Consider the following 441,706-nt stretch of genomic DNA (forward strand, 5'->3'; position numbering starts at 1 on the left):
CTCGTCACTCTCAACGCCATCGTCCGGGATCAACAGCCTTGGGCTCACGCCAAGCCTTGACCAGATGCACGGAAGGTAGCCGGCACAAGGCCGGCTATGACGAAAGTAATGGCGCGGGCCCGCTTACCGCGCCGGAGCCGGAGCCGGCGGCGTCGCGGGACGCGGCGGCTGCCCCGCCTTCAGCAGCTCAAGATCCGGCGTCCTCGCCGCCGGCTTGTCGCCCAGGTTCATCACCTGCCGTCCGTCGTTGAACGCCGGCCAGCGCGGCAGGCTGCCGCCGTTCGGATTTCCGGTCTTCACGAAGTTCGCCCAGTAGCTCGAGGTCTCGTCGCCGATGCGGCGGTCCTCCGCCGTGATCGGCCGCGCCACCGTCAGGTGCAGGGTGTTGAACACATAGGGCAGTTCCGAGGTGTGGAACGCGCCGTACTGCGCCGACTTCGGCCCCGGCAGCACATGGGTGAACTGATAGGCGTAGACCGGCTGGCGGCTGGCCAGGCGCGTCACGAAGTCCTGATAGGTCAGGAAGGCGCGGTCGGCCGCCTCCTGCTCGGCGGAGGCCTTGGCCTCGGCGTCGGTACTGGCCGGATAGAGCTTCAGGGCGTCCGCCGCCCGCGCGCCGTAGCGGGTCGCGAGGTCGGCCTTCCACGCCTCGGCCGTCACCGACTTCACCCCGCCTTCGTTCAGGTTGGCGCCGATCAGCACCGGCACGTCGCTGGCCGCCGGGGTCGGCGGTCCGCCCGCCGGGATGATCCTGCCGTCCGCCAGCACCGCGCCGCGCGTCCCCTTGCCGGCCATCACCTGTTCGACGGTCAGCTTGCGGGCGTCGGCCAGGGTCGAGACGCCCAGCGTTCCCATGAAGGCCTGGCCGTTGGTCTCGGCCGTCGCCTTCGGCCCGAACGTCCCGCCGATGCCGCCGGCCTCGACGATGGCCCCACGGAACAGGCCCTTGGCGGGCGGCGAGGCGATCAGGGCGTGCACCGACATGCCGCCCGCCGACTGCCCCGCAATAGTGAGCTTGCTCGGGTCGCCGCCGAAGGCCGCGATGTTGTCGTGGATCCAGCGCAGGGCGGCGATCTGGTCCTGGATGCCGTAATTGCCGGAGGCTCCGCCTTGCTCCGCGCTGAGCTCGGGCGTCGCCAGGAAGCCGAACGGCCCCACCCGGTAGTTGATGCCGACGAAGATCACGCCCTTCTTGGCCATGTTCGCGCCGTTGTAGACGGCCACGGCGTTGGAGCCTTCCACGAAGCCGCCGCCGTAGATGTAGACCAGCACCGGCAGGCCGGACTGCGAGGGGCGGCCCGAGGTCATGTCGGCCGGCGTCCAGATGTTCAGGTTCAGGCAGTCCTCGCTGGTCCCCAGCGCCGCCGGATGCATGAATTCGTCGGTCCACTGCGCGCGGCCGCCGGGCGGGGCCAGCACCTGCGGGCAGGCCGGGCCGTACTTGTCGGCGACCTTCGTTCCCCAGTTCGCGGCGGGCGTCGGGGCGGCCCAGCGGCCGGCTCCGGTCGGGGCGGCGGCGAAAGGCACGCCCAGGAAGGCGGCGACGCCGTTGTCCATCGTGCCGGTCAGCGCGCCCTGGGCAACGATGGCGCGCGGCGCGGTCTGGGCCAGGCCGGCCGGGGCGATCGCCGAAGCCGCCAGGGCGGCGGTCAGCATCAGCGTCGTCTTCATGGTGTTCGCTCCCGGCTCGCCCTCTGCGGGGGCGTTTGAAAGATCAGGCTACGCTATTGCGGCGGTCAGCGCAGCACCGCGCTCTCCTCGGCCTGCTTCACCACCGCCTCCGCGTCGGCGCTCAGCAGGAAGCCCTCGGCGACCATGCCGCCCGCCGCCTTGCGCACCGCCGCCACGAAGCCGGCGTGGTCGCCATAGCGCTCCTGCAGCGAAGGGCGCGGGTCCCCCTTGGCCTCGCGCTCGGCCTTGGTCGTGGCGAACGGGATGTAGCCGCCCTGGAAGCCGCAGCCCTCGCCGGCCGCATAACCCGCCGCCTGCACATTCCAGCCGAGATAGCTGCCCAGCGGCGCCCGCGCCTGGACGGACTTCACGCCCGAGGTTTCGTTGCCGTCGGCGTCGACGCGCGGCACGCGGCTGGGCACACTTCGGGCGACGGCCGGCGGCAGGCGGGTCATCACGCCGGAAACGTCGTTGGCCCTGAACTGCGACCCGAAATCATAGGCCAGGAACGGGTTCAGCTTGCCGTCGGGCGACGGCGCGCCGGGGATGGTCGGGAATCCCGTCGCCTTGGCGGTCGCTTCCACGAGGTCGCCCTTGGCCAGGGTCGGATAGGCGCTGGCGGGCGGTTCGGCCCCCAGCACCCAGCGCTGCAGCGCCAGGGTCAGCGCTCGCAACTGCTCGCGGGTCGGGTTCGGATTGCCGGGCAGCACGCAGGCGCCGCGCACCGGCGCGGCCGGATCGACGATGGCGAAGCCGCCGCCCCCGCCGCCATGGGTCGTGCTCGGGAAGTAGTAGCGGCGCACATTGGCCGGCAACGGGATGTCGGCCTTGGCGTCGGTGCCGATCAGGTCGGGCGACATCCGCAGGCCCCAGAACTCGGCCGAGGTGAAGGTCTCGAAGATCTTCGGGCACGTGTCGGTGGCGTTGCAGCGGTCGAGCAGGCTGGTCGTGCCATTGCCGCGAACCCTGTCGTTGTAGCGGCTCCACCACAGCGGACCCTCGCTGCCCGGCTCGAACAGGGTGGCCGCCCCGCCGGGCACGGCGAAACGGAAGTTCAGCGGCGTGTGCCGCGCGGCGATCTGCGGGTTCATCCCGTCGAACACGATCTCGCCGTCCTCGGCCTGGTTGAAGCCCAGGTGCAGCAGGCTGCGCATGTAGTTGCCGGCCTGGGAGACGCCCACGCCGATGGCCCACTTCATCTGCCCCGCCACCGGGTTCGGCGTCGCCGGGGTGTCGGCCCCGCGCTTGAAGAAGGCGGTGATGTCCCGCGTCGCCGCGAAGCCGATGCCCAGCACCAGCGGGTCCTTGGCGGTGTAGACCAGCTCATAGGCCAGCTTCGGATCGAACCCGCCCTTCACGCACAGCTGCGTGCCGTCGGGCGTCCCGGGGAACGCCGCCTGCGAGCAGTCGGCGAAGGCGAAGTCGCCGGACGGCACGGCGACCGGAGCAGCCGTGTCGCTGGTCCGCGTCACCAGCTTCGCCTTGGTGGTGTCCAGGCTCAGGGGCAGGGGGCGCGGCACGCCGGCGCCGATGCCGCCGATCAGCTTCACGCTCCTGGCCCCCGCCGGCATGTCGACGATGCGCACCAGCACCGGCCCGGTCACGGGCGAGCCGTCCGGGTTGCGCGCGGTCGGCACGCTTGCGGTCTGCATCCCCGGCGCGGGCGGGATGTCGCCCTGCCAGCCGCTGATCAGGGTGACGCGTCCGTCGGCGTCGCCGTTGGCGGTTCCGCCGCCGCGGTTGGGCGTCTGGTAGAACAGGAAGCCGCTGGCCTTGGTCATGTCGACCGGCTTGGCCAGCGAGAAGGTCGCCGAGTACTCGACCCGGCCGCGCGCGTTGCGCGGCGCCAGCTTCAGGTCGGTGATGATGGCGTTCTTCGGATCGTTGGGATCGAGCTCGCCCGTGAACCGCCCGCTGATCCGCTCATAGGCCCCTGCCGCCCCGAACGTCCCGATCGTTTCACGGGAGGTGATCTCGACGCCGACCACGGCGGCGTGGGCCGCCGGCGCCGCCGCCAAGGCCAGCAGCGAAGGCAAAATTAAGCGAGCGCGCAAGCAATCCCCCAGAAATGACGACGGCGCCGGCCCGTCCGGGAGCCGGCGCCGCATCTGAGGGCGCGGGGTACTGCGCGTCAAATCGCGAAAGCGGCGGCGACGAGGGGATTCGCCGCGCTCTCGCGCGTCATAGCTTTACCGACAGCGATAGGCTGAAGTTGCGGCCGGGTTGGGTGTAGTTGTCGAGGACGGCGGAATTGGTCGAAAGCCCCCGCACGTCGCTCCACCACCAGTACTTCTCATCCGTCAGGTTGAAGACGCCGCCGCGCAGGGTGACGGTCGGGGTCACGTTCCAATAGGCGGTGGCGTCGAACACATTGACGCTGCCGGGCGTGAAGCAGGACAGCCCGCAGGCGCCGCCCGCCTTCGAAGGTTCCTTGCCGTCGGCGTGGGTGAACAGCAGCGCGCCGCCGAACCGCGCGCCGGGATCGCGCCATGACAGGCCGGCCACCACCTTGAACGGGTCGATGGTGTCCAGCGGCGTCTCGACGCCGTCGGTGGTCATCGTGCCCTTGGCGTAGGCCGCCGCCAGGCTGAGGGCGAAGCCGCCGCCGAGCGTCGCCTGGCCGCGGGCTTCCGCGCCGCTGATCTCGACGTTGGAGAGGTTGGTGAACTGGAAGATCGCCGGGTCGAGCGGGCTGAAGCCGCCGCCCACCATCACCTGGCTGATGAAGTCTTCGTACTCGCCCGTGAACGCGGTGAAGCCGACGCTGCCGATGTCGCCCTTCAGGCGGACGCCGCCTTCCCAGGAGACGCTGGTCTCCGGCTTCAGGTCCGGGTTCGAGATCGAGCGATAGTTCTGGATCGGGTTGGCGAAGCCGTTGTTCACCTGGCTCGGCGACGGCGCCTTGAAGCCGACGGCGTAGTTCACGAACACGTTCACCGCCGGGGTGACGTCGAACACCAGGCCGAGTTTCGGCGAGACCTGGCTGTCCTTCGAGCCGCTCGGTTCGCCCAGGGTGTAGAGCGGATCGTTCTTGCGCGGGTCGATCTCGAAGTGGTCGTAACGCAGGGCCGGGTAGGCGGTCAGCCGGCCGTCCAGCATCGAGATTTCGTCCTGCACATAGAGGCCGGCGAGCACGAAGTCGGTGGTCGGGAAGGCGCGCGAGGGGAAGACCTCGCCGACCGGCGGCACGGTCCCGCCGCGAATGCCTTCCTGGCGGGTGGTCGAATAGTCGCCGCCGTAGACCACATTGTGCTGCACGGCGCCGCCGTCGAAGCGGCTGTGCAGCTCCACGGCGCCGCCGATCACGCGGTTGTCGAAGGTGCCGACGCGGGTGCGGTCGACAGCGGTGAAGCGATCTTCCGCCGAATATTCGTTGGTCGTGGCGTTCTGCCAATAGACGCTGGCGCGGGCTTCGCGGATGAAGCCGCTGTCGCTCGTGTAGCGGTGATCGAGGCTCAGGCGGTCGCGGTGGGTGGAGTCGGTGGCCTTCAGGCCGACGACGCTGGTCGGGCCGAAGGGCGGTACGGCGATGGCGTTGAGGACGTCGTAGAACGTCTTTCGATCCATGTGGTCGTAGGTCAGCCGCGTGCGGTTCCGGTCATTGGCGTCGAACACCAGCTTGGCCAGGATGGCGTTGGTGGTGTTGTCCTGGGGGATCGGCGTCGTGCGGGTCACGTTCGAGGCGTTGTTGCTCGCCATGTTCTCCTGCTCGGAGCCGTCGCGGCGGGTGTAGGAAAGGCTCGCGCTCCAGGCGCCGGCCTGGGCGGCCCCGACCAGGGTCTTGGCCCAGCTCTCGTCGGCCGAGGCGTAGGCGGCGCTGCCGCCGACCGTCCAGCTCTTGCCGCTCGTCAGGTAATCGGACGGGTCCTTGGTGGTGAAGCTCACCGCGCCGGCGACGCCGTCGCTGCCGTAGAGCGCCGAGGCCGGCCCGCGCAGGATTTCCACCGACTTCAGCGTGCCGAGGTCCACATAGTCGCCGCGCCCGTTGGCCTGGGCGCCGAAGCTGTAGGCGTCCGGCACGCGGATGCCGTCGGTCAGGATCAGGACGCGGTTGCCTTCCAGGCCGCGGATGTTGAAGCCGCTGTTGCCGTCGCGGCCGGTGGTCGATCCGGCGGCGGTGAAGCGGGCGGGGTTGTTGCGCACCGAGACGCCGGCCTCGAAGCGGACCAGGTCCTTGATGTCGGTGGTGAGTTCTTCCTCGATCCGCTGGCTGGTGATCACCGTCACCGTCGCGGGAACCTTGTCGGCCGGCTTCTCCGTGCGGGTGGCGGTGACCGTCACGGCATCCAGCTGCACAGAGCCCTCGTCGGCGACGTCCGCGGCCTGGGCGCCCGAGGCCAGGGCGGCGAGCGCGGTCGAGGCGATCAGGATCGCCCGGAGGCGAGAGCGCGTGTGCATGTAGTCCCCACGTGGATTTGCGACTGCGAGACGTTCGCAATTGTGGGGCCTGGGTTAGGCGTCCTGCGCTCTCAGGTCAAGTTATATGCAACTGACTCGCAAACTCAGTGTGGCTACAGCCCCAGCGGCTTTTGCTCGCGGATGAAGTCGATCAGCAGCCGCAGGGCGGTCGGCACCTGCCGGCGGCTGGGATAGTAGACGTAGAACCCCGGCCCGATCGAAGGCCAGTCGTTGAGCACGGTCACCATGCGCCCATCGCGCAGACCTTCGGCGACGGCGAATTCCGCGGCGTATCCCAGGGCCGCGCCGCGCTCGATCAGGCCGAAGGCGAAGGCGGCTTCATCCACGGTGATCGCGCCGGGCACGTCGATCTCGATCGGCGTGGGATCGGCGTCGAACTCCCACTTGTAGATGTCGTTCGTCCCCATCCGCATGCGCAGGCATTCGTGGGCCATCAGGTCTTCCGGCCGCTGGGGCGCGCCGCGACGCGCCACATAGTCGGGCGAGGCGACGACCAGCCAGCGGATGTCGGCCGAGAGCCGCACGGCGACCATGTCCTCCGGCACGGTGCCGCCATAGCGGATGCCGGCGTCGAAACCGCTGCCGATCACGTCGACCATCTTGTTGGCGACCGCCACCTCGATCTTCACGTCGGGATAGCGGGCGATGAAGGCCGGCAGCACGGGCGCCAGCAGGTGCGTGGCCGCGTCGCCCGGCACATTGATGCGCACGCGGCCCGTGGGCTGGTCGCGGAAGGCGTTGAGCAGGTCGACGGCGTCGCCGATGGCCTCGAACGGCTCGGACAGGGCGCCGAACAGGCTCTCGCCGGCCACCGTCAGGGTGACGCTGCGGCTGGTCCGGTTCAGCAGCCGCACCCCGAGCCGCGCCTCCAGCCCGCGCATGGCGTGGCTCAGGGCCGAGGCGGTGACGCCCAGCTCCTGGCTGGCGCGGCGGAAGCTCCGATGGCGGGCGACCGCCAGGAAGTAGGGGAAGTCGGCGAGGTCGGAGCGGCTGAGCGGCGTCACCGAGGCGTCTTAGCGCGGCATGGAGCGGATGGTCACCGGGCCGGCGTCGAACTTCAGGCGCTGGCCGCTGTCGACCAGCTTGCCGTCCTGGATCTGGAAGATCGCCAGCTGCTTCTCGACGTTGAACTGCGCGATCACCGTCTTGCTGTCCTTGGAGAAGACGATGCCCTGGCCGGCCTCGCCGCCGGGCAGGTCGTTGACCTTCGTCGCCCCATTGGGGCCAAGCGCGTAGAGCACCACCAGACCCTTGGGGTTGCGGCCCGCGCCGGGCGCGTTCGGCGGCAGGTTCGAGCCGTTGAGGGCGTTGGCCACCAGCCACTTGCCGTCGGGCGACAGGGCGATGCCTTCCGGCAACGACGGCGAGGCGACGTGCTGCACGGCGCGGAACGGCTTCTTCGAGACGTCGATCAGGGTGATGCTGTCGTTGTCGCCGGGTGCGACACCGCCCTGCAGCCCCGCGATGCCGGCGTTGCCGACCGCCGCCCACTTGCCGTCGCTGGAGACGTCGACCGCGTAGGGCGCGACGCCGGTGGAGACGAGATCGCGGGTCAGCGTCACCACGCCGCCTTCGACATCGAGCACGGCGACGCCGCTGGTGTCGCGGCGGGCGACCAGGGCCGAGCGGCCGTCGTGGGTGAAGGAGACGCCGGACAGGCGCTTCTCGTCGACCTTGATCGACTGGGCGACGGTGGCGGTCTTGCCGTTGATGGTCAGCACCTTGACCGTGCCGTCGAGGCAGGCGGCGAGCAGCAGCTTGCCGTCCGGGCTGATGGAGAGGCCGTTCGGATGGGCGCCGAGCTCGACCCGGCCGAGCACCTTCGAGGTCGTCAGGTCGACCAGTTGCAGGAAGGTCCCGAAGCTCTCGGTCTTGGCCGCGTAGTCGTAGCGGCTCGGCGCGGCGACGACGGCGAGCGCGCCGTCCGGCGTGATCGCCACCGCCTGCGGCGGACCTGCGACGGTGTGCTCCACGCCCTCGATCACCGAGACCACCTTGGGCGGGAACTGGCCGGCGTCGATCACCGCCAGGGAATCGGACGGCGCCGGCTGCGGATAGGTCCCGACGCCCTCGACGCGCTGGAACTTGCCGTCATTGCCCGAGACGATCAGGTCGGCCGCGCCGGCGGGGTGGGTCATGCAGAGCACCGTTGCTGTGGCCGCGGCCGCCCAGAGAGCGGGGCGCAGGCGGCGGGGAAATCCAAGGCGGGTCATGGCGTCTCTCTGTCTGGATCGCGCCCTGTTTGCCTCCTGGGCGCAAACGATTGCAAGCCTCGGGGTCGACAGACGCGTCGCGGCGCGCCAAGGGTGACGCCGAATAACGGCGGACGGCCGCGGGGAGAATCGAATGGCGCGCGCCTACGACGTGATCGGCTTCGGCGAGACGATGGCCATGTTCGTGGCCGAGGAGATGGGTTCGCTGGCCGACGTCACGCGCTTCCACAAGCGCATCTGCGGCGCCGACTCCAACGTGGCCATCGGCCTGTCCCGCCTGGGCCTGAAGGTCGCCTGGGTCAGCCGGGTGGGGGCCGACAACCTCGGCAAGTTCGTCATCAAGTCGCTGGAGGCCGAGGGGCTGGACTGCGGCCGCGTGACGGTCGACCCGGCCTACCCGACCGGCATGCAGTTCAAGGCGCGGGCGGCCGAGGGGGCCGATCCGGTGGTCGAGTACTTCCGCAAGGGCTCGGCGGCGAGCCACCTGTCGCCGGACGACATGGACGCGGCCCTGTTCGCCCAGGCCCGGCACCTGCACGCCACCGGCATTCCCCCGGCCATCTCGGCCAGCACGCTGGCCCTCTCGCGTCACGCCATCCGCAGCATGCGGGCGGCGGGCGGGACGGTGTCGTTCGACCCCAACCTGCGCCCGACGCTGTGGAAGGACGAGGCGACCATGCGCGAGACGCTGAACGGCCTCGCCGCCGAGGCGAACTGGGTGCTGCCCGGCCTCGAGGAGGGCCGGCTGCTGACCGGCCGCGAGACGCCGCGCGACATCGCCGGCTTCTACCTCGACCAGGGCGCCGAGGCCGTGGCCATCAAGCTCGGGCCCGAGGGCGCCTACTGGCGGACGCGGGACGGCGAGGGGACGGTCCCCGGCTTCCCGGTGGCCAAGGTGGTCGACACCGTGGGCGCCGGCGACGGCTTCGCCACCGGCTTCGTCAGCGGCCTGCTGGAGGGCCTGAGCCCCGAGGCCGCCGCGCGGCGGGGCTGCCGGCTGGGGGCCATGCAGGTGCAGGTCGTCGGCGACTGCGAGGGCCTGCCGACCCGCCGCGAACTGGAACAGCTGGAGAGCGCCTAAGCGCCGTCACATCGGGGGAGGAAACCACATGAGCCTGTCGACCACGATCGCGCCCCGCCGCTGGTGGCGGATCATGCCGATCGTCTTCATCACCTACAGCCTGGCCTACCTCGACCGGGCCAACTACGGCTTCGCGGCCGCGGCGGGGATGGCGGACGACCTGAAGATCACGGCGGCGATGTCGTCGCTGATCGGGGCGCTGTTCTTCCTCGGCTACTTCTTCTTCCAGATCCCCGGCGCGATCTACGCCCAGCGGCAGAGCGTCAAGAAGCTGGTCTTCGTCAGCCTGATCCTGTGGGGCGGCTGCGCGGCCCTGACCGGGGTCATCCACGACGCCGCCTGGCTGCTGGTCATCCGCTTCCTGCTCGGCGTCGTCGAGGCGGCGGTGATGCCGGCGATGCTGATCTACCTCGCCGACTGGTTCACCAAGTCCGAGCGCAGCCGCGCCAACACCTTCCTGATCCTCGGCAACCCGGTGACGGTGCTGTGGATGTCGGTGCTCTCCGGCTACCTCGTGCAGGTCGCCGGCTGGCGGATGATGTTCATCGCCGAAGGTCTGCCGGCGGTGCTGTGGGCCTTCTTCTGGTGGGTGCTGGTGCAGGATAAGCCGGCCCAGGCCAAGTGGCTGACGGAGGACGAGAAGCAGGGCCTGGAGGCGCAGCTGGCCTCGGAGCAGGCCGGCCTCAAGGCGGTGAAGAACTACCGCGAGGCGTTCAAGTCGCCGAAGGTGATCCTGCTCTGCGCCCAGTACTTCTGCTGGAGCATCGGGGTGTACGGCTTCGTGCTGTGGCTGCCGTCGATCCTCAAGGCCGGCAAGTCGATGGCCATGGTCGAGGCGGGCTGGCTGTCGGCCGCGCCGTACCTGCTGGCGGTGATCGCCATGCTGGTGGTCTCCTGGCTGTCGGACAAGCTGCAGACGCGGAAGATCTTCGTCTGGCCGTTCCTGCTGGTCGGGGCCTTGGCGTTCGCCGGCTCGTTCATGCTGGGGACCTCCAACTTCTGGCTCTCCTACGGCCTGCTGGTGATCGCGGGCGGGGCGATGTACGCGCCGTACGGGCCGTTCTTCGCCATCATCCCCGAGATGCTGCCCAAGAACGTGGCGGGCGGGGCGATGGCGCTGATCAACAGCATGGGCGCGCTCGGCTCGTTCGTCGGCTCGTACTTCGTCGGCTATCTCAACGGCGTCACCGGCGGCCCGGGGGCGTCCTACGTGTTCATGGCCGGCGCCCTTCTCGTGTCGGCCGTGCTGACCATCGTGGTGAAGTCGGAAGAGGCATGAAGAAGGTCGTCGTCTATCGCCCCGCGCCGGAAAGCCTGATCGCCGACCTGCGACGGGACTTCGACGTGGTCTGGACGCCCGAGGCAGCGACGGCGCAGGACCCGGCGTTCCGCGCCGCCGTGGCCGGGGCCGACGGCCTGATCGGGGCCAGCCTGAAGCTGGACAAGGCCCTGCTCGACAGCGCCCCGAACCTGAAGGTGATCGCCAGCGTCTCGGTGGGGGTGGACAACTACGACCTCGCCGACCTGACGGCGCGGGGCATAGCCCTGACCAACACGCCCGACGTGCTGACCGAGACCACGGCCGACGCGGCGTTCCTGCTGGTGCTGATGGCCTGCCGCCGGGCGCTGGAGCTGGCCGAGTACATCAAGGAAGGCCGCTGGACGCGCAGCCTGGAGACCGAGTTCTTCGGCATGGACGTGCACGGCAAGAAGCTGGGCGTGCTGGGCATGGGCCGCATCGGGGCGGCGGTTGCGCGGCGGGGCAAGCTCGGCTTCGGCATGGAGGTAGCCTACACGGCCCGCTCGACACATGCGGACGTAGAGGCCGAGCTCGGAGCGCGCCACCTGCCGATGGACGAGCTGCTGGCTTGGGCCGACATCGTGGTCTGCACCGTGCCGCTGGGGCCGGAGACCGTGCACCTGATCGGGGCGCGGGAGTTCCAGCTGATGGGGCCGACAACGGTGTTCGTGAACGCCTCGCGCGGCAAGGTGGTGGACGAGGCGGCGCTGGCCGAGGCGCTGCGGACGGGCGTGATCCGGGCCGCCGGGCTGGACGTGTTCGAGACCGAGCCGCTGGCCGTGACCTCGCCGCTGCTGAAGCTGAAGAACGCGGTTTGCCTGCCGCATATCGGGTCGGCGACGCATGAGACGCGGGAGGCGATGGTGCGGTGCGCGGCGGGGAATTTGGTGGCGGCGCTCCGGGGGGAGCGGCCTCCGAATTTGGTGAATGGCGAGGTGTGGGGCTAGCGCCCTTCCCCCTCGAAGGGGGAAGGGTTGGGGATGGGGGTGTGTGCAGAGCGGTTCGGAGGAAGCTTAGAGGCAGAGCCTCCAGCGCTTACTTGGACACTCATTGCGCTCACCCTCACCCCTGCCCCTCTCCCTTCGAGGGAGAGGGGTTTCGCCTCCCGCTTACTTCTAAGCCATCGACTTCCTGGCCGCCCCGGCCGGGTCGTTCACCTGGGCGGACTTGTTGTCGAAGACCATGGTGTTGGTCTTGGCGGGGTCGAAGGCCGACCACGCCGCGCCGGGCTGGCTGGGGTCGCCGGTGCGGGCGAAGTTGATCCAGGCGGTGCTCATGGTCTTGGCCACGGCCTTGGCGGCGGGGGTATTGCCCGTCGCCTGCTCCAGGCGGGCGGTGTTGTCGAAGCAGAAGCCGATGTCGATGCAGTGGAAGGCGCCGGGGCGGCCGTCCAGCTGGGCGGTCTGCCAGGTGAACCAGTAGTTGTAGGCGGGCGCGCCGCCTTGCTGGGCCTTGAGCGTGGCCTGCCGCAGGGCGTCGTTGCGCCACGACATGCCGCCGATCACGCCCATGATCTGGGTCGGGGTGGCGCCCGGGAAGTCCGAGGCGAAGGCGGCGAGCATGGCGTCGGTCTTGCCGGCGTAGTTCCTGGTCAGGATCTCGCGCAGCTGGGCGTCGGTAAAACTGGCCGACGGGTCCTTGAACTCCTCGCGGGCGGTGCCGACGATCAGGGGCACGTCGCGCGAGGCTTCCGGCGCCTTGGTCGCGAAGGGGACCTCCGAAAGCACCTTGTTGTCGACCACCGGGCCCCAGCCGAAGCGGGGCAGGCGGATCGGCTCGCCGGCCGCCGGGGGACGCAGGCCCCCGCCGGCGTTGAGCTTGGCGATGGCGCGGTCGCCCGCGGCGATCAGCTCGGCCGTGGTGGCCGTCTTCAGCTTCTCGACCTCGCCGATCTTGCCGCCGAGTTCGGCCAGCGTCGCGGCGGCCAGGGTGTGGGCGTCGGCCTGGGCCGTGCCGAACGGGATCGAGCCGCTCATCACCACGGCGCGGTGGAAGAGGCCCTTGGCGCTGGGCATGGCCATGAGGGTGGAGACCTTCATGCCGCCGCCGGACTGGCCGATGATCGTGACGTTGCCCGGATCGCCGCCGAACCTGGCGATGTTGTCGCGCACCCACTGCAGGGCCAGCACCAGGTCGGTCATGCCGTTGTTGCCCGAGCCCGCGTAGGCGGCGCCGCCGAGGCTGGATAGGTCGAGGAAGCCGAACGGGCCGAGGCGGTGGTTGACCGAGGCGAAGACCACGCCGCGCGCGGCCATGTTCTGCCCGTCGTAGGAGGGCAGCTCCTGGCAGGAGCCGGAGGTGAAGCCGCCGCCGTGAATCCACAGGATGACCGGGCGCTTGGCCGCCGCGTCGAGCGCGCCGGTCCAGACGTTGATGCGAAGCATGTCTTCGCCTTCGAAGCCGTCGTCCCAGTCGTAGACGAACTGGGTCTCCTGCTGGCCCCAGTCGCCGCGCGCCGGGTGCGGGCTGACCGGGCCGTAGGTGAGGCAGGGCTTCACGTCCGACCAGGGGGCCGGGGCCTTGGCGGGCAGGAAGCGGTTCGCGCCGCCGGTCGTATCGCCGTAGGGGATGCCCTTGAAGGTGTGGACGCCGCCGCGGATATAGCCGCGCACCTTGCCGGCCGTGGTCTCGACGACCTCGGCGACGGGGGTGGAGATGGCGGAGGACGCATCCGCGCCCCGCGATTGCGCATCGGCGGACGAGGCGAACCCGGTGGCGAAGGCGGCGGCGCCGGCCGCGGCCAGGCCGACCAGCAGGCGGCGGTCGGTTTCGGCGGTCTCGGCGGACGGGGTCGTTTCCTCGGACATTCTTGGTCTCCGTTAGGCAGCGGTCATAACTGTCGTGCGCCTACCGCCGTAAGGCCCGCGAAGCCTTCCGTCCAGCCGCGAAAACACGGTCGGTGAAACTTGAGCGTGAGACCTTGGTCGAAGGTCAGGCGGGGGCGGGCGGCGCGCTTGGGCGCCTCCCGCCGACAGCCGGGGGCCGGGCGTTTTTCGCGCAATCGTTTGCACCGAACGGACCTGCCTGAACGCCCCTCGAACTCAAAAAGCCCGAGCTCCCCGTTGGCTGTCGCGCGCCTCCCCGTCGCAGATCGTCGGGGTGAACCAGGTTCTGGAAATAAAGCGGGATTTCCAGCGGCCGCCCGACCTTGCCGCTTCGCATCTCCTCCCGCGCCCAGTCCTCCTCGGCCAACTGTCGCCAGTCGGGGCGGAGGCCGAGGTCGCGGCAGACGAGGTCGATGAATTCGCTGATCGGGCGGGCGAGCACGTCGCCGTAGCGGTCGCCCTCGAACAGGCGTTCCGACGCCTCGCGGACGAGACGTTCGTAGGCCTCGCGCTCCGGTTTGCCGGGCGGGAAGACGACGGTGAACTTGTCGGGCGGCTCGGGGCCGTCGACGCCGTCGGGATAGACCTTGTCGTGAATGATGTCGGTCAGCACCCGCGCCACCACGCCCTTGCGGTCCTTGCGGCGCAGCTCGTCGGCGGCGGCGTTGGCCTCGGCGAACAGGCGGGCGTTGCGGGCGGCGACCCGCTCGGCCTCGGTGATCTCCTCGATCAGGTGCGCCTGCAGGGCGACGGTCATCCGCACCGCCCGCGAGACGCGGGCGTAGGCCAGGGCGATGTCGCCCGGGAACAGCGGCGGGAGGGGCTCGAGCCGGGGCGCCTCGGGCTCCGCGCCCTGCGGCGTGGGTTCGGCGGCCCCTTCGACAGGGCTCAGGGCAGGCCCTTCGACGGGGCTCGCGGCGGGCGGCTCGGCCGCCGTCACCTGCCGCTGCATGGCCTCCAGAATGGCGACCCCGACCTCGGCCACCCGGCCGAGTAGGTAGAGCTCCCGCTCCAGCATCGGCTGCGTCCAATGACCCCCGCCGTCGCCCGTCAGGGCGTCGGCCGGCGAAGGGTCACGGGAGGTGAGGCCTTGCAGTTGCATTGAGAACATAATAGGAACATTTGCGGCGGATTGTCAAGGTCGGGGCGCTTTGCCTTTGCTGCGCATTTTGACTCATCAGAGGCCTTGGGGAGGTCCGCCGGATCAAAGTTAGGCGGCCCCTCCACCTATCTCAGAACTCCCGTCTGACGGGATCTCGCAGCGGCAAATCGGGTCCGCGCAGATCGGCTCGCAAGGCACAACTTCTGACCTATGCGACGCGCACCACCCGATTGCGGACGCTGGTCATGTCGTAGAGGAAACCCTGCCATCCCGCGCGCTTGGCAGTGACCGAGAGCGGAGCCCGCTCTTTGAACATCTCAGGCGTCTGTAGGTCTGCCGACAGGTAGTAGATCGCCCTCGCCGCGTCCGAGACGAGAACAAGGAATAGCGGGAAGTAGACGCCGGACGCCATGCGCTCTCGTTGTGGCCCCCACGCTGCGCCCATGATGGTGCGCGGAACAACCTCCACATCCTTCACGCGCGAGGCCTTCACCTGCGCGAGGTAGCCGCAGAAATCACAGATCAGGTCAGCACATTTGAAGTTGGGCGGGAGAAGCACCAACGTCTTAAGGCGCTTACACTTAGGGCACGAGCACTCTTGCGCGACGAGCTTCTCCCCGAAGGTGCCCAACTCCTGTCGTGTCGTAGCCATTGCCCCCCTCCTTATGGGGTAAGTGCCGCCCTCAGTGTGACAGGGTGCCGCCTCGCGTAAGCATCCCATTTTCACGTCGCAGTTGTCCCGCCCCCGATTCGCAACCAAACTACGGTGAAGTTTTGCGTGCCGAAGATTGAATCCTGACGGAACTCTAGATGGCCCAAGAAGACCTCGACGCCCTGCTTTCGCGAATGGACGCGATTGCGAAGGCAGTAAATGCCTTCACCTCCGAAACCGTGCAGCAGGAGGCTTTCGCGGCCTTGGTGGCCGCGTTCGAGGGGAAGAGGCACACCGCAAAGCACGTGTCTGCACCGGCTGCGGACCCCGAGCCAGAGCCAGAGGCGCCCTCGAAAGAGAAAGCTGCGCCCACAGGAGGCAACGGCAAGCCGCGTAAGGCAGCGAAGGGCAAGAGTACAGGCTGGACCTTCCTCAAGGATTTGGACCTGCGGCCCAAGGGTAAGCAATCCTTAGAGGCCTTCGTTGAGGAAAAACAGCCAGCATCAAACGAGGATAAGTACGCTGTGGTTGTGTATTATTTCTCTGAGATTGCTGAGCTGCCGGCTGTGAGCACGAGTCATGTGGGATCGGCATTTCGGCTTATGAAAACATGGCGGGAGCCCGGAGATGTCTCGGCCAGCCTACGCATAACTTCCTCAAGGAAGGGGACGCTAGACACGAGTAACCTCGAAAGCATCAGAATAACTCCCACGGGTAGAAATTTTGTGGAGCATGAGCTTCCGCCTGCACCCAAGGCGAGGAAGAAGTGACGAACGGTCTATCTGCGGAAGATGCTCTGAGTGGTATTCCTGACGCTCTGCGCAAGCCACTTCTTGAGGAGTTCAACAAGCTCGCCCGGCATTACAGAGAGTCGCGATGGGAGCCAGCCGAACTAAATGGCGGAAAGCTGTGCGAGATCGCTTACAGCATCCTCAAGGGACATGTGGACGGCAAGTTTCCCACCGCCCCGGCTAAGCCTAAAAACATGGTCGCGGCGTGCACAGCCTTGGAGCAGGCGACCACCTTCCCTCGGTCGATAAGGATTCAAATCCCTCGGATGCTCGTTGCGCTCTACGAGATCCGCAATAACCGGAACGTGGGGCACGTCGGCGCTGACGTAGACCCAAATCACATGGATGCCACTGTTGTCTACGGCATGATCAAGTGGATCATGTCGGAGCTGATCCGCATCTTCCATTCCATTTCGCCTGACGACGCTGCCGCTGTTGTGGACGCTCTGACCGAACGCGAAGTGCCGTTGCTATGGAAGGTCGGCGAGATAACCCGTGTACTGGGAACAGGGCTGAGTGCCAAAGACAAGATGCTGGTCCTTGTCTACGGTTCGTCGGGTCCGGTTAGCGTGAAGGACATCCTTCAGTCGATCGAGTACGGCAACGCGTCTCGCTTTCGCGGCAATGTGCTTAAGGCCGCACACAAGGCTGACCTAATCCACTTTGATGCGAAGACAGACATGGTGACGCTATCGCCGGTGGGCGTGCGCTACGTCGAAGCGAACATACCGCTGACCGTTTGACCGACCTTCCCAAGCCCACCCCAGACTATTAAAAGCGGCTATCGCAGCCGTTACAACCGGCCAGCTAAAGTCGTTGTTTTTCAAATGATTATGAGGGTTCGGCCTAAATCCCGCCCTCTCCGCCAGCCGACGAGCTTTCCGCCACGTCTGTTCTCAACGAATGTCCGCTTCCGGTGCCGATCCCAACGTCCGCACCTGGCGCTTAGCCGCCTTCACTCGCTCTGCATCGTCATCCAAGTCTCCTCCCAGTTGACCACCCGTCTAAGTCAGCGGCGACAGGGTCGAAGAGGTCGCATTTGCGGCGGGCCAGGCGCATCGTTTGCCGGCGGCAGGAACGCACTGCACCTTTCGGACTTACCTAGGCGAACCGAACCCCGGAGCGCCGCGCCATGACCGACAAGACCCTCGCCGACATCGCCGAGTCCCTGAAGGACATCGACTTCGTGATGCTGAACACCCACACGGACGGCGGGGCGATCGCCGGGCGGCCGATGAGCAACAACCGCGACGTGGAGTATGACGGCGACAGCTGGTTCTTCGTCGACAAGGAGTCGCGCACCTTCGCCGACGTGAGCGGCGATCCGAAGGTGACCATCGCGGCCCAGACCTCGAAGGGGCTGCTCGGCAAGCCGCCGACCTTCTTTTCCATCGAGGGCGAGGCCCAGATCATCGAGGACCGGGCGCAGTTCGCCGCGCACTGGCAGAAGGAACTGGACCGCTGGTGGCCAGAGGGGCCGTCGACGCCGGGCGTCGCCCTGCTGAAGGTGCACGCCAGCCGCGTGCACTACTGGGACGGCGAGGACCAGGGCGAGATCCTGGTGGGGTAAGCCGGGCGGCGATGGGCCGGCAAGAGGCTGGAGCCGGGGCGCGTTTGACCGGTCGCGCCCGAATTGCCTTGCCACTCCGCTGGTATTTCTCCATGCTGGGACGATCAAACTTCGATCTGGCTCGCCCGGTCTATCGTGACGTCCCAGATTTTCGTTGCGGTTTTTCCTTCCGAACCTTTGCAAGAATTTTGAGTCATCTCTCATGAGGGGAGATGAGAACGCATCTTTTGGAAGATATAGACCTATGCCCATCGGCACCGTTAAGTGGTTCAACGATCAAAAAGGCTTCGGCTTCATCCAGCCGGAAAGCGGCGGCGCCGACGTGTTCGTGCACATCTCCGCCGTGGAACGCGCGGGCCTGCGCAGCCTGAGCGAAGGCCAGAAGGTCAGCTTCGAAATGGAGACCGACCGCCGCAGCGGCAAGATGTCGGCCGGCCAGCTGCAAAGCGTCTAGGTTGAACGACCGGAGCGCGCCGTCCTCCGTCGGCGGCGCGCCCAAATACTCCAGCCAGGAGCGGTACGGCGCGATGATGAAGGCGCTGCAACGCGCGGACGCCTATCGCGCCCTGGCCGAGGCGGCCCTGGCGGCGGCGGCGGACATGCCGCTGGAGCGGGCCAGGGCGCAGCAGCAGGCGGCGGCCGCGAAATGGATTTCGCTGGCCGAGCAGGAAGAGCGGCGGGCCGAGACGTCCCGCGCCCTGATCGAGACGCGCTGATCGAGACGCGCCGGCGCCGGACGGCGCGGCGACCCCCAGGACGCGCCGCGTGGCCGCGAGGCCGCGGCGGCGCCCGTGAGCGCGCATCGCGCGGAAAGGAGCCCGAATGGCCAAGGAAGAGCTCGTCGAATTCGAAGGCCAGATCGTGGAGCTGCTGCCCGAGGGCCGGTTTCGCGTGCGCCTGGAGAACGAGCACGAAATTCTCGCCTACACGGCGGGCAAGATGCGCAAGCACCGCATCAAGTCGCTGGTGGGCGACCGGGTGATCGTGGAGATGACGCCCTACGACATGGATCGCGGGCGGATCATCTATCGCCACAAGGAAGCGCCGAGCGGCGTGGGCGGGCCGCCGAAGCGGCGGGTGTTCCAGCGGCGGCGGTAGGGGGTGAGCGCCCTAAGCTCCCCCCGTCATAGCCGGCCCTGTGCCGGCTAACCATGAACACCGACGTTGCGGGCGCGTAGGCGCCCCTCTGACTCACCGCGCATGGGTCGCCGGGACGAGCCCGGCGATGACGGGTGTGGGGGGGTATCAGAACTTGCCCCTGAGGCGGATGACGTAGCGGACGTCGCGGGTTTCCTGGAACGTCTCGGTGCGGGTGAGGGCGCCGCCCTGGCGGACGGCGTAGAGGGCGCGGTAGCTGCTCTCCGGCGAGCCGGTGAGGTTGTAGATCTCCAGGCGGAGCGTCAGGTCGCGCGGCAGGGCTTTTTCGGCGAACAGGGACAGACGCGGGTCGCGCTTGATGAGCTGGACGTTGCGGATGTCGTTGGTGAGCAGGGCGCCCGTCGTGCCGAGCAGATTGACGCCGTAGGAGGCGCGCAGGCCGGTCATGTCGTGGCGGAAGCCGAGGGCGTATTCCTCGCGGTAGAGGTTGAAGATGCCCCGCTCGCGGCCGGTGAACGGATCGACGACGTTGGAATCCTGGATCTGGTAGCGGGCGTTGACCTGGCCGCCGGGCAGGCCGAGGACGCCGAGGCGGACGCTGCCCTTCAGCTCCAGGCCATAGGCCTCGGCGCTGTCGATGTTGATCGGGGCGGAGGCGGGCAGGCCGCCGATGGGCGGGCCGAAGGGGCCGCGGTCGATGTGGTCGGTGATGGCCTTGTAGAAGGCGCGGGCCTCGACCTGGCCCTGGTCGCTGGGCAGGCGGTGCTCCCAGCCGGCTTCGTAGGTCCAGGTCTGTTCCGGGGCGATGGCCGGGTTGCCCGGGTCGATGCGGCTGTCGACGATGTTGTAGACCGGGATGAAGTTGACGAAGTTCAGCTGGCTGACGGTGCGTTCGACCTTCACGCGCAGGCGGTCCTGCGAGGTCAGGTTGTAGCGCAGGTCGAAGCGCGGCTTGAGGAAGCTGTAGGTGACTTCCGGGATCTGCGGATAGTTGGTGGAAATCTGTGAGCGCTCGTAGGAGAGGGCGGTCTCCAGGGACAGCTTGGGATTGATCTTCCAGTTGTGGATGGCGAAGAGCTCGCCGCGCCGCTCCTCCACCTGAGCGTTGGTGGTGGTGACGAGGTCCTGCGCGCCGTCGCGGTTGAGGTCGGAATAGACGAGCTGGACCTGGTCGAGGGTGTTCTGCGCGCCCTCGGCGCCGAGGGTGAGGGTCTGGCCGGCGAGCACGGGCCAGCTGTAGGAGCCGCGCCAGACGTCCTCGCCGGTGACCTGCTTGTTGGTGTTCTTGCTGGCTTCGGTGAAGACGCCGGCCGGGCTGGTGCGGTTGCGGATGTCGCGCGTCTTCACCGCCAGGCGGTTGTGGATGCCGATGAGGCTGAAGGTCCCGGGGCCGAGCTTCTTCTCGTACTCCGCGCCGATCTCGTCGATCTGGCGGACGACGTAGTTCTGGTGGAACTCCAGGGTGCGGCCGGGGATCTGGGAGCCGTCCGGGTTGAAGGACGTGTAGGGGGTGACGTCCGTGCCTTTAATGTTGTGCGGCTGGTAGAGGACGTTGAGGTTCAGGGTGTCGCCGTTGGCGAACTCGTACACGCCCTGGCCGGTGAAGATGTACTTGTGGTGCTGGCGCTCCCACTCCTGGGGGCGGATCTGCTGCACGGCGCCGTTCGGATAGTAGTAGATCTCCTCGCGGAAGCGGTTGGTGAAGTCGCCGCCCTGGCCGCCGGTCGGGGTCGTGCCGATGGGGGTGAAGAGGTTCTTCTCGGCGCCGAGGGTGTATTTCAGGCGGCCGAGGGTGTTGGTCCAGGAGATCAGGCCGTCGACGTCGGCCCAGCCCATGTCGTTGAAGCGCTGGTTGATCTCGAAGGCGCCCTGGCCGGCGCCGGCGACCGAGGCGCCGTCCTTCAGCACGATGTTGACCACCAGGCCCTCGCTGAGCACGGAGGTTCCCGAGGCGGTGCCGCGCAGGAGCTCGACCCGCTCGACATTGACGGCGCGAATGCGGCGCAGGGCGGCGGCGACGTCGGTCGACTTCGAGGCCATGCGCTTGCCGTCGATGAGGATCTGGTCGCCGCTGGCGCCGAGGCCGCGCGCCTGGTTCAGCGCGCCGGTGGCGTCGAGGATGGCCGAGACGCCGGGGATGCGGCGCAGCATGTCCTCGGCGGTGGTCAGGTTGTATTGCGCGAAGAACGAGGGGCCGTAGGTGACGTTGCCCGGCGCGGCGGCCGCCGCGGCGATGGGCAGGGGCGCGGCCTCGAGCGGGGCGTCGATCGGCGGGGCCTGCTGAGCGCGGGCGGCGGAGGCCAGCAGCAGGGCGGCGATGGCGGTCGAGGCGGCGAGAACGGCCTGACGACTTCGCGTCCGGCCGCGTGAAGAGCAGCGCATGTTTCCCCCCGGGAAGGCTCGGGCGGTGCGAGCCGCCGTGATTTTTGTCCGTCCGTTCAAGCGTCGTTCGCGCGAGGCGCCAAGCTGTAATCGTTTGACGCCGCCGGGCGTGGCTTTCCGCCGCTCGCTCATGCATGGTGCGGCCAACGAAAACGATCTCTGGGGAGAGAGACGACGATGACGCGGGCGATGATGCTGGCCGGCGCGGCCGCCTTGATGCTGGCCGGCGGGGCTTTCGCCCAGCAGCGGCCGCACACCGAGGGGATGCCGGACATCGTGTTCCCGCCGCAACCCGAGGTGCGGCAGATCCCGCTCTCGCCCGGCCTGACGCCGTCGTACGACTATCGCCAGATCGAGGTGACGGCGGCGGCGCCGAAGGTTCCGGACGGGTTCACGCCGATCTTCAACGGCAGGGACCTGACGGGCTGGCACACCAGCAAGACGGCGCGGCACGGGACGACGCCGGACTTCCGCGCCATCCAAGGGGTGATTGTGGGCACGCAGGCGCCGATCGGGCGCGGCGGGCTGCTGATCACCGACAAGAAGTACAAGAACTACGAGTTCTACATGGAGGCCAAGGCCGACTGGGGCGCGGACAGCGGCATCTTCCTGCGAACCACCGAGGAGGGCGCTGCCTACCAGCTGACGCTCGACTACCTGCCCGGCGGCAGCATGGGGCGGATCATCCAGGAGGGCGGGCTGATCGGGGTCGGCCGGCCGGTGGGCCAGGAAACCGCACCCGCCGCGCCGCGCCCGGCGACGCCGCCCGGGCCGCCGGCGGCGGACCCCGGGATGAGCGCCTGGAAGCACAATGAGTGGAACAGCGTGCGGGTGCGCGTCGAGGGCGACAATCCGCACATCCAGGTGTGGATCAACGACAAGCAGATCACCGACTTCACCGACCCGGCCAACCGGGCGGTGGGCGGGATGACGACCGGCCCGATCGCCCTGCAGATCCACGGCGGCCCGCACCGCTGGCTGCCGGGCAATTTCTGGCGCTGGCGGAACATCGGCATCCGGGAGTTGCCGTAGCGACCTGAGTAGTACGCCTCAAAAAACATAAGGCTCTTGGGAGGGAGATTATGAAGCGTTCCATGATTGTCGGCGGTCTGACCGCCTTCGCGGCGCTGGCCGCCGCGGTTCCGTTCGGGGCCTCGGCGCAGCAGGCCGCAACACCCGCGGCGCCGGCCGCCCGGCCGCACACCCCGGGCATGCCGGACATCGACTTTCCGCCGAACCCGACACGGCCGCAGGTGACGCTGGCGCCGGGTCTGAACCCGTCGGGCGACTATCGCGGCTATTCGGTGGAGCCGAAGCCGCAGAAGGTTCCGGACGGCTTCACGGCGATCTTCAACGGCAGGGACCTGACCGGCTGGCACATCTCGAAGGAGGCGCGGCATGGCAACACGCCGAACTTCTTCGTGCGCGACGGGATGATCCAGGGCGGCCAGCAGCCGCTGGGCAGCGGCGGCCTGCTGATCACCGACAAGAAGTACAAGAACTACGAGTTCTACATGGAGGCCAAGCCGGACTGGGGCAACGACAGCGGCGTCTTCCTGCGGACCACCGAGGGCGGCGCGGCCTATCAGGTGACCATGGACTACCTGCCCGGCGGCAGCATGGGGCGGACCATCCAGGAAGGCGGCCTCGTGGGCGTCGGCCGCGCGGTGGGTCAGGAGCGGGCGCCGGCGGCGCCGCGTCCGGCGGGCGCGGCCGCTCAGGTGGACGCCGGCATGGCGGCCTGGAAGCACAACGACTGGAACAGCGTGCGCATCCGGGTGACCGGCGACAATCCGCACGTGACCGTGTGGGTCAACGACAAGCAGGTCAGCGACTTCACCGATCCGGCCAACCGGGCGGCGAACGGCATGGTCGAGGGCCCGATCGCCATCCAGATCCACGGCGGCGACGCGCGATGGCTGCCGGGCGGCTACTGGCGCTGGCGGAACATCGGGATCAAGGAGCTGCCGTAAAAAGATCCCTCCCCCTCGATGGGGGAGGGATCTTTATTGGCTGACCCTCAGGATCACCCGGCGATAGCGCGTCAGGCTCGGCGCGCCGTCGTCGGTGACGGCCAGGATGACGTGGGCGAGGCCCTCGGCGGGGCAGGCGCCGCCGGGGAGCCACTGCGGGCGGCAGGCAGCCGTGGGGGTGATCGTCGCCCGCGCGGTCCCGGCGCCGTCGATCTTCACGTCGGCGAGGGTTCCGGTCGAGAAGCCGGCCTCGGCGTAGTGGAACCAGCGGTAGCTCAGCCTATTCCCATCCGGGTCCTTGCTGGCCGAGGCGTCGAGGACGAGCGGCTGGCCGACCTTGGCCGCGAGTTCGAGGACGCCGTCCCCCTGGTCGGCGATGGCGGCGACCGGTGGGTGATTGCCTTGCCCGGCCGGCAGGTAGCTCCAGCCCATGCGGGCGGCGAAGTCGTGCTGCATGACCTCGCGCCAGCGCCAGACCGTGGCCTGGTCGGAGACGTAGGTGCGGCCGTCGGCGCCCTTCACCGTGTCGGCCGAGGTGACGCGAGGCGAGGCGTCGCCGCCCTGGGTCCAGATTTTGTGGGCCTCGCCATAGGGCTGGCGATAGACGTAGCGACCGCCCCAGCCGCCCCAGGCCGGGCTGCGCCAGCTCTCCAGGCCGTTGGGCAGCAGGGAGAGGAACGACGGCGTGTCGCCCTCCATGATGAACAGGTACTTCGGATAGTGGGCGCCGAGCGGACCCTTGCGGATATTGGCGTCGAGCCACTCGTTCGTGACGGTGGTGAAGTCGGCGCCGTCGCCGTTGCGATAGAAGCGGTCGCCCGAGATGCCGGTCCAGGTGGCCGAGGCGTACTCCTCGCCGTCCGGCGGCGAGGGCTTGACGACATAGTTGAGGGCGGGGAACTCGCGGCGGATCCAGGGGCCGGCGTCGTCCTGATCGGAGATCGACAGCACCTGCATCTTGGCGACGAAGGCGGCCAGATCGGCGGGCGAGCGGCTGGCCTTAACCTCGCGCAGGGCCTCGGCCAGGGTGTTGGCGCCGCCCCAGACGCTGACGTGCAGGGGGCGGGGATCGGCGCGGTCGACGGCGTGGATCAGTTGGCGGGCGCCGCTGGAGAGCTGGCCGGCGCCAAGTTGGCCGACCGGGGGCAGGCCCGCCATGCCATAGCGCATCGGCCCCTCGGCGATGACCGCGTCGAGCTGGGCGACCTCGGGCCAGCCCTTGGCGTGCAGCATCAGGGCGCCGCGCACCTGGGCGTAGGCGGCGACGAGGGCGCGGATGGTCTGCGGGTTGGTCTTCTCGCGCTGCCAGGTGGAGGTGGTGGCCACCAGGCCTTCGATCTCGAGGTCGTTGGAGTAGAGCAGCAGGCGGACCAGCGACATCTGGTCGTCCGGCTCGTTGCCGATGTCGGTGAGGACGAAGACGCGCGGCTTGCCGGCGGTGCGGTCGACGGCGGCGGCGACCGGATCGGGTCCGGCGCCGGCCATGGCCACGGAGGCGGCGACGCCGCCGTATTCCTGCTCCTGCGCGAGCGCGGCCGTGGCGGCCAGGGCGGCGAGCACGCCCCCGACGATGAGTTTCCGCACGACGTGATCTCCCCGAACCGCGTCCGCGCATTGGAGCGCGTGTACGCATAAAAATGCGCACGGATGCTAGCAGCTAGGATGGAGGCTGAGAAGGCGGGAGGACCGCCCTCGTCCTTCGACAGGCTCAGGATGAGGTGATTTTCGAGGCCCGGGCCAATCGAGGCCCTCAGGCTATGACGACACCCAGCGATCGCGCCAGGGCGCGTTCGACGCGGTCGACCACGCCGTCGTCGGCGTTCTCGGCCCAGGCCGCGTAGGTGGAGGCCAGCGAATCGACGTCGCGGTCGCGCAGGGCCAGGCCGGCGGCCGCATAGGCCCGCATTACGGCCGCTTTCAAACGTTCTTCCAAACCCAACGCGTCGTCCTCCGGACGGAGAGGTCTGGGGTGGTTCGCCGAACAGAGGGTTAACCGGGGAAGGAAGTCGCCCCGCTCTCAGTCGAGGCCGACGAGTTCGGCGTCGCTGACGTGATGGAGCCAGGCGACCGTCCGGCCGGGCTGCTGCTCGGAGACCGCGACATGGACCATGCCGGAATTCCGCGTCGCTCCATGCCAATGCGGCGTTTCCGGCGGCGTCCACACGACGTCGCCCTTACGCAGGCGACGGGCGGCCTGACCCTGGATCTGCGTCCATCCTTCGCCTTGGGTGACGATCAGCAACTGACCGAACGGGTGGCGGTGCCAGCGCGTGCGAGAGTCGGGGGCGAAGGTGACCGTGGCGCCGCCCAGGGTGGCGTCGCCCACCCCCTGAAAGCTGCTCGTGACCGAGACCGGGCCGGAAAAGTTCTTGGAGGTCGCCGTGGGCGCGGTGGACGGGAAGGTTTCGGCGACAACCTCCAGCGCGGCGGTCGCCTTGGGCCAGCCGGCGTAGAAGGCGAGCTGGGTCAGGGCTTCCCCGATCTGCGCGGGGGTCAGGCCGGCGGCGACGCCGCGACGAAGGTAGCCGGGCAATTGATCGGCCTCGCCCATGGCGGCCAGGGCGGCGATGGTGGCGAGGCTGCGGTCGCGAACGGTGAGATCGGACCGCCGCCACAGGTCATCGAAGACCACCTCCTGAGTGAGACGGGCGAACTTCGGCGCGACCCGCGCGATCTCGGCGGCAGGGGGCGAGGCCATGGCGGGCGAGCGCGCCATGGGCCGCCGCAGCGCGGCGAGATCGACGCCGCGGGCGGTGTAGACGGCGTCGAACACCTCGAGCGCCGACACCGCGTTGGGCCAACCGGAATAGAGCGCCAGATGCGTCAGCACGCCGGAGGCTTCGGTCGGGGTGACGCCGTTGTCCAAGGCCCGGCCGAGGTGACCGCGAAGTTGCGCGGGCTTGTTGGTGGCGATCAGGGTGGAGATGACGACAAGGCTGCGGTCGCGCTGCGAGAGTTCCGGCGACGGCCAGACGGCGCCGAAGAGCACCTCGTCGGTGTAGCCGGCGAGGCCGGGCGCGATCTTCTGCTGCACCGGACCGGAGGGCCGAGAGGTCGTCTGCTGGGCGTCCACCGCGCTGGCGGCGAGCAGGAGGGCGACCGGCGCGCCAAGGGTGCGTTTCAGGGCCTGGATCGCCCGGGTGCGGGTAGAGCGTTTCATGCGTCGGCTCCGATTCTGCGGCTCAGCCGCGCTGCATATCCGCCATCCAACCTCGCACCGTCGTCATGGTGCGGCGTTCCTGGTCGGCCTCCATCACGAACGGCTCAAGGATGCGGGCCTTGGGGGCGTGGCCTTTGAGCACCGCCGGCGCACTGCCGACGCCATAGCCGCCATGGGTGATGACCGGGCGCAGGGTCTTGCCCGCAAGATCATGCCGGGCGAGGAAGCTGCGGATGGGCGGCGGCGCCGTCTCGCCCCAGATCGGGAAGCACAGGATCAGCGCGGTATAGCGCTCCATGTCCGGGACGGTCGCCTTCAGCTCGGGCTGGAAGCCGGCGTCGCGTTCCCGCGTCGCCTGTCGCACCTGCGCCTCGTAATCCTCGGGATAGGGTTGAGCCGGCGCGATCTCGAACAAGGCGGCCTTCAACTCGCGATGCAACTGGGCGGCGATGACCCGGGTGTTGCCCGACCGCGAGAAGTAGGCGACGAGCGTGCGCGCCTCCGCGGGCGACGGCGCGGCCTCACAGGCGGTCGCGCCCAGGGTGAGCATCACCGCCGGGGCCCCGAACGCCGCGCGGCGCGAGACGGTCTTGCGCCCGCCCACCGGCCTCAGGCCCCGCTCTTGCGGGCGTTGGCGTCGACCCACCTGAGGATGATGTCGGCGATCTGGTCGCTGTTCCTGTCCTGCATCAGCATGTGGCTGTTGCCGTGGACGCCGCGATCGGTGGTCTTGATCAAATCGACCTTGCCGCCGGCCGCCTTGATGCGCGCGGCGTAGGCCGCACAGCCGTCGTAGCGATTCTGCCAGGTGATCGAGTTCGGACCCATGCCCGTGTCGTTCGGCAGGTTGTCGCCGAACAGGATCAGGGTCGGCACTTTCGCAAGGGCGGCGATCTGGGCGTCGGTATAGCTGGGCCGGCAGCCGCCGGGCTCGACGGAGACAAGGGCGCGCAGGCCGGTCGCATTGACCAGCGCCGTCTCCATCGGGAAGGCGCCCGACTGCGAGTGGCCGAGCAGGACGGCGCCGTCGAGATCGGCCGCGAGGTCGGCGAGGTTCTTCAGCGTCGGATTGGGTTGGGGGACCAGGGACGACAGGTCGGGGATCGACTGCTTGGCCAGTTCGCCGACCGCCTCCACCGGGAATTGCTCGCCGGGGAAGGCCTCGCCGGGCGTTGGCCCGAAGCGGAAGTTGGTCCAGACGCCGTACTGCTCGCCGAAACGGAAGGCCGCGCCGCGCGGGCCGCCGGGGCCGCCCACGCCGCCGGGAACGGCGGTCGGGTTGGCGGTCGTGGCCGGAGCCGCGGGCGTCGTACCCAGCAGGCGGCGGTTGAGGGTGATGTGATTGAAGCCGGAGCGCGCACGCCCGACCTGATCGACCACATAGGTCGGGTGGCCCTGGCGGACCATGTATTCGAACCAGCCGGCGCGCCCGTCGGGCGTGGTGTCATAGCTTTTGCCGCTGAGGCCCGCGCCGTGAACCAGGATGATCGGCGGCTTGGCGCGGCCGACGGGCTGCATGAACTCGACGTACATCTGGTTGATGGTGACGCGGTCGGCCACACCAATGCCCAACTCGGCCGCCGTCGCCTCGGCGGGTTCGCCGCCCACGTAGAAGCTGCCCCGCGCTTCCAGGGTCAGCGGCGTGGCCGGCGCCTGCACGGACTTGCGGGTCTGGGCCGCGACGGGCGCGGCGGCGACGCCGGCCAGGGCGAGCGCGGCGATGGCGGCCAGGAGTTGTTCACGAGCGACCACGAGATCTCTCCAATTGCAGCGTCGCCGACAACGCTACCGCGACCGGCTCCCTGCAATTAGAGAGGAAAATCCGCACACGCTTGTGAGCGACGCTAATGAATCCGCCCGCGCTGGGTTCACGCCCCGGCGGCAAGGCCCCGCACCAACGAAAACGGCCGCCCCTCGCGGGGCGGCCGTTCGCAGGTTCGGCGGTGAGCCGGAAGCCTTACTTCGCGCTGGGGGCGTCCGGCGCGGCGAGGTCGCCGGCGGCGTACTGGATGCCGGCCAGGATCTGCTTGAGGATGGCCGGGTTGGTCAGCACGTGTTCGGAGTGGCCGAGCACGTTGTTGTAGACGCGGCCCTGGCCTTCCTTCTGGATCGAGCTCAGGCGGTAGTGACCGTCGGTCCGGCGCGTGGCGGCGGTTTCCTTGGCCTTATCGGCCTCGCTCATCTTGGAATAATCGACGCTGGTCAGGACGTGATAGTTCTTCGGCGTCGAGTACTCGTCCTGCATGACGGTGTAGATTTCGTCGTGGATGACGAAGGGCTGGCCGCCGAAGCCGGCGTTCAGCGGGCTCTTCGGGTCGTCGATGCGGACGGTGACTTCCTGCGGCAGGTTCCAGTGGAACTTGAAGAAGCCGCCGGCGATCTTCGACCATTCCGGCCAGGTGCTCTTGCCCTGCGAACGGTAGCTGTCGGTGGCGGCGTGGAGCAAGGTGAGGCCCTTGCCGCCGCGCACGAAGGCCAGGAGCGCGGCCTTGCGGGCGGCGGTGGCCTGGGCGTTGTCGTCGTCGAGGAAGGCGCCGGTGGTGTTGTTGAGCACCAGCACGTCGAAGCGGGCCAGGTTGGCGGTGTTGATGTCGTCCGGGTTGTAGGTGATCGTCGTGTCCCACGCGCCGGTCTTGAGGCCCAGCTCGCGCACCGTGAAGGCGGTCAGCGGGATCGAGGAGTGGGCGAAGCCGCGCGAACGCGAGAACACCAGCACCTTGCGGGGCTTCTTCGGCTTGGCCGGGGCCGTGGCCGGCAGGTTGTCGAGCACGCCGAGCGTGTCTTCCACCGCCGGGAACGGATAGACGACGCCCTGGATGGTGCTCTGCGGACGGTAGCCGGTGGTGGCCGGGTCCGAGTTCTGGGCGTTGGGGTTCGGCGCGCGGGCGGCCGGGGCGGCGCCGGGAGCGGCCGCGCCCGGGGCGGTCTGGGCGATGGCGACGCCGGCGGCGACCAGGGCGCAGGCGCCCGAGAGCGCCGCGAGCTTGAACTTGTTATCGAACTTCATGGTTTCCCCCTTAGGGATCTTGTGTGCCGGCCGCCCCGATCGCGGGCGCGGCCGTTGCTTATGGTGTGAGGCGGGCTGCGCTTACTTCTCGCTGGGGCTGTCGTCGGCCGCCAGGTCGCCGAGCGCGTACTGGATGCCCGACACCAGTTGCTTCTGGTAAAGCGGCATCGACAGCACGTGTTCGCTGTGGCCCAGGATGTTGTACCAGACGCGGCCCTGGCCTTCCTTGCGGATCCAGCTGACGACGTAGTCGCCGTCGGTCCGGCGGCTGGCTTCCGGCTCTTCCAGTTTGTCTTCCTGGCTCATCTTCGAATAGTCGACGCTGAGCAGAACGTGGAAGTTCTTGCGGTTGTTATATTCGTCCTGTTTGAAGGTGTAGATTTCGTCGTGGACGGTGAAGGGCATGGCGCCGTAGCCGGCCAGGAGCGGGCTCTTCGGATCGTCGACCTTCACGGTGATCTGCTGCGGGATCACCCAGTGGAACTTGAAGAAGCCGCCGGTCATCTTCGAGAATTCCGGCCACAGGCTGTCGTTGGCGCGGACGCCGCCCGCGCCCGCGCCGCCGTGATAGGCGTCGCCGGCCGCGTGGGTCATGATCAGGCCCTTGCCGCCGCGCACGAAGGCCAGCAGGGCCTGCTTGCGGGCCTCGGTGGCCGCCGCGTCGCTGTCGTCGAGGAAGCGGCCGGTGGTGCTGTCGAGCTGGATGGCGTCGTACTTGGCGAGGTTGGCGGCCGTGATGTCCTTCAGGTCGAAGGAGACGTCGGTCTGCCAGGCGCCGGTCTTATCGCCGAGCTGCTTGGTCAGGTAGGCCGCGAGCGGAACCACCGAGTGGCCGTAGCCGCTGGCCTTGGCGAACACCAGCACGCGACGTTGCGACTTGGCCGGGACGGTGTTGAAGCTGGCCGGCATGTTGTCGCGAACGGCCAGGGTGTCCTGGAAGTAGGGGGTCTGGATCTGCACGCCGCCGACCACGCTCTGCGGGCGGTAGCCGCGCGCGGCCTGTTCGGCGTTGGCCGCGTCGATGGCGCGCTGGCCCTGAGCCTGGGCGGCGGCCTTCTCGGCGTCGCTGAAGTCCTTCGGCGCGGCCGGGCCGGCGGCCGTGCGCGCGGGCGGGGTGGCGTTGGCGCCGCCGCCGAAGCCGCCGGTCGCCGGCGCGGGCGGCGGGGCGGGATAGGGCGACTGGGCCGCCACGGCGCCGGCGACCAGAGCGCCAGCGGCGGTCATCGCCAAGAGCAGATTACGATGGTTGGACTTCATGTTCTTCCCCGGGGGTTTTGTTCGTTATTGCGCCGCGCCTTTTCGGCGGCGGCGATCGAGGTGGTGAGTTCAGAGGGCGGGTTCGCCTCAAGCGTGGCTGACACATCTGGAGGTCTGCCGACCGCCGGAGTCAACGCCATCGCGCCAAACGCCAGTCGCCCCAAACCCCAGTTTCCGCTTACACCTTAAGGCAAGCCGACGCGATAGCGGTTCGTTATGGGCGAAACCTAAGTGGGGCGGTTAGGATCGAGGGGCTCTCATCGCGCGAGAGACTTCGGGCGTTGAAGGCTTGAGCGGCCGTGGCGCCGCACAGATGCGAGGACGCGGATGACCCATTCCGGCTTCGGCGGCCATTTCGAGAGCGAGGCGATTCCCGGCGCCCTCCCGCAGGGGCGCAACTCGCCGCAGCGGACGCCCTTCGGCCTCTATGCCGAGCAATTGAGCGGCACGGCCTTCACCGCGCCGCGACCCGAGAACCGGCGCAGCTGGCTCTATCGCCTGCGCCCGACCGCCAGCCACGCGCCGTTCACGCCTTACGGGCTGACGCTGCTGAAGAGCGCGCCCTTCGCCGATTCCTGGCTGACGCCCAACCGCCTGCGCTGGGACCCTCTTCCGATGCCGAAGGACGGGGTGGATTTCGTCGACGGCCTGACGACCGTGGGCGGGAACGGCGACGTCTCGGTCGGGGATGGGATGGCGATCCACCTCTACGCGGCCGACCGCGACATGCGGCGGGCGATGTTCAACGCCGACGGCGAGCTGCTGATCGCGCCGCAGCAGGGGCGGCTTTCAATCACCACCGAGTTCGGCCTCATCGAAATCGGCCCGCAAAACATCGCCGTGATCCCGCGCGGGGTGCGCTTCCGCATCGCCCTGCCGGATGGGGCGGCGCGGGGCTATGTCTGCGAGAACTACGGCGCCCTCTTCCGCCTGCCGGAGCTGGGGCCGATCGGGGCCAACGGCCTGGCCAATCCGCGCGACTTCGTCTCGCCCGCCGCCGCCTTCGAGGACGTCGATGCGCCCACGGAGGTGGTGCAGAAGTTTCAGGGCCGGCTGTGGCGCACGACGCTGCATCATTCGCCGTTCGACGTCGTCGCCTGGCACGGAAACCTCGCGCCCTACGCCTACGACCTGACGCGGTTCAACACCCTCAACACCGTGAGCTTCGATCACCCCGATCCGTCGATCTTCACGGTGTTGACCTCGCCCAGCCACGCGCCGGGCACGGCTAACGTCGACTTCGTGATCTTCCCGCCGCGCTGGATGGTGGCGGAGGACACGTTCCGGCCGCCCTGGTTCCACCGCAACGTGATGAGCGAATACATGGGCCTGATCCATGGGGCCTATGACGCCAAGGAGGGCGGCTTCGTCCCCGGCGGCGGCTCGCTGCACAACCAGATGGCGGGGCACGGACCGGATCGGGCGAGCTACGACAAGGCGGTGGCGGCGGCGCTGGCCCCGCAGAAGATCGAGAACACGCTGGCCTTCATGTTCGAAAGCCGCAGCGTGATCCGACCGACGGAATGGGCCGCGACCACGCCCCTGGCGCAGGCGGATTATGACGCGGCCTGGGCGGGGTTCGAGAAGGGCGGGGTGGGGTAGCGACGCAGCGATCCCCGCGCCCTAGCGAGGACATCTGGAACCGCCTAACCTCCAGGCAAGCCCGCCGGAGCCGGGCGTTGTTTTGGGGAGGACGCCATGCGATCGCTGTCGTTGCTGTTGGCCTGCGCCGCGCTGGCTGGAGGGGCGGCCATGGCCCAGACGCCGCCGCCGGCGCCGGTGCATGACTACGCCAAGCCGTTCTACATGTCGGCCGCCGACCTCGCCGCCAAGACGGCCGGGGGCGTGACCTTCGAAGTGCCGACCGCGCCGGGCGCGCGGCTGATGCGCATTCGGCGGGACAAGGACGGCGAAATCGAAATCCACCGCGACTACGCCGATCAGATCATCGTGGTCTCGGGCCACGCCAAGGCGCGGATCGGCGGAACGGTGACGGGGCAGCGGGCCATCGCCGAGGGCGACTGGCGGGGCGGGGTGGCGACCGGGTTTCAGGAATACGAGGTCGGGCCCGGCGACGTGCTGTGGGTTCCGGCCGGGATGGCGCATCAGTTCATGGTCACGCCCGGGGCGCCGTTCCAGTATTTCACGGTGAAGAACCGGCAGACGCCGGCGGGCTGAGGTTAGCCTTCGTAGGGGCGGGTGGCGAAGCGCGGATAGGAGGCGCGGCCGCCCGCGAAGTCCTCGAAACTGCGGCCGGCGGCCCGGCCGCGGGGCTCGGGGGACGGCGGTGGGGCGCTACGGGTCGGCGATTCTTCAGGCTCGACGATGCGTCGCACGGCGGGCTCGGGCGGACGCATCCTGATCTGGGCGCTGCGTTCGACGGAGGCGCGCAGGACCGGCGCGCGCCGCGGCGGCGGGGCCGGCTTCGCCTCCGGCTGCGGTTCCGGCTCCCCGGCGACCTCCGGCGGGGTCTTGAGAGCCTCGACCGACCCGCTCAGCGTTCCCGTCAGCTTGGACATGGCGGCCGGGTCGATCGGCAAGGCGGTGGCGATGACGACCGGCAGGGGCTCCACGGTTTCGGCCGCGCGATGGGGCGGGTGGACGACGGCCCAGGCGGCGACGGCGATCAGCGCGGGCACGGCCAGGGCGACCGCGAGGCGGCCGGCGCCGCGCCGGCGGGACGCGGCCGCCTCCAGCCGGACGAGGTCGACCTGAAGTTCGGCCGTGGGCACGTCGAGGACGGCGGCGACATCCTCGTCCATGGGGGTGAGCGCGGGCGATTCCGACATGCTCATGACGCCCACGCCGAGATCGGCTGCTCGCGGTCGAGCCCGGGCGCGAGGGCGGCCGAGAGCGTCCACTGGCGGTCGCCCTCGAGGCCGAGGGCGGTGAGGCGGCCCGAACGATAGGCCCCGGTGTCGAGGCCGATGCGGTTAGGGCGCAGGACCGGGCCATCGTCCTCGATGGTGTGGCCGTGGACGATGACGGCGCCGTGGTCGACGTTGCTGTCGGTGAAGTCGTGGGAAATCCACAGCAGGTCCGACGGATCCTGCTCGGCGAGGGCGACGCCGGGGCGCACGCCCGCGTGGACGAAGAGATAGTCCCCGGCGCGGTAGGACAGGGGGCGGGCGGCGAGCCAGTCGAGCTCGGCCGGGCTGACGGCGCGCGCGGCGGCGGCGGCCATCTCGCTGGGAAGCCCCGCGGCGAGCGCGTCGACCGGGACGCCCCAGCTCCTGAGGGTCTCGTCGCCGCCGAACCGCATCCAGGCCTGCAAGGCGCGCAGATCGCCCGACAGGGACTGGAGCATCATCTCCTCGTGGTTGCCGCGCAGGACGATGAAGCGGTCGCTGGCCTCGGTGTAGCGGCGCAGCCGACGGACGATCTCGGCCGACTGCGGGCCGCGATCGATGATGTCGCCGAGGATGATAATGGTGGTGGCGGCGGGCGCGCGGCGGGCGTTGTCCTTGCGAATCTCGGCCATCAGGCGTTCGAGCAGGTCGAGGCGGCCGTGGATGTCGCCGATCGCGTAGAGACGGCGGCCGGGGGGAGCCTGAGGCTTGATCATAGGCTGTCCTCGTGGGCGCGCGACGGCGCGAGCGCGAAACGCCGGATGCAACGCCGCGTTTGAAGAATGGGGCGGGAAGCGTTCGGTTCCCGCGCGGCGGAAAAAAGGCGCCGACCTAGCGGGCGAGCAGGCCGGCCAGCGCCTCGGCGATGGCGGTGTGGGCCGCGAGGTTGGGGTGGAAGTCGACGCCGTCGCGGGGCGTCGGGGCTGGATAGCCGTTGGTCCAGGGCGCGGCCGAGCAGGCGTGGTGGTCGGCGCTGAGGGCGGAGGCGGCGATCAGCTCGGCGCCGCCGGCGCGCGCGGCGCGGGCGGTGATCTCGACGACGCGGCGGTTGATCTCGCGGCTGGCGTCGGCCTGGGCCTCGGTGAGAAACAGGGCCGGGCAGACGCCGCTGGGCGGCAGGACGGTGGGGTAGTCCACGAACACCAGACGGGCGGAGGGGGCGCGGCGGCGCACCTCGTCGGCGATCTGGCGGAGGTGGGTTTCGAGTGCGAGGTAGTCGGCCTCGGTGGGCGCCGGAGGCTCGGCGCCGCAGGGCGCGGCCGTCGCGTGGCCCCCGGCGGTGTAGGTGGCGCAACCCTTGGCCGAAAGGCCGCGGCTGTAGAGCACGTCGTTCCCGCCGATGGTGACGGTGACGAGGCGGGTGGCGGCGTCGACGGCGTCGAGCTGGGCGGGCAGCTCGTTCCAGGCGGTGAGCAGGTTGGCGGTGGTCGCGCCGCTGCAGCTGACGTCCGTGAGGGCGAGGCCCAGGCGGCGGGCGAGCTGGTGCGGATAGTTGTCCCGCGAGCGGGCGCAGCGGGTCGTCGGCGTGTCGGCCGGGACGGTGATCCCGGGGCCGGCGGCGAAGGAGCTGCCCATGGCGACATACCTGGCGCCGGGCGGGAGCTGTCGGGCGGCGGCTGCGAGCGGGGACAGGGCGACGAGGGCGCCGATCAGGCCGGCGATCATGCTTGCTCGGCGCGCCATGGCTCGCGCTCCCCCTCCAACCCGAAGTTGCAGACTAACGGCCGGCGCTGGGTCGTAAAAGGCGGCGCGATCCCGGCGGTATACAGACAAAGGCGAAATCTAGCCGCTTTGTAGCGCGATTGTCGCGTTTCCCCGCCGGGCGGACGTTCGGCGGCAACACAACCACGCGACGATCAGCATGGCATTCTCCGCCCATTAGGGGCGTGGCGGAGGCCTGCGGCTGAATCCTTGAGTTCTGGAGCCGGGACCATGTCCCTTTCGCCCGAAAGCGCCGCCGTGGTCATCGCCGACAGGGATTTGCGGCGCCGCTGCGAAGTGGCCGACTACCTGGCCGAGCACGGGCTTACGGCGTTCGTCGCCGGCGACAGCGCCGATCTGGAAATCCTGCTGGCTCACGAGCGGATCGACCTCGTGGTCGCCGACCTCAGCCTGCCCGGCGGCGACGGCCTCTCGCTCTGTCGCCAACTGCGGCGACGGGGCGGCGTGGCGATCGTCGTGACCAGCGCCGACCTGAGCGAGGCGGAGCGCATCGTCGCGCTGGAGCTGGGCGCCGACGACGCCATGACCAAGCCGTACAGCATGCGCGAGCTGCTGGCCCGCATCCGCGCCATACTGCGTCGCCCGCCCCTGCCGTCCCCGCCGGGACCGCAGGACCAGCTGCACTTCGCCGGCTTCGCCTACCGACCGACCCGACGCCAGCTGGTGTCGCCGCAGGGCGAGGCGGTGGTGCTGGCCGCCGCGGAGGCCCGGCTGCTGATGACCCTGCTGGCGCACCCCAAGACCCTGCTCAGCCGTGAGGCGCTGATCGAACGCGAGGCGGCCAACACCGATATCCGCGCCATCGACCAGAAGGTGAGCCGGCTGCGCCGTCGCCTGAACCTGCCCGGCGCGCGCAGCCTGATCCAGACCCGGCGGGGCGCCGGCTATCTGTTCGACTGCGACGTGGTGCGACGGGCGAGCTAGGCCCGCGCCTTCTCCTCCGCCCGGAAGCGGTGGAGCAGGGGCTCGGTGTAGCCGTTGGGCTGGGCGACGCCTTCGAAGACCAGGGCGCGGGCGGCCTGGTAGGCGAGGCTCTCGGTCTCGCGGCCGGTCATCGGCTGGTAGAGCGGATCGCCGGCGTTCTGGGCGTCGACCTTGGCGGCCATGCGCTGGAAGGCGGCGTCGATCTCGGCTTCGGTGACCACGCCGTGCAGCAGCCAGTTGGCCATGTGCTGGCTGGAGATGCGCAGGGTGGCGCGGTCTTCCATCAAGCCGATGTCGTGGATGTCCGGCACCTTCGAGCAGCCGACGCCCTGGTCGATCCAGCGGACCACGTAGCCGAGGATGCCCTGGGCGTTGTTGTCGAGCTCGTCGGCGATCTCCTTCGGGGTCCAGTTGCGGCCCTCGGCGAGCGGGATGGTCAGAAGGTCGGAAAGCGGGGCGACCGGCTCGGCGGCGCGCTCGGCCTGGCGGGCGAAGACGTCGACCTGATGATAGTGCAGGGCGTGCAGGGTCGCCGCCGTCGGCGACGGGGTCCAGGCGGTGTTGGCGCCGCTCATCGGGTGGCCGATCTTCTGGGCGAGCATGTCGCCCATGCGGTCCGGCGCGGCCCACATGCCCTTGCCGATCTGGGCCTTGCCCGAGAGGCCGCAGGCCAGGCCGATCTGAACGTTGCGGTTCTCGTAGGCGGCGATCCAGGCCGACGACTTCATCTGGGCCTTGGGGACCATGGCGCCGGCGCGCATCGAGGTGTGCATCTCGTCGCCGGTGCGGTCGAGGAAGCCGGTGTTGATGAAGACGAGGCGGCTCTTCAGGGCCTCGATGGCGGCGGCGAGGTTGGCGCTGGTGCGGCGCTCCTCGTCCATCAGCCCGACCTTGATGGTGTTGGGCGAAAGGCCCAGCAGTTCCTCGACGGCGGCGAACAGGCGGTTGGCGAAGGCCGCCTCGTCCGGCCCGTGCATCTTCGGCTTGACGATGTAGATCGAGCCGGCGCGGCTGTTGACGAACCTGCCCTGCCGCTCAAGGTCGCGCTTGGCGATCAGGCTGGTGACGACGGCGTCGAGGACGCCTTCGAAGGCCTCCGACCCATCCGCCAGGCGCACGGCGGACGTGGTCATCAGGTGACCGACGTTGCGGACGAACAGCAGGGAGCGGCCGGGCAGGACGAGGGCCGAGCCGTCGGCGGCCGTGAAGGCGCGATCGGCCTCCAGGGCGCGGGTCATGGTCTTGCCGCCCTTGTCGAAGGTGGCCACGAGATCGCCCTGCATCAGGCCGAGCCAGTTCGAATAGGCCTCGACCTTGTCCTCGCCGTCGACCACGGCGACGGAGTCCTCGAAGTCGACGATGGTGGTCAGGGCCGCTTCCAGCACGATGTCGGCCAGGCCGGCCGGGTCGTCCTTGCCGATGAGGTGGGCGCGGTCGAGCACCAGCTCGGCGTGCAGGCCGTTGTGGCGCAGCAGGATCGAAGTCGGAGCCGAAGCCTCGCCGCGATAGCCGACGAAGGCGGCGGCGTCCTTCAGCGGGCCGGCGCCGGCGACAGCGAGGGCGCCGTTTTCGACGGTTAGGCCAATGACCTTGGTCCAGTCGCCGGATTGCAGGGGGAAGGCTTCGTCGAGGAAGGCCTTGGCGCGGGCGATGACCTGCGCGCCGCGCACAGCGTCGTAGCCCTTGCCGGCGGCGGAGCCCGGAATGGCGTCGGTGCCGTAGAGGGCGTCGTAGAGGCTTCCCCAGCGGGCGTTGGCGGCGTTGAGCAGGAAGCGGGCGTTGAGCACCGGCACGACCAGCTGCGGGCCGGCGAGACGGGCGACTTCGACGTCGACGTTCTCAGGGCCGATCTTGAACGGCGCGGGTTCGGGCACGAGGTAGCCGATCTCGCGCAGGAAGGCTTGGTAGGCGGCCTGGTCGACGGGGCCGGGCTGGGCCTCGTGCCAGGCGTCGATCTTCGCCTGCAGGTCGTCGCGCGTCTTCAGCAGGGCGCGGTTGTCGTCGGTGAAGCGGAGGTAGAGGCCGGCGAGGCCCTGCCAGAAGGCGGCGGGCGACAGGCCGCTGCCGGGCAGGGCGCGTTCCTCGATGAAGGCGGCGAGCGGGGCGGAGACCGTGAGGCCGGCGCGGGAGACGGTCTTGCTCATTGGGCGCGCAGCCCCGCGGCCTCGATGCCGGCCAGGGCGGCGATCTCGTCGTTGTCGGAGGTGTCGCCGGTGATCCCGACGGCGCCGATCGGCTCACCGTCACGCATGACGATCACCCCGCCGCCGGCGGCGATGACGCCGAGCGGGGCGGAGGCCGCGAGGCCCGCGAAGAAGGTCGGCCGTTCGACGGCGATCTCGGCGACGCGACGCGAGGACACGCCCAGCGCCAGGGCGCCGGCGGCCTTGCCGGCCGCGACCTGGAAGCGGCCCATCGAGGCGCCGTCCTGCCGCTGGAAGGCGATCAGGTGTCCGCCGGGATCGAGCACGGCCACCGACAGCGGCTTCAGCCCCAGTTCCGCGCCCTTGGCGAAGGCGGCTTCGATGATGCGATTGGCCTGGCTGAGGCTGATGCGGTTCATGACGGGCTCCACTGGTCGTCCGGCGACTGAGATAGCCTCGGGCCCCGTCTCTCACTAGGCGATAAAATGGCTCCGGACTTAGGCGACGCCAGCAAAAGTGTCGGTCGGACTTCGACGTAGGCGCGGTCGGGCGCGGCGGGCTAGCTTCGCCGGGTGATGGACTTCGGATCCTATGACTATGTGATCGTCGGGGCGGGCTCGGCCGGCTGCGTGCTGGCCAATCGGCTGTCGGCCGATGCGAAGGCGCGCGTGCTGCTGCTGGAGGCCGGCGGCAAGGACGACTGGATCTGGTTTCACATCCCGGCCGGGTACCTGTTCGCCATCGGCGACCCGCGCGCCGACTGGATGTTCACCACCGTCGAGGAGCCTGGCCTGGGCGGCCGGTCGCTGGCCTATCCGCGCGGCAAGGTGATCGGCGGCTCGTCGGCGATCAACGCCATGATCTACATGCGCGGCCAGGCGGCCGACTACGACGGCTGGCGCCAGCTCGGCCTCGAAGGCTGGGGCTGGGACGACGTTCTGCCCGCCTTCCTGAAGCATGAGGACAACATCGCCGGGGCGAGCGACTTCCATGCGACCGGCGGCGAATGGCGGGTGGAGAACCCGCGCGTGCGGTGGGACGTGCTGGACGCCCTGCGCGACGCGGCGGCCGAGGCGGGCATCCCGAAGATCGGGGACTTCAACACCGGCGACAACGAGGGCTCGGCCTATTTCCAGGTGAACCAGAAGGCCGGGCGGCGGTGGAGCGCGGCGCGGGGGTTTCTTAAGCCCGTGCTTAGGCGGCCGAACCTGCGGCTGGTGACCGGCGTCGAGGTGGAGACGGTGCGCTTCGAGGGCGCCCGCGCCACGGGCGTGGCGTTCCGGCGCGACGGCGAGCGGTTCGAGGCCAAGGCTTCTGGCGAGGTGATCCTCAGCGCGGGGGCGGTGGGCAGCCCGACGATCCTGCAGCGCTCGGGCGTCGGCGACGGGGCGCGGCTGCGGCGGCTGGGCGTGCCGATTGTGAAGGACGCGCCGGGGGTGGGTGAGAACCTGCAGGACCATCTGCAGATCCGGCCGATCTTCAAGGTGAGCGGGGCCGAGACGCTGAACACCCAGTACGCCAACCTTTTGCGGCGGGCGGGGATTGGGTTGGAATACGCGTTGCGGCGGACCGGGCCGCTGACCATGGCGCCGTCGCAGGTGGGGGCGTTCGCGAAATCGGCGCCGCGCTACGAAACGGCCAATCTGGAGTTCCACTTTCAGCCCCTGTCGCTCGACAAGTGGGGCGACGGCCTGCACCCGTTCGGGGCCTTCACCGCCAGCGTCTGCAACCTGCGGCCCAGCAGCCGGGGCTCGATCCGCCTGGCCTCGCCCGACCCGGCCGCGCCGCCGACCATCGCGCCGAACTACCTTTCCACCGAGGAGGATCGCCGGGTGGCGGTGGAGGCCCTGCGGCTGACGCGGCGGATCGTCGGCCAGCCGGCGATGGCGAAATACCGGCCCGAGGAGTTCCGGCCGGGGCCTCAGGCCGAGAGCGACGACGAATTGCTGGCGGCGGCGGCCGCGCTGGGCACGACCATCTTCCACCCGGTCGGGACGGCGGCCATGGGGCCGGACGGGGATCGCGGCGCGGTGCTTGATGCGCGGCTTCGGGTGCGCGGCGTGCAGGGCCTGAGGGTGATCGACGCGTCGGCCATGCCCCGGATCGTCTCGGGGAACACGAACTCGCCCACGATCATGATCGCGGAGAAAGGGGCCGGGATGGTGCTGGAGGATCGGCGATAGGGGCGATCTTTCCGGAGCGTCAGAATCCGGAAGCTTCGCCATTTGAGATTTCACCGGCGCGAATATCGTCGAGCGTCAGGGTTTGGTGAGGCGTGACCATGGGCCGTGTGTATATTTGAGATTTCATCTGATCCGGTAATGCCTCGTTATCTGTCTACGCCGCCTATTGTCGCGGTCATGGCGATGGAGGAAACAATGGAGGGGCCGGTGAAAACGCCAACCATATTTATAAGCCGCATGGATATCGCGTTGACGCAGGACATGGCCCTGCTCAGTCTCGGCGAACCGTCGGGCCAGGTCGGCGGGGGCGAGGTAGAGAGCAAGGAGGCCGTGCGCCTGGTGGTCTCGCATCGAACCCTGCGGCTGATGGCGGCGATGCTGCAGCGGCAGGTCGCCGAGCTCGACCGCGCCAATGAGGCCGCCGCGGCGCTTCGGCAGGCGCCCCTCGAAGGGCGGGCGGTCGGCAAGGACGAAGAGGACGCGCCGGAGAGCCGGACGATTCAGTAGGGCGTGGTTCGATGAGCGCTTAGGGCTGCTGGACTTCAGCATCACCCCCATCCCTGCCCTTCCCCCATCGATGGGGGAAGGGTTCTTGTTTGGAAGCTCACCGCCACTCCAGCCTCCGCCCCGTCCGGCTGCTCTCCTCCGCCAGTTCCAGCCCGCGCAGGGCCGTCAGGGCTTCCTCGCCGGTGACGGGGTTCAGGCCCTCGCCGCGCAGGGCGTCGCGGATCGCGGCGTAGTAGGCGCCCCAGTTCCCGGGCGGGAGGCGATAGGCGCTGGTGACGCCGTCGGCGTTGGTCAGGCGGGCGTCGCGGGGCGGGGTGGGTTGCGGCGGGCCGCCGCCGGGCGTCTGGGCGAGGGCGCGGAGCATGGCTTCCTGGCCGTCCATGCCGTGGGTGACGAAGGCGCCGCCCGAGCCCTGGACCGAGAACCACGGCGGCGGATCGGCCATCAGGGAGCCGGCGGCCAGGACGATGCGCATCCGGCCGTAGATCAGGGTGACGTTGAAGTAGTCGACGGCGTCGCCGCCCTGGCGCTGGATGGCGAGGTCGGCGGTGAGGGTCTCGGGCGGCCCGAACAGCTGCAGGGCCTGGTCGAGGAGGTGGGGGCCGAGGTCCCACCAGATGCCGGCGCCAACCCCGGCGCGCTCGCGCCAGCGGTCCTGCACCTGGGGACGGAAGCGGTCGAAGCGGCTTTCGACGAGGCCGATGTCGCCGAGCGTCCCGGCCTTCACCAGGGCCGAGAGGGCCAGGAAGTCGTCGTCCCAGCGGCGGTTGTGGAACACGCTGAACAGGCCGCCGGTCTCGCGGGCCAGGGCGACCAGGGCCTCGGCCTCGCGCACGCTGGTCGCCATCGGCTTGTCGACCACCACCGCCTTGCCGGCGCGCAGGGCGGCGGAGGCCATGGGCGCGTGGCTGTCGTTGGGCGAGGCGATGACCACCAGGGCGACGGCGGGATCGGCGATCAGGGCGGCCGGGTCGGCGTGGACGACGGCGTCGGGGTGATGCTGGGCGACGTCGGCGGGGCGGCGGCTCGCGACGGCGGCGAGACGCAGTCCGGGCGTGGCGGCGATGAGCGGCGCGTGGAAGGCCTTGCCCGCCAGGCCGTAGCCGATGAGGCCGACGCCGATGGTTTCGCTCATGTGCGGTCTCCCGTTGCGCGGCCCTGATAGCATCGGGGTAAGCTCGGCGTCAGGGCAGGAGTCTCCGATGAGCAAACCCGTCTTCGATTGGGCCGACCCGTTCCGACTGGAAGACCAGCTGACCGCCGAAGAACGGGCGATCCGGGATGCGGCGCGGGACTATGGCCAGGCCGAACTGGCGCCGCGAGTGCGGGAGGCCTATCGGACCGAGACCTTCGACCGGGCGATCCTCGGCGAGATGGGGACGCTGGGTCTGCTGGGGGTGACGCTGCCGGAGGAATACGGCGGGTCGGACGCGGGGCATGTGGCCTACGGGCTGGTCGCGCGCGAGGTGGAGGGCGTCGACAGCGGCTATCGATCGGCGATGAGCGTGCAGAGCTCATTGGTGATGTATCCGATCCTCGCCTACGGCTCGGACGAGCAGAGGCGGAAGTGGCTGCCGAAGCTGGCGGCGGGGGAACTGGTCGGCTGTTTCGGCCTGACCGAGCCGAACCACGGCTCCGATCCCGGATCGATGGAGACCCGCGCCGTGGCGGCGCCCGGCGGATGGCGGCTGACCGGCGCCAAGACCTGGATCACCAACAGCCCGATCGCCGACGTGGCGGTGGTGTGGGCCAAGCTGGAGGGGAAGATCCGGGGCTTCCTGGTGGAGGCCGGGTCGCCCGGCTACGCCGCGCCGAAGATCGAGGGCAAGCTGGCGCTGCGCGCCTCGGTGACCGGGGAAATCGTGCTGGACGGCGTGTTCGCGCCCGAGACGGCGCTGCTGCCCGGCGCCTCGGGGCTGGGCGGGCCGTTCGGGTGCCTGAACAAGGCGCGCTACGGCATCGCCTGGGGTGCGCTGGGGGCGGCGGAGGCCTGCTGGCGCTCGGCGCGGGCCTATGGGCTGGAGCGCAGCCAGTTCGGCCGGCCGCTGGCGGCCAACCAGCTGTTTCAGAAGAAGCTGGCCGACATGCAGACCGAGATCGCGCTCGGGCTGCAGGCCTGCCTGCGCCTGGGGCGGATGCTGGACGAGGGGACGGCGGCGCCCGAGGCGATCTCGCTGATCAAGCGCAACAGCGCCGGCAAGGCCTTGGCCATCGCCCGCGAGGCTCGGGACATGCACGGGGGCGCCGGCATTTCCGACGCCTTCCCGGTGATGCGGCACCTGACCAACCTGGAGGTGGTCAACACCTACGAAGGCACGCACGACATCCACGCCTTGATCCTGGGGCGGGCGCAGACGGGCATCGCGGCGTTCTGAGGCGACGCTTTTCAGCGAAAGCTCACGGCCCGCTCATGCCGGTCATCCGTGCGCGGGCCAAGAAGGGGGCAGGTCTCAAAGGGGCAGCCTATGACGGAAGCGACTGAACGGACGGGCGGCGGAGGCCGGGCCTATGGCGCGGGCGTGGCGGTGGCGGCGCTGACGTCGTTCCTGATCGTGTGGACCACCATCGTGCGGGACGACGGCTCCGGGCTGGGATCGTTCGGCGTGATCCTGGCGGGGCTGGTCGGAGCCTTCGCGGTGCAGTTCCGGCCGGCGGGCCTGGCGCGGGCCATGGTCGGGACGGCGGCGATGCAGGGGCTGATCAGCATCGGCATCGCCACGGCGCCGTCGACGAAGGCCGTGGCGGGATTGCCCCTCAAGGTGCTGGTCGGCGGCGCGGTGTTCGCCGCGCTGTGGCTGGCGGCGGGCGGTCTGTTTCGCGCCGCCGCGATGGCGTCCGAACGCCGCTAGGCCTTGGCCGCCACGATCAGGGCCAGCGGGTTGGGCTGGGGTTCGGCGATCTTGACCAGGGTGTTGCGGTCGCGGTGACGGAAAAGCTCGGCCTGGCCGCGCACGGCGAGCATGGTGTCGGAGACGTAGGACCAGCTTCCGTCGTCGTGGAAGGTGACGGTCAGCACGTAAGAATCGGTGCGGAAGGCGTGTTCGAGGAAGGCGGTGGAGACGATGCCGGCCTCGGTCGAACCGCGCTCGGCCGAGACGACGACGGTCTTGCCGTCCTCCGAGGCCGCGCCCTTGGCCAGCACCGCCTGGCCGCGCGGGATGGTCAGGGACTGCAGGATCAGGCCGGTGGCCGGCTCCCACAGCCAGTAGCCGACCTGGTCGTGGAAGGTGATGTCCTCTTCCTCGGTGTTGATGTGCAGGTGGTAGCGCAGGCCGTAGAACAGCTGCGGCCCGTTGGCCTGCGGGTCGATCGGCTGCATGTCGATGCGCTCGATATAGGCGCGCCGCTCCGGCCCTTCGGCCTTGGGGTTGAGATCGATCCCCTTGCGCCCCTCCCACACGCCGGCCAGGCGCCGCAGGGGGCCGAGGTTGTCGAGCGTGTTGGGATCGACGTCTTCCGGCTCGGTGAAAATGTCGTCGGGGAACGGGTTCATGTCCGGGGATTGAGACCCGCGGGAAGCCAAGGTCAAGCTCGATTGGACGGCTGCGGACAGCAAAAAAGGCGGGCCCATGTGGGCCCGCCTTTCAGATCGATTGCTTAAGTTCGCGCTTAAGCGAACTTGATCGTCAGGTCGGGCTGGGTGCTCAGCGAGAAGACGAATTCGTCGCCGGCCTTCACCGGCAGCATCTTGGTGATGCCGCCCGAGATGACCACGTCGCCCGGCTCCAGCGAGACGCCGAATTCCAGCAGCTTGTTGGCCAGCCAGGCGGTCGACTTGGCCGGGTGGCCGAAGGCGGCCGAGGAGAGGCCTTCGGCGGCCAGCTCGCCGTTGTGCAGGATCTTCATCTCGAGGTTCGACAGCTTGTCCATGTCGACCAGGCTCTCGTCCCACGGGCCGAGGGTGAAGCCGCCGTAGGAGGCGTTGTCGGCGATGGTGTCGATCAGCTTGATCTTCCAGTCGGCGATGCGGCTATCGACGATCTCGACGCCCAGGGCGCAGGCCTTGGTGGCTTCCAACACCTGCTCGGGGGTGATGTTCGGGCCCTTCAGCGGCTGGCCGATCAGGAAGGCGACCTCGCCCTCGATGCGCGGCTGCAGGAAGTCGGCGGCGGGGATGGTCACCGCGCCGTCCTTGGCTTCGTAGAAGCTGTTTTCCCACAGGGTGCCGTAGTCAGGCTCGCTGACGCCGAGCTGGGCCTGGATGGCGGGGCTGGTGAGGCCGATCTTACGGCCGACGATCTTTTCGCCGCCAGCGACACGGGCGGCGGTCCAGGCCGTCTGCACGGCGTAGGAGCCGGCGAGGTCCACGTCCTCGTAGGTCGCGGTGATCGGCGCGATGGGCGCGCGGCCCTTCCAGGCGGCGTCCAACGCCTTGGCGACCTTGTCGATCGTGCTTTCGGTGGTCATGTCCTCAGGCCCCTAATCTTTGTTCAACACGCTTGAAGGCGCCGGGCGCGCCACTTCTGGACGGGGCGCTTTTTCCGGCGGCGGAGGTCGGCTCGCGCATCGAGGGCGCGGCCGGGTAGACTTTGCGGCTGAGAGCCTCGGCGGCCTCCAGCAGACCCTCGCGAAGCTGGGCGCGGCGTTCGGGCGTCATGGCCTCGGCGCTGTCGGTGGCCGACATGGCGGCCACGGTGCGGCCGTAGCCGTCGCGGATCGGCACGGCGACACAGCAGGTATCGAGGCGGGCCTCGCGGTCGTCGACGGCGAAGCCTTCCTCGCGCACCGTTTCCAGGTGGGCGCGCAGGGCGTCGTGGTCGGTGATGGTGTGAGGCGTCAGCGCCACCAGCTCGTTGTCGAGCACGCTGTTTTCAAGCTGCTCGCGCGGCAGGTCGGCCAGCAGCACCTTGCCGACGGCCGAACAGTAGGCCTCCAGTTGCGAGCCGGCGCGGGTGTGGGTGGTGAAGCTGTCGGGCGTGGTCGCCTTGGTCACATAGGTGACCATGCCGCCTTCGAGCAGGCCGAGATGGACGGTGACGGTGAGGCGCTTGGCCAGCTCGTCGGCGATCGACTGGCTGGCTTCATGCAGCAACTCGCTGACCACCACGTTCTGCGACAAGGCGACCAGCAGCAGTCCCGGGCGGTACTTGCCGCGTGGGCCGCGAACCACGGCGCCGATCTCCTCGAGCGTTTGGATCAGGCGATAGCCGGAAGCCTCCGGCAGATTGGCGCGTCGGCTGAGCTCCGAACTCGTCACCCATTCGTCAGGGCGACGGAACGACTTCAGCATTGCGAAGGCCTTGAACACGGACTGGTTACGAGGCGTAGACACCCGCTGGCTCCTCCACTCTCATTCGAAGGGACCGCCGCGGCGCGACATGCGTCCGCGCGGCGGCCCTCCTCGCCCTTTCCGCTCTCCCCTCAGAGCAGATCGAGGGCGACGTCCACGATCATATCCTCCTGGCCGCCGACCATGCGGCGGCGACCGAGTTCGACGAGGATCGTGCGCACGTCGATGCCGTACTCCGAGCCCGCCTTTTCGGCATGGCGCAGGAACGACGAATAGACGCCGGCGTAGCCGAGGCTGAGCGTTTCGCGGTCCACGCGGACCGGGCGGTCCTGCAGGGGGCGAACCAGCTCTTCCGCGGCGTCCATCAGCGCGAAGAGATCGCAGCCGTGCTTCCAGCCCTTGCGGTCGGCGGCGGCGATGAAGACTTCCAGCGGCGCGTTGCCGGCGCCGGCGCCCATGCCGGCCAGCGAGGCGTCGATGCGGCGGGCGCCGCCCTGGGCGCCGACGATCGAGTTGGCGACGCCGAGCGACAGGTTGTGGTGGGCGTGGATGCCGCGCTCGGTCTCCGGGCGCAGCACGCGGTCGTAGGCTTCGACGCGGGCCTTGTAGCCGTCCATGTCCAGCGCGCCGCCGCTGTCGGTCACGTAGACGCAGTGCGCGCCGTAGTCTTCCATCAGCTTGGCCTGCTGGGCGAGGGCGTCCGGCTCGGACATGTGGCCCATCATCAGGAAGCCCGAGACGTCCATGCCCAGCTTGCGGGCTTCGCCGATGTGCTGCTTGGCGATGTCGGCTTCGGTGCAGTGGGTGGCCACGCGCACCGAACGCACGCCGAGGTCGTGGGCCTTGTGCAGGTCCTCGACGGTGCCGATGCCGGGGATCAGCAGGGTGGTGAGGACGGCCTTCTTGACCGTCTTGCCGACCGCTTCGATCCACTCCCAGTCGGTGTGGGCGCCGAAGCCGTAGTTGAACGACGAGCCGTTGAGGCCGTCGCCGTGGGCGACTTCGATGGCGTCGACGCCGGCTTCGTCGAGCGCCTTGGCGATCGCGATGACGTGGTCGATCGAATACTGGTGGCGGATGGCGTGCATGCCATCGCGCAGGGTCACATCCTGGATGTAGAGCTTATCAACGTTGGGATCGAACATCTCAGGCCGGTTCCTTGATGAGCTTGCGCACCGCGACCTTTTCGGCGGTCTTCAGGGCGGCGGAGGTCATGATATCGAGGTTGCCGGCGTAGGACGGCAGGTAGTGGGCGGCGCCTTCCACCTCGAGGAAGATGCTGGTCTTCAGGCCTTCGAAATCGCCGATGCCCGGGATGTGGACCGGGTTGTTCGGGCCGAAGCGCTCGAACTGCACCTTCTGCTTCAGGCGGTAGCCCGGGACGTATTCGCGGACGGCTTCGACCATGGCCTCGACCGACTCCTCGATCTCCTTCTCGGTGGCGCCCGAGGAGAGGGTGAAGACGGTGTCGCGCATGATCATCGGCGGCTCGGCCGGGTTCAGGATGATGATCGCCTTGCCCTTGTCGGCGCCGCCGACGGTCTCGATGGCCTTCGAGGTGGTCTCGGTGAACTCGTCGATGTTGGCGCGGGTGCCCGGGCCGGCCGACTTCGAGGCGATCGAGGCCACGATCTCGGCGTAGTGCACCTTGCCCACGCGGCTGACGGCCGCGACGATCGGGATCGTCGCCTGGCCGCCGCAGGTGACCATGTTGACGTTCGGGGCGTCGAGGTTCGCCTCGCCGTTGACCACCGGGATGGTGAAGGGGCCGATGGCGGCGGGGGTGAGGTCGATCATCACCTTGCCGGCGTCGAGCGTCAGCTGGCTGTTCTTCTTGTGCGCGCCGGCCGAGGTGGCGTCGAACACGATGCCGATGTCCTTCCACTCCGGCATCTTGACGAGGCCGTCGACGCCCTCGGCGGTGATGGCCACGCCCAGGCGCTCGGCGCGCTTGAGGCCGTCCGAATTGGGGTCGATGCCGACGAAGGCGCCCATCTCGAGTACGTCGGATGTGCGCATGACCTTGATCATCAGGTCGGTTCCGATGTTGCCGGAGCCGATGATGGCGACCTTTACTTTTTTGGGTGTGGTGGCTTCTGACATGCGCGTCCCTGGACCCTTGGGGCCTTTTTTGAGAGCCTCTTTATCGAGAGGCCGCTGAGAAAACTCAAAGCCGAGGGGTGGTTTTTCTCTCATTCGATGAGAGACGCTAAACGACAAAGTGTGGCGCAACCTTGGCATAGCGTTCGTTCTCGCCCCCTATGGGGTCAACGTCCTGGGAGGAGAGAATGATGCGGAAACGCACGATTTTGACGGGTTTGCTGGCTGCGGCCGGCCTCGCCGCCGCCGCGGGCGCGGCTGCGGCTCAGGCTCCGGCGGCCGCCGCGGGCCAGCCGGTGTTCGCGTTCCCCGAGGAAAAGGGCAATCCGCCCCCGCCCGGCGCGCCCAACCAGCAGGAGGCCCTGGCGGCCTATCTGAACGGCCGGGCCAACACCGCGAACCGCACCGATCCGCCGAACCTGACCAAGCCGACGCCGGCTCCGCCGAACCCCAATGCGCCGCCGCCGCAACCGCCGCCCGGCCGCACGGTGCCGCCGATCCTGACGATCGGCCCGGTGCCGGATCCGACGCACATCAAGTTCGCCTTGCCGGACGACATCCCCTGGAGCGGCCGTGAAGGCCAGAACCAGACCTGGAACATCTTCGGCAGCCCGACCACGCCGGGCCCGTACATGCAGATGATGAAGTGGTGGCCGGGCGCCTACAGCGGCCCGCACATGCACCCGAACACCCGCTACGCCCTGGTGATGTCGGGCACCTGGTGGGTGTGCTCCTGCGCCACCCAGGACAAGACCAAGACCTATCCGCTGCCGGCCGGCACCTACGTCGCCGAACCGCCGTACACCTATCACTGGGACGGCGCGCGCAACGAGCCGGCGGTCTTGCTGCTGTGGGGCAACGGCCCGTCGCCGAACATCGCGGTGGACGAGCGTGGCCTGCCGCGTCCGCGCGCCCCGCAAGGCGCCGCGCCGGCCGGCGCCCCGCGCCCCGGCGGCGCCGACTGATCCAAGCGGTCAGCCATCGAGACCTAAGGGCGCTCCCTCGGGGGCGCCCTTTTGTTTTTCGGAGCAGGCTTTCCGTTGCGAGAAACTCTCAGAGCATGAGAGTGTGCCCGCGTCGCCCGCAGGGGGCGGCTTGCCCGGTCTCGGCGTCTGACGTCTAGATCGCTGTAACCTAACAATAAGCTTTGGGGGAAACTCGTGGCGAACTCAGGAGCCGTGGCGGCCAAGCCCGGCGGACTGCACTACGGATGGATCATCGTCGTCGCGTCGTTCATCGCGTACGCCCTGGTCTACGGCACCGTCTTCTATTCGTTCAGCGTCTTTGCGAACCCGGTGGCCACCGCCTTCGGCGTGAAGCCCCCGACGGTGATCTGGGCCTTCACCCTGTTCAACATCGGCAGCGGCATCGTCGGCCTGTTCGGCGGGCAGCTGCTCGCCAAGTTCCCGACCAAATACGTGATGATCGTCGGCCTGGTGATCCTGGGGCTCGGCTTCCTCGGCGCCTCGCTGTCGCCGTCCATTCCGATCTTCTACGCCTGCTACGCGGTGATCATCGCCTTCGGCGCCGTGATCGTGGCCCCGATGGGGGCCTCGGCGATCATCGCCAACTGGTTCCACGCCCACCGCGGCCGCGCGCTGACGCTGGCCACCCTGGGCACCTCGGTCGGCCAGTTCATCCTGCCGCCGATCGCCGCCAACCTGATCGCCGACTACAGCTACCAGACCACCTATCAGATCTTCGCCGCCCTGATCGTGGTGATCGGCGTGCCGGCCATGTTCCTGCTGGTGGTCGACAAGCCCGAGCACAAGGGCGTCGAGCCGGTGGGCGGCCTGCCGCAGACCAATGGCGCGCCCTCCGCCCCGCCGGCGCCGCTGAGCACCGGTCAGGTCCTCGGCAACCCCGACTTCTGGATCATCGCGGTGGCCTACGGCCTGACCGTGGTGGTCTATCTGGCGATCACCGCCGCCATCGTCCCGTACGGCAAGGCGACCTTCGGGGCCGAACTCTTCAACGTCGCCGCCGTGACCAAGCTGACCCTGCTGATGGGCATCGCCGCCATCATCGGCAAGCTGATGTTCGCCGCCATCACCGACAAGATCGGGCTGCGCCACACCTTCTGGATCGCGGTGGTGCTGAACTTCATCTCGGTGTCGCTGCTGGTCTTCGCGCCGACCTTCGGCAACATGTACATCGCCGCCGCCTGCACGGGCGCTTCGGCCGGCGGCGTGCTGCCGGTGTGGCCGGGCTTGATCGCCCTGCGCTTCGGCCGGCAACGCCTGGCCCAGGTGATGGGCCTGATGGCGCCGCTGGTGCTGAGCGTGCAGGGCCTGGGCGCCCCGATCGCGGCGCAGGTGGGCTACACCTCGGCCTTCCAGGTGTTCATCGGCTTCACGATCCTGTCGGCCATCCTGTCCTACGGCCTCAACAAGCCGGGCAAGCACTCGACCTGACGGTCCAACGAGAGTGTCGGAGAGCGTAAGGCGGGCCGCCCTTCGGGGCGGCCCGTTCGCGTTGGGGCGGGCCTCCGACAAATGCGATGAATTCTCAGGTGTCTCGGCTGATATCGGTTACAGCGGCGGGAAAAGCCACGCTTGTCGATGCTGGCTCTCATCCTTTGCGCGACAACGAGTTGCACGCTGCAATGGGCGCTGTATACCGGGCCTGCGCGATGGAACCAGCCGTCGCCGAAAGTCGAGCCATCGAGCAGACGACCGGGGGAGACAGAGTGAGCACCAAGCTTCCAACTGGCGCGCCCGGACGCCCAAGCTTCCACCACCGCTTCGCGGCGGGCCGCGGCCATGCGTCCATGGCGTCCCATTCCGCTCTCAACTACGGGTCTGAGGCATGAAAAAGCTAATTGGATTTGCGTCCTTGCTGGGCGCCGCGGCCTTGGCCCCGGCGCTGCTGCAAGCCCAGCCGCCGCAAGCGCCGGCCGCCAACCCCGCCGGTCGCAGCGGCGCCCAGATCTACAATGAGGTCTGCGCCAGCTGCCACGGCCGCGATCTGCAGGGCGGCACGGCCAAGAGCGTCTTCACCGACGCCTATCTGAAGTCGCACTCCGACGCCCAGATCACCGCCGCGATCACCAAGGGTCCGGCCGGCGTGCCGAACCACGCCTTCGGCGACCTGACGGAAAATCAGGTCTATCAGACGATGACCTACCTGAAGATCCAGGGCGGCAACCTGAACCCGAAGCCGACCTTCGTCTCCAACCCCGACGGCGAGACGATCAAGAGCAAGAAGCAGACCTTCCACATCGAACTCGTGGCCTCGGGCCTCGAGACGCCGTGGGGCCTCGCCTTCCTGCCGGACGGCCGCCTGCTGGTGACCGAACGCCCGGGCCGCCTGCGCATCGTCGACAAGGACGGCCGCATGTCGGCCGCTGTGAAGGGCACGCCGCGCGTCTACGAGCGCCAGGATTCGGGCATGCTCGATATCGCCGTCTCGCCGACCTACGCCAAGGACGGCTGGATCTACCTGGCCTATACCGACGTGGCGCCGGGCCATGAAATCCCGCCGCCGCCGCCGCCGGCCGAGCCGAGCACCGGCCCGCGCGCCGGCGGCCCGCCCCCCGGCCCGCGTCCCGTGCTGCCGCCGTCGATGACCGTGTTCGTCCGCGGCAAGCTGAACGCCAACAACGAGTGGACCGACACCCAGGAAATCTGGCGCGCCCCGCCGGAGATCTACACCCCCGGCGTGACCCACTACGGCACGCGCTTCCTGTTCGACGGCAAGGGTCACCTGTACTTCAGCCTCGGCGAACGGGGCGACATGACCAACGCCCAGAAGCTGACGACCCCGCTCGGCAAGATCCACCGGATCAACGTCGACGGCACGGTCCCGACCGACAACCCGTTCTACAACACCGAAGGCGCGATCAAGTCGATCTGGTCCTACGGCCACCGCAACCCCGAAGGCCTGGCCATCGATCCGCGCACCGGCTTCCTGTGGGAAACCGAGCACGGCCCGACCGGCGGCGACGAGGTGAACCTGATCCAGAAGGGCCACAACTACGGTTGGGGCGTGATCTCCAACGGCCTGCAGCCGGGCATCACCAAGACGTCCGAACCGGGCATGGAAAACCCGAAGAAGTACTATGTGCCGACCGTCGCGCCGTCGGGCATCCGCTTCTATACCGGCAACAAGTTCCCGGCCTGGAAGAACAACCTGTTCGTCGCCACCCTGGCCGGCGGCGCCCTGCGTCGTCTTGAAATCAGCGGCGACAGGGTCGTCTCCGACGAAGTGCTGTACGACAACCACGGCCGTAACCGCGCCGTGGCGATCGGACCGGACGGCTACCTCTACGTCCTGCTGCAAAACCCGACGGGCACGGGCACCGGCTATGGCCTCGCGGCCTCGACGCCGGGCCGCGTGATCCGGCTGGTTCCGGGCGCGGCCAAGTAAGACGATCCTTCCAAGGATTGGACTGCAGACCGGATCGGGCCCGCGCCCGGTCCGGTTTTGCGTTTCAGAAGCGTCGGTTTCAGGGGCGTCACACGCCGGAAACCCGGCGGCGTCATCACCCGCCCAAGACTTGCCCCCTTGTGCGACGATGTTGGCCGCCCAACATTGCCGCTAACCGCCACCGCCGAGATCACAGATGCACAAGCCCGCGCTCCGTTTCGCCGCTCCGTTCACCGCCGTCGCGGCGCTCGCCGTCGCCGGCGCCGCCTTCGCCGCCCCGCCGGCCTGGACGGTGAACAAGGGCGCCTCGCGCATCAACTTCGTCTCGTCTTTCGAAGGCGGCGGCTTCGTCGGCCAGTTCGACCGCTGGAACGCGCAGATCGCCTTCGATCCGAAGGACCTCGCCAATTCCAAGGCGACGGTGAGCATCGAGACCGCCTCGGCCAAGACCGGCGACGGCGACCGTGACGAGGCCCTGCCGAGCAACGACTGGTTCGCCAGCTCGAAATTCGCCACCGCGACCTTCACCTCGACGAGCTTCAAGAGCGTCGGCGGCGACAACTACCAGGTGGCCGGCAACCTGAGCCTGAAGGGCGTCAGCAAGCCGGTGGTGCTGCCGGTGACGATCAAGGTGAACGGCAAGTCAGCGACCGCCGACGGCACGGTGACCATCGATCGCGGCCTGTTCGGCGTCGGCCAGGGCCAGTTCAAGGGCGGGGAGTCGGTGCCGCTGCAGGTGCAGGTGAAAATCCACGTCGTCGCCACGCGGCCGTAGGGCCTAGTAGGCCGCCGCGATCACTCGCGGCGCGCCGCCATCGACGGCAGTCACGGACGCCGGCTGGGCCTCGGGCTCGGCCGGCGTTTGCGTCTGGGGCAGGCGGTCTGCCCCAGCCAGGATGTCGCCGTGGATCGAGGGCGGCGGCAGGGGCGGCTGGTTCGCCGCGTCCAGCGCGGGTTCGGGGGACGGCGTCGGGAAATCCCAGCGGTCGGGCAGGGGCTCGGGCTCGTAGGCGGCCTGCACGATCGGCTCGGGCGCGCGCGGCTGGGTGAAGTCGGTCCCCAGCACGTAGTCGGGAATCTTGCCCGAGGCGTCGGTCATGTAGACGATCGGAGCAGCGGCGGCCTGCGAGAAGATCAAGCCGCCGCTGCCCGACATGGGCCGGGAAAAGGTGTCGACGCCGGTCTTGAAATAGCTTCCGGCCGAGACCCCGCCGATCAGAGACAGCGCCGCGCCGGCGACGGCGACAAGCCAGAATGCCATTCGGGAAGCGGGGGCTGGGGCGTCCATGCCGGTTAAGCGCCTGACGCGGGCGCAAGGTTCATGGCGCAGGTGCAGTTAAACGGGATGTCCCGCTTTCGTTCAGCCCCGGTTCAAATGGAAAGGCGCTTTCTGTCGCCCAACGGCCGCTCTTGGCCGACCAAGGAGCTTCAGATGCGCAAGCCCATCACCGCGGCGCTCGTCGCCGTCACCGCCCTCGGCGCCATCGCGGCCACCGCCGCGCCGGCGTCGGCCCAGAGCCGCTATTACGATCGCGGCCGCCGCAACGACAACTCGACGGCCATCGTCGCGGGCATCGCCGGTCTCGCCATCGGCGCCGCCCTGGCCAGCTCGTCGAACAACAACAACCGCTATTACGGCTCGAGCTACGGCTACGCGCCCAGCTACGGCTCGTCCTACGGCTACGGTTACGGCGGCGGCTACGCCCCGCGCTATGGCTCGGGCTACGGCTCAAGCTACGGCTACGCGCCGGGCTACGCCTCGTCCTACGGCGGCTACGGCTATGGCCGCACCTGCCAGCGGACCGAGCGGGTCTACGATCGCTGGGGCCGCAGCACGGTGGTCCGCCAGCAATACGCCTGCTAATGCGAGGCGGCCGTCGGGTTCACTCCGGCGGCCGCCTTTCCTCTCTCACAGAGCGCGCGTCATCGTTGAAATCATCGCGTGACAGGGACTCGCTATTCGGCGGCGATAGAGCCAAAACTTGGCCAATTGGGAGGAGATCAAGCAACAATGACCCATAAGCGTATTCTCGCCGCCGCGACCTTCGCGGTGGCCGCCCTGTCGTCGGCCGCCCTGGCTCAACCGCCGGCCGGCGCCGCTCCGGGCGGCCCGCCCGCGGGCGCCCGGGCCCCGCAGCCGCCGATCCTGTTCGCCAGCCCGGAAGACGTCGCCAAGCTGCTCGCCCAGTCGAAGAGCGAGCGCCAGGGCAATGCGCCGAACGCGCCGTACAAGCAGATCATCCGCGCGCCGGGCGGCCGGGCGCAGCTGGAATACCGGGTCGGCAAGACCAACCCCTCGATCCACACCACCAATGCCGAACTGATCTATGTGATGGACGGCGCGGGCACCCTGACCATGGGCGGCACGCTCGACGGCGCCACCCCCGCCGGCGGCAACATCAACGGCACCGGCATCACCGGCGGCACCGACTATCCGCTGACCAAGGGCGCCTTCGCGATCGTGCCGAACAACACGCCGCACGGCATCGCCGCCACCGGGGCGGAGGGCCTGACCATCTTCACCTCCTTCTTCCCGGTCCCGGGCGCCGCGGCGCCGGGCGGAGCGCCCGGCGCGCCGCCGATGGGCGCGGCCCCGGGCGCCCCGCGCTGACGCCCCCTCCGTCGTGGCGCTAGCGCGCCGCGACACCTCCCCCGCTTCGCAGGGGAGGAGGTAGAACGACCCTGCATTCTCCTCCCCCGCCTGCGGGGGAGGGGGACCAGCGAAGCTGGTGGAGGGGGCGCTCCAATCCGCTATCCTCAGCCGCATGAAGCGCCCCTCCGCCGCCAGCCTGAAGCGGCTCAATTCCGAGAACCTCGCCCGGTTGGGCGCCGACCGCCTGGCGGCCATTCTCATCGAGGCCGCCGACCTGCGGCCTGAACTGAAGCGCCGCCTGCGCCTGGAACTGGCGGCCGAGCAGGGCGCGCCGCACCTGCTGCTGGAAATCGACAAGCGCCTGACCACCCTGGCGGCCGGCAAGGCGCGGGTTTCCTGGCGGCAGCGCGCCACCTTCATCGCCGAGCTCGACGCCCTGCGCGGGATGATCGCTCAACGGCTGGCGGAACTCGATCCGACCCAGGCGATCGGCCGCCTGTGGGCTTTCATGGCGCTGGGCCGCTCGCTGTCCTCGCGAGTGAAGGACAAGGACGGGGAGATGGAGGCGGTGTTCGAGCGCGCGGCGAGCGAGCTCGGCGCCCTGCTGGGCCGGCCGTCGCTGGACCGGGCCGGGGACGAAGCGCACGCCGCCGCCCTGGTCGAGGCGATGCTGAGCTTCCCGGCCGGCTGGAAGACCTGGCTGGGGCTGGTGCTGCGCGAGGCGCCGGCGGGGCTGGCGGCGGCGGCCCTGACCCGCCTGCAGGCGAGCGCCAGCCTGACGTCGGGACGGATGGTGCTGATCCGGCAACTGGCCGACGCGGCGGGCGATATCGACGCCTTCACGGACACCTTCTCGACCGAGGCGCTGAAAGCCCCGAGCATCGCGGCGGAAATCGCCCGGCGGCTGCTGACCGTCGGCCGCGTCGCCGAGGCCGGCGCCGCCCTGGAGGCGGCCAGGCCGGTGAAGGCCAGGAGCTTGCTCGGAACGGGGCGGACGCCGGAACCGGACTTCGAATGGGAGAGCGCCTGGATCGACTACCTGGAGGCTTCGGGGCAGGCGGCCCTGGCGCAGGAGACGCGGTGGATCGCCTTCGAGCGGACGCTGTCGGTCGCCAGGGCCCGGGCCTTCATCAAGCGGCTGGGCGACTTCGACGATGTGGAGGCGGAGGGCCGCGCCTTCGCCCACGCCGCCCGGCATCCCGACTTTCACAAGGGGCTGGCCTTCCTGATGGCCTGGCCGGCCCTGCCCGAGGCGGCGAAGATGATCCAGGCGCGGGCCGACGACATCGAGCGCGTCGACGACGACGTCGAGGTGTGGGCGACGCGGCTGCGCGTGCGCCAACCGGCGGCGGCGCACCTGCTGCTGCGCCGCGAGGCGGCGGTGGCCTTCCGGCGGCGGGACCTGGCGACGGCGGACCGGCTGACCCAAGAGGCGGACAGCATCGAGGCGGGGTAGGACTCCCTTCCCCCTCGAAGGGGGAAGGGCTGGGGATGGGGGTGTTGGCGGAGGTTGTCCGACTGCGCTCAGGGCGGCGCCCAATAGCGCCAACCCTCTAACTCAGTGCACTCACCCCCACCCCTGCCCCTCCCCCTTCGAGGGAGAGGGGTTCGAGACCTCAGCCAGCCTTGTTGAACTTCTTCTTCGGGCCCTTGGGGCCGGCGCCGGGCGGGCCGTCCTTCTTGGGGAAGGGCTTTTTCGCGAAGGGCTTCTTGGCGAAGTCCTTCTTCCCCGCGTCCTTGGGGTCGTAGTCCTTCTTGCCGAAGTCCTTCTTGGGGAAGGGCTTCTTGCCGAACGGCTTCTTGGCCGGGCGGTCGCCCTGGTCCGTTCCGCCGCCCTTGGCGAAGGGCGCGTCGGCCGGGGTGATCTTCAGGCCGCCTTCGACCGGTGGCGTGGCGACATGCTCGCCGAAGCGGGCCGCGGCCTCGGGCAGAATCTCGAAGCGGGTGTCGCGGTCGAAGATCTTGATCAGGCCGATGTCGGCCTTGGTCACGTGGCCCTGGCGGCAGATCAGGGGGATCAGCCACTTGGGGTCGGCGTTCTTCTCGCGGCCGACATTGATGCGGAACCAGACGGCGCCCTCGACGCCGTCACGGCGCGGCTTCTCGCCCCGCGGCGGGCGTTCGCCGCGTTCGGCGTTCGGATCGTAGGGCGTGCGCTCGCGACGTTCGCGCGGCTGGAAGACCTCGCGGCCGCCGTCGAACAGGTCTTCCGGTTCGGGCAGGTTCTTGCGGTAGAGGTGGGCGAAGGCGGCGGCCAGCTGCTCGGCGGTGCGGCCCTGCAGCAGGGCCTCGGCCATGGCGGCGTCGGCGGCCGAGGGCTCCTCGGCGAGGATCGGATCTTCCAGCAGGCGGGCGACGTCGCGCTGGCGGATGTCCTCGGTGGTCGGCGGGCCGCTCCAGGCCACGTCGACGCGCGCGCCGGAGATCAGCATCTCGGCCTTGCGGCGGCGGTTGAAGCCGACCAGCAGCACCGAGACGCCCTTGCGGCCGGCGCGGCCCGTGCGGCCCGAGCGGTGCAGCAGGGTGGCGGGGTTCTGCGGCAGGTCGGCGTGGATCACCAGCGACAGGTCGGGCAGGTCGAGCCCTCGCGCGGCGACGTCGGTGGCGACGCAGACGCGTGAGCGGCCGTCGCGCAGGGCCTGCAGCGCGCGGCTGCGTTCGTTCTGCGACAGCTCGCCGGAGAGGGCGACGGCCGAGAAGCCGCGCTCGGTGAGGCTGGCGTGCAGGTGGCGCACGGCCTCGCGCGTGGCGCAGAAGACGATGGCGGCGCGGGCCTCGAACAGGCGCAGCACATTGACGGTGGCGTGCTCGATCTCGTTCGGCGCCACGACCATGGCGCGGTATTCGATGTCGCCGTGCGGCTCGTTGCGGACCAGGGTGTCGATGCGCAGGGCGTCGCGCTGGTAGCGTTTGGCCATGGTGGCGATGTCGCGCGCGATGGTGGCCGAGAACAGCAGGGTGCGCCGCTCGGCCGGCGAGGCGTCGAGGATGAACTCGAGGTCTTCGCGGAAGCCGAGATCGAGCATCTCGTCGGCTTCGTCGAGGACGACGACGCGCAGGCCGGAGGTGTCGAAGGCGCCGCGCTCGATGTGGTCGCGCAGGCGGCCGGGCGTGCCGACGACGATGTGGGCGCCGTTCTCGAGGGCTCGGCGCTCGGCGCGCGGGTCCATGCCGCCGACGCAGGAGGCCAGGCGCGCGCCGGTCTCGGCGTAGAGCCACTTCAGCTCGGCGAAGACCTGCAGGGCCAGTTCGCGGGTGGGGGCGACGACGAGGGCCAGGGGCGCGGCGGCCCGCTCGAAGGTTTCGGATTCGCCCAGCAGGGTGGAGGCGAAACCGAGGCCGTAGGCGACGGTCTTGCCCGAGCCGGTCTGGGCGGAAACCAGCAGGTCGGCGGCGGGATCGGCCTCCAGCACGGCGCTCTGCACCGGGGTCGGCTCGGCGTAACCCTGAGCGGCAAGAGCGCGCTCAAGCGCGGGATTGGTAGAGGGAAAAGGCATTGAAACTCACGAAGTCCGAACGCGGGGGGAGGGAGGCGTTCGTTGGGCGTTCGCCCAAAAGAGGCGAGGAGCGCGGCCCTATAGACCTTTTGCGCGCTCAAGTCTTCCCCCACGACGTCGCAGGGCCTTGCGGGCGGGCTCCGGAACGTCGACGCTCCCGCTTCGTCGCCGCGAAGGACCGTCCTTGTCGAGCTTGACTGAAACCGGCGCCCTGAGGGCCAAGTTGCGCGGCCTCTATTTCGGAGGCACCCGCGAGGCGGTGCGTTTTCGTTATGCGATCCTGATCGTCGACCTGGCGATCATCGCCTTCTTCATCGCCGCGCCGCTGCTGCGCGACAGCCATGTCTTCCTGGCGGTGGACTACGCGATCGCCGTCGTCGTGGCCCTGGAACTGGCGGCGCGGGCCCTGGCGGGCCGGAACCTGCGGCGCTGGTTGCGGCAGCCGCTGGTCTGGGTGGACTTCGTGGTGCTGGCGACGCTGCTCGTACCGTTCTGGGCGCTGAACTTCGGCTTCCTGCGCATCCTGCGCCTGATGACCGTGGTGCACAGCGACTTCTTCTGGCGGACCATCGGCCGCAAGTATGACGACACCCGCTGGGAGGAGCTGATCCGCACCTCGGCGACGATGATCACCTTCATCTTCGTGATGACCGGCTTCGTCTATTCGATCTATGCGCGCTCGCACCCCGGCATCGAAGGCTATGTCGATGCGCTCTATTTCACCATCGCCACCCTGACGACGACGGGCTTCGGCGACATCACCCTGCCGGGGCCTTGGGGGCGGGTGATCTCCATCGTGACCATGCTGGCCGGAATCACCTTCTTCGTGCGCCTGGCGCAGACCCTGATCCGGCCCGCGAAGGTGAATTTCAAATGCTCCGGATGCGGCCTCAGCCGACACGATCCCGACGCTGTGCATTGCAAGGCGTGCGGAGAAGCGCTGAACATTCCGAACGAAGAATAGGCGGCGACGCAAAACGCCGCTTGACGATAAGTTTTACGTGCGTAATTCTCGCAATATGACGAGTGTAAACCCCATGGGCATCACCGCCGCCGAAAGCCAGGTCATGGAAGTGTTGTGGCGTCGTGGGCCGCTGGCGGCCGACGAGCTGGTCGCCGAGGTCGCCGAGCCGCAGGGCTGGGGCGAGGCCACGGTGAAGACGCTGATCAACCGCCTGCTGAAGAAGAACGCCATCCGCTCGGTGCGGGAGGGCGGGCGCCACCGCTACGAGGCGCTGATCCAGCGCACCGACTATGTGCAGACCGAGAGCCAGGGTCTGCTCGACCGACTGTTCGAGGGCCGGCTGGCGCCGCTGGTCGCCCATTTCGCCGAGCACCGCGCCCTGAAGCCGGACGAGGTGAAGCGTCTGCGTAAGCTCCTTGAGGACCTCGACGATGAGTGATGTCTCGACGATGAGCGAAGTGATGACCAGCGACCTGGCCGTGCTCTTCCTGCTGCGCGCCAACATCGCCGCGGCGATCGCCATCCTGGTGGTGCTGGTCGCTCGGCCGATGGTTCGCCGGCTGATCGGCCCGACCCAGGGCTACTGGCTTTGGGCCCTGGTCCCCGTCGCCGCCGCGACGAGCCTGTTTCCGAGCCTGCAGGACTTCGTCAGCAGCTGGCGACAGCTGGGCACGCCGGTGGACTTCACCATCCCCGGTGCGCGCTGGCTGATGGCGGGCTATGCGATCGGCGCGGCCGCGACCCTGGCGCTGTTCGTGATCGGCGAGGTGCGCTTCCGGCGGATGGCCCGCGCGGGCCTGGCCGGTCCGGCGGTGATGGGCCTGGCCTGGCAGACCATCGTGGTGCCGCACGACTATCATGAGCGCTTCGGCCCGGCCGAGCGGACGCTGATCTCGCGCCATGAGCTGACCCACATCGACCGCAGCCATCCGCTGCACAACCGCCTGATCGCCGCCGCCCTGCTGCTGGGCTGGTTCAACCCGCTGGTCCACGTCGCCGCCCACTGCATGCGGCTGGACCAGGAGCTGGCCTGCGACGCGGCGGTGATGGAGCAGAACCCCGGCAGCCGCCGCGCCTATGCGGAAACTCTGCTGAAGGCTCACTCCGACACCCCCTGGTCGACCTTCGCCTGCGCCCTGGCGGACGGCGGTCGCCACCCCCTGGAGGTGCGCCTCCAGGCCCTGCGAAGTCCCAAGGTGAGCCTGCGGCGGTATCTCGTCGCCGCGGGACTGGTGTCCGGCCTCGCCGCCGCCACCGCGCTCGGGATCTGGACCTTGGCGCCCCAGACGTTCGGCGCCTGATCTCTCCCGGACCCTAGCGGCGGGCCCCGCCCGCCGCGTCCTTTCCCCCGACATCGTCACTTCCACCCCGTCGCCGCCTCGCCAGAGGCGCTCGCGAAAGGCTGCGCCATGCCCATCGTCCTGGCCGCGCTGGCGGCCGCCCTGATCGCCGACCAGGATGCCCCGCCGCCGGTCGAGGCGACCGTCGAGGCGGTAGAGGTGATCGCCGCCGCGCGGGTGCGGGGGGACCTCAAGCAAGGAGTGCTGAACTATCCCTCGACCTTCTTCACGCCCATGCGGCCGACGACGGCGCTGGACATGGTGACCTGGCTGCCCGGCTTCACCCTGGAGGACACTCGCGAGGTGCGCGGCCTGGAGGGCGCGATCGGCAATGTGCTGATCGACGGCAAGCCGCCCACCAGCAAGACCGACAGCCTGACCAGCGTGCTGCGCCGCCTGCCGGTCGAGCAGGTGGAGCGCGTGGAGCTGATCGTCGGCGGGGCGCCGGGGATCAACATGCGGGGGCGCAACATCGTCGCCAATGTGATCCTGAGGGCCTCGGCCCGGCCCAAGCGGGTGATCACCGCGCAGACCTTTGTCGACACCCACGGCCGGGTCTCGCCGCACCTCATCGCCACGACCTCCAGCAAGCGCGGCGACCGCAGCCTGGATGCGACGGTGCAGGCCGCGCGCAGCGTCGCCGTCTTCCCGGGCTATGGCTGGGGGCCTTACGTGCGGCGGGACGGGACCGGCGCCGTGCTGTTCGAGGCCGACGAGGCCTATTTGGTCAGCGGACCCAACGCCACGGGCAATATCAGCTACGAGCGGCCGGCCGGCGGCGGCCTGTTGCGGCTGAGCGCGCTCGGAGAATATTTCGGCACCGATCTCGACGACGTGGCGAGACTGAAGCTTGGCCCCGGCGAGTTCAGCTACCGCTGGCGGCAGGCCTATCGACGCGGCGAGGCGGGCGCGCGCTGGGAGCGGGTGTTCGGGCGCGCGGGGCTCGAGCTGCAGGCGCTGGAGCGGATCACGGTCGAGGATCGCCAGGACGAGACCGTGCGGCCGCCGGCGCCGACCACCTTCGACTTCGACCACACCGACCGTGAGCACATCCTGCGCGCCGTGTTGCGTTTCAAGCGGAGCGAGGCGCTCACGCTGGAGACTTTCGCCGAGGCGGCGGTCAACGACTTCGAGAACGCCAGCACCGGGACGGTGAACGGCGCGCCCCGCTTCATTCCCGCGGCCAATGTGACGGTGCGCGAGCGGCGCGGGGAGGCCGGCGCCTCCCTGGCCTGGAAGCCCGGCTCCCGCTTCAGCCTCGATGCGGCGCTGAAGGTCGAGGCCTCGGATCTGGAGGCGAGCGGCGACGTCGTCGCCCAGCGCGATTTCGTCTACGCCAAGCCGAGGCTGGCGCTTTCCTGGTCGCCGGACGGCCAGACCCAGGTGCGACTGCGGGTCGAACATGAGGTCGGCCAGGTCGGCTTCTCGTCGTTCATCAGCTCGGCGGAGAGCAACACGGGCCAGCTGCGGGTCGGTAATCCCCAGCTTCGGCCGCAACGCGCCTGGGTCGGCGAGGCGGCGGTGCAGCGCCGCTTCGGCCAGGGTGGCGACATCTCGCTGACGGTGCGCCGCAAGGCGCTGCGCGACGTGGTCGATGTCGCGCCGCTGTTCACGCCCGAGGGCGTATTCGCGATGACGGCCAATATCGGCGATGGCCATGAGACCGCCCTGGTCGCCAGCGCCACCGTGCCGCTGAAGCGGCTGGGGCTGGGCGGGGCGATGCTGAAAGGCGGCTTCACCCTGCTCGACCAGGCCGTGGCCGACCCGCTGACCGGGCGCGAGCGGCCACTGTCCTACACGCCGCAACGCCAGGCCGACCTGCATTTCACCCAGGACTTTCCGCAGTGGGACACCAACTGGGGCGTCGACCTGCTGTATCGCGGCGCGGTGACGCTCTACCGTCCGTTCGGCGACGAGACCACGGCCGCCTGGCCGCGCCTGAACGTCTATGTCGAGCGCCGGCTGCGGCCGGATTTGGCCCTGCGGATCGAGGTGCAGAACCTGCCCGGCGTCCGCTCCCGCCAGACCTTCAGTGTCTATGACGGTCCGCAGGACCGGGCTCCGCTGCTCTATGTCGACGAGAAACGCCTGAGCGTAGGCCCCATCCTGTTCGTCCGCCTGCGGCGGACGCTGAATTGAGCTGCTGTCTTACGAAGGCGTCAGTTCTCATTACAGCCGCCGGTAATTCTTAAATCGGCGTCATGACAGCGACTTAACAAGTAAATCCGAAGCGTCGCCGCTAGTTCTCACAATCGAGAGGCGTTCGTCGCACGGCGTTCGCCCAAAGTTCCGCCTTAAAGCCAAGCTTCCTTTCGACGACAGACCCCCCAGGCCCGCCAGAGGGCAGGAGAGCCGCGCATGTCCATCGTTATCGCCGCCGCCGCGGCCGCCATGATCGCCGGCCAGGAGGCGCCGACGCCGGCCCCCGCCGGCGCGCCGCAGCCCGCTTCGGCGGCGCCCGCCAAGCCGGCGGCCCAGCCTGGGAACACGGTGCAGGAGGTGGTGGTCACCACGACCGCGCCGCCCGTGGTGACCTCGATCGACCGGCGCAGCTACAACCTGGGGCGCGACATCCAGGCGGGGACCGGCGCTGTCGCCGACGCCTTGCGCAACGTGCCCGGGGTGGAGGTGGACGTGCAGGGGACGCTGACCCTGCGCGGCGACTCCAACGTCACCATCCAGATCGACGGCAAGCCGGCGGCGGCCTTCCAGGGCGCGGGCCGGGCCGACGCCCTGCAGCAGATGCCGGCCGACCAGATCGAACGCGTAGAGGTGATCACCAACCCCAACGCGGCGCAGAATCCGGAAGGCTCGGGCGGCATCATCAACCTGGTGATGAAGCAGAGCCGGGGCGGCGGCTGGACCGGCTCGCTGAACGGAACCATCGGCGGCGGCGGATTGAAGCGCGCGGGCGGCAGCTTCGGCTACAATTCCAAGACGTTGAGCGTCACCGGCAACCTGTCGAGCAACTATCAGCGCGCCTGGATCGAGGCTGAAAACTTCCGCACCCTGCCGGATCCGCTGACCGGCAATCTCGCGGTGCACGACCTGCTGCTGACGGCGCGCAACCTGAACCGCAGCCAGACCGGCGGCCTGAACGTCGGCTATGACCTGACTCCGAAGGACCGGGTGACGGCCGGGATCACCTACAACCAGCTGCTGATCTTCAGCTCTCCAACCAATGCGTTCGAGGACTATGACGCCAACGGCGCCCTCGTGGCCGTCCAAGAGCGCAGCAACGCACGGCGGTTCACGACCCGCGACACAGGATTCACCGGCGGTTGGCGTCACAACTTCGCGGGTGACGGGCACACGCTGTCCGTCGACCTGATCGCCAACCGCTCGCGCTATGACGACGCCAACCTTTGGACCATCTCGCTGTCACAGCCGGCCTTTCCGCCGCTGGAGCGCAACGACATGTTCGCGGACATCGCCCACTCCGAGCTGAAAACCAGCTACGTCCGGCCGGACGTGCAGGGCGGCAAGCTGACGCTCGGCTACGAGCTGAAGTACGACGAGCAGGGCTACGACGCCGTGGTGGCGCGCGGGGCGACGGCGGGCAGCCTCGTTCCCCTGCCGAGCGCGACCTATGTGGTCGACTACGAGCAGACGGTGAACGCGGCCTACGGCACTTTCGAACGCGCCTTCGGAGATATGACGGTGATCGGCGGGCTGCGGCTGGAAAACGCCGACATCAAGGTGGCCGAGCGGACGACCAGCGTCGACGGCGCCCAGGATTACTTCCGCGCGTTCCCGAGCCTGAACGTCTCCTGGAAGATGGACGACCAGACCAAGTTGGGCTTCAGCTACAGCGAGCGCATCCAGCGTCCGCCGGCCTTCATCCTCTCGCCGTTCCGGGTCTACATCGATCCGAAGAACTACCAGGAGGGCAACCCGCGGCTGAAGCCGCAGGAGACCCAGTCGTTCGAGGTGTCGTACGAGAAGCGGCGCAACGGCGCGCTCTATCTGGCCACGCTCTATTACCGCAGCAACGAGGGCGAGTTCTCGCCCGTGGCCCGCAACCAGGGCGACGGCGTGGTGCTGGTGACCTTCGACAACCTGGGCTCAAGCCGCTCGGCCGGGCTGGAGCTGACCGCGAACGGCAAGCTGGCGACCAACCTGACCTACAACGCCACCGCCAATCTGTTCCGCAACGAGATCGACGCTTCGAACCTCGGCCTCGGAGCCGGCAAGCGCACCGGGACCGGCCTCGGGGGCCGGTTCAATCTGAACTGGCAGGCGCGCCCGGACGACGCGCTGCAGCTCAACCTCGCGGCCACCGGCAAGCGCCTGTTCGCCCAGGGCGAGTTGCAGCCGATCTACACCGTCAACGCCGGGTGGCGGCATAAGCTCACCGACCGGGCGACGGCGACGCTGTCGGTGCAGGATATGTTCCGGACCAACCGCTTCCGGCGCGAATTCAATACGCCGGCCTATACCGACTGGGCGGAGAGCCGGCCGGTGGCCCGGACGGTGCTGCTGCGGATCGACTATCGCCTGGGCGGAAGCAGCACCAGGGCGCCGGCGGCCGCGCCGCAGTTCGAGTACGGCGGCGGGGGCGGCGGCGGCGGGGCGGGCGGCCTCTAGGGCAAAGGCGGGCTTGCCGCCCGACCGCGAACCGGTCACCAATTGCGGATGACCGATGGAGAGCCGCCGCCGCGCCTGTTGCGACGCAGCCTGTCGCGCACGGCCGCGCCGCCGCTGCTGAACGGAGACCCCGAGGGGTTCGAAGGCGTGCGTCTGTCGCTGGGCGAGGCGCAGGAGGCGCTGGTGCAAGCGGCCGACCGCATCGCCGCACCGCGCTCGATCTTCGCGCGCGAGCCGCTGAACATCCTGGCGCTGTCGGGCGGCGCGGCGGGCGGGGCGTTCGGCGCCGGGGTGCTGGCCGGGCTGACCCAGGCCGGTCAGCGGCCGCACTTCGCCATCGTGACGGGGGTGAGCACCGGGGCGCTGATCGCGCCGTTCGCCTTCCTCGGCCCGGCCTGGGACGACCGGCTGGCCGACGCCTACACCGGCGGTCACGCCGCGCGCCTCTTGGCCCTGCGCCGCTTCGTGCCGGGGGCTGGGCCGGGGCTGATCCGCGGCGAAGCGCTGGACGCCCTGATCGGCGCCTTCATCGACGACGACCTGATCGCCGGGGTGGCCGCCGCGCACGCCCAGGGGCGACGGCTGTTCGTGGCGACCACCGACCTCGACCGGCAGCGGGCGGCGATCTGGGACATGGGGGCCATCGCCTCCCGCGCCCTGACCGGCGACGGCGAGCGGGCGCTGCATCTGTTCCGCGAGGTGCTGGCCGCATCGGCCAGCCTGCCGGGCCTGTTTCCGCCGCGGCTGATCCCCTGCACCTCGGACGAGGGGATCTATGACGAGATGCATGTGGACGGGGGCGTCGCGGCGCCGCTGTTCGTGCTGCCCGACGCGCTGCTGCGCTGGAAACAGGTGGGCAAGCGCCTGCGCGGAGGGCGGGTCTATCTGATCGTCAACACGATCCTGGAGCCGGGGTCGCGCATCACGGCGGGCAATGTGCCGGCCATTCTGGTCCGCAGCTTCGACACCATGCTGCGGTTTTCGTATCGCCAGGCCCTGAGCCTCACCGCCACCTTCTGCGCCGGGGCGGGGCTGCCGCTGGAGATCGCCTCGATCACGCCCGCGCCGCAGCACGGCAGCATGATGAACTTCGACACCAAGAGCATGAAGCGAATGTTCGACGCCGCCTTCGAGGAGGCGGCGGCCGGCAGGGCCTGGACCCGCTACGCTTGAGCGGGATCAGCCTGCCGACGCGCCGTCGGGAAGGCGGTGTTGGGTCGTCACGTCTCAGAAAACCTTGAAGACGGGGGTCAGGGTGGTGACGGCCACCATGGCCGAGAGGGTCAGGCCGCCGAGGCCGGCGACGGTGTGCAGGATGAGGGTGTTGAGGCGTTGCATGATCTTGATCCTTGATGGGGTCGGATGAGCGTCGGGCTCAGAAGGCTTTGACGAGCGGCGCGATGGTGGTCAGGGCCAGCAGGGCGACGATGGTGGCGCCGCCCATCTTGGCGGTGACGTCGGTGACGATCTTGTTGAGCGTGGTCATGGTCGTTGGTCCTCGTTGAGCGGTGCGTCAGGTCGATCTGACGATGCTGTTTATGAGGGCCGTCCGTAGCCGGGGCGCTTCGGCCAGATGTCGCTTTCGGTCAGCGAACAGGGTTTTGTATGTCGCAATGTGTCGAGGCGCGCGCTGACACATTGCGACATCGATAAACCGCCCGCCTCGCGCGGGCATGTGCATGATGGGGCTCATGGAAAACACCGGCCACCTGCTGATCGTCGACGACGACCGCGACATCCGAACCCTGCTCGCCGAGCATCTGAAGAACTTCGGCTACGAGGTGACCACCGCCGACGGCGGGGCGGAGATGCGCAAGGCGCTCGACAAGCGCGCGGCGGATCTGATCGTGCTCGACCTGAACATGCCCAAGGAAGACGGGCTGACCCTGATCCGCGAGCTGCGGGCCAAGCCGAACAGCCCGCCGATCATCATGCTGACGGCGCGGGCCGAACCCATCGATCGCATCGTCGGGCTGGAGATGGGCGCCGACGACTACCTCGCCAAACCCTTCGAGCCGCGTGAGCTGCTGGCCCGCATCCGCAGCGTGATGCGCCGGTCGGCCCAGATGCCGAGCAACCTGGAGCCGCTGGACGTGAAGCGCGCCCGCTTCGGAGACTGGACCCTGGATTTCGAGCACCGCCGGCTGGAGGCCGGGGACGGTCGCATCGTGATGCTGTCGGGCTCCGAGTTTCGGCTGGTGCGGGCGCTGGTCGACCATTCGAACAAGGTGCTGAGCCGCGAACAACTTCTGGTCCTGGTCTCGCCGCGCGGCGCGACGGGCGACTCGCTGGACCGCGCCATCGACCTGCAGGTGAGCCGGCTGCGTCAGAAGCTGGGCTCCGAAACCGGCGCCCTGATCCGCACGGTGCGCAACGAGGGCTATGTGCTGGCCGCGCCGGTGGTGTTCGAGTGAGGAAGATCGTCGCCTTCTTCGGCTCCATGACCGGCCGGGTCTTCGTGATCCTGCTGATCGGGGTGACGCTCTCCGCCGGATTGGCTTGGATCGCGGCCTCGGCCCGGCGGGTCGCCGACCTGCGCCGCCTCGACATGGCGCGCGCCGTCGACCGGGTGGAGGACGTGGTCAGCGACTGGCGGGCGACGCCGCCCGCGCAGCGCGCCGCCTTTGCGGTTCCGCGCATGCGCGGCATCGAGCCGCCCGCGCCGGGCGTGAAGACCGGCGCCAAGGAGCCGCTGCTGGAGCAACTTCTGGCGGCGCGGCTGCCCGAGGGCCTGGGCTCGAGCGCCAAACGCCTCGCCAAGGAATCCTGCACGTTCGACCGAAACTTCGGCGGCGGCCGGCCGGACGGCGGTCGCTTCGGCGGCCCGCCCGGCGGAGGCGGACAAGGCGGCGGCGAGCGTGACGCCTTCGATCGTGACAGCGTACAGCGCCAATGTTGGCTGGTGACCCTCGACGACGCCGGGCAGACGCTTCGGCTGGTGGTCGAGGCTCAGCCGCGGCCGCGTTTCCAACCCATCGTGCTCGATCCCGCCTTCCTGGGCGCCCTGATCCCCGCCGCGGCGGCCCTGGCCCTGCTGGTCGCGCGCCTGGCCGCCCAGCCGCTGCTGAGTCTCTCGCAGGCCGCGACGGCCCTGGGCGACGACCTGACCCGCCAGCCCCTGCCGCTGACCGGGCCGTCCGAGCTGCGCGACGCGGCGACGGCGTTCAACGCCATGCAGGTGCGGCTGCAACGCCAGCTCGCCGAACGGACCCATATGCTGGCGGCGATCACCCACGATCTGCAGACGCCGGTGACCCGCCTGCGGCTGCGGCTGGAGAAGGTGGACGATCCGGAGTTGCGCGAGCGGCTGCTGGGCGATCTTTCGGCCATGCAGACCCTGATCCGCGAGGGCCTGGACCTGGCCCGCAGCGCCGAGCATTCCGAGGCGCCCGCGCGGGTGGATCTGCAGTCGCTGGTCGACAGCCTGGTGGACGACGCGGCCGACGCCGGGCAGGCCGTGACCGGCGGCGCACGCTGCGATGTCGACGTGACCCTGCAGCCGGCGGCGATGAGCCGGTGCCTGTCCAACCTGATCGGCAACGCCCTGAAGTACGGCGGCTCGGCCGAGGTGTCGGTCGTCATGCACGACGGGGCGCCGGAGGTGCGGGTGCGCGACCACGGGCCCGGCCTGCCGGAGGATCAGCTCGCCAGCGTGTTCGAGCCGTTCGTGCGGCTGGAGGACAGCCGTTCGCGCGAGACCGGCGGGGTGGGCCTGGGCCTGACCATCGCCCGCACCCTGGCCGAACGAAACGGGGCGACCATCACCCTCGCCAACCATCCGGACGGCGGCGCCGAGGCGGTGGTGCGGTTCCGGAAGGCCTGAACTCGGGGGCAGGCGATCTGGGGGCGGTTGAAGATTTCATCGGCATTGGATTTCGCGGCGCCTGCTTACCTTAAAGGGGCGGCGGCGGGTTCGCCGCGAAGGTGAAGCCCATGGCCGCGGCAAGATCGTCCCGTTTCGTCAGCGGTTTCGGCTGGCAGGTTTTAGGCGCCATGGTGCTGGGCCTCGGGCTCGGGCTGCTTGCGCGGCGGCTGGGGGCCGAGGCCGGCCAGCCCGGATACGCCCTGGCCGAAACCCTGCACCAGGTCGGCGCGATCTTCGTGCAACTGCTGCGGGCCCTGGTGCCGCCGCTGGTGTTCACCGCCATCGTGGCCAGCATCGCCAACCTCCGTGAGCTGCGGAACGCCGCCGGCCTAGTCTGGCGCACCCTTCTGTGGTTCGCGCTCACCGCCCTGATCGCGGTGCTGATCGGCATCGGCCTGGGGCTGTTGCTGCAGCCGGGCGTCGGCGCGGGCGTGGCGGCCAGCGCGGCCAAGGTCTCGAGCACCCAGGGCGCCTGGACCGACTTCCTCAACCAGATCGTGCCGAGCAACTTCCTCGGCCTGACCGCCTCGACCTCGATCGTCGACGGCGTCGCCCAGACCGGCGTCTCGTTCAACGTGCTGCAGATCGTGGTCATCTCCCTGGTGATCGGGACGGCGGCGCTGCGGGTCGGGGAGGCGGGGCGCGCCTTTCTGACCTTCAACGCCTCGGCCCTGGCGGTCATCCGCAAGGTGCTGTGGTGGGTGATCCGATTGACGCCGATCGGCACCATCGGCCTGTTCGGCTACGCCGTGAGCCACTACGGCTGGGAGACGCTGGGCCAGCTCGGCCGCTTCAGCCTGGCGATCTACATCGGCCTCGGCCTGGTGCTGCTGGTGGTCTACCCGACCCTGCTGGCGGCGCACCGGCTGAACCCGGTGCGGTTCTTCCGCGCCGCCTGGCCGGCGATCCAGCTCGGGTTCGTGTCGCGCTCGTCGATCGGAACCCTGCCGGTGACCGAGGCGGTGACCGAGACGGGCCTCGGCGTGCCGCGCGCCTACGCCGCCTTCGCCGTGCCGCTGGGGGCGACCACCAAGATGGACGGCTGCGCGGCCATCTATCCGGCGATCTCGGCGATCTTCGTGGCCCAGTTCTTCCACCTGCCGCTGCAACTGACCGACTACGCCCTGATCGTCTTCATCTCGGTGATCGGCTCGGCCGCGACGGCCGGTCTGACCGGGGCGGTCGTGATGCTGACCCTGACGCTCTCGACGCTGGGCCTGCCGCTGGAAGGCGTCGGCCTGCTGCTGGCCATCGATCCGATCCTCGACATGGGCCGCACGGCGGTGAACGTGGCGGGGCAGGCGCTGGTCCCGACCCTGGTGGCCAAGCAGCAGGGGATCCTGGATCAGGCGGTCTATGACGGCGAGGCGGGGGTGGCTGAGGTGGCGACGGCGACGGTTTGAGAACCTTCACCTCAACCGCTCTTCCCGGCGAAGGCCGGGATCCAAGCTGACGCTTAGGCAAGCGCGCGGCTGCGAAACCTGCTCGGCGACGCCCCTTCTTGAGACTCGGCTTGGGCCCCGGCCTTCGCCGGGGGGAGCGGATTGTAAAGTTAAGCCCTGAAGCTCCCCCACGGGCCGGTCACCGCCAGGGTGATGCCGGGGGTCTGGATGTTGACGAACATGGTCTGGCCGTCGGGCGAGAAGCAGACGCCGGCGAACTCGCTGTCGCCGCGGAAGGCGTTGCGGGCCAGGGTGTAGACCTTTCCGTCGGCGGTCATGCCCTTCATGTGGTTGGGCCGGCCGGGGCCGCTGCCGTCCTCGCAGGCGACGACGTGACCCCAGGGGGCGACCGAGAGGTTGTCGACATAGTTCATCACCTTCACGTCGCCGGACTCGACGAACAGCTGAAGGCGGCCGGGCTGGTCGGCCTCGCCGGCCTGGCCCTCGGCGGCGCTCGGGACGTAGCGCATCACCTGGCCGCACTCGGCGACGCCGCCGGAGGTGCAGGTGAAATAGAGCTCGCCCTTGCCGAAGAAGACGCCTTCGCCTCGGGCGAAGATCGCCGCGCCCTTGGCGTGGCCGCGCAGGCGCAGGTCGTCATGCGGGTTGTCGGTTCCGTCGAGGTCCATCCAGCGCACGGATTTCCAGGCGCCCTGCCTCCAGAGGACATGGCCCTCCCAGTTGCGGGTGTCGGCGCCAGGCTCGTCGACCAGCGCCAGGGCCTGCAGGCGGCCGCCCTGCGAAGGCCGGCGGCGGTCGTTGGGCAGGAAGCGGTAGAACAGGCTGTCGGCGGTATCCTCGGTCAGATAGATCACGCCCGTCCTCGGATCGACGGCGATGGCCTCGTGCTTGAAGCGGCCGAGCGCCTTCAAAGGGATCGGCTCGACCGGGCCGGTCGCTGCGGCGGGGACCTCGAAGGTCCAGCCGTGGTCCTTGCCGATGGGATCGCCGGCGGTGAGCGTCGTCTCCTCGCAGGTGATCCACGAACCCCAGGGCGTGACGCCGCCGGCGCAGTTCACCGCCGTGCCGGCCAGGCTGAGGTGCTGGCTGACCAGGGCGCGTTTCTTCAGGTCGTAGACCAGGGTCGTCGTGCCGCCCGGCAGGGGCAGGCCGTTGCGGTGGAAGTCGTAGACGCGGGAGGCGGCGGCCTTGGAAGCCAGGCGGCCGTTGAGGCCGAAGGCGCCGTAGTCGAAGTCGCCGGGCGACAGCTCGTGGTTGCGGACCAGCAGCACGCGGTCGTCGCCGGCGGCGAAACAGCCCATGCCGTCGGCCTTGCCGGGCACGAGCAGGCCGTCGCTCATCGTCTCGCCCGCCTGGGAGATCACCTGGTAGGAAAAGCCCTCGGGCAGGTCGAGCAGGCGCTTGGGATCGCGGAGCAGCGGGCCGTAGCCGTGGACCTGATTGACGTAGCTTTCGCCCGCCGCCTCGTTCGACTGGGCCAGGGCGAGGCCGGCGAAGCCGAGGCTGGTGGCGAGGCCGCCGAACAGGGTCCTGCGAGAGAGCATGGCGAGGGTCCGAGAAGCTTGAGTCGAGGGCGTCTCTAGCGCAGCTTGGGCGACGCTTTCGTGATCCGCCGCAATCGGGAGGCGTCATGGTTCGCCGTTTGCTGGTCGCCACCGCCCTGGGGGGCGCGATCGCGGGTTTGCTCGATATCGCCATGGCGGCGGCGATCTATCGGGCGCCGCTCGACGTGATCATGCGGTCCATCGCCCGCGGGGCGCTCGGCGCCTCGGCGATGCAGGGCGGGATGGCCGCGACCCTGCTTGGCCTCGGCCTGCAGGTGCTCATGGGCGCGCTGATCGGGGTGATCTACGGCGCGGCCAGTCTGCGTCTGCCGATCCTCCGCCGCCATTGGATCGGTTTCGGCGTGCTCTATGGGTTCGGGGTGTTCCTGGTGATGAACTGGGTGGTCGTGCCGCTGTCGGCCGTGCACGCGCAGCCGAAGTTCACCCCGTCGCTGGCGGCGCTGAACATCGCGGCGATGATCGTCTTCGCCCTGGTCATCAGCGCCTCGGCCCGCAGGGGCGCGAAGGCCTAGTCGAGTTTAAGCGCCGATTTAACCGCCCGCCAGTCGACCAGCTTGAAGTTCTGCTTCACGCGGTTGGTGGTGACGGTTTCGCCGGTGTCGTCGACGTCGTCCTGCATCATCACCAGGCCTTCGGGGTAGGCCGCTCCCACCGGGCCGGCGTGGGCGGCGACGCCGTCGGTGCCGGTGACGCCGTCGACGCCGTTGGCCGAGACCACCGAGAAGCGGCCGCCGTAGACCGGCGTCTCGCCGTCGACGCGCCAGACGGCGAAGGCGCTGTCGCCCTGGCTGGAGACGATCAGCCAGGTCTTGTCGCCCTCGCGCAGCAGGGTCATGCCCTCGACATCGGGCTGCAGCATCTCGGAGGGGGCGGCGGCGACCAGCACGCGCGGCGCGGTCGAGCCGGGGGCGAGGTCGTAGCGCCAGACGCCCATGGCCTCCTCGCCGATATAGAGCACGCCCTTCTTGTCATCGACGACGCAGCCCTCGGTCTGGCTGCCGACGGCGAAGCGGCGCTCTTCCGTGGCGACCATGGCGCCGTCGGGGCCGACGGTGATCTTCATCACCCGCACCTGGCCGTCGGTGCCGTTGATGACGGCCAGGAAGTCGTTCCCCCGGCGCCCCATGCAGAAACCGTAGGGCTCGGTGAGGTCGAGCTTGGCGACGCCCCAGGCGGTGACCTGCAGGTCGGCCGGGTTCATCAGATAGAGCGCCGCGCCCATGCGGCCGCGGTCGGAGGCGCCGATCAGCACGCGTTCGCCCCGCGGGGTGGCGAAGCCGTCGCGCAGGTCGACGTTGTTCAGCCTGCCGTCCGGAATGAAGCCGGTCGGCTTGCCGGCGAGATCGTAGGTGTAGAGGCCGGCCTGCTTGTCGGTGCCGAACAGCACGACGCGGCTGGGATCCTTGGCGTCGACCCAGATCTCGGGATCGTCGGCGGCGTCGCCGCGCTCGGTGGCGACGGCCAGGGTCTCGGCGGAGGCCGGAACAGGCGTTCCGACCCCGACCAGCATCTTGGCGGAATCGGACTGGGCCTCGGGGTCGGTGACGCAGGCGGCGAGAAATGCAGCCGAGGCAAGTGTCACAAAAGTCGTAATAACGCCGCGCGTCCGCATGCCAGAAGCTCCCCCAAGAGACGCCGCTGGAAAACACGCGATTCACCTGAGGTCAATGCCCGAGGTGACGTTAGAATTACTTATGGCCGTCGCCGCTTCACATCACAATTCCTTCTTATAGCTGTCGCGGAACCTTCACCGGAAGAACGCTAATCCGCCTCAGTCAACGCCGCATGCGCGCTCCCGCCGTGCATGCCGGCTGGCCAATGGGGGATTCCAAGATGAAAAAGTCAGCGCTTTTCGGGCTCGTAGCCCTTACGCCCATGCTCCTGGCGACCGCCGCCGCGGCCCAGGAAGTCATCGCCACGGCCGCGCCGGAGCCGGTCGCCGAGGTGGTGGTGCAAACCTCGATCGGCTACCGCAACCGCAGTGAAGCGGTGGCGCCGGTGCTGGAATACGGCTCCGACTATTTCCAGCGCTTCGAACCGCTGACCGCCGGCGACGCCATGAAGCGCGTGCCGTCGGTGACCTTCCTGTCGGACGTGCTGGAATCGGATGGCGCTCGCCTGCGCGGCCTGGACCCGGGCTACACCCAGATCCTGATCAACGGCGAAAAGGTGCCCGGCGCCAACGCCGACCGCTCGTTCTTCGTCGATCGTATTCCGGCCGAACTGATCGACCACATCGAGGTGGTGCGTTCGGCCTCGGCCAACCGTTCGGGCGACGCCGTCGCCGGCGCCCTGAACATCGTGCTGCGTGACGCCATGGCCATCGACGGCGGCTATCTGCGCGCCGGCGCCATCCGCCTGAACGACGGCCGCGTGCGCGAGACCTTCGGCGGCGTCTGGGGCGGAGCGGTCGGCCCGGGCCGTCTGCTGGTCGGCGCCAGCCTGCAAGGCCGTCGCAACCCGAAGGAAAAGACCTCGTGGCGCTATGACGAGCCGGGCGCGGCGCTCAACAACATCGAGGATCAGACCGACGTCCGCAACGGCACCGATTACTCGTTCAACGCCGACTATTCGCAGGAACTCGGCGGCGGCGATCTGAACCTGAGCGGCTTCTGGGTGCGCACCGACCGCCTGCAGGACGAGGACTCGCTGGAGTACAACGAGGGCATCCGCGATCGCGCGAACCTGAACCTGTTCAACAACAACGACCTCGACATCCTGACCGACAACTGGTCGCTGAACGGCCGCTACGCGCACGACATGTTCGGCGGCAAGACCACGTTCCGCCTGGGCTACGCCAAGATCACCGACGAGCAGAACGAGTTCGAGGACGAGACCGAGTTCGACCGCACGCCAAACCGCTTCACGCACGACCGGACCCTGACCGACCTGGAGGACAGCGAAACCACCGCCCGCGTCTCGCACCAGCGCGACGTGGCGGCCGGCAAGCTGGAGCTCGGCGTCGAATACCGGAAGAAGCAGCGCGACTCGCTGATCCGCGAAATCCCGCGCATCCGCTACAACCTGCCCAACGCCAGCCCGCCGGCCGAAGGCGCCGCCTCGGCGGTCTCCGGCGGCGACAGCAGCATCGAGGAAACCCGCCTCGACCCCTACATCATGCTGTCGGGCACGGCCGGCCCCGTGAAGTGGGAAGCGGGCGTCCGCTACGAGACCACCGACGTTTCGATCGCCGACCGCACCGTCGGCGCCAACGCCTTCGACACCGACTATGCCGAAGTCCTGCCCTCGGCCCATCTGCGCTGGAGCCTGAGCAGCGAAGACCGGATCACGGCCTCGATCGCCCGCACGGTGCGCCGTCCGAGCTTCGACGAGACCTCGCCGGCTCTGCTGGAAGAGGAAATGGGCGACAACGACCTGGTCGGCAATCCGCGGCTGAAGCCGGAAAAGGCCTGGGGCTTCGACCTCGGCTACGAGCGTCGCCTGGGTCGCCAGGGCGTCGCCGGCGTCAACGCCTTCTACCGCGACGTGACGGACCGCATCGAGCTGGCCTCGATCGGCGAAGGATCGGCCGGCGCGCCGGCCCGCCTGATGCAGCCGCAGAACATCGGCGACGGCGCGGTGTGGGGCGTCGAGTTCGACCTTTCGACGCCGCTGACGGCCTTCGGCCTGGAGAACACCGGCGTGTTCCTCAACTACTCCTGGCTCGACAGCGACGTGAACGACGTGTTCGGCTCGCGCAAGTTCAACAGCCAGTCGGACTATGTGTTCAACACCGGCTTCATCCAGGACCTGCCGGACCTGGGCGCGGCCTTCGGCGTGACCTACCGCAAGCAGGGCGACGCCTATGGCCGGGTGATCGGCGAAGAAGTGACGACCCGCTACGGCGGCGACCTGGAAATCTTCGTTGAGAAGCGTCTGGCCAACAAGGTCACTATCCGCCTGACCGGCTCGAACCTGCTGAACGGCAAGAAGCAGGAGACCTTCGACAAGTTCTCCAGCACCGCCGACCAGATCGCCCGCGACTACGACGAATACGAGCGGGAGTCGGAAGAGGCCGGCCCGGTGTATCAGCTGATCATGCGCGTCGCGTTCTGAGGCGTCTCCCGGGGTGAAATGGCGAAGGGCCGGCGGAGCGATCCGCCGGCCCTTTTTCATGCTCGAGCCTGCGTCGAGGCGTCGCGCTTCGCCTTGCCCGACGTCGGATTTCGTGCCAACGTTCGAGGATCGAATATCGAATAAGGCACTAAATGCCCTGGCTCGCACAGCGCTCACGCGCCGACCATGGCCGATCCTTTCCGACAATTTGATCGCGACGCTCAACGGTGGGCGCGTGCAATTCAGACCCGGGAAGGGATCGACTAATGGCTACCGGAACCGTGAAGTGGTTCAATGAAACCAAAGGCTACGGCTTCATCCAGCCCGAAGCCGGCGGCGCGGATGTGTTCGTGCACATCTCGGCCGTTGAACGCGCGGGCCTGCGCTCGCTGAACGAAGGCCAGAAGGTCTCGTTCGAGCTGGTGCAGGACAAGCGCAGCGGCAAGATGTCGGCCGGCGAGCTGCAAGCGCTCTAAGGCTCAGCATCACGCTGAAATCCGAACGGCTGCGAGAGCGATCTCGCAGCCGTTTTCGTTTGGGGGCTTGTGCGCCCCCTCCGTCACGGCGCTGCGCGCCGCGCCACCTCCCCCGCTTCGCAGGGGAGGAGAAGCGCTTTAGCCCTCAGTAATTCCCCACGCTGAGAATGTTGCCGTCCGGGTCCTTGAACCAGACGACGCGCATGTCGCCCATGACGTGGACGGGACCGTCCATGACCACATTGGGCATGTCGTAGGTCTCGAAGGCGACCCCGCGGGCGGCGAGTTCCTTCACCGTCGCGTCGAACTTGTCGCCGAGCGCCCAGGTCAGGACGGTGGCCCTGTTGGTGCCGGCGAACTCGGACTCATAGAGCAGCACCGTGGTCGAGCCGGTCTTGAGGCCGATCACGCCGAACTCCGACTGGCTGTCGTCGACCGGTTTCAGGCCCAGGGTCTGTTCGTAGAAGGGCAGGGTCTTCGCGAGCTTGTGCACCGCGACGGTGGCCATGACATCCTGGTCTCTCAGCATCGGCGGTCTCCTTCCTCGGCCTGCTAAACGGGTAAGGACGCTACTGGGGTCCACGAACTGTGGCATAGGCGGCGGATGGATCAGTATGACGTCGTGGTCATCGGCGCCGGCGCGGCCGGGCTGATGACCGCCATCGAAGCCGGGAAACGTGGCCGCCGGGCGCTGGTGGTCGACCACGCCAAGGCGCCGGGCGAGAAGATCCGCATCAGCGGCGGCGGCCGCTGCAACTTCACCAACCTGCGGACCGCGCCCGACCGCTTCCTGTCGAACAACCCCCGGTTCTGCATCTCGGCCCTGCGCCGCTACACGCCCGCCGACTTCATCGCCCTGGTCGAGAAGCACGGGGTGGCCTGGCACGAAAAGACGCTGGGCCAGCTGTTCTGCGACGGTTCGGCCCGGCAGGTCGTCGACCTTCTGGTCAAGGAACTGCGCGGAGCCGGCGGTGAGCTGCGGCTCGAAGCCCCGGTGACGGAGGTGGCGCGGGCAGGCGAGGGCGGCTTCACCCTGAAGGTCGCCGGGCGGGCGACGGCCTGTCAGTCGCTGGTGGTCGCCTGCGGCGGCAAGTCGATCCCGAAGATGGGGGCCACGGGCTTCGGCTATGAGCTGGCCCGGCAGTTCGGGGCGCCGATCGTCGAGACGCGGCCGGCGCTGGTGCCGCTGACCTTCGAGCCTGGACTGCTGTCGCGCATCGCGCCCTTGTCGGGCGTGGCGGTCGATGTCCGGGCCAAGGCGGGCAAGGCCAGCTTCGACGAGGCCATGCTGTTCACCCACCGTGGGCTCTCGGGGCCGGCGATCCTGCAGATCTCGTCCTACTGGCGGGAGGGCGATCCGATCGAGGTGAACATGGCGCCGGGCGTCGACCTGTTCGCCGAACTGAAGGCCGCCAAGGCCGCGAACGGGCGGACATCGGTGACGACAGCGCTGGCCGAGCGGCTGCCGCGCCGGCTGGCGCAGTCGATCTGCGAGCAGCATGGCGCGACCGCCAACCTCGCCGACGCCTCCGACAGGACGCTGCGGGCGGTGGCCGAGGCGGTGAACGCCTGGCGGGTGAAGCCGGTCGGCTCCGAGGGCTATCGCACGGCCGAGGTGACGCTCGGCGGGGTCGATACCGACGCGCTGGACTCGCGGACCATGCAGCTAAAGTCGACGCCGGGTCTCTACTTCGTCGGCGAGGTGGTCGACGTCACCGGCTGGCTCGGCGGGTACAATTTCCAGTGGGCCTGGGCGAGCGGCTGGTCAGCGGGACAGGCCTGCTGAATCCCTTCCCCCATCAAGGGGGAAGGGTCCTTCTGATTTTACCCACCCACCTCGGTGTCCGGCCGGTCATGACCGCCATCCACCTCGTCATGCCAGACGCCCTTCTCGTCCTCGAAGGAGATGCCGCGGGCGTCGTCCTCGCCGACGCGCTGCTCGCCGGCGGCGCGCTCGGCGGCCTTGTGGGCGGCGTCGTGGCTGGGGAAGGTTTCGGAATAGGTCCCGCCGACGCGGTAGGCCCAGCCGCCATCGTGCTCGACAATCTCGTACTTCAACAAGGACATGGGTCTGCTCCAGCCGGAAGGGCGCCCGGCCAGGCTAGCACGCCTCGGCGCCGTGCGTCCTTCGACACGCCGGCGGCGCCGGCTACTCAGGATGACGACCTCTGTGGGCTGCAAGAATCTGCGTCATGCCGGGTAGCGCCGCTAGGCGCGTGTCGAAGCACGCAGGGCGGCGCGGCTCTTATCTCGGCGGATAGGCGTGAGCCTCTCCCCACGGATCCTCGACCTCGTCGTCTCCCACATAGTCCGGGCCGACCGGGACCTTGCCGTGGCCGCCGGGGATGTCGAGCACATAGGTGGGGTGGGCGAGGCCGGAGAGGTTTCCGCGCAGGGCCTTCATCAAATCGCGGCCCTGGCCGAGGGTCTTGCGCAGGTGGCCCGTGCCGGGGGCGTAGTCGCCGTGGTGCAGGTAGTAGGGCTTGATGCGGGTCTCGACGAAGGCGCGCATCAGGTCGGCGAGCGCCTCGGGCGTGTCGTTGACGCCGGCCAGCAGCACGGTCTGGCTGACCATCGGCACCCCCGCGTCGACCAGGCGGGCGCAGGCGGCGCGGGCCTGGGGCGTCAGTTCCCGGGCGTGGTTGGCGTGCAGGGCGACGTAGACGGCCAGGCCCTCGGTGCGCAGGGCGGCGGCGAGGTCGGGCGTGATCCGCTCAGGCTCGACGGCCGGCACGCGGGTGTGGAAGCGCACCACCTTCACATGCGCGATGGCCGCCAGACGGTCCATCAGGGCGCGCAGGCGGCGGGGCGAGAGCACCAGGGGATCGCCGCCGGTGACGATCACCTCCCAGATGGCCGGGGTCGCGGCGATGTAGGCCAGGGCGGCGTCGAGGGCTTCGGGCGTCAGGGTTCCCTTGCCGGGGCCGACCGTCTCGCGACGGAAACAGAAGCGGCAGTAGACGGCGCAGGTGTGGGTGATCTTCAGCAGGCAGCGGTCGGGATAGCGGTGGACGATCCCCTCGACCGGCGAATGGGCGTCGTCGCCGATGGGGTCGGCGCTCTCGCCGGGCGAGGCGACCAGCTCGGCCTCGCTGGGCAGGAACTGGCGGGCGATGGGATCGGCCTCGTCGGCGGCGTCGATCAGGTCGGCCATGGCCGGGGTGATGGCCACGGCGTACTGGGCGGCGACGCGCTCCAGCCCCGCCAGGCGCTCGGGCGGCAGGAGGCCGGCTGTGGCCAGGGCGGCCGGGTTGCGGAGGGGGCGCGTCATGCGGCCAGCGATAGGCCCGCCGGGCGGGATGATCAACGCGCGCGGCGGCTTGGAACTCTTCTTGTGCAAGCGTCGCAATTTGGCCGCGTCTGGCGCGTTGAATGATCTGGACGTCATCACGAGGAGCAAGACGATGCGTACGGTTGTCACCGCCCTCAGCCTCGCGGCCGCCGCTTCGGTCCTGGCCGCCTGCGCTGGATCCACCCAAATGGCGACGAGGGCCCAGGAGTTCGCCGAGCTGCAGAGCAAGTGCCAGGCCCAAGGCGGGCAGTTCTACAGCACCGGCCGGATGACCGGCATGCCGGCCCTGGACAACGCCTGCCGCAACTACACCCCGCTGCCGGGCACGCAGAACGGACCGGCCAGCAGCCGCGACCCGGGCTAGGGTTCGGGCGTCAAAGCCCGCTTATCCCGCCCTCAATCGTCATGGCCGGCCTCGTGCCGGCCATCCATGAACACGGTCATCGCGGGCGCGAATGCGCCTCTTCGGACTCACCACGCATGGGTCGCCGGGGTTGGCTGCTCCGCGCCTCCGCTTCGCGGTCGCCCGGCGATGACGGATGGGAGGCTGCGGTCGCGCTTTAAGCCTCGGTCACCGGCGTCCAGACCACCTGCTCGATGCGCTCGGCGCCGGTCGCCAGCATGACCAGACGGTCGAAGCCGAGGGCGCAGCCGCTGGCGGCGGGCATTTCGGCCAAGGCGGCGAGGAAGTCCTCGTCGAGCGGATAGGTCTCGCCGTAGACGCGCTGCTTTTCGGCCATCTCGGCCTGGAAGCGGCGGCGCTGCTCGGCGGCGTCGGTCAGTTCGCCGAAGGCGTTGGCCAACTCGACCCCGCAGGCGAAGAGCTCGAACCGCTCGGCGACGCGCGGGTCGCGCGCCGTGGGGCGGGCCAGGGCCGCCTCCGGCGTCGGATATTCGTAGAGGATGGTCGGCCGGCCCAGCCCGAGGTTCGGATCGACCTTTTCCACCAGCACGCGGCTGAAGACGTCGGCCCAGGTGTCGTCGTCGGCGACGCGGACGCCCGACGCGCGGGCGGCCGCGGCCAGGGCGTCGCGATCGGTCTCACCGGCGGTCGAGACGGTGGCCAGGAGGCCGATGCCGGCGAAGCGGTCGAAGGCCTCGGCCAGGGTGACGCGCTCGGGCTCGGCGAAGGGGTCGGCCTCGAGGCCGCGCCAGCGGAAGGCGCGGGCTTCCGCCGCCTCGGCCGCCAGGGCGAGCATTTCCGCGCAGTCGGCCATCAAGGCCTCGTAGGGCGCCTCGGCGCGATACCATTCGAGGAGGGTGAATTCGGGGTGATGCAGCGGGCCGCGCTCGCGATTTCGCCATACGCGGGCGAAGTCGAAGATGCGCCTCTCGCCGGCGGCCAGCAGCTTCTTGGCGGCGAACTCGGGCGAGGTGTGCAGATAGAGGCGGTGGGCCGCCCCATCGTTTCCGATCAGGTCGGTGGCGAAGGCGTGCAGATGGGCTTCATTGCCGGGCGAGACCTGCAGGGCGGCCGCCTCGATCTCGCTGAAACCCTGGCCCTCCAGGTGGGCGCGGATCGCGGACTTGATGCGGCCGCGGGCGGTGAGGAAGGGACGGCGTTGGGCGTGCTGTTCAGGGCGCCACCAGGCAGGTCTGCTCATGCGCGACAGTGTAACTCCTCACTCGACTGTGGCGAATGCCGCGATCCCGGCTATACAGGCGCGAAATCACGCGAATTCCGCGATCCACCTGAGAGACCGAATTTGAAAGTCATCGCCAGCTCGCTGCGCAAAGGCGCCGTCGTCGACATGGAGGGCAAGCTCTACGTCGTCCTGACCGTCGAAAACATCCACCCCGGCAAGGGCACCCCGGTGACCCAGCTGAACATGCGCCGCATCTCGGACGGGGTGAAGGTCTCGGAGCGCTATCGCACCACCGAGCAGGTGGAGCGCGCCATCGTCGACGACCGCCCGCACACCTTCCTCTACCAGGACGGCGACGGCTTCCACTTCATGAACCCGGAGACCTACGAGCAGGTCACGGCGTCGGCGGATGTGATCGGCGACAACGCCATCTGGCTGACCGACAACATGACCGTGACCCTCTCCACCCACGAGGGCAACCCGATCGCCATCGACCTGCCGCGCACGGTGACCTTCGAAATCACCGACACCGAGCCTTCGGTGAAGGGCCAGACGGCGTCTTCGTCCTACAAGCCCGCCACCCTGTCGAACGGCGCGCGGATCATGATCCCGCCGTACATCGCCTCGGGCACCCGCGTGGTCATCCTCACCGAGGACGGCTCCTACGTGGAACGCGCGAAGGACTGATGAGCAACCCAGGCGACGAGGTCCCGGAGCCCACGCCGATCCGGCAGGGCTTCGCCTCGCGCCTGGGGGAATTCGCGATCTACGCGGTCCTGGCGGCCGGAGGGACCCTGGTCATCCTCTGGCTGCTGGCCAACACGCGGTAGGCTGCGCCTCTAAATCCTGCCCATCAGAACCAGCACGATCACGATGACCAGCACGAGGCCAAGGCCGCCGGAGGGGAAATAGCCCCACGAGCGGCTGTAGCCCCAGCTCGGCAGGGCGCCGAGCAGGGCGAGGATCAGGACGATGATGAGGATAGTGCCGAGCATTTGAGCAATCTCCGTTCGGCGATCTTCGCCGTCGGCATGCTTAAGACTCGGAGGGGGCCAGCGGTTCCGCTAGGGCTCGGCCGCGCCGCCGTCGGGCGTATCCTCGGCCCGGCGCAGGCCGATGGCCCACAGCGCCCCGATGAAGGCGCCCTTGATCCGCGGCAGCAGAAGCAGGGTCAGGAGCGTCAGCGGAATAAGCGTCAGCGGCAGGACGACCAGCGCCGGCGCCTGCCAGATGATCGGAAACAGCAGCAACGGGGCCACGATCAGGTGGCCGACGATCAGGATGGTGAAATAGGCCGGACCGTCGTCGGCCGGATAGGCGGCCAGTTCATGATCGCACTTCCCGCAGAAGCTCTCGACCTTCAGGTAGCGGCGATACAGCCTGCCCTCACCGCAGTTAGGGCAACGGTGGGCGAGGCCGCGGCGCATGCCTCGGAAAAACTTCGAAGGGCCGGCGGAATCGGACATATCTGCGGCGGCGTCTGTCATAGGCGCAGCTATATCGCCGGAATTCCGCCGCGTTTGAAGGGCGGCGCAGCGTCGCAGCGACTAATTCTCAACTGTCGCGTTGAGAGCGAATGCCTGAGCCCGCCGATCCCTACGAGCTTCACTACTGGCCGACCATCGAGGGGCGCGGCGAATTTGTGCGTCTGGCGCTGGAAGAAGCTGGAGCGCCGTACGTGGACGTGGCCCGCGAGGCCGGCGACGACGGCGCCGGTCTGGCCAGGGGGCTGAAGGATCCGAAGGTCCGCACGCCGTCGTTCGCCCCGCCCTACCTGCGGGCGGGGGACCTGATGATCGGCCAGACGGCGAACATCCTGCTGTTCCTCGGCGCGCGGCACGACCTGGCGCCCAAGGAGGACGCGGGACGTCTGTGGGTGAACCAGATCCAACTGACCCTGGCCGACCTGGTCGCGGAGGTCCACGACACGCACCACCCTGTCGACCTCGGCGCCTACTACGACGAGCAAAGGCCGGAGGCGGCGCGGCGCGCCAAGGCGTTCCGCGAGGACCGCATTCCGAAATTCCTCGGCTGGCTGGAGACCGTCCTGCAGCGCTCGGGCGGCGATTGGCTCGCGGGCGATGACCTGAGTTACGCCGACCTGTCGCTGTTTCAGGTGGTCGAAGGCTTGGACTACGCCTTCCCCAAGGCGACGGCGCGGACGCTGAAGGCGACGCCGAACGTGCAGGCCGTGCGGGAAGCGGTGCGGGGGCGCGAGGGGATCGCCGCCTACCTGGCCTCGCCGCGGCATATTCCGTTCAACGACGACGATATCTTCCGCCGCTATCCGGAACTCGACGGCTGAGCGTCGGTTGTCCTCGAAAGGAGGACGCCATGACCGAGAAGGCCCCCATCGACCCCAAGCGCTTCGAGGACAAAAGCTTCGAGCCCGAGATCGCGGCCGACGACGCCGGCGCCACCACCCTGGCCGAGAAGGTGGCCAAGACGGCGCCGGACCATCAGGTGAACGACAACGAGAAGGCCCGCCTTGCCGAGGAAGCCTCTCGCCAATCCGACGCCTGAGCGCGCAACGATCACGACGGCGTGAGGAACCAAGCCTGCGCCGGCGCCTTTTGCTCACGCACCACAAGGAGCTTACGCCATGTATCGCCAACTGTTCACGGGCGCCGCCGCGCTCGCCGTTTGCGTCAGCCTCGCCGCCTGCGGTCAGAAGGCCGAGGACACCGCCAGCAACGCCCAGACCGAGGCCGGACAGGCCGTCGACCAGACCCAGGACGCCGCCGGCGCGGCGGTCGGCATGGGCTCGGGCGCCATGGCCGCGATGAGCACCGACGCCTTCGTTAAGACCGCCGGCATGGGCGGGATGTACGAAATCGAGGCCTCGAAGATCGCCCTCAAGCGCAGCACGAACAGCGGGGTGAAGAAGGCCGCGCAAAGCATCATCGACGACCACACCAAGGCCGCCGCCGAGCTGAAGGCCCTGGTCGACGCCGGCAAGGCGCCGGGGCCGCTGCCGACCGCCCTGGACGAGCGTAACCAGGGCTTCATCGACAACCTGAACAGCGCCACCGCCGCCGACTTCGACGACCGCTATCTCGACCAGCAGACGGCGGCCCACAACGAAGCCCTGACGGCGTTCAAGGGGTATGCCGACGGCGGCGACAACGCCGACCTGAAGGCCTTCGCGGCCAAGACCGCGCCAGTGCTGGAGATGCACAAGGCGATGATCGCGGGCCTCGACAAGGGCACCCCGGCCGACGACGCGGCCGGCGCCGGCCGCTAAGGGCAAATAAAACCCTTCCCCCTCGAGGGGGGAAGGGCAGGGTTGGGGGTGAACGCCCCGACGTTTCAGAACTTGTGTTGGGGGCTCTGAGCCATCCCGGTCTTTGTCGGAAGCTTAGTGCGACACCCCCATCCCCGACCCTTCCCCCTCGAGGGGGAAGGGCGTTTTCTTTCCTTACGAGTTGTCTTCCGTCTCGGCTTCCGGGCCGTTCTTCTTGATCGACTCGATGGCGTTCTTGGCGGACGCCTTGCTGCTGTAGCCTTCGGTCGAGAAGATGGTCTCCGAGTTGTACTTGAACCGGACGCGGAACTCGCCGGCCTTATCCTTATAGATCTCGAACTTGTGCGCCATGGGGCTTCCTCCGACTGGGAAGCTTAAGCCTCCCGCGCGGCCCCCCATGCCGTCAAGTGTCGGATCGCCGACAGAATGTAACATTTGTTGGGTCAGCCGCAGAGGCGGCCGCCCTCGCCCTCCAGGTGGAGGTGGTTGGCGTGGGCGGCGTTGTAGTCCGGCGAGAGCACGGTTCCGAAGATGCGGCAGGCGTCGGTCCGCACCCGCCGAAGAAAGTGGGCTTCGGCGTCGTCTCCGCTCCAGTCCTGCTCGACGCTGACCCGGCGGCCGTTGGTCAGGCGAAAGGCGCCGATATCGATGGCGGCGGCGCGGGCGTGGGCGCTGGGCCGGCCGTCCACGGTGTTGTTCACCCGGCGACAGGCGTAGACGCCGAAGTGGTCGAGGCCGCTGACCCCGGCGCCCAGCATTTCCCGCGCGGCGGGCTCCACCGACTGGGCGCGCCACACGGCGACGGCGGCGGCCAGTTCGCAGGTCATCATCGGCCGGGCGGGCGAGAGGCGCACGGTCGCGCCGCCGCCCAGCGCATTGCCGAGACCGCCCGCGCCGCGCACCGAGCAGAACTCGCCCTCGTCGCGATCGGCCACCGGGGTGAAGGCGACGCCCTGGGCCGTGAGCCAGGCGCGGCAGGCCTCGGGGTCGCGCGTCTCGCGCAGCAGCTTGCCGCGCGTCGAGGGGCCGAGCGGATCGCTCAGCGCCAGCGGCGTGGGATCGAGGCCGAGCTGGGCGCCGAGCTCCGAGCCGAGGTCGGCGAGCGGCGAACATCCGGTCAGGGCGAAAGCGGTCAGGCAGGCGAGGCCGAAGCGGCGGATCATTCGTCGATCAACGCCGGACCGACGCAAGCGTTCGGCCTACTTCTTCATCCAGGGTTGCGAGTGGCCGACCGGCGCCTTGCGGTTCTGGCGCGCGCCGAGCTGTTCGCCGTTGGGGTGCTTGGCGCCCTGGGCGGCCTTTTTCAGGCGCAGCGCCTTCTGGGCGGGGGTTTCGATCTTGTCTGTCGGCTCGGCCATGGCGGCACCCTATCAGCTATTTCGCCCGCGCCGGGAACGATTCCGAATACGGCCCTATTCTGCAGGCATGTCGCCCCAAGCAACGCCTTCCCTGGAAACCGTCGTCCGCAGCAACGAGAAGCTGCTGAAGGCCATGCTCGCCCTGCTCTCGCTCAAGGACGAGCATTTCCTCGACGAGTTGAAGCAGGTGTTCGCCCTGGCCTCGAAACAGGGCTCCGAGATCGGCCAGGCCGACCCGAAGATATGGGCGGAGATCAGTCGCGAGCTGGGCCTGATCGACCGGATCGTCAACGGCGACGAGGACCAAGACCAGAAGGGCGGAGGCGCGCCCGACGGGGAAGGGCTGCATTAGGGCTCAGGCGCCCGCGACCCGCCAGCCGTCCAAAGGCCGCACCGTGGCGCAGGCCGGTCCGCCGTCCTTGGCGCGCCCCGGCAGCACCGCCTCCAGCACCGCGCCGGCCAGGGCCTGGTCGAGCAGGTCGGCGGGGATGTCGATCTTGGCCCGGCGGCTCCAGACGGAGTGCTGGCCGGCGGCGGTTCCGATGGCGATGTAGACGAACCGCCGCTCCGGCCCTTCGGCGCGCACGAACTCCCCGAGGAACCTGGGGCCGGGGGCGAGGCGCACCGGCGCGTCAAACGACAGCGGCGCCTCGGTGGCGATCACCGCCCCGACGGGGTGGTTGGCCTTGTCCTGCAGGCTGTAGGCGACCCCGGGGACGGGATCGTCGATGGTCAGGCGAAGGGTAATCGTCTGACCGCTGGACACCTAGTCCGCGTCCATCTTGAGCGCCGCGATGAAGGCCTCCTGCGGGATCTCGACCTTGCCGAACTGGCGCATGCGCTTCTTGCCGGCCTTCTGCTTGTCGAGCAGCTTGCGCTTGCGGCTGGCGTCGCCGCCGTAGCACTTGGCGGTGACGTCCTTGCGCAGGGCGCGGACGGTTTCGCGGGCGATGATCCGGCCGCCGATCGCCGCCTGGATCGGGATGACGAACATGTGGCTGGGGATCAGTTCCTTCATCTTCTCGCACATGCCGCGGCCGCGGGCCTCGGCGCGGTCGCGGTGGACCAGCATCGAGAGCGCGTCGACGGGCTCGGAGTTGACGAGGATCGACATCTTCACGAGGTCGCCCACGCGGTAGTCCTCGATCTCGTAGTCGAAGGAGGCGTAGCCCTTCGAGATCGACTTCAGGCGGTCGTAGAAGTCGAAGACCACCTCGTTGAGCGGCAGGTCGTAGACCACCATGGCGCGGCTGCCGACGTAACTGAGCTCGCGCTGCGAGCCGCGGCGGTCCTGGCAGAGCTTGATGACGCCGCCGAGGTATTCGTCGGGGGTGAAGATCGTCGCCTTGATCCAGGGCTCGGCGATGGTGTCGATCTGCATCACGTCCGGCAGGTCGGCCGGGTTGTGCAGCTCGATCTGCGAGCCGTCGCGCATATTGATCTTGTAGACCACCGAAGGGGCGGTCGCGATCAGGTCGAGGTCGAACTCGCGGCTGAGGCGCTCCTGGATGATCTCCAGATGCAGCAGGCCGAGGAAGCCGCAGCGGAAGCCGAAGCCGAGGGCGGCGCTGCTCTCCATCTCGTAGGTGAAGCTGGCGTCGTTCAGGCGCAGGCGGCCGACGGCGGCGCGCAGATCCTCGAAGTCGGCGGCGTCGACCGGGAACAGGCCGCAGAACACCACCGGCTGCACATCCTTGAAGCCGGCGAGCGGGGTGGTGGTGGGCTTCTTCTCGTCGGTGATGGTGTCGCCGACGGCGGCGTCGGCCACTTCCTTGATCTGGGCGGTGATGAAGCCGATCTCGCCCGGGCCGAGGCTGTCCACCGGGGTGTTCTTCGGCTTGAAGACGCCGACCCGGTCGATCAGGTGGGTCGAGCCGTGCTGCATCATCTTGATCTTCTGGCCGGCCCGCAGGCGGCCGTCGAACACCCGCACCAGCACCACCACGCCGAGGTAGGCGTCGTACCAGGCGTCGACCAGCAGGGCCTTCAGCGGGGCGTTCTCGTCGCCCTTCGGGGCCGGCAGGCGGGTGACGATGGCCTCCAGCAGATCCTCGATGCCGAGGCCGGACTTGGCGCTGGCGAGCACGGCGTCGGAGGCGTCGAGGCCGATCAGGTCCTCGATCTGGGCGCGCACGCGCTCGGGCTCGGCGGCCGGCAGGTCGATCTTGTTGAGGACCGGCACGATCTCGTGATCGTTCTCGATGGCCGAATAGACGTTGGCCAGGGTCTGGGCCTCGACGCCCTGGGAGGCGTCGACCACCAGGATGGAGCCCTCGCAGGCGGCCAGCGATCGGGAGACCTCGTAGGCGAAGTCGACGTGGCCGGGGGTGTCCATCAGGTTGAGGACATAGGTCTCGCCGTCCTTGGCCTTGTACTCGAGGCGGACGGTCTGGGCCTTGATGGTGATGCCCCGTTCCTTCTCGATCTCCATGTTGTCGAGGACCTGGGCCGTCATCTCGCGCGCGGAGAGGCCGCCGGTCACCTGGATCAGGCGGTCTGACAGGGTCGACTTGCCGTGGTCGATGTGGGCCACGATCGAAAAGTTACGGATATTCTTCAGCGGGGTCGTCATGCCGCCGCGTCTAGCACATTACGCGCGCGTGTTGAGGCCTTGCACGTTCTCCCTCCCCCTTGATGGGGGAGGGGCAGGGGTGGGGGTGAATGCTGAGCTTGACGAGAGGCCGACTTCGCAAGCTGACGCGCCGTGGTCACCCCCATCCCTACCCTTCCCCCATCAAGGGGGAAGGAGGCTTATGAACGTGGTTAACTGCCCGTAAACCCGAGCGGACTCACATCGGCCACAAGATCATGGCGTTCTTCGCGCCGGGACGAATCGAACAAAGGGCCGAGCCACCCATGGACCGCCGCACCCTCATCACCTCCGGTCTCGCCACCTTCGGCCTTTCCGCCTGCGCCTCCTCGGGGAACGCCCCGTCGCAGGGCCCCAACGACCAGCCGGTGCAGACCTTCAACCGCGACGAGATCGTCGGCGCGACCTCGGACTTCCTGGGCGTGACCGCCGAGGCGGCCGGCGGCGCCATCGAGCGCATCTTCCGCGATAACGGTCAGCCGACCGGCTACATCGCGGGCGAGGAGGGCGCGGGCGCGCTCGGCGTCGGCCTGCGCTACGGCCGCGGCCTGCTCTACATGAAGGGCCGCCCGACGCAGGAAGTGTTCTGGCAGGGCCCGACCATCGGCTGGGACATGGGCGGCAACCTCGCCCGTTGCTTCACCCTCTGCTACGACCTGCACTATCCCGACGCGATCTTCCGCCGCTTCCCCGGCGTCGAAGGCTCGGCCTACATGGTGGGCGGCATGGGCGTGCAGTACCAGCGCGCCGACGGCATCACCCTGGCCCCCATCCGCGCCGGCGTCGGCCTGCGCCTGGGGGCGAACGTCGGCTACCTGGCCTACAGCCGCGTTCGGAATCTCATCCCGCTCTAAGAGGCCGGTATGCTCCGAGGGCTTGGTGTTGCGTTTGTCGTGTCACTGAGCGCCGGGGCGGCGTGGGCCGATCCCGTCGCCGACGCGCGGGAGAAGGTCGCCGAGGTCACGGCGAAGGCCGAGGTGATCGAGGCCCTGGTCGGCATGGGCGAGGTGGATCAGGAAACGCGCATACGCTTCCTCGCTATCCGCAGAGACGCGACGCCGGAGCAGCGCGTCGTGCTCGACAAGGAAATCGGCGCCCTGATCGATGCCATGGACGAGGGGCATGAACGGCGGCTGGACGCATTGATGACGGCCAATCCCGGCTGGTTTCCGATGTCTGTCTATGGCCAGAGGGCGGCTGGTGCGGCGCTGACCATCGTCAATCACTCCCAGAACCTCGCTTTCCGCAGGAAGGCCATGGCCCAAATGGAGCCGCTGGTCGCGAGGGGCGAGCTGCCGGGCAACTACGCCAACGTCTACGACCGCACGGCGACGATGGAGGGCCGCCTGCAACGCTACGGCACCCAGGACGCCGCTTGCATAAACGGGACCTACGCCAACCCGACCAATGTTGAGGACCCGGCGAAACTGGAGGCGCGCCGGGCGCAGCTGAAGTTGCCGCCGATGAAGGACTACCTCGCCGGCCTCATGCAGATTTACGGTCGTTGCGACGGCAAGCCGGGCGGGCGGTCTTAGCCCCGCAGCTTGCCGCCGACCTTCTCGACGGCCGCCACGACCTTGCCCGCCAGGGCTTCGATTTCGGCGTCGGTGAGAGTGGCCTCACGCGGTTGGATGACCACTTCGAGCGCCACCGACTTCTGGCCGTCCGGCACGCCGGGGCCCTGGTAGACATCGAAGACCCGCACCTCGGAGATCAGGGCCTTGTCGGCCCCGGCGGCGGCGCGGGCGAGGTCGCCCGCCGGCTTGGCCTGGTCGATCACGAAGGCGAAGTCGCGGCTGAGCGGCATCAGGGCGGCGCCGGTGAAGGCCGGGCGGGTCTTCAGGCCCTTCTTCTTCGGCTCGGGCACATTTTCCAGCACCAACTCGAAGCCGAGCATCGGGCCGGCGACGTCCAGCGCCTTCAGCACGCGCGGGTGCAGCTCGCCGAAGATGACGAGGCTGTTCTTGCCGAGGCCGAGGGCGGCCGAGCGGCCCGGGCGCCAGTATGACGGCAGGCCGGTCTGGGTCAGCTGCAGGCTGGCGACCGGCGCGCCGATCTCGTCCAGCAGGGCCAGCACGTCGGCCTTCAGGGCGAAGACGGGTTCACCGTCCGAACCGCCCGGGTGGCGTGCCGGGTGCGGAGCCAGGATGCCGGCGATCACGGTGCGCTGGCCGTCCGGCCGGTCGGTGAGGAACACCGGGCCGATCTCGAACAGCGCTGCATCGGCGAAGCCGCGACGGGCGTTGCGGCCGGCCGCCTCGACGAGGTTCGGCAGAACCGACGGCCGCATGCAGTCGAGGTCGCTGGCGATGGGGTTGGCCAGGACGAGGTCGTCGGCGCCGCCGCCGAACAGCTCGGCGGTGGCGCGCTTGGTGAAGCTCCAGGTCACGGCTTCGCGCCAGCCCATGGCGGCGAGCGCCCGGCGGGCGACGCGGGCGCGGGCCTGCTTGGTGGTCAGCACGCCGCCCGGCGGCTTGGCGACCTCGGGCAGGGGCGTCGAGGGCAGGGCGCCGTAGCCGACGATGCGCGCGACCTCCTCGACCAGATCGGCGGGGCCTTCGACATCGCGACGCCAGGTCGGCGGGGTGACCTTCGAGCCCTCGACCGCGAAGCCGAGCTTCCGAAGAATCTCGACGGTCTGCTCGGCGGGGATGGCGAGGCCCGATAGGCGTTCGACATAGGCCGGGTCGAAGTCGAAGGTGGCCGGGGCGGCGGGCGCCTGGCCGGCGACGACGACCTCCGACGGCTCGCCGCCGCAGAGGTCGAGGATCAGCTTGGTCGCCAGCTCCAGGCCTGGGACCATGAAGCCCGGATCGACGCCGCGCGCGAAGCGGTACTGGGCGTCGGAGGTGATGCCGGCGTCGCGGCCCGTCTGGGCGGTGATGATGGGATCGAACCAGGCGCTTTCGACGAAGACGTCGACCGTCTCGTCCGAGCAGCCGGTGGAGGCGCCGCCCATCACGCCGCCGAGGCCGATGGGGCGCTCGCCGGCGGCGTCGGAAATGACGCTCATCGTCGGCAGGAGGTCGTAGGTCTTGCCGTCCAGGGCGATCAGCTGCTCGTCGCCGTGCTCGCTGTGGTGGCCGAGGCGGGCTTCGAGGACGTCGCCCACGAGGAGCTTGGCGTCATAGACGTGCAGCGGCCGCGCGCGGTCGTAGGAGATCAGGTTGGTGACGTCGACCAGGGCGTTGATCGGGCGCAGGCCGATGGCCTTGAGGCGCGCCTGCAGCCACTCGGGCGACGGGCCGTTCTTCACGCCGCGGATCAGCCGGCCGGAGAAGGCCTGGCAGGCGACGCCGTCGACCTTGATGGCGATGGGGCAGGGGAACCGGCCGGGGACCGGAGTGACGGCCTGATCCTTCAGCACGCCGAGGCCGGCGGCGGCGAGGTCGCGGGCGATGCCGGCGACGCCGAGCCAATCGGGGCGGTTGGGGGTGACTTCGAAGTCGATGACGGCTTCCAGGCCGAGGGCCTCGGTCGCCGAGGTCCCGACCGCGAGGCTGTCCGGCAGTTCCATGATGCCGTCGCTCTCGTCGGCCTGCTCCAGCTCGGAGGCCGAGCACAGCATGCCGTTGGAGACGACGCCGCGCACCGGCTTCTCGACCAGGGTGACGCCCAGGCCCGGCACATAGGCGCCGATGGGGGCGTAGATGGTGGTCAGGCCCGCGCGGGCGTTGGGCGCGCCGCAGACGATCTCCTTGCGGCCGTCGACGGTGTCGACCTGGCAGACGCGGAGGCGGTCGGCGTTGGGGTGCTGCACGGCCTCGACGATCTTGGCGACCGTGAAGGGGGCGAGCTTGGTCGCGGGATCGGAGACGTGCTCGACCTCGAGGCCGGCCATGGTCATGGCGTCGGCCACCTGGGCGACGGCAGCCTCGGTCTCAAGGTGATCCTTGAGCCAGGAAAGGGTGAACTTCATTACGAGAGACCGGCAGCTTGGCTCGGCGCCGCGAAGGCGCTGAAGCCGTAGTGGGAGAGCCAGCGGGTGTCGCCGGCGAACATGTCGCGCAGGTCGGGCATGCCGTACTTCAGCATCGCCAGGCGATCGACGCCCATGCCGAAGGCGAAGCCCTGGTAGACCGTCGGGTCGATGCCGCAGGCGCGCAGGACGTTGGGATGCACCATCCCGCAGCCGAGGATCTCCAGCCAGTCGGAGCCCTGGCCGATCTTCAACTCGCCGCCGGAACGGTCGCACTGCACGTCGGTCTCGGCGCTGGGCTCGGTGAACGGGAAGTGGTGCGGGCGGAAGCGGGTGGTGACGCTGTCGGTCTCGAAAAAGCGCGCGAGGAAGGTCTCCAGGGTCCACTTCAGGTGGCCCATGTGGATGGCCTTGTCGATCACCAGGCCCTCGACCTGGTGGAACATCGGGGTGTGGGTCGCATCGCTGTCGCAGCGATAGGTGCGGCCGGGCGCGATGATCCGGATCGGCGGCTGCTGGCTCATCATCGTCCGCACCTGCACGGGGCTGGTGTGGGTGCGCAGCAGCATGCGCTCGCCGGACTCCTTCGGATTGAAGAAGAAGGTGTCGTGCATCTCACGCGCCGGGTGCTTCTCCGGGAAGTTCAGGGCGGTGAAGTTGTGGAAGTCGTCCTCGATGTCCGGGCCTTCGGCCACGGCGAAGCCCATGTCGGCGAAGATGGCGACCATCTCGTCCATGGTCTGCATGGTCGGATGCACCGAGCCGCGACGGCGCGGGGCGGCCGGCAGGGAGAGGTCGAGCGCCTCGGCGGCCAGCTTCTTGTCGAGCTCGGCGTCTTCCAGCGTGGTCTTGGCGGCGGCGATGGCGGCGGCGACCGCGTCGCGCAGGCCGTTGATCTTCGGGCCGACCTCGCGGCGCTCGTCGGGGCTCATGCCGCCAAGCGACTTGAGCAGGCCGGAAATCGAGCCGGACTTGCCGAGGGCGGCGACACGGATCGCTTCGAGCGCGGCCACGTCGGCGGCGGCGTCGATCTGGCCGATCAGGTCGGCTTCGAGGTCGGTGAGGTCTGTCATGACGCGGTGTGGTCTAGAGGAAGGTTCCGGGGTTGAGAACCCTTCCCCCTCGAAGGGGGAAGGGCAGGGATGGGGGGTGACTGCGGCGGCTGCGACGTCCACGTCTCCTCCGGACGATCTGCACCCCCATCCCCGACCGTTGGCTTCGCCTCGCTGCGCGGTCCCCCTTCAACAGGGGGAAGGGAGCAGAAACGAAAAAGCCCCCCGGTTCGCACCGGAGGGCCTGATCTTCGCAGCCTTTCAGCCGAGATTAGGCGAGCGCGGCGCGAACCTTGTCGGCCACGGCCTTAAACGCGGCCGGATCGGCGCCGGCGATGTCGGCCAGCACCTTGCGGTCCATCTCGATGCCCGACTTGTCGAGGCCGTGGATGAACTGCGAGTAGGTGAAGCCTTCCAGACGCGCGGCGGCGTTGATGCGTTGGATCCACAGCGAACGGAACGAACGCTTGCGCACCTTGCGGTCGCGGTAGGCGTACTGGCCGGCCTTGTCGACGGCGGCCTTGGCGGTGCGGATGGTGTTCTTGCGGCGGCCGTAGAAGCCCTTCGCCTGTTCAAGAACCTTCTTGTGCTTGGCGTGGGCGGTGACGCCCCGTTTGACGCGAGCCATGTGTCAGCGCTCCCCTTACAGGCCGTACGGCAGATAGGTCTTGATGATCGTCGCATCCGACGCGCTCATGACCTTGGTGCCGCGGTTCTGGCGGATGTACTTGGCGTTGTGGCTGATCAGGCGGTGGCGCTTGCCGGCCACGCCGGCCTTCAGCTTGCCGGTCGCGGTGATCTTGAAGCGCTTTTTGGCGCCAGACTTTGTCTTCAGTTTGGGCATTTTGCGTCGGAGCTTGCGCCCCGTCCTCTAGGATAGCGACTAGAACCGCCAAGGCATGCCTTTCGGCCCGGCGGCTCGGGAAAGGCGGGGCTTCTACGGGAAAGCCGCGCCCTTGGCAAGGTCGGGCGTCAGGAGCGCGGGTGGGTCCGGCGGTAGACGACCCCGGCGTTGAAGGCGGCCCAGGCGGCCATGGCGCAGAGGCCGGCGCCCACCAGCATGGGCACGTCGGCCCCGAGGCCCGAGAACAGGGCCCCGGCGACGATGGGACCGGTGATCCGCGCGAGCGAGCCCGAGGCCATGTTGAGACCCAGCATGGCGCCCTGCTGGTTCGGCGGGGTGGAGCGCGAGATGATCGCCGAGATGTTCGGCATGGTCAGGCTCATGCCGAAGCCGCCGAGGGCCATGATCACCGGGGTCAGGGCGGCGATCGGGTTCAGGACCTGCAGCAGCAGCGACAGGCCGAAGGCGGAGACGCCGAACACCATCAGCTTCGGCTCGCCGAACCGGCGCACGAGCCGCGCGGCCAGCAGGCCCTGGGTGAGGGTGGAGACGATGCCGATGACCATGAACGACAGGCCGACCTCGCGGGCGTGCCAGCCGAAGCGGTGCTCGGCCCAGAGGGCGAAGGTCGATTCCATGCCGGCGAACCCGGCCGTGTAGATCAGGGTGACCAGAAGCACGCGGCCGATCACCGGATTGTCCTGGGCGTCCTTGAGGCCGGAGAGGAAGGCGGGGCGCGGCGCGCCTGGCGCGGCCTTCTCGCGGCTTTCGGTGACGAAGAAGAACACCCCCAGGGCGGCGATCAGGCAAAGGCCGGAGGCGACGAAGATCGGCAGCTGGAAGCCGAGACGGCCCATCTCCTCATGCACCAGGAGGCCGCCGATGCCGGGGCCCACGATGAAGCCGAAGCCGAAGGCGGCGCCGAGCAGGCCCATCCGCCCGGCGCGCTGGGCCGGGGGCGTGACGTCGGCGACATAGCCCTGGATCGTCGAGATGTTGCCGGCGCCGAAGCCGGTGAGCAGGCGGATGATGATGGCGAACCAGATGTTCGGCGAGAAGGCGAGCAGCAGGTAGCCGACCACGTTGGCGCTGATGGTGGCCAGCAGCACCGGCTTGCGGCCGATGCGGTCGGACAGGCGGCCCCACAGCGGCTCGGCGAAGAACTGCCCGAGCGAGAAGGCCGAGAACATCAGGGTGATCTCCCACGGCTCGGCGTTCAGCGAGCGCGCGAAGAACGGCAGCATCGGCACGATCAGCCCGAAGCCCGCCATGTTGACGAACACCACCGCGAATAGGGTGAAGAGGGCCGCCGACGGGCCTTTGCTTTCGGAGGGGGCGGGCGGCGGCGCGGAGGTCATACCTTCACCTAGTGGCGTTTGACGTCGCCGTCATCTGCACGCGCCGTGCGGCAGGCGTATTTCAGCGGCGCCGCAGAGCATCCGCCCCATGCAGCGATCCGGCTTCTGGCGCGTTGGCGGGTTGAGGCGCGGGAGGCGGCGTGGGGATCACGGTTCAGCAGGGCCTGGCGTTCGGCTTGGTGGCGCTCACCATCCTGGCCTTCGTGCTGGGGCGATGGCGCTATGACCTGATCGCCCTGGTCGCGCTGCTGACCGGCCTGGCGATCGGCGTGGTGCCGCCCGAGGCGGCGTTCGACGGCTTCAAGAACGATGTCACCGTCATTATCGCCTGCGCCCTGGTGGTCAGCGCGGCCTTCGCGCGGTCCGGCGTGGTGGAGTACGCCCTGCAACGGGTGCTGCCCCTGTTGAAGACGGAGCGCAGCCAGGTTCCGGTGCTGACCGCCGTGGTGACGGCGCTGTCGATGTGCACCAAGAACGTCGGGGCCCTGGCGATCATGCTGCCCGTGGCGCAGCAGGTGAGCCGCCGCACCGGCTCGGCCCTGTCGCGCTTGCTGATGCCGATGTCCTTTGGGGCGATGATCGGGGGGCTGGTGACGCTGGTCGGCACCGCGCCCAACATCATCGTCTCGCAGCAGAGGCAGGAACTGCTCGGGCGACCGTTCGGCATGTTCGACTATTCGCCGGTCGGACTGATCCTGACGGCCTGCGCCCTGGTGTTCCTGACCTTCGCCTACCGCCTGCTGCCGGCGCACCGACTGGCGGGGCAGGCGATGGACGTGGCCCTGGAGGGCAAGACCTACCTGACCGAGATCGCCGTGCCGGAAGGCTGGAAGCACGACGGCATCCGCCTGGGCGCCCTGGTGAAGATGGCCGAGGACGACATCGCGGTGATGGGCATGGTGCGCGGCGGCAAGCGCCGGCCGCGGCCGCATCCGAACACCACGCTTCACCCCGGCGACATCCTGCTCATCGAGGGCGGGCAGCAGGCGCTGGACGATTTCGTGGCGCGGGCGCGCCTGCAACTGACGCGCTCGGACCGGCCGGTGGCGATGGAGGAGCCGACCGAGGAGGTGCGCGCCGTCGAAGCCATCGTCGGCGGCGAGTCGCCGCTGATCGGCGCGTCCGCCCGGACCACCAAGCTGCACGCCGAGCACGGCGTGAACCTGCTGGCGGTGAGCCGCAGCGGCTATCGCCTGACGCAGCATCTGCGCAGCGTGCGGCTGAAGGCGGGGGACATGCTCCTGCTGCAAGGGACCGAGCGCAGCCTGCCGGCGGCCTTGCAGGCGCTCGACCTCTTGCCGCTGGCCGAGCGTGAAGTGCGCCTGGGCGGCGTGCGCCACCGCTTCACGGCCCTGGCGGTCCTGGCCGCCGCCATGCTGTCGGTCGCCTTCGCCCACGTGCCGGTGGCCATCGCCTTCTTCGGGGCGGCGGCGACGATCATCGCCCTGGGGGGCTTGCGCATGCGCGAGGCCTATCGCTCGCTCGATGGGCCGCTGCTGGTGCTGATCGCCTGCCTGATCCCGGTCAGCGACGCGATCCAGAAGACCGGCGGAGCCGACCTGATCGCCCGGTTCCTGTCCGGGGCCTTCGATGGCCTGCCGGGCGTGCTCGCCATCGGAATGGTGATGTCGGGGTCGATGGCGGTGACGCCGTTCCTCAACAACGCCGCGACCGTGCTGATCATGGCGCCGATCGGCGCGAGCCTGGCCAAGACCATCGGGGTCAATCCCGACGCCTTCCTGATGGCGGTGGCGGTGGGGGCGGCGTGCGACTTCCTCACGCCCATAGGCCATCAGTGCAACACCCTGGTGATGGGCCCCGGCGGCTACAAGTTCGCCGACTATCCACGGCTCGGCGCGCCGCTGAGCCTGATCGTGCTGCTGATCGGACCGCCGACTATCGCGTTGTTCTGGCCTCTGCACTGACGCGAGGCTCCGCCGCATGGCCGCCCCATCCCAGACACCGATCGTCGAAACCGCAAAACAGGTCGCCAAACAGGCCAGGAAGGTAAGCGAAAGCGCCTCCCACCTCGAAGTCTCCGCCGGGGCCGTGGTGCAGAGCGCCGACCTGCAGCTGGCCAGCGCCGAGCGGCGACCGTGCTCGCCGCAGACCGCACTGTGCTGGCCGCCGAGCGGACCTACGCCGCCTGGGTCCGCACCGGCATGGCGGGTCTGGCCGGCGGCGCGGCCGCGAGGCCCTTGCTGGAGGATCGGTGGGCGCATTGGGTGGTCCTCTTCACGGCCACGGTGCTGCTGGTTTTCGCGGTGTTCTGCTTCGTCGCCGGGGTGTGGCGACAGCTTCAGCCTGGCGGCGCGCCGGAACCGGACGCACGCAAGCTGCCGCCCTCGGCTTTGATCGTCGCCAATCTGGCCCTCAGCCTCGCGGCGCTGGCGGCGCTGGCGGAGATCTGGCTGGCCGGTGGCTAGCCGAGGCGCTTGTTCAGCCACCCGTCGCGGTGCGCGCCGAAGGAAGAAACCAGGATGTGCATGGGAGCCCCCGTCCGTCGCTGAGGGTTGCGCAAGCTAATCACAAAACGTCGTTCGGCAATTCTTGAAATCGAAAACTTCGACCCCAGATCAGTATCGCGGACGGGCGGAGACCCTTCGTGCACGAAAAAGGCCCCGGTCTCGCGACCGGGGCCTTTTCCTTATCTCGTCGGCGTCGAGCCTTAGCCCTTGGGCGCCAGGATCATGATCATCTGGCGGCCCTCCATGCGGGGCTCGTACTCCACCTTGGCGACCGGATCGAAATCGGCGCGAACCTGGTTCAGCAGCTTCATGCCGAGTTCCGGGTGGGCCATTTCGCGACCCCGGAAGCGCAGGGTGACCTTCACCTTGTCGCCTTCCTCGAAGAAGCGATGCATGGCCTTGGCCTTCACATCGTAGTCGTGCGTGTCGATGTTCGGACGGAGCTTGATCTCCTTAAGCTCGACGACCTTCTGCTTCTTCCGAGCCTCGTTCTTCTTCTTCTGCTCCTGGAACTTGAACTTGCCGTAGTCCAGAATCTTGCAGACGGGCGGATCGGCGTTGGGAACGATCTCCACCAGGTCGAGCCCGACTTCCTGCGCCGCTTCGAGGGCGGCAGAAGTCGGCATCACGCCTTGCTTCTCACCGTTCTGATCGATGAGGAGAACGCGAGGGACGCGGATGTCTTCGTTCATGCGCGGCCCGTCTTTCACGGGCGGCGTATTGTTGGGTCGGCGAATAGGACGGGCTCCGAGGCTGTGACTAAGCGGCTTTATATGACCAACGCCTAACGCACTATCAAGGCGCCGCGTTGGCTGGGCGGAGATAGTTCATCGTCGTGGCAGCAGAGCCATGGCGGCGTTGGCCACCTCGGCGACGGGCAATTCGGCCAGGTTTGGGGCCTGCAGGACGGTGACGTGGCCCCGCGGGCCGCAGAGGGCCGGGTCCGAGGCCGAGGAGAACATGGCGACGGTGGGCGCGCCGGCGGCGGCGATCAGGTGCAGCGGCCCGGTGTCGTTGCCGACGGCGAGGGCCGCGCGGGCGCCGAGCACGGCGATCTGGGCGAAATCGGTGCGGCCGGTGAGATCCCGCACGCCGGCTCCCGCCTTCTGGATGGCGCGGGCGAGCGCGCTCTCCTGCGGACCGCCGATGACGATGACGTCGAGCCCCCTGGCGCGCAGGGTTCGGGCCAGTTCGGTGAAGTGCTCGACCGGCCAGCGCTTTTCGAGTCGGTGAGCCGAACCGCCGGGCACGAACAGGGCGTAGGGCCTGGGCGGCGCCGCGCCCGGCACCGGGCGCGGTTCGGGGTTCTTGCGCAGAACCCAGGAGAGGTCCGGCGGCGGGGCCTCGCCCGGGCCGGTCGGGGCGTCGGGCCAGATGCCGGCGACCCGCAGCTGGTCGGCCTGGCGCTCCAGGGTGTGCATCCGCTCGCGGCCGCGCGTACGCTGCTTGTGCGAGGCGCCGGCGGCGATGCCGGACCACTGCGGCGGGAAGGGGCGCAGGGCGTGGAAGATGCGGCCCGAACCGCGCGAGGTCTGCAGGTCGTAGACCCGGTCGTAGCGCGCCTGACGCAGGCGCCGGACCATCTGGAACCACTCGGAGAACGACGCCGGGCGACCGTCGGTCTCGATGTCGTTGAAGTAGCCGCTCTGGCGGGCGAGGGCTTCGAACGGCGGGGTCGTCAAGAGCGTGATCTTGGCCTTGGGGTGGGCCTGACGGATGCGCTTCATCGCCGCCAGAGCGAGGACGAAATCGCCCAGGGCGCCCAGCTTTATGACCAGAACCTTCTTGATCTCGCGGCTCATGGCGCCCCGTGGCCGTTTTGGGGGCGCGCCTCCAGGACGCGGGCGTAGACGGCCAGATAGGCCTCGCACATGGCGTCGACCGAATAGAGCCGCTTGGCGCGCAGGCGGGCGGCCTCGCCCATGGCCGCGCGGCCGGCGGCGCCGATGGTCAGGGCCTGCTTCAACGCCTCGGCAAGGGCCTCGGCGTCGCGCGGCGCGGCCAGCCAGCCGGTCTCGCCGGGCACGACCGTCTCGCGGGCGGCGCCGTGGGCGGCGGCGATCACCGGCCGGCCCATCACCTGCGGTTCGACGGCGGTGCGGCCGAAGGCCTCCGGCTCCAGCGAGGGCGCGACGGCGAGATCGGCGATGAGGTAGGCGGCGGGCATGTCGTCGCAATGGCCGACCAGACGGACCGAATCCTGCAGGCCGGCGGCGCGGATCGCGGCCTCCAGCTCGGCGCGGTATTCGGTGCGGCCCTGGTCGTCGCCGGCCAGGAGGAACAGGATCTTGTCACCCAGGCCCTGGGCCTGCAGGAGCGCGGCCGCCTCGATCAGCAGGCCTTGGCCCTTCCAGCGCGTCAGCCGGCCGGCCAGCACCACCTTCATCCGACGTTCGCCCGGCTCGATGCCCCAGGCGGCGCGCAGGGCCTCGACGCGGGCCGGCGCGACCATGCCGGGCTCGAAGCGGCGCAGGTCGACGCCGCGCGGAATGGCGACCACCTTCTCCGGCGCGATCCCGTGTTCGGCGATGACGTGGTCGCGCGTGAACTCGGAGTTGGCGATGACCAGGTCGCCGCGGGTCATCACCGCGTTGTACCAGCGCTTGAGGCCCGACTTGGCGTTGTAGACCCCGTGGTAGGTGGCGATGAACGGGACCTTGGCGGCCTGGGCGGCCCACAGGGCGCTGAAGGCCGGCGCCCGGCTGCGGGCGTGCACCAGATCGACGCCTTGCCTGCGGATGAGGTCGGTCAGGCGGGCGGCGTTGCCGAGCATGACCAGCGGATTCTTCGACTGCACCGGCATCTGGGCCAGCCGGCCGCCGTCGGCCTCGAGGCGCGCGACCATGCGACCGCCGCGCGCGGCCACCAACGCCTGCCCGCCGGCGGCGATCACCGCGTGCGCGACATCGAGGGTGGTCTGCTCGGCGCCGCCGGTCTCAAGTTCCGGGGTCACCTGCAGGAGGGTGAAATCGGCCGGGAGGGAGGTCACGGGACCTGCATAGTCTCCTTGCGCGGCAGGTAAACCCCCATCCTGTCGGGAACCCGACATCGCCGGCGATTGGCGGGCGGACGCGAGGGGACTAGAGGTCGGACATGACGGAAATCCGCGGAAATCTCGACGTCGACGGCGCCGCCATCGCCTATCGCAAGCTGGAGGGGCGTGGTCCCACCGTGGTGTGGATGGGCGGATTCCGCTCCGACATGGGCGGGACCAAGGCTCAGACCCTGGCCGACTGGGCGGCGGCGCGGGGGCAGGCCTTCGTGAGGTTCGACTATTTCGCCCACGGCGAGTCCGAGGGAGACTTCGGCGAGGCGACGATCACCCGCTGGCGCGGCGACTCGCTCGCCGTCCTCGATCGGCTGACCGAAGGTCCGCTGGTGCTGATCGGCTCGTCGATGGGCGGATGGCTGGCGTGCCTCGTCGCGGCGGCGCGGGCCGAGCGACTGGCCGGGCTGGCGCTGATCGCCCCGGCGGCGGATATGACCGAGCGCCTGATGATCCCGGGGCTCAGCGAGGCGGCGCGCGCCGACATCGCCGAGACCGGCGTCTGGCTGCGGCCATCGGCCTATGGCGACGAGCCCTATCCGATCACCCGCAAGCTGCTGGAGGACGGCGCCCGCTGGTCGATCCTGCCGGGGCCCGTGCCGATCGAGGCGCCGGTGCGCGTGCTGCAGGGGCGGGAAGACCCCGACGTGCCCTGGGGTCATGCGCTGGAGCTGTTCAACGGTCTGAACAGCCGCGACGCGGTGTTCCACCTGATCGCCGACGGCGACCATCGGTTGTCCCGCCCGCAGGACCTCGACCGCCTGATCGCGGCGGTCGAGGAGCTGGTTGGAGCCTAGACCAGATACAGGCTGCGGATCTGGGCGATCTTGCTGTCGGTCAGGCCGAATTTCGACTTGGCCAGTTCGATCGGGCCGCCGTACTTGGCGTCGATCTGGGTCAGGGTCTGGCGCATCACCTCGGGCGGCGACCCCATCAGCACGCCCAGAACGTCCGGCGGCAAGCGGCGCAGGGCCTCGGCCATTTGGGGCGTGAGGCCGGGCGACGGGCGAGCGCTGGCGATCGCCGCGGTGTAGTCGGCCGGCGGGGTGTAGACCTGGGTCAGGGCGTAGTCGGCGATCACCGTCTCGCGCGGCACGCCGAGCACCGAGAGGATCAGCGCCGAGCCGACGCCGGTGCGGTCCTTGCCGGCCGAGCAGTTGATGGCCAGCGGAACCTCGCCGCGCACCAGATGGCCGAACATGTCGGTGTAGTGCGGGGTCAGGGTCTCGATGAAGTTCATGTAGCTGGCGGCGAAGCCGGCGATGGCCTGGTCGCGGGTCTGGGCGCGGGCCATCTCGGCCAGGCTGGCGCTCATGTCGTAGTCGAAGGCGTTGATCTTGACGCCCGGGCTTTTCATCAGGGCGCTGGGATCGGCGCCGCGCTCCTCGGGGCTGCGGAAGTCGCAGATGGTGTTGACGCCGAGGGCCGACAGATAGGCGCGGTCGCCGTCGGTCAGGCCGCTCATCACGCCCGAACGGTAGAGCCGGCCCCAGCGGACCTGCCGGCCGTCGGCCGCACGATAGCCGCCGAGATCGCGGAAGTTGCGGCCGCCCTGCAGGGGCAACAGCCGCTCGGCGGTCCAGACATCGCCGCCGCGGGTCTGGACCAGGAAGTAGGGCCGCGGGGCCACGGTGGCGGGGATTTCCACCGATCCGGCGCGCGGGGCGGCGCCCACGCGGCGCAAGGCGCGCGGCGAGGCGTAGGCGTTGCTGGCGACGAAGATCGTCGCCGCACCGGTCCCGCCCTTCCAGTCGATCTTGACCTTGTCGGGCGAGGTGCGGGCCGCCGCGGCCTCGACGGGCGCCGCGGCGAGCGCGGCGGTGTCGAAGGCGAGGGCGGCGCCGCCGATGGCGGTGAGGAAGGCGCGGCGATCCATGGATACGCTCCTACGGTTTGGGCTGTCGGGGATCAGAAGCGGACGCGGGCTTCGAGGCCGTAGGTGCGCGGCTCGTTGTAGATGCCGAACGTCCCGAGGGCAGGGCTGAAGTTCCGCAGGAACACGTACTTCTCGTCGAGCAGGTTGCGGGCCCACAGGGCCAGCTCCAGGCTGCCGCCTTCGCCGGCCGGCAGGTCGACGAGGGCCAGGCGGCCGTTGACGATGAAGGAGTCGTCGCTCTTCGTCGGATCGCTGGTCGAGGTGTACTGGCCCTCGGCCCAGTTGGCGTCGAGGTGCGTCTTGAGCGTCGCGCCGAAGAAGGGGTGCGAGTAGTCGAACGTGCCGCTGACTGCGTTCCGCGGCGTGTAGAGCGGGTTCACCACCGACTCGGTGTTGGTGAAGGGGTTGAACGCCTTCGAGTAGGTGACCTTGGTGTAGGCGTAGTTCAGGCCCAGGGTCAGGCCTTCGACCGGCGCGATCTGGAAATCGGCCTCGAAGCCCTTGGTCTTGCCGCTGGCCGCGTTGGTGGTCTCCAGGGTGCCGCGGTTGTTGCCCGGGATGATGGCGTTGAAGTCGACCTGGATGTCCTTGATGTCGCCGTAGAAGGCCGCGACGTTCAGGCGGGCGCGGCGCTCCCAGAACTCGGTCTTGGCGCCGAGCTCGTACATGGAGACCGTTTCCGGATCGAAGGCGCGGTAGGTCAGGGAGCGCGAGTTGGCGCCGCCGGCCTTATAGCCCGTGCTCCATTTGGCGTAGACGTTCACGTCGTCGCTGAGGTCGTAGGCCGCGTCGAGCATGGGGTCGAAGCGGTCCCAGGAGGCGTCGAGCGGGATGATCCCGACGATGGTCTGGCCGGCCTCGTTCACATAGCTCGGGATGGCGCCGTTGACGGTGTCGAGGTGGCCGGTGCGCTCGTCGTGGGTGAAGCGCCCGCCGGCGGTCAGGTGCAGGGCGGTCATCGAGGCCGGCGTCCAGGTCGCCTGGCCGAAGACGCCGTAGCTCTTGGTCTGGGCGTGGCTGGCCCGGTCGAAGGGCACGGTGGCGAAGTCGAGCGGAATCTGGCTGTAGCCGGTGCCGTCGGCGTTCCAGCGCAGGGAGTTCGGCGTCTGGGCGTTATCGCGCACGTGCTCGTCGTAATAGAAGGCGCCGGCGGCGAACTGGACCTGATCGAGGTCGCCGATGAACTGCAGCTCCTGGCTGAACTGGTGCTGGTAGACGTTGGCCGTCGAGTAGCGGGCGAAGGGGCCGTTGGGGGCGTAGACCGACAGGGCGACGGCGCCGTTGTCATACTGGGTCTGGTCCAGCTCGCGGTAGGCCGTGATCGACTTGAGCTGCAGCCAGTCGTTGGCCTGCCATTCGAGGTTCAGGCGGTGGCCCGAGGTCTTGCCCTCGCTGAGGCGCAGCGGCACGCCGATCCGGGCCGAGTCGGCGCGGTCCGGCTGCGGCGGGTTGATCGGCGCCAGGGGCAGCGAGCCCTGCTTGAGCAGCTGCACGAAGTAGGGCGTCGTGCCGTCGTAGGAATTGTCGTAGGCGTAGTCGACGGTGAAGGCGTCGGTCGGCTGATACAGGGCTTCGACCTGGAAGCCGTGCTTGTCGTAGCTGTTGAAGCCGGGCTGGCCGGCGGCGGGATTGGAGGTCGTGCCGTCGCGCTTGCTGATCAGGCCGTCGAGCTTCAGCGAGAAGCCGTTGACCTCCGGCAGGTCGACGTGGGCCTCGGCGCGGTAGCTGCCGTAGTTCCCGACGCCGGCGAGGGCGTTCATCTTGAACTGGCCGCTGGGGCGGCGGGTGACGATGCTGATGGCGCCACCCATGGTGTTACGGCCGAAGAGCGTGCCTTGCGGGCCCTTCAGCACCTCGATGCGCTCCAGGTCGTAGAGCGCCGAGCCGAGGCCCTGGGCGCGGCCCAGGTAGACGCCGTTGATATAGACGCCGACGGCCTGGTCGCGGGCCGGCTGGTTGGCGTCGCCCGAGGCGCCGATGCCGCGCACGCCGAGCGTCAGGGCCGAGCTGCGGGCGAAGAACGGCGCGACACGAAGGGACGGGATGGCGCCGTCGCCGAGGTCGGCCAGCGATTGAACGTGGCGGGCCTCCAGGGCCTCCTGGCCGAGCACCGAGATGGCGATCGGGGTGTCCTGCAGATTGGTGGCGCGCTTCTGGGCGGTGACGACGATCTCCTCCAGGCCGGTGGCGGCGTCGGCCGCGGCGGCGTCGTCGGCGGCGTGGGCGAAGGCGGGCGCGAAGGCGACCATGGCCGCGCCGGTCAGCAGGGCGGCCCGGAAGGCCGCCGGCTTGAGAAAGCTGTTCATGAATTTCCCCTGAGCCGCGTCGGGCGGCTGGCGGGGTCGTTAGGCCTGCATCGTGATGCTAGAACGAATGTCAGGTGACATTCGAACGAATGTTATGTTGCGGCTTGATGACGGTGGCGGGCGCGGCGTCATGACGCTTGCGCTCGGGGTTCGGGGTCGAGAATTATCGGTTACGCAAGCTTCCCCGATGTCGCGACGGATGCCCGCTACCCTTCGCCAGCGCTGAAAGTACCTGATGACCGAACGACTCACGCTGGCGGCGGTCGACCAGATCGCGACTCGCGGCGCCGCCGCCACCTCCGCGCGATCCGTCGCGGCGGCGGCCGGGGTCGCGGCCAGCGCCATCAATTACAATTTCGGCGGTATAGAACACTTGTTCTCGGCGGCGTTCGGCCATGGGGTCGAGGCGACGATAAGCTGGCAGGAACGGGTGGAGTGCGACATCGCGGCTCTGCCGACCGGTCCGGCCGGGGCCGCCCTGGCCCTCGAACAGGTGATCGCCGAGTGGACGTCCACCGGCCGCTCGTTGGCGCTGCTCTATCAGGAGGCGCTGGCGACGGTCCCGGCGACGGGGCCGGCCTTGGCCTGGGCCCGGCTGTGGGGTGACTTCTGGCGGCGGGCGGCGACCCGCTGCGGCCTGGGGGAGACCGAGGCGCGGCTGATGCACGCCCTCTTCGAATCCGAAGCGCTCTACAATCTGTCGTCCTGGTCGCCGGCGCTTGAGCGAGCGGCGCTGCGTGAGCTTTGCGACCATGCCGCGCATGTCTGGTTCGGGAGCACGCAGCGCGCGCCGGCCGGAGCCTTCGCCCTGGCGGAACATACGGCGGGCGTGCTCACCGAGGGGGCGGTGGCGCCGGCCGCGATGAAGATCGCCGAGGCGGCGGCGGCGGTGGTCGAAGACGCGGGGCTGGGCGGCCTGACCCATCGCGCCGTCGCCGCCCGCGCCGGCGTGACCACGGGCGCGGTCACGCACCATTTCCGCACCGCCGAGGACCTGACCGCCGGGGCGGTGCGCGGCCAGGTGATGACCATGGTCGCGCCCGAGGAAAACCCCTCCTGGCGGCCGCGCACCAACCTGCTCACCGTCGACCAGCTGTTCGCCGGCATCGTGGACTACGCGGTGACGGACCGGCCCTGGGGGCCGTCGCTGCGGCGGCGGCATCTGTTCCTGGCGGCCGTGCGCCGGCCGGAGCTGGCGGCCTCGGCGGCGGTGATCCGCTTCGCGCACGGCGGCACGCTCGGCCGCAATCTGGAGCAGCTGTTCGCGGTCCCGCCCGAGCTTCGTTCGCTCCACGCCGGGTCGATGTCGCGGATCATCTCCTCCAGCTGGTTCGCCTGCGTCATTGATCCCCAGCCGCGAGTCGCGCAGCGTGCGTTGCTCGAGGCGATGTGGGCCGGCGCCCTGGCCGTCCTGCCGCAGCGGCCCATGCCCGCCTAGCCGCGCTCCGCGGCCAGGATCGCCTCGAGGCCTTCGCGGTAGCTCGGATACTGCGGCGCCCAGCCGAGCTCGGCCTTGGCGCGGGCGTTGGAGACGCGGCGGTTCTCGGCCCAGAAGCGGGCGGCGCCGGCCGACAGGGGTTCGGCGTCCCAAGCCATGGCCGGCGGCGGCTCCATGCCCAGCAGCCGCGCCGCATAGGCGGTGACTTCCTCGGAAGGGGCCGGTTCGTCGTCACAAAGATTGTAGGACGCCCCGGCGCGCGGGGCCGCGATGGAGGCGGCCAGGCCGGCGGCGATGTCGTCCACATGGCAGCGGCCGAACACCTGTCCCGGTTTGACCGGCCGGCGGGCGACGCCCTCGCGCAGCTTGTCGAAGGCCGAGCGGCCGGGGCCGTAGATGCCCGGCAGGCGGAAGGCGCAGACCGTCAGGCCCATGCCGCGCCCGACCTGACGCCAGTCGCGCTCGGCGCCGACCCGGCGGGCGCCCTCGACCGACTGGGCGGAAAGCGGGCTGTCCTCGAACACCCACCGGCCGCCGCGATCGCCGTAGACGCCGGTGGTGGAAAGGTAGCCGATCCAGTCGGGGAAGGCCTGGGCGAGGGCCAGGGCCGGAACCATCGACTCCAGGCCCGGACAGCCGGTCGCGGTCGGCGGGGCGGAGATCAGGATGGCGTCGGCGTCGGCCAGGGCGTCGGCGGTCTTGAACCGGTTGGCCGGATCGACGGCCTCGTGGCCGGCCGCGCGCAGCGCCTCGGCCTGGGACGGATCGCGGGCGGTGACCGCGAAGGACCAGCCCTCGGGAGCGAGACGGCGCATCAGCGCCTGGCCGGTATAGCTATGACCGAACAGAAAGAGCTTCACGGGCGGCAAGGTGCACGAAGCGTGCCGGGGAGGGAACCTCCGAGGGGCCGCCCTCGTCCTTCGAGGCCGCTTCGCGGCGCCTCAGGATGAGGACTACTGAGGCGTTGCAGTCGAAATCCTCACCCTGAGGTGCGAGCCCTTCGAGACGCCGCCTGCGGCGGCTCCTCAGGACAGGCGAGCGAGCCTCGAAGGGCGGGGATTTCGTATCCGCTACTCCACCGTCACCGACTTCGCCAAATTCCGCGGCTGATCCACGTCCGCGCCCTTCAGCACGGCGACGTGGTAGGCCAGCAGCTGGATCGGGGCGGCCATGACCAGCGGCGAGATCAGCGGGTCGGATTGCGGGGCGGTCATCACCACGCGGGCGCCGGGCGGGGCGTGGCGGGCGCCCTCGGGGTCGGTGATGAACACCACCGGGCCGCCACGCGCCATCACCTCGCTCATGTTGGACGCCGACTTCTCGTAATAGCTGTCGTAGGGCGCCAGGATGATGATCGGCGTCGCCTCGTCGACCAGGGCGATGGGGCCGTGCTTCAGCTCGCCGGCGGCATAGCCCTCGGCGTGGATGTAGCTGATTTCCTTGAGCTTCAGGGCGCCTTCGAGGGCCAGGGCCGACATCGGGCCGCGTCCGAGGTAGAGCACGTCTCGGGCCTTGGCGACTTCGGCGGCGACCTCGCGGACGGCGTCCTCCAGGCCGATGGCTTCCTGCATCAGGCGCGGGGCCTCCAGCAGCACGCGGACCAGGCGCTGCTCCTCGGCGTCGTCGATCTTGCCGCGCGCATGGGCGGCCTTGATGGCCAGGGCGGTCAGCACGGCGACCTGGGCGGTGAAGGCCTTGGTCGAGGCGACGCCGATCTCGGGGCCGCAGTGGATCGGCCAGACCACGTCGACCTCGCGGCCGATGGTCGACTCGACGGTGTTGAGCACCGCGCCGCTCTTCATGCCGCGCTCGGTGCAGTAGCGCAGGGCGGCGAGGGTGTCGGCCGTCTCGCCCGACTGCGACATGGCGATGGCCAGCGAGGTCGGGCGGATCGACGGTTCGCGATAGCGGAATTCCGAGGCGATCTCGACGTCCACAGGCAGATCGGCCAGCTTCTCGATCAGGTACTTTCCGATGACCCCGGCGATGTAGCTGGTGCCGCAGGCGACGATCTGGACGCGTTCCAGATTGGCCCAGTCGATATCGCCGGCGACCTTGGTGCGCGAGGTGATCGGATCGACATAGGCGGCGATGGTGCGCTGGCAGCCCTCCGGCTGGTCGTGGATCTCCTTCTCCATGAAGTGGCGATAGTTGCCCTTCTCCATGAGCACGGCGCTGGCCGAGAGGATGGTGATCGGCCGCTCGACCGGCTTGCCGTCGGCGCCGAAAATCTTGGCCCCCGCGTGGTCGACCAGCACGTAGTCGCCGTCATGCAGATAGGCGATGCGGTTGGTGAAGGGGCCGAGCGCCATGCCGTCGGAGCCGACGAACATCTCCCCGTCGCCATAGCCGACCGCCAGGGGCGGGCCGTTGCGGGCGCCGAGGATCACCTCGTTCTCGCCGCCGATCAGCACGCTGAGGGCGTAGGCGCCGGAGAGGCGATCGAGGGTGGCCTTGAAAGCGTCGAGGGGCGAAAGGCCGGTGGCCAGTTCGCGGTTCAGCAGGTGGGCGACGACCTCGGTGTCGGTGTCGCTCTCGAACACGGCGCCGGCGGCCTGAAGTTCGGCCTTCAGCTCGGCGAAGTTTTCGATGATGCCGTTGTGGACCACCGCCACGCGGCCGGCGATGTGGGGGTGGGCGTTGCGTTCGGTCGGCCCGCCGTGGGTGGCCCAGCGAGTGTGGCCGATGCCGGTGGTGGCGACGAGGGGGTCGGCCTCGACCACCTTTTCCAGTTCGCGCAGCTTGCCGGGCGCCCGGCGGCGCTCGAGCTTGCCGTTCACCTGGGCGGCGACGCCGGCGCTGTCGTAGCCGCGATATTCCAGCCGGCGGAGGCTGTCGATCAAGCGCTCAGTGACCGGCCTGGTCCCGACGATGCCGATGATCCCGCACATGGGCGTAAGTCCTTTGATTCGCAGCCGCGGCTCGTTAGCCTTGGTTGTGGGCGCCCGCCTTTATCATTCGACAACAGCGCCGCACGTAAATCCGCATTTCCGTTCGTTTCCAAGGTGGGGCGTTTCGGCGATGCGGCGGAGAGCCTCGATGAGCAAGCGCACCTACTTCGGCACCGACGGCATTCGCGGGCAGGCCAACAAGCACCCGATGACGGCCGAGGTCGCCCTGCGCGTGGGGCTGGCGGCCGGCAAGCTGTTCCGCAGCCAGGACGACCGGCGCCACCTGGTGGTGATCGGCAAGGACACGCGGCTCTCCGGCTACATGATCGAGCCCGCCCTGGTGGCGGGTTTCGCCAGCGTCGGCATGGACGTGCGCCTGTTCGGCCCGCTGCCGACCCCGGCGGTGGCGATGATGACCCGCTCGATGCGCGCCGACCTCGGGGTGATGATCTCGGCCTCGCACAACAACTTCGCCGACAACGGCATCAAGCTGTTCGGCCCCGACGGTTACAAGCTTTCCGACGAGCAGGAACTCGGCATCGAGGCCTTCATGGACGAAGGCCTGCAGGAAGGCCTAGCCGAGCCGCGCGCCCTCGGCCGCGTGCGCCGCATCGACGACGCCCAGGCTCGCTATGTCGAGATCGTCAAGGCGACCTTCCCGCGCGACCTCAGCCTCGCGGGTCTGCGCATCGTGATCGATTGCGCCAACGGCGCCGCCTACAAGGTGGCTCCGACCGCCCTCTATGAACTCGGCGCCGACGTGATCCCGCTCGGGGTGACGCCGGACGGGACCAACATCAACGAGGAGTGCGGCTCCACGCATCCGGAAGCCATGGCCAAGGCCGTGCGCGAGTATCGCGCCGACATCGGCATCGCCCTGGACGGCGACGCCGACCGCCTGACCATCTGCGACGAGAAGGGCCACGTGGTCGACGGCGACCAGATCATGGCGCTGATCGCGGGCGACTGGGCGGCTTCGGGCCAGCTGAAGGCCGGCGCCGTGGTGGCCACCGTGATGTCGAACCTCGGCCTCGAACGGTTCCTGTCCCACAAGGGACTGGCCCTGCACCGCACCAATGTCGGCGACCGCTATGTGATGCAGAAGATGCGCGAGGGCGGCTTCAACCTGGGCGGCGAGCAGTCGGGCCACCTGATCCTGTCCGACTTCTCGACCACCGGCGACGGCCTGATCGCGGCCCTGCAGGTGCTGGCGGTGATGCAACGCTCCGGCCAGCCGATGAGCCGGCTATCCCGCCAGTTCGAGCCCGCGCCGCAGAAGCTGGAAAACGTGCGCTTCGCCGGCGGCAAGCCGCTGGAGAACGACAAGGTGCGGGACGCCATCAAGACCGCCGAGGCCAAGCTCGGCGACAAGGGCCGCATCCTGGTCCGCGCCTCCGGCACCGAGCCCCTGATCCGCATCATGGCCGAGGGCGACGACGAACGCCTGGTCGCCGGCCTGGTGAAGGACATCGCGGGGGCGGTGAAGAGCGCGGCGGGCTAACGCCACCCTTCTACTGATATCGTCATCCTGAGCAGCGGTCGTAGACCGCGTGTCGAAGGACGCGTGGCGGCGCCGCTTTGCGTCCTTCGACACGGCCGCCGCGCGGCCTGCTCAGGAAGACGAAGGCTCGCGCAGGGCGCTTGACTCCTCGCATCCATCATAATAGCCATTGGGTTATATCACCTAGTGGTTATCAAGATGACCCCTGACGCTCTCGACGCGGCCTTCGCCGCCCTCGCCGACCCCACCCGCCGGGCCATCCTCGTGCGCCTCGCCGAAGGCGAAGCCTCGGTGATGGAGCTCGCGGAGCCTTTCGCCATGAGCCAGCCGGCGATCTCGAAGCATCTCAAGGTGCTGGAGAAGGCGGGGTTGGTGTCCCGCGGCCGCGAGGGCGCCAGGCGGCCGGTGAAGGTGGAGCTGGCGACCTTCAACGAGGTGATCGGCTGGCTCGAAGGCTACCGCGAGATGTGGCGCCGGCGGTTCGACACCCTCGACGCCCTGCTTGACGAACTGAAGTCCCAAACCCCCAAGACTTAAGGAGAAACGCCATGACCAAGCCCCTGACGGTAAGCCTGCCCTCCGACACCCAGATCCAGGTCGACCGCGCGTTCGACGCCCCGCCGGAGCTGATCTTCCGCGCCTGGTTCGAACCCGCCCTGGTGCGCCGCTGGCTGCTCGGTCCGCCCGGCTGGACCATGCCCGAATGCGAGATCGACGGCCGGGTGGGCGGCGCCTATCGCTTCGTGTGGACCAGCGACGACGGCCAGCACACCATGGCCATCGGCGGCGTCTACAAGGAGATCGCGCGGCCGGACGGCTGGACGGCGACCGAGCGCTTCGAGCCGGGCTGGTACGAGGGCGAGGCGCTGGTGCGCAGCACCCTCGTCGACCAGGGCGGCAAGACCCTGCACACCATGGTCATCACCTACGAGACCAAGGAAGGCCGCGACATGGCCCTGCAGAGCGGCATGAGCGACGGCATGGAAGCCGGCTACCAGCGGCTGGACGCCATCCTGGCGGAGGAGACCGTCTGACCATGTTCCGCAAGGTCGCCTTCACACTTCGCATCGCGTGACGCCAGCGGGCTTCGAAGTCTAATCCCCGACATCCGTGGGAACGAAAGCCTGCTCGCCCTCTTCCAATTCCAGGGAAGAAAGGGCCCTGGGCCTGATCGTTCCGCTAATGAGCCCGGCGATGAAATCGGTGAGGTCGCATTCGACCAACTCGGCTTCCTCGTCGAACCACTTATGGTCCCAAACGACTATCGGCCATTCGTCCACCGGTCCTCGCGTCAGCCAGAAGAGCGTGAGGCCGGTATCTACGCTTCCGCAAGCCAGCAATCCGCCTGGCTGGGGCCACATGCGGATAGACGGGTAATCGCGAACGAAGTCTCTCTGTACTTCGTATATGCTCGGAAGGAGCAGTCCGCCGGGGCCGGGCCCGATCGGCATCAGAAGACCGAGACCTCCGAAGAATTGGCCGTCGCCATAAATCTTGGCGAGGGCCTTGTAGTCCTGCGGTAGGGGCGTCCCGATCTCGGCCTCGATCGGCTCCCAGGGACCATCGAAGGTGTAGGTGGGCGCCGCCGGCGGCGGCAGGACTTTCAGGAGGTTCTGTATGGTCATGGCTGGCGTCGCGCTGGGTTCCGAATAATCCTGGCATCGAAGCCATTTCGAGCACTATTGCTCATCATCAGGAGGGAGGTGGGCGCAAGGACGCCCCGAGTGTAAATGGGCGCGGTCGTCAACTCGACGATCTCCCCGCCCTTCACACGCTTTCGGATAGCATTCTCTGCACGTTGCATATCTGACTGATTGGCCCTCTGATCCATTGTCACCATATGCTCTGGACTGTCGCCAAGACCGCCAAACTGCTTGGCGATAGTATGCCCTCTTTGCTGCTTGTTCTTTTTCGGAGCGCCAAGCCAGCCCGGCGGCTCGACCTTTTGGTTGGCCCTTGTACCGGTGCGCAGCATGTCGGGTGTAATCAGAGCATTAGCCGTTCCCGCCTGACCTTGTTCGTTAACCTGGGCGTACCGGAGCGGTTCTCGCCGCAGGCTGGGAAGCGGGGGTTGCTTAGGCGGTGGCGCGAGCGGTCCTCGCACGCGGGTTGCGCCGAATGCGACGCCTTGAGTTCCTAGATCGAGAAGCGAGCCACCAACAAGCGCCGAGTCCCGCATCTGCGGTGAGGCTCCCGCGACGGTCGCGATCCCATAGGCTGAGGCCCCGAGCGGGTTATTCGCCATGAAGCGAATGCGCTCCATAGCTCGGCGACGCTCTTCCTGTTCTTCCGGCGAAACCGTCGAAGCAAGCATGTTGGCGCGCCCATCATCGATCTCCCGGTAGGTCTGCCCTCCGATGGTGACCATGCCGTTCCGAAGAGGCGGCTGATCTTGGAACCGAGGTGTGTTTGAGTACCATGAGGCCGCCGGGGCCGGGCTGGGCGCACCGCTCAACGGGCCGTTGAAACGCGGTCGTTCGTTGGTGCGCGCCGAGGTGTTAGGGCTGAAAGGCTTCGCCTTTTGCTGCGGCTGAGAACCCATTTGATCTCCAAGTTCGAACCAAGAACAGGCGCTTTGCGGCGCCGCCTGAACGCTTCCATCGTCTCACGAGGAAGAGGCTATTAAAAGAACAAAAGGAGAACTTTCCACGACTAAGTCATCAGCCCACGCTCGAACCCCAGGTTCGAAGCATGAGCATAAAAGAAGGGGCGCGGCCGTGCGGCTGCGCCCCTTTCGGTCTTGCCTGATCCTCAGCTTGGTTCCCGGCCTTCGCCGGGATGAGCGGAGGTGTGGGATCAGATTTCCTGGTTGTAGCTGCCCACTTCCGGGTGTTTGGCGAGGCGCGGCTTCACTTCCTCGCGGAACAGGGCGCGCATGTCGTCGGCGCTCTGGGTGCTTTCGACCACCACGACCATCTCGGGCTTGTTCGACGAGGCGCGGACCAGCAGCCACGAGCCGTCTTCCAGCGCGACGCGCACGCCGTTGACGGTGACCACGTCCTTGATCTTGCGGCCGAGGATCGAGCCGCCGGCGGCGGCCAGGTCTTCGTATTCCTTCACGATGCGGGCGACGACGTCGTACTTCACCTCGTCGGCCGCGTGCGGGCTCATGGTCAGGGAGGTGTAGGCCACCGGCAGGGCCTTCTTCAGCTCGGAGAGCTTCTTGCCCGGGTTGCGGTCGAGCATCGACAGCACGGCGGCGGCGGCCACCAGGCCGTCGTCGTAGCCGCGGCCGAGATCGCCGGCGAGGAAGAAGTGGCCCGACTTCTCGAAGCCGGCCAGGGCGCCGACCTCGGCGGTCTTGCGCTTGATGTAGCTGTGGCCGGTCTTCCAGTAGATGGTGGTGCAGCCGTTCTCGGCCAGGATCGGGTCGGTGGCGTAGAGGCCCGTGGACTTCACGTCGACGATGAAGGTCGCGCCCTTGTGCAGGGGGGCCAGGTCGCGGGCCAGCATCAGGCCGATCTTGTCGGCGAAGATTTCCTCGCCTTCGTCGTCGACCACGCCGCAACGGTCGCCGTCGCCGTCGAAGCCGAGCGCCAGGTCGGCGCCGTGCTTCTTCACTTCCTCCGCCATCGAGACCAGCATCTCGTGGTCTTCGGGGTTCGGGTTGTAGCGCGGGAAGGTGTAGTCGAGGTCGGTGTCCATCGGGATCACCTCGACGCCCATGCGGGTCAGGGCCTCGGGGGCGAAGGCGCCGGCCGTGCCGTTGCCGCAGGCGCAGATCACCTTCAGCGGGCGGGTGATCTGGGCGCGCTTGGCGACGTCGGCGATATAGGCCTCGGTGACGCCCTCGACACGGGTCAGCTTGCCGCCGGCCTTGGGCTTGAACTTGCCGCCGAGCACGATGTCCTTCAGCGCGCCCATCTCCTCGGGGCCGAAGGTGAGGGGCTTCTGGGCGCCCATCTTCACGCCCGTCCAGCCGTTTTCGTTGTGGCTGGCGGTGACCATGGCGACGCAGGGAACGTCGAGGTGGAACTGGGCGAAGTAGGCGGTGGGCGACAGGGCCAGGCCGATGTCCAGCACCTCGCAGCCGGCCTCGATGAGGCCGAGGGTCAGGGCCTGCTTGATGGTCAGGGAATAGGAGCGGAAGTCGTGGCCGACCACGATGCGCGAGTGGCCGAGATCCTGGATGTAGGTGCCGAGCCCGAGGCCCAGGGCCTGGACGCCCAGGAGGTTGATGTCCGGCCCGAACAGCCAGCGCGCGTCGTACTCGCGAAAGCCCGTCGCCTTGACCAGCGGCGTGTTCTCATAGGCGGCGGTGTTGGGGACGAGGTCGGCGCGGGGCGTGAAGGTCATGAGGTCTCGCTTGGGAACTCGTTGAGGAGCAATGCGCTGCACAGCGCGAAACTAGGCCGTTAGTTCCTAACTTTTCAGACGATGCCTGCACGAAGCAGATCGTGAATGTGGATAACGCCCACGGGGCGGGCGTCTTCGACCACGAACAGCACGGTGATGCTGCGCTCGTTCATCACCCGCAGGGCCTCGGCGGCCAGGGCGCCGGCGCCGATGGTGAGAGGATTTTTCGTCATCACCTCGCCGGCGGAATGACCCATCAACCCATCCATGTGGCGGCGCAGGTCGCCGTCGGTGATCATGCCGGCCAGACGGCCTTCGCCGTCGCGCACGGCGACCGCGCCGAACCGGCCCCGGGTCATGGCGAGCAGGGTCTCGGCCATCGGCGTCGAGGCGTCGACCAGCGGCAGCTCGTCCGCACCGTGCATCAGGTCGCCGACCGTGCGCAGCATGGCGCCCAGCTTGCCGCCGGGATGAAACAGTCGGAAGTCCTGCGGGGTAAAGCCGCGGCGTTCGAGCAGGGCGACGGCGAGGGCGTCGCCGAGGGCGATCTGCAGGGTGGTGGAGGTGGTCGGCGCGTTGAGGGCCTCGGCGGCCTCGCGGGCGTCGGGCAGCAGCAGCAGGATATCCGAGGCGCGGCCGAGCGCGCTCTCAGCCGAGGCGGTCATGCCGATCAGCGGGATGGCGAAACGCTTGGCGTAGGCGATGACGTCGGCCAGCTCGCGCGTCTCGCCGGTCTTGCTGAGCGCCAGCACCACGTCGCCCGCGCCGATCATGCCGAGGTCGCCGTGGCTGGCCTCGGTGGCGTGGACGAACATCGCCGTCGAACCGGTGGAGGCCAGGGTGGCGGCGATCTTGCGGCCCACATGGCCGGACTTGCCCACGCCGGTGCAGATGATGCGGCCCTGGGCGTTGAACAGCACCTCGACGGCGCGGACGAAGCTGTCGTCCAGCGATCCGGCCAGGGCGGCGAGGCCCTCGGCTTCCACCGCCAGGACGCGGCGGCCGACTTCGATGGCGTCGAACGCGTTCATTGTTGGGGCGGCCGCAGGTTGGGGGTCATCGACGGCGCGGCGGGCGGGGCGGGGGCCTCGCCGGCCGCCTGGCGGCGGGCCTGTTCCTGACGGCGCATCGCGCCCTCGTGCTCGCGCTTCATGGCCGCCTTCATCTCCGGCGTCTGCTGGATCGGAAGGTGGCCGAAGGGGGCGGGGGACCAGTCGCCGTAGCCCTGCGGCCAAGCCATCGCCAGGGCGATCAGGACGGCGGCCAGCACGGCGAGGCCCGTGAAGAAGACGCGATCTGGGATCATCGAGGCTCCTATAGCCGCCTTGACGCCCGCTTCGCCAGCGCTTAGCGCCCCGAGGTCCGCCAGCCCCCCGGGAGTGTCTCGATGTCCGTCCTCGTCCTGCTTCGCCATGGCCAGAGCCAATGGAACCTCGAAAACCGCTTCACCGGCTGGGTCGACGTCGACCTGACGGCCGAGGGCGAGGCCCAGGCCAAGCGCGGGGGCGAGTTGATCGCCGCCGAGGGGCTGAAGTTCGACCGGGTCTATTCCTCGGTGCTGACCCGCGCCAACCGCACCGCCGAGATCGCGTTGGCGGCCGCCGGCCAGGGCGACCTGCCGATGGTCAAGGACTGGCGCCTGAACGAGCGCCACTACGGCGGCCTGACCGGCTTGAACAAGGCCGAGACCGCCGCCCTGCATGGCGAGGAGCAGGTGAAGATCTGGCGTCGGTCGTACGACACGCCTCCGCCGGAGCTGGCGCCGGGCGGCGAATACGACTTCGCGGCCGACCCCCGCTACGCGGGTCAGACCCTGCCGACCACCGAGAGCCTGAAGACCACCCTCGACCGCGTGCAGCCCTATTGGGACGCCGAGATCGCGCCGAAGCTGAAGGCCGGCGAGACGGTGCTGATCGCCGCCCACGGCAATTCGCTGCGCGCCATCGCCAAGCTGCTGTTCGGCCTCTCGGCCGACGAAGTGCTCAATCTCGAGATCCCGACCGGCAATCCGCTGCGCATCGACCTCGACGCCGCGCTGAAGCCGACCGCGGCGCGTTATCTCGACACGGCGCGCGCCGAGCCCCTGCCGACCGTCTAGGCTCGTGCGGTCAAGCTGGAGGCCTTTGACTCTGCTGGCCTTTTGAGCGGCGCGTAAGGGCTCGTTAAGCATGTCGCGTCACCTTGCCGCGATGAACCCGACGCAGGACCCCGTGCGATGAGCGCGCTGGCGCCCGATGAGGCGCGCCGTCGTCTGACCCAGCAGGAGGTCGACGTCATCTGCGCGCGCCACGATCGGCTGTGGACCGCGCGCCCCGGCGGCGCGCGCGCCGTGTTCACCTTCGCCGATCTGTCGGGCCTGAGCCTGAGGGACCGCAACCTCTGCGACGCCGACTTCTCGGGCGCCCTGCTGGATGGGGCCGACCTTTCGGGCGCGCGCCTCGACAACGCCAATCTGTTCGGGGCCGACCTGCAGGGCGTCCGCCTCGTCGGCGCCTCGCTGCGGCGCGCCGACCTGCGTGGGGCCTGTCTGCGCGGGGCCGATCTTTCCGGCGCCGACATGTTCGAGGCCGATCTGCGGGAAGGCGCCATCGCCGCCGCCGACAAGGCTCGGGGCTATCGGGTGCTGGAGCACCTACAGCGCGCCAGCCACGCCCACGGCGCCATCCTGGCCGGCGCCAATCTGGAGCGCTCGCGCCTGACCGGCATCGTGGCCGTGTCGGCCGACTTCACCGACGCGGTGATGAAGGACTGCAAGCTGGTCCGGGCCAACCTCAAGTCGGCGACGATGACCGGCGCGAACCTTTCCGGGGCGGACCTTTCCGGGGCCGATCTTTCGGGCGCGGATCTGCGCGACGCGGTGCTGACCGGCGCCAAGACGGTGGCGTGGAATGTCAGCGCCGCGAACCTCGCCGGCGTGCTGACCGATCGGCCGGCGGGCGTGGCCGTGACCGACATGCCCTATGAAGCGATGATCCAGGCTCACGCCCTGTGGTGCGAGACCGGCGGGCGCGAGGGCGCGCCCTCGGTGTTCAACAACGCCGACCTGCGGAATCTGAAGTCGATCCGGGGCTTCAACCTGACGGCGCTGTCGGCCAAGGGGGCGGTGTTCTACGGCCTCGACATGGAAGGGGTGCAGCTGCAGGGCGCCCACCTCGAGGACGCCGATCTGCGGGCCTGCAATCTGCGACGCGCCGACCTGCGCGGCGCCCGCCTGGCCCGCGCCAAGCTTTCCGGCGCCGATCTGCGGGACGCGCAGATGGGGCCGCTGATGATCGCCGCCGAGCGCTTTCTGCCCTGCGACCTCTCGGGGGCCGTCCTCAAGAACGCCGACTTGGCCCGCGTCGACCTGCGACGGGCGAATCTGTCGGGCGCCGACCTTTCCTGGGCGAATTTCACCAACGCCATGCTCAAGGACGCCGATCTCATGGGCGTGCAGCGCACCGGCGCCCGGGGCCTCGACGACGTCATCTGAAACGTCCTTGCCGGCCGGTTAACCGTTCGGTCGCGGTTTGGCCGCTAGCTTTCCGCCGGTTCGGGGGAGACTTCCAAGACGATGAGCGCACTCGCAAATTTCGCGGGCCGTCGCCGCCTGACCCAGGCCGAGCTGGATCTGGTGATCGCGGCGCACGAGCGGTTCGTCACCGGCAAGCCGGGCGGCAAGCGCGCCTCGCTGCGGTTCGCCAACCTTTCGGGTCTGGATCTCGTCGGCCGTAACCTGACCGAGATCGACCTTTCGGCCTCCATACTCGACGGGACGCGGCTGGTTCGCGCGCGCCTGGAGCGGGCCAATCTCTTCGGCTGCGACCTGCGCAAGGCCGATCTGCGGCAGGCCGTCCTGATCCGCGCCGACCTGCGGGGCTGCTGCCTGCGCGGCGCGAACCTTTCCCAGGCCGATCTCACCCAGGCCGACTTCCGCGAAGGCCAGGTGGCCATTCCCCACGCCCGCAAGGGCCTCGCGGCCCTGACCCACGAAAAGCGCATCGGCGAGGCCGATAGCGTCAATTTCTCCGGCGCGACGATCGACGGGGCCCAGATGGAGGGGATGTCGGCTTTCGCGGCGGACTTCACGGACTGCTCCATGCGCGGCGTGAAACTGTTCGGCGCCAATCTGAAGGACGCCGACCTCTCGGGCGCGGTGCTCGACAACGCCGACGTGCGGGGGGCGAATCTCGAAGGGGCCAATCTGCAGGGCGCGGTGATCTCCGGCAGCGACCTGGCTACCGCCCGCACCTCCGGCGCCAAGCTGGGCGGCGCGTTGAGCTCGCCCACGCCGCAGGCGTACGCGCGGGCGAAGGATCTGTTCGAGCTGATGATGGCCAACCACGCCTGGTGCCAGAGCGGCGGCAAGCGCGGCGCGCCCGCCAAGCTGGACGGCGAGGATCTGCGGCCCCTGGCCGACAAGCTGAAGGGCGTGCGCCTCACGGCGATGAGCGCCAAGGGCGCGTGTCTCGTCGGGCTCGACCTTTCCGGCGCCCATCTGCAAGGGGCGAACCTGGAAGGGGCGGATTTGCGCTGCTGCGATCTGCGCCAGGCCGACCTGCGCGGCGCGCGCCTGGCCGGCGCCAACCTGACCAAGGCCGACCTGCGCGGCGCGCATCTTTCGCCCCTGCCGCTGGGCGTGGGCCGTGCGACGGCCGCCGGGCTGGCCACCGCGCGCCTGCGTTACACCCAATTCCAGATCGCCGACCTGACCCAGGCCGCCTTCGACGACGCCGACCTGCGCGGAGCCGATTTCACCGGCGCCAAACTGCAGCAGGCCAGCCTGCGGACCGATCTGAGCGAGGCGATCGGGCTGAGGCCGCAGGCTCAGGGCTGACCCTCACCCTGGACACGAAAAAGGGCGGCGCATCGCTGCGCCGCCCGAAGTCGGGGGGAGAAATCGGGAAAAAGCGATTAGGCCGCCGTCTGGCCTTCGATGGCCGGTTGTGACGCGGTGGTCGCGATCTCGATCCGGCGGGCCTTGAGGGCTTCCGGCACTTCACGCTGCAGAGAAATCGACAGCAGGCCGTCAGCCAGGGCGGCGTCCTTTACGACGACATAGTCGGCGAGCTGGAAGCGGCGCTCGAAATTACGCTCGGCGAGGCCGCGATGCAGGAAGCGGCGGGTTTCGTCATTGGCCGTCTTGCGGCCCTGGACGGTAAGCAAATTCTCTTTGACCTCGATCGAGAGCTCTTCCGGCTTGAAGCCGGCGACGGCGATCTCGATGCGGTAGGCGTTCTCGTCGGTCCGCTCGATGTTGTAGGGCGGATAGCCGGTGGGGCCTTCGCTGGCGGCGGCCGCGTCGAGCAGGCCGGCCAGGCGGTCGAAACCGACGGCGGAACGGTAGAGGGGGGTAAGGTCGATGCGCATGTCGCGATCCTTCTCGTCAAGCAAGGTTCGATGTGACGAGCCTTCGGCCGGTCCCCGAGAGGCCCCGATCTGCGGCTCGGAAGGCCCGGTCATCCAGCGCCTTCGTCTAACGAGATAGGGGGCGGGTTTTGCGGTTCAAGGGGGCGCCGCCGCCCCGCTTTGACCACATCGACGGTGCAGTCTAAGCCCTTCGGGAGGCGACAGCAGCGCAAGGAAAACGGATGACGGATCGGCGGCCCCCCAGCTTGGGGCAATGGTCACGGCGCGCGGTGCTGGGCGGCGTGGTGCTCGGCGCGGCAGGCCTCGCGGCTTGCCAGCGCAAGGGCGAGGCGCAGAAGGCCGCCCCCGCCGCGCCGATACGCATGGGCCGTCCGACGACGCTGGAGGCCGCGGTGGCCGGCGAATGGCGCGCCCCGGCCGACAAGGCCCGCGACCCATGGCGCCATCCCGTCGAGACCCTGAAGTTCTGGGGCGTCCAGCCCGGCATGACCGTGGTCGAGTTCTGGCCGGGCGCCGGTTGGTACAGCGATATCCTGGCCCCGTTCCTGGCGGCGACGGGCGGCAAGCTCTACGCGGCGCAACTGCAGGCGGACGATCCCAGCGAACCGGCGGCCGCCGAGATCGTCGAGGCTTATCGCGGCAAATTCACCGGCCGTCCGCGTATCTACGGCCAGGTCGAGGTCACCGCCTTCGGCCCGACCAGCGGCCCGGTGGCGCCTGCGGGTACGGCGGATCGCGTGCTGTTCCTGCGCAACGTCCATAACTGGATGGCGGCCGGCGTGATCGACAAGGCGTTCCACGACGCCTTCGCGGCCCTGAAGCCCGGCGGCGTGCTGGGGATCGAGGAGCATCGCGGCGATCCCGGCGGGGTGCAGGATGTGCTGGCGGCCTCGGGCTATGTGCAGCAGGCCTATGTGGCGCAGCTGGCGCAGGACGCCGGCTTCGTCGCCGACGGCGCGAGCGAGATCAACGCCAACCCGAAGGACACCAAGGACCATCCGTTCGGCGTCTGGACCCTGCCGCCCACCCGCCTGACCGCCCCGCGCGGCGAGGCGGCGCGTGAGGGCTTCGACCATGCGAAGTACGACGCCATCGGCGAGAGCGACCGCATGACGCTGCGTTTCCGGAAGCCGGCGTGAGGCGTCTCGCGTTCGCCGCCGGGATCGCGCTCGGCCTCACGGCCTTCGGCGCGCAGGCCGCCGAGCGGCTGGTCGACGCCCGCCAGGTGTTCGGCTTCCTGAGCGCCTATCAGTCGCTGACCCCGGCCGAGCGCAACCTGTTCACCATGGGCTATGCGCTGCGCCAGTCCGGCAAGCCGGTGGTCGCCGACGTCACCCTGGTCGAGGCCGACGGCAAGCGCACCCCGTTGCCGGTCGACGCCGAGGGCCGCTTCACGCGCCTGCCGACGGCGGCTCAACTGGCCGGCAAGCCGCAGGTCGGGATCGACGACGGCATCGGCAAGGTGGCGGTGAGCATGCTGGTGGAATCCACCGCCAGGCCGGCCGCAGAAATGCCCACGGCCCAGTTCACGCCCGCCCTATCGCAGGTCAACACCGGCGTCGCCAGCAAGCTCGGGATGCTGGCGTCGCTGGTGCCGAAGGTGAACCGGGTGACCTTCGTCGGCGTCCCGTCCGGCAAGGCGGTGATGGCCGACGGTCGCGAAGTCGATCTGCCGATGGCCAAGGAGGGGCCGACCTTCGATCCGGTGGCCCTGAAGGGCGCGCGGGCGGTGCGCTTCCCCAAGCCGCCGACCCATATCCGCTTCGAGGCGGACAAGTAGAAATCTCCTTCCCCGCGTGATCTTGCCGGGCGCCGGCCTCCGGCCTATCCAGATCGCGCAACAGGCGGAGGAACGGCCATGGCGACCCTGCAAGAGATCACCGACAAGATCCGCGACGCCGTGGGCGGCGACAGCGGCCTCGGCAAGAGCCTGAAGTTCAACCTGAAGGGCGACGGCTTCATTCACATCGACGGCGACGCGGTGACCAATGAGGACGCCCCGGCCGACCTGACCCTGACCACCACCATGTCCGACCTGCAGGAGCTCGCCGCGGGCCGGCTCGACGCCACCTCGGCGGTGATGAGCGGGCGTCTGCAACTTTCGGACATGATGGCCGCCATGGCCCTGCAGCCCAAGCTGATCGCCCTCTTCCAGCGCGTTCGCTGATCCCGGGTGCCCGAAGCCGCGCCGCTGATCGGCTTGCCCGAGACGCCGGTTCCGGCCGGCGCGGCGGCCGAGTGGTTCGTCGCGCGCGACGGGGCGCGCCTGCGCGTGGCGCTGTTCCCGGCGACCGGCGAGGGCCGAGGCTCGGTGGTGGTCAGCCCAGGGCGCACCGAGCCGATCGAGAAATACCTCGAAGTGGCCGGCGAACTGACGGCGCGCGGCTATGCGGTGCTGATCCACGACTGGCGCGGGCAGGGGCTGTCGCAGCGGGCCCTGCCCGACCGGCTGGCCGGTCACGCGGCGAGCTTCGAGGGCCTGGTCGACGACTACCGGACCATGCTCGACGCCTATGAGGCGCGGGCGCCGAAGCCCTGGCTGATGATCGGCCATTCGATGGGGGGCTGCCTGGCCCTGGGCGCCCTGGTGGACGGGGAGGATCGCTTCAAGGCGGCCATTCTCTGCGCGCCGATGCTGGGCATCGTGATCAAGGAGCCGCTTTGGCTGGCCACGGGCGTCAGCGCCGCCCTGACGTGGGCGGGGCGTGGCGGAGGTCTCACCGGTCGCAACGGCGACCTGTTCTACGAGCGCTTCGAGGGCAATCTGCTAACCCATGACCGCCGGCGGTGGGACCGGATCGCGGCGACGCTGAAGGCCTGCCCCGACCTGGCGCTCGGCGCCCCGACCTGGAGCTGGCTGAACTCGGCGCTGAGCGCGATGCGCCGGCTGCGCCAGCCGCGCCTGCTGGCGGGCGTGCGCCTCCCGGTCACGATCCTGTCGGCCGGCGAGGATCAGATCGTCGACAACGCCGCCCAGGCCTATGCGGCGGAGCGACTGCCGCAAGGCAAGCTGGTGACGATAGCCGGCGCGCGGCACGAAATCCTGCAGGAGACGGACGACCTGCGGGCGGTGTTCTGGCGGGAGTTCGACGTCCTGGCTTGACGGGCCTATTCGCTCGCGGCCGGCCGCAGGAATTCGAGCGCCGCTTCGAGGCAGGCGGGGTCGCCGGCCAGGGCCATCTGGCCGCCGTCGCGGCCGATGGGGCGGCCGGTCCAGTCGGTGACGCCGCCGCCGGCGCCTTCCAGAACCGGGATCGCCGCCTCGACGTCCCAGCTCTTCAGCCCGGCCTCGACGACGAGGTCCATCGTGCCGGCCGCGACCATGGCGTAGGCGTAGGCGTCGCAGCCGAAGCGGGCCAGGCGGCTGGCGGCCCGCAGGTTGGTCCAGGCGGCGCGCTCGACCTCGTTGAAGCAGGCGTCGGCGTCGGTGGTGGCGATGATCGCCTGGGCCAGATCGGGACAGGGGCGCACGGCCAGGGGGCGCTGCTCGCCGCGCACCATAAGGCGCGAGCCGCCGGCGTGGCCGAGATAGAGTTCGCCGACATAGGGCTGGCCGATGGAGCCGAGCACCGGGCGGCCTTCATGGCGCAGGGCGATCAGGGTGGTCCACAGCGGCAAGCCGGCGATGAACGCCCTCGTCCCGTCCACGGGATCGAGCACCCAGACGAAGTCGGCGTCGGGGCGATCCTCGCCGTACTCCTCGCCGATCACCCCGTGGTCGGGGAAATGCTCGCCGATCAGCCGGCGGATGGCCGCCTCGGCGCCGCGGTCGGCCTCGGTGACCGGGTCGAAGCCGATCCCCTTGGCGGTCCCCTTGTCCTCCAGGCCGTGGTCGGCCCGGAAGAGCGGCAGGATGGCGCCGGCGGCGGCGCGGTTCAGTTCGACGAGAAAGGTGTCGAGCGCTTCGAGACGGTCGGGTGCGAGAGCCATGGGCGGAGGCTTAGCGGCCTCCGCCGATGTATTCCACCCTGCTCAGGCTGCTTCGATGTCGCCGCCGTTGAGCGACTTCGCCAGGTCCAGCAGGCGACGACGCGGCCGCTCGCCGAGCTGGTAGTAGGCGCGGATCAGATCCATCGTTTCCTTGCGGGCGAACATTTCGCCGCCCTCGGCCTCCACGTTCTGAGCCTGGCCGGCGATCTCGCGGCGGGCGGCCTCCGACAGGCCGTCGTAGAAATAGCCGACCGGAACCTCGAGGGCTTCCGACAGCTGCCACAGGCGGGCGGCCGAGATGCGGTTGGCGCCGCACTCGTACTTCTGAATCTGCTGGAAGCGAACGCCGACCGTGCCGGCCAGCTGCTGCTGGGTGAGACCGAGAAGGCGACGGCGGCGGCGCAGGCGGCGGCCGAGGTGGACGTCGATATCGTTGCTCATGGGCGTCTGCCCCCAATCCTGTGTATGCCGTCCCAGAACGGAACGATCTGGACTGGCGGTCGCAAGTCGCGCGCCAAGCGAACTATGAGGCCAGGATTGCGCGTCCTGCGTGACGCGGCTTAGAGAGGCGTATGACCGCCCCGCGCGACTCTTTCGCTCAGCGCATGGCCTGGCGCCTCGAGGCGATCGGCTACGACCTCTTCACCGGAACCGTGCGGCTGATGGGCGTCGAGACCGCGTCGGCCTTCGGCGGCTGGCTGCTCAAGCTGATCGGGCCGATGAGCGGGGCCGACAAGGTGGTGCGCCGCAATCTGAAGCTCGCCTTCCCGGAGAAGGATCAGGCTTGGCACGAGCGGATCGTGAAGGCCCAGTGGGAGAACGTCGGCCGGACGTTCGCCGAATTCCCGATGATGGACAAGCTGCGGCCCTCGACCGGCCGGGTCGAACTGGTCAACGGTGAGCGCCTGAAGGAGATCGCCGCCAGCGGCAAGCCGGTGGTGTTCGTTTCGGGGCACCTGTCGAACTGGGAGGTGATGCCGGCGGCCATCGTCGATTCCGGCGTCGTCTGCGAGATGACCTATCGGGCGGCCAACAACCCCTACATCGACGAGCGCTGGAAGAAGAGCCGGGCGCGCTATGGCGTGAAGCTGTTCGCGCCCAAGGGCGGCGACGGCTCGCGCGAGCTTCTGGCCGGCATGATGCGCGGCGCCTCGGTGGCGCTGATGAACGACCAGAAGTTCAACAACGGCCTGGCCGGAACCTTCTTCGGCCACCTGGTGCACACCGCGCCGGCGCCGACGCGCCTGGCCCTGCGGTTCGGCACCGTGCTGCAGCCGATGAGCGTGCAGCGGCTGAAAGGGGCGACCTTCCGCGCCGTGGTGCACGATCCCATCGAGGTGCCGAACACCGGCGACCGCTCGGCCGACATCAAGGCGGGGGTCGACGCCGTCAACGCCTTCATGGAGGCCCGCGTGCGCGAGCGGCCCGAGGAATGGTTCTGGGTCCACCGCCGCTTCCCCAACGAGGTCTATGCGGCGCTGGCGGAGGAGAGGGGCTGAGGGGCCGCCCTCGTCCTTCGAGGCCCGCTATGCGGGCGCCTCAGGATGAGGGCTACTCGAAGCGTCGCGCTTCATTCGAAATCCTCATGCTGAGGTGCGAGCCCTTCGAGACGCCGCTTGCGGCGGCTCCTCAGGACAAGCTGCGCGAGCCTCGAAGCACGAGGATTTCGTCGCTCTCCGCTAAGCCGCCCGCTTCGGCAACATCCCCAGCGCGATCACGGCCAGGGCGGCGATCACCGCCGGGATGGCGGTGAGCAGCAGGATCGATTTGACCGGGACCTGCAGCGAGATCAGCACCCCGCCCACCGCCGGCCCGACGATCGAGCCGATCCGGCCGACCCCCAGCGCCCAGCCGACGCCGGTCGAACGGACGTGGGTCGGGTAGACGGTCGCCGCCACCGCGTTGGCGCCGGTCTGGCCGCCGATGACGCCGAAGCCGACGCCGAACACGACGAGCGCGAGAAGGGCCAGGCCGCCGCCCGCCAGGTAAGCGACGCCGGCGACGCAGGCGGCGGCTCCGAGGTAGGCGGGGATCAGGGCCGTGCTCGGCCCCTTGCGGTCGATGATCCAGCCGAGCACGAGCGAGCCGACGATGCCGCCGACCTGCATCCAGATGCCCAGGGTGACGGCTTGGCGGATGCTGGCCCCGACGGAGGTCATCAGGGTCGGGAGCCAGTTGACCATCATGTAGATGACCAGGAGGCTGCAGAAGAACACCAGCCACAGCAGCAGGGTGCGCGGCGCCTGGCCGTGACGGAACAGCTCGGCCACGGACATGCGGCCGCCCGAGGCCGCCTCCGGCCTCAGGGCGACCTCGGCGGGCAGGCGCGGATCGAGCTTGCGCAAGATCCTGGCCACCTTGTCCGGCGCCTTGCCGGCGAGAGCGAGGAAGCGGGCCGATTCCGGCAGGGCGAAGACGAACAGCGGCAGGGCCAGCAGCGGCAAGGCGCCGCCGACGATGAATACCGCGCGCCAGCCGTAGGTGGGGATGAACTGCCCGGCCAGGACGCCGCCGACCAGCGAGCCCAGGCTGAAGCCGTTGAACATCATGGTGATGAGGAAGGCGCGGCTGCGGGCGGGGGCGTATTCCGAGGTCAGGGCGATGGCGTTGGGCATGCAGCCGCCGAGGCCGAGGCCGGTGAGGAAGCGCAGGGCCAGGAGGCTGGTGACCGAGTCCGCCCAGGCGGTAGCCAGGGTGAAGATCCCGAACAGGGCGGCGGAGACGAGGATGATCGGCTTGCGCCCGACCTTGTCGGCGAGAGGCGCGATCAGCAGGGCGCCGAGCATCAGGCCGAACAGGCCGGCCGAGAACACCGGGCCGAGTTCGCCCGGCGGCAGGCTCCAGTCCTTGATGATGGCCGGCGCGACGAAGCCGATGGCCTGGACGTCGAAGCCGTCGAAGAACAGCACCAGGGCGCAGAGGGCGAAGAGGCCCATCTGGAACGGCGAAAGCTTACGGTCGTCGATGACCTCGGCAAGCTGGACCGTGGTGGCCATGGGGCTTCTCCCTGACGTTTCTTCTTTTGGTTGGGACGCCTAGTCGGCGTCCGGCTGGTTTTCCGGCGCGGCGGCCTTGAAGGCGGAAAGCGCGAGGCAGGCGGTCTCGGCGGCCAGCAGGCGCGGGAAGGCGTCGAGCCTGGCGCCGAAGCGGCGGGCGTTGACGAACTGCGGGACCAGGAAGGCGTCGGCCAGGGTCGGGCCCGCGCCGAAGCAGAACGGGCCGGGCTGATCGGCGATCAGCGCCTCGCAGGCGGAAAAGCCGTCCTCGATGGCCCTGGCGGCCCAGGCGCTGACGGCGGCCTCGTCGAGCCCGGCGGCGCGCAGGCGGCCCAGCACCTTGAGGTTCTGCAGCGGGTGAGTGTCGCAGGCGATCACGTCGCAGAACGCCCGCACCCGCGCCCGCAGCGCCGGGTCGGCCGGCAGCAGGGCGGGGCTGGGGAAGACGTCTTCCAGATACTCGCAGATGGCCAGGGACTGGGTGAGCACCGCGCCGTCGTCGAGTTCGAGCGCCGGCACGAAGCCCTGCGGATTGAGCCGCAGGAACTCCGGCTGCTTGTGCTCGCCGGTGCGCAGGTTGTGCGCCGCCGTTTCGTAGGCGAGGCCCTTGAGCGCCAGCGCGATGCGAACGCGATAGCTGGCGCCCGACCGGAAGAAGCTGTGCAGCTTCATGACCATCAGGCCTGCGGCGGGCCGATGGTGATGACGGTGTCGCTCAGGCCCTGGACGGTCACCTTGACGACGTCGCCCGGCACGACCGGACCGACGCCGGCCGGGGTGCCGGTGAAGATCAGGTCGCCGGGCTGCAGGGTGTAGAGCGTCGAGAGGTTGGCGATCACGTCCTCGACGGGCCAGATCAGCTCATCGAGGTCGCCCTTCTGCTTGGTCTCGCCGTTGACGGTCAGCTCGATCGGGCCCTTGGCCAGGTGGCCGACGTCCGAGACAGGATGGATCAGGCCGAGCGGCGCCGACTGCTCGAAGTTCTTGCCGGTGCTCCAGGGGCGGCCCTGGCCGCGGGCTTCCAGCTGCAGGTCGCGTCGGGTCATGTCGAGGCCGGTGGCGTAGCCCCAGACGTGCTCCAGCGCGCTCTCGGGGGCGATGTTGCGGCCGCCGACGCCGATGGCGACCACCAACTCGGCCTCATAGTGATAGTTGGCCGTCTTCGGCGGGTAGGTGACGGTGGTCCCCGACGGAACGACCGTCTCGGCCCATTTGGCGAAGTAGAACGGCGGCTCGCGGTCCGGGTCGCGGCCCATTTCACGGGCATGGGCGGCGTAGTTGCGGCCGACGCAGAAGACGCGGCGAACGGGGAAGTCGCGGCCGTCGCTGGTCTTGGCGAGCGTCGGAGCTTGGGCAGTGGGCAGGTTCACGCGCAGTCCTCTTTGTACAGATGGAGCTTTTCCTGCGCCGTCTTGTCGGAGAAGCCGAACAGGACGAGCGCGGAGTCAGCCTTGAATTCGACCGAGCGCCACGACGGCGCCGCGACGACCTTGCGGGGCGAAAGCGGGATCGTCACGCCATCGATAATGGCCGAACCCTCGCCCTCCACCACCACGAAAACCGTGCCGTCGGTCGACCGGCGGGGGCGGGTGGAAAAGCCGGCGGGCAGCAGGCGCACGTGGGCCGAGATGGTCGGCATGATCGCGCCGCCGTCGGCGGGGTTGAGGAACTCCAGGGCGTGGCCGAGGTGCGGGTCGATCTCGGCCGAGGCGGCCAGGGCGTCCAGCGCCGGGCGCCACTCGGCGTAGGGATAGTGGAACAGCGGCTGATGCTTGGGGCGGCGGTCGGCCGTCGAGCCGCTGATCGGCCGCAGGTTGCGGCCGTAGCGGGCCAGGCTGTCGCCGGGCGGGACGCTCTCCGGATACTGCTTTTCCGGCCACTTCTCGGCGAAGCTGGCGTCGAAGTGGCGGACGGTCGGGATGTCGAGCCCGTCGAGCCAGATCATCGGCTGGTCCGTGGGGTTGGAGTGGTCGTGCCACTGCCAGCCCGGGGTCAGCACCAGGTCGAACGGGCGCATGATCGCCTTTTCGCCGTCGATGGCGGTGTAGGCGCCCTCGCCCTCCAGCACGAACCGCAAGGCGCACTGGGCGTGGCGGTGCGCGGGGGCCACCTCGCCCGGCAGGATCAGCTGCAGGCCGGCGTAGAGGCTGGTGGTGATCGCCGACTGGCCCGGCAGGCCGGGGTTTTCGAGAATGACCACGCGGCGCTCGGCCTGCTCGGCCGAGATCAGGTCGCCGGCGCGCATCAGATAGGCGCGGCTGTCGTCATAGTCCCAGGCGTGGGCGACGGCGGGGGAGTTGGGCGTCGGGGCGACGAGGGCGTGCAGCACCTCCCACAACGGCGTCAGGTGGGCCGGCTCCATCTCGGCGTAGAGCTGTTCGAGCTGGGACCGCTGATCGTTCGGGAGGGCGCTCATCGACGCTCCTGCGCAAAAGGGGCTGGCGTTCGGAATGATCGCCCGCTTGCGCATTGTCAAATCCATTCCGCAATGCGCAACGCGATGTGGCTAGGTCGACCGCGCCCCCAGGGCGGCGCTGATGCTGGCGCAGACCGCCTTCAGCTCCTCGCGGACCGAGCCGTCGTAGGCGGTGTCGAAACTGTCGGAGGCCAGCAGCGTGGCGCTGAGGATGGCGCGGTTCTGCAGGTCGAAGATCGGGAAGGCGGTGGCGCGCAGGCCGGGGGTGACGGTGCCGTCCACGGCCGCGAAGCCGTCGGCCCGCACCTGGGCGCGGATCGCCTCAACATCGACCGGCTTCAGGGCGCCGCCGGCCGCCAGCTCGGCGTCGACGAAGCGTCGCACCTCGTGCTCGGGCAGGAAGGTCAGGAAGATGCGCCCGGTGGCCGAGCGCAGCAGGGGCAGCACCGAACCGACGGTCAGGGAGGTGACGACGGCGGGGGCGCCGAAGATCCAGCGCACGACCGTGGGGCCGAGCGGCCCGAGGGCGGCGATCTGCACCGTGCGGCCCGAGTGGCGGGCGAACTCGCCGATGGCGGCGTCGGCGATGCGGAAGGCGTCGATGCGGGCCAGGGCGCCGAGCCCGAGCCTCAGGGCGCCGGGACCGAGGTCGTAGCGGCCGGAGGCGGCGTCCTGCTGCACCATGTCGGCGGCGATCAGGCTGGCGAGATAGCGGTGGGTCTGGGAGGCGGACAGGCCGCAGGCCTGGGCGATGGCGCCGAGCGGCGCGGCCTCGCGCATGCCGGCCATGATCTCCAGCACCCTGAAGCCGGTGCCGACCGACTGCACGCCCTTGCGGCGGGGTTCCGCTGGGGTCTTGGCCATGGTCGGCTCCGTCTAGGCGACGCCGGGCGCGCGGGCGCCGACGAGGTAGCTGGCGTCCAGTTGCCGGCCGCGCCAGCGCAGGCGCCAGCAGAGGTGCGGACCGGTCGCCCGACCCTTCATGCCGACGAGGCCGATGGGCTGGCTCTGCGCGACGCGCTGGCCGGCGGCGACGTCGACGCGCGACTGGTGGAGGTAGAGGCTGATCAGCCCCTGGCCATGGTCGATCATGGTCAGGCCGCCCTCATAATGCATGTCTGGCTCGGCGAAGCAGACGAGGCCGGCGGCGGGGGCGACGATCGGCGTGCCCTCGGGGCAGGCGAGATCGGTTCCGAAGTGCGGCGTGGCGGGAACGCCGTTGAGGATGCGCTGGCCGCCGAACCGGCCGGAGACGCGCACCGCGACGACCGGCATGACGAAGCCGGATTTGAAGTCGTCGCTGTCGGCGTGGCTGGCGAAGCCCACGGCCTTGCGCTTCACCTCGGCGGCGATGCGTTGGAGCAGGGCCGGGTCGGTGGGGGTGACGGTGTTCTGCGGCAGGCCGTCGATGCGCTGGATGTCGTAGTCGGTGGGGGCGACGGCGACGGTGTGGCTGGTCGAGCCTTGATCGTCGGCGACGGTGATCTGGCAGGTGGGCGGACTGTCGCGGTGGAAGCCGACCACGAAATACCCGGCCGCCGAGGCGAGGCCGGCGTCCTCTCCGTCCACCGTCAGCCGCGCGCGAGGCGCCGTGCGCCCGAAGGCGAAGCCGCCCTGCTGGTAGCGGCCGTGCAGGTCGAGGCCGGGCCCGGCGGCGAAGGCGGGCGCGGCAAGAGAGGCGCCGCCGAGGCCGAGAAGCAACGCCCGGCGGTCCACCGCCGTCGAGGTCAGGGGTTCAGCTCACGCCAGCGCTGCAGAGCCTCGGCCGGACCGGCGTAGGCTTCCTGCTGGATCGGGTTCCAGTAGCGCAGGGCGTCGAGCGGGATCTTCTCGCCGCTGACGGCGCAGACGACATAGCGGCCCGGCTTCAGCAGCACGAATTCACCGTCGCCATAGTGCAGCACGGCCAGCTCGTTCGATTTTCCAAGGTCGCGGTCGAAGGCGTTCATGCGGGCAATGTAGTGCAGATGCCGCCGCTAGAACAGATCGCCCTGGCCAGGGGCGACGGGCCTGGGCTTGGCGGGCTTCGGCGCGGGCGCGAGCGGAGCCGGCCGCGCGACCGGCTCCCCATCGATCACCGCGCCGCGCTTGCCGTCGGCGAACACCAGGGTGACGCCCTCGCCGGCGTCGAGGCCGGCGGCCGAGCGGGCGAGGTGGCCGTCGGCGCGTTCGACGCGGGCGAAGCCGCGGGCCAGCGGCCCGTCGGGGTTCAGCGAGAGTCGCAGCTTGTCGAGGTTGGCCAGGCGATCGGACAGGCGCTCCAGCCGCCGGTCCAGCGCAGGCGCCATGCGGGCCGAGATCTCGGCGAGGCGCTGGGTCTTCAAGGTGCGCGGCCGGTCGAGAAGCCCGGGCTTCAGGGGTGAGGCGATGCGGGCCAGTTGGGTGGCGTGGACGGCGACGTTGCGCTGCAGCCCGGCGCCGAGACGGCCGGAGGCCAGGTCGAAGCGCTGCTGGGCGAGGGCCAGGATGTCGGCCGGACGGGGCAGGCCGCGGGCGGCGCCGGCGAGGCGGGCCCGGCGGTCCTCCAGCATGCGGCCCGAGCAGTTGGCCATGCGGCGCTGGTAGTCGGCGATGGCGGCGCGCAGCTCGGCCAGCACCGGGGTGGCCAGCTCGGCGGCGGCGGTCGGGGTGGGGGCGCGGCGGTCGGCGACGAAGTCGATCAGGGTGGTGTCGGTCTCGTGGCCGACGGCGCTGATCAGCGGGATGGTCGAGGCCGCCACCGCGCGGGCCAGGGTCTCGTCGTTGAACGGCCAGAGGTCCTCCACCGAGCCGCCGCCGCGCGCGACGACGATGACGTCGGGGCGCGGGATCGGGCCGTCGCCGGTAAGCGCGTTGAATCCCTCGACGGCGGCGCGCACCTCGGCGGCGGCCTTGTCGCCCTGCACGACCACCGGCCAGACGACGACATGGCAGGGCCAGCGGTCGCGGATGCGATGCAGGATGTCGCGGATCACGGCCCCGGTGGGGCTGGTGACCACGCCGATCACCCGGGGGCTGGTGGGCAGGGGGCGCTTGCGCGACGTCTCGAACAGGCCTTCCGACGCCAGCCGCGCCTTGAGGCGCTCCAACTGGGCGAGGAGGGCGCCCATGCCGGCGGCCTCCATGCTCTCGATGACGATCTGATAGCGCGAGCCGGCCGGGTAGGTGGTGATCCGCCCGGTGACGATCACCTCCAGCCCCTGCTCGGGGCGGACGGAGAGGTTGCGGACCGAGCCCTTCCAGACCACGCCGTCGATGCTGGCCTTGTCGTCCTTCACGGTCAGGTAGACGTGGCCGTTGGAGTGGTGAGTGACCTTGGAGAGTTCGCCGCGCAGGCGCACGAAGCCGTAGGCGTCCTCCAGCGTGCGCTTCAGGGCGAAGGCCAGTTCGGAGACGGAATAGGCCGGCGCGTTGGTCGGCGAAGGGGCGAGGTCGGTCACGGCGGCAATGTAGGCGCCTTGCGGGAGTCGCCAAAAGCAAAACCCTCCCCCGTCGCCGGGAGAGGGTTCGCTTCGCCCCGTTGTCGGAGAACCTAGATGTAGCGGCGCAGGCTGCGGGCCAGTTCGTTGGCGCTGGACTTCTTCTTGGTCTGCTGCGGCTGGTAGGCGATGCGGGCGTGGTCCGCGCAATAGGGGCCTTCGCTCTGGCGGCGGCCGCAGAAGGTGAAGCTGTCGCTGGACGGATCGCCGATCGGCCACTTGCACATGTGGGCGCCCAGCGTCAGAACCGTGGCCGAGCCGGGCTCTTCGGTGCGGTAGACCTGCGCCGGCGTCGGGGCGGCGACGACCGGGGCGGCGCTGAGGGTGCTCTCGATGCGGCGCGGCGCGGCGGGCGCGGGGGCCGGACGGGCGGGGCGGGGCGCCTTGAAGACGGGGCGGCTCGGCTGCGACGGGGCGGCCCGGCCGGAAAGGCCCAGACGGTGGACCTTGCCGATCACGGCGTTGCGGGTGACGCCGCCGAGTTGCTTGGCGATCTGGCTGGCCGAAAGCCCGTCCAGCCAAAGCTTCTTAAGGGTCGAAACCCGCTCGTCGGTCCAGCTCATGCCCGCCTCCTGGTCTATATCTTGTGCCTCAGGGCCGTCCGCCGGTCCCGATCTACAACATATCGTAACCAACGCGTTAAAGCGCACAATAGGCGCCATGCCGTCCATCCACAGGAACTAGATGTTGATTGAAAACGGCGCCGTTCGGCGCCTTGCACCGGAAGAGTCGCAAGCGCACATGGGGCAAGGATTTTTCCGGGGATCACCTGCATGACCGACGTAGCCAAAGGCGCCCCGAGACGCGATATCCGGCCGCCGCAGCCACGCGACTTCGCCGGCTTCAACTGGATGGGGGCCTTCACCCTCTACAAGCGCGAGGTTCGCCGTTTCTGGAAGGTCGGCACCCAGACGGTGGCGGCGCCGGTTGTGACCACCTTGCTCTACATGCTGGTGTTCGTGGTGGCGGTCGGGACCGACCGGCAGCCGGTCGACGGGGTCAGCTTCGTGCGCTTCGTGGTTCCGGGCCTGATCATGATGTCGGTGCTGAACAACGCCTTCGCCAACGCCTCGTCCTCGCTGATCCAGGCCAAGATCATGGGTCTGACGCCGGACTTCCTGACCCCGCCGCTGAGCCCGCTGGAGCTGGTCAGCGCCTTCACCCTGGGCGCGGCGACGCGCGGCATCGTGGTGGGCCTGGTCACCGCCCTGACCATCGCCTTCCTGCCGGGCGCCGGCATTCACATCCAGCACTGGGGGGCGGCGCTCTACTTCCTGATCGGCGCGTCGCTGATCCTCGGCATGGGCGGCGTCCTCGCGGGGCTGTGGGCGGAGAAGTTCGACCACCTGGCGGGGGCGACCAATTTCGTGGTCATGCCGCTGACGTTCCTGTCGGGCACCTTCTATCTGACCGACAACCTGCCCGAGCCGTTCCGCATGCTCAGCCACTTCAATCCGTTCTTCTATCTGATCGACGGCTTCCGCTATGGCTTCATCGGCCATGCCGACGGTTCGCTGGCGGTGGGGGCTGTGGTCACCGCCGCTCTGACGGTCGGCCTGTTCGCCTGGTGCTACATGCTGTTCAAGCGCGGCTATCGCCTGAAGACCTGAGAAAGCCGAGCAAAATCCCTGGGATGAAGCTTTGGTGACAGGCTCACCGTTTCATTGACACCGGGGCGTCATCCGACCAAAACGCTCAGCCTTTCCGTCCCCGGGTTCGCGCCCGGGGACTAATGCCTTTTGGAGGGGCCGAATTGTCCGCGAACACCGCGTCCGTCTCGTCGCAACACCACATCATGGGCGTCTACAACCGCGCCCCGCTGGCGTTCGAGCGAGGCCGAGGCGCGCGCCTGTATTCGACGGACGGCGGCGACTATCTCGACTGCGTGGCGGGCATCGCCACCGACGGCCTGGGCCACGCGCACCCGGCCCTTGTCGAGGCGCTGAAGACCCAGGGCGAGAAGCTCTGGCACGTCTCCAACATCTATCGGATTCCCGAGCAGGAAGCCCTGGCCGACCGTCTGTGCGCGGCCACCTTCGCCGACGTGGTGTTCTTCACCAATTCGGGGACGGAAGCGGTGGAGTGCGCGATCAAGACCGCGCGCCGCTATCACTTCGCCAACGGCCAGCCGGAGCGGATCGACATCATCGGCTTCGACGGCTCGTTCCACGGCCGCACCATCGCGGCGGTCAACGCCTCGGGCAACGCCGGCTATCTGGAAGGCTTCGGCCCGCGTCTGCCGGGCTATGTCTCGGCGACCTTCGGCGACCTCGAAGGCCTCAAGGCGCTGATCGGTGCGACCACCGCCGCGGTGATCATCGAGCCGGTGCAGGGCGAGGGCGGCGCACGCGCGCTGGACGCCGCCCAGTTGCAGGCGCTGCGCGCGCTCTGCGATGAGACCGGCGTGCTGCTGATCTACGACGAGATCCAGTGCGGCATGGGCCGCACCGGCAAGCTCTTCGCCTATGAGTGGGCCGAGGGCGCCGCGCCGGACATCATGTGCGTGGCCAAGGCGCTGGGCGGCGGATTCCCCATCGGCGCCTGCCTGGCCTCGGCCGAGGCGGCCAAGGGCATGACCGTGGGCGTCCACGGCTCGACGTTCGGCGGCAATCCGCTGGCCATGGCGGTGGGCTGCGCGGCCTTCGACGCCATCAACGCACCAGAGCTGCTGGACAACGTCAACGCCGTGGCCGGCTACTTCGTGCAGCAGCTCGAGGGCCTGAAGCACCGCTTCCCCGACATCGTCGAGGACGTGCGCGGCAAGGGCCTGCTGATCGGCATCAAGCTGAAGACCAACAACCGCGAATTCATGGTCCACGCGCGCGACCAGCACCTGCTGATCGCGGGCGGCGGCGACAACTGCGTGCGGCTGCTGCCGCCGCTGAACCTTACCCTCGACGAGGCGCGCGAGGCGATCGAGAAGCTTGAGAAGGCCTGCGACACCGCGCGGTCGGCGGCGAAGGGAAGCGTGTGATGAGCAGGGGCCCCCGGCACTTCCTCGACCTCTGGCGACTGGAGGGTTCGACCCTCCGGGCGATCCTCGACGACGCGGCGGCGCGCAAGGCGGCGCGCGCCGGCTGGCCCCAGGGCCGCGTCGACGCCGACGCCCCGGCCAAGGATCGCGTCCTGGCGATGATCTTCGAGAAGAATTCGACGCGCACGCGTTTCTCGTTCGACGCGGCGATCCGCCAACTCGGCGGCGACGGCCTGATCTCGACGGCCAACGACATGCAGCTGGGTCGCGGCGAGCCGCTGGAGGACACCGCCAAGGTGCTGTCGCGCATGGTCGACGCGGTGATGATCCGCGCCAACCGGCACGAGGACGTGGAGCTGTTCGCCCAGAACTCGACGGTGCCGGTGATCAACGGCCTCACCGACAAGAGCCACCCGTGCCAGATCATGGCCGACCTCCTGACGCTGGAGGAAAGCCTCGGGCCGATCGAGGGCAAGACCATCGCCTGGGTGGGGGACGGCAACAACGTCTGCGCCAGCTTCATCCACGCGGCGCCCAAGCTGGGCTTCAAGCTGAACATCGCCTGCCCGCCGCAGCTGCACCCGGACCTGGTCGACCTCGCCCGCGCGGCCGAGCAGCAGGGCAGCGTGATCATGGGCGACGACCCGCGCGCGGCCGTGCGCGGCGCCCACTGCGTGGTCACCGACACCTGGGTGTCGATGGGCGATCCCGACGGCGAGGCCAAGATGGACGCGCTGGAGCCCTTCCAGGTCGACGAGGCGCTGATGGAACTGGCCGATCCGGCCTCGGTGTTCCTGCATTGCCTGCCCGCCCACCGTGGGGAAGAGGTCACCGACGCGGTGATCGACGGCCCGCGCTCGCTCGTCTGGCAGGAGGCGGAGAACCGCATCCACGCCCAGAAATCCATTCTCGCCTGGTGCTTCGGAGCCTTCTGATGACCGATACCCCGACCGCCAATACCCCGCCGGATCGCCTTTCGGCCGACCCCAACAGCCCTTACTACGACGAAGCCGTCATGGAGCGCGGCGTGGGCGTGCGCTTCAAGGGCGTCGATAAGACCAACGTCGACGAGTACTGCGTCAGCGAAGGCTGGGTGCGCCTCAGCGTCGGCAAGACCGTGGACCGCAGGGGCAAGTCGATGACCGTGAAGCTGCAAGGCCCGGTCGAGCCCTACTTCCGCGACGCGACCGAGTAGCACGCTCGCATTTCGGCGAAGGGCGCCTATCTAGCCTCCCCATGACCGAAACCAACGCTCCCCAGACGGCCCCGCCGGCCGACGACCTCGTGGCCGCCTTCCAGATCGAGGACATGCCGGTGCGCGGCCGCGTCGCGCGCCTGTCGGCCTCGATCGACGAGGTGCTGGCCGCGCACGACTATCCCGACGCCGTGGCCAACCTCCTGGGCGAGGCCGCCGCCCTGGCGGCTCTTGTCGGCTCGGCCCTGAAGTCCGATGGGCGGATGATCGTCCAGGCCCAGGGCAACGGGCCGGTGAGCTATGTGGTCGCCGACTATGATGCCTCGGGCGCCCTGCGCGGCTACTGCCGGTTCGATCCCGAACGCATCAAGGCGATGGGCGACGCCGTCGGCGTCGGCTTCTCGCGGCCCGGTGCGCGCGACCTCCTGGGCGAGGGCGTCTTCATCATGACCGTCGATCCAGGCGAGGGGATGGAGCGCTATCAGGGCGTGACCCCCATCGAGGGCGAAACCCTGGCCCTGTGCGCCGAGCAGTATTTCACCCGGTCCGAGCAGACCCCCACCCGCATCCGCCTGGCCGTCGGCCAGGTCGATACCGGCGAGGGCGCCAGCTGGCGGGCCGGCGGCATCCTCCTGCAATACATCGCCGGCGACGATGCGCGCGGCTCGACCGATGACGACTGGACCCGCGCCCAGGCGCTGTTCGAGACCACCGGCGAGGACGAGCTTATCGACCCGACGGTGACGACGCCGGTGCTGCTCTATCGCCTGTTCCACGAGGACGGGGCGCGGATGTTCGAGCCGAAATCCGTGCGCGCCTTCTGCAAGTGCTCGCCGGAACGGATCGAGGATCTCCTGAAGTCGTTCTCGGCTGATGAGCGGGCCGAGATGATCGAGCCCGACGGCTCGATCAAGGTCACCTGCGAGTACTGCTCGCGCAGCTACAGCATCGAGCCGGCGTCGCTGGAGACTTGAGGGACCGCCCCCGTCCCCTTCGACGCCGCCTGCGGCGGCGCTCAGGACAAGCTTCGAGGCCGCTTCGCGGCGCCTCAGGATGAGCGCTACTCGGACGCTTCAGTCGAAATCCTCACCCTGAGGTGCGAGCAACGCGAGCCTCGAAGGGCGGGGATTTCGCTCACGTTTATTTGGCGACCTTGTCGACCACCACGCCGGCGGCTCCGCCGACCGCCGCGCCGACCGGGCCGGCGACGACCGCGCCCGCGATCGCGCCGGTGGCGGCGCGCTGCTCCACATTGTGGCCGCAGGCGGCCAGCGGCGCCGCGAGGCCGGCGGCCAGGGCGGCGATGATGGTGAAGCGAACGGGGCTCATGGCGATGTCTCCGACGACCCTGTGCGGTCGATCGAAGGTCTAACGGTGAAGCTTGGCCGAAGGTTCCGGCCTCGCTCCGGCTCAGTTCGCCTGGTCGGCCTTGTTGACCACGGCGCCGGCGGCGCCGCCGACCGCGGCCCCGACCGGACCGGCGACGGCCGCGCCGGCGATGGCGCCGGTGGCGGCGCGTTGTTCACCATTGTGACCGCAGGCGGCCAGCGAGGCGGTGAGGGTGGTGGCGACAGCGGCGACAGCCGCAAAACGCAGGACGGTCATCACGTAATCTCCAATGGGCCGAAACGGCCGATCGGCAGGCTTAACGGCGGCGTTTGCCGGCCGGTTCCAGCAGCGCGGTTCGCCGGGTCATCCACAGGGGAATTATGCTGCGACGCAGCATTGTCTTGCGACTCGTATCGTTCTCGGTCATAAGCATCTCACTAGTGGGACCTCGGCCATATCGTGAACCGGCCGGTTCCTCCGCTCTCCAGGCTGTCCGGCGGGACCCGGAACCTGGAAAAGCGAGACGTACGGAGGGCGCATTGGGCCCTCGCCGCACAGGACACGAGTTCTTTGATTACCAACCTGCAGACGCGTGCTGACGCACGTGCGCTGTTCAGCGCAGCATTGGCAGGAGCCGCCGTCGGGCTGGTTCTGGGTGGATGCTATCTGGCCGGGGGGCTGTCCAGCGCCGCCGTCCGCCACAAGACCGTCACGCGTGTCGCCGACGCCGCGGGCGGCGCCTATTCCGACGTCGCCCTGATCAGCGCCCCGGGCGCCGACGCGGGCGCCCTGGCGCTGATGCGCCGCCGCGATTCCTCGCTTCCGGCCCCCGACCTCGAGCAGGGCCGGCAACTGGCTGTCCTCGACGACCGCCTGCAGCGCGCCGGTCCCGCCAACGCCCGCCTGCTGCTGCGCACCACCTTCGGCGGGGTCTACAACCCGGCCGCCGCGCCGTTCCAAGCCGCCGGCGCCCTGCAGGGCTCACGCGAACTCGAATGCCTGACGCAGGCCGTCTATTACGAGGCCCGGGGCGAAGGCCCGAACGGCCAGGCGGCCGTGGCCCAGGTGGTGCTGAACCGGGTGCGTCACCCGGCCTTCCCGAAATCGATCTGCGGCGTGGTCTTCCAGCGCGCCGGCCTGCGCGGTTGCCAGTTCAGCTTCACCTGCGACGGTTCGCTGAACAAGGCGCATGAGCGCCTGGCCTGGACGCGCGCCCAGCGCATCGCCAGCCGAGCCCTGGCCGGCGCGGTGATGGCCGACGTCGGCAACGCCACGCACTTCCACACCACCGGGGTCGCGCCGCAGTGGGGGCCGCATCTGCTGCGTGTCGCCCAGGTGGGCCTGCACGTCTTCTACCGCTTCGGTGGCCGCGCCGGTGCGCCGGACGCCTTCAACCGCATGCCGACGCCTTCGGACTCCGCGATGGATCAGGTGGTGGCCGAGGCCGCCGACGCCTCGGCGACGACGATCGCGGCCATGGTTCAGTCGGTGACTCCGATGGCGGCGGGCGGCATGGGCGGGCCGGCGACGGCCCCGACCGAGCCGGCCAACGCGCCGGCCGAGAAGGTCGAGGCCGCCAAGCCGCAGCCGGTCAACGTCGTAGCCGCGACGACGGCCAAGCCGCAGCCGGTCGCCATCCCGACCGTGGCGACGCCCAAGCCGCAGCCGGTCAGCGTCACGACCGTGGCGACGGCCAAGACCGCCGGGGCGTCCTAGAGGATCAGCCGATCCGCAGGCTGGTCATCGAGATGGCCGCGAAGACGTCGTCGTTGAAGAACGAGACCGGCTCGGTCGGCTGTTGCAGCGCCAGGGCGTAGAGCAGCGGCAGATAGTGCTCGGCGCTGTTGATCGACCACAGGGCGTCGTCGCCTAGCGTCTGGTAGTCGATCAGCGGCTGATGCTCGCCGCGCACGATCAGGGCCTTGGCCGCCTCGTTGAAACGCTCCGCCCACGGCGGGGCCTCCGGGCGGCGGAAGTCGGCGGCGCGCAGATTGTGGACGATGTCGCCGCTGGCGACGATCAGCACGCCCTCGTCCCGCAGGGGCGCCAGCCGCCTGGCGAGGTCGTAATGCTCCTGCGGTGTGCGGCGCCGGTCGAGGCTCAGCTGCACCACCGGTATGTCTGCGTCGGGATACATCGGCAGCAACACGCTCCAGGCGCCGTGGTCGAGACCGCGCGTCGGATGCTGCGTTACCGGCTCCGGCGCCAACAACTCGCCGACGCGTCGGGCCAGGGCCGGGTCGCCCGGCGCCGCATACTGCACGTCGAACAGCGCCTGCGGAAAACCGCCGAAGTCATGGATCGTGGCCGGCGCCGACGAGGCGGTGACCGCCAGGCCCACGGTCTCCCAGTGGGCCGAAACGCAGAGAACGGCCTTCGGCCTGGGCAGGTCGAGCGCCGCGGCGCGCCACGCGCGACGCCATGCGTTGTCCTCGATCGCATTCATGGGTGAGCCGTGGCCGAGGAAGAGCACCGGCATGGGAGAGGCGGGCATGGGCGGTCTTTCTGAAACCAATACAGTTACAGATAGGCTGTCTCCCGTATATATCAAGCTGGCGCGCGGCGGGCATTCGTGTACGACCACCGCCAATGCCTGACCTGACGACAGTTTCGCGTCGCCCGGCCGCATCCTGGCTTGGGCCGGCTTCGGCCCCGGGGCGAGGCGGCGCGCTCGACCTGCTGCGGTTCCTCGCCTCGATGCTGATCGTGCTGTTCCACTTCGGGGCGGAAGGGCCCCTGAAGCTGTGGTGGATGAACGACGCCTTCGCGCGCGGCTACCTGGCGACCGACTTCTTCCTGATGCTCTCCGGCTATGTATTGGGCCGCGCCTATGGGCCGGCGATCGTTTCGGGCCGCATCGGGCCGGGCCTGTTCTGGCTGCGCCGCGCGGCGCGCATCTGGCCCGGACACCTGGTCGTGCTCGCCGGCTTCGTCTTCTTCGTGCTGCTGATGACGGTGTTGTTCGGCAAGCCCTACAACCCGCCGCAGTTTCAATGGCGCGACCTCCTCCTGCAGATCTTTCTGGTCCACGCCTGGGGCTTTCCCGGCGGCGACGGCTGGAACCTGCCGAGCTGGTCGCTCTCGGCGCTGATCGTCTGCTACGCGGGCTTTCCGTGGCTGTGGCGCGGCCTGGCCAGGATCAGGTTCGGGATCGTTCCGCCGCTGCTCGGCCTGGCTCTGCTGGCGGGGTGCGATCTGCTGTCGCGCGCGTGGTTCGACCACCCGATCTACGACCTTACCTTCGAGGCCGGCGTGGGCCGCGCCATTCCGCTCTTCACCCTCGGCGTCTGCCTGGCCCGCGCCGTGGAATTGGGCTGGCCTTCGGAAATCTTCGCCCGACTGCTGTTCTGGGGCGGGATGGCGGTGTTCGTCGTCCTGCTGGGCCTGCCCCGGCACGACCTGCTGGCCACCCTGGCCCTGGTGGCCGTGATCCTCGGCGGCGGGCGGCTGCCGGTGAAGCACAGCTCACGCCTGGTCGAGCAGGGGGCCAAGATCTCCTTCGCCCTGTTCATCACCCACATCCTGTTCGGGGCCGTCTACTGGATGCTGGTGCATAACCTGATCTTCTACGTGAAGGTGCCGCTGGAGCTGCAATGGTCGATGTGGGCGGCGGCGTTCCCCCTGACCATCGCCTTCGCCTGGGCCTTCCACGTCTACATCGACCAGCCGCTGCAGAACCGGTTGGCGCCGTACCTGCGGCGGCCGGCGGCCGCGCCGACCGACGTCGCCCCCTGAACATGCGCCGCGGCCTGACGCCCTGTCTGGTCGTTGTCGCGACTCTGCTCGCCGCCTGCGCCACCTATTATGTGCCCCGGGAATCCGGTCGGTCGGCGGGCGTCGCCGCCATCGCCCGGGGCAATTCGGAACTTGCCCTGGCCCGCCTGATCGCCGACATGGACCCCGCCATGCTGGCCCTGGCCCGCCGGCACGATCCCGGGCTGAACCTCGGCGACGATTGGGGCCGGGCGCTGGGCTGGGCCAGCCTCGACATCCGCTCGACGCCGACCCTGGGCGCGCCGGTGCTGACCGCCGACGACGCCCGGCGGGTCAACGCCCTCAAACCCTTCAACTTTGACGCCATCCGCCCGGCCCCGCCGTTCGTGCTGGCCGCCCAGGGCGCCGAGCGCGATCGGGCCCTGCGCTGCCTGACCCAGGCGGTCTATTTCGAGGCGGCGACCGAGCCGTTGGAGGGGCGCCGCGCGGTGGCCCAGACGGTGCTGAACCGCCTGCGACATCCCGGCTATCCCAAGTCGGTCTGCGGAGTGGTGTTCGAGGGCGCGGCGCGGGCGACCGGCTGCCAGTTCAGCTTCACCTGCGACGGCTCCCTGGGGCAGGCCCCGATCCTCTCGCTGTGGGCCCAGGCCGAAGACGTCGCCCGGCAAGCCCTGGCCGGATACGTGGCCCGCGACGTGGGCATGGCCACCCACTACCACGCCGACTATGTGCTGCCGTACTGGGCGCCGACCCTGCTCAAGCTCGCGCAGATCGGGGCGCACATCTTCTATCGCTGGACCGGCCCGGCCGGGGAGCCGGGGGCGTTCAACGGGCGCTATGCCGGGGGAGAGAGCAATGTCTCGGCGGACATTCTCAACGGCGTCGATGAGCGCATCCAAGGCGCCGGCCTCGGCGCGCCGAGCGCTCCCGTGGCCGCGCAACCGGAGCGGATGGCGGGCGTCGAGGGCATGGTCAGCGTCGTCGCCGTGCCGGACCCGACCGCGCCGGGCGGGCAACGTCTGCAGCTCAGCGGCGCCATCGGCGGGCGGCGGATTCCGACCCCGGAAGAGGTGGCGAAGATCAACGCCCTGATCGACGCCAGGATCGCCGGCGCGGCCGCCGGCGGCTCCGAAACCGCGGCTCCGCCCGCCCCATCTACATTGCCGCCGGCGCCGTAAGCGTAAGTGTTCGTTTCTATGACCGGCCTGTCATGCGGCCGTCGAGAAACCTGCTATAGCGGCCGTGGGAGAGGAGTTCGTTCGATGGTCGCTGGCGTCGCCATTCGCGGTTCGCGCAGTCTGCTGAGGCAGATCCGCGAAGCCATGGCCAGCCAGCAGCCGGCCCAGGCCAAGCTCGACATGGTGGTCCGCATCATCGCCGCCTCGATGGTGGCCGAGGTGTGCTCGATCTACCTGCGCCGCGCCTCGGGCGATATGGAACTGTTCGCCACCGAGGGCCTCGACGCCACGGCCGTGCACGTCACGCGCATGAAGCCGGGCGAAGGCCTGGTCGGCGAGATCATGCGCCTCGGCCGGCCGCTGAACCTGTCCGACGCCCCGTCTCACCCGGCCTTCGCCTACCGCCCGGAAACGGGAGAAGATCCCTATCACGCCTTCCTCGGGGTGCCGCTGCTGCGCGGCGGGCGGACCATCGGCGTGCTCGTCGTTCAGAACCGCACCGAGCGGGCCTACGAGGACGAGGAGGTCGAGGATCTGCAGATCATCGCCATGGTGCTGTCCGAACTGGTCGGCGCCGGCGGGCTGATCGGCGCGGGCGAGCTCAAGGACATCGAAATCGCGCCCCACCGCCCGGAGCGGCTCAAGGGCGCTCGTTTCGCCGACGGCCTGGCCTACGGCGTGGCGGTGCTGCACGAGCAGCCGGTGGCGCCCGACGAGATGTTCTCGGACGACGCCCTGGCCGAGGACGCGCGCCTGAAGACGGCCATCGCGGGCCTGCAGGCTCAGATCGACGGCATGTTGGAGGGCGGCCAGGGCCTGGTCGGCGCGCCCTATGAGGTGCTGGAAACCTATCGCCTGTTCGCCCACGATCGCGGCTGGAATCGCGGCCTGGAGGAGGCGGTGCGCTCGGGTCTGACCGCCGAGGCGGCCGTCGAGCGCGTGCGCTCCGAGCATCGCGCCCGGCTGGGCCAGGCGCGCGATCCCTATCTGCGCGAGCGGCTGCACGATCTGGAAGACCTCAACGACCGCCTGCTGCGCCACCTGTCCGGCGATGGGGCGGTGGCGCGGGTGCTGCCCGAGAACGCCATCCTGATCGCCCGTAACCTCGGGCCGGCGGACCTGCTGGAATACGACCGCACTAAGCTGCGCGGCCTGTTGCTGGAAGAGGGCTCGCCCGCCAGCCACGCGGCCATCGTCGCCCGGGCGCTCGACATTCCCTGTGTCGGCCGGCTGTCGGGCCTGCGTGACCGGGTCAATGAGGGCGACAGCGTCGTCGTCGACGGCGAAAGCGCCGAGGCCTATCTGCGCCCGCGCCCCGACGTGGTCACCGCCATCGCCTCGCGAATGGAGGTGCGGGCCCAGCGCAAGGCCGAGTTCGCCCGGCTGCGCGACACGCCGGCCTTCACCCGCGACGGGGCCAAGATCACCCTCCTGATGAACGCCGGCCTGGCGGTGGATCTTGAGATGCTGCGCGAGGCGGGGGCCGAGGGCATCGGCCTGTTCCGCACCGAATTCCAGTTCATGGTGGCCGAGCAGATGCCGCGCCTGGAGGCTCAGACCGAGCTCTACGGCCGGGTGCTCGACGCGGCCGGCGCCATGCCGGTGACCTTCCGCACCCTCGACCTCGGGGGCGACAAGCTGCTGCCCTACATGGAGGCCGAGCGCGAGGAGAACCCGGCGCTGGGCTGGCGCGCGGTGCGCATGGGCCTGGACCGTCCGGCCCTGCTGCGCCTGCAGATCCGCGCCCTGCTGTGGGCGGCGAAGGGGCGGCCGCTGCGGATCATGTTCCCGCTGGTCTCCAGCGTCGACGAATTCCGCGCCGCCCGCGCCCTGGTCGACCAGGAGGTGAACTGGGCCCAGCGTCGCGGCCGGGCCGCCCCGTCGCGCCTCGACGTCGGGGCGATGGTCGAGGCGCCCGCGCTGCTCTGGCATCTCGACGCCCTGCTGCCGATGACCGACTTCGTCTCCGTCGGCACCAATGACCTGATGCAGTACCTGTTCGCCGCCGATCGGGGGAATCCCCGCGTGGCCGACCGCTACGACAACCTGTCGCCCCCCGCCCTGCGCGCCCTGAAGCAGATCCAGCAGGCCTGCGCCGACACCGGCACGCCGGTCTCGGTCTGCGGCGAGATGGCCGGGCGGCCGCTGGAGGCCTTCACCCTGGTCGCCCTGGGCTTCGAGGCCCTGTCGATGCCGCCGGCCGGCGTCGGCCCGGTGAAGCAGATGGTGCTGTCCTGCGATCGGGAAGCCGCTCGCCGCGGCGTGGAGGCCTTGCTCAAGGGCGCCGCCGGTTCCGTGCGCGGCGAAATTGAAACCTTGGCCAGAAAACTTTACGTCGCCGCCTAAGTTTTGCCCGAGTTGTTATAGACTTGGCTATACTGGCGCGACCGAATAGCACATTGGAATCTTGGGTTTAGTTTGTTAATCTAATGGTGCGATTCATGTTCTGCGCTCCGGGTGTGGGCGCCTCCGCCGGTCGTGCATGGCGGAAGTAAGGTCGGGGACCGGTAGCCATGGCGCTCGATATGGGCGGGGTTACAGCTTTGAACGCCGACGGCTCGTTGCGTGACGAGCCGCCGTCCATGCGTCCCATGCCCAGCCTCGATTACGGAACCGATGTCGGCGCGGCGCTGAAGGCGATCCGCGAGCACAAGGGTTTCAGCATCGCCAAGGTGGCGGACGCCACGCGCGTGCGACCGGCCTATCTGCTGGCGCTGGAGGACATGCGCCTCGAGGACCTGCCCTCGCGCCCCTTCACCGTCGGCTACATCCGCGCCTACGCCAAGGCCCTGGGGCTCGACGCCGACGCGGCGGTCAACCGCTTCCGCGCCGACGAGCCCGAGGCCGACGACAAGCTGCGCGCCCCGATCGGCGTTCGGCCCGAGAAGGACCCTCGGCTCGGCGTGATCATCGCCGGCGGCGTGCTGATCATCGCCGCCATCGTGCTGTGGAACGTCGCTCAGCGCGCGATCACCGCCAAGGCTCCCGACCACAAGGGCGAAATCGCCGAGACGCCGCAGTCGGTGGCCGCCAGCAATGCGCCGCCGTCGCAGGTGTCGCTCGGCGCGCCGCTGCCGGCGCCGGTCGAATCCACCACTCCGGCCCCCTACATCACGCCGGGCCTGGCCGACGCCGTCGCCGCCGGCGGCTCGGCCGACGCCGCGTCCGCCGCCGCCAAGGTGCGGGCCGCCGAGGCGGCCGCCATCGGCGTCATCCCGCCGGTCAACGTCGGTGCGCCGTTCAAGGCCGACGGCCAGATCTATGGTTCGACCCAGAACGCCTCGGCCGTGATGCTGCAGGCGCGCAAGGGCGCGGGCCTGGTGGTGCGCGGCGCCGACGGCTCGGTCTATTTCGCCCGCCAGCTCGCCGCCGGCGAGGCCTACCGCGTCCCGGCCGTGCCGGGCGTGCAGCTCGACGTTTCCGACCCGCAGGTGGTCGAGGTCTATGTCGGCGGCGTCCTGACCGGCCACCTGCCGGCGACGGTGACGCCGCTCAGCAAGATCGCCGTCCCGGCCGCGCCCAAGGTCGGCGGCTAAGGCGCCGCAGCCTCTTTAGCCGCTGGCCTTTAAGCCCTATGTTCGGCCCCGCATGAGCACCCAGGATCACACCCGCGTCCGCCCCTGGCGGATGATCGACCGGCGCAAGAGCCGCAAGATCCGCGTCGGCAATGTCGAGGTCGGCGGCGACGCCCCGATCACCGTGCAGTCGATGACCAATACGCTGACGGCCGACGCCGCCGCGACCATCGGCCAGATTCGTCAGTTGGAGGAGGCCGGCGCCGACATCGTCCGCGTTTCCTGCCCGGACGAGGAGTCCACGGCGGCGTTCAGGACCATTGCCCGCGAGGCCAAGGTTCCGCTGGTCGCCGACATCCACTTCCACTACCGCCGCGGCATCGAGGCCGCCGAGGCTGGCGCCGCCTGCCTGCGCATCAATCCGGGCAACATCGGCTCGCCCGATCGCGTGCGCGAGGTGGTGCAGGCCGCCAAGGATCACGGTTGCTCGATCCGCATCGGCGTCAACGCCGGCAGCCTGGAGCGCGAGCTGCTCGAGAAGTATGGCGAGCCCTGCCCGGACGCGATGGTCGAGAGCGCCCTCAACCACGCCCGTATCCTGCAGGATCACGACTTCCACGAGTTCAAGATCTCGGTGAAGGCGTCCGACCCCTTCCTTACCGTCGCCGCCTACCAGCAACTGGCCGACGCCATCGACTGCCCGCTGCACCTGGGCGTCACCGAGGCCGGCGCCCTGCGCACCGGCACGGTGAAGAGCGCCATCGGCATGGGCGGCCTGCTGTGGGCCGGCATCGGCGACACCATCCGCGTCTCCCTGGCCGCCGACCCGGTCGAGGAGATCAAGGTCGGCTTCGACATCCTGAAGTCGCTGGGCCTGCGCCACCGCGGCGTGAACATCATCGCCTGCCCCAGCTGCGCGCGGCAGGGCTTCAACGTGATCAAGACGGTGGAGATGTTGGAGGAACGCCTGGCGCACATCTCCACGCCGCTGTCGCTGTCGATCATCGGCTGCGTGGTCAACGGCCCGGGCGAGGCCCTGATGACCGACCTCGGCTTCACCGGCGGCGGCAAGGGCGCGGGCATGGTCTACATGGCCGGCAAGCCCGACCATAAGCAGGACAACGAAGGCATGGTCGACCACATCGTCGAGCTGGTCGAGAAGAAGGCCGCCGAGATGCAGGCGGCGGAAGCGGCTGCGAAGGCCGCCCCCGTGCTGGCCGCCGAATAGTGCGCCTCGTCCTCCCGATCATCGCCGCGATCGTGCTGACGCTCGCCCTGGTGCTGGCGCTGCTGCCGCAACTGCAGCCCGGCGCGCCGCGCGGCGTGAACCAGTGCTGGCAGCGCACCGCGACCGACCCTGTCGACTGGACCCTGATCGGCGACCAGGCCCAGAGCATCGAGGCCTGCGCCGGCTATCTGGAGGCCATCCGCACCGAGACGCTGAAGGCGCCGGAGCTCGTGGGCGGCTACCAGGGCTGGTACGTCATCGCCCGGCCGGACGGCATCTACTACACGCGCAACCTCAAGAAATTCCCGGTGCGGGCGCTGATCCACACCTCGGACGGCAAACTGGCCCAGCCCGGCCTGGTCGACGTCTGCTACGGCGGGCGCGGCGCGGACCAGAAGGTGGTCGCCGAGCGGCTGAAGCTCGGCGCCTGCGTCGAGGCCCTGTTCGACAAGGTCTGCCTGGCGGACGGCGAGGCGCGCTACGGGGCCTGGTCCGGCACCACGCTTCGATTGCTCAACGGCCGGGTGTCGCAGGCCGGCCGCGACCAGGTGTTCCGCGATCAGGTGGTGCAGCAACCGCCGGACTGCTCGCTGCCGATCGCTGACTAGCCCACACCCGACTAGAGCGCGCCAGGGTTAAGTGTGCGCGGTTAACCCGCCCGGGCGCGCTCTAAACAATAGAAAGTAGAGCCTTTTTCAACGGGCCAGATGATTCCATCTGGCCCTAAAAGGCTCTAGCGAAGTCCTGGCCGCGCAGGTAATGCAGCGGCCCTCACGGAATCTCTTGAACCCATGCGTCTCCCCCAGGCCCGTCTCGATCAGGTGCTCGACCGCTTCCGCGAGATCGAGGCCCGCATGGGCGCGGCCAGCGACGGGGCCGAGATCGTCAAGCTCTCCAAGGAGCACGCCGAGCTGCGCCCGGTGGTCGAGGCCGTCGACGCCCTGTCGCGCGCCCGCGCCGAGCAGCCGGACCTGGAGGCGATGGCGGCCGGCGACGACGCCGACATGGCGGCCATGGCCCGCGAGGAGCTGGAAGCGCTGAAGGAGCGCCTGCCGACCCTGGAGCGCGACGTCGCCCTGCTGCTGGCCCCGAAGGACAAGGACGAGAACGCTTCCGCCATCCTCGAAGTGCGCGCCGGCACCGGCGGCGACGAGGCCGCCCTGTTCGCCGGCGACCTGTTCCGCATGTACCAGCGCTACGCCACCACGCGCGGCTGGCGGGTGGAGATCGACAGCGTCTCCGAAGGCGAGATGGGCGGCTTCAAGGAAATCGTCGCCTCGATCACCGGCGACGGCGTGTTCGGCCGCATGAAGTTCGAGAGCGGCGTGCACCGGGTGCAGCGCGTGCCGGCCACCGAGGCGCAAGGGCGCATCCACACCTCGGCCGCCACCGTGGCCGTGCTGCCCGAAGCCGAGGACGTCGAGATCGAGATCAACGACGCCGACATCCGCATCGACACCTATCGCTCCAGCGGCGCCGGCGGCCAGCACGTCAACAAGACCGACTCGGCCGTGCGCATCACCCACCTGCCCACCGGCGTGGTGGTCACCTCCTCCGAGAAGAGCCAGCACCAGAACCGCGCCAAGGCCATGAAGAACCTCAAGGCCAAGCTCTACGACATGCAGCGCCAGGCGCTCGACGACGCCCGCTCGGACGCCCGCAAGAGCCAGGTCGGCTCCGGCGACCGCTCGGAGCGCATCCGCACCTACAACTACCCGCAGGGCCGGGTCACCGACCACCGCATCAACCTGACCCTCTACAACCTGCCGAAGATCATCGAAGGCGAAGCCCTCGACGACGTCATCGACCCCCTGATCGCCGAGGATCAGGCGGAACGGCTGGCGACGCTGGAGGACAGCTTCGACTAGGGCGGCGGGGCGAGGCCGTAGCTGCGGAACTCAAGGTCGATCGCCGGGCTTATCTTGCGGGCTGCGGCGAAGTCCGCTTCACCTCTTGCAGCATCACCATTGCGAACGTGGGCCAAGCCGCGACCGAACAGGGAAACCGGTAGGTCGGCGTTCTTCGCAAGAACCTTGTCGTAATCGGCGATCGCGTCGGTGTAGCGGCCAAGCCTTAGTTTCACGAAGGCCAAGCTGTCGCGATACGCGGTGACATCGCTGGCTCCTACAGCCTTCTCGCATTCGCCCAGCGCCTTCTCCAGCTGCAGGTTGACCGTAGCCCGCGTCCAGCAGGCGCTGTTCAGCGTGTTCGCATCTTCTGGATTGTCGGCGAGATGAGCGTCGACGATGCGCATGGCCTCCTCCTTGCGGTCGAGATGGGCCAGAACGGTGACGCGGGCCATGCCGCCGTTGACGTCGCCAGTCTCGGCGGCGGCGTCGTGACTGCGCAGCGCGTCGTCCCAGTGGTTTGTCAGGCCTTGTATGGCCGCTAGCATTAACCAGCTTGCCGGCTCGTCGGGCGCGGCGCGAACGCGTTGTTTCGCAAGCAGCAATGCCGCTTCGAGGTCGCCTCTCTGAATTTCCAGCGCATAGGCGGTATCCAGCATCGGGACGCTTGACGGATCCAGCTGCAAGGCTTGCGAAATTAAGCTCTTGGCCTTGTCTAATCGTCCTAACCTTTGGTCCGCTAAGGCGCGCATCGCCAGGGCGGCAGCCGGACTGGAGGTCTTGGTCGCCAACCGTGGGTCATCCAGCAGGGCGGCCGCTTCGTCCTTGCGATTCAATCGGCTCAGCAACTCGGCGCAATAGACCGCGTACTCTACCCCGCTGTCGGAAAAAGCGGCCTTGCCGGCATCGAGCACGCTGAGCGCTTGCGTCGCGTCCTTGTTCTCTCGGACCTTGTCCATGATCTCGCGCATGGGCTTCGGCCACGGTTCACTGCCTGGCCCGCTCAAGGTCGTCTGACTGTACAGGCTGCGCGGCACAGTGCTGAAAAGCGTTCCGTCAGGACGAGTGGTTTGCTCCTTGGGGATAGGCTTGCCATCTGGATTCCAGCGCAGCACGAAAACGGACGGCGAATAGCGACGCGCGCTTCCCGCATCCTTCGCCATTTGCGCCGCCGAAATCTCTTCTTCGACAGCCCGCGTACTGCGAACTGTGTAGATCGTATCGCGGAACTTCCAGCCCCAACGCGTGCGTTGCACGCCGGCTGAGCGCCAGTGTTGCGCGGAGCCGATCAGCGCATAGTTGTCCGACTTTGCCGGTAGGCGGACGACGGTCAGCCGACGCTCGTAGCCCGAACCGACGGCGTAGGGAGCGGAGGCATCCTGGTCCTCTGGCCGCAGCTTGATGCTCGTCGCGAAGAACGCCGTATCGGGGATTTCGTATTGCTTCGCTCCGCCCGTTGTACTCCGCACGTCCGGCGTGCCGTAGCCCTTAAGAACGAACAGGAGCGTGGAGTCCTCCGCGTCGAGGCGCCAACTAGCCTCTTTGAAATTCACCCATGCGTAGTTGTCGCCGTAGGTATCGATGACCGACCGCTGGACCTCGTTTCGGGTCTGGGCGGCGTAAGCTCGGGCGGCGGCGGCGGCCTCGTCGGTGCGCACAGTGACTTCGAGTTCTACCGGCACATCCTCGTCAAAGCCCTTCGTGCCATCGATGCGCAGAGTGTACTGAACATCGGGGCGAACCGGGCGCTCCGGCTTGATCGGTACGAGGTCCGATCCGGCCGCCATAAGCGGCAGCCCCCAGGCTAGGTCGGGCGTTCGCAGGCTGGCCAACGATGCGTCGCCGCTGCGCGTGCCGTCCAGCCAGTAGTCCTTGCCCGCGATGCTGGCCCGGACGATCACATGGTCGAAGGCAGCAGCCTTGGGCAGCAGCACCCGCAGCGCCTCACCGCCGTCCGTCAGCACAAGCACAGGGTCGGCCGCGATATCTAGGCCGTTCAGCATCGCCATCAGGAGCGCCGTCTTGGCCTTGCAGTCGCCGAAGCGGCGCCGCCATGTCTCGTCGGCGGTCGCGGGCACGAAGCCCTTTGCGTCCTGCTAATGGCGACATAACGAATCTGGTCCTCGACCAGCGTCAGGGCCAGGGCGGCGCGCTCCTCCTGGGTTTTGCCCGCCTGCCGGATACGGGCGATTTCGGCGTTCAGCGGGGAATTCGGTTCAAGGGTCGCCGCCTTGTCGTAGAGCGGGCGGAAGGCGGTCGAGGCATCCTGCCAACTCGCCAACTGGCTGACTTCGATGAGGCCCTTGGTCATGAACCGTACGGGCGCGCCTTCCAGCAGCTGAGGCCCCTTGAAGTTGGCGACTTCGAAATTGAGCTCGCCGCCGCCCGGCTTGCGCTCCAAGGTCGGTTTCGGCAGGTCGTCGCCCACCCGCCACGTGGGCTCCCGGCCTTCCCAGACAACCCGCGTCCGAGCCTTGGCGATGGCGCTTCTCGGCGAAAATGAATCCATCACGCCGTTGCGTCCGGCCAGCACCGCGTCGCCCTGGGTCTCGGTCGTGGCGAATTCCACGATATCGCCCACCCGTAGGTCGGCGATCTGCAGCGCCGCCGTCAGCCGGCCATCGAGCATCGACTGTTCGAGGCTGCGCTCGCGTCGAAGGATTTCGAACGTCTGCGACTTCAGCACGTCGGTCGTCTTGCCGTCGCGGATCACCTGAACGCGGTGCACCGTCAGGCTGCCCGTCGCCGGGTCCCACTCCTTGCCGATGCCTCCGATCGCGAGGCCATCGGAGGTTTCGATCTTGGCCCGCACGACACGGTAGGTTTCGATCCCCTTGGCCGTCAGCCGCGATTGCTCGTCCACGAGCAGCATTCGCAAGGGAGACTGGCCGTCGTCAGCGTCTGCTGCCTGGGGCGCAGCTGGGCCTTGAGGTTCCGCGGTGATCACCCACGCCGGCGGCGGCCCATACAGCACCTTGTCCGCCGCCCGCGCCGCGACCGGCGCCAGCGCCGCCACCACACTCAGAATAACAACCGACCGCACGCGAAGCCCCCTTCGTTCAACCGACGATAGTCAAGCTGACGCCGGTCCGCCAAGAGGCTTCGCGTGGGAGGCGCGCGTCAGCCCACCAGCGCCGGGATCGTCGCGCTGAGCGGGGTCGTCGGGCGGCCGATCAGCCGGGCGAGCTGGCCGCTGTCGTCGAACAGGGCGTCCTTGGAAATCGGGCCTTCCCAGCCGGCGATGGCGGCCGCAAGGCCTTCGGGCAGGCCGGCGCCGGTGAGGGCGGCGGCGTAGTCGGCTTCCGAGAGATTGGCGTAAGGAACGGTCTTGCCGGTGTGGGCCGAGACCGCGGCGGCGAGGTCGGCCAGGGTGAAGGCGTCGTCGCCCGCCAGTTCGTAGACCTTGCCGTCGTGGCCCGGTGTGGTCAGCACGGCGACGGCCGCCTCGGCGTAGTCGGCGCGCGGGGCGGCGGAGATGCGGCCCTCGCCGGACGCGCCGATCAGGGCGCCGTGGGCCAGGGCCCCGGCGATCCCGCCCGCGTAGTTCTCGGTGTACCAGCCGTTGCGCAGCAGGGTGTGGGGGATGCCGGAGGCGGCGAGGGCTGCCTCGGTGGCGCGGTGCTCCTCGGCCAGGCTGATGCCGGAGACGTCGGCCTTGAGCAGGCTGGTGTAGACGATACGCTTCACCCCGGCGGCCTTGGCGGCGGCGATGACGTTGGCGTGCTGGGCGGCGCGCTGGCCCACCTCGTTCGACGAGATCAGCAGCAGGGTGTCGACGCCGGCCAGGGCGGCGGCGAGGCCAGCGGGTGCCGTGTAGTCGAAGGCGCGGGCCTCCACGCCCAGGTCGGCGACCTTGGCTGGATCGCGCGCCAGGGCGACGATGGTCTCGGCGGGCGCGGCGGCCTTGAGCTTCTGAACGACGAGACGGCCGAGCTGGCCGCTGGCTCCGGTGACGGCGATGGTCATGATCCTGGTCCTTCCTTGAAACGACGCCGACCATCTAGGCCCCTTGCTTACTTTTCGTAAGTACGTACATTTGGGTTAGTATGGAAATGACCGTTCCCACCCCCGAGACGCTGTCGCAGAAGGTGCTGCGCGGCGACCTGATGGCCGAGGCCTGCCCGTCACGCGAGGTGCTCAAGCACCTGACCAGTCGCTGGGGCGTGCTGGTGCTGATCGCCCTGGAGGCCCGCACCCTCAGGTTCAGCGAGCTGCGGCGCGGGATCGGCGGGGTGAGCGAGCGGATGCTGGCCCAGACGCTGCAATGGCTGGAGGCCGACGGCATGGTCGAGCGGCGGGCGTTCAACGTCGTGCCGCCGCACGTGGAATACAGCCTGACCCCGCTGGGCCGCGAGGCGGCCGAGAAGGTGCGCGGCCTGGCGGACTGGATCGAAACCGCGATGCCGCGTATCGCCAAGGTCTGGGACCAGGCCGGAGCGTAGAGACATGACCCCGACGAACGATCCGCGGACGTGGCGCATCGGCACGGCCAATCCGAGCCGGGTGATCGCGGTGCTGCACGGCGTCGGCGACAGCGCCCAGGGGCTGGAACCGATCGGCGACTATCTGGCCGCCCAGCTGCCGGATGCGGCTGTGCTGATGCTGGACGGGCATGAGGTGTGGGACGGCGGCCCGCCGGGGCGCCAATGGTTCTCGCTCACCGGCGTCACCGAGGCCAACCGCGTCGAGCGCGTGGCCGCCGCATTGCCGCTGCTGTGGACCCGCCTCGACGCCCTGGTCGCGCAGGAGGGCCTGACCTCGGCCGAGCTGATCCTGTTCGGCTTCAGCCAGGGGGCGATGATGACCCTCTCGTCCGCCGTGACCGGCCGCACCTTCGCGGCGGGCCTGGCCTTCTCCGGCCGCCTCGCGGCGCCGGTGAAGGCGCCCGTTCCGGGCTCGCCCCGCCTGTTCATCACCCACGGCCTGCAGGACGACATCGTCCCCGCCGCCGACGGCGACCGGGCGGCGCGCGAGCTGACGGTGGCCGGCTACAAGGTGACCTACGGCACGGTGGCCGGCCTCGGCCACACCATCGTCCTGCCGCAGCTCGAGGCGGCGGTGAAGTTCATCAAGAGCTAAGAACCCCTCGCCCTTCAACAAAACCTCACCCTGAGGTGCGAGCGTAGCGAGCCTCGAAGGGGGACAGGAGCATGGCGGTGGGTTGCAGCCCTTCGAGGCCCGCTGCGCGGGCGCCTCAGGATGAGGCGAGGATGACAAATCCTACAACCGCTTCTCCAGCACCACGAACGCCAGATCGTCCCGCAGCGGCGTGCCGAAGCGGTCGTCGCCGTAGGGGAAGGGGCGCACCTCGCCCGTGCGGGCGAAGCCGCGACGCTCATAGTAGGCGATCAGCGTGTCGCGGATGTTGATGACGGTCATCTCCAGCCACTCGGCGCCCCGGGCGCGGGCATAGTCCTCGGCGCCGCTCATCACGCGACGGCCGACGCCCTTGTCCTGCAGGTCGACCCGCACGCTGAGCATGCCGAGGTGCCAGCAGCCTTCGTGGGCCGGCTCCAACCAGACGCAGCCTTCCAGCGCGCCGGCCGCGTCGCGCAGCAGCAGGACGACGGCGCCGGGCTTTCGGAGGCCTTCGCGCAGCTTGTCCGGATCGGTGCGCTGGCCGGCGATGTAGGCGGCCTCGGTGGTCCAGCCGTTTTGCGCGCCCTGGCCGCGATAGACGGCGTTGACGAAGGCGGCGAGCGCTTCGAGGTCGGCGTCGGTCGCGGGAATGAGATCCGTCATGCGAACGGCTGTAGCGCGGCTACTTCTTCACTTCCATGGCCTGGGCCGTCGCGGGATCGGCGGGAATGGCCTTCACCGTCTTGCCGCCCCGCACCCGCACCCACAGGCCGCCGGCCAGGCGGCGGGCGTTCCCGGCCTGGGTCTTGATCGCCTGCAGGGGGTGGAAGGCGAGGCCGACGCTGTCGGCCATGGCGGCGCCGCGCTGGCCCATGGGCATTTCCGGGCCGGTCGTGGAATCGATGGCGGTCTGGTGCTCGATCTCGGCGTTCAGTTCGGCCCCGATCAGGATCGCCATCACCGAGAACCACATCCACAGCATGAAGGCGATCACCGCGCCGAGCGGGCCGTAGGTCGCGTCGAGATGCCGGATGGTGTTGAGGTACCAGGAGAAGCCCAGCGAGCCGAGCATCCAGATCAGCGCGGCCAGCACCGCCCCGGTGGTCACCCAGCGCCAGCGCGCACGCTGGCGGCTGGGGCCGTAGCGATAAAGCATGGCGAAGGCGATGGTGCTCATCCCCAGCACCGCCAGCCAGCGCAGGCCGACCCACCAGCTGTCCGGCGGGGCGATGTAGAAGAATCCCAACACGAACGGCAGGCCGACCAGCACCAGCGAGATGCTGGCCAGGAACAGCACGGCGGCCAGGGTGAAGGCGTAGGTGAGGGCGGTGCGGACCGCGAAGTTGCGCTTCTCCGTCTCGTCATAGGCCACGTTCAGCCCGTCGAAGAGGGCGTTCATGCCCGCGCGGGCGCTCCACAGGGAGATCAGGACCGAGACCAGGAAGGCGAGGCTGAGCTTGCTCTGCTCCTGGCTGGTCAGGCGCAGCATCTGGTCGCCGATCAGCTGCACCACGCTGGCCGGAAAGACGCCCGACATGTCGGCCAGCTGCCGTTGCACGACGCCGACATCGGCGAACAGGCCATAGAGCGAGACGAAGGCCGCGATGCCGGGGAATATGGCCAGCAGGCCGTAGAAGGTGATGCCGCCGGCGACGGCGGAGCAACGGTCCTGGCCCATCTCCAGCCAGGTGCGCCAGAGCACGTCCCGCCAGCCGAGGAATGGAATGTGGTGCGGGCGTTCGGCGACGCGGCCGCGCCCGGGCTCGGACTGTTCGAAATCGTGCGGCGCGGCCACCTTCGGCTCGGAAAGCCCGGCCGGCGGCGGCTCCGGCTTTCTGGGCCACAGCGGGATGGCGGCGATCAGCGCGATCCACGGCAGCAGGTGGTAGGGGCGCGACGTCACATATCGCCCGATCTGACGCGCCCGCGCTTTCATGTTGCCTGAATGCTCAAGCCTCGTTCGGCGTTCCGGGGCGTTACGACTTGCGGAGCGCGGGCGGTTGCGCGAGCAAGGCGCGGAGTGAGGAGACTTGTCGAATGACCACCCTGGTGAAGGCCTGGACGGCCGCGCGCGAAACCCTGAAGGCGGCGGGCGTCGACCAGCCGGCCATCGATGCGCGGCTGATGCTGGAATTCGCCGCCGACGTCAGCCGCACCGAGATCGTCACCGATCCCTACCGCGAACTGACGACCGAGCAGGAGACCCTGCTCGACAGCCTCATCGCCCGGCGGGCAAGGCGTGAGCCGGTCAGCCACATCGTCGGCCGCAAGGGCTTCTGGAAGATCATGCTGTCGGTGACCCCCGACGTGCTGACGCCGCGGGCCGACACCGAGACGGTGGTCGAACTGGTGCTGCGCGACTTCCCCGAGCAGATGGCGTTCAGCGTGCTCGACCTCGGAGTCGGGTCGGGGGCGATGCTGCTGGCGATTCTGGCCGAGCGGCCGGCCGCCAAGGGCCTCGGCGTCGATGTCTCGGAGGAAGCCCTGGCGGTGGCCCGCGAGAACGCCGCCAACCTCGATCTCGACAACCGGGTGGCCCTGCTGCGCGGCGACTGGACCTTCGGCCTGGGCGACGCGTCGTTCGACCTGGTGGTTTCCAACCCGCCCTATATCGCCAGCGACGAAATCGAAACACTGGACCCCGAGGTGAAGGACCACGAGCCGCGCCTGGCGCTGGACGGCGGCGCCGACGGCCTCGACGCCTATCGCTTCCTGGCCCCCGAAATCCTGCGCGTGCTGAAGCCGGGCGGGCGTTTCGCCGTCGAGATCGGCCACACCCAGGGGCCGGCGGTGGAGGCCCTGTTCAAGGCGGCGGGGGCCGAGGGCATGGCGACGCACCAGGACCTCGGCCTGCGCGATCGCGTGGTGGCGGGCGTCAAGGCGTCGTTCTGAAACGGCGCCGTACTGTTGCTGCGGCGAAAAACCCCCTTGGAAACCGTGGGGTGAAGCGCTAAGTCAGGTCGTCTCCTCCCAATTCGCCGGGCGTCGACAGAGCGATCGTCGCAAGACGGCCGCCGGTCTGCCTGGCGGGGTCGTGGTTCTTCGGGCCGCGGCATGCGTCATCCAAGACCGGGGGCGGAGCGATCTAGACACAGCTTGTGACTTACGGCCCGCAGGGGCGGGCCAAACAAGAACCCAAACAGCCGAAGCAGACGCCAACAGGAACGTCTCCGGCGAACAGGTCCAAAAGACGATGAGAGATTTCAAGGGTATGAAGCGTCAGCGCGGCCGCAACCGCGGCGGTGGCGGCGGCGGAAAGCCCCAGCATAACGCAAACCGTTCGTTCGATTCGAACGGTCCCGAAGGCATCAAGGTCCGCGGCGCGGCCCAGGGCGTCTTCGAAAAATACACCCAACTCGCTCGGGACGCCTCGTCGTCGGGCGATCGGGTTCTGGCCGAGAACTATCTGCAGCACGCCGAGCACTACTTCCGCGTGGTGCGCGCCATGCAGCCGCAGCGTCCGCCGAGCGAGATTCTCGGCAAGGAAGGCTACTCGGGCGGGTTCGACATCGACTTCGAAGCCGAACCGGAAGAGGCGACGGTGGAAGCCGCCGAGGCCACCGAAGGCGCGGCGGAAGGCGAGGGCGGCGAAGGCGGCCAGCGCGAACGCAACTTCGACAATAACGGCCGTCGGGAAGACCGCCCCCGTTTCGAGAACCGCGACCGTCAGGATCGTGATCGCGATCGCCAGGACCGGGGTCCGCGCGAGGACCGCGGCGAGCGCAACTTCGAAAGCCGCGACAACCGCGAAGGCGGTCGGCGCGACCGCTGGCGCGACCGCGATGATCGTCCGCGTGATCGGGACGACCGTCCTCGTGACGACCGCCCGCGCGACGATCGCCCCCGTGACGATCGTCCGCCGCGTGAGGACCGTGGTCCCCGCGAAGATCGCCCGGAGCGCAGTTTCGAGCGTGAGGATCGGCCCCGCGAGGATCGGCCCCGTCGCGAGCGTTACGACCGCGGCGAGCGCGAGCCGCGCGAAAGCGTCGTCGCCGAGGCTTCGGCCGCGCGTGACGACGAGCCGAGCTCGCCCCGCCTGCGCGGGCAGGACGGCGCGGTGAGCGAGGCCCCGGCCTTCCTCAGCCGCGGCCCGGCCGCCCCGACCCCGGCTCCGGTCGCCGACGAGGCGGCGGCTCCCAAGCCCCGCCGGACCCGCGCCCGCAAGACCGTGGTCAGCGAAGGCGAAGACTGAGCGTCAGGTTCGTCGCTTTATCGAACTTCTGAAACGCCTGCGGTCCTTGCGGATCGCAGGCGTTTTGCTGTGCGTGCTTCGAGGCTCGCTGCGCTCGCACCTCAGCATGAGGTACCTCTGAGCGTGCAATAGACCTCACCCTGAGGCGCCCGCACAGCGGGCCTCGAAGGGCGAGGACGGTCCCTCCGGCGACGTCGAAAGACAGGGCGGCCGCGCCTTGTGTGGCCATCACACCACACTACATCCCTGAGGCGCGGCTTGTGCTCGATCGAGGCAGGCGCGCGTAATCCGCCCAACGGGGGAACCGCATGAACATCGACGTCTATTCCGACCGCGCCAAGCAGGCGATCCAGTCGGCTCAATCCCTGGCGCTGGCGCGCCGCCATCAACAGCTCGCGCCCGAACATCTTCTGAAGGTGCTGCTCGAAGAAAAGGACGGCCTGGCCGGGTCGCTGATCCAGGCGGCCGGCGGCAGCCCTGACGCCGCCGACAAGGCCGTCGAGGCGGCGCTGAACCGCGCGCCCAAGGTCGAGGGCGGCTCCGGCCAGCTCTACATGAAGCCCGAGACCGCGCGTGTCTTCCACAAGGCCGAGGAAGACGCCAAGGCGGCCGGCGACGCCTTCGTCACCACCGAACGCCTGCTGGTGGCCATCGCCAAGGAAGGCGGCGAGGCCGCGAAGGTGCTGAAGGACGCCGGCGCGACCGCCGACGGCCTGGAAGCGGCGGCCACCGCCGTCCGCAAGGGCCGCACGGCCGACAGCGCCTCGGCCGAGGAAGGCTACGACGCCCTGAAGCGCTACGCCCGCGACCTGACCAAGGCCGCCCGCGACGGCAAGCTCGACCCGGTGATCGGCCGCGACGAGGAAATCCGCCGCACCATCCAGGTCCTGAGCCGCCGCACCAAGAACAACCCCGTGCTGATCGGCGAGCCCGGCGTCGGCAAGACCGCCATCGTCGAGGGCCTGGCCCTGCGCATCGTCAACGGCGACGTGCCCGAAAGCCTAAAGGACAAGAAGCTGCTGGCGCTGGACCTCGGCGCCCTGATCGCCGGCGCCAAGTATCGCGGCGAGTTCGAGGAGCGGCTGAAGAGCGTGCTCAACGAAGTGGCCGCCGCCGAGGGCTCGATCATCCTGTTCATCGACGAGATGCATCAGCTGGTCGGCGCCGGGAAGACGGATGGGGCGATGGACGCCTCCAACATCATGAAGCCTGCCCTGGCGCGCGGCGAGCTGCACTGCGTGGGCGCCACCACGCTCGACGAGTATCGCAAGCACGTCGAGAAGGACGCGGCCCTGGCCCGTCGCTTCCAGCCGGTGTTCGTGGAGGAGCCGACGGTGGAGGACACCGTCTCGATCCTGCGCGGGCTGAAGGAGAAGTACGAGCTGCACCACGGGGTGCGCATCGCCGACGCCGCCATCGTGGCCGCCGCGACCCTGTCGAACCGCTACATCGCCGACCGCTTCCTGCCGGACAAGGCCATCGACCTGATGGACGAGGCCGCCAGCCGCGTGCGCATGGCGGTGGATTCCAAGCCCGAGGCGCTGGACGAGATCGACCGCCGGCTGGTGCAGCTGAAGATCGAGCGGGAGGCCCTGGGCAAGGAATCGGACGCCGCGTCCAAGGCCCGTCTTGAGCGGCTGGAGGACGAGATCGACGACCTGCAGGGCCAGTCCGACGACATGACCGCCCGCTGGCGCGCCGAGAAGGAAAAGGTCGGCTCCGCCGCCCAGGCCCGCGAGGCGCTCGACCGTCTGCGCGCCGAATTGGCGACGGCTCAGAGGCAGGGCGACTTCGCCCGCGCCGGCCAGCTGCAGTACGGCGAGATCCCCGCCCTCGAAAAGCGCCTCGCCGAGGAGGAAGAGCAGGGCGCTGACGCGATGGCGCCCGAGACCGTCGACGCCGAGCAGATCGCCGCCGTGGTCAGCCGCTGGACCGGCATCCCCGTCGACAAGATGCTGGAAGGCGAGCGCGAGAAGCTGCTGAAGATGGAAGACGCCCTGCGCGCCCGCGTGGTCGGCCAGGAGGAGGCGCTGGCCGCCGTCTCCGACGCCGTGCGCCGCGCCCGCGCCGGCCTGCAGGACCCCAACCGTCCGATCGGCAGCTTCCTATTCCTCGGCCCGACCGGCGTCGGCAAGACCGAGCTGACCAAGGCCCTGGCCGGCTTCCTGTTCGACGACGAGACCGCCGTCACCCGGATGGACATGAGCGAGTACATGGAAAAGCACTCGGTCAGCCGTCTGATCGGGGCGCCTCCCGGCTACGTCGGCTACGACGAGGGCGGAGCCCTGACCGAGGCGGTGCGTCGCCGGCCGTATCAGGTGGTGCTGTTCGACGAGATCGAGAAGGCGCACCCGGACGTGTTCAACGTGCTGCTGCAGGTGCTGGACGACGGTCGCCTGACCGATGGCCAGGGCCGCACGGTCGACTTCCGCAACACCCTGATCATCATGACCTCCAACATGGGCGCCGAGTTCCTGGCGGGCCAGGCCGAGGGCGAGGATGTCGAGGCCGTGCGCCCGCTGGTGATGGATGTCGTGCGCCGCCACTTCCGGCCCGAACTGCTCAACCGGATCGACGAGATCATCCTCTTCAAGCGCCTCGGCCGCGGCGAGATGGACAGCATCGTCACCATCCAGCTTCAGCGGGTCGAAAAGCTGCTGGCCGACCGCCGCATGGCCATCAGCCTGACGCCGGCGGCCCTGCACTGGCTCGGCGACAAGGGCTACGACCCCGTCTACGGCGCGCGCCCCCTGAAGCGCGTGATCCAGAAGGAGCTGGTCGACCCCATCGCCCGCAAGCTGCTGGCCGGCGACCTGGCGGACGGAGCGGTGATCGGCGTCGACGTCGGCGAGCACGGCCTGGAGATCGGCCGCGCGACGGTGAATTAGACGCTTAGAACCCCTCCCCCTTGATGGGGGAAGGGCAGGGATGGGGGTGACAGCGGCTTGTCCGTTTGCGCTTCCGCCCAGTGGCGGGCTCAGCATTCACCCTCACCCCTGCCCCTCTCCCATCAAGGGAGAGGGAAACGGGTTTGTGGTGCGGAATCGCGCGCGCCCAGGCTAGCGCCGGCCCGCGCTCGCTCCCATCTTGCCGCCAGGGAAGAGGGAGCCCGCCATGAAGTATAAGCAGCTCGGCCGCAGCGGCCTGTTCGTGTCCGAGATCGCGCTCGGAACCATGACCTTCGGCGGCAACGCCGACGCCGGTTGGTGGCAGACGATTGGGGCGCTGAAGCAGGACGAGGTGGACGGCATCGTCGGCCGCGCCCTGGAGGCCGGGGTCAACTTCATCGATACGGCGGACGTCTATTCCTTCGGCGAGTCCGAGCGCCTGCTCGGCCAGTCACTGAAGAATCTTGGCGTCGCCCGCAAGGACGTGGTCATCGCCACCAAGGTGCATAACGAGATGGGGCCCGGCCCCAACGACCGCGGCGCCTCGCGCGGCCACATCATGGACAGCGTGCAGGCCAGCCTGGAGCGGCTGCAGACCGACCACATCGACCTCTATCAGATCCATGGTCAGGACAACGTCACCCCGCTGGACGAGACGCTGCGGGCGCTGGACGACCTGACCCGCCAGGGGCTGGTGCGCTACTTCGGGATTTCCAACTGGTCGGCCTGGCGGATCGCCAAGGCCCTCGGCATCAGCGAGGCCAAGGGTTACGCCCGCTTCGAGACGCTGCAGGCCTACTATTCCATCGCCGGCCGCGACCTTGAGCGCGAGATCGCGCCCCTGCTTCTCGAGGAGCAGCTCGGGCTGATGGTCTGGTCGCCGCTGGCCGGCGGCCTGCTGTCCGGTAAGTACGGGCCGGGCGCCAATACGCCGGAAGGCTCGCGCCGCACCCAGTTCGACTTCCCGCCGGTGAACCTGGAGCGCGCTTGGCCGTGCGTCGAGGTCATGCGCGAGATCGGCCGGGCGCACGACGTCTCGCCCGCCCGCGTGGCCCTGGCCTGGCTGCTGGCCAAGCCGCACGTCATGAGCGTGATCATCGGCGCCAAGACGGTCGAGCAGCTGGACGACAATCTGGCGGCCGTGACCTTGAGGCTCACGGCCGAGGAGATCGCGCGCCTTGACGAGGTCAGCGCCCTGCCGAAGGAATATCCCGGCTGGATGATCGAGCGGCTGGGCGCGCACCGGCTGCCGAAGCCGTTCCCTCCCGCCGGCGGCTAGGGACGCTTACCAGCAGCGACGGACGCTGACGCTGCGGCCCCAGTAGGGATCCCACTGGCGCTGCACGACGCAGCGGCTGGGGCCGCCGCCATAGCCGTAGCCGTAGCCGCCATAATAGGCGCGCGGCGGGGCGTAGTAGCCGCCTCCGTAGCCGATTCCGCCGCCACCGAAGCCTACGCCGCCGCCGTAGCCATACCCGCCGCCGTATCCATAGTTCGGAGCGTAGTAGTTCTGGCGGTAGCGGGTGTTGCCCGCGCTGCCGACGGCGGCGCCGAGGGCGAAGCCGAGCACGCCCGCGGCCAGGGCGTCGCCGCCGCGATTCCGGTCGCGATCCCGGTAACGATATTGGGCGGCGGCGGGGCTGGTCGCGGCGAGCGCGCCGGCCAGGGTTAAGCCCACGGTCGCCAGGGTGAACAAGCGGCGCATTGCGCGATTCTCCTGGGTGTCAGGTCCCTCAGGAGATTCAACGCGGTAGGCCGGAAAGTGGCTCCGGCGTCATGGTAAATATCTGTTATCTAAGACTTTTTGCATTGCAAATGGAGCCGAGGCTGTGACACTTCGTCCCATCACCGGGGCGGCGAAGGAGCAGACGATGAGCGAGCGAGATCGACGACTGGATGCAATCGAACGCCGCTGGCGCGCGCAGTTCGGCGAGCCGCCGAGCCTGCTCACCGATCCCGACCTGATGGAAGAAATTCTCGATACCGCCGAGCCCTCTTCGCGGAGCGGCGCGGGGAGGGGCGGGGCGACGATCGGCGAGGAGTCGGTCGTCTAACGCGGGGTTTCGACCTTGGCCATGGCGAGGCGCGGGGCGGCCGGGTCGTGGCGGTCTTCGGCCTGGGCGATCAGGCTGTCGATGCGGCCTTTCTGAACCTTGAAGGAGGCCAGTTCCGCACCGCCGAGCACGGCGCCGCCTTGCGGCGCCTTGGCGCCGATCGGGTTGGTGCGCTTGCCGTTCTTCCAGATTTCGTAGTGAAGGTGCGGGCCGGTGGCGAGGCCGGTCGATCCGACATAGGCGATCACCTGGCCCTGGCGGACGCGAACGCCCGGCTTGATGCCCTTGGCGTAGCGCGAGGTGTGGGCGTAGCCGGTCTCCCAGCCGCCGGTGTGACGCACGCGGATCCAGTTGCCATAGCCGCCCCAGCGGCGGGCTTCGACCACCACGCCGTCGCCGGCGGCCAGGATCGGCGTGCCCGTGCCGGCGCCGAAGTCGACGCCCTGGTGGGCGCGGGTGAAACCCAGCACCGGGTGCCGGCGCCGGCCGAACAGCGAGGTGATGCGGGCGCCGTCCACCGGCGTGCGCAGCAGGAAGCCCTTCACGTTCTTCCCGTTCTCGTCGAAGTAGTCGCTGGTCCCGTCCGAACGCTCGAAGCGGTAGAAGCGGGTGATCCCGCCCTTGGCGTCGAGTTCGGCGTACTTCAGGTCGCCGGTCTCCACGGTGCGGCCGCTCTCGGTGACCTTGCGGTCGAAGACCATGCGGAAGTGGTCGCCAGGCTGGATGTCGCGGGTGAAGTCCAGCTTGTGGGCGAACAGCTTCACCACCTCGCTGGTGACCGTGGCGTTGGCGCCGGCGCGGGCGGCGCTCTCGTAGAGCGAGCCGTCGAGGTCGCCCTGGGCGACGGTGGTTTCCTCGCTGACCTTCTCCTCGAGCTCATGCAGCTTCAGCGCCCCGTCGAAGGTGCGCGAGAGGGTGAGGGTGGAGGTGGGATCGGTGCGCATCGACAGACCGATCAGGCGGGCCGGGCCCCGCTCGGCGCGGGGGCGGGCGATGGCGGCCTCGAAGGCCATGCCGGCCTTGATGTTCACGGTGTCGATGGCGCTGGCCAGGGTCTGCACCACCAGGCGGGCTTCGTCGGGGGCGACGCCGGACCGGGCGACCGCCGACTGCAGGGTCTCGCCGGGCAGCACCTTGATCGCGACGCTCTCGGGCCGCGCGAAGCCGGGCCGGACCTCGGCATGGGCGAAGGCGACGTGCTGCAGGGCGACGGCGGCGGCGGGGTCGAGCGGCTGGGCGTCGGCGGTCTTCAGGGGTTCGCCCGCGGTCAGTCTCCAGCCCATTGCGAGCGCCGCCAGGCCGGCGGCGGCCACGATCATTCGCGGCGCGAGGCGATAGGTCGGACGTCGCGGATCGAATTCCTGCATCGTGCCCCCAACTCAGGTGACGCCGGTACGCTCGAAAAGGCGCGGCTTGTTACAATTTCATTCAAGGATCGCGACCTGGGAATGCCCGGTCGCCCGCCCGAAACGCAAGCCTTATCCATAGCTTCGGGCGATTTGTCACGTCTGTGAAGGCGAAAGGCCCGCAATGGCATCGCTGCGCGTCCGCGCCGCGGGTTTTACAAACGAAAAAACGCCCGCCGGCGGGGCGGGCGTTTCCGGAGGTCTGGAGGTGAGGCGGAGCCTCGCCGGCGTGCCTCAGGCGGCGACGACGCCCTCCTGCGGATCGCGCAGCACATAGCCGCGGCCCCAGACCGTTTCGATGTGGTGCTTGCCGTGGGCGGCGGCGGCCAGCTTCTTGCGCAGCTTGCAGATGAAGACGTCGATGATCTTCAGCTCAGGCTCGTCCATGCCGCCGTAAAGGTGGTTGAGGAACATCTCCTTGGTCAGGGTGGTGCCCTTACGCAGGGAGAGCAGCTCCAGCATCTGGTATTCCTTGCCGGTGAGGTGGACGCGGTTGCCGCCCACTTCGACGGTCTTGGCGTCGAGGTTCACCGTGATGTCGCCCGTCTTGATGACCGACTGGGCGTGGCCCTTGGAGCGACGGACCACCGCGTGGATGCGGGCGATCAGTTCGTCCTTGTGGAAGGGCTTGGTCATGTAGTCGTCGGCGCCGCCGGAGAAGGTCTTGACCTTCGTATCGATCTCGGCGCTGCCCGACAGGATCATGATCGGGGTGTTGATCTTGGCGACGCGCAGGGTGCGCAGCACGTCCAGACCGCTCATGTCCGGCAGATTCAGGTCCAACAGGATAAGGTCGTAATCGTAGATCTTTCCGAGATCGACCCCCTCTTCGCCGAGATCGGTCGTGTAGATGTTGAAGCCTTCGGACTTCAGCATGAGTTCGATCGTCTGCGCGGTAGCGCTATCGTCCTCGATCAACAGTACGCGCATGCGGCCCCTCCCCGCCCTCCGGCGGAATTCGATGTGCTGGGGGCGGAATCCTCCCCCGATGCTCTCCGTCATTTGCCGGAAAGTTAATTTAAGACTGGTTAATGGTGAACGGCCCGTTGGAGGGAATCGTTAAGGCGATTTGCGAATCGGGGGCAAGAGTCCCCGGTGCGGCCGGGCGACTCAGCGGCGATGACTCTTTCGTGATCGCCCCCCTTTAGGGGGCGGCGCCGCGCTGGGGGGCGCTGTGACGCACCCCGACTTCATCCCTGGTTAACGCTGTCGGTCCAGGCTCCGACCCACGCCGCCTCCCGGGACATCTTCAGCTTTGCGCAGCCTGATCGCCGCCGTCGAACGCATCGACCCCCTGACCGTGTCCGGTCGGGTGGCGGCCGTTAACGGCCTGCTGATCGAGGTCCGCGGCGGACTGACCCGCCTGGCCGTCGGCGCCTGGGCCGAGATCGATCGGTTCGGCGCTCCGCCCCTGGCCGCCGAGGTGGTCGGCTTCCGAGAGACCCGCGCCCTCCTGATGCCTTTCGGCCCCGTCGAGGGGGTGGCGCCCGGCGCCGAGATCCGCATCCAGCCCGAGGGCGCCAGCGTGCGCCCGACCAAGGCCTGGCTCGGCCGCATCGTCGACGCCTTCGGCGAGCCGATCGACGGGAAGGGGCCGCTGCCGCAAGGCCCCGCCGCATATCCCCTGCGCACCCCGCCGCCGCCGGCCCACGCCAGGGCGCGGGTGGGCGAGCGCCTGGATCTCGGGGTGCGGGCGATGAACGTCTTCACCACCACCTGCCGCGGCCAGCGCCTGGGCATCTTCGCCGGCTCGGGCGTCGGCAAGTCGGTGTTGTTGTCGATGCTGGCCAAGGACGCGACCTGCGACGCCGTCGTCGTCGGCCTGATCGGCGAGCGGGGCCGCGAGGTGCGCGAGTTCATCGAGGAGACCCTCGGCGAGGAAGGCCTGGCCCGCGCCATCGTGGTGGTCGCCACCTCCGACGAGCCGGCCCTCAAGCGCCGCCAGGCGGCCTACATGACCCTGGCGATCAGCGAGTACCTGCGCGACCAGGACATGGAAGTGCTGTGCCTGATGGACAGCGTCACCCGCTTCGCCATGGCCCAGCGCGAGATCGGCCTGGCGGCCGGCGAGCCGCCCACCACCAAGGGCTATACCCCGACGGTGTTCACCGAACTGCCCAAGCTGCTGGAGCGGGCCGGCCCTGGTCCCGTACGGGCCGACGGCACGGCGGCGGCGCCGATCACCGGCCTGTTCACCGTGCTGGTGGACGGCGACGACCACAACGAGCCGATCGCCGACGCCGTGCGCGGTATCCTCGACGGTCACATCGTGATGGAGCGGGCCATCGCCGAGCGCGGCCGCTTCCCCGCGATCAATGTGCTGAAGTCGATCAGCCGGACCATGCCGGCCTGCCAGCTGCCGCATGAGCGCGAACTGGTGAAGGCCGCCCGCCAGACCCTGGCCGCCTACGCCAACATGGAGGAGCTGATCCGCATCGGCGCTTACCGCGCGGGCGCCGATCCGCAGATCGACCGGGCCATCCGCCTTAACCCCGGCCTCGAGGCCTTCCTCTCGCAGGACAAGGACGAGACCTCGACCTTGGACGGGGCCTTCGAGGCCCTGGACGCTATTCTCGGGAGTGACGCATGAGCTGGGCCGACTCCCTGATCAAGCTCTCGACCTTCGAGGTCGAGGAGCTGCAGAAGCGCCTCGCCGAGATCGTCGGCGGGCGGCAGGACGCCGAGATGCGGCTGATGATGCTGGAGGCCGAGGCCGAGGCCGAGACCGAGCGGGCGCGCGGCGACGCCGAGGCCGGCTGGTACCTGATCGGCTTCCGCGAGGGCCTAAAGGTTCGCCGCGCCGGGATCGAGGCCGAGATCGCCCTGGCCCAGGCCGAGGAGGCCGGCTGCCGCGACGCCCTGAGCGGCGCCTTCGAGAGCCAGAAGAAATACGAGCACGTCGCCGAGCAGATGGCGCTGGCGGCCCGCAAGGCCGAAGCCTATCGCGAGACCCAGGCGATGAACGACATCGGCCTGCGCCGCGCCGCCGGAGGGCGTTGAGGGTGAAGCCTACCCGCCGCGTCGCCCTGGCGGGCGCTCTCGCGCTTGCCGCCTGCGAGCGGCCCGCCGCCTCCCAGGCGGTGACGGCCGATCCCCCGCCGCTGAAGGACGGGGCCATCTCCCGCGTCGGCTGCGTCGCGATGACGGCTCAGCTGAACGATCCCGCCTTCGTCGCGCTGTTCGCCCGCCACTTCTCCCAGCTCACCGCCGAGTGGGAGATGAAGATGGAATACATCTGCCAGGATGACGGCAGCTTCCGCTGGGACGCGCCCGATCGCCTCGCCGCCTTCGCCCGCCAGAACGGCATGCGCCTGCATGGCCATACCCTGGTCTGGTACGCCGAGACCGCCAAGGCGTTCGAGCGCCTGGAGGGCCAACGCGACGCCTTCGCCCGCGCCTACCGCAACTACATTCTCGCCGTCGTCGGCCGCTACAAGGGCCTGGCCGGCAGTTGGGACGTGGTCAACGAGGCGGTCAACGAGGACGGCAGCGCCCTGCGCGAGCACATCTGGTCACGAAACCTGGGCCAGCTCGACCACATGCGCCTGGCCTTCGACCACGCCGCCGAGGCCGATCCGGACGCCGTGCTGTTCGTGAACGACTACTTCCTCGAGAAGATTCCGAAAAAGCGCGCCGAGTACATGCGCATGATCGAGCGCCTGCTGAAGTCCGGCGCCAAGCTGACCGGCATCGGCACCCAGAGCCACCTCGATATCGACGTGAAGCCCGGCGCCTGCCGCGAGGCGATCCGCGATCTGGCCAGCTTCGGCCTGCCGATCCACGTCGCCGAACTCGACTGCAGCTTCAGCGTCGAGCGGATCGACCTGCGCAGCGAGGAAGACAAGCTGCTGGCCCAGGCCAAGCTCGCCGAGGAGGTCGCCCAGGCCTACCTCGACCTGCCGCCCAACCAGCGCTTCGCCTTCACCGTCTGGGGCCTGCGCGACAAGGACAGCTGGCTGAAGAACGAGCCCAACAACAGCGGCGACCAGCCCCTGCTGTTCGACGACGACGGCCGACCGAAGCCGATGTTCGACGCCGTGGCTGCGGCCTTGAAGGCTTAGATTTCGGCCAACTCGATCGGCCGCAGCTTTCCGATCAGGAAAATCCAGGCGAAGGCGCCGACCGCCGCGACGCCGGCGATGAACGCCAGGGCCCAGACGAAAGAGCCGGTCTGTTTGTAGATGGCGCCGACCACGAGCGGGATGACGATGCCCGCCAGGTTGGCGGCGGCGCTGAACAGCCCGCCGACAAGGCCGAGGGCGCCGCGGGGCGCGATCTCCGACAGCACCGCCCAGCCGGACGAGCCCATCGCCTGGGCGAAGAAGGCGACCGAGAGTATGGCGATGACCACAGCGTTGCTCTCGACATAGTTGGCCAGGACGATGGTGGTGGCGCCGAGCAGGCCGATGATCACCGGCAGCTTGCGGGCGATTTCCAGCGAGGCGCCCCGGCGCAACAGAAAGTCGCTGAGCGAACTGGCGAACAGGATGCCGAAGAAGCCGGCGAGGTAGGGCAGGGAAGCGAAGAACCCGACCTTGATCCAGGCCATGTGGCGCGCCTCGGCCAGGTAGGTCGGGAACCAGGTCAGGAAGAAGACGAAGGTCGAGTAGACGGCGAACTGGCCGAGGCAGAGGGCGAGGATCTGGCGGTTGGAGATCAGCTGCCCGAGCAGGCGCCAGTTGAACGGCCGCGCCTCGCCGGCCACGCGGCCGCCGCCTTCGCGGATATAGGCCAGTTCGCTTTCGGTGACCTTGGGGTCGTCCTTCGGGTCGCGGTAGCCGAACGCCCAGGCCAGGGTGAAGATCAGGCCGAGGCCGCCCGAGAGCACGAACAGCGCGCGCCAGCCGAAGCTGGCCGTGATCCAGAACAGCCCCGGGCTGAGGAAGGCGAGGGGGATGTACTCGGCGGCCGTATAGACCCCGATGGCCATGCCGCGCTCCCGGCGTGGGAACCAGGCGGCGACGATGTTGCTGTTGGCCGGAAAGCACGGCGCCTCGAACAGGCCGAGCAGCAGGCGGGCGCCGGTCAGGGAGGCGAAGCCGCGGGCCAGGCCGTGCAGCAGGGTGGCCGCCGACCAGCCGGCGATGGCGCAGAGGTAGACGATCCGTGAGCCGAAGCGGTCGAGCAGCACCCCGCCCGGGATCTGCGCCAGGAAGTAACTCCAGGAGAAGGCCGAGAAGATCCAACCCATCAGCACCGGGTCGAGGTGGAATTCTTCGCGGATGCCGGGCGTGGCGACGCCGATGATCGCCCGGTCGAGATAGTTGATCGCCACCGCCCCGCTGATCAGGGCGAGCATGACAAGGCGGCGCCGGCTGCGCGGCGCGGGCTGAGCGGACAAGCGTTTCCCCCGACTTTTGATCATTGTCGCCGGGGCTTCACGGGTCGGCAAGCCGGCGCCGCACGCGCCGCCCGGTGGCGATCCGCCTTAGGCCTTGGGTTCTGTCGTCCTTGCGGCCTGACGCGCGCGTTCGGCCTCGACGCTGGTGCGCAGCACGCGCAGGTCGTCGCTGATGCGGAAGATGGCGACGTAGAACTCGCAGAACGACCGCCAGAGCAGCACCAGGGCGCCAGCGACCAGCAGGCCGGCGACGGCCAGCGGCAGGGCCAGAAGTTTGCCGAGCCAGCTTTCCTCGCGCAGGGCGACGCCGACCGCCGCGCCGACCGAGGAGAAGGCCACCAGCGAAATCACGCCGAGACCGGCCCAGTAGATCAGGTGGATGACCGGCCCGGTGACCAGGCGGTCGAAGGTCAACAGGTCCCAGACGATGCCCGCGCCGACGCCACGCGAATGATCCTTGGCCGCAGCCATGCGCAAAATCCCTGGCCGGGCGTGGATCGCCCGCGTTCGGCGCAACCGCTAGCAGCGCCGAGCGCGCGCCGCAACGGCGTCGGCCGCGTGAGGCGCATCGCGGTCCATCCGCCGCGGGGCGCGGCGTTGATCGGAAGGGTTTTGAATTCTATGACGAAGGCGGCCGGCGAACGCCGGTCGGGGGGTTAAGCAAGTGTCGGTCCGCAGGCCGTTGAATGTGGTGAAGGCTTCCGACCAGAAGTCCTTTTTCTCGCTGTTCGATTCCAGGCTTGCGGTCTGCCGCGAGACCTTCGAGGCCGCTCCCGACGTCATCGTCTTCCCCTGCGCCAAGATCAAACAGGTCCTGCCCCCGCCGGAGAGCCTGCCGCGCGAGGCCTGGCGGAGGGTCGCCGATGGCCGCTGCCTGGTGGCGTTCGACGCCAGCACCGACGGCAACGTCCACACGGCCGAAGGGTCGGGCCGGCTGCACGACTATCTCGCCGCCGCCGGCGTCCTGCCCGAGCAGGCGGTCTACATCACCCAGGACCGCAGTTGGGGCGAGCACTATGAAGCCCATGTGCGCCGCCTCGGCCTGCGCCGGATGCACGTGGCGCACTATGACTATTTCCTGCGCGCGTTCTTCAAGGACTTCGAGGCCAGGGGCGATCTGGTGTACGCCAAGCGCGAGCACCTGTTCCGCAACCGCCCGCAAACGCGTTCGCGCCGCTACATCTACCTGAATCTGTCGCCCCGCGCCGCCAAGGTGCTGCTGCTGGCGCGGCTGATGCAGCATGGCGTGTTCGACGACGGCCACATCTCGTTCGGCGGTTTCGATCCGGCGAAGCACAGCCGCGCGGTGCCGCTGAAGGTGATGCTGCATCTGATCGCCGATTTGCCCGGCTTCGGTCGCATCGCCGGCGAGCTGACGCCCTACATCTATGAGATGAACACCTTCGAGCCGATGCTGCTGGGCGAGCCGAAGCGGATCGCCGGCCAGCCGACGCAGTTGAAAAAGCAGGCCGCCGACACCCAGTTCGACGAGTATTCCGACAGCTATTTCACGGTCGTCACCGAGACCGAGCTGAACTCGCGGCGGATCAGCGAGAAGGCCCTGAAGTCGCTGGTCAATTTCCAGCCCTCGATCATCCTCGGCAATCCGGGCTCGGTCGAGTTCACCCGCGCGCTGGGGTTCAAGAGCTTCGACGGCTATGTCGACGAGGCCTATGACCGCGAGCTTGACCACGTCAGGCGCTTCGAGATGGTCTGCGACGAGACCCTGCGCCTCTGCGGGCTGCCGCATTCCGAACTCTGGCGGATGGAGCAGGAATGGGCCGAGGTGCTGGCCTACAACGCCCGCTTCGGTCTCTGCAGCCTGCCGGCGATCTATCGTGACCGGATCGACCTCGCCACGGTCGATCATCTGGCGACGCTGTTCCGCCTCGACGACGCGCCGCCGCCGCCGACCTTCGGTTCGACCGAAGTCGCGGCTTAACGCGCCTGCCAGGTCTTGCGGGCGGCGACGGCCCGGTCGGGGAAGTCGCTGAACACCCCGTCGACGCCCAGCTTGAAGAAGGTCAGGTACTCGGCCTGGTCGTCGCCGTGCGCGGCCGGATCGCCGCCCCGCCGCAGCTCGGCCGGCAGGAAGCTGTTCTCCGAGCGGAAGGTGAAGGGATGCACGACCATCCCGGCCGCATGGGCGTCGGCGATCAGGCTCGTAGGGGGCATCGACCGCCCGGCGGCGTCCAGCGGCGTGATCAGGCTCTTGGCCGGGCCGATGCCGTCGACGTAGGCCGACATGGCCTTCAGCTCGGCGGGCCTGGTCAGGTCGGCGAAGGTGCGCTTGTCGCCAGCGGCGACGAGGTCGGCGGGCGCGCCGGCGGCGTCCATCAGGAACACGGTGCGGACGTCGATCTGCTTGCGCACGGCGGCCAGGGGCGCGAGCTCGAACGCCTGCAGGAAGAACGGCGCGTCGCGGCGGTCGAGACCGGCCTTGCGGATGGCGGCGACGGCCCGCGCTTCCATCGGCAGGCCGACGGAGGCGAAGTAGGTCGGGTGTTTCAGCTCGGCGTAGACGCCCACTGTGCGGCCGGCCTTGGCGCCTTCCTCGCGGGCCAGGGCGACCACCTCGTCGAAGGTCAGCACCGGCTCCTGACCGTCGTAACGCGTGTTGGCGACGCGCAGCTGGGGCAGGCGCTCGCGGGTCCGCAGGGTCTTGATCTCGGCGAGGGTGAAGTCCTCGCTGAACCAGCCGGTGATCCGGCGGCCGTCGACGGTCTTGGTGGTCTTGCGGGCCGCGAACTCGGGGCGGGCGGCGACGTCGGTGGTCGCCCCGATCTCGTTCTCGTGGCGGTCGATGAAGACGCCGTCCTTGGTCAGCACCAGATCCGGCTCGATGAAGTCGGCGCCCTCGGCGATGGCGAGGCGATAGCCCGCGGCGGTGTGCTCCGGCCGCTCCCCCGCCGCGCCGCGATGGCCGATCACCAGGGGCGGGGCGGCCTGCCCGAAGGCTTGACCGGCCAGCAGGCCCAGACTGGCGACCAGCGCGATCGCGAGATGTCGAACAAGGCTTTTCATGATGACGCGACCCGCTAGCGAAAGCTTATGACAATCGCCACCGGCCGTGTTGTCGATAGGGACGGTGCGGCCTAGCCTCGATTCAGGCGCCCGCGAGCGGCGCCGTTCGGGAGGGCGGTATGGACGATCCCCGCGCAATTCTGGCGCGCGAGCCGATGCACTGGCGCCAGATGGTCGCCGTCGGCCTGGCCACGGCGCTCAACGCCCTCGACGGTTTCGACGTGCTGTCGATCAGCTTCGCCTCGCCGGGCATCGCCAAGGATTGGGGCGTCGACCGCGCGGCCCTGGGCGTCGTCCTGTCGATGGAGCTGATCGGCATGGGCGTCGGCGCCTTCCTGCTCGGGACCCTGGCCGACCGCATCGGCCGCCGGCCGACCATCCTGGCCTGTCTGCTGGTGATGGCGCTCGGCATGTTCCTGGCCTCCACGGCCGGCGGCGTGGCTGTTCTGTCGGCCTTCCGCTTCCTCACCGGCCTGGGCATCGGCGGGATGCTGGCGGCGACCACGGCGGTGACGGTGGAGGTCGCCAACGCCAAACGGCGCAACCTCGCGGTGGCGGTGATGTCGGCGGGCTATCCGCTGGGCGCCGTGGTCGGCGGCTCGATCGCCACCTCGCTGCTGGCCTCCACCGGCGACTGGCGCTCGGTGTTCGCCTTCGGGGCCGTCGCCACCCTGTGCTTCGTGCCCCTGGTGCTGCTCGGCCTGCCGGAGACCATCGCCTACCTCACCCACAAGCGTCCGGCCGGCGCCCTGGAGAAGATCAACCGCAGCCTGAAACGCCTGGGCCACGCCCCGGTCGAGGGCCTGCCGCCGCCGGAGCCGCCCGCTCCGCGCCCGGGCCTCGCCGAGGCCGCCGCCCCGCCGCTGCTGAACACCACCGTGCTGCTGATCGTGGCCACCTTCGCCCACATGATGACCTTCTATTTCTTCATCAAATGGATCCCGAAGGTCGTTGTGGACATGGGCTTCCCGCCCGCCGAGGCCGGCGGCGTGCTGGTCTGGGCCAATGTCGGCGGCGCCGTCGGCTCGCTGGTCATCAGCCTGCTCACCACCAGGGTCGGCGTGCGCGCCCTCACCATGGGGGCGATGGTCTGCGGCGCGGCGGCCATCGCCGCCTTCGGCCAGAACCTCACCGACCTGAAGACCCTATCGCTGGTCGCCGCCGTGGCCAGCTTCTTCACCAACGGGGCCATCGCCGGCCTCTATGCGGTGATCGCGCAATCCTATCCGGCGCGCCTGCGTGCGGGCGCCACCGGCCTGGTGATCGGGGTCGGGCGGGCCGGCGCCGCCACGGGGCCGGTCGCGGCCGGCCTGCTGTTCGCCGCCGGCTGGGGGCTGTCGGCGGTCGCCGCCACCCTGGCGGGCGGCACGCTGCTGGCGGCTGTCGCCCTGGCCTTCATCCGCTACCGTGAAAACAGTCTCGCCTAAGCCTCCTGGAAGGACGCCTCCGATGGACCTCAATCGCCGCCATTTCTTCGCCGCCGCCGGCGCCTTTGCGGGCCTCGCCGCCACGGGCGCCTTCGCCCAGGGCCTGGGGACCGCCTGGCCGATGGGCATCCAGCTGTGGACCGTGGGGGCCGAGATGCAGAAGGACGGGCCGGGCACGCTGCGGCGCCTCAAGGCCCTTGGGTTCGCGGTCGTCGAGACCGCCGGCTTCTATGGCGGCACGGCCCAGACGATGAAGGCCCAGCTCGACGCCGCCGGCCTCGTCTGCCGCTCCTGCCACGTCGGCCTCGGCGACCTCGGCGCCGATATCGACAAGCACATCGCCGACGCCAGGACCCTGGGCGCGAGCTGGCTGGTGGCGTCGTCGCCCAAGGCGCCGCGCGCGCTCCCCGCCGGCAAGCCGTTCGGGCTCGGCATGGCCGAGGTGATGACCCTGGAGGCCTATCAGGAGAACGCCGCCATCGTGGCGCGCATCGTCCCCAGGATCGCCGCCGCCGGCCTCACCTTCGGCTACCACAACCACGACATGGAGTTCCGCAAGTTCGGCGACCGCACCGGCCTCGACATCCTGCTGTCCGGCCATCCGCAGGCCAAGCTGGAGCTCGATCTCGGCTGGGTGGCCGCCGCCGGCCTCGACCCCGCGGCCACGATCAGAAGCTACGGCTCCCGCGTCGAGCTGCTGCACGTGAAGGACATGGTCAAGGCCGAGCCCGAGTATCACTCGGTCGAGATCGGCAAGGGCATTATCGACTGGAAGCCGACCCTGGAGGCCGCCAAGGCCGTCGGGACCAAGGGCTTCTTCATCGAGCAGGAAGCGCCCTACGTGCGCCCGATCTTCGATTCCCTGGCGATGAGCGTGGCGTATTTGAAGGGGCTCTGACGATCCCTCCCCCTCGAAGGGGGAGGGGCAGGGGTGGGGGTGTTGGCGCGGAGCCGACGAGAGAGCTCCATATGGCGCGAGCCTTCTGCGCGCCCGGCCGGCGCCGCCCGGCGCACACCCCCATCCCCAACCCTTCCCCTTCGAGGGGGAAGGGGTCAACGCCCCACCGCATCCCCCGGCCACAGCGGCCCGGCGAGCCTGCCGGCCAGATAGTCCATGAACGCCGTCACCCGCGCCGGGCGCGGGCCGCCGCCGGGCGCCACGAGGTGCACCGAGATCGGCGGCAAAGCCCAGTCGGTCATCACCGTCTCCAGCCTGCCTTCCGCCACATCGCGCCAGTAGATGAAGTCCGGCTGCGGGGCGACGCCGAGGCCGGCGCAGAGGGCGGCCGTCAGGGCGTCGGCGTTGTTGGCGCGCAGCGGGCCGTGCGGGCGCACGACGGCCTCCTCGCTCGCCGCGTTGACGAACCGCCAAGTCTGGGCGGTCGGCAAATAGGCGTAGGTCAGGCAGCTGTGGCGGGCCAGATCCTCCGGATGCCTCGGGCGCCCGCGCTGGGCGAGGTAGCCCGGCGAGGCGACGAGATGGCGCCGGACCGGCCGCAGGCGGCGCGCCGTCAGCGAGGAGTCGTCCAGGGCGGCGATGCGGATGGCGCAGTCGAACCCGCCGCCCACGAGGTCGATCGTCTCGTCCGAGAGGTGCAGGTCGATGGAAACGTCCGGATGCGCCCCCAGGAATTCGGGCAGGGCGGGGGCCACATAGGTCAGGCCGAACGACATCGGCGCGGCCAGGCGCACGAGGCCGCGCGGCCGCAGGGCCATGTCCATCGCCTCGCCCTCGGCCCCTTCCGCCTCGGCGACCATCTGGGCGGCGCGGGCCGCCAGATTGCGCCCGGCGTCGGTGAGGGCGAACCGTCGCGAAGTTCGGTGTAGAAGGGTGGTCCCGAGGCGTTGTTCCAGACGCGTGACCGCTTTCGACACCGTGGCCTTCGACAGGGCCAGGTGCTCGGCCGCCCCGGAGAACGACTGGGTTTCGGCGACCTTGGCGAAAATGGCCAGGGCTTCGAGATCGGGCAGTTTCGACACGTTCAGAGTTCGCTTTTGGAAACGATGACTTTCATACGTTTCTATTTCTGATTTCAAGCCGATCGCTACCTTCGTCTCAACGGCGGCCGGACCTTCCGGCCTCTCAAGTTTCGGAGAGACTTCGATGATCGAACTGCGACCCTTCAACAGCCTCGGCGGCGCCGACCACGGCTGGCTGAACGCCAAGCACCACTTCTCCTTCGCCGGCTACTACGATCCCGCGCGCATGGGCTGGGGCTCGCTGCGAGTGTGGAACGACGACGAGATCGCCGCCGGCACGGGCTTCCCGCCCCACCCGCACTCGGACATGGAAATCATCACCTACGTCCGCGACGGGGCCATCACCCACCAGGACAGCATGGGCAACAAGGGCCGCACCGAGGCCGGCGACGTGCAGGTGATGAGCGCGGGCACGGGCGTGCGCCACTCCGAGTACAACCTCGAAAATGAGCTGACCCGCATCTTCCAGATCTGGATCGAGCCGACCCGCCGGGGTGAAGCCGCCTCCTGGGGCGCCAAGCCCTTCCCGAAGGGCGACCGCGCCGGCCAGTTCGTGGTGCTGGCCTCGGGTTTCGAAGGCGACGCCGACGCCCTGCCGATCCGCACCGACGCCCGCGTCGTCGCCGCCACGCTCAAGGCCGGCGAGAGCGCCAGCTACACCCTCGGCGCCGACCGCCGCGGATATCTCGTGCCCGCCAAGGGCGTGGTCCAGGTCAATGGCGTGCAGGCCCAGGCCCGCGACGGCCTGGCGATCCGCGAGGTCGAGACCCTGACTGTAACCGCCGTCGAGGACGCCGAAATCGTTCTCGTCGACGCCGCCTAGCCTCAACCCCAAGCCCCCAATCCGGGAGACCCAAGATGCCCTACGTTACGACCACCGACGGCGTTGAGATCTTTTACAAGGATTGGGGGCCCAAGGACGCCCAGCCCATCGTCTTCCACCACGGCTGGCCGCTGAGCGGCGACGACTGGGACACGCAGATGCTGTTCTTCCTCGGCCAGGGCTACCGGGTCATCGCGCACGACCGCCGCGGCCACGGCCGCTCGGCCCAGGTGTCGGACGGGCATGACATGGACCACTACGCCGCCGACATCGCGGCCGTGGTGCAACATCTCGATCTGAAGAACGCCGTGCACATCGGCCACTCCACCGGCGGCGGCGAGGTGGCCCGCTATGTGGCGCGCCACGGCGCCGGGCGGGTCGCCAAGGCGGTGCTGGTCAGCGCCGTGCCGCCCCTGATGCTGAAGACCGAGGCCAATCCCGGCGGCCTGCCCATCGAGGTGTTCGACGGCCTTCGCGCCGCCGTGGCCGCCAACCGCGCCGAATTCTACCGCGACTTCGCCGCCACCGCCTTCTACGGCTTCAACCGCCCGGGCGTGACCCCCGTGGAAGGCGTCATCCGCAACTGGTGGCGCCAAGGCATGGAAGGCGGCGCCAAGGCCCACTACGACGGGATCAAGGCCTTCTCGGAAACCGACTTCACCGACGACCTGAAGGCCATCCAGGTCCCCACCCTGGTGCTGCACGGCGACGACGACCAGGTCGTCCCCATCGCCGACTCCGCCCCGCTGTCGGCGGACCTGCTGAAGAACGGAACCCTGAAAATCTACCCCGGCTATCCGCACGGCATGCTGACCACCAACGCCGAGGTCATCAACGCGGATTTGTTGGCCTTCATCAAAGGCTAGGCGCGGCGCTCAACGACGAAGGCCCCGGCGCGAGCCGGGGCCTTTGCGTGGCGAACTTCGGCTTTCGCCTATATCGCGACGGTGTCGGGTTTCCGGCGCAGAAGCAATTGCCTCAAAGCCACCCCTGCGGACGCTCCATCACTTCTGAGTTTTCCACACGTCCGCCTCTGACGCCGCCGTCTGCTTCACTGGGTGTGTGACCCCGCCGCCCGCCAGCCCTGACGAGACGCCCGCCGCCGACTTCGCGCGGCCGGTGCTGGAGCGTCAGCTCGCCAAGCTGGAGCGGCTGGCCGACATCGGCATGGAGATCGCCGAAAGCCTTCGCGGGCAGGTCGCTGAAGCTTCCGAGCCGGTCGATCCCGTCGCAGTCACCCTGGCCTTCAGCCGGGTCTCCCGCGCTGTGCGCCTGACCTTCGCCCTGCAGATCGAGGTGATCGACAAGCTGCGCGGCGTCGGTCGGATCGAGGACTATGAAGCGGACCTCGCGTCTCGGGACGCCACCCCTGCAACGGCGCCCGCCAAGGTGGAAGATCCGCGCCTTCGCGCCCGCAAGGACGACATCGCCGCCACTCTCACCGGCATCATCGACGAAATCCACAAGGACGCCGAGGGCGGCGAGGCCCACGAACGCTGCATCCGTGAAGCCACCGAACGGCTGAAGGAGGCGGAAGACCTCGGGGATATTCTCGCGCGGCCGTTCGAGGAGGTGGTCGAGCAAATCTGTCGGGACCTGGGGCTGTCTTCTAACTCGGTTCATCCCGACGAAAGTCGGGACCCAGGCTTTTTTAGTCCGCAGCGGCATCAGCCGGGCGCCGAACCCGGCCGGACAAGCCTCCAACCCTCTAATGTCGAAACAGAAAACACCTGGGTCCCGACTTTCGTCGGGATGAACCAAGGGGAGGGGTCGTCACCTCGCACCCCGCCACCCGACCCCGACGCGCTCCCCGGCTATCCCGTCGGCCTGCCCGGCGAACTGCCGCCCCGAGGGCGTCGCCCACAGCGACCGCCCACCAACTACACCCACGGTTTCGACTGAGACGCGCCGTCGTCGGCGCGCGCCTAGACCTGCCCGACCGTCTTCAGCCGCGCGCGGGGATGGATTTCGTTCTGGCTCATCACCACGGTCTGGCCGCGGAAGCGCTCGATGATCGAGCGGACGTAGGGCCGCACCATCGGGCTGGTCAGCAGCACCGGGCTCTCGCCCGAGAGGGCCGCGCGCTCGAACGCCTCGCGCACGCCGCGGATGAACTCCTGCAGGCGCGAGGGGGCCAGGGCGAGTTGCTTTTCCTCGCCCGGGCCGATCAGGGCGTCGGCGAAGGCGGCTTCCCATTCGCCCGACAGCGAGACGATCGGCAGGGCGCCGTCCTCGCCACGATTGGCCCAGCAGAGCTGGCGGCCCAGCCGGGCGCGCACGCTCTCGACCAGCGAGCCGACGGTGCCGGAGCTGGGGGCGGCCTCGCCGATGCCTTCCAGGATGGTCGGCAGGTCGCGGATCGAGACGCGTTCGCGCAGCAGGGCCTGCAGCACGCGCTGCACGGTGGTGGCGGTGACCACCGAGGGGATCAGGTCCTCGACCAGCTTCTTCTGCTCGCCCGGCAGGTCCTTCAGCAGTTTCTGCACCTCCGAATAGGAGAGCAGGTCGGCCATGTTGTCCTTGAGGATCTCGGTCAGGTGCGTGGTCAGCACCGTCGCCGGGTCGACGATGGTGTAGCCGCGGAAGGTGGCTTCCTCGCGCAGGCTGTCGTCGATCCAGGTGGCGGGCAGGCCGAAGGCCGGTTCGCGCATGTGCTCGCCCGGCAGCTCCACCTGGCCGCCGCGCGGGTCCATGGCCATCAGGTGGCCGAGGCGCACCTCGCCGGAGCCGGCCTCCATCTCCTTGATGCGGATGGCGTAGCCCTGGCTGGGCAGGCGCATGTTGTCGAGAATGCGCACCGGCGGCATCACGAAGCCGTACTCGGCCGCCAGGGTCTTGCGCAGGGCGCGGATCTGGTCGGTGAGGCGCCGGCCGTCGAGGTCGTTGATCAGGCTCAGCAGGCCGTAGCCGATCTCGATCTTCACGTCGTCGATGGCCAGGGCGTTGGAGATCGGCTCCTCTTCCGGCTCGGCGGCGACCGGCTGGATGACCACCTCCGGCTTCTGGAGATCCCGCGCGCGCTTCCAGGCCAGGGCCCCCGAGGCCAGCGACAGGGCCGCGAACACCACCACCGGCATGCCCGGCACCAGGGCCAGCACGCCCGAGGTGCCGCTGACCATGCCGAGGGCGACCGGGTTCATGGCCAGCTGGGTGACCAGGGCCTTGTCGGCCGAGCCTTCGACGCCCGCCTTGGAGACCAGGAAGCCGGCGGCGATCGAGATGATCAGCGCCGGGATCTGGCTGACCAGGCCGTCGCCGATGGTCATGATCGTGTAGGTGGAGGCCGCCTCGCCGATCGGGATCTTGTGCTGGATCACCCCGATCAGGATGCCGCCGACGATGTTGATGGCGGTGATGATCAGGCCGGCGACCGCGTCGCCGCGCACGAACTTGCTGGCGCCGTCCATGGCCCCGAAGAAGGTGCTTTCCTGCTCCAGCTCCTTGCGGCGCTTCTTGGCCTCGTCCTGCTCGATCAGGCCGCTGGAGAGGTCGGCGTCGATGGCCATCTGCTTGCCGGGCATCGAGTCCAGGGTGAAGCGGGCGGCCACCTCGGCGATCCGGCCCGAGCCCTTGGTGATGACCACGAAGTTCACCACCAGCAGGATGGCGAAGACGATCACCCCGATGACGAAGTTGCCCTGCATCATCAGCTGCCCGAAGGCGTGGATGATGGCGCCGGCCCCCTCGGTGCCTTCCTGGCCGTGGCCGAGGATCAGGCGCGTCGAGGCCAGGTTCAGGCCCAGGCGGAACAGGGTGGCCACCAGCAGCACCGTCGGGAAGGCGGTGAACTCGAGCGGCTTCCTGATGAGGATCGAGGTCATCAGGATCAGCACGGCGCTGGTCATCGACAACGCCAGCAACAGGTCCAGCAGGAACGGCGGGACCGGAATGATCAGCAGGACGACGATGCCGACGACGCCGAGCGCCAGGCCCACCTCGCCACGCAGCAGCGAGTTCATCGCCCCGCGGGCGGTGAACGCGTTGGACGGTGCGGGAAGCCCGACGTCAGCCATGCGGCGTCACCACTCCTGAGCGGCCGTCAGGCCGCGCTGGCTCCGAGGCCGCCCTGGGGCGCGGGCACCGAGACGCCGGCTTCGGAATATTCCTTCAGCTTGTTGCGCAGGGTGCGGATCGAGATGCCGAGGATGGTCGCGGCGTGAGTCCGGTTGCCCAGGCAATGGCTGAGGGTGTCGAGGATCAGCTGCTGCTCGACCTCGGCCACGGTCTGGCCGACGAACGAGCGGGCGGCGGCCTCGGCGGCCTGGCTGGCGGCGTGGGCGGTGCGGGCGCCGGCGTCCGGCGCCGCGAGCGGCTGGCCGTCCGGCAGGCGGATGGCGTCCTGCTCGATCTCGGCGCCGGTGGAGAGCAGCACCGCGCGATGCATGGCGTTCTCCAGCTCGCGTACGTTGCCCGGCCAGCGGTGGTGCGCCAGGCGGCGCTTGGCCTCGGCCGACAGCGGCAGCACCGGCACGCCGTTGGCGGCCGAGTATTTCTTGATGAAGTGGTCGGCCAGCGCGACCACGTCGCCCGGCCGGTCGCGCAGCGGCGGCAGGCGCAGGTTCACCACGTTGAGGCGGTAGAGCAGGTCCTCGCGGAACTCGCCGGACTTCACGGCCGCGGCCAGGTCGCGGTTGGAGGTGGCGATGATGCGGATGTCGACCTTCACCGGCTTGGAACCGCCGACGCGGTCGATCTCGCGTTCCTGCAGGGCGCGCAGCAGCTTGGCCTGAAGCCGCGCGTCCATCTCGCTGATTTCGTCGAGCAGCAGGGTGCCGCCGTCGGCCTCCTCGAACTTGCCGACGCGGCGGGCGACGGCGCCGGTGAAGGCGCCCTTCTCGTGGCCGAAGAGCTCGCTTTCCAGCAGGTTGTCGGGAATGGCGGCGCAGTTGACGCTGATGAACGGCTTGGCCGAACGGCGCGACTTGCCGTGCAGGTAGCGCGCCATGACTTCCTTGCCGACGCCGCTTTCGCCGGTGATCAGCACCGAGGCGTCGGAGCCGGCGATGCGGTCGGCCAGGGCGATCACCGGCTCCATGGCCACGTCGCGGGCCACCATCGGGCGGTTGTCGTCGGACACCGCGGCCAGAACGGCGGCGATCAGCTCGGCGTCGGGCGGCAGGGGGATGAATTCCTTGGCGCCGGAGCGGATGGCGTCGGCCGCCTCGCGCGGACCGATCCCGACCCCGCAGGCCACCACCGGCACCCGGATGCGCTCGGCTTCGTTGGCCGCGATCAGGCCGGCGATGTCGAGTTCGACATCGACCATCAGGAGGTCGGCGCCCTGGCCCGCCCGCAAGGCGTGGGTGGCGGCGGCCGTGGTCTCCACGTGCGCCACCTTGGCCCCGGCGCCCATCGCCATCTTCACGGCGAGGGAGAGCTGCCCGTTCAGTTTTCCGACGACAAGAAGCCGCATGATCTCAGTTCCTTACGCTTCCGACGCGGCCTAGGCGGCCGTGTCGCCGTCCTTGATGATTTCCGTCATGGTCACGCCCAGACGCTCGTCGACGATGACGACCTCGCCCCGCGCCACCAGGCGGTTGTTCACATAGATGTCGATGGCCTCGCCGACCTTGCGGTCGAGTTCGAGGACGCTGCCCTGGCCGAGCTGCAGCAGCTGGGCCACCGAGAGGTTGGCCTTGCCGAGCACCGCGGAGATGTTGACCGGCACGTCGAAGACCGGCTGCAGGTCGGTCGCCGTCTTGCTTTCGGTGTCGATGGCCGCCTCGGAGGCGAGGCTGCCGTCGAATTCGTCGAGCGGGATGTTGGTGTCGGACATGACGGGCTTTCGGGTCAGCTGTCGGCGGGAATAAGCGGTTCGGCGTGCAGGCCTTCGGCGGCCAGGGCGGTGGCGATGGCTTCGGCGATGCGCGCCTGGGCGGCGGCCGGATCGAAGGCCGCGCGGCCGTCGCCCCAGTCGATGACGAAGGCGGCCGGGGCCAGGGCGTCCGCGCGCACCAGGATCTGGCCGGGGAAGCCGATGGCGGCGGCGGTCTGCTCCAGCGTCGCCTGCAGGCGTTCGACGAGGTCCGGGGCGGCCCGAACCAGCAGCTTCGGCTGGGCCTCGACTTCACGGGCCAGGGCGGTGAGGGCGGCGGCGATCACCGTTTCGGGGAACCGGGCGAGGGCGGCGTCGGCGATCTTGCCGGCGCAGGCCAGGGCCAGCTCGGCCGAGCCCGTGCGATGTTCGTGGGCCACGGCGGCCAGGGCGCCGAGCGCCGAATGGCTGGCGGCGGCGATGCCCTGCAGGGCCTGGGCGGCTTCGGCCTCGGCCTGGGCGACGGCCGAGCGTTCGCCCTCCGCATAGGCCTCCGCGCGGATGGCCTCCACCTCCTCGGGCGTGAAGCTGCGCTTGGGGCGCGGCGGCTGGTAGGCGATGTCGCCGGCGTCGTCGAAGGCCGTGTCGAAGACGAAGCGGCGCATGGGGGGGGCAAGGTCGCTCATCAGTAGATCAGCTCATCGTCGCCGCCGGCGCCGGCCAGCATGATCTCGCCCTTGGCGGCCAGGTCCTTGGCGGTCTGCACCATGGCCACCTGGGCCTGGTCGACGTCCTTCAGGCGCACGGGGCCCATGCTCTCCATGTCCTCCCGCATGATCTTGGCGGCGCGTTCCGACATGTTGGAGAAGAACATCTCGCGCAGGCCGTCCGAGGCGCCCTTGAGGGCCAGGCCCAGCTGCTCCTTGTCGACGGCGCGCAGCAGGGTCTGCACCCCGCCGGGGTCGAGCCTGGAAAGATCCTCGAAGACGAACATCAGGGCGCGGATGCGCTCGGCGCTCTCGCGACTGCGCTCTTCCAGGGCGGCGATGAAGCGCGCCTCGGTCTGGCGGTCGAAGTTGTTGAAGATGTCGGCCATCATCTCGTGGCTGTCGCGCTTCGAGGTGCGCGCCAGGTTCGACATGAATTCGGTCCGCAGGGTCTGCTCGATCTTGTCGAGGATTTCGCGCTGCACCGGCTCCATGCGCAGCATGCGGGTGACGCATTCGAGGGCGAAGTCCTCGGGCAGGGCGGCCAGGACGCGGGCGGCGTGCTCGCCCTTGATCTTCGACAGCACCACCGCGACGGTTTGTGGGTATTCGTTCTTCAGGTAGTTGGCGAGCACGGCCTCGTTCACGTTGCCGAGCTTGTCCCACATGGTCCGGCCGGCCGGACCACGGATCTCCTCCATCAGGCCTTCGACCTTGTCGTTCGGCATGAAGGCGGCCAGCAGCTTCTGGGTCTGCTCGAAGGAGCCCATGATCGCGCCGGTGCCGGACATGCCGGAGACGAACTCGACCAGCAGGGTCTCGACCACCGAGGCCGAGACGTTGCCGAGGCCGGCCATGGCCTGGGAGATTTCCTTGATCTCCTCCTCGTCGAGCGCGCTCCAGATGGCGGTGTGCTCCTCGCCCAGGGCCAGGAGCACCACGGCCGCCTTCTCAGGCCCGCTGAGACGGGCCGGGTCGACGATGTTTTTCTTGCTCGCCCGGCTCATGCGGATTCATGCAGCCAGTTGCGGAGGATCGCGACGCTTTCCTCGGGGTGCTTCTCGGCGAACTCCGAGACCTGCCGGATCGAGCTGGCCTTCACCTGGCCTTCGATCTTGGCGATGTTGATGCGCTGTTCGACCTCCGGCCCCGGCAGGGCGACCATGTCGCCGCCGGCGCTGGTGGCGCCGGCCGAAAGGGTGACGAGCTGGGTCGTGCCGTCCGGACCGGCCATGGCGATCATCTGCTGACCGCCGGCGACGCCGCCGCCGCCGGCGTTCTTGAGCAACGGGCGGACCACGAAGAGCATGATGAGGATGGCGACGATCGCGGCGATGGCGAGTTCGGCGAAGCGCATGATGTCGTTCTTGTCGAAGCCCATCAGCGGGTTGGCGGCGGTGACGCCCTCGCCGTCGATCGCTTCGCGCGGGAAGCGGACGTTGACGACGGTGACGGTGTCGCCGCGCTCCTGGTCGAAGCCGACGGCGGCGCGGACCAGGTCCTGGATCTGCTGCATCTCCTGGGCCGAGCGCGGGGTGTAGGCGCCCGGCTTGCCGTCGGCGCCCACCGCGGTGTTTCCGTCGACGGCGACCGCCACCGAAAGCTTCTTGATGGCGCCCGGCTCGGTGACCTCGGTGCGGACCGACTTGGAGATTTCGTAGTTGGTGACGCTCTCGTTGGCGCCCGAGGTGCTGCCGAGGGGCTGGAAGCCCTGTGGGTTCTGGCCGCCGGGAATGTTGGCCGCCGCGGTGACGCCGCCGTTGGCGTTCTCGCGCTGCTCCTGCGAGTTTTCGGCCGAGGTGCTTTCCGAGCGGACGACCTGGCCGTCCGGATCGAAGCGCTCTTCCTGGGTCGTGACGCGGTTGAGGTCGATCTGGGCGGTCACCTTCACCTGGGCGCGGCCGGGGCCGACGACGCCTTCGACCAGATCCTTCACGGTCTTGCCGATGCGGCCTTCGACCTCGGCCTTGCGATCCTCGGCCATCTTGCCGGCCAGGCTGCCGTCCGACCCCGACGACAGGGTCTTGCCGTGCTGGTCGACGACGGTGACGCGGTCGACCTTCATGCCCAGCACGGCGCCGGCCACGAGGTTCTGCACGGCGCGGACCATCTCGGCGGAAGGGTCGCGGCCGCCGAGGCCGATGGCGACGGTGGCGGACGGGGCCTCGGCCTCGTCCTCGAACAGCTGGCGCTTGGGCAGGGCCAGATGGACGCGGACGGCCTGCACGCCGTCCCACTCGCGGATGGTGCGGCCAAGCTCGCCCTCGAGGGCGCGCTGCTGGTTCAGCTTCTGAACGAAGTCGGTCTGGCCCAGGGCGTTGGTGTTGTCGAAAATCTCGTAGCCGACCGATCCCTGGGTCACGAGGCCCTTGCCGGAGACGAGCAGGCGCGTCGAGGCGACCTCGTCGCGCGCCACCATGATCGTCGAGCCGTCGCCCTTGACGGTGTATTTCACCCCGGCCTGGTCGAGCGCCTGGGTGACCGAGGAGGCTTCCTTGAGGTCGAGGTTCGAATAGAGCAGGGCCTGGGGCTCGCGGCCCAGGGTCATGGTCAGGGCGACGAGCGCCGCCGCCACGCCTGCGCCGACCCCCAGGATCATGACCAGGCGGCCGATCCCGAACTTCTGAAGCGCGTTGGTGAACTGTTCCAAGCCCGCGTCGTCCCTTGCCCAAAGCGGCGCCGCTGGGGTGTCGCTAGGCAGGAATTACCGGGTGCAAGGTAAACGCAGGTTTAAGGTGTCCGCGGCCGGTCGTCGCGGCGCGCCCGAAAAGGAAACGGCCGCACCCCTGGAGAAGGTGCGGCCGATCTGCCTCGCGGCCCGTCCGTCGGCCGGATGGCCGCCGGCGAATTCCTACCGGTATTGCTGCAGGCGCGTGGTGCGCAGGCCCGCCAGGCCGTGGCGGTCGATCGACTGCTGCCAGGCAAGAAATTCCTCGTTGGTGAGGCGGTAGCGATCGCACGCCTCGTCGAGCGAGAGCAGGCCGCCGCGCACGGCGGCGACGACCTCCGCCTTGCGGCGGATCACCCAGCGCTCGGTGTCGCTGGGCGGAAGGTCGGAAAGCGTCAGCGGCGCACCGGTCGGACCGATCACGTACTTCTCGCCGCGGCTGTTGGTTCGCTGCTGCTGCAACATCGGCTTCTAGCCTCTCAAGCCATCACTGTTGGCGAGGACCATAAGCCCGAGCCGATAACAGCGGCTTAATTCCACTAGTAAAAATCCAAGAAACCATCACAAATAACCCCCTAATGAGAGTGTCCCGAAATGAAACGAGTCATTTCTCATGAGTTAAAGTTAAAGTATTAGCGCTTGATATTGATAAGTTCCTCAAGCATTTGGTCGGCGGTCGTTATGATTTTCGACGAAGCCGAGTAGGCTCTCTGCGTAACAATTAGACCGGTGAACTCTGTCGACAAGTCGACGGTCGAGGACTCAAGCGTCGAAGGGGCGATTTCGCCGGCTCCGCCGGTGCCCGCGGCCTTGAGGCTGAAGGGGCCGCTCTGTTGCGAAACGCGGTAGCTGTTACCGCTCAGCGCGATCAGGCCGTTAGGGTTGGCGAAGGTCGCCACCGCCACCTGGGCGATGCGGCGGGTCACGCCGTTGTCGAACACCGCGGTCACGAAGCCGTCTGTGTCGATCTCGACATTGGTCAGGTTGCCGAAGGCCGTGCCGTTGGTGGTCACCGCCTGAACGACCGAGGCGCTGTCGGCCTGGGTCAAGCCGCCGGCCCCTTCCGAAAGGCTCAGCTGGATCTCCTGGGCGGAGATGCCGAGGCCTGGGGCCCAACTCACTTCGCCGGCGGTCGGGGTATCGGACGACGCGCCAATCGAGACCAGGGAGCCGCCCGGCGGAAAGAGGGTGGTGGAGTCGAACTGGCCGTCGGAGGTGAAGGTCACGGTGCCCGACTTGATCAGGCCGTTCGTGCCGCCCGAGCCGAGCACGACATCGCTGGCCGGATCGGCGCGGACCTCCGCGTACCACTCATTGGCGGTTTCGCTTTTCAGGAAGGAGACCACGAGGGTGTGCTTGCCGCCCTTGGAGTCCGAGACCGGCACCTGGACCTCGAAGTCCGGCTTCACGCCGGTGCCGGCGTCGGCGTCGTAGTCGGCCATCGAATTGGTGGCCGCGTTGTAAGCCGTCGCCGGTGGCGTGGGCAGGCTCATGTCCTTCACGGCCTGCGAGGGTTCGGTAGAGGACTTCAGGTTGGCGGTGAGGCTGGCGCGGGTCGTCGGCTCGGCGGTGCCGCCGACCGAGGCGACGTTGATCGACCGCAGACGCGACAGGTCCGATGGGTCGGTGAGAATCTCGCCGTCGGCGTTGACCGGCCAGCCCTGCAGATAGAGCCCGGCGTCGTTCTTCAGGTAGCCGAGGCTGTCGAGTTGAAACGAGCCCGCGCGGGTGAAGGAACGGGCGTCGCTGTCCTGAATGTTTTCCGGCTTGTCGGTGGCGACGAAGAAGCCCGAGCCGTTGATCGCCAGATCGAGCGACGAGGTGGTCGCCTGCGTCAGGCCCTGCTGGGTGACGTACTGCCGGGTTTGGGCCTTCACGCCGCCGGCGCTGTAGCTCGTGCCGTGGCCTTGCGAAGTGACCAGTGTCGAGAAGTTGGCGGCGTTCCGCTTGTAGCCAACGGTGTTGACGTTGGCGATGTTGTCGGAGATCGCGGCGAGGGCCGAGGAGTTGGCCATCAGCCCCGAGACGCCCGCCAGCATGGCGCTGTTGATGCTCATGTCAGGTCGTCCTTAGTTGGAAGCGGTTTCGGTGGGCGTCGGCGTGGTCACGCCGACGACGGAGTTGAGCGCGACCTTGCGGCCGTCGATGGTGAGCATGGTCACCCCGTCCACGCTCTCGACGCCGGTCACGACGCCGGCCAGCAGGCTCTTAGGCGTCACGGCGATGTTCGAGCCGGCGGCGTCGGAGGCGGTGGCCTTCAGGGTGTAGGTTCCGCCGTTCGGCTGTTGCGTGCCATCGGCGGACTTGCCGTCCCAGGTGAAGCTCTTGTCGCCCTTGGTCAGGTCGTCCGGATTGATGGTGGCGACCGTCTTGCCGAAGCTGTCGACCACCTCGAGCTTCAGGCTCGTGGCGGCGCGGGGCAGGTTGTAGGTGAAGTCGATCTTGCCGTCGGTTAGGACGCCCTTGTCGCTCTCGGTGCTGACCTGCTTGCCGATCAGGTTGACCGAGTTGGTCAGGCCGCCGTCGTTCATGCCGACCAGCATGGTGAGAAGATCGTTGGTCAGCAGCTGCTGCTCGACCCCGGTCATCTGCACGATCTGCTGGGTGAACTGATTGGAATCCATCGGCGAGAGCGGATCCTGGTTCTTCAGCTGCGTGGTCAGCAGCGCCAGGAAGGTTTCCTCGCTGGACGCCAGGTTGTCCCGCGAGGTCGCCATGCGGTTGGCGACCGAGTTGGAGGAGTTGACGGCGTCGACCATCGGCGGCCCCTAGATGCGGATGTCCACACCGTCGCCGGGCGCGGTGCGGAAGTATGGAATGTCGGAAACCAGGGCTTCGGCGCCGCTGAGCGCCGCCTCGAAGACCCGGCCGGCGTGGGCGCCGCCGCGGTTCTGGCCATCGTCCTGGAAGCCCCAGGCGGACTGACCGCCGTTGCGGCCGCCGCCGTTCTGGTTGGCGACATCGAACGACAGGGCGTTGTCGGATACGTCGAAGCCGGCCTGCTGCAGGGCGCTGCGCAGTTCGCCTGAGCGGCCGCGCAGTTCGGCGGCGGCGTGGGCGTTTTCGAACGACAGGGCGGCGGTCATCCGACCGTGCTCGGCGATCTCGACCTTCACCGACACTCGGCCGAGCCCGATCGGATCGAGGGCGACGTCGAAACGGGTCGAGCGGCCGTCGAGCTTCTTGAGGATGTCGGCCGACAGCCGGGCGACGGTGTCGGGCGAGCCGCGCACGACCTGGGTCTCGGCGCCGGGCGCGGCGCCCTCGGCCGCGCGAGCGGCCTGCGGGGCGGCCATGGCCGTGGCCGTATTGGCGTCGGCGACCTTGGCGGGGTCTCCCCCCGCGTCCCTGGCGACCTCTTCACCGCCCTTGGACGCGGCGGCGAGGGCGGTGACGGCGTCGGCGGTCTGGGTCTCGACCGCCTTGGCCGCGGCGCGAGCCGAGGTCTCGCCGGCCGGCGTCGGCGCGGCGGGCGTCGGCTTTTCCGCCTTGGTGGGCTTGTCGCTGAGGACGGGGGTCTCGAGCGTGGGTTGGGCGGCGACCGGGGCTTCGGCGGCGGTCGCCGTCGCCGCCGCAGGTTCGGTGGTCGCGACCGTGCTGGCGTTCGTCGCGGCGAGGGCGGCGTCGATCGTGGCGGCGGACGGGGCCGGCGTTCCGGCGAGGGCGGGCGCGGCGTCGCCCGCGGCGACCGGCGGCTGGGCGGTCGGCGCCGGGACAGCCGTGGCGTTCGCCGGCGGGGCCTGGCCCGTGGTCTCGGCGCCGGCCTTGGCGTTCGGGGTGAGCAAGGCGGCCAGGACGGCGAGCATCGGATCGGGAGTCGCCTCGGCCGCCGATGGGTTTTCGTCCGCGTCGTCCTCGGCGGCGACCTTGTCGGGCGTGTTCGAAGTCTGCGCCTTGGCGCTGTCGGCCTTGGCGGGCTTGACGGGTTTGGCCGGCGGCGGGGCGGCGGGGGCGTCGTCGTCCGGGCCGCCGACATCCGCCATCAAGGCGTCGAAGTCGGTCGGCGCGCCTTTCGCCGACGCGCCGACGGCCACGCCCTTTTCGGCGGCGGGGGGCGGGGGCGGAGAGGCGGCGGAGACGTTCAAGCGAGTCGACCTTCGGAGCGGGGCGTCGCAGGGGCGCGACGATCCGATACCTGCTGAGCAACCGCCGGGCCAACTGTCGAGGTCGATATCAGGTCATTGTTATATAAGGAAAAATCAGCATTCCTCTCGGATCCCGGAAATCCGGTCAGTGGCGCTTTTTGCCGGGGCGTTCGCCGTCCTGAGGGTCAATCCCTGCCGATCGAATGGGGTCGACAGGCGTCTGGCGCCACTCTTGCGCCTGTGGTTGCGCCACCGTCCGCTTCCGGATCGGAGATGATATGAAAATCAACGACTTGGCTGAACGCCACGTCCGCGCCCGAACCGGCGCCCGGCAGAATGCGCCGGTCAGCTTTGCCCAGTGCGCAGGAGCTGCCGCATGAGTCTCGCCGCCATCATGGCCACCGCGACCACGGGGCTGAACGCCGCCCAGACCGGTCTGCGGGTGGTTTCGGACAACATCGCCAACGTCAACACGCCCGGCTACGTGCGCAAGCAGGCCGTGCAGACCAGCCTGGTCTCGCAAGGCATGGGCGTCGGCGTCGACATCAGCTCGATCAAACGGGCCGCCAACGCCTATCTGCAGGGCGCCAGCCTGATCGCCGCCGCGGACGCCAACCGCGCCGGAGCACTCTATGAAGGCCTCGACAGCGCTCAACGCCTGTTCGGCGACCCGTCGGATCCCGGCACGTTCTTCGACAAGCTGGAAGACGTGTGGGCGGCCTTCTCGGCGGCGTCGGACGACCCGAACTCGACCCTCGCGCGCGGAAACAGCGTCAATACGCTGCAGACCTTCCTGCAGGAGTCCGACCGGATCTCGCGCGGCCTGACCAGCCTGGGCGTCACCACCGACACAAAGATCAACGCCGACATCTCGCAGGTGAACGACCTGCTGAGCCGCATCCAGTCCCTGAACGTCGACATCCAGCGCGCCACGCTGCAGGGCGGCGACGCCACCGGCTCGGAGAACCTGCAGAGCAACCTGGTCGACGAGCTGTCGGCGCTGATGAACATCAAGGTCGACCAGCGTCCGCAGGGCGGGGTCAACATCCGCTCGGCCGAAGGCTATGCCCTGGCCGGCGACGGCGCGGCGACCCTGAGCTACAACAAGACCAACGGGGCGGAGGCCTACATCACCGCCAGCCTGCCGCTGGGCTCCGGCCAGCCGGTGCGCCTGAACATCACCACCGGCGACATCAAGGGCCTGCTGGAACTGCGCAACACCGAGCTGCCGGCCATGGCGGCCCAGCTCGGCGAGTTCACCGCCCAGGCGGCCGAGGAGATCAATCGCGCCTCCAACGCCTCCAGCGCCGTGCCGGCCCCGGCCAGCCTGACCGGTCGCAACACCGGCCTCGACGCGACGGAAGCCTTCGCCAACTTCACCGGCAAGACCAACATCGTGGTCACCGACAGCGGCGGCGTGGTGCAGCGCCGGGTGCTGGTCGACTTCGACGCCCAGACCATGAGCCTGGACGGCGGCGCCACGACCACGAGCTTCGCGTCGCCCGCCACGTTCCTCGGGGTGCTGAACTCCGCCAACGGCCTGGGGGCGGCGGGGTCCGCCACCTTCGCCAACGGCGTGCTGTCGGTCGCGGCGACGGGCGGCAATGGAATCTCGGTCGTCGACGACGCGACCACCCCCTCCGACAAGGCCGGCAAGGGCTTCAGCCATTTCTTCGGCCTGAACGACCTCGTCCGCTCGACCGGCATGTCCACCTACGCCACGGGCATGACGGCGAGCAGCCTGCACGGCTTCACCAGCGGCTCGATCAGCCTGCGCCTGATGGGGCCGGACGGCACGCGTCTGAAGGATATCACGGTCACCCCCACGGCCGGCGGGGACATGCAGGACCTGCTCGACCAGCTCAACGCCCCCACCAGCGGCGTCGGCGCCTACGGGGCCTTTTCGCTCGACGCCGACGGCGAGTTGACCTTCAACGCCACGGCCAGCTCCGGCGTCAGCCTGTCGCTGATTTCGGACGACACCCAGCGGGGCGCCGGCGGCCCGTCGATGAGCCAGCTGTTCGGCATCGGCCCGGCCGAGCGGGGCGCCCGCGCCCAGCGGTTCAGCATCGACGGCAACGTGCTTTCCAAGCCGGGCCTGCTGCCGTTCGCCCAGCTGGACCTTTCGGTCAGCCCGCCGGCCGCCTCGCTGAAGGCGGGCGACGGTCGCGGGGCCCTGGCCATCGCCAAGGCGGGGGAGGCGGCCACCAAGTTCGCGGCCACCGGCGGTCTCGCCGCCACGACGACCACGCTCTCGAACTTCGCCATGCAGATGAGCGGCGACATCGCCCGCAAGGCGGCGAACGCCGAGAGCCGCAAGGACGCCGCCGAGGCGGTGCATACCGAGGCCGACAGCCAGCGCCAGTCCGTCGAGGGCGTGAACCTCGACGAGGAGCTGATCAACATGACCACCTACCAGCAGGCCTACAACGCCTCGGCCCGCCTCATCCAGGCGGCCAAGGACATGTACGACGTGCTGACCAACATGATCTGACGGGAACCTGAACCATGACCCGCGTTTCGACCGCCGGCAGCTACGCCACCGTCCTCGCCAACATCCAGCGCGCCCAGGTCCGGCAGCAGCAGGCCGGAGCCCAGGTGTCCAGCCAGGTGAAGGCCAGCGACTACAAGGGCTATGCCCGCAACGCCGAAACCCTGACCGCCATGCGCGGCGTGCAGGTGAAGGTGAACGGCCTGATCGACCAGAACAAGGCGCTGGGCGCCAAGCTGGAGATGCAGGCGACCGGCCTCGCCCAGGTTTCGGACGCCGCCAAGGGCGCGCGCGAGTCCATCGCCAACGCCGTGGCGACGGAGAACGGCGACACCCTGATGTTGGAGCTGCAGAACTATTTCAACAGCGCCGTTTCGGGGCTGAACACCAAGTACGCCGGCAACTATCTGTTCTCGGGCGGCAAGGTCGACATCCAGCCGGTGACGGCCACCCAGCTGTCGGACCTGACGGCCGCGCCGGCCACCGCCGACCTGTTCAACAACGACACCTTCAAGACCTCCAGCCGCCTCGACGAGAACACCAGCATCCAGACCGGCATGCTGGCCAGCGAGGTGGCCACGCCGCTGTTCGAGCAGATGAAGGCGATCCAGGCCTACGTCGACGCCAACGGTCCGTTCACCGGCCAGCTGACCCAGGCGCAGAACGACTTCTTGAAGTCGACGCTGAACGGCTTCGACACCGCCTACACCGGCCTGACCGCGACCGAGGCCGCCAACGGCGTGATGCAGAAGCGCGCCGACGAGGCCCAGACGGCGCTGAGCGACCGGGCCGACATGCTGGAGGGCATGACGGGCGACATCACCGACGTGGATCTGGCCGAGGCGGTTTCGAAGCTCGAGCAGGTGCAGCTTTCGATGCAGGCGGCGGCTCAGGTGTTCTCGTCGCTGCGCAGTTCGACGCTGTTGGACATCCTGCAATAGGCGGGAATCTCGTAAACCGGCAGGCCTTCTTTTGGCATGGCGGCCGGACGCAAAATCGGCCTCCACTTTTGCTGGCCGCCCTGCATCGCTAAATAGCGGCGATGGACCTCGATCTCGCCCTGACGCAGACCCTTGGCGTCGCCCCGACCGCCCACGCGCTCGACGCGGCGACGGCGGCCGCGCGCGAGGCCGTCGGCCTGCCGGAAGGCGCGCGGGTGGTGGTCGCCATGTCCGGCGGCGTCGACTCGACGGTGACCGCCGCCCTGCTGCACCGCGCCGGCTATGGGGTGGTGGGCGTGACCCTGCAGCTCTACGACCACGGGGCGGCGATCCAGAAGAAGGGCGCCTGCTGCGCGGGGCAGGACATCCTCGACGCCCGCATGGCGGCCGAGAGCCTGGGGGTGCCGCACTACGTGCTCGATTACGAGAGCCGCTTCAAACAGCAGGTGATCGACGACTTCGCCGACGCCTATCTGCGCGGGGAGACGCCCATCCCCTGCGTGCGCTGCAATCAGACGGTGAAGTTCCGCGACCTGCTGGACGTAGCCCGCGACCTGGGCGCCGAGGCGATGGCGACGGGGCATTATGTGCGCCGGACGGTCGGGGCGCAGGGGCCGGAGCTGCGCCGGGCCGTCGATCCGGCCCGCGACCAGAGCTATTTCCTGTTCGCCACCACGCGCGAACAGCTGGACTTCCTGCGCTTTCCGCTCGGTGGGCTGGAGAAGCCAGAGGTGCGCCGCGCCGCCGAGGCGATCGGCCTGACAGTGGCCGACAAGCCGGACAGCCAAGACATCTGCTTCGTGCCCGAGGGCAAGTACACCACCCTTATCGACCGCCTGCGGCCGCACGGCGCCGAGCCGGGCGAGATCGTGCATCTCGACGGCCGGGTGCTGGGCCGGCACGAAGGAGTGACCCGTTACACCATCGGCCAGCGCCGCGGCCTGAACGTGGCGGTGGGCGATCCTCTGTTCGTGGTGCGCATCGACGCCGACGCGCGCCAGGTGATCGTCGGGCCGCGCGAGGCGCTGCTGACGGCCTCGCTGAGCCTGAAGGAAGAAAACTGGCTCGGGCCGCAGCCGACTTTGGCGGACGCGGCGCGGGCCAATAACGAGACGGAGGGCGTGGCCGTGCTGGCCCGCGTGCGCTCGACCCGCGATCCCTCGCCGGCGCGCCTGCTGCTGCGGGGCAACGCGCCCGCGGTGGTGTTCGACGATCCTGAAGAGGGCGTCGCTCCCGGCCAGGCCTGCGTGCTCTACGACGCGAACGATCCCGAGCGCGTGCTCGGCGGCGGCTTCATCGCCGGGACGGCGGCCGCCTACTAGACCTCACCGAGGGGTGAACGGCGCCGTCTTGGATGCGTCATCGACTCGGGCGTATGCTCGAATCGTTCGGGGACGACCTCCGGGTCGCTTCCCGCAGCCGCGTGTGAGGGGAGGCTTTGTCTTCAGTCCTTTAGCGTCGCGTTTCCCGAAGCTCCCGCCGGCGTGCGCGCCATGCATGTGAGCCCCCGCCCGTTGACGGGTCATCCCTGCCTCGTGCTCAACGCCGACTTCCGGCCCTTGAGCTATTATCCGCTGTCCCTCTGGCCCTGGCAGGAGGTGATCAAGGCGGTGTTCCTCGATCGGGTCGACGTCATCTCGACCTATGAGCAGGAGGTCCGGTCTCCCTCCTTCTCCATGCGGCTGCCCAGCGTGGTCGCCCTGAAGCAATATGTGGCGCAGGACCGGCCGCCGGCCTTCACCCGCTTCAACCTGTTCCTGCGCGACGCCTTCGCCTGCCAGTATTGCGGCTCGCCGAGCGATCTGACCTTCGACCACGTGGTCCCGCGCTCTCGCGGCGGCCGAACCACCTGGGAAAACATCGTCACCGCCTGCGCGCCCTGCAACCTGAGCAAGGGCGGGCGCACCCCCTTCGAGGCTCATATGCAGCCCTTCAGGGAGCCGAGACGGCCGAGCATGTTCGAACTGCAGGAGCGGGGGCGTCGTTTCCCGCCGCATCACCTGCACGAGAGCTGGCTCGACTACCTCTATTGGGACATCGAGCTGGAAGCCTAGGGCGCGCCAGGGCCAGGTGCGCGCGTTTGATCCGCCGGGCGAGCGCTAACATTGGACGTCGAGCCTCTTTCAGCGGGCCAGACGGTTCCATCCGGCCCCTAAGGTTTAGGCGGCTCCGGCAGTTGAGCTGCATGGGCTTTTGGAACGTCTCTCCATGACGTTCAGGTTGCAACATTCAGCCCCATCCAAAATTGACAATATCGACAACAAAGTCGCAGCTCGCGCCGGCGAACGGCGTCGGTATATCTCAGATATGCTAAAACGACCCGCTTTTGGCCTCGAGTGTGTCCCTGGTGCGTCACATTTTGTGACCGATGTGGCAAAGGTGGTCATAAAAAGGCTTTGTGACGTTGGTGACATGAATTACGGTCGAATTCGAACGTCGGTTTTTGACTCGGGGGGTAAGGTCCATCGTTCGCGCCACGGCGCAGTGGGCTTCTCGAAGCAATAGCCAGCATTCCGAACGCACCGCCGAAGGCGGGCGGTCGTGGGAATTAGCAAGGTCGTCAAGGCGTCGTCGAACCAACGAGCGGCGCGTACGCAAGGGGAGCAATCCAGTATGAAAAGATCCTATTTCCGCTCGTCCAAGGCCGCGATGGCCGCGGGGGTCGCCGTCACGGCGCTCCTGTCCGGCGGGCAGGCCTTCGCTCAGAACGCCCAGGCCAACGCCGTTGAAGAAGTGGTGGTCACCGGTTCGTCGATCCGCGGCGTGGCGCCGGTGGGCTCGCAGCTGATCGGCGTGACGCGCGACCAGATCAACGCGGTCGCTCCGACCAACGTCAAGGATCTGCTGGCCACCGTGCCGACCCTCGGCAACTTCGGCACCAACGCCGAGCAGTCGACCCCGAACCGCTTCCGCACCCAGGGCTACCTGGCCAACATCCACAACGTCGGCATCTATGCCACCCTGACCCTGATCAACGGTCACCGCGTGGCCGCCACCGGCACGGAAGGCTCCTTCCCCGACCCGTCGGCCGTTCCGCCGATCGCCCTGCAGCGCACGGAAATCATCGCCGACGGCGCCTCGGCCATCTACGGCTCGGACGCCACCGCCGGCGTGGTCAACTTCATCTATCGCAAGCCGTTCGACGGCATTGAGGCCACCGCCACCTATTCGTTCGACGGCGAGACCAGCTACGAACGCCGGAACTTCGGCGTCATCGGCGGCAAGACCTGGGACGGCGGCGGCTTCATGGTCGCCTACGACTACTCGTCCAACGAGTCGCCGCTGCAGAACGAAATTCCGTTCATCGCCCTCGGCGGCGACCAGACCTCGCGCGGCGGCCGCGACAACCGCGGCACCACCTGCCGCACCCCGACCTTCCGGGCGGTCAATCCGCAGAACGGCGCCACCTTCGGCACGACCTACGGCATCAATCAGCAGACCGGCGCCTTCTCGACCAACACGCCGGATTTCCGCTGCGGCCTGCGGACCCCCGGCACCATCATCCAGAACGGTGAGCGCAACTCCTTCCTGGCGACGGCCGAGCACCAGCTGACCGACATCGTCAAGGTGTGGACCGAACTGAACTACAGCCACTATGAAGGCTACTCGGTCGGCAACCCGTTCAACCTCGCCATCGCGGTGCCGAAGTCCAACCCGTTCCTGACCCAGGCCAACACGCCGCCGGCCCTGTGGGCCGCGCTGCAGCTCCCGACCGGCGCGCCGGGCGCCATCGACGCCGTGTTCATCAATCGCGCGGGCAACGATATCTTCGGCGAGCGCTACACCACGCCGGGCTCGTCGACGCTGGCCACCTGGGTCGGCGGCGTGGACGTTGACCTCGGCGCCGATTGGAAAGGCACCGCCTCGCTGGTGATTTCGCGTTCGCGCGACTTCTTCCGCAACCGCGAACCGGACATGCTGAACATGAAGGCCGCCCTGGCCGACACCAACCCGGCCACTGCGTTCAACATCTTCGGGACCGCGGCCAACAACAACCCGGCCACGCTCGCCAAGATCAACAACGACACCGGCCAATGGAACTGGGGGCAACAAGGCCTGCAGGAGCTGCAGTTCAAGGCGGACGGTCCGATCATGGAACTGCCGGGCGGCACCGTCCGCATGGCCGTCGGCGCCTCGTTCCGCGCCACCCAGGCCAACGCCCTGCAACTGGCCGGTTCGCGTAATCCGAACGCCGGCTACAACGCCGTCGTCCGTGACGACCACCCGCGCCAGCAGGTCTCGGCCGCCTTCTTCGAAGCCAACATTCCTCTGGTCGGCAGCGGCAACGCCATGCCGCTGGTGCAGGAGCTGACGGCCTCGATCTCGGGTCGCTACGACTACTACGACCGCTACGAAGGCACCTTCAATCCGAAGTTCGGCATCGTCTGGGCTCCGATCCAGGATCTGCGGATCAACGCTTCGTACGGCACCAACTTCAACGCCCCGAACGTCGGCCTGCTGACCGGCCTGTTCGGCCAGCCGGGTTATAACTCCAACCCGAACCAGGTGATCGGTTACGGTCAGTACAAGGGCACCACGCTCACCAACATCAACCAGTACACCCTCTCGGGCCAAGGCGGCGGCAACCTGACGCCGGAAGAAGCCAAGACCAAGTCGGTGGGCGTCACCTGGACCCCGGCGTTCCTGCCGGGCCTGCGCGCCGGCGTGAACTGGTACTACATCGATTATTCGAACCTGTTCTTCAAGGTTACGGGCAGCGACCTGATCACCAATCCGGCCTTCGAGGGCTTGGCTGAGTTCTACCCCACGCAAGAGCGGATGAATGAGATCCTGAAGCAGTTCCCGCCTTCGAACGCGATCCTGGTCAACAACTTCGAGTACGTGCCGCACACCGAGGCGGTGAACCTCGGGGTTCGCATCTACGAAGGCCTGGACTACGACGTCAGCTACTCGTTCAGCACCGAGAACCTGGGTCAGTTCCGCGTCGGCGTGACCGCCAACCAGCAGCTTCAGTACAAGCAGAAGGCGCTGCCGGGTTCGGCGTTCCAGGACCGCTTCAACACCACCGACGTCGTCGAGTGGAAGGCGCGCTTCAGCGCCGGCTGGATCTACAACAACCTGACGACCAACCTCTTCTACAACTACACCGGGGAGTACACGAACCAGAACTCGGTGGTGGTGAGGAACCAGAAGGTGGACGCCTACAAGACCGTCGACCTGTCGGTGGCCTACGAGTTCCCGAACCTGATGAAGGGCATCACCCTGCAAGGCCAGGTGACCAACCTGTTCGACAAGGATCCGCCCTTCTTCGACAACGGCGACGGCTATAACGGCAACTGGGCATCGCCCTACCCGCGTAGCTACACCTTGACCCTGCGCGGCAAGTTCTAAGCCAGGGATCGTTTTCGCAGACGTTTACCCCTTTTTCCGCGTCTGCATGACTAGGGCCGCCCTGTGCCGGGGCGGCCCTTTTTTATTCACGGCCATGCGATCTCGACCGGCGTAGAAAAGGCCTCCGAACGGAGGCCTTTTCCAGTTCAGCGGTAGGCCGCCGGTTAACGCGGAGCAGTGGCGTTCGCGCCGGCCGAGGCGTCCATCCCGACCGAGGCGCCGCCCATTGTCGCGCCGGTGGAGGTGGAGCCCGCCGCCGAGGCGTCGCCGTCCTTCTTCTCCTTGTCGGCGTCCGCCGCCGCTCCGACCGAGGTCGAGGTGGAGGCGCGCGGCGCATTCTGACGCGCGGCCTCGGCGCCGGCCGCGGAGGTGTCGCGAGCCGCGTCGCCCACGCTGCGGGCCGTGTCGCGCACCGTGCCGGTGATGGGGGCCGTCATGGAATCCGGCGCGGAACCGGGCTGAGCGCCCGCCGATCCGGTTACCGAGCCCGCGGCTCCGCCGAGGCCTCCGACTGTCGAGCCGGCGCCGCCGGTGACGCCGCCCGTGATCTGAGCCGCGGCAGGCATCGTCAGCATGGCGGCGGCCAGGGCGGCGGCGCTGGCGGCAAGAAGCAATTGACGCATTGGGTGTTCCTCCATCCGAGGTTTTCGGGCCCCGCCCACAAGGCCAACGCGAGCCGACGGCGTCGGTTCACGGTCAAGTTCGATCACTTTTTCAATCGCTTGCGCCTAAGGGCTTGGCGCGGAGGCTGGCGGACTCGGTTCGACGGTCGAGGCGGCGACACCGGCGGCCGAGGCGCTCGTGGCCTGGATGAGGGGGGCGACCGCCACTTCGGTCGGCGTTACGGCGGTCAGATGGACCGGTGTCGGTTCGGGCGAGATCTCCGGTTCGGGCGGCTTGGGCGGGCTTCGACGGACGGGCCGCACGGTGGGCGGCGGGGTGTCGGACACGGCGTAGACCATGGACGGCGTGGGCGCGACGGCCGAGGCCAGGCGCACGGTGTCGTCACCGCGCACGGCCACGATGGAGGCGCGCCGATCGGCGATCGATTTCTGTAGGGCGGTGGTGAAGCCGTAGAGGCCCATGACGCCGATCACCGCCAGCGCGATGACGGCGCCCGGCGGGCCGGCGACTCCGGGCTTGGGGTGCTGAATGGCGATCGGCATGGCGCCGCTCCTCGCGGTCGTCCCAGCGGCGACCGCTCATCGGATAAACGGATGAGAGGAGTCGGCGTTCCTGGCGGACGTCGGATTCAGACCTTTTCGCTGATCTTGATCGCGGCCTTGCAGCCGGCCTGGATCACCGCCGACAACAGGCCGTATCCCGGCGCATCCTTGGCGCCCTCGGCGACGGCATGATCGCGATGCGCCAGTTCCTCATCACGGAACTTGCTCAGCTCGGCGGCCAGTTCGGGATCGCGACCCTCAAGCTCGGCGATCTGGCCGGCGTAGTGGCCCTCGATCACGGTCTCGACCGCCTCGGTGCAGGCGTGCGCCGCCTTTTCTCCCAGGAGGGCCGTGCCGGCCCCGAGTATGAAGCCTGCCGCGCGCCACAGAGGCGCCATCAGCGTGGGACGCACGCGCTGTTCGTTGAGCAGGGCGTCGAAGCGGGCCAGGTGCACCGCCTCGTGCGACTCCATCTCCGCCAGCTGGCGGTCGATGCGGCCGTGGGCGCGGGCGGCGCCGAAGACGGCGCGCTGGCCTCGATAGATATGCACGGCGCCGAGCTCGCCGGCGTGATCGACCCGAAGGATTTCCGCCAGCCGCGCCTTGGGGGCGCCGCGACCGGGGCGGGGCGGAACGGGCGCGCTCATCGGATCCCGCCCTGCTTGAAGGCCCGCATCGCCGCCGCGAAGGACAGGCCGGCGAGGCCCAGGGACACCAGCGCGTTCCAGCCGGCCATCGACAGGCCGAACATCCGCCAGGCGGCGACATCGCAGGCCGGGGCGCTGGCCTTGGCGTCGCCGGAGAGCAGGGCGTTCATGTCCTCGATGCTGACGGTCGCGCCGCCGGTGCAGGTCTGTGGGCCCGGCCACCACTTCCACTCGACGCCCGCGTGAAAGGCCGCGAGGCCCGCACCGAACAGGAAGGCGACGGCCAGCATCCAGAGAACGGCCAGGCGGGTGCGCTTGGCCCAGGCGAACCGCTGGGTGACCACGCCGATGGCGGCGACGCCGAGGGCCACCCAGTAGACCTCGCGTTGTTTCAGGCAGAGGTGGCAGGGGGCGAGGTCGCCGAAGGTCTCGAAGGCGTGGGCGGTCGCCAGCATGGCGGCGGAGACCAGGAAGGCGACGAGCGGCCAGTGGCGAAGCAGCGGCGAGACCGGGCTGTTGTCTTGCGTCAGGGACACGGCGGGTCAGAGACCTTTCAGATCAAGCGAACAGTTCAGCATGCGCCGCCGCCGCCGCCAATGAAATGGCTGGCCACGAGGCCGCCGACAACGAGCAAGATCAGAAGGCCGGCGAACAGGGCCAGACGCCGCTCGATGATCGGCAGCATCGCCGGCCCGACCTTCTTGACCACGCCCGCCACCAGGAAGAAGCGCGCGGCGCGCGTCACCACCGAGGCGAGAATGAACATCGGCAGGCTGAAGTGGGCGAGGCCCGAGGCGATGGTCACCAGCTTGTAGGGGATTGGAGTGAGCCCCTTGGCCAGGATCACCCACACGCCGTACTTGCCGTACCAGCACTGGAACTCGGCCAGGCCGCCGGCATGGCCGGTGGCGGCCATCAGCTTGAAGGCGATGTCGGTGAGGTAGAAGCCGATCGCATAGCCCAGCATGCCGCCGAGCACCGAGGCGAGGGTGCAGAGCGCGGCGTAGCGCCACGCCCGGTCCGGCCGGGCCAGCACCATCGGCGCCAGCATCACGTCCGGCGGAACGGGGAAGAACGAGCTCTCCGCGAAGGAGACCGCGAACAGGCTGGCGGGGGCGTGGCGCGAGGCCGAAAGCCTCATCACCCAATCGTACATCCCACGCAGCATGACATCTCCGGCGCTTATGCGTTTCGCTAGCTAGCAGGGGCGGCGCCGCTTGTCGCGCCCCAGGCAAGGTAGTTTCATACGATACGATTTTCGCCCGCAGACGGAGTGTCCGATGACCACTGAAGCCCGCGATCTGTTCGACAATCCGCTCGGCACGGACGGCTTTGAGTTCGTGGAGTTCACGTCGCCCGAACCCGAGCGGCTGAAGGGGCTGTTCGAGATGATGGGCTTCACGGCCATATCGCGGCACCGGTCGAAGGAGGTGCTGCGGTTCCGCCAGGGCGACATCAATCTGATCCTCAACATGGAGCCGGCCGGCCAGGCCGCCGACTTCCGCGCGGCGCACGGGCCGAGCGCCAATGCGATGGCGTTTCGCGTACGCGACGCGGCCAAGGCCCTGAGGCTGGCGGTCGAGCGCGGGGCCGAGGCGGTGACCGGGCCGGTGGGGCCGATGGAGCTGAACATCCCGGCCATCAAGGGCATCGGGGGCTCGAACCTCTACCTGGTCGACCGCTATGGCGCGCATGAGATCTACGATGTCGACTTCACGCCCATCGAAGGGGCGCTGGAGGCCGAGACGAGGAATGGCGTGGGCCTGACCTACCTCGACCACCTGACCCACAATGTGCACCGCGGAAACATGGCCAAGTGGGCCGACTTCTACGAACGCATCTTCAACTTCCGCGAAATCCGCTACTTCGACATCGAGGGGAAGGTCACGGGCCTGTTCTCCAAGGCGATGACCAGCCCGGACGGCATGATCCGCATCCCTCTGAACGAGAGCCAGGACGAGCACAGCCAGATCGAGGAATTCCTCAAGGACTATAAGGGCGAGGGCATCCAGCACCTGGCGATGGGGACGGGCGACATCTACGCCACCGTCGAGGCGATGAAGGCGCGGGGCGTGCGGTTTCAGGAGACGCCGGACAGCTATTACGAGCTGTTGGACGACCGGGTGAAGGCGCACGGCGAGAATCTGCAGCGGCTGCGGGCGGACCACATCCTGGTCGACGGGGCGCCGACCGAAGGCCAGGGCCTGCTGCTGCAGATCTTCACCGAGAACATGATCGGGCCGATCTTCTTCGAATTGATCCAGCGCAAGGGCAACGAGGGGTTCGGCGAGGGCAACTTCAAGGCCCTGTTCGAGTCCATCGAGTTGGATCAGATCCGTCGCGGGGTGGTGAAGGCCGAGTGAGGCGTTAGGTTGGGGCGATGAGCGACCCCATTCTCGATCCCGACCTCGCCGCCATGGCCGAGGACGAACTGACCCGGGCCCTGACCCTCTCGTGGCGCGATCTTTCCACCCTGACGCCGTGGGGCGACAGCTTCGACGGCTTCTCGCCGGCGGGACGACAAGTGACGGTGGAGCGAAACTATCTGTGGGCAGGCGACGCCGGCGGGGACATTCTGTGCGAGGTGACCGTCTTCGGAGGCCCTTCGCGTTATGACGAAGGCGTCCGGGCGAGCCGCCTGGTGAGGAAACCCTAAGGGCCGCAAAGGCCCGCATATAAGGAGTGGCCATGAAGCTTGCCTCGCTTAAGGGAGGCCGCGACGGCCGCCTCGTGGTGGTCAGCGACGACCTCGCCTGGTGCTGCGACACGCGGCCTATCGTCAGCACGCTGCAGGAAGCGCTGGATGACTGGGATCGCTACGGCCCGCAGCTGGAGGCGCTCGCGACCAGCCTGATGCACGGGGCCGTGCCGCAACAGCGCTTCCACGAGCATGAGGCGGCGAGCCCCCTGCCGCGGGCCTATCAGTGGGCCGACGGCAGCGCCTATGTGAACCACATCGAACTGGTGCGTCGGGCTCGTGGGGCCGAGGTGCCGGAAAGCTTCCGCACCGATCCGCTGATGTATCAGGGCGGCTCTGACGCCTTCCTCGGGCCGCGCGACGACATTCCGTCCCATGACGAGGCGGCCGGCTGCGACTTCGAGGCCGAGGTGGCGGTGATCGTCGGTGATGTGGCTCAGGGCGCGAGCCGCGAGGAGGCCCTGGCCGCCGTTCGGCTGGTGATGCTGGCCAACGACGTTTCCCTGCGCGGTCTGATCCCGGGCGAGCTGGCCAAGGGCTTCGGCTTCTTCCAGAGCAAGCCGCCGGGCAGCTTTTCGCCCGTCGCCGTGACGCCGGACAGCCTGGGCGAGGCGTGGCGCGACGGCAAGCTGCACGGCCCGATCGAGGTGACGCTGAACGACCAGCCGTTCGGCCAGCCCGACGCGGGCGTCGACATGACGTTCGACTTCGGCGCCCTGATCGCCCACGCCGCCGCCACCCGGCCGCTGAGCGCGGGCACGATCGTCGGCTCGGGCACGGTGTCGAACCGCGGCCCCGACGGCGGTCCGGGCAAGCCCGTCTCCGAAGGTGGGGCCGGCTACTGCTGCATTGCTGAGCAGCGCACGGTGGAGACGCTGCTCGGCGGCGAGGCGAAGACGCCCTTCCTGCGTCCCGGCGACACAGTGCGCATTGAGATGCGCGACGGGCGGCGGCACTCCTTGTTCGGCGCCATCGAACAACGAATGGCGGATCGCTGAATGGGAGGAAGGCTGGTGGCGACGTCGTGAACGCCAAACCGCACGCGAATCTGACGGCCAAGAAGGGCGACGACCTGCTCGCGCTCGACGAGTATCTGCCGTTCCGCCTCTCGGTGGCGTCGAACGCGGTCAGCAAGCTGATCGCCCGCGCCTATGAGGACCGCTTCGGCCTGACCATTCCGCAATGGCGACTGGTCAGCGTGCTGGCCGAGGGGCCGGCGACCCAGGCCTCGCTGCTGGCCCGCACGGCGATGGACAAGGTGACGGTGAGCCGCGCCGCCCAGGGGCTGGTCACCCGCCGCCTAGCCGCCCGCACGCCCAATCCCGCCGACGCCCGTTCGCACAGCCTCGCCCTGACCACGGAGGGCGCACGCCTCTATGCCGATATCGCGCCCCTGGCCCTGGCCTACGAGGCGGCGCTGCTTTCCGGCCTTGAGCCGGGTGAGGTGAGGGCGTTGAAGCGTCTACTGCAACGGCTCGAGGGCGCCGCGGCTCAGCTTTCCGGCCGCTGACCGCTTCCAAGGGCGCGGCCTTGCCAGCGCCCGATGCCGGGCGCAAAACTCCGCCTCTGTTTTTGCGCAATGTGGGAAAATCCATGCGTCACCCGCTGATCTTCGCCTCGATCCTCGCCCTTACCATGGGCGCCGCCGCCTGCGGGCCGAAGACGCCCGCGGCCCCGCCGGAGGCCGCCGCAAGCAAGGACGCGGAGGGCTATGCGACGATCCGGATGCAGGTGAACACCGGCTTCCTCTCGGCCGAGGAAAAGCAGGTGGTGAACCTGCTGATCCAGGCCGCCGATCAGATGAGCGCCATCTACGACAAGCAGAGGGTCGCCCAGGGCGGGCCCGACGGCCCGGGCCACGGCTTCTATCCGCCGGGCATGACCAAGGCCGAGTTCGAAGCCTATGTGGCGGCCCATCCGGCGGAGAAGGCCGCGCTGATGAGCGGCTATACGGTGGTCAAGCGCGAGGGCGACAAGCTGGTCGCCACACCCTACTCGGTGGAATACAAGCCCGAGCTCGACAAGGCCGCCGCCCTGCTGGAGCAGGCGGCCGGGATCACGACCAATCCGAGCCTGAAAAAGTTCCTGACCCTCCGGGCGGCCTCGTTCCGCTCGAACGACTACTATCAGTCCGAAATGGCGTGGATGGACCTCAGCGGCACGCCCATCGAGGTCGCCATCGGGCCGTATGAGACCTACACCGACGAGATGCTGGGCCAGAAGACGGCCTTCGAGGCCTTCGTCACCCTGAAGGACCCGGCCGAGAGCGGCGCGCTCGACAAGTACAAGAGCTACCTGACGGCCATGGAGACCAACCTCCCGGTCGACGACAAGTACAAGAACTTCAAGCGCGGCGGCGACAGCCCCATCGCCGTGGCCGAGCAGATCCGCGGCGGCGGCGACAACATGCACGGCCCGCAGACCATCGCCTTCAACCTGCCCAACGACGAGCGGGTGCGGGAAGCCAAGGGCGCCAAGAAGGTGATCCTGTCGAACGTGCTGGGCGCCAAGTACGACGGTATCCTCAAGCCCATCGCCGACAAGGTGCTGGTCGCCGACCAGGCCGCCCTGGTGAACAAGAAGTACATGACGCTGGAGACCCTGTTCCACGAACTGTCGCACAGCCTGGGGCCGGGCACGATCGTGGTCGACGGCAAGACCACCGACAAGGTCGTGGCCCTGAAGGAGATTGGCGGCACCGCCGAGGAGGCCAAGGCCGACGTGATGGGCGTCTACAACATCGCCTTCATGATGCAGAAGGGCGAGCTGCCGACGGCCGAAGCCTCGCAGCTCTACGCCACCTACTTCGCCGGCATCTTCCGCGCCGCCCGGTTCGGCGACGCCGAGGCGCACGGGCGCGGGGCGGCCCTGCAGTACGGCTATCTGAAGGCCAAGGGCGCCTTCGCCTGGGACGAAGCGGCCAAGCGCTACCGCGTCGACGACGCCAAGATGGCGGCGGGCATCCGCGATCTGGTGAACGAGATCGTCCGGCGTCAGGCCACTGGCGATTACGCCGGCATGGTGGCCTTCTTCGACCAGTACGCCCACCTGGACGACCAGGCCAAGGCGGTGAACGAAACGCTGAAGGACATCCCGGTCGATATCAAGCCGGTCTATCCGGACGCGGTCTGAGCATGGGAAACGGCGCCAGGCCGGAGCCTGGCGCCGTCGATCTTACTTGCCGTCGAGGCTGAGGGCGATCAATCCGCCCGGCGCGGCGGCCAGGATGTACTGCTTGCCGTCGACCATGTAGCTGGACGGGGCGTTGTTGCCGCCGGCCGCCGCCGTGCTGTTCCACAGGGGCTTGCCGGTGGCGGCGTCGCGCGCCACCAGGCCGTCGGCCGCGAGGCCGAAATTGAACAGCAGGTTGCTGGCGGTGACCAGCAGGCCGCCGGCGCCGCCGGGACCGCCGCCCGCCGGGTTGACGCCCGGATACTGCATCGTCCAGGCGATCTTGCCGGTCTTGGGGTCCATCGCCTTGAGGTAGGTCCCGCCGCCCGCGACGGGGGACTCGGTCTTGCCGCCGAGGCCCATGCTGCCGCGCGGGTCCGCCTCGGTGGTGTAGTACATGGCGTAGGCCTCGTTGACCGGCATGTAGAAGAGGCCGGTTTTCGGGCTGTAGGCCGGCGGCGGCCAGTTGGTCGCGCCCGGATTCGGGGTCGACACCAGGGCGCCGTTGGGCAGGTTGTCCTTGGCCGGGATGCGGACCGGCTGGCCCTTGGCGTTGATCCCCGAGGCCCAGTTGGAGTTCAGGGCGAACTTCGAGGTCAGGAGGTGTTCGCCCGTCACCCGGTCGATGACGAAGAAGTAGCCGTTACGCGACGCCGTGATCATCACCTTGCGGGGCTTGCCCTTGAAGGTGATGTCGGTGAGCACCGGCGTCTGGGCGCTGTCCCAGTCGTGGGTCTCGTTCGGCGAGGTCTGGTAGGCCCACTTCATCTTGCCGGTGTCGACGTCGATGGCGATCTGGGCGGCCGTGTAGAGGGCGTCGCCGTCGCCGCGCGGGGCGGCGAAGTAGCCCGGCTTCGGCTCGCTGGTGCCGAAGATGTAGAGGTTGGTCTGCGGGTCGTAGGCGCCCGGCACCCAGGGCTGGCCGCCGCCGTGGCGGGCGTAGTCCAGGTTCTTCCAGCTATCCAGGCCCGGATCGCCCTCGTTCATCGGCACGGTGTAGAAGATCCACTGCCGCTCGCCGGTGACGGGGTCGAACGATTGCAGGCGGCCGGCCTGCTCGCCGTCGTTGCCGGTGCCGACGATGACGTGGTTCTTGATGACCACCGGGGCAGGGGTGGAGAAGAAGGTCTCCTCCAGCGGCGCGATTTCGACGTGCCAGCGCTCGCGGCCGGTCTTGGCGTTGAGCGAGACGAGGTAGTTGTCGGGCGTCTCGAAGTAGAGGTTGTCGCCCCACATCGCCATGCCGCGGTTGCCGATCTGGGTGCCGCCGCGGGTCTTCCAGTGGAAGTGCCACAGCACCTTGCCGGTGCGGGAGTCCAGCGCCCAGGCGTTGTTGACCGCCGAGACATAGAGGATGCCGTCGATCATCAGAGGCGAGCCGCCGATGCGGGCGCCCATGGTCGGCGGGGCGGCGACGCCGCGCGGATCGCCGCCGATGATGGTGTTGGGGTGGGCGCCGACCGGCAGGTTGATCGTCCAGGCCGTCTGCAGCCGGTCGATGTTGGCCGGGGTGATCTGGTCCAGCGGGCTGTAGCGGCGGCCGGTGTAGTCGCCGGAATAGGTCGGCCAGGCGCCGGCGTCCGGCGTCAGCAGACGCTGATGGGTGAGGCCGATGGTGGCGCCGCGAACGGTCGGCGGGCCGGGCAGGGCGGCGGCGCCGCCGATGCCCGAGGGCATGCCGAGACCCATCTGGTTGGCGGCGGCCTGGGCGGCCGCCTGCTCGGCGGTCATGGCGGGGGCGGCCGGCGGCTGGGCGACGGCGAGGGCCGGCAGGGCGAGGGCGATCGCGGTGGCGGCGAGTTTGATGATCTTGCTCATTTCAGGGTCGCCAGATAGCCGGTCACGTCGTGGATGTTGGTGTCGGTGATGGTGCTCAGCAGCTTCGAGTGACCGATCAGCGGGTAATTCATCTCGATACTGGCGGCGTCGCTGCGCTTGATCACCCGCTGGGCGCCGTTGGCGGTCAGGGTGATGGTGAACTCACTGGGCGTACCCACCGGGCCTTCGACCTTCGAGCCGTCCTTCAGGGTGACGACCGCGGTGGTGACCTTGGTGGTGCGCGGCGACAGCCAAGTCTGCTGCAGGGTCTTGGGATCGGTGACCCGCGTGGCGATGCCCGCCAGGTTGGTCGAGGGGCTGGCCGCGCCGGCGGCGACCGCGTGGCAGCTGGCGCAGTTGGCGGCGAAGTAGGCGCGGCCGCGCGCGGCGTCGCCCAGTTCGAACTTCGCGGGAACACCGATCTCGGCGCCGCCCTGACTCATGGGCGGGAAGCTCTTCAGGTAGTGGGTGATGTCGGCGGCGTCGGCGTCGCTCAGATTGAGGAACTGACCCTTGTGGCCGAGCAACTCGCGGACCACGACGCCGACCATCTTGCCGTTGCCGAGATCGTTCAGCTGGTAGGTGGAGCGGCGAAGGTTCGGGCCCTCGTCGCTGCCGCGTAGGTCGATGGCGTGGCAGCTGGCGCAGCTGGCGGCGAACAGCGTCTTGCCGCGCGCCACCTTGGCCGGATCGACCGGGAAGGCCGCATAGCCGCTGGGGACGCGGACGCCGCGCGCCTGCGGCGGCGCGGCCGCGCCTTGCGCGGCGGTGGCGGCTTCGTGGGCATTCTCCTGCGCCAGGAGCGGAGAGGCGATCCCGACCAGGACCATCCCGGCCAAGACAGCGCCGGCTACTTTCTTCATGTTTCCCCCCAAGGGCTTTGGGCCGCACAATGCCGCCAAACGCGAGCCACACAAGTCACAGAGTGAGAGTCGGTCGACTTTTTTGAGGCCATCCGAAGCTCAGAGCGGCGCGGGCGGGCGATGGCCGCCTTCCGGGTCGTCGGTCGGCTGGTCGAAGCTGCGAGCCAGTCGCAAGGCGGGGAACAGTCGAGCCCAGAGACCGGTGACGACAACCGCCCCGACGCCGCCGGCGACCACGGCGGCGACCGGCCCGATGGCCGCCGCCAGGAAGCCCGACTCGGCCTCGCCGAGTTCGTTCGACGCCGAGACGAACAGCGAGGAAACCGCGCCGACGCGGCCGCGCATCTCGTCCGGCGTGTAGATCTGCACCAGGGTCTGGCGGATGTAGACCGAGACCATGTCGGCCGCGCCGAGCACGGCCAGCACGGCGAGCGACAGCGGCATCCAGCGCGACAGGCCGAAGACGGCGGTGGCGACGCCGAAGATCGCCACCGAGATCAGCATCTTGGTCCCGACGTTGGTCTTCAGCGGCCGCCAGGCGAACCAGGCGGCGCTGGCCAGGGCGCCGACGGCCGGGGCGGCGCGCAGGTGGCCGAGGCCGGCGGGGCCGACATGCAGGATGTCCCGCGCGTAGATCGGCAGCATGGCGGTGGCGCCGCCGAGCAGGACGGCGAAGAGGTCGAGCGAGATCGCGCCCAGCACCAGGCGGTTGGCGATCACGTAATGAAAGCCCTCGGCCATCTGGCGAAGGGCGCCGCGCCTGGACATGGCCGAGCGCTTCAGCGGCCCGATCAGCAGCATGAAGGCCAGGGCCAGGCCATAGAGCAGGCCGCTGGCGGCGTAGGGGGCGTGAGGCGAGACGGCGTAGAGGTAACCGCCCAGGGCCGGACCGAGGATCGTGCCGATCCGCCCGGCGATAGCGCTGGCGGCGATGGCTTGGGGCAGAATCTCGGCGGGTACGAGGTTCGGCGCGAGGGCGTTCTGGGCCGGCTGGTAGAAGGCGCGGGCGACGCCGAGCACGGCCGAGACGGCGAACAGCGCCGGCAGGGACAGGGCGTGGGCGTAGGTGAGGCCGCCCAGCACCGCGCAACAGGCGAGGCTGAGGGCGACGCAGGCCCGGGAGATGAAACGGCGGTCGATGCGGTCGGCCGTCCAGCCCGTCACCGGCACGAGCAGGAACAGGGGCAGGAACTGCACGAGCCCGACGAGGCCGAGCTGCAGGGCGGCTTCCTTCGGCGCCATGGTGGCGCGGGCCAGATCGTAGACCTGCCAGCCGATGACGATGATCATGCCGGTCTGGGCCAGGGTCGTGCAGACGCGGGCCACGAAGAAGCCGAGATAGCTGGGATGGGTGAGAGGATGGCGCGTTCGCCCCGCCGACCTCAAAGCTGCACCCTCGTCCATCCGCGGGCCATAGCACGGCGGTCGAACGTACTGCGAATTGAAACCCTTCGCGGCGCGCGCTAGGAGCATCGGCGGTCACAGCCTGTGCGGGCGTGGTGAAACTGGTAGACGCGCCGGACTCAAAATCCGGTTCCGAAAGGAGTGTCGGTTCGACCCCGACCGCCCGCACCAAATTCCAAGACTTCAGTCGCCGATCGTATGCGGCGGGCGATGCCCGCGCCGCCATCGGCCAATCCGCCGATCATCGTTCGTTGCACACTGATCGGTGAATTGACTTCGCTCGCTCGGCCCCTAGGGTTCGGCCATCCAAAGTCATTCCCTGGAGCGGACGGATGGTGAACCCAATTGCTTGGATCGACGCCGAACGCGACCTGACCTACGCGGAGGCCCAGGCCCTGGCCGCCTCGCTGGGCGGACGGCTGCTGATCTTCGACTATGACCCGGCGGTCTTCACGACGCTGCGGGACTATATGAACAAGGAAGAGGACTCGGTCTGGCTCGACGCCTCGTCGACTCCGAGAATTCCGGAAGACACCGCCCGGCAGCTGCTGGTGGAATATCTGTCGCCGGCCCCGGTGCTGGGGCTGAGCGGCGACGACAGGTTCATGGGCGGCCCGTTCGCGGGGCGGGTGCTTCGCGCCGGAGACGGCAATGACAGCTACATGGGCGGCGACGGCGGCGGCACCATCGACATGGGCCGCGGCGACGACGAGGTGTTTCTCGCCACGGCCGGCGACGGCGTGCCCTGGGCCAACAACAGCCCGACGCCGGGCACGATCATCATCGATGGCGCGGGCCGGGATCGGATCGTCGCCGAGGGTGCGGTGATCAAGGCCAGCCTCGACGGCGACGCCGATATCTTCGAGTCGGCCGCCCGGGTGACCTATGCCGCCGCGACCACCAGCCTGACGATCGCCGACGGCCAAGTGAGCGGCGGCGGCGCCGGCGCCGACACGCTGGGCGAGCTGGTGTTCGAGGTGGTCGGGGGCTCGGGCGACGACACCATTTCCGGCCTGCTGCGCATTCAGGGCGGCAAGGGCGCCGACACCCTGACGGCCCTGGCCTACGCCTCCGGCGGCGACGGGAACGACACCCTGATCGCCGACAGCGACCAGAGGGTGAGGCTGCTGGGCGACAACGGCGACGATGAATTCATCATCCGCTCGACCGCCGAGGTGACCGGCGGCGCGGGCGTCGACACCTATGTGTTCGAGGCGGTCGCCAAGACCACGATCAACGACCTGCGGGCCGGCGAGAGCATCGATCTTTCGGCCCTGCTGGACGTGACCGTCTCCGAGGCCTTCAGCGGCGGATATCTGAAGCAGGCGCAGAAGAACGGCTACACGACGCTGTCGATCGACGTCGATGGCGGTGGAAACGGCTACGTCGAGCTCGCCAGCTTGAAGGGCGCCTACAACCTGGCCGACTACATCCTGATCTAGCGACTGCGTCTCAAGCAGGTCGAAGGCCGGGCTGGAACGCTGTGCGTTCCGGCCCGTAGAGCAATTCACGCTGTTGGCGGCGAGCCGATGAAGAATGACGCGGCGCCGACCTCGCCAGATTTTACGCCTGTGACGAGATCGCTCTTGTCGGCTTCCGCGTTAGTCAACTACCTCTTAACGTGAAGGTTGGGGCTGTTCGCGCGCCTCGGCTCGGGCCGAGCGACGCGATGACAGACTTTCGGTCATGAGAAACGAATACGCGCCCGCCTGGGGTGAGCGCGCCATTAGGGGTGCAGGAATGTCGACGCTGATCAGCCGCGTGGGAACGGAGTTTCTGGTCAATACGGAGACCGGGGCTAATCAGGGGTATCCGACCATCACCTCCCTGGCCTCGGGCGGATTCGTGGTCAGTTGGGCCGACCCCAGCGGCCAGGGCGGCGATATGAGCGCCTTTGGCATCAAGGCGCAAATCTTCGACGCCGAGGGCGTCAAGCTCGGCGACGAATTTCTAGTCAATACCCAGACGTCGAACTATCAAACTGAGCCGACGATCACCTCGCTGGCGTCGGGCGGATTTGTAGTCAGCTGGACCGACTATAGCGGCTACGGCGATGACGCCAGCAGCAAAGGGGTCAAGGCGCAGATCTTCACCGCCACAGGCGCCAAGGTCGGCGGCGAGTTCCTGGTCAACACCCAAACCGCGGATGCTCAGGAGCAGCCGGCGATCAGCTCGCTGGCCTCAGGCGGGTTTGTCGTCAGCTGGACGGACTACAATCGCCAGGGCGGAGATGGGAATATCTACGACATTAAAGCGCAAATGTTCACAAGCACGGGCGCAAAGATTGGCGGGGAATTTCTCGTCAATACATTAACTCTAAACAGCCAATATGCATCGACGATCGCCTCATTGAATTCCGGCGGGTTCGTCGTCAGTTGGGCTGACTCGGATGGCCGGGACTCGGAGATTAGGGCTCAGATCTTCGATGTATCGGGCGTTAAGATCGGTGGCGAATTCTTGGTCAATACAGTGATCGGAGGCTTTCAAGAGCAACCGACAATCACTTCGCTGCCTTCGGGCGGGTTCGTGGTCAGCTGGACCGACTATAGCGGCCAAGGCGGTGACACGAGCATTTCGGGGATCAAGGCGCAGATCTTCGACGCGGCTGGCGTGGAGGTGGGCGGCGAAATCCTCGTCAACACTCAGACCGCGAGTTTTCAAATTGAACCGGCGGTCACCGCGCTGGCCTCGGGCGAATTCGTGGTCAGCTGGATGGACCTCAGCGGCCAGGGCGGCGACGAGAGCGGCTTTGGCCTCAAGGCGCAGGTCTTCAGCGCCGAGGGCGTCAAGATCGGCGGCGAGTTCCTGGTCAACACTCAAACCTTCAGCGATCAAGGGGCGCCGACGATTACGTCGCTGGCCTCGGGCGGGTTTGTGGTCAGCTGGACCGATTGGAGCGCTCAGGACGGTGATGCGAGCCCCTCCGGGATCAAGGCGCAGATCTTCCAGGTGACCCATGTCGCGACCGAAGGCGACGACCGGGGAGCCGACGCGCTCTACGGCGCGGCGGCCGGCGAGATCATCGACGGCCTCGGCGGCCATGACCAGATCTTCGGCCTGGGCGGCAATGACACCCTGATCGGCGGACTCGGCGATGACGAGCTGGCCGGCGGCCTGGGCGCCGACGTGCTGAACGGCGGCGCAGGCAAAGACACGGCCGTCTACAGCGGGGCCTCGGCCGGCCTCCGCGCCGACCTGACGGCCCCGTCGAAGAACACCGGCGAGGCGGCGGGCGACACCTACAGCTCGATCGAGAACCTGCTGGGATCGGACTTCAACGACACCCTGGTCGGCAACAACTCGGCCAACATCCTGACCGGCGGGGCCGGTAACGACGGCCTGCAGGGCGGCGGCGACGCCGACACTCTGATCGGCGGCGACGGCGACGACTACCTGCAGGGCCAGGGCGGCAACGACAAGCTCGAAGGCGGCGCGGGCAATGACACGCTGGTGGGCGGCGCCGGCGGCAAGGACTGGTTCATCTTCAACGCCCCCCAATGGGGCGCCGACGTCATCACCGACTATGAGGCCAACGTCGACGAAATCGATCTGCGCGGCAGCGGCGCGACGATGGCGCAGCTGGGTATCTTTCAGAACGGCGCGGACGTTCTCCTCCTTAGCAGCAGCGTCGGCGGCGGCGGCGTCGGCGTGATCACCGTCCGCAACACCACGGTCGACCAGCTGATCATCCGGACCGATCCTCCCGCCACCTCGCTCAATATCGGCCTGTCCGCCAACAGCATTGCGGAGAACAGCGCTGCGAGCACGGTGATCGGCGCGCTGTCGACCACCACCACGGGGTCGAACACCAACTTCACCTACCAGCTGGTCGACGATGCCGACGGCCGCTTCGTGATCCAGGACGATCAGCTGGTGGCGACCGGGACCGGCCTCAACTTCGAGGCGGCCACGGCGCACAACGTGCAGATCAAGGTGACGGACGGCCTCGGGGCGACCAACACCTGGACCTTCATCATCCACGTCTCCGACGTCAACGAGGCGCCGACGGCGGTGGCGCTGTCGAATACGCTCGCGAGCCTGGCGGAGAACAGCAACGTCGCCGGCGGGGTGAAGGTGGCCGATATCGCGGTGTCCGACGACGCCTTGGGGACCAATGCCCTCGGCCTGACCGGCGCCGACGCGTCGGCGTTCGAAATCCGCACGGAGGCCGGCGGCGCCAAGGCGCTCTACTACATCGGCGCTTCGCCGGACTTCGAGACCAAGGCGTCCTACGCGGTGACGGTGAAGGTCGACGACGCCGGCGTCGGCGGGGCGCCCGACGCCCAGGACAGCTACGTGCTGACCATCACCGATGTGGTCGAGACCCCGCCGACGGGCGGAGCGACCGAGGGCGACGACCGTGGCGCGACCGCGCTTTATGGCACGGCGGCTGGTGAAACCATCGACGGCCTCGGCGGCCATGACCAGATCTTCGGCCTGGGCGGCAATGACACCCTGATCGGCGGACTCGGCGATGACGAACTGGCCGGCGGCCTCGGCGCCGACGTGCTGAACGGCGGCGCGGGCAAGGACACGGCCGTCTATAGCGGAGCCACGGCCGGCCTCCGCGCCGACCTGACGGCCCCGTCGAAGAACACCGGCGAGGCGGCGGGCGACACCTACAGTTCGATCGAGAACCTGCTGGGATCGGACTTCAACGACACCCTGGTCGGCAACAACTCGGCCAACATCCTGACCGGCGGGAAGGGCAACGACAGCCTGCAGGCCGGTGGCGACGCCGACATCCTGTTCGGCGGTGAAGGCGCCGACAACCTCCAAGGCCAGGGCGGCAACGACCGCCTCGACGGCGGGGTCGGCAATGACACTCTTGTCGGCGGGGCCGGAGGTCGTGACTGGTTCATCTTCGCCGGCCCCGATTGGGGCGCCGACACCATCACGGACTTCGAGGACAACGTCGATCTGCTCGATCTGAGAGGCAACGGTCTCACCTTCGCCGAGCTGCATATGCAGCAAAGCGGCGGTAACGTCCTGCTCACCGCGGGAACGCACGGGACCATCCTCATCCTCGACGAACAGGTCGCGAACCTGACGAGTTCGGATTTCCTGTTCTGACCTGAGCCCTTTCGCCGACCGCGCGGAAGGCGGCTCCTGGTCAGGGCCGCTTTCCGCCGAACCCGCCCTATTCCTCGCCGCCCAACACTGGCAGGCGCACCGTAAACACGCTCCCCAGGTCCGGCCCTGGGCTGCTGAGCGCGATGCCGCCGCCGTGGAGTTCGACGAGTTGGCGGACCAGGGCCAGGCCGATGCCGAGGCCTTCCTGGGCGCGGAGGCTGTCGCTGTGGGCCTGGGCGAAGAGTTCGAAGATCTTGGCCTGCATGTCCTGCGGCACGCCGACGCCGTTGTCGGCCACGGCGATCTCGGCGGCGTCGTTCGCGAGGTGGGCCGAGAGGCGGATCTGGCCGCCGGCCGGGGTATATTTGGCGGCGTTGTTGAGCAGGTTGCTGATCACCTGGGTGAGGCGCGTCGGGTCGGCGTCCAGCCAGACCGGCTCGTCCAGGATGGCGGTGGTCAGGGTGTGGCGGCCGGCGTCGATCTGCGGGCGACTGGCCTCGATCGCGAGCTCCAGCACCGTCTGAAGGGTGATCCGCTCCCGGCGCAGCGAAATCTTGCCCTGGTCGATGCGCGAGATGTCGAGCAGGTCCTCGACCAGGCGGGCGAGGTGAGCGACCTGACGGTCCATCTGGCCGCGAATCTGGCGGGCGGCGTCCGGGTCGCTGCGCCGCTCCAGCAGCTTCAGTCCGCCGCCGAGCGCCATCACCGGGTTGCGCAGTTCGTGGCCGAGCACGGCGAGGAACTGGTTCTTGTTGCGGTCGGCCACCTGCAGGGCGTTGGCGTAGGCCTCCAGGGCGTCGCGCTGGGCGGTGATCTGCTGGCGCTGCTGGTAGAGGTCGAAGAAGACATTGACCTTGCTGCGCAGGATGTCGGCCTCGATCGGCTTCTGGATGAAGTCGACGGCCCCGGCCTCATAGCCTCGAAAGCGGCGTTGCAGGCTGGCCGCGCCGGCGGTGAGGAAGATGATCGGGATGTGCCGCGAGCGTTCTGCGCCACGCATGAACTCCGCGAGCTGGAAACCGTCCATCCCCGGCATCTGCACGTCGAGCAGGGCCAGCGCCACGTCGTGGACCAGCAGCAGCTCCAGCGCCTCCTCGCCCGAGCGCGCCTTCAGGCAGACGAGCCCCTCGCGCTTGAGCAGGGCCTCCAGGGCCAGAAGGTTCTCCGCCAGGTCGTCGACCAGCAGGACATGAATGGGAGCCCGGGCGTCGATCATGCGGCGTCCAGGCTCAGGAGATAGTCGCGAACGCCGTCGAGGCTCATGGCGCGGGCGGTGGGCGAGGCGCGCAGGGCCGCGTCGGGCATGGTGGGGACGAAGGCGCCGGCCGGGTCCTCGACGATGGCCACGCCGCCGGCGTCGCCGACGGCCTTGAGGCCGGCCGCGCCGTCGTCGTTGGCGCCGGTCAGGACGATGCCCACGAGGCCCTCCCCGAAGGCGTCGGCGGCGCTTTCCAGCAGCACGTCGATGGAAGGACGCGAGAGGTTCACGGGCTCGTCCAGAGAGAGTGACAGGGCGCCATCCGCCTCAACCAGAAGGTGATAGTCCGATGGCGCGAAATAGACCACCGCCGGGGCGAGACGTTCCTTATCCTCGGCCTCCTTCACGGCGACGCGGCATTTGCCCTGGAACAGGGGCACGAGGGCGTTCTCGCGATCGGGCGGCACATGCACGACGATCAGCACGGGCAGGGGAAAGGCAGCCGGCAGGGCCGGAAGGATATGCAGCAGGGCCTGGACGGCCCCCGCCGAGGCGCCGATGGCGACGGCCTTGAGGGCGGGGGTATCGAGGGCGGGGACCTCGGTCATGCCGCCTCGCGCCTCTGGAAGATCTTCTCGGTGGGAACGAAGGGCGCGAACGACGCAGCGTGCTTGGTGAAACGCAGGCTTTCCTTGGAGCCGAGCCCGAGGAAACCCTGGCGGGCCAGGCTGTCGCGGAACAGGCCGATGGCGCGGTCCTGCAAGGCCCGGTCGAAATAGATCAGCACGTTGCGGCACGAGATCAGGTGCATCTCGGCGAACACCGCGTCGGTGACGAGGCTGTGGTCGGAGAAGACGGTGCGGGCGCGCAGGCTCTTGTCGAACACCGCCCGGCCATAGTCGGCGACATAGTAGTCCGAGAGCGAGGTCTTGCCGCCGGACTTCTGGTGGTTCTCGGTGAACTTGCGGACCTGGTCGAGCGGATAGACGCCGGCCTCGGCGGCGCGCAGCGCGGCCGGATTGATGTCGGTGGCGTAGAACAGGGTGCGCTGGTCGAGCCCTTCCTCGCGGAACAGGATCGACAGGGAGTAGAGCTCCTCGCCGTTGCTGCAGCCGGCGATCCAGACCTTGAGAGACGGATAGGTGCGCAGGTGCGGCAGAACGCTCTCGCGCAGGGCTTTGAAGTAGGATGGATCGCGGAACATCTCGCTGACCTGCACGGTCAGGAAGTTGAGCAGGCGGGGCAGGGTCGCGGAGTCGTGCAGCAGCGCCTCCTGCAGGGCCGACACGGTCGGGAAGCCGAGCTGCTGGCGCGCCTGTATCAGCCTGCGCTTCACCGACGCCCGAGCGTAGTGGCGGAAGTCGTAGTGGTAGCGCTGGAAGAGCGCTTCCAGCAGCAGCTGGATTTCGATGTCTTCGACGACGTCGCGCACTGGATCCGACCTACCGAGGCATCCAGACGCGAACGAGGGACAGCAATTTGTCCACGTCGATCGGCTTAGCCATGTAGTCGTTGGCGCCGGCCTCCAGGCAGCGCTCCTGATCGTCGGGCATGGCCTTGGCGGTGAGCATTACGATGGGCAGCTTCGACCACCGCGGCTCCTCGCGGATCTGGCGGGTGGCGGTGAGACCGTCCATCACCGGCATCATCACGTCCATGAGCACGAGGTTGATCTCGCGGCTCGGGTCGGCGGCCGAGGCCTTCAGCGCCTCGATGGCCTCCTGGCCATTGCGGGCGATCTGCACGACGGCGCCGCGCGGCTCCAGCACGCTGGTCAGGGAGTAGACGTTGCGCACGTCGTCCTCGACCACGAGGATGCGGCGGCCTTCCAGCACGGCGTCGCGGTTGCGGGCCTTCTGGATCATCCTCTGCTGCTCGGGCGGCAGGTCGGCGACGACCTGGTGCAGGAAGAGGGAGACCTCGTCGAGCAGGCGCTCGGGCGACTTGGCGCCCTTGATGATGATCGAGTTGGAGTAGCGGCGCAGACGCTGCTCGTCGTCGGGCGAGAGGTCGCGGCCGGTGTAGACGATCACCGGGGGGAAACCGTGGTCGCCCTCGCTGAGCGTCTCCAGCAGGGAGAAGCCGGAGGCGTCGGGCAGGGACAGATCCAGCACCATGCAGTCGAAGGTTTCGCGCTGGAGCGCCTCGAGGCATTCGGCGGCGGCGCCGACGGCGACGGTCTCCACATCGGAGGAGGCGAGCAGCTTGCTGAGGGCCTCGCGCTGCACGGCGTCGTCCTCGACGATCAGCACGCGGCGCACCCGGGTGGTGAGCTTGTCTTCCAGGGTCTTCAGCACCTCGGCCAGGGCGTCGCGCTGCAACGGCTTGACCAGGTAGCCGACGGCGCCGAGCGACAGGGCGGTCTGGGCGTGATCCGCGCCGGATACGACGTGGATCGGAATGTGGCGGGTGGCGTCGTCCCGCTTCAGGCGGTCGAGCACCGTCAGGCCTGACTGGTCGGGCAGACCGACGTCGAGGACGATGGCGCTCGGCTTGAAGCTCTGGACGAGGCTGAGGGCTTCTTCCGCCGTGCCCGCCACGATGCACTGGAAGCCCATCTCGTGGGACAGGTCGCGGACGATGCCGGCGAACTTGTCGTCATCTTCGACGACCAGAAGCAGGCGCCGCGCGTCGTTGAGGACGTCACGGTCGTCGTCTAGCTTGGCGGGAGCCGGCGCCCGGCGACGGGGCGTCGCGGCCGGAGCGACTTCCGCGAGCGGTTCGGCGCGGAGCGCGTCCGGCGTGTCGCGGGCGGCGACGAGGGCGGGGTCGTAGGCCGTGGGGATCGTGACGGTGAAGGTGCTGCCTTCGCCCGGGCGGCTCTCCAGGTCGATGGTTCCGCCGAGCAGGCGGGCCAGCTCGCGGGAGATCGAAAGGCCGAGGCCGGTGCCGCCGTAGCGGCGGCTGATGGTGCCGTCGGCCTGGCGGAAGGCTTCGAAGACGCCTTCCTGCTGTTCCTTGGAAATGCCGATGCCCGTGTCGCTGACCGCCAGCGACAGCCGGTCGTCGCCGGCGCGGGCGACGGCCAGGCGCACGCGGCCGCTCTCGGTGAACTTGAAGGCGTTGGCCAGCAGGTTCTTGAGCACCTGCTCCAGACGCAGGCGATCGGTGTCGATGGACGGCGGGCAGTCGTCGGCGATCGCGATCTCGAAGGCCAGGCCGCGCTGGTCGGCGATCGGCTGGAACAGCTGGCGCAGATCGCCGGCGAGGCGTTGCAGCGGCATGGCCTCCGGCTGGATTTTCAGGTGACCCGCCTCGATCTTCGACAGGTCGAGCACATCGTTGATCAGGGTGAGGAGATCGTTGCCCGACGACTGGATGGTCTGGGCGTACTTGACCTGCTCCTCGGAGAGGTTGCCCTCGGGGTTGTCGCCGAGCAGCTTGGAGAGGATTAGCAGCGAGTTGAGCGGCGTGCGCAGCTCGTGGCTCATGTTGGCCAGGAAGTCGGACTTGTACTGGCTGGCCTGTTCGAGTTCGCGATGCTTCAGCTGCACGGCGGCGGCGGTGCGCTCCAGATCGTCGCGCTGGGTTTCCAGGGTCTGGGCCTGCTCCTCCAGCTGGCTGTTGGTCTGCTCCAGCTCGATCTGCTGCTGCTCCAGGCGGACCTGGGATTCCTTCAGCGCCTTGCCCTGTTCCTCCAGCTCCTCGTTGGAGACGCGCAGTTCCTCGCTCTGAACCTGCAGCTCCTCGGACTGACGCTGAGTCTCCTCCAGCATCTCCTGCAGCTGCGAGCGGTAGCGGGCCGACCGCAGGCCGATTCCGATCGCTTCGGCGGTCTCGTCCAGCAGCTCGACGACCTGCTCGTTCACCGGGTGCAGGAAGCCCAGCTCGATCACGGCGTTGACCACGCCGTCGGCGTCGGCCGGAGCAATGACCAGATGGCGCGGCTTGGCCTGACCGAAGGCCGAGCCGACGGTCAGATAGTCGTCCGGCACATCGCGGACGATCGTCGCCCGACCGCTGGCGGCGACCTGGCCGAGGAGGCCTTCCTTCAGCTGGAAACGCTCGGCGATGGGCGCGTCAGCGGGCACGCCAAGGGTCGCGGCGCGCCGGAAATACCCGCTTTCGCCCTTGAATATCACGCCGGCCTGAAACCCGAGGTGGCGAGACAGGAAGTCGAGAATGGACTCGGCGAGCTGCTCGACCGACTTTTCGCCCACCATGGCTTCGGCGAGACCCATCTTGCCGGTCTGGAGCCACTGCTGGCGCGCGCGAGCGATGGCGTTGCGGCGCAGAAGGGTGAACACGGACAAGGTCAGGACGATGCCGATGATCGCGGAAACGATTCCGCCCGCCGTCGCTGTGCCGTAAGCAATGTTGAGATCGCGCAGGCGCTGCTGGCGCCGATTCAGCTCCTCCTCGCGCATGACGCCCACGCCAGCGCGGATCGCGTCCATCGCGACCTTGCCGCGGTCGCTGGCGATAAGCGGAAGCGCAGCCGCGGCGCCGTCGCGCTCGGCGACCTCGATGGTTTCCCGGAGCTCGGCAAGCTTGGCGTCCACATGGCGGCGCATCTGGGCGAGGTTGGCCTGCTGGATGGGGTTGTCACGCGTCAGCGCGGCGACGGCGTCAAAGCTCGATGCCGTCGCCGAAATGGCGTCGTTGTAGGGCTCGAGGTATCGCTCGTCGTGGGTGAGGAGGTAGCCGCGCTGGCCGGTCTCGGCGTCCTTTACCGTCGCAAGCAGGTTGTTGAGCGCCATCAACACTTCATGGGTGTGGACGATGGCGTCGTTGTTTTGCCGCAGGGACTGGACGTTGCGGTAGGCGACGGCGCCGGTGATCGCAAAGAACAGCAGGGCGACGATGAGCCCTACCGTGCTCCAAAGGCCGCCCGAGCGAAGGATTTGGGCGGCGCGCGAGGTCGACGTCATGGCGTACTCGACGAAAAGGGGATCGCGGTTGCGTACGGCCCGGCAGTAGGCATAGCAAGCTTCGCCGTGACAAGTTGCCGCAGGAGAAAAGGTTCCCCGGAAAATGAAACGTCGTCGCGGTCCTGGCCCGACACGCCTTTTCCGGTCGTGAGCCGTGGAAGCTCGCCTATCAGGGCCAGTGTCATCCCACTGTCATATAACTCGCTATTTTGCGCGCCGACCGGGGAGCTTAGAGGGGCGCGCCATGACAGACACCGTGATGCAGGCGCCGCAGACGCGCGCGGACCTCGACAAGGGCCTGGGTTTGGCGGGAAGCGTCGGCATGGGGGCCGCCATCCTGGCGGCCTTGGCCTATGTGGGCTTCAGCGTGATCGCCGACGCCTCGGCTTCGGGCACCGACCCCCTCACGTTCGTCCCCTTCATTCTGCTGTTCATCGCCCTGCTGATCGCGCTGGGCTTCGAGTTCGTGAACGGCTTCCACGACACCGCCAACGCCGTGGCGACGGTGATCTACACCAACTCCCTGCCGGCCAACGTGGCCGTGGTGTGGTCCGGCTTCTTCAACTTCCTGGGCGTGCTGCTGTCCACCGGGGTGGTGGCCTTCGGCATCATCTCGCTGCTGCCCGTCGAGCTGATCCTGCAGGTCGGCTCCGGAGCCGGCTACGCCATGGTCTTCGCCCTGCTGCTGGCGGCCATCATCTGGAACCTGGCGACGTGGTGGCTGGGCATCCCGGCTTCGAGCTCTCACACACTGATCGGATCGATCATCGGCGTGGGCGTGGCCAACGCCATCATGCACGGCCGCGGCGGCACCGCCGGCGTCGACTGGACCAAGGCCACGGAGATCGGGCGGGCGCTGCTGATTTCGCCGCTGGTCGGCTTCGGCGTCGCCGCCCTGCTGTTCCTGTCGCTCAAGGTGCTGGTCCGCAACAAGGCGCTTTATGAGGAGCCGAAACCCGGCGTGACGCCGCCATGGTGGATCCGCGGCCTGCTGATCTTCACCTGCACCGGCGTCTCCTTCGCTCACGGTTCGAACGACGGTCAGAAGGGCATGGGCCTGATCATGCTGATCCTGATCGGGGTGGTGCCGACCGCCTACGCCCTGAACCGCGCCGTGCCGGCGGCCTATACATCCGAGTTCGCCGCGCGCTCGACCGAGGCCGGCCGCATCCTGGCGCTGCGCCCCGCCGACGCGCCGCCGCCGGTCGATTTCCGCGCCCCGGTGACCCGCTACATCGCCGAAAAGACCCTGGCCCCCGACACCGCCCCGGCGGTCGCCGCCCTGGTGTCCGAGATCAACGCCCAGGTGCAGGGCTACGGCTCGCTGGCCAAGGTGCCCGCCGCCCAGGTCCGCAACGTGCGCAACGACATGTACCTGGCCTCCGAAGGCGTGAAGCGCCTTTCGAAGGAAGAGTCCCTGGCGCTCAACCCGACCGAAATGAAAGCGCTCGACGCCTATCGCGCCTCGCTGGACAAGGGCACGCGCTTCATCCCGACGTGGGTGAAGGTGGCGGTGGCCTTTGCGCTCGGCCTCGGCACCATGATCGGGTGGAAGAGGATCGTGATCACCGTCGGCGAAAAGATCGGCAAGTCGCACATGACCTATGCCCAGGGCGCCTCGGCGGAACTGGTGGCGATGGGCACCATCTTCGCGGCCGACCACCTCGGCCTGCCGGTGTCGACGACCCACGTGCTGTCTTCGGGCGTGGCGGGGACCATGGCAGCCAACAAATCGGGCCTGCAGTGGAACACCCTGCGCAACCTGGCGATCGCCTGGGTGCTGACCCTGCCGGTGTCGATGATGCTGTCGGGCGGCCTCTACGTGCTGTTCTCGAAAATCTTCTGATCCCGGCCCCGCGCAACCTGATGACGGGTTCGTGCGCTGAAGCTTGAATGGACCTTCGCGCCGAATTCATCCGACGGCGGGACCAGGCCGCGCGCCTGTTCCGCGAGCATGTCGCGCCGCGACCGATCTTGGCGGGCGGCATGGCGGCCGCGCTGGTCGGCGTGGTCGCCGGCTCCGGCCTGACGACGAACCTCGTCTGGGAGCCGACGCCGCAGCGCGCGGCGGTGATCAAGCCGGCCCCGCCGCCGGCGCCCGTGCCCCTGATGGTCGACGCCAACGGCCGCACGCCGGACTATGTGCGCGGCACCGATCACGTGCGCGGAACGCCGGACGCGGAGTCGGTGGTGAGGGTGACCGGCCCGCCGACGCCGACCTTCCAGGAGCGGCAGGACATCGCCGATGCGGGCGAGCGCCGTTGGTGGGCGCCCTGGAGCTGGGGCCGCGAAAGGGAGGAAGATATCCGCCAGGCGCAGGCCGAGCGGCTGGCCGACGCCCGCGAGGCGGCCTACGAGGCGCGGATGGCCGCGCGCGAGCGAGCGCTTAGTCGCTACGAGGAGCGCATGGCCGAATACGAACGCGACATGGAGCGCTACGACCGCTACGGCCGCCGCAGCTATGAGCCCGAGCCGGAAGCCATGGGCGAGCCGGCGCCGCGCCGTCCGGTCTGGTGGTAGGACCGAAATCTCGTCCGGCGAGTTGAGGATCCGACCACGCGAAAGGACCTCACATGCTTCGCTCCTTGCTCATCGGCCTGGTGGCCGGCGCACGCTCGATGACGCCCCTGGCCGCGGTGGCGCTGGCCAATCAGTCCGGTCGGCTCCGGAGGGACGGCGGCGCTCCAGGCTTCCTGGACAGCAAGGCGTTCACGGTCGGGGCGGCGGCGATGGCTGTCGGCGAGCTGCTTGGCGACAAGATGAAGTCGGCGCCGGACCGGATCGTCGCGCCAGGGATCGCCGCCCGGCTGGTGACCGGCGCCATCGCCGGCGCGGCGGTGGCGCCGGAACGCCAGCGTGTTCCGGCCATGCTGATCGGCGCGGCGGCGGCGGTGGCCGCCTCCTACGCGACCTTTAACCTGCGCATGCGGGCTTTGCGCCGGTACGGTCAGACGGCGTCGGGGCTGGTGGAGGATGCGATCGCGGTGGGCGCCGCCGTGGCGGTCGTGGGCGTCAACCGGCGTTAGCCGTGGGCGCCGGCCAGAACCACGCCGACCAGCACGGCGGCGTATTGTAGGCCCGCGCCGGCGACGACGTGGCCGTGCCAGATGGCGCGGCGGAAGCGCAGGCGTTTCATCATGTAGAAGACCGCCCCGGCCGAGTAGACGAGGCCGCCGATGGCCAGCAGCAGCATGGCCACCCAGTGGACGCCCTGCAGCATGGGCTGGATGGCGACCACAACCGCCCAGCCGAGCACGAGATAGAGGACGACCCAGAACCCCCGGCCCAGGCCCGGCAGGAACAGCTTGCCGAAGACGCCCAGCAGCGAGGCACCCCAGACCGTCGTCGTCATGGCGATGGACCAGGCGCCGGTGAGGCTCTGGGTCGTGAACGGCGTGTAGGAGCCGGCGATCATCAGGAAGATGCCGGCGTGATCGAAGCGGCGCAGCAACGGCCGCCATCGCGGCTTGCCGAAGTTGTAGGCCGTCGACAGGCCGAGCATGGCCACCAGGCCGGCGGCGTAGATCGAGACGGCGGCGACCATCTCCAGCGAGCCGCGAGATACGGCGACGCCGAGCAGCATCCCACCGCCGAACAGGGCCAGCACCAGGCCGGAGATATGCACCACGAGGTCGGCGCACTTGGCGGCGGGCGTCGGGTAATGGCGCGGCGGATAGGTCATGGCGGCACCCTAAGCGCGTCCCGCCGCGCGGTGAAAGCCACGTTTTGTTTCCGAGCCGGGCCTGCCGCTATTGCTCTGCGGCCCACTCCCAGTGCCAGGGCTCGAAGGCGTAGTTGACGAAGCCGTAGCGCGGGGCGTTGCGAACCAGCCAGCGATAGAGCGGCGTCTTCGACATCCACAGGCGGTTGGCGTCCTCGGTGGAGTCCGGACGGGCGCCGGGCGCGTGGCCGAGGTTGAGGTCGAGGGCGGTCCCGGTGCGGTGGGCCGAGCAGACGGCGCGGGCGGGGCCGCCGCAGCCGCCGTCGCGCGCGCAACGCTCGGCGTCGGCGGCCGGGTCGCGGAAGGCCGAGAAGATGGTCAGCAGGGCGGGATCGGCGGCGACCCCGGCGGCGCGGGCGTCGGCGACCATCAGGCGATAGGCGGCGAGGGCGCCGGGGTGGGCGAGGGCCGGCTTGCCGCCGTAGAGTTCGGCGGGGGCGGCGGCCTGCAGCGCCGCCGGGTCGGGCGCGGGCGGACAGCCCTCGCGGGCGGCGCGCTGGAAGGGACGCTGCAGGTCCCAGGCGATGCGCATCCGCTCGAAGGTCTCGGGCGTCAGGCGGCCGTCGGCGGGCAGGCGGTGATCGGCCTGATAACGCGACAAAGCCTCGGCGAAGCCGGCGCTCTCGAAAGGGCAATCCGAGCCAATTTCGGCGGCGATGCGGGGCGCGTAGGTTCGCCAGCCGGTCTCCGAACGACTCCGAAACGGCGCCCAGGCGAGGGTGTCGATTTCCGCCGCATTGGCCGCCGCCGGTCCGGCGAAGGCGGCCGGGGCGCAGTCGCTGATGGGGGCTGCCGCGGGGGAGGTCGTCGGAGACGGGGGCTGGATCGCCGGCGCGGCCGTGGGCGTATCACGCTGGGCCAGGCTCCAGCCGATGACGGCCGCGAGCAGCAGGACGGCGATCAGGGCGATGCGGCCGAGGTAGAGTTTCAGGCGCGGCTTTGTTTCCATCCCACCTTCAACGCGGACATCCGGCGAGACGGTTCATCGCGGCCATGTTCGCCGCTAAGCTTGGCGGATGATCCGCCGCCTCGCCCTCGCTGCCTTGTTCGTCGCCTCGGCGGCCGCCGCCCAGACGCCCGAGGCGCCGGCCGAGCGTCAGTCCGACCGTGGGGCGATGCAGAAGCAGGACACCTTCCGAGACGCCGCGATGGCGCCGCTGGAAGACCTGAATCTGAAGCAACTGGCGATCCCCGACGTATTGGTCCGCGCCGTGGCCGACCCCTACGACATGGCCGGATTGCAGCGCTGCGAGGCGATCGCCGGTGAGATCGGCAGGCTGGACGCGGCCCTGGGGCCGGACCTCGACGAGGCGCCGCCGCCGGACAAGCGCACGCGAATGCAGAAGGTGGGTTCGGCGGTGAAGGGGGCCGGGGTCTCGGCGGTGCGGACCGAAACGCAGGACGCGCTGCCGTTTCGCGGCTGGGTGCGCCGACTGACCGGCGCCGCGCGGCACGATCGGGCGGTGGCCGAGGCGATCAAATCCGGCGGCATCCGCCGCGGCTATCTGAAAGGCGTCGGCATGCAGAAGAACTGCGCCCCGCCGGCGGCGCCGAGCTGGTTCGAACCGGTGAAGGCGCAGCCCGTCAAGGCCGCCGCGCCGGAGCGTGGGGCCACGGGGTTCATGGGGATGCTGATCCGCTTCTTCGCGTGGCTGCGGTCGCTCTTGCCCTTCTAGCGGCGGCGGACCTCGCGATAGACGTAGCGGCAGTTCTTCTTGGCGTTTTTCTTGGCGATCTGGTGGCCCGCCACGGCGCCGACGCCGGCGCCGAGCAGCGAGCCTTCCGTCTTGGCGCCGTTGCCGGACACGACGTTGCCGAGACCCGCGCCGACGAGGGCGCCGACTACCGTGCCCTTGTTGGCCGAGGCGCGGACGTTGCTGTCGCAGACCAGCACCCGACGGCGCGCGGCCTCGGCGTTCTGCGGGACGGCGATCACGCCGGTGGCGACGATGGACAGGGCTGTAAGGGCGGTTATGGCGAGTTTCATCGGATGACTCCGTCGTTCATTCCGGCATGTAACGTTCGCCAACTCCGAGCGTTGCCGCTTCACCATCGCCGCATTCAGGGCCTAAGACCGACTCGTGAGCGCCGCGCCGTCCTCTTCCGAACCGAAAGCCCCCCGCCGGTCGCGCATCGGCTGGCGGCTTGCGCTGGCCCTCGCCCTGCTGGCGCTGCTGGTCCTGACCGCCATCGCGGCGGTGAGCCTCTATCTGGCGCGCCGGACCCTGGGCCGCGACGCGGTGGTCGGCTGGCTCCGCGAGCGCGGCGTCGAGGCGGTGATCGAGGTCGAGCAACTGGAGTCGGACGGCTTCATCGGCAAGATTCGCATCGGCCCCGAAGCTGACCCTGAGATCACGGTCGACCGCGCCGAGGTGCGCTACCGCCTGCTGGGGTTCTGGAACGGCCAGCCGCTGGGGGTCGAGGTGGCCGAGGTGCGGCTGGTGCGGCCGGTGGCGCGGGCCAGCTGGACGCAGGGCAAGTTCAGCATCGGCTCACTGGATCGGGTGCTCGAGGAATTCCGCCGCGCCCCGCCGCGCCCGGACGCGCGCCAGCCGACGATCCGCGTCGAAGGCGGGCGGCTGGTGCTCAGCACCGACTACGGGCGGGCCGACGTCACCGCCGAGGGGCTGCTCGACAACGGCAAGCTGATGCGGCTGAACGCCCAGCTGCAGCCGGCGACATTCCGCATCGACGAGGTGCGGGCCGACGTGAAGGGGGTGCAGCTCGCCCTGGTGACCCGCGGCGATCGGGTGGCGATTTCGGCGGAGGGCGACGTCAACGCCGTCTCCATGCGGGACGTGGCGGCCGAGGTCGCGCACCTGCGGCTGATCGGCGAGGGGCCATACCCCGACCTGCAACGCCGACGCGGCGACGGGGCCGTGAAGTTGACGCTGCAAGCCACGGCCGACCGGGTTAAGGCGAGCGGCGCGCAGGCGCAGGAGGCGGCGGTCGAGGCGGTCTACGGAGGCGCGATATCCGGCTGGATCGACAGCCTGGCGGCGTCGGGCGTGCTGAAGACGACGGTGCGCACGGCGGGCCTTCGCTACGAAGATTTCCGGCTGACCCGAACCAACGCCGCGGCCGAGGGGCCGGCCGGCTTCACCGTCAAGGACGGGGTGCGGATGCGCCTGGCGGGCGAGGCGGCGGCGCAGGGGGCCTGGATCGGCCTGGGCGCGCCGCTGGAGGCGGACGATCCTACGATCCTGGCGGCCAAGCGATTGCTCGGTCGGTTCGATTTCAAGGCGCCGGCCGTGCAATTGGCGCTGGAACCCGACCTTTCCCTGCGCCTGACCCAGCCGGCGCGCCTGACAGGCCCGGGCGGCGGCCTGGCGACGATCTCGCCGCGCGGCGGTTCGGCGCTGTTCGCCGGCGACGGCGGGGCGTTCAACCTGGCGCTGCGCGACGGCGGCCTGCCGACGGTGGAGGCCGGCGTGCCGCGTTACACCGTCGCGCCAGACGGCGCGGTGGCGGCGAGCGTCTCAAGCCTCGCGGCCAAGGGCTCGCTCGGGCCGCTGATCGACGCCGACCTGAAGACCAGCGGCCGTTTCTCGCTGCGGAACGAGGTGATTTCCTTCGTCGCCGACAGCTGCTCGCCGGTGACGGTCGCCCGGCTGGAGCTGGGCGAGAACGACGTCGACACGGTCTCGGGCGAGCTCTGCCCGACAAAAGATCCGATCCTGACGCTGAGCGACGGCGCCTGGCGGGTGCGCGCCCGGGCCGAGAAGATGGCGGTCAATGCGCCGTTCCTGGAGGCGAAGATCGCCGAGGGCGCCGGGGCGTTCGACATGGCCGGCAAGGATCTCGACCTGAAGGCCGATGCGACGATCGACAAGGCCGAGGTGACCGACGTGGCGGCGATCACGCGGTTCAACCCGGTGCTGATCTCCGGGACGGCCGTCTCACGAGCCGGCGACTGGACGGCGGACCTCGCCGCCACCGACCCACAGGGCCGCGCGCTGGGGACGGGGCGCCTGGTGCAGACCCTGGCGACCAAATCCGGGACGATGACCTTCGACACGGGCCGGCTGACTTTTGAGCAGGGCGGGCTGCAGCCGGCCGCCCTGTCGCCGATGGCGGCGCCGATCGCTTCGCCGGTGACCGGGCAGGCCCGGTTCCAGGGGAAGGTCGGCTGGGTCGAGGGCTCGGAGGAGATCACCGGCGGCGGGACGCTGGACCTGACCGATATCGGCTTCAAGAGCCCGGCGGGCGCGCTCAGCGGCGCCAACGGCCGCATCGAGTTCACCAGTCTCGCGCCGGCGCTGGTGACGGCGCCGGACCAGAAGCTGACCGTGGCCAAGGTGCAGTCGATCGTGCCGCTGACCAACGTCTCGGCGGCGGTCAGCCTTAACGCCACGAGCGTGAAGCTGGCCGGCGCGCAGCTCGATATCGCGGAGGGCCGTTTGCGGCTCGACCCGGTCACCGTGCCGCTGGACGGCTCGGCCTGGGAAGGCAAGCTGCATGTCGAGAGCGTGCAGTTGTCGGACCTGATCGAGGCCTCGCCCTTCGCCGACCGGGTGGAGGTCGACGCCAAGGTCAGCGGCGACGTGCCGTTCACCATCACGCCCGAAGGCCTGCGCATCGCCGACGGGAAGCTGGCCGCCGACCAACCCGGACGGATTTCGATTCTCCGTGAGGCGTTGACCGAGGTCGCCTCGAGCGGCGGAGCCGCCGCCGTCACCGAAGGGCCGACCGCCGAGGCGCCGCCGGTGGCGGCGACCCCCGCGCCGCCGCCGAACACGGTCGCCGATTTCGCCTATCAGGCCATGGAGAACCTGGCCTTCGACCACATGGATGTGACGCTCAACTCCCTGCCGGGCGGGCGTTTGGGTGGGCTGTTCCACATCACGGGGCGGCACGATCCGCCGACCCGCCAGACCATCCGCCTGTCGCTGATCGACCTGATCACCCGCAAGTTTCTGCAGCGCGAGTTGCCCTTGCCTTCGGGCACCGAGGTCAATCTGACGCTGGACAGTTCGGTGAACCTGGACGACGTGTTGCGCGACGTCCTGTCGACGGCGCAAACCGGTTCAGCTTCCGTTCAGCCGTAGCCGCCGACCATCAGGGCCACACGAGGATCTTTCGCGATGACCAAGACCGCCGCAACAACCACCGCAATCGCCGGCCTCGCCGCCCTGACCGCCGCCTGCGCCACGGTGAAGGTGGAAGTGGCGCCGATCAACATCTATGCGAAGCTGGACGCCGACGTGCGCGTGCGCCTTGATCAGGACGTCAAGTCGCTGATCCAGCAGAACCCGAACCTGTTCTAAGGGGGACCAGAGATGCTCCGTCGTACTTTCCTGACCGCGGCCGCCGCCGCCTCGCTCGCCCTGAGCGCCGGCGCCTTCACCGCCCCGGCCATGGCCCAGACCGCCGCCACCAAGGCCCTCGTCGACGCCGCCAAGGCGGCCGGCACGGTGGGCGAACAATCGGACGGCATGCTCGGCTTCGTGGCCGGCGGCGGCGACGCCGCCCTGCGCGCCGCGGTGGCCGAGATCAACGCCGGCCGCGCCGCCGTCTATCGCGAGGCCGCCGCCAAGAGCGGCGCCAGCCCCGAAGCCGCCGGCGCCTCGGCCTTCACCACCGTGATCCAGGGCCGCCTGAAGGCCGGCGAGTATTACAAGAACGCCTCCGGCGCCTGGGTGCGCAAATAAGCTCTGAGGTTCTGGCCCGGGTCATCCCGATCGATGATCCGGCCGATCCGCGGGTCGCCGCCTTCCGCGACATCAAGGAACGCGACCTGATCGGCCGCGAGCGCCGGTTCATCGCCGAGGGCCAGGTGGTGCTCGGCCATCTGCTGCGCGCCAAGCGTCACCGGCCGGCGGCGCTGCTGATCGCGGCTCACCGCGTCGAGCGCCTCACGGAACTGATCGCCGAGGCGCCGCCGGAGACGCCGGTCTATGCGGCCGGCCAGGCGGTGATCGACGCCATCGCCGGCTTCCATCTGCATCGCGGCATTCTCGGCCTCGGCGAAACGCCGAGCGACCGAAGCGCCGACGAATTGCTGGCCGGCCTGCCGAAACAGGCGCTGGTCGTCGCCGCCAGCGGCATCGGCAATCATGACAACATCGGTGGCCTGTTCCGCAACGCCGCCGCCTTCGGCGCCGACGCCGTGATCCTCGACGAGACCTGTTGCGATCCCCTGTATCGCAAGGCGTTGCGGGTGGCGGTGGGGGCGAGCCTGGTGGTCCCCTATGCAAGGGCCGCCGACCCGGCCTCAGCCCTGCAAGCCGCGGGTTTCACGGTCTTCGCCCTGTCGCCCGGCGGCGCGATCACTCTGTCCGAGGCGCGGCCCGGCCCGCGCACGGCGATCCTGCTCGGAGCCGAGGGGCCGGGACTGGCGCCCGAGGTGCTGGCCCGCACAACCACGGTGCGCATTCCGATGCAGTCGGGATTCGACAGCCTGAACGTCGCCACGACCAGCGGGGTGGCGCTGCATCATTTCAGCCAGTATCGCTGATATTTGAATATCGCGCGTGAACGCGGTTAGAAACGCGAGGTTCCATCTCGCGTGATATGACGTCTCTGTGAGATGTTGTGACGCCGGATGGGTAGACTCTGGCGAGCTAACGTCCTAAATTTTCCGCGAGCTGTGGGGCTGTGATCGAACTTCTTTCGGCACGGTGCGCTCAACATCATCCCCTGTGGCGTGACCCGGGGGCGCAATACTGATGTTTGGTTGTTGGCCCGTCGCCAGGGCGTAACGCAAGGTCTATACGTGACATATCAAAACGGGGGCTTGGCCCCACGATGACTGTTGTCTCCTTTCTTGAACCCAAGCCGGCCGATCGCCTGGACGCCAGCGGCGCGGCTCTGTTTCTCGACCTCGACGGCACCTTGGTCGCCATCGAGGATCGTCCGACCGACGTGCAGGCCGACGCAGCCTGCATCGACCTGCTGCGCCGGGCGCGCGACCGGCTGGGCGGGCGCCTGGCGGTGCTGAGCGGTCGGCCGGTGACGGAGATCGACACCATCCTTCAAGGGGCGGTGACCGATGTCGCCGGCGTGCATGGGCTGCAGATGCGGACCGCCCGCTGGGGCCTGGTCGCCGAGCCGGCGCACCCGGGCGTCGCCGAAGCCGCGGAGCTGTTCGACGATTTCGCCGCCGCGGATAAGGGTCTGATCGTGGAACGGAAGGGGCCCAGCGTGGCCTTGCATTACCGCCTGACCCCCGACGCGGGCGAGGCGGTGGTGGAGTTCGCCGAGCGGGTCGCCTCCGACGCCGGGCTGATCGTTCAGCACGGATCGATGGTCGCCGAGCTGCGGACGCCCGGACCCGACAAGGGCGCGGCGCTATCCCGCCTGATGGCGCATCCGCCGTTCGCCGGGGCCCGGCCGATCATGATCGGCGACGACCTGACCGACGAAGCGGCCTTCATCGAAGCCCAGCTGCGCGGCGGCGTCGGGGTTCTCGTCGGCGGCGACCGGCCCACGGCCGCAGTCGGCCGGCTCGACGGTCCGTCCGCCGTGCTCGATTGGATCGACAGGAGCCTGGGCTCCGGCGTCTTCGACCTGGAGGACGTGTGATGGGCCGCCTGATCGTCGTATCCAACCGGGTCAACCCGCCGCAGGACCCGTCGGTCGCCACCGCCGGCGGACTGGCCATGGCGCTCGCCGCCGCGCTCCGCGAATACTCCGGCATCTGGTTCGGCTGGAGCGGGCGGACGGTGGACGAATACACCGGCCAGCTTTCGGTCTCGAAGGTCAACGGCGTGACCGTGGCCACCGTCGACCTCGAGGCGCAGGAGCACCACGAATATTACAACGGCTACGCCAACCGCACGCTCTGGCCGCTGTTCCACTACCGGCCGGACCTGACCGCCTACGAGCGCTCGTTCGACGCCGGCTACGCGCTGGTCAACCGCCGCTTCGCCGAGGCGCTGATGCCGCTCATCGAGGCGGACGATTTCATCTGGGTGCAGGACTACCACCTGGCGAACATGGCGCGAGAGCTGCGCGGGCTCGAGGTCGCCAACCGCCTCGGCTTTTTCCTGCACATTCCCTGGCCCGCCCAACGCCTGCTGATCACCCTGCCGCGTCACGCCGACCTCGTGAGCGCCTTGCTGGACTACGACCTGATCGGCTTTCAGACCGAGGATTCGCGTCAGGCCTTCCTCGACTACATCACTGGCGTCGCCGAGGGCGCCGTCTCGCCGGACGGCGAGGTTCGCGCCTTCGGCAAGACCGCGCGGACCGGCGTGTTCCCGATCGGCATCGACACGGCGGAGTTCGAGGCGGCCGCCGGCTCGCCGACGGCGCTGGAAGCCTATGAGCGCATGGTGACGAGCGCGGCCGGACGCCAGCTGCTGCTGGGCGTCGACCGCCTCGACTATTCCAAGGGCCTGGAGGAACGTTTCCTCGCCTATGAGCAGCTTCTGACCGATCACCCGGACCTTCGCGAGCACCTGTTCCTGCTGCAGATCGCGACGCTGAGCCGGGAAGAGGTCGACGCCTACCAGGATCTGCGGGCGCGACTGGACACCGTGAGCGGCCGGATCAACGGCGCCTACGCCACGGTGGACTGGGTGCCTCTACGCTACGTGAACCGCGCCTACCGTCGCGACGAGCTGGCCGGCCTCTACCGTGCGGCCGATATTGGCCTTGTGACCCCGTTGCGCGACGGGATGAACCTGGTGGCCAAGGAGTTCGTCGCCGCGCAGGATCCTGATGACCCGGGCGTGCTGATCCTTTCGGAGTTCGCCGGCGCGGCCGAGCAGCTGAAGGCGGCGCTGATCGTCAATCCGTTCAGTCGCGAGGATGTCGCCGAGGCGATCCGTCGAGGGCTTTCGATGCCGCTGGCCGAGCGCCGCTCGCGCTGGCGGGAATTGATCGACAATGTCCGGCGGGAGGACGTCGCCGCCTGGCGCGACCGTTTCGTCGAGGCCTTGCGCGGCGCGCCGCCGCAGCCGGCGACCCTGGCCGTCGCCTAGAGCCTTTAGGACCAATGGAATCCCCTGGTCCGCTGAAAAGGCTCTAGTTCAAATGTTTAGAGCGCGTTTGGCGGGCGAAACCGCGTACACTTTCGCCCAACGCGCTCTAGCCGTCGATCCAGTCGATCAGGCCCTCGCGGGCGTGGACTTCGCGCAGCGACGGCATGGCGCGCATGCGGTTCACATAGGCGCCGAGGTGCGGCCAGGCGGTGGCCGGGCGCTGCATGTTGCGCGACCAGCGGGTAAGCATGGTCAGCAGGAAATCGGCGGTGGTCAGGCGCTCGCCGAGCAGGAAGGGGCGACCATCGGCCAGCTGGGCGTCCATGCGGTCCCACACCGCCATGACGCGTGCGCCCTGCGCGGCCTGGGCCGCGGCGTTGTCGGCGACCTCGGCCGGATAGAACCAGCAGCGGAAGGCCGGCATCAGGGTGTTTGTCAGGTGCATCATGGTCTGCAGCCAGGGGCCCCGTTGCGGCGAGCCCGGCGGCGGGGCGAAGCCGGCCTCGGGATGACGCTCGGCCAGCAGCATCAGGATGGCGGCGGTCTCGGCGACGGGGACGCCGTCGACCACGAGCGTCGGCACGGCGCCGGCGGGGTTAAGGAGCCGGTACTCCGGCTTGTCTTGATCGCGGGCGACCTTGAGGTCCAGCTTCACCGTCTCGAACGGAACGCCGAGCTCGATCAGCATCCAGTGGACCGCGAGGCTGGCCGTGCTGGGCGCGTAGTACAGCCTGTACATGAAAAGACCCCCCATCCCGGCCGGATGAGGGGTCGTTTGCGACGATTGGATCGTCAGCTCAAGCCGCTTAGTGCTTCTCGCGCCATTGAGCCTTGGCGGCGTCCTTGGTGACGTTCAGGTGGACGTGATCGTCGACGTGGTCGACCCACGACAGGGGGATCATGTGGTGCTTGAAGCCGCCGGCGATATCCATCTTGGCGAGTTCGATTTCATTGCCGAGCACATGGTCCACGCGGCCGACGTGTCCGCCGTCCGAGCCTTTGACTTCCATGTGTTCGCGGATCTGGGTGGTGGGTGTCATGAGGGTCTCCACGGGGTTAAGCGGGCTGCGCGCCCGTCGAGGCCTAACGATTCAGCTCCTGAGGGGTTGCCCTACGGCGAGCGGGGTCTAGGCTCGCGGGCATGGGCGATGTCGTGAATCTCAACCGTTTCCGCAAAGCCAAGGCGAGGGCCGAGAAGGCCGGCGCCGCGGAGGCGAACCGCGCCAAGTTCGGCCGCACCAAGGCTGATAAGTCGATGCAGGACGCCGAGCGCGAAGCAGCGGAGCGCACTCTCGACGGGGCCAAGCGCGACGACGACTGATCGATCCGCAGGGCTTGCCACGGCCGGCCGGGCTGGGCAGAACCGCCGTCTCTGCGGGAGGAAGCGTGTCGTCGAACTGGAGTCGCGAGCGGCCGATCCATGTGATCGCCACCGGGCCGGGCAAGCATCTGTTCAGCCACCTGGGCGACCCGCGCGTGCAGATGTTGAAGGCGACCAAGCAGCTTCGCACGCCGCCGCGGGTGTTGGTCATGCCGCTGCAGAGCCGCACGGCGTTCGACGACGCCAAGGCCAATGTGCACCCCGACACCTGGAAGCGCGTGGCCGAAGGCCAGGCGACCCTGGTGTTCGACATGTCGGGCGAGGGGGAGCCTCATACGGCCGAGCGCACCGCGGCCCTGCACAGTTTCGTCGAAGGTCTGGCGATCTCGCCCAGCCGCTGCGCCTATGTGACTCAGGATCGCAACTATGGCCGGGAATACGCGGCGCACCTCGGCGATCCGACGGCGCCGGCCCTGCGGGTGCTGAACTACGACTATTACATCAAGCGGTTCTTCCAGCGGTACGAGACCACCGGCGACGAAGCGTTCGAGGAGCGCCTGGCGGCTTTCCGGGCGCGGACCTCGGTGCGGGAGCGACGGTTCGTCTGCCTCAACCGCGCGGCGCGGTCGAACAAGCTGTTTTTCCTGCTGGCCCTGCTGCGCGACGGCCTGTGGGACCGCGGCTTCATTTCGTTCTCGGGTTTCGACAAGGCGGCGAACCAGTACGCCAAGACCGCCAAGTTCATGCTCCGCGAGATGCGGGCGACCCCGGGTTTCGAGGATCTGACGCGGGACCTCACGCCCTTCATGGCGGACCTGGCCGCCAAGGGGCAGGTGGTTCTGGGGCGACGGGAGGACCAGAGTCTCGACGACTTCCTGCTCACCGTGACGCTGGGCGAGCACAACCTGCCGGAGCGGCAGCGGTCGTGGTTCACGGTGGTCAATGAGACGGAGATCACCGGCCCGCACCGCATCACCGAAAAGCCGTTCAAGTCGTTGATCGACTTTCACCCGACCATCGTGATCGGCAACGGCGGCGCCCTGCCGTTGATCCGTGAACTCGGCTTCCGCACCTTCGACGGCTATTTCGACGAGACCTATGACGCCGAGCCGGATGCGCGCGCGCGGTTCGACGCCGTCTACGGCCAGGTGCGGCGGCTGTGCGAACGCGACGAAGCCGAACTGGCGCGGATGGAGGCCGAGGTCGCCGAGACCCTTTCGTTCAACGCCGAATGGGGGCTGAAGCGCCTGCCGGCGGTGTATCGCGACGCCGTCGACCCGCGCTTCGTCGACAGCGTGATGGCGGGGGTCGAGGCCTGATGGCGGCGCATCACCCGAAGCACGCGGGGCCGATCCATGTCGCCTGCGCGGCCAAGGGCGGCCGCCACGCCTTGGACCACCCCAGCGACCCCCGCGTCCGCCTGGAGTTCGACGCCTGGCCCGACATCGTCATGCTGCCGGCCGCCCGGGAAGCGGTGCTGAAGACCAGCGCCGAGCTGGTCTCGCCGGAAATCCGCCAGCGTATCGTGGCCCGGCGGACCGTGCTGGTGCTCGACGCCTCGGGCGAAGGCCCGGCGTTCACGCCGCAACTGGCCGCGACGATCCACCGTTTTCTGCGCGACCTCGCCGTGCCGGCGAAAAACGTCGCCTACCTGACCCAGAACCGCGACTTCGAGGCGGCCTATCGCGAGTGGTGCGGGCCGGGCGTCAGGCCGGTGAAGGTGGTCGTGCACGACGACTACCTGAGCCGATTTTTCCTCGATCACGCCGGGGGCGGTCGGGAGACCTTCGCCAAGCGCCTCGCCGGCTTTGAAGCGCGCCCGCCCGAACGCGAAAGACGCTTCGTCTGCCTCAACTATTCGATCCGCACGGCCAAGGTGCTGCTGCTGCTTGCGATGGTGCGCGACGGTCTGTGGGATCGGGGATTCATCAGCTTTCCCGGTTTTGACGCGGCGAAACATGTGCGGGCGGTGCGCAAGCTCGCCATCGAACGCGACCTGACGAGAATCCCCGGCCTGGAAACGTTGGGCGAGGCGCTGAAGCCGTGGCTCGACGCCCTCGACGCCAAGGGGGCGAGCCTGCTGGGGGCGCCCGCGGGCAGTTCGAAACTCAAGTCCGTGGCGGAGGATTCGGCGCTGGCGGAGTATGATCGCGCCTGGTTCTCGCTGATCAACGAAACGGAAGTCGTCGGCACGCGCCGGGTCACGGAGAAGCCGTTCAAGGCCCTGGCCAACTTCAGCCCGCTGCTGCTGTGGGGCAACCCGGGATCGCTGGCCCTGATCCGGGACTTCGGCTTCAAGACCTTCGGCGGGCTGATCGACGAGTCCTACGACGCGGAATCGGACCCCGCACGGCGGTTCGAGGGCATCTCCGGCGAGCTGAAACGGCTCTGCGGCCTGCCGGAGGAGGAACTCGCCAGGACCGAGCGCGAGCTTGCCGACACCCTGGCGCACAACGCCGACCGAGCGCTTGTGCAGATGCCGCGCATCTATCGCGACGAGATCGAGCCGCGCCTGGTGGACGCCGTGCTGGACCTCGCCGTGAACCGCGCGGCGGCTTAGGATCCGGAGCATGGCGGTGCTTCGCAAACGCTCGATCAACCTGGCGGGGCACGCCACCTCCCTGGCGCTGGAGCCGGAGTTCTGGGCGGTGCTGGACGCCGCGGCGGCCGAGGACGGCCGCAGCCTGGCGGCCCTGATCGGCGGCATCGATGCGCTGCGGGGAGAGCGACCGCTGGCCTCCGCGTGCCGGGTGTTCGCCTTGCAGAAGGTGCAGACGCCTTAGCGGGGGGTCGGCAAGGGCGTCGGCATCGGCGCGGGGTTCGGCATCTGCGACGGCGAGGGTAGGGCCGGGGTCTCGGGCAGGGCGAGTTCGGCGCGCATGGAACCGGCGCTGTCGCGGGCGTAGAGGTAGGCGATCACAAGCGCGGCGACGACGACGGCGATCGTGAGGATCGCCAGGGCGACGCCGTCGTTCCTCAATTTGTGCCGGTCGGCTGTGGGACTGGACATGGGCATGGCCTTCCTTACCCATGAAAACGAGACGCGGAGGGGTGGGGTTCCTGGTCGCGGGGTCTTAAGTCGGCGTCGCGCCGTGCTACATATGTTCTCTTGCCGAATCCGAGAGCTTTGAGTGTCCGACCTGCCGTCCCCCCGTATCTCCGACCTCGCCCGCGTCGATGGCGCCGCGTCCTACCTTGAGGGCCTGAACCCCGAGCAGCGCGAAGCCGTGGAGACCGTGGAAGGCCCGGTGCTGGTGCTGGCCGGCGCGGGCACGGGCAAGACGCGGGTGCTGACCACCCGGCTGGCGCACATCCTGGCGACGGGGCGGGCCCGGCCATGGGAATTGCTGGCGGTCACCTTCACCAACAAGGCCGCCCGCGAGATGCGGGAGAGGATCGGCCATCTGATCGGCCCCGCGGCCGAGGGCCTGCGCTGGGTCGGCACCTTCCACTCGGTGGCCGCCCAGATCCTGCGTCGGCATGCCGAGCTGGTTGGGCTGAAGTCGAACTACACCATCCTCGACACCGACGACGGCGAGCGGCTGCTGAAGCAGCTGATCGAGGCCGAGAACATCGACGCCAAGCGCTGGACGCCCAAGCACCTGGCCGGGCTGATCGACCAGTGGAAGAACCGGGGCTGGACGCCGGACCGCCTGCCGGCCCACGAGGGCAAGGAGTTCGCCAACGGCAAGGGCCAGGCGCTCTACAGCCAGTATCAGGAGCGCCTGCGGGTGCTGAACGCCTGCGACTTCGGCGACCTCCTGCTGCACAACATCACGATCTTCACGTCCTCGCCGGACGTGCTGGCCGACTACCACAGCCGCTTCAAATACCTGCTCGTCGACGAGTACCAGGACACCAACGTCGCCCAGTACCTGTGGCTGCGCCTGCTGGCGCAGAAGAGCCAGAACGTCTGCTGCGTGGGCGACGACGACCAGTCGATCTACGGCTGGCGCGGGGCGGAGGTGGACAACATCCTGCGCTTCGAGCGCGACTTCCCGGGCGCCAAGGTGATCCGCCTGGAGCGCAATTATCGCTCGACCGAGCATATCCTGGCGGCCGCCGCCGGACTGATCAGCACCAACAAGGGGCGACTCGGCAAGACCCTGTGGACCGAGGCCAAGGGCGGCGAGCAGGTGCGCGTGCGCGGGGTCTGGGACGGCGAGGCCGAGAGCCGGCTGGTGGCCGACGAGATCGAGCGCGCCAAGCGGGCGGGCCGCAAGTACAGCCACATGGCGATCCTGGTGCGCGCCAGCTTCCAGATGCGCGCCTTCGAAGAGCGCTTCCTGATGCTGCAGATCCCCTACACGGTGGTCGGCGGCCCGCGCTTCTTCGAACGGGCGGAAATCCGCGACGCCCACGCCTATCTGCGGCTGATCCAGTCGGAGGACGACGACCTGGCCTTCGAGCGGATCGTCAATGTCCCGCGCCGGGGCATCGGCGACACCACGGTGCAGAAGCTGCTGCAGGTGGCGCGGGCCAACGGCGTCTCGGTGGTGCGCGCCGCGCGGGAGCTGGTGAAGACCGACGAGCTGCAGGCCCGCACCCGCACCCAGCTGGCCAACTTCCTGCGCGACCTCGACCGCTGGCGCGCGGCGAGGGAGACCCTGCCTCATGCGCGCCTGACCGAGACCATTCTGGAGGAGAGCGGCTACACCGACGCTCTGCGCCTCGACAAAGGCCCGCAGAGCCAGACGCGGCTGGAGAACCTGAAGGAGCTCGTCCAGTCGATGGGCGCCTTCGACACGCTCGAGGCCTATCTGGAGCACGTATCGCTGGTCATGGACCTCGACAAGGGGGCCGGCGAGGACTCGGTGTGGATCATGACCCTGCACTCGGCCAAGGGGCTGGAGTTCCCGCTGGTGTTCCTGCCGGGCTGGGAGGAAGGCGTGTTTCCCTCGCAGCGCTCGATGGACGAGAAGGGCGAGAAGGGGCTCGAGGAGGAGCGGCGGCTCGCCTACGTCGGCATCACCCGGGGCCGCGAGGAGGTGCGCGTCTCCTTCGCCGCCAACCGTCAGGTCTATGGCCGCTGGACCAGCCAGCTGCCGAGCCGCTTCGTCGACGAACTGCCGGCCGCCAATGTCGAGGCCGCGTCCGAGACCGGCTACTACGGCGGCGGGCCGGGCATGCAGCAGACGGCCGCCTCGCGCTGGGACGACACGCCGAGCTTCGGCTCCGGCTATTCGTCGCCCGGCTGGCGGCGGGCGCAGGACCGGGGCGCGGCGCCGACCCGATCGAGCCGTGGGGTCATCGAGGGCGAGGGCCGTCTGGTGGCGGTGTCGGAACCTTCGGCCGGGGGCAAGTACGCACGCGGCGAGCGGGTCTTTCACGTCAAGTTCGGCTACGGCAAGGTGGTCGGGGTGGAGGGCAACAAGCTGACCGTGTCGTTCGACAAGGCGGGCGAGAAGAAGGTCATCGACAGCTTCGTCGAGAAGGCCTGATCGCGCCTTGCCGACCCGCGACGAGCTCCTGGCGCTGGAATGGCGGTTTTCCGCCAACGGCCATACGGCGACCGAACATCTGCGGCTGCTGCCGGGCGGCCGGATGGCCGGCTATCGACACCCCAACGAACACTTCTGGGCCTACGAAGAGGGGCGGCTGACCCTCTTGAACGCCGGGCGGGGCCTGACTGCCGCGCTCGACCTGGCGTCCGCGCCGGGCGAGCCGCCGCGTTTCGAGGGGGCTTACGCCCATGACGCGTCGATCCGGTTCGAGCTGGCGGGGCGCGCCCCTCAGCCCTGGCCTGAGCCGGAGAACGCCACGCGCCGCATTCTGGCCGATCTGGCCGCCGAATACGGGTGGAGCGTCGGGGCGCACAGCTATGGCGCCCCCGCGGTGTTCGAGGCCGGCTACGCGAAGCTGAACATCGGCCGCTACTGCTCGATCTCCGCCGAGGTCACCGTCGCCCTGGCCGACCACAAGACGAGCAACGTTTCCAGCTATCCGTTCATGAGCCTGCGCTCGCAGTGGCCGTCGGCGCCGTTCGAGGGCGTCGATCACGTGACGCGGGGCGACGTGAACATCGGCAACGATGTCTGGATCGGGGCCGGGGCCTTCATCGGCTCGGGCGTCACCATCGGCGACGGAGCGGTGATCGGGGCGCGGGCGGTGGTCACCCGCGACGTGCCGCCCTACGCCGTCGTGCTCGGCGCGCCGGCCCGGGTCGTGCGGCATCGCTTTGCGCCGCCGGTCGTCGAGGCGCTGCTGGCGGTGCGGTGGTGGGACTGGCCGGAGCTGTGGGTGGACGCCCTGGCGCCGCTGCTGCTCAGCGGGGACCACGAGGCGTTCGTGCGCCTGGCGGCGCGGCGGCCCGACAGCCTGGAAGCCGTGGTCGCCTTCGTCGACGAGATCGTGACCCCACCCCCTCGGCCGCCGCCCAGCCTCGCCGCACGGATCGCCGCGCGGCTGCGGCGCTAAGCCCGAATGTAGAGCCAGGCCTCGAGGCCGGAGACCAGCTTCACCCGCTGGCGACGGTAGTCGGCGGACTCGTATTTGTCGGCGGCGACCAGCTCGTCGGCGGTGATCTCGAACACCACGCCGTCCACCGCGTCGGCGACGCGTCCCGTCGGTTCGGCGACGAGGTGGACCTCGATGCCGCTCAGGCCGACGACTTCGGGATTGGTGATGGTCAGTTCGCCCAGTCGATGACCGGGCAGGGCGTCCTTCTGGCCGGCGAGGCGGCGGCCGAAGGTCGCCAGCTGCACCGCCTCGTCCTGCAGGGTGCCGTAGGAGAAGAGAAGTTCGAAGGCGCTCATGGGATCGCTCTGCCGGCAGTCAGACGGGATCGCTCTGCGGCGGCAGCTTGCGGCCGCGCTCGACGAGCAGCTTGGCCCGTTCGCGGCCGACATCGAAGTGGTCGCCGAGCTGGGTATAGGTCATGCCTTCGTCGCGCAGGCGGACCGCCTCGCGCAGGCGGGCGATGCGCGCCTCCTCGCCATCGGGCGCGCGGTTCTGGGGCGCGCTCACGACCGGACGCTCATGACCGAAGACTCAGGGCCGCGTCGGTGGCGCGCACCAGGCCGTCGATCACGCCGGGCTCGGTGGAGGCGTGGCCGGCGTCCCAAACGATGTCGAACTCGGCTTCGGGCCAGGCCTTGTGCAGCGCCCAGGCGGTGGTCAGCGGCGTGACCACGTCGAAGCGGCCCTGGACGATCCAGCCGGGAATCTTCCTCAACTTGTCGACCTGCTTCAGCAGCCAGCCGTCTTCCGGGAAGAAGCCCTTATTGGCGAAGAAGTGGCATTCGATGCGGGCGAAGGCGATGGCGAAGTCGACCTCGTTGAACTTGGCCGGCCGCGCCTCGGGGCCGCGCAGGCTGATGGTGTCACCTTCCCAGCGGCTCCAGGCGGAGGCGGCCTCGGCCTGGATCTTCCGGTCGGGGTGGGTGAGGCGGCGGTGGTAGGCCGCGATCATGTCGGCCTGTTCGCTGCGGGGGATGGGGGCCAGGAAGCGCTCCCAGGCGTCGGGGAACAGCATCGACGCCCCCTCCTGGTAGAACCAGTGCAGTTCCTTCTGGGTGACCAGGAAGATGCCGCGCAGGATGAGGGCCTCCACCCGCTCGGGATGGGTCACGGCGTAGGCCAGCGCGAGCGTCGAGCCCCAGGAGCCGCCGAACACCGCCCACTTCTCGACGCCGAGGTGGACGCGCAGGCGCTCGATGTCGGCGATCAGCGACCAGGTGGTGTTGTCTTCCAGGCTGGCGTTGGGGCGGGAGCGGCCGCAGCCCCGCTGGTCGAACAGCGCCACATTCCAACGGGAGGGATCGAAGAACCGGCGCATGGTCGGGTTGATCGCGCCGCCGGGACCGCCATGCAGCACCACCGCCGGCTTGCCGTCCGCCTTGCCGCAAAGCTCGTAGTAAAGCTCGTGCGGGCCGCCGGTCTGCAGCCAGCCGAAGTCGTAGGGCTCGACCTCGGGGTAGAGCCCACGCCGCTTGCCGGCGCTCATGGGGGCGGGGGGATTGGATGAGCGATCCATTGGCCGAACACTAGAGCGCCAGGTCCAGGCGGACCAGCACGATAACGCGACGGGCGAGCCGAAGAGCGCATGCCGGCTTTTCTGAAAGCCGCGGCGGTCTAGAAGCGGAGTTATGGCCGCTAACGATTCCCCGCCGCAGCAATCCGCCCGAGCACCCTGGCGACTGGTGCTGCTGCTGGGGGCGGTGACGGCGTTTCCGGCGCTGTCGACCGACATGTACCTGCCGGCCGTGCCCAGCCTGGCGAAGGACCTCGCCTCGCCGATCGAGGCCGCCCAGCAGACGGTATCGGCCTTCTTCGCGGGGCTGGCGGTGGGGCAGCTGTTCTACGGCTCGGCGTCGGACCGGCTGGGGCGGCGTGGGCCGCTGATGGCCGGCATCGGCCTCTACATCCTCGCCAGCGTGATGTGCGCCCTGGCGACTTCGATGCCGATGTTGCTGGCGGCGCGCGTGGCGCAGGCGCTGGGCGCATGCAGCGGCGTGGTGATCACCCGGGCGGTGGTGCGCGACCGGTTCGGGCACCGACAGGCGGCTCAGGTGCTCAGCCAATTGATGCTGGTGATGGGCCTCGCGCCGATCCTGGCGCCGCTGCTCGGCGGCGTTCTGCTGCAGGCGGGCGGCTGGCGGCCGATCTTCTGGGTGCTGGCGGGCTTCGGCCTGGTGGTCGGCCTGGCGGTGACCTTCACCCTTCCAGAGACGCGGTCGGCCGAGACCGCCGTGCAGGCCCGGTCGGAGCACCCGCTGCGAGCCTATCTGGCGCTGCTGAGGCAAAAGCGGCTGCTGGGCTATCTGCTCGGCGGCTGCCTGAACAGCGCCTGCCTGTTCACCTACATCAGCGTCTCCCCGGGGCTGCTGATGGGCCACTACGGCGTGCCGGCGAGCCAGTTCGGCTGGTACTTCGGGGCCAACGCCGCCGGCCTGGTCGGGGCGAGCCAACTCAATCGCCTCCTGTTGCGGCGCTACACGCCGGACCAGGTGCTGGTCGCCTTCGGCGTCATCGCTTTGTTCGCCGCCGTCGCCCTGGTGCTGGCCAGCTATTCCGGCTTCGGGGGCAAGTGGGGCGTGCTGCCGCCGCTGATGCTCGCCCTGGCGTCCTACGGAGTGATGAGCGGCAATACAGGCGCCGGGGCGCTGTCGGTCGATCCGCTGCGCGCCGGATCGGTGTCGGCCCTGATGGGATCGGCCTCGTTCGCGGCCGGGGCGGTCGTCTCGGCCGTCACCGCCCAGTTCCACGACGCCGGACCGCGGCCGATGGCGACGGCCTTCCTGTTGTGCATGACGGGGTCGATGGTGGCGATCCGCCTGCTGGCCCTGCCGAAGGGGGCCAAGGCGGCGGCTTAGCGGGCGGTCTTCCAGGCGGCGCGGGCCAGCAGCAGCCAGCCGGCCAGGAAGCAGAGACCTCCCAGAGGCGTGATCGCCCCGAGAATACGCGGGCCGCCCAGCGCCATGGCGTAGAGCGAGCCGGCGAACAGCACCGAGCCGACCAGGAACAGGGCCGGCGCCCAGCGCATCCGCCCGCCGACGACGACGCAGGCGAACACCGCCAGGGCGTGGATCATCTGATACTGCGCGCCGGTGCGCAGCCACTCGGCCGCCTTCGGATCGCTGACGCCGTGGGCCCCGAAGGCGCCGAAGCCGACCGCGAGGAAGCCGCTGAGCGCGGCGAGGGTGAGGAGGGGGCGCATGCTGACGGTCTAGCGCTCTGCGGGCTGCGCGCAAGCCGCGGGTTGTGTTAGCCGAAACCATGTCATCCCGGCTCCGCCTCGGTCTGTTCTATTTCGCGGTCTACCTCGGGACCGGCGCCAATACGCCGTACATTGGCCTGTTCTTCGCCGAGCGTGGCCTGACCGGCGCGCAGATCGGCATGATCCTCTCGGCGCCCATGCTGGCCCGCGCCCTGACCGGGCCGACGGTGGCGGTGTGGGCCGACGGCTTCACCCTGCGGCGCACGCCGCTGGCGCTGCTCGCCCTTGCGGCCCTGATGTTCTACGTCGCCGTCGTCGGCGTGAACGGCTTCGGGGCCTGGCTGGCGGTGTGGTTCTGCGCCTCGACCTGCTACGCGGCGCTGCAGCCGCTGGTCGATGTGGTCGCCCTGCGCCGGGCGCGGGCCGAGGGGTTCAACTACGGCTGGGCGCGCAGCTTCGGCTCGATCAGCTTCATCCTGGCCAACTTCGGCTGCGGCGCCTTGCTGGCGGTCACCGGACCGACGACGGTGCTGGTCTGGACCGCGGCCGCGGCGGGCCTGGCCTCGCTCTCGGCCCTGCGACTGCCGGACGACCGGGTGCATGACGGCGCCTCGACGCCCAGCCTGATCGAACGCTGGCGCGGGGCCGGCGACCTGCTGACCGACCGGCGATTCATGCTGGCCATCGTCTCCTGCGGCTTCGTGCTGGCGGGCCAAGCCTTCTATTACGGATTCAGCACCCTGCTGTGGCGGCGGCAGGGCATCCCCGAGCCGATGATCGGGGCGCTGTGGGCGACCGGGGTGGTGACCGAGATCGTCTTCATGTGGGGCCTTGGCCGCATCGCGCGGCGGATGGGCCCGGCGACGCTGCTCGGCCTCGGGGCCGGGCTCGCCGTCGTCCGCTGGACGGCCTACGCCTTCAGTCCGCCGCTGTGGGCGCTGTGGCCGTTGCAGACCCTGCACGCCGGCAGTTTCGCCATGGCCTGGATCGCCTCGCTGCAGTTCGTCGAGCGGTTCGCGCCGCCGCGGTCGGCGTCGGCGGCGCAGATGCTGAACTCGGCGATCCCGCTGGGCCTGATGATCGGCCTCGCCACCCTGGCGTCCGGGCCGCTGTTCGACGCGTTCGGCGCGGGCGGCTATCTGGCGATGGCGGGGCTGGCGGTGCTCGGGCTGTGCGGCGCCTTCGCCTTGTCGCGGATGGGCCGAACATGACCGAAAGTTCATCCGTCCGGCGATTGTGCGAAGCAGTCGCTTGACGGATAACGGCGCTACGCGAAGCGTGGGGATGCGCCGATGCAGGCGGTGATCGAGCTGGTCGTCAGTGTGATCGCGGCGCTGTTCGTGGGCATTCTGGCCCAGATCGGCGTCGACCCCGCGTCCCATCCGGATCGAAGCCAGCCCGAGAAGGTGGTCGCCCGCACGCCGCGGGCCGTGGCGACGCCGCCGCAGCATACAGAGGGCTGCCCGCAGGCCGAGGCTCCACGCGCCAAACTCGTTTAAGGCGCGCGCCTTAGCTCCTTAAAAGGCGGTGAACGGCTTTCCGCAGCGATCTTTCCCCACTAGGGTCACGCCGCGCGAGGCGGCCGGGCGCGCAAGGTTTTGGTGGGCCGTGGCGGGGATGAACGGCGCCGATGAAGCCGAAGAAGCGTGCACCTCTGGATTTCGGCGCACCCGCGCCCGCGACCTCCGATCAGGAGACGCCGGAGATCGATCTCGCGGTGACTGGCGAGGATCAGCCGGACCTGGGTCCGGAACCCAGGCTGACGCCGTTGTTCGGGGAGGAAGCCGGCAAGCCGCCCGCGCGCCGGGCGAACAAGGCGCAGGTCGAAGCGGCGAGCGAAAACATGTCGCTGGCCTCGGTCGGCCGCCTGAACAATCCTGCCGCGAAGCCGGTTTACATGGTCGCCGGGGTCGTCTCGATCCTGTGGGCCCTGGCGCCGATCGCCTATGCCGTGGGCTATCGTCAGGGCGTCGCGCCGCTGCAGAACGACGGCTTCGCGCTCGCCGTCTTCGTGCTGCTGGCCCTCGGCCCGGTGGCCCTGGTGTGGATCGCCGCCTATGTGCTGAACCAGGGGCTGAAGCTGGCCGGCGAGGCGCGGCGCACCCGCGTGCTGGCCGAGCAGATGCTGGCGCCGGCCGCCTTGGCCGCCACTGACGCGCATGACGCCGTGGCCGCCGTCCGCGCGGAAATCGACCACGCCGCCGGCGTCGCCACCCAGGCGCGCGACAAGATCCTGGCCCTGCGCGAGGCCCTCGCGGTGGAGAGCGAGCGGTTGGCGGAGGCGACCGCCGAGTCGGTCCGCACCGCCGTGCAGCTGAGCAAGGACCTCGGCGTCGAACGCGGCGCCATGAGCGAGCTAGCGACGACGCTGGACGGCCAGTCGACCACGATCACCGACGCCATCAACCGCCAGGCCAAGATGGTGGCCGAGGCCTCCGATCTGGCCGAGACCCAATTGCGCGAAGCCGAGGCCGCCCTGGCGGCCCGCGCCGCCGACATGGCCGCCGCCGCCGGTGAGGCGAGCGACGCCGCCCGCGTCGGGGCCGAGGACCTGGCCCGCCAGATCGCCCGCCTGGAGACCGCCGGCCTCGGCGTCTCCGACCAGATCCGCGTCGTCGACGAGGGGCTTGGCGAACAGCGCGCGGCCCTGATCGCCGTCGCCCACGCCCTGCGCGCCGGACAGGAGGACTTCGCCGTCCAGGCCGAGAGCCAGGTGGCCCAGCTCACCGAATTCCTCGGCCACGCCAAGCTCAGCGCCATCGACATCGGCGACATGGCCCGCAGCAGCGCTGAGGCCATCACCGAACTGACCTCGGCCACCGGCGGACAGCTTCGCGAGCTGGCCGAGGCGGCCCGCCTGGAGCGCGAGGCGATGGCCGAACAGGCGGCCCACGGCTTCGCCCGCATCGGCGACAGCGCCGCCGAGCAGCGTCAGGCGCTGGAGGCGAATCTCGTCCAGGCCTTGAACGCCCTCACCGTGGCCGGCGAGCAGGCGCAGGCCGCTGTCGAAACCCAAGTGCAGGCCGCCCAGGCGCGCGTCGACAACCTCGGCGAAGCCGCCTTCACCGCCGGCCAGCGCGCCGACGCCGCCTTCGAGGCGCGTCTCGGCGACGCGCGCCAGCTGATCGAGAGCTCGGCCCAGATGGTGGAGCAGGCCGCCGCCGGCGCCGCCCAGAAGCTGGAGGCGGGGGTCGAGGCCGCCCGCGCCGCCGTCGCCGAACTCGAACGCCTGCTGGGCGCCGTCGCGCAGCGGATGTCCGAGGCGCCCGATGAAATGCAGTCGAAGGCCGCCGAGGTGCAGGCCGCGGTCGGCCGCGGGGTCGACGAGCTGCTGGCCTCGGCCCGCCGCGCGGCCGACGAGACCCAGGCGATCGACGCCGCCTTCCAGGACCGCGTGCGCCGCAACTACGACATGCTGAGCGAGGCCACCCGGATGATGAGCGCCGTGGCCGGCTCGCCGCTGGGCGCCTCGGCCCTCGGGGCCCGCCCGGCGCGGACCGTTGAGCCCTCGCCGCCGGCGGTCGAGGCGTCGGCGGACGCGCCGCGCCTGCGCCTGCGTCTGCAACCGACCGCCACCGACGCCGAGTTCAGCGCCGTGTTCGACGCCGCCGGCGGCAAGACCGCCGCTCCGTCACACGAAGGCGACGGCGAAGGCCGCGACTGGCGCTGGAAGGACTTGCTGACCAACCTCGACGACACTTCCGAGCCGGGCGACGAGCGACTGGCCGAGCGCCTCGCCTCCGAGATCGGCGCCATGGGCATCGACCCCGGCGCCCTGCTGCCGAAAGGCCGTATCGAGGAGATCGTCGGCGCCGTGCAGGGCGGCGACGCGGCCGGCGCCCGCATGGTGGTCAGGAGCTGCGCGCCGGCGGCGGTGCGCCGCCTCGTCCGGCGCCTGTTCTCCGACGCGGCCATGCGCGAGGACGCCGAACGCTTCCGCGCCCGCTATGGCGGCATGATCGCCGAGGCGGCGGAGCAGGATCAAAGCGGGCGTCTGGCGCAGGCGCTGCTCGCCAGCGAGGCCGGGCGGAGCTATCTGCTGCTCGACACCGCGGCCGGCGATCTCGCCTGACGCGGCGATCTGACGAGCCGAGATGAAGCGCGCCATCGATTTCGCCGCCGCGGGCCTGGGCTTGGCCGTGCTTGGCCTGCCGATGCTGGCCATCGCCGTGCTGGTGCGGGCCACCTCGCCGGGCCCGGCGATCTATTGGTCGCAGCGGGTGGGGATGAACAACGCCCTGTTCGCGATGCCGAAGTTCCGCACCATGCGGATCGACACGCCGGAGGTCGCGACGCACCTGCTGGTCAATCCGGGCCAATGGGTGACGCCGGTGGGCCGGTTGCTGCGCCGCTTCAGCCTCGACGAGCTGCCGCAGCTCTGGAGCGTCTTCCGGGGCGACATGAGCCTGGTTGGCCCGCGACCGGCGCTGCACAGCCAGAGGGATCTGGTTTCGCTACGAACGGCGGTGGGCGTGCATCGCCTGCGGCCCGGGGTGACGGGCTGGGCGCAGGTCAACGGTCGCGACGACCTGCCGGTGGAAGAAAAGTTGAAATTCGACTGGCAGTATCTGAAGCGGCGCTCGACGGGTTTCGATCTGTACGTTCTGGCGGCGACCGTCGCCCCCGTGCTGACCGGACGCGGGGTGCGGCACTGATATTGCGGCGCAGCAGTTTATGCTCGCGCGGGGTGCGCTGAGTGTATAGGCGCGTGCCGTGAATGACGGAGAACAGACCATGGCGGACATGCCCGAGGCGCTGAGCACCCGCGGGAGCGACGGCGTGACCGACGTCCATGTGCAGCGCAACGTCGGACTGCTCACCGAAACCCTGAACGAGGCGATCCGCTATCTCGACGGCGACGCCGCCGTCGCCCTGGTGGCGCGAGGCCGCGAGGCGGCGGGCAACGGTTCGGTCGAAGCCTTCTTCGCGGCGCTTTCCAACGACGACGCGGCCTTTCTCGCCCGCGCCTTCACCTGCCAGTCGCTGCTGACCAACATCGCCGAAGACGCGGGCGGCCGCCGCCGGGCCAGCGAATCCGACGCCCAGGGCCGCGACTACGCGCACACCCTGGCCGCCGCCGTCGCCACCCTGCGGGCCGAGGGCGCGTCGGAAGAGTCGATCGCCGCCTCGCTGCGGGCGATGAACGTGGTGCCGGTGCTGACCGCCCACCCGACGGAAGTCCGACGCCGCAGCGTGGTGGACCGCGAGTTCGAGATTACACGCCTCCTCGGTACGCTGGCCGAAATCAACGAGGGCGGGGAGGGTGCGCGCGAGGGCCGCGAGGAGCGGGTGAAGGCCGACCTCTTCCGCGAAATCGCCATGCTGTGGCGCACCCGCCAGACGCGGCCGGAGCGGATCACCGTCGCCGATGAAATCCGCAACGCCCTTTCCATCGTCCGCGGATCGATCCTGCCGGCCATGGCCGACCTCTATGAGAACTGGAGCCGGGAGCTGCTGCCGGTCGGGGCCACTCCGATCCGCCTCGGCAGCTGGCTGGGCGGCGACCGCGACGGCCACCCCGGCGTCAGCGGTCCGACCCTGCGCCGCGCCCTGACCGCCCAGGCGCGCCTGTTGTTCTCGGTCTACTCCGACGAGCTGCGCCGGCTGTTCGCGCGCCTGGCCATCTCCACCGACTACGCCACGGTCTCATCCGAACTGGCCGCCCTGGCCGACGCGGCGCATGACCCCTCACCGCACCGCGCCGACGAGCCCTACCGCCGCGCCATCGCCCGCATCCTCGGCCGGGTGACCGCCACCGCTCGCATCATCCTCGACGAGACCGGCCCGCTGCCGCCGGACGTGTTGGAGGCTCCGCCCTACAAGGCGCCCGGCGAGTTCCTGGCCGACCTGGAGACCATCGCCAACTCGCTGACCACCCACGGCGGCGAGCGCCTGATCGGCCCGCGCCTGCGCACCGTGATGCGCATGGTTCGCGCCTGCGGCTTCCACCTGATGACGCTGGATCTGCGTCAGAACGCCGACGTGCACGAGCGGGTGGTGGCCGAGCTGTTCCAGCGGGCCGACAACCAGATCGACTACCTCGGCATGGACGAGGCGCAGCGGGCGGCCCTGCTGGTCGCCGAGCTGGCCCACGCGCGGCCGTTGTTCTCGCCCTTCACCGGCTACTCCGAGGAAACGACCAAGGAACTGGACACCCTGACCGCCGCCGCCTGGGCGATCAATGTGGTGGGGCCGCAGTCGGTGGGGGCTTATATCGTCTCAAAGACGGACAGCCTGTCGGACATGCTCGAGCCGCTGGTGCTGCTGAAACAGGTGGGCCTGCTGTGGGGCGGCCCAGAGCCGCGCACGGCGATCAAGGTCAGCCCGCTGCTGGAAACCATCGGCGACCTTCGCAACGGCCCGGAAATTCTGAAGAGCTGGCTGTCGCTGCCGCTGGCGCGCTCGATCCTCGGCCAAAACAAGCCCGTGCAGGAAGTGATGCTGGGCTATTCGGACAGCAACAAGGACGGCGGCTACGTCGCCTCCCGTCGCGCGGTGACCAAGGCGGCCGCCGCCCTGTCGCGCGAGGCCGACCGCTTCGGCGTCGGCATCCAGTTCTTCCACGGCCGCGGCGGCACGATCGGCCGCGGCGGCGGTCCGGTGTCGGAAGCGATCCTGGCCCAGCCGCCCGGCACCGTTCAGCACCGCCTGCGCCTGACCGAACAGGGTGAGACCATCGCCCGGCGCTATGGCGACAAGCCGACCGCGCGGCGCAATCTCGAAGGCCTGGCCGCCGCCGTGCTGCTGGCCAGCGGCGAGCGTCGGCACGCCCCGGTCGCGCCCGAGGTCGAGGCGCGGATGGACGCCCTGGCCCAGGCCTCGTTCGAGGTCTATCGCGGCCTGATCTACGACGATCCGGCCTTCCTCGATTTCTTCTGGGCGGCGACGCCGATCAGCGAGATCGCCCACCTGAACATCGGCAGCCGACCGTCCTCGCGGACCAAGAGCCGGGCCATCGAGGATCTGCGGGCGATTCCGTGGGTGTTCTCCTGGTCGCAGTCGCGGCTGATGTTGCCGGCCTGGTACGGCTTCGCCGGCGGCGTGGCCAAGGCGGGCCTGTCGCAGGACGAGGTGCGCGAGCTGACCCGGAATTTCGACTTCTTCGCCGCGGCCCTGTCGAACATGGAGCTGGCGCTGGCCCAGACCGACATGCACATCGCCGCCCGCTACGCCGCCCTGGCGCCCGATCAGGCCAACGCGGAACGGATCATGGCGACGATCCGCCGGGAATACGACGCCGCCGTCGATCTGGCCCTGACCATGCGCGGCGGCGACAAGCTGCTCGACAACAACCCGAACCTCGCCGAGTCCGTGCTGCTGGCCCGCGCCTCGGCGGCGCCGCTGAACGCCCTGCAGGTCGAACTGCTGTCGCGCCGTCGGCGCGGCGAGGAGTGCGAGGAAGTCCGCATCGGCATCCAGCTGAGCGTGGCGGGCGTCGCGGCGGCCCTGCGCTCGACGGGCTGAGGCGGTTCAGGAGACCCGGGTGAGCAGTCGCTCGGGGCCGGACCAGCCGGCGCCTTCGCGGCGATAGAGCTCCAAGGTGGCGTGGCCGCACAGGCCTGGGCAGAAGCCGCTGTGCTGGATGACCAGCAGACGACCGTCTCCGCTCACCAGGGGCGCCGAGAACTCCTCGATCTCGACAAAGCGATCCTGGTTGACGGCTTTGGTGGCGGCCCACTCGTCGGACGTCGCGAAGCGGACGTTGTCGGGCAACAGGACTTTCAGGTTCGGGCAGGCGGCGAAGAGGTTGATGCGCCCTCGCGCGTCCCAGGTCTTGGGGAAATCGGCCGGAGCCCCGGCGACCGACTGCAGGGTGAGCGGCTGCGGCAGGCTCGCCCGATCGCTGAGTAACCGTGGCGCGCCCTTGGCCTCGCTGACGTACTGGCGCAGCAATTGCTCCCCGACCTCGCAGGCGCCGCGCCTAGGAGCAGCGTCCTGGGCTTGAAGCGCTTGAGGGGAAATCGGAAGTCCGGCGGCCAGAATCGCCGCGGTCAGGGAGATGGCGATTGATCGCATCGTCGCTCCTTAGGCCTTGCGCCATGAGGGGTTCAGGATGCCTGGATGTCCAGCCCGCAGGTGACGGAACCTGAACCGGGCGTCCGCTTTGAGTCGACATGGCCCACGCCGCGCTCAAGAAATACCGATCGATGCGAGACTTCGCGCAGACGGCGGAGCCGAGCGGAGACCTGGATGTCGCGCCGTCCGAGCGGCTGCGGTTCGTCATTCAGAAGCATGACGCCACGCGGCTGCACTACGACTTCCGGCTCGAGCTCGACGGGGTGATGAAGTCGTGGGCGGTGACCAAGGGGCCATCGCTGGATCCGCATGATCGGCGCCTCGCCGTGGAGGTGGAGGACCACCCGCTCGACTACGGCGATTTCGAAGGGACGATCCCCAAGGGGCAGTACGGCGGCGGCACGGTGATGCTGTGGGATCGCGGCTACTGGGTTCCTGAGCCGGGGTTCGAGGACGCGACCAAGGCGCTGAAGAAGGGCGAGCTGAAGTTCCTCGTCGAGGGCGAGAAGATCCACGGCGGCTTCGTGCTGGTGCGGATGAAGCGACGGCCGGGCGAGAAGCGCGACAACTGGCTGCTGATCAAGCATCACGACGACTACGCCCGCGGCGGCGGCGGCGATGTGGTCGACCAGGACCGCTCGGTGGCCTCGGGGCGCAGCCTGGAGGACATCGAGGCGGGGAAGGGCAAGGGGCCGACGCCGTTCATCACCGCCAAACGCAAGGCGGGGAAGCGCGGCGAGGCCGATGCGGTGTGGCGCTCGAAGACGGACATGGAACGCTCGGCGGTGAAGGCGACGGAGGAGGCGGAAGCCAAGCCGGCGCCGAAGGGGCGCGCGGCCAAGGCCAAGCCGGCGAAGATGCCGGACTTCATCGAGCCGCAGTTCTGCAAACTGCTGGACCGGCCGCCGCAGGGAAGCGGCTGGGCGCATGAGATCAAGTTCGACGGCTATCGGATGCAGTTGCGCATCGAGGATGGCAGGGCGGCGTTGCGCACGCGCAAGGGCCTCGACTGGTCGACTAGCTTTCCGGCCATCGTCGAGGAGGCCGAGGGGCTCAGCGACGCCATGATCGATGGCGAGGTGGTTGCGCTGGACAAGGCCGGTCAGCCGGACTTCGCCGGGCTGCAGGCGGCGCTCTCGGAGGGCGACACCGACGACCTGATCTTCTTCGCCTTCGACCTGATGTTTCTCGCGGGCGAGGACCTGCGCGGTCTGCCGCTTTCGGAGCGCAAGGCGCGGCTACAGGCGCTGCTGGAGAACGGGCGACGCAAGGATTTGCGTATCCGCTACGTCGACCATTTCGAGACCGGCGGCGACGCCGTGCTGCTGTCGGCCTGCCGGCTGGCGCTGGAGGGCATCGTCTCGAAGAAGCTCGATGCGCCTTACCGGTCCGGGCGCGGCGATGCCTGGACGAAATCGAAGTGTCGGGGCGGGCAGGAGGTGGTGATCGCCGGCTACACGACGACAGGCGCGGCCTTCCGATCGTTGATCGCCGGGGTGCACCGCGAGGGGCGACTTGTTCACGTCGGGCGGATCGGGACCGGCTTCGGCAGGGACAAGGTGGCGACCCTGATGCCGAAATTGAAGGCGCTGGAGACCGACGCCTCGCCGTTCAAGGGACCGGGCGCGCCGCGCAAGGCGGCCAATGTGCATTGGGTGAAGCCGGAGCTGGTGGCCGAGATCGAGTTCGCGGGCTTCACCGGCGACGGTTCCATCCGCCAGGCCTCGTTCAAGGGACTGCGCGCCGACAAGCCGGCGGCGGAGGTGGTGGCTGAGCAGGCCCCGGTGGAGAGCGCCGAATTGGCGCAGCCGACTCCAGAAGCTCGCGCCTCGGCCATCGTCGAGCCGGCGGGCGGCGCCGGGAACGCGGTGATGGGGGTGACGATCTCCAGCCCGACCAAGGCGCTGTGGCCGGACGACGGCCAGGGCAAGCCGGTCACCAAGCTGGAGCTGGCCCGCTACTTCGAGGCGGTGGGCGAATGGCTGATGCCGCACATCAAGGGGCGGCCGTGCTCGATCATCCGCATTCCCGATGGGATCGACGGCGAGCGGTTCTTCCAGCGGCACGCCATGAAGGGCTCGTCGGCGCTGATCTCGCTGGTCGAGGTCTCGGGCGACCGGAAGCCCTATCTGCAGATCGACCGCATCGAAGCCCTGGCGGCCATCGCCCAGATCGGCGGGGCGGAGCTGCACCCCTGGAACTGCCAGCCGGACCATCCGGACGTCGCCGGGCGGCTGGTCTTCGACCTCGATCCGTCGCCGGAGGTCGGCTTCGACCAGGTGATCGAGGCCGCGAAAGACATTCGCGAGCGTCTGGAGGCGCTGGGCCTCGTCGCCTTCTGCAAGACGACAGGCGGCAAGGGGCTGCACGTGGTCACGCCCCTGGCGGGCGGCAAGGCGGCGCTGGACTGGGACACCGCCAAGGCCTTCGCACGCGATGTCTGCGCCCGGCTGGCCGAGGACGAGCCCGAGAAGTACGTGCTGAACATGGCCAAGAAGCTGCGCACCGGGCGCATCTTCCTCGACTACCTGCGCAACGACCGGATGAGCACGGCGGTCGCGCCCCTTTCGCCTCGCGCGCGGCCGGGGGCGCCGGTCTCGTTCCCGCTGACCTGGGGCCAGGTGAAGAAGGGGCTGGATCCGATGAAGTACACGGTGCGGAGCGCCCCCGCGCTGTTGGCCAAGACCGAGGCCTGGAAGGACTGGTGCGACGGCGAGCGGCCGCTGAAGGATGCGATCAGGCGGTTCGGTTAGCTTTAATTTTCCGCTCACCCCCGCGAAGGCGGGGGCCCAGGTGTTTTATCGATGGACGCTGCGGGCTTCAGAAAAAGCCTGGGTCCCCGCCTCCGCGGGGATGAGCGGCTTTAATTGGAGCCTGGGCTGAACGCCTCAGCCGCCAAGCGCTTGGCGTGCGCCGCCACATCCTTCGGCCAGTCGGCGGTGTGGCTCTCGAACGCCGCAGCGTCGCCGGCGAAGAGGGCGCGGGAGGCTTCCTCGAAGCCCGGGAGGTCGCCGGCCATGCCCCCCATGAAGCGATAGGCGACGTCCTTGGCGCGGCGAGCGCGCTCGGCGAAGAAGCCTTCGCGGCGAGCGGCCTCGACCAGCTTGCGCAGGGTCACCGAGGCGCCGCCGGGCTGGGCGGCCAGCCAGTCCCAATGGCGAGGCAGGAGGGTGATCTCGCGGGCGACGACGCCGAGCTTCGGCCGGCCGGGCCCGCGCGGTGCGGGGGCCGGGTCCTCCTCGGCGTCCGTCTCACCCGGCGGCTCCTCCGGCAGGCGGTCGAGGGCGGCGTCGAGACCGCCACGCAGATCGAGCTCGACCATGCGGCCGGTGCCGTCGTCGAAGAGACGGGCGGCAGCGATTCGAGGCCAGGCCATGGTCAGAACCGTCTCGAGCGGGCCGCTGGCGATGATATTTTCGCCGTCGAAGGCGGTGGTGAGGCGGGCGCGATGGCTTTGCATGGCGACCTTCTGCCCGGGTTAAACCTTTACGTCAATATCATCCGGGTAAAATAATCCAATCTCTCACCAAGTGACCGCTGGCGGGGGCAGGGACTGTTGTCTTATATAACGGCCTGCGGCGTGAAGACCGCGAGAGGGAACATCCCATGAAGACCTGGCTCCTGCTGAGCGCCGCCCTGCTGGCCGCTCCGATCGCCGCCCACGCCCAGGAAGTCGCCATCGACTCGGGCCGCATCCGTGGTTCGACCGCCGACGGCGTCACGGCATGGAAGGGCATCCCCTTCGCCGCCGCCCCGGTGGGCGACCTGCGTTGGCGCGCGCCGCAACCGGCGCCCCGGTGGACCGGAGTGAAGGACACCACCGCCTATCGCAACGACTGCATGCAGGTGCCCTTCCCGAGCGACGCCGCGCCGCTGGGCACGCCGCCGGCCGAGGACTGCCTCTACATGAACGTCTGGAAGCCGGAGTCGGCGGCCGCCAACGCCAAGCTGCCGGTGCTGGTGTGGATCTACGGCGGCGGCTTCGTGAACGGCGGCTCCTCGCCGCCGACTTACGCCGGGGCGGACGTCGCCTCGCAGGGCGTGGTGTTCGTCAGTTTCAATTATCGCGTCGGCCGGTTCGGCACCTTCGCCCACCCGCTACTGACCAAGGCCAACGCCGACGGCGGCCGGCTCGGCAACTACGGCACCATGGACCAGGTGGCCGCCCTGGAGTGGGTGAAGCGCAACATCGCGGCCTTCGGCGGCGACCCGTCGAAGGTGACCATCATGGGCGAGAGCGCCGGCGGCATGTCGGTGAACACCCTGCTGGCCTCGCCGGACGCCAAGGGTCTGTTCCGCGGCGCGATCATCATGTCGGGCGCCGATGCGACGGCGCCGGGCAACCCGGCGCTGAACACCGCAGCCGTCGAGAAGATCGGGACCGATTTCGCGGCCTCGAAGGGCATCGCCGCCGACGATCCGCAGGCCCTGACCAAGCTGCGGGCGCTGTCGGCCGAGCAGGTGACGGACGGCCTCAACATGATGGCCCTGTTCCGCCCCGCCGCCGGCCCGCCGACCTTCACCATGCCGTACACCGACGGCCGCGTGAACGTGCCGCTCGCGCCGGCTTTCGCCTCGGGCAATATCAACAAGGTGCCGGTGATGATCGGGGCCACCAGCGCCGACATGGGCGGCAAGACCGGCATGATGGTCGCCGGCGCCCGCAACACCGCCGCGGCCCTGGCCAAGCAGGGCGTGCCGACCTACGCCTATCGCTTCTCCTATGTCGCCCAGTCGCTGAACAAGGACGGTGAGGCCGGCCACGCCACCGACATCCCGTTCTTCCTCGACACCGCCGACATCAAGTACGAGGCCAAGACCACGGCGCGCGACACCGGCATGGGCAAGACGATCAGCAAGTACGTGGTCAACTTCACCAAGACCGGCGATCCGAACGGCGCCGGCCTGCCGACCTGGCCGCAGTACACCGCCGCCAACGACACGATCATGGACTTCGCCGGCGACGGCATGGCCATGCCGGGCAAGGACCCGTGGGGGGCGGAGCTGGATGCGGCGAAGGTGGCCGCCCGCTAGATCAGGCCCGCTTGCGAGCCGTCGCCTTGTGGGCGGTCGGCTTCTTGCGCGGCTCGGCTTTTGAAGGCGTCGTCCGCTTGGGCGGCGCCTTTTTGCCGCCGGTCCCGGACTGGCCGAGGCTCTTGCGCAGGGCCTCCATCAGGTCGACGACGTTGGTGTCTTCCGGCTCCTCGACCTTCACCTTGCGGCCGGCGCCCTTCTCCTTTTCCTTGATCAGGGCCCGCAGGGCGTCCTCGTAGCGATCGTTGAACTCGGACGGGTCGAACGGCCCGGCCTGCTGTTCGATGATCTTCTCGGCGATGGCGATCATCGATGCATCCGCCTTCTTCTTCGGGATGTCGTCGAAGTAGATCTCGGGCTTGCGCACCTCGTCCTTGTTGCGCAACGAATAGGCCACGAGGCCCTCGTCGCGGGGCTCTATGGCCAGCAGCCGCTCGCGCGTGTGCATCACCACCCGGCCGAGCGCGATCTTTTTGGTTTTTCGCATCGCCTCGCGGATGACGCCGTAGGCGTCGAGCGCCAGCTTGCCGTCGGGGACGAGGTAGTAGGGGTTTTCCCAGTAGAGGCGGTCGATGTCGGCGGCGTCGACGAAGCGCTCGATGTCGATGGTGCGGGTGCTCTCCAGCCGCACGCTCTCGATCTCGTCCTGGGTGATGATGATGTAGCGGCCCTTGTCGACCTCGTAGCCCTTTACGAGGTCCGAGCGGTTGACCGGCCCAAGCTCCGGGTCGGTCGGCACCATCTTGATGCGGTTGTGGGTCTTGGGGTGCAGCAGGTTGAAGTGCACCTCGCCGCCGGAGGCGGTGGTCGCGGTGTAGAGGGCGACGGGGCAGGTGACGAGCGACAGGCGCAGGTGTCCCTGCCAGGTGGGGCGCGCGGCCATGGACGGTCTCCGGTTCATGCGAGTCAACGCGGCCGCGCGGTGACGGTTCGCGGGGCAACCAAATCGCGCCGGCGGCGGTTGCGGAACAGAGCGGGACCCATGATGTCAGGGACATGAGCAAGACCGGTCGACAACGGAGTTTTCGCCTGCGGGCCGGCGGATTGGCGCTGGCGGTCGTCGCGACGGTCGGAGGTGTGGCCAACGCCCAGAACGCGGCGCGGCCCATGCCGCCGACGGTGGTGCGGGTCGATCCCTTTGCCGTTCCGCTACGGGAAGATCAGGCCGCGAGCCTGCTGCGCGCCCTGAGCGACGCGCCCGCCCACGGCTTCTCGCGCGATGACTTCGCGCTGCCGAACGAGCGCGCGCTGTTTGCCAGCCCCAACCCCGCCGACCGCCTCGCGGCCCAGCGCCAGCTGGTCGGCGCCGCCCTGGTCTATGCGCGGGCCATGCGCGCGGGTCGCCTGCCGGCGGGAGCCTTCCCCGCCGACTGGGGCCTGCGCCCCACGGCCTACGATCCGGCGCCGGAGTTCGTCGCCGCCGTCCAGCAGGATCGCCTGGCGGCCTGGCTCGCTGACCTGCCGCCGCCCTACGTGGGCTATGAGTCCCTGCAGGAAGGACTGGCGACCTATCGCGCGATCGCCGAACGCGGCGGCTGGGAAACCTTGCCCGACGGTCCGCTGATGAAGGCCGGCACGCGCGACGCCCGAACGCCCGCCTTGCGCGCCCGCCTGGCTGTGGAAGACCCGCAGACTCCAGCCCTGGCGGCCGGCGCCGATGGGTGGCTGTTCGACGAAGCGCTGGCCGACGCCGTGCGCCGCGCGCAGCGTCGGTTCGGCATCGACCCGGACGGTCAGGTGGGGCGCGGGACACTGGCGGCGTTGAACGTGCCCGTCGACACCCGCATCGGCCAGATCGAGGCCAATATGGAGCGATGGCGCTGGCTGCCGCGCGCCCTGGCGGCCGACCGCATCCAGGTGAACATCGCCGCCGCCGTGCTGACCGTGTTCAGCGGCGACACCCCGATCCAGTCGATGCGGGCGGTGACCGGGCGGCCGGGCGACGAGACGCCGATGCTGCAGTCGGCCATCGACAGCATCGTGCTCAATCCGCCGTGGAACGTGCCGGCGGGCATCGCCGCCCGTGAGCTGTGGCCCAAGGGGCAAGCCTATCTCGACCGCAACGGCTTCATCGCCATTCCGACCGGCGGCGGAAACTATCGCCTGCAGCAGAAGCCGGGACCGGGCAGCGCGCTCGGCCGCGTGAAGTTCGACTTCCCGAACCCCTACGCCGTCTATCTGCACGACACCCCGAGCCAGGCGACCTTCGACCGCTTCACGCGGCTGGCGAGCCACGGCTGCGTGCGCCTGCAAAAGCCCATCGAACTGGCCCGCACAGTGCTGGCGGGCGACCCGGTGTGGACACCGGAAGCCATCGACGCGGCCATCGCGGACGGCAAGACGGTGCGCGTGGCGCTGCCCCGGCCGGTGGCCGTCTATCTGCTCTATTGGACCGCCTACATGGGGACCGACGGGCAGATGAATTTCCGTGACGATCCCTACAAATGGGACGCCCTGCTGCTGCAGCGGATCGCCGCAGGCGGCTCCCGCCAAGCTTGATACCAGGGATTCCATGGGCTTAGGTGGCGCGTCCTTGTTGGGGATGCGTGCATGTTGAAACGTCGTGATCTTCTGAAATTCGGCCTCGGGGCCGCCGCGGGCGCTGGCCTTTCGGCCCCGATCCTGGCCTGGGGGCGTCCGACGTCGCCGGCGGACCACCTGTTTCCGCCCGATCATCCGCTGGCAGCGGACCACGCGGCCCAGCTTGTCGCCCAGCCGATCGCGCCGCCCGCGCCGGTCGCCGCCGGGGCCGCGGAGTTCCGTCAGGTGGCCCTGCACAATCTGCACACCGGCGAGAGCCTGAAGGCCGTCTACTGGGAGAAGGGCGATTATGTGCCGGACGCCCTGCAGGCGGTGAACAAGGTGCTGCGCGATCACCGCAGCGGCGAGGTGCACGAGATCGACCGCGGCCTGATCGACCTGCTCGATACCCTGGCCGGCAAGGTGGAGGCCCAGCGGCCGTTCCAGGTGATTTCCGGCTACCGCTCGCCGGCCAGCAACGCCAAGCTGCGTTCGGCCAGCAAGGGCAAGCAGGTGGCGGAGCACAGCCTGCACACCAAGGGCGAGGCCATGGACATCCGCGTGGAGGGCTGCAACCTGCAGCACCTTCAGAAGGCGGCCCTGAGCATGGGCAAGGGCGGCGTGGGCTACTATCCTGTGTCGAACTTCGTGCACGTCGACGTGGGTCGCGTGAGGCAGTGGAAGGGCACGTGACTTGGCCAGCCGAGACCATCCGTCCAATCCCTTCTGGTGGGTGGTCCTCGGTTTCATCTGCGGCGCGATCGCCACCCTCGGCGCCCTGATCCTGTACGGCGGCGGCACGGAGGCGCGCGATGAGCGGCCATCCGGGCCGACAGTCGCGATTCCACTCGATCCGGATCCTGCACGAGAGGCGCCGGCGCGCGCCGAGCCCGAGGCGCAGCCGGTCGTCGCTCCGGACGCTCCCGCCTCCGCGCCGGTGGCCGAGCCCTCGCCAGAGCCGCCCCCGGCCGTCGATCCGCAGATCGCCGACGATGCCGCCGCAACGGGCATGACCGCGCGATCATCGAGGAACTAAAGGGACTTCCAGCGGCTTTCACGACTCGACGCTACGGCTCCGCTTCGGCGAAGTTTGTTGGTCAGGGAGTTCGGGGGCGGCATGAGTGATTCAACCAAGACCGAATGGCCGATCGGGGGCGGCGATCTGGGCCGCCTGATTCGCCAGACGGATTGGTCCAACAGCCCTTTGGGGCCGCCGACCGGGTGGTCGAACACCATGCGCACGGCGGTCAACCTGATGCTGCCGGCCGCCGCCGAGATCGTGCTGTTCTGGGGGGCGGACTTCATCGCCCTGTATAACGACGCCTATGCGCCGACGATCGGCAAGAAGCATCCTCGGGCGTTCGGCCGGCCGGCCCGCGAGAGCTGGACGGAGCTGTGGGACGATCTCGGGCCGCTGCTGGAAAGCGTGCGGGCGACCGGCGAAACCGTCGCGGCCAAGGATCGCGCCTTCCAGATCGACCGGCGAGGCTTCATCGAGGAGGTGTTCTTCGACATCTCCTATTCGGCGGTGCGCGACGCGGACGACAGCGTCGCCGGGGTGATGTGCATCGTCAGCGAGACGACCAAGCGCGTTCTGGCCGAGCGCGCCCTGACCGACGCCAACCGTCAGCTGGCCGAGGAGACCGGCTTCCTGCGCGAACTGTTCGAACAGGCGCCGGGGTTCATGACCCTGCTGCGCGGGCCGGAGCATGTGTTCGAACTGGTCAATGCGCCGTACCAGCGCCTGATCGGCGGGCGGAACGTGCTGGGCAAGACCGTGCGGGAGGGCTTGCCGGAGCTGGAGGGCCAAGGCTTCTACGAGCTGCTCGATCAGGTCTATCGCACCGGCGAGCCTTTTGCGGCGAATGGCGCCAAGGTGATCCTGCGGACGGCCGACGGAGCCCTGGAAGAGCGCACGCTCGACTTCGTCTACCAACCCATCCGCGGCGCCGACGGCGCGGTGAGCGCCATCTTCGTGGAAGGCTCCGACGCGACCGATCAGGCGCGGGCCATCGAGCAGCTGCGGATCGCGCAGACGGCGGGGCGCATCGGGGCGTTCGAATGGTTTCCGGCGACGGGCCGCCTTGAGGTTTCGGACGAATACCGGCGCATCTGGGGCTTCTCGCCCGAGGCCGAGATCAACGTCGATCTGCTGGTCGCCCTGATCGAGCCGGAGGACCGCCCCCTGGCCGGCGTTCAGCGGCTCGAAACCGCTAATCCGCTGGACTACGCCGAGTATCGCATCCGTCGTCCCGACACCGGCGAGATGCGCTGGATCGCCCGGCGCGGAGAGGTGATCGAGGGCGATGACCGGACGCCCCGGCGCTATGTCGGCGTGTCCTGGGACATCACCGAGCAGAAACGCGTGCAGCGCGAGCTGCAGGTGTTGAACACCAACCTCGAGGCTGAGATCGAGGCGCGCACCGCCGAACGCGACCGCATCTGGAACACCACCAGCGAGCCGATGTGCATCGTCGACCTGGCCGGGGTCTTCCGCGCGGTCAATCCGGCCATGGAACGGTTGCTGGGTTGGGGCGCCGACCTGCTGGTCGGCCAGTCGGCGCTCGACTACGTGCATGTCGACGACGTCAAGGCCTCGGGCGAGACCATCGGCGTCCTGGCCGAACAGCCCGGCGGCGAGGTGCGCATAGAGAACCGGATGCGGGCCATCAACGGCGACTACCGGCTGATCTCGTGGACCGTCACCTCGGACGAAGCGACAATCTATGCGCTCGGCCGTGACGTCACCGAGATGCGTCAAACCGAAGACGCCCTGCGTCACGCCCAGAAGATGGAGGCGGTGGGCCAGTTGACCGGCGGCATCGCCCACGACTTCAACAACCTGCTGACCGGCATCATCGGCGCCTTGGACCTGATGAAGCGCCGAATCCAGCAAGGGCGGCAGGAGGAGGTCGAGCGGTTCATGGACGCCGCCTCGACATCCGCCCAGCGCGCCGCCGCCTTGACCCACCGCCTGCTGGCCTTCGCCCGGCGGCAGTCGCTCGATCCCAAGCCGACCGACGTCAACGCCCTGGTCGCCTCGATGGAGGAGCTGCTGAGCCGGACGCTGGGCGAACGCATCGAACTGGCGATCAACCTGGAAGCGGGGCTCTGGGCGGCCTATGGCGACGGCGCCCAGATGGAGAGCGCCTTGCTCAACCTGGCGATCAACGCGCGCGACGCCATGCCGAACGGCGGGCGGTTGATCATCGAGACCTCGAACGTGACCCTGTCGGAGCCCGCGCGGCCCGGCGACGGTCCGGCGGCGGGCGACTATGTGGCCATCCGGGTCGCCGACACCGGCGTCGGCATGGCGCCGCATGTGGCGGCCAAGGCTTTCGATCCGTTCTTCACCACCAAGCCGCTGGGGCAGGGCACCGGCCTGGGCCTTTCGATGATCTACGGGTTCGCGCGGCAATCGGGCGGCCACCTGGCCCTCGACAGCGAGGTGGGGCGCGGCACGACAGTGACCCTGCACCTGCCGCGGCTGGTGGGGGAGCGCATCGAGGCGACGGGCGACCCGCCGAGTGCGACGCCGCGCGGCGCCGGGGAGACGGTGCTGCTGGTCGAGGATGACGCTCAGGTGCGCCTGCTGGTCATGGAGGTGCTCAGCGAACTCGGCTACCGCACGCTGGAAGCCCATGACGGTGAGGCCGCCCTGCCGATCCTGCGCTCGTCGGCGAAGATCGATCTGATGGTCAGCGATGTGGGGCTGCCGGGCGTCAACGGTCGCCAACTGGCCGAGATCGCCCGCGAAACGCGACCGGATCTGAAAGTGCTTTTCGTCACTGGGTATGCGGAAAACGCCGCGCAACGCTCCGAATTCCTCGGCGAAGGCATGGAAATGATCACCAAGCCCTTCGCTTTGGACGATCTGGCGCGAAAGATACGCGAAATGGTCGAGCTCGCAGCCAAGCACGATTGATTTTGTTACTTCCATGTCGGCTATCCGACATAGTGAACTCTGACCTGAAGCATTCAGTAAAACTTGCCGAAAGCCCATGAGATCCTTATACAGGGGTCGTCTTGGGGCGTTTGACTGTTGCGAACCTACCGGCTGTTCTTTCTCGATCACCAGGCGCATGTCCGCAATTCGCTTGCGGCCGAGCATCCGGATGATGACAGCGCCCGGGCCTGGGCGTTGGCCCAGCCGCGCCGCGATGTCACCGAACTGTGGCAGGGCGACCGCGTGGTCGCCCGCTTCGAGCCTGAAGCGCCTTACAGCGTCGCCTAGGCCCGCCTTCCGAGTCTCGGTAAGCTCCGCGCCATAGCGACGAGGGGCCTGGCTTGAGCCTGCTGAGGGAACTGCGATCCGCATCTCTGGGCGTCGCGCCGCCGGTCGCGGCCGTGCTGACCGCGGCGGCGGGGGCCATGCTGCTGGCGTCGGCCGCGACGCCGTCGCTGCCGACCCGCTTCGTGGTGCTGCTGGTCTACGCCCCGGCGCTGCTGATCGAGGTCAGTCATTTCCTCTCGCCGCTCCTCGGTCTTTCGCTGCTGCTGATCGCCTTCGGCCTGCGTTCGCGCCTCGACGCGGCCTGGACGGCGGCGGTGACGCTGCTGCCCATCGCCGCCGTGCTGGCGGTGTTCAAGGGGTTGGCCTGGGAGGAGGCGACCGCCCTGGCGCTGCTGACCCTGCTGTTGCTGCCGGTGCGACGGGCGTTCTGGCGGCAGGCGGCGCTGAGCCGGATGGAGGTGACGCCCGGCTGGCTGGCCTCGATGGCGGCGGTGATGGCCGGGGCGGCCCTGTTGGGCTGGTGGTCGTTCGCCCACGCCGACTTCGGCGACGTTCCATGGTGGAAGTCGCTGGCCGACAAGGACCTCAACCGCGCGATCCGTTCGTCGGCCGCCGCGGCGATCCTGCTGTTCGCCATCGGCGCCTGGCGACTGATCGCGACCGCCGCCACGCCGAAGGTCGCCGGGGAGGACGATCCGGACTTCGAGCGCGTGCGCGCCATCCTGGCCCGGGCGGAATACGCCGAGCCTTCCGCCAACCTCGCCCTCCTGGGCGACAAGCGGTTCCTGTTCTCGCCGTCGGGCGAAAGCTTCCTGATGTTCGGGGTGCGCGGGCGCTCATGGATCGCGCTCGGCCCGCCGGTCGGCAAGCGGGCCGAGCGGCTGGAGATGTTCTGGCGGTTTCGCGAACTGGCCTACGCCCACGCCGCCCGCGTCGCCTACTATGGCCTTGGTCCCGACGATCTGCCCGATGTCGTTGAGCTCGGCCTTTCGATCCAAAAGATCGGCGAACTGGCGCTGACGCCGCTGGAGGGCTTTTCGCTGGAAGGCCGCAAACGCGGCAATCTGCGCCGAGCCTGGCGCAAGGCGGGCGAGGACGGCGCAACCTTTGAGGTGCTGCCCCCGGGCGGCGCCCGAGCGATCATGGACGACCTCAAGCGCGTGTCGGACGCCTGGCTAACGACGCACGCGGGCGGCGACAAAGCGTTCTCGCTGGGCGGCTTCGAGGCGCGCTATGTGTCGGAAGGGCCCGTGGCGGTGGTGCGGGCCGAGGGGGGGATCCAGGCGTTCGCGACCCTGTGGACCACGGCGCACAAGGGCGCCTTCTCGATCGACCTGATGCGCTACGCCCCCGACGCGCCGCACAACATCATGGACTATCTGTTCGTGGAGCTGCTGCAGTGGGGCAAGGCGGAAGGGTACACGGCCCTCGACTTCGGCGCGGCCCCGCTGGCGGGGCTGGATGACCGGGCCCTGGCGCCGATGATGTCGCGGCTCGGGGCGCTGCTCTTCGAGCGGGGCGAGAACTTCTACAATTTTCAGGGCGTGCGGAAGTACAAGGACAAGTACGATCCCCTCTGGCAGCCGCGATACATCGCGACGCCGCACCGCTGGGCGATCCCGTTCCTGATGGCGGATGTCGGACTACTGTCGTCCGGCGGCATGGCCGGCCTTACGAAACGCCGCGCGGGCTAGAGCCTTTTAGGGCCAGATGGCATCATCTGGCCCGTTGGAAAAGGCTCTACTTTCTAATGTTTAGAGCGCGCCTGGGCGGGTTAACCGCGCACACTTAACCCTGGCGCGCTCTAGTGGCCGGTCGCAAAGCCGAGCAGGTTGACGAGGTGGGTCAGCATCAGCAGGCAGCCGGCGGCTGACAGCAGCATCAACAGCCGCCAGGGGGCCATGCGCGGCCCTTTCAACGGCTCCGGCGGACGGGCGCCGCGCCAGCCGCAGAAGGCCGTGAAGCCCGCGAACAGCAGGGTGAGGGCGATGGTGAGCAGCATGTCCATGCTGGAGCTTCTGCCCGCCGCCTCGCCACGGCGCAAGGCTGCGCCTAGACGGGGGTCGCGCGGAACGACGGGGTTCATTGCGAGCTGCAAGGACGAAGGAACTGTCCACAGCCAAAATGCCGCGACTCAAGATTTGGTGTTCACCACTCGTTTACACACCAGGAATCGATGGCTAGCGTTCGTTACATCGTCCCAGGAGAACGATTCGGATGAGCGCGGGGGCGCCTTGGAGCGTGAAGGGCATCGACCCGAAAGCGCGTGAAGTGGCCAAGGACCTGGCGCGTCGCAGCGGGATGACTCTGGGCGAGCTGCTGAACCGGCTGATCCTCGAAGACGAAGAGGCGACGGTGAGCCCGGCGGGCGAATCCGAGCCCAATCCCTTCGCGCCCTCCGCCCTGTCCTCGCCGGTTTATCCTTCGGCCTCGCCCCTGCGCGAACCCTATCGTGAAGAGCCGCGCGCGACCGGCGACGCCCCGACGCGCTTCCGCGCGCCCGAGCATCCCGCCGATGAGGTGGGCCGCGTCACGGCCGCCTTGGAGCGGTTGTCGGAGCGTATCGAGGCCGCCGAGCGGCGCTCGACCCTGGCGATCAGCGGAATCGATCAATCGGTGCGCGGCGTCATCGGCCGGCTCGACGTGTCGGAGCGCGAGCACGTCGCCGTCGCGGCCCGGTTCGAAGGCGCTGTCGACGAGGTGAAGGCCGAGCAATCGCGCGCCGCCGAACGGCTTCGTCGGATGGAACTGGAAGCCCACGGCCCCCGGTCGGCCGAGGCGTTGAAGGCGCTCGAGCAAGCCCTCGGAAAGGTCGCGGGCCATTTGTACGATGGTGAAGCGCGCACCCGGCAAGCGGTGGCGGACGTCGAGGCGCGTGTGGCGCGGATGGAGATGGACGGCGCCGCGGGCCACAACCTGCCGCCGCTCGACACCAACGAGATCGTCGACGCGGTGGTCGGGCGCATCGGCCAGCGCCTGGAAGCGGCCGAGGCGCGCACGGCCGAGGCCATCGAGACGCTCGGCGCCTCGTTCAACGCCCTCGACGGCCGCCTGAACACGGTGGAAACGGCGGGCGGCGCGGCGGATCGCCGGCTCGAGGAACTGGCCGCCAACCTGAGCCGCCGCATGGAAGCGGCCCGCGTCGAGATGGCCAACAGGCTGCGGGAAACCGCCGAGGGGCGTTTCGACCGCATCGAAAGCCGTCTGGCTGAAATGTCGTCGCATGTGGCGGCGGCGGAGCAGCGCTCGGCCCAGGCGATCGAACGGATGGGCCAGGAATTCGAAACCCTGGCCAACACCATGGGGCGGCGCGTCGAGGCTTCCGAGACCCGCAACGCGGAAGTCGTCGAACAGGTGGGCGGCGAAGTGGCGCGTATTGCGGCGGCCATGGAGGCGCGGGTCAACCGGGCCGATGGCGCCCAGGCCCAGGCCCTGGAGAAGCTGGGCGGCGAGATCGCCCGCATCACCGAACGCCTCGCCGAGCGGATCGCCAACGCCGAGCGCCGCAACGCCCTGGCGATCGACGACGTCGGCGAGCAGGTGGCGCGCGTCACCGAACGCATCAGCGAGCGCAACGAGCGCGCGAGCACCGAACTCGGCGATCGCATCCGTCAGAGCGAGGAGCGCACCGTCCGCCTGCTGGAGGAAGCGCGCGAGCGCATCGACGCCGGCCTGGCTAACACCCAGCGCAAGATTTCCGAACAGGTCGCCGAGCAGATCGCCGCCGCGGCGCCCGAGTCGGCCTCGCCCTTCGCCGAGCCCTTCGCGGCGGCCCCCTTCGCTTCGCCGTTCGGTCCGCAGGTCGCGCGGGAGGAGGCGTATGCATCGCCGAAGGTCTACGCCCCGCCTCCGCCGTCGGCCTTCGAGACGGACGACTTCCCGCCGGTCGAGACCGCCGCATTCCCGGACGACGACGAGGCGCTCGACTTCAACGATGACGCCTTCGACGCGGCGGGTGAGTTCGCCCTGCCGGCGGCCGAGGTCGCGGAAGAAGCCTCGGAAGCCGAGCTGACCGCCGAGGCCGAGGCCGAGGTCGCGCCGGCGGTCGGCTTCGAGACACAGGACGCGTTGGAGGTTGCGGAAGGGTTCGAAGCGCGAGATGCGTTCGAGCCGGAAGCCGTCGGCGTCCAGGCCGAGACTCGCGCCGAGACCCACGACACGTCGGCGGAAGCAGAAATCGCTGTCGCCGCCGAGGCTTCGCTCGAGCCCGAGCAGGCTGCGTCGGAGTCGGAGCCGGAAGCGCCGGTCGATATCATGGACCGCCCGCTGACCACCCGCGAGGTGATCGAGCAGGCGCGCGCCGCGGCTCGCGCCGCCCAGTCGCAGGACCGCAAGGGCAAGAAGGTCAAGAAGGCCGACAGCGCCGACAAGCTGACGCCGCTGACCGGCGATGGCGGCGGGCGCTCGGTGTTCGGGCTCGGCAAGGCGCGTGAACCGGCCGGCGCCAACCTGCAGCGAGCCCTGGCGGTCGCCGCCGTGGCCGCGACGCTGAGCGGCGGCTACGCCCTCTATTCGGTTCGCAACGGCACGCCGACCGGTGAGACTCCGCAGCGGGTCATGGAGGCGCGCGACGGCAAGAGCGCGGTCGTGGCCGGCGGCGAGGCGGCCGCGACTCCCGCGCCGCAGGCTCAGGCTGTCGTGACCGCACCGGTCGCCGGCGCCGCCGCGTCGCAAGCGCCGGCCGCCGCCCAAACGCCGCCCGCCCAGACGGGCGCCGCGCTCTATGCGGAAGCCAAGGCGAAGGTGGAGGCCAAGGATCGCGCCGGGATCGAGGCGATGCGCCGGGCCGCGAACCTCGGCTACACGCCGGCGCAGTTCTACCTCGCCAAGCTGTATGAGAACGGCGAACTGGGCCTGAAGAAGGACATCGTGGAGGCGCGCCGCTGGACCGAGCGCGCCGCCCAGGGCGGCGACCGCGGGGCGATGCACAATCTAGCGCTCTACTACTATCAGGGCCTGGGAGGGGCGAAGAACCCCACCATGGCGGCGAGCTGGTTCCGCAGGGCGGCCGAGCTCGGGCTGGTCGACAGCCAATACAACCTGGCCCAACTCTATGAGGTGGGCGCCGGCGTCACCACCAACGCCGCCGAGGCCTACAAGTGGTATCTGATCGCCGCGCGCGGCGGCGACGCCGACTCCAAGGCCGCCGGCCAGCGCCTGAAGCCGACGCTCTCGGCCGAAGCCCAGGTCGCCGCCGAGCGCTCGGCCTACGGCTTCCGCGCCGCCGCTCCGAACGGCTCGCAGGTGCTGGCGGTCAACACCTCGAGCGACGTGGGCATGGCCCAGCGGGCGTTGAACCGGCTGGGTTATTATCAAGGGCCGACGGACGGCTCCGCCTCGCCGGCCTTCGGCATGGCCCTGTCCGCCTATCAGCGCGACCAGAACCTCAAGGTCTCCGGCGCCCTCGATCCCGAGACCAGCCAGAAGCTGAGCGTCTTCGCGCGGTAGGCCTGCCTGCCCTTCCAATGCGGAAGGGGCCGGCTACTGTGGGATTTGGGGCGCTCGTTCCCAGTCAGGGCGATTGAGTGTTCGATATCTACCTCCCCATCGCCGAGGTTTCGGTCAACGCCGCTTTGCTGGTGGTGTTGGGAGCGGCGGTCGGGTTCATCTCCGGGCTATTCGGCATCGGCGGCGGCTTCCTGATGACGCCGGTGCTGGTGTTCATGGGCATCCCGCCGGTGGTGGCCGTGGCCAGCGAGGCCAACCATGTGGCCGCCTCGTCGGTGTCGGGGGTGATCAGCTACGCCCGCCGCAAGACCGTCGATTTCAAGATGGGCGGGGTGCTGGCGGCCGGCGGGGCGGTGGGCTCGATCATCGGCGTCGAGGCCTTCCGCCTGCTGCGCCTGCTCGGCCAGGCCGACCTCGTGGTCTCGCTGTCCTACCTCCTGTTCCTCGGGGTCATCGGGCTGTTGATGCTCTGGGAGTCGCTGGGCGCCATCGTGCGGCGGCGACGGGGCGAGCCGCCCAAGCCGCGCCGGGAGCGGCGGCCCATGCTGCTCTACGCCCTGCCGCTGAAGATGCGCTTCCCCCGCTCGCGGTTGTACATCAGCGTGATTCCGCCGGTGCTTCTGGGGGTGTTCGTCGGCATTCTCTCGGCCATCATGGGGGTGGGCGGCGGCTTCATCCTGGTGCCGGCCATGGTCTATCTGCTGCGCATGCCCGCCAACGTCGTGGTCGGCACCAGCCTGTTCCAGATCGTCATCACCACCAGCCTGACCAGCGTGCTGCAGGCCGGCCGCAACCAGACGGTCGATATCGTACTGGCGACCCTGCTCCTGGCCGGCGGCGTGGTCGGCGCCCAGCTCGGGGCGCGCGCCTCGGCCCGCTTCCGCGCCGAGGAACTGCGGGCGCTGCTGGCGCTGCTGGTGCTGGTGGTGGGCCTCCGGATGGGCATCGGCCTGTTCGTGACCCCGGTCGATCCCTTCGTGCTGATGACGGGGGCCGGTTGATGCAGGCGGCGCTTCCTCCCCCCACCGTCGTGGCAGAGCCCTCGTCAGCCATGGTCTCGGCCGCGCTCACCGAAACCCATGTGCGGGTGACCTCCGGCTTCCGGGGGGCGCGCATCGTGCTCTACGGGGCGGTGTTCGATCCCGCCGCCCGACCCAGCGATGTGGTGGTGCTGGTTCGCGGGCCGGACCAGCCGATCCGCATCGCCCGCAAGAGCCGCATGGCCGGCATCTGGATCAACGGCCGCCCGGTGGTGTTCGAAGGCGCGCCGGGCTTCTACATGGCCGCCTCGACACGTCCGCTGCCGGATATCGCGGGCTTCGCCGCCCTGCGGCGGTTGGGCGCGGGCCTGGACCACCTGAACATCGCCGCCCCCGCCGAGCAGCGCATCTCGACCCGCTACGGCGTGCGCGACATGGTCGTCTCCAGCCTGGGGCCGGACTATCTCGACTGGCGGCGCGGGGTGCTGCGGCTGAAGGCGGCGGCGGGGCTCTACAACGCCGATGCGGCGGGGGTGCAGTTCGTCGATCGCGGACTGTTCCGCTCGGAGATCCAGCTGCCGGCCTCGGCGCCGATCGGCGAATATTCCGCTCGCATCGTGCTGTTTCAGGACGGGCGGGCGGTGTCGATCCGGGACCGAACCCTGCGCGTGGAAAAGGTGGGGGCCGAGCGAGCGCTCTATCTGCTCGCGCATCAACGGCCTTGGACCTATGGTCTGGCTTCTGTAGCAGTGGCGTTGCTGGCAGGCTGGGGGGCCTCGGTAGCGTTCCGTAGACGGTAGGGGGAAGGCATGCAGGGCTCATGAAGGACCTTCGCATCCATGCGCCGGCGACGGCCTGGGCATTCCTGCTCGCGTGCCTGACGCCGTTTTTCATCTCCGCCGGGCTGTTCTGCTACGGGCCTCCGGCCAAGGCGGCCCCGGCCCTGACGGCCCTGATCACCTATTCGGCCATCATGCTGGCCTTCATCGGCGGACTGCGCGCCGGCTTCGAAATCACCGAGACGCCGCGCTGGCGCACCATCGGCCTGGCCATGCTGGCGGTGCTGGTCGCCCTGGTTCTGGAAGCCGCGCCGATGCCGGCGGACTGGCGGATCGGCGGCTTCCTGACAGCCTTCATCGTGCAGTGGGCGTGGGACAGTTATAGCTTCTCGCACCATGACCAGGACCTGGAGGACGCCCCGACCTGGCGGCCACGCATGCGCACCCTGCTGACCCTGGGGGCCGCGCTCTCGCTGTCGCTGGCGCTCGAATCCGCGCTGCACATGTGATGGCGCGCCGGGCCGTCAAAGGATTGGCGGCGCTGGCCCTGCTGGCGCTCGGCGGCTGCGCCTCGGCGAACGTGGCGATCACCTCGCCCGTGCCGGACGTCCGCGTCGTCACCCGCGGCCAGCGTTGCGAGACGCCCTGCACCCTACGCCTGCCGGTGGGTCGCAAGGTGCTGATCAAGGCCTATGACCCCGCCGGTCTGATGGACTTCACCTACGAGATCGTCCCGCAGGACGGGCTGAACGAGCTGACGGTGCTGGGGCCGCCGCGCTGACTCAGTCCGGGCGCAGGGACCGCCAGCCGATGGCGTGGACCTTGGCGGCGCCCAGCGCGGCCGCCAAGGGCGGTGCGCAGAACAGGCCTGCGAAGGCCTTGTCCATGATGTTGAGCCCGCCGGCGTAGGCGCCGAAGGCGGGCAGGATCAGGCGCAAGCCGTCGGTGACGAAGGCGCGGCGGCGCACGGCGCGGCCGCGGCCGGCGACCTTGACGCAAGGATGCAGGTGGCCCGCCGCCTCGCCGGGCTGCAGGCCGGGCTGGGGCTCGTGGCGCAAGGTCAGGCCTTCGACGGCGAGCTCGTCGACCTTGTCGCCCGGCAGGTCGAGCGGGGCGTGCTCGTCATGGTTGCCGATCACCCAGATCAGGGTGCGACCGCTGGCCAGGGCGGCGACGCGGGCAAGGTCGTCGGCGGCTATACGCGTCTCGGCGCGGGAGTCGTGGAAGGTGTCGCCCATGAACACCAGCACCTCGGGAGCCAGGGCGGCGACTTCGGCCTCCAGGCGGTTCAAGGTCTCGCGAGTGTCGTAGGGCGGCAGCATCTGGCCGCGCGCGGCGTAGGCGCTGCCCTTCTCGAAATGCAGGTCGGCGACGGCGAGGGTGCGTGACGCGGGCAGCCACATCGCACCCGAACAGCGCAGCAGCGTCTCGGCGCCGTGGACCTGGACGGTCAGGCCGCCGCAGCCGCTGCCGGCGAACGGGGGGAGGGGATATCGAACCGGTTCGGCGCTCACGAGCCCATCCTTACCAAGACAGGGCCTCGGCGATCAGGTCTTCCTCGGCCTCGGCCAGCACGGCCTCGGCGCCTTCGCCGGCCACGCGCTCGCGGCCGATCTCCAGCATGATCGGCACCGAGAAGGGCGAGACCTTTTCCAGGGGCGCGTGGCGGATGCGGCCGCGAATCCGGCGCAGCATCTCGGCCAGGCGCGCGGTGTCGAGCAGCGTCAGGGCCGCGTCCTCCCGGGCGCAGCGCAGCATCAGGTGGTCGGGTTGGTGGCGGCGGAGCACGTCGTAGATCAGGTCGGTCGAGAAGGTGACTTGGCGTCCCGACTTCTCCTGCCCTGGGAATCTACGCTCGATCAACCCGGCCACAATGGCGCACCCCTTGAAGGCGCGCTTCATCAGATAGCTTTCCTCCAGCCAGGCTTCGAGGTCGTCGCCGAGCATGTCCTCGGCGAAGAGGTCGTCGAGATCGACGCCGGCCATGTCGCCGATGGCCCAGATGTTGAGGGCGTAGTCGTTGCAGACGAAGCCGGTGGGGCGCACGCCGAGCCGCTCCAGCCGGCGGGTCAGCAGCATGGCCAGGGTGGTGTGGGCGTTGCGGCCCTCGAAGGGGTAGCAGACCAGGTGGAAGCGCTTCCGCCAGGGGAAGGTCTCCAGCAGCATCTCGTCCGCGCCGGGGATCACCGAGTGATCCTTCTGCGCCGTCATCCACTCGCAGACGTCGGCGGGCAGGTTGGGCCAGACGCTCTCGTCGCGCATCATGTCGCGCACGCGCTTGGCCAGGTAGGTCGAAAGCGGGAACTTGGAGCCGCCCCAGGAGAGGATCTTCGGGTCCTTGTTCGGCGCGGGGGAAACCAGCACATCGACGCCGACGATGCCGTTGAACCGCCAGACGCCGCCCGCGAAGACGAAGGTGTCGCCGGCCTCCAGCATTTCGAAGAAGCCCTCCTCGGCCTCGCCGATCTTGCGTCCGGTCTGGCGCTTGCCGGCGGCGATGCGGATGTTGAGCGTCTCGGGGCTGACGATCGCGCCGACGTTCAGGCGGTGGCGGGCGGCGGTGGCCGGATCGCGAACGGTCCAGAGGCCGTCGCGGCGCTTCACGATGCGGCGGAACTTGTCGTAGGTGCGCAGGGCGTAGCCGCCGGTCGAGACGAAATCGACGACGGTCTCGAAATCCTCCCAGGTCAGGTCCGCGAACGGGCCGGCGGTGCGCACCTCGTCATAGAGGGTGATCAGGTCGAAGGGCTCGGAGCAGGCGCAGCCCATGACGTGCTGCGCCAGGACGTCGAGGGCGCCGACGCGGGCGGGTTCGCCGTCGAGCGCGTTTTCGCGGATGGCGTCGGCGGCGGCCTGGCATTCGAGGAATTCGAAGCGGTTGGCGGGGGCGAGGATGGCGCGCGACGGCTCGTCCAGCCGGTGGTTGGCGCGGCCGATCCGCTGGACCATCCGCGAGGAGCCCTTGGGGGCGGCCAGCTGGATCACGAGATCGACGTCGCCCCAGTCGATGCCCATGTCGAGGGTGGAGGTGCAGATGACGGCGCGCAGCTCGCCGCGCGCCATGGCGGCCTCGACCTTGCGGCGCTGCTCGGCGGCGAGGCTGCCGTGGTGCAGGGCGATCGGCAGGTTCTCGTCGTTCAAGGCCCAGAGTTCCTGGAACGCGAATTCGGCTTGAAAACGCGTGTTCACGAACACCAGTGCGGTCCTGGAACGTCGGATCAGGTCGTAGACCTCGCCCATGGCGTGCTCGGCGGTGTGGCCCGACCAGGGCACGCGGCCTTCGCTGACCAGAACCTCGACGATGGGCTGGGCGCCGGGATCGCCGAGGACGAGATCGACCTCAGAGACGCGGTCGGGCTCGCGATGATCCTTCGAGGCCCGCTGCGCTCGCACCTCAGGATGAGGAGCGCTGTCGAAGGGCGTCCCTGCAATCCCAACCTCATCCTGAGGCGCCCCCGCCAGGGGGCCTCGAAGGACCGCCGCCCCCGGCGAGAGCCACCGCCGGATCAGGTCCGGATCATCGACGGTCGCCGAGAGGCCAACCCGACGCATGTTGGGCGCGAACTGCTGCAGGCGGGCGAGGTCGAGCGCCAGGAGGTCGCCGCGCTTCGACGGCCACATGGCGTGGACCTCGTCGATGATCACGCAGGAAAGATCGGCGAAATACTCGCGCGCGCCTTCCCAGGCGCAGAACAGGGCGAGCTGTTCGGGTGTGGTCAGCAGGATGTCCGGCGGCTTGACGCGCTGGCGCTGGCGGCGCGCCTGGCCGGTGTCGCCGGTGCGGCTCTCGGCGACGATGGGGAGGCCCATCTCGCGGATCGGCGTCATCAGGTTGCGCTCGACGTCGACGGCGAGGGCCTTCAGCGGTGAGATGTAGAGGGTATGGACGCCGGGCGGCGTGTTGCGCTTCGGCCGCTCGGCCAAATCGATCAGGCTGGGCAGGAATCCGGCCAGGGTCTTGCCGCCGCCGGTGGGGGCGATCAGCAGGGCGTGGCGACCGTCGCGGCCCTTTTGCACCATCTCCAGCTGATGGCGGCGCGGCGCCCAGCCGCGTGCGGCGAACCAGGCTTCGAACTGCAGAGGCAGGGACCCGGTCACTGGGTGACGAAACCCGCCAGCAGGTTGATGCCCACCGCCAGGATGGCCGTGTTGTAGATGTAGGCGGCCGCCGCGTGGGCGGTGACCAGCTTTCGCAGGCGGGTGGAGCCGATGGAGTTGTCCGAGACTTGGAACGTCGCCCCGACGCTGAACGCCAGGTAGAAGAAATCGAGGTAGCTGGTCGGCGGCTCGCCGGGGAACCCGATGCCGGCGTCCTTGTTGCGGGCCGTCTCCACATAGTGACGATGGGCGTAGTGGGCGGTGAACACCGACTGCAGCATCAGCCAGCCGAGCGCCAGGGTCAGGGCCACGAGGCCGGCGCTGACCGCCTTGTCCTGCGGCGGGAGGGTCTTGGCGGCGAACATGGCTTCGGCAATGCCGCCCAGGCTGACGGCGATCAGGGCCAGGACGAGGAGCAGCAGCACGCCGGACTTCTCGTCATGCTCCGAGGCGCGGGCGCGGATATCGGCCTCGTCCAACGACAGGAAGACGCGCCAGACCCAGATCAGATAGGCGACCGCGCCGATGTCCCAGCCGATCAGCAGATAGTGGTGCGCGGTGGCCGGAAAGGTGCGCGCGACCACGGCCGCGACGATGCCGATCGCGCCTGTGATGACGATCTTCAGGTGCGCCCAGAGGAGGGAGTGACGGTGGGCGGAGGCTTTGCTCATGGCCATCAGCAAGCACTCGTCGCGGGGCGCGTCAATGTTCCCGTTCCGTTTCGGGGCGAGTCCGGTTAGGCATTGGGTGTGAACGCCTTGACCACCGCCCTGGATCTCGCCCCCGCCCTGGTGGTGCTGCCCGGCCCCCGCGCGGCGGTGGCCGACGCCGATGGCGCGCGGCAGATCCGGCCTCCTTCGGCGCGCGACCTGTTCGAAAGCGGGCCCGTGCTGGTCGCCCATGCGGGCATGACCGCCAAGCGGCTTGGGCTGCATGCGCCACAGCGCAGCCCGCGCTGCCTCGACGCCCTGGAGCTGTGGGCCTTCGTGCGGCCGGCGCAGTTCTGCGCGCCGTCGGCGGCGGGCCTGGCCCTGGCGCTGGGCCTGCCGGAGCCGCGCGGGGCGGGCGAGCAGGCGGCGACGCTGCGCGAGGCCTGCGGGCGGCTGCTGCACGAGCTGGCGACGGCGCCGTGGCCCTCGCGCGAGGAGGTGCTGGCCATCGCCGAGACCCTGGCGAGGGGCGGCTGGGCCTGGGGGCCGGCGACCATCGGGGCGCTGCGTTCGGCGCCGGTGGGGAACATGTTCCGCGGCTCGGGCCTCGACGTCTGGACCCGCACGGCCGAGTGGGAGGACCAGGCGCCGCTCGGCGAGAGCGGGACCAAGCCCATCGATCCGCATGCCGCCGCCGGGCGCCTGGCCGATTTGCTGGGGAAGGCCGGGTTGACAGAGGCGCGGCCGACCCAGGCGCTCTACGCCACCGAGGCGGCCTTCGCCTTCCAGCCGCGCGAGCGGGAAGGCGAGCCGCAGATGATGCTGGCCGAGGCCGGCACCGGCGTCGGCAAGACCCTGGGCTATCTGGCGCCCGCCTCGCTGTGGGCCGAGGCCAATGGGCCGGCGGTGTGGATCTCGACCTACACGCGCGCCCTTCAACGACAGATCGAGCGGGAGAGCCGGGCGCTCTATCCCGATCCGGCGGTGCGGGCGAAAAAGGCCGTGGTCCGCAAGGGACGCGAGAACTACCTCTGCCTCCTGAACCTGCAGGAGATGGTCAACACCGCCCAACTCGGCGGGGCGGACCTGATCGGCGTCGGCCTGGCCGCCCGCTGGGCGCGGGCGACGCGCGACGGCGACATGACCGGCGGCGACTTTCCGGCCTGGCTGCCGACGCTGTTCTATGTGGCGCCGGCCTCGCAGGGTTCGGCCCAGAACCTGGTCGACCGGCGCGGCGAGTGCGTGCACGCCGGCTGCGTGCACTATCGCGCCTGCTTCATCGAGAAGGCGGTGCGGGCCTCGCGGCGGGCCGAGCTGGTGATCGCCAACCATGCCCTGGTGATGACCCAGGCCGCCTTCGACGGCGCCCGCGCGGCGCGGGGGCAGAAGACCGACGTGGAGACGACGACGCTGAAGCGGATCGTCTTCGACGAGGGCCACCACCTGTTCGACGCCGCCGACAGCGCCTTTTCGGCGGCGCTCTCCGGGGCCGAGGCGGCGGAGATGCGGCGGTGGATCCGGGGGCCGGAGAGCCGGGGGCGTCGCGGGCGGGGACTGGAGATCCGGCTCTCGGACATGATCGGCGACCGCGAGGATGCGCGGCGGGCGCTGGACGACGTGATCCGCGCCGCCTCGGTGCTGCCGGGCGAGGGCTGGAGCGGACGGATCGCGCCGCCGGACAGCCAGGCCAATCCCATCGGACCGATCGAACACTTCCTGGTGGCGGTGATGGAGCAGCTGCGGGCGCGCGCCAATCCGTCCGACATCGGCCAGGAATGCGCCGCGCGGCCGGCCACCGATCTGGTGCGCCAGCACGCCGCCGAGGCCGCACGGGCCTTGGGCTCCGTCGAGGCGCCCTTGCTGGCCCTGGCGCGGCATCTGGAGGATGTGCTCGATGAGGAATCCTCGACGCTTGGGGCTTCGGAACGCGCTCGGATCGAGGGGGCCTTGCGCGGGCTCGACCGGCGGGCGCGGATGACCCTGCCGGCCTGGCGCTCGATGCTGCGAGCCATCGACGAGGACGCCGAGGACGATCCCGATTTCGTCGACTGGTTCGACGCCACCTTCCTCTACGGGCGGGTGGTCGACGCCGCCTGTCGGCGGCACTGGGTGGACCCGAGCGAGCCGCTGACCGCCGCCGTCATCGCCCCGGCGCACGGGGTGCTGGTGACCAGCGCCACCCTGGCCGACGAGAGCCTGGACGACCCCTTTGCCCTGGCCGAGATGCGCACCGGCGCCGCGCGACTGCCGGACCGGCCGAAGACCCTGCGACTGCTCTCGCCCTTCGACTATGCGGCCAACGCCAAGGCCCTGGTGGTGACCGACGTCGCCAAGGACGACGCCCGCCAGGTGGGCGCCGCCATGCGCGAGCTGTTCAGCGCCGCCGGGGGCGGAGGGCTGGGGCTGTTCACCGCCATCCGCCGCCTGCGCGCGGTGCACGAGCAGATCGCCGGGCCGCTGGCCGACCGGGGCATCGCGCTTTACGGCCAGCATGTGGACCCGCTGGAGGTCGGCGCCCTGGTCGACATCTTCCGCGCCGAGGAGGACGCGTGCCTGCTGGGCACCGACGCGGTGCGCGACGGGGTGGACGTGCCCGGGCGCTCGCTGCGGCTTCTGGTGTTCGATCGGGTGCCCTGGCCGCGGCCGGACCTGCTGCACAAGGCGAGGCGCGCGCGGTTCGGGAACAAGACCTATGACGACTCCATCGCCCGCGCCCGCATCTCACAAGCGTTCGGCCGTCTGATCCGCCGGGCGGACGACAAGGGGGTGTTCGTGATGCTGGACGCCGCCGCGCCGACGCGGCTGTTCAGCGGATTGCCGCCGGGCGTGGAGGTGCAGCGCGTCGGCCTTGTGGACGCCATCGAGACGGTCGGTGAGTTCCTCAAGGCTTGACTTGGGCGGAGCAGGTGCGGCCTGCTGACCGGATGGCCGTTTCCGACACCTTCGCCGTCCTGGGCGATCCGACGCGAAGGCAGATCGTCGCCTTCCTGTCGGATGGTGAGTATCCGGCGGGCGAAATCGCCGATCAGTTCAACGTCAGCGCCCCGGCCATCTCGCAGCATCTGCGCGCCCTGCGCCTGGCCGGGCTGGTCAGCGTGCGGCCCAATCGCCAGCAGCGGCTCTATTCGGTGAACCACCAGGCGCTCGGCGAGGCGGCGGTGTGGTTGATGCGGATGGGCGGCTTCTGGAACGAGCGCCTGGCGGCGATGGACGAGGCCGTAACGAAGACGTAGCCTTTGGCCCGCAAGGTTAAGGACATGATTCAAAAGTCATTTCCGTTCGCCGCCATCCTCGCCCTGACAGCGACCGTCGTTCAGGCGCAGGAATATGTGCGGCCCGATTGCCTGGGCGTGGTGCAGCCCTCGGCCGGGCTGAAGTTCGACACCCCCATCCACGCGACCTGGTATCGCCGTTTCTGGACAGGCAGCTGCAAGAACCTGCCGATGATGCAGTGCATGCCGGGCAATCCGAACTGGAACGACGTGGTCGGCAAGCTGGTGAAGCGGGGGCGGCCGGACCAGGCCGCGGCGATCACCTCGACCGCATGCAAGATGGGCCAGACCATCGGGCAGGAGTGGTCGCGCGAGAAGGCCGTGCGGCGGATCAACACCGACGACCTCAAGGCCTACATGACCACGCTCGATGGGGCGCCGGACGTGACGACGGGGCTCTCACGGGTTGAGCTGAGGGTGAGGGCGGCGATGGCGGCCGCGCGGCCGTGAGGTTGGCTGGGCGCCGAGATGCCGAAGGTGAAGCTGGAACGTCGAGACTCGGAGAAAACGCCAAGTTTTCAGACCGTGAGCAGAAAGCTCAATTCTCTTTCCAGCTCAACCAATCCCAGGTGTCCGGCGCGGCCCGCTCTTTGCCGTCTGGCGCACCTACGACGGGGCTTGTTGAACCGTAGGCTCCGCCGATTTCCTCGAACCAGAGAACATCGTGGAAGCGAGCGTCGCGGCTGAGCGCCTCTGTCACAGTCTCGAGGACTGCGGCCTGGAAGCGTTGCAGGTTTGGGCGAAAGGCGAGGAACGCGCCGCCGATGACCTGCAACGTGAAGAACCTGCCGAGGTCCGAAAGTCTCAGACAGAGGTTCTGATCGCCAGCCACGTCGAACTCCCAACCAAGTTCGGCGAGGTGCTCGGGCTCGCTCACGCTGTAGCCGGCATCACGCAGGGCTTGGGCTATGACTCGAGAGACGCCTTGGCCCCCGAACTGGATGATGTTGTCGCCGGCTTCATCTTCGATCTGATCGTCAGGCAGGTCGCTGGTGAACGCGCCGAGTTGAAACACTTTCATTAGTCTCTCCCCCTTCTCGTGGAGTAAGCAACCCCACCCGTCGCGGCGCCAAGACCTCCCATGCGGGCCTTCAAAGGACCGGGCGCGCCATGGAAGGCAGTCGCAAGGGGCCCGTAGCGCTTCAAGCCCGACTGACTGAACTTCCAGCTTTCACCCTTGAATTGGTCCGGCACTCGCGCGCCAGAGAACTTGTCGTCCCTTAGGGCATGTCCTTCATAGAATTCGCCACGCTGGATGCCCTGTGGCTTCCAAACATTGAACTCGCTGTCTCGAAATTTCGCCGGAGGGTTCATTCTGCGAGGGACGTAGTGCGATCCCATCCCCTCGTAGGGCTGAGCCAGATACTCGGCTAACTCCGGCGAGGCCCCCTGTGCGATGTACTTCGCAGGAAGCACCCGGCGCACGGCCATCGCGTCGCCGAGTCTACCGGCGGATTTGGCGAGTGGGCCACCAATGGCCAATGACGCGACGTTTGCTCCAACCTCGCCTTGGTTCATCCCGATGGCGAACCGGCGTTTGAGTTCATCAGACGTGTTGCCGGCGGCGGGCGAGGCGCTGGGGACAAGGGCGACCTTCGCGGCGTGCAGGCCGGTTTTGATATCGTCTGCAACGCCCTTTGGGTTCGCCACACCCTTTGCGACGTAGCGGCCCGCGTCGATGCCTAGCTGAGCCAGTTCGAGCCCAACCGGTGTACGGCCTGTCGCGAAATCCTGCCCTGGGTTTGCCAGGCGCTGCACGACCTCCGCAGCGTCCACGAGGCCTTTCGCCATATGGTAGCCGCCACGAACAACGCCCGCTCCTGCACCAGCAATGTTCGCTGCGGCCATGGCGGCGGATCGATGCTCCGGATGTTCGTCAACATAAGCGGCGATGCCTGAACGAGCACGGCCGGCGATTCCGCCTGAACCTTCATGCTCGGGTCTGACGAGCGGGCCAAAGACCTTTGCGCCGCGCGTTGGTTGATCCGACTTCGTCGGTATGCGCGCACGACCTTGCACAGGCGGATTAGCCATCCTTGGATTTCCTACTCATGGGATTGCGGCGCGAGCATGCGCGGCGGATAGCTTCAGCTTAACAGAACGCTGGTTCTTTGCATAGAACAAAAAGCGAACATTGGCGTGGCGCTAGGCTCGCTGAGGGATTGCTTTGCGTCTTCCGATAGGCCGGCTTGCCGGTGCTCAGAATGACGACCGCTAATCGTGTTTAGGGGCCAACGATCCCTTAGTTCTTCCGCCCGAAGTTCGGCTCGGCGCTTTCCTGGCCGAGTTCGATCAGGCCGCGGCGGAGGGCGCGGGTGCGGGTGAAGTGGTCGTGCAGCTTGTCGCCCTCGCCCCAGCGGATGGCGCGCGAGAGGGTCTGCAGGTCCTCGGTGAAGCGGCCCAGCATCTCCAGCACCGCCTCCTTGTTGGTCAGGAAGACGTCGCGCCACATGGTGGGGTCGGAGGCGGCGATGCGGGTGAAGTCGCGGAAGCCGCCGGCCGAGAACTTCATCACCTCGCTCTCGGTGACGTTCTCCAGGTCGTTGGCGCTGCCGACGATGGTGTAGGCGATCAGGTGGGGCAGGTGGCTGGTGACGGCCAGGACGAGGTCGTGGTGACGCTCCTCCATCAGCTCGACGTTGGCGCCGAGGGCGCGCCAGAAATCGGCCAGCCTCTCGACGGCGGCCTTGTAGTCCGGCTGGTCCTTGCGGTCCTCCAGCGGTGTGATGAGCGTCCAGCGGTTGCGGAACAGCTCGGCGAAGCCCGCGTCGGGGCCGGAGTGCTCGGTGCCGGCGACGGGGTGGCCCGGGACCACGAAGACACCCTCTGGCGCATGGCCGACCATGGCCTGGGCGGCGGCGTGCTTGACCGAGCCGACGTCGGTCAGGGTCGAGCCGGGTTTCAGATGCTCGGCGATCTCGCGGGTGACCGCGCCGATGGTCAGCACGGGGGTGGCGATGATCACGAGATCGGCGCCCTCGACCGCCTCGGCGGCGGTCTCGGCGACACGGTCGCCGAAGCCGATCTCGCGGACGCGGGCGCGGACCTCGGGGCTGGCGTCGAACAGCACGACGTCATCGGCGGCGGCGAACGCCTTGGCGGCGCGAGCGATCGAGCCCCCGATCAGGCCGCAGCCGATGATGGCGATGCGCGGGTAGATGGCCGTCATCCCGCCAGGAACCCGCTCAGGATATCGATGACTGCACGGTTGTGCTCCTCGCGGCCGATGGTGATGCGCAGGTGATCCGGGAGGCCGTAGTTGCCGACGGCGCGGACGATGTAGCCGCCGCGTTCGAGGGCGGCGGCGGCCTCGACGGCGGTGCGGCCCGGAGTCTGCGGGAAGGCGACCAGCACGAAGTTGGCCTGTGAAGGCGTGACCTCAAGGCCGAGGCCGCCGAGCTGCTGTGTCAACCAGCGGCGCCATTGCACGACGTGATCGTGCGACTGTTGCTGGAAGGCGACGTCGGCCAGGGCGGCGACAGCGGCGTCCTGCGCGGCGATGGAGGTGTTGAACGGCGGGCGGATGCGATCGGTCGCGTCGGCGATATGCGCCGGGCAGTACATCCAGCCGATCCGCAGGGAGGCCAGGCCGTGCAGCTTGGAGAAGGTGCGGGTGACGACGACGTTCTCGGCGGTGCGCGCCAGGGCCAGGCCGTCGTCGAAGGAGGGATCGTCGGCGAACTCGGCGTAGGCGCAGTCGATGACCAGCGTCACGGTGGGCGGCAGGCCGGCGTGGAGGGCGGCGAGTTCGTCGCGGGTCAGGAACGTGCCGGTCGGGTTGCCGGGCTGGGTGATGAAGACCAGACGCGTGCGCTCGTCGACCTCGGCCAGCACCGCCTCGACGCTGATGCGGCGGCCCGGCTCGGCGGCGAAGCGCACCTCGCCCTGGCAGGCGCGGGCGCCGATGGAATAGGCTCCGAAGCCATACTCACCCATGACGATGTTGTCGCCGGGCTCCAGGAAGACCTGGTTCAGCAGGTGCAGCACCTCGTCGGTGCCGTCGCCGAAGACCAGGCGCTCGGGCTCGAGATCGAAGGCCTGGGCGATGGCGGCGCGCAGGGCGTTGGCGCGGCTGTCCGGATAAATGTGCAGGCTGTCGGCCGCGGCGAGATAGGCGGCGCGCGCGGCGGCGCTGCTGCCGAGAATATTTTCGTTCGACGACAGCTTCACCGGATCGGCGACGCCGTCGATCTTGGCCTTGCCGGGCACGTAGGGGCTGATGGCGAGGATGCCGGGCTTGGCTTCGGGACGCGTCGCGTCGGCGCGGGATTGCAGGTCACTCATGGGAGCGGCTTTACACGTCGAACGGCGCGGGCGCAGCCCCGATGACGCCGGTGAGCGAACCGGGCGCGCGCGCCAGGCGCTCGTCGCCATCCATGTAGAAGCCGGCGAGGGCGAAGAGCTTCAGACCGCCGACGTCGGCCAGCAGATTGGCGGCGACGCCGTCGCGGCCGAGGGCCTCCTCGATGGCGGCGGCGGGCTTGGCGCTGTCAGTGACCCAGAAGGTCTCGTCGGCGCCGGTCGGCTCGACGGCGACCTCGGCGACCGCGAGGGCGGCGTTAGGCCCCCAGGCCGAGAGGCAGGGCAGGGCGGCGAACACCTTCAACTGCGGGGTCACCAGCATGCGTCCCCACCAGGCTGTCTCGGCGGCGAGGCTCAGGACCGCGACCCCGCCTTGCGTGCGGGCGGCGGCGAGGGCGTCCTCGGCCTTGCCGACCGGATACATGTGCGGCGCGACGCCGAAGCGGTTGCGGGCCAGCTCCAGGGTGCGGGCCTGGGCGTGGCCGCCGTAAACCGAAACGTGGAAGGGACCCTGGCGAGCAAGGCTGTCGGCCATCAGCTCGCGCCAGATCTTGATCAGCAGCGCGGGGGTGACCGAGAAGCGCTCGCGCTCCAGCAGCTTGCGGATCACCTGGGCTTCGCGGGCGGGGCGCAGGCCGAACTTGTCGCCGTCGCCGGCCGCGCGCTTGGCGGCGGCGACCACGGTGGCGAGCGTCGCCCGCTCATCGATAAGGGCATGAAGTTGCGTGTCGATGGCGTCGATACGCCATCGAACCTCTTCCAGCGAAGGCGATGCGCCTTCCTCGGCCATGATCGTCCCCCGATCTGTGAGGCAGCGGACCATAGAGACGCCGCGTACGGCGTCAAACGCTCAGTACACTCTGGGCGCCGGGCCGACCGAGAGCGGGCCGATCAGAGTCTGGCCGCCGTCGAAGGTGAGGGTGGCCTGGGCGTCGCCGCCGGCCATGGCCGAGGCCGCGGCTGCCGCCGCCGTCGCGCCGCTGAGCGGGGCTTCGCGCAGGTCGACCTCCAGCTCGCCGCGGATGCGCCCGTCGGGGCCCACGGTGAGGGCGCCGGCCTTGCCTTCGGCCACCGCGTCGCCGGCGGTGATGCTGGCGTTGCGCACGCTGATCGCCCCGCCGGCCGCCGTCCAGGCGCGGACGGCCTCGGGCCAGTTGCGGCCATGGAACGCGCTCATGTGGCCGAGGATCGACTCCCAGTTGGCGGAGATCGGGCGATCCTGGGCGACGCGGGCCAGCAGGCCGGTCAGCTCGGTGCGGGCGTTTTCGACGCGGAACAGCAAGGCGGCTTGGTCGTCCGGCCCGGGGCGCAGGTTGAGGTCGAGGCGCTCGGCGGTCTGGAACGGATAGGGCGCGGCGCCTTGTTCGCGGGCGAAGGTCAACTTGCGCCCCTCGACGACGATGTTCGGCGGACGCTTGTCGAAACCCGAGACGCTGGCGCGCAGGAGTTCGCCGCGCACGACCACCGCGCCGCTGGCGGGGCGGATCAGACGCACGCCCCCGGGGGCCACCGCGGTCCAACGGCCAAGGGCGTAGACGGCGGCCTCGGCATGAAGCTCCGGCGCCTCGAGCGCCCAGCCCGAAGGCTCGGCGATGCGGACATCGTTCAGCTTCGCGTCCAGGCGGAATGGATAGCCGGCGACGCGGCGCGCGCTCCAACTGACCTGGTAGCCCTGGTCGCGCAGACCCTGGGCGGTGACCTCGATCTGCCGCATGGTCGCGACGCGCAGCCATACCCAACCGGCCGTCCAGGCCAGGGCCACGAGCAGCAACAGGATGTAAGGAGCGAAAAGCCACCTGCGTCGATGGGGTTTACGGGGCAGGTCGGCGTCGGGCAGGGTCAAGCGAGGAGTTCCTGGAGCGGCGATGAGCGAGCGGGCGGGCGATCACTGGGTCTACGGTTATGGATCGCTCATGTGGCGCCCTGGGTTCCCCTGGCAAGAGCGTCGCGGCGCAACCTTGCACGGAAGGCGGCGCGCCTTCTGCATCTATTCGGTGCATCATCGGGGCACCCCCCAGCGGCCGGGCCTGGTGCTGGGCCTGGCGCCGGGCGGCGCGGCGCGGGGCGCGGCCTATCGCGTGGCGGAGGCGGATTGGCCCGAGGTCTACGCTTATCTCCGCGAACGCGAGCAGCCGACCGAGACCTACGTTGAGGCGCGAAGGGCCGTGCGGCTGGATGACGGTCGCCGCGTCGAGGCCCTGACCTTTCTGTCGGATGTGCATCACCCGCAATGGGCGGGCGCCCTGTCGATCGAACGGCAGGCGGAGCTGATCGCCGGAGCCTCGGGGCTGTCCGGCCGCAATGTCGACTACCTGCGCGACCTGGTGGAGCACCTGCGCCAGGACGGCGTGAAGGACCGGGCCATGGAGCGCCTGCTGGCGATGGTCGAGGCGCGGGAGGCTTCCTGAGAAAACACCGCTCACCCCCGCGAAGGCGGGGGCCCAGGTGTTTTATCGATGGGCGCTGCGGATTTCAGAAAAAGCCTGGGTCCCCGCCTTCGCGGGGATGAGCGGGATTAAAGCTTGTCCGCGATCAGCTTGTTGGTGGCGGTCTCGGTGACGTCTTCCAGGCGCGCCATGAACTCGGCGCGCTTCAGGCCGGGCGGGATCGGCGGTAGGAATTCGAAGACGATGGTCCCCGGGGTGATGCTCATGCCGCGATGGCTCCAGTGGGCGCCGGAATTGGTGGCCATGGGGATGCAGGGCAGGTCGAGGGCGCTGTAGAGGGCCGCGACGCCGGGCTTGTAGTCGGGTGGCGTTCCCAGCGGGCCGCGCGTGCCTTCCGGGTAGATGATCACCTTGCGGTGGTCGGCGATGCGGGCCTTGGTGTCCCTGACCAGGGCCTTGAGGGCCGAGGCTTGGCCGCCGCGATCGAGTGCGATCATCTCGCCGGCCAGGGTGTACCAGCCGAACAACGGCAGCTTGGTCAGCTCTTCCTTGAGCACGAAGCACGTCGCGTCGACGAAGGTGAAGGGCGCGACGGTGTCGATCATCGCCTGATGCTTGGCGGCGATCAGGGCGGGCTGGCCGACCGGCGGCAGGTGCTCGCGGCCGCGCACCTCGATCTTCACGCCGCCGAACAGGCGCAGGCCCAGCAGATTGCCGTGCGACCAGATCCGCAGACCCTTCACCACGGCGCGCGGGCCGAGCAGGAAGGTGAACAGGCCGACGGTCCCGTAGATCAGCATCCACAGGTAGAACCAGATGGCGAACAACAGGGTGCGGGGGGTCACTGGGGGGCTCCGGCTGTCGAGGCGGCGTTCGGCAGCGGCTTCTCGGCCTGTTCGACGTTGACGCCAAGCTTGCGCAGACCCTCGCGGCAGAGGATGGCGAGGTACTTCGAATACTCTAGCACCATCCGGCGTTGACCGCTGCGGGTCTCCCTCCACCGGCGAGCGTCGAGGGGCTCGGTGGCGACCGGGTAGGGGTGGAAACGGGCCTCGGGCATCGCCGAGCGCAGCTCCAGCAGGGCGCGAGGCATGTGGTAGTCGGCGGTGACCACGATCAGGTCGTCGTAGCCCTGGCCGCGCGCCCACTCGGCGGTCTCGCGGGCGTTGCCGATGGTGTCGGCGGCCGTGAAGCCGAGGTCGACACAGCAGTCGTAGAGGCTCTTGCCGGCGCGAGTGACGCCGCGGATGTCGGCGCGGGTGGCGTCGCGGTTGACGCCGCTGACCAGCAGCCGCCGGCCCTTGCCGTTCTCCAGCAACCGGGTGGCGGCCTCGAGGCGCACGTTGGAGCCGCCGGTGAGGGAGACGATGGCGTCGGCGACCGCCGGCTCGGGCGCCGGCGTCGAGCGCTGCACGCGGCCGGCGAAGGCCAGCAAGCCGGCGCCCCACACCAACACCACGATCAACACACCCGCCAGCAGCTTCACGTCATCTCCCCAAGCAGCCTCGCGGCCGCGGCCCGCGCCGCCAGGGCCGCCACCAGACCGGCGACGATCGGGCTGGGCACGGTGGCCAGAAGGTCGCTCCAGGCGAGCGGCAGCACGGGCGTGAAGCCGCCGCCCCCGCCGGCCAGGCGCGCGACGGCGGCGATGATGGCGGCGGCGGCCCCGCCCAGCAAGCCCGCGGCGGCGGCCATGGCGCCGAAGCGCACGGCGAAGACATTGGCGATGAACGAGCGCCGGGCGCCGGACAAGTGCAGCACCTCGACCACGTCGCGGCGGGCGGTGAGCCCCGCCCGCACGGCGAAGACGACCACGGCGGCGGCGGCCGAGGCGATCAGCAGGAAGACACCCAGGGCCGACCAGCGCGCGACGCCGGCGGCGCGCTCGATGTCGCCGATCCAGAGGCTGTGGTCATCGACGGTGGCGTCGACGCCGGCGGTCTTGAGGGCGGCGCTGAGCGCCTCCGGCGGCGGCGGGGTCTTCGGGTCCAGATCGACGGTGACGAGACGCGGCACCGGCAGATCTTCGATCAGGGCGTCGCGGCCGATCCAGGGCTCGATCAGGGCGATCGCGCGCTCCTTCTCCAGGGCGCGGGCTTCGATGACGCCGGCGACGCCGGCCAGGGCCTCGGCGGCGCGGGCGGCCGACTGGTCCGGGCTCTGGGCGCCGGCCGAGCGGACGACGACGGTGGCCGAGCCGGAGAGCTGGCGCGTCCATCCGCGGGCCGCGCGGTCGGCCCCGAGGGCGGCGATGGCGGTGAGGCAGGCGAGGAAGCAAAGTGTGGCGGTGACGAACACCAGCGAGCCGTCGCGCGCGTCGCGCGGCGGCAGCAGAGGCCCGGGTCGCCAGCGGCTTGCGTCGAAGCTCATTGGACGAGCGTCCCGTTCTGCAGGCGCAGCACCGGTTGGCGGGCGCGGGCGACCAGCTCCTCGTCATGGGTGGCGATCAGCACCGTCGTGCCCAGCCGGTTCAGTTCGACGAACAGGCGCAGGATGCGCAGGGCCATGCGCGGATCGACGTTGCCGGTCGGCTCGTCGGCGATGAGGACGTCGGGCCGGGCGACGACCGCCCGGGCGATGGCCAGGCGCTGCTTTTCGCCGCCCGAGAGGGTGGCCGGCAGGGCGCCCATGCGTTCGCTCAGCCCGACCCAGGCCATCAGTTCGGCGACGTCGCCGCGATAGGCCGAAGGCTTGGCGCCGGCGATGCGCAGCGGCAGGGCGACGTTGTCGAAGGCCGACAGATGCTCCAGCAGGCGGAAGTCTTGGAACACCACGCCCAGGCGCCGCCGAAGGAAGGGCCGGTCGCCCGGCGCCACCTGCGAGATGTCGCGGCCGAAGAGTTCGACGCGTCCGCTGGAGGGGCCGTGCGCCAGGTAGATCAGCTTGAGCAGGCTGCTCTTGCCCGCGCCGGAGGGACCGGTGAGGAAGTGGAAGGAACCCGGCGCCAGGCTGAAATCGACGTCGCGCAGCGTCTCCGGCCCGCGGCCGTAGCGCATCGACACGCCTTCGAAGCGCACGATGGGAGACGTATCTGCCGCATCTGCGACGGTAGGGTTTCTGGACATGGAGACCGAAATCGGCGACCTCGATAGGGGAGCGGGAGCGTCCGATTCGTCGCCATGATACTGACCTGCCCCGAGTGCGCCAGCCGCTATTTCGTGGACGACGACAAGGTCGGCCCCGATGGCCGCACGGTGCGTTGCGCGGCCTGCGGGCGCCGCTGGACCGCGTTCAAGGATGCGCCGCTTGAGTTGACTGAAGCCCCGCCGAGCGGGGCGCTGGCCAGCGCGACGGAGTTTGTCGCCGAACCTGCGGCCGAAGCGCCGCCGCCGGTGAGCGAACTGCCGGGCGAGGCCCTGCCGAAGGTTTTCCGCGCCAAGGCGACCAATGAGAAGCGGGTGCGTGAGGCCGCGGCCACGGGCGTGATCTGGGCCGGGCTGGCGGTGTGCCTCGCGGCGATCCTGGCGGTGGCGGTGGTGTTCCGCGTCGAGATGGTGCGGCTGGCGCCGCGCACGGCCGGGGCCTACGCAGCGGTCGGCCTGCCGGTGAACAGCGTCGGGCTGGTCATCGAGCAGTTGAAGGCCGAGCCCTCGCTGCAGGACGGTCGGGCCGCCCTGACCGTCACCGGCGTGCTGCGCAACATCGAGGACCATGAGGTGCTCGCCCCGCCGCTGCGCGTCAGCCTTCTGAACCCGCAGGGCAAGCGGGTCGCGGGCAAGGTGGCGGCGGCGGAAGACCCGCGCATCCCGCCAGGCGAGGAGCGCCATTTCGCCGTGGCCCTGTACGACCCGCCGTCGACGGCCAAGGATCTGGAGATCGGCTTCGTGCTCGACGCCGGCGCCGCCCGGGCGGTGAAGGCGGCAGTGCATCCGCCAGCCCACAAGCCCGCCGAGGCCGTTCCGCAATTGCGGGGGTCGGCGGAGGGGGAGCACGCCGCGCCGGCTCCGGAAATCCACGACGCCCAGCCGCTGCCGGCCGAGGACGCGCACGCCCCGGCCGCCGCCGAGCACCACTGAGGTGGCGATGCGCGAGACTCCCGAGGTTCTGCTCTCCGAAGCCGAGATCGCCGAGACGGTGGCGCGGCTGGCGGGCGAGATCGCGCCGCGCATCGATGACGACACCGTGGCGGTCTGCCTGCTGACCGGGGGGCTGTGGTTTGCGGCCGACCTGACGCGGGCGCTCTCGCGGCTCGGCCGTCAAGTGCGGTTCGACGCCCTGTGGCTGGCGTCCTACGGCGACGAGCGGGCCTCCAGCGGGCGATGCGAGGTGCGGGCCGATCTGCAACGGCCCTTGGTCGGACGCCGGGCCCTGGTGGTGGACGATGTGTTCGACACCGGACTGTCGCTCAGCGAGGCGGCGCGATTGGTGCGCGACGCCGGCGCCAGCGAGGTGCTGACCTGCGTCTTCGCCGCCAAGCCCTGGCCGACCCAACGCGCGATCGAGCCGGACTTCGTGGGCTGGCAGGCGCCGAACCGCTTCCTGGTCGGTTACGGCCTCGACGCCGGTGGCCGGATGCGCGGCCTGCCGTTCATCGGAGCGATGGACTAACTGAACACCGCGGCGAGGTCGGTCTCGCCCATGATCCGCCACTCGCCGGGCGCGAGGTCGTCCGGCAGGTCGAGGCCGCCGATGCGGTCGCGGTGCAGCGTGTCGACATGGTTGCCGACGGCGGCGAACATGCGGCGCACCTGATGGTAGCGGCCTTCGTGCAGGGTCAGCAGCGCCTCGGTCGGCGACAGGACTTCAAGCTCGGCCGGCAGTAGCGGCTTCTCGTCGCCTTCCAACAGCAGTCCGCCGGCCGCGAAGGCGGCGGCCTCGTCGCCCCGCAGCGGGCGGGCCAGCGTCGCGCGGTAGCGTTTGGCGACATGCGACTTGGGGGCGATGATCCGGTGCAGCAGGGCGCCGTCGTCGGTCAGCAGAAGGAGGCCGGAAGTCTCCTTGTCCAGGCGGCCGACCGTGGAGATCGCCGGATCGCGCTGGCGCCAGCGGTTGGGCAGCAGGTCATAGACCAGTTCGCCGCTCTCCTTGTGCGAGCAGGTGACGCCGAGCGGCTTGTGCATCATCAGGGCGAGACCCGGCGGCGGGTCCATGGGCTTGCCGCGCACGGTGAGGCGTTGGGGAAGGTCGGCGGTGACGGCGATGCGCTGTCCGGCGTCGCTGAGGCGCTCGCCATCGAGCATGATCCAGCCGGCCTTGGCCATGCCCGCGACCTCCTTGCGGCTGCCGTAGCCGAGGTTGCCGAGCAGCCGGTCGAGCCGCAGGGTGGTCATTTGACCGCCTCGAACACCTTGTAGCCGCCCGGCGTCTCCTTCGGGATCACGCGGGAGAAGCACTCGTCGAGAATGGCCTCGTAAGGCAGGTGGCGATTTGCAACCAGCCAGCACGACTTGCCTTTGCGCAGACTCTGCGAGGCCTTGCGGATGAAGGCCTGGCCGAGCGAACGGTCCTCGTCGCCGCCATCGTGGAACGGCGGATTCATGACCACGAAGTCGAGGTCGGCGAGCGGTTCCTGACGAACGTCCGCCCAGCGGAAGACGGCGCGGGAGTCCTCGAGGTTGCGACGGGCGGCGTCGATGGCCCGCCGATCGATGTCGATCAGCACCAGTTCGCTGACCTTGGGCGAGGCCAGTACGGTGCGCGACAGAAAGCCGATGCCGCATCCGAAGTCGGCGCCGCGGCCGGCCAGCGGCGAGTGGCCGCCCGGCAGTTGGGCGACCAGAGCCTCGCTGCCGGGATCGATGCGATTCCAGCTGAACACGCCCGGCTGCGACCACAGGCCGATGTCGGCGAGGAACTGGGGTCCGCCCTCGGCGATAATGGCCTCAAGGCCCTCCGGTTTGGCGGCCGGCCGTTCGCAGCGGCAGATGCGATGGCCGCCCTTGGGGGTGTCGGTCACCTCGCAGCCGAACGCTTCCAGTTCACCGCGCAGGCGCAGGCCGCCGGCGTTCTTGGTGGCCAGGGCGGTCAGTTCGCCGCTGGGCTTCAGAAGCCGAAGGGCGTGCGCCAGCACATAGCGCCGCTCGATGGCGCCGGGCGGCGCGAGGACGACGAGCGAGTCGAAGGCAGCGCCGTCGAGCGCCTCCATCGCCTGACCGCCGGGCATCAAGGGCGACAGCTGCACGGCGCCCTGGGGGACGCCGACCAGCTTCAGCGGCGGCGAGCCGTAGACGCCGTTCAGGCCTGCCATGGGCCCTGGGTCTCGCGGGCCAGCATGTCGTCGTAGGTGGGGCGCGGGCGGATGACGGCGAAACGGTCGCCGTCGACCAACACCTCGGGAACGAGGGGGCGGCTGTTGTACTCGCTCGACATCGAGGCGCCGTAGGCTCCGGCGCTCATGAAGGCCACCAGATCGCCCGGCTGCATCGGCGGCAGCGGCCGGTCGCGGGTGAAGGTGTCGCCGGTCTCGCAGACCGGGCCGACCACGTCGTGGGCGACGGGTTGGGCGGCGGTCGGCTTCACCGGGCGGATGTCATGGAAGGCGTCGTACATCGCCGGGCGGATGAGGTCGTTCATCGCCGCGTCGAGCACCAGGAAGCGCTTGCCGCCATCGGGGCGCTGGTGGGTATGGACCACGGACGACAGCAGCACGCCGGCGTTGGCGGCGATCACGCGGCCGGGTTCGAAGGCCAGCTGCACGTCGAGACCGCCGAGCGTTTCCGCCAGCATGGCGGCGTAGTTCGCGGGCGCAGGCGGCTCGGGCTGGTCGAAGTAGGGCACGCCGAGGCCGCCGCCGAGATCGAGGCGTTCGACGCCGAGGCCCTCGGCGCGCAACTGTTCGACGAGGCCGCGCATCTTCTTGAACGCGGCGGCCATGGGGCCGAGGTCGGTGATCTGGCTGCCGATGTGGCAGGCGACGCCCACGGGCTTGAGGTGGGCGCTGTTGGAGGCGTTGGCGTAGAGCCGGGTGGCTTCGGCGAAGGAGACGCCGAACTTGTTGTCGGCCTTGCCGGTGGCGATCTTGGCGTGGCCGCCGGCGGCCACGTCGGGGTTCACGCGGATGGCGATGGCCGGGCGCGCGCCGACCTGGGCGGCGATCTCGGCGATGCGGATCAGCTCCGGTTCGCTCTCGACGTTGATCTCGGCGACGCCGGTCTTCAGGGCGAAGGCGATCTCGGCGTCCGTCTTGCCGACGCCTGAGAAGACGATGCGTTCGGGCGGCACGCCGGCGGCCAGGGCGCGCCGGACCTCACCTTCCGAAACCGTGTCGGCGCCGGCGCCGAGTTCGGCCAGCAGACGCAGGACGTTGACGTTGGGATTGGCCTTCACCGCGTAGGCGATCAGCGGCGAGCCCAGTTGCGGGTAGGCGGCCAGGGCGTCGCGAAAGACCGTGAAGTGCCGCCGGAAGGTGGCCGCGGAATAGACGTAGACCGGCGTTCCGACCGCCTCGGCGATGCGGGCGAGCGGGACGTCCTCGCAGGCGAGGGCGCCGTCCTTCAGTTCGAAATGGTTCACGTGCTGGCGCTTTATCGACCGGCGGGGCCCGAGCCGGGGAAGCCCGGGCCGGACGGGCCGCCGAACGGATTGGGATTGGTGCCCTGGATCGGCGCGCGCATCGAGGTGTCGTTGTTCGACGCCGGATCGATGTTCTCGCGATTGGTGCCGGTGACCGACGGGCGGTTGTTGTCGTTGGCGCGGGCGGCGGCGGCGCGCCGTTCGGCTTCGTACTTGGCCTTGGCGGCCTCGCCGAACATGGGAGCGGGCTGCTCGAGATCGCCCAGCTTGCCACAGCCGGCGACGCCGACCAGGGGCACGGCGAGGGCCAGGGCGAGGATCAGCGGGCGAGCGATCATCGAAGCAGTTCCTTCCAACGCGCGATCTGGGCGCGGACCTGATCGGGAGCCGTGCCGCCATAGCTCATGCGGCTGGCGACGGAGGCGGACGGGGCGAGCACTTCATAGACGCCTTCGGTGATGCGGCTGTCGAGTGCCTGCAGCTCGGAAAGCGGCAAATCCTCCAGACCGACGCCAAGCGCCTCGGCCCGCTTCACGGCCGCGCCGGTGACGTGGTGGGCCTGACGGAAGGGCAGGTCGAGGGTGCGGACCAGCCAGTCGGCGAGGTCGGTGGCGGTCGAGAAGCCGGCGCCGGCGGCGTCGGCCATGCGGGCGGCGTTGGGCGTCAGGTCGGCGACCATGCCGGCCATGGCGGCGAGGCACAGCTGCAGGGCGTCGAAGGCCTCGAAGGTGGGGACCTTGTCCTCCTGCATGTCCTTCGAATAGGCGAGCGGCAGGCCCTTCATCACCATGGCGAGGGTGGTGAAGGAGCCGAGCACCCGGCCGACCTTGGCGCGCGTCAGCTCCGCGGCGTCGGGGTTGCGCTTCTGCGGCATGATCGACGAACCGGTGGTGAAGGCGTCGGTCAGATTGATGAAACCGAACTGCGGCGTCATCCAGATGACGATCTCTTCGGCCAGCCGCGACAGGTGGGTCGCCGCGATGGTCGCCGCGGCCAAGGCCTCGAGAGCGAAGTCGCGCGAGGAAACGCTGTCCAGCGAGTTGGCGGTCGGCCGGTCGAAGCCCAGCGCGGCGGCCACGGCGTGCCGGTCGATCGGGAACGGGGAGCCGGCCAGGGCGGCGGCGCCGAGGGGGCTCTCGTTCATCCGGGCCCGGGCGTCGCGGAAGCGCGCGGCGTCGCGGCCGAACATCTCGACATAGGCCATCAGGTGGTGGCCGAAGGTGACGGGCTGGGCCGGCTGCAGATGGGTGAAGCCCGGCATCAGGGTGGCGGCATGCGCCTCGGCCTGGGCGAGCAGGGCGCGCTGCAGGGCGACCAGCTGGTCGACCGTGCGGTCGCAGGCCTCGCGGACCCAGAGACGGAAGTCGAGGGCGACCTGATCGTTGCGCGAGCGGGCGGTGTGCAGGCGGCCCGACGTCGGGCCGATCAACTCGGCCAGGCGCGCCTCCACATTCATGTGGATGTCTTCGTACTCGTCGCGGAAGGGGAAGGCGCCGGCGGCCATCTCGCCTTCGATGGCCTCGAGGCCGCGTTTGATCTCATCCGCATCAGCGCTTGAAATCACGCCTTGGCTGGACAACATCGCCGCGTGCGCACGCGACCCGGCAAGGTCCTGCGCGGCGAGGCGCCGGTCGAAGCCGATCGAGACGTTGATCGCTTGCATTAGATCGGCGGGCTTGGCGGAAAACCGCCCGCCCCACATGTTCTGTCCAGCGCCGGCGGTCGGCGGGGGCGGATCTTCGTCGGAGGGGATGGACATATGTCGGATACGGCTGAAACGGCGAAGGTGAAGCGGGCGGCGGGTCTGCGATGGGCCTTTATCGCGCTCGCCTTGGTCGGCGTCGCGGCGGTTCTATACGTCATCGTCTCGTCGAGTATCAAACCCAAGGGTGCGGTCGAGCTCACTGATCTTCAGCGCGGTCCCCTGCAGAAGCTGGTGGTGGCCAAGACGCCGACGCCGGCTCCGACGATCGGCTTCACCGACGCGGCCGGAAAGCCGGTGACCCTGGCCGACTTCAAGGGCCAGGTGGTGGTGCTGAACCTGTGGGCCACCTGGTGCGGGCCCTGCAAGGAGGAGATGCCGACGCTGGCCAAACTTCAGGCCGCCTACGCCGCGCAGCCGGTGAAGGTGGTCGCCCTCAGCGTCGACCGCGATCGCGATTTCGCCCTGGCCGACAAGATGATCGGCGCGCTGCCGCCGCTGACCGTCTATCGCGATCCCGGCTACAAGTTCGCTTTCGGCATGACGCCCCGCGCCGAAGGTTTCCCGACCACGGTTTTCTATGACCGCAAGGGCAACGAAAGAGCCCGGCTTTCGGGGGGCGCGGACTGGGCCAGCCCCGAGGCGCGAGAGCTGGTCGAGCGCCTGATCAAGGAAGGCTGAAGCGGCTCTTGCGGAGCGTGTTCGCGGAACGGAGTCGGCGGCAAAATCGGTTGACCGGCAGCGCTCCCCATGCGCACCTGACGCCCGCAATCCGGAGACTTGGGTCGCGGACGTTTCGATGCCGGGGGTCCACACCTCGGGACGCCTGAGAAGCGCTACCCCAGACGAGATGATTGTTATTACCGGGGCGATCCCGCGGGACCCCCTCTGAGGAACGCGCAAGGAGACGACGTCGCATGGCCACCGGTACGGTCAAGTGGTTCAACACCACCAAGGGTTACGGCTTCATCCAGCCTGAAGATGGCGGCAAGGACGTGTTCGTTCACATCTCCGCCGTGGAACGCGCAGGTCTGCGCAGCCTGAACGAAGGCCAGCGCGTCAGCTTCGAAATCAAGGACGAGCGCGGCAAGTCGGCGGCGGTCGATCTGAAGGCGATCTAAAGGGTTCGCCCCTTCAAGCACTTCTAGGCGGGCGCCGGTTCGAATGGATCGGCGCCCGTCGTCGTTTTGGCCCCGCCCATGACCGCGATCGATGCGTTCCACCTCGAAATCCTGACCCAGGAGGCGTTTCCACCGCTCGAGACAGCGCGCCTGGGGAGGTGGCGGTTGGCGGCGAGTTCGGGTCAGGCCGTGCGTATCAACGCCTGCTGGCCGCTGGGCGAGGCGGATCGCGACTTGCCGGCGGCGGTCGAGGCGGTGGAGGGCTGGTACGCCGCACGCAACCTGCCATCGCAGTTCAAGGTGGCGGAGGGCGTGGCCCCGGCGGGGCTGGAGGCTCTGCTCCTGCAGCGGGGCTACCGGATGACGGCCGAGACTCTTGTGATGGTCGGACCTGTCGCCGGGCGCGCCGATGCCGAGGTCGTGCTCGAACGGGCGCCGGACGAACGGTTTCTGACGGTCTTCACCGCCGCCGGCGGTGACGCCGCCGACGCCGCGGAGCGCGTGGCGGCCCTGGGGCGAATGCCGCAGCCGGCGATCTTCGGGCGGTTGGATGTCGATGGCCGCCCGGCGGCGATCGGAGCCTGCGTGGTGCAGGACGAATGGGCGGGACTCTACGCCATGCGCACCGATGCGCGGCTGCGGCGGCGGGGCTTGGCGCGCCGGTTGGCGGGGGCCCTGCTGGCGGCCGCCGGAGAGCTCGGCGCGCGGCGGTGCTATCTGCAGGTCGACGCCGACAACGCGCCCGCGATCGGCCTCTATGCGAGCGGCGGCTTCACTTCGGCCTACCGCTATCGCTGCTGGCGAAGGGCGGCCTGAAAAGAAAAAAGCCCGGCCGCGCGGGGCGGCCGGGCCAATGGCGTTCTGTCCGACCTTTAGGCGGTCGGCTTCTCGAACAGCTTCAGGTAGCGCATCCCCCAATAGGCGCCGTCGGTGGCGGCCTCGGTGGTGGTGAAGCGCACGAACTTGGCCGGCACCGGATCGAAGGCGAGGCTGTTGTACATGCTCTCACCCTTGGCCTGCTTGACCGTCTTCCAGGTCTTGCCGTCGGTCGAGACCTCCAGCTTGTAGCCGCGCGGATAGAAGGACATCTGACGCGGCGGCGTGAAGCGCGGCGGGGCGGCTGCGCCGGCGGCAGCCGGAGCAGCAGACGGGGCGGCCGCGGCCGGCGCAGCCGCCGGCGGCGGGTTGCGTAGGCGGCCGACGAGGCCCTGGTAGTCGATGCCGGCCAGGCGCACCGTCTTCGGCAGCTCGATCTGGTACCACATGCCGGGGGTCTGGGCTTCGCCGGTGGTCCAGCCCTCGAGAGTGAGGGCCGAGGCCGGGCTGGCGGTGCCGCCGATGACCACGGGCTTGTTGTGGCTGGCGGTGACCTTCCAGGTGGCGTCCGGCGTCAGGGCGTGGGCCTGAACCTTGTTGAGCTCGGCGTCGGTGTAGGGCTCGTTGCGGGCCGCTTCCTGCTTGCGGATGTAGGCGACCATCTCGGGGGTGATCATGGTGGCGTCGTTCGCCATGCCGTTCCGCAGGTAGGAGGCGACGGCGGCGATCCATTCGTCGTTCTGCTGGCGCTGCGGCACCATCACCCCGGCGGCGTACTGCTTGCCGTTGATCGGATCGGTGAGACCGCTCATCAGCACGCGCAGGACGTGCTCGGGGCTGCCCTGGCCGATGCGCGGGTTGCCGGCCAGAGCCGGGGCCATCAGGCCGCCGCCACCGTCCGCCGTGCCTTGGCCGTCGTGGCCGTGGCACTCGGTGCAGTTGTCGGCGAAGATCTGCGCGCCCTTCTCCAGCATCGCCACCTCGGCCGCGGTGCGGACCTGGGGGTTATCCTCGGCGAACGGCACGGTCGACGCCTTCGGCGGCGTGACGATGCGGTTGGCGATCAGCTGGATGCCCTTCTGCTGCCGCGCGGCCATCACGGCCTTGGCGGTTTCGACGGCGTCCGGGACCTTCAGGTACTGCATGGTCAGCAGGGCCTGGATGGCGACGCGCGTGTCGGCGTCGTTGGCGAGCTTCTTGTAGTCGGCGTCGAACGACTTATCGCCGCCGCCCTTGTAGAGCACCTCGCTGACGCGGATGCCCTGCTGGCGCAGCTGCGGGTCACTGTCGCTCATGAAGGCGCGGACGAGACCCGCGTCCACCGAGTTCAGGCCTTCCAGCGTCCACAGGGCGTGGATGCGGGCGAGCTTGTTGCTGTTCGAGGCGGCCATGGTCTTCAGGGCCGGGACGACCGACTTATCCTGACGCAGAACCAGCTGCTGCTGGGCGGTGTCGCGCCACCAGCCGTTCGGGTGGGTCAGGTGAGCGACCAGCTGGGCCGGGGTTTCCTGGAACATGCGCGGCTGGGTCGTGTCGCGTTGCATGCCCTGATAGGTCAGCCGCCAGATGCGCCCCATGCTGATGGCGGTGTCCAGCTTGTACTGGTTGATCTTGGCGCGGAGGTAGGTGCCGGGCTGGGCCCATTCCGCTTCCTGGATGATGCCGTGGTACATGTCGACGATGTACATGGTGCCGTCTGGCGCGGTCTTGGCGTCCACCGGGCGGAACAGCGGATCCATCGACTTGATGAATTCGGACTTCTCGGCCTGGTAGGGGTTCCGCAGCTGGGTCATCCCCTCCATGTCGACGGGGTGGCTGCGGCGCAGGATGCGGCCGACGACCTCGCCGTAGAAGTATTCGCCTTTCAGGTCGGCCGGCAGGCGGTCGCCGCGATAGACGGCGGCGCCGGCGCCGGCGCTGGCGTTGAGGGCGTTGCCTTCCGGCTGGCGCACCGCGTTCACGCCGCCCTGCATGTCGGCGATCTGGATCGGCGCGCCCCAGAGGGTGCGGAAGCCTTCTTCCAGTTGTTCGGGATAGGCGACGTTGCCGTAGAGGATCGGGAACTGGAAGTAGCTGGGCAGGCCGGTCGCGCCGCCCTGGAACCAGACCTTGCCGTAGTCGTCCTGCGAAAGGCCCCAGGCGGCGTTATTGGGCTCGATCGACTCCTTCTGAACACCGTTCGGCGTCCAGCGCACCCGCACCATGTTGTAGGTGGAGTACATCCAATTATCCATCGCCCAGGTCAGGTGGCTTTCCTGGTGTTCGACGTTGCCCGAGCGGCCGAGGCCGGTGACGAACAGCTCCTTCTTGTCGGCTTTCCCGTCGCCGTTGGTGTCGGTGTAGAGGAAGGTGTCGTTGGAGTTGGACTCCTTGGCGATCAGCTGGCCGTCGCCCATCGGGGTGACGAAGCGCGGGAAGATCAGGTTGTCGATGAAGGTGGCGCCGGTCTCGTAGACGCCGTCGCCATCCTTGTCTTCCCAGCGGCTGATGCGTGAGCGCGGCGTCAGTTCGTCCTTGGCGTCGCCGTCGAGCATGTAGGTGCGAAGCTCAAGCACATACATCCGGCCATTGGCGTCGAAAGCGATCTGGCCGGGCTGCTCGATCTGGGGATCGGTGAGCACCGGGGTCATCGAATAGCCCGGCTGCAGCTGGAACAGCTTCTGCTCCTCGGCAGGCCGCAGATGCGGCACCGGCGGCTTGGGCGACAGATCAACGCCTTCCAGCGGGTTGCGGCGCACCGGCGGGCCGGCGGGTGCGGCGGCCGGAGCGGCGCCGGCGGCGGGCGCGGCTGGCGGCGTCTGGGCGTGGGCCGAGTAGATCACGACGCCCACGAGGGCTGCGGCGATGGCGCCGCTCGTCAGGGACGAGCGGGAAAACAGCGAAGCACGTTTCATGATGCACGGCCCTCCTGGCGGCCGCGAGCGAAGAAATCGCTCTGCGAAATGGCGCGGCGGCGAGCGTCGCGCGCAATCTGACGGATAGAAGGGGAGGAAAAGCGGACACGCGCCTCCGAACAGGCGTGGCCGACGCAATGCGTCGCCGCCATCGCGGATGGCTCGCGTGTCGCCAATGGCATCCTCCCGCTCACCGCTTCTTTGCGAGCGGCTAAGTCGGGCGGGAAGGTTCGCCACCTAGCGCCCGTCGTCAAGGCGCTGGTCTGTCAATTGCGTCGGAACATTGCCCGGCCGCGGGGGCGGCCAGGCAATTCTCTCAACAGGTGATCGTTAAGCCGTCGGCTTCTCGAACAGCTTCAGGTAGCGCATGCCCCAGTGGGCGCCGTCGTCGGCCGCGGCGGTGGTGGTGATCCGCACGAACTTGGCCGGCACGGGGTCGAAGGCCAGGCTGTTGTACATGCTGGTCCCGGCGGCTTGCTTGATCGTTGTCCACGCCTTGCCGTCGGTCGAGACCTCCAGTTTGTAGCCGCGCGGATAGAAGGCCATCATCGGGATTTGCCGGCCCGGGACGGCGGCCGGACCGGTCGCGCCGCTGGCGTTGCGAGGACGGCCGACCAGACCCTGATAGTCGATGCCCGTCAGACGCACGGTCTTGGGCAGTTCGATCTGGTACCACATGCCCGGCTTCTGAACTTCGCCGGTGGTCCAGCCTTCGAGGCCGAGCGCCGCCTCGGGGTGGGCGGTGCCGCCGATGATCACCGGGGCGTTGTGGCTGGCGGTGACCTTCCAGGTGGCGTCCGGCGTCAGGGCGTGGGCCTGAACCTTGTTGAGTTCGGCGTCGGTGTACGGCTGGGTGCGGCCGGCCTCCTGCTTACGCAGGTAGGCGACCATCTCCGGCGTCACCATGGTGGCGTTGTTGGTCATGCCGTTGCGCAGGAACGAGGCGACGGACGCGATCCATTCGTCGGACTCGGCCTTCTGCGGCACCATCACCCCGGCCGCATAGCTGCGTCCGTTGATGGGGTCGGTCAGGCCCGAGAGCAGCACGCGGATCACGTGCTCCGGGCTGCCTTGAGCCAGGCGCTGGTTGCCGGCCAGGGCCGGGGCCATCAAGCCACCCGCGCCGTCCGGCGCCCCTTGACCGTCATGGCCGTGGCACTCGCCGCAGGAGTTGGCGAAGATTTCCGCGCCTTTCTCCAGGGTCGCCACCTCGGCCGCCGTGCGGATCGGTCGGTTGTCGCCGCCGCCTTCGCCCAGGGCGAGGTTGGCCGTCGGCGGGGTGATGATCCGATTGGCGACGAGCTGAATCCCGCGCGCCGGCTTGGCGGCTTGAACGGACTTGGCCAGATCCACCGCGCCCGGAACCTTCAGGTAGTTGGCGGTCAGCAGGGCCTGAATCTGGACGTTGGTGTCCGGGTCGTTGGCCAGCGCCTTGTAGTCGGCGTCGAACGACTTATCGCCAGCGCCCTTGTAGAGGCTTTCGCTGACGCGGATGCCCTGCTGGCGCAGCTGGGGATCGTTGTCCTTCATGAACGAACGGACCAGGTCGGCGTCGAGGCTGTTCAGGCCTTCCAGCGTCCACAGGGCGTGGATACGGGCGAGCTTGTTGCTGTTCGAGGCCGCCATGGTCTTCAGGGCCGGGACGACCGACTTGTCCTGACGCAGAACCAGCTGCTGTTGGGCGGTGTCGCGCCACCAGCCGTTCGGATGGCTGAGGAAGCCGACCAGTTTGGCCGAGCTGTCCTGGAACATCGTCGGCTTGGTCTTGTCGCGCTCCATGCCGTTGTAGGTCAGCCGCCAGATCCGCCCCATGCCGATGGCGGTGTCGAGCTTGTACTGTTCGATCTTGGCCCGCAGGTAGGTGCCGGGCTGGGCCCACTCCGCCTCCTGGATGATGCCGTGGTACATGTCGACGATGTAGATCGTGCCGTCCGGCGCGGTCTTGTTGTCGACCGGGCGGAACAGCGGGTCCATCGAGCGGATGAACTCGGACTTCTGGGCCTGGTAGGGATTGCTGACCTGGGTCAGGCCTTCCTGATTGGTCGGGTGAGCCCGACGCAGTACGCGGCCCACGACCTCGCCGTAGAAGTAGTCCCCCTTCAGTTCGGCCGGCAGACGATCGCCGCGGTAGACGTTGGCGCCGGCGCCGGCGGTGGTGCCGTTCAGCGAGCCTTCGCCTTCGCGCACCCAACGCAGGCCGCCCTGCATGTCGCCGGTGCCGATCGGGGCGCCCCACGGCACGTTGAAGCCTTCTTCCAGCGGCTTATCGTTGACGATGTTTCCGTAGAGGATCGGGAACTGGAAGTAGGAGGGCAGGCCGCTGGCGCCGCCCTGGAACCAGACCTTGCCGTAGTCGTCCTGGCTGACGCCCCAGGCGGCGTTGTTCGGGCCGACCGCTTCCTTCAGCGGGCCGTTCGGCGTCCAGCGCACCCGAACGGCGTTGTAGGTGGAGTACATCCAGTTATCCATCGCCCAGGTCAGGTGCGATTCCTGGTGTTCGACGTTTCCTGAGCGTCCGAGGCCGGTGACGAACAGTTCCTTCTTGTCGGATTTACCGTCGCCGTTGGTGTCGGTGTAGAGGTAGGTGTTGTCGGAGTTGGACTCCTTGGCGATCAACTGACCGTCGCCCATCGGGGTGACGAAGCGCGGGAAGATCAGGCCGTCGATGAAGGTGGTGCCGGTCTCGTAGACGCCGTCTCCGTCCTTGTCTTCCCAGCGGCTGATGCGCGAGCGCGGCGTCAGTTCGTCCTTGGCGTCGCCGTCGAGCATGTAGGTGCGCAGTTCCAGCACATACATGCGGCCGTTGGCGTCGAACGCGATCTGACCGGGCTGCTCGATCTGCGGATCGGTGAGCACCGGGGTCATCGAATAGCCCGGCTGCAGCTGGAACAGCTTCTGCTCCTCGGCGGGCCGCAGGTGGGGCACCGGCGGCTTGGGCGACAGGTCGACGCCTTCCAGCGGGTTGCGGCGCACCGGCGGCGCGGCGGGGGTGGCGGCTCCAGCGGCCCCGGCGGCGGGCGCGGCGCCCATGCCGCCGGCCGGCGGGGTCTGGGCGTTGGCCGAATAGATCACCACGCCGAGCAGGGCGGCGGCGATACCGCCGCTGGTCAACGACGAGCGGGAAAACAGCGAAGCGCGTTTCATGGTGCACGGCCCTCCTGATGGCCACGAGCCAAGGGCTCGCTGAGATTCTGGTTGTGGAAAGACGGGAGGGGCGCCGACGCCTGAGTCGCCCCGGCATCGGACGTCGCCGCCATCGCAGATGGCTCGCGTGTCACCCTTTCGCTCCTCCCGTCCGCCGCCTCTTCCTGAGCGGCTGGATCGGGTGACAACGTTTGCTAATCGGCTCAGCGCGTCAAGGCGCTGAATCCCCAATCATGTCAGAAGGATGCCCCTTGCACGGCCATTGTTCGGAGAAGCGCAAAACAGCTTTGTCAAGTGAAGCCAAGTTCTTTGCGCAGCCGCTCAGGCGCCATTCCGCCGGCGCGCAGTTCCGCCAGGGTCTCGGCCTTGTCGCGCTTGGCGAAGCGCCTTCCGTCCGGCCCCAGCAGCAGGCGGTGATGTCGGTAAGTGGGCGTCGGCAGGCCCAGCAGCGCCTGCAACAGGCGCTGGGTGTGGCAGGCTTCGAAGAGGTCGTCCCCGCGGATCACGTGGGTGATTTTCTGCAGGGCGTCATCGACCACCACGGCCAGGTGATAGGCGACGCCGAGGTCCTTGCGGGCCAGGACAACGTCGCCCGCGACCTCGGGCCGCGCGAGAATGCGACCGGTCTCGCCGTCTGGGCCGGAGCCTTCCTCCTGGAAAATGAGCTCTTCGAACCCGCCGAGCCGCGTCCGGGCGGCGTCCAATGACAGGCGCCAGGCATAGGCGTCGCCGGCGGCGAGGCGGCGGGCTTCCTCCTCCGGCGGCAGGGGCGCGCCGCGAAAGGCTTCGGGCAGGCCGTGCGGCGCGCGGCCGATATCCTCGGCGATCTCCCTGCGCGTGCGGAAGCAGCGGTAGACGAGGCCGGCGTCCCGCAGGCGATGCAGGGCGGCGTGGTAATCGGCGAGGTGGTCGGACTGCCGACGGACCGGCGTTTCCCAGTCGAGGCCCAGCCAGGCGAGATCTTCGAGCGCGCCCCTCTCGTATTCCGGTCGACAGCGCGTGGAGTCGATGTCCTCAAGCCGCAACAGAAAGTGGCCGCCGGCGTCGCGGGCGGCGGTCCAGGCCGTGAGGGCGGAGAAGGCGTGACCCCGATGCAGGCGTCCCGTCGGCGATGGAGCGAATCGCGTGACGAAGCCGGCGTTCAAACCGCCGTAGTCCGCGAGGTCTGGAAGACGCCGAGATGATCGAGCACCGAGGAGACAAACGCCTCCTCGCCGCCCAGGCTGGTCTTCAGGCCTTCAAGGCGCGGAAAGACCCGCATCTCCGCCAGACCATGCACCGCGCACCATACAGCGAAGGTGGCCAACTCCAGGTCCACGCCGGACACCGACTGGCCGGCGCGGCGGCGCACCGCCTTCTTGACGCTGTCGTAGGCTCCGCCGGCGTAGGCGGTCGGCAGGGCCTCCTTCTGCCGGATGCGTTCGTACATCAACTGGTAGAGGGCGGGATTGTCGCGGGCGAAGGCGACATAGGCCAGGCCGATGGCCGTGAGCGTGGCCTCGCCCTCGGCGTTGCGCGCCGCGGCGACGGCGTCGGACAGCGCCGTCCAGCCGCCCGAGGCGACGGCGTCGAGCAGGGCGTTCTTGTCGATGAAGTGGTGATACGGCGCGGCGGGACTGACCCCGGCCTCGCGCGCGACCGCGCGAAGAGAGAGCGCCGCGGCCCCCTCGGATTCCAGCAGTCTTCGGGCGGCTTCGATCAGAGCGCGGCTCAGATCGCCGTGATGATAGGCGCGGGGCGCGGGGGCGTCCGGAGGCCCGCCAGGCGGTGTGTCTTCTCGGTCACTCATGCGCACCCACGATCCAAACAGTGTTTGGCGATGTTGACATCGTCCAAATTCGGCCTAAGTAAGCGGCGTTCAAATGAACGCGGCGCAGTTTGTTTAGCGCCGTTCAGACTCAAGGATGTGTGTGATGCCTGTCAATAAGCTCGTGGCCTTTGAAAGCCTGTTCGACCGCGCCGTGGCTTTCCTGCTGCTCGGCCTCGGTCTCGCCGCCGCCGGCGCTACCGCTCTCATCGGCGCCTAAGACGCTGCAAGGTCGGACGAAATCGTCCGATCGCAGCGCAAGAAGCGGGTTGCAGAGCGGCCGGGCCGGTGGTCTGAGCGACGCGTGCGACCCAATCCTTTTCTTCCAGAAGCGCCTGAGGCAGCCCTGATCGCTGCGGCCCGGGCGCATTTGGCGGCCGACGATTCGGCGATGGCCCGAGTCGATGCGGTCACCCCCGCCTTCGAATGGCGGACCAGACCCGGCGGCTTCGCCGGTCTCGTCAAAATGATCGTCGAGCAACAGGTGTCGACGGCTTCGGCCGCCGCCATCTGGGCTCGCGTCGAATCCGGTCTGGGCGAAGTGGCCCCGGCCGCGGTTCTAGCGTTGGACGAACAGGGACTGAAGGGCTTCGGCCTGTCGGGCCCCAAGGCGCGCTACGTTCGCGCCTTGGCGGAGGCGGTCGACGCCGGCCTCGATTTTCCAGCCCTGCGCCATCTTCCCGACGATGAAGCGGTTCAAATCTTAACATCGCTTAAGGGAATCGGCCGCTGGACGGCCGAGGTCTATCTGATGTTCTGCGAGGGGCGGCTCGACGTCTTCCCCGGCGGCGATATCGCGCTTCAAGAGGCAATGCGCTGGGCCGACGGCGCCGCCGTTCGCCCGAGCGAGAAGGCGGCCTACCGGCGTGCGGAGGCCTGGGGGCCGTATCGCAGCGTGGCGGCGCATCTGCTTTGGCGATGCTACGGCGGGGTCAAGCGCGGCGAGATCGCGCCCTTTATCTAGCGCTTCGTCCTCTTAGGCGGATTTTCGAGGTTGCGGGCGACGCCCGCCAGGAACAGCGCCTTCAACGCCGCCTCGTCGATCGCCTCGCCCTCGCGGATGTCGATGGCCCGGCGCGTGCCGCCGTCGAGGCTGGAGTTGAACAGGCGCTTGGGATCGTCGAGCGACGCGCCCTTGGCGAAGGTCAGCTTCACGGCCGCCTTGTAGGCTTCGCCGGTGCAGACGAGGCCGGCGTGCTCCCAGACCGGAATGTTCCACTTCCACGATTCCTCGACCTGGGGGTCGGCCTGGTGGATGAGGGCGCGGATGCGAGCGAGGGTCTCGCCCCGCCAACCGCCGAGCGCTTCGACCCGGGCGTCAAAGCGCTCCTCGAAGGGGGCGTCGTCGGCGACGCTTTCGGTCGATTTGTGCATGACCTTAAGTCCTCACATTCGCTCGCCGGGGAGGGCGGCGGCCTGCCGAACCCAGTCGACGAACTGGGCCTCATCGAGCCCAGGAGTTTCATGGATGTCCAGATATCGGACATGAGCCTGTTTCGAGGGCCCGGGCGGCAGGGGATCGAGCCCCGCGCCGCGGAAGAAGCTGACCTTCACGTAGCGGTCGTAGCCGTGCAAACCGAGGAACCAGGTGCGGCCGTCCAGGCCGTAGAGCGGCGAGTTCCATTTCACGGCCTTGCGGACCTGGGGGACGGTTTCGACGATCAACTGGTCGACGCGGCGGACGACCGCCTGCTTCCAGCCCGGAGTCGCCGCGATGTAGGCCTGCACCGGCGCGTCGCCCTCACCCTTGGGGATCTGCGGGTTGCCGCCGGAAAGAAGCTTGGGCTGGTCGGTCATGTCGCCTCGTCGGCTCGCCGCCGCAGATTGGGCAGGGCGAACATATAGAGGCCCGTGACCAGCAGCAGGATCAAGGGGACGAGGGCCATCATCCCGACCCAGGCGGTCGGCTGCGGGTGCTTGAGGCCATAGATTTCGGCGATGTTGGCGGTGACGCCGAGGGTGAACAGGATCGAGATCCAGCGGTGAAACCGGCGGATGAAGCGGCTGGCGTTCATGGCGATGTCCTGAGGCTCGGGATCAGTCGAGACCGGCGGTGGTTTGCGCCAGCTTGTCGAGGAAGGCGTTCCAGCCGTGGAGGGCGCCGCCCAGGGCCTGTTTCTGTTCGGAGCGGAAGCCGGCCTGCTCCATGCGCAGGTGCGTGCCGGTGGCCGTCGGGGTGAGGGTGAAGGTGACGATGCTGCGGAGGTCGAACTTCGGGTCCTCGTTCACATGGTCCCAGCGATAGGCGAGGGTGCGGCCCGGCTCGACGGTGAGGACTTCGCAGTCCAGCACCCCGCCCCATTCGCCGCGCAGGTTGAAGTGGTGGCCGACGACGGGAGCGAAGTCGTTCTTCATCAGCCATTCCTCGATCAGGTGCGGCTGGGTGAGAGCGCGCCACAGGCGCTCGGCCGGAAAGGGGATGTCGCGTTCGACGACGACGCTGCGCGTCCCGGGCGGCGAGGCTGTGTCCGTGGCGAGGTCGGTCATTGGTCCATCCTTTTCAGCAGGTCTTCCAGATCGTCGAACCGGCTTTCCCAGAAGCCGGCCATCTGGCTGGTCCAGTCGAGCAGGGGGGCGAGGGCGCCGCGCTGGGCGCTGTAATGGGTGAGGCGTCCATCCTGACGATCACGCACCAGGCCCGCGGATTTCAGAACGCCGAGGTGCTTGGAGACGGCCGGTTGCGAGACGCCGGCCTGGGCGGTGAGGGCGCCGACCGTCTGCTCGCCGTCGCGGCACAGGCGCTCGAACAGCGCCCGGCGGGTGGGATCGGCGAGGGTTCGGAACAGCAAGTCCTGGGCGGTCGACATTTGACTGATAACTCGTCAGCTATGAATTGACCTATAACTATCGAGCTATGGGTTGTCCAGCGGCGTTGCGGCGGGCGGGACGCACCGCCATCTTCCGAGGACGCCGCCAGGAGTTCGCCGTGTCCGCCGATCCCGTCGTCATCGCCGCCTACGCCCGCACGCCGATGGGCGGCTTCCAAGGCGCGCTCTCCACCGTGAAGGCCACCGATCTCGGGGCGACGGCGGTGACGGCCGCGGTCGAGCGCGCGGGCGTCGATCCCGCGGCGATCGAGCAGGTTTTCATGGGCTGCGTGTTGTCCGCCGGCCTCGGCCAGGCTCCGGCGCGCCAGGCCGCCCTGGGCGCGGGCTTGCCGCTGGGCGTGCAGGCGACGACCGTCAACAAGATGTGCGGCTCGGGCATGCAGGCGGCGATCATGGCGCACGACGCCCTGGCGGCCGGCGCGGCCGAGATCATCGTCGCGGGCGGCATGGAGAGCATGAGCGGCGCGCCCTACCTGCTGGCCAAGCATCGCGGCGGCGCGCGCATTGGCCACGACCAGGTGATGGACTCCATGTTCCTCGACGGGCTGGAGGACGCCTACACGCCCGGCAAGCTGATGGGCGCCTTCGCCGAGGAAACCGCCCAGGCCTACCAGTTCGGCCGCGAGGCGATGGACGAATACGCCCTGCTGAGTCTGAGCCGCGCCAAGGCGGCGGTGGAGGGCGGGGCCTTCGAGCGGGAGATCGCGCCGGTCAGCGTTGAGGCACGGGGCGGGCCGAAGATTGTCAGCCACGACGAGCAGCCGCTGAAGGCCGATCCGGCGAAAATCCCGACCCTGAAGCCGGCCTTCGCCCGCGACGGCGCGGTGACGGCCGCCAATTCCAGCTCGATCAGCGACGGGGCGGCGGCCCTGGTGCTGACCCGCGCCTCGGTCGCCGAGCGGCTCGGCCTTCCGGTGGTCGCCCGGATCGCAGCCCACGCGGCCCATGCGCAGGAACCGGGGCAGTTCGCCACGGCCCCCGTGCCGGCGATGCGCAAGGCCCTGGCCAAGGCCGGCTGGAGCGTCGACGACGTCGATCTGTTCGAGGTCAACGAGGCCTTCGCCGTGGTGGCCATGGTCGCCCGGCAGGAACTCGGCATCGATCCGGCGCGTCTTAACGTCAACGGCGGCGCCTGCGCCCTGGGCCATCCGATCGGCGCCTCGGGCGCTCGCATCCTCGCCACTCTGCTGGCGGCGTTGGAGGCGCGCGGCGGCAAGCGCGGGCTTGCTTCCTTATGCATCGGCGGCGGCGAGGCGACCGCCGTCGCGGTGGAGATGGTGCGATGAGCGAGACTTTCAGCGACAACCAGGCGGCCAACCGCTTCGAGCTCGAAGTCGACGGCAAGCTGGCCTATGCCGACTACCGCCGTCGCGACGGCGAACTGGTGATCCCCTACGTTTACGCCGACCCCGCCCTGCGCGGTTCGGGGGCCGCCGACCGGCTGATGCGGCGGGTGAAGGCGACCGCCGACGCGGAGAACCTGTCGATCACCCCGATCTGCGGTTACGCCGCCGCCTGGCTTAGGCGTAACGCGCGCGACTGAGGCGCGGCGTTTACTTGCGGGCTTCCTGGAAAGCGTAGCCCAGCGACAGGATGAGTTGATCGCTCCAGGCTGGTCCGATGAACGAGAGGCCGACCGGCAGGCCTTCGACCCGGCCCATCGGCACGGTGAGGTGAGGATAGCCGGCGACGGCGGGCAGGGTGCTGGCCGAGCCGGTGAAGTGGTCGCCGTTGAGCATGTCGATCGTCCAGGCCGGCCCGCCCGTGGGGGCGATGAGGGCGACGGCGCCGGTGGCCTTGAGCACGCGGTCGATCCCCTCGGCGCCCGCGAGGCGCTTGGCGTCGGCCTTGGCCTTCACATAGGCGGGATCGGTGAGGCCGTCGGTGGCCTCGGCCTCGATGAACGTCTCCTGCCCGAACCAGCGCAGTTCGCGCGAGGCGTTGGCGTCATTGAACGCGATGACGTCGGCCAGGGTGCGGGTCTTCACCGAGCCCGGCTTGGTCGTGGCGAGGTAGGCGTTCAGGCCGACCTTCAGTTCCGTGAGCAGCACGATGTGTTCCGCGGCGTTGATCGGGTCCTCGTCGATCTTCGGCGCATCGACGATCTGAGCGCCCGCGGCGCGCAAGGTGGCGAGGGCGTCCTCGAAGACGGCGTCCGTGCCGCGCGAGTAGCCGGTGTTCCAACGCATGACCGCCAGCTTCACGCCCTTGAGCGCGTTGGGGTCGAGGCCGGCGAAGTAGTCCTTCTTGCGGGCGTCGGCTTCCTTGGTGGCCGGATCGGCGGGGTCGCCGCCGGCGATGACGCCGAGCACCCTGGCGGCGTCCTCGACGTTGAGCGTCATCGGGCCGGCGGTGTCCTGGCTGGAGGAGATCGGTACGATCTGCGAGCGGGAAACAAGGCCCACGGTCGGCTTCAGGCCGACGATGCCGGTCGCGGCGGCCGGGCAGGTGATCGAACCATCCGTCTCGGTGCCGATGGCGAAGGGCGCGAGGCCCGCGGCGACGGCGGCGGCGGACCCGGAGCTCGAACCGCAGGCCGTGCGGTCCAGGGCGAAGGGATTGCGGGTGAGACCGCCCACCGCGCTCCAGCCGCTGGAGGAATGATCGCCGCGGATGTTGGCCCATTCGGAAAGGTTGGTCTTGCCGAGCAGCAGGCCGCCGGCCTTGGGCAGGCGCGTGACGATCGGCGCGTCTCGGCCCGTGACGTTGTCGGCCAAGGCCAGGGAGCCTGCCGTGGTGGCCATGACGCCGTCGGTCTCGATATTGTCCTTCACGAAGAACGGCACGCCGTGCAGCGGGCCTTGGCTCTCGCCGGCGCGCCACGCGGCGTCGAGCGCGGCGAAGTCGACTTTCGGGGTCCATGCGATCACGGCGTTGAGCAGGGGCACGCCGGCCGGCGGCTTGTCCCAACGCTCCCGCTGGCGTTCGAGGAGCACCTTCACCGTCGAGGGCGCGATGGCCTGGGTCTGGGCGATGCTCAGCCGGGGATCGGCCGCTGGGTCCTCCGCGACCGGCGTCATGCGCGATTCGGACTGGGAACGGGTGGCCTGGGCCTGGGCCGCGCCGGCGACGGAAGCGGCGAGCAGGGCGGCGGCAAGAGCGGTGCGGATCATGGCGCGGAAGCTAGAGCGCCCCCTCGCGCTTGTCAGCCGCCGCCAGGCGATTCCGCGCACGAAAAAGGCCGCTCCTCGCGGAGCGGCCCGATTTTGTCGGCAAGGGGCGAAAGCTAGTGTTTCAGAGTCTTGATCGCGGCGTCCTTCAGAGCGCCGACCCCCTTCTGGACCTTGCCTTCGACCCGCTCGGCGGCCCCTTCGGCGGCGAGCCGGTCGTTGCCGGTCGCCTTGCCGATGCCTTCCTTGGCCGAGCCCTTGATGTCCTTGGCGGCGCCCTTGGCTTCGTCCTTATGCATGACGTTCTCCTGTGGTTTACGACGCCCGGGGAGTGGCGCCGCTTCGCTCTAGAGAGCGCTTCGGGGCGCGGGCAGTTCCTTGGAAATCAGGCTACTGCGCCGCGTACTCGGCATCGAGCGTGATGGTGACGTCGTCCCCCACCAGCGGGATGTAGGTGGTCATGCCGAAGTCGCTGCGTTTGATGTGGGCGGTGGCGTGAATGCCCGCGGCCTGGCCTTTGGTGAGGGGATGCGGCCCGAGGCCGACGATCACCGCGTCAAGCACGACGGGCTTGGTCACGCCATGAATGGTCAGGTCGCCCGCCACCTTGGCCGTCTTGGCGCCGACCACGGTCACCTTGGTCGAGGTGAAGGTGATGGTCGGGTGCTTGGCGACGTCGAAGAAATCGGGGCTGAGCAGGTGCTCGTCGCGCTTGCCGAAGCCGGAGTCGAGCGAGGCGACCTTGATGGTCGCATTGACCTTGCTGGCGGCCGGATTGGCTTCGTCGAGGATCAGGGTGGAGGTCACGTCCGCGAAGCGGCCCTTGCTGGTCGAGAAGCCGGCGTGGTCGATCGAATAGGTGACCTCCATGTGGGTCGGGTCGATCGCATAGGTCTTCGGCTCGGCCAGGGCGGCCGAAAAGGAGGCGGCGGCCAGCAGCGCGCCGAGGGTGACGGTCTTGAGGTTCATGGCGGGGAGGCCCTTGTTCTTGCGGGTCGCAATAGGCGACGGGTTTGAAGTAATCGTATCTAGTGCGATTACAATAAGGGGCGGCGAAAGAATTCCTGGCGACGGATTCAGCCTGTCTGAGCGGTCGCGCTAGCCTTTTGGCCCTCGCATCGCTACATCGCAGCGACCCCGAATTCCCAAGAGAGACGACGCCCGCCCATGGCCGCGCAGTACATTTTCCAGATGCAGGGCCTGACCAAGGCCTTCCCCGGCGGCAAGAAGGTCTTCGAGAACGTCTGGCTGTCGTTCTATCCGGACGCCAAGATCGGCGTGGTCGGCGTCAACGGCTCGGGTAAGTCGACCCTGCTGAAGATCATGGCGGGGCTGGACAAGGAATTCTCCGGCGAGGCCAAGGCCGCCGACGGCACCAAGATGGGCTACCTGCAGCAGGAGCCGCACCTCGACGACAATCTGACCGTCTGGGAAAACGTCATCGCCTGGTGCGACGAGAAGAAGACGTTCGATCGCTTCAATCAGGTCGCCGCCCAGATGGGCGAGGAATATTCCGACGAGCTGATGGAGGAGATGACCAAGCTCCAAGAGGTGCTTGACGCTCAGGATCTGTGGGACATCGACAGCCGCATCGAAATGGCCATGGACGCCCTGCGCTGCCCGCCGAACGACAGCGGCGTGACCAAGCTTTCGGGCGGTGAGAAGCGCCGCGTGGCGCTGGCCCGCCTGCTGCTGTCCAAGCCGGACATGCTGCTGCTCGACGAACCGACCAACCACCTCGACGCCGAGAGCGTGGCCTGGCTGCAGCATCACCTGGAAGCCTTCCCGGGCTGCGTGATCCTGGTCACCCACGATCGCTACTTCCTGGATCAGGTGACCAAGTGGACCCTGGAGCTCGACCGCGGCAAGGGTCACCCGCACGAGGGCAACTACTCCTCGTGGCTGGAAGCCAAGCAGAAGCGCGTGGTGCAGGAGCAGTCGGAATCCGAAGCCCGCCAGCGCGCCCTCACCAAGGAACTGGAATGGGTCCGCTCGGGCGCCAAGGCCCGCCAGGCCAAGTCGAAGGCCCGTCTGGCCGCCTACGACGAGATGGTTCGCGAGCAGGAGAACGCCACCAAGGCGCAGAACTACGCCACCATCCAGATCCCGCCGGGCCCGCGCCTGGGCAATGTGGTGCTGGAGGTGAACGGCCTCGAGAAGGAATACGGCGACAAGGTGCTGTTCAAGGACCTGTCGTTCCGTTTGCCGCCGAATGGCATCGTCGGGGTGATCGGCCCCAACGGCGCCGGCAAGTCGACTCTTTTCAAGCTGATCACCGGCCAGGAAAAGCCCGACGCCGGCACGCTGAAGCTCGGCGAGACGGTGAAGCTGGCCTATGTCGATCAGAGCCGCGACGACCTGAAGGCCGACGAGACGGTGTGGCAGGCGATCAGCGGCGGCACTGACATGATGCTGGTGGGCAAGCGCGAGATCAACAGCCGCGCCTATGTCGGCGGCTTCAACTTCAAGGGCGGCGACCAGCAGAAGAAGGTCGGCCTGCTGTCGGGCGGTGAGCGCAACCGTGTGCACCTGGCCAAGACCCTGGCCAGCGGCGGCAATGTCATCCTGCTCGACGAACCGACCAACGACCTCGACATCGAAACCCTGCAGGCCCTGGAAGAGGCTCTGGAGGACTTCGCGGGCTGCGCCGTGGTCATCAGCCACGACCGGTGGTTCCTGGACCGCCTGGCCACCCACATCCTTGCCTTCGAGGGCGACAGCCATGTCGAATGGTTCGAAGGCAACTTCGAGATGTACGAGGAGGACAAGAAGCGTCGCCTCGGCACCGACGCCCTGATCCCGCACCGGATCAAGTTCCAGAAGTTCGGCCGCTAGGCCGATATCACCGGCTTGCGCTAGGGTCGCCTTCTCACGAAGGAGGCGACCATGGCCAAGGTGCTGGGTCTCGGCGGCGTGTTCTTCAAGGCGAAGGACCCCGAGGCGCTGACCGCCTGGTATCGGCGCGTGCTCGGCTTTCCGACCGGCGACTACGGCGTGATGTTTCCGCATCCCGAGGTGGGTTTCACCCTGTGGTCGCCTTTCAAGGCCGACACGACCTACTTCGAACCCTCGGCCAACCCCTACATGATCAATCTGCTGGTCGACGATATCGACGGGGTGATCGCGGCGGCGGCCGAGCAGGGCGTCGAGCCGACGGGGCGGCAGGACGAGGCCTATGGCCGGTTCGCGTGGTTCGTGGACCCGGAAGGCGGCAAGGTCGAGATCTGGCAGCCGCTCGAAGCGGCTTCGGACTGACGACATGGCCGACAAGCCCGCGATCCTGATCATGCAGCCGCACCTTGCGCCGGTGGCGGGGCTGTTGGCGGGAGCGTTCGATTGTCACCGCGTTTGGGAGGGCCCGCCCAGAGAGGTGCTGGCGCGGACCGAGGCGCTGGTGACAACCGGCGAGTGTCCGCTCGACAAGCCTTTGATCGAGCGCTTGCCGGCGTTGAAGCACATCGCGGTCTTCACCTCCGGCTATGACGGGATCGACGCGCCCTGGGCGCGGGCGCGGGGGCTGGTGGTGACCCATGCGGCCAACGTCAACGCCGAGGACGTGGCCGACCACGCCATGGGGCTGATCCTGGCGTCGCGCCGGCGCATCGTCGACGGCGACCGGATCGTGAAATCGGGCGGCTGGAAACCCGAGGATCGCCTGCTGACCCCGTCGATGACCGGGCGGCGCGTCGGCCTGGTCGGGCTCGGCGCCATCGGGGCGGGCTGGCGCGGCGGCTGGAGCCCATGGGTTGCGTGATCGCCTGGTGGGGGCCGCGTGACAAGCCCACGGCCCTCTGGCCCAGGGCCCTCGACCTTTTGAGCTTGGCGCGTGACAGCGACGTGCTGGTGGTCTGCGCCAGGGCGAGCGAGGAGACGCGCGGCCTGATCGACACGGCCGTCATTGAGGCCGTGGGGCCGCAAGGTCTTCTGGTCAATGTGAGCCGCGGCCAACTGGTCGACGAGGACGCCCTGATCGCCGCCTTGAAGGCTGGGCGGCTGGGGCAGGCGGCGCTCGATGTGTTCGCCGAGGAGCCGACGCCGGGCGATCGCTGGGCGGACGTTCCGAACGTCGTGTTGACGCCGCACACCGCCGGGGCGACGCAGGAAGCGGTGCAGCGGATGTTCGGCCTGCTGCTGCAGAACCTGATCGCCGTGATGGGCGGCGAGCCGCCGGTGACTCCGGTTCCGGAAATCTGACTGCTCGATAACCGCACACCCCCTTGACCGGGGCGGACATAAAGATATCTTTATGTCATTATGACCGTTTCAAGCGAACAGCTGGTCGAGATCCTTCGCGCGGCGGGGGAGCCCACGCGCCTGCGCATCCTGGCGCTGCTGGCCCATGAGGAACTGTCGGTTCTCGAACTGGGCCGCATCCTCGATCAGAGCCAGCCGCGCGTCTCGCGGCACCTGAAGCTGCTGGCCGAGGCCGGACTGGTCGAACGCTTCCCCGACGGCGCCTGGGTCTTCTACCGCCTGGCGGCGGGCGGGGAGGGGCGCACCCTGGTGGAGCAGGCCCTGGCCCTGGTCGATCCGGCCGACGCCGGCGCGGTGCGTGACGTCGGACAGCTGGCGGCCGTGCGCGCCGAACGCTCCGACGCCGCCGCCTCCTATTTCGCGCGCAACGCCGCGCGGTGGGACGAAATCCGCTCGCTCTATGTCGACGAGGCCGAGGTCGAGGCCGCGGTGCTGGCGGCGGCGGGGGCCGGGCCGTTCGCGCGGCTGATCGACCTTGGAGCCGGCACCGGCCGCATGCTGACTCTGCTCGGTGGCCGGGCGCGGAGCGCCGTGGGTCTCGATCTGTCGCAGCAGATGCTGAACATCGCGCGCAATGAGGTGGCCAAGGCCGGCCTGGCGGCTTGCGAACTGCGTCACGGCGACATCTTCGCGACGCGCCTGCCCGATGGCGCGGGCGACCTCGTCACCGTGCATCAGGTGCTGCACTACCTGGGCGACCCCGCGGCCGCCGTGGCCGAGGCCGCGCGCCTGACCGCGCCGGGCGGCAAGCTGGTGATCGTCGATTTCGCGCCGCACGAGCTGGAGTTCCTGCGCGAGCAGCATCAGCACCGCCGCCTCGGGTTCTCCGACGAGGAGATGCATCGCTGGCTGGCGGGCGCCGGCCTGGAGGCGCCGGAACCCCAGGCCCTGGCCCCGGCGCGGGCGGGCGGGCTGACAGTGAAGGTGTGGACGGCGCGGCGCGCCGCCAATGTGGAAAGGAGCGCCGCGTGAGCGCCCAGGCGTCTATCGTTTCTCCCCGCGTCATCGGCCCGGTCGCGCTGGCCGGCGAGCGCGGCCCGGCGCGTGGTCCGCGCGTGTCGTTCGAATTCTTTCCGCCGAAGACGCCCGAGGCGGAAGAGACCCTGTGGAATTCGATCGGTCGCCTGGCTCCGCTGGCGCCGAGCTTCGTCTCGGTGACCTACGGCGCCGGCGGCTCGACCCGCGAGCGCACCCACCGCACGGTGCGCCGCATCCTCGATGAGACGACGCTGAAGCCCGCCGCGCACCTGACCTGCGTCGAGGCCAGCCGCGAGGACGTGGACGAGGTGATCCGCGAATACTGGGAAGCGGGCGTGCGCCACATCGTGGCCCTGCGGGGCGACCCGCCGTCGGGCGTCGGCGGCGTCTACGTTCCGCGCGCCGATGGATACGCCAATGCGACGGAGCTGACCGCCGCCATCACCCGCATCGCGCCGTTCGAGGTGATGGTCGGGGTCTATCCCGAGAAGCACCCGGAAAGCCCGTCGCTGCAGCACGATATCGACGTGCTGAAGGCCAAGGTCGACGCCGGAGCGACCACGGCGATCAGCCAGTTCTTCTTCGACATCGACGCCTTCCTGCGCTTCCACGACAAGGTGCGCGACGCGGGGATCGGCATCCCGATCCTGCCGGCGATCATGCCGGTGACCAACTTCAAGGGCCTGGTGAAGATGGCCGCCGCCTGCGAGGCCAGCGTGCCGGCCTGGCTGGGCAACCTGTTCGACGGCCTGGACGGCGATGCGGACACCCGGCGGCTGATCGCCTGCTCGGTGGCGGCGGAGATGTGCGCCAAGCTGGAGGAGCAGGGCTTCTCCGATTTCCATTTCTACACCCTGAACCGGGCCGACCTCGTCTACGCCATCTGCCGCGTGCTGGGCGTGCGCGAGCCGGTCCAAAGCGAGGCGGCGGCATGAAGAAGGCGATCTTCATCGCGGCGGCGCTGACGGCTCTGGCCGGCGGCGCGCGGGCGCAGGAGTCGAGCTGGACCCAGCCCGCCAAGCCGTTCCGCATCATCGACAATACCTATTACGTCGGCACGCGGGGCCTGGCGGCCTATCTGATCACCACGCCCCAGGGGCACATCCTGCTGGATGTCGGGCTGCCGCAGAGCGCCGCCGTGGTGGAGCAGAACATCGCCGCGCTGGGCTTCAAACTGAGCGACGTAAAGATTCTGCTGATCAGCCATGCGCACTACGATCATTCCGGCGGCGTGGCCAAGCTGAAGGCCGACACCAAGGCGCAGCTGGTGGTGACCCAGGGCGACGTCTACGCCATGGAGAAGGGCGTCTATCCCGGGTCGGAACAGGTGAAGGCGTTCGACTTCCCGCCGGTGAAGGTCGATCGCGCCATCAAGGACGGCGAGACGGTGAGCCTGGGCGGGGTGACCCTGACCGCGCACGTCACCGCCGGCCACACCGCCGGCTGCACGACCTGGACCTGGCCGGTGAAGGACGGCGGGACGACCCACACCGCCCTGAACTTCTGCAGCGCCTCGGTGGCGGCCAACAGCCTGGTCCCGCCGCAGTACCCCGGCATCGTCGCCGACTATCAAAAGACCTTCGCGACCGCCCGCGCGATCAAGGGCGACGTGATCCTGGGACCGCACGCCGAGTTCGTGAACCTGTGGGGCAAGCAGGCGCGGATCGCGCCTGGCAAGCCGAACCCCTTCATCGACCGCGCCGCCTATGAGCGTCTGCTCGACCGGCAGGAAGCCGCGTTCAAGGCCGATCTCGCCCGCCAGGAAGCCCGCAAGTGACCACGCCCCCGACCAACCGCACCGAACGCATCGCCGCCCTGAAGGCGGCCGCCAAGGAGCGCATTCTGATCCTCGACGGGGCCTGGGGCGTGATGATCCAGCGCCGCAAGCTGGACGAGGCCGACTTCCGCGGCGAGCGGTTCGCGGGCCACGTCGGCCAGATGAAGGGCAACAATGACATCCTGTGCCTGACCCGGCCGGACATCGTGGCCGAGCTGCACGACGCCTATTTCGAGGCCGGGGCCGACATTTCCGAGACTAACACCTTCTCGGCCACGAGCATCGCCCAGGACGACTACAAGCTGGACGCCCAGGCGGTGCGCGACATCAACCTGCAGGGCGCAAGATTGGCGCGGGAAGCCGCGGATCGGTGGACCGCCAAGGATCCGCACAAGCCGCGCTTCGCCGCCGGCTCGATCGGGCCGTTGAACAAGATGCTGTCGATGTCGTCCGACGTGAACGACCCCGGCGCGCGGCTGGTGACGTTCGAGGAGGTCTATGGGGCCTACAGCGAGCAGGTGCGGGCGCTGCATGAGGGCGGGGTCGACCTCTTCCTGATCGAGACGATCACCGACACCCTGAACTGCAAGGCGGCGCTGAAGGCGATCATGGACCTCGAGGACGAGGGCTATGAGCCGCTGCCGATCTGGATCTCGGGCACCATCACCGACCGTTCGGGCCGGACGCTTTCCGGCCAGACGGCGGAGGCGTTCTGGAACTCGGTGAAGCACGCCAAGCCCTTCGCCGTGGGCTTCAACTGCGCCCTGGGCGCGGACCTGATGCGACCGCACGTGGCCGAACTGGCGCGGATCGCCGACACCCTGGTGGCCGCCTACCCCAACGCCGGCCTGCCCAACGCCTTCGGCGAGTACGACGAGGAGCCGCACGAGACGGCGCACGAACTGCACGAGTGGGCCAAGGATGGGCTCGTCAACATCCTGGGCGGCTGCTGTGGCACGACTCCGGACCATATTCGTCACGTTGCTGACGAAGTGCGCGATGTGGCGCCGCGGGCGCCCGCGGAACGGCCGAAGGGGCTGCGTCTGGCCGGCCTAGAGCCGTTCGAACTCGTCGGCTGAGCAGGAAGCGGCCAGTCTGGCGATGCAGCAACAAGGACGCTTCCATGATCCGCACCTTCCTGACGACCATCGCCGCGCTCGGCGCCATGGTGGGCATGGCCCATGCGCAGGTGACACGCACCGGCGCGCCGACCGCAGCGATCGCCGCCACGGCGAGCGTGCCCGCCGGCACGGACTTGATTTTCCTGTCGGGCCAGCTGCCCAGCGCGGTGACGCCGGCCACGACGCCGCCGAGCTATGGAAACACCGAGACCCAGGCCGAGAGCGTCTTCACGAAGATCGCCGACCTTCTGAAGGCCCAGGGTCTGACGGAAGGCGATGTGGTCAAGATGACCGTGTTTCTGTCGAAGGATCCTGCCAAGGGCGCGATGGACTTCGCCGGCATGATGGCCGCCTACGGCCGTCACTACGGCACGCCCGCGCAGCCGAACAAGCCGACGCGTTCGACCGTCGAGGTGGCCAACCTCGTCTCGCCGGGCGCGTTCATCGAGGTGGAAGTGATCGCCGCCAAGACGAAGTAGGTTCACGCCTGAGCGGCGCCTTCCCGAGGGGAGGGCGCCGCTGATGGCCATCGATCCGAAACTCGCGCTCTCCGCCGTCGAGGTGGAGATGATCCGCGATCTGCGCAGCCGCATGAACCGGCGCGCGGTCAGCCCGCAGGCGGCCGCGACCCTGGGCGGCGTGGTCTATAAGGCCTGCGCCCGCTGGGGCATCGACCCCAACGCCTCCCCCGTCAGCCTGACGCCCGCCGAGGTGGTGGCCGCCGCCGCCGAGGCCGATCTTGCGCGCCTGTCGCAGATCGCGCGGGGCCTCGAAGACTATCGCCAATCCGCGCCGACGCGCTGGCCCCACGCCGTGGCCGCGGGCGCGCCCCAGTCCATCCTCACGCGCCGCCTGGTCCTGGCCGGCCGCGAAGCCCCCAAGTCCGAGTAAGAGTTCGATGCGACCTGTCTTCGTCAACGTCGGTGAGCGCACCAACGTCACTGGTTCGGCCAAGTTCAAGCGGCTGATCGTGGACGGGAACTACGCCGAGGCGCTGTCGGTCGCGCGTCAGCAGGTGGAAGCCGGCGCCCAGGTCATCGACGTCAACATGGACGAGGGTCTGCTCGACTCGAAGGCGGCGATGGTCACCTTCCTGAACCTGCTCGCGGCCGAACCGGACATCGCCCGCGTGCCGATCATGGTCGACAGCTCCAAGTGGGAGGTGATCGAGGCCGGCCTGCAGACGGTGCAGGGCAAGTGCATCGTCAACTCCATCAGCATGAAGGAAGGCGAGGAGAAGTTCCTCGCCGAGGCGCGCAAATGCCTGCGATACGGCGCGGCCGTGGTGGTGATGGCCTTCGACGAGGTCGGCCAGGCCGACACCTGCGCGCGCAAGGTCGATATCTGCACGCGCGCCTACCACACCCTGGTCGACAAGGTGGGCTTCCCGCCCGAGGACATCATCTTCGACCCCAACATCTTCGCGGTGGCGACGGGCATCGAGGAACACGACAACTACGCGGTCGACTTCATCGAGGCGACGCGGATCATCAAGCAGACCCTGCCCTATGCGCGGGTCTCGGGCGGCGTCTCGAACGTGTCGTTCAGCTTCCGCGGCAACGAGCCGGTCCGTCGGGCGATCCACTCGGTATTCCTCTACCACGCGATCAACGCCGGCATGGACATGGGCATCGTCAACGCCGGCGACCTGCCGGTCTATGACGACATCGACCCGGAGCTGCGCGAGGCGGTGGAGGACGTGATCCTCAACCGCAAGCCCAAGGCAGGCGGTTCGCAGACCGAGCGGCTGGTCGAGCTGGCCCCGAAGTACAAGGGAGAGAAGGGGGCGCCGCAAGTCGTCGACCTGCAATGGCGCAACGGCACGGTGGCGGAGCGTCTCACGCACGCGCTGGTCAACGGCATCACCGACTTCATCGACGCCGATACGGAGGAGGCGCGCCTGGCGGCGGAGCGGCCGCTGCATGTGATCGAAGGCCCGCTGATGGACGGCATGAACGTGGTCGGCGACCTGTTCGGTTCGGGCAAGATGTTCCTGCCGCAGGTGGTGAAGTCGGCGCGGGTGATGAAGCAGGCGGTGGCCTGGTTGATGCCGTTCATGGAAGCCGAGAAGGACGGTCAGCCGCGCTCCAGCGCGGGCAAGATGGTGATCGCCACGGTGAAGGGCGATGTGCACGACATCGGCAAGAACATCGTCGGGGTGGTGCTGCAGTGTAACAACTACGAGGTTGTCGACCTCGGGGTGATGGTTCCGGCCGAGCGCATCCTCGAGGCGGCCGTCGAGCACAAGGCCGACATGATCGGTCTTTCGGGCCTGATCACGCCCTCGCTGGACGAGATGGTCTACGTCGCCTCCGAAATGCAGCGACGCGGCATGGATATGCCCCTGCTGATCGGCGGAGCGACGACCAGCCGGACGCACACGGCGGTGAAGATCGAGCCGTCCTACCCGGCCGGCGGAGTGACCTATGTGCTCGACGCCAGCCGCGCGGTGGGCGTGGTGTCCGGGCTACTCGGTTCGGACAAGGACAAGATCAAGGCCGAAACCAAGGCCGAATATGTGAAGATCCGCGAGCAGTTCGCGCGGGGCCAGGAGGCCAAGGCTCGCGTCTCCATCGAGAACGCGCGGGCCAATGCCCACCCGATCAACTGGGGTGAGATCGAGAAGCCGAGCTTTTTGGGGACGCGGGCGTTCCAGACCTATGACCTGGCCGACCTGGCGCGGCACATCGACTGGACGCCGTTCTTTTCCAGCTGGGAGCTGGCCGGGCGCTATCCCGACATCCTGACCGACGACGTGGTCGGCGAGGCGGCGACGGACCTCTTCAAGGACGCCCAGGCGATGCTGAAGAAGATCGTCGAGGAAAAGTGGTTCGAGGCGCATGGCGTCGTCGGCTTCTGGCCGGCGAACGCCCAGGGCGACGACATCATCGTGTGGGCCGACGAGCGCCGGGTGACCGAGTTGGCGCGCTTCCACACCCTGCGCCAGCAGATGCAGAAGTCGGCCGGCAAGGCCAATGTGGCGCTCAGCGACTTCGTGGCGCCGCTGGGCGTCGGCGAGGACTATATCGGCGCCTTCGCGGTGACCGCCGGCCACGGCGAGGCCGAACTCGTCGAGAAGTTCAAGAAGGCGGGCGACGATTATTCGGCGATCATGGTCTCGGCCCTGGCCGACCGGCTTGCGGAAGCCTTCGCCGAGGCGATGCACTACCGCGTGCGCACTGAGCTCTGGCCCTATGCCGTCGACGAGGCGTGGGACGCCGAGCAGATGATCGCCGAGAAGTACCGTGGCATCCGTCCGGCGCCGGGCTATCCGGCCCAGCCCGACCACACCGAGAAGGCGACGCTGTTCGAGCTGCTGCAGGCCGGCGAAACGGCCGGGATGGAGCTGACCGAGAGCTACGCCATGCTGCCGTCGGCGGCGGTGAGCGGGCTCTATTTCGCGCACCCCGAAGCGCACTACTTCGGCGTCGGCAAGATCGATCGCGACCAGGTCGAGGACTATGCCCGGCGCAAGGGCTGGAGCATTGAGATCGCCGAACGCTGGCTCGCGCCGATCTTGAACTACAAATAGGGTCTAAGCCTCATCCCGGCTTTCGCCGGGATGAGCGGAGGCAAAGTCAGGCTTCGCCTGTCTTTACAATGCGGCGGTTGGCGGCGCGGGTCTTGGGGCCCTGGCCGCGTTCGGCCTCGGTGCGGATCGGGCGGTTGGCGTTCGTGCCGCCTTGTTGCAGGCCGTCATCGCCCAGGGCGTCGCCCTCGTCCATGTAGTCCGGCATCTCGCCGGCGGCGGGCGCGGCGAGGGTGGAGTCGGCGACATCGGGCGCCGCGTAGCTGCGCGGCTCGGGCCGGGTCGCGCGGTTCTGTTCGACGGCGCGGTCGTTGGGCTGGCCGGAGCCGGTGACGCTGTTCTGCTCCGTCGCCTTGGGCGAATTGACGTTCTGATGGGGCATGGCCGTCCTCCTTTGCCCCAGTGCAAACCACCGGGGGGACGGGGCGTTCCCCTAGAAGGACAGGCCGGGTCCGCTCGGCGGGGCGCTTTCGCCGGCGCCGAGCGGGCGGCGCATGAAGACGATGTCGACCCAGCGACCGTGCTTGAACCCGGCCGCCTCGACCACGCCTGAAGGGATGAAGCCGAGCGACCGGTGCAGGCCGATGGAGGCGGCGTTTCCGCTGTCTCCGATGCAGGCGATCATCTGGCGCAGGCCCATGGCCTCGCAGTCGGCGATGACCCGGGAGAGCAGGGTCTTGCCGAGGCCTTGGCCGACCGCGTCGGGGGCGATGTAGACGCTGTCCTCCACTGTGAAGGCATAGCCGGCGCGGGGGCGGAAGACGCCGGCGTAGGCATAGCCGGCGACGCGACCACCGAGCTCGGCGACGAGATAGGGCAGGCCGTGGGCGAGGATTCCCGCCATGCGTTCGGCCATGGTTTCGGCGCTGGGCGGCGTCAGGTCGAAGGTGCCGAGGCCGTGGGTTACGTGGTGGCCGTAGAGGCTCGCCAGGGCAGGGGCGTCGACCGCCGCGGCGGAGCGGAGAACGACGTCGCTCATCGGGTCCAACCGCGCTCCACCGCCCAGATGGCGAAGGCGTAGTCGAGGGCGATCTCCTTGAGGAAGTCGAAGCGGCCCGAAGCGCCGCCGTGGCCGGCTTCCATGTTCATCTTGAGCAGGACGGGCGCATCGCCCGTGGCGACATCGCGCAGGCGGGCAACCCACTTGGCCGGTTCCCAGTAGGTGACGCGGGGATCGGAGAGGCCGCCGGTGGCCAGGATGGCTGGGTAGGGCTCGGCCTTGATGTTGTCGTACGGGCTGTAGGCCGCGATGTAGTCGTAGGCCGCCGGATCGGAGGTGGGGTCGCCCCACTCGGGCCATTCGGGCGGGGTGAGCGGCAGGTCGACGTCGCTCATGGTGTTCAGCACATCGACGAAAGGCACCGCGCCGATCACGCCGGCGAAGAGATCGGGGCGCAGGTTGGCGGTGGCGCCGACCAGCATGCCGCCGGCCGAGCCGCCATAGATGACGACCTTGTCCTTGGCGCCGTAGCCCTCGGCCACGAGGTGTTCGGCGCAGGCGACGAAGTCGGTGAAGGTATTGGTCTTCTTGAATTTCCTGCCATCGAGGAACCAGCCCCAGCCCTTTTCCGAGCCGCCGCGCACGCAGGCGGTGGCCCAGACCCAGCCGCGGTCGACGAGGCTGAGGTTGCGGATCGAGAAGCTGGCGTCGAGAGCATGGCCGTAGGAGCCGTAGCCGTAGAGCATCAGCGGCGCCGCGCCATCGAGCGGCGTGTCGGCGCGGGCCAGGACGAAGATCGGCACCCGCTCGCCATCGGGGGCGACGGCGTCGAGACGGCGGGTGACATAGGCGGACGGGTCGTGGCCGGAGGGGATTTCCTGGGTTTTGCGCAGGGTCCGCTCGCGCGTGGCCATGTCGTAGTCGAACCACTGACGCGGCGTGGTCGGCGAATTGTAGATCAGCCGGAAGGTCTGAGTATCGTACTCCAGCCCCGGCTCAAGCCCGAGGGCGTAGGCCTCTTCCTCGAAGGCGACGGTGTGCTCCTCGCCCGAGGCGGCGGTGACCACGATGCGGTTTAGGGCGTCGACGCGGTCCAGGCGGACGAACCAGTCCTTGAAGGCCAGGGTTCCGGCGATCAGGCGGCCGGGCTCGTGCGCCACCCAGTCTTTCCAGTGGGCGCGGCCAGGCGTCGCCTCGGGGGCGGTGACCAGCTTCCAATCGACGGCGCCGTCGACGTTGGTGCGGATGACGAACTGGTCGCGCCAGTGCTCGACCTCGTAGCGGACGCCTGTTTCGCGCGGGGCCAGCACCACGGGGGCGGCCGTGGGGTCCGAGGCCGGAATCAACCAGGACTCGCTGGTCTCCTGATTGCCCGCGCCGATAACGATGAAGGCGTCCGAGGCGACGACGCCCACGCCGAGGAAAAAGCCGTCGTCGGGCTCCTCATAGACGAGCACGTCCTCGCCGCCGCGCGCGGGACGACGGAAGATCTTGGCGGGACGGCCTTCCTCGTCTCGCCAGGTCCAGAACAGCCATTGCGAGCAGGGGGAGAAGCAGAAGTCGCCGGTGCTGCTTTCCACCGGCTCGGAGACGACCTGGTCAGTCGCCAGGTCCTTCACGAAGATGCGGCAGACTTCCGAGCCCTGTTCGTCGACCGCCCAGGCGAAGAGAGCGTGATCCGGCGAATGGGCGGCGGCGTTCACCGCGTAGAAGGGCTTGCCCCGCGCCTCGGCCTCTTCATCGAGCAACACGGTCTCGGGGCCGCCGTCGCGAGCGGTGCGGACGTGGCGCGGATGCTGGGCGCCGGCTTCGTAGCGCACGGCGTAGGCGAAGGGGCCGTCGGGCGCCGGGACGGAGCTGTCGTCCTCCTTGATGCGACCTTTCATCTCGGCGAACAGGGCGGCCTGCAGGGCTTCCGTTCCGGCGAGCATGGCCTTGGTGTAGGCGTTCTCGGCTTCGAGGTGGGCCTTGATATCCGCGCGGATGACCGACGGATCGCGCAAGACCGCCCGCCAGTTCTCGTCCTTCAACCAGGCGTAGTCATCGGTGCGACGGCGACCGAGTTGTTCAATGGTCTTGCCCTGCTTTCGGGCAGGCGGCGGGGCGGGCCTAGGGTTAACCGACATGAAATCCAATTGGGCGAGGCTGCGTCAGTCCGCCAGCTTGGCGACGCGAACGGGTGCGGTCAAATTCCCGCACCAGGGGAAGAGTTCGTAGACATGCCCATCGATCTATCCGTCGATCTGATCAAGGCGACCGTGCAGCTTGAGCAGCCGCTGGGGGATGGTTCGCGCAGCGTGGGCACCGGCTTTCTGGTGAGCGCCCCCACGGCGGACGGCAAGCCGCGCACCATCCTGATCACCGCCGGTCACGTGCTGGAAAAGATGCCGAAGACCGACGCCCGCATCGGTTACCGCGTGCAGGCGCAGGACGGCGTTTGGCGATATGACCCTCAGGCGCTGAAGATCCGCGCCGGCAAGGACGCCGCGCCGATCTGGACCAAGCATCCGACCCGCGACGTGGCCGCCATGGTCATCGATGCTCCGCCGGAGTTCGCCCGCGCGGCCATTCCGCTGGATTGGCTGGCCAGCGACGCAACCTTCACCGATGACGACATCGGTCCCGGCGACGAGATGATGGCGCTGGGTTTCCCGCGCGGTCTGGCCGCCAACGCCGCGGGCTTCCCGATCCTGCGCGCCGGCCGCATCGCCTCCTATCCGTTGGCGCCCTCGGCGAACTTCCCGACCTTCCTGCTCGACTTCTCGGTCTTCCCGGGCAATTCGGGGGGGCCGGTGTTCATGTCGCAGGCCGCTCGGCGCCGCGCCGGCGCGGGCGACGCCAAGGAGGCCCAGTTCATCGCCGGCATCCTGACCCAGCAGGTGGAGATGTCGGGCGAGCGCCTCGAGATCGGCATCGTCACCCACGCCCGATACATCCGCGAGACCGTCGCCCTGCTCGACAACCCGGCGGTGTCGACCACCCTGGCGGCCGCCTCGCCGCCGATCAGCGAAACCCAGGGCGCGGTCAACGCCATGGCGGTCGCGGTTCCCTGAAGACTTTCCGCCGCGACGGTTTCGCAAACGCCTGGTTAACGGCCATCTGCTGTGATGCCGAGGGGCGCCGTTCGGCGCGCCGACTCCTGCGGAGACCGCATCGCCGATGAGCGAGCCTGCGCCCCTGATCGAACCGCCGGAAGACGAGGTCGAGCCGGTCTCGGCGGCGCCGGTCGAGCGCCCGGCCTCTCGGGCGCGGTCGGCGTTGCTGAAGAGGCTGGCCGATGTAGTCTGCCTGCCGAGCAGCCGGGTGAACGCTTTCGAGCGCGCCGTCACCGCGGACCTGCTGGTCGAGATGCTGCGCGAGGCGGCGGTTGAGGAGCGCGGGCGGGTCGCCCGTCGATTATCCACCCTAAGCGACATCCCCAGCATCCTCGTTCGTCTGCTTTTGCGCGATGTCATCGAGGTGGCGAGGCCACTGCTGACCGACTGCCCGACGCTGGGCGACGCCGATCTCGTGGACTGTGTGCGGGCCGCGACCCTGGAGCATCGCCACCTGGTCGCCCTGCGCCGTGGGGTGAGCGAGATGGTGGCGGACGCGCTGGTCGAGTCGGGCGAGGCCCCGGTGATCGAGGCGCTGCTGCGAAACGACACCGCCAGGCTGAGCCACATGGCCCTGGAACTGATCGTGGCGGCGACGCGCGACAACACGTACGTCATCGCGCCGTTGCTGCGTCGCGCCGAACTGCGGCCCAGCCACGCCTATGTGATGTTCTGGTGGGCGGACGCGACTTGCCGCAAGACCATCCTCCAGCGCTTCGCCGTCGATCGGCAGGTGCTGCAGGAGGCGGTGAGCGACATCTTCGGCATGGCGGCGGAGGAGGGCTGGCAGGACCCGCTTTCCCGAAAGGCGCTGCAGTTCATCGAGCGGCGGCAGCGCAATCGCGCGGCCATCGCCAAGAGTCCGTTCGCCAGCCTGGATGAGGCCGTGGCGGCCGCCGCCAACGGCATGACGCGCGAGATCGCCGAGGAGATCGCCTACCTTTCGGGTCTGAAGCCGATGACGGCGGCCAAGATTCTTACCGACCCGGGTGGGGAGCCCCTGGCGATCCTGTGCAAGGCCACCGGCCTGCCGCGGGTGGCGATCAGGGCGCTTTGGCGAGGGCTGCGGCGGCAGGAGGCTGACCGTTCCGGCGGCATAACGCCGCAGCTGGCCCGGGTAATGGAGATCTTCGACACCGTCGCCGTGGATCGAGCGCAGACAGTGTTGCGGTACTGGAACTGGTCATTGTCGTCCGCCATGACGCCTGCATTGATGAAGGCGATCCGTGAAGGCGACGACGCGGCGATCGATGAATATTCCGCGCCCCAGAAGGCGGCGATGCTGGCCCTATCCCGCGAATTTGGACGCTAGCGGGCCCTTCAACGGGTGAACCAAATATCGCTGTTCGCCGCCACGGCGTCAGGCGCTAGCAGATAACCTACGGTTACCGATTCCTCCCAAGGAGAGGCGATCGTTACAATTCAGTGGTTGCACACTGTGGAGCCTGTATATATGTCGGCATCCACGCTGTGTTTGATTCAACAGCCAAATAATTCAAGCCGACAAGGTCTGGACAGGTCTCATGGACGATAAATCGGAAATCATCGAGATGACGGCGGACATCGTCTCCGCCTATGTCGGCAACAACAGCGTCGCCGCCAACGACCTCCCGGCCCTGATTCAGAGCATCCACCGCGCCCTGACCGGCGTGGCCGGCGGCGAAGCGCCGGTCGAGGCCGCGCCGCGCGAGCCCGCGGTGCCGGTGAAGCGTTCGATCACCCCGGACTACCTCGTCTGCCTGGAGGACGGTCGCAAGTTCAAATCGCTGAAGCGCCACCTGCGCACCAAGTACAACATGAGCCCGGAAGACTATCGGGCGAAGTGGGGTCTGGCGAAGGACTATCCGATGGTCGCCCCCAACTACGCCAAGGCCCGTTCGGATCTGGCCAAGCAGATGGGCCTGGGCCAGGGCGGCCGGAAGCCGGCCCGCAAGGGCCGCTAAGCTCCCTGAGATGTTCGAAACGCCCGCCGCTCCTTCGAGCGGCGGGCGTTTTCGTTTTTGAGGCCCCGGGGAGGCGAGTCACGCCCGGCGCGCACGCAAGGTGGAAAATCTTGTCGCAGCCTCGCCTTTGCGCTTGCCAGCGATTCGATGATTAAGCGATAGTGAATCACCGTGATTCCAACGGGTTGTTAAGGAATCTGAACATGGCAGCGCAACTGGGCGCCTCCGCCGTAGCCGCAAGGGCTCACGAGGAGATGTTCAGCTATTGGGCCTCCCTGCGAAAGGGCGGACGCCTGCCGTCGCGCGCCGACTTCCAGCCCGGTTTCGTCAAGCGCCTGCTGCCCACCGTCAGCCTGATCGACGTGAAGCATGAGCCGCGCGACTATCGCCTGCGCCTGGCCGGCACCGGTCTTTACAGCGTCTATGGCCGGGAGATCACGGGCCATAGCCTGAACGACGTCTACAACAGCGCCGCCGCCGACTATTGGCGCGTCGAACTGGACAAGATCGTCGATGGCCGCCGTCCCGGCGTCGGCTGCCACAGCATGGCCTGGCGCGGCGCCGCCCACACCTCGATCCTGTGGCTGCGCCTTCCTCTGTCCAGCGATGGGCGCAACGTCGACATGATCCTGGGCTACGACGCCGTGGTGGGCGTGCAGGCCGACGCCTCGGGCATTCGCGCGGCGTAGGCCGCTACGATTGGGTGATCCCCGCGAGAGCGTAGATTTCGCTTCGGCTGATAAAGAGCCAGGCAGACAGCGCCAAATACACGACGAGCGCCACGATCCCTAGGCGTAGGCTTCGCTTGTTCATCTGGTAAGCGACGGTGACCGAGAGCAGAGCCAGGATGAGGGCTAGGCCTAGTCCCAGCTTGGGGCCGAGCAGGTTGACGAAGACCAGCGAAAGCACCGCAGGGAAGAGCGTTTGGGTGGGGTTTATATATCCATCGAATGACGCGCTGTTCGGGAGGATGGCCCAAATGCTGAAGGTGAGGACGAAAGCTCCAATAATGTAGGCGATACAAGCGCCTACGACGGATGATGGCCAGTAGCGCGCTGCCCAGGTTTTCATTTGCGCTTCTCCATTCCCCAATATTGCCGGGCGCTGGCCCCGATCTTCTGCCCATCCGGGCCCGCGCGCTCGATCATATTGAGGAAGTGCTGGCGTTGTTGCGGCGTCAAGTTGATATGCCCGCCAGGCAAAGCGATACGGGCAGCCTGGAGGGGGTTCCTGGGGCGCATGTTTTGTATCGCTTCAAGCTCTTCGGGGGTCGCCTGCTTCAGGCCTTCACGCATCGCCTTAGAGAAGGGTGGGTCGTACATCCCGATGGAGTCCACCAGAATATTATTCTTATCGGGCTTGGCGTCGAAAACTTTTTCTCGAAAGAACCGGCCGGAATCGATTTCTTTCTGCGGATTCTTATCCCAGTCATCGAACAGCTTTTCCCGCGCGGCTTGCGCCTCGGCGACCGCCTTGCTTTCGGTTGGCGAGGCGAGCTGCTTGGCGCGCTGAAGCAGGGGCGACGCTTCGGCGCGGCCATCTCGGGCGGGCCGATAGTCCCAGGTGCGAACATCCGAGGCGTCGATGGGGCGCCGATGGACCGCTGGAAGCAAAACTGCATCGGCGTTCCGCTCGAAGGTCGGAAAGTCGCTGCTGTCCGCCCAGTTTTCCCCGACTGAGGGCGTCGCATCGTCGCCCCAAGTCGAGGCAGGCTGGGCGGGGGCCAGCGGCGGTCGGCGGCGAAAATCGAGCATTCTGGATCCTTGCGCGGAGGAGCAAGCAACCAGTATGTGTTCCCGATTTGTTCGTGTCCAGGCGATCTCCACATTTCACCGTGGAGAACCCATGCTCAATCTAAACGACGTAGAACAGCACCACCGCCGCCAGGGCGATGATGGCCAGGACCGTCGAAACGCGCAGCACCGTGGTCATGCCTTTGACGTTCTGCCCCTGACGGGCTTCGGTCGGGGTTTCTTCGATGTGTTCGCCTTGAACCAGCATGGCTCCGCCTCCTCATCGTCGCGGCGATGGCGCCGCTTCCAGAGTTAAACGCGCGAAACCGCGTTTCAGTGGCGAGGCGCGGTCGTCAGGCGAGGGCGGCGGCGTCGCGGCGGATGCGGCCGACCATGGAGAACAAGCCGTTGGAGCGCTGGGGCGTCAGGGCCGCCGGCAGGCCGAGGCGTTCGAGGCCGGCCTTGGCGTCGAAAGCGAGAATTTCGGCCGGGGTATGCCCGGAATAGAGCTTGAGCAACAGGGCGACATTGCCGCGGCTGATATGGCCGTCGCTATCAGCGCGGAACTCGACCGTGCCGTCGGCTTGCGGATCGGTGACCAACCAGACCCGGCTGGCGCAGCCCTGAACGCGATGGGCCTCGGTCTTGTCGGCCTCGGCGAGCGGGGGCAGGGCCTTGCCGAGATCGAGGACGTATTCGAGCTGTTCCTCCCAGCCGCCCAGGAGGTCGAAGTCCTCGGCCAAGGCCGAAAGGGTGTCGTCGATGGAGTTCATGGGCGCGAGGTATGTCGCCCGACGTCTGAGAACAAGACGTGTTTCAGCCGCCGGCGCCGCGCTGGAAGCTTTCGACAAGGCTGCCGCAGACGAGGCGCCAGCCGTCGACGAGGACGAAGAAGATCAGCTTGAACGGCAATGAGACCACCACGGGCGGCAGCATCATCATGCCCATGCTCATCAGCACGCTGGCGACCACGAGGTCGATGACGAGGAAGGGCACGAACAGCAGGAAGCCGATCTCGAAGGCGCGCTTCAGCTCCGAGATCATGAAGGCGGGGGTGACGACGCGCAGGGGCGTGGCCTGGGCGTTGGCCGGGCGCTCGATCTTCGACAGGCGGACGAAGAGGGCGAGGTCGTCCGGATCGACCTGGCTCAGCATGAAGGTCTTCACCGGTTCGCCGGCGGCCTCGAAGGCCTGGGGCAGCTCCATCTGGCGGTCCAACAGGGGTTTGACGCCGTTGTCGTAGGATTGCTGGAAGGTCGGACCCATGACGATGGCGGTGAGAAACAGCGCCAGGCTGGTGATTACCACATTGGGCGGGCTCTGCTGCAGGCCGATGGCGGTGCGCAGCAGGGAAAGGACGACCACGATCCGCACGAAGGAGGTGGTCATGATGACGATCGACGGCGCCAGCGACAGGACGGTGAGCAGGCCGACCAACTGAACGACGCGTTCGGTGAGGCCGGCGCCGGTGCCGAGATCGATGTTGAGCGCCTGGGCGGCGGCCAGAGCCGGCCAGCTCATCGAGGCGAGGGTGGTGATCAGGGCCAGCCAGCCGGCGCGGCGCATGTCGTCGCGATGCCAGTTGACCAGCTTGGGCAGTTTGGGGCGCTTCACGAGACGGTCTCCGCCTTGCCCATGTTGGTTTTTGGGCGAGGTTTCGAGGGCGGGGCGACGTCGCCCAGCAGATGGCCTTCGCCCAGCAGGATCAGGCGCTCCTTACCGTCGAGGCTGACCAGCACCAGACGGCGGGTCGGATCGAGCGGCAGGCTTTCGACGAGGGTGAGGCGGCGTTCCCGCCGGTCGGTCGCCGACTGCAGGCGCTGCATCCATTCGGGGCCGTACTTGCGCATGGCGACGGCCGCCAGGCCGATCAGGCCCAACGTCACGGCCAGGGCGGCCACGGCGCGGATGAATTCAAGAATGTCCATCGGAAACGCGGGCCTAGGCTGCGGACGCCCACCCTCTGCGCCCGTAGGGTTAAAGCGCGATTAACCCTGTTCATTCACCATGATGGCGAACCTCGCGCGAAATCTCATGAACCTCGACGCCATTCCGCTGTTCGCCATGTTGAAGGGCCGCCTGGGCTATCTGGGCGATCGCGAGAAGGTGCTGTCTGAGAACATCGCCAACGCCTCGACGCCCGGATTTGCGCCGCGCGACCTGAAGGCGTTCGGCTTTCAGGCGGCGATGGATCAGCAGCCGGGCGGGCCGTCGATCATGGCCAACGGTGTCGCCACCACCGCGGTGGCCGGTATGACCCAGACCCAGGCGCAACACATGCCGATGGTTTCCCACCGGACGAGCGCGCACGGAACCAAGGTTCTGAACGGGCAGAACGACAGCGAGACCACGCTCGACGGCAATGCGGTCGTGCTCGAGGAGCAGATGGTCAAGATGACCGAGGCGCGGATGGACTACGACGCGGCCATCACCTTCTACCAGCGCTCGCTGGGCCTGCTGCGGACGGCGGCCAGGGCGCCGGGCAAGTAAGGGGTTAGGACATGCCGAGAATCCAGAGCGCCCCGGGCGCGACCATGAACATCGCGGCCAGCGCCCTGAAGGCGCAGCAAGCGCGCATGCGGGTGATCGCCGAAAACATGGCCAACTCCGACTCCGTCGCCCGGGTCGACGGGGGCGATCCCTACCGCCGCCAAGTGCCGGTGTTCGCCCCGCAGAAGGTCGTTGGCGGCGAGGGGGTCCAACTGGCGCGCGTCGAGCCCGACCAGGCGCCGTTCAAGGTCGAGTACAGCCCCGGCCACCCGGGGGCCGACGCCCAAGGGTACGTGAAGCTGCCCAACGTCGATCCCCTGGTCGAGGCGATGGACATGCGTGAGGCGCAACGCGCCTACGAAGCCAACCTCAATGTGATCGAGACGTCGCGCGCCATGCAGGCGCGCACGCTCGACATCCTGAAGCGCTAGGGAGACTGAGCGATGATCACCGCCTTGGCGGCCGCGAAGGCCTACGCCGCCAACCAGAGCTCGAGCATCGGGGGCATCGGCGGCGGGGATAAGTCCGGCGGCCTGTCGTTCGGCGACGTGTTGTCGGGCGTGATGAACGACACGGTTCACGCCACCAAGGCCGCGGAGAGCAAGATCGCTCAAGGCGTGGCCGGCAAGGCGGACATGATCGACGTGGTCACCGCCATCTCGTCGGCGGAATCGAGCCTGGAGACGGTGATGGCCGTGCGCGATCAGGTGATCAGCGCTTACCAGGAAATCATGCGGATGCCGATCTGACGGCTGTTTACGGCGGCGTCCCGACGGGCCTAAACCGAGGATGTGCCTCCGTCCGATGAATCGCTTGCCGCGCCCGCCGCGCCGGCGCCGTCTTCGAAATCCGCCGCCATCGAGCTGAACCGCGTCTCCAAGACCTACGGTGAGGCCGCGGCGCTGAACGGTGTGTCGCTGAGCATCCCGCGGCGGCGGTTCGTCGCCCTCGTCGGAGGCTCGGGCGCCGGCAAGACCACCTTGCTGAAGACCATCAATGCGCTGATCGCGCCGGACAGCGGCTCGGTGAAGGTGGGCGGGCGAGAAGTCGCCACCATCGAGCCGAGCTTTCTGCGCCGCTCGATCGGCTATGTGTTCCAGGGCGTGGGCCTGTTTCCCCACATGACGGTGGGCGAGAATATCGCCATCACGCCGCGCCTCGGCGGGGCGCCGCCCGAGGCCCTGGCCGACCGTGTCGAAGAGCTGCTGGACCTCGTGGGATTGCCGCGAGAATTCGCCGGCCGGATGCCTGAGGCGCTCTCGGGCGGCCAGCAGCAGCGCGTGGGTGTGGCGCGGGCCCTGGCGGCCAAGCCGCCGGTGATGCTGATGGACGAGCCGTTCGGCGCGCTCGATCCCGTGACCCGCGACGGCTTGGCCAACGATTTCCGCAAGCTGCACGACAGGCTGCGGCTGACGACGGTGATGGTCACTCACGACGTGATGGAGGCTGCGCTGCTGGCCGATCGCATCGTGGTGATGGACGAGGGCCGCATCATCGCCGACGACACCCCGGCGGCGCTGCTGGCTGGGCACGCAGACAAGCGGGTGAAGGCGCTGTTCGAAACGCCGCGGCGCCAGGCCGGGCGCGTGGCGCGCCTGTTGGTCGAAGGCGAGACGGGGACCGAAGCGGACACTGTCTTGGAGGAACGCGCCGCCGCCCGCGAGGAAGATGCCCCGGACACGGAGGGCGGGGATGATGCCTGACGCCCTCGGCGTGGCCCTCGGGCTGCTGCCGCAATACCTGGCCTGGCACGTGCTGCTCAGCGCCGCCGCCTTGGCCCTCGGGCTGGCGATCAGCCTGCCGCTGGCGGTGCTGGCCTATCGCCGTCCCCGCCTGCGCTGGCCGGCCCTGGCGTTCGCGGGCGCGGCCCAGACGATCCCTTCGATCGCGATGCTGGCGCTGTTTTTCCCGGTGCTGCTGGCGGTCTCGGCCCTGAGCAGCAGGGTGTTTGGTCATGGCTTTTCGGCGCTTGGCTTCCTGCCGGCGCTGCTGGCTCTGACGCTCTATTCGATGCTGCCGATCCTGCGGACGGCGATCACCGGCCTGACCGGGATCGACCCGGCGGTGATCGAGGCGGCGCGCGGCGTCGGGATGACCGACCGTGAACGCCTGACGATGGTGGAATTGCCCCTCGCGGCTCCTGTGATCATGGCCGGCGTGCGGACCGCCGCCGTGTGGACCATCGGGGCGGCGACCCTGTCGACGCCGGTCGGCCAGACCTCGCTCGGCAATTTCATTTTCTCCGGGCTGCAAACGGAGAACTGGGTCTTCGTGCTGGTGGGCTGCGCGGCCTCGGCCCTGTTGGCGCTGGCGGCCGACCAGTTGCTGGGACTGATCGAGCGTGGCCTCTCCAGGCGCAGCGCGCGGCGAATCCAGATCGGCGCGGGCGGCCTCCTAGCGGCCGTGCTGCTGGCGATCCTGCCGCTGGTGATGACTCTGGGCGGCGGGACCTACACCGTTGGGGCCAAGAACTTTTCCGAGCAGTATGTGCTGGCCGAGCTGATGGCCGGGAGGCTGGAGGCGAAGGGCGGCAAGGTGGCCCGGCGCGAGGATCTCGGCTCGGCCGTCGCCTATCGGGCGCTCGCCGCCGGCGAGGTGGACGTCTACGTCGACTACACCGGCACGCTTTGGACCAGCGTGCTGGGGCGCACCGACAATCCTGGGCGCGAGGCGGTGCTCAAGACCCTGACCGAGGAACTGCGCAAACGCGACGACGTGGTGGTGCTGGGCGCCCTCGGCTTCGAGAACGCCTATGCCCTGGCGATGAAGCGGCGTGAGGCGGCGCGGCTTGGCATCAAGAACCTGACCGACCTGACGCTGGTGGCGCCGTCGCTGATTCTGGGCGCGGACCTCGAGTTCCTGCAGCGGCCGGAGTGGGAGGCGCTGCGGCAGACCTACGCCTTCACCTTCGAGGGCCAGCGCCAGTTCCAGCCGACCTTCATGTATCGCGCTCTCGACGACGGCGCGGCGGACGTGATCACCGCCTTCTCCAGCGACGGGCGGATCGCCGCCAACGACCTCGTCACCCTGGGCGACCCGAAGAACGCCCTGCCGCCCTATGACGCCGTAATCCTGGTCTCGCCGAAGAAGGCGCATGACGCACGTCTGCTCTCGACCCTTCGGCCCCTGCTCGGGGCGGTGAGCGTGGAAGCGATGCGCAAGGCCAATTACGCGGTCGACCGCACCGACGGCGAGAAGAAGACGCCGGCCGCGGCGGCGGCGATGCTGGCGAACGAAATCGGCTTGAAGTAGGCGCGGGAGGCGTTCGCGTCGCGCGCCCGAGCCGGACATGGTTATCGGCGCGTTAACCATGTCCGGGCGATCCTGCGAGTCATACTCCAGTGATCGCGTGAGGTCGTCCACATGAGCGGAGCCGAGGTGCTCGATGTCGGGCGCGACGCCATCTGGCTGACCCTGCAGCTGAGTGCGCCGGTGCTGATCGTCGGCCTGGTGGTCGGCGTCGCCATCGGCCTGATGCAGGCGTTGACCCAGATCCAGGAGGCGACCTTGGTCTACGCCCCCAAGATCGTGGCGATCTTCATCAGCCTGCTGATCTTCCTGCCGCTGATGGGGGCGCTGATGAGCGCCTTCATGCGCCAGATCGCCGCCCGCATCGCGGGCATGTAGGGCCCGGCCGCCCTTGGAATCCTACGCCACAGTGGCCCAGGTCTACGCCGGCGGCCTGGTCTTCGCCCGGGTCGGGGCGATGCTCATGCTGATGCCGGGCATCGGCGACACAGCCATCCCGCCGCGCATCCGCCTGTCGCTGGCGCTGCTCTTCGCGCTGGTTTTGACGCCGGTGGTGGCCCCGAATCTCGGCGCGCCGCCCGCGACGTTAGGCATGCTGACGGCGCGGGTGCTGCACGAACTGATTATCGGCCTGATGATCGGCGGCATCCTGCGGGTGTTCACCGCCTCGCTGTCGACCGCCGGCGAGGTGATGTCGATCCAGACCAGCCTCGGCTTCGCCCAGACGGCCAACCCGGCCCAGGCCCAGCCGAGCGCGGCGCTTTCGAGCTTCCTGGCGATGCTGGGCGTGGTGCTGGTGATGGTGACGGACCTGCACCACCTGTTCATCGGTGCGATCGCCCATTCCTACACGCTGTTTCCCTTCACACGCGCCGTTCCGATCCAGGACGGGGCCGCCCTGGCGGTGCAGACCGTGGCCAGCGCCTTCTCGCTGGGGATACAGTTATCGGCGCCGGTGATCGTCTTCTCGCTGGTGTTCAACATCGCCGTCGGCCTGATCGGCCGAGTGATGCCTCAGTTCCAGATTTTCTTCGTTTCCGCGCCCCTGAGCATCCTGCTCGGCCTGTCGCTGTTCGCTCTCAGCCTGGGGACCATCGGCATGGTCTGGGCCGATCGGTTCCGCGACCTTCTGATCCTGTTCAACTGACGTCATGGCCGAGAACGACGCCGCGACAAAAACAGAAGAGCCGACAAGCAAGCGGCTAGCCGACGCACGCGCCAAGGGCGACGTCGCCAAGACGCAGGAACTGCCTCAGCTCGCCTCGCTGGCGGTGGTGTTCGGCGTGATCCTGACGCTCGGCGGATATTTCAGCCGCAATCTGGTGGCGGGGCTGACCCCATTCCTGGCGCACCCCGACTCCATGTCGCTCGAGGGCGGCGGTGCGCAGGCGGTGCTGCGCCAGGCGATGGATTCGGCGGCGCCGATCGTGCTGACCGTGCTGCTGGCCGCGGGGCTCTGCGGCGCGGCCGGCACGCTGCTGCAGACGGGACTGATCTTCACGACGGAGAAGATGAAGCCCGATCTCGCGAAGCTGAACCCGCTCGAGAACTTCAAGAAGATGTTCAACGTCGACGGGCTGGCGACCTTCCTGAAGTCGCTGGTGAAGGTCGGCGCGACGGGCGCGGTCGCATGGTTCGCTCTGAAGCCTCACGCCGCCGAGATGGCCGGCCTCGCTGCTCTCGACGTCACCGCCATTCTGCCCCTGGCCCTGATCCTGGCCAAGGCGCTGTTCTTCGCCGTGCTCACCTTCCTGGCGGTAACCGCCGCCGCCGACTGGCTCTGGCAGCGTCAGCGCTTCCACGAGAAGATGAAGATGTCGAAGGAGGAGGTGAAGGAAGAGCATCGCCAGGCCGAGGGCGACCCCCACGTGAAGGCGCGCCAGCGGCAGATTCGCAGCGAGCGGGCGCGGCGGCGGATGATGCACGCTGTGGCCGAGGCGACGGTGGTGGTGATGAACCCGACCCACTACGCCGTGGCGCTGAAGTATGTGCCGGGCGAGACGGCCGCGCCGATCTGCGTCGGCAAGGGGCTCGACAGCCTCGCCCTGAAAATCCGCTCGGTCGCCGAGGACAACGGCGTCGCGGTGGTGGAGAACCCGCCGCTGGCGCGCGCGCTCTACGCCGCCGTCGAGATCGACCAGCAGATTCCGGAAGCCCACTTCCAGGCCGTGGCCAAGGTCATCGGCTTCGTTCTCAACCGCGCCAAACCATCGCCGGCGCGTGCGCTCCGCTAGCGCCTTCAATCGAGTATCCTGAATGTCTGATTCGCAGATCGAGGTTCGCCGCGAGACCATGAGCGCGCAGTCAGCCAAGCCGCCGCACCGGTTCGATCCATTGGTGATCGCCGCCGGCGCCTTTTTCCTGCTGACGGTCGCCTTCGCCGCCGCCCCGGCGATGCGCGCCGGCCCGGCCACGCTGGCGGGGCTGCTGCTGCTGTTCGGCCTCTCGGGCGTCACCTTCCTCGGTTTCATAGCCTTTCGCACCCAAACGCAGTCGCCCGGCGACGCCAACATCGACGGCTTCGTCGACGCCCTGGCCGATCCCGCCGCCGTCGCCGCGATGGATGGACGGCTGATCGCCTCCAACGCCGCGTGGCGTGAAGTCGCGCGCGGCGCCAAACGCCTGCCGAAGGGCGCGGCCGCGGGGCCCGAATTGTTCGCCGCCCTGAGCAAGGCTTGCAAAGGCGAGCACAGCCGCGCCGCAGTGAAGCTGGGCGGAGTCGAACATCAGGCGAGCCTCGCGCCGTTAAGCGCCGGGCAAGTGCTGGTGCGCCTGGACGCGCCGCGTGAACCGCTGCTGCTGGAAACCGCCGCTGCGCCGGCGGTGGTCGCTCCGGAGGGGCCGGCGGCGCTCGACGCCTTCGCCGCGGCCTCGCCGTTCGGCGCGGCCCTGCTTGACGGGGGCGAGGTGTTTTCCGCCCGCATCCTCGAGGCCAACACCTCGCTCTGCGAAATGACCGGCGATCGTTCGGTCGAGGGCGCGGCCTTCGGCGATCTGATCGACCCGACCAGCCGTATCGACGCGGGCCTTGGTCTGGCGGAAGGGCGGGCGGGGCCCTTCGAGGTGCGGCTGGCGCATGAGCCCGGCCGGATCGCTCATCTTTATCTGACGCGGACCGGGCCGACGCTGGTCGCTTATCTGATCGACGTCTCGCAGCAGAAGCAGATCGAGCTGCAGCTGGCCCAAAGTCAAAAGATGCAGGCCATCGGCCAGTTGGCCGGCGGCGTGGCCCACGACTTCAACAATCTGCTGACCGCCATCCAGTTGCGCCTGGACGAGTTGCTGCAACGCCATCCGGTGGGTGACCCGTCCTACGAAGGCCTGGCCGAAATCCGTCAGACTGGCGTACGGGCGGCCGATCTGGTGCGCAAGCTGCTGGCCTTCTCCCGCAAGCAGACCGTGCAGCGCGAGGTGCTCGATCTGGGCGAGCTGATCAGCGAGTTCGAGGTGCTGCTGCGCAGGCTGCTGCGCGAGGACGTGAAGGTCTCGACCCTCTATGGCCGCGACCTGCCGAAGGTGCGGGCCGATAAGAGCCAGCTCGAGATGGCGGTGATGAACCTGGCCGTGAACGCGCGGGACGCCATGCGTTCGGCCGGCAAGGGCGGCGAGGTGCGGATCCGGACGGCGCGGCTGACCCAGGCCGAGGCCCAGGCGCTGGGCTATACCGGCGCGACGGCGGACCAGGCGCTGATCGAGGTGTCGGATGACGGACCGGGCATCCCGCCGGACGTGATCAACAAGATCTTCGACCCATTCTTCACCACCAAGCCGGTGGGCGAGGGCACGGGGCTCGGATTGGCCACCGTCTACGGCATCGTGAAGCAGTCGGACGGCTGGATCCACGTGGAGTCGCCCCCTGGCCAGGGCGCGGCCTTCCGCATCTTCCTGCCGATCCACACCGCCCCGGCGACAGCGCCCGCCCCGACGCCGGCCGCCAAGCCGCGGGTCGCCGCGCGCGACCTCTCGGGAGCCGGCCGCATCCTGTTCGTGGAGGACGAGGACGCCGTGCGCGGCGTCGCCGCTCGCCTGCTGCGCGCCCGCGGCTACGAGGTGATCGAGGCTGCCGACGGCGAGGAGGCCCTGGCCCTGGCTGAAGAGAACGCCGGGCGGATCGACCTGCTGATCAGCGACGTGATCATGCCGGGCATCGATGGGCCGACCCTACTGCGCAAGGCGCGGGGCTACCTCGGCGCGGCGCCGGTGATGTTCATCTCCGGCTACGCCGAGGCCGAATTCAGCGATCTGCTGGAAGGCGAGACAGGCGTGACGTTCCTGCCCAAGCCGCTCGACATCAAGGTGCTGGCCGAGCGCGTGAAACAGCAGCTGCAGGCCGCCTAGGACGTCTTCGTCTGCACGGTGAGGGCGTCCGCGACGGTCAGCCCCAGCTTTCGGTCACGCCCGAGCGGCGGGCGACGACAGGCGCCTTACGCGTCGACGGCGCCTCGGGTTTTTCCGTCGGGCGGCCGTAGAGGTAGCCTTGGGCGAAGTCGACGCCGACCTGCCGGACGATCTCTTCGATATCGATCGTCTCGACCATTTCGGCGACCGTGCGGACCTTGAGATCGGCGCAGAGCTGGACGATGTGGCGGACCATGGCGGCGTCGCGGCCGCCGGCGGCGAGATCGCGCACATAGCGGCCGTCGATCTTCACGATGTCGAGCGTCAGCTGCTGGAGATAGGCCAGGGAGGCGGCGCCGGCGCCGAAGTCGTCAAGGCAGACGAGCGAGCCGACCTGATTGCGCAGGACCTGGATGTGCCGGTTGGCGCGCTGCAGATCGTCGATGGCCGAGCTTTCGGTGACTTCGAAGATCAGGCGGCCGCGCACTTCGGGCGAAGCCTCCACGAGATCGGTGACGTGGTGGACGAAGGCCTCGCTGGTGATGGTGCGGCCCGAGATATTGACCGCCAGGCGCAGGTCTTTCTGGTTGGTCTCTTTCAAGCGGCGCACGGTTTGATCGACGATGGCGTGGTCGAGTTCCTCGATGAGGTCGAACTGCTCGGCCATCTGGATCAGGGCGAAGGGGCTCTCGCCGGCGTCGAAGCGGACGAGGACCTCGTGGTGGTGAGCCTTGGCGCTCTTGAGATCGACGACCGGTTGGAAGGCCAGTTGGAAGCGGCGCTGGCTGATCGCGACCCCGAGTTCGCCGGCGCGGGCCAGGGTGCGGCGCACGGAGCGATTCATGGCTTCGGCCAGCGACGCGGGAGCGACCTCGCTGAGGCCTTCGTCGGCGAAATCCTGCAGGGCGTTGCGCATGGCCCGCAGGGCGCGGCCGATGTCGCCATTGGCGTCCAGGGCGACGGCATGGGCTTGGACCCGCAGATCGGCCGTGGTCTGGACGGCGAAGGCGGTGGCGAGGCGCTTGGCCATGTCCTTCGGATCCAGGCCGCGGGTACGGACCAGGGCGTAGCGTTCGTCGCCGATCCGGGCGGCGCCGACGCCGTCAAAGGACTGCAGGCGCAATTCACTGGCGACCTTGGCGTCGAGGGCGGCGGCGTCATCCGGGGTGAGGCCGGCGCGGGCGGTGGCGATGCCGCCGATCTCGACCATGGCGAGTTCGAGTTCGGCGCCGGTGACGCGGGCCGCCTCGATGAGGCCGCGAGCGGCGGCCTCGAAACTGGCGGGCGTGTGCAGACCATCGTCATCCACGTCCCGCGGCGGCGGAGGCGCCGGTATCAGGGCGAGGGAGACGTTGGCGGCGCCGGGAAAGCGGAAGGCGCGAGCGGAAGCGGCGCGGGCCGACTCGCCATTCAGGCGCACCACGATCGGGCCGCGGCGTTCGCCTTCCGCCAGGCCGGAGACCAGACTGGCGATCATGGCCTGATCGATGGGATGAAACAGGCCGGCGCAGTTGCGGCGGGCGAGCGCCGAGGCCTCCGCGTCGAACATGGCCTTGGCGGCGCCCACGGCCATGGTCACGTCGCCGGCCGGATCGATCTCCATCAGAAGGTCCGCGGCGGCGAAGGCCAGCCCGAGCAGGCGGCGCGGATCGAGGGACAAGGAGGCGGCTCCGGCGATGCGAACCCTTCGTATAACGTCGTCACATTAAGCAAGACTTGATCCGACCGAGCGGGCTCGTGGCGGGGTTTTCCCTCCCGGCGGCGGCTGTTATCTCTCGCGGGTCTGGAGACCGCGTTCCGAATGTACGACTACCGCGACGACATCGCCGCCCTTTATCGTGAGACCTACCAGCGCCTTCTGATCCGCGACGCGGCCATGTTCGCCGAGGACTACCCGCGCTTCGAGCGTCAGGGGGCGACGGCCTGGGAGTGGCGCTATCTCCCGGCGGTGGCGGCGAATTATCGCGTGCGGCAGGAACAGGGGAGGGCGGACAACAAGGACCTGTTTCGCCTCGCTGAGGCGCTTGTCGCGCTGGAAGACTACGAGGGCGCCCTGGCGCTGTTCGCCGAGCCGATGCCCGAACTCGAAAGCACCACAGTCTATTGGTACCGCCGGGGCGAGGCGCTGCTGGGCGCTGGCCGGCTGGCGGAGGCGCGGGCCGCGAACGCCAAGGCGGCGGCGCTGAGCGGCGCCAAGGAGCCCCGGCGTATGGCGCCGCGGCTAGAGCGGCTTACCGCGCTGGAAGGCGCGTCGACCTGGACTGAAGCGGCGGAGTTTGTTGGGGAGGCCTTGGCCCTCGGCGCCCGCCCCTTGGCGGCGGCCATGGCGCGCCGGATGGCGGAGACAGGTCCGGCCGCGGACCCCGAGAGTGCAGCCGCGATAGGCGCGGTGGCGCGGGCGGCGATGCAGGTCGCGCCTGAAGCGGCGGTGGGGTTGACCGCTCTGCTCGAAGCCGTAGCGCCCGACGGCGAAGACCTGGCGGCTGTTCAGATCGAACGCGCCTTGGGGGCGGACGCGCCGGAAGCGGCGCGCGCGATCGCCTCGCGGCGGAACGCGCCCGCCGAGGGCCGCAATCTCGCCTATCTAAGCGCCCTGGCGGCGGAAGCGGCAGGAGACCGCGCGCAGGCGATCCGCGAACTTGGGGCCTTGTCGTCGCGCTTCGACCGGGACCATGACATCCGTTCGGCCCTGGCCCGCTTCTGCGGCGAAGACGTGTTGAATCGCCGGCCGGTGAAGTTTGCGCCGTCTCGGGTGAAGAGCGGCGAACGGCGGCGGGTGATCAATCTGGTCCCGTTCAACAACGAAATGACCATGCTGGACACCCGCCTGCGCGAGATGGCGGACTGGGTGGACCTGTTCGTGATCGTCGAGGCGGCGCAGACCTTCATGGGCGGCCCCAAGGCTTGCGGCTTCGACGAACGCAAGGCCGAGTTCGCCGAGTGGGGCGACAAGATTCGCCATGTGAAGCTGGAAGCCTTTCCCGACCATGTGGACAGCGCCTGGGCGCGTGACTGCTGGCAAAGGGACATGGCGATCGAGGCGCTGGGGGATGGCTTCTGGGCGCCGGACGATATCGTGCTGCTGACCGACAGCGACGAGATCGTGCGCCGGGAGGCGGTGGCTGAGTTCGAGGTCGGGCTGATCGCCCTGAAGATGAAAACCTACCGCTACTTCTTCAATTACGAGGCCCAGCCAGGCAATCCGAAGAACGATGGGCATACGGGGGTGATCTGTACCGCCGACCAGTTGGCCAAGTTCGGGTCGAGCTACATCCGCTTCACCCTCAGCCGGCCGGCCAAAGCCTGGAACTTCATACCGCGCGCCGGCTGGCACTTCACCTCCATGGGCGACGCCAAGACTCTCGTACGCAAGTTCACGGGTTATGCGCACCAGGAGCGCAACAAGAAGAAGGTGCGGAAGCTCAAGCGCGTGAATGCGATGCTGGAAGGCATCCGCGAAGGCCGTTTCGAAGAGGGCTGGGCGCGCTGCGAGATCGACGAGAGCTTTCCGAGCGGCATCCGCGAAAGCCAGGAAGAGCTGCGCGATCTGATCCTCTAGGGAGCTCGCCGAGAAAAAGCATTGCGCCGCCGCCGGTTGGCGGTGAACGTTCCGACGCCGGAAACAAGGCGGGGGTGGAATGCGCTGGACGGTCTGGGCAAGCCTTGCTGCGGCGACGCTGACGGCGAGTTGCGGCATGGGCAAGGCTCAGGAGGACGCTTTCCTGGCTGAGCTGGTGCGCGTGGCCGGCAATCAGGTGATGACTTCGCTCAACAACAGCATGGTCGATCCATGGACGGTGGTCTGGGGAGCGGTCTGGGCCAATGGCGGGCGCATCTGTGGCTCGTTCAATCCGCGCAACAGCGCGGGCGCCTATGTCGGTTTCAAACGCTTCGTCGGCCAGGGCGGCGGGCGAGTGCTGATCGACGGCGTTTCGCAAGCGGACGACTTTCGCCGGGAGTGGGACACCTATTGCACCCATGCCCACCTGATGGTGCGCCAGGGCGATCCGCCCGCGCCACCGCTGCATGAAATGACCCGCCAGGAGCGGAAGGACGAGGTGGCGGCCTTCAGCATTCGGCCCATTCGATTGCCCAAGGATGGGGGCGACGAAGCCTAGGGGCGCTTCCGCAAGTTCGCTATTTGTTCTATCGTGGCGACATGCAGATGTCGCTCGATCTCGATTGTGGCGAAGACCGCATCGTCGTCGTGCGTAAGCGTTTGCGCGCGACCTTCGGCGTTCAAGCGAGCGGTCCAGATCGGCTCGATCCGGTCTCTCAACTCGTCCGCTCGATCCTGGGCGGCCGCACGCAGGATGCGGTTTCCTGGTCGGCGTTCATGCGCCTGGCGTCGACGTTCCCCGATTGGACGGAGCTCGCCGTGGCGGGCGCCGTCGAGCCGTTGATCGACGGCGTGACCTATTCGGAAAAGAAGGCGCGGGAGATCCCTCTGGCGCTCTGGCAGATTCGGCGAGATCGCGGGGAGCTGTGCCTGGACTTCCTGGCCGAGCACAGCGTCGAGGCCGCCTCGACCTGGCTGCGCGGCCTGACCGGTGTGGGGCCGAAGGTGGCGGCCAGCGTACTGAACTTCAGCCGACTGAACATGCGGACGTTCGTCGTCGACACCCATGTGCATCGGGTCGCCCGACGCCTTGGTCTGGTCGGTTGGGGCTGCGACAGCATCAAGGCTCACGCGGTGCTGCTTGATGCGATGCCCAACGCCTGGACAGCGGACGACCTGCTGGAGCTGCACTGGCTGATGAAGATCCTCGGGCAGCAGGCCTGCAGCCATGCGGAGCCGCGTTGCCACGTCTGCCCGCTGGCGCAGGATTGCCCGAGGCGCGGCGTGGAGGGCGCCTCGGTGCTGGCGTTCAGGCCGAGGGTCTAGCCGAGGGCGGCCTTGATGGCCGAGAGGCCTTCGGCCGCCTTGGAGCCGTCCGGGGCGCCGCCCTGGGCGAAGTCCGGCTTGCCGCCGGCGCCCTGACCGCCCATGGCGGTGACCGCCGCGCGGGCGAGATCGACCGCGCTGGCCTTGCCTTGCGCCCCGCCGCTGACCGCGACGGTGACCGCCGCCTTGCCGTCGGCGACGCCGACCAGGGCGACGACGCCGTCGGGCGCCTGCTTCTTGAAGGTCTCGGCGATGGGACGCAGGTCCTTGCCGCCGACGCCGTCGAGGACGCGGCCGATGAAGGGCAGGCCGCCGACGGTTTCGATCTCAACCGCGCCACCGCCACCGGTCGCGAGCTGACGCTTGGCCTCGGCGAGGTCCTTTTCGAGCTTGCGGCGCTGGGCTTCCAGCGCCTCGACACGAGCGGCGACGTCGGCGACCGGGACTTTGAACTGCTCGGCGAGGGTCTTGGACACCGCGGCCTGATCAAGCAGGTAGCGGCGGGCGGCTTCGCCGGTGAGGGCTTCGATACGGCGCACGCCGGCGGCGATGCCGGTCTCCGCGACGATCTTGAACAAGGCGATGTCGCCGGTGCGAGCGACGTGGGTGCCGCCGCAGAGTTCGACCGAATAGGCCTTGGTCTCGTCGGTGAGCGACTTGCCAAGGGTGAGCACGCGCACCTCGTCACCGTACTTCTCGCCGAACAGGGCGATGGCTCCGGCTTCGATGGCTTCCTGGGGAGCCATCAGCTTGGTCTCGGCCGGGACGTTCTGACGGATCACGGCGTTGACCTCGGCCTCGATGGCGTCGAGCTGGGCCGGCGTGAGCGGGCCGCCGTGGCTGAAGTCGAAGCGCATACGATCGCCATCAACCAACTGACCCTTCTGCGCCACGTGCGGGCCGAGGACGTGGGCGAGGGCGGCGTGCACCAGGTGGGCCGCCGAGTGGTTCGAGCGGGTGGTCAGGCGATTTTGCGGATCGACGGAGGCGGTGACCGCATCGCCGACCTTCAGGGAGCCCGAAACTTCCACGTCATGCACGAAGAGGTCGCCGGCTTCCTTGACGGTGTCGAGCACCCTGGAGACGCCGCCCGGCGACTGGATTTCACCGACGTCGCCGGCCTGGCCGCCGCTCTCGGCGTAGAAGGGGGTGCGGTCGAGCAGCAGGCGCACGCGCTCGCCGGCGCCGGCGGACTCGACCTCGGCGCCGTCCTTGATGATCGCCTTCACGACGGCGTTGGCCTCGGTGGTTTCGTAGCCGAGGAATTCGGTGGCGCCGAACCGGTCGCGCAGGCCGAACCATTCGGCGGCCTGGCCGGCCTGGCCGGAGCCGGCCCAGTTGGCGCGGGCCATCTGGCGCTGGCGATCCATGGCCGCGTCGTAGGCCTCGGTGTCGACGGTCAGGCCCTTGCCGCGCACGGCGTCCTGGGTGAGGTCGAGCGGGAAGCCGTAGGTGTCATAGAGCTTGAAAGCCACGTCGCCGGAGAGGACGCCGCCTTCGGCCAGGCCGGCGGTGGCTTCGTCGAGCAGGCCGAGGCCGCGACCGAGGGTGGTGCGGAAGCGCTCCTCCTCCTGGCGCAGGGTCTCGACGATCATCGGCTGGGCGCGGACGAGCTCGGGATAGGCGACGCCCATCTGCTCGACCAGGGCCGGGGCCAGACGGTGCATCAGGGGCTCCTGCGCGCCGAGCAGATAGGCGTGACGCATGGCGCGGCGCATGATGCGGCGCAGGACGTAGCCGCGCCCTTCGTTGGACGGGGAAACCCCATCGGCCAGCAGGAACGACGACGAACGCAGATGGTCGGCGATGACGCGATGGCTGGGTGCCGCCTCGCCCTCGGCCGCGACACCGGTGGCCTCGACGCTGGCGGCGATCAGGGCCTTGAAGAGATCGGTGTCGTAGTTGTCATGTACGCCCTGCAGCACGGCGCTGACCCGCTCCAGCCCCATGCCGGTGTCGATCGACGGCTTGGGCAGAGGTTCGCGCGAACCGTCCTGCTGCTGGTTGAACTGCATGAAGACCAGGTTCCAGATCTCGATAAACCGGTCGCCGTCCTCACTCTCGCTGCCGGGCGGGCCGCCCCAGATGCTGGGGCCGTGGTCGTAGAAAATTTCGGAGCAGGGGCCGCAGGGGCCGGTGTCGCCCATCGACCAGAAGTTGTCGGAGGTGGGGATGCGGATGATCTTCTCGTCGGGCAAGCCGGCGATCTTCTTCCACAGCGAGGCCGCCTCGTCGTCGGTGTGGTAGACGGTGACGAGCAGCTTGTCCTTGGGGAGGGCGAACTCCTTGGTCAGCAGCGTCCAGGCCAGCTCGATCGCGCGGTCCTTGAAATAGTCGCCGAACGAGAAGTTGCCGAGCATCTCGAAGAAGGTGTGGTGACGCGCGGTGTAGCCGACATTGTCGAGATCGTTGTGTTTGCCGCCGGCGCGGACGCACTTCTGCGACGAGGCCGCGCGCGGACTGGCCGGGGTCTCGGCCCCGGTGAAGACGTTCTTGAACGGCACCATGCCCGCGTTGACGAACAGCAGGGTCGGGTCCGACTGCGGCACCAGGGGAGCGGAGGGCGTGACCTTGTGGTCGGCGGCCGCGAAGAAATCGAGATAGGCGCTGCGGATGTCGTTGAGGCTCGGCATCGGGAATCCGTAAGGCGCGCGGAAAGCGGCGCGCGAGACGCTAGATGGTTTCGAAGGGTTCTGTAGCCAAGGCGGGCAGTCGGCTCAAAGGAAAAGGACGCCCGGCGGGGCCGGGCGTCCTCAGGCTCGCGGGTAGGAGCCGGCGCTGTTGGGGTGGCGCGGCGGCACGGGCGGGAGCCGCCGGCCGGCAGGGCCGACCGGGCTGTCCGCGAGCGCAGCTCGAACTATTCCTCTTCGCCCTCGGTCGGGCCGACCAGAAGCTCTTCCTCGATGACCGCGGTGTTGCCACGCACGGCCTTCTCGATCTGAGCGGCGATATCCGGGTTCTTCTTGAGGAATTCGCGCACGTTGTCGCGGCCCTGGCCGATGCGCTGGTTATCGAAGGAGAACCAGGAGCCCGACTTCTCGACCACGCCAGCCTTGACGCCCAGGTCGATGATCTCGCCGAGCTTGGAGATGCCTTCGCCGTACATGATGTCGAACTCGACCTCGCGGAACGGCGGAGCGATCTTGTTCTTCACCACCTTCACGCGGACGTTGTTGCCCATGATCTCATCGCGAATCTTCACCGAACCGGTGCGGCGGATATCGAGACGAACCGAGGCGTAGAACTTCAGGGCGTTGCCGCCCGTGGTCGTTTCCGGGCTGCCGTACATGACGCCGATCTTGTGGCGGATCTGGTTGATGAAGATGACCAGGGTCTGGGTCTTGCCGATCGAACCGGTGAGCTTACGCAGGGCCTGACTCATCAGGCGGGCTTGCAGTCCGGGCAGGCTGTCGCCCATCTCGCCTTCGATTTCAGCCTTCGGCGTCAGGGCCGCGACCGAGTCGATGACGATGACGTCGATGGCGCCGGACCGGACCAGGGTGTCGGTGATCTCCAGAGCCTGCTCGCCAGTGTCGGGCTGGGCGACCAGCAGATCGTCGAGATTGACGCCGAGCTTCTTGGCGTAGGCCGGATCGAGCGCGTGTTCGGCGTCGACGAAGGCCGCGGCGCCGCCCGCCTTTTGCACCTCGGCGACGACGTGCAGCGCCAGGGTGGTCTTGCCCGAGCTTTCGGGACCGAAGATTTCGATGACGCGGCCCTTGGGCAGCCCCCCGATGCCGAGAGCGATGTCGAGGCCGAGGGAGCCGGTGGAGACCGCCTCCACCTCCATGTGGGTCTTCTCGCCCAGCCGCATGACGGAACCTTTGCCGAAGGCCCGGTCGATCTGAGCGAGCGCCGCTTCCAGCGCCCGCGACTTGTCTGCGTCTTCTTTGCCCACGAGCTTCAATGCCGCCTGATTCATTGGATTTGCCCTTATCCCACGATTCCGCCGCCCGCCGCGGCTCCGTCCGACCCGTGTCGAACAGGACAATTCGTATCCGGTTTGTTCCGGAATTGGCAAGGGCAATGTTCCGCTGATGTTCACGGTCGTCCCGAGGTGTGCGACCGGAACTGACGTGAGCCCGCGTCGGGCACCCGGCTGGCCGTGGATCGCTAGAGCTTGGGTTCGGGCGCGCGGCTCATGATCACGCGGAAGCCTTGGACGCGGGCCTCAAGGTCGTGAACGAGGCGGTCGGCCTGCTCACGAATACCCACCGGATAAGCTTCGCCGCCACGGACGATGTCAGCGGCGACGGCGATCGCGGCCTCCAGTTGAAGGTTCAGGGCCTCGACCTGCTCGCGGGCCAGAAGTTGAGCTTCTGCCTGGAGGCGACGCACCCGCTCGGCGGTGGTCTCGGGCTTGCGGCCGAGGTCGTAGAGCGGGGTGAGGTCGGAGACGAGGGTCAGCTTGGCCGTCCCGTCGCCGGAGCCACGATTGGAGTCGGTCACTGAGCCCTCCTCGTCCGCGCCGACGCAACTCGGCTTTAAAGAGGGCAATGTGGGAACGGCCCAAGCGTTCCCGCTCGGCGGGAAGTCCCGGCGATTTTTCGGGCGCGGCGGCAAAGCTTGGCTCTTGATCTCCACCGCGAGTTCACACATTGTTCGCTCAACCTTGGGTGGGGGTGAATGTCATGCGTACTGTCTTGGTCGTGACTTCGATTGTCTTGGCGTTGGCGACGAGGAGCGTCGCACAGGCTGCGGATCTGCCCCCGTTGATAGTGAAGCCCATAGGGGCGGGCGAGGTGGCCAAGCCGTTCCAGTTCGCCAAGCTCGTGACGCGCATTCCGGGCGGGCGGAGTTGGGGCAGCATGGCCGTCGGCCTGCTTTGCTATACGAGGTCGGCTTTGTCTTGGGACGGCGACGCCAACGAACTCGATAGGGATATCGACGCCGAGTTCCGTGCTCAGATGAGCGGGGCCGGCTTCAAGGTGGCCGGCGACAACAACAATCTGTTCGAAGCCGACAGCGGAGGCAGCGCCGAGTACGCCATCGGCGGCCTGATCACCGACATCAAGATGGATATCTGCATGCCGTGGGTGGGGGTTGTCGCCACGGACCAGCGGGTCAAGGGCTCGGCCCAGATGACGGTGGAATGGCAAATCTATTCGCGGCTGAAACGCGAAGTGGTGGCCAAGGTGACCACGACCGGGGGCGTATACCTGAAGTCGCCGGTGACGGGCGGGCATATGCAGGTGTGGCGCGGGGCCTTTGGCGAGAACGTGAAGGAGCTGATCAACGCGCCGGCGTTCCGCGCGATCGCCATCGGCTCGCCCGCAAACACGCCGACTGTCGGCCAAGCCGTGGCCAAGGTCGATCGTCCGCCGATTGTCTTCGCCAAGCCCACCGCGAAGCCGGCGGCTCTCACCGACGTCGTCGGTTCGGTGGTGACGGTGATGGCGGGCAATGGCCACGGCAGCGGGTTCCTGATCTCCCCCGACGGCTACGTGCTGACTAACCAGCATGTCACGACCGGCTCCAAATACGTGAAGATCCGTTGGAGCGACGGGCTGGAGTCGGTGGGAGAGGTGCTGCGCGAGGACAAGGGCCGCGACGTTGCCCTGATCAAGACCGACAGCCGGGGCCGCCTGTCGCTGACCCTCCATCGCGAGGCGCCGGCCCTGGGCCTGGAGGTCTATGCGATCGGGGCGCCGTTTGACGAGAAGCTGCAGGGCACGGTGACGCGTGGCATCGTCTCGACCAGCAACCGCATCTTCGAGGGCTACAACTTCATTCAGAGCGATGTGGCGGTGAATCCCGGCAACAGCGGCGGGCCCTTGGTGAACAAGGAGGGCGAGGTGCTGGGCCTGACAGTCCTCGGCTTGGGGCGCGACGAGGCGATGCAGGGACTCAACCTGTTCATCCCGGCGGGAGATGCGCTGGATTTCCTCGGTCTGCAGTAGGCGGTGGCGGAAATCAGGATTCTGCATTCCCGGGCGCGGCCCGGCCTAGGCGCCGCCGACGGGCCGTTGCTAGCGTCGTTGCATGACACGCGCCCGTTGCTTCGCTTCCGCCCTCGCTCTCGTTTCCATGCTGGCCGCCGGGTCGTCCGTTCACGCCCAGGCCGGAGGCTCGCGGGCCGAACGGGCGGCGCGGTGGTGGAACGACATCGCGGCCCTGGCGGACGACGCCAACGAGGGGCGGCAGACCGGCACAGCGGGCTATCGGCGGGCCGAAACCCATGTGATCGAGCGGATGAAGGCGGAAGGGTTGACGCCGGCCGGCGAGAAGGGCGGCTTCACCCAACGGGTGAGCTTCCGCGAGCAGATCGTCGACCAGGCGGCCTCGACCGCCGCCCTGACCAAGGCCGATGGGACGGCCGACACGTTGAAGGTCGGCGTCGACCTGACCGTGGCGGCCGGCGGCGCGCCGCGGCCGAAGGCGGTGGACGCGCCGCTGGTGTTCGTCGGCTACGGCCTGCACATGCCGGAGCGCGGCCATGACGATTTCAAGGGCCTGGACCTGAAGGGCAAGATCGTGGTGGCCATCGCCGGCGGCCCGGCCGATCTGCCCGGCACGGAAAAAGCCAGCGCGCGCAACGAACGCAACAAGGTGCTGGCCCAGATGGGCGCGGTGGGGGTGATCGCCATCACCCCGCCCAGGCAGGCGGAGATTCCCTGGACGCGGGCGACCGTCCTGGCCAAGGGAGCGGGAATGTTCCTAGCCGACGCGAGCCTGCGCGAAACGCCGGACGGGCTCTATACGGCGACCTTCGATCCGGCCCAGGGCGCGCGGCTGTTCGCCGGCTCCGGCCACGGCTACGCCGAAATCGCGGCGTTGTCGGACGCCTCCGAACCGATCGCCGGCTTCGACATGAAGATGCGGCTGAAAGCGACGACGGCGACCGAGTTCCGCGACTTGGACAGCGACAACATCGTCGGCGTGTTGCCGGGTTCCGACCCGAAACTGAAGAACGAATATGTGGTGCTGTCGGCCCATCTGGATCACCTCGGAACGGGCGTCGGCGCCGACGGCAAGCGCTTTGTCTATCCCGGCGCCATGGACGACGCCTCGGGTGTGGCCAGCCTGCTCGACATCGCGCGCACCTTGAAGGCGGGGCCGCCGCTGAAGCGCTCGATCCTGTTGGTGGTGTTGACCGCCGAGGAGAAGGGGCTCTTGGGCTCGCACTACTTCGCCAACCGGCCGACCGTGCCGAAGTCGGCGATGGTGGCGGACCTCAACTTCGATATGCCGCTGCCGTTGTGGACGCTGAAGACCGTGCTGGCGCAGGGCGAATACGAGAGCACGCTCGGCGCCCAGGCCCGGGAGTCCGCCGCCGAACAGGGGCTGGGTCTGACGCCAGACCCGCTGCCCGACCGCAACAGCTTCGTGCGCACCGACCAGTACAGCTTCGTCAAGACCGGCCTGCCAGCCCTGGCTTTCAAGTTCGGCTTTCAGAAGGACACGCCGGAATTCGAGACCGAGCGGCAGTGGCGCGCCAATCGCTATCACGCGGCGGGAGATGACCTGAGCCAGCCGGTGATGAAGGAAGAGGCGATCAAGCTGGACGACGTGGTGGTCGGAATCGCGCGACGGGTGGCGAATGCGGACGAGCGGCCGGCGTGGTTGGAAACCAGCGGGTTCAGAAAGTTCGCCGGGACGAAGTAGGTACGGGTAGGGGCGCGTCCACGCAGTAGTTTGCGCGACGCCGCATGTTCTTGAGTGACTGCTGACTCCTGGAAGATATCGAAAGTCTGCTTTCGATCTCGGCCCTGGGCGACTTCAGAAGGTGTTAAAGCTTCCCCTTCCTGAACCGCTCCTGCGCCTCGGCGCGGGCCTCGGCCTTTATGCGTTTGACCGCGGCCTTGTCGCCGGTTTCGCCTTCGCCCGCCAAGGCGTCCGAGGCGAATTCGAGGTCCAGCAGCTTGAGGCGTTTGACCTCGTCGCGGAGGCGGGCGGCTTCCTCGAATTCGAGGTTGGCGGCGGCTTGGCGCATCCTGGCTTCGAGGTCGCGCAGGGTGGCCTTGAAGTTGTCGCCCATGAAGGGCTTGGCGCCGTCCTGGCCGGGCGCGCCGAGCGGGACGGTGACGCGGTCCTTCTCGTAGGGACTGGCCAGGATATCCTTGATGTTGGCCTTCACCGAAGCGGGGGTGATGCCGTTGGCGGCGTTGTAGGCCTGCTGCTTCTCGCGCCGCCGCTGGGTCTCGGCCATGGAGCGTTCCATGGAGCCGGTGATGCTGTCGGCGTAGAGGATGACCTTGCCGTCGACGTTCCGCGCGGCGCGGCCGATGGTCTGGATCAGACTGGTCTCCGAGCGGAGGAAGCCCTCCTTGTCGGCGTCGAGGATGGCGACCAGGCCGCACTCGGGGATGTCGAGGCCTTCGCGCAGCAGGTTGATGCCGATGAGGATGTCGAAGGCGCCCAGGCGCAGGTCGCGGATGATCTCGATGCGTTCGAGGGTGTCGACGTCGGAGTGCAGGTAGCGCACGCGCAGGCCCTGCTCGTGCATGTACTCGGTGAGATCCTCGGCCATCTTCTTGGTGAGGACGGTGACCAGGGTGCGGTAGCCGGCGGCGGCGGTCTGGCGGGCCATGTCGATGACGTCGTCGACCTGGCTGAAGCCGTCCTTGGCGACGGGGCGGACCTCGACCGGCGGGTCGATCAGGCCGGTGGGGCGGATGACCTGCTCGGCGAAGACGCCGCCGGCCTTTTCCATTTCCCAGGGGCCGGGCGTGGCCGAGACGTGGACGGTCTGCGGCCGCATGGCTTCCCACTCCTCGAACTTGAGGGGGCGATTGTCCATGGCGCTGGGCAGGCGGAAGCCATACTCGGCCAGGGTCCATTTGCGATTGCGGTCGCCTTTGTACATGGCGCCGATCTGCGGAATGGTCTGGTGGCTCTCGTCGGTGAAGAGGAGGGCGTTGTCCGGGATGTATTCGAAGAAGGTAGGCGGCGGCTCGCCCGGGCGACGGCCGGTGAGATAGCGGCTGTAGTTCTCAATGCCGGCGCAGGAGCCGGTGGTTTCGATCATCTCCAGATCGAAGTTGGTGCGCTGCTCCAGGCGCTGGGCCTCCAGCAGCTTGCCGTTGGCGATCAGCCAGTCGAGACGCTCCTTCAGTTCGGCCTTGATGTGGTTGACGGCCTGGCGAAGCGTTGGGCGCGGCGTGACGTAGTGGCTGTTGGCGTACATGCGCACGCTGGGCAGCTCCGAGGTCTTCTTGCCGGTGAGGGGATCGAATTCGCTGATCGCCTCGATCTCGTCGCCGAACAGGGAGATGCGCCAGGCGCGGTCCTCGTAGTGGGCGGGGAAGACTTCGATGGTGTCGCCGCGACGGCGGAAGGTCCCACGCTCGAAAGCCTGGTCGTTGCGCTTGTATTGCTGGGCGACGAGGTCGGCGATCAGCTGCTTCTCATCGATCTTCTGGCCGACCTCGAGGGTGAAGGTCATGGCCGTGTAGGTCTCGACAGAACCGATGCCGTAGATGCAGGAGACCGATGCGACGACGATGACGTCGTCCCGCTCGAGGATCGCGCGGGTGGCCGAGTGGCGCATCCGGTCGATCTGCTCGTTAATCGAGGAGTCCTTCTCGATGTAGGTGTCGGTGCGCGGGACGTAGGCCTCGGGCTGGTAGTAGTCGTAGTAGCTGACGAAGAACTCGACGGCGTTGTCGGGAAAAAAGGCCTTCATCTCGCTGTAGAGCTGGGCGGCGAGGGTCTTGTTGGGGGCGAGGATCAGGGCCGGACGCTGGGTCTCGGCGATGATGCTGGCCATGGTGAAGGTCTTGCCGGAGCCGGTGACGCCCAGCAGCACCTGGTCGTGCTCGCGGCCCTTGATGCCTTCGACCAGCTCGGCGATGGCGGTCGGCTGGTCGCCGGCGGGCTTGTATTCCGAGACGAGTTTGAAGGTCTTGCCGCCGTCGTGCTTCTCCGGCCGCTGAGGGCGGTGGGGCGTCCACATCACCGGCATGCCGACAGCGGCGGCCGCGTCGAGCTGAGCGTCGTGGATGAAAGCGCCGGAGACGTCCGAGACGCCGGTGGGCTGGGCGGGGGAACGGGGCATGAACGGAAGATAGGGCCAGGGCGAAGAGCGGAAAAGGGGACTTCCTGAACGCTGCTGACAGAATTGGGTTGGCCGGGTAACTCGCCCGCATGACGCGCACCTTGGTCGATCGTTTATTGGGGCCCGCCGTGCGGCGGCCGATGGAGGTGCTGCGTTCGGCCGTCGGGGCGGGGTTAGGCCTGGCGGCGGTGGGATTGCTGTCGCGGGCGATCGTCGGTGGAGAACGGTGGGCGTTGCTCCTCGCGCCGCCGATCGCATCCTCGGCGGTGATCGTGTTCGCGGTGCCGGCGAGCCCGCTGGCGCAGCCACGCGCGGTGGTTGGGGGCAATGTGCTTTCGGCGCTGATCGGCGTGGCGTGCGGCCTGCTGATTCCCCATGCGGCGGTGGCCGGGCCGGTCTCGGCGGCCCTGTCCGTGGCCGCCATGCTGCTGCTCGGCTGCCTGCATCCGCCGTCCGCCGCGGTCGCGTTCGTCGCGGCTATCAGCGGCGGGGCGGTCGGCTGGGACTATGCGGTGACGCCGATCGGCCTGGGCTCGGCCCTGCTGTGCCTGGCCGGCGCGATCTATGCCCCGGTCGTGGGACGTGTATATCCGCATGCGCCGCCCAGCCTGGCGACGGCCGAGCCGGTGCGAGCCGCGGCGACTCCGGCCGAGGGGGAAACCGACATCCTCGCCGGGGTGAACTGCGGCGAGGTGATGACCGCGGATTTGTTCTACGTAACGCCCGCGATGGACGCGGAGGCGGCGCTGCACGTGCTGACCGAGCACGCGCTGCGGACGGCGCCCCTGCTGGACGATAAACGACAGGTTCTGGGCCTGGTGAGCCGCGCCGAGCTGCTGCTGGAGGCGGAGCGCGAGGCGACGGAGGGCGCGGGCGCGGGGCGTTCGGTCGGTGAGCTGGCCGATCAGCACCTGGCCCTGGTGAGGGCGGAGACGCCGCTATCGGATGTGCTGCCGTTGCTGGCGACGGGGGCGGCCCACGAGGCCCTGGTGGTCGACGCCGAGGGGGCGGCCGTGGGAGTGATCACCCAGACCGACGTGCTGCGCGTGGTCTGGAGAGGGACAGGTCGATGACCAGCTATGTGGCGCTGCTGCGGGCGATCAATGCGGGCGTGAAGCTGCCCATGCCGGAGTTGAAGGCGATGGCCGAACGGCTGGGTTACGCCAAGGCGCGGACCTACATCGCCAGCGGCAACCTGCTGTTCGAGACCGAGGCCGACGAGGCGGTGGTGACGGCGGCTTTAACCCAGGCGGCAAGCGACTTCGTGGGCAAGCCGGTGGGCGTCACGGTACGCACCGCCGCGGAGTTGGCCGCCACCGTGAAGGCCAATCCGTTTCCCGAGGGGCCAGGCAACCGGGTGATGGCGATCTTCCTCGATGCGCCGCCGCCCGAGGGCTTCGAAGGGGCGATCCGCCATCAGGCGCCGGGTGAGCAGGTGAAGGCGGTCGGGCGCGAAATTTTCGTCTGGTACGACGAAGGCATGGGCCAGTCGAAACTGACCATTCCGGCCGCGAAGGCGGGAACCGGGCGGAATATGAACACCGTGACCAAGCTGGCCGAGATGAGCGCAGGTTAGGCTTTCGGTGAGCCGACAATGATTGGCTTCTCGTAAGGGCAGACAGACGCGCGCGCGACGCCGATGAAGCCCCGGACTTGACGTGCGGGGAGCGAGCCCCGAGCTAAGAGCGGCCTCATGCCGGCGGGGGACGGCGCCCGGCGATGGACGACATCGTTTTGCGCGCTTCGCTTTCCATCCTCATCCTGGCGGCCTGCGCCGCGACGGCCCTGGCGGGTTGCGGCCCGCGCAAGGATCAGAAGCTGCCGTCTCAACCGTCGTTGCAGCCGTCGCTGACGGAGCGTGTGCGCGTCCTGGCCGGTGACGTGCTGGTGATCGACGGGCAGCATATCCGTCTGGCGGGCGCCTATGGGCCGCAAGGCATCCCCGACGCGCGTTGTTGGGCCGAAGCCCTGGCCGCGAAACAGGCGACGGTGGTGCTGAGGAGGATGATCGTCGATGGACGCACCATCAGCTTCAAGCCGACGGGCGGACAGGATGTCTTCGGCCGCATCTACGCCACGGTGAGCCTCAACGGCGTCGATCTCGGCCAGACCCTCTATGACGAGGGGCTGGTGGCCAAGACGAAGGGCGCTTTCGGCTGGTGCAGGCCGATCAGTGAAGCCGGTGAAGGAGCGCCGACGGTCACTTCGGTGATGGATGCCGGCTACTAGAATCTCTCAAGCTTTGAAATCTACGCTCGGCGAGGGGGCGATTGCTTCGGGGCTGAAATTGTCCTCGGGCCAACGGCTCCTATAAGCTCAGGCCAAACGAGGCCGACCGAGAGGGGCGGCCCATGACGCAGGGCGGAGCTATATGAACATCAAAGTGAAATTGGCCGTGGGCGCGGGCGTTGCGACGCTCCTGGTCGCCGGTCTGGCGATTGCGCAGGTCCCGCAGGACATCCCGGAGTACAATAAGATCGGCCCGGGCGGCGCGATTCCTCCGCCCATGCCGCCGGGCGGCGGCGCTCTGCCGGGCTACCGCCAGCAGAGCGTTATCGACGGCGTCCAGAAGAAGACGCCGGAGTTCGAGGACGTGTTCAACGTGCTCGACGCTATCGACTCGCTGCCGGTGAAGGCTGCGGCGCAGCCCAAGAAGCCGCGCAAGTTGCTGATCTATTCGACCGCGCGCGGGTATGGCCACTCGTCGATCCCGATCACCGCCTTCGCCATCACCGAACTCGGCAAGGCGACCGGCGCCTGGACGGCGGACACCAGCTTCAGCCAGGCCGACTTCACCGCCGAGAACCTGGCCAAGTATGATGTGCTGGTGTTGAACAACACCACCGGCGCCTTCCTGGACGACGCGAATGACGCGGCCGGCACGGCGGCCCGTCGCAAGGCGCTGCTCGACTTCGTGCGCGGCGGCAAGGGCCTGGTCCTGACCCACGCCGGCGGCGACACCTATCACGGCACCGGCCTGCCCCGCCCGCCGCCCGGCTCGCCGCGCCCGACGGGCCCGCAGCCGCCGCAGAAGAGCCTGTGGCCCGAGTTCACCAAGATGGTGGGCGGCTACTTCAAGTTCCACTGGTACTATCCGCAGCCGGTGACGGTGAAGATCGACGACCCGAAGAGCCCGATCAACGCGCCTTTCAACGGTCGTCCGTTCAAGATCCATGACGAGATCTATACGTTCTCCAACGACTCTTACTCGCGCAAGAACGTCCACGTGCTGACCAGCGTGGATTATTCGAAGATGAGTGACGAGGATAAGGCGAAGGAAAACCCGGCGACCAAGCGCACGGACGGCGATTACGCCCTGAGCTGGATTCGTCGTGAAGGCCAGGGCCGCGTCTACTACAGCGTTCTCGGCCACAGCGAGCACATCTACTTCATCCCCAACATCCTGCAGTCGATCACCAACGGCATCCAATACGCCGCGGGCGACCTGGCGGCCGACGACAGCCCCAGCGAGAAGTAGGTTCCGAGCCGCCCTCGCGGGCGACGGAGTGAAGAGACGAAGCGCCGGCCAGGGTTCGCCCCTGGCCGGCGTTGTCGTTTGGGGTTGCTCTCGGCCTCAGGCTTCGTCCGAGTCCTCGGAAATCTCCTCGAGCGTGCGGCCGACCTGCTTGGCGCCGTAGTCGACGGCGACGTCGCCGAGCGAAAGAATACCGGCGAGGCGGCCGGCATCGTTGAGAACGATCAGGCGGCGGACCTGATGCGAACCCATCTTGGCGGTTGCGTCGGCCAGGGTGTCTTCCGCGTTGCAGCTTTGGACATCGCCGCTCATCACATCGCGGACCGGCTGGTTGAGATCGCCGCCATCGGCCACGACGCGCAGGACGATATCGCGGTCGGTGACCACGCCGATGACGCGGTCTTCCTCCATCACCGGCATGACGCCGCTGTCGATCTCGCCCATCATTTTGGCGACCTTGCGGATGGGTGTTTCGGGCGTGGCGGTGACCACTTGGGCGGTCATGACGTCGCTGACTTTCATAGACTCTGGCCTTTCGAGCGGGGCGCGGGAAGGGAGCCAGGGAAACCGCTGGCGGGGGCGGTTGTTCCTCTCATGAGGCCGCCCACAGCCGTTTCAGCGGCGCGAAGGGCCTGGCGGGCGGCGGCGAGCGTGGGGAAGACGGCGATCTGTTCGCGCATGGTGACAGCGCAGGTCAGGTCTCGAGCGACAAAGCTGAGGGCGTAGCCCTCCAGCACGGGGTGCAGGTTTAGGACGGGCTGGGTCATTGCGCGGCGGTCGCGAGGCGCCGTTTGGCGGCGTCGGTGAAATCGGTGATCGGAAAGAGGCGACCCCAGAGCTCGATCGTCTCGCCAAGTGTGGGGGCGCCCGAGCGCCGCATGGCGAAGAGAACCTGAGCGCGGTCGAACCAGTAGCTCGTGGCGTCACAGGCCACTGGCTGGGCGAACACTTGTCCATAGTCGGGGGAGGCAGGGTCGCCGCAGATGAACCAGGCGGGATCGCTGGCGGTGACCAGGCGGGGTGCGGCGTGCATCCATAAAATTAGCCATATGCAAACTTAAGCCGCAAGCAGAAAGTTGTCAGTATGCTAACTCTAGGGTTTGCTGGTGGCGTCATTTTCGGTCGTCGCCAATGGGGCGACGACTCGACTCCTGCGCGCCCGGCGGGAATCCTGCGCGCGTTAACTTCTGGAGGCGGCCGTGTTCAAGGTGGTGGAGTTTTACGTGCGCGCTGTCGCTGTCGTGGAGACATCCGAGGGCCTTCGGCGTGAGCCCATCGGCGATGCGCGGCGGACGCGAGATGAGGGCCAGGCGCAGGCGTGGGCGCAGGAGATGCGTGACCGACTAGATCGACGGAGCGAAGTCGGGCCACGCCACGAGGTGTTGGTCTATTCCGTTGTCGGGGAGCCGATGTTCGACCTGTGGGCGGAGCCGCAGGTGAAGGGGCGGTATGGAAGCGGCGAGCGCTAAATCTCCAGGCCTGTGGTTAGCCGTCGGTGCCGGTGCCCCGGATCGCCTTGATGACGTTCACGGCCTGAGCGCGCTCGGTGGGGGCGAGCGTATCCCATAACGACCAGATGCCTTCCGGATCCGACGGGTCGCGGATGAGGAGGTCGGCCGGCGCGCAGCGCAGGTTGATGGCGAAGAGCTCCAGCAAGTCCTGATTGAACTGCCGCTCGCCCCGCTCGAGCTGGCTGACGTAGGGCTTCGAGAGCCCGGTCATCTCGGCGAACCGCTCCTGAGTGTACCCGCGATGCTTGCGCCATTCGCGCAGGAACCAGGGCTTTCGGTCGCCTTTGCTCATGTTTGCAGTGTGCATGAGGTGTGGATAACACGCGTGAAGCCAATAGCAAACTTTTTTGCTCGACGAAAAGTTTGCTGTGTGCAAACATTGAGGTATGGAACACATCGCAATCCGCATCGCGCACCCCAGGGCCGCTCCCTCCCGACCGGGATGCGCGGGAGCGGGCGGCGCTCGCCGAGACGATCTCGCGCGCCGCCCGCTCCAACCTTTCGCCTGGAGCGCCGTCCGATGAGCGCGGTGCATCTGCCCTATCCGCCGACAACGGACCGGCTGTGGTCATTGGAGGCTGGCCGCATCGTGCGCAGCGCCGCCTATCGCGCCTGGCTCGACACCGTGCGGGCCGCGATCCGCGCCTCGACGCATCCGGCGGTTTTCGGCCGCTTCGTGCTGAACATCACCGCGCATCGTCCGAGCGAAGGGGAGGGCGCCGACCGCGACCTCGACAGCCTGCTGACGCCCTTGAACGCGGCCCTGATCGCCGCCGGCCTGGTCGGGGACGACAGTCTGGCCGAACGGATCGTGGTGCGTTGGGCGCGCAAGCCGACGCCGGGCGGCCAATTGGATGTGGAGGCCCGTTCGGCATGAGCGAAGCCTTCACGCAACGGGAGCGGATGAGCGATATCCTGCTGGAGGTCGCGGACCGACATGGCCTGACCGTGGAGGACCTGACCGGCCCGCGGCGGATGCGCCACATCGTACGGGCGCGGCACGAAGCGATGGCGGAAACCTGGCGGCGGACGCCGCTGTCGAAATGCGAGATCGGACGCCGCCTGGGCGAGCGGAACCATGCGACGGTGATCCACGGCATTCGGGCGCACCTGGCGCGCGAAAGCGCCATGGAGGCGGACCAATGAGCCGCCGCGCCAAGCCGAAGTCGCCGGAAGCGATCCTCGCCGAGCGGGCGCGGGATTTCGCGGCGGTCGGTCTGCAGCCGGAGGCGGCCCGCCTGCCGGCCAACGCCAATGTCGAGGTCCGCCGACAAAGCCAGACGACTTTAACCGGCGCCCGGCGCGTCGATGCGTTCGACGCCTTGCGGGACGGCATGAGCAAGGGCGCCTATGACGCCGCGCGACGGCTGGAGGCGGACCTGACCCTTCGCGGCGGTCGTCCCGGCGCCAGCGGCGGCGGCGGGCTGGAGCGGATCGACTGCGCGGGCAGCGCGACCGTGGGCGATGCGATGGCCGCGCAACGGCTGGATCGCGCTCGCGCGGCCGGACGGCGGGCGGACGCGATGCTCGGGCGGTTAGGGCCGCGCGACGCGGTGCTGCTCGGGGAGCTGATGGCCCCGAGCCTGCCTGAGCGGGGTTGGCGCGAGACGGTGAGGGCGGTGACGGGCGAGGAGAACCCGGTCGCCCAGGCGGCCGTAGTGCGCTCGGCCTGCGCCAATCTGGCGATGGCTTATGAAGCAAGGTTTTAGATAACGGCGAATACGCCGGGCGTGGAACCGCCCGGCGTCACGCGTTTCAGGTCCAGGTTTTTACAATCAGGTGCGTCGGCCGCGCAGAGCCCCGAGAATGGCCAGCAGCACGATGGCGCCAAGCGTGGCGATCACCAGGCTGCCGATGAAGCCGTTGCTCCCAAGGCCCAGCAGGCCGGCGAGGAAGCCGCCGAGCAGAGCGCCGACGACGCCGACGACCAGATTGGTCAGCAGCCCGTGGTTCCGCTTCATCACCTTCTCGGCGATCCAGCCGGCGATGACGCCGATGACGATCCAGCCGATAATGCCTACGCCGCTCATGCGTATTCCCTTTCCTGGTTACAGCCCGCGGATGAAATGCGCGAGCAAGGCCAAGGTTGCCTCAGCCGGCGAGGGAGGTGCCGGGTAGGGTGGAGGCTTCCGGCCTTGGCAGGCCGTTAATCTTATAGCTCTCCATCAGACGCTGCTTTTCGGCGGCCATGCGCTCGCCGAGGCCATCCATGTCGAGGCCGGCCTTGCGGGCCTGGCTGAACATGCCCTCGACGCGTTGCTCTTCTTCCTTGACGTGGTGTTCGATCAATTCGGAGAGCACCTTGACCTTGGCTTCATAGAAGTCGGCCCCGGGATCGGCGGCTTCAATCTCAGCGATCAGCACCTTGGCCTCGTCGTGCTCGACATAGGCCTCCTGGAGAAGGTCTTCTTCCACGGCGCCTTCGCAGGCGGGGTAGAAGATTTTTTCCTCGATCTCGGTATGGATCGTCAGTTCCATGCAGATCTGCTCGGCGATGCGGCGCTTCTCGCCGTCGCCCCTGGCGTTTTCGAACTTGGCGAACAGGTCTTCGACCTTGCGGTGGTCGGCCTTCAGCAGGGCGATGGCGTCGGGCTTTTCGGGGGTGGCCATGATGTCCTCCTGGCGGGGATGGAATGATGGCCGTGGAAAGTTCCGCGTGGAGGATGGTTGCGACGGCCAAGCTAGCTGAGAGACGTTCTCAGGGCCGAGTTTCCCACGGTTATCTACCTTCGCCGGACGTTTCGCGGTTGCCGATTAATCGGAGGCGAGGCAGAATAAGAAGGTAGACAGATTGGGTCTGAGGACAGCCCCGGCCGGCGACGGCGCGGGGCTTTTTCATGCCCGCGTCGCGCCCCTTTCGACATTGCCATTTCGACCCAGGAGCCGAGCCATGCCGCGCGCCCGCAAGACGTCCGCGTTGACGCTGGTGAGCCAGGCGGCGTCATTGGTGGAGCAACCGCCGGAGGCCGACGCCGGAGCGGCGCCGATCACAGCCCCGGACACACGCGACTGCCGTTCGCTGGCCCTGAGTCATGCCCCGGCGGCGATCGAGGTTCTGGCGAAGATCATGAAAGGTGATGGCAGCGAGGCGTCGCGGATCGCCGCGGCGAACGCCATGCTCGACCGGGCTTACGGCAAGGCGCGGGTAGGCGGCGCGGCGGCGGACAGTGAGGCGGCCCAGGCTATCAGGGAGACGCGACTGACGGTGCTTTTTGTCTAGCGGCGAGGAAGAGATCAGCCTCTCGAATATCGAGTTTTCACAATACTTTGCACGCATACCGCTTGCGTTTCGAGAGTTGTTTAACGAGTCGTTTCGCGACTATGCTTTCTTCGGCGGCCGAGGCGGCGGCAAGAGTCACGCGGTGGCCGGAGCGCTGGTGATCCAGGCGGCGATGAAGCCGCTGCGGATCGTCTGCGCGCGTGAGGTGCAGAGTTCGCTGCGCGACAGCGTGCAGGCGCTGATCGAGGACAAGATCGCCGACTTCGGCTTGGGCGAGTGTTTCGAATGCCTGCGCGAGGAAACGCGCGGACGGAACGGCAGCCTGTTTCTCTACAAGGGGCTGTCGCGCAACCCGGAGGCCATCAAGAGCCTGGAGGGCGCGGATATCTTCTGGGCGGAGGAGGCGAACCGGCTTTCGGCGCGATCACTGAAGCTGGTGCGGCCGACGCTGCGCAAGCCAGGCGCGCGGATGGTATGGACGTGGAATCCAGAGTTCGACCACGACCCAGTCGACCGCTTGTTTCGCGGGGCGGCGGGGCCGCCGCCGAACAGCCTGGTGCGGCACGTCGGCTGGCGGAACAATCCGTTTTTCGAGACTACGCCGCTGCCGGCTGAGATGGCGCACGACTATCGGATCGACGCGGGCCGGGCGGAGCATGTGTGGGGCGGCGCCTATGCCCAGACCATCGAGGGCGCCTATTACGCCGCGCCGCTGGCGAAGGTGCATGCCGAGGGGCGGCTGACGGCCCTGGCGCGCGATCCGATCCTACGGGTGCGAGCCTTCTGGGACCTCGGGCGACGGGACGCGACGGCGATCTGGCTGGCGCAGTTCGTCGGCCGCGAGGTGAGGGTGCTCGACTACATCGAAGGGCGTGGACAGGGGCTCGACTACTATATCAGCGAGCTGCGCGGTCGCGGCTGGGGCGAGGCGCTGTGCGAGCTGCCTCACGACGGCCGGATGCTGACGCTGATCGCCAGGGGCAGCGCCGAGGAGCAGCTGCGGGCGGCCGGGTTCGAGGTGAATGTGACGCCCAACCAGGGCGCCGGGGCGGCGATGCGGCGCGTGGAAGCGGCGCGGCGGCTGTTTCCACAAATCTGGTTCAACGACACGGCGGCGGTGGCCGCCGGGATGAAGGCCCTGGCCGCCTATCACGAGCGGCGGGACGAGAGCCGGAACGTGGGCCTGGGGCCTGAACACGACTGGGCCAGCGACCCGGCCGACGCCTTCGGGCTGATGTGCGTGGTCTACGAGGCGCCGAGGGAGAAGCGGCCGAGGGCGCGGCGAGAGACGTTCGCGGGGCCGGGCGGGTGGATGGGGTGAGCGCGGGAGCCTGAGCCCGACGATCAAATCGAAAGAGCACGAGATGCCGAAAGTGCGTGGCCCGATCTATCCGAATGTCGACGCGGCTCCCGACAACTGGAGCGACGTCGGCAAGATGGCGGCCAATCACATGGTGAGTCACCCCGGGGCTACGGAGTCCCTGGTCCCCGTGTGGGGATCGGCCCAGGAGGCGATCGCCGACGCTTATGACGGCGACTACGCGGGAGCTGTCGGCAATGGCATACTGGCCGCTGCCGATCTCGTTCCTGGAGCAGCGGTGGCGAAAACCGGTCTGAAGACGATCAAGTACATTGATAGGTTTGGCCCCATGGCTGGCCACGCGGCCGACTGGAAGGCCGTTCGAAGGTGGATGAACGAACAGGGCTACGCCACGAAAGGCCAGCCGATGCATCATCTGATCGAGAAAAATGGGCCACTTGGCAAACAGCTGCCAGACTGGCTGAAGAATATGCCGCTCAACACCATGGGCATGCCTGATGCAATTACCCACGGGCGTCTGCATCACAAGTGGAAAGACCTTCCGCAGTTCGATCTCAAAGACCGCGTCCGGTATGGAACGCCGAGCGCTGTGAAATTTGCTGGCAGAGTCAACGCCGGTAAGGCGATCATGGCGGGGAAAGGCGCTTCCGAGAGATAGCTGATGACCGAGCTGCCCTTTGCGCTTCCCGTATTGGCCATCTCGCCCGCCCAACATCCTTGGACGCCGGAAGGCGTGGAGGAGCTTCATTGCGTGGAGCGCTTAGTTGATCTCACGGGTGGCGCGGCCGACGAAAATCTGCGGCGCTTGGCCTGGGAGATCATCGACGGCACAGGCGCCCGCTGGAGGATCGCCGAGAGTCCGGAAGCTGCGGTCGCTCGCGGCCTGATGACGACGACGAGCAAGTTCGAGCCCAGCTTCGAAAGCCTAGGCAAGGCAAGGCTAGCGGAGGTAAAGGCTCGGGTCGTCGCAGCGGTGCGCGGCACGCCGGAACTCTTCCTAGACGATGAGATTCTGGCCGGTGAAGCGAACTATCCGATCGAGGATCGCGATGTCCTTCTTGACGCCGTATGCACGCGTATCGAAGGCGCGAGAACGTTCAAAGCGCTCATCAAGGCGGTCTGGGCGGATCAGTCTGAGCTGGAGGTCGTGAGACCGTACCCTGAAGCGGATGTCACAGAAGATTGGCGGCAAATCATAGTCTTCTGGATCAAAGTCTTGTCTGGGGGAGCGTTCGCGTTCATCTGCTTTTTCGTGGCGATGAAAATGCTGCCGCCCCCCTATGCCGATGTGTTGAGCACTTTGGTGGCTTTGGCCGTCGCGGGATTCGTTGTCTATTGGCATTTTCGCACAAGGGCGGAAGCTCGGCGCAACAAGGCGTACCTTGAAGGACTGGAGAAGAAACGCGCCTAGCGCGTCGACCCATCTCGCCACCTGCTCCTGAGAGCGCCTCGATCCCTGCTGGTGATCGCGAACCCCAGCCCAGGCGGTAGGTTTTGGTTGGCTTCGAGCGTCCTAGTCATGCTCATTTCGCCCTGATGAAGCCACGAAACGCCGCAATCCAAACAGTGAATGGAGATTGGCGATGCCAATGCGTGTCGGCGTGCTGGGGAATTATGAGTACCCGGAACCGAAGCCGGTCAGCGAGCGACTGGACGGCTTGGGACCGCCCGTTCAAGCGCGGCCAGCACCGACGGCTTCGGGGAAGGCTGTTATCGATCATCTGACGCCAGGGCAGCTCGAAGGCCTGATGAACGATCATCGCGACGCGTCTTACAGCGCTGCTCGGGCGCGATTGGATATCGCGAACCTTCTCAAGGCGCGGCAGCAAGGATTCCGTACCTCGGAAACGATGCTGACCGAGCAGAAGGCGAAGCACTATTACGACAGCGCGTCGGACAACACCTTGCAAAGTGTAGACCGGCATCTGGCGGATCTTGAGCGCTACCTTGACGGCGTGGCGTCAGGTGATCGGGAGAAAGGCGGCTATCGCGCCCTGACCCCTGATGAACTCGAGAAGCAGGCCAAATCAGGAGGGGAGTTTGCCGGTGTCTACACCGCAGACCATCCCGACACCGTCGGCATCAATTATCCGGCGTACAGCAGGCAGCCGAGGTGGGGCCGGACGCAAACTCTGTTGCACGAATGGCTTCATCGTGCGGGAGTCACCTTGGGTGACGAAAATGAGTTCTATGATCAAGCAGCTGTCGATATGGCCGGGACTCCTGGCGGTACGGATCGGGCGGTCAACAAGAACGCTGACAACACTGCTATGTTTGCCGCTCGTCCTTGGTCCGGGCCTGTCTTTAGCCCAGTCTCGCCCTGGCCCCCCTTCGACTCCGGCGGCCGCTAGCTCTTCCGAGAGCAGACGCGCGCGCCCTAAAGGACCTGTGGCTCCCGTTCTGCAGACTTTAGAAACGGCGCCGCCTATCGTCTCGCTCGATATATCCGAAGATCTGAAACAGGTGAGTCTTCAGGGCTATAACCGATCCATATACGGCGTCTGCCTGTATAAAAGACCGAGCCGATTTGTCTCGATCACCTACCTCGGTGGCGGCCGGTTGAAGTCAGAAGGAATGATCGGAAGACCTCCCGTTTCAGATGAGAAGTATGAAGAATGCCCGATCTTTATCGGGCCGGGTGAATTCTGGGGGCGATCCTGGGCTATCGACTACTTCTACCCACGAATTGAGCCGAGACCGTTCCGGATTTGCTACGAGTTTCGCTGGATGACCTTCGGAGGGCGCGGCGATTCCGGTTACTCACAAGCCTGCTCGATTGTGCGGCCTGTAGCTGATGGAGGGCCGAAGGTGGTGCAACAGCCCAGCAAGGCTTGGTATTATAGCGCCTCGAAAAGGCGGTGGACCCCCTCGGCGCCGCCGCACCTGCGGTAAACTCGCGCTGCGACAGGCGCGTCCATTTGACGAGGGCCGCAGGACCGGCAAGGCAGTGTGAGCGCGCGGGCATCAGATATGAGGCGCAGCTGATCAGCGAGGTCTGCACTACCTTAGTGCAAGGTGACCGACCTGGAGAAGCGGCCATCGCGGTGGATGGTCTCCACCCGACCGTTCTTGATGCCGACGCCGTATTTGTAGAGGCCGCGATCGAAGCTCACCAGGAGGTCGTTGCGGTCGAAGCATGTCGCGATGTGCCAAGCTGTCGATCCGACCGGGCTCGTGCAGGCGACGACGAGCTTGCGGTTGAGGACGCGGGCGTTGCGAGCTTGTGGCCAAGGCTCACCGACCTCAATCGTATCAACGCGATCAACGTGGCGATGTGCGTCGCAGCCCGACAACGCGAGGCCGGCCGCGAGCGGCGTCGCAAAGGACAGTAGACGTCTGACGATGGCGGATCGGCCAAGCAAGGCCGGCACATTGGGGCAATCAAGGTTCACTGAAAACAGAAAAGTCGGCTCCCCGCCTCCGCGGGGATGAGCGGAGACATGCCTATGGCCAAGGACGACATCCTGAAGGAGGCGCAGGAGGCGTTCGCCGAGTGCGAGGCGGCCGAGCGGGAGAATCGGTCGGCGGCGCGGGACGACATCCGGTTCGCGCGGCTGGGCGAGCAGTGGGACGAGGGGCTGCGGGCCAAGCGGCACAAGGAGGGGCGGCCCTGCCTGACGATCAACAAGCTGCCGCCGTTCATCCGGCAGGTGGTCAACGACGCGCGGCAGAACAAGCCTTCGATCAAGGTGATGCCGCAGGACAGCCTGGCCGATCCGGCGACGGCGGCCGTGTTGAGCGGACTGATCCGCAATATCGAGGCCTCGAGCGACGCGGACGTGGCCTATGACACGGCGCTGGAGTGCGCGGCGACAGGCGGGGTCGGCTACTTCCGGCTGAATCTGGCCTATGCCCGCGACGACAACTGGGACCAGGACATCGTCTTCCAGCGGGTGGCGAACCCGTTCAGCGTCTGGCGCGACCCGGCCAGCGAGGCGGCCGACAGCAGCGACTGGAACGTGGCCTTCGTGACCGAGATGATCCCAAAGGCGGCCTTCCGCCGGCGGTTCCGCGGCGCGGCCGAGACGGACTGGACGGGGAGGGAGGTCCCGGCCGGCTGGTGCGAGGGCGATCAGGTGATGGTGGCCGAGTACTGGAAGCGCCGCGAGGTACGGAAGCGGATCGTGCTGCTGTCCAACGGCATGGTGATGGACCTGGCCGACTACGAGGCCGATCCGTCGCTGGCCGGGCGTGGAATCCTGCCGCAGGGGGAGCCGCGCGAGGTGCTGGGCTGGGCGGTGGAACAGCACATTCTCTCGGGCCTGGAGGCCCTGGAGAAGGTGGACTGGGCGGGGAAGTACATCCCCATCGTGCCAGTCTATGGCGAGGAGGTGAACCTGGACGGGCGGCGGCATTTCCGCAGCCTGATCCGCGACGCTAAGGACGCCCAGGTGATGTACAACGCCTGGCGAACGGCCTCGACCGAGTTGGTGGCGTTGGCGCCGAAGACGCCGTTCATCGGGCCGGTGGGGGCGTTCGACACCGACGGCGACAAGTGGGCGACGGCCAACGCCGTAAGCCACGCCTTCATTGAATACGACGGACCCGTGCCGCCGCAGCGACAGCCGTTTGCCGGCGCGCCCGCTGGCGCGCTCCAGGAGGCGCTCAACGCCGCCGATGACATCAAGACCATCATCGGCATGTACGACGCGAGCCTGGGCGCACGGAGCAACGAGACCAGCGGCCGGGCGATCCTGGCGCGGCAGCGGGAGGGCGATGTCTCGACCTTCCACTTCGTCGACAACCTGAGCCGGGCGATCCGGCATGCCGGGCGCATCCTGATCGACCTGATCCCCCGCGTGTACGGCGAGGATCGGATGGTGCGGATCCTGGGCGAGGGGCAGGAGGCGCACAGCGTGGCGCTGGGTTCGCCCGAGGCGGCCAGGGCCAGCGCCGAGGCGGCGCGGGCGCGTATTCCCGGTGTAGAACGGCTCTATGCGCTGGGGGTCGGCAAGTATGACCTGACGGTTTCGGCCGGGCCAAGCTTCACCACGCGGCGGGAGGAAGCCGCCAACCAGATGATCGAGCTGATGCGGGCCAACCCGTCGGTGGCGCCGGTGATCGGCGACCTGCTGGCCAAGAATCTGGATTGGCCCGGCGCCGATGAGATCGCGCGGCGACTACAGGCGATGCTGCCGCCGCAGGTGAAGGGGACCGATCCGCAAGTCGAGGCCCTGAAGCAGCAGAACACGGCGGCCTTGAACCAGATGAAGCAGCAGGGCGAGGCGATGAAAGCGCAAGGGCTGCAGATGATCGAGGCCCTGAAGGCGCAGTTGGCGTCCACGCAAGCTCGACTGCAGGCCGCCGAGGGTGACCGGGCCGTGCAGCTCAAGAAGCTGGAGATCGAAGCCTTCAAGGCTGAGACCGATCGCATGGAAGCCGAGGCGCGGACGCTCAAGTCCCGGATTGTGGAGGGTATGGATGGCTGATCCAAAGGGGCCGACGAAGACCAAGAGGGTCGGGCTGCTGCACGCCGACGGCTGGGCGCAGATGGCCCAAAGGCGCTCTGCGCCCCCGCGGCCGGCGACCGATCAAGCGATCAACTTCATGCCGGGCATGTCGCTGGAGACGCTGATCCAGGGCGCTCGGGATATCTATGGGGACTCTGTCGCCGACCCAAGCGCCAGCACCTTGCCCTACGTGCCGCCCAATGCCCCGATCGCCGCCGTCAGATGGTTGAAGAAGGTCTGGCCCCGCGGTGACTGGGACTACAAGCTGAAGTCTCCGGGGACTGACCACTATGAGGGGCTGGGCAACTACGCCTATGGCGCTACGGGTGCTGTGATCGGCATTCCGGATCCGGTGCTCATGCGGGGCGCCGGGCTCGCGCAGGAAGTGTTCCATCTGAAGAAGGATGGCGACGGTCGGCGGCCGGGATATGACCCCGCGTGGGGACACTTTTGGCAGGGCGGCTCGCACGGCGACGACCCGCGAGATCAGGCCTCCATTCGGCGCGGCATCGAAGACGCCAAGGCTGCGCTTGCCGCAGAGCGGGCATCCCTTTCACAGGGGCGTCGTCGATAGCTTGGCTTCATGCGGGCGCATAGTCCTAGCCACCGAACAAATGTGAACTAATGTTTGGGGGTGAGTTGGAGGCGATCGTCGAATGCGCAGCGTCCGTTGGGGACTAGTCTTGAGCTGGTCGGCCGCGATGGCCGGCTGTGGACTCTCGCCGGAGCCGACGCAGGTCTTGGCGAACTACAGCCGGCACAAGGCGGAGTTCAATGCGCTCGTGGCCGCGGCGGATGCCTGTCGCCCGATCAATCACCCGACCGATCCAACGGATACGCGGACGTGGATCATGCTGGATCCGAAGGTCTCCACCTTGGTCTGCGGACGAGCGGGAGGAAACGCCGGAGCGATCCGCCCGATGATGCGAAAGCTGCGTGTTAAGACCCTCCAGATTAGGGACTATCAGGACAGCACGATCGTCAGCTTGACGATGGAAACCTCTGGCCTCGCGGTGTCCGGCTCGTCGCGGGAGTTAGTCTTCTACGCGAACGGCAAGCCTCTTGGTCCCGGCCCGGACGGGGAAATTCGGCCGGCGGACCCCAATGATCGCCGTTGGTACGTGGAAACGAGCTGGACCTGACCCCAGATCCGTACCGCCTGCTTGCGGGGCGGTTGGCCATGCAGGCCCGCTACAGGCCGCCGGGGGCGATCGGGCGCTACAGCTGAAGAAGCTGGAGATCGAAGCCTTCAAGGCTGAGACCGACCGCATGGAGGCCGAGGCGCGGACGGCGGCGCTGACGTTCGACGCCGCCGGCGCGTGAGCCGGAACTGATCTTGGATGTGGAGGAGCCATCATGCTGTCGCCCAAGCTGATACCTCGTGGGTTTGGGCCGATCACGCCGCCCGGATTCGGCCTGCTGGACGCGGAAGCGCAACGTGCGGAAGCCCTCGATTACCTGCGGCGGGTGACGCCGCCCACGCCTATGCGCAAAGGGCCGTTGAGCGGCGAGAACCACGGACCGCTGGCGCCGCTGGCCAACCTGGCGGCCGAGGCGGCCGGGCTCCGGAACCAAGGCGGCGACGTGAGGCTGGACTACAAACCGACGCCCTTCACTGGCGGCAAGGGTCTGGTCGAGGCGTTGAAGCCGCCCGGCTACGACAGCTTCGACCCGAACGTGGAATACGGCCTCAGGCTCGACGGGGTCGGCGTCGAAGATGGTGATCTGAAAGGTGTGGCGACGGAATACTGGAAGGGCGACCGCGACAGCGCCTGGGTCAAATCCGCCAACATCGGCCACGGACAGCATGACAACTATCTCACGCAGGCCTCCCCCGACTTTGAACCCGGAGGTTCAGATCTCGACCTGGAGAATTTCTCCGATCTGATCGACGAAGGGCATCAACCGGTCATCTCCGCCATAAGGCACCGTGGAGGGGTGACCTCCTTCATGCTGGACGGAAAAAATCTTCAAGCCATGCCGAAGTATATCTCCGACGCCTATCTGGCGCGCCATTACACGCGACCTTACGCGGCGCCGCAGAACGCGGGACGGAAGAAGGCCTTCTCTCAGGACATCTATGAGGTCTATCTCGGGGAAGACGGTCGGCAACTTTCACGCGAGAAGGCCATAGACTTGCAGAAAGCCGAGCGGCGGCGTTATCAAGAACAGAACACGAACCGTCGACGTGAGTAGGGGCAGAGATGGCGGGCTGGAAACTGAGACGCCGATACCTCATTGGATTAGTCGCGGTGGCGGCGGTGTCGGGGGCGGCGGGTTTTGTCGCGCTGCGATCGGAAGGAACCGGCTATAAGCAGTATGACGGCCCTGCGGCGGTTCTCCCGGTTTCGCTGACGAGTGAGTTCGTCGGCGACGGCGCGGTCTATGAGGTCACGGCGACAGTCGCTGACAAGGAGGCCCTCGGCTATGATCTCGCCCGCAGGACGGTGCCTGGCCAACTTGAGCGTCTGACGGTGAAGTGCGCCGGGCAAACGCTCAGCGACACCGTTCCTGCAATGCGTCTGAATCCGTGGATGCCCGCGCTAGGATTCTACTCGCATCGATCGCTCCCTGATCCCCCGACGGGCTGCGCCAAAGCCCACTACATCGTGCTGTTTGGGAGCCCGCAATCAATCGCCGGCGACAAGGGGGCCTGGTCGCCGTTCAGGATCCAGTATTTCTATGGGGAGGCGCTGCTGAACGGGAACCCGTCGCCGCCATCTCTGCCCGTGCGACGTTTGCGCGGGCGTTATGTGTCCGGCAACGAGGGTTCGAGCGCCAACTTCAATGTCGACGTGACCCTGACGAATGGGCGCGTGCAGACGGTGAGTTTCGATTGCGGAACGCCGAGGCTCCCTATCCGGGTCGATAGCGCGGCGCCGGAAGGCGCGTTCGCGATGTTGGTGGCGGTCTCGTCACGGAGCGGCGACGCCTGTGGTGACGTTCGCTTGACCTTGTTCGGCAAGGATACGGCCGATCAGCGCGCGTACGGCTTCGAAGGCGGACGGCGTTTGACCAAGGTCGGGGCTCCGGGAGAGCGGGGCATCGATATCGTGCCCTATCGGTCGAAGAAGGCTGGCCTATTCGGACTTGGGCCGGCCAAAGGCTGACGGCGATCCGAGTTGATCGTCCCGCGCCGAAGGGCGCGTTCGCCGCGGAGATCACTCTCGATAACAGGCAACACGACGGCGTGTGCGGCTTCACGTCCGTAGAACTGCTGGGCGGCGATCCGAAAGATACGCGTGTCTACAATTTCGAGGCGGGCAGCCGATTGGGGTCGGTAAGAAACCCGAACTCGCGGCTGGACCGCATGGTCCACGCCTACAGCATCGTGCGCTGAAGCGACGAGGCCGGCCCACCTTGAGAGGTGGGTCAGCAGCAACCTGAAAGGACTGCATTCTTGAACGACCTTGCGAGCACCTCGCAGGGCGGTGACGTCACGTCTGCGGACGACGACGCGATCGCACCTGCTCACGACGAAGGGTTCGAACGGCAAGGCAACAGCTTTGCCGGCGGCTCTCGCCTGACCCTTGACCAGGCCATCGACATGGCCGTCGAGGATCGGGACGCCCTTGACGCCTACGAAGACCCGGCCGTTGATCCCTACGGTCAGGGTGACACGACCGAGGTGGAACATCAGGGGCAGCGCTATCGCATCCCCAAGGCGCTGAAGCCGGCGCTGATGATGCACGCTGACTACACCCGAAAAACCCAGGAGTTGGCGGACGGCCGCCGGGCTTTGGAGAGCGAACGCGATGCGCTGGCTCAAGAGAACCAGGCCCGTATGCGGTTTCTTCGTGAGAACGAGAGCCAGATGGCGCACCATACGGCGCTGAGCCATCAACTGGCGGCGTTCAGTGGCGTGGACTGGGAGGGCCTTCGGGCTCAAGATCCGCAGCGCGCCGCCGAGCTCTGGCAGAGCTACACCGCCCTGCACAACGAGCGTGACGCCCTCCGCCAAGCCGTCAGCTTTTCGGAGGAGCAGCGCGCCTTGATGGAGCAGCAGCAGTTCGCCCACGCGGTGGACCGCTGCCACGCCGTCTTGGCTCGCGAGATTGAAGATTGGTCGCCCCGAATGGGCGCGGCATTGGGCGAGTTCGGCCAAGCGGCTTTCGGGTTTTCCCCGGACGAGCTGGGACAGGTGACCGACCCGCGGATGATCAAGGTGCTGCATCTGGCCATGCTGGGCCATCAAGCGCAGCAGCAATCACATCGCGCGCGACGGATCGCTGAAGGGCAAAGAACAGCGCCGGCGCGCACTTTGAAGGGGCGGTCGGGGCGTTTCGCCCCGGGCGCCGACACCCAAGACTTCGCCGCTTTCGAGCGGCTTGCAGACGAACGGATGCGCTCGCGGCGCTAACCGCCCGAAGCGTCCGAAACCCTTTTTCCCAACCTGCCTTTGCCCGTCGCCAGACGCGCCAGGCCCCGCGCCGGCTCCGCCGGCCAGATGGAGACTAATTGACGATGAGCAATGCATTTCTGCCGGCCAAGGTTTTCGCCAACGCCGGCCTGAAGCTGCTGAAGAACAACCTGGTGATGGCTAAGCTGGTCGACAGCGAAGGTGTCGACAAGGCGTTTAAGCCCGGCGTGGGCGGCAGCGTGAGCGTGAAACGACCGCCGGAGTTCATCATCCGCACCGGCGCCACGGCCTCGGCCCAGGATGTGACCGAAGGCGAGATCGAGGTGAAAATCGACAAGCAGGCCGGGGTGGACGTGCAGTTCACCAGCCAGGAGGAAACCCTGCAGCTCGACGCCCTGCTGAAGAGCCGGGTGCTCGACGCCTCGATGGCTCAGATCGCCAGCTATGTTGATGCTCAGCTGGTGGCTCGTGTGAACGAGTTCCACCACTGGGTGGGCGCGCCCGGGCAGACGATCGACAGCGCCGCCGACTTCTTCAAGGCGCCGCAACGGATGGACGAGATGGCCATTCCGGCCAACGATCGGAACGCGATCCTGACGCCGGCCGACGGCTACGCCATGGCGGGCGCCTTGCTCACCAACGCGGCCCTGGCCGGCGCCACGGCGCGAACGGCTCTGGAGAAGGCGCAGATCCCGGTGCTGGGCAACACCAAGCCCTACATCACCCAGACGGTGCCGACCTTGACTTGCGGCAGCCGCACCAACGGAGCGGTGAATGGCGCGGGCCAGGAGGTGAGCTACGCCAGCGTGAAGTCCACTTACGCCCAGACGCTGAACATTGATGGTCTGGGCGCCTCCGGCACGGTGAAGGCCGGTGAAGTGTTCACCCTGGCCGGAGTCAACGCCGTGAACCCGCGGACCAAGGATGACCTTGGCTATCCGCAGCAGTTCACCGTGCTGGCCGACGCGACGGCCAGTGGGGCCGGGGTTCTGAACAGCCTGTCGATCAGCCCGCCGATCATCATCAGCGGCGCCTATCAGAACGTGACTGCGTCACCGGCGGACAACGCCGTGGTCACCTGGTTGGGCACGGCGGGGACGACTTATCGAGCGAACGCCGCTTTCCACAAAACCGCCATCAAGCTGGTGAGCGCCAAGCTGGTCATGCCCTACTCCGGGGAGGCCGACTATGCGACCGATCCGGACACCGGGTTGACCGTACGCTACTGGCGCTATTCCGACGGCGCCAGCGACACCCACAACCACCGCTGGGACGTATTCTTCGGCACCATCAACGCCGATCGTCGGCTTGGCGTCCGGCTCAGCGGCACGCCGTAGCGCTTTGCGAAACGCTCCGTCTCGGTCACTGTGATGACCGGGGCGGGGGCGGATCCGATGCTAGCCAGAGCGATCGCGCGTATGCACCCGCTGGTTTTCTACCTGGTCGTCTTCGTGGCTTTTGCCGGCCTGGCGGTGGGCAGTGAACCCTTGAAGCCCGACGTGCGGGGCTTCGTCCTGAACCTCGCCGTCCTGACTTTGATGGGCGGTTGGATCTTCGCCGTTTGGCTCGTGACCTTGCAGGCCTATGATCAGGCGGCGGTGTTCGGCTTTCACCTTGGGCCGCGCGTCGCCGTGCTCGCGGCCGGATTGCTCGCGATCGGCGGCGCCGCCTTCTACGGCGCAGTGGCGCTGTATGTAATGTTTTCCTGGCGCACGGCCGAAGGGCTGGTCCGGACATCGGCGCGATCGACCACCGTCTCCATCCTGGAAACCGCGGAATTGTTCGTTCTGGTGGCCGCGCCGCCTATCGGTGTGTGGCTGTTGCGGCGGCGGATTCGACGGGCGGCGCAGCGCGGCCAGCTAGCGGCCGAAGCGCGCAAGGCGGCGCGGTCCGCCGTGGCGGGCTGAGGCCAGAGCACTTCTAGAATTTGGCCTGTTTCACCGCCTGCGGCGGCGCGCCGCCGCAGGCCCAAAAGGAAAGAGTGATGCCCGCTATCACTTCTCTGTCGACGCTGAAGGCGGCGGCGGCGGACGCCCTCGTGCGATCGGACTTTACCGACCGCATCGCCGACGCCGTCCCCCTGGCTGAGGCCTTTCTCAATCGCTCGCTTCGCCTCCGCATGATGGAGAGCGACGAAGCCCTGGTCATGACGCCGGGAAGCGCCGTGGTTGCGCTACCGGTCAACTATCTTGAGGCGCTGTCGCTGACGCTGGACGAGACCACCGGTTCTTGTGTCATCTCGCCCATCGGGGCTGGCCAGGGACAGAGCACCAACGCCGGCCGCCCGCAGGCGTGGTGGATCGACGGCGCCAATCTCATCTTCGACCGCCCCGCCGACAGCGCCTATTCGCTAACGTTGCACATGCTGAAGCGCTTCGCGCTGACCGCCGACGGCGACACGAACGCACTGCTGACCGCCTGGCCCGATCTCTACCTCGCCGCGGTGCTGACGGTGGTCTGCGGAATTTACCTCACTGATGACCCGCGCCTCGCCGTCTGGAAGGGCGCGCGCGACGAGGCCTTGGCCGAAGTGACCCGCAAGGAAGCTCGCAGCAAACCCCTCGCCCGCCTCGGCCTCGATCAATCCTTCCGCCAGCATTCGCGCTCGCGCCTGTACGGGACTGTCTTGAATGCCTGACACAATCCTTTCCCCGACCGGCCTGGTTCAAGTCGAGGTCGGCGCCTCCGAAGACACCTGGGGCGACAAGCTCAACGCCAACTCAGGCATCCTAAACGGCTTCTTCGGCACGGGCCCGGCCCTGAAGCTGGTCAACGGCGGCACCGGGGCCACTACGGCGTCGGCGGCGCGGACGAACCTTGGGCTGGTCATTGGGACGAACGTCCAGGCTCAGAACGTCAACCTCCAGGGCATCGCGAACCTAGGCTGGTCGGTCGATAACATCCTCTATTGCAGCGGCCCGGGCACGGTCGCTCAAACGCCGGTTTCGGCCTTTGGCCGCAGCCTGATCGACCGTTCTGACGCCACGGCGGCCCGCAACTATCTGCTTGCGGCGGCTAAGGGTGCAAACGCTGACATCACAAGCCTGTCGGCGCTCAGCACGCCGCTCTCGGCTGCTCAAGGCGGCACAGGGCGCACCGACAACAAGGCCGCTGCCCTGGTGACGGGGCGAACCATCGCGATCACCGGCGACCTCACCTACACCTCGCCGAGCTTTGACGGCTCGGGCAATGTGACCGCTGTCGGCACGCTGGCCACCCTGCACGGCGGCGGTACGTTCGGTTCAGCCACGGCCATCCCTGTCATCACCTTTGACGGCAAGGGTCGCTGCACGACCGCGACGACGGTCCCGCTCAACCTGGGCCTGACCGCCATCGCCAGCATCGCCACCACCTCCGGGACGACCGCTGCCGCCGCTATCCCTGCGGTGTGCAAGAGGTTGACCATCGTCGTACGCAACATCTCGATGACTCAGGCCGGTAGCCTTGTATTCGAATACTCCACAGATAACGGGGCGAGCTACACCGAGATTTCCGGAACCGGGAGCACGGTCGCTGGCGGGCAACTCAATTCGGTCTTTGAGGTGCTCAATCCTGACGTGGCCATCGGTTCGGTCGTCGCTGTTCGGCACAACTGGGACAATGTGACGAACGTGACGGCGGGGGCCAGGGGGCAGGCCCTCTCTATGGCTTCTCGCATCACGCATTTCCGCATCAAAGCGTTCGCCGGGAGCTTCAACGGCGGCAACGTCATTTTCGTCGGCGAGTAGCGGCGATGCGCCTCCCCATCACCATCCCGCCCGGCCTGCGCCGCGACGGCACCGAGGGCCAGTCTCGCGGCCGTTGGCTGCGGAGCAACCTCGTGCGCGGCTATAGCGCCGATGTCGGCCCCGTCTTGGGGTGGCGCAAGCGCTCGCCGAACGCGGCCAGCGGCAAAGCCAGGGCCGTCTTTGCCTGGGCCGACAACGACGGGCCGCCGGCGCGCCGTATCGGTATCGGCACGCACACCGGCCTGTTCGTTCAAACGGCCATCGGCGCCGTGTTCGATATCACCCCCAGCGGTTTCGTTGCGGGCGAGCCGGACGCAACGGTCAACACCGGGTTCGGCGGCGGCTTCTACGGCGTCGGCACCTATGGAACGCCCCGGCCGGATACCGGCAACCCGATGCCCGCCGCCGTCTGGATGCTGGACAACTGGGGGCAAGACCTCGTCGGCTGCTGCTTCAGCGACGGCCGTCTGGTGCAATGGAGCCTCAACACCGGCGTGGAGGCGGCGGCGATCACCAACGCCCCGACCGGCTGTCAGGGCCTTATCAGCACCCAAGACCGCTTTCTGTTGGCGCTGGGCGCCTCCTCGACACCTCGGCGCGTGGCCTGGTGCGATCAGGAGAACAACACCGTCTGGACGCCCACGGCCACGAACCAGGCCGGCGACATCGACTTGGACACCGGCGGCTCGATCGTCACCGGCATCGAGCTTCGTGGTCAGACGCTCGTCCTGACCGATGTCGACGCCCATGTGATGCAATACATCGGGCCGCCTTTCATCTTCGGGGTGGGTAAGGTCGGCGAGGGCTGTGGCGCCATCTCGGTTGGCTGCGTCGTCAACCAGGGCGATTGGGCCATGTGGTGGAGCCGTTCGGGGTTCTGGCGCTTCGACGGCGCCGTGACCCCGGTAGACTGCCCGCTGCGTGACCTCGACGCCGCCCTGAATCAGGGCCAGCGCTCCAAGATTTTCGGCTGGCACAACGCCAAGTACACCGAGATTTGGTGGCACTATCCCTCCACGTCCTCGATCGAGAACAACCGGTATGTGTCGTTCAACTACAAGACCGGCGAATGGTGGGAGGGCGTGATGCCCCGCCTTGGCGGGACCGGCTCGACATTGTTCTCGTTTCCGCTGCTGTCCGACGGCGACGGCTACATCTTCGAGCACGAGGTTGGGGCGCTCTATGACGGCGCCACGCCCTTCGTCCGCTCTGGCCCGATGCTGCTCGGCGATGGCTCGCGCATGATGCGTGTCACCGGCCTGGTCCCCGACGTGATCGGGACGGCTAAGATCGGGTTCGAGACCCGCGACTATCCGAGGTCGCCGCCGGTGACGCTGGCCGCTGTCGGCCTGGCCGCTGGCCGCACCGATCTGTTGTTCACCGCCCGCCAAGTCGAGATCGTCGTCAACTTCGACAGCTACGACGCCCGGTTCGGGAGCGGATTCTTGGAAGCCAGCTCCGGAGCGACACGATGAGGTTCGAGCCGCCGCCGGCGCCTCAGGCGTACGATCAGTCCAACGAGGGGGCGTTCCGAAACCTCCTGCGCCAGTTCTTGACGGGCGTCCTGCGCGGCGACCGCGACGTGGAACTGCAGCCGGCCGTCCGCTTCATCCTGACCAGCCCCAACGGCACGCGCTGGGCGGTCAGCGTCAACAACTCCGGCATCCTGACGAGCACCCCCCTATGAAGATCGAAATCACCACGCCGCCGCCCTGGGAGGGCAGGCCCGACCTCATGGCGACCTGGCAGGAGGGGCCCTATCGTCGCTTCGCCTTGGCCGGACGCACCGACATTGTCGTCTGCGACACGGTGAAGGAGGGCGAGATCGAAAGCCTGCTGGTCTACCCGGAGCGGTCGAGCGCGCATAAGGCGCTGGTCGCCGCCTTGGGGCTGAACGAGGGGTGACGCCTCACCCGAAGCTCGTCCGCACCTGGCGGCGGGCGCTGCCCTACATCGAAAGCGCCCTGGAGCACAGCGGAGGGTCACACACCGCCGACGACATCTTCCGTCTGGTTTGTGAGGGCAACTGCCATCTCTGGGTCGCTGAGCGCTGCGCCGCCGTCACCGAGTGGTCGACGGTCGGCAGCAAGCGAAACCTGAATGTCTTTCTCGCCGGCGGCGACCTTTCCGAGATTCGCGCATGCATCCCCGGCATGGCGGCGTTCGCCCGTGGCGGCCACGCCGACGATCTCTGTTTCTTCGGGCGTCCGACGCCGGCCATGCGCCGAAGCGGATGGGAACGCGCGACCGGCTTTACCCTGGAGTTTCTATCGATGACCAAGAGGCTCTGGCCATGAGCGGCGGTTCCAACAAGGGCACCAGCACGACGGTGACGGAAATCCCGGCCTGGCTGCGCGACGAATACCAGCAGAACATTGCGCGCGCAGAGGGCATCGCCAATCAAGGCTTCACGCCCTATGGCGGCCAGCTGTCGGCCGGCGATAATCAATGGCTCTCCGCGGCGCGCGATCAAGCCGTCGGCGCGACCTATTCGGGACGGCGCGAACTCGACAACGCATCGAACGTCTATTCCCAGATCGCCAACCAAAGCCCGTTCTACTTCGATGCGGCGCAAGCCGGAGGGGTGCAGGCGATCAACCCGACCAATGCGCAGGCCGCGACCTTCGGCGGGACGAGCGTCGATCCGAGCCAAGTCGGCCAGGTCCAGGCAGGATCGATCCCCGGCGGCGACCTTTCAGCTTACACGAACCCGTATCAGTCGTCGGTCATCGACCAATCGAACGCCGCCTTGGATCGTCAACGCCAGATGGTGCAGACCCAGAACGCCGCCGCCGCCGCGGCCGCCGGCGCCTTCGGCGGGTCGCGTCACGGCATCGTTGACGCCGAGAACAACAAGAACTTCGCCGAGTTGCAGCAGCAGAATACAAACAACCTGCTCAACGCCGGCTTCGACCGCGCCACCGGCCTAATGTCGGCGGACAACGACAGAGCTCTGCAGGCCGCGCTCGCTAACCAGGGCGTCAATACGAGCGTCCTCAACGCCAACGCTGACCGTGGCCAGCAGGCGGGTCTCGCCAGCATGGGCGCGCAGAACGATGCGAACCTGTTCAATGCCGGGGCGGCCAATACGGCGGCGCAGTACAACTCCTCGGCCGACTACGCCGCGCGTGCAGCCGACGCTGATCGCCGCCAGCAGGCGGCCATCGCCAACGCCGGCATCGACCAAGCCAATACGGCGGCCAACCTCCAGGGCGCGGCCGGTCTCGCCGGAATCGCGGGGCAACGGACCGACCAAGCGCTGAACAGCGCCGCGGCTCTTGGCCAACTCGGTCAACAGTACCAAGGCAACCAGCAAGCCGGTCTCGATGCGGCCTATCAAGAGTTCCTGCGCGGCCAACAGGATCCGCTCACACGGCAGACGCTGCTCAACCAATCGGTGCTGGGGATCAACAACGCGGGCGGCTCGACCAGCAGCAATGCCAACTCTAAAGCGAAGAGCTTCTGATATGAGCGGTAGCGCCCCCCAATCCAACAGCGGCCGGCAGCTGTCCTTCTCGCCGGTAGCGATCGAGCAGAACGGTCAACTTCAACGCCCGTTGGTGGAAACCCCGCAGATTCAGCCGACCGGCCAACGGCGCGGTGGATGGATGGAACGCGCCGCCCGGAACATCGTGCAGGTGCAAAGCACACTCCCCGCGTCCGGCGGCGCTCCGATCACAGCGACCGATCCCTTCCTCGCCCAAGTGATGGGCGACCTCGACAAGGCCATCGCCGCGTCGAAGCAGAAGAAGGAAATGGCGGTGCGAGCTTTCATGACGGGAGGCTGGTAAGGCCGATTTCGATCTTTCCGGCCTGGCGCCTCGGGTGACGAAGGCCCGAGCCCTCGACTATGTCCGGGCGCTTGCCGCCAGCGGCCTTCGCGGCGTCGCCGGCTGTGCGCTCGATCGACGCGAGGCGGGTCAGGACGCCGCCGCCGCCTTCCAGCATTCGGCGACCATCGACGCGGCGGGGTAGGGGCGGGTGGACGAATGCGGACCTCCTTCGAGAGGCGTGCCTTCCCCAGCCACATACTCAAGCCGCGTGATGACAAGGCTTTCGGCTAGCGTCGCGACCGACCACCACGTCAGCGGCGCTCGCGATAGTTCCCCAGATCGGCGCCTAGTCGCTCCCTCACCAAAGGACCACACGATGCCCCAAGTCAGCGTCACCACGACTGCGACCGTTATTTCCGCCGCCCGAACCGGCAAGGACAGCGTCATCATCGAGAACCACGGCGCGACGCCCGTCTACATCGGCTACGACAGCGGCGTGACCACGGCGAACGGGTTTCGCCTGCCTGGCGTCGATGGGGCCTCCCTGACCCTCGATTGCGGCAGCAACGCCGTTTACGGCGTGGTGGGGGCGGGATCGCAGACCGTCTCCGTCATCGAGACCTCGCGCTAAACCTCGCAGGATCACAGCATGACCGGACTTTCCACGCCGGGCGCGCCGTCGCTCGGTCAGAGCGGTCTCATGGTTACGGGCGTTCCGGCTATGGGCGGCGGGGGCCTCTATGTGCCGGGCGGAGTCGCGCCGCCGCCGGAGACCCTGACGCTCTCGAACGCCACCGTGGCGGACAACGCGGCGGCCGGGACCGTTATCGGCACGTTCACCTATCCGGCCGACTACGACCCCGCGACCCTGACCCTGCTGTACGACGAAGCCGGGGCGTTTGCGCTCAGCGGCAATGACCTCGTCGTGGGCTCGACCCTGCTGACGCCAGGCTGGGCCTACCAGCCCATCGCCCGCATCCGCTCGACGGCGACGCCCTACACCTATCAGTTGCTGACCCCTGACATCACTGTCACGGCCGCCTGGTCGCCGTCGATGCTGACCGGCTACGTGACCGGCTGGTATGCCGAAAGCGGCGTGACGCTGAGCGGCGGCAATCAGGTCTCGTCGTGGCTGTCCGACACGGGCGACTACACGGCGGCCCAGACGCCGGGCGCCGCCTGTCCGACCCTGGAGCCGGGTTACGGCCCCGACGGTGCGGACCTCGTGAAGTTCGACAAGGCCCAGGCGCAATTTCTGAACATCAGCCCGGCCCTGCCGTTCGCTGGGGGCGGCATCATCGCGATCTATCAGCCGCTCGATCAGACCAGCACCAACAAGACCTTGCTTGGCCGCGCCTCGGGCCAGTTCCTCTGGCAGGCGTCGCCTACCTCCGTCAGCCTCAACATGGGTACGACGCGCGCCATTATCCCCGCCAGCGCTGCGACCCTGTCGTCCAACCGGCTGTCGTGCCTGATCGTTTCGCACGACATCGCCACCGGTACATTCTCCGGCGAGGTTGATGGCGTCGCCGCCGGCAGCAGCGGCAACGCCGGCACGAGCACGACATCGTTCCAGATGATCGGCAAGCACACGACGGGGAATTACGGCAACTACTACCTGTCCTGCCTGATCGTGATGAGCGCGGTTCCCACCGCCGACGAGACCGCTCGCATCCAGGCGTGGGCGCGCACTCGCCGCACCACCGCGTGGATTTTCGCGAACGACGGCGACGACGCCAACACCGGCTTCACCCTGGCCGCCGCCAAGGCCGACCCCATGGCCTGGGTCAGCGCCCGAAGCGCCAACGCCTTCCGCGCCGGCGACCGCATCTTGATGAAGGGCGGCGACACCTTCTATGGGGGGATCACCGCCAACGCGGGCCTCAACCTCGGCCAGGCCACCAAGCCCATCGTCTTCGACAGGATCGGCGAGGGAACCCTGAAGGTGTATGGCGCGCCGCCGACGGTCTTGGCCTGGACGGTGGTCAGCGGCGACGAATGGTCGGCCGCCCTGGCTCGCACAAACGATCCGCCGCTCCTGTGGGCCTATGTCGATGGGCTGAACGCCGACCCGGTGCGGATCTACAATCGGGCGACCTCGCAGGCTCAGAGCTTCCAGTATTCCGCCGGCACGCTCAGCGTGAACCTGGGGCCGGGCATCGATCCCAACACGGTGACGATCTATGTGCCCAAGGACGCCAACGACCAGCACTTCTACGGCCTCGGCGCTAACCACCTGAAGTTCCGCCGCATCCAGTTCCGCCACTTCTTGGGGCAGGTGTTCGACCCCCAGTCGGGCAATGGCGCGGCGATCATCCAGAGCGAAATCGGCTGGTGCGCCGACGACGGCGTCAGCCCGGGCGGCTCAAACAATGGACTGGCGGCGTGCTGCGAGATCATCGCGACCGGCAAGACCCGCTCGACCACCTCGGGAGCCGGAGACGGCCTGTCGGTGCATGGCGGGTCGTTCAGTTCGCAGAGCAATAGGTTCCGCCTGTGCGGCATCTCCGGCATCCGCAACGAGATGGGCTCGAACTTCACCTCCGAAGGCGACCACATCGACGACTGCAACGAGCCGCTGCGCATCCTCTACAACGCCAGCTACCCTGGCCCGGCGACGCAATCGTTCGTCGGCGCCACCATCATCCGTTCGGTGGATGACCAGCAGGATGCGGGTCTGCTGATCGACAGCAATGTGACCTCGGCCATCGCGGTGAACGTCGAGGGGTGCAGCTTCACTGGCGAGGGCCCGGTACGCGGCAAGGCGATCGCCAACAATGGCGCGGCCGTGGTCACCGAAAGCGGCAACGTGCAGGCCGGGTTCAGCAGCCTCACCTGATGGCCTGCGAGCGATGCGCCGAGCGGGAGCACGAAGTCCTTTGGCTTCGCGCGCAGTTGGCCATGGACGACGACGCGGCCAGCCTCGCGAGCTTGCAGGAGCGTCTTGGCCTCTGGCCCAGCCTCGCGCGGGCTCTGCTGGCGCTGTTCAACCGGCGGGCACGGCTCACCAGTGCGAGCCTGCTGGTCGAACTGATGGACTCGACGTCGGACGACACGCCCCGCCAGGCGGTGATGACCATCTTCCGCCTGCGCGAACGCCTCGGGGTCTACGCCATCGAGACCGTGCGGGGCGCCGGCTACCGCCTGACCCCGACCGGCGCGGCCCGCGTCGCCGCCTGCTTGAAACCGCAGCCTCGCCGCAAAGCCTGAGGACGTCCTGATGGGCATCGTTCAACCCGCCCACTGTCGGCGGCGCCGGTTGCGGCCGCATTGGCCGCGGATCGGGGTGCTCGTCTTCACCGTCGCTGTCTGGGGCGCCCTGGCGGCGGCGGCCGTCAAAGTCTTTTCCTAGGAGTTCCCATGCCGCTCATGGCCTGGATCGCGCTGTGTGGTCTGTTCGGGACTGTCAGCGTGCAGGGCGTGGCCTTCGCCTATTTCATGGGCCGATTGTCCAACCGTATCGAAGTGCTTGAGCGCGAGTCCAAGCGCGACGCCGCCGCGGCCGAGACCGTGATCCGTCTCGACGAGCGGTTGAAGGCCGTCGCGGGTCAACTGGAAAAGCTGGGCCGCGAGATGGCCGGTATCCATCGCGCCCTCGCCAGCTTGACCAGCGGGGCAAGCTTGGTGCGCGAATTCTCCGTCGAGGGCTGATCATGGCCGAAGCGCCGACCGTCACGGAGCGTCGGGTCGCGCATGGCGTCCCATCCTCGCTACCAGAGCCGGCATTCTTCTGGCGGCGGTGGTTCGCGGTCTTGGGGACGGTGCTCGGTGACGCGCTCCTCGGGGCTTTGATCTGGCGCACCACCGACGCGGCGGTGTTGAAGTGGCTGGCCCTGGCGCTTGTCGCCTACAACGCGCTGTTGGCCGCCTTCTACATGGGCGGCGCGACCCTCACCGATATCTGGAAGCTGATCAGTGCCGTGCGGACCAGCCGCACCGAGACGGTCACCGAGACCAAGGGCGGCTAGACCCTCTTTTGCGGGCAACGCTCGCGCCCCGATATTGGAGTTCTGCCATGACGTTTGTGCTGGGCGCGAAGTCGCTCGCCTTCCTGGACGGCGTGGACCCGAGATTGGTGCGGGTGGTCAAGCGCGCCATCCGCTTCACCGTCGTCGACTTCAAGGTTATCGAGGGGGTGAGATCGGACGCTGAGGCTTATCGCAATTGGGGGAAGGGACGGACGGGGGCCGATTGTGTCGCCGCCGGCGTGCCGAAGGCCTACGCCGACCCTTCGGCCGCCAAGGTGACCTGGCTGCGCAATCCCCTGAACACCAAGCACCGGATGCAGGCCAACGGTTATGGTCACGCGGTGGATTTGCTGCCCGCGCCCTACGACTGGAAGGCCACTGCGCCGTTCGATGCGGTGGCCACGGCCATGCTGCGCGCCGCGAACGAACTGGGCGTCACTATTCGGTGGGGCGCGGATTGGGATCAGGACGGCCGGTCGCGCGAGCGAGGCGAGAGCGACAGCCCACATTTCGAGCTGGTGTCATGATGCGCCTCACGTTTGGCCTTGCTGTGTTGGCCCTTGGTTTCGCCTTGGCGACGGCCTGGTTGGTTTTCAAGGACGATCCATGGAAAGCCCGAGCCAGGACGGGAGAGGCCCAGGCCGCGCTGAACGCCACCACGAGCGCCATCGCCGACGGGGCGAATGGGGCCATCACCCGGAACATCGTGAAATCGGAGACTCTAGCCCATGAGGTTGAGACCGCCCCCGGTGGCGACACGCCTATTCCTGACGCCGTTCGCGGCAACTGGCTTGCTGCTGTCGATGGGATGCGTGAGCGCACCGACGCCCCTGGCGCCAGTTATCCCTCCCAGTCTACGCGCTGAATGCCAAGGCGCCCCGACGGCCGGCATCGCGACCGTCGGCGAACTCGCGGCTTGGGGGGTAAGAGAGGAAGCAGCTCTGAGGGCGTGCGAGATTCGCCGGGCGGCGGTTGTGGCGATCGCCGACGCCCATGCGTCGGCCATGGCGCTGAAGCCTTGGTGGAGGCGGTGGCGGTGAGGCCGCAAGCGCTCTTGCGTGAGGAGACGCTCGGTCCGACATTACTTCAGCCTTGCCGCACTGAGCGAGGGTGATGGGAGCCGTCCATATGCGCCGTATTCTCAGCCGCCGTCTTCTTCTGCCGCTCGCCGGCCTCGCTGTCGCCGTTTCGCTGGCTGGTTGCGGCGTCAACACCATCCCGACACAGGACGAGCAGGTAAAAGCCCAGTGGGCCGAGGTGCAGAACCAATACCAGCGGCGCGCCGATCTCATTCCGAACCTGGTCAACACCGTGAAGGGCTACGCCGCCCAGGAAGAGCGGGTGTTGACCGAGGTGACTCAGGCCCGCGCCAGCGCGACCCAGGTGCAGGTCGATGCTTCCACCATCACCGACCCAGCGAGCTTCGAACGCTTCCAGGCCGCGCAAGACCAGCTTTCAGGTGTTTTGGGGCGGCTGCTTTCGATTACCGAAAACTATCCGGATCTGAAATCCAACGCGAACTTCCTGGCCCTGCAGAGCCAGCTTGAGGGGACCGAGAACCGCATCGTGATTTCGCGGCGCGACTACAACGAGGCCGCCCGAGTCTACAACACGACCTTGCGGACTTTTCCGAGCGTGATCTGGGCCAAGACGCTGTATGCCAGCCAAAAGCCGGCGACATTATTCGCCGCCACCACGGCGGCGCAGACGGCGCCGACCGTCAGCTTTGATACTTCGACGCCCGGTTCCGCGCCTCCGGCGTCTCAGCCCGCCCCGCGCCCCTGATGTCCTTGCTTTCGCGATGGAGAGCGGCGCTCGGCGCTCTCGCCGTCGCCGCGGTCTGGGTCGGCGTCGCGTTCGCCGCGCCGACCTTTCCGCCGTTGACCGGACGGGTTGTCGACGACGCCAGTATTCTGTCGCCGCAGACAGAGGCAGCCTTGACGACGAAGCTCGAAGCCCTCGAGCGAGCCAGCGGCCGGCAGTTGGTTGTCGTGACCCTGCCGTCGCTGCAAGGCTACGACATCGCCGATTACGGCTACCAGCTTGGGCGGTCGTGGGGCATCGGCGACACGAAGGCCGACAATGGGGCGTTGCTGATCGTCGCACCGACCGAGCGAAAGGTTCGGATCGAGGTGGGGTACGGGCTGGAACCCATACTCACCGATGCGATGTCCTCCGTGATCCTGCAGGGCCAGGTGCTGCCTCGCTTCAAGGTTGGGGACATGGAAGGCGGCGTGATCGCAGGCGTCGACGCCATTGCGCAGCAACTGGCTCTACCGCCCGACGAGGCCAGGACCCGCGCCGCGGCGGCCGGGCAAGATCAGCGCGCTTCCGGTGATTCAGGCCCCAGCGCGCCGCTCATTTTTGCTCTAATTCTATTCGCGGCGATCTTCCTTTTCGCGCGCGGCCGCCGCCGGTCCGGACTCGGCGGCGCCTTGCCCTGGATCGTGCTCAGCGCCCTCTCGAACAGCGGCCGAGACCATGGTCGATGGAGCGGCGGGGGCGGCTTCGGCCGGGGCGGCGGGGGAGGATTCTCTGGCGGCGGCGGTTCGTTCGGCGGCGGCGGCAGTTCAGGGAGCTGGTGATGGCGCGACGGGCGCTGACATCCAACGAGGCGGCGAGAATTTCCGCGGCCGTGGCCGTCGCGGAGCGTGGAACGAGCGGCGAAATCCGCTGCGTCTTGGCGGACGACCTCAACCCCACGGGAGGCGCGCTGATCGCGTGTGGCCTAGCGTTGGCGGCGCCGGCTGTGTTCCTGCTGCTTGGCTTTCAGCCGCAGGCGCTGATGGACATTTTCGTTGGATGGAGCGCGGCGCACGGCCTGACGCCGACTGTCGCCGCGGCGTCCGCCCTGCAAACCTATGTGATGTTACAGGCCGCGGTGCTGATCTTGGCCCTGGCCCTAGCGCTTTCCCCGATTCCCGGCTGGCTCACCCCGATCTCTTGGCGGAAGGCGGCGGTCGATCGCGCGGCGAAGGCGCAGTTCGAGGCCCTTGGGCTGGCGCATACGCGCGATCGCACGGGCGTACTACTCTACGTGAGCACCAAGCACCGGCGCGCCGAGGTTCTGGCGGACGAGGGCATCTACGCCAAGGCTCCGCACCAGGCCTGGGACGAGGTGATCGCCTTGTTGACCGAGCCGCTGCGCCGCGGCGAGACGGCCGATGGTTTTGTGGCGGCGGTCGAGCGGATCGGCTTAATCTTGGCGGCGTATCTGCCGCCGCGGGACGATGATCGTAACGAACTGCCGAACGCGCCGACAAGTACGCGATAAGCAGGATCGGTTCGGGAACGTGTTCTCCCGCGCTTGGTGTCGGCGCCCTGGATTGCGCGTGCGTGGCTTTCCGCTGCGCGCTATCTGACCGGCTTCGTCAGTAGGAGCCGTTTTCTTCGTGGCCACGCCCAGACTTGTCGTCGCCGGCAACTGCCAGGCGCGCTTCGTCGCCAAGATGCTGGAAGCCAGTCCGGCGGTGAACGAACACTACAGGGTCGTCTACTTCCGGAATTTCCGTAGCGGCGACCAGGGCGTCCTGGATGAGAAGACGCTGCGAAACTGCGCCATCCTTTTGGAACAGGTCGCCCATCAGGCGCCCGAAATGCCCCACAAGGCGAGGTTGCCGAAGTGGACCAAGGTGATCCGCTTTCCGGTCATGTGGTTCAACACCCTCTGGCCGACGTTCGTGCGCGATCCGCGCAATCCGCCCAAGGAGGTCGGCGGGCCGGGCCTATGGCCCTATGGCGACCGGATCATCATAAAGGCGCTTGATCAGGGTGAGGCGCCGGAGCGGGCTGTCGACCGCTGGCTGGCCGCCGATATCGCCGCCAGCCTCGATCTGGACCGTTTCCACGAGATCAACGCCGCCAAGATGCTCGATCTGGATGGGCGGTCCGAGTTGAAGCTAGCGCGTTACGTGCTGGACAATTTCAGGCGGGAAAAGCTCTTCGTCACCCACAATCATCCCTCGTTCCGCATGCTCGAAGTCTTGCGGGACAAGGTGTTCGACGCTCTCGAACTGCCCGCGAGCGACGCCGATGTGCAGAAAGCCTCGGGCGGCATGTACCACACGCACAATCCAATCCATCCGACGGTCGCGCAGCATCTTGGACTCGAGTGGTTTGATCCCGCCTCGCCGGCGCGGGTGCGTAATGTGGAATTGCCTGTGCGTGACTATTTAAGGCTCTATGCCGCGTGGGAGCAGCCGCCGAATCCCGAGGGCGCGGGATTGGATCTGGATTCCGAGTGATGGCCGAAGCGTTCAACGACAAGACCCTGGCGGCCGAAAAGGCCGAACGGTACGCCGAGCTGGCGGGAGAAATCGCCTCGGTGCTGGAGGGGGAACCGGATCGAACGGCCCGGATGGCGACGGTGGCCTCGATGCTGGCGAACAGCTTCGAGCACTTTTTCTGGACGGGCTTCTATCTCGTCGATCATCACAAGGGCGATGAACTGGTGGTTGGACCCTACCAGGGCACGCTCGGCTGCCTGCGTATCGCGTTCGGACGTGGCGTTTGTGGAACGGCGGCGGCGACGCGGCGGACACAGCTCGTTGCGGATGTTCATGCGTTTCCAGGCCACATCGCCTGCGACGGCCGTTCGCAGAGCGAGGTGGTCGTGCCTGTTTTCGACGACACCGGAGCGCTTATCGCGGTCTTGGATGTCGACAGCGACCGACTGGCGGCTTTCGATGCGGTAGACGTCGAGGGGCTGGAACGCATTCTGCGCCAGACTTTCACACAAGCCTGATCTGGCGCCGATGCGGGCCGATCCAATGGTTCTTCAATATTTGTGGCCTAAGGATTGCAACGGGTAGAAGGCCCGAAGCTACGCCGTGTCATGTTGGAAATCGAAAGCCTGCATCCTGCCGATCTGACGCTGGCCGACCAGGCCGCGTGGCGCCTGCTGGCGACTGCGCAGCCGGCATTTGGCAGTCCGCTGTTGGGGCCAGATTTTGCGCAGGCCGTCGGCGCCGTGCGCGACGACACGCGAGTGGCGGTGTTTCGGCGGAGCGGGGAGGTGATCGGCTTCCTGCCCCACCACCGTCGCCCCGGTGGCTTGGCGCGCCCCATCGGCGCCTTGCTTTCGGATTTTCACGCCCTGGTCAGCACGCCCGACTTCCGCGTTGGCGGCGCGAACGCGCTTGCCGCGGCCGATCTCTCATCCATTCGCTTCAGTGGGCTGATCGATCCGTTCGGCCTGTTTGGCCCGATGGCGCCGCGCGATTCTCATAGCATCGTGCTCACGGAGTCGCCGGAGGCCTATCTTGAGGAGCTTAGGGCGGCGAGCGCCAAGCGCTTCAAGAACTGGCGACGGCTCGAGAACAAGCTCGATCGCGAAGTCGGTCCACTGCGCCTCACGGCTCCCGACTGTTCGCCGGAAGCCTTCAACACCTTGCTGCGTTGGAAGCGGGAGCAACTACATCGCACCGGCGCCTACGACTTTCTGAGACCGGAGTGGACCGTCCAGCTGCTGCGAAACCTCTTCGCGCTGCGCGAGGGTGATTTCCAGGGGCTGATGCTCTGCCTCTACGCTGGCGACCGTTTGGTGGCGGGGCATTTCGGGGTGCGCCTCGGCGGCGTCTATCATCCCTGGATTGCGTCGACGGACCCTGACTTGGCGGTTTGCTCGCCGGGGCAGACCTTCCTGAGCCACGCGATCCTCGCCATGACCCAGGTGGGTCTTCACCGCTATGATCTCGGCCCGGGGCATGACCATTATAAGCGCCCGTGGTCGACGACCCAGGCGATGATTGGGGAGGGCGTGGCGCTGGCCGCCAGCCCGGCAGGCCGTCGCGCCGGGTCCCTGGAGACGGCCTGGGCCTTGGCGGGCGCTCAGCGGAACGGCGCCGTGGGGCGGTTGCATCGGCGCCTTAACGCCATCGCCAGCGCAGACCCGACCATGAGCGGACGGCTTCGTGGCTTCGTCGACGCCGTCGCCGCCCAGACGCGCAGGGGCCGAGAGGCCGAAGGCTGATGGTCGGCGCCCGGATCAGCCTGATCACCCCGACCCAGCGGCGGCCTGAGGGCCTGGCGCGCGCCGGGCGGTCGTTGTTCGCTCAACAGGATGTCGATCCTGCCGAACTCGAGTGGATTGTGGTCGACAATGACCAGCAACCCTCCGCCCAAGCAGGCGTCGAGGCTCTGCGCCGTGAGTCGCCATTCCCCATCGTCTATGTTCATGAGCCGAGGGCAGGTGTCGCCAATGCCCGCAATGCGGCCATGTCCGTTGCGGCCGGCGAGTTGATCGCCTCGCTCGACGACGACGAGGAAGCTTCGCCGAGATGGCTCGCCGCACTGCTGGCCGCGCAATCGCGATATGATGCTGACGTCGTGTTCGGCCCGGTGCGTGGGCGCGCGCCGGAGAGCGTCGGCGTGCATCGCACCTATCTCGAACGCTTCTTTTCCCGAGAAGGGCCGACCGAACCTGGCGTGATCGACCATTACTACGGTTGTGGCGACAGCCTAGTGCGACGCTCGGCGATGCCGCATCCGACCCAACCGTTCAACGCCGCGCGAAATCACATCGGCGGGGAAGATGACCTGATGTTCGGCGGCATGCAGGCGGCAGGCGCGCGTTTCGCCTGGGAGCCTGCGGCATGGGTCTGGGAGGATCCGGCTCCGCAACGGTTGACCCTCGCCTACACGCTTCGCCGGGCGTTCGCCTATGGCCAGGGGCCGAGCGCGCACTGCGCCGCGTCCAACCCGCCGGATCGTCTGGGCGTCGCCAAGTGGATGCTGGTCGGGATCGGGCAGGCCGTGATCTTCGGCGTCGCGGCCGGTTTCCAGTGGCTGACCGGCCGCCCCCAACGCGCCGAGACCTTGGACCGCGCCGCGCGCGGCCTCGGCAAGACCCTTTGGTGGGGGCCGTTCAAGATTCATTTCTACGGGCAGGCAGTATGAGCGTGATCACCGACTGGTCGGCCGAGAAGGCCGCCGCCTTCACCCACGACACCACGAATTTCCGCCACGCACTGCATGAACGTTCGATGTTCGACGACGAAGGGCTGGCGCGCACCTTGGACGACTATCCGCGCGATAAACTTGGTGTCTTCACCATGGGAGAGGATCCCATCGCCTGGACGACCTGGCGGCGCGGTTCAGCGGGCGACCTTTCGGGCGCCGAACTGCTGGCCGCCGCCAAGGCCGGACGAATCTGGTTGAACCTGCGCGAGACCAACAAGCACCTCCCGGCCTATGCCGAACTCAGCGATGAAATCTTCGCCGACAAGGCGCGTCACGCGCCGCACGCCCCAACCTTCAAGCGCGACGTGGGCCTGCTGATCTCGTCGGCCAACGCTCAGGTATTCTACCATCTGGATGTCGCCCTGGTCTCGCTGTGGCAACTGCGCGGGGTGAAGCGCGTGTGGGTATATCCCGTCGCCGAACCCTTCGTCAGCGACCAGGCGCTCGAACGGATCGTCCTGCGCGAGGCCGCCGAGCAATTCGCCTTCGACCCGGCTTGGGACACCTCGGCGATCCAAGTCGAACTTAAGCCCGGCGACATGGTCAGCTGGACCCAGAACGCGCCACATCGGATCGAGAACGGCCCGATGCTGAACGTCTCTCTCTCCATTGAATTCATGACCCCGCGCGCTCTGATGCGCGCTAACGTCATCTACGCCAACGGCGTTCTGCGGCGGCGACTGCCCGGCCTGCTGGGAGCGCACCCGACCATCGAGACAGGGTTCGGTCCGGCCGCCCTGGCGAAGGCGGCGCTGGCGCGGGGCGTCAAGGCGGTCGGACTGCAAAAGGCGCATGAGCGCAAGCTGCCGGCGACCTTTACGCTCGATCCTGCTGAGCCGGGCGTGCTCAAGGCGATGGATCGCGCCGCCTGAAGGCGCTTTGCTGTTGCACCGCCTGACGCGGAGCCGCAGAAGGCCTGCATGATTGAACCTGTCATCGTCGATATCGGCCCGGCCAGCGCCGAGCAGTCTCGACGCCTGCGCGAAGCTTTCGGTTGCTTCGCCACCGGTGTGACCATCGTCACTTGCCAGGGCCCCGACGGTCGCCCGGTCGGTCTGACGGTGAACGCATTCACCTCGGTATCGCTCGATCCGCCGTTGGTGCTCGTCTGCATCGACGCCGCCTCCAAGAGCCTCGCCGCCTTCGAGGCGGCCGGGGCCTTCGCCGTCAATGTGCTGGGCGCCGGCCAGGAAGACACGGCGTGGCGTTTCACCCTGCGTGACGGAGAGCGGTTCGAGGGAGCCGTGGTGGAAACCTGGAAGGGCGCGCCGATCCTCGCTGGTTGCGTCGCCAATTTCGAGTGCGTCGTCGACCAGGTCCTCGACGCCGGTGATCACCGAGTGATCATCGGGCGGGTCGAGACCTTGCGATATGAGCGCGAGGCCCCGCCGCTGCTGTTCCTCGGCAGCCGCTTCCGGGAACTGTCGGAACAGGACTGAGCCTGTCCCGGCGCGCCGCGTCAGAACAGTTTTCGGAATGAGACCCGGACGGTGCGGCCCAACGGGTCCTGGAAGTTCGGCTGATAGTTCATCGGCGTTGCGCCGGTGCTGTCGCGCACTTCCTGCTTCTGATTGAACAGGTTGTCGATCGCCAGGGTGGCGCGCGAGCCGCGGAAGAACGGATGCTCGCGGAACCAAGGCTGCTGACGAAGCTCCGCGAAAAGCCGAACGTTCAGCGTCGTCAGGTCGGAGAAGTCCAGATCCTGGGCGCCGCCGACGCCGACGCCGCGCACCTGGGTGCCTTCGGTCCAGCGAGCGTTCAGCGCGAGACCAAGGCCGTTACGCGTGAAGTTGCCCTGGGCGTCGACCGCATTGCGCGCCGTACCGCCGCCGGACCCGATGGCGCCGCCGTTGAGCAGATCGAGCGTCGGAATGCCGGATCGGATGGTGATCTCGTCCTGGAATTTGATCGTGTGGTAGAGGCCGAACTGGATGTTTCCGGCGCCGGGACGGCCGCCGCCAAATCCGCCGGGCCCGCCCGGCCCTCGACCGAATCCGCCCCCGCCGGGACCGCCGCCGCCGGGCGGGCCTGCGAAGCCGGCGCCGGGCGGTGGGCCGCCTTCAGGCCGAGCGCCGCCGGGAATCAAGCCGGTCTGGGCGCCTGCCGGGCCGCTTTGCGCACCGGTAGGCGGAGCCTGAGCGGCGGGTTGACCTTGACCCTGGGCTTGATTTCGGCCCGGACCTTGACCGCCTTGACCGCCTTGACCGCCTTGACCGCCTTGACCGCCTTGACCGCCTTGACCGCCTTGACCGCCTTGACCGAAGCCTCGGCCGCCGCCGGCCGGCGGCTGTGGGCCGATCGCCTTGCGGAAGGTGAAGCCGTAGCGGAGTTCCTCGGTGTCGCGTCTGTCGTAGTTCACCGGCCGGGCGTCAATCTGCGTCAGGACGCCAGCGGCATTGCGGATGAAGCGGTCGGGGAAGGCGTCCTCGATCTGGGTGCTGCCCGACGGGAAGGTTGAGATGACGTCTTCCGTGCGGCTCTTCAGATAGCTGGCGGTGAAGGTCAGGTCGCGCTTGCTCCACGGCTTCAGGTTCAGGCCCAGACGCATCACCTGACGATCGCTGGCCGACAGATTCTGATTTCCGCCGTCGATGCGGGAGATCATCACCGTTTGGCCGGTGCGGAAGTCATAGGTCTGCAGGCCGGGTGTCACCTGTTCGGGATTGCCGAGCTGCTGCACCGTGGGGGCGGTCTCCTCGTCGGTGACCGAAGCGATCACGCGGATCCCCTCCTTCGGTCCCCAGTTGACGCCGTAGCCGATGGTGGTCAGTTGGCCGAAGTCGGAGAGGTCCTCGACCTCGCTGTTGAAGTTCAGCGAGACATCGCCGATCGCGGCCAGGAAGTCGTTGCGCCTGCTGGTCAACGGCATGTCGACGTTGATCTGGAAATTGCCTGTGTCGCGCGACAGGTCGGAGGTGCGGCGTACGCCGGTTCTTACGGCTTCGGTGCTGAAGTCCAGGGTCTCTGCGCCCACGCGGATCGTGCTGTTCATGTATCCGGCCGGCAGGCGGAACAGCCGGCCGTTGAGCACCAACTCCGCGTCAGCGGAGGTGCTGACGGAGTTTGAAGTATCGCGATAAGCCGTTCCGGCGACCACGCGCTGGGTCGTCTGGTCGCTGTCACTCCGGTCGGCGTTGGCGGTCGCCGTCCAGTTCCAGCCCTTGATACTGCCGGTCGCACCGCCGCCGATGTGGCCGGCGAGCGAGGTGGAGTCCCGCATCAACGGACCGCCCGCCAAGCTGTTCAATCCCAGTTTCGCCTTGCTGTCGGCGCCGTCGAGCGTCGCGTTGATCGTGCCGGAAATGCCGTCGCCGAGCGGGCGCGAGTAAACTGCGTTCAGGCCAACGGTCTGCTGTTCGGCCGCCAGTGTTCGAAAGGCCGCGTCCGCGCGCGGTTGGGCGAAGTCACGATCGCTTTCAAGCAGGGGGGTCTGGTTGCTGACCCGGCCATCCAGCAGGAAGCGGTTTTGCAGCCGAATGTTCAGCATGTTGACGTGCAGATCGGTGATGTCGCCGCCACCTTCCTCCGTCGACGCCTTGTAGCCGCCTTCCGCCATATGCGCGCGGAAATACGGGCGAAGCACCAGGTTCAGCACCCGCTGGTCGGCGCGATAACCGTATTTGAGCGCGACTTCCTCGGGCAGGATGTCCGCCCGCAAGATGGCCTCGGTCGGCAGGTCGCGAATCTCGGTGAAGCTCGACGTGCGCGCGCCGTTGATCAAAATCACCGGCCGGCCGCCTGCGTCGCCGCCGCGGCCGGTCGTGGTCTGCGGCGTCAGGGCCGCGACGAGGTCAGCAACGTTCGAGACGCCATAGGCCTGGATATCGCGCGGGGTCAGCTGCATTTCAGGCGGGATATCGCCGATCACCGCCCCCGGCATCGTGCGCTGGGCGGTGATGATCAGGCCTTCGACCTCATAGTCGTCATCCGTCATCGGCTCGGCGCCTGTCGCGGGGCGTTCGGCGGTCGGCGCGGGACGAGCAGCCGGCGCCGCTGTCGCCGGTGCTGACGGCTGCTCGGCCATCGCGGGGGGCGGAGCTGTCACCGCAGGCGGCGGCGCCGCCTGAGGCGTTTCCTGGGCGAAGGCCGGCGAGGCCGCCAGCATGGCGGCTCCGGCCAGCAGCGCGACACGCGGGGTCGTACGGGCGCCGGCGGGCAGGCGAGGGGCCTGATGCGTCATATCTGTCTCCGTCTGGCGCCTCCCCCCGGACGAGGAGTGGCGAGCTGTACCGGAGTGCTGATATGCGGCGAAAGTTGCTTAGGAATGTCTCCGCGGAGGCGCCGGCGTTTCCGACCGGCAATGTTTCGACGGACGACGACAAATCTGGCCGCAAATGCGGCGGGGGAAGGCCATGTCAGTCTTTCCGCCCACGCAGAAACGGCAGCGGCAGCATGCGGTGCAGAACGCCGTCGCGGCTGATCAGGGTGTGCTTCAGCGCGCCGGCCACGTGCAGGATCACCAGGACATAAGTCAGCTTCACCAGCAGATGGTGGGATTCGGTGACCGGATCCTCCAGGCCTCGGCGCGTGGCGATCGGCAAGTCGTGCAGAAAGCCGATGTGCGGCCACGGCACGGTCTTAAAAAGCAGGGTGGGGATGTTGGTCGGGCTCAGCGAGACCACGGCCCAGCCGGTCAGCGGCAGGCCCAACATGATCACATAGAAGCCGACGTGCACGGCTTTCGACGCTATGTGCTCCCAGCGGCCAAGCGGCGGCTTATAGGTGGGCGGCCGATGCGCCAGGCGCCAGGCGATCCGCGCCAACGTCAACACTAACACCGTGATTCCGAGCGATTTGTGCACCTGGAAGGTGTTGAACTTGGCGAGGCCGCGCAGTTCCTCCATTTGCCAGCCGTACCAGATGTTGGTGAGCAGCAGCGCCGCGATGGTCCAGTGCAGCAGGATCGCGATCAAAGTGTATCGGTCGCGCGAACGGCCTCCCGCCATCGCCATTTCCCCAGTCATCGACATCTCCCCCTTATGTCGCGTCAAACGACCGACCGCGCGGCCCGTCCTGATGATCCGACGCCCAGGTTCCGGTCGTTCGATCGGTCCACGCCGAAAATCTGGACGCCCAAGCAGGGTTCGGCTAGCGGCCGCAGAACATTTCACGCAAGTCCGCGTGGAATGTTTCAGCCGGGATACAGGGCGACATATCGGCGCCACCCTAGATCGAATAGGGTTATGCGGATTAGTCGGCCGAGCTCTGTGCTCGCTGGCCCATCATGTTCATAGGCCGGACTGGCCAGCGGGGATTCGGCGGCGTTCATGCGACGACACTACTTTTTGATCTCGGCGGTGGTGATCGTGCTGCTGATGCTGGTGGCGGCGGGCGCGCGTCTGTTCATCTTCAAGCCGCAGCGGGCGGGCCCGGGTGGCCCCGGCGGCTTCGCGGGCGCGCCGGGCGGTCCCGGTGGTCCTGGTGGCCCGGGCGCCGACGGGCCGGGCGCGGGCGGTCAGCAACGTCAGGGGGCGGGCGGTTTCGGCGGCGCGGCCGGCGGCTTCCGTGGCGGCGGCACTCAAGTCACCTCGATGACCGTCCCGACCCATACCTTCACCGACCGGATCGACGTGCTGGGCGTCGCCAAGGGCCGCCAGTCCGTGACCCTCACCTCCAACACCACGCAGCTGGTCACCGCCATCCGCTTCCGCGATGGCCAGGCGGTCAATCGCGGGCAGGTGCTCGTCGAGCTGCGTGCTACCGAGCAGGACGCCGGCGTCGATCAGGCCCAAGCCGCCCTCGAAGCCGCCCGCCTCAACTTCGAACGCTGGAATACCCTGGCCGAGAAGGGCATCGCCGCCCCGGCGACGCGCGAAACCTATCGTGCGTCTTATGACCAGGCCAAGGCGGGGCTCGCCGCCGCGGAAGCCCGTCGGGGCGATCGCGAAATTCGCGCGCCGTTCAGCGGCGTGATCGGCCTATCCGACATCGCCCCGGGCACGCTGATCAATCCGGGCACGGCCATCGCCACGCTCGACGATCTGTCGGTGGTGCGTGTCGACTTCGATATTCCCGATCGTTTCCTGTCGCGGCTGCGCAAGGGCGCTCCGATCATCGCCCGGAGCGAATCCTTCCCGGGACAGACCTTCGCCGGCGTCATCGCCGAGATCGATACCCGCGTGAACGAGCGCACCCGCTCGATCAAGGCGCGGGCTGAGCTGCCCAACCGCGCTAACCTGCTGAAGCCCGGCATGCTGATGCGCGTGGGCATCGAAGAAGCCAGCCGTCAGGCTCTGGCTGTCCCGGAAGCCGCCGTGCAGTTCGACGCCGACCAGGCCTTTGTCTTCGTGCTCCACCGAGGGAATCGCCCGCAAGGCGCGGGTCAACCGGGGCAGGCGGGCCAACGTCAGGCCGGTCAGCGTCAAGGTGGCCAAGGCTTCGGCGGGCAAGGCGGCGCCCAGCCGGCCGGCGCTCCGCGCGGCATGCCGGCCACGGTCGAGCGCCGGGTCGTCGTCGCCGGTCAACGTCAGGATGGCTTCGTGGAAATCCGTAGCGGTCTCGCGCAGGGCGAACAGATCGTCGCCGACGGCGTGAACCGTCTGCAGGCCAACCAGATGGTGCTGATCACCGCCCGCGCGGGTGGTCCCGCCGCTGGCGCGCAAGGCGCGGCCGGTCCCAATGGCGGCGTCAACAGCGAACGTCGTCCCCGTCCCAATGGCCAAGGCGGTGGGCAACGTCCCGCGGCGGCGGCCGGCGCCTGAGCTAAGGACCCAAAGTCATGATGCTCTCGACCCTTTCCGTTCGTAGGCCGGTTTTCGCGGCGGTGGCCGCGATCATCCTCTGCGTCATCGGCCTGGCGGCGTTCTTCGCCCTGCCGGTGCGCGAGCTGCCGAACGTCGATCCGCCCCTGGTGTCTGTCAGCACCAGCTACACCGGCGCTTCGGCTGAGGTTATCGAGCAGCGCGTCACCCAGACGATCGAGCGTCAGGTGTCGGGCATTCAAGGCATTGACCGGGTCACCTCGACCAGCCGCGACGGCCGGTCGAACGTCAGCATTCAGTTCCTGTTGAGCCGCAACCTCGATGACGCGGCCAACGACGTGCGCGACGCGGTGAGCCGCGTCACCCGGCAACTGCCGCAGGAAGCCGACCCGCCGACCATCGCCAAGGCGGACGCCGATTCTCAGCCGATCATCATCCTCGATCTCGAGTCGGCGACGATGGAACGGCGCGAGCTGGCCGACTACGCGACCCGCTATCTCATCGAGCGCCTCGCGGTGATCCCCGGGGTCGCTCAGGTCAACCTGCAGGGCGCGCAGCAGTACGCCATGCGGATCTGGATCGATCCGTCAGCCCTGGCCGCCCGCGGCCTGACGGTTGACGACGTCCAAAGCGCCCTCAGCGCCGAGAACGTCGAGCTGCCGGCCGGTACGCTCGAAGGCGAGGCCACGGACTTCACCGTTCGCGTCAATCGCAACTACGCCACCCCGGAGCAGTTCGCCAACCTGCCGATCAGCGCCACGGGCACCGGCACGCTCTCGACGGGCGGTGCGTTGGGCACTTCCGCCTATGTCACCCGCCTGGGCGACATCGCCCGCGTCGAAGAGGGCGTGAACGAATGGCGCCGCATCTATCGCACCGGCGGCGGCGACCGCATCGGCATGTCATTGACCCGCCAGTCGCAGGCCAACGACATGCAGATTTCAAAGAACGTCGAGGAGGCGATCGCATCGATCAACGAGGGCCTGCCGAAAGGCACCAAGCTCTCGCTGGCCATCGACAACACCAAGTTCACCGCCGAGTCGATCGCCGAGGTGTGGATCACCATGGCCATCTCGCTGGCCTTGGTCGCGATCGTGAACTTCGTTTTCCTGGGCAGTCTGCGGGCCGCGATCGTACCCACAATCGTGGCGCCGATCTGCGTGCTGTCGTCGTTCATCATCATGGCGCCGCTGGGCTTTTCCCTGAACCTGCTGACCCTTCTCGCCCTGGTGCTGTCCATCGGCCTAGTGGTCGATGACGCCATTGTGGTGGTGGAGAATATCCAGCGACGGGTAGACGAGGGCGAGCCGCCTCCGGTGGCCGCCGAGCGCGGCGCCAAGGAAGTGTTCTTCGCCGTGGTCGCCACCACCATCGTGCTGATCTCGGTGTTCGCGCCGCTGATGTTCATGCCCGGCTTCACCGGCCGCCTCTTCGTCGAATTGGCCGTCGCCATCGCCGGCGCCGTGTTCTTCTCGGCGATCCTGGCGCTCAGCCTGTCGCCGATGTTGTCTTCGAAACTGCTGCGACCCGCGCAATCGGAAGGCTGGCTGGCGCGCAAGGTCAACGCCGGCATGGAAAGCCTGCGCAACTCCTACGAGCGCTCGCTGCAGTTCATTCTCGGCTGGAAGCTGGCCCCGATCGTTGTCGGCCTCGTGGTCGTCGTCCTTGCGGGCGCGGCTGTCGGCCTCTTCATGTACCTTCCGAAGGAAGTGGTGCCGCCGGAAGACCGCGGTGTCGTGAACATGCAGTTCTCCGGCCCCGAAGGCGCGGGCTTCGAATACACTGCGGCGGCGGGCGCCAAGATCGAGCCGATCATCAAGAAGCTGCAGGACGAGCACATCGTCGAGCGTTATTCGATGACCATCCCCGGCTTCGGCGGCGGCAGCTTCAACTCCGGCTCCGTGAATATGCGCCTGGTGCCGTTCCACGACCGCACCATGAGCTCCGACGACGTGGCTGCCCGGATTAACCGCGAAGTGGCTTCCGTCACCGGGGTGCGGGCGAACGCCAATGTTCAGTCGGGCTTTTCGCGCGGCGGCGGCGGCGGCGGCTCGGGTCTTTCGATGATCGCAGCCGGCGACGAATACGCGACCATCTATCGCTGGCTGCAGCCGATCCTCACCGCGGCGGAGGCGAATCCCGGCCTGGTGCGTCCGCGCATCCAGTACGAGCCGACCTCGCCCCGCGTGTTGATCGATATCGATCGTGAAAAGGCGGCGGCTCTCGGCGTTTCCGCCCGCACTGTCGGCGGCGCCCTGCAGACGATGCTCGGTTCGCTGCGCGCCACGACCTACATCAAGCGCGGTCAGGAGTACGACGTCATCCTGCAGACCGAGCGCGCCGAGCGCCGTACCGAGGGCGACATCGCCAACCTTTATGTCCGGGCCCGCACCGGCGAACTGATCCCGCTGTCGAGCGTCACCAAGACCCAGGTGATCGGCGATGCTCCGGACCGTCGCCGCGTCGACCGCATGCGCGCCATCAACCTCTCGACCTCGGTCGCCCCCGGCTACACCACCGGCCAAGCCATCGACTTCCTGAAGGCCGAGGCCGCCAAGCAACCGGGCAACATCGTGATCCAATGGGACGGGGCCGCGCGCGACTACCTGGAATCGTCCAACAGCATCGGCATCGCCTTCGGCTTCGCCCTGCTGATGGTGTTCCTGGTGCTCGCGGCCCAGTTCGAAAGCTGGATCCACCCGGCGATCATCATGCTGACGGTGCCCCTGGCGGCGCTGGGTGGGCTGTTCGGCCTGCTGATGGCGGGCTCCACGGTGAACACATACAGTCAGATCGGTCTGATCATCCTTATCGGGGTGGCCGCCAAGAACGGGATTCTGATCGTTGAATTCTCCAATCAGCTGCGAGACCGCGGTCTGCAGGTGAAGGAAGCGGTGATCGAGGCGGCCGGCCTGCGCCTGCGTCCGATCATCATGACTTCAATCTCGGCGGCTTTCGGCGCCCTGCCGCTGATGCTGTGGCAAGGGCCCGGCGCCGGCAGCCGTCAGACGATCGGCGTCACTATCTTCTGCGGTTCGGTCTTCGCGACCATGCTGACGCTTTTCGTGGTGCCGGTGTTCTACAACCTGCTGGCGCGCTTCACGAAGTCGCCGGAATGGATGGCGCGCCTGATCGAGGCCTACGACAAGGACTCCCCGGCCGGCGAAGGTCATCATGGCCACGGCGCGCCCGCGCCGGCGGAATAGCCGACCGGATTCCGAAAAGCGACGGCCTCCCCGCGACGGGAGGCCGTTTCGCCATGGGCGCAGCAGGCGGGCCTGCTTCAGGCGCCGGTTTCGATCCTGCGAGCTCGTACGCGCGGGGCGTTGGCGGCGAAGTCCTCGGCCGTGCCCAGGCGGGCGTTGCAGGCGGGGCAGCGAATTGTTTCTTCCGGCGCCTCGGCGCCGGTCAGCGGCACGTTCGCGCCGCACGGCTTGCACTTCCATCGCACGCTCGGGACAGCCGGGGCCTTCACCGGAACGGGCGCGGGCGCCTCGACGCGCAGAGGCGGCGGGTTCTTCAGTTTCAGTATCGGGCGGCGGGGCGGCTGGTCGGACATTGGCGGCGGCTCCGCGCGAGCGGAGAGAGACCTCATGAAAACGTTCAAGCCGTCCCTCATATCGGTCTTGGACCGTCTCGGGTAGTCGTCTGGCCAGCGCGGCTCTCGGGGGTTGATTGACGCGGCCGGGTGGGTCAGAAAATCCACCGCCGGCGGGGCGCTGGTCTCTCTCGAAAGACGCGTAAGCATGGCGAATGAGCTGACTCCGATCGCCCAAGGCGAATGGTCGGCCCAGAAGGCGGCCCATCTCCTGTCGCGCGCCGGTTTCGGAGGCACGCCTGAAGAGGTGGCTCGCCTGGCGGCCATGTCGCCCGTGGAGGCCGTCCGCAGCCTCATCGCCGTCGATCGGGCCGACAACCGCCACCTGGCGGCCTTCGATCATTCCGGCGTTCATGACCCGGCGCTCGAACCCTTTCCTGAAAGCCGCCCGGCGGCGACGGACCTCGCCAAGCGGACCGGTCAGTCCATGGGCGTGAAGGTCAAGGCCTCCGGCAATCGTCGCATCCAGCCGGTGGCCAACCGCTTCTTCTACTGGCTGCGCGCCAGCTATCTGGAAACCGGCCGCGTCGCCTACTGGTGGGCCAACCGCATGGTCGCCAGCAACGCGCCCCTGCAGGAGAAGATGGCCCTATTCTGGCATGGCCATTTCGCCGTCAACGAGGACAAGGTCCGCGACTATCGCAAGCTGCTGATTCAACTGCAGCTGTTCCAGGAGAAGGGACTGGGCAGCTTCCGCGACCTCACCGTCGCCGTCGCCCAAGACCCGGCGATGCTCTGCTTCCTCGACGCTCGCAAGAACGTCAAAGGCGCTCCCAATGAGAACTTCGCCCGCGAGATCATGGAACTCTTCACCATGGGCGTGGGCCATTATAGCGAGAAAGATGTCCGCGAGGCGGCGCGCGCCTTCACCGGCTGGGATTATGAGGACACCCGCTTCGTCGTTCGCCCGGAAGCGCACGACGATGGCCCGAAGACCTTCCTGGGCCGCACGGGCAATTTCGACGGCGTGCAGGTGATCGACATCATCATGCAGCAGCCGATCACCGCCGAGTTCATGGCCGGCAAGCTTTATCGCTTCTTCGTTCGCGAAGACCTCGATCCCCAGCTCCAGAAACAACTCGGCGATGTCCTGCGCAGCAACGACTATCGCATCGCCCCTTTCCTCGAGACGCTGTTCCTGTCGCGCGATTTCTACAGCGACGCCTCGATAGGGGCTGTGATTCACAGCCCGGTCACCTTGGCGGTGGCGACCTACCGCAAGCTGGGCCAGACCAGCGTTCCGGGCGTGCCTGACTTCAATGCCGCCACCGGCGCGCTCGGCCAGCGCCTTCTTGCCCCTCCGACAGTCGCCGGCTGGGCCCAGGGGCGGGCGTGGATCACGCCGGGCCTGCTGCTCGAACGCGGAAACTTCGCCCGCGATGTCCTCTTCCCCGACATCAACTTCGTGCCGCCAGACCGCTACGCTCGCGATCCGGAGATCAGTCGCGTGGCTGACCGCATCCGTGACGGCCTGGATATCACCAACGCCACCAGCCAGGCCGAGGGCGTGGTCGTCGCCGAGGCCAATCGTCAGGCCGACCGCGACGAGGAGTTCAACACCCGCTACGCCAGCTTCCGCGGCTGGCAGATGGCTATCCAGCGCGTGAAGGCGATCCCGCGCGACACCGCCCGCCTCGACCTGTCGTCCATGGTCCGCCAGGCGAAGCTGCAGACCACGGGCCAGACCGTCGACTACTTCCTCGGCCGCTTCCTGACCGTGCCGCCCGGCCCGGAGGCCCGCGCGCGCCTGATCCGCTTCCTGGATCAGGACCTCGGCACGTCGGACATGGCGGTCGCCGACACCTATATGGAAGACTCGCTTCGCATGCTGGCTCACCTGATCATGAGCCTGCCCGAGTATCAGTTGAGCTGACCATGACCGACGACCACGTCCATCACGGCCTTACCCGTCGCGGCCTTCTGCAAGCCGGCGCCGCCGCGGGTCTGGCGGCCTCGCCCCTGATGTTCGCCCCGGCGGCCTTCGGCCAGACGCGGGCCGATCCGAACCGCATCCTGGTCATTCTTGAGCTTTCGGGCGGCAACGACGGCCTCAACACTGTCGTGCCCTATGGCGATGACGCCTATTACCGTCACCGCCCGAAGATTGGCCTACGCAAGGAGCGATTGCTGACCCTGGACGACCACTACGGTCTCAACGGCGGCATGACCGGGCTCAACAAGCTCTACAAGGACGGCAAGGTCGCCATCGTGCACGGCGCCGGTTACGCCGACCCGTCCTTCTCCCACTTCACCTCGATGGCCTATTGGCACACCGCCGCCCCCAACAGCGGCGAGCAGTACGGCTGGGTCGGGCGTCTCGCCGACGCCATGGCCCCGAACGCTCCGGCCAACTTCCTGATCAACATCGGCGCCACCCAGTCGCTGGCCGTGCGGGCGCATCGCCACGTGCCGGTGGTGTTCGACAACCCGGCCAACTTCACCCGCGAGATGTTCTTCGAGGAAGGCGAGACGCTGCGCGCCGCGCCGGAGACGGGCAGGGCGGTCAACGCTTCACAAGGCTTCCTGCGCGATATCGCCCGCAGCGCCAACGACAGCTCGGCCCTGGTCCGCAAGGCCTGGAGCGACTACCGCTCGCCGGTCGATTACGGGATCACCGATCTTGGCCTGCGCCGCGTGGCGGCGATGATCGGGGCGGGCCTGCCGGCGCGGCTCTACTACACGGCCTACGCCAACAACGCCTTCGACACCCACGTCACCCAGAACGACCTGCACGGCCGCCTGCTGACCTACACCTCAGACGCCATCTCGGCCTTCATGCAGGACATGGCACGCCTGGGCCGCGCCAATGACGTCACCTTGATGGTATTCTCGGAGTTCGGCCGCCGGGTGCCGGAAAACACCAGCCTCGGCACCGACCACGGCGCGGCCAACGTCATGTTCGTGATCGGCGACAAGGTGAAGGGCGGCCATTATGGCGAGCGGCCCAGGCTCGACAAGCTCGACGCCGGTGACAACCTGCCGTTCACGACGGACTTCCGGCGCGTCTACGCCACGATGGAGCAGTCCTGGCTCGGACAGCCCCCGGCGGCGCAGCTGCTCAACGGGAGCTTCCAGCCGCTCCCGTTGATCGCCTGACCCCTCCTCAGACCTCGTCCTAGAACTTGTAGGACAGGGTGGCGCCCGCCATGCGCGGCGGCAGCGGCAGGCACTGCGTCACCCCGCTGGTGCGGGCCACGCCGAAGCTGCCTTGCGGCGATGAACCCAGCACGCCCTGAGGCTCGGCCTGGCAGGCCTTCTTGTTGGCGGCGTTGGTCACGAAAACCGCGAAATCCGCGTTGGAGCCGCCAATGTTGGCCACGTCCATACGCAGGTTCACCAGGGTGTAGTCCGTGGTCAGCTGCTGGCGGTTGTAGGGCCGCTCATCGGCCTCGTTCTCGGCCTGCCAGTAGGCGCGCGCGCTGAAGGTGACCTCATCGAACTGCAGTCCCGCCAGGCTTGTGACCGGCAGGGTGTAGGTCCCGCCGTAGCTCACCTGCCACTTCGGCAGTGGGAAGGGGGTGCCGGAGAGGTTCGTCGTGCCGGTGGGCAACAGATAGCCGGCCGGCGGCGAGAAGGTGTAGTCGGTGTAGACCGCGTCCAGGTAGCTGCCGGCCGTGCTCAGCGTCAGGCCTTCGATCGGTTGAGCGATCAGCTCCCACTCAGCCCCCTGGATACGCGCCTTGCGGGCGTTGAGGGTGACGTTGTCATTGCTGGCGCCGACGCATTGGCCCGCGTTGAACAGCGCCTGGGTGCAGGGCTGGGAGCCCCCGCCGGGCGCGGGCGCCGAGGCGATGGTCACGTTCGGCAGGCTCGTCTGAATCTGAATGTTCTTATAGTCGGTGTAGTAGACGGCGAAGTTGGTGCGCACCGGCATCCCAGCCAGGCTCCAGTCGGACTTCACGCCCAACTCGTAGTCCAGCACCTCCTCCGGCTTGGCCACGATCACCGCCGGATTGATCGCCCCGCTGTTGATCGCGCCCGAACGATAGCCGGTCCGCGCGGTCGCATAGACCATCGTCTTGTCGGTCAGGTTATGATCGATCGCCAGGGTCCAGGTCGGCTTGCGGAATGTCCGTTCGACATCGACCGAACACTGCGACAGCGGTAGCAGCACGCCCGCCGTGGTGGTCAGGGCGCACGCGCGGGTCTGCCCGGCGTATGCGATGCCGTTCAGAATGTAGGAGGTCGGGTCGAACACGCCGTTCGGCACGGTGGCCGTCGTCGCTGGGCTGGCGGGCGTGCGCATGGTCTGGGTGGCGAGGAGCGCTTCGCGCTCGTCGACCGTGTATCGCGCGCCGGCGGTCAACCGGGTCCTGGCCGTCAAATCGTAGGTGCCCTGCGCATAGGCCGCGTAGCTGCGGTTCTCGCCGCCGTTGCGGGTCGAGTCGGTGTAGGTGATCTGCCGGCCCGCCGCCGCCGCCGGAATATTCCCCGATGGCAGGTAGAGGAAGTTGGAGTCGCCGTCGTTGGCGCTGGTTTCGCGGAAATAGAACAGCCCCGCCGTCCACTTCAGGCGGTCGTCGAAGCTGCGCCCGTTCAGGGTCGCCTCCGCCTGGTACGACTTATAGTCGGGCGTCCCATAGACGAAGAGGTTGGTGGCGTAGGGCAGGCCGCGGCTCGAGGCGATGCCAGAGGTGTCCCAGTTGCGGAAGGCGGCGGTGACCTGCAGGTCCAGCTTGTCGTTCAGCGCCTTGTCGACCTGCGCCGAATAGGTCTCGTAGTGGCCGACGCTGTAGTTGGTCAGCGCCTGCTCGGTGGTCCAGAAGCCGCGCGACTTCACACGGGCCACCGAGTTCAACAAGGCATTGTAAGCCGCCGGATCGGTGTTCACCGTCCGTGTCGCTACGTTCGAATAGTAGGGCTCGATCCGGTGACCCAGCAGGTCGGTGAAGCCGGTGCAGGCGCCCGGGATGTTGCAGATCGACGGCCGGTTGCCGGGGGCGTTCACCGTGCCCTCGTAGAAGCCGACGTCGGTGTAGGCGATGCCGGTGCTGTGGTTGGCCGAGAGGTTGGCGCGCAGCAGCACGGTCAGGCTGTCATCCGGCTTCCATTGCAGCGAGAAGTTTCCGGCGATCCGGCGCACGCCCTGGGCCGGCGTGTTGTTCGTGTAGCCGGTGGCCGGATCGAAATAATAGTTCTTGATGTAGCCCTGCTGCTCGCTCCAGGCCGTCGCGGCCCGGAAGGCCAGCTTGTCGCCCAACGGGATGTTCAGGGCGCCTTCAAGCTCGCGGCGGCGGTAGTCGCCGAGCGTCGCGTTCACATAGCCTTCGAACCGGTCGGTGGGCCGCTTGGTCTCGTAGAGGATCGCGCCGCCGGTCGTGTTGCGGCCGACGAGGGTGCCCTGCGGCCCCTTCAGCACCTCCACGCTGGCCACGTCGAATAGGGCGCCGTTCAGGCCCACGGGGCGGGCGTAGTAGACTCCGTCCACATAGACGGCGCTGGCCGTGTCGAACTGCAGGCCCGTGGATTCGAAGTTTCGCTGGCCGCGGATGGTCACGTTGATCGTGTCGGTGCGGAACGTCGACTGGGCGATATAGACCGAAGGCGCGGTCGTGCGCAGGTCCTGAAGATTGTCGATATTCAGCCGGTCGATCGACTTCTGGTCATAGGTCGTGATCGAGATCGGCACCGTCTGGGCGATCTCCTCGCGCTTGCGCGCCGTCACGATCACCGGATCGAAAACGGTCGAATCGCCCGGCGCCTCGACCTCGTCCGCGAAGGACGGCGCGGCGAAACCCACCGCCGCCGCGAGCACGGCGACCGAAAGCGACGCCAATAGTTGAGTCCTGCGAACCATTCCGTTCCCCCGAAAGCGACCACGAGCCCGGCGTTGCGCCGCCGGGTCACTGCTGAGGCGGCTATTCGCCACAGGTAACAATTGCGGGCAACCCGCAGGGCGCTACGGAAGCGCTCAATTGAGGGGGAAGTATGGAGGCCTGGCCCGGAATCGAACCGGGGTGCACGGATTTGCAGTCCGTAAAGGTGGTTTGATAACGTTCAGCTTTTCGGACGCATGTCGCGTCTATGTCGCGGTCAGGTGAAGAATGCGCGCTCCGCAGCGGCCAATTCCTCGCCGTCGTCGTCGGTCGGGAACAGGTGGCCATAGACATCCATGGTCATCACGATGCTCGAATGGCCGAGCCTTTCCTGGACCTGTTTCGGGATTAGGCCGAGGCCGCCTTCGGCCGGCCGGTTGATGCACCATGAGGCGTAGAAGTGCCGAAGAGCGTGCAGGCCGGTATATTTGGCCGCCAGAATTGGCGCGCCATGCTCGTCGCGCTTCCCGATGTCGACGGTCACACCGGCGCGGATTACCGCGGGGATCAGGCCTCTGCCGCGAATGGCGCGGTGGCTTTCGACCCCGCCCTGACGGTTGGGAAAGACGAGGTTCAACTCACCGATGGGGCAGGCTAGTCGCCACTCCTTCAGGGCATTCGCGACGAGCGGCGGCAACGGCAGGGTCCGGGCACTGCTCTGGGTCTTCGGAGCGCCCAAATTGTTGAAGCGGTCCGCACGCTGAACCACATGCAGTTCGCGCCGATCGAGGTTGACATCGTCCCATCGCAAACCGCGCAGTTCCGACGCGCGCAATCCGGCGAAAATCGCCGTCAGAAGCATTGGACGCCACCGTCCCTCGAGGGCCGCGATGATCGCCTTCGTCTCGCCCGGCGTTGGGATGTGAATGCCGATGCGCAGCTTGCCCTTCTGGCGGCGCTCGGCCCGATGCTCGCGGCTGCCGCGACGCGCGCGCATGTCTCGGATCGGGTTTCGCATCGCCTGGCCACGCTCCTGTGCGTCGGCAATCATTGAGCCCAGGCTGACAAGAATCTTGCGAACGATGGCAGGGGAGCGACCGAGGGTCCTTAGCTCGTCCTCGAAAGCGCGGATGATCGGCACGTTCAGAGCTGAGACCTTTGAATCACCCAGCAGCGGGTTGATGTGCAGGCGCAGGTGTTGCTCGTACTGGGCCAAGGTCGATCGCTCAAGGCCGGCCGCCTCGGCGGACGCCAGCCAAAGCGCGCCAGCTTGTTTTACTAAGATGCTGGCGGAATCCGCGACGTGTAAGCCCTGACGAACCTCGACCTGAGCTGTGGCGGCAAAGGCATCGGCGTCCTTTTTGCGGGTGAACGACTTGAGTCGTCGAACGCCTTTGACATCAGTGTAGTCAACTACCCACCCGTCGCGCCCATCGCCCGCGCGGGTAGTCCATCGGCGTCGGCGGACGCTCACGACGGTTTCACCAATGGAAGCTTCATCGCCTCGCGGATGGCTTTCGCTTTTGCTTCCAAACGGGCTTCGTATGCATCAACTGCAGCCTTGGCCTTCGCGATCTCGGCTGCGTCAGGACGATCTCGGTGCTTTGCTACCGCATAATCGTGCTCTTCAGGCGTCGGCGCGACACTCGGAAGCGACCGCAGAATTGACTCAACCAAACCGACAAAAAGGCGTTGTCCGGCGTCAGTATTGAGGGGAACCCCAAAGCGCTCGATAGTGCGCGCGCCCTCGGCCATTGCCAGAATATGGCTAGCAACGCTGAGCCCGCCCAGGATTTCGTGCGCTGTTGCGCTGCCTTCGAGAGCATTCACGATTAGTCGCTCTGCCTCTTGGCTCTGAGTGCGGCCCGATGCTCTAGCCATTGCCTCCAATCGATCCTTCGTCTCGGCAGTCACTTTCAGGCCGAGGGAAACACGGGAGCCAGCTGCTGCAGCTTTTGGAGGACGACCCACTCGTCTGCTCTGATCCATTTTTCCCTCCGCCCGTGAATTTCTCACGAACCTTAGAAAGTCATTGTCATTCGATTATGACTGCGATAGCTGATTGGTAATTTCTGTCAATCGTGAGAATTACCTATGGCCACATTTGGTAAGCGGCAATCGGGCGATATCGTCTGGGGGGCGGATGCAATCGCGGAGGAAATTGGTCGCGGGCGCAATGCCACCTTCTACCTTCTTAATGCTGGAGCTCTTCCGGCAAAGAAAGTCGGCGGCCGATGGGTCGCATCTAGGCTGAAGCTTGCGGCCTTCTTGAGAGGCGAAGCAGATGAGTGAGTGCGTCAAGCATCTAGGAGCGCCGCATGGTCGACGCAGCGCAAAACAGGTAGCGCCGATCTTCCGTCTGTTAGAGTGGGCGCTGGACGCGGATTTGGGGAGCGTCAATGAGAAAGCGGTACTGTTCGCTTTGATCAAGTATGCCGACCGAAAACACACCTGTTATCCCTCTCAAGACACCCTTGCGGAAAAGCTTAGCCTGTCCCGCGGAACAGTGAACAAGGCTCTGGCGAGCCTGCAAAAGCGCAGTGTGATTGCACGTCAGGCCCGTCGGGCGAACGGACGACGGTTACCCGACTTAATCTTGCTCAAGCCGCCTTTCTCACCGAGTTGATCGCCGCAGTGTACGTCAGGCGGACAGCGAAATGTTCAACGTGGCCTGGGTCGAATGTGCACATCGCCAACAGTAACTAGCCACTGAACTGGCCACTTGTCCGGCGCCCGCACGCGGACAAGGAACCGGCCACCGCGCCCTCGCGCGGCTCCAACCCCAGTTTTGTTGGTGAACGAGTTGCCGAATGGCTCGACGAGAAGAAGACGAGATACGACGTACGTGACTTAACTGTTGAGTTGGCACAGGCCACCCACCAAAGCCCACTTTAGTCGCTCTTGTTGGCAGAGGCCCGTACGCCAAATATTTCGCCTACGGCCAGACTATCAGCCGGTAAGCAAACGGCTGGTATCGATTACTTCTTTCCCCAGCGTCAAATGGCCCGCAGCGGTACACTTCGAAGTCGATGTTGTTCAAACATGCATGCCACGGTAGCCGCAAACCAACGACCTGGGGGGGGGGGGTACTAAACATCGCGCATTTAGGGAACGGACCGGTGGGGGACCTGCTCTGTGAAGAAAATCGAGTTTTGGGAGGGGGGGCTATTCGGCGCTTCGCATCGACCGCGCTTTAGCTAGCGCCTTTTCTCTAACCGCTCTGACGCCGCGCGAAGGTCTTGTGCCCCTGCTTCATAAACAGCGCCAGCAAGAGCGAGCGGCTCGACTTCCGACCCGTCGATTCTCATTCCAGTGATGATCCAAATTTCGCCTTCGCGCTTTGTCTCGCACGAAAATAGGGCGCGGATTGGTGTGCCGAAGGCGTTCGCCGAGTCGATGTGGAGGAATACCGTGCTTGAATTCTCAGCCTCCGTCACATCGACAAGCTCAGCTGTGCTGGGCGTTCTGAGGAGGTTGGTCGCCACGTTTAGGCACTGTCGACCTCGATCCGACATCGCGATCTGGTTGGACTTCGAAGGCGCACAGGCGCTTACGAGTTGCAGCACTAGGACGCAGATCGTCCACCAAATGGCGGTCTCTGATTGTCCATATCTGCAACCTCTCAGCGGTCGAAATTTGCCGCGCATATCCCAGTCCCCGTCTTCTGATCGGGGAGTTGGAAAGCCTCGGTTAGGAAAGCCGCGCCAGTCTTTAGGCTTGCGCCCTGGACATACACTGACGCCTCCCCGACCCAGATGGATCGAGGAGTGCTGATGACGGCGCACTCAGTCCGCCTAACCGAGGGGTTTCCACGCCCCAGCTTGCTTGCAGCAAGCCGAGCGCAACTAGACGCGAATGGCGCATTCGATACAAGTGCCAGTCATTGACCACTTGCGTGGACGCCAATGCTGTCGGTGCCCTCCGAGCGCTCCGCAACTTGAAATTGGAAGGAGGTTGCAGGCATTGCGGGAGGGAGCCATTTAGGTTCGTCCGCCAATGACTCTTAGCTGACGTTGGGAAGGTCCGTAGGTGGGCGGTTGCCCTTCGGCCCTGGAACCTAAATCCGGTGCGCCCTCTCAGTGACTCGAAGGCGAAGTTGGCCAAGTCTATAGCGGGCCGGTCGCGAAGGTGGGTATCAGGCGAAGCGGTGAGTAGTCTGAGCTTCGATCTTAAATGAGCCTAGAGCTTGCGGCTCTAAACCGACACGGCGATGGCGATCTCGGCGGCTTTAACTTCGACTTGAGCGGCGACCTCGGCGTGCAGATCGATCGCTTGCCCGGGGGCTTGAATCGAGATCAGCAAGCTGTAGCGGCCGCGGTCGTTGACCCGCCGCTGCCCCAGGTGCGACTTCCACCAGCCGCGGACGGGAAAGACCGCGACCGCGTCGTGCAGCGCCAGGTCCACGGCGCGTCCCCGCCACAAATCGCAATGCAGGGAGCCGGCGGAGACGGATTTCGGGCCGAGAAGCCAATAGCTCGCTTCGCCCTTGGCGGCCTCGTCGTCTTTGTCCTGGGCTGCATTGACGCGTGATCGGAACTTCGCCGCCGTCTCGCCGCGCCGCTTCATCGCGAAGCGCAAGCCGAAGGCGCGGTAGGTGTCGGGCCGGGTCGCGGCGCGGCCGGTTAGGTTCGGCTCGGGGAAGTAGGACAGTGTCACCTTCATGGTGACGATCTCGTTTTCCAGCGCCTGCAAGGCCTGGCGGGGCCAGGGCAGGTCGTAGAAGTGCATCTCGTTGTAGACGGCGCGGCCATCCTGAGTGAGCGCGAAGGGCTGGATTTCGGCCTGGGCGGTCAGGGTCAGGGCGTTGCGCGCCGAGGCAATGGCGCGGTCGATGTCGGGAACGCCGAAGCCGACCCGGCGCAGCAGGCGCTGGCGCGCCGCCGCCGTGGCGGTTCGGCCGGTCTTCCAGTGATCGCCGCGTCCGATGAGTTGGGAGCGGATGGGCGCAGGCCATTCGGCGGACTGGACGGTGAGGGCGCGATAGGTCTCCGGCCATAGTCCCGGGAGGGCGGCTTCCAGTCGGCCCAGGAAATGCCCCGCCAAACCGGTCGCGGCGCTGGTCGCCCAGATCGGCGTCAGCGGTTCGGCCTGAACGTCTGAGCCGGCCGCCAGCAGAGAGACCGACGGGTTCCAGGCACAGAAGTCCGCGGCGTCGACCAGCATATTGCCGGCCTCGAACAGCACCTCGGGTTTGATCGGCGTCAGATCGTCCGCCAGGGTGTCGGAACCTCTGCTGAAGGGGCTCAGAGTATTGGCGGCGACGAGCGGGCGCATCGGCGCGTCCTCGGGCGCGACTGTTTCCTTGGCGGTGTAGCCGCCGATCGACAGGGCGTTCCAGCTCTGGGCCGGATCCTCGATCGGCTGCGGCGCGAGAACCTGCTCGCGCATCCCGCCTTCAACATTGCCGGTCGCGACCACCAGCAGGCGCTTGGGGCGCATGGTGGCGGGTCGTGGCGGATCGCCGATGTCGCCGATCAGGCCGCCCGACGCCGCTTGATCCAAGGCTCCGCTCCAGCCGGAGGGCCGTTCGGGCGAGAACTCATCCGTGGAGCTGGCGAGACAGAAGGTGCGGGCCGCATCGCCATGGGCGATCTCGATTTGAGCTATGGCGCCTTGGGTGACAACGCCGTAGTGGGCCGGAGCTGTCTGGGGCTGCAGGCGGGGGGGCAGCAGCTTCATAGAGACCGCAGCATGGGTCATGACGACCTGGCGTTGGTCGGTCATCGCCAGCGCCAAGTCGCCGTGCAGGACCAAGCTCACCATTCCAGTGCCGTGACCGCCCGCCGGCGCATGGTCGTCGGTTCCCCAGGCTTCGTCGTAGGTCAGCGCGCCGGCAAGTCCGGGTGCCAACAGGGGGTGCGCCGCCGAAACGCCGGTGTCGAGGACGCCCACCAGCGGGGCGCCGCGCGGCGGCCCGGTAAGACGACCTTGCAGCTCTTCGACAAAGTCAGCTTGACCGATCACGGCGTCGCCGCGCTCGAGAAACGGCCGGATCGTGTCGGTGGCCTTGCGGATCTCCGCTAAGGCGCCTGGCGTCTGCGCCGCGAAAAGCAGAAGATCAGCGGCGCGCGCGTGCGCCATGACGATGGTCGTGTCGGGGAAATAGAGGCGCTCGGGATGAATCTCGAACCCTCGCGCCCGCGCCGCGGCCGCCACGCCGTCGGCAAGACTGGGGCGGGTCCATAGCTCCCACCAGCTCGCCGACGCGTCCGGGTCAATCGGGCCGGTGAACAGGGCTTGCGCCGCCGCAGCAGCAATCGTTTCGATCACTTCGAAACGATCGACGTCGGGCCGTTTGCGATTGCCGAGATTGCGGCTGCCGTAGGCGGCGATGCGCTGCCTCAGAAAATCCTGCGCGGCATCCGGAACGAACAAGACCGCCCCTTCCGACCGATCATCGTTGCGCTGCGAGCGCAGCAAGGCGATGTCTTGCGCTGCGAAATCTAACCCTGGAAGCTTGGCCGCTTTGCTGCGCGAGCCGTGGGCCGGTGGCAGGGTGTCGACCGTGATCAGCGCCCCGAGCGGCAGGCCTGCGAGGTTGGCACGGCCATCTGAGGCTGGATTCGGCGGCGGCGGCAGGGCGGCGGCCAGCTGTACCAGCAAGCTGTCGGCATGGGCCGCGTAGTCGGCGCGCAGAGGCTTGCGCGACTGGGCGTTGGTCGGGGCGGTGAAGGCAGTTGTCACCCGCCAAGCGTCTATCGCCACGTGCGGCCGATCACGCCTGTCGAAATCCTCCGGCTCCGCCATTTACCCCTGCTGTTGCGAATCGCCCAGGGTCCGAGCTTAGCCGTCAGGCGCTATCGCTCAAGTCGAGCGATTGAACTTTGCGCGGAAGGCTTGCCGATCCCGGAAGGCGTCGGCGAGCATTGGAGCCGAGATCGTCTGGCCGCCTTCCATGATCAGACCCTTGACCACGGCGTCAGCGGCGCGCGCCAACTCGCCCTGGCTAAGGCCTCCGATGAAGGGCGCGACCGCTGACCAGGTCTTGGCGGACAGCTTGATGCGACCCAGGCGGCGCTGCACAAGTTGCCGCGCGCCTTCCATGTCCGGTAGGCCGTAGGCGATCACGTCGTCAAAGCGGCGGGCCAGGGCGTTGTCGAGGATCTCGACATGGTTGGTGGCCGCCACAACAAGGCTGTCGGTGTTGTTGGGTTCTTCCATGAAGGCCAGCACCGCGTTCAGAACCCGGCGGATTTCCCCCACATCGTTAGCTTCCGCGCGCCGCTGGCCGATCGCGTCGAATTCGTCGAGCAGATAGACCCCGCGCGTCTGAGCGATCTGGTCGAACAGCTGTCGCAGCTTGCCGGCCGTCTCACCGAAAAACCGGCTGAACAAGGCTTCAAGGCGCACCGTAAACAGAGGCAGCTTGAGCTCGCCCGCCAGCGCGGAGGCGGTCATAGTCTTGCCCGTCCCGGGCGGGCCCACCAGCAACAGGTGGGTCGCTGGGATTTGCCCGTGGTCGCGAAGCGTCGCTCTTTGACGCTGCTCGCGTACCATGCGGTCGAGCCGCGCCCGCAGATCCGGTGCCAGCACCATGCTGTCGAGCGCAACCTTCGGATACGCGCTATCGACGAGGCCCTGGAGCTCGCTCCGTGGACGCGCGAGGGGAATGGGGGCTTGGCCACTGGCTGCGAAGCGCCGCTGGTCGCGCGCCTTTTGCACCAATCGCTTCAGTCGATCGGCGTCCTCCATCCGACCGGCGCGGGCCTCGTCTGCGGCGACCTGCAGGACAATTGATAGGACGTGCTCGCTATCCCCCTCTATATGCGAGGTCAGGAGGGCGGCGACTTGCTTGGCTGACATCGAACTCCCTCCCTTTCCCGGTCTAGAGGGGCCTTGCCCGAAACCAACGCCTGAAAACGCCCGGAGACTACGCCCGTTGGGGCGTTAACGCTCAGTTTACGCTAGCCCATAGCGTCCCTTGGACGCGAGCGCCATGCTCGCGATGACCCAGACGAAAGCGCTGGCGCTGAGATAAGACTCGCGCGCCCAAGTTTCTAGTTTGTTCCTTGGGGTTATAGGGTGGCAACTTGTCCAGCCACACGCGACGATGGTCGTGATGCCGTGGTTGGTCGGGGAGGGTGTTGTGGCCGGCGGTGACGCATATCGGGACTACTGCATAAGCCTGGCTTGCCGCGGCGCCGACCCGCAAGTCATCGAAGGGGTGCACTTCGACCTGCAACATGACGATCTCTCGCGCGACGTATGGGAGCCCGTTCACACCCTGGATTGGCCCGTCTGGGCCGACCCCTATGCCCCGCGTCTGCTATTCCCCTGGTCCGACGCGCGTGACCGAGCCATCTTCGAGCAGCGCGGCGGCGGCGTCGAAGTGAAGGCCGGCGATACCATTTGTATTGGAGCGGTCCTGACCTTGCCGGTGAAGACCGAGCGCGGCCCCCTCGACCATCCTCAGCACCAGGAGCGGCTTTGGGCCCGCCTGAAGGTCGTGCGCAAGAACGGCGCATCGGCAGCGGTTGAGCCCGGCTGGGCATTTCGAGGGGTGCAAGACGTTTTGACGCCGGCCCGATCGTCCGAATGGTCACGGGCGCGATGGGCGCTGGTCGCGAGGTTCGCCGCGCTTCTGGGGATCGAGGATCCTGACGACTACCTCCTCGCGAAACGCAAGGATGATTGGGAGCGGCTGCTGGCCGAGGCCGATCCAGCCCTAACGCCGGCCGGGAGGGCGTTGTGGGCGGCGGAAGTCGACTATGACGAACATGCCGGCTTCGCCTTCGGCTATCTGATGGGGAGGGCCGAGGCCACCGCCCTCCTGCTGCCGAGCGCCGAGCGCGCTCAAAAGATGCGACAGGACGCGCTGGCAGCGGCCCAGAAACCGAGACGCGCGGGCGAACTCACCCGCGCGGCGGCGGCGGGGTTGCTTCTGCGAAACCCGGACATGTCCCTCAAACGTTGCGCCGAAGTCGTCGCCGATGAGCGGGGTCTTCGAGACGCCAAGAGTGTGCGTAAGACCATTGAGTCCTTGTTTCTGCGCGACGCTGAAGGGCGTTGGCGCGCCAATCTCAACGCCGTGCGTGCGGCGGCGGTCAAGGTGGGGGGATAAGCGGCGCTGGCGCCAGGTTTGTGCGGGCATCAGCGGCGCTCGCCCCCCTGTAACCCTGCTGCTGGAGCGCAATTTCCGGGGCGAGGAGAAAGCCCATGACCCCAAAGCCTCAAGATTGGTTTGCCCTGACCCTGCAACTGTTGGCGCTGACCACCGCCTGCGTCGGCTTGTTCCGCGCTCTGGTCTCCTAGGCGAGGGCAGGGCGCGTGAGGCAATGCGGTCGTAGCTCCAGCGGCTTGCAGGTGTCGCTGACCGCTGAGGCATCCACGCTCTCTGCGCTGCTGGCGGATGAAACGAGCTTGGCGATCGCCGATCTTCCGACGTCTCATCTCTCGCTAAACATAACGCGGCCTCGCGATCACGGCCTGAAGGTGAGGCCTATAACCTTGTACTCGCGCCTGGCGGTACGCACGAGCCTGGGTTGTGGTGATGGTGGACGAACCAAAGCGACGCTTGCATACCCGTGACATGAGAACGTCTGCGTGAACGTAGAGTCGGAAAGCCTGGCCGGTAAGGTCATGAAGGTCCTGGCCGTCGACGAGACGGACGGCAGGGTCCACGTGCGGATTCTGGATGGGCGCACGGGTTGGTTCACCGCTCCAGAGCCTCTGCCTGCCAAAGGCGACGTTTTTCTCGTCGATGAGTACGGCCAGCCTCAGCCCGCTGAGAAATCGCTCTGGCCCGAACACAAGGCGATCGCCATCGTACGGCACATCGACGACGATGGGTCCGTCCTGCTCGACAACGGGCTTTCGATCATCACGGCCGCCAACGACCTGAAGATCGAGCTGAAGACGAACAACACCGTCGAATACAACGAGTCCGACGGCGTTCTGCGCTTGATCTCGACCACGCCCATCCGTAGCCGCGACTTCGGTCTCGATGAGGCGGAAATCCTCACCGAGTATCTCGTCAAGCCAGGCGCCGAGGCGCTGACGTTCGAGGATTTCGGGGGCTATCCGGCGGTCGTCGCCCAGGCGCGGGAATTGATCGACACCCAATTTCGCTTCCGCGAGAATTTGGAGATGATCGGCGCTAAGCCCTTGAAAGGCATATTGCTGACGGGGCCTCCGGGCACGGGCAAGACGCACCTGGCCCGCATCATCGCCCAGGAGTCCGCAGCTGACTTCTTCTTGATTAGCGGTCCGTCCGTCGTCAGCAAATGGGTCGGCGACACCGAGAGCACGCTGCGCCGTCTCTTTCAGGCGGCGACGGCGAGTCCAGCGGGACGAGCCATCATTTTCTTTGATGAGATCGACAGTCTTGCGGAGCGAAGGACCGCGACGTCGCACGACTATTCGAACCGGCTAGTGGCTCAGCTCCTGACATTGCTCGACGGCTTCGACAGCACCGGCAAGAGTGTGCTTGTCGTGGCCGCGACAAACCGCATCGACTCGCTCGACCCAGCTCTAACTCGTCCTGGCCGGTTTGACTGGGAGATCGAGTTTGGCGAGCCCGATCTCCAAGATCGCCTTAATATCCTGCGCGTCGGGGCCCGTCGGTTGAAGACGACCGGTGAACTGCCCCTGTCTGATATCGCCGTCTTAAGCGCGGGGTGGTCAGCGGCGAAGTTGACGTCGCTTTGGAGCGAGGCGGCACATATCGCCGCGCGTGACCAACGCGCCGAAATTTCGAGCGAGGACGTCGCCCTAGCCTATGAACGGATGGCCCAGCGCCCTGACCGCGCGGTTAGATCGGGAGATGCGACGTGAACCTCTTTCGACGCTGGAAGCGCTGGCGCGCGAGGGGGCGCGCCGAAAAGGTCAGAGCCAAGAGGCCACCGACACCCTTGCGCGAGTTCGTTTATCTCGACGAGGTCAGCCTGCGAAGCCTGCTGTCGTCTCAGACCGGTGAGATGACCGAGAGTAAATCAGAGCAGGCGCTCGACGCGTTGACGGCGGAGTTGAACACCAAGATCGCAGCCGACGCCCAGGTGGCCAAGGCGGAACTCACATCCAAATTCCAGACGACCAACAGCAGCACCCTGCAAACCTCGCGCAAGGCCACCGTTCAATCGTGGTTTCGGGAGCTTCATGACCTCCCGGGCTTAAAACTGATCGAGCCACGCACAGAGGTCTCCGCCGCCAAGAAACTGGAGGCCTTGACGCTGAACGCCGACACCTCGGTGGTTGCGCCGACATCAGCACTTTCGCGGGGTGCCCTGGTCGAGTTTCGCGTGGGGCTCACAGCCGATCCGATCTTCCACATGGGTACCATGGTCTCGGAGTTTTCGGGGATGGTCGAAGACTTCCCCGAGATGATCGCGAATCCTGACGCCAAGGCGACGTTCAAGGAGTTCGAGCCGCTCAACAAGATCTTGCAGAGATTGCTGGCGGGTCTCATCCCGGTGCGAGGGCGCGCCTTGGACTATTGCGTCGTCGTCATTGCCGGTGTGGAGTATGTCGTGCACCGGAATGCCTGCGCAGGCCTGGGCCTGGGGGAGCGTCAGCTCGAGATCGTAGGGGTTACCGAGCACCTTGCCTATTGGAAGGATATCCGGCGGGTTCTGTTTTCCGGCGCTGAATTCACGTTGCTTTGCCGGATCTCTAGAAGCGGCCTGCACGACACTTGGACGCCGGTGAAGCTGGCTGACCTCTTCAGCCAAATGGCGCCGGACCTGGTCGAGCAGCTCAACGCTGCTGGAAAGCTGCCGTTCATCTCGGGAACGCTTCCGGCGCCAGTCATTACGCCAGCCTCAACGAACGCGACCCGCCTTCGTGACGCGCTTAGGATCTATGTCGACCTATGTCTCGAAGAGCTGGGGCGCACGCTCACGGCCGAACAGACCAGCGCAGTCGAGAGGGAAATCGATCAGATTAAGCACCTGGCCGAAACCGCGTCCGATCAACGAAGCGCCTTCTTCGCCGTCGAGCAGGCGTTGACTGCCGCCGGCGTCGCGATGGTCAGTCCGGCCCGCAATCTGGAGTTTCGCGACGCGGCGCGTGCCAGGGCTGGCGTCTCCCTCTTTCCCAGCTTGTCGCGAAACGAACCTGCACGCCAGTCAGCAGCCGTTGTTGAGACCTTAAGCGAGCTTCCTCGCATATTGGATGTTGAGGTCGTTGCTATCTATTGGTGAGCTTGGTCAGCGTCACCCAGGTTAGGCCGAGCTCCAGCCTGACCGATCGAGGTCCTGGCAAGGACTGCCTCAATGTCGTGTTTCTGGAGCACGGCCTGGGTCTGCAAATGGCGCAGAGCCGAATCGAGACGGGCATTTGGCATTCAGCGATCAAATGGGTCAGGGGCCGGATCGCGGTCCTCAAGGTGCGATGGCGTGCCGTCAACTCGCTTCGAGAGGAAGCCAACGCCCTCAAGGCCGGCGCGAATAAGGGCTGCGAAGAAGGCTGCGCCCTCGCCAAGCCTGAGGCGCGCCCTTGGCGGCGGTGGAGTGACGGTAGGGGCTGAGCCTGTCGGAATCTGTGCCATCGACTCAGGATCGACCGTTAGCGCCCGATATCTTTGATGCGGCGTAATCGCCACGCGCTTTGCGCTGGATCATGGCATGGATCGCTTTTGGTGGAAGCCTCGCGTCAAAGACGGAGACTCCCATGCGTTCGACGCGCCAACTCTTTCTGCTGCCCTTAGCGATCGCGCTGGCGAGCTGCGCGGCTGTCGCTACGGCCCCTCAGGGGGGCGCCCCGAACAATGGGCGATCAGTTGCCGTCGAACGAGGACAGGAGATTGCCGAGACGTACTGTTCGGCCTGTCATTCGGTGGGCCCCGCGGGCGCCAGCCCTTCGGCGTTTGCACCGCCGTTTCGGAACATCCGGCTGCGCTACAACCCGATCTCGCTTGAGCGGCACTTGGCCGATGTCGTCAAGAACGGCGCCTACAGCATGCCTCCGCAGATGTTGTCGGACGCCGCCGCGGAAGACGTCGCGGCCTATCTCGAGTGGCTGAGACCCGCGGTGAATTGAGGGCCGTCAAGGCGCCGCGCGCTGGGTCGCCGATCATGCGCCGTCACAACCTCATGGAGATCGTCATGACTGCTCCTGCCCCTCAAAATTCGTTCACGCCGGCCCTTCGTTCGGCGCAGCACGTGTTCGCGCCGATCCAACGCGAGATCGACCGTTTGGTCGATCAGGCGTCCGCCAGTTGGTCCAACCTCATGGCTTTCGACGTCCCGGCGTTCATGGACGTTCGCGACACCGACATCGGCTTCGAGATCACCCTTGAGACGCCGGGCGTCTCGGCGGACGAGATCAAGATCACCGTCGAGGATCATGTCCTGACCATCGCCGGCGAGAAGACGGCGAACAAGCAGCGCGCCGAGGCGGGCTATCGGGTGTCGGAGCGGAGCTTCGGCAGTTTCGAGCGGCGCGTGACTCTGCCGAGCAGTGTCGATGCCGAGAAGATCACCGCCTCGATGTCCGACGGCGTTCTGACCATTCTGGCGCCGCGCGAAGCGAAGGCCGCGGCGACCAGCATTCCGATCCAGACGGTGTGAAACGGATCGGAAGACGACTGAGGCGCGCTCTTCGGAGCGCGCCCCTTTTTGTGTCATGGGGGTGAAGCCCCCGGAGCCGGGCCGAAGAGTTCGGTCAGCCGCCGACCGACTTCGTCCAGCACTGTATTGGCCGCGTCGGCGTCGAGGTTGGGCCCGATCGATCCGAAATGTATGTGGTCCTGCAGCGTCAAGCCGCAGACTGCGGCGACATGCAGATCGAAGGTTTTCATGAGCGCGGTCAGAGCCCCCGTGGATTCAACCCAGTGATCGGGCGCGCCGGAAGTCGAGAGGGTGGTCAGGTAGCGGTGCGTCAGCAGCGGCGTCGACACGCGGAAGCCCGATTTGAAGCCGAAGCCTTCGTTGAACACCCGGTCCACATAGCCCTTGAGGATCGCGGGCTCGGCGTTGAACCAGAAGGGATAGACGAAGATGAAGCTCTGGATCTTGGCGAGAACGGCCTGCTCCGCCACCGCGTCGGGCGCCGGCCGACCATGCGCCGCCGAAACCTCTTCGCGCTTCAGACGCGGATCGAAGTCCATCGCATAGAGGTCCCGGAGAACCGCCTCATGCCCAAGGTTCTCGAGGGTCAGGACGCAGCGACGGGCGATGGCGGCGTTGAAGCTCTCGGGGTTGGGATGGGCGAGAATGACGGCGTGTTTCATGGCTGGCCTCCTCCCAGCAGGCTGAGCGCGTCATAGCGCCAGCGCCTTGATCGACGTCATGCCCCGGGACGAAGGCGGCCGATCGCGGCGCGGAGCTTGTCGCCGACCTCGGCGGCCTTGGCCTTGAGTTGGGCGTTTTCGATCGCCGCCATGGCGGCGGCCGGATCGATGGCGGCGATCTCGCAACGGCCTGCGCCCAAATCCTGCACGATCACATTGCAGGGCAGCATCAGGCCGACCTTGTCCTCAAGCTCAAGCGCCTGATGCGCCAGCGAAGGGTTGCAGGCGCCGAGGATCAGATAGGGGCGACGTTCAACGCCGAGCTTCGCTCGCAACGTGCCGGCCAGGTCGATCTCGGAGACGACGCCGAAACCCTCGGCGGCGAGCGCGTCCCGGGCCCGCGCCACCGCCTCTTCAAACGGCGCCTGAAGGGTGGTGGAGACATAGTAGGTCATGGATTCGGCTCCGATCACGTAGCAGTGGCCGCCTGCGCGCGCGGCGCAGCCAAACGGTGGTCTGATTTGCGGCGATGGAAATGCGCGGCGAGGACGAGGCTCGAGCCGGCGGCGAAGAAACACCAGACCGAGGGGAAGGCGAGGGGGGCCGTCAGCGCACCGATCAACGCGCCGGTCAGGGCGAGCAGGCCAAAGAGCCGGATCGCCGGCCGCGACGATGCGAGAAGGGCCACGGCGACGACCGCGACATAGGCGAACGCGATCCACAGGGGCACGGGCTGCATGGTTGCGTAGCGAAGGTGGCCCTCCGCCTGGACCGCCCACTGAGTATAGGTCGCCAGGCCCCGGGCGAGATCGGTGGAGATCGCCAATCCCGCCGCCGCGCAGATCGCCAGGAGCCGGCGGCGCTGAGCGACCGGTTCGACGAGCAGTATGGCCAATGGCGCATAGGCCGGCCAAAGCACCTTGGCGAACGCCACATAGGCCGTTACCCAGGCCGAGCTCACCACTTGGCCGGCCTCGGCTTCGCGCCAGACAAATCCCTCGATCAGCTGCTGCGCCGCGAAGAGCAGCGGGATGGCCGCCAGGGGCAGATCCCGCCACGCGCTGGCGCGGGTCAGGGTCGCGACGCCAATGGCCGCGAGAACACCCGACGCCGCAAAGCTTGCCTGGGCCGAGAAGCACATTCAGCGAAGACTCCGCGCGGTCGGTCCGGCGGCGTCGGTGTCGAGCGCCTTGCGCAGATTGCGTTCGATCCCGGGGCCGAGCCCCGGCACCCGACGCACCTGGCCGCCCTCTACCGCTTCCCGGAGGGTCTCCAGGGAGGCGACCGCCAAATAGTCCTGCAGCCGCTTTAGGCGCTTCGGGCCGATGCCTGGGAGACTGGACAGGACTCTCAGGCCCGGCGGCGTCCGCGCTTCCGCCTCATCCAAAGCCTGAAGGCGTCCGGTCGTGCAGAGCTCGACAATCTGGGCGGCCATGGTTTCGCCAATCGTCGGCAGGGCGCTGAGATCTTCGTCGCGGGCCACCATGCCCGAGAGCGCCCGCTGCATGCGTCTGATCCACCCGGCGGCGCGTCGATAGGCGCGGATTCGGAACGCTTCGTCCTGCTGGAGCTCGTAGAGTTCGGCGAGGCGGTAAAAGGCGTCGGAAATTTCTGCGTTGCTGGCCGGTCGCGGCTGGGCTGGTTTGGACCGCGCCACGGGGCGGCGAGCGTGTTGTCGGGACGCGGACATGGCGATCTCCGTCGTGAGATCACGATCCTGCCCCCTCGCGGGGATCGGGCCTTGAGCCGGATCAAACCTTGCCGGTGCGCTGTGAGGCTTGAGCGCGGTCAAGGCGTCGTGCCGACGCGAGCGCAGGCTCACCGGGAAAGGAGGCCCTGCGATGGTCCATTTTTCGGTGATCGACGGCCGGCGCAAGGCGCGCGGCGCTCGCGGTGAAAGGCTTCGAAACGGCTTGCTGTTGGCCGCGGGTGTACTGGTCAGCTTGGCCGGAGCCGCCGCGCTCATTTTCGTTGGCCTGCTCAGCTATGCGCCGTGGCCTTGGGGCTCGATGATCTTCGGCGTCGGCATGCCTGGAGGACTATTGCTCGGCTGCCTCGGCATCGCGCTTCTGGTCGGCGGCTGCGCGCTCGCCATCGGCGCGATCAACAGCCGGACATCAGCCGGCCCGCGTTAGGACGCAGACCCAGGAGCGACCAGCGTGGCCTGCTCCGCCAAGCCACGCGCCAACAATGCGCTCCATGTCGCCTCGGGCGTCTCCCCGAAGCTGAATAGATCGAGGTCGGCCGTCGCGATCATGCCGCGCGCGCGCAGGGCGTCGAAGTTGATGACCGAGCGCCAATAGCCTTCGTCGTAAAGCACGATGGGGATCGGCGGCGCCTTCTGGGTCTGACGCAGCGTCAGAAGCTCGAACAGTTCGTCTAGGGTGCCGAAGCCGCCGGGGAAGATCACCAGCGCCGCTGCGCGCATGGCGAGATGCATCTTGCGCATGGCGAAATAATGGAAGCGGAAGGTGAGGTCCGGCGTCGAATAGGGGTTTGGCGTCTGCTCATGGGGAAGGCTGATGTTGAAGCCGATTGACGGCGCTCCGACGTCTGATGCGCCTCGGTTCGCCGCTTCCATAATGCCCGGCCCGCCGCCCGTCGCGATCACGTTCCGCAGGGCGCCGCTCGTCCGAGGCTGGCAGGCTCCGCCATTCCGCGAGGCGAGCGCCGCAAAGGCGCGGGCGGCGGCGTACCAGCGACGCTGGTCGGCGTCCTCGCTGTCTTCGCGACAGCGAGCGCTGCCGAAGACGACGATCGTCGAGTGGACGCCGGCGGCGACCAGGGCCTCCTCCGCCTTGGCGAACTCCAACAGGAAGCGCACCCCGCGCATGGATGATCCCAGAATGAAATCCTGATCCAGGGCCGCCAAGCGGTAGGCCGCGGACGCAGTCTGAGCCCCATTGGGCGGAGCAGCCTGTTCGGATGCCGGATAGATCGGGGATGCGACAGGGCCAAGCATGGCAGTCCTTGGAGTTGGGTTTCCACTGTCGCCTGGATCGACCGCAAGAGGTTTGATCCGCCGCAAGTCTGGCCAGCGTCATTGGGTCTACAAGCCCTCGAAGAGGGAGACGCCATGAAGCCGCAGCTGACCTTCTGGGGCGCCGCCGGGTGCGTCACTGGATCCTGCATGGAATTGCGCACCGACCGGACCCGCGTGCTCATCGACTGCGGCATGTTTCAGGGCTCTAAGACCTTGAGGGCGCTCAACTATCGCGACTTCCCCTTCGATCCGGCCGCCATCGACGCCGTGCTCCTGACCCATGCGCATGTCGATCACTCGGGCTTGCTGCCGAAATTGATGCGTCAAGGGTTCAAAGGGCCGGTCTACGCCACAGCCGCGACGCGGGACCTGAGCGCCGTCATGCTGGCGGACGCCGGCGGCATCCAGGAGAGCGAGGTGCGTCAACTCAACCGTCGCAACCAGCGTCGCGGCCGACCGCTGGTCGAACCGATCTATACGGAGCGCGACGCCGAGCGCCTGATGACGCAGTTCCGCCGCGTGAAGCTGCGTGAACCGGTCCAGATTGCTCCGGACATCTCGGCGACATTTTGGGAGGCTGGCCACATCCTCGGTTCGGCCTCGATCGCCGTCGAGGCCGGGATCGGTGACAATGTCGTGCGGGCGTTGTTTTCCGGCGATCTGGGGCCCTGCGGCAGCGACTTTCTGCCGGATGCCCAGGCGCCCAGCGGGTTCGATCACATCGTTCTGGAGTCCACCTACGGAGACCGAGAGCGTGCGACGACAGACAGCGTCGCGCGGCGGGCCGTCCTCGCCGAGGAGCTCCGCGCGGCCTATGCCGCTGGCGGTCCTCTGCTGATGCCGGCGTTCGCGCTCGAACGCAGCCAGGAACTTCTGTCCGACCTCCTGCTCATCATGGAGGCCGGCGAGGCGCCGGCGGCCGACATCTTCCTCGACTCGCCCCTGGCGATCGAGGCCACCGACGTCTTCCTCCGTCGCGGCTGGAACGCCGCCCTGGAGCGCAATCCCTTCGAGGAGATCCGGCCCTCCGGCCGGTTGCGCTTCCTTGACCGGCCTGCGGACAGCGACAGTCTCGAGCGGATAAGAGGCTGGCACATCATCATGGCCGGCAGCGGCATGTGCGACGCGGGACGCATCCGCCGCCATCTGAGGCGTCTACTCTGGCGCCAGGCAACCACGGTGCTGCTGACGGGCTTCCAGGCCAAGGGAACGCTCGGGCGTCTTCTCGCCGAGGGCGCGCAGCGCGTCAGCATCCAGGGCGAAGACGTTCAGGTGCGCGCGCGCATACGCCAGCTGGACATCTACTCCGCTCATGCGGACGCCACGGCCTTGGCCGCCTGGGCGAGCGCCCGCCTGCCGGTGCGAGGCGCGGTGTTTCTGGATCACGGCGAACCGGCGGCCAGCGCCGCCCTAAGAAAGCGCCTGGTGGCCTGCGGCTTCAGGCCCGAGCAGATGGTGGTCCCGGCGCTCGATCAAGCCTTCGACCTCGCGCCGACGACGGCCGAGGTCCTCAAGGCCGCAGCGCCAAGGTTGCCCGCCGGCGCGGCGGCTTCGCTCGACTGGCACAATGCGCGGGCCGACCTTCTCCTGACGCTCGACGCCGTGCTGGAGCACGCGAGCGACGTGGAGAGGGCTGCGCTGATTTCGAAGCTCAAGGCCTCGGTGAACCGTGCCGCCGGGAGGGCCGCGGCCGGCCCGGCGCCGACCGACTAGCGAGCCGTATAGCCGCCATCGATCACCAGTTCGGCGCCGGTCACGAACTTCGCTTCGTCGCTGGCGAGGTAGACAGCGCCCCAGGCGACGTCATCGGCTTCCCCCAAATGCCCGAGAGGATGCAGGGCCTCGATGGCGGCTCGGCCTGCCCCAACATCACCCTGATCGGCGAGGTGCGCCTGGACCATTGGTGTCCAGATGAAGCCGGGATGGATTGAGTTCACGCGGATACGATCCGGCGCATAGAAAAGCGCGTCGGTCTTGGTCATCAGTCGAACCGCGCCCTTGGACGCGTGATAGGCCGGAACGTCCGGCGCTCCGACCAGGCCGTAGATCGAGCTCAGGTTGATGATCGAGCCGCCGCCCGCCCGGCGCATGTATCGAATGGCGTGCTTGACCCCGAAGAAGACGCCCTTGACGTTGACGGCCTGGACCTGATCCCATTCGTTCTCGGTCAACTCGTGTGTGGGCTTGCTGACCCCGGCCACGCCGGCGTTGTTCACGAGGATATCGAGGCGGCCGTAGTGCTCCGCGACACGCCAGAACGCGCCTTCGACTTCCAGTTCCACGGCGACGTCGCAGCGCCAGGACGTGACGTCGAGACCCCGCTCGACGAGGGGCTCGGCCAGCGCACCATCGGGGTGCAGATCCAGCAAAGCGACCCGGGCGCCCTGCTCGGCCATACGCAGGGCGATGGCGTGTCCCAGGCCGACGGCCGCGCCGGTGACGATCGCCACCTTGTCTTTCAAGCGTTGCATTGAGGCGCCTCCTGAAGGTTGGAGCGCCGCCGAGGGCGGCGCTCCGCTCGGCTCAGAGGCCGATGACCACGTGATCTTCGACCTTGGTGACGCCAGGCGCGGCCCAGGCCGCGCGCTCGATGGTGTCACGCGCCGTCCAGCCTCGCACCTTGCCGTCGAGCCGGACGGTCGATCCTTCGACGGAGACACGCACGTTGTCGCCGTCGACATCGGCCTGACGCTGCAGGGCGGCCTCGATGCGGTGCTTGACGTCGCTGGCTTGGGCGTGGCGGCGCACGGTGATCCGGTTCTGAATGCCGCGGACACCCTGCTGGGGACGGACGGCCCGTTCGGCGGCGGCGCGTTGATATTGCCAGTCGACTTGGCCGGTCAGCACCACGTAGCCGCCCTCGACCTTGACCTGCACGGCCCCGGTCGGGACTGAGACGTTCCAGTCGAGGACATTGGCGATGCGAGTCGCCACCGCTTCATCGCTGAAGGGCGCGGCCGTGGTGCGCACCTCCAGATTATCGGCGACGCCGCGCACCCCCTTGACGCGCTTGACGGCCTCCTCGGCCGCGAACTTCTGGGCGTAGGTGGGGACGCGGCCGGTCAGCCGCACGATACCGTCCTCAACGCCGACGCCGATGTCGGAGGCGTCGATGCTCGGTTGCCAGTCCAGCTCGGCTTCCACGAGCGCCTTAAGCGACTTGTCGTTCATGATCGGTCTCCTTGCGCTCCGCAGGTCTGCGGGTGACTGATCATCGCCCTCCGTCAGCTCGGCGCGTTGATGGGGATCAAGCCGCGAGCGGTGTAGAGAAGTGCTTGCGGACTGTCGCGCGCACCTTGCACAGGTGTTCCGCCACCCAACGTCCATCCAGCCCTTCGGTGACCGACGGGAAATGCACATGGTCGACGACGGTCATGCCGCAGACGGCCGCTATGTAGTCGTCGAAGACCGTCCGTAGCGACAGCCACACGCCGCGCTCCTCCAGCCAGGCGTTGGTGGAGCCGGAGGAGGTGAAACTGATCAGGCGGCGCCCCTTGAGGAGGGGCTCGCTGCGGCCGGCGTGGAAGGCGTCGAAGGCGAAGCCGTGGTTGAAGACGCGCTCGACGTAACCCTTGGTCATCGCCGGCGGGGTTCCGAACCAGATCGGGTAGAAAAATGCGAAGACATCGCAGTCGGCCAGCAGGGCGTGCTCGGCCGCCACATCGGCCGGTTCGCTGTACCGCCCGGCGTCCGGGCGCTCCGGGGATTTCAGGCAGGGGTCGAAGCCAAGGCGGTAAAGGTCGCGCACGACCACCTCGTGGCCCAATTCCTTGACGGAGGTCTCATAGGCCTTGGCGACGCTCTGGGTGAAGCTGGAGGCCGAAGGATGGGTGATAATGATGGCGTGTTTCATGGTCGTCTCCGCGGTTCGCAAGCATCGGCGCGCGTCAGGCCGCCAGATCCTGCTGCTGGTCAGGAAGGCTGCGGACGATCCTGCCCGCCTGTGCGGCGAAGAAGCCGCATCGCTCGGCCAGGAACAGCTCGGCGCGCCGCCGCGGCGCCACCTCGGCGATGGCGTCCACATGTATCAAGCCTTGGTCGAGCGAGGTCCGCCTGATCCGCTGGCTGCAGAGCATGGCCAATTCGCTGTAGAGCTGGGCTTTTGAGGCGGCGTGGGGATTGGTGTGGATCAGGACGTGGACGGCGTCGCGGGCCGCATCGCGGTTGAGCAGGGCGACCGCCGCGAAGCCCAGCAGGCGGGGTAGCTCAGACTGCACAAGCATCGACATAACTTGTCCTCCGAGGTGTAAGGCCAGTGTGCGCCCGCTTGGTGAAGCCGCTTTGAGGCGCGTCAATCCTGCGGAGGCTTCGTCGAAACCTTGGGCTGCGGAGGGCGCGGCTTGGGCGCCAGGGTCGCGATGTAGCTGGAAAGATCGAGCGCTTCGTCTGGCTGCAGATCGCCGGGGGGCATCAGAGGATGCCCCTCCCGTAGGCCGGTCAAACGACGGTCAAGGCCGCCGTCCGCATAGCGCTGGGCAATGTCGCGGAACGGTGGCGCGAACGGCAGCGGACTCTGCACCTCGCTCGCCACGGCGTGGCAGCTTGCGCACCGCCAGGCTGCAAGCCTCGCGCCTCGGCGCTGGACCTCGGTCTGGGACTGGGCCGAGAGCGGCGGAAGGGCGATGATGGCTGACGCAAGGATGCCCGCCCCCGCGCGGCACAGGTGGCGCATTCTAATGCGCGAGCAGCAGGCTCGGGCCGACCACGGCTTCGACAAGGGTCTGCGTCACGCCGCCCAGCAGCCGCTCGACAACCTTCGGGTGGCCGTAGGCGCCGGCAACCAGAAGATCGGCGTCTTCCTCCCCCGCCATCGCCAGCAGGCTCTCGGCCTCGCCGCCGGCGGCGGCGAAATGCACATGGGTGCGGAACACGCCCTGGAGGGTGAGATATTCCGCCAGAATCTGCGGGTCCGGATCGTGATCGAAGTCGCTGACTCCCGGCTTGTTCTGCAGGATTACGACGCGGCCGGCGCGCTGCAGAAGCGGCAGCGCCGCCTTCACGGCCCGGCCGGCTTCGTGCGATCCGTCCCAGGCGACGGCGACCGTGCCGACCAAGCTGTCGGCGGTCCCGCGGGCGAGGAAGACGGGCGCACGGAGGCGCAGCAGCAGATCATCGAGGACGCCGCGGACGTGCAGTTCGCCGCTGAGATATTCCTGTCCCACGATCACCAGGTCGGCCAGGCTGACGCGGCGGCTGAGGTTCAGCCAGGGCGTGAGGTCGCCGTCGACGACGCTTAGGCGGGGAAGGCCGCCGCTCGCCGCGTAGGAGACGTTGCGGGCGCGGCAGGCCTCGCGACAGGCCTGTTCGATCGTCTGCAGACGCGAGGTCTTGTCGGCGGCCAGGGCCTCCATGACGCCGGGGGTGAACGGCGCCCCCATCGCCGTTCCGAAATCGACCATCTCAACGGCGACATCGGTCGCGGCGGGGGCGACTTGGACCTGGGCGGCGCACAAGCCGGCCAACTCCGTCGCAAAGGCCAAGGTCTGCCGGTCGGCTTGGCTTCCGTCGGCAAGGGCAAGCAAGATCTTGTAGGTCATGGCGGACTCCTTTCGCGAAGATCATCCGCCGCCGCTGCGGAGAGGCATTGATCGCCATCAAGCCCGCCGAAGCCTCAATTGAGCCGGGTCAAGGCGCGCCGTCCGACCCCTGGCTTCCTGTCTTCCGCCCAGCCCGCGGAGTCGCCCCATGCGCGCCAAGAAGATCGTCGTGATCAACGGACACCCTGACCCTAGCGGGGCCCGCTTCGTGGCGGCGCTCGCCGCTGCCTATCTCACAGGGGCTTCTGAAGCCGGACATGCGATCCGCAGGATCGACGTCGGCGAGCTGAACCTTCCGGCGATCCACTCCATGGGGGAGTTCACCGCCGAAGCCTCGCCGGGCGCCAAGGCCGCGCAGGAGGCCATCGCCTGGGCGGACCATGTCGTGGTGCTCTACCCGCTTTGGCTGGGCGGGCCGCCAGCGGTTCTCAAGGCCTTCTTCGAGCAGGTGTTTCGCTATGGGTTTGCTTTGGGTGGCGAGGGGCCCGGCCTAAAAGGGCTTCTCAAGGGCCGTTCCGCCCGAGTGTTCGTCACCATGGGTATGCCGGGGCCGATCTTCCGACTGGTTTTCGACGCCCCGGGGCTGAAGGCGGTGACGCGGGGGATTCTGATGATCTGCGGGTTGCGGCCGGTTCGGAGCACCATCATCGGCATGGTCGATGCCTCCCCGAGGAGGCGCGAGACCATGCTGCGCAAGGCCCGGCGACTGGGCGCCGCCGCGAGTTAGGGCAGGGAGCGGCCGGCTGGGGGCCGGCCGCGCCGACTATTCGGTGGTCACGCCGTCGAAATGTTCGACGAAACCCTTGGCGTCGAGCCGCTCGCGTTGCACGAGGCCGTCGCGATGCTCCGGCGGCGCATAGAGGGTGTAGACCCGCAGCGGCTTGTCGCCGGTATTGATCAAGTTGTGGCGCGCGCCGGCCGGCACGATGACGGCGTAGTCGCCCTTGATGCGGGTGCGGACGCCCTCGATCTCGATAACGCCCTTGCCCTTCTCCACGCGGAAGAACTGGTCGTGCTCACGATGCGTCTCGATCCCGATCTCCTGGCCGGGTTGCAGCGACATCAGCACGAGCTGCAGGTTCTTTCCGGTGTAGAGCACCTTGCGGAAGTTATCGTTGTGCTCGGTAAGCTCCTCAAGGTCTGCGATAAAGCCTTTCATGGCTGCCTCCTGTGAGTGACAGGCAGAGCCTGCAGGCTGTCCGCCTGTCTCGCCTTGATCTGGCGCATCTCCACCTCCGTACGACTACTTAGGGGACGGCCACGAATTTCCGACGCGGCGCGCCTGCGGGAAAGATTCCTCCAGACATCGGGAGGAAGCCATGCTGCATCACCGTTTGGGCGCCGCGGACCGCGCCGAACTTACACCCGCCACGCCGACCTTGGGCGTGCGCATGACCTTTGCCGCCGGCGAGGAAATCTACGGTGAGGAGGAGGACGCCGATCTCGTTTACCGGTTGATCAGCGGCTCGGTTCGCACTCAGCGGCTCACGTCAGATGGTCGACGCCAGATCGGCGACTTCTATTACCCGGGCGAAATCTTCGGGTTGGAACCCGCGAGCCAGCATCGCTACAGCGCGGAAGCGCTTTCGACGGTCACGGTCTTGGTCATCAAACTCTCTTCCCTTGGTCTCTATGGCGAGGAGGGCGCCCGCTTCGAACGCCAGATCGTCGAGGCGACGCGGCGGGAACTAGCGCGGACTCAGGATCACCTCATGGTCCTCGGCCGGCGTTCGGCCTGCGAACGCGTGGCCAGCTTCCTGCTTGATCTTTCCGACCGCGGCCGGGGCGAGGTGTTCGACCTGGCCATGGGCCGCCAGGACATGGCCGACTTCCTGGGGCTGACGATTGAGACGGTCTCACGGATGATGTCGCAGCTTATCTCCGACCGCGTTCTTCGACTGGAAGGTCTTCGCCGCGTCCGTGTCGTCCATCGTTCGGCGCTCGAGAGTGCGGCTGGTCTCTAGCGTGATGGCGGGCGCAGGGAGAGCCCGAAGCTGTGCTATGAGGGGAGAGGGAGGCCTTGCCCATTATGGTCAGACAGCTCTTCGCCGATGCATCGCGCGGTTGGGGTGTGCGCGGCATGCGTAGGGGCTACGGCGTGGCCCTGGGCGGAGTGGCGCTCGCCTATCTTGTTCAAGCTCTCCTCGCGCCGTTCCTGCAAGGTCACGTCTCCTACATCCTCTATCTGCCGGTGCTCATCGGCTGCGCCGTCCTCGGCGGCGGCGGTCCGACGATGTTCGCCACTGGCCTGAGTTTCGTTGCGGCCTCGGTGAACCAGGGCGATCGCTTCTTCACGCCGGGGAATTTGCTGGACGCAGCCGTGTTCCTGGCTGTCGGACCGTTGCTGGCCATAGCCAGCGAGCGCCGCCGCCGCGATCGCGGCGAAGCCGCCGCTCGCCAGGCGCATCTGCAGTCGGTGCTCGACACCGTGCCGGAAGCGATGATCGTCCTCGACGCCCAGGGCGTGATGCGCTCGTTCAGCGCGGCGGCCGAACGTCTGTTCGGCTGGACCGCCGGCGAGGTCATCGGCCGCAACGTCAACATTCTCATGCCCTCGCCCTACCGCGAGGACCACGACGGATACATTCAGCGATACCTCGCGACCGGCGAGCGGCGGATCATCGGCATCGGGCGCATTGTCGTCGGCGCCCGCAAGGATGGCTCGACCTTTCCGATGGAGCTTGCGGTCGGTGAGGCCAATGTCGATGGCGTGAGGTTCTTTACCGGATTTGTGCGGGACCTCACCGAGCGTCGCGACCAGGAACGCCGGCTTCAGGAGTTACAGTCCGAATTGGTGCATGTATCGCGCCTGACGGCCATGGGTGAAATGGCGTCGTCGCTGGCGCATGAGCTGAACCAGCCGCTTGCCGCGGTGACAAATTACGTTCGCGGCGCGTCATTCATGTTGGAAGCGGGCGCCCCCGATCTCGACAAGCTGAAGGCCGCGCTGGACCGCGCTGGCGAACAGGTGCTGCGGGCAGGCGATATCATCAAGCGCCTGCGTGAGTTTGTGGCCAAAGGGGAAACAGATCATGCCCTCGAGGATCCCGCTACACTGATCCAGGAGGCTGCGGCCCTCGGATTGGTCGGCGCCAAGGAACGTGGCGTGCGCGTGAATTTCCGCTTCGATCGATCCGCGGGGCTCGTCTTCGTCGATAAAATTCAGATTCAACAGGTCGCCCTGAACTTGATCCGCAACGCCCTTGAGGCCGTCGAGACCACGGAGGCCCCAGCCTTGGATATCGAGGTTGCAGTCTGGGACGGCATGGTTGGAGTGGCGATTTCGGATAACGGTCCTGGCATCGACGCACAGGTCGCCAGCCGTCTCTTCCAACCCTTCGTCACAACGAAAGCCAACGGCATGGGTGTGGGGCTCTCGATCTGCCGCACCATCGTCGAAGCGCATGGCGGCCGCATCTGGGCGGAGCCGCAGACCTCGGGCGGGACAAGGTTTGTGTTTAGTCTCCCGGAAGCCTCAGAGGTGGGTGATGCCGAATAGCCGGACGGTTCACATCGTCGACGACGACGACGCCATGCGAGACTCGCTGGCGTTCATGCTGGAAGCGCGAGGGCTGCCGACCCGCACCTACCCGTCGGCGTCGGCCTTCCTCGACGCGATCAGGCCTGGCGATTGCGGATGTGTTGTCACGGACGTTCGAATGCCGGGGATTTCCGGCCTCGATCTGGTTCGAGAACTCAAGGGACGCTCCGTGACCTGGCCGATTATCGTGATGACCGGCCACGGCGATATCGGCCTCGCGGTTCAAGCGATGAAGGCGGGAGCCGTCGATTTTATCGAGAAGCCTTTCTCCGACGAGGTCCTGATCAGGGCGTTGAATGAAGCGCGTACGCTGGATCGCGAGGGGGGAACGGCCGACGTCGAGGCGAAGGCCCTGATCGCAACCCTCTCGCCGCGAGAGCGCGACGTGCTCCAGGGCGTCGTCGCGGGCAAGGCCAACAAAGTGATCGCTCACGAACTGGCGATCAGCCCCAGGACGGTCGAGATTTACCGCGCCAACCTGATGAGTAAGACCGGCGCCCGGCATCTCTCCGACCTGATGCGCATCGCCCTGGCGGCGGGTTTCTAATTCCCCCTGTCCCGCTCGACGCGATCGGCGGCCTCACGGATGTAGGCCGCGATCGCCACGCGTTGGTTCTGATCCAACGGACGGGGCGGCATGGAGTAATGGCCGTTTCGGGTTACGAAGGCGATCCGGTAGCCGAGCGTGCGGCCGGGCCAATTCAAGCCGATCTGCGGAAAGCTCGGCGCACCTCCATTGGGCGAAGCGTTCACATCCGTCAGGGCGTGGCATGCCGCACAGCGGGCGGAGGCCAAGACGTAGCCGCGTTCGGCAAGCGAAGTGGCGACATCCGGATTCCCTTGGGCCGCTTCTGCGGCCGCGACCAGTGTGAGACTGAAACCGGCCAGGATCACGAACAGAGTGAGGCTTCCCGCGGACCTCATTCGAAGATCGGTCCGGTCTTGCCCCCGGCCTTCTTCAGCAGGGCCCCCAAGGGGCAAAAGCCGCTGATGGCGATTTGCACGGCGTTCAAACCAGCAAAGACCGTAAGCGCGATCCAATAGGGATGAACGAGCTGCGCGAGGGCAACGCCCGCAACGACCATAACGCCAAGAACAGCCAAGACAACGCGGTCAACAATCATTTCAGGCTCCGGAGATCGCCGTGGCGGCAGCTGGCGACGTCTCGGCAGGATGTCTTGCTGTCGCGATCCTACCTTGATGCGGGTCAAACTTCGGGCGTCGCGTCGATGGCGCGCCGACGTCTGCGTTCAGGCGACGATTAGTGTCGCCGACGGGCGGAAGGTGGACGCCGCAAGATTGCGCTACGCCGCCCTCAACGCCCGCCAAGCGACATATGCTGCGGTCGCGACGATCATCGCTGCGAAAATCCGCCGAGCTAAGGCGGCTGCGGAAACGAGCTTTGGCGCAAGCAACAGGCCGCCGGAAGCGCCGATGGCCCCGCCAATGACGAGGGCTGCGAAGATCGGCCAGTCAACCAAACCGGACGCAGCATAGCTGGCGCTCGTCGCCACACCGAACAACGCGACCGAGACGAGCGAGGACGCCGCCGCATTCGCCAGGGTCATTCCGGTCGCCGCCATCAGTCCCGGCACGATCAGAAAGCCGCCGCCGATACCGAAGAAGCCAGCCGCGAGCCCCGTGGCGGCGCCGATGGGCGCGAGCCGGGTGGTTAAAGCGCGCGTCAGGTGAACGTGCGGGTCGCCCGGCGACTTTGGCGTTCGGAACATCGAAAGACCGACGAGTCCCATCGCCAGCGCGAACCAGCCCAGCAACGCCTGGCCATCCATCTGCTTGGCCAGATGCGCGCCGACGAGCGAGCCTGTAAGGCCGGCAGCTCCAAATACGAGCGCGCAGGGCCACTTCACGCGGCCCGCCTTGGCTTGAGAGAACAGTCCCATCAGCGCGTTGACGGCGACCGCGGCGGCAGAGGTGCCTATGGCCACATGCGGATCGCGTACGCCGACGGCATAGATGAGGAGCGGCGTCGCCAACACCGACCCGCCGCCGCCGAACAGCGTCAGCAGCAAGCTGACCAACGCACCGCTCAGGACAGCGACGGCGAACGTTACGGTGGGGTCCATGACGTCACGCCGACGCCCGCCGGTTCCAGGGCATAGCCGCCAGAAAACGCGCCATGCCGCAGAACCCCGTGGCGCCCGCGACCGTCAGACCGGCGCCGACAAAGGCGGCGACGCCGAGGAACGCCGGGTGCGCCACCAAGCCGAGACCGACGCCGAGGAGCACAAGCGACCCGGCCGCGATCTGAACTTGCCGCATGATCTCAAGGGGCGCTTTGCGATCCTCTTCAACCGGCAGGCCGGCGGCCGCCCAGGCGTCCAGTCCGCCCTCGAGAATGTAGGCCTGCCCATCCACGACGGCTCGCAGGCGCTCGACGTTCCCTGACGTCCGCATGCCGGTACGACAGGTGAAGATGACGTCCTTGGCAGGCTCAATGCGAAGGTGCGCCTGTTCGAAAGAGGACAACGGGCGCGAAAGCGCACCTTTCACGTGGCGACGCGCAAACTCGTCGGCCTCACGAATGTCGATCAGGACCGCGCTGCGCTGCGCCAGCCGCTCGGCGACGCGCTCAGGCGTCAGGGACTGAAGGGTTGTGGTCATGGGTAGGCCTCATCTCAACGGGACAGAAAATCTCCGCGAGTGTCGCCACCACCTTTAGGGCCGCCGGATCGGCGATCCGGTACCAGATCGTCTGGCGCTCCCGCCGCGTCGCAACGACGCCTTCCTCACGGAGCACGGCGAGGTGCTGCGAGAGCGCGGACTGTGCGATTCCCACCAGCGGGGTGAGTTGCCCAACGGAACGTTCCCCGTCGGCCAACTGGCAGAGGATCATCAAACGCCGCTCGTTACCGAGCGCGCGAAGGAGCTTGGCGGCTTCTCCGGCGCTGGCTTCGAA

At 68.3% G+C, this 441,706-nt stretch carries 441 protein-coding genes and 1 tRNA gene (1 of these 442 cut by a window edge); 244 read left to right on the plus strand and 198 right to left on the minus strand.

Annotated features, from left to right (window positions below; all coding sequences use genetic code 11):
* Positions 1-123: 123 nt before the first annotated feature.
* The 5 genes from ACFLIT_RS03620 to ACFLIT_RS03640 form a co-directional block, all read right to left on the minus strand.
* Positions 124-1,671 carry a carboxylesterase/lipase family protein gene (locus ACFLIT_RS03620; RefSeq protein ID WP_479909828.1) on the minus strand — a complete coding sequence of 516 codons (1,548 nt, stop codon included), beginning with the start codon at positions 1,669-1,671 and terminating at the stop codon, positions 124-126.
* A gap of 65 nt (positions 1,672-1,736) precedes the next feature.
* The gene (locus tag ACFLIT_RS03625; RefSeq protein ID WP_479909829.1) at positions 1,737-3,725 is read right to left on the minus strand and encodes an alpha/beta hydrolase domain-containing protein; all 1,989 of its coding nucleotides are present in this window, start codon (positions 3,723-3,725) and stop codon (positions 1,737-1,739) included.
* Positions 3,726-3,852: 127 nt separating this feature from the next.
* Entirely contained in the window at positions 3,853-6,069 is a 2,217-nt protein-coding gene (locus ACFLIT_RS03630; protein ID WP_479909830.1) for a TonB-dependent hemoglobin/transferrin/lactoferrin family receptor, read from the minus strand.
* Between the two features lie 113 nt (positions 6,070-6,182).
* Positions 6,183-7,094, minus strand: coding sequence for a LysR family transcriptional regulator (locus ACFLIT_RS03635; RefSeq protein WP_479909831.1), 912 nt, complete (start codon positions 7,092-7,094; stop codon positions 6,183-6,185).
* Positions 7,095-7,103: 9 nt separating this feature from the next.
* Positions 7,104-8,303 (minus strand): WD40 repeat domain-containing protein, encoded by a 1,200-nt coding sequence (locus ACFLIT_RS03640; RefSeq protein WP_479909832.1) that lies wholly within the window; start codon positions 8,301-8,303, stop codon positions 7,104-7,106.
* A 133-nt stretch (positions 8,304-8,436) separates the two neighbouring features.
* Between ACFLIT_RS03640 and ACFLIT_RS03645 the strand changes: the two genes are divergently transcribed.
* Genes ACFLIT_RS03645 through ACFLIT_RS03655 form a run of 3 tightly spaced genes read left to right on the plus strand, consistent with a single transcriptional unit; the run spans position 8,437 to position 11,631 of the window.
* Positions 8,437-9,384 (plus strand): sugar kinase, encoded by a 948-nt coding sequence (locus ACFLIT_RS03645; RefSeq protein ID WP_479909833.1) that lies wholly within the window; start codon positions 8,437-8,439, stop codon positions 9,382-9,384.
* A gap of 28 nt (positions 9,385-9,412) precedes the next feature.
* Positions 9,413-10,663, plus strand: coding sequence for an MFS transporter (locus tag ACFLIT_RS03650; RefSeq protein ID WP_479909834.1), 1,251 nt, complete (start codon positions 9,413-9,415; stop codon positions 10,661-10,663).
* Entirely contained in the window at positions 10,660-11,631 is a 972-nt protein-coding gene (locus tag ACFLIT_RS03655) for a 2-hydroxyacid dehydrogenase (protein WP_479909835.1), read from the plus strand. The genes ACFLIT_RS03650 and ACFLIT_RS03655 overlap by 4 nt, the downstream gene beginning before the upstream one ends.
* A gap of 168 nt (positions 11,632-11,799) precedes the next feature.
* On the opposite strand, the gene ACFLIT_RS03660 is transcribed toward ACFLIT_RS03655, so the two are convergent.
* The 3 genes from ACFLIT_RS03660 to ACFLIT_RS03670 form a co-directional block, all read right to left on the minus strand.
* Positions 11,800-13,491, minus strand: a complete 1,692-nt coding sequence (locus tag ACFLIT_RS03660; protein WP_479909836.1) for a carboxylesterase/lipase family protein — start codon at positions 13,489-13,491, stop codon at positions 11,800-11,802.
* Positions 13,492-13,615: 124 nt separating this feature from the next.
* Entirely contained in the window at positions 13,616-14,611 is a 996-nt protein-coding gene (locus tag ACFLIT_RS03665) for a hypothetical protein (RefSeq protein WP_479909837.1), read from the minus strand.
* Between the two features lie 208 nt (positions 14,612-14,819).
* A complete protein-coding gene (locus ACFLIT_RS03670; RefSeq protein ID WP_479910354.1) occupies positions 14,820-15,332 on the minus strand; it encodes a DpnI domain-containing protein in 513 nt (170 codons plus the stop codon).
* Positions 15,333-15,421: 89 nt separating this feature from the next.
* Here ACFLIT_RS03670 and ACFLIT_RS03675 point away from each other — a divergent pair, with 89 nt between their 5' ends.
* The 6 genes from ACFLIT_RS03675 (at position 15,422) to infA (ending at position 18,722) form a co-directional block, all read left to right on the plus strand.
* A complete protein-coding gene (locus tag ACFLIT_RS03675; protein WP_479909838.1) occupies positions 15,422-16,033 on the plus strand; it encodes a hypothetical protein in 612 nt (203 codons plus the stop codon).
* Positions 16,030-16,797 (plus strand): hypothetical protein, encoded by a 768-nt coding sequence (locus tag ACFLIT_RS03680; protein WP_479909839.1) that lies wholly within the window; start codon positions 16,030-16,032, stop codon positions 16,795-16,797. The genes ACFLIT_RS03675 and ACFLIT_RS03680 overlap by 4 nt, the downstream gene beginning before the upstream one ends.
* A 389-nt stretch (positions 16,798-17,186) precedes the next feature.
* Positions 17,187-17,624 carry a pyridoxamine 5'-phosphate oxidase family protein gene (locus ACFLIT_RS03685; protein WP_479909840.1) on the plus strand — a complete coding sequence of 146 codons (438 nt, stop codon included), beginning with the start codon at positions 17,187-17,189 and terminating at the stop codon, positions 17,622-17,624.
* Positions 17,625-17,868: 244 nt separating this feature from the next.
* The gene (locus ACFLIT_RS03690; RefSeq protein ID WP_479909841.1) at positions 17,869-18,078 is read left to right on the plus strand and encodes a cold-shock protein; all 210 of its coding nucleotides are present in this window, start codon (positions 17,869-17,871) and stop codon (positions 18,076-18,078) included.
* 1 nt (position 18,079) lies between these two features.
* A complete protein-coding gene (locus tag ACFLIT_RS03695) occupies positions 18,080-18,340 on the plus strand; it encodes a hypothetical protein (protein ID WP_479909842.1) in 261 nt (86 codons plus the stop codon).
* Positions 18,341-18,446: 106 nt separating this feature from the next.
* The gene (gene infA / locus ACFLIT_RS03700; RefSeq protein ID WP_479909843.1) at positions 18,447-18,722 is read left to right on the plus strand and encodes a translation initiation factor IF-1; all 276 of its coding nucleotides are present in this window, start codon (positions 18,447-18,449) and stop codon (positions 18,720-18,722) included.
* A gap of 147 nt (positions 18,723-18,869) precedes the next feature.
* Here the strand turns inward: infA and ACFLIT_RS03705 are convergent, their stop codons facing one another.
* Complete coding sequence (locus tag ACFLIT_RS03705) at positions 18,870-21,104, minus strand: TonB-dependent receptor plug domain-containing protein (RefSeq protein WP_479909844.1); 2,235 nt, start codon at positions 21,102-21,104, stop codon at positions 18,870-18,872.
* A gap of 177 nt (positions 21,105-21,281) precedes the next feature.
* On the opposite strand from ACFLIT_RS03705, the gene ACFLIT_RS03710 reads away from it, so the two are divergent.
* Entirely contained in the window at positions 21,282-22,136 is an 855-nt protein-coding gene (locus ACFLIT_RS03710; RefSeq protein WP_479909845.1) for a 3-keto-disaccharide hydrolase, read from the plus strand.
* A 50-nt stretch (positions 22,137-22,186) separates the two neighbouring features.
* Positions 22,187-23,077, plus strand: a complete 891-nt coding sequence (locus tag ACFLIT_RS03715; RefSeq protein WP_479909846.1) for a 3-keto-disaccharide hydrolase — start codon at positions 22,187-22,189, stop codon at positions 23,075-23,077.
* A 33-nt stretch (positions 23,078-23,110) separates the two neighbouring features.
* Here ACFLIT_RS03715 and ACFLIT_RS03720 read toward each other — a convergent pair whose 3' ends face one another.
* From ACFLIT_RS03720 to ACFLIT_RS03750, 7 genes are all read right to left on the minus strand, one after another.
* Positions 23,111-24,661 carry a nucleoside hydrolase-like domain-containing protein gene (locus tag ACFLIT_RS03720; protein ID WP_479909847.1) on the minus strand — a complete coding sequence of 517 codons (1,551 nt, stop codon included), beginning with the start codon at positions 24,659-24,661 and terminating at the stop codon, positions 23,111-23,113.
* A gap of 166 nt (positions 24,662-24,827) precedes the next feature.
* Entirely contained in the window at positions 24,828-24,998 is a 171-nt protein-coding gene (locus tag ACFLIT_RS03725; RefSeq protein ID WP_479909848.1) for a hypothetical protein, read from the minus strand.
* A 96-nt stretch (positions 24,999-25,094) separates the two neighbouring features.
* A complete protein-coding gene (locus ACFLIT_RS03730) occupies positions 25,095-26,237 on the minus strand; it encodes a carboxymuconolactone decarboxylase family protein (RefSeq protein ID WP_479909849.1) in 1,143 nt (380 codons plus the stop codon).
* 22 nt (positions 26,238-26,259) lie between these two features.
* Positions 26,260-26,841 carry a flavodoxin gene (locus tag ACFLIT_RS03735; protein ID WP_479909850.1) on the minus strand — a complete coding sequence of 194 codons (582 nt, stop codon included), beginning with the start codon at positions 26,839-26,841 and terminating at the stop codon, positions 26,260-26,262.
* Positions 26,842-26,846: 5 nt separating this feature from the next.
* On the minus strand, positions 26,847-27,989 hold the full coding sequence (locus tag ACFLIT_RS03740; protein WP_479909851.1) for an alpha/beta hydrolase family protein: 1,143 nt from the start codon (positions 27,987-27,989) through the stop codon (positions 26,847-26,849).
* A gap of 205 nt (positions 27,990-28,194) precedes the next feature.
* Complete coding sequence (locus ACFLIT_RS03745) at positions 28,195-29,244, minus strand: ThuA domain-containing protein (RefSeq protein ID WP_479909852.1); 1,050 nt, start codon at positions 29,242-29,244, stop codon at positions 28,195-28,197.
* Between the two features lie 81 nt (positions 29,245-29,325).
* Entirely contained in the window at positions 29,326-30,501 is a 1,176-nt protein-coding gene (locus ACFLIT_RS03750; protein ID WP_479909853.1) for a ThuA domain-containing protein, read from the minus strand.
* A gap of 327 nt (positions 30,502-30,828) precedes the next feature.
* Between ACFLIT_RS03750 and hmgA the strand changes: the two genes are divergently transcribed.
* Positions 30,829-32,103 (plus strand): homogentisate 1,2-dioxygenase, encoded by a 1,275-nt coding sequence (gene hmgA / locus ACFLIT_RS03755; RefSeq protein WP_479909854.1) that lies wholly within the window; start codon positions 30,829-30,831, stop codon positions 32,101-32,103.
* Between the two features lie 96 nt (positions 32,104-32,199).
* Positions 32,200-32,679: an AraC family ligand binding domain-containing protein gene (locus ACFLIT_RS03760; RefSeq protein ID WP_479909855.1), complete on the plus strand. Its 480-nt coding sequence runs from the start codon at positions 32,200-32,202 to the stop codon at positions 32,677-32,679.
* A 2-nt stretch (positions 32,680-32,681) separates the two neighbouring features.
* On the opposite strand, the gene ACFLIT_RS03765 is transcribed toward ACFLIT_RS03760, so the two are convergent.
* The 3 genes from ACFLIT_RS03765 to ACFLIT_RS03775 all read right to left on the minus strand — a co-directional run bounded on the left by ACFLIT_RS03765 (position 32,682) and on the right by ACFLIT_RS03775 (position 35,033).
* Positions 32,682-33,290, minus strand: a complete 609-nt coding sequence (locus tag ACFLIT_RS03765; protein WP_479909856.1) for a hypothetical protein — start codon at positions 33,288-33,290, stop codon at positions 32,682-32,684.
* 2 nt (positions 33,291-33,292) lie between these two features.
* Entirely contained in the window at positions 33,293-34,066 is a 774-nt protein-coding gene (locus ACFLIT_RS03770) for a metallophosphoesterase family protein (protein WP_479909857.1), read from the minus strand.
* Between the two features lie 115 nt (positions 34,067-34,181).
* Positions 34,182-35,033, minus strand: coding sequence for an SGNH/GDSL hydrolase family protein (locus ACFLIT_RS03775; RefSeq protein ID WP_479909858.1), 852 nt, complete (start codon positions 35,031-35,033; stop codon positions 34,182-34,184).
* 249 nt (positions 35,034-35,282) lie between these two features.
* On the opposite strand from ACFLIT_RS03775, the gene ACFLIT_RS03780 reads away from it, so the two are divergent.
* Complete coding sequence (locus tag ACFLIT_RS03780) at positions 35,283-35,996, plus strand: response regulator (RefSeq protein ID WP_479909859.1); 714 nt, start codon at positions 35,283-35,285, stop codon at positions 35,994-35,996.
* On the opposite strand, the gene ACFLIT_RS03785 is transcribed toward ACFLIT_RS03780, so the two are convergent.
* On the minus strand, positions 35,993-38,140 hold the full coding sequence (locus ACFLIT_RS03785) for a malate synthase G (RefSeq protein WP_479909860.1): 2,148 nt from the start codon (positions 38,138-38,140) through the stop codon (positions 35,993-35,995). The genes ACFLIT_RS03780 and ACFLIT_RS03785 overlap by 4 nt on opposite strands.
* Complete coding sequence (locus tag ACFLIT_RS03790; RefSeq protein ID WP_479909861.1) at positions 38,137-38,559, minus strand: GlcG/HbpS family heme-binding protein; 423 nt, start codon at positions 38,557-38,559, stop codon at positions 38,137-38,139. Before ACFLIT_RS03790 ends, ACFLIT_RS03785 begins: the two co-directional genes overlap by 4 nt.
* A gap of 156 nt (positions 38,560-38,715) precedes the next feature.
* On the opposite strand from ACFLIT_RS03790, the gene ACFLIT_RS03795 reads away from it, so the two are divergent.
* Both ACFLIT_RS03795 and ACFLIT_RS03800 read left to right on the plus strand, forming a co-directional pair.
* Positions 38,716-40,323 carry a GMC family oxidoreductase gene (locus ACFLIT_RS03795; RefSeq protein WP_479909862.1) on the plus strand — a complete coding sequence of 536 codons (1,608 nt, stop codon included), beginning with the start codon at positions 38,716-38,718 and terminating at the stop codon, positions 40,321-40,323.
* A 237-nt stretch (positions 40,324-40,560) separates the two neighbouring features.
* The gene (locus ACFLIT_RS03800) at positions 40,561-40,830 is read left to right on the plus strand and encodes a hypothetical protein (RefSeq protein WP_479909863.1); all 270 of its coding nucleotides are present in this window, start codon (positions 40,561-40,563) and stop codon (positions 40,828-40,830) included.
* 97 nt (positions 40,831-40,927) lie between these two features.
* On the opposite strand, the gene ACFLIT_RS03805 is transcribed toward ACFLIT_RS03800, so the two are convergent.
* Entirely contained in the window at positions 40,928-41,965 is a 1,038-nt protein-coding gene (locus tag ACFLIT_RS03805; protein WP_479909864.1) for an oxidoreductase, read from the minus strand.
* 67 nt (positions 41,966-42,032) lie between these two features.
* Here ACFLIT_RS03805 and ACFLIT_RS03810 point away from each other — a divergent pair, with 67 nt between their 5' ends.
* Both ACFLIT_RS03810 and ACFLIT_RS03815 read left to right on the plus strand, forming a co-directional pair.
* Positions 42,033-43,205 carry an acyl-CoA dehydrogenase gene (locus tag ACFLIT_RS03810; RefSeq protein ID WP_479909865.1) on the plus strand — a complete coding sequence of 391 codons (1,173 nt, stop codon included), beginning with the start codon at positions 42,033-42,035 and terminating at the stop codon, positions 43,203-43,205.
* Positions 43,206-43,295: 90 nt separating this feature from the next.
* A complete protein-coding gene (locus ACFLIT_RS03815; RefSeq protein ID WP_479909866.1) occupies positions 43,296-43,679 on the plus strand; it encodes a hypothetical protein in 384 nt (127 codons plus the stop codon).
* Here the strand turns inward: ACFLIT_RS03815 and ACFLIT_RS03820 are convergent.
* From ACFLIT_RS03820 to ACFLIT_RS03840, 5 genes are all read right to left on the minus strand, one after another.
* Complete coding sequence (locus tag ACFLIT_RS03820; protein ID WP_479909867.1) at positions 43,676-44,323, minus strand: FABP family protein; 648 nt, start codon at positions 44,321-44,323, stop codon at positions 43,676-43,678. The two genes, ACFLIT_RS03815 and ACFLIT_RS03820, sit on opposite strands and share 4 nt — an antisense overlap.
* 116 nt (positions 44,324-44,439) lie before the next feature.
* Positions 44,440-45,237 (minus strand): 2-keto-4-pentenoate hydratase, encoded by a 798-nt coding sequence (locus ACFLIT_RS03825; protein WP_479909868.1) that lies wholly within the window; start codon positions 45,235-45,237, stop codon positions 44,440-44,442.
* A gap of 4 nt (positions 45,238-45,241) precedes the next feature.
* A complete protein-coding gene (locus ACFLIT_RS03830) occupies positions 45,242-46,102 on the minus strand; it encodes an IclR family transcriptional regulator (protein ID WP_479909869.1) in 861 nt (286 codons plus the stop codon).
* 89 nt (positions 46,103-46,191) lie between these two features.
* The gene (gene dmpG / locus ACFLIT_RS03835; protein WP_479909870.1) at positions 46,192-47,205 is read right to left on the minus strand and encodes a 4-hydroxy-2-oxovalerate aldolase; all 1,014 of its coding nucleotides are present in this window, start codon (positions 47,203-47,205) and stop codon (positions 46,192-46,194) included.
* Between the two features lies 1 nt (position 47,206).
* Positions 47,207-48,163: an acetaldehyde dehydrogenase (acetylating) gene (locus tag ACFLIT_RS03840; protein ID WP_479909871.1), complete on the minus strand. Its 957-nt coding sequence runs from the start codon at positions 48,161-48,163 to the stop codon at positions 47,207-47,209.
* A 188-nt stretch (positions 48,164-48,351) separates the two neighbouring features.
* On the opposite strand from ACFLIT_RS03840, the gene ACFLIT_RS03845 reads away from it, so the two are divergent.
* From ACFLIT_RS03845 to ACFLIT_RS03860, 4 genes are all read left to right on the plus strand, one after another.
* Positions 48,352-49,125: a cupin domain-containing protein gene (locus ACFLIT_RS03845; protein ID WP_479909872.1), complete on the plus strand. Its 774-nt coding sequence runs from the start codon at positions 48,352-48,354 to the stop codon at positions 49,123-49,125.
* 195 nt (positions 49,126-49,320) lie between these two features.
* Positions 49,321-50,574 carry an MFS transporter gene (locus ACFLIT_RS03850; protein WP_479909873.1) on the plus strand — a complete coding sequence of 418 codons (1,254 nt, stop codon included), beginning with the start codon at positions 49,321-49,323 and terminating at the stop codon, positions 50,572-50,574.
* A gap of 394 nt (positions 50,575-50,968) precedes the next feature.
* Positions 50,969-52,528, plus strand: coding sequence for a PQQ-dependent sugar dehydrogenase (locus ACFLIT_RS03855; RefSeq protein ID WP_479909874.1), 1,560 nt, complete (start codon positions 50,969-50,971; stop codon positions 52,526-52,528).
* 196 nt (positions 52,529-52,724) lie between these two features.
* Complete coding sequence (locus tag ACFLIT_RS03860; protein ID WP_479909875.1) at positions 52,725-53,303, plus strand: YceI family protein; 579 nt, start codon at positions 52,725-52,727, stop codon at positions 53,301-53,303.
* Between the two features lie 3 nt (positions 53,304-53,306).
* On the opposite strand, the gene ACFLIT_RS03865 is transcribed toward ACFLIT_RS03860, so the two are convergent.
* Positions 53,307-53,789 (minus strand): hypothetical protein, encoded by a 483-nt coding sequence (locus ACFLIT_RS03865; RefSeq protein WP_479909876.1) that lies wholly within the window; start codon positions 53,787-53,789, stop codon positions 53,307-53,309.
* 171 nt (positions 53,790-53,960) lie between these two features.
* On the opposite strand from ACFLIT_RS03865, the gene ACFLIT_RS03870 reads away from it, so the two are divergent.
* The 3 genes from ACFLIT_RS03870 (at position 53,961) to ACFLIT_RS03880 (ending at position 56,577) form a co-directional block, all read left to right on the plus strand.
* A complete protein-coding gene (locus ACFLIT_RS03870) occupies positions 53,961-54,392 on the plus strand; it encodes a hypothetical protein (RefSeq protein ID WP_479909877.1) in 432 nt (143 codons plus the stop codon).
* A gap of 147 nt (positions 54,393-54,539) precedes the next feature.
* A complete protein-coding gene (locus ACFLIT_RS03875; protein ID WP_479909878.1) occupies positions 54,540-55,139 on the plus strand; it encodes a cupin domain-containing protein in 600 nt (199 codons plus the stop codon).
* Positions 55,140-55,293: 154 nt separating this feature from the next.
* Positions 55,294-56,577 (plus strand): DUF6880 family protein, encoded by a 1,284-nt coding sequence (locus ACFLIT_RS03880; RefSeq protein WP_479909879.1) that lies wholly within the window; start codon positions 55,294-55,296, stop codon positions 56,575-56,577.
* Between the two features lie 160 nt (positions 56,578-56,737).
* Here ACFLIT_RS03880 and ACFLIT_RS03885 read toward each other — a convergent pair whose 3' ends face one another.
* Positions 56,738-58,618 (minus strand): DEAD/DEAH box helicase, encoded by a 1,881-nt coding sequence (locus tag ACFLIT_RS03885; protein ID WP_479909880.1) that lies wholly within the window; start codon positions 58,616-58,618, stop codon positions 56,738-56,740.
* A gap of 184 nt (positions 58,619-58,802) precedes the next feature.
* Between ACFLIT_RS03885 and ACFLIT_RS03890 the strand changes: the two genes are divergently transcribed.
* The 9 genes from ACFLIT_RS03890 (at position 58,803) to ACFLIT_RS03930 (ending at position 70,777) form a co-directional block, all read left to right on the plus strand.
* On the plus strand, positions 58,803-59,582 hold the full coding sequence (locus ACFLIT_RS03890; protein WP_479909881.1) for a potassium channel family protein: 780 nt from the start codon (positions 58,803-58,805) through the stop codon (positions 59,580-59,582).
* 73 nt (positions 59,583-59,655) lie between these two features.
* On the plus strand, positions 59,656-60,021 hold the full coding sequence (locus ACFLIT_RS03895; protein ID WP_479909882.1) for a BlaI/MecI/CopY family transcriptional regulator: 366 nt from the start codon (positions 59,656-59,658) through the stop codon (positions 60,019-60,021).
* Entirely contained in the window at positions 60,014-60,883 is an 870-nt protein-coding gene (locus ACFLIT_RS03900) for a M56 family metallopeptidase (protein WP_479909883.1), read from the plus strand. Before ACFLIT_RS03895 ends, ACFLIT_RS03900 begins: the two co-directional genes overlap by 8 nt.
* A 108-nt stretch (positions 60,884-60,991) precedes the next feature.
* A complete protein-coding gene (locus ACFLIT_RS03905; RefSeq protein WP_479909884.1) occupies positions 60,992-63,061 on the plus strand; it encodes a TonB-dependent receptor plug domain-containing protein in 2,070 nt (689 codons plus the stop codon).
* Between the two features lie 219 nt (positions 63,062-63,280).
* Positions 63,281-65,509, plus strand: a complete 2,229-nt coding sequence (locus ACFLIT_RS03910; protein ID WP_479909885.1) for a TonB-dependent receptor domain-containing protein — start codon at positions 63,281-63,283, stop codon at positions 65,507-65,509.
* 48 nt (positions 65,510-65,557) lie between these two features.
* Complete coding sequence (locus ACFLIT_RS03915) at positions 65,558-66,682, plus strand: patatin-like phospholipase family protein (RefSeq protein WP_479909886.1); 1,125 nt, start codon at positions 65,558-65,560, stop codon at positions 66,680-66,682.
* Positions 66,683-67,200: 518 nt separating this feature from the next.
* Entirely contained in the window at positions 67,201-67,923 is a 723-nt protein-coding gene (locus tag ACFLIT_RS03920) for a response regulator (protein ID WP_479909887.1), read from the plus strand.
* The gene (locus ACFLIT_RS03925) at positions 67,920-69,332 is read left to right on the plus strand and encodes a sensor histidine kinase (protein ID WP_479909888.1); all 1,413 of its coding nucleotides are present in this window, start codon (positions 67,920-67,922) and stop codon (positions 69,330-69,332) included. Before ACFLIT_RS03920 ends, ACFLIT_RS03925 begins: the two co-directional genes overlap by 4 nt.
* A 110-nt stretch (positions 69,333-69,442) precedes the next feature.
* A complete protein-coding gene (locus ACFLIT_RS03930; RefSeq protein ID WP_479909889.1) occupies positions 69,443-70,777 on the plus strand; it encodes a dicarboxylate/amino acid:cation symporter in 1,335 nt (444 codons plus the stop codon).
* A gap of 149 nt (positions 70,778-70,926) precedes the next feature.
* Here the strand turns inward: ACFLIT_RS03930 and ACFLIT_RS03935 are convergent, their stop codons facing one another.
* On the minus strand, positions 70,927-72,321 hold the full coding sequence (locus ACFLIT_RS03935; protein WP_479909890.1) for an alkaline phosphatase PhoX: 1,395 nt from the start codon (positions 72,319-72,321) through the stop codon (positions 70,927-70,929).
* Between the two features lie 86 nt (positions 72,322-72,407).
* On the opposite strand from ACFLIT_RS03935, the gene ACFLIT_RS03940 reads away from it, so the two are divergent.
* A complete protein-coding gene (locus tag ACFLIT_RS03940; protein ID WP_479909891.1) occupies positions 72,408-72,854 on the plus strand; it encodes a hypothetical protein in 447 nt (148 codons plus the stop codon).
* On the opposite strand, the gene ACFLIT_RS03945 is transcribed toward ACFLIT_RS03940, so the two are convergent.
* The gene (locus ACFLIT_RS03945) at positions 72,851-73,924 is read right to left on the minus strand and encodes a phytase (RefSeq protein ID WP_479909892.1); all 1,074 of its coding nucleotides are present in this window, start codon (positions 73,922-73,924) and stop codon (positions 72,851-72,853) included. The two genes, ACFLIT_RS03940 and ACFLIT_RS03945, sit on opposite strands and share 4 nt — an antisense overlap.
* A 293-nt stretch (positions 73,925-74,217) precedes the next feature.
* On the opposite strand from ACFLIT_RS03945, the gene ACFLIT_RS03950 reads away from it, so the two are divergent.
* Both ACFLIT_RS03950 and ACFLIT_RS03955 read left to right on the plus strand, forming a co-directional pair.
* A complete protein-coding gene (locus ACFLIT_RS03950; protein WP_479909893.1) occupies positions 74,218-76,398 on the plus strand; it encodes a TonB-dependent receptor plug domain-containing protein in 2,181 nt (726 codons plus the stop codon).
* A gap of 266 nt (positions 76,399-76,664) precedes the next feature.
* Positions 76,665-76,874, plus strand: coding sequence for a cold-shock protein (locus tag ACFLIT_RS03955; RefSeq protein WP_479909894.1), 210 nt, complete (start codon positions 76,665-76,667; stop codon positions 76,872-76,874).
* Positions 76,875-77,019: 145 nt separating this feature from the next.
* Here the strand turns inward: ACFLIT_RS03955 and ACFLIT_RS03960 are convergent, their stop codons facing one another.
* Positions 77,020-77,403: a VOC family protein gene (locus ACFLIT_RS03960; protein WP_479909895.1), complete on the minus strand. Its 384-nt coding sequence runs from the start codon at positions 77,401-77,403 to the stop codon at positions 77,020-77,022.
* 75 nt (positions 77,404-77,478) lie between these two features.
* On the opposite strand from ACFLIT_RS03960, the gene ACFLIT_RS03965 reads away from it, so the two are divergent.
* Positions 77,479-78,660, plus strand: coding sequence for a BaiN/RdsA family NAD(P)/FAD-dependent oxidoreductase (locus ACFLIT_RS03965; protein ID WP_479909896.1), 1,182 nt, complete (start codon positions 77,479-77,481; stop codon positions 78,658-78,660).
* A gap of 38 nt (positions 78,661-78,698) precedes the next feature.
* Here the strand turns inward: ACFLIT_RS03965 and ACFLIT_RS03970 are convergent, their stop codons facing one another.
* Together ACFLIT_RS03970 and ACFLIT_RS03975 are read right to left on the minus strand one after the other, a co-directional pair.
* Complete coding sequence (locus tag ACFLIT_RS03970) at positions 78,699-78,941, minus strand: DUF2188 domain-containing protein (protein WP_479909897.1); 243 nt, start codon at positions 78,939-78,941, stop codon at positions 78,699-78,701.
* Between the two features lie 178 nt (positions 78,942-79,119).
* Complete coding sequence (locus tag ACFLIT_RS03975; protein ID WP_479909898.1) at positions 79,120-80,145, minus strand: lysine-2,3-aminomutase-like protein; 1,026 nt, start codon at positions 80,143-80,145, stop codon at positions 79,120-79,122.
* A 133-nt stretch (positions 80,146-80,278) separates the two neighbouring features.
* On the opposite strand from ACFLIT_RS03975, the gene ACFLIT_RS03980 reads away from it, so the two are divergent.
* On the plus strand, positions 80,279-80,530 hold the full coding sequence (locus ACFLIT_RS03980) for a hypothetical protein (RefSeq protein ID WP_479909899.1): 252 nt from the start codon (positions 80,279-80,281) through the stop codon (positions 80,528-80,530).
* Between the two features lie 196 nt (positions 80,531-80,726).
* Here the strand turns inward: ACFLIT_RS03980 and epmA are convergent, their stop codons facing one another.
* Positions 80,727-81,770, minus strand: coding sequence for an EF-P lysine aminoacylase EpmA (gene epmA / locus ACFLIT_RS03985; protein ID WP_479909900.1), 1,044 nt, complete (start codon positions 81,768-81,770; stop codon positions 80,727-80,729).
* 102 nt (positions 81,771-81,872) lie between these two features.
* Between epmA and efp the strand changes: the two genes are divergently transcribed.
* Together efp and ACFLIT_RS03995 are read left to right on the plus strand one after the other, a co-directional pair.
* Positions 81,873-82,439 carry an elongation factor P gene (gene efp, locus ACFLIT_RS03990; RefSeq protein ID WP_479909901.1) on the plus strand — a complete coding sequence of 189 codons (567 nt, stop codon included), beginning with the start codon at positions 81,873-81,875 and terminating at the stop codon, positions 82,437-82,439.
* Entirely contained in the window at positions 82,439-82,582 is a 144-nt protein-coding gene (locus tag ACFLIT_RS03995; protein ID WP_479909902.1) for a hypothetical protein, read from the plus strand. The genes efp and ACFLIT_RS03995 overlap by 1 nt, the downstream gene beginning before the upstream one ends.
* A gap of 9 nt (positions 82,583-82,591) precedes the next feature.
* Here the strand turns inward: ACFLIT_RS03995 and ACFLIT_RS04000 are convergent, their stop codons facing one another.
* Entirely contained in the window at positions 82,592-82,747 is a 156-nt protein-coding gene (locus ACFLIT_RS04000; protein WP_479909903.1) for a DUF3309 family protein, read from the minus strand.
* A gap of 69 nt (positions 82,748-82,816) precedes the next feature.
* Positions 82,817-83,179: a DUF983 domain-containing protein gene (locus ACFLIT_RS04005; RefSeq protein ID WP_479909904.1), complete on the minus strand. Its 363-nt coding sequence runs from the start codon at positions 83,177-83,179 to the stop codon at positions 82,817-82,819.
* Positions 83,180-83,328: 149 nt separating this feature from the next.
* On the opposite strand from ACFLIT_RS04005, the gene ACFLIT_RS04010 reads away from it, so the two are divergent.
* The 3 genes from ACFLIT_RS04010 to ACFLIT_RS04020 all read left to right on the plus strand — a co-directional run bounded on the left by ACFLIT_RS04010 (position 83,329) and on the right by ACFLIT_RS04020 (position 84,996).
* Positions 83,329-84,057 carry a glutathione S-transferase gene (locus ACFLIT_RS04010; RefSeq protein WP_479909905.1) on the plus strand — a complete coding sequence of 243 codons (729 nt, stop codon included), beginning with the start codon at positions 83,329-83,331 and terminating at the stop codon, positions 84,055-84,057.
* A gap of 29 nt (positions 84,058-84,086) precedes the next feature.
* Positions 84,087-84,275: a hypothetical protein gene (locus ACFLIT_RS04015; protein ID WP_479909906.1), complete on the plus strand. Its 189-nt coding sequence runs from the start codon at positions 84,087-84,089 to the stop codon at positions 84,273-84,275.
* 79 nt (positions 84,276-84,354) lie between these two features.
* Positions 84,355-84,996 (plus strand): DUF4142 domain-containing protein, encoded by a 642-nt coding sequence (locus tag ACFLIT_RS04020; RefSeq protein WP_479909907.1) that lies wholly within the window; start codon positions 84,355-84,357, stop codon positions 84,994-84,996.
* 174 nt (positions 84,997-85,170) lie between these two features.
* Here ACFLIT_RS04020 and ACFLIT_RS04025 read toward each other — a convergent pair whose 3' ends face one another.
* The 3 genes from ACFLIT_RS04025 to ACFLIT_RS04035 all read right to left on the minus strand — a co-directional run bounded on the left by ACFLIT_RS04025 (position 85,171) and on the right by ACFLIT_RS04035 (position 86,354).
* A complete protein-coding gene (locus ACFLIT_RS04025) occupies positions 85,171-85,347 on the minus strand; it encodes a YegP family protein (protein ID WP_479909908.1) in 177 nt (58 codons plus the stop codon).
* Between the two features lie 92 nt (positions 85,348-85,439).
* Entirely contained in the window at positions 85,440-86,159 is a 720-nt protein-coding gene (locus ACFLIT_RS04030) for an extensin-like domain-containing protein (protein ID WP_479909909.1), read from the minus strand.
* Positions 86,160-86,195: 36 nt separating this feature from the next.
* On the minus strand, positions 86,196-86,354 hold the full coding sequence (locus tag ACFLIT_RS04035; protein ID WP_479909910.1) for a hypothetical protein: 159 nt from the start codon (positions 86,352-86,354) through the stop codon (positions 86,196-86,198).
* A gap of 67 nt (positions 86,355-86,421) precedes the next feature.
* Here ACFLIT_RS04035 and ACFLIT_RS04040 point away from each other — a divergent pair, with 67 nt between their 5' ends.
* Positions 86,422-86,706, plus strand: coding sequence for a hypothetical protein (locus tag ACFLIT_RS04040; RefSeq protein WP_479909911.1), 285 nt, complete (start codon positions 86,422-86,424; stop codon positions 86,704-86,706).
* Positions 86,707-86,709: 3 nt separating this feature from the next.
* Here the strand turns inward: ACFLIT_RS04040 and ACFLIT_RS04045 are convergent, their stop codons facing one another.
* Together ACFLIT_RS04045 and lepA are read right to left on the minus strand one after the other, a co-directional pair.
* Positions 86,710-87,120: a DUF5990 family protein gene (locus ACFLIT_RS04045; RefSeq protein ID WP_479909912.1), complete on the minus strand. Its 411-nt coding sequence runs from the start codon at positions 87,118-87,120 to the stop codon at positions 86,710-86,712.
* Positions 87,121-88,926, minus strand: a complete 1,806-nt coding sequence (gene lepA / locus ACFLIT_RS04050; RefSeq protein WP_479909913.1) for a translation elongation factor 4 — start codon at positions 88,924-88,926, stop codon at positions 87,121-87,123. It lies immediately after the preceding gene.
* Positions 88,927-89,210: 284 nt separating this feature from the next.
* On the opposite strand from lepA, the gene ACFLIT_RS04055 reads away from it, so the two are divergent.
* Positions 89,211-89,798: a DUF1134 domain-containing protein gene (locus tag ACFLIT_RS04055; RefSeq protein ID WP_479909914.1), complete on the plus strand. Its 588-nt coding sequence runs from the start codon at positions 89,211-89,213 to the stop codon at positions 89,796-89,798.
* 39 nt (positions 89,799-89,837) lie between these two features.
* A complete protein-coding gene (locus ACFLIT_RS04060; protein WP_479909915.1) occupies positions 89,838-90,479 on the plus strand; it encodes a DUF6624 domain-containing protein in 642 nt (213 codons plus the stop codon).
* Here ACFLIT_RS04060 and pheT read toward each other — a convergent pair.
* From pheT to ACFLIT_RS04085, 5 genes are all read right to left on the minus strand, one after another.
* Positions 90,476-92,863, minus strand: a complete 2,388-nt coding sequence (pheT, locus tag ACFLIT_RS04065) for a phenylalanine--tRNA ligase subunit beta (protein ID WP_479909916.1) — start codon at positions 92,861-92,863, stop codon at positions 90,476-90,478. The two genes, ACFLIT_RS04060 and pheT, sit on opposite strands and share 4 nt — an antisense overlap.
* A complete protein-coding gene (gene pheS / locus ACFLIT_RS04070; protein WP_479909917.1) occupies positions 92,863-93,936 on the minus strand; it encodes a phenylalanine--tRNA ligase subunit alpha in 1,074 nt (357 codons plus the stop codon). The genes pheT and pheS overlap by 1 nt, the downstream gene beginning before the upstream one ends.
* A 250-nt stretch (positions 93,937-94,186) precedes the next feature.
* Positions 94,187-94,543 carry a 50S ribosomal protein L20 gene (gene rplT, locus ACFLIT_RS04075; RefSeq protein ID WP_479909918.1) on the minus strand — a complete coding sequence of 119 codons (357 nt, stop codon included), beginning with the start codon at positions 94,541-94,543 and terminating at the stop codon, positions 94,187-94,189.
* 15 nt (positions 94,544-94,558) lie between these two features.
* Entirely contained in the window at positions 94,559-94,759 is a 201-nt protein-coding gene (gene rpmI, locus ACFLIT_RS04080; protein ID WP_479909919.1) for a 50S ribosomal protein L35, read from the minus strand.
* Between the two features lie 128 nt (positions 94,760-94,887).
* Positions 94,888-96,117, minus strand: coding sequence for an MFS transporter (locus tag ACFLIT_RS04085; RefSeq protein WP_479909920.1), 1,230 nt, complete (start codon positions 96,115-96,117; stop codon positions 94,888-94,890).
* A gap of 140 nt (positions 96,118-96,257) precedes the next feature.
* On the opposite strand from ACFLIT_RS04085, the gene ACFLIT_RS04090 reads away from it, so the two are divergent.
* Positions 96,258-98,042, plus strand: coding sequence for an SLC13 family permease (locus ACFLIT_RS04090; protein WP_479909921.1), 1,785 nt, complete (start codon positions 96,258-96,260; stop codon positions 98,040-98,042).
* 171 nt (positions 98,043-98,213) lie between these two features.
* Complete coding sequence (locus ACFLIT_RS04095) at positions 98,214-98,543, plus strand: DUF202 domain-containing protein (RefSeq protein WP_479909922.1); 330 nt, start codon at positions 98,214-98,216, stop codon at positions 98,541-98,543.
* A 242-nt stretch (positions 98,544-98,785) separates the two neighbouring features.
* Here ACFLIT_RS04095 and infC read toward each other — a convergent pair whose 3' ends face one another.
* The 3 genes from infC to ACFLIT_RS04110 form a co-directional block, all read right to left on the minus strand.
* A complete protein-coding gene (gene infC / locus ACFLIT_RS04100; RefSeq protein ID WP_479909923.1) occupies positions 98,786-99,277 on the minus strand; it encodes a translation initiation factor IF-3 in 492 nt (163 codons plus the stop codon).
* A gap of 135 nt (positions 99,278-99,412) precedes the next feature.
* Complete coding sequence (locus ACFLIT_RS04105; RefSeq protein ID WP_479909924.1) at positions 99,413-100,387, minus strand: glycosyltransferase family 9 protein; 975 nt, start codon at positions 100,385-100,387, stop codon at positions 99,413-99,415.
* Positions 100,384-101,574, minus strand: a complete 1,191-nt coding sequence (locus tag ACFLIT_RS04110; protein ID WP_479909925.1) for a glycosyltransferase family 4 protein — start codon at positions 101,572-101,574, stop codon at positions 100,384-100,386. Before ACFLIT_RS04110 ends, ACFLIT_RS04105 begins: the two co-directional genes overlap by 4 nt.
* A 104-nt stretch (positions 101,575-101,678) precedes the next feature.
* On the opposite strand from ACFLIT_RS04110, the gene ACFLIT_RS04115 reads away from it, so the two are divergent.
* Positions 101,679-102,428 (plus strand): alpha/beta hydrolase, encoded by a 750-nt coding sequence (locus ACFLIT_RS04115; RefSeq protein WP_479909926.1) that lies wholly within the window; start codon positions 101,679-101,681, stop codon positions 102,426-102,428.
* Here the strand turns inward: ACFLIT_RS04115 and ACFLIT_RS04120 are convergent.
* Together ACFLIT_RS04120 and ACFLIT_RS04125 are read right to left on the minus strand one after the other, a co-directional pair.
* Complete coding sequence (locus ACFLIT_RS04120; protein ID WP_479909927.1) at positions 102,425-103,507, minus strand: tyrosine-protein phosphatase; 1,083 nt, start codon at positions 103,505-103,507, stop codon at positions 102,425-102,427. The genes ACFLIT_RS04115 and ACFLIT_RS04120 overlap by 4 nt on opposite strands.
* Positions 103,508-103,539: 32 nt before the next feature.
* Entirely contained in the window at positions 103,540-105,813 is a 2,274-nt protein-coding gene (locus tag ACFLIT_RS04125; protein ID WP_479909928.1) for a TonB-dependent receptor, read from the minus strand.
* 235 nt (positions 105,814-106,048) lie between these two features.
* Here ACFLIT_RS04125 and ACFLIT_RS04130 point away from each other — a divergent pair, with 235 nt between their 5' ends.
* Positions 106,049-107,251, plus strand: coding sequence for a TetR/AcrR family transcriptional regulator (locus ACFLIT_RS04130; protein ID WP_479909929.1), 1,203 nt, complete (start codon positions 106,049-106,051; stop codon positions 107,249-107,251).
* On the opposite strand, the gene ACFLIT_RS04135 is transcribed toward ACFLIT_RS04130, so the two are convergent.
* Together ACFLIT_RS04135 and glmS are read right to left on the minus strand one after the other, a co-directional pair.
* A complete protein-coding gene (locus ACFLIT_RS04135) occupies positions 107,248-108,111 on the minus strand; it encodes a Rossmann-fold NAD(P)-binding domain-containing protein (RefSeq protein ID WP_479909930.1) in 864 nt (287 codons plus the stop codon). The genes ACFLIT_RS04130 and ACFLIT_RS04135 overlap by 4 nt on opposite strands.
* Before the next feature lie 210 nt (positions 108,112-108,321).
* Positions 108,322-110,142, minus strand: coding sequence for a glutamine--fructose-6-phosphate transaminase (isomerizing) (gene glmS, locus ACFLIT_RS04140; protein ID WP_479909931.1), 1,821 nt, complete (start codon positions 110,140-110,142; stop codon positions 108,322-108,324).
* Positions 110,143-110,290: 148 nt separating this feature from the next.
* Between glmS and glmM the strand changes: the two genes are divergently transcribed.
* The 3 genes from glmM to ACFLIT_RS04155 all read left to right on the plus strand — a co-directional run bounded on the left by glmM (position 110,291) and on the right by ACFLIT_RS04155 (position 112,677).
* Positions 110,291-111,643 carry a phosphoglucosamine mutase gene (glmM, locus tag ACFLIT_RS04145; RefSeq protein ID WP_479909932.1) on the plus strand — a complete coding sequence of 451 codons (1,353 nt, stop codon included), beginning with the start codon at positions 110,291-110,293 and terminating at the stop codon, positions 111,641-111,643.
* Positions 111,644-111,841: 198 nt separating this feature from the next.
* The gene (locus ACFLIT_RS04150) at positions 111,842-112,180 is read left to right on the plus strand and encodes an ArsR/SmtB family transcription factor (RefSeq protein ID WP_479909933.1); all 339 of its coding nucleotides are present in this window, start codon (positions 111,842-111,844) and stop codon (positions 112,178-112,180) included.
* Between the two features lie 11 nt (positions 112,181-112,191).
* Entirely contained in the window at positions 112,192-112,677 is a 486-nt protein-coding gene (locus tag ACFLIT_RS04155) for an SRPBCC family protein (RefSeq protein WP_479909934.1), read from the plus strand.
* A 60-nt stretch (positions 112,678-112,737) separates the two neighbouring features.
* On the opposite strand, the gene ACFLIT_RS04160 is transcribed toward ACFLIT_RS04155, so the two are convergent.
* From ACFLIT_RS04160 to ACFLIT_RS04180, 5 genes are all read right to left on the minus strand, one after another.
* Positions 112,738-113,268, minus strand: a complete 531-nt coding sequence (locus tag ACFLIT_RS04160; protein ID WP_479909935.1) for an SMI1/KNR4 family protein — start codon at positions 113,266-113,268, stop codon at positions 112,738-112,740.
* Complete coding sequence (locus ACFLIT_RS04165) at positions 113,265-114,185, minus strand: DNA/RNA non-specific endonuclease (RefSeq protein WP_479909936.1); 921 nt, start codon at positions 114,183-114,185, stop codon at positions 113,265-113,267. The genes ACFLIT_RS04160 and ACFLIT_RS04165 overlap by 4 nt, the downstream gene beginning before the upstream one ends.
* Positions 114,186-114,439: 254 nt before the next feature.
* The gene (locus ACFLIT_RS04170; RefSeq protein ID WP_479909937.1) at positions 114,440-115,939 is read right to left on the minus strand and encodes a phosphomannomutase/phosphoglucomutase; all 1,500 of its coding nucleotides are present in this window, start codon (positions 115,937-115,939) and stop codon (positions 114,440-114,442) included.
* Positions 115,940-116,013: 74 nt separating this feature from the next.
* Entirely contained in the window at positions 116,014-116,970 is a 957-nt protein-coding gene (locus ACFLIT_RS04175) for a KpsF/GutQ family sugar-phosphate isomerase (protein ID WP_479909938.1), read from the minus strand.
* The gene (locus ACFLIT_RS04180) at positions 116,967-117,245 is read right to left on the minus strand and encodes a hypothetical protein (RefSeq protein WP_479909939.1); all 279 of its coding nucleotides are present in this window, start codon (positions 117,243-117,245) and stop codon (positions 116,967-116,969) included. Before ACFLIT_RS04180 ends, ACFLIT_RS04175 begins: the two co-directional genes overlap by 4 nt.
* Positions 117,246-117,326: 81 nt before the next feature.
* Here ACFLIT_RS04180 and gpmA point away from each other — a divergent pair, with 81 nt between their 5' ends.
* The 3 genes from gpmA to ACFLIT_RS04195 all read left to right on the plus strand — a co-directional run bounded on the left by gpmA (position 117,327) and on the right by ACFLIT_RS04195 (position 120,755).
* Positions 117,327-118,037 carry a 2,3-diphosphoglycerate-dependent phosphoglycerate mutase gene (gene gpmA / locus ACFLIT_RS04185; RefSeq protein ID WP_479909940.1) on the plus strand — a complete coding sequence of 237 codons (711 nt, stop codon included), beginning with the start codon at positions 117,327-117,329 and terminating at the stop codon, positions 118,035-118,037.
* 117 nt (positions 118,038-118,154) lie between these two features.
* A complete protein-coding gene (locus ACFLIT_RS04190; protein ID WP_479909941.1) occupies positions 118,155-119,411 on the plus strand; it encodes a pentapeptide repeat-containing protein in 1,257 nt (418 codons plus the stop codon).
* Positions 119,412-119,492: 81 nt separating this feature from the next.
* Positions 119,493-120,755, plus strand: a complete 1,263-nt coding sequence (locus ACFLIT_RS04195; protein ID WP_479909942.1) for a pentapeptide repeat-containing protein — start codon at positions 119,493-119,495, stop codon at positions 120,753-120,755.
* A gap of 77 nt (positions 120,756-120,832) precedes the next feature.
* Here the strand turns inward: ACFLIT_RS04195 and ACFLIT_RS04200 are convergent, their stop codons facing one another.
* Positions 120,833-121,288 carry an Hsp20 family protein gene (locus tag ACFLIT_RS04200; protein ID WP_479909943.1) on the minus strand — a complete coding sequence of 152 codons (456 nt, stop codon included), beginning with the start codon at positions 121,286-121,288 and terminating at the stop codon, positions 120,833-120,835.
* A 221-nt stretch (positions 121,289-121,509) separates the two neighbouring features.
* Here ACFLIT_RS04200 and ACFLIT_RS04205 point away from each other — a divergent pair, with 221 nt between their 5' ends.
* The 4 genes from ACFLIT_RS04205 to ACFLIT_RS04220 all read left to right on the plus strand — a co-directional run bounded on the left by ACFLIT_RS04205 (position 121,510) and on the right by ACFLIT_RS04220 (position 124,391).
* A complete protein-coding gene (locus tag ACFLIT_RS04205) occupies positions 121,510-122,427 on the plus strand; it encodes a class I SAM-dependent methyltransferase (protein ID WP_479909944.1) in 918 nt (305 codons plus the stop codon).
* Positions 122,424-123,068 carry a hypothetical protein gene (locus ACFLIT_RS04210; protein ID WP_479909945.1) on the plus strand — a complete coding sequence of 215 codons (645 nt, stop codon included), beginning with the start codon at positions 122,424-122,426 and terminating at the stop codon, positions 123,066-123,068. Before ACFLIT_RS04205 ends, ACFLIT_RS04210 begins: the two co-directional genes overlap by 4 nt.
* A 78-nt stretch (positions 123,069-123,146) precedes the next feature.
* The gene (locus ACFLIT_RS04215; RefSeq protein ID WP_479909946.1) at positions 123,147-123,455 is read left to right on the plus strand and encodes an SCP2 sterol-binding domain-containing protein; all 309 of its coding nucleotides are present in this window, start codon (positions 123,147-123,149) and stop codon (positions 123,453-123,455) included.
* A 6-nt stretch (positions 123,456-123,461) separates the two neighbouring features.
* Positions 123,462-124,391 carry an alpha/beta fold hydrolase gene (locus ACFLIT_RS04220; RefSeq protein ID WP_479909947.1) on the plus strand — a complete coding sequence of 310 codons (930 nt, stop codon included), beginning with the start codon at positions 123,462-123,464 and terminating at the stop codon, positions 124,389-124,391.
* 5 nt (positions 124,392-124,396) lie between these two features.
* On the opposite strand, the gene hisN is transcribed toward ACFLIT_RS04220, so the two are convergent.
* Together hisN and ACFLIT_RS04230 are read right to left on the minus strand one after the other, a co-directional pair.
* Positions 124,397-125,218 carry a histidinol-phosphatase gene (gene hisN, locus ACFLIT_RS04225; protein ID WP_479909948.1) on the minus strand — a complete coding sequence of 274 codons (822 nt, stop codon included), beginning with the start codon at positions 125,216-125,218 and terminating at the stop codon, positions 124,397-124,399.
* Positions 125,219-125,260: 42 nt separating this feature from the next.
* Positions 125,261-125,659: a helix-turn-helix domain-containing protein gene (locus ACFLIT_RS04230; protein WP_479909949.1), complete on the minus strand. Its 399-nt coding sequence runs from the start codon at positions 125,657-125,659 to the stop codon at positions 125,261-125,263.
* 131 nt (positions 125,660-125,790) lie between these two features.
* Here ACFLIT_RS04230 and ACFLIT_RS04235 point away from each other — a divergent pair, with 131 nt between their 5' ends.
* Entirely contained in the window at positions 125,791-126,717 is a 927-nt protein-coding gene (locus ACFLIT_RS04235; protein WP_479909950.1) for a lysophospholipid acyltransferase family protein, read from the plus strand.
* A 180-nt stretch (positions 126,718-126,897) separates the two neighbouring features.
* On the opposite strand, the gene ACFLIT_RS04240 is transcribed toward ACFLIT_RS04235, so the two are convergent.
* The 9 genes from ACFLIT_RS04240 to gcrA form a co-directional block, all read right to left on the minus strand.
* Complete coding sequence (locus ACFLIT_RS04240) at positions 126,898-128,214, minus strand: MFS transporter (RefSeq protein ID WP_479909951.1); 1,317 nt, start codon at positions 128,212-128,214, stop codon at positions 126,898-126,900.
* A 39-nt stretch (positions 128,215-128,253) separates the two neighbouring features.
* On the minus strand, positions 128,254-128,886 hold the full coding sequence (gene maiA / locus ACFLIT_RS04245) for a maleylacetoacetate isomerase (protein ID WP_479909952.1): 633 nt from the start codon (positions 128,884-128,886) through the stop codon (positions 128,254-128,256).
* Positions 128,887-128,891: 5 nt separating this feature from the next.
* Positions 128,892-129,584 carry a fumarylacetoacetate hydrolase family protein gene (locus tag ACFLIT_RS04250; protein ID WP_479909953.1) on the minus strand — a complete coding sequence of 231 codons (693 nt, stop codon included), beginning with the start codon at positions 129,582-129,584 and terminating at the stop codon, positions 128,892-128,894.
* Positions 129,581-130,630, minus strand: a complete 1,050-nt coding sequence (gene gtdA, locus ACFLIT_RS04255) for a gentisate 1,2-dioxygenase (RefSeq protein ID WP_479909954.1) — start codon at positions 130,628-130,630, stop codon at positions 129,581-129,583. Before gtdA ends, ACFLIT_RS04250 begins: the two co-directional genes overlap by 4 nt.
* 90 nt (positions 130,631-130,720) lie before the next feature.
* Complete coding sequence (locus tag ACFLIT_RS04260) at positions 130,721-131,494, minus strand: IclR family transcriptional regulator (protein WP_479909955.1); 774 nt, start codon at positions 131,492-131,494, stop codon at positions 130,721-130,723.
* Between the two features lie 12 nt (positions 131,495-131,506).
* Positions 131,507-132,331 (minus strand): M23 family metallopeptidase, encoded by an 825-nt coding sequence (locus ACFLIT_RS04265; RefSeq protein ID WP_479909956.1) that lies wholly within the window; start codon positions 132,329-132,331, stop codon positions 131,507-131,509.
* 26 nt (positions 132,332-132,357) lie between these two features.
* Positions 132,358-132,579 carry a DUF2093 domain-containing protein gene (locus ACFLIT_RS04270; RefSeq protein WP_479909957.1) on the minus strand — a complete coding sequence of 74 codons (222 nt, stop codon included), beginning with the start codon at positions 132,577-132,579 and terminating at the stop codon, positions 132,358-132,360.
* A 27-nt stretch (positions 132,580-132,606) separates the two neighbouring features.
* On the minus strand, positions 132,607-134,049 hold the full coding sequence (gene xseA, locus ACFLIT_RS04275) for an exodeoxyribonuclease VII large subunit (RefSeq protein ID WP_479909958.1): 1,443 nt from the start codon (positions 134,047-134,049) through the stop codon (positions 132,607-132,609).
* Between the two features lie 92 nt (positions 134,050-134,141).
* Positions 134,142-134,651: a cell cycle sigma 70 cofactor GcrA gene (gene gcrA, locus ACFLIT_RS04280; protein ID WP_479909959.1), complete on the minus strand. Its 510-nt coding sequence runs from the start codon at positions 134,649-134,651 to the stop codon at positions 134,142-134,144.
* Positions 134,652-134,861: 210 nt separating this feature from the next.
* Here gcrA and ACFLIT_RS04285 point away from each other — a divergent pair, with 210 nt between their 5' ends.
* The 5 genes from ACFLIT_RS04285 (at position 134,862) to ACFLIT_RS04305 (ending at position 139,231) form a co-directional block, all read left to right on the plus strand.
* Positions 134,862-135,698: an ABC transporter permease gene (locus ACFLIT_RS04285; RefSeq protein WP_479909960.1), complete on the plus strand. Its 837-nt coding sequence runs from the start codon at positions 134,862-134,864 to the stop codon at positions 135,696-135,698.
* A gap of 185 nt (positions 135,699-135,883) precedes the next feature.
* Positions 135,884-137,062 carry an acetylornithine transaminase gene (locus ACFLIT_RS04290; RefSeq protein ID WP_479910355.1) on the plus strand — a complete coding sequence of 393 codons (1,179 nt, stop codon included), beginning with the start codon at positions 135,884-135,886 and terminating at the stop codon, positions 137,060-137,062.
* Positions 137,062-137,997, plus strand: coding sequence for an ornithine carbamoyltransferase (gene argF / locus ACFLIT_RS04295; RefSeq protein WP_479909961.1), 936 nt, complete (start codon positions 137,062-137,064; stop codon positions 137,995-137,997). Before ACFLIT_RS04290 ends, argF begins: the two co-directional genes overlap by 1 nt.
* Complete coding sequence (locus tag ACFLIT_RS04300; RefSeq protein WP_479909962.1) at positions 137,997-138,257, plus strand: DUF3297 family protein; 261 nt, start codon at positions 137,997-137,999, stop codon at positions 138,255-138,257. The genes argF and ACFLIT_RS04300 overlap by 1 nt, the downstream gene beginning before the upstream one ends.
* Positions 138,258-138,298: 41 nt before the next feature.
* On the plus strand, positions 138,299-139,231 hold the full coding sequence (locus tag ACFLIT_RS04305; protein WP_479909963.1) for an Hsp33 family molecular chaperone: 933 nt from the start codon (positions 138,299-138,301) through the stop codon (positions 139,229-139,231).
* A gap of 166 nt (positions 139,232-139,397) precedes the next feature.
* On the opposite strand, the gene ACFLIT_RS04310 is transcribed toward ACFLIT_RS04305, so the two are convergent.
* Entirely contained in the window at positions 139,398-139,586 is a 189-nt protein-coding gene (locus tag ACFLIT_RS04310; protein WP_479909964.1) for a hypothetical protein, read from the minus strand.
* Positions 139,587-139,667: 81 nt separating this feature from the next.
* A complete protein-coding gene (locus ACFLIT_RS04315) occupies positions 139,668-139,862 on the minus strand; it encodes a hypothetical protein (RefSeq protein ID WP_479909965.1) in 195 nt (64 codons plus the stop codon).
* A gap of 348 nt (positions 139,863-140,210) precedes the next feature.
* Between ACFLIT_RS04315 and ACFLIT_RS04320 the strand changes: the two genes are divergently transcribed.
* A complete protein-coding gene (locus tag ACFLIT_RS04320; RefSeq protein WP_479909966.1) occupies positions 140,211-141,302 on the plus strand; it encodes a cell wall hydrolase in 1,092 nt (363 codons plus the stop codon).
* Positions 141,303-141,306: 4 nt separating this feature from the next.
* Here ACFLIT_RS04320 and ygiD read toward each other — a convergent pair whose 3' ends face one another.
* Positions 141,307-142,080 (minus strand): 4,5-DOPA-extradiol-dioxygenase, encoded by a 774-nt coding sequence (ygiD, locus tag ACFLIT_RS04325; RefSeq protein ID WP_479909967.1) that lies wholly within the window; start codon positions 142,078-142,080, stop codon positions 141,307-141,309.
* A 95-nt stretch (positions 142,081-142,175) separates the two neighbouring features.
* Between ygiD and ACFLIT_RS04330 the strand changes: the two genes are divergently transcribed.
* The 7 genes from ACFLIT_RS04330 to prfA all read left to right on the plus strand — a co-directional run bounded on the left by ACFLIT_RS04330 (position 142,176) and on the right by prfA (position 151,089).
* Entirely contained in the window at positions 142,176-143,321 is a 1,146-nt protein-coding gene (locus tag ACFLIT_RS04330) for an acyltransferase family protein (protein WP_479909968.1), read from the plus strand.
* A 2-nt stretch (positions 143,322-143,323) separates the two neighbouring features.
* Positions 143,324-144,478, plus strand: a complete 1,155-nt coding sequence (locus tag ACFLIT_RS04335) for a cell wall hydrolase (RefSeq protein ID WP_479909969.1) — start codon at positions 143,324-143,326, stop codon at positions 144,476-144,478.
* An 84-nt stretch (positions 144,479-144,562) separates the two neighbouring features.
* Positions 144,563-146,824 carry a phosphoenolpyruvate--protein phosphotransferase gene (gene ptsP / locus ACFLIT_RS04340; RefSeq protein ID WP_479909970.1) on the plus strand — a complete coding sequence of 754 codons (2,262 nt, stop codon included), beginning with the start codon at positions 144,563-144,565 and terminating at the stop codon, positions 146,822-146,824.
* A gap of 167 nt (positions 146,825-146,991) precedes the next feature.
* Positions 146,992-148,014, plus strand: a complete 1,023-nt coding sequence (locus ACFLIT_RS04345) for a RodZ domain-containing protein (RefSeq protein WP_479909971.1) — start codon at positions 146,992-146,994, stop codon at positions 148,012-148,014.
* 52 nt (positions 148,015-148,066) lie between these two features.
* Positions 148,067-149,221, plus strand: a complete 1,155-nt coding sequence (gene ispG, locus ACFLIT_RS04350) for a flavodoxin-dependent (E)-4-hydroxy-3-methylbut-2-enyl-diphosphate synthase (RefSeq protein WP_479909972.1) — start codon at positions 148,067-148,069, stop codon at positions 149,219-149,221.
* A complete protein-coding gene (locus ACFLIT_RS04355) occupies positions 149,221-149,829 on the plus strand; it encodes a hypothetical protein (RefSeq protein WP_479909973.1) in 609 nt (202 codons plus the stop codon). Before ispG ends, ACFLIT_RS04355 begins: the two co-directional genes overlap by 1 nt.
* A gap of 183 nt (positions 149,830-150,012) precedes the next feature.
* The gene (prfA, locus tag ACFLIT_RS04360; protein WP_479909974.1) at positions 150,013-151,089 is read left to right on the plus strand and encodes a peptide chain release factor 1; all 1,077 of its coding nucleotides are present in this window, start codon (positions 150,013-150,015) and stop codon (positions 151,087-151,089) included.
* Here prfA and ACFLIT_RS04365 read toward each other — a convergent pair.
* The 3 genes from ACFLIT_RS04365 to ACFLIT_RS04375 form a co-directional block, all read right to left on the minus strand.
* Positions 151,086-153,146: a hypothetical protein gene (locus tag ACFLIT_RS04365; protein WP_479909975.1), complete on the minus strand. Its 2,061-nt coding sequence runs from the start codon at positions 153,144-153,146 to the stop codon at positions 151,086-151,088. The two genes, prfA and ACFLIT_RS04365, sit on opposite strands and share 4 nt — an antisense overlap.
* Positions 153,077-154,084, minus strand: a complete 1,008-nt coding sequence (locus ACFLIT_RS04370; RefSeq protein WP_479909976.1) for a DUF3857 domain-containing protein — start codon at positions 154,082-154,084, stop codon at positions 153,077-153,079. The genes ACFLIT_RS04365 and ACFLIT_RS04370 overlap by 70 nt, the downstream gene beginning before the upstream one ends.
* 104 nt (positions 154,085-154,188) lie before the next feature.
* Positions 154,189-155,034, minus strand: a complete 846-nt coding sequence (locus tag ACFLIT_RS04375; RefSeq protein ID WP_479909977.1) for an SDR family oxidoreductase — start codon at positions 155,032-155,034, stop codon at positions 154,189-154,191.
* Between the two features lie 86 nt (positions 155,035-155,120).
* Here ACFLIT_RS04375 and ACFLIT_RS04380 point away from each other — a divergent pair, with 86 nt between their 5' ends.
* A complete protein-coding gene (locus ACFLIT_RS04380) occupies positions 155,121-155,510 on the plus strand; it encodes a winged helix-turn-helix transcriptional regulator (protein ID WP_479909978.1) in 390 nt (129 codons plus the stop codon).
* 4 nt (positions 155,511-155,514) lie between these two features.
* Positions 155,515-156,147 (plus strand): alpha/beta hydrolase, encoded by a 633-nt coding sequence (locus ACFLIT_RS04385; RefSeq protein ID WP_479909979.1) that lies wholly within the window; start codon positions 155,515-155,517, stop codon positions 156,145-156,147.
* Positions 156,148-156,288: 141 nt separating this feature from the next.
* Here the strand turns inward: ACFLIT_RS04385 and ACFLIT_RS04390 are convergent, their stop codons facing one another.
* Together ACFLIT_RS04390 and ACFLIT_RS04395 are read right to left on the minus strand one after the other, a co-directional pair.
* Complete coding sequence (locus ACFLIT_RS04390) at positions 156,289-156,810, minus strand: GNAT family N-acetyltransferase (RefSeq protein WP_479909980.1); 522 nt, start codon at positions 156,808-156,810, stop codon at positions 156,289-156,291.
* A 19-nt stretch (positions 156,811-156,829) separates the two neighbouring features.
* On the minus strand, positions 156,830-158,083 hold the full coding sequence (locus ACFLIT_RS04395) for a YihY/virulence factor BrkB family protein (protein WP_479909981.1): 1,254 nt from the start codon (positions 158,081-158,083) through the stop codon (positions 156,830-156,832).
* A gap of 101 nt (positions 158,084-158,184) precedes the next feature.
* Between ACFLIT_RS04395 and prmC the strand changes: the two genes are divergently transcribed.
* The 4 genes from prmC to ACFLIT_RS04415 all read left to right on the plus strand — a co-directional run bounded on the left by prmC (position 158,185) and on the right by ACFLIT_RS04415 (position 164,506).
* Entirely contained in the window at positions 158,185-159,039 is an 855-nt protein-coding gene (gene prmC / locus ACFLIT_RS04400) for a peptide chain release factor N(5)-glutamine methyltransferase (RefSeq protein ID WP_479909982.1), read from the plus strand.
* Between the two features lie 301 nt (positions 159,040-159,340).
* Entirely contained in the window at positions 159,341-160,339 is a 999-nt protein-coding gene (locus ACFLIT_RS04405; RefSeq protein ID WP_479909983.1) for a DUF4167 domain-containing protein, read from the plus strand.
* Positions 160,340-160,647: 308 nt separating this feature from the next.
* A complete protein-coding gene (gene clpB, locus ACFLIT_RS04410) occupies positions 160,648-163,227 on the plus strand; it encodes an ATP-dependent chaperone ClpB (RefSeq protein WP_479909984.1) in 2,580 nt (859 codons plus the stop codon).
* A 226-nt stretch (positions 163,228-163,453) separates the two neighbouring features.
* Positions 163,454-164,506 carry an aldo/keto reductase gene (locus ACFLIT_RS04415; protein WP_479909985.1) on the plus strand — a complete coding sequence of 351 codons (1,053 nt, stop codon included), beginning with the start codon at positions 163,454-163,456 and terminating at the stop codon, positions 164,504-164,506.
* Between the two features lie 6 nt (positions 164,507-164,512).
* On the opposite strand, the gene ACFLIT_RS04420 is transcribed toward ACFLIT_RS04415, so the two are convergent.
* The gene (locus ACFLIT_RS04420) at positions 164,513-164,932 is read right to left on the minus strand and encodes a hypothetical protein (RefSeq protein WP_479909986.1); all 420 of its coding nucleotides are present in this window, start codon (positions 164,930-164,932) and stop codon (positions 164,513-164,515) included.
* A 124-nt stretch (positions 164,933-165,056) separates the two neighbouring features.
* Between ACFLIT_RS04420 and ACFLIT_RS04425 the strand changes: the two genes are divergently transcribed.
* Positions 165,057-165,281 carry a hypothetical protein gene (locus tag ACFLIT_RS04425; protein ID WP_479909987.1) on the plus strand — a complete coding sequence of 75 codons (225 nt, stop codon included), beginning with the start codon at positions 165,057-165,059 and terminating at the stop codon, positions 165,279-165,281.
* Here ACFLIT_RS04425 and ACFLIT_RS04430 read toward each other — a convergent pair.
* Positions 165,278-166,648 (minus strand): peptidoglycan DD-metalloendopeptidase family protein, encoded by a 1,371-nt coding sequence (locus ACFLIT_RS04430; RefSeq protein WP_479909988.1) that lies wholly within the window; start codon positions 166,646-166,648, stop codon positions 165,278-165,280. The genes ACFLIT_RS04425 and ACFLIT_RS04430 overlap by 4 nt on opposite strands.
* A gap of 273 nt (positions 166,649-166,921) precedes the next feature.
* Complete coding sequence (gene ctrA, locus ACFLIT_RS04435; RefSeq protein WP_479909989.1) at positions 166,922-167,617, minus strand: response regulator transcription factor CtrA; 696 nt, start codon at positions 167,615-167,617, stop codon at positions 166,922-166,924.
* A 325-nt stretch (positions 167,618-167,942) separates the two neighbouring features.
* Between ctrA and fliI the strand changes: the two genes are divergently transcribed.
* Genes fliI through ACFLIT_RS04450 form a run of 3 tightly spaced genes read left to right on the plus strand, consistent with a single transcriptional unit; the run spans position 167,943 to position 170,748 of the window.
* Complete coding sequence (gene fliI, locus ACFLIT_RS04440; protein ID WP_479909990.1) at positions 167,943-169,277, plus strand: flagellar protein export ATPase FliI; 1,335 nt, start codon at positions 167,943-167,945, stop codon at positions 169,275-169,277.
* Positions 169,274-169,687 (plus strand): flagellar export protein FliJ, encoded by a 414-nt coding sequence (locus ACFLIT_RS04445; protein ID WP_479909991.1) that lies wholly within the window; start codon positions 169,274-169,276, stop codon positions 169,685-169,687. The genes fliI and ACFLIT_RS04445 overlap by 4 nt, the downstream gene beginning before the upstream one ends.
* Positions 169,688-169,689: 2 nt before the next feature.
* Positions 169,690-170,748 carry an endo-1,4-beta-xylanase gene (locus ACFLIT_RS04450; RefSeq protein WP_479909992.1) on the plus strand — a complete coding sequence of 353 codons (1,059 nt, stop codon included), beginning with the start codon at positions 169,690-169,692 and terminating at the stop codon, positions 170,746-170,748.
* Here ACFLIT_RS04450 and ACFLIT_RS04455 read toward each other — a convergent pair.
* Positions 170,745-171,986, minus strand: coding sequence for an MFS transporter (locus ACFLIT_RS04455; protein WP_479909993.1), 1,242 nt, complete (start codon positions 171,984-171,986; stop codon positions 170,745-170,747). The two genes, ACFLIT_RS04450 and ACFLIT_RS04455, sit on opposite strands and share 4 nt — an antisense overlap.
* Positions 171,987-172,115: 129 nt before the next feature.
* Complete coding sequence (locus ACFLIT_RS04460) at positions 172,116-172,499, minus strand: DUF4282 domain-containing protein (protein WP_479909994.1); 384 nt, start codon at positions 172,497-172,499, stop codon at positions 172,116-172,118.
* Between the two features lie 193 nt (positions 172,500-172,692).
* Here ACFLIT_RS04460 and ACFLIT_RS04465 point away from each other — a divergent pair, with 193 nt between their 5' ends.
* On the plus strand, positions 172,693-173,970 hold the full coding sequence (locus ACFLIT_RS04465) for a hypothetical protein (RefSeq protein ID WP_479909995.1): 1,278 nt from the start codon (positions 172,693-172,695) through the stop codon (positions 173,968-173,970).
* Here the strand turns inward: ACFLIT_RS04465 and ACFLIT_RS04470 are convergent.
* The gene (locus ACFLIT_RS04470; protein ID WP_479909996.1) at positions 173,967-175,052 is read right to left on the minus strand and encodes a glycerophosphodiester phosphodiesterase; all 1,086 of its coding nucleotides are present in this window, start codon (positions 175,050-175,052) and stop codon (positions 173,967-173,969) included. The genes ACFLIT_RS04465 and ACFLIT_RS04470 overlap by 4 nt on opposite strands.
* A gap of 119 nt (positions 175,053-175,171) precedes the next feature.
* On the opposite strand from ACFLIT_RS04470, the gene ACFLIT_RS04475 reads away from it, so the two are divergent.
* Both ACFLIT_RS04475 and ACFLIT_RS04480 read left to right on the plus strand, forming a co-directional pair.
* The gene (locus ACFLIT_RS04475) at positions 175,172-176,479 is read left to right on the plus strand and encodes an MFS transporter (RefSeq protein ID WP_479909997.1); all 1,308 of its coding nucleotides are present in this window, start codon (positions 175,172-175,174) and stop codon (positions 176,477-176,479) included.
* Between the two features lie 22 nt (positions 176,480-176,501).
* Entirely contained in the window at positions 176,502-177,377 is an 876-nt protein-coding gene (locus ACFLIT_RS04480; RefSeq protein ID WP_479909998.1) for a sugar phosphate isomerase/epimerase family protein, read from the plus strand.
* Between the two features lie 155 nt (positions 177,378-177,532).
* Here the strand turns inward: ACFLIT_RS04480 and ACFLIT_RS04485 are convergent, their stop codons facing one another.
* Entirely contained in the window at positions 177,533-178,459 is a 927-nt protein-coding gene (locus ACFLIT_RS04485) for a LysR family transcriptional regulator (protein ID WP_479909999.1), read from the minus strand.
* Positions 178,460-178,583: 124 nt separating this feature from the next.
* Here ACFLIT_RS04485 and ACFLIT_RS04490 point away from each other — a divergent pair, with 124 nt between their 5' ends.
* The 3 genes from ACFLIT_RS04490 to ACFLIT_RS04500 all read left to right on the plus strand — a co-directional run bounded on the left by ACFLIT_RS04490 (position 178,584) and on the right by ACFLIT_RS04500 (position 181,184).
* Positions 178,584-179,282 carry a pirin family protein gene (locus ACFLIT_RS04490; protein WP_479910000.1) on the plus strand — a complete coding sequence of 233 codons (699 nt, stop codon included), beginning with the start codon at positions 178,584-178,586 and terminating at the stop codon, positions 179,280-179,282.
* 35 nt (positions 179,283-179,317) lie between these two features.
* Positions 179,318-180,148: an alpha/beta fold hydrolase gene (locus ACFLIT_RS04495; protein ID WP_479910001.1), complete on the plus strand. Its 831-nt coding sequence runs from the start codon at positions 179,318-179,320 to the stop codon at positions 180,146-180,148.
* A 196-nt stretch (positions 180,149-180,344) separates the two neighbouring features.
* Positions 180,345-181,184 (plus strand): hypothetical protein, encoded by an 840-nt coding sequence (locus tag ACFLIT_RS04500; RefSeq protein WP_479910002.1) that lies wholly within the window; start codon positions 180,345-180,347, stop codon positions 181,182-181,184.
* 23 nt (positions 181,185-181,207) lie between these two features.
* Here ACFLIT_RS04500 and flhA read toward each other — a convergent pair whose 3' ends face one another.
* From flhA to ACFLIT_RS04550, 10 genes are all read right to left on the minus strand, one after another.
* Entirely contained in the window at positions 181,208-183,241 is a 2,034-nt protein-coding gene (flhA, locus tag ACFLIT_RS04505) for a flagellar biosynthesis protein FlhA (RefSeq protein ID WP_479910356.1), read from the minus strand.
* A gap of 80 nt (positions 183,242-183,321) precedes the next feature.
* Complete coding sequence (gene flbD, locus ACFLIT_RS04510) at positions 183,322-184,695, minus strand: sigma-54-dependent transcriptional regulator FlbD (protein ID WP_479910003.1); 1,374 nt, start codon at positions 184,693-184,695, stop codon at positions 183,322-183,324.
* A 30-nt stretch (positions 184,696-184,725) separates the two neighbouring features.
* Entirely contained in the window at positions 184,726-185,058 is a 333-nt protein-coding gene (fliN, locus tag ACFLIT_RS04515; protein ID WP_479910004.1) for a flagellar motor switch protein FliN, read from the minus strand.
* Between the two features lie 14 nt (positions 185,059-185,072).
* On the minus strand, positions 185,073-185,723 hold the full coding sequence (locus ACFLIT_RS04520) for a FliH/SctL family protein (protein ID WP_479910005.1): 651 nt from the start codon (positions 185,721-185,723) through the stop codon (positions 185,073-185,075).
* Entirely contained in the window at positions 185,723-186,751 is a 1,029-nt protein-coding gene (fliG, locus tag ACFLIT_RS04525; RefSeq protein WP_479910006.1) for a flagellar motor switch protein FliG, read from the minus strand. The genes ACFLIT_RS04520 and fliG overlap by 1 nt, the downstream gene beginning before the upstream one ends.
* Positions 186,748-188,394, minus strand: a complete 1,647-nt coding sequence (gene fliF / locus ACFLIT_RS04530) for a flagellar basal-body MS-ring/collar protein FliF (protein ID WP_479910007.1) — start codon at positions 188,392-188,394, stop codon at positions 186,748-186,750. Before fliF ends, fliG begins: the two co-directional genes overlap by 4 nt.
* A 201-nt stretch (positions 188,395-188,595) precedes the next feature.
* Entirely contained in the window at positions 188,596-188,877 is a 282-nt protein-coding gene (sciP, locus tag ACFLIT_RS04535; RefSeq protein ID WP_479910008.1) for a CtrA inhibitor SciP, read from the minus strand.
* 167 nt (positions 188,878-189,044) lie between these two features.
* Positions 189,045-190,469, minus strand: a complete 1,425-nt coding sequence (flgE, locus tag ACFLIT_RS04540) for a flagellar hook protein FlgE (RefSeq protein ID WP_479910009.1) — start codon at positions 190,467-190,469, stop codon at positions 189,045-189,047.
* Between the two features lie 12 nt (positions 190,470-190,481).
* Positions 190,482-191,171, minus strand: coding sequence for a flagellar hook assembly protein FlgD (locus ACFLIT_RS04545; protein ID WP_479910010.1), 690 nt, complete (start codon positions 191,169-191,171; stop codon positions 190,482-190,484).
* Between the two features lie 9 nt (positions 191,172-191,180).
* Positions 191,181-192,497: a flagellar hook-length control protein FliK gene (locus ACFLIT_RS04550; protein ID WP_479910011.1), complete on the minus strand. Its 1,317-nt coding sequence runs from the start codon at positions 192,495-192,497 to the stop codon at positions 191,181-191,183.
* Positions 192,498-192,873: 376 nt separating this feature from the next.
* Here ACFLIT_RS04550 and flgK point away from each other — a divergent pair, with 376 nt between their 5' ends.
* The 5 genes from flgK to ACFLIT_RS04575 all read left to right on the plus strand — a co-directional run bounded on the left by flgK (position 192,874) and on the right by ACFLIT_RS04575 (position 201,281).
* Positions 192,874-194,991, plus strand: a complete 2,118-nt coding sequence (flgK, locus tag ACFLIT_RS04555; protein ID WP_479910012.1) for a flagellar hook-associated protein FlgK — start codon at positions 192,874-192,876, stop codon at positions 194,989-194,991.
* A gap of 14 nt (positions 194,992-195,005) precedes the next feature.
* Complete coding sequence (locus ACFLIT_RS04560) at positions 195,006-195,929, plus strand: flagellin (protein WP_479910013.1); 924 nt, start codon at positions 195,006-195,008, stop codon at positions 195,927-195,929.
* Between the two features lie 101 nt (positions 195,930-196,030).
* A complete protein-coding gene (gene mnmA / locus ACFLIT_RS04565) occupies positions 196,031-197,251 on the plus strand; it encodes a tRNA 2-thiouridine(34) synthase MnmA (protein WP_479910014.1) in 1,221 nt (406 codons plus the stop codon).
* A gap of 171 nt (positions 197,252-197,422) precedes the next feature.
* Positions 197,423-197,983 (plus strand): HNH endonuclease, encoded by a 561-nt coding sequence (locus ACFLIT_RS04570; RefSeq protein WP_479910015.1) that lies wholly within the window; start codon positions 197,423-197,425, stop codon positions 197,981-197,983.
* Positions 197,984-198,542: 559 nt separating this feature from the next.
* Positions 198,543-201,281, plus strand: coding sequence for a TonB-dependent receptor domain-containing protein (locus ACFLIT_RS04575; RefSeq protein ID WP_479910016.1), 2,739 nt, complete (start codon positions 198,543-198,545; stop codon positions 201,279-201,281).
* Between the two features lie 164 nt (positions 201,282-201,445).
* Here the strand turns inward: ACFLIT_RS04575 and ACFLIT_RS04580 are convergent, their stop codons facing one another.
* The 5 genes from ACFLIT_RS04580 to ACFLIT_RS04600 form a co-directional block, all read right to left on the minus strand.
* The gene (locus ACFLIT_RS04580; RefSeq protein ID WP_479910017.1) at positions 201,446-201,904 is read right to left on the minus strand and encodes a hypothetical protein; all 459 of its coding nucleotides are present in this window, start codon (positions 201,902-201,904) and stop codon (positions 201,446-201,448) included.
* Positions 201,905-202,009: 105 nt separating this feature from the next.
* The gene (locus ACFLIT_RS04585) at positions 202,010-202,447 is read right to left on the minus strand and encodes a hypothetical protein (protein ID WP_479910018.1); all 438 of its coding nucleotides are present in this window, start codon (positions 202,445-202,447) and stop codon (positions 202,010-202,012) included.
* 86 nt (positions 202,448-202,533) lie between these two features.
* Positions 202,534-203,094 carry a demethoxyubiquinone hydroxylase family protein gene (locus ACFLIT_RS04590; protein WP_479910019.1) on the minus strand — a complete coding sequence of 187 codons (561 nt, stop codon included), beginning with the start codon at positions 203,092-203,094 and terminating at the stop codon, positions 202,534-202,536.
* Entirely contained in the window at positions 203,091-203,630 is a 540-nt protein-coding gene (locus ACFLIT_RS04595) for a disulfide bond formation protein B (RefSeq protein WP_479910020.1), read from the minus strand. Before ACFLIT_RS04595 ends, ACFLIT_RS04590 begins: the two co-directional genes overlap by 4 nt.
* Positions 203,631-203,665: 35 nt before the next feature.
* Positions 203,666-204,262: a YqaA family protein gene (locus tag ACFLIT_RS04600; RefSeq protein WP_479910021.1), complete on the minus strand. Its 597-nt coding sequence runs from the start codon at positions 204,260-204,262 to the stop codon at positions 203,666-203,668.
* 112 nt (positions 204,263-204,374) lie between these two features.
* Between ACFLIT_RS04600 and hppD the strand changes: the two genes are divergently transcribed.
* From hppD to ACFLIT_RS04625, 5 genes are all read left to right on the plus strand, one after another.
* Complete coding sequence (hppD, locus tag ACFLIT_RS04605) at positions 204,375-205,457, plus strand: 4-hydroxyphenylpyruvate dioxygenase (protein WP_479910022.1); 1,083 nt, start codon at positions 204,375-204,377, stop codon at positions 205,455-205,457.
* A 17-nt stretch (positions 205,458-205,474) separates the two neighbouring features.
* Positions 205,475-205,750 carry a hypothetical protein gene (locus ACFLIT_RS04610; protein WP_479910023.1) on the plus strand — a complete coding sequence of 92 codons (276 nt, stop codon included), beginning with the start codon at positions 205,475-205,477 and terminating at the stop codon, positions 205,748-205,750.
* A gap of 32 nt (positions 205,751-205,782) precedes the next feature.
* Positions 205,783-206,790, plus strand: coding sequence for a fumarylacetoacetate hydrolase family protein (locus ACFLIT_RS04615; RefSeq protein WP_479910024.1), 1,008 nt, complete (start codon positions 205,783-205,785; stop codon positions 206,788-206,790).
* A 50-nt stretch (positions 206,791-206,840) separates the two neighbouring features.
* The gene (locus ACFLIT_RS04620) at positions 206,841-207,302 is read left to right on the plus strand and encodes a MarR family winged helix-turn-helix transcriptional regulator (RefSeq protein WP_479910357.1); all 462 of its coding nucleotides are present in this window, start codon (positions 206,841-206,843) and stop codon (positions 207,300-207,302) included.
* 83 nt (positions 207,303-207,385) lie between these two features.
* Positions 207,386-208,924 carry a dipeptidyl-peptidase 3 family protein gene (locus ACFLIT_RS04625; protein ID WP_479910025.1) on the plus strand — a complete coding sequence of 513 codons (1,539 nt, stop codon included), beginning with the start codon at positions 207,386-207,388 and terminating at the stop codon, positions 208,922-208,924.
* 42 nt (positions 208,925-208,966) lie between these two features.
* Here the strand turns inward: ACFLIT_RS04625 and ACFLIT_RS04630 are convergent, their stop codons facing one another.
* The 3 genes from ACFLIT_RS04630 to ACFLIT_RS04640 all read right to left on the minus strand — a co-directional run bounded on the left by ACFLIT_RS04630 (position 208,967) and on the right by ACFLIT_RS04640 (position 213,030).
* Positions 208,967-210,781, minus strand: a complete 1,815-nt coding sequence (locus tag ACFLIT_RS04630) for an outer membrane protein assembly factor BamB family protein (protein WP_479910026.1) — start codon at positions 210,779-210,781, stop codon at positions 208,967-208,969.
* Positions 210,778-211,644 (minus strand): c-type cytochrome, encoded by an 867-nt coding sequence (locus ACFLIT_RS04635; protein ID WP_479910027.1) that lies wholly within the window; start codon positions 211,642-211,644, stop codon positions 210,778-210,780. Before ACFLIT_RS04635 ends, ACFLIT_RS04630 begins: the two co-directional genes overlap by 4 nt.
* Positions 211,645-211,743: 99 nt before the next feature.
* Positions 211,744-213,030 carry an MFS transporter gene (locus ACFLIT_RS04640; RefSeq protein ID WP_479910028.1) on the minus strand — a complete coding sequence of 429 codons (1,287 nt, stop codon included), beginning with the start codon at positions 213,028-213,030 and terminating at the stop codon, positions 211,744-211,746.
* 104 nt (positions 213,031-213,134) lie between these two features.
* Here ACFLIT_RS04640 and ACFLIT_RS04645 point away from each other — a divergent pair.
* From ACFLIT_RS04645 to ACFLIT_RS04655, 3 genes are all read left to right on the plus strand, one after another.
* Positions 213,135-213,219 (plus strand) — tRNA-Leu (locus tag ACFLIT_RS04645).
* A 161-nt stretch (positions 213,220-213,380) separates the two neighbouring features.
* Positions 213,381-214,490, plus strand: coding sequence for a calcium-binding protein (locus tag ACFLIT_RS04650; protein ID WP_479910029.1), 1,110 nt, complete (start codon positions 213,381-213,383; stop codon positions 214,488-214,490).
* Between the two features lie 298 nt (positions 214,491-214,788).
* Positions 214,789-218,121 carry a hypothetical protein gene (locus ACFLIT_RS04655; protein WP_479910030.1) on the plus strand — a complete coding sequence of 1,111 codons (3,333 nt, stop codon included), beginning with the start codon at positions 214,789-214,791 and terminating at the stop codon, positions 218,119-218,121.
* Positions 218,122-218,188: 67 nt separating this feature from the next.
* Here ACFLIT_RS04655 and ACFLIT_RS04660 read toward each other — a convergent pair whose 3' ends face one another.
* From ACFLIT_RS04660 to ACFLIT_RS04675, 4 genes are read right to left on the minus strand one after another with little or no spacing between them, the layout of a single operon-like run.
* A complete protein-coding gene (locus ACFLIT_RS04660) occupies positions 218,189-219,337 on the minus strand; it encodes a hybrid sensor histidine kinase/response regulator (RefSeq protein ID WP_479910031.1) in 1,149 nt (382 codons plus the stop codon).
* On the minus strand, positions 219,334-219,927 hold the full coding sequence (locus ACFLIT_RS04665; RefSeq protein WP_479910032.1) for a chemotaxis protein CheB: 594 nt from the start codon (positions 219,925-219,927) through the stop codon (positions 219,334-219,336). Before ACFLIT_RS04665 ends, ACFLIT_RS04660 begins: the two co-directional genes overlap by 4 nt.
* Positions 219,924-220,751, minus strand: a complete 828-nt coding sequence (locus tag ACFLIT_RS04670) for a CheR family methyltransferase (protein ID WP_479910033.1) — start codon at positions 220,749-220,751, stop codon at positions 219,924-219,926. Before ACFLIT_RS04670 ends, ACFLIT_RS04665 begins: the two co-directional genes overlap by 4 nt.
* A gap of 10 nt (positions 220,752-220,761) precedes the next feature.
* Positions 220,762-224,190, minus strand: coding sequence for a response regulator (locus ACFLIT_RS04675; protein WP_479910034.1), 3,429 nt, complete (start codon positions 224,188-224,190; stop codon positions 220,762-220,764).
* Between the two features lie 244 nt (positions 224,191-224,434).
* Here ACFLIT_RS04675 and ACFLIT_RS04680 point away from each other — a divergent pair, with 244 nt between their 5' ends.
* From ACFLIT_RS04680 to ACFLIT_RS04690, 3 genes are read left to right on the plus strand one after another with little or no spacing between them, the layout of a single operon-like run.
* Positions 224,435-226,036 (plus strand): inorganic phosphate transporter, encoded by a 1,602-nt coding sequence (locus ACFLIT_RS04680; RefSeq protein WP_479910035.1) that lies wholly within the window; start codon positions 224,435-224,437, stop codon positions 226,034-226,036.
* Positions 226,037-226,083: 47 nt separating this feature from the next.
* On the plus strand, positions 226,084-226,710 hold the full coding sequence (locus ACFLIT_RS04685; RefSeq protein ID WP_479910036.1) for a hypothetical protein: 627 nt from the start codon (positions 226,084-226,086) through the stop codon (positions 226,708-226,710).
* 53 nt (positions 226,711-226,763) lie between these two features.
* Positions 226,764-227,216, plus strand: coding sequence for a DUF4126 domain-containing protein (locus ACFLIT_RS04690; protein WP_479910037.1), 453 nt, complete (start codon positions 226,764-226,766; stop codon positions 227,214-227,216).
* On the opposite strand, the gene trhA is transcribed toward ACFLIT_RS04690, so the two are convergent.
* Together trhA and ACFLIT_RS04700 are read right to left on the minus strand one after the other, a co-directional pair.
* Positions 227,213-227,872 (minus strand): PAQR family membrane homeostasis protein TrhA, encoded by a 660-nt coding sequence (trhA, locus tag ACFLIT_RS04695; protein WP_479910038.1) that lies wholly within the window; start codon positions 227,870-227,872, stop codon positions 227,213-227,215. The two genes, ACFLIT_RS04690 and trhA, sit on opposite strands and share 4 nt — an antisense overlap.
* A gap of 67 nt (positions 227,873-227,939) precedes the next feature.
* Positions 227,940-228,860 (minus strand): D-alanyl-D-alanine carboxypeptidase family protein, encoded by a 921-nt coding sequence (locus ACFLIT_RS04700; protein WP_479910039.1) that lies wholly within the window; start codon positions 228,858-228,860, stop codon positions 227,940-227,942.
* 67 nt (positions 228,861-228,927) lie between these two features.
* On the opposite strand from ACFLIT_RS04700, the gene ACFLIT_RS04705 reads away from it, so the two are divergent.
* Positions 228,928-229,587, plus strand: coding sequence for a hypothetical protein (locus tag ACFLIT_RS04705; RefSeq protein ID WP_479910040.1), 660 nt, complete (start codon positions 228,928-228,930; stop codon positions 229,585-229,587).
* Here the strand turns inward: ACFLIT_RS04705 and ACFLIT_RS04710 are convergent.
* Entirely contained in the window at positions 229,584-229,898 is a 315-nt protein-coding gene (locus tag ACFLIT_RS04710; RefSeq protein ID WP_479910041.1) for a glycine zipper 2TM domain-containing protein, read from the minus strand. The two genes, ACFLIT_RS04705 and ACFLIT_RS04710, sit on opposite strands and share 4 nt — an antisense overlap.
* A gap of 94 nt (positions 229,899-229,992) precedes the next feature.
* Between ACFLIT_RS04710 and ACFLIT_RS04715 the strand changes: the two genes are divergently transcribed.
* The 3 genes from ACFLIT_RS04715 to ACFLIT_RS04725 are packed head-to-tail and all read left to right on the plus strand — an operon-like array spanning position 229,993 to position 233,562.
* A complete protein-coding gene (locus ACFLIT_RS04715; RefSeq protein ID WP_479910042.1) occupies positions 229,993-232,959 on the plus strand; it encodes an intermembrane phospholipid transport protein YdbH family protein in 2,967 nt (988 codons plus the stop codon).
* Between the two features lie 36 nt (positions 232,960-232,995).
* Positions 232,996-233,178: a YnbE family lipoprotein gene (locus ACFLIT_RS04720; protein WP_479910043.1), complete on the plus strand. Its 183-nt coding sequence runs from the start codon at positions 232,996-232,998 to the stop codon at positions 233,176-233,178.
* Between the two features lie 12 nt (positions 233,179-233,190).
* Complete coding sequence (locus ACFLIT_RS04725; RefSeq protein WP_479910044.1) at positions 233,191-233,562, plus strand: YdbL family probable chaperone protein; 372 nt, start codon at positions 233,191-233,193, stop codon at positions 233,560-233,562.
* Here ACFLIT_RS04725 and ACFLIT_RS04730 read toward each other — a convergent pair.
* On the minus strand, positions 233,526-233,702 hold the full coding sequence (locus ACFLIT_RS04730; RefSeq protein ID WP_479910045.1) for a hypothetical protein: 177 nt from the start codon (positions 233,700-233,702) through the stop codon (positions 233,526-233,528). The genes ACFLIT_RS04725 and ACFLIT_RS04730 overlap by 37 nt on opposite strands.
* Between ACFLIT_RS04730 and ACFLIT_RS04735 the strand changes: the two genes are divergently transcribed.
* The 3 genes from ACFLIT_RS04735 (at position 233,691) to ACFLIT_RS04745 (ending at position 236,838) form a co-directional block, all read left to right on the plus strand.
* Positions 233,691-234,368 (plus strand): TrmH family RNA methyltransferase, encoded by a 678-nt coding sequence (locus tag ACFLIT_RS04735; RefSeq protein WP_479910046.1) that lies wholly within the window; start codon positions 233,691-233,693, stop codon positions 234,366-234,368. The two genes, ACFLIT_RS04730 and ACFLIT_RS04735, sit on opposite strands and share 12 nt — an antisense overlap.
* 290 nt (positions 234,369-234,658) lie before the next feature.
* On the plus strand, positions 234,659-235,435 hold the full coding sequence (gene otsB, locus ACFLIT_RS04740) for a trehalose-phosphatase (protein WP_479910047.1): 777 nt from the start codon (positions 234,659-234,661) through the stop codon (positions 235,433-235,435).
* The gene (locus ACFLIT_RS04745) at positions 235,435-236,838 is read left to right on the plus strand and encodes an alpha,alpha-trehalose-phosphate synthase (UDP-forming) (RefSeq protein WP_479910048.1); all 1,404 of its coding nucleotides are present in this window, start codon (positions 235,435-235,437) and stop codon (positions 236,836-236,838) included. Before otsB ends, ACFLIT_RS04745 begins: the two co-directional genes overlap by 1 nt.
* Positions 236,839-236,944: 106 nt before the next feature.
* Here ACFLIT_RS04745 and ACFLIT_RS04750 read toward each other — a convergent pair whose 3' ends face one another.
* Both ACFLIT_RS04750 and ACFLIT_RS04755 read right to left on the minus strand, forming a co-directional pair.
* Positions 236,945-237,577 (minus strand): glutathione S-transferase family protein, encoded by a 633-nt coding sequence (locus tag ACFLIT_RS04750; protein ID WP_479910049.1) that lies wholly within the window; start codon positions 237,575-237,577, stop codon positions 236,945-236,947.
* 67 nt (positions 237,578-237,644) lie between these two features.
* Entirely contained in the window at positions 237,645-237,878 is a 234-nt protein-coding gene (locus tag ACFLIT_RS04755; RefSeq protein ID WP_479910050.1) for a DUF2171 domain-containing protein, read from the minus strand.
* A gap of 101 nt (positions 237,879-237,979) precedes the next feature.
* On the opposite strand from ACFLIT_RS04755, the gene ACFLIT_RS04760 reads away from it, so the two are divergent.
* The 4 genes from ACFLIT_RS04760 (at position 237,980) to ACFLIT_RS04775 (ending at position 240,942) form a co-directional block, all read left to right on the plus strand.
* Positions 237,980-238,159: a DUF4169 family protein gene (locus tag ACFLIT_RS04760; protein ID WP_479910051.1), complete on the plus strand. Its 180-nt coding sequence runs from the start codon at positions 237,980-237,982 to the stop codon at positions 238,157-238,159.
* 65 nt (positions 238,160-238,224) lie between these two features.
* The gene (locus ACFLIT_RS04765; RefSeq protein WP_479910052.1) at positions 238,225-239,478 is read left to right on the plus strand and encodes a hypothetical protein; all 1,254 of its coding nucleotides are present in this window, start codon (positions 238,225-238,227) and stop codon (positions 239,476-239,478) included.
* Positions 239,478-240,719, plus strand: coding sequence for a hypothetical protein (locus ACFLIT_RS04770; RefSeq protein WP_479910053.1), 1,242 nt, complete (start codon positions 239,478-239,480; stop codon positions 240,717-240,719). The genes ACFLIT_RS04765 and ACFLIT_RS04770 overlap by 1 nt, the downstream gene beginning before the upstream one ends.
* Positions 240,720-240,729: 10 nt before the next feature.
* Positions 240,730-240,942, plus strand: a complete 213-nt coding sequence (locus ACFLIT_RS04775) for a ribbon-helix-helix domain-containing protein (protein WP_479910054.1) — start codon at positions 240,730-240,732, stop codon at positions 240,940-240,942.
* Here the strand turns inward: ACFLIT_RS04775 and ACFLIT_RS04780 are convergent.
* Complete coding sequence (locus ACFLIT_RS04780) at positions 240,939-241,169, minus strand: hypothetical protein (protein WP_479910055.1); 231 nt, start codon at positions 241,167-241,169, stop codon at positions 240,939-240,941. The genes ACFLIT_RS04775 and ACFLIT_RS04780 overlap by 4 nt on opposite strands.
* Positions 241,170-241,290: 121 nt before the next feature.
* On the opposite strand from ACFLIT_RS04780, the gene ACFLIT_RS04785 reads away from it, so the two are divergent.
* Complete coding sequence (locus tag ACFLIT_RS04785) at positions 241,291-243,600, plus strand: ATP-dependent helicase (protein WP_479910056.1); 2,310 nt, start codon at positions 241,291-241,293, stop codon at positions 243,598-243,600.
* A gap of 7 nt (positions 243,601-243,607) precedes the next feature.
* Entirely contained in the window at positions 243,608-244,576 is a 969-nt protein-coding gene (locus ACFLIT_RS04790) for a CatB-related O-acetyltransferase (RefSeq protein ID WP_479910057.1), read from the plus strand.
* On the opposite strand, the gene ACFLIT_RS04795 is transcribed toward ACFLIT_RS04790, so the two are convergent.
* The 3 genes from ACFLIT_RS04795 to pip are packed head-to-tail and all read right to left on the minus strand — an operon-like array spanning position 244,573 to position 246,134.
* Complete coding sequence (locus tag ACFLIT_RS04795; protein ID WP_479910058.1) at positions 244,573-244,914, minus strand: gamma-glutamylcyclotransferase family protein; 342 nt, start codon at positions 244,912-244,914, stop codon at positions 244,573-244,575. The genes ACFLIT_RS04790 and ACFLIT_RS04795 overlap by 4 nt on opposite strands.
* A 19-nt stretch (positions 244,915-244,933) precedes the next feature.
* Positions 244,934-245,125, minus strand: coding sequence for a hypothetical protein (locus tag ACFLIT_RS04800; RefSeq protein WP_479910059.1), 192 nt, complete (start codon positions 245,123-245,125; stop codon positions 244,934-244,936).
* Positions 245,126-245,135: 10 nt separating this feature from the next.
* A complete protein-coding gene (gene pip, locus ACFLIT_RS04805; RefSeq protein WP_479910060.1) occupies positions 245,136-246,134 on the minus strand; it encodes a prolyl aminopeptidase in 999 nt (332 codons plus the stop codon).
* 112 nt (positions 246,135-246,246) lie between these two features.
* Here pip and ACFLIT_RS04810 point away from each other — a divergent pair, with 112 nt between their 5' ends.
* Positions 246,247-247,473, plus strand: coding sequence for a multidrug effflux MFS transporter (locus ACFLIT_RS04810; protein WP_479910061.1), 1,227 nt, complete (start codon positions 246,247-246,249; stop codon positions 247,471-247,473).
* Here ACFLIT_RS04810 and ACFLIT_RS04815 read toward each other — a convergent pair.
* Positions 247,470-247,817 carry a DUF423 domain-containing protein gene (locus ACFLIT_RS04815; RefSeq protein WP_479910062.1) on the minus strand — a complete coding sequence of 116 codons (348 nt, stop codon included), beginning with the start codon at positions 247,815-247,817 and terminating at the stop codon, positions 247,470-247,472. The two genes, ACFLIT_RS04810 and ACFLIT_RS04815, sit on opposite strands and share 4 nt — an antisense overlap.
* Positions 247,818-247,876: 59 nt before the next feature.
* Between ACFLIT_RS04815 and ACFLIT_RS04820 the strand changes: the two genes are divergently transcribed.
* The 5 genes from ACFLIT_RS04820 to ppc all read left to right on the plus strand — a co-directional run bounded on the left by ACFLIT_RS04820 (position 247,877) and on the right by ppc (position 255,281).
* Positions 247,877-249,028, plus strand: coding sequence for an MFS transporter (locus ACFLIT_RS04820; RefSeq protein ID WP_479910063.1), 1,152 nt, complete (start codon positions 247,877-247,879; stop codon positions 249,026-249,028).
* An 81-nt stretch (positions 249,029-249,109) separates the two neighbouring features.
* Positions 249,110-249,316 carry a hypothetical protein gene (locus ACFLIT_RS04825; RefSeq protein ID WP_479910064.1) on the plus strand — a complete coding sequence of 69 codons (207 nt, stop codon included), beginning with the start codon at positions 249,110-249,112 and terminating at the stop codon, positions 249,314-249,316.
* 131 nt (positions 249,317-249,447) lie between these two features.
* Positions 249,448-251,889 carry a coiled-coil domain-containing protein gene (locus ACFLIT_RS04830; RefSeq protein WP_479910065.1) on the plus strand — a complete coding sequence of 814 codons (2,442 nt, stop codon included), beginning with the start codon at positions 249,448-249,450 and terminating at the stop codon, positions 251,887-251,889.
* A 22-nt stretch (positions 251,890-251,911) separates the two neighbouring features.
* Positions 251,912-252,472, plus strand: a complete 561-nt coding sequence (locus tag ACFLIT_RS04835) for a sugar transferase (RefSeq protein WP_479910066.1) — start codon at positions 251,912-251,914, stop codon at positions 252,470-252,472.
* Between the two features lie 58 nt (positions 252,473-252,530).
* Positions 252,531-255,281: a phosphoenolpyruvate carboxylase gene (gene ppc, locus ACFLIT_RS04840; RefSeq protein WP_479910067.1), complete on the plus strand. Its 2,751-nt coding sequence runs from the start codon at positions 252,531-252,533 to the stop codon at positions 255,279-255,281.
* 6 nt (positions 255,282-255,287) lie between these two features.
* Here the strand turns inward: ppc and ACFLIT_RS04845 are convergent, their stop codons facing one another.
* Complete coding sequence (locus tag ACFLIT_RS04845; protein WP_479910068.1) at positions 255,288-255,833, minus strand: hypothetical protein; 546 nt, start codon at positions 255,831-255,833, stop codon at positions 255,288-255,290.
* A gap of 98 nt (positions 255,834-255,931) precedes the next feature.
* Between ACFLIT_RS04845 and ligD the strand changes: the two genes are divergently transcribed.
* Entirely contained in the window at positions 255,932-258,586 is a 2,655-nt protein-coding gene (gene ligD / locus ACFLIT_RS04850) for a DNA ligase D (RefSeq protein ID WP_479910069.1), read from the plus strand.
* A gap of 110 nt (positions 258,587-258,696) precedes the next feature.
* On the opposite strand, the gene ACFLIT_RS04855 is transcribed toward ligD, so the two are convergent.
* On the minus strand, positions 258,697-259,293 hold the full coding sequence (locus ACFLIT_RS04855) for a DUF2239 family protein (protein WP_479910070.1): 597 nt from the start codon (positions 259,291-259,293) through the stop codon (positions 258,697-258,699).
* Positions 259,294-259,439: 146 nt separating this feature from the next.
* Between ACFLIT_RS04855 and ACFLIT_RS04860 the strand changes: the two genes are divergently transcribed.
* Positions 259,440-260,867 carry a carboxylesterase/lipase family protein gene (locus ACFLIT_RS04860; RefSeq protein ID WP_479910071.1) on the plus strand — a complete coding sequence of 476 codons (1,428 nt, stop codon included), beginning with the start codon at positions 259,440-259,442 and terminating at the stop codon, positions 260,865-260,867.
* 1 nt (position 260,868) lies between these two features.
* On the opposite strand, the gene ku is transcribed toward ACFLIT_RS04860, so the two are convergent.
* The gene (ku, locus tag ACFLIT_RS04865; protein ID WP_479910072.1) at positions 260,869-261,750 is read right to left on the minus strand and encodes a non-homologous end joining protein Ku; all 882 of its coding nucleotides are present in this window, start codon (positions 261,748-261,750) and stop codon (positions 260,869-260,871) included.
* 113 nt (positions 261,751-261,863) lie between these two features.
* Here ku and ACFLIT_RS04870 point away from each other — a divergent pair, with 113 nt between their 5' ends.
* The 6 genes from ACFLIT_RS04870 (at position 261,864) to ACFLIT_RS04895 (ending at position 269,315) form a co-directional block, all read left to right on the plus strand.
* The gene (locus ACFLIT_RS04870) at positions 261,864-263,366 is read left to right on the plus strand and encodes a L,D-transpeptidase family protein (RefSeq protein WP_479910073.1); all 1,503 of its coding nucleotides are present in this window, start codon (positions 261,864-261,866) and stop codon (positions 263,364-263,366) included.
* A gap of 51 nt (positions 263,367-263,417) precedes the next feature.
* Positions 263,418-264,080, plus strand: a complete 663-nt coding sequence (gene mepK / locus ACFLIT_RS04875) for a peptidoglycan L,D-endopeptidase MepK (RefSeq protein ID WP_479910074.1) — start codon at positions 263,418-263,420, stop codon at positions 264,078-264,080.
* A 1-nt stretch (position 264,081) separates the two neighbouring features.
* A complete protein-coding gene (locus ACFLIT_RS04880) occupies positions 264,082-264,423 on the plus strand; it encodes a hypothetical protein (protein WP_479910075.1) in 342 nt (113 codons plus the stop codon).
* An 81-nt stretch (positions 264,424-264,504) separates the two neighbouring features.
* The gene (locus ACFLIT_RS04885) at positions 264,505-267,312 is read left to right on the plus strand and encodes a PAS domain S-box protein (protein WP_479910076.1); all 2,808 of its coding nucleotides are present in this window, start codon (positions 264,505-264,507) and stop codon (positions 267,310-267,312) included.
* A gap of 117 nt (positions 267,313-267,429) precedes the next feature.
* Positions 267,430-267,621, plus strand: coding sequence for a hypothetical protein (locus ACFLIT_RS04890; RefSeq protein WP_479910077.1), 192 nt, complete (start codon positions 267,430-267,432; stop codon positions 267,619-267,621).
* Between the two features lie 53 nt (positions 267,622-267,674).
* Entirely contained in the window at positions 267,675-269,315 is a 1,641-nt protein-coding gene (locus tag ACFLIT_RS04895; RefSeq protein ID WP_479910078.1) for a GNAT family N-acetyltransferase, read from the plus strand.
* Positions 269,316-269,425: 110 nt separating this feature from the next.
* Here the strand turns inward: ACFLIT_RS04895 and ACFLIT_RS04900 are convergent, their stop codons facing one another.
* On the minus strand, positions 269,426-269,629 hold the full coding sequence (locus ACFLIT_RS04900) for a hypothetical protein (protein ID WP_479910079.1): 204 nt from the start codon (positions 269,627-269,629) through the stop codon (positions 269,426-269,428).
* Positions 269,630-269,838: 209 nt separating this feature from the next.
* Here ACFLIT_RS04900 and ACFLIT_RS04905 point away from each other — a divergent pair, with 209 nt between their 5' ends.
* The 5 genes from ACFLIT_RS04905 (at position 269,839) to ACFLIT_RS04925 (ending at position 275,609) form a co-directional block, all read left to right on the plus strand.
* Positions 269,839-273,069, plus strand: coding sequence for a peptidoglycan-binding protein (locus ACFLIT_RS04905; protein WP_479910080.1), 3,231 nt, complete (start codon positions 269,839-269,841; stop codon positions 273,067-273,069).
* A gap of 77 nt (positions 273,070-273,146) precedes the next feature.
* The gene (locus ACFLIT_RS04910; protein WP_479910081.1) at positions 273,147-274,070 is read left to right on the plus strand and encodes a sulfite exporter TauE/SafE family protein; all 924 of its coding nucleotides are present in this window, start codon (positions 273,147-273,149) and stop codon (positions 274,068-274,070) included.
* Between the two features lie 50 nt (positions 274,071-274,120).
* Positions 274,121-274,849 (plus strand): TIGR02186 family protein, encoded by a 729-nt coding sequence (locus tag ACFLIT_RS04915; RefSeq protein ID WP_479910082.1) that lies wholly within the window; start codon positions 274,121-274,123, stop codon positions 274,847-274,849.
* A 20-nt stretch (positions 274,850-274,869) separates the two neighbouring features.
* The gene (locus ACFLIT_RS04920; protein ID WP_479910083.1) at positions 274,870-275,337 is read left to right on the plus strand and encodes a DUF3429 domain-containing protein; all 468 of its coding nucleotides are present in this window, start codon (positions 274,870-274,872) and stop codon (positions 275,335-275,337) included.
* A complete protein-coding gene (locus ACFLIT_RS04925; protein ID WP_479910084.1) occupies positions 275,337-275,609 on the plus strand; it encodes a hypothetical protein in 273 nt (90 codons plus the stop codon). The genes ACFLIT_RS04920 and ACFLIT_RS04925 overlap by 1 nt, the downstream gene beginning before the upstream one ends.
* A gap of 1 nt (position 275,610) precedes the next feature.
* On the opposite strand, the gene pdeM is transcribed toward ACFLIT_RS04925, so the two are convergent.
* The 3 genes from pdeM to ACFLIT_RS04940 are packed head-to-tail and all read right to left on the minus strand — an operon-like array spanning position 275,611 to position 279,603.
* Positions 275,611-276,342, minus strand: coding sequence for a ligase-associated DNA damage response endonuclease PdeM (gene pdeM, locus ACFLIT_RS04930; RefSeq protein WP_479910085.1), 732 nt, complete (start codon positions 276,340-276,342; stop codon positions 275,611-275,613).
* A 10-nt stretch (positions 276,343-276,352) separates the two neighbouring features.
* Complete coding sequence (locus ACFLIT_RS04935; protein ID WP_479910086.1) at positions 276,353-278,926, minus strand: ligase-associated DNA damage response DEXH box helicase; 2,574 nt, start codon at positions 278,924-278,926, stop codon at positions 276,353-276,355.
* Complete coding sequence (locus ACFLIT_RS04940) at positions 278,923-279,603, minus strand: DUF1345 domain-containing protein (RefSeq protein ID WP_479910087.1); 681 nt, start codon at positions 279,601-279,603, stop codon at positions 278,923-278,925. Before ACFLIT_RS04940 ends, ACFLIT_RS04935 begins: the two co-directional genes overlap by 4 nt.
* Positions 279,604-279,684: 81 nt before the next feature.
* Here ACFLIT_RS04940 and ACFLIT_RS04945 point away from each other — a divergent pair, with 81 nt between their 5' ends.
* From ACFLIT_RS04945 to ACFLIT_RS04955, 3 genes are read left to right on the plus strand one after another with little or no spacing between them, the layout of a single operon-like run.
* Positions 279,685-282,468 carry an ATP-dependent DNA helicase gene (locus ACFLIT_RS04945; RefSeq protein WP_479910088.1) on the plus strand — a complete coding sequence of 928 codons (2,784 nt, stop codon included), beginning with the start codon at positions 279,685-279,687 and terminating at the stop codon, positions 282,466-282,468.
* Positions 282,469-282,500: 32 nt separating this feature from the next.
* Positions 282,501-282,809 (plus strand): ArsR/SmtB family transcription factor, encoded by a 309-nt coding sequence (locus ACFLIT_RS04950; RefSeq protein ID WP_479910089.1) that lies wholly within the window; start codon positions 282,501-282,503, stop codon positions 282,807-282,809.
* A 24-nt stretch (positions 282,810-282,833) separates the two neighbouring features.
* Positions 282,834-283,298: a hypothetical protein gene (locus ACFLIT_RS04955; protein WP_479910090.1), complete on the plus strand. Its 465-nt coding sequence runs from the start codon at positions 282,834-282,836 to the stop codon at positions 283,296-283,298.
* Between the two features lie 88 nt (positions 283,299-283,386).
* Here the strand turns inward: ACFLIT_RS04955 and ACFLIT_RS04960 are convergent, their stop codons facing one another.
* The 6 genes from ACFLIT_RS04960 to ACFLIT_RS04985 all read right to left on the minus strand — a co-directional run bounded on the left by ACFLIT_RS04960 (position 283,387) and on the right by ACFLIT_RS04985 (position 288,993).
* Positions 283,387-283,869 carry a hypothetical protein gene (locus ACFLIT_RS04960; RefSeq protein ID WP_479910091.1) on the minus strand — a complete coding sequence of 161 codons (483 nt, stop codon included), beginning with the start codon at positions 283,867-283,869 and terminating at the stop codon, positions 283,387-283,389.
* On the minus strand, positions 283,869-284,882 hold the full coding sequence (locus ACFLIT_RS04965) for a hypothetical protein (protein ID WP_479910092.1): 1,014 nt from the start codon (positions 284,880-284,882) through the stop codon (positions 283,869-283,871). Before ACFLIT_RS04965 ends, ACFLIT_RS04960 begins: the two co-directional genes overlap by 1 nt.
* A gap of 208 nt (positions 284,883-285,090) precedes the next feature.
* Positions 285,091-286,017 (minus strand): prephenate/arogenate dehydrogenase family protein, encoded by a 927-nt coding sequence (locus tag ACFLIT_RS04970; protein ID WP_479910093.1) that lies wholly within the window; start codon positions 286,015-286,017, stop codon positions 285,091-285,093.
* Entirely contained in the window at positions 286,014-287,132 is a 1,119-nt protein-coding gene (gene hisC / locus ACFLIT_RS04975; RefSeq protein ID WP_479910094.1) for a histidinol-phosphate transaminase, read from the minus strand. Before hisC ends, ACFLIT_RS04970 begins: the two co-directional genes overlap by 4 nt.
* Before the next feature lie 10 nt (positions 287,133-287,142).
* The gene (locus ACFLIT_RS04980) at positions 287,143-287,940 is read right to left on the minus strand and encodes a chorismate mutase (protein WP_479910095.1); all 798 of its coding nucleotides are present in this window, start codon (positions 287,938-287,940) and stop codon (positions 287,143-287,145) included.
* A 60-nt stretch (positions 287,941-288,000) separates the two neighbouring features.
* Positions 288,001-288,993, minus strand: coding sequence for a DUF2125 domain-containing protein (locus tag ACFLIT_RS04985; RefSeq protein ID WP_479910096.1), 993 nt, complete (start codon positions 288,991-288,993; stop codon positions 288,001-288,003).
* Positions 288,994-289,015: 22 nt separating this feature from the next.
* Here ACFLIT_RS04985 and ACFLIT_RS04990 point away from each other — a divergent pair, with 22 nt between their 5' ends.
* Positions 289,016-289,558, plus strand: coding sequence for a gamma-glutamylcyclotransferase (locus ACFLIT_RS04990; protein WP_479910097.1), 543 nt, complete (start codon positions 289,016-289,018; stop codon positions 289,556-289,558).
* 107 nt (positions 289,559-289,665) lie between these two features.
* On the opposite strand, the gene ACFLIT_RS04995 is transcribed toward ACFLIT_RS04990, so the two are convergent.
* The 4 genes from ACFLIT_RS04995 to ftsE are packed head-to-tail and all read right to left on the minus strand — an operon-like array spanning position 289,666 to position 292,602.
* Positions 289,666-290,382 (minus strand): lysophospholipid acyltransferase family protein, encoded by a 717-nt coding sequence (locus tag ACFLIT_RS04995; RefSeq protein WP_479910098.1) that lies wholly within the window; start codon positions 290,380-290,382, stop codon positions 289,666-289,668.
* The gene (locus ACFLIT_RS05000; RefSeq protein ID WP_479910099.1) at positions 290,379-291,023 is read right to left on the minus strand and encodes a YdcF family protein; all 645 of its coding nucleotides are present in this window, start codon (positions 291,021-291,023) and stop codon (positions 290,379-290,381) included. Before ACFLIT_RS05000 ends, ACFLIT_RS04995 begins: the two co-directional genes overlap by 4 nt.
* A complete protein-coding gene (locus ACFLIT_RS05005; protein WP_479910100.1) occupies positions 291,020-291,907 on the minus strand; it encodes a cell division protein FtsX in 888 nt (295 codons plus the stop codon). Before ACFLIT_RS05005 ends, ACFLIT_RS05000 begins: the two co-directional genes overlap by 4 nt.
* The gene (gene ftsE / locus ACFLIT_RS05010; RefSeq protein ID WP_479910101.1) at positions 291,904-292,602 is read right to left on the minus strand and encodes a cell division ATP-binding protein FtsE; all 699 of its coding nucleotides are present in this window, start codon (positions 292,600-292,602) and stop codon (positions 291,904-291,906) included. The genes ACFLIT_RS05005 and ftsE overlap by 4 nt, the downstream gene beginning before the upstream one ends.
* A gap of 54 nt (positions 292,603-292,656) precedes the next feature.
* Here ftsE and ACFLIT_RS05015 point away from each other — a divergent pair, with 54 nt between their 5' ends.
* Both ACFLIT_RS05015 and ACFLIT_RS05020 read left to right on the plus strand, forming a co-directional pair.
* Entirely contained in the window at positions 292,657-293,553 is an 897-nt protein-coding gene (locus tag ACFLIT_RS05015) for a DUF3426 domain-containing protein (protein WP_479910102.1), read from the plus strand.
* Between the two features lie 7 nt (positions 293,554-293,560).
* Positions 293,561-294,085, plus strand: a complete 525-nt coding sequence (locus tag ACFLIT_RS05020; RefSeq protein ID WP_479910103.1) for a phosphoribosyltransferase — start codon at positions 293,561-293,563, stop codon at positions 294,083-294,085.
* On the opposite strand, the gene ACFLIT_RS05025 is transcribed toward ACFLIT_RS05020, so the two are convergent.
* Genes ACFLIT_RS05025 through argH form a run of 5 tightly spaced genes read right to left on the minus strand, consistent with a single transcriptional unit; the run spans position 294,082 to position 298,748 of the window.
* Positions 294,082-294,807 carry a pseudouridine synthase gene (locus ACFLIT_RS05025; protein ID WP_479910104.1) on the minus strand — a complete coding sequence of 242 codons (726 nt, stop codon included), beginning with the start codon at positions 294,805-294,807 and terminating at the stop codon, positions 294,082-294,084. The genes ACFLIT_RS05020 and ACFLIT_RS05025 overlap by 4 nt on opposite strands.
* A complete protein-coding gene (locus ACFLIT_RS05030; protein WP_479910105.1) occupies positions 294,804-295,724 on the minus strand; it encodes a class I SAM-dependent methyltransferase in 921 nt (306 codons plus the stop codon). Before ACFLIT_RS05030 ends, ACFLIT_RS05025 begins: the two co-directional genes overlap by 4 nt.
* A complete protein-coding gene (lysA, locus tag ACFLIT_RS05035; RefSeq protein WP_479910106.1) occupies positions 295,712-296,989 on the minus strand; it encodes a diaminopimelate decarboxylase in 1,278 nt (425 codons plus the stop codon). The genes ACFLIT_RS05030 and lysA overlap by 13 nt, the downstream gene beginning before the upstream one ends.
* A gap of 11 nt (positions 296,990-297,000) precedes the next feature.
* Positions 297,001-297,327: a hypothetical protein gene (locus ACFLIT_RS05040; RefSeq protein WP_479910107.1), complete on the minus strand. Its 327-nt coding sequence runs from the start codon at positions 297,325-297,327 to the stop codon at positions 297,001-297,003.
* Complete coding sequence (argH, locus tag ACFLIT_RS05045) at positions 297,324-298,748, minus strand: argininosuccinate lyase (protein WP_479910108.1); 1,425 nt, start codon at positions 298,746-298,748, stop codon at positions 297,324-297,326. The genes ACFLIT_RS05040 and argH overlap by 4 nt, the downstream gene beginning before the upstream one ends.
* Here argH and ACFLIT_RS05050 point away from each other — a divergent pair, their 5' ends adjacent.
* The 3 genes from ACFLIT_RS05050 to ACFLIT_RS05060 all read left to right on the plus strand — a co-directional run bounded on the left by ACFLIT_RS05050 (position 298,749) and on the right by ACFLIT_RS05060 (position 300,628).
* On the plus strand, positions 298,749-299,372 hold the full coding sequence (locus ACFLIT_RS05050) for a TlpA family protein disulfide reductase (protein ID WP_479910109.1): 624 nt from the start codon (positions 298,749-298,751) through the stop codon (positions 299,370-299,372). It abuts the gene before it with no gap.
* 236 nt (positions 299,373-299,608) lie between these two features.
* Positions 299,609-299,812, plus strand: a complete 204-nt coding sequence (locus tag ACFLIT_RS05055) for a cold-shock protein (protein ID WP_479910110.1) — start codon at positions 299,609-299,611, stop codon at positions 299,810-299,812.
* Between the two features lie 78 nt (positions 299,813-299,890).
* Complete coding sequence (locus ACFLIT_RS05060; RefSeq protein WP_479910111.1) at positions 299,891-300,628, plus strand: GNAT family N-acetyltransferase; 738 nt, start codon at positions 299,891-299,893, stop codon at positions 300,626-300,628.
* Between the two features lie 56 nt (positions 300,629-300,684).
* Here ACFLIT_RS05060 and ACFLIT_RS05065 read toward each other — a convergent pair whose 3' ends face one another.
* The 4 genes from ACFLIT_RS05065 to ACFLIT_RS05080 all read right to left on the minus strand — a co-directional run bounded on the left by ACFLIT_RS05065 (position 300,685) and on the right by ACFLIT_RS05080 (position 308,455).
* The gene (locus ACFLIT_RS05065; RefSeq protein WP_479910112.1) at positions 300,685-303,522 is read right to left on the minus strand and encodes a DUF7133 domain-containing protein; all 2,838 of its coding nucleotides are present in this window, start codon (positions 303,520-303,522) and stop codon (positions 300,685-300,687) included.
* Positions 303,523-303,852: 330 nt separating this feature from the next.
* Positions 303,853-306,666, minus strand: a complete 2,814-nt coding sequence (locus ACFLIT_RS05070; RefSeq protein ID WP_479910113.1) for a DUF7133 domain-containing protein — start codon at positions 306,664-306,666, stop codon at positions 303,853-303,855.
* Positions 306,667-306,956: 290 nt separating this feature from the next.
* A complete protein-coding gene (gene gluQRS, locus ACFLIT_RS05075) occupies positions 306,957-307,811 on the minus strand; it encodes a tRNA glutamyl-Q(34) synthetase GluQRS (protein WP_479910114.1) in 855 nt (284 codons plus the stop codon).
* Positions 307,808-308,455 carry a TetR/AcrR family transcriptional regulator gene (locus tag ACFLIT_RS05080; protein ID WP_479910115.1) on the minus strand — a complete coding sequence of 216 codons (648 nt, stop codon included), beginning with the start codon at positions 308,453-308,455 and terminating at the stop codon, positions 307,808-307,810. Before ACFLIT_RS05080 ends, gluQRS begins: the two co-directional genes overlap by 4 nt.
* Positions 308,456-308,777: 322 nt before the next feature.
* On the opposite strand from ACFLIT_RS05080, the gene ACFLIT_RS05085 reads away from it, so the two are divergent.
* Complete coding sequence (locus ACFLIT_RS05085; RefSeq protein WP_479910116.1) at positions 308,778-309,437, plus strand: DNA-3-methyladenine glycosylase family protein; 660 nt, start codon at positions 308,778-308,780, stop codon at positions 309,435-309,437.
* Here the strand turns inward: ACFLIT_RS05085 and ACFLIT_RS05090 are convergent.
* Genes ACFLIT_RS05090 through ACFLIT_RS05110 form a run of 5 tightly spaced genes read right to left on the minus strand, consistent with a single transcriptional unit; the run spans position 309,434 to position 311,280 of the window.
* Positions 309,434-309,847 carry a DUF1801 domain-containing protein gene (locus ACFLIT_RS05090; RefSeq protein WP_479910117.1) on the minus strand — a complete coding sequence of 138 codons (414 nt, stop codon included), beginning with the start codon at positions 309,845-309,847 and terminating at the stop codon, positions 309,434-309,436. The genes ACFLIT_RS05085 and ACFLIT_RS05090 overlap by 4 nt on opposite strands.
* Before the next feature lie 12 nt (positions 309,848-309,859).
* Positions 309,860-310,270 (minus strand): DUF1801 domain-containing protein, encoded by a 411-nt coding sequence (locus ACFLIT_RS05095; protein WP_479910118.1) that lies wholly within the window; start codon positions 310,268-310,270, stop codon positions 309,860-309,862.
* The gene (locus ACFLIT_RS05100; RefSeq protein WP_479910119.1) at positions 310,267-310,488 is read right to left on the minus strand and encodes a hypothetical protein; all 222 of its coding nucleotides are present in this window, start codon (positions 310,486-310,488) and stop codon (positions 310,267-310,269) included. Before ACFLIT_RS05100 ends, ACFLIT_RS05095 begins: the two co-directional genes overlap by 4 nt.
* Before the next feature lie 22 nt (positions 310,489-310,510).
* Positions 310,511-310,960 carry an SRPBCC family protein gene (locus ACFLIT_RS05105; RefSeq protein WP_479910120.1) on the minus strand — a complete coding sequence of 150 codons (450 nt, stop codon included), beginning with the start codon at positions 310,958-310,960 and terminating at the stop codon, positions 310,511-310,513.
* The gene (locus tag ACFLIT_RS05110; RefSeq protein WP_479910121.1) at positions 310,957-311,280 is read right to left on the minus strand and encodes an ArsR/SmtB family transcription factor; all 324 of its coding nucleotides are present in this window, start codon (positions 311,278-311,280) and stop codon (positions 310,957-310,959) included. Before ACFLIT_RS05110 ends, ACFLIT_RS05105 begins: the two co-directional genes overlap by 4 nt.
* A gap of 119 nt (positions 311,281-311,399) precedes the next feature.
* Here ACFLIT_RS05110 and ACFLIT_RS05115 point away from each other — a divergent pair, with 119 nt between their 5' ends.
* The gene (locus ACFLIT_RS05115; protein WP_479910122.1) at positions 311,400-312,587 is read left to right on the plus strand and encodes an acetyl-CoA C-acyltransferase; all 1,188 of its coding nucleotides are present in this window, start codon (positions 311,400-311,402) and stop codon (positions 312,585-312,587) included.
* Positions 312,584-312,844 carry a GNAT family N-acetyltransferase gene (locus tag ACFLIT_RS05120; RefSeq protein WP_479910123.1) on the plus strand — a complete coding sequence of 87 codons (261 nt, stop codon included), beginning with the start codon at positions 312,584-312,586 and terminating at the stop codon, positions 312,842-312,844. The genes ACFLIT_RS05115 and ACFLIT_RS05120 overlap by 4 nt, the downstream gene beginning before the upstream one ends.
* Positions 312,845-312,854: 10 nt before the next feature.
* Here the strand turns inward: ACFLIT_RS05120 and ACFLIT_RS05125 are convergent, their stop codons facing one another.
* The 3 genes from ACFLIT_RS05125 to ACFLIT_RS05135 form a co-directional block, all read right to left on the minus strand.
* Positions 312,855-314,414 carry an amidase gene (locus tag ACFLIT_RS05125; protein WP_479910124.1) on the minus strand — a complete coding sequence of 520 codons (1,560 nt, stop codon included), beginning with the start codon at positions 314,412-314,414 and terminating at the stop codon, positions 312,855-312,857.
* Positions 314,415-314,527: 113 nt separating this feature from the next.
* Positions 314,528-314,710, minus strand: coding sequence for a CsbD family protein (locus ACFLIT_RS05130; protein ID WP_479910125.1), 183 nt, complete (start codon positions 314,708-314,710; stop codon positions 314,528-314,530).
* A gap of 91 nt (positions 314,711-314,801) precedes the next feature.
* Positions 314,802-315,380, minus strand: coding sequence for a YceI family protein (locus tag ACFLIT_RS05135; RefSeq protein WP_479910126.1), 579 nt, complete (start codon positions 315,378-315,380; stop codon positions 314,802-314,804).
* Between the two features lie 198 nt (positions 315,381-315,578).
* On the opposite strand from ACFLIT_RS05135, the gene ettA reads away from it, so the two are divergent.
* From ettA to metH, 11 genes are read left to right on the plus strand one after another with little or no spacing between them, the layout of a single operon-like run.
* Complete coding sequence (gene ettA, locus ACFLIT_RS05140) at positions 315,579-317,246, plus strand: energy-dependent translational throttle protein EttA (protein WP_479910127.1); 1,668 nt, start codon at positions 315,579-315,581, stop codon at positions 317,244-317,246.
* A 51-nt stretch (positions 317,247-317,297) separates the two neighbouring features.
* Positions 317,298-317,666 carry a VOC family protein gene (locus ACFLIT_RS05145; RefSeq protein ID WP_479910128.1) on the plus strand — a complete coding sequence of 123 codons (369 nt, stop codon included), beginning with the start codon at positions 317,298-317,300 and terminating at the stop codon, positions 317,664-317,666.
* A 4-nt stretch (positions 317,667-317,670) separates the two neighbouring features.
* The gene (locus ACFLIT_RS05150) at positions 317,671-318,165 is read left to right on the plus strand and encodes an NAD(P)-dependent oxidoreductase (RefSeq protein WP_479910129.1); all 495 of its coding nucleotides are present in this window, start codon (positions 317,671-317,673) and stop codon (positions 318,163-318,165) included.
* Positions 318,153-318,605, plus strand: coding sequence for an NAD(P)-dependent oxidoreductase (locus ACFLIT_RS05155; protein ID WP_479910130.1), 453 nt, complete (start codon positions 318,153-318,155; stop codon positions 318,603-318,605). Before ACFLIT_RS05150 ends, ACFLIT_RS05155 begins: the two co-directional genes overlap by 13 nt.
* A gap of 60 nt (positions 318,606-318,665) precedes the next feature.
* Positions 318,666-319,637 carry an ArsR/SmtB family transcription factor gene (locus ACFLIT_RS05160; RefSeq protein WP_479910131.1) on the plus strand — a complete coding sequence of 324 codons (972 nt, stop codon included), beginning with the start codon at positions 318,666-318,668 and terminating at the stop codon, positions 319,635-319,637.
* A 14-nt stretch (positions 319,638-319,651) separates the two neighbouring features.
* Positions 319,652-320,578 (plus strand): methylenetetrahydrofolate reductase [NAD(P)H], encoded by a 927-nt coding sequence (gene metF, locus ACFLIT_RS05165; protein ID WP_479910358.1) that lies wholly within the window; start codon positions 319,652-319,654, stop codon positions 320,576-320,578.
* Positions 320,575-321,420 carry a subclass B3 metallo-beta-lactamase gene (gene bla / locus ACFLIT_RS05170; protein ID WP_479910132.1) on the plus strand — a complete coding sequence of 282 codons (846 nt, stop codon included), beginning with the start codon at positions 320,575-320,577 and terminating at the stop codon, positions 321,418-321,420. Before metF ends, bla begins: the two co-directional genes overlap by 4 nt.
* Entirely contained in the window at positions 321,417-322,499 is a 1,083-nt protein-coding gene (locus tag ACFLIT_RS05175) for a homocysteine S-methyltransferase family protein (RefSeq protein WP_479910133.1), read from the plus strand. Before bla ends, ACFLIT_RS05175 begins: the two co-directional genes overlap by 4 nt.
* 44 nt (positions 322,500-322,543) lie before the next feature.
* On the plus strand, positions 322,544-323,020 hold the full coding sequence (locus tag ACFLIT_RS05180) for a Rid family hydrolase (RefSeq protein ID WP_479910134.1): 477 nt from the start codon (positions 322,544-322,546) through the stop codon (positions 323,018-323,020).
* A 43-nt stretch (positions 323,021-323,063) separates the two neighbouring features.
* Positions 323,064-323,432, plus strand: a complete 369-nt coding sequence (locus tag ACFLIT_RS05185; protein WP_479910135.1) for a hypothetical protein — start codon at positions 323,064-323,066, stop codon at positions 323,430-323,432.
* Between the two features lie 7 nt (positions 323,433-323,439).
* The gene (gene metH, locus ACFLIT_RS05190) at positions 323,440-326,073 is read left to right on the plus strand and encodes a methionine synthase (RefSeq protein ID WP_479910136.1); all 2,634 of its coding nucleotides are present in this window, start codon (positions 323,440-323,442) and stop codon (positions 326,071-326,073) included.
* 46 nt (positions 326,074-326,119) lie between these two features.
* On the opposite strand, the gene ACFLIT_RS05195 is transcribed toward metH, so the two are convergent.
* Genes ACFLIT_RS05195 through ACFLIT_RS05205 form a run of 3 tightly spaced genes read right to left on the minus strand, consistent with a single transcriptional unit; the run spans position 326,120 to position 329,136 of the window.
* A complete protein-coding gene (locus ACFLIT_RS05195) occupies positions 326,120-326,452 on the minus strand; it encodes a hypothetical protein (protein WP_479910137.1) in 333 nt (110 codons plus the stop codon).
* A 51-nt stretch (positions 326,453-326,503) separates the two neighbouring features.
* Positions 326,504-327,049, minus strand: a complete 546-nt coding sequence (locus tag ACFLIT_RS05200; RefSeq protein WP_479910138.1) for an N-acetyltransferase family protein — start codon at positions 327,047-327,049, stop codon at positions 326,504-326,506.
* Complete coding sequence (locus ACFLIT_RS05205; protein ID WP_479910139.1) at positions 327,046-329,136, minus strand: S9 family peptidase; 2,091 nt, start codon at positions 329,134-329,136, stop codon at positions 327,046-327,048. The genes ACFLIT_RS05200 and ACFLIT_RS05205 overlap by 4 nt, the downstream gene beginning before the upstream one ends.
* A 93-nt stretch (positions 329,137-329,229) precedes the next feature.
* On the opposite strand from ACFLIT_RS05205, the gene ACFLIT_RS05210 reads away from it, so the two are divergent.
* The 4 genes from ACFLIT_RS05210 to mopJ all read left to right on the plus strand — a co-directional run bounded on the left by ACFLIT_RS05210 (position 329,230) and on the right by mopJ (position 332,737).
* On the plus strand, positions 329,230-330,063 hold the full coding sequence (locus ACFLIT_RS05210) for a trypsin-like serine peptidase (protein WP_479910140.1): 834 nt from the start codon (positions 329,230-329,232) through the stop codon (positions 330,061-330,063).
* Positions 330,064-330,169: 106 nt separating this feature from the next.
* On the plus strand, positions 330,170-331,417 hold the full coding sequence (locus ACFLIT_RS05215; protein WP_479910141.1) for a DUF2336 domain-containing protein: 1,248 nt from the start codon (positions 330,170-330,172) through the stop codon (positions 331,415-331,417).
* 211 nt (positions 331,418-331,628) lie between these two features.
* Positions 331,629-332,048: a Ros/MucR family transcriptional regulator gene (locus tag ACFLIT_RS05220; protein WP_479910142.1), complete on the plus strand. Its 420-nt coding sequence runs from the start codon at positions 331,629-331,631 to the stop codon at positions 332,046-332,048.
* A gap of 203 nt (positions 332,049-332,251) precedes the next feature.
* Entirely contained in the window at positions 332,252-332,737 is a 486-nt protein-coding gene (gene mopJ / locus ACFLIT_RS05225) for a motility/cell cycle regulatory protein MopJ (RefSeq protein ID WP_479910143.1), read from the plus strand.
* A gap of 4 nt (positions 332,738-332,741) precedes the next feature.
* On the opposite strand, the gene ACFLIT_RS05230 is transcribed toward mopJ, so the two are convergent.
* From ACFLIT_RS05230 to ACFLIT_RS05255, 6 genes are all read right to left on the minus strand, one after another.
* Positions 332,742-333,119 carry a hypothetical protein gene (locus ACFLIT_RS05230; RefSeq protein ID WP_479910144.1) on the minus strand — a complete coding sequence of 126 codons (378 nt, stop codon included), beginning with the start codon at positions 333,117-333,119 and terminating at the stop codon, positions 332,742-332,744.
* Positions 333,116-333,802 (minus strand): hypothetical protein, encoded by a 687-nt coding sequence (locus ACFLIT_RS05235; protein ID WP_479910145.1) that lies wholly within the window; start codon positions 333,800-333,802, stop codon positions 333,116-333,118. The genes ACFLIT_RS05230 and ACFLIT_RS05235 overlap by 4 nt, the downstream gene beginning before the upstream one ends.
* A 100-nt stretch (positions 333,803-333,902) precedes the next feature.
* Entirely contained in the window at positions 333,903-334,049 is a 147-nt protein-coding gene (locus ACFLIT_RS05240; protein WP_479910146.1) for a hypothetical protein, read from the minus strand.
* An 85-nt stretch (positions 334,050-334,134) separates the two neighbouring features.
* A complete protein-coding gene (locus tag ACFLIT_RS05245; RefSeq protein ID WP_479910147.1) occupies positions 334,135-334,554 on the minus strand; it encodes a SufE family protein in 420 nt (139 codons plus the stop codon).
* Positions 334,555-334,597: 43 nt separating this feature from the next.
* A complete protein-coding gene (fliP, locus tag ACFLIT_RS05250; RefSeq protein WP_479910359.1) occupies positions 334,598-335,347 on the minus strand; it encodes a flagellar type III secretion system pore protein FliP in 750 nt (249 codons plus the stop codon).
* Between the two features lie 44 nt (positions 335,348-335,391).
* Complete coding sequence (locus ACFLIT_RS05255) at positions 335,392-335,709, minus strand: flagellar biosynthetic protein FliO (protein ID WP_479910148.1); 318 nt, start codon at positions 335,707-335,709, stop codon at positions 335,392-335,394.
* Between the two features lie 106 nt (positions 335,710-335,815).
* Here ACFLIT_RS05255 and ACFLIT_RS05260 point away from each other — a divergent pair, with 106 nt between their 5' ends.
* From ACFLIT_RS05260 to cckA, 9 genes are all read left to right on the plus strand, one after another.
* A complete protein-coding gene (locus ACFLIT_RS05260; protein WP_479910149.1) occupies positions 335,816-336,271 on the plus strand; it encodes a flagellar basal body rod protein FlgB in 456 nt (151 codons plus the stop codon).
* Positions 336,272-336,282: 11 nt separating this feature from the next.
* A complete protein-coding gene (flgC, locus tag ACFLIT_RS05265) occupies positions 336,283-336,702 on the plus strand; it encodes a flagellar basal body rod protein FlgC (RefSeq protein WP_479910150.1) in 420 nt (139 codons plus the stop codon).
* A gap of 12 nt (positions 336,703-336,714) precedes the next feature.
* Positions 336,715-337,020, plus strand: a complete 306-nt coding sequence (gene fliE / locus ACFLIT_RS05270) for a flagellar hook-basal body complex protein FliE (protein WP_479910151.1) — start codon at positions 336,715-336,717, stop codon at positions 337,018-337,020.
* 42 nt (positions 337,021-337,062) lie between these two features.
* Positions 337,063-337,974 (plus strand): ATP-binding cassette domain-containing protein, encoded by a 912-nt coding sequence (locus tag ACFLIT_RS05275; protein WP_479910152.1) that lies wholly within the window; start codon positions 337,063-337,065, stop codon positions 337,972-337,974.
* On the plus strand, positions 337,967-339,523 hold the full coding sequence (locus ACFLIT_RS05280) for an ABC transporter permease/substrate-binding protein (RefSeq protein WP_479910153.1): 1,557 nt from the start codon (positions 337,967-337,969) through the stop codon (positions 339,521-339,523). Before ACFLIT_RS05275 ends, ACFLIT_RS05280 begins: the two co-directional genes overlap by 8 nt.
* Positions 339,524-339,634: 111 nt before the next feature.
* Positions 339,635-339,898 (plus strand): flagellar biosynthesis protein FliQ, encoded by a 264-nt coding sequence (fliQ, locus tag ACFLIT_RS05285; protein WP_479910154.1) that lies wholly within the window; start codon positions 339,635-339,637, stop codon positions 339,896-339,898.
* Positions 339,899-339,911: 13 nt separating this feature from the next.
* A complete protein-coding gene (gene fliR, locus ACFLIT_RS05290; protein ID WP_479910155.1) occupies positions 339,912-340,667 on the plus strand; it encodes a flagellar biosynthetic protein FliR in 756 nt (251 codons plus the stop codon).
* A 4-nt stretch (positions 340,668-340,671) separates the two neighbouring features.
* Complete coding sequence (gene flhB / locus ACFLIT_RS05295; RefSeq protein WP_479910156.1) at positions 340,672-341,754, plus strand: flagellar biosynthesis protein FlhB; 1,083 nt, start codon at positions 340,672-340,674, stop codon at positions 341,752-341,754.
* Positions 341,755-341,776: 22 nt separating this feature from the next.
* Positions 341,777-343,858, plus strand: a complete 2,082-nt coding sequence (gene cckA, locus ACFLIT_RS05300; protein ID WP_479910157.1) for a cell cycle histidine kinase CckA — start codon at positions 341,777-341,779, stop codon at positions 343,856-343,858.
* A 37-nt stretch (positions 343,859-343,895) separates the two neighbouring features.
* Here the strand turns inward: cckA and ACFLIT_RS05305 are convergent, their stop codons facing one another.
* Positions 343,896-345,518 carry an EAL domain-containing protein gene (locus ACFLIT_RS05305; protein WP_479910158.1) on the minus strand — a complete coding sequence of 541 codons (1,623 nt, stop codon included), beginning with the start codon at positions 345,516-345,518 and terminating at the stop codon, positions 343,896-343,898.
* Between the two features lie 141 nt (positions 345,519-345,659).
* On the opposite strand from ACFLIT_RS05305, the gene ACFLIT_RS05310 reads away from it, so the two are divergent.
* From ACFLIT_RS05310 to ACFLIT_RS05320, 3 genes are all read left to right on the plus strand, one after another.
* The gene (locus tag ACFLIT_RS05310; RefSeq protein WP_479910159.1) at positions 345,660-347,417 is read left to right on the plus strand and encodes a glycosyltransferase family 17 protein; all 1,758 of its coding nucleotides are present in this window, start codon (positions 345,660-345,662) and stop codon (positions 347,415-347,417) included.
* Between the two features lie 79 nt (positions 347,418-347,496).
* The gene (locus ACFLIT_RS05315; RefSeq protein WP_479910160.1) at positions 347,497-347,976 is read left to right on the plus strand and encodes a hypothetical protein; all 480 of its coding nucleotides are present in this window, start codon (positions 347,497-347,499) and stop codon (positions 347,974-347,976) included.
* A gap of 47 nt (positions 347,977-348,023) precedes the next feature.
* Entirely contained in the window at positions 348,024-348,743 is a 720-nt protein-coding gene (locus ACFLIT_RS05320; protein ID WP_479910161.1) for an endonuclease III domain-containing protein, read from the plus strand.
* Here ACFLIT_RS05320 and alaS read toward each other — a convergent pair.
* The 3 genes from alaS to ACFLIT_RS05335 form a co-directional block, all read right to left on the minus strand.
* Positions 348,740-351,376, minus strand: a complete 2,637-nt coding sequence (alaS, locus tag ACFLIT_RS05325; RefSeq protein ID WP_479910162.1) for an alanine--tRNA ligase — start codon at positions 351,374-351,376, stop codon at positions 348,740-348,742. The two genes, ACFLIT_RS05320 and alaS, sit on opposite strands and share 4 nt — an antisense overlap.
* Before the next feature lie 224 nt (positions 351,377-351,600).
* Positions 351,601-352,665 carry a recombinase RecA gene (recA, locus tag ACFLIT_RS05330; RefSeq protein ID WP_479910163.1) on the minus strand — a complete coding sequence of 355 codons (1,065 nt, stop codon included), beginning with the start codon at positions 352,663-352,665 and terminating at the stop codon, positions 351,601-351,603.
* A gap of 191 nt (positions 352,666-352,856) precedes the next feature.
* Positions 352,857-353,192, minus strand: a complete 336-nt coding sequence (locus tag ACFLIT_RS05335; protein ID WP_479910164.1) for a hypothetical protein — start codon at positions 353,190-353,192, stop codon at positions 352,857-352,859.
* Between the two features lie 200 nt (positions 353,193-353,392).
* Here ACFLIT_RS05335 and ACFLIT_RS05340 point away from each other — a divergent pair, with 200 nt between their 5' ends.
* Both ACFLIT_RS05340 and ACFLIT_RS05345 read left to right on the plus strand, forming a co-directional pair.
* Complete coding sequence (locus tag ACFLIT_RS05340) at positions 353,393-354,643, plus strand: S1C family serine protease (protein WP_479910360.1); 1,251 nt, start codon at positions 353,393-353,395, stop codon at positions 354,641-354,643.
* A gap of 82 nt (positions 354,644-354,725) precedes the next feature.
* The gene (locus tag ACFLIT_RS05345) at positions 354,726-356,348 is read left to right on the plus strand and encodes a M28 family metallopeptidase (RefSeq protein ID WP_479910165.1); all 1,623 of its coding nucleotides are present in this window, start codon (positions 354,726-354,728) and stop codon (positions 356,346-356,348) included.
* 124 nt (positions 356,349-356,472) lie between these two features.
* Here the strand turns inward: ACFLIT_RS05345 and uvrB are convergent, their stop codons facing one another.
* On the minus strand, positions 356,473-358,740 hold the full coding sequence (gene uvrB, locus ACFLIT_RS05350; RefSeq protein WP_479910166.1) for an excinuclease ABC subunit UvrB: 2,268 nt from the start codon (positions 358,738-358,740) through the stop codon (positions 356,473-356,475).
* Between the two features lie 89 nt (positions 358,741-358,829).
* On the opposite strand from uvrB, the gene ACFLIT_RS05355 reads away from it, so the two are divergent.
* From ACFLIT_RS05355 to ACFLIT_RS05370, 4 genes are all read left to right on the plus strand, one after another.
* Positions 358,830-359,813 carry an HPP family protein gene (locus ACFLIT_RS05355; RefSeq protein ID WP_479910167.1) on the plus strand — a complete coding sequence of 328 codons (984 nt, stop codon included), beginning with the start codon at positions 358,830-358,832 and terminating at the stop codon, positions 359,811-359,813.
* Positions 359,810-360,316, plus strand: coding sequence for a DUF1697 domain-containing protein (locus tag ACFLIT_RS05360; protein ID WP_479910168.1), 507 nt, complete (start codon positions 359,810-359,812; stop codon positions 360,314-360,316). The genes ACFLIT_RS05355 and ACFLIT_RS05360 overlap by 4 nt, the downstream gene beginning before the upstream one ends.
* Before the next feature lie 143 nt (positions 360,317-360,459).
* Positions 360,460-360,969, plus strand: a complete 510-nt coding sequence (locus ACFLIT_RS05365; protein WP_479910169.1) for a thermonuclease family protein — start codon at positions 360,460-360,462, stop codon at positions 360,967-360,969.
* A gap of 142 nt (positions 360,970-361,111) precedes the next feature.
* Complete coding sequence (locus tag ACFLIT_RS05370; RefSeq protein WP_479910170.1) at positions 361,112-362,218, plus strand: ThuA domain-containing protein; 1,107 nt, start codon at positions 361,112-361,114, stop codon at positions 362,216-362,218.
* A 96-nt stretch (positions 362,219-362,314) separates the two neighbouring features.
* On the opposite strand, the gene ACFLIT_RS05375 is transcribed toward ACFLIT_RS05370, so the two are convergent.
* Together ACFLIT_RS05375 and ACFLIT_RS05380 are read right to left on the minus strand one after the other, a co-directional pair.
* Positions 362,315-362,737: a CBS domain-containing protein gene (locus tag ACFLIT_RS05375; RefSeq protein ID WP_479910171.1), complete on the minus strand. Its 423-nt coding sequence runs from the start codon at positions 362,735-362,737 to the stop codon at positions 362,315-362,317.
* Positions 362,738-362,978: 241 nt separating this feature from the next.
* Positions 362,979-363,248 (minus strand): hypothetical protein, encoded by a 270-nt coding sequence (locus tag ACFLIT_RS05380; RefSeq protein WP_479910172.1) that lies wholly within the window; start codon positions 363,246-363,248, stop codon positions 362,979-362,981.
* Between the two features lie 166 nt (positions 363,249-363,414).
* Here ACFLIT_RS05380 and ACFLIT_RS05385 point away from each other — a divergent pair, with 166 nt between their 5' ends.
* Positions 363,415-363,684 (plus strand): hypothetical protein, encoded by a 270-nt coding sequence (locus ACFLIT_RS05385; protein ID WP_479910173.1) that lies wholly within the window; start codon positions 363,415-363,417, stop codon positions 363,682-363,684.
* 16 nt (positions 363,685-363,700) lie between these two features.
* On the opposite strand, the gene ACFLIT_RS05390 is transcribed toward ACFLIT_RS05385, so the two are convergent.
* Positions 363,701-364,018: a helix-turn-helix domain-containing protein gene (locus ACFLIT_RS05390; protein WP_479910174.1), complete on the minus strand. Its 318-nt coding sequence runs from the start codon at positions 364,016-364,018 to the stop codon at positions 363,701-363,703.
* A gap of 228 nt (positions 364,019-364,246) precedes the next feature.
* Here ACFLIT_RS05390 and ACFLIT_RS05395 point away from each other — a divergent pair, with 228 nt between their 5' ends.
* From ACFLIT_RS05395 to ACFLIT_RS05405, 3 genes are read left to right on the plus strand one after another with little or no spacing between them, the layout of a single operon-like run.
* Positions 364,247-364,603 carry a RusA family crossover junction endodeoxyribonuclease gene (locus ACFLIT_RS05395; protein WP_479910175.1) on the plus strand — a complete coding sequence of 119 codons (357 nt, stop codon included), beginning with the start codon at positions 364,247-364,249 and terminating at the stop codon, positions 364,601-364,603.
* A complete protein-coding gene (locus ACFLIT_RS05400; RefSeq protein ID WP_479910176.1) occupies positions 364,600-364,872 on the plus strand; it encodes a helix-turn-helix domain-containing protein in 273 nt (90 codons plus the stop codon). The genes ACFLIT_RS05395 and ACFLIT_RS05400 overlap by 4 nt, the downstream gene beginning before the upstream one ends.
* Positions 364,869-365,435, plus strand: coding sequence for a hypothetical protein (locus ACFLIT_RS05405; RefSeq protein ID WP_479910177.1), 567 nt, complete (start codon positions 364,869-364,871; stop codon positions 365,433-365,435). Before ACFLIT_RS05400 ends, ACFLIT_RS05405 begins: the two co-directional genes overlap by 4 nt.
* A 66-nt stretch (positions 365,436-365,501) precedes the next feature.
* Here ACFLIT_RS05405 and ACFLIT_RS05410 read toward each other — a convergent pair whose 3' ends face one another.
* Both ACFLIT_RS05410 and ACFLIT_RS05415 read right to left on the minus strand, forming a co-directional pair.
* A complete protein-coding gene (locus ACFLIT_RS05410; RefSeq protein ID WP_479910178.1) occupies positions 365,502-365,756 on the minus strand; it encodes a GlsB/YeaQ/YmgE family stress response membrane protein in 255 nt (84 codons plus the stop codon).
* A gap of 61 nt (positions 365,757-365,817) precedes the next feature.
* Positions 365,818-366,336 (minus strand): hemerythrin domain-containing protein, encoded by a 519-nt coding sequence (locus tag ACFLIT_RS05415; protein WP_479910179.1) that lies wholly within the window; start codon positions 366,334-366,336, stop codon positions 365,818-365,820.
* A gap of 280 nt (positions 366,337-366,616) precedes the next feature.
* Here ACFLIT_RS05415 and ACFLIT_RS05420 point away from each other — a divergent pair, with 280 nt between their 5' ends.
* The 5 genes from ACFLIT_RS05420 to ACFLIT_RS05440 all read left to right on the plus strand — a co-directional run bounded on the left by ACFLIT_RS05420 (position 366,617) and on the right by ACFLIT_RS05440 (position 370,618).
* Positions 366,617-366,946, plus strand: coding sequence for a hypothetical protein (locus ACFLIT_RS05420; RefSeq protein WP_479910180.1), 330 nt, complete (start codon positions 366,617-366,619; stop codon positions 366,944-366,946).
* Between the two features lie 76 nt (positions 366,947-367,022).
* Positions 367,023-368,267 carry a phage terminase large subunit gene (locus tag ACFLIT_RS05425; RefSeq protein ID WP_479910181.1) on the plus strand — a complete coding sequence of 415 codons (1,245 nt, stop codon included), beginning with the start codon at positions 367,023-367,025 and terminating at the stop codon, positions 368,265-368,267.
* A gap of 43 nt (positions 368,268-368,310) precedes the next feature.
* Complete coding sequence (locus tag ACFLIT_RS05430; RefSeq protein WP_479910182.1) at positions 368,311-368,925, plus strand: hypothetical protein; 615 nt, start codon at positions 368,311-368,313, stop codon at positions 368,923-368,925.
* A 3-nt stretch (positions 368,926-368,928) separates the two neighbouring features.
* Complete coding sequence (locus ACFLIT_RS05435) at positions 368,929-369,678, plus strand: hypothetical protein (RefSeq protein ID WP_479910183.1); 750 nt, start codon at positions 368,929-368,931, stop codon at positions 369,676-369,678.
* Positions 369,679-369,856: 178 nt separating this feature from the next.
* Entirely contained in the window at positions 369,857-370,618 is a 762-nt protein-coding gene (locus ACFLIT_RS05440; protein ID WP_479910184.1) for a hypothetical protein, read from the plus strand.
* A 654-nt stretch (positions 370,619-371,272) separates the two neighbouring features.
* Here ACFLIT_RS05440 and ACFLIT_RS05445 read toward each other — a convergent pair.
* The gene (locus ACFLIT_RS05445) at positions 371,273-371,638 is read right to left on the minus strand and encodes a hypothetical protein (RefSeq protein ID WP_479910185.1); all 366 of its coding nucleotides are present in this window, start codon (positions 371,636-371,638) and stop codon (positions 371,273-371,275) included.
* Between the two features lie 69 nt (positions 371,639-371,707).
* On the opposite strand from ACFLIT_RS05445, the gene ACFLIT_RS05450 reads away from it, so the two are divergent.
* The 35 genes from ACFLIT_RS05450 to ACFLIT_RS05620 all read left to right on the plus strand — a co-directional run bounded on the left by ACFLIT_RS05450 (position 371,708) and on the right by ACFLIT_RS05620 (position 397,945).
* Complete coding sequence (locus ACFLIT_RS05450; protein WP_479910186.1) at positions 371,708-373,696, plus strand: portal protein; 1,989 nt, start codon at positions 371,708-371,710, stop codon at positions 373,694-373,696.
* Complete coding sequence (locus ACFLIT_RS05455) at positions 373,689-374,291, plus strand: polymorphic toxin type 44 domain-containing protein (RefSeq protein ID WP_479910187.1); 603 nt, start codon at positions 373,689-373,691, stop codon at positions 374,289-374,291. The genes ACFLIT_RS05450 and ACFLIT_RS05455 overlap by 8 nt, the downstream gene beginning before the upstream one ends.
* Positions 374,292-374,400: 109 nt before the next feature.
* Entirely contained in the window at positions 374,401-374,859 is a 459-nt protein-coding gene (locus ACFLIT_RS05460) for a hypothetical protein (protein WP_479910188.1), read from the plus strand.
* 214 nt (positions 374,860-375,073) lie between these two features.
* Positions 375,074-375,913, plus strand: a complete 840-nt coding sequence (locus tag ACFLIT_RS05465; protein WP_479910189.1) for a hypothetical protein — start codon at positions 375,074-375,076, stop codon at positions 375,911-375,913.
* 56 nt (positions 375,914-375,969) lie between these two features.
* The gene (locus ACFLIT_RS05470) at positions 375,970-376,827 is read left to right on the plus strand and encodes a hypothetical protein (protein WP_479910190.1); all 858 of its coding nucleotides are present in this window, start codon (positions 375,970-375,972) and stop codon (positions 376,825-376,827) included.
* Between the two features lie 290 nt (positions 376,828-377,117).
* Entirely contained in the window at positions 377,118-378,077 is a 960-nt protein-coding gene (locus ACFLIT_RS05475) for a hypothetical protein (protein ID WP_479910191.1), read from the plus strand.
* A 104-nt stretch (positions 378,078-378,181) separates the two neighbouring features.
* The gene (locus ACFLIT_RS05480; protein WP_479910192.1) at positions 378,182-379,414 is read left to right on the plus strand and encodes a P22 phage major capsid protein family protein; all 1,233 of its coding nucleotides are present in this window, start codon (positions 378,182-378,184) and stop codon (positions 379,412-379,414) included.
* An 81-nt stretch (positions 379,415-379,495) separates the two neighbouring features.
* Complete coding sequence (locus ACFLIT_RS05485; protein WP_479910193.1) at positions 379,496-379,984, plus strand: hypothetical protein; 489 nt, start codon at positions 379,496-379,498, stop codon at positions 379,982-379,984.
* Positions 379,985-380,004: 20 nt separating this feature from the next.
* The gene (locus ACFLIT_RS05490) at positions 380,005-380,715 is read left to right on the plus strand and encodes a phage adaptor protein (RefSeq protein WP_479910194.1); all 711 of its coding nucleotides are present in this window, start codon (positions 380,005-380,007) and stop codon (positions 380,713-380,715) included.
* Positions 380,708-381,805: a hypothetical protein gene (locus tag ACFLIT_RS05495; protein ID WP_479910195.1), complete on the plus strand. Its 1,098-nt coding sequence runs from the start codon at positions 380,708-380,710 to the stop codon at positions 381,803-381,805. The genes ACFLIT_RS05490 and ACFLIT_RS05495 overlap by 8 nt, the downstream gene beginning before the upstream one ends.
* 5 nt (positions 381,806-381,810) lie before the next feature.
* On the plus strand, positions 381,811-383,280 hold the full coding sequence (locus tag ACFLIT_RS05500; protein ID WP_479910196.1) for a hypothetical protein: 1,470 nt from the start codon (positions 381,811-381,813) through the stop codon (positions 383,278-383,280).
* Positions 383,277-383,492: a hypothetical protein gene (locus ACFLIT_RS05505; RefSeq protein ID WP_479910197.1), complete on the plus strand. Its 216-nt coding sequence runs from the start codon at positions 383,277-383,279 to the stop codon at positions 383,490-383,492. The genes ACFLIT_RS05500 and ACFLIT_RS05505 overlap by 4 nt, the downstream gene beginning before the upstream one ends.
* Positions 383,489-383,710, plus strand: coding sequence for a hypothetical protein (locus ACFLIT_RS05510; RefSeq protein WP_479910198.1), 222 nt, complete (start codon positions 383,489-383,491; stop codon positions 383,708-383,710). The genes ACFLIT_RS05505 and ACFLIT_RS05510 overlap by 4 nt, the downstream gene beginning before the upstream one ends.
* Entirely contained in the window at positions 383,707-384,102 is a 396-nt protein-coding gene (locus ACFLIT_RS05515; protein WP_479910199.1) for a hypothetical protein, read from the plus strand. Before ACFLIT_RS05510 ends, ACFLIT_RS05515 begins: the two co-directional genes overlap by 4 nt.
* On the plus strand, positions 384,099-385,271 hold the full coding sequence (locus ACFLIT_RS05520) for a hypothetical protein (protein WP_479910200.1): 1,173 nt from the start codon (positions 384,099-384,101) through the stop codon (positions 385,269-385,271). The genes ACFLIT_RS05515 and ACFLIT_RS05520 overlap by 4 nt, the downstream gene beginning before the upstream one ends.
* Before the next feature lies 1 nt (position 385,272).
* Positions 385,273-385,596: a hypothetical protein gene (locus ACFLIT_RS05525; RefSeq protein ID WP_479910201.1), complete on the plus strand. Its 324-nt coding sequence runs from the start codon at positions 385,273-385,275 to the stop codon at positions 385,594-385,596.
* Positions 385,597-385,630: 34 nt separating this feature from the next.
* Entirely contained in the window at positions 385,631-385,780 is a 150-nt protein-coding gene (locus ACFLIT_RS05530; RefSeq protein WP_479910202.1) for a hypothetical protein, read from the plus strand.
* Positions 385,781-385,954: 174 nt separating this feature from the next.
* Positions 385,955-386,209 (plus strand): hypothetical protein, encoded by a 255-nt coding sequence (locus tag ACFLIT_RS05535; RefSeq protein ID WP_479910203.1) that lies wholly within the window; start codon positions 385,955-385,957, stop codon positions 386,207-386,209.
* Between the two features lie 18 nt (positions 386,210-386,227).
* Complete coding sequence (locus tag ACFLIT_RS05540) at positions 386,228-388,417, plus strand: hypothetical protein (RefSeq protein ID WP_479910204.1); 2,190 nt, start codon at positions 386,228-386,230, stop codon at positions 388,415-388,417.
* A gap of 62 nt (positions 388,418-388,479) precedes the next feature.
* Positions 388,480-388,788, plus strand: coding sequence for a helix-turn-helix domain-containing protein (locus ACFLIT_RS05545; RefSeq protein WP_479910205.1), 309 nt, complete (start codon positions 388,480-388,482; stop codon positions 388,786-388,788).
* Between the two features lie 10 nt (positions 388,789-388,798).
* The gene (locus ACFLIT_RS05550) at positions 388,799-388,930 is read left to right on the plus strand and encodes a hypothetical protein (RefSeq protein ID WP_479910206.1); all 132 of its coding nucleotides are present in this window, start codon (positions 388,799-388,801) and stop codon (positions 388,928-388,930) included.
* A gap of 8 nt (positions 388,931-388,938) precedes the next feature.
* Positions 388,939-389,229 (plus strand): hypothetical protein, encoded by a 291-nt coding sequence (locus tag ACFLIT_RS05555; protein WP_479910207.1) that lies wholly within the window; start codon positions 388,939-388,941, stop codon positions 389,227-389,229.
* Between the two features lie 110 nt (positions 389,230-389,339).
* Positions 389,340-389,546 (plus strand): hypothetical protein, encoded by a 207-nt coding sequence (locus tag ACFLIT_RS05560; RefSeq protein ID WP_479910208.1) that lies wholly within the window; start codon positions 389,340-389,342, stop codon positions 389,544-389,546.
* Between the two features lie 47 nt (positions 389,547-389,593).
* Entirely contained in the window at positions 389,594-390,073 is a 480-nt protein-coding gene (locus ACFLIT_RS05565) for a M15 family metallopeptidase (protein ID WP_479910209.1), read from the plus strand.
* Positions 390,070-390,411 (plus strand): hypothetical protein, encoded by a 342-nt coding sequence (locus tag ACFLIT_RS05570; RefSeq protein WP_479910364.1) that lies wholly within the window; start codon positions 390,070-390,072, stop codon positions 390,409-390,411. Before ACFLIT_RS05565 ends, ACFLIT_RS05570 begins: the two co-directional genes overlap by 4 nt.
* Positions 390,350-390,586 (plus strand): Rz1-like lysis system protein LysC, encoded by a 237-nt coding sequence (gene lysC, locus ACFLIT_RS05575; RefSeq protein WP_479910361.1) that lies wholly within the window; start codon positions 390,350-390,352, stop codon positions 390,584-390,586. The genes ACFLIT_RS05570 and lysC overlap by 62 nt, the downstream gene beginning before the upstream one ends.
* An 88-nt stretch (positions 390,587-390,674) precedes the next feature.
* Entirely contained in the window at positions 390,675-391,331 is a 657-nt protein-coding gene (locus ACFLIT_RS05580) for a LemA family protein (protein WP_479910210.1), read from the plus strand.
* The gene (locus ACFLIT_RS05585; RefSeq protein ID WP_479910211.1) at positions 391,331-392,131 is read left to right on the plus strand and encodes a TPM domain-containing protein; all 801 of its coding nucleotides are present in this window, start codon (positions 391,331-391,333) and stop codon (positions 392,129-392,131) included. Before ACFLIT_RS05580 ends, ACFLIT_RS05585 begins: the two co-directional genes overlap by 1 nt.
* Positions 392,131-392,820 (plus strand): TPM domain-containing protein, encoded by a 690-nt coding sequence (locus ACFLIT_RS05590; protein ID WP_479910212.1) that lies wholly within the window; start codon positions 392,131-392,133, stop codon positions 392,818-392,820. Before ACFLIT_RS05585 ends, ACFLIT_RS05590 begins: the two co-directional genes overlap by 1 nt.
* Before the next feature lie 118 nt (positions 392,821-392,938).
* Positions 392,939-393,790 (plus strand): WcbI family polysaccharide biosynthesis putative acetyltransferase, encoded by an 852-nt coding sequence (locus tag ACFLIT_RS05595; RefSeq protein ID WP_479910213.1) that lies wholly within the window; start codon positions 392,939-392,941, stop codon positions 393,788-393,790.
* Positions 393,790-394,290 carry a GAF domain-containing protein gene (locus ACFLIT_RS05600; RefSeq protein WP_479910214.1) on the plus strand — a complete coding sequence of 167 codons (501 nt, stop codon included), beginning with the start codon at positions 393,790-393,792 and terminating at the stop codon, positions 394,288-394,290. The genes ACFLIT_RS05595 and ACFLIT_RS05600 overlap by 1 nt, the downstream gene beginning before the upstream one ends.
* Positions 394,291-394,380: 90 nt before the next feature.
* Entirely contained in the window at positions 394,381-395,517 is a 1,137-nt protein-coding gene (locus ACFLIT_RS05605) for a GNAT family N-acetyltransferase (protein WP_479910215.1), read from the plus strand.
* Positions 395,517-396,443, plus strand: coding sequence for a glycosyltransferase (locus ACFLIT_RS05610; RefSeq protein WP_479910216.1), 927 nt, complete (start codon positions 395,517-395,519; stop codon positions 396,441-396,443). The genes ACFLIT_RS05605 and ACFLIT_RS05610 overlap by 1 nt, the downstream gene beginning before the upstream one ends.
* A complete protein-coding gene (locus ACFLIT_RS05615; protein WP_479910217.1) occupies positions 396,440-397,378 on the plus strand; it encodes a hypothetical protein in 939 nt (312 codons plus the stop codon). Before ACFLIT_RS05610 ends, ACFLIT_RS05615 begins: the two co-directional genes overlap by 4 nt.
* Positions 397,379-397,426: 48 nt before the next feature.
* A complete protein-coding gene (locus tag ACFLIT_RS05620; protein ID WP_479910218.1) occupies positions 397,427-397,945 on the plus strand; it encodes a flavin reductase family protein in 519 nt (172 codons plus the stop codon).
* 20 nt (positions 397,946-397,965) lie between these two features.
* Here ACFLIT_RS05620 and ACFLIT_RS05625 read toward each other — a convergent pair whose 3' ends face one another.
* Both ACFLIT_RS05625 and ACFLIT_RS05630 read right to left on the minus strand, forming a co-directional pair.
* Positions 397,966-400,686, minus strand: a complete 2,721-nt coding sequence (locus ACFLIT_RS05625) for a TonB-dependent receptor (protein WP_479910219.1) — start codon at positions 400,684-400,686, stop codon at positions 397,966-397,968.
* Positions 400,687-400,861: 175 nt separating this feature from the next.
* A complete protein-coding gene (locus ACFLIT_RS05630) occupies positions 400,862-401,470 on the minus strand; it encodes a cytochrome b (RefSeq protein ID WP_479910220.1) in 609 nt (202 codons plus the stop codon).
* 303 nt (positions 401,471-401,773) lie between these two features.
* On the opposite strand from ACFLIT_RS05630, the gene ACFLIT_RS05635 reads away from it, so the two are divergent.
* Positions 401,774-403,207: an efflux RND transporter periplasmic adaptor subunit gene (locus ACFLIT_RS05635; protein WP_479910221.1), complete on the plus strand. Its 1,434-nt coding sequence runs from the start codon at positions 401,774-401,776 to the stop codon at positions 403,205-403,207.
* Between the two features lie 20 nt (positions 403,208-403,227).
* Positions 403,228-406,413 (plus strand): efflux RND transporter permease subunit, encoded by a 3,186-nt coding sequence (locus ACFLIT_RS05640; RefSeq protein ID WP_479910362.1) that lies wholly within the window; start codon positions 403,228-403,230, stop codon positions 406,411-406,413.
* A gap of 77 nt (positions 406,414-406,490) precedes the next feature.
* Here ACFLIT_RS05640 and ACFLIT_RS05645 read toward each other — a convergent pair whose 3' ends face one another.
* A complete protein-coding gene (locus tag ACFLIT_RS05645; protein ID WP_479910222.1) occupies positions 406,491-406,766 on the minus strand; it encodes a hypothetical protein in 276 nt (91 codons plus the stop codon).
* 187 nt (positions 406,767-406,953) lie between these two features.
* Here ACFLIT_RS05645 and ACFLIT_RS05650 point away from each other — a divergent pair, with 187 nt between their 5' ends.
* Positions 406,954-408,678: a DUF1800 domain-containing protein gene (locus ACFLIT_RS05650; RefSeq protein ID WP_479910223.1), complete on the plus strand. Its 1,725-nt coding sequence runs from the start codon at positions 406,954-406,956 to the stop codon at positions 408,676-408,678.
* Positions 408,679-408,680: 2 nt separating this feature from the next.
* Positions 408,681-409,901, plus strand: a complete 1,221-nt coding sequence (locus ACFLIT_RS05655; RefSeq protein WP_479910224.1) for a DUF1501 domain-containing protein — start codon at positions 408,681-408,683, stop codon at positions 409,899-409,901.
* A gap of 19 nt (positions 409,902-409,920) precedes the next feature.
* Here the strand turns inward: ACFLIT_RS05655 and ACFLIT_RS05660 are convergent, their stop codons facing one another.
* The 3 genes from ACFLIT_RS05660 to ACFLIT_RS05670 form a co-directional block, all read right to left on the minus strand.
* Positions 409,921-412,581 carry a TonB-dependent receptor gene (locus tag ACFLIT_RS05660; protein WP_479910225.1) on the minus strand — a complete coding sequence of 887 codons (2,661 nt, stop codon included), beginning with the start codon at positions 412,579-412,581 and terminating at the stop codon, positions 409,921-409,923.
* Between the two features lie 257 nt (positions 412,582-412,838).
* The gene (locus tag ACFLIT_RS05665) at positions 412,839-414,035 is read right to left on the minus strand and encodes a site-specific integrase (RefSeq protein WP_479910226.1); all 1,197 of its coding nucleotides are present in this window, start codon (positions 414,033-414,035) and stop codon (positions 412,839-412,841) included.
* Positions 414,032-414,550, minus strand: a complete 519-nt coding sequence (locus ACFLIT_RS05670) for a hypothetical protein (protein ID WP_479910227.1) — start codon at positions 414,548-414,550, stop codon at positions 414,032-414,034. Before ACFLIT_RS05670 ends, ACFLIT_RS05665 begins: the two co-directional genes overlap by 4 nt.
* Positions 414,551-414,845: 295 nt before the next feature.
* Between ACFLIT_RS05670 and ACFLIT_RS05675 the strand changes: the two genes are divergently transcribed.
* Positions 414,846-415,187, plus strand: coding sequence for a helix-turn-helix domain-containing protein (locus tag ACFLIT_RS05675; protein WP_479910228.1), 342 nt, complete (start codon positions 414,846-414,848; stop codon positions 415,185-415,187).
* Positions 415,188-416,755: 1,568 nt separating this feature from the next.
* Here the strand turns inward: ACFLIT_RS05675 and ACFLIT_RS05680 are convergent.
* Positions 416,756-419,308, minus strand: coding sequence for a S8 family peptidase (locus ACFLIT_RS05680; protein ID WP_479910229.1), 2,553 nt, complete (start codon positions 419,306-419,308; stop codon positions 416,756-416,758).
* A gap of 57 nt (positions 419,309-419,365) precedes the next feature.
* On the minus strand, positions 419,366-420,364 hold the full coding sequence (locus ACFLIT_RS05685) for an AAA family ATPase (protein WP_479910230.1): 999 nt from the start codon (positions 420,362-420,364) through the stop codon (positions 419,366-419,368).
* Between the two features lie 256 nt (positions 420,365-420,620).
* On the opposite strand from ACFLIT_RS05685, the gene ACFLIT_RS05690 reads away from it, so the two are divergent.
* From ACFLIT_RS05690 to ACFLIT_RS05710, 5 genes are all read left to right on the plus strand, one after another.
* On the plus strand, positions 420,621-421,622 hold the full coding sequence (locus tag ACFLIT_RS05690) for a hypothetical protein (RefSeq protein WP_479910231.1): 1,002 nt from the start codon (positions 420,621-420,623) through the stop codon (positions 421,620-421,622).
* Positions 421,623-422,104: 482 nt separating this feature from the next.
* Positions 422,105-423,334: an ATP-binding protein gene (locus ACFLIT_RS05695; protein WP_479910232.1), complete on the plus strand. Its 1,230-nt coding sequence runs from the start codon at positions 422,105-422,107 to the stop codon at positions 423,332-423,334.
* Entirely contained in the window at positions 423,331-424,698 is a 1,368-nt protein-coding gene (locus ACFLIT_RS05700; RefSeq protein WP_479910233.1) for a DUF6414 family protein, read from the plus strand. Before ACFLIT_RS05695 ends, ACFLIT_RS05700 begins: the two co-directional genes overlap by 4 nt.
* Positions 424,699-425,167: 469 nt before the next feature.
* Positions 425,168-425,536 (plus strand): c-type cytochrome, encoded by a 369-nt coding sequence (locus ACFLIT_RS05705; RefSeq protein ID WP_479910234.1) that lies wholly within the window; start codon positions 425,168-425,170, stop codon positions 425,534-425,536.
* A 65-nt stretch (positions 425,537-425,601) separates the two neighbouring features.
* Entirely contained in the window at positions 425,602-426,066 is a 465-nt protein-coding gene (locus ACFLIT_RS05710) for an Hsp20/alpha crystallin family protein (RefSeq protein ID WP_479910235.1), read from the plus strand.
* 53 nt (positions 426,067-426,119) lie between these two features.
* Here ACFLIT_RS05710 and ACFLIT_RS05715 read toward each other — a convergent pair whose 3' ends face one another.
* The 4 genes from ACFLIT_RS05715 to ACFLIT_RS05730 are packed head-to-tail and all read right to left on the minus strand — an operon-like array spanning position 426,120 to position 428,520.
* Positions 426,120-426,728: an NAD(P)H-dependent oxidoreductase gene (locus ACFLIT_RS05715; protein WP_479910236.1), complete on the minus strand. Its 609-nt coding sequence runs from the start codon at positions 426,726-426,728 to the stop codon at positions 426,120-426,122.
* A 56-nt stretch (positions 426,729-426,784) separates the two neighbouring features.
* The gene (locus tag ACFLIT_RS05720; protein ID WP_479910237.1) at positions 426,785-427,183 is read right to left on the minus strand and encodes a DUF302 domain-containing protein; all 399 of its coding nucleotides are present in this window, start codon (positions 427,181-427,183) and stop codon (positions 426,785-426,787) included.
* Positions 427,184-427,197: 14 nt separating this feature from the next.
* Entirely contained in the window at positions 427,198-427,869 is a 672-nt protein-coding gene (locus ACFLIT_RS05725; RefSeq protein WP_479910238.1) for a DUF6629 family protein, read from the minus strand.
* Positions 427,870-428,520, minus strand: coding sequence for a helix-hairpin-helix domain-containing protein (locus tag ACFLIT_RS05730; protein WP_479910239.1), 651 nt, complete (start codon positions 428,518-428,520; stop codon positions 427,870-427,872).
* A 49-nt stretch (positions 428,521-428,569) separates the two neighbouring features.
* On the opposite strand from ACFLIT_RS05730, the gene ACFLIT_RS05735 reads away from it, so the two are divergent.
* Entirely contained in the window at positions 428,570-428,863 is a 294-nt protein-coding gene (locus ACFLIT_RS05735; RefSeq protein WP_479910240.1) for a hypothetical protein, read from the plus strand.
* On the opposite strand, the gene ACFLIT_RS05740 is transcribed toward ACFLIT_RS05735, so the two are convergent.
* Positions 428,860-429,690 (minus strand): LOG family protein, encoded by an 831-nt coding sequence (locus tag ACFLIT_RS05740; RefSeq protein ID WP_479910241.1) that lies wholly within the window; start codon positions 429,688-429,690, stop codon positions 428,860-428,862. The genes ACFLIT_RS05735 and ACFLIT_RS05740 overlap by 4 nt on opposite strands.
* Before the next feature lie 114 nt (positions 429,691-429,804).
* Here ACFLIT_RS05740 and ACFLIT_RS05745 point away from each other — a divergent pair, with 114 nt between their 5' ends.
* On the plus strand, positions 429,805-431,424 hold the full coding sequence (locus ACFLIT_RS05745) for an MBL fold metallo-hydrolase (RefSeq protein WP_479910242.1): 1,620 nt from the start codon (positions 429,805-429,807) through the stop codon (positions 431,422-431,424).
* Here ACFLIT_RS05745 and ACFLIT_RS05750 read toward each other — a convergent pair.
* The 6 genes from ACFLIT_RS05750 to ACFLIT_RS05775 form a co-directional block, all read right to left on the minus strand.
* The gene (locus tag ACFLIT_RS05750; RefSeq protein WP_479910243.1) at positions 431,421-432,182 is read right to left on the minus strand and encodes an SDR family NAD(P)-dependent oxidoreductase; all 762 of its coding nucleotides are present in this window, start codon (positions 432,180-432,182) and stop codon (positions 431,421-431,423) included. The genes ACFLIT_RS05745 and ACFLIT_RS05750 overlap by 4 nt on opposite strands.
* Before the next feature lie 52 nt (positions 432,183-432,234).
* Positions 432,235-432,882, minus strand: a complete 648-nt coding sequence (locus ACFLIT_RS05755; protein WP_479910244.1) for a BON domain-containing protein — start codon at positions 432,880-432,882, stop codon at positions 432,235-432,237.
* Positions 432,883-432,958: 76 nt separating this feature from the next.
* On the minus strand, positions 432,959-433,564 hold the full coding sequence (locus ACFLIT_RS05760; RefSeq protein ID WP_479910245.1) for an NAD(P)H-dependent oxidoreductase: 606 nt from the start codon (positions 433,562-433,564) through the stop codon (positions 432,959-432,961).
* Between the two features lie 34 nt (positions 433,565-433,598).
* Positions 433,599-433,940, minus strand: coding sequence for a hypothetical protein (locus tag ACFLIT_RS05765; RefSeq protein WP_479910246.1), 342 nt, complete (start codon positions 433,938-433,940; stop codon positions 433,599-433,601).
* Between the two features lie 62 nt (positions 433,941-434,002).
* The gene (locus ACFLIT_RS05770; RefSeq protein ID WP_479910247.1) at positions 434,003-434,383 is read right to left on the minus strand and encodes a c-type cytochrome; all 381 of its coding nucleotides are present in this window, start codon (positions 434,381-434,383) and stop codon (positions 434,003-434,005) included.
* A 1-nt stretch (position 434,384) separates the two neighbouring features.
* Entirely contained in the window at positions 434,385-435,248 is an 864-nt protein-coding gene (locus tag ACFLIT_RS05775; protein WP_479910248.1) for a universal stress protein, read from the minus strand.
* 148 nt (positions 435,249-435,396) lie between these two features.
* On the opposite strand from ACFLIT_RS05775, the gene ACFLIT_RS05780 reads away from it, so the two are divergent.
* The gene (locus ACFLIT_RS05780; RefSeq protein ID WP_479910249.1) at positions 435,397-435,975 is read left to right on the plus strand and encodes an NAD(P)H-dependent oxidoreductase; all 579 of its coding nucleotides are present in this window, start codon (positions 435,397-435,399) and stop codon (positions 435,973-435,975) included.
* A gap of 36 nt (positions 435,976-436,011) precedes the next feature.
* On the opposite strand, the gene ACFLIT_RS05785 is transcribed toward ACFLIT_RS05780, so the two are convergent.
* On the minus strand, positions 436,012-436,407 hold the full coding sequence (locus tag ACFLIT_RS05785; protein ID WP_479910250.1) for a cupin domain-containing protein: 396 nt from the start codon (positions 436,405-436,407) through the stop codon (positions 436,012-436,014).
* A 160-nt stretch (positions 436,408-436,567) separates the two neighbouring features.
* Between ACFLIT_RS05785 and ACFLIT_RS05790 the strand changes: the two genes are divergently transcribed.
* From ACFLIT_RS05790 to fixJ, 3 genes are all read left to right on the plus strand, one after another.
* On the plus strand, positions 436,568-437,212 hold the full coding sequence (locus ACFLIT_RS05790) for a helix-turn-helix domain-containing protein (RefSeq protein WP_479910251.1): 645 nt from the start codon (positions 436,568-436,570) through the stop codon (positions 437,210-437,212).
* A gap of 65 nt (positions 437,213-437,277) precedes the next feature.
* Positions 437,278-438,747 (plus strand): PAS domain S-box protein, encoded by a 1,470-nt coding sequence (locus tag ACFLIT_RS05795; RefSeq protein ID WP_479910252.1) that lies wholly within the window; start codon positions 437,278-437,280, stop codon positions 438,745-438,747.
* Entirely contained in the window at positions 438,737-439,336 is a 600-nt protein-coding gene (fixJ, locus tag ACFLIT_RS05800; RefSeq protein ID WP_479910253.1) for a response regulator FixJ, read from the plus strand. Before ACFLIT_RS05795 ends, fixJ begins: the two co-directional genes overlap by 11 nt.
* Here fixJ and ACFLIT_RS05805 read toward each other — a convergent pair.
* From ACFLIT_RS05805 to ACFLIT_RS05825, 5 genes are all read right to left on the minus strand, one after another.
* Entirely contained in the window at positions 439,333-439,713 is a 381-nt protein-coding gene (locus ACFLIT_RS05805; RefSeq protein WP_479910254.1) for a c-type cytochrome, read from the minus strand. The genes fixJ and ACFLIT_RS05805 overlap by 4 nt on opposite strands.
* A complete protein-coding gene (locus tag ACFLIT_RS05810; RefSeq protein WP_479910255.1) occupies positions 439,710-439,913 on the minus strand; it encodes a YgaP family membrane protein in 204 nt (67 codons plus the stop codon). The genes ACFLIT_RS05805 and ACFLIT_RS05810 overlap by 4 nt, the downstream gene beginning before the upstream one ends.
* A 180-nt stretch (positions 439,914-440,093) precedes the next feature.
* The gene (locus tag ACFLIT_RS05815) at positions 440,094-440,873 is read right to left on the minus strand and encodes a sulfite exporter TauE/SafE family protein (RefSeq protein ID WP_479910256.1); all 780 of its coding nucleotides are present in this window, start codon (positions 440,871-440,873) and stop codon (positions 440,094-440,096) included.
* Positions 440,874-440,877: 4 nt separating this feature from the next.
* Complete coding sequence (locus ACFLIT_RS05820) at positions 440,878-441,411, minus strand: rhodanese family protein (protein WP_479910257.1); 534 nt, start codon at positions 441,409-441,411, stop codon at positions 440,878-440,880.
* Positions 441,380-441,706, minus strand: the 3' portion of a protein-coding gene (locus ACFLIT_RS05825) for an ArsR/SmtB family transcription factor (RefSeq protein WP_479910258.1). The gene runs 33 nt beyond the window's last position; 327 of the gene's 360 nt are visible here — the last part of the coding sequence; its start codon lies beyond the right edge, outside the window; it ends in the stop codon at positions 441,380-441,382. The genes ACFLIT_RS05820 and ACFLIT_RS05825 overlap by 32 nt, the downstream gene beginning before the upstream one ends.

It is taken from the genome of Caulobacter sp. HJHS_5 (assembly GCF_056683955.1).

Coding starts and splice junctions, on each gene's coding strand:
- ACFLIT_RS03620 (WP_479909828.1), bottom strand. CDS start 1,671: ATGAAGACGACGCTGATGCTGACCGCCGCCCTGGCGGCTTCGGCGATC.
- ACFLIT_RS03630 (WP_479909830.1), bottom strand. CDS start 6,069: ATGCACACGCGCTCTCGCCTCCGGGCGATCCTGATCGCCTCGACCGCG.
- ACFLIT_RS03640 (WP_479909832.1), bottom strand. CDS start 8,303: ATGACCCGCCTTGGATTTCCCCGCCGCCTGCGCCCCGCTCTCTGGGCG.
- ACFLIT_RS03645 (WP_479909833.1), top strand. CDS start 8,437: ATGGCGCGCGCCTACGACGTGATCGGCTTCGGCGAGACGATGGCCATG.
- ACFLIT_RS03650 (WP_479909834.1), top strand. CDS start 9,413: ATGAGCCTGTCGACCACGATCGCGCCCCGCCGCTGGTGGCGGATCATG.
- ACFLIT_RS03655 (WP_479909835.1), top strand. CDS start 10,660: ATGAAGAAGGTCGTCGTCTATCGCCCCGCGCCGGAAAGCCTGATCGCC.
- ACFLIT_RS03660 (WP_479909836.1), bottom strand. CDS start 13,491: ATGTCCGAGGAAACGACCCCGTCCGCCGAGACCGCCGAAACCGACCGC.
- ACFLIT_RS03665 (WP_479909837.1), bottom strand. CDS start 14,611: ATGCAACTGCAAGGCCTCACCTCCCGTGACCCTTCGCCGGCCGACGCC.
- ACFLIT_RS03670 (WP_479910354.1), bottom strand. CDS start 15,332: ATGGGATGCTTACGCGAGGCGGCACCCTGTCACACTGAGGGCGGCACT.
- ACFLIT_RS03675 (WP_479909838.1), top strand. CDS start 15,422: ATGGCCCAAGAAGACCTCGACGCCCTGCTTTCGCGAATGGACGCGATT.
- ACFLIT_RS03685 (WP_479909840.1), top strand. CDS start 17,187: ATGACCGACAAGACCCTCGCCGACATCGCCGAGTCCCTGAAGGACATC.
- ACFLIT_RS03690 (WP_479909841.1), top strand. CDS start 17,869: ATGCCCATCGGCACCGTTAAGTGGTTCAACGATCAAAAAGGCTTCGGC.
- infA (WP_479909843.1), top strand. CDS start 18,447: ATGGCCAAGGAAGAGCTCGTCGAATTCGAAGGCCAGATCGTGGAGCTG.
- ACFLIT_RS03705 (WP_479909844.1), bottom strand. CDS start 21,104: ATGCGCTGCTCTTCACGCGGCCGGACGCGAAGTCGTCAGGCCGTTCTC.
- ACFLIT_RS03710 (WP_479909845.1), top strand. CDS start 21,282: ATGACGCGGGCGATGATGCTGGCCGGCGCGGCCGCCTTGATGCTGGCC.
- ACFLIT_RS03715 (WP_479909846.1), top strand. CDS start 22,187: ATGAAGCGTTCCATGATTGTCGGCGGTCTGACCGCCTTCGCGGCGCTG.
- ACFLIT_RS03730 (WP_479909849.1), bottom strand. CDS start 26,237: ATGAAACGCTCTACCCGCACCCGGGCGATCCAGGCCCTGAAACGCACC.
- ACFLIT_RS03745 (WP_479909852.1), bottom strand. CDS start 29,244: ATGAAGTTCGATAACAAGTTCAAGCTCGCGGCGCTCTCGGGCGCCTGC.
- ACFLIT_RS03750 (WP_479909853.1), bottom strand. CDS start 30,501: ATGAAGTCCAACCATCGTAATCTGCTCTTGGCGATGACCGCCGCTGGC.
- hmgA (WP_479909854.1), top strand. CDS start 30,829: ATGACCCATTCCGGCTTCGGCGGCCATTTCGAGAGCGAGGCGATTCCC.
- ACFLIT_RS03760 (WP_479909855.1), top strand. CDS start 32,200: ATGCGATCGCTGTCGTTGCTGTTGGCCTGCGCCGCGCTGGCTGGAGGG.
- ACFLIT_RS03765 (WP_479909856.1), bottom strand. CDS start 33,290: ATGTCGGAATCGCCCGCGCTCACCCCCATGGACGAGGATGTCGCCGCC.
- ACFLIT_RS03770 (WP_479909857.1), bottom strand. CDS start 34,066: ATGATCAAGCCTCAGGCTCCCCCCGGCCGCCGTCTCTACGCGATCGGC.
- ACFLIT_RS03775 (WP_479909858.1), bottom strand. CDS start 35,033: ATGGCGCGCCGAGCAAGCATGATCGCCGGCCTGATCGGCGCCCTCGTC.
- ACFLIT_RS03780 (WP_479909859.1), top strand. CDS start 35,283: ATGTCCCTTTCGCCCGAAAGCGCCGCCGTGGTCATCGCCGACAGGGAT.
- ACFLIT_RS03785 (WP_479909860.1), bottom strand. CDS start 38,140: ATGAGCAAGACCGTCTCCCGCGCCGGCCTCACGGTCTCCGCCCCGCTC.
- ACFLIT_RS03790 (WP_479909861.1), bottom strand. CDS start 38,559: ATGAACCGCATCAGCCTCAGCCAGGCCAATCGCATCATCGAAGCCGCC.
- ACFLIT_RS03795 (WP_479909862.1), top strand. CDS start 38,716: ATGGACTTCGGATCCTATGACTATGTGATCGTCGGGGCGGGCTCGGCC.
- ACFLIT_RS03800 (WP_479909863.1), top strand. CDS start 40,561: ATGGATATCGCGTTGACGCAGGACATGGCCCTGCTCAGTCTCGGCGAA.
- ACFLIT_RS03805 (WP_479909864.1), bottom strand. CDS start 41,965: ATGAGCGAAACCATCGGCGTCGGCCTCATCGGCTACGGCCTGGCGGGC.
- ACFLIT_RS03810 (WP_479909865.1), top strand. CDS start 42,033: ATGAGCAAACCCGTCTTCGATTGGGCCGACCCGTTCCGACTGGAAGAC.
- ACFLIT_RS03815 (WP_479909866.1), top strand. CDS start 43,296: ATGACGGAAGCGACTGAACGGACGGGCGGCGGAGGCCGGGCCTATGGC.
- ACFLIT_RS03820 (WP_479909867.1), bottom strand. CDS start 44,323: ATGAACCCGTTCCCCGACGACATTTTCACCGAGCCGGAAGACGTCGAT.
- ACFLIT_RS03825 (WP_479909868.1), bottom strand. CDS start 45,237: ATGACCACCGAAAGCACGATCGACAAGGTCGCCAAGGCGTTGGACGCC.
- dmpG (WP_479909870.1), bottom strand. CDS start 47,205: ATGTTCGATCCCAACGTTGATAAGCTCTACATCCAGGATGTGACCCTG.
- ACFLIT_RS03840 (WP_479909871.1), bottom strand. CDS start 48,163: ATGTCAGAAGCCACCACACCCAAAAAAGTAAAGGTCGCCATCATCGGC.
- ACFLIT_RS03845 (WP_479909872.1), top strand. CDS start 48,352: ATGCGGAAACGCACGATTTTGACGGGTTTGCTGGCTGCGGCCGGCCTC.
- ACFLIT_RS03855 (WP_479909874.1), top strand. CDS start 50,969: ATGAAAAAGCTAATTGGATTTGCGTCCTTGCTGGGCGCCGCGGCCTTG.
- ACFLIT_RS03860 (WP_479909875.1), top strand. CDS start 52,725: ATGCACAAGCCCGCGCTCCGTTTCGCCGCTCCGTTCACCGCCGTCGCG.
- ACFLIT_RS03865 (WP_479909876.1), bottom strand. CDS start 53,789: ATGGCATTCTGGCTTGTCGCCGTCGCCGGCGCGGCGCTGTCTCTGATC.
- ACFLIT_RS03870 (WP_479909877.1), top strand. CDS start 53,961: ATGCGCAAGCCCATCACCGCGGCGCTCGTCGCCGTCACCGCCCTCGGC.
- ACFLIT_RS03875 (WP_479909878.1), top strand. CDS start 54,540: ATGACCCATAAGCGTATTCTCGCCGCCGCGACCTTCGCGGTGGCCGCC.
- ACFLIT_RS03880 (WP_479909879.1), top strand. CDS start 55,294: ATGAAGCGCCCCTCCGCCGCCAGCCTGAAGCGGCTCAATTCCGAGAAC.
- ACFLIT_RS03885 (WP_479909880.1), bottom strand. CDS start 58,618: ATGCCTTTTCCCTCTACCAATCCCGCGCTTGAGCGCGCTCTTGCCGCT.
- ACFLIT_RS03895 (WP_479909882.1), top strand. CDS start 59,656: ATGGGCATCACCGCCGCCGAAAGCCAGGTCATGGAAGTGTTGTGGCGT.
- ACFLIT_RS03900 (WP_479909883.1), top strand. CDS start 60,014: ATGAGTGATGTCTCGACGATGAGCGAAGTGATGACCAGCGACCTGGCC.
- ACFLIT_RS03905 (WP_479909884.1), top strand. CDS start 60,992: ATGCCCATCGTCCTGGCCGCGCTGGCGGCCGCCCTGATCGCCGACCAG.
- ACFLIT_RS03910 (WP_479909885.1), top strand. CDS start 63,281: ATGTCCATCGTTATCGCCGCCGCCGCGGCCGCCATGATCGCCGGCCAG.
- ACFLIT_RS03915 (WP_479909886.1), top strand. CDS start 65,558: ATGACCGATGGAGAGCCGCCGCCGCGCCTGTTGCGACGCAGCCTGTCG.
- ACFLIT_RS03920 (WP_479909887.1), top strand. CDS start 67,201: ATGGAAAACACCGGCCACCTGCTGATCGTCGACGACGACCGCGACATC.
- ACFLIT_RS03930 (WP_479909889.1), top strand. CDS start 69,443: ATGGCCGCGGCAAGATCGTCCCGTTTCGTCAGCGGTTTCGGCTGGCAG.
- ACFLIT_RS03935 (WP_479909890.1), bottom strand. CDS start 72,321: ATGCTCTCTCGCAGGACCCTGTTCGGCGGCCTCGCCACCAGCCTCGGC.
- ACFLIT_RS03940 (WP_479909891.1), top strand. CDS start 72,408: ATGGTTCGCCGTTTGCTGGTCGCCACCGCCCTGGGGGGCGCGATCGCG.
- ACFLIT_RS03950 (WP_479909893.1), top strand. CDS start 74,218: ATGCTCCTGGCGACCGCCGCCGCGGCCCAGGAAGTCATCGCCACGGCC.
- ACFLIT_RS03955 (WP_479909894.1), top strand. CDS start 76,665: ATGGCTACCGGAACCGTGAAGTGGTTCAATGAAACCAAAGGCTACGGC.
- ACFLIT_RS03960 (WP_479909895.1), bottom strand. CDS start 77,403: ATGCTGAGAGACCAGGATGTCATGGCCACCGTCGCGGTGCACAAGCTC.
- ACFLIT_RS03965 (WP_479909896.1), top strand. CDS start 77,479: ATGGATCAGTATGACGTCGTGGTCATCGGCGCCGGCGCGGCCGGGCTG.
- ACFLIT_RS03970 (WP_479909897.1), bottom strand. CDS start 78,941: ATGTCCTTGTTGAAGTACGAGATTGTCGAGCACGATGGCGGCTGGGCC.
- ACFLIT_RS03975 (WP_479909898.1), bottom strand. CDS start 80,145: ATGACGCGCCCCCTCCGCAACCCGGCCGCCCTGGCCACAGCCGGCCTC.
- ACFLIT_RS03980 (WP_479909899.1), top strand. CDS start 80,279: ATGCGTACGGTTGTCACCGCCCTCAGCCTCGCGGCCGCCGCTTCGGTC.
- epmA (WP_479909900.1), bottom strand. CDS start 81,770: ATGAGCAGACCTGCCTGGTGGCGCCCTGAACAGCACGCCCAACGCCGT.
- ACFLIT_RS03995 (WP_479909902.1), top strand. CDS start 82,439: ATGAGCAACCCAGGCGACGAGGTCCCGGAGCCCACGCCGATCCGGCAG.
- ACFLIT_RS04000 (WP_479909903.1), bottom strand. CDS start 82,747: ATGCTCGGCACTATCCTCATCATCGTCCTGATCCTCGCCCTGCTCGGC.
- ACFLIT_RS04005 (WP_479909904.1), bottom strand. CDS start 83,179: ATGCGCCGCGGCCTCGCCCACCGTTGCCCTAACTGCGGTGAGGGCAGG.
- ACFLIT_RS04010 (WP_479909905.1), top strand. CDS start 83,329: ATGCCTGAGCCCGCCGATCCCTACGAGCTTCACTACTGGCCGACCATC.
- ACFLIT_RS04015 (WP_479909906.1), top strand. CDS start 84,087: ATGACCGAGAAGGCCCCCATCGACCCCAAGCGCTTCGAGGACAAAAGC.
- ACFLIT_RS04020 (WP_479909907.1), top strand. CDS start 84,355: ATGTATCGCCAACTGTTCACGGGCGCCGCCGCGCTCGCCGTTTGCGTC.
- ACFLIT_RS04025 (WP_479909908.1), bottom strand. CDS start 85,347: ATGGCGCACAAGTTCGAGATCTATAAGGATAAGGCCGGCGAGTTCCGC.
- ACFLIT_RS04030 (WP_479909909.1), bottom strand. CDS start 86,159: ATGATCCGCCGCTTCGGCCTCGCCTGCCTGACCGCTTTCGCCCTGACC.
- ACFLIT_RS04035 (WP_479909910.1), bottom strand. CDS start 86,354: ATGGCCGAGCCGACAGACAAGATCGAAACCCCCGCCCAGAAGGCGCTG.
- ACFLIT_RS04040 (WP_479909911.1), top strand. CDS start 86,422: ATGTCGCCCCAAGCAACGCCTTCCCTGGAAACCGTCGTCCGCAGCAAC.
- lepA (WP_479909913.1), bottom strand. CDS start 88,926: ATGACGACCCCGCTGAAGAATATCCGTAACTTTTCGATCGTGGCCCAC.
- ACFLIT_RS04055 (WP_479909914.1), top strand. CDS start 89,211: ATGGACCGCCGCACCCTCATCACCTCCGGTCTCGCCACCTTCGGCCTT.
- pheT (WP_479909916.1), bottom strand. CDS start 92,863: ATGAAGTTCACCCTTTCCTGGCTCAAGGATCACCTTGAGACCGAGGCT.
- pheS (WP_479909917.1), bottom strand. CDS start 93,936: ATGACAGACCTCACCGACCTCGAAGCCGACCTGATCGGCCAGATCGAC.
- rplT (WP_479909918.1), bottom strand. CDS start 94,543: ATGGCTCGCGTCAAACGGGGCGTCACCGCCCACGCCAAGCACAAGAAG.
- rpmI (WP_479909919.1), bottom strand. CDS start 94,759: ATGCCCAAACTGAAGACAAAGTCTGGCGCCAAAAAGCGCTTCAAGATC.
- ACFLIT_RS04085 (WP_479909920.1), bottom strand. CDS start 96,117: ATGACCTCCGCGCCGCCGCCCGCCCCCTCCGAAAGCAAAGGCCCGTCG.
- infC (WP_479909923.1), bottom strand. CDS start 99,277: ATGAACGAAGACATCCGCGTCCCTCGCGTTCTCCTCATCGATCAGAAC.
- ACFLIT_RS04105 (WP_479909924.1), bottom strand. CDS start 100,387: ATGAGCCGCGAGATCAAGAAGGTTCTGGTCATAAAGCTGGGCGCCCTG.
- ACFLIT_RS04115 (WP_479909926.1), top strand. CDS start 101,679: ATGACGGAAATCCGCGGAAATCTCGACGTCGACGGCGCCGCCATCGCC.
- ACFLIT_RS04120 (WP_479909927.1), bottom strand. CDS start 103,507: ATGGATCGCCGCGCCTTCCTCACCGCCATCGGCGGCGCCGCCCTCGCC.
- ACFLIT_RS04125 (WP_479909928.1), bottom strand. CDS start 105,813: ATGAACAGCTTTCTCAAGCCGGCGGCCTTCCGGGCCGCCCTGCTGACC.
- ACFLIT_RS04130 (WP_479909929.1), top strand. CDS start 106,049: ATGACCGAACGACTCACGCTGGCGGCGGTCGACCAGATCGCGACTCGC.
- glmS (WP_479909931.1), bottom strand. CDS start 110,142: ATGTGCGGGATCATCGGCATCGTCGGGACCAGGCCGGTCACTGAGCGC.
- glmM (WP_479909932.1), top strand. CDS start 110,291: ATGAGCAAGCGCACCTACTTCGGCACCGACGGCATTCGCGGGCAGGCC.
- ACFLIT_RS04150 (WP_479909933.1), top strand. CDS start 111,842: ATGACCCCTGACGCTCTCGACGCGGCCTTCGCCGCCCTCGCCGACCCC.
- ACFLIT_RS04155 (WP_479909934.1), top strand. CDS start 112,192: ATGACCAAGCCCCTGACGGTAAGCCTGCCCTCCGACACCCAGATCCAG.
- ACFLIT_RS04160 (WP_479909935.1), bottom strand. CDS start 113,268: ATGACCATACAGAACCTCCTGAAAGTCCTGCCGCCGCCGGCGGCGCCC.
- ACFLIT_RS04165 (WP_479909936.1), bottom strand. CDS start 114,185: ATGGGTTCTCAGCCGCAGCAAAAGGCGAAGCCTTTCAGCCCTAACACC.
- ACFLIT_RS04170 (WP_479909937.1), bottom strand. CDS start 115,939: ATGACCTTCACGCCCCGCGCCGACCTCGTCCCCAACACCGCCGCCTAT.
- ACFLIT_RS04175 (WP_479909938.1), bottom strand. CDS start 116,970: ATGAACGCGTTCGACGCCATCGAAGTCGGCCGCCGCGTCCTGGCGGTG.
- ACFLIT_RS04180 (WP_479909939.1), bottom strand. CDS start 117,245: ATGATCCCAGATCGCGTCTTCTTCACGGGCCTCGCCGTGCTGGCCGCC.
- gpmA (WP_479909940.1), top strand. CDS start 117,327: ATGTCCGTCCTCGTCCTGCTTCGCCATGGCCAGAGCCAATGGAACCTC.
- ACFLIT_RS04190 (WP_479909941.1), top strand. CDS start 118,155: ATGAGCGCGCTGGCGCCCGATGAGGCGCGCCGTCGTCTGACCCAGCAG.
- ACFLIT_RS04195 (WP_479909942.1), top strand. CDS start 119,493: ATGAGCGCACTCGCAAATTTCGCGGGCCGTCGCCGCCTGACCCAGGCC.
- ACFLIT_RS04200 (WP_479909943.1), bottom strand. CDS start 121,288: ATGCGCATCGACCTTACCCCCCTCTACCGTTCCGCCGTCGGTTTCGAC.
- ACFLIT_RS04205 (WP_479909944.1), top strand. CDS start 121,510: ATGACGGATCGGCGGCCCCCCAGCTTGGGGCAATGGTCACGGCGCGCG.
- ACFLIT_RS04215 (WP_479909946.1), top strand. CDS start 123,147: ATGGCGACCCTGCAAGAGATCACCGACAAGATCCGCGACGCCGTGGGC.
- hisN (WP_479909948.1), bottom strand. CDS start 125,218: ATGGCTCTCGCACCCGACCGTCTCGAAGCGCTCGACACCTTTCTCGTC.
- ACFLIT_RS04230 (WP_479909949.1), bottom strand. CDS start 125,659: ATGAGCAACGATATCGACGTCCACCTCGGCCGCCGCCTGCGCCGCCGC.
- ACFLIT_RS04235 (WP_479909950.1), top strand. CDS start 125,791: ATGACCGCCCCGCGCGACTCTTTCGCTCAGCGCATGGCCTGGCGCCTC.
- ACFLIT_RS04240 (WP_479909951.1), bottom strand. CDS start 128,214: ATGGCCACCACGGTCCAGCTTGCCGAGGTCATCGACGACCGTAAGCTT.
- maiA (WP_479909952.1), bottom strand. CDS start 128,886: ATGAAGCTGCACAGCTTCTTCCGGTCGGGCGCCAGCTATCGCGTTCGC.
- gtdA (WP_479909954.1), bottom strand. CDS start 130,630: ATGAGCGCCCTCCCGAACGATCAGCGGTCCCAGCTCGAACAGCTCTAC.
- ACFLIT_RS04260 (WP_479909955.1), bottom strand. CDS start 131,494: ATGGCCAAGACCCCAGCGGAACCCCGCCGCAAGGGCGTGCAGTCGGTC.
- ACFLIT_RS04270 (WP_479909957.1), bottom strand. CDS start 132,579: ATGAACGCCTTCGACCGCGACCTTGGAAAATCGAACGAGCTGGCCGTG.
- gcrA (WP_479909959.1), bottom strand. CDS start 134,651: ATGAGCTGGACCGACGAGCGGGTTTCGACCCTTAAGAAGCTTTGGCTG.
- ACFLIT_RS04285 (WP_479909960.1), top strand. CDS start 134,862: ATGACCGACGTAGCCAAAGGCGCCCCGAGACGCGATATCCGGCCGCCG.
- ACFLIT_RS04290 (WP_479910355.1), top strand. CDS start 135,884: ATGGGCGTCTACAACCGCGCCCCGCTGGCGTTCGAGCGAGGCCGAGGC.
- argF (WP_479909961.1), top strand. CDS start 137,062: ATGAGCAGGGGCCCCCGGCACTTCCTCGACCTCTGGCGACTGGAGGGT.
- ACFLIT_RS04300 (WP_479909962.1), top strand. CDS start 137,997: ATGACCGATACCCCGACCGCCAATACCCCGCCGGATCGCCTTTCGGCC.
- ACFLIT_RS04305 (WP_479909963.1), top strand. CDS start 138,299: ATGACCGAAACCAACGCTCCCCAGACGGCCCCGCCGGCCGACGACCTC.
- ACFLIT_RS04310 (WP_479909964.1), bottom strand. CDS start 139,586: ATGAGCCCCGTTCGCTTCACCATCATCGCCGCCCTGGCCGCCGGCCTC.
- ACFLIT_RS04315 (WP_479909965.1), bottom strand. CDS start 139,862: ATGACCGTCCTGCGTTTTGCGGCTGTCGCCGCTGTCGCCACCACCCTC.
- ygiD (WP_479909967.1), bottom strand. CDS start 142,080: ATGCCCGCCTCTCCCATGCCGGTGCTCTTCCTCGGCCACGGCTCACCC.
- ACFLIT_RS04330 (WP_479909968.1), top strand. CDS start 142,176: ATGCCTGACCTGACGACAGTTTCGCGTCGCCCGGCCGCATCCTGGCTT.
- ACFLIT_RS04335 (WP_479909969.1), top strand. CDS start 143,324: ATGCGCCGCGGCCTGACGCCCTGTCTGGTCGTTGTCGCGACTCTGCTC.
- ptsP (WP_479909970.1), top strand. CDS start 144,563: ATGGTCGCTGGCGTCGCCATTCGCGGTTCGCGCAGTCTGCTGAGGCAG.
- ACFLIT_RS04345 (WP_479909971.1), top strand. CDS start 146,992: ATGGCGCTCGATATGGGCGGGGTTACAGCTTTGAACGCCGACGGCTCG.
- ispG (WP_479909972.1), top strand. CDS start 148,067: ATGAGCACCCAGGATCACACCCGCGTCCGCCCCTGGCGGATGATCGAC.
- prfA (WP_479909974.1), top strand. CDS start 150,013: ATGCGTCTCCCCCAGGCCCGTCTCGATCAGGTGCTCGACCGCTTCCGC.
- ACFLIT_RS04375 (WP_479909977.1), bottom strand. CDS start 155,034: ATGACCATCGCCGTCACCGGAGCCAGCGGCCAGCTCGGCCGTCTCGTC.
- ACFLIT_RS04380 (WP_479909978.1), top strand. CDS start 155,121: ATGACCGTTCCCACCCCCGAGACGCTGTCGCAGAAGGTGCTGCGCGGC.
- ACFLIT_RS04385 (WP_479909979.1), top strand. CDS start 155,515: ATGACCCCGACGAACGATCCGCGGACGTGGCGCATCGGCACGGCCAAT.
- ACFLIT_RS04390 (WP_479909980.1), bottom strand. CDS start 156,810: ATGACGGATCTCATTCCCGCGACCGACGCCGACCTCGAAGCGCTCGCC.
- ACFLIT_RS04395 (WP_479909981.1), bottom strand. CDS start 158,083: ATGAAAGCGCGGGCGCGTCAGATCGGGCGATATGTGACGTCGCGCCCC.
- prmC (WP_479909982.1), top strand. CDS start 158,185: ATGACCACCCTGGTGAAGGCCTGGACGGCCGCGCGCGAAACCCTGAAG.
- ACFLIT_RS04405 (WP_479909983.1), top strand. CDS start 159,341: ATGAGAGATTTCAAGGGTATGAAGCGTCAGCGCGGCCGCAACCGCGGC.
- clpB (WP_479909984.1), top strand. CDS start 160,648: ATGAACATCGACGTCTATTCCGACCGCGCCAAGCAGGCGATCCAGTCG.
- ACFLIT_RS04415 (WP_479909985.1), top strand. CDS start 163,454: ATGAAGTATAAGCAGCTCGGCCGCAGCGGCCTGTTCGTGTCCGAGATC.
- ACFLIT_RS04420 (WP_479909986.1), bottom strand. CDS start 164,932: ATGCGCCGCTTGTTCACCCTGGCGACCGTGGGCTTAACCCTGGCCGGC.
- ACFLIT_RS04430 (WP_479909988.1), bottom strand. CDS start 166,648: ATGCAGGAATTCGATCCGCGACGTCCGACCTATCGCCTCGCGCCGCGA.
- ctrA (WP_479909989.1), bottom strand. CDS start 167,617: ATGCGCGTACTGTTGATCGAGGACGATAGCGCTACCGCGCAGACGATC.
- ACFLIT_RS04445 (WP_479909991.1), top strand. CDS start 169,274: ATGAGCTGGGCCGACTCCCTGATCAAGCTCTCGACCTTCGAGGTCGAG.
- ACFLIT_RS04455 (WP_479909993.1), bottom strand. CDS start 171,986: ATGCTCGCCCTGATCAGCGGGGCGGTGGCGATCAACTATCTCGACCGG.
- ACFLIT_RS04460 (WP_479909994.1), bottom strand. CDS start 172,499: ATGGCTGCGGCCAAGGATCATTCGCGTGGCGTCGGCGCGGGCATCGTC.
- ACFLIT_RS04470 (WP_479909996.1), bottom strand. CDS start 175,052: ATGAAAAGCCTTGTTCGACATCTCGCGATCGCGCTGGTCGCCAGTCTG.
- ACFLIT_RS04475 (WP_479909997.1), top strand. CDS start 175,172: ATGGACGATCCCCGCGCAATTCTGGCGCGCGAGCCGATGCACTGGCGC.
- ACFLIT_RS04480 (WP_479909998.1), top strand. CDS start 176,502: ATGGACCTCAATCGCCGCCATTTCTTCGCCGCCGCCGGCGCCTTTGCG.
- ACFLIT_RS04490 (WP_479910000.1), top strand. CDS start 178,584: ATGATCGAACTGCGACCCTTCAACAGCCTCGGCGGCGCCGACCACGGC.
- ACFLIT_RS04495 (WP_479910001.1), top strand. CDS start 179,318: ATGCCCTACGTTACGACCACCGACGGCGTTGAGATCTTTTACAAGGAT.
- flhA (WP_479910356.1), bottom strand. CDS start 183,241: ATGAACTCGCTGCTGCGTGGCGAGGTGGGCCTGGCGCTCGGCGTCGTC.
- flbD (WP_479910003.1), bottom strand. CDS start 184,695: ATGCGGCTTCTTGTCGTCGGAAAACTGAACGGGCAGCTCTCCCTCGCC.
- fliN (WP_479910004.1), bottom strand. CDS start 185,058: ATGTCCGACACCAACATCCCGCTCGACGAATTCGACGGCAGCCTCGCC.
- ACFLIT_RS04520 (WP_479910005.1), bottom strand. CDS start 185,723: ATGAGCGACCTTGCCCCCCCCATGCGCCGCTTCGTCTTCGACACGGCC.
- fliG (WP_479910006.1), bottom strand. CDS start 186,751: ATGAGCCGGGCGAGCAAGAAAAACATCGTCGACCCGGCCCGTCTCAGC.
- sciP (WP_479910008.1), bottom strand. CDS start 188,877: ATGTTGCAGCAGCAGCGAACCAACAGCCGCGGCGAGAAGTACGTGATC.
- flgE (WP_479910009.1), bottom strand. CDS start 190,469: ATGAGCATCAACAGCGCCATGCTGGCGGGCGTCTCGGGGCTGATGGCC.
- ACFLIT_RS04545 (WP_479910010.1), bottom strand. CDS start 191,171: ATGGTCGACGCCGTCAACTCCTCCAACTCGGTCGCCAACCGCATGGCG.
- flgK (WP_479910012.1), top strand. CDS start 192,874: ATGAGTCTCGCCGCCATCATGGCCACCGCGACCACGGGGCTGAACGCC.
- ACFLIT_RS04560 (WP_479910013.1), top strand. CDS start 195,006: ATGACCCGCGTTTCGACCGCCGGCAGCTACGCCACCGTCCTCGCCAAC.
- mnmA (WP_479910014.1), top strand. CDS start 196,031: ATGGACCTCGATCTCGCCCTGACGCAGACCCTTGGCGTCGCCCCGACC.
- ACFLIT_RS04570 (WP_479910015.1), top strand. CDS start 197,423: ATGCATGTGAGCCCCCGCCCGTTGACGGGTCATCCCTGCCTCGTGCTC.
- ACFLIT_RS04575 (WP_479910016.1), top strand. CDS start 198,543: ATGAAAAGATCCTATTTCCGCTCGTCCAAGGCCGCGATGGCCGCGGGG.
- ACFLIT_RS04580 (WP_479910017.1), bottom strand. CDS start 201,904: ATGCGTCAATTGCTTCTTGCCGCCAGCGCCGCCGCCCTGGCCGCCGCC.
- ACFLIT_RS04585 (WP_479910018.1), bottom strand. CDS start 202,447: ATGCCGATCGCCATTCAGCACCCCAAGCCCGGAGTCGCCGGCCCGCCG.
- ACFLIT_RS04590 (WP_479910019.1), bottom strand. CDS start 203,094: ATGAGCGCGCCCGTTCCGCCCCGCCCCGGTCGCGGCGCCCCCAAGGCG.
- ACFLIT_RS04600 (WP_479910021.1), bottom strand. CDS start 204,262: ATGCTGCGTGGGATGTACGATTGGGTGATGAGGCTTTCGGCCTCGCGC.
- hppD (WP_479910022.1), top strand. CDS start 204,375: ATGACCACTGAAGCCCGCGATCTGTTCGACAATCCGCTCGGCACGGAC.
- ACFLIT_RS04610 (WP_479910023.1), top strand. CDS start 205,475: ATGAGCGACCCCATTCTCGATCCCGACCTCGCCGCCATGGCCGAGGAC.
- ACFLIT_RS04615 (WP_479910024.1), top strand. CDS start 205,783: ATGAAGCTTGCCTCGCTTAAGGGAGGCCGCGACGGCCGCCTCGTGGTG.
- ACFLIT_RS04625 (WP_479910025.1), top strand. CDS start 207,386: ATGCGTCACCCGCTGATCTTCGCCTCGATCCTCGCCCTTACCATGGGC.
- ACFLIT_RS04630 (WP_479910026.1), bottom strand. CDS start 210,781: ATGAGCAAGATCATCAAACTCGCCGCCACCGCGATCGCCCTCGCCCTG.
- ACFLIT_RS04635 (WP_479910027.1), bottom strand. CDS start 211,644: ATGAAGAAAGTAGCCGGCGCTGTCTTGGCCGGGATGGTCCTGGTCGGG.
- ACFLIT_RS04650 (WP_479910029.1), top strand. CDS start 213,381: ATGGTGAACCCAATTGCTTGGATCGACGCCGAACGCGACCTGACCTAC.
- ACFLIT_RS04655 (WP_479910030.1), top strand. CDS start 214,789: ATGTCGACGCTGATCAGCCGCGTGGGAACGGAGTTTCTGGTCAATACG.
- ACFLIT_RS04660 (WP_479910031.1), bottom strand. CDS start 219,337: ATGATCGACGCCCGGGCTCCCATTCATGTCCTGCTGGTCGACGACCTG.
- ACFLIT_RS04665 (WP_479910032.1), bottom strand. CDS start 219,927: ATGACCGAGGTCCCCGCCCTCGATACCCCCGCCCTCAAGGCCGTCGCC.
- ACFLIT_RS04675 (WP_479910034.1), bottom strand. CDS start 224,190: ATGACGTCGACCTCGCGCGCCGCCCAAATCCTTCGCTCGGGCGGCCTT.
- ACFLIT_RS04680 (WP_479910035.1), top strand. CDS start 224,435: ATGACAGACACCGTGATGCAGGCGCCGCAGACGCGCGCGGACCTCGAC.
- ACFLIT_RS04685 (WP_479910036.1), top strand. CDS start 226,084: ATGGACCTTCGCGCCGAATTCATCCGACGGCGGGACCAGGCCGCGCGC.
- ACFLIT_RS04690 (WP_479910037.1), top strand. CDS start 226,764: ATGCTTCGCTCCTTGCTCATCGGCCTGGTGGCCGGCGCACGCTCGATG.
- trhA (WP_479910038.1), bottom strand. CDS start 227,872: ATGACCTATCCGCCGCGCCATTACCCGACGCCCGCCGCCAAGTGCGCC.
- ACFLIT_RS04700 (WP_479910039.1), bottom strand. CDS start 228,860: ATGGAAACAAAGCCGCGCCTGAAACTCTACCTCGGCCGCATCGCCCTG.
- ACFLIT_RS04705 (WP_479910040.1), top strand. CDS start 228,928: ATGATCCGCCGCCTCGCCCTCGCTGCCTTGTTCGTCGCCTCGGCGGCC.
- ACFLIT_RS04710 (WP_479910041.1), bottom strand. CDS start 229,898: ATGAAACTCGCCATAACCGCCCTTACAGCCCTGTCCATCGTCGCCACC.
- ACFLIT_RS04720 (WP_479910043.1), top strand. CDS start 232,996: ATGACCAAGACCGCCGCAACAACCACCGCAATCGCCGGCCTCGCCGCC.
- ACFLIT_RS04725 (WP_479910044.1), top strand. CDS start 233,191: ATGCTCCGTCGTACTTTCCTGACCGCGGCCGCCGCCGCCTCGCTCGCC.
- ACFLIT_RS04730 (WP_479910045.1), bottom strand. CDS start 233,702: ATGGCCGAGCACCACCTGGCCCTCGGCGATGAACCGGCGCTCGCGGCC.
- otsB (WP_479910047.1), top strand. CDS start 234,659: ATGACTGTTGTCTCCTTTCTTGAACCCAAGCCGGCCGATCGCCTGGAC.
- ACFLIT_RS04745 (WP_479910048.1), top strand. CDS start 235,435: ATGGGCCGCCTGATCGTCGTATCCAACCGGGTCAACCCGCCGCAGGAC.
- ACFLIT_RS04750 (WP_479910049.1), bottom strand. CDS start 237,577: ATGTACAGGCTGTACTACGCGCCCAGCACGGCCAGCCTCGCGGTCCAC.
- ACFLIT_RS04755 (WP_479910050.1), bottom strand. CDS start 237,878: ATGACACCCACCACCCAGATCCGCGAACACATGGAAGTCAAAGGCTCG.
- ACFLIT_RS04760 (WP_479910051.1), top strand. CDS start 237,980: ATGGGCGATGTCGTGAATCTCAACCGTTTCCGCAAAGCCAAGGCGAGG.
- ACFLIT_RS04770 (WP_479910053.1), top strand. CDS start 239,478: ATGGCGGCGCATCACCCGAAGCACGCGGGGCCGATCCATGTCGCCTGC.
- ACFLIT_RS04775 (WP_479910054.1), top strand. CDS start 240,730: ATGGCGGTGCTTCGCAAACGCTCGATCAACCTGGCGGGGCACGCCACC.
- ACFLIT_RS04780 (WP_479910055.1), bottom strand. CDS start 241,169: ATGTCCAGTCCCACAGCCGACCGGCACAAATTGAGGAACGACGGCGTC.
- ACFLIT_RS04795 (WP_479910058.1), bottom strand. CDS start 244,914: ATGAGCGCCTTCGAACTTCTCTTCTCCTACGGCACCCTGCAGGACGAG.
- pip (WP_479910060.1), bottom strand. CDS start 246,134: ATGGATCGCTCATCCAATCCCCCCGCCCCCATGAGCGCCGGCAAGCGG.
- ACFLIT_RS04810 (WP_479910061.1), top strand. CDS start 246,247: ATGGCCGCTAACGATTCCCCGCCGCAGCAATCCGCCCGAGCACCCTGG.
- ACFLIT_RS04815 (WP_479910062.1), bottom strand. CDS start 247,817: ATGCGCCCCCTCCTCACCCTCGCCGCGCTCAGCGGCTTCCTCGCGGTC.
- ACFLIT_RS04820 (WP_479910063.1), top strand. CDS start 247,877: ATGTCATCCCGGCTCCGCCTCGGTCTGTTCTATTTCGCGGTCTACCTC.
- ACFLIT_RS04825 (WP_479910064.1), top strand. CDS start 249,110: ATGCAGGCGGTGATCGAGCTGGTCGTCAGTGTGATCGCGGCGCTGTTC.
- ACFLIT_RS04830 (WP_479910065.1), top strand. CDS start 249,448: ATGAAGCCGAAGAAGCGTGCACCTCTGGATTTCGGCGCACCCGCGCCC.
- ACFLIT_RS04835 (WP_479910066.1), top strand. CDS start 251,912: ATGAAGCGCGCCATCGATTTCGCCGCCGCGGGCCTGGGCTTGGCCGTG.
- ACFLIT_RS04845 (WP_479910068.1), bottom strand. CDS start 255,833: ATGCGATCAATCGCCATCTCCCTGACCGCGGCGATTCTGGCCGCCGGA.
- ligD (WP_479910069.1), top strand. CDS start 255,932: ATGGCCCACGCCGCGCTCAAGAAATACCGATCGATGCGAGACTTCGCG.
- ACFLIT_RS04855 (WP_479910070.1), bottom strand. CDS start 259,293: ATGCAAAGCCATCGCGCCCGCCTCACCACCGCCTTCGACGGCGAAAAT.
- ACFLIT_RS04860 (WP_479910071.1), top strand. CDS start 259,440: ATGAAGACCTGGCTCCTGCTGAGCGCCGCCCTGCTGGCCGCTCCGATC.
- ku (WP_479910072.1), bottom strand. CDS start 261,750: ATGGCCGCGCGCCCCACCTGGCAGGGACACCTGCGCCTGTCGCTCGTC.
- ACFLIT_RS04870 (WP_479910073.1), top strand. CDS start 261,864: ATGAGCAAGACCGGTCGACAACGGAGTTTTCGCCTGCGGGCCGGCGGA.
- mepK (WP_479910074.1), top strand. CDS start 263,418: ATGTTGAAACGTCGTGATCTTCTGAAATTCGGCCTCGGGGCCGCCGCG.
- ACFLIT_RS04885 (WP_479910076.1), top strand. CDS start 264,505: ATGAGTGATTCAACCAAGACCGAATGGCCGATCGGGGGCGGCGATCTG.
- ACFLIT_RS04900 (WP_479910079.1), bottom strand. CDS start 269,629: ATGGACATGCTGCTCACCATCGCCCTCACCCTGCTGTTCGCGGGCTTC.
- ACFLIT_RS04905 (WP_479910080.1), top strand. CDS start 269,839: ATGAGCGCGGGGGCGCCTTGGAGCGTGAAGGGCATCGACCCGAAAGCG.
- ACFLIT_RS04915 (WP_479910082.1), top strand. CDS start 274,121: ATGGTCTCGGCCGCGCTCACCGAAACCCATGTGCGGGTGACCTCCGGC.
- ACFLIT_RS04920 (WP_479910083.1), top strand. CDS start 274,870: ATGAAGGACCTTCGCATCCATGCGCCGGCGACGGCCTGGGCATTCCTG.
- ACFLIT_RS04925 (WP_479910084.1), top strand. CDS start 275,337: ATGGCGCGCCGGGCCGTCAAAGGATTGGCGGCGCTGGCCCTGCTGGCG.
- ACFLIT_RS04940 (WP_479910087.1), bottom strand. CDS start 279,603: ATGGCCATGAGCAAAGCCTCCGCCCACCGTCACTCCCTCCTCTGGGCG.
- ACFLIT_RS04950 (WP_479910089.1), top strand. CDS start 282,501: ATGGCCGTTTCCGACACCTTCGCCGTCCTGGGCGATCCGACGCGAAGG.
- ACFLIT_RS04955 (WP_479910090.1), top strand. CDS start 282,834: ATGATTCAAAAGTCATTTCCGTTCGCCGCCATCCTCGCCCTGACAGCG.
- ACFLIT_RS04960 (WP_479910091.1), bottom strand. CDS start 283,869: ATGAAAGTGTTTCAACTCGGCGCGTTCACCAGCGACCTGCCTGACGAT.
- ACFLIT_RS04965 (WP_479910092.1), bottom strand. CDS start 284,882: ATGGCTAATCCGCCTGTGCAAGGTCGTGCGCGCATACCGACGAAGTCG.
- ACFLIT_RS04970 (WP_479910093.1), bottom strand. CDS start 286,017: ATGACGGCCATCTACCCGCGCATCGCCATCATCGGCTGCGGCCTGATC.
- hisC (WP_479910094.1), bottom strand. CDS start 287,132: ATGAGTGACCTGCAATCCCGCGCCGACGCGACGCGTCCCGAAGCCAAG.
- ACFLIT_RS04980 (WP_479910095.1), bottom strand. CDS start 287,940: ATGGCCGAGGAAGGCGCATCGCCTTCGCTGGAAGAGGTTCGATGGCGT.
- ACFLIT_RS04990 (WP_479910097.1), top strand. CDS start 289,016: ATGAGCGAGCGGGCGGGCGATCACTGGGTCTACGGTTATGGATCGCTC.
- ACFLIT_RS05005 (WP_479910100.1), bottom strand. CDS start 291,907: ATGAGCTTCGACGCAAGCCGCTGGCGACCCGGGCCTCTGCTGCCGCCG.
- ftsE (WP_479910101.1), bottom strand. CDS start 292,602: ATGTCCAGAAACCCTACCGTCGCAGATGCGGCAGATACGTCTCCCATC.
- ACFLIT_RS05015 (WP_479910102.1), top strand. CDS start 292,657: ATGATACTGACCTGCCCCGAGTGCGCCAGCCGCTATTTCGTGGACGAC.
- ACFLIT_RS05020 (WP_479910103.1), top strand. CDS start 293,561: ATGCGCGAGACTCCCGAGGTTCTGCTCTCCGAAGCCGAGATCGCCGAG.
- ACFLIT_RS05025 (WP_479910104.1), bottom strand. CDS start 294,807: ATGACCACCCTGCGGCTCGACCGGCTGCTCGGCAACCTCGGCTACGGC.
- ACFLIT_RS05030 (WP_479910105.1), bottom strand. CDS start 295,724: ATGGCAGGCCTGAACGGCGTCTACGGCTCGCCGCCGCTGAAGCTGGTC.
- ACFLIT_RS05040 (WP_479910107.1), bottom strand. CDS start 297,327: ATGATCGCTCGCCCGCTGATCCTCGCCCTGGCCCTCGCCGTGCCCCTG.
- argH (WP_479910108.1), bottom strand. CDS start 298,748: ATGTCCATCCCCTCCGACGAAGATCCGCCCCCGCCGACCGCCGGCGCT.
- ACFLIT_RS05050 (WP_479910109.1), top strand. CDS start 298,749: ATGTCGGATACGGCTGAAACGGCGAAGGTGAAGCGGGCGGCGGGTCTG.
- ACFLIT_RS05055 (WP_479910110.1), top strand. CDS start 299,609: ATGGCCACCGGTACGGTCAAGTGGTTCAACACCACCAAGGGTTACGGC.
- ACFLIT_RS05060 (WP_479910111.1), top strand. CDS start 299,891: ATGACCGCGATCGATGCGTTCCACCTCGAAATCCTGACCCAGGAGGCG.
- ACFLIT_RS05065 (WP_479910112.1), bottom strand. CDS start 303,522: ATGAAACGTGCTTCGCTGTTTTCCCGCTCGTCCCTGACGAGCGGCGCC.
- ACFLIT_RS05070 (WP_479910113.1), bottom strand. CDS start 306,666: ATGAAACGCGCTTCGCTGTTTTCCCGCTCGTCGTTGACCAGCGGCGGT.
- ACFLIT_RS05080 (WP_479910115.1), bottom strand. CDS start 308,455: ATGAGTGACCGAGAAGACACACCGCCTGGCGGGCCTCCGGACGCCCCC.
- ACFLIT_RS05090 (WP_479910117.1), bottom strand. CDS start 309,847: ATGCACAAATCGACCGAAAGCGTCGCCGACGACGCCCCCTTCGAGGAG.
- ACFLIT_RS05095 (WP_479910118.1), bottom strand. CDS start 310,270: ATGACCGACCAGCCCAAGCTTCTTTCCGGCGGCAACCCGCAGATCCCC.
- ACFLIT_RS05100 (WP_479910119.1), bottom strand. CDS start 310,488: ATGAACGCCAGCCGCTTCATCCGCCGGTTTCACCGCTGGATCTCGATC.
- ACFLIT_RS05105 (WP_479910120.1), bottom strand. CDS start 310,960: ATGACCGACCTCGCCACGGACACAGCCTCGCCGCCCGGGACGCGCAGC.
- ACFLIT_RS05110 (WP_479910121.1), bottom strand. CDS start 311,280: ATGTCGACCGCCCAGGACTTGCTGTTCCGAACCCTCGCCGATCCCACC.
- ACFLIT_RS05120 (WP_479910123.1), top strand. CDS start 312,584: ATGAGCGAGACTTTCAGCGACAACCAGGCGGCCAACCGCTTCGAGCTC.
- ACFLIT_RS05125 (WP_479910124.1), bottom strand. CDS start 314,414: ATGATCCGCACCGCTCTTGCCGCCGCCCTGCTCGCCGCTTCCGTCGCC.
- ACFLIT_RS05130 (WP_479910125.1), bottom strand. CDS start 314,710: ATGCATAAGGACGAAGCCAAGGGCGCCGCCAAGGACATCAAGGGCTCG.
- ACFLIT_RS05135 (WP_479910126.1), bottom strand. CDS start 315,380: ATGAACCTCAAGACCGTCACCCTCGGCGCGCTGCTGGCCGCCGCCTCC.
- ettA (WP_479910127.1), top strand. CDS start 315,579: ATGGCCGCGCAGTACATTTTCCAGATGCAGGGCCTGACCAAGGCCTTC.
- ACFLIT_RS05145 (WP_479910128.1), top strand. CDS start 317,298: ATGGCCAAGGTGCTGGGTCTCGGCGGCGTGTTCTTCAAGGCGAAGGAC.
- ACFLIT_RS05150 (WP_479910129.1), top strand. CDS start 317,671: ATGGCCGACAAGCCCGCGATCCTGATCATGCAGCCGCACCTTGCGCCG.
- ACFLIT_RS05155 (WP_479910130.1), top strand. CDS start 318,153: ATGGGTTGCGTGATCGCCTGGTGGGGGCCGCGTGACAAGCCCACGGCC.
- ACFLIT_RS05160 (WP_479910131.1), top strand. CDS start 318,666: ATGACCGTTTCAAGCGAACAGCTGGTCGAGATCCTTCGCGCGGCGGGG.
- bla (WP_479910132.1), top strand. CDS start 320,575: ATGAAGAAGGCGATCTTCATCGCGGCGGCGCTGACGGCTCTGGCCGGC.
- ACFLIT_RS05180 (WP_479910134.1), top strand. CDS start 322,544: ATGATCCGCACCTTCCTGACGACCATCGCCGCGCTCGGCGCCATGGTG.
- ACFLIT_RS05185 (WP_479910135.1), top strand. CDS start 323,064: ATGGCCATCGATCCGAAACTCGCGCTCTCCGCCGTCGAGGTGGAGATG.
- metH (WP_479910136.1), top strand. CDS start 323,440: ATGCGACCTGTCTTCGTCAACGTCGGTGAGCGCACCAACGTCACTGGT.
- ACFLIT_RS05195 (WP_479910137.1), bottom strand. CDS start 326,452: ATGCCCCATCAGAACGTCAATTCGCCCAAGGCGACGGAGCAGAACAGC.
- ACFLIT_RS05200 (WP_479910138.1), bottom strand. CDS start 327,049: ATGAGCGACGTCGTTCTCCGCTCCGCCGCGGCGGTCGACGCCCCTGCC.
- ACFLIT_RS05205 (WP_479910139.1), bottom strand. CDS start 329,136: ATGTCGGTTAACCCTAGGCCCGCCCCGCCGCCTGCCCGAAAGCAGGGC.
- ACFLIT_RS05210 (WP_479910140.1), top strand. CDS start 329,230: ATGCCCATCGATCTATCCGTCGATCTGATCAAGGCGACCGTGCAGCTT.
- ACFLIT_RS05215 (WP_479910141.1), top strand. CDS start 330,170: ATGAGCGAGCCTGCGCCCCTGATCGAACCGCCGGAAGACGAGGTCGAG.
- ACFLIT_RS05220 (WP_479910142.1), top strand. CDS start 331,629: ATGGACGATAAATCGGAAATCATCGAGATGACGGCGGACATCGTCTCC.
- mopJ (WP_479910143.1), top strand. CDS start 332,252: ATGGCAGCGCAACTGGGCGCCTCCGCCGTAGCCGCAAGGGCTCACGAG.
- ACFLIT_RS05230 (WP_479910144.1), bottom strand. CDS start 333,119: ATGAAAACCTGGGCAGCGCGCTACTGGCCATCATCCGTCGTAGGCGCT.
- ACFLIT_RS05235 (WP_479910145.1), bottom strand. CDS start 333,802: ATGCTCGATTTTCGCCGCCGACCGCCGCTGGCCCCCGCCCAGCCTGCC.
- ACFLIT_RS05240 (WP_479910146.1), bottom strand. CDS start 334,049: ATGCTGGTTCAAGGCGAACACATCGAAGAAACCCCGACCGAAGCCCGT.
- ACFLIT_RS05245 (WP_479910147.1), bottom strand. CDS start 334,554: ATGAACTCCATCGACGACACCCTTTCGGCCTTGGCCGAGGACTTCGAC.
- fliP (WP_479910359.1), bottom strand. CDS start 335,347: ATGCGCCGCGCCGGCTGGCTGGCCCTGATCACCACCCTCGCCTCGATG.
- ACFLIT_RS05255 (WP_479910148.1), bottom strand. CDS start 335,709: ATGGACATTCTTGAATTCATCCGCGCCGTGGCCGCCCTGGCCGTGACG.
- ACFLIT_RS05260 (WP_479910149.1), top strand. CDS start 335,816: ATGAACCTCGACGCCATTCCGCTGTTCGCCATGTTGAAGGGCCGCCTG.
- flgC (WP_479910150.1), top strand. CDS start 336,283: ATGCCGAGAATCCAGAGCGCCCCGGGCGCGACCATGAACATCGCGGCC.
- fliE (WP_479910151.1), top strand. CDS start 336,715: ATGATCACCGCCTTGGCGGCCGCGAAGGCCTACGCCGCCAACCAGAGC.
- ACFLIT_RS05280 (WP_479910153.1), top strand. CDS start 337,967: ATGCCTGACGCCCTCGGCGTGGCCCTCGGGCTGCTGCCGCAATACCTG.
- fliQ (WP_479910154.1), top strand. CDS start 339,635: ATGAGCGGAGCCGAGGTGCTCGATGTCGGGCGCGACGCCATCTGGCTG.
- flhB (WP_479910156.1), top strand. CDS start 340,672: ATGGCCGAGAACGACGCCGCGACAAAAACAGAAGAGCCGACAAGCAAG.
- cckA (WP_479910157.1), top strand. CDS start 341,777: ATGTCTGATTCGCAGATCGAGGTTCGCCGCGAGACCATGAGCGCGCAG.
- ACFLIT_RS05310 (WP_479910159.1), top strand. CDS start 345,660: ATGTACGACTACCGCGACGACATCGCCGCCCTTTATCGTGAGACCTAC.
- ACFLIT_RS05315 (WP_479910160.1), top strand. CDS start 347,497: ATGCGCTGGACGGTCTGGGCAAGCCTTGCTGCGGCGACGCTGACGGCG.
- ACFLIT_RS05320 (WP_479910161.1), top strand. CDS start 348,024: ATGTCGCTCGATCTCGATTGTGGCGAAGACCGCATCGTCGTCGTGCGT.
- alaS (WP_479910162.1), bottom strand. CDS start 351,376: ATGCCGAGCCTCAACGACATCCGCAGCGCCTATCTCGATTTCTTCGCG.
- recA (WP_479910163.1), bottom strand. CDS start 352,665: ATGAATCAGGCGGCATTGAAGCTCGTGGGCAAAGAAGACGCAGACAAG.
- ACFLIT_RS05345 (WP_479910165.1), top strand. CDS start 354,726: ATGACACGCGCCCGTTGCTTCGCTTCCGCCCTCGCTCTCGTTTCCATG.
- uvrB (WP_479910166.1), bottom strand. CDS start 358,740: ATGCCCCGTTCCCCCGCCCAGCCCACCGGCGTCTCGGACGTCTCCGGC.
- ACFLIT_RS05355 (WP_479910167.1), top strand. CDS start 358,830: ATGACGCGCACCTTGGTCGATCGTTTATTGGGGCCCGCCGTGCGGCGG.
- ACFLIT_RS05360 (WP_479910168.1), top strand. CDS start 359,810: ATGACCAGCTATGTGGCGCTGCTGCGGGCGATCAATGCGGGCGTGAAG.
- ACFLIT_RS05365 (WP_479910169.1), top strand. CDS start 360,460: ATGGACGACATCGTTTTGCGCGCTTCGCTTTCCATCCTCATCCTGGCG.
- ACFLIT_RS05370 (WP_479910170.1), top strand. CDS start 361,112: ATGAACATCAAAGTGAAATTGGCCGTGGGCGCGGGCGTTGCGACGCTC.
- ACFLIT_RS05375 (WP_479910171.1), bottom strand. CDS start 362,737: ATGAAAGTCAGCGACGTCATGACCGCCCAAGTGGTCACCGCCACGCCC.
- ACFLIT_RS05380 (WP_479910172.1), bottom strand. CDS start 363,248: ATGCACGCCGCACCCCGCCTGGTCACCGCCAGCGATCCCGCCTGGTTC.
- ACFLIT_RS05390 (WP_479910174.1), bottom strand. CDS start 364,018: ATGAGCAAAGGCGACCGAAAGCCCTGGTTCCTGCGCGAATGGCGCAAG.
- ACFLIT_RS05395 (WP_479910175.1), top strand. CDS start 364,247: ATGAGCGCGGTGCATCTGCCCTATCCGCCGACAACGGACCGGCTGTGG.
- ACFLIT_RS05400 (WP_479910176.1), top strand. CDS start 364,600: ATGAGCGAAGCCTTCACGCAACGGGAGCGGATGAGCGATATCCTGCTG.
- ACFLIT_RS05405 (WP_479910177.1), top strand. CDS start 364,869: ATGAGCCGCCGCGCCAAGCCGAAGTCGCCGGAAGCGATCCTCGCCGAG.
- ACFLIT_RS05410 (WP_479910178.1), bottom strand. CDS start 365,756: ATGAGCGGCGTAGGCATTATCGGCTGGATCGTCATCGGCGTCATCGCC.
- ACFLIT_RS05415 (WP_479910179.1), bottom strand. CDS start 366,336: ATGGCCACCCCCGAAAAGCCCGACGCCATCGCCCTGCTGAAGGCCGAC.
- ACFLIT_RS05420 (WP_479910180.1), top strand. CDS start 366,617: ATGCCGCGCGCCCGCAAGACGTCCGCGTTGACGCTGGTGAGCCAGGCG.
- ACFLIT_RS05430 (WP_479910182.1), top strand. CDS start 368,311: ATGCCGAAAGTGCGTGGCCCGATCTATCCGAATGTCGACGCGGCTCCC.
- ACFLIT_RS05435 (WP_479910183.1), top strand. CDS start 368,929: ATGACCGAGCTGCCCTTTGCGCTTCCCGTATTGGCCATCTCGCCCGCC.
- ACFLIT_RS05440 (WP_479910184.1), top strand. CDS start 369,857: ATGCGTGTCGGCGTGCTGGGGAATTATGAGTACCCGGAACCGAAGCCG.
- ACFLIT_RS05450 (WP_479910186.1), top strand. CDS start 371,708: ATGCCTATGGCCAAGGACGACATCCTGAAGGAGGCGCAGGAGGCGTTC.
- ACFLIT_RS05455 (WP_479910187.1), top strand. CDS start 373,689: ATGGCTGATCCAAAGGGGCCGACGAAGACCAAGAGGGTCGGGCTGCTG.
- ACFLIT_RS05465 (WP_479910189.1), top strand. CDS start 375,074: ATGCTGTCGCCCAAGCTGATACCTCGTGGGTTTGGGCCGATCACGCCG.
- ACFLIT_RS05480 (WP_479910192.1), top strand. CDS start 378,182: ATGAGCAATGCATTTCTGCCGGCCAAGGTTTTCGCCAACGCCGGCCTG.
- ACFLIT_RS05485 (WP_479910193.1), top strand. CDS start 379,496: ATGCACCCGCTGGTTTTCTACCTGGTCGTCTTCGTGGCTTTTGCCGGC.
- ACFLIT_RS05495 (WP_479910195.1), top strand. CDS start 380,708: ATGCCTGACACAATCCTTTCCCCGACCGGCCTGGTTCAAGTCGAGGTC.
- ACFLIT_RS05500 (WP_479910196.1), top strand. CDS start 381,811: ATGCGCCTCCCCATCACCATCCCGCCCGGCCTGCGCCGCGACGGCACC.
- ACFLIT_RS05505 (WP_479910197.1), top strand. CDS start 383,277: ATGAGGTTCGAGCCGCCGCCGGCGCCTCAGGCGTACGATCAGTCCAAC.
- ACFLIT_RS05510 (WP_479910198.1), top strand. CDS start 383,489: ATGAAGATCGAAATCACCACGCCGCCGCCCTGGGAGGGCAGGCCCGAC.
- ACFLIT_RS05520 (WP_479910200.1), top strand. CDS start 384,099: ATGAGCGGCGGTTCCAACAAGGGCACCAGCACGACGGTGACGGAAATC.
- ACFLIT_RS05525 (WP_479910201.1), top strand. CDS start 385,273: ATGAGCGGTAGCGCCCCCCAATCCAACAGCGGCCGGCAGCTGTCCTTC.
- ACFLIT_RS05535 (WP_479910203.1), top strand. CDS start 385,955: ATGCCCCAAGTCAGCGTCACCACGACTGCGACCGTTATTTCCGCCGCC.
- ACFLIT_RS05540 (WP_479910204.1), top strand. CDS start 386,228: ATGACCGGACTTTCCACGCCGGGCGCGCCGTCGCTCGGTCAGAGCGGT.
- ACFLIT_RS05545 (WP_479910205.1), top strand. CDS start 388,480: ATGGACGACGACGCGGCCAGCCTCGCGAGCTTGCAGGAGCGTCTTGGC.
- ACFLIT_RS05550 (WP_479910206.1), top strand. CDS start 388,799: ATGGGCATCGTTCAACCCGCCCACTGTCGGCGGCGCCGGTTGCGGCCG.
- ACFLIT_RS05555 (WP_479910207.1), top strand. CDS start 388,939: ATGCCGCTCATGGCCTGGATCGCGCTGTGTGGTCTGTTCGGGACTGTC.
- ACFLIT_RS05565 (WP_479910209.1), top strand. CDS start 389,594: ATGACGTTTGTGCTGGGCGCGAAGTCGCTCGCCTTCCTGGACGGCGTG.
- ACFLIT_RS05570 (WP_479910364.1), top strand. CDS start 390,070: ATGATGCGCCTCACGTTTGGCCTTGCTGTGTTGGCCCTTGGTTTCGCC.
- lysC (WP_479910361.1), top strand. CDS start 390,350: ATGGGATGCGTGAGCGCACCGACGCCCCTGGCGCCAGTTATCCCTCCC.
- ACFLIT_RS05580 (WP_479910210.1), top strand. CDS start 390,675: ATGCGCCGTATTCTCAGCCGCCGTCTTCTTCTGCCGCTCGCCGGCCTC.
- ACFLIT_RS05585 (WP_479910211.1), top strand. CDS start 391,331: ATGTCCTTGCTTTCGCGATGGAGAGCGGCGCTCGGCGCTCTCGCCGTC.
- ACFLIT_RS05590 (WP_479910212.1), top strand. CDS start 392,131: ATGGCGCGACGGGCGCTGACATCCAACGAGGCGGCGAGAATTTCCGCG.
- ACFLIT_RS05600 (WP_479910214.1), top strand. CDS start 393,790: ATGGCCGAAGCGTTCAACGACAAGACCCTGGCGGCCGAAAAGGCCGAA.
- ACFLIT_RS05605 (WP_479910215.1), top strand. CDS start 394,381: ATGTTGGAAATCGAAAGCCTGCATCCTGCCGATCTGACGCTGGCCGAC.
- ACFLIT_RS05610 (WP_479910216.1), top strand. CDS start 395,517: ATGGTCGGCGCCCGGATCAGCCTGATCACCCCGACCCAGCGGCGGCCT.
- ACFLIT_RS05615 (WP_479910217.1), top strand. CDS start 396,440: ATGAGCGTGATCACCGACTGGTCGGCCGAGAAGGCCGCCGCCTTCACC.
- ACFLIT_RS05620 (WP_479910218.1), top strand. CDS start 397,427: ATGATTGAACCTGTCATCGTCGATATCGGCCCGGCCAGCGCCGAGCAG.
- ACFLIT_RS05625 (WP_479910219.1), bottom strand. CDS start 400,686: ATGACGCATCAGGCCCCTCGCCTGCCCGCCGGCGCCCGTACGACCCCG.
- ACFLIT_RS05630 (WP_479910220.1), bottom strand. CDS start 401,470: ATGACTGGGGAAATGGCGATGGCGGGAGGCCGTTCGCGCGACCGATAC.
- ACFLIT_RS05635 (WP_479910221.1), top strand. CDS start 401,774: ATGCGACGACACTACTTTTTGATCTCGGCGGTGGTGATCGTGCTGCTG.
- ACFLIT_RS05640 (WP_479910362.1), top strand. CDS start 403,228: ATGCTCTCGACCCTTTCCGTTCGTAGGCCGGTTTTCGCGGCGGTGGCC.
- ACFLIT_RS05645 (WP_479910222.1), bottom strand. CDS start 406,766: ATGTCCGACCAGCCGCCCCGCCGCCCGATACTGAAACTGAAGAACCCG.
- ACFLIT_RS05650 (WP_479910223.1), top strand. CDS start 406,954: ATGGCGAATGAGCTGACTCCGATCGCCCAAGGCGAATGGTCGGCCCAG.
- ACFLIT_RS05655 (WP_479910224.1), top strand. CDS start 408,681: ATGACCGACGACCACGTCCATCACGGCCTTACCCGTCGCGGCCTTCTG.
- ACFLIT_RS05670 (WP_479910227.1), bottom strand. CDS start 414,550: ATGGATCAGAGCAGACGAGTGGGTCGTCCTCCAAAAGCTGCAGCAGCT.
- ACFLIT_RS05675 (WP_479910228.1), top strand. CDS start 414,846: ATGAGTGAGTGCGTCAAGCATCTAGGAGCGCCGCATGGTCGACGCAGC.
- ACFLIT_RS05680 (WP_479910229.1), bottom strand. CDS start 419,308: ATGGCGGAGCCGGAGGATTTCGACAGGCGTGATCGGCCGCACGTGGCG.
- ACFLIT_RS05685 (WP_479910230.1), bottom strand. CDS start 420,364: ATGTCAGCCAAGCAAGTCGCCGCCCTCCTGACCTCGCATATAGAGGGG.
- ACFLIT_RS05690 (WP_479910231.1), top strand. CDS start 420,621: ATGCCGTGGTTGGTCGGGGAGGGTGTTGTGGCCGGCGGTGACGCATAT.
- ACFLIT_RS05705 (WP_479910234.1), top strand. CDS start 425,168: ATGCGTTCGACGCGCCAACTCTTTCTGCTGCCCTTAGCGATCGCGCTG.
- ACFLIT_RS05710 (WP_479910235.1), top strand. CDS start 425,602: ATGACTGCTCCTGCCCCTCAAAATTCGTTCACGCCGGCCCTTCGTTCG.
- ACFLIT_RS05715 (WP_479910236.1), bottom strand. CDS start 426,728: ATGAAACACGCCGTCATTCTCGCCCATCCCAACCCCGAGAGCTTCAAC.
- ACFLIT_RS05720 (WP_479910237.1), bottom strand. CDS start 427,183: ATGACCTACTATGTCTCCACCACCCTTCAGGCGCCGTTTGAAGAGGCG.
- ACFLIT_RS05725 (WP_479910238.1), bottom strand. CDS start 427,869: ATGTGCTTCTCGGCCCAGGCAAGCTTTGCGGCGTCGGGTGTTCTCGCG.
- ACFLIT_RS05735 (WP_479910240.1), top strand. CDS start 428,570: ATGGTCCATTTTTCGGTGATCGACGGCCGGCGCAAGGCGCGCGGCGCT.
- ACFLIT_RS05740 (WP_479910241.1), bottom strand. CDS start 429,690: ATGCTTGGCCCTGTCGCATCCCCGATCTATCCGGCATCCGAACAGGCT.
- ACFLIT_RS05745 (WP_479910242.1), top strand. CDS start 429,805: ATGAAGCCGCAGCTGACCTTCTGGGGCGCCGCCGGGTGCGTCACTGGA.
- ACFLIT_RS05750 (WP_479910243.1), bottom strand. CDS start 432,182: ATGCAACGCTTGAAAGACAAGGTGGCGATCGTCACCGGCGCGGCCGTC.
- ACFLIT_RS05755 (WP_479910244.1), bottom strand. CDS start 432,882: ATGAACGACAAGTCGCTTAAGGCGCTCGTGGAAGCCGAGCTGGACTGG.
- ACFLIT_RS05760 (WP_479910245.1), bottom strand. CDS start 433,564: ATGAAACACGCCATCATTATCACCCATCCTTCGGCCTCCAGCTTCACC.
- ACFLIT_RS05765 (WP_479910246.1), bottom strand. CDS start 433,940: ATGTCGATGCTTGTGCAGTCTGAGCTACCCCGCCTGCTGGGCTTCGCG.
- ACFLIT_RS05770 (WP_479910247.1), bottom strand. CDS start 434,383: ATGCGCCACCTGTGCCGCGCGGGGGCGGGCATCCTTGCGTCAGCCATC.
- ACFLIT_RS05775 (WP_479910248.1), bottom strand. CDS start 435,248: ATGACCTACAAGATCTTGCTTGCCCTTGCCGACGGAAGCCAAGCCGAC.
- ACFLIT_RS05780 (WP_479910249.1), top strand. CDS start 435,397: ATGCGCGCCAAGAAGATCGTCGTGATCAACGGACACCCTGACCCTAGC.
- ACFLIT_RS05785 (WP_479910250.1), bottom strand. CDS start 436,407: ATGAAAGGCTTTATCGCAGACCTTGAGGAGCTTACCGAGCACAACGAT.
- ACFLIT_RS05790 (WP_479910251.1), top strand. CDS start 436,568: ATGCTGCATCACCGTTTGGGCGCCGCGGACCGCGCCGAACTTACACCC.
- ACFLIT_RS05795 (WP_479910252.1), top strand. CDS start 437,278: ATGGTCAGACAGCTCTTCGCCGATGCATCGCGCGGTTGGGGTGTGCGC.
- fixJ (WP_479910253.1), top strand. CDS start 438,737: ATGCCGAATAGCCGGACGGTTCACATCGTCGACGACGACGACGCCATG.
- ACFLIT_RS05805 (WP_479910254.1), bottom strand. CDS start 439,713: ATGAGGTCCGCGGGAAGCCTCACTCTGTTCGTGATCCTGGCCGGTTTC.
- ACFLIT_RS05810 (WP_479910255.1), bottom strand. CDS start 439,913: ATGATTGTTGACCGCGTTGTCTTGGCTGTTCTTGGCGTTATGGTCGTT.
- ACFLIT_RS05815 (WP_479910256.1), bottom strand. CDS start 440,873: ATGGACCCCACCGTAACGTTCGCCGTCGCTGTCCTGAGCGGTGCGTTG.
- ACFLIT_RS05820 (WP_479910257.1), bottom strand. CDS start 441,411: ATGACCACAACCCTTCAGTCCCTGACGCCTGAGCGCGTCGCCGAGCGG.